Genomic DNA, 461,373 nt, shown 5'->3' on the forward strand with positions numbered 1-461,373 from the left:
CGGCCGCGGCCGGTCCGGGTCGGCGTCCGCCGGCACCGTCACGTCGAGGAACAGGCAGTCCTCGGTGTCGGAGGCCAGGTCGGCCACGCTGCTGGGCAGCTGCGCGCAGGCGGCCCCGGAGCGGGTCGCGTCGCGCACGCCGTCCCACGCCGGTGCGGGCCCCGGGGCTGCCCAGCGCCCGGGCCCGACCGGGGGTGCCGCGTAGGGGATGCCGCGGTAGGCGCGGTGGGCTCCGGCGTCCTCGCCGCGCAGCGCGCCCTGCCGCACCACGACCGTCGCCGGGTCGGCCGGGTCCGGTGCCGGCGGGGCGTGACAGGCGCCCAGGGCCAGCCCGGTGCACAGCGCCGCCAGCCCGCCGCGCGCCGCAGCGCGCCGGCGGCCGGGCGCCGGTGGGGTCTCGTCCGTCGTCATGATGGGTCCGCTCCTCGCCCGGCCGGGCGCGGGACCCGGGCCGTGGGACGCCGAAACGGGCCGGATCGCGAGGATCCGGCCCGTCTCGGGAATGGTCGGGGTCGACGCCGGCTCAGGACTTCGAACGCACCATCGGCATGGTGACGGCCAGTCCGATCACGACACCGATCGGGATCATGATGCCCGGGTTGAGCACCCACATGCCGCAGATCCCCAGCACGATGCCGCCGATGATGGCGCCCAGGGACATCACCAGGATCTGCTTGGTGTTGCTGTTGGTCGGCTGCGAGGACATCGCCACTTCCTTCTCTGTCGGTCTCCGCCCGGCCGTCCGGGAGGGCGGCTCGGTCACGGCACCGACGGTGCCGTGCCGGTGGGGGCCGCCGCGCGCACTCCTGTCACCGGCTCGGCATGACACATGTCAGCGCCCGCGGGCCGGGCCGCGACCTAGGTTCGGTGGCAGGCCCCGTCGAGAAAGGCCCGTCATGGCCCACATCCTCGTGGTCGCCCCGCCGGCGGCCGGTCACATCAACCCCACCCTCGGAGTGGTGGCGGACATGGTCGGGCGCGGGCACCGCGTCACCTACGCCACCACCGCCCGCTACCGCGACCGGATCGCCGAGACCGGCGCGACGCTGCTGGCGCACGAGTCGACCATGCCGCCCCCGGCGACGAAGCCGTACACGCTCACCGGGACCGACCTCACCCGCGGCCTGCTCGCCGGGCTGCGCGAGTCCCGGGTCCGCCCGGCCGAGCTGCGCCGCCGCCTCGCCGGCGACCGCCCGGACCTCGTGGTGTTCGACGGCCTCACCGCCTGGTGGGGCCGGCTGCTCGCGCGCGAGCTCGACGTGCCGGTGGTGCCGTGCTGGCCGAACTTCGTCGCCAACGAGCACTGGTCGCTCATGGGCACCTACATCCGCTCCAACCGCCTCGACCCGAGGCTGTGGTGGTTCGCCCTGCGGATGCAGCGGCTCGCGTCCGCGGCCGGGCTAACCCTCGCCGAGCTGGTCGACAGCGTCGGGACGGGGGTCCGCGCGCAGCTGGTGTTCCTGCCCCGCAGCTTCCAGTTCGCGCACGAGACCTTCGACGACACCCACCACTTCGTCGGTCCCTGTCCGGGTGCGCGCACATTCCAGGGGACCTGGTCGCCGCCCGCGTCCGGGCGGCCGGTCTGCCTGGTCTCGCTGGGCACGGTCTACTCCGCGGACCGCGGGTTCTACGAGCTGGCGCTCGCGGCGTTGCGGGAGTCCGGGCTGCACGTGGTGCTGGTCGTCGGCGAGCACGTCGACCCCTACTCCTTCGGCGCGCACGGCCCGCACGTCGAGATCCACAGCTCGGTGCCGCAGCTGCAGGTCCTCGAGCACGCCGCGGTGTTCGTGACCCACGGCGGCATGAACAGCGTCCTGGAGGCCGCGCGGGCCCGGGTCCCGATGGTGGCGGTGCCGCAGATGGCCGAGCAGCGGGCGAACGCCGACCGGCTCGCTGAGCTGGACCTGGGCGAGCGGCTCGACCCGGCCGGGCTGTCCGCGGGCGCGCTGCGCGCCGCGGTCGACCGGGTCACCGGGGACCGGCGGCTCGCCGCCGGGCTGGACCGCATCGCGGCCGAGATGGAGCGCGCCGGCGGGACGTCCGCGGCGGCGGACCTGCTGGAGGCCGCGCTGCACGGGCCGGTCACCGCCGCCCGGACCTGACCCCGGTCCGGGCGGCGCCGGAGGTGGCGCCGCCCGGATCCGCTACGCCCGGGCGGTCAGCCGCTCGCGTACCAGCGAGACCACCGGGGCGGGGTCCGCGCCGAAGTAGAAGTGGTCGCCGGGCACCGACCGCAGGGTGAACCCGCCGGCGGTGTGCGCGGCCCAGCCGCGCAGGTCCTCCGGCGCGACCCGCGGGTCGCGGTCGCCGCACAGGCCGTCGATCGGGGCGCGCAGCGGCGGGCCGGGGACCCAGGCGTAGGTCTCGGCCGCGGTGTAGTCCGCGCGGACCGGGGGCAGGACGAGCTGCAGCATCTCCGGGTCGGCGAGCAGTTCCCCGCCGGTGCCGCCGATGCGGCGCAGCTCGGCGACCACACCGGCGTCGTCGAGCCGGTGGATCCCGGCGCTGCGGTGCTCGGACGGGGCGTTGCGGGCGGAGACGACCAGCCGGTCCACCGGCCGCTCGTGGTCGCGCTCCAGCCGGCGCGCGACCTCGTAGGCGACGGTGGCCCCCATGCTGTGCCCGAACAGCGCCAGCGGCAGCCCGTCGGGGGCGGGGCCGTCGCCGAGCTGCTCGACGATCCGGTCCGCCAGCGTCGCCAGGTCCGTGGCGAACGGCTCGCCGCGGCGGTCCTGCCGGCCCGGGTACTGGACGGCGACGACGTCGACGTCCGGGCGCAGCCGACCGGAGAGCCCGGCGAAGTAGCTGGCGGCGCCGCCGGCGTGCGGGAAGCACAGCAGCCGCGCGCGCGGCGGCCGGTCGTCGTCGGCGGTGCGGAAACGGCGGAACCACAGGTCGGTGGCCACGGAGGTGGTCATCGGACGGTCTCCCTCGGGGTCGTCGCCGCCGGACGGGTCCGGACGGCGGGTCGGTCGAGCGACTCGATCCACTCCTCGATCGCGGCCGCGGTCGGCGCCGCGTGCTCCTCGAGCATCGAGAAGTGGTCACCGGCGACGTCGACGGTGTCGTGCGGGAAGTCCCAGGTGGAGCGCCAGTCCCGCCCGTCCCCGAGGTCGCGGGCACCGGCCAGCGGTTCGGTGGCGCGGACGAGCAGGGTGGCGACGCCGGTGGGGCCGGGCTCCCAGGTGCGGAACAGGTCCAGGTACCAGCCCATCGCCGAGAGCCGGTCGTCGTCCATCGTCACGAACGTGCCCTCCCGCTCGACCATGCCGTCCATCAGCGACAGCCCGAACCGGTCCATGAGGTCGCTCTGCGGGGTGTAGGTGTCGACGAGCACGACACCGGCCGGCGGCTCGCCGGCCGACTCCAGGTGCCGGGCCACGGCGTGCGCGAACCAGCCGCCCGCCGAGGAGCCGAGCAGGACCGGCGCGGTGTCCCCCGCGGACCGGCGGACGGCCTCGGCCTGCGCGGCGACCACCGCGCCGATGCCGGTCGGGAGGAGCTCGTCACGACCGAAGCCGGGGACCGCCAGCGCGGCGACGTCGCGGCGCCCGCGGAACGCGCCGGCGAACCGGGCGTACTGGTGGATGCCGGCGACGGCCAGGCAGGAGGAGAAGCACAACACCGGCCGGACGGCGCTCCCGCGCGCGAGCCGGACCGGGACCACCGGACGGCCGGCCGCATCGAGGTCGGCGGGGCCGTCGAAGGAGGGGCGCAGCGCCGCCGCCGCACGCAGGAGCTCGAAGACCTCCTTCCACCTCCCGGTGCGGAACGCCCCGGTGTAGAGGCCGAGCAGGGCCCCGTCGCCCCCGTCCGGGGCGGCCGCGGCGGACCGGGCGGGGCCGGGCGGGCGGGCCGCGCCGTCGCCGAGCCGGTCGTGCAGGTGCGCGGCGAGCGCGGCCGGGGTCTCGTGGTCGAACACCAGGGTGGCGCCCAGCCGGAGCCCGGTGGCGGCGGCGAGCCGGTTGCGCAGCTCGATGGCGGTCAGCGAGTCGAACCCGGCGTCGACCAGGTCGGTCTCCGGGCCGACCGAGCCGGCGCCGTGCCCGAGCACCTCGGCGACGTGGGTGCACACCAGGGTGCCGAGCGCCGCCAGCCGGGCGTCCCCGTGCAGCGCGGCGATCCCCCCGTCCGGCCCCGCGGCCGCGGCGGCGCCGCGCGCGGTGCGGCGCCGCGGCGGTCCGGCGAGCAGCCGCAGCAACGCGGGTCCGGAACCGGCGTCGGCGGCCGCCCACAGCGCGGGCCGGTCCAGCCGCAGGGCCACCACGGCCGGCTCGTTCCCGGCCAGGGCCTCGTCGAGCAGGCCGAGGGCCCGACCGGCGCCCAGCGCCGCGATCCCGGAGCGGTCGGCACCGGTGTCGTCGCGCCCGGCCATCCCGCCGGCCCATCGTCCCCAGGCGACGGACAGCGTCCGGCGCCCGGCGGCGGAGCGTGCGGCGGCGAAGGCGTCGAGGAAGGTGTTGGCGGCCGCGTAGTTGCCCTGCCCCCCTCCGCCGAGGACCCCGGCGGCCGAGGAGAACAGCACGGTGGTGGGTGCGTCGGGGAGGGTCAGCTCGTCGAGCAGGACCGCGGCGTCGGCCTTGGGCCGCAGCACCGCCGCGAGGCGCTCGGGGGTGAGCGAGCCGATGGTGCCGTCGTCGAGGAGCCCGGCCACGTGCACCACCGCGCGCAGCGGGCGGGCGGCCGGGACACCGGCCAGCACCCCGGCGAGCGCGGTGCGGTCGGCGACGTCGGCGGCGTGGAGCTCGACCGTGCCGTCCGGTCCGGTCAGCTCCCGCAGCTCGGCGACCAGTGCGGCGGCCCCGGGGGCGGCGTTGCCGCGGCGGCCGAGCAGCAGCAGGTGCCGGGCACCGTGCCGGCGGACCAGGTGCCGGGCGACCGCGCCGCCGAGTGCTCCGGTCGCGCCGGTGACGAGCACCGTCGCGTCGGCGAGACCGCCGGCGGCGAGCTCGTCGGCACCCGCCCGCGGGACCGGCGCGACACCCTCGAGCCGCGGTACGTACCCGGTGCCCGCACGCACGGCCATCCGGGCGGCCGGGTCGGCCAGCAGCGGTTCCAGCAGCGCCGCGACCGCGGGCGGGCCGGTGGCGTCGCCGTCGAGGTCGAGCAGCGCGATCCGCCCGGGTGACTCGGTCTGCGCGGCGCCGGCCAGGCCCCGGACCGCGGCGGCGGCCGGGTCCGGTGCTCCCCCGTCGCCGTGCGTCGCGCGTTCGGTCACGACGACCAGCCGGGACGCCACGTCGGCCCCGGGCCCGGCCCAGTCCTGCAGCAGGGCCAGCGCGGCGGCGGTGAGCCGCCGGGCGCGGGCGGCCGGGTCGGGGTCGGCGTCCGGACCGGCCCCGGCCGCGGGGACCACCAGCACGGCCTCCGGGGGCGCGGTGCCGGAGCCCGTCGCCGCGGCCAGCGACGCGGCGTCGGCGTAGTGCTCGACGTGCACCCCGGCCGCGGTGAGCGCCGTGGCGAGCACGGCGGGCAGCGTCCCGGCCGCCCCGCCGGCGTCGCCGAGCAGGGCCGCGCGGCGCGGCGGCGTGCCGGCCGCGACCGGGGTCCACGCCGTCGTGAACAGCTCGCGGTGGCGAGGGCGGCCGACCGGCCCACCGGGGTCGGTGGGGCGCACGACCAACGCCTCGACGTCGGCGACCGGGGCGCCGGCGCCGTCGGCGAGCCGCAGCGACACCGCGCCCGGACCGGCCCGGTCGAGCCGGACCCGCAGCGCACCGGCGCCGGTCGCGTGCAGCCGGACCCCGGACCAGGAGAACGGCAGCCGGGGCCGGTCGTGCGGGTCGGGGTCGAGCAGCGCGCCGGTGGCGGCCAGCGGGTGCAGCGCCGCGTCGAACAGGGCCGGGTGCAGGCCCCACGGTCCCGGCTCGCCCGCCTCGGGCGGGAGCACGACCTCGGCGAACACCGTGGCGCCGCGGGTCCAGACCGCACGCACCCCGCGGAAGGCCGGGCCGTAGTGGAAGGCACCCGCGGCGAACCGGTCGTAGAGCCCGGTGACCGCGACCGGCTCCGCGCCGGCCGGTGGCCAGCTCAGGAGATCGGGGTCGGGCCGGGGGCCCTCCGGGCCGGCGTCGCCGAGGGTGCCGCAGGCGTGGCGCACCCAGCCGCCCGCCCCGTCGTCGGGGTCGCCGGAGCGGGCCCAGACCTCCACGGTGCGCAGCCCGTCCGCGCCGGGCGCGCCCACGACGGCCTGCACCTCGGTGGCCGGGGCGGGCGGGGCGGCGGGGACCAGCGGCGCCTCGAGCGTGAGCTCCTCGAGGCGGCCCGCCCCGACCTCGTCGCCGGCCCGGACCGCCAGCTCGGCCAGGGCGGTGCCGGGCAGCAGCGGGCTGTCCGCGACGGCGTGGTCGGCCAGCCACGGCAGGCCCCGCGGCCCGACGCGGCCGGTGAGCACGACCCCGTCGCTGCCCGGGAGCTCGACGGCCGCGGTGAGCACCGGGTGGCCGGTGGTGCCCCCGGCCGGGGTCCCGGTGGCCCCGTCAGCGGCGTCGAGCCAGTACCGGGTCCGGCGGAACGCGTAGGTCGGCAGGTCGACCCGGCGGGCGCCGCGCAGGGCGGGCGCGACCGCGGTCCAGTCGATCGCGCACCCCCCGGCCGCGTGCAGCGCACCGAGGGCGGCGAGCAGGTCGACGGCCTCGTCGCGCTCGCGGCGCAGGGTCGGGACGACCAGGCAGTCCGGCCCGTCGTCCGCGGCGAGGACCTCGAGGGCGGCCGGGGTCAGCGCGGCGTCCGGGCCGATCTCGACCATCCGGGTCACGCCGAGCCCCCGCAGCGCGCGGACCCCGTCGGCGAACCGGACGGTGCCGCGCAAGGCGCGGGCCCAGTGTGCGGGGTCGGTGAGGTCGGCGGGTGCGGCCACCGCCCCGGTCAGGTCCGAGACGACCGGGATCCGGGCGTCGGCGGCGGCCAGGGGGCCGACGGCGTCCGCGAGCGTGGCGGCGGCCCCGTCCATGTGCGCGGAGTGGAAGGCGTGCCCGACGCGCAGCCGGGTGGTGCGCACGCCGCGACCGGCGAGGTGGGCGGCGATCGCGTCGACGGCGTCGGCGTCGCCGGACAGGACCACCGCGGACGGCCCGTTGACGGCCGCGACGGACACCCGGCCGCCCTGCTCGGCGACCAGCGGGGCGACGGTGTCGACGCCGGCGCGGACCGAGATCATGGCACCGCCCCCGGGCGCGTCCTGCATGAGCGCCGCACGCACCGCGACCAGCCGGGCGGCGTCGGCCAGCGACAGCGGCCCGGCGACGTGGGCGGCGGTGATCCCACCGATCGAGTGCCCGAGGACCGCGTCGGGCTCGACGCCGGCGGCCCGCCAGGTGGCGGCGAGCGCGACCTCGACGGCGAACAGCGCCGGCTGGGTCCAGCGGGTGCTGTCCAGCAGGGCGGCCTCCGGGGTGCCGGGCGCGGCGAGGACGACCTCGTGCAGCGGCCGGGGCAGGTGCGGGTCGAGGGCCGCGCAGGCCGCGTCGAACGCCTCGGTGTAGGCGGGGACGGCCCCGTGCAGGTCCCGCCCGGTCGCGGCGCGCTGCGCGCCCTGCCCGGTGAACAGGAACGCGGTGCGGCCCCGGCGCGCGGACCCGGTCACCAGGGCGGCGGCCGGCCGGCCCGCGGGCGGCGCGGTCCCGTCCGCGAGTGCCCGCAGCCCGTCGACGAGGTCGGCGCGGGCGCCGCCGGCGACCACCGCCCGGTGCGGGAACGCGGTGCGCGTCCGCAGCAGGGACGCGGCGATGTCGGCGTCGGTGCCGGGCGCGGCGCCGGCGGTGACCCGGTGCAGCAGGGCCGCGGCCTGTCCGGCCAGGGCCTGCGGGTCGCGCGCCGACAGCACCCACGGCACCGGTCCGCCGGTCCCGGCGTCGGGCCCGGTCCCGCTGTCGGGGCCCGGCTCGGGCGCGGGCGCCTGCTCGACGACGACGTGGGCGTTGGTGCCGGAGAAGCCGAACGACGACACCCCCGCGCGGCGTGGACGCCCGGTCTCGGGCCAGTCCCGGGCCCGGGTCAGCAGGCTCACCGCACCGGCGTCCCAGTCCACGGCACCGGACGGGTGCTCGGCGTGCAGGGTCGCCGGCATGACGCCGTGCTGCAGCGCGAGCACGGTCTTGATCACGCCACCGACCCCGGCCGCGGCCTGGGTGTGGCCGATGTTGGACTTCAGCGACCCGAGCCACAGCGGGTGGCGCGGGTCGCGGTCGCGGCCGTAGACGGCGAGCAGCGCCTGCGCCTCGATCGGGTCGCCGAGGGCGGTGCCGGTGCCGTGCCCCTCGACCAGGTCGACCTCGGCCGGCCCGATCCCGGCCGCGTCCAGCGCGGCGCGCAGCACCCGCTGCTGCGACGGGCCGTTCGGGGCGGTGAGCCCGCTGCTGGCGCCGTCGGAGTTGACGGCGGAGCCGGTGACGATCGCCAGCACCGGGTGGCCGTGGCGGCGCGCGTCGGACAGGCGCTCGACGGCCAGCATCCCGACGCCCTCGCCCCATCCGGTGCCGTCGGCGCCGTCGGCGTAGGCCTTGCACCGCCCGTCCGGGGCGAGGCCGCGCTGGCGGGCGAAGTCGACGAACGCGACCGGGGTCGACATCACCATCGAGCCACCGACCAGCGCCAGGTCGACCTCGCCGGCCCGCAGCGAGCGGGCCGCCCAGTGCAGCGCGACCAGCGACGACGAGCAGGCGGTGTCGACGGTGACGGCCGGGCCCTCCAGGCCCAGCACGTAGGCGACGCGGCCGGAGGCGATGCTCCCGGATCCCCCGGCGCCGACGTAGGGCTCGACATCGGCGGGCACGGCGTCGAGCCGGCGGACGTAGTCCTGGTACATGACCCCGGCGAACACCCCGGTCCGGCTGCCGCGCAGCCCGTCCGGGTCGATCCCGGCCCGCTCCAGGGCCTCCCACGCCGTCTCCAGCAGCAGGCGCTGCTGCGGGTCGATCGCGATCGCCTCGCGCGGGGAGAGCCCGAAGAACGCGGCGTCGAAGTCCGCGACGTCGTCGACGAACCCGCCCTCGGTGGCGTAGGAGGTGCCCGGGACGTCGGGGTCCGGGTCGTAGAGCGCCTCCAGGTCCCAGCCGCGGTCGGTCGGGAACGGCCCGACGGCGTCACGACCGGCGGCGACCAGCTCCCACAGGTCCTCGGGGTTGCGGACGCCGCCGGGGTAGCGGCAGGCCATCCCCACGATCGCGACGGGTTCGCCGGCGCTGCGGGCGGCCTCGGCGAGCTGCTCGCGGGTGGAGTGCAGCTCGGTGGTAACCCGCTTGAGGTACTCGCGCAGCCGGTTCTCAGTCTCGGTGCTCACCGGTTCTCCGTCCGGGTCGGCGTGGTCGGGCCGGGGGGTGTCTCTATGTGGTTGTCAAGCCGCTGCGAGCGCCGGATCGGGTTCGGTGACGATCGGCGGGGTGTAGGGCGTGCGGTCGCGGAGCATGGCGAACAGGACGTCGATGCGGCGGCGGGCCAGACAGATGAGGGCGGCGTTGTGGCGTTTGCCCTGGGCTCGTTTGCGGTCGTAGTAGGCGCGGCTGACGGGGTCGGCGAGGCTGGCGAACGCCGAGAGGAACAGCGCGGACTTGAGGGCGTGGTTCCCGCGCTGGGAGCGGGTCTCGCCCTTGATCGAGGTCCCGGACCGTCTGGTGACGGGTGCGAGGCCGGCGTAGGCGGCCAGGTGTCCGGCGGTCGGGAACGCGGATCCGTCGCCGACGATGGTGAGGATCTTGATGGCGGTCCTGACCCCGAGTCCGGGCATCGAGGTCAGGACCGATCCAAGAGGGTGGGCCTCCAGGCGGGCCTCGAGCTCATCGGCCAGATTGCCCCGTTCGGCGTGGACGTCACGCAGCTGCGCGGCGACTCCGCTGATGACGCGGGCGAAGGCGGCCGTGCCGGCGACCACGAGCGTCTGGGCGTCGAGGGCGGCCATGATCTGGGCGGGCAGGGTCCGCGCCAGGCGCGGCGAGCGCGGTCGCATGAGCTCGGCGATGCCGTTCTCGCCGAGCTGGCGCAGCGCCGTGGGGGTGGGTGCGGCGGCGAGCAGGTCCTGGACCCCGCCGCGGTCCAGACGGGGCCCGATCAGACGTTCCAGGGCCGGATGAATGTGCAGCAGGGCGTCACGCAGCCGGTTGGTCAGCCGCGTGGATTGCCCGGCGAGGTCGTCGTCGTAGCCGGCCAGCACCGACAGCTCAGCGAGGGTCTCGTCGTCGCTGCCGACCCGGCGCAGCGTGTGCGGCATACTGCGTGCGGCCTCGGCGATGACGTGCGCATCGCGGGCATCGGTCTTGCCCTGGCCCGGGTGCAGGTCGGCGATCCGACGCATCGCCAGCCCAGGCAGGTAGGCCACGTCGACGTCCATGCTGCGGGCGACCGCGACGGCCAGCGCGCCGATCGAGGCCGGTTGATCGACTACCACCAGCACCCGACCGTGCTCGGCGAGCGCGCTGAACACCGAACGCAGGGCGGTCTCGTCGTTGGGCAAGGCCTTGTCGTGCACCCGCTTGCCCGCAGCGTCGAGCGCGCAGGCGTGGTGCTCGGACTTGCCCACGTCCAGCCCGCAGAACACCGCGAACGGCACCGCTTCGATCTCCTCGGACAACCGGAGCCCTTCCGCCGTCGTGGCAGACCAGCCTGGACACCCGCGCCGGCAGCCACGTTACGAGCAGACCACGCAAGCGGGTCAGGTCTCTATCAGCGGTCGTTGGCACCCTCCGGCCACAGTGACAACACCCCCCAGATCATCAACGACAGGGGCAACAAGTCATGCCGTGGCCGGTGGCCTGCAAGCCCTCACCGGGCTTGATCAAGAAGGTAACGGGGCGCTCACGACGCCCCCAGGTCCCGGTCGATCAGGGCGAACAGCTCGTCGTCGGTGGCCTCGGCCACACCGGCCGGGTCCACCGGGGACGTCGTGGCGGCCGGTGCGGCCGCGGGGACCGGTCCGCCGAGGTCGGCCAGCATCCGCCGCAGCCGGTCGGCGACGGCGGCGCCCGCGGCCCCGTCCCGGGCGATGCGGTCCAGCCGGCGCGCGATCCCGTCGAGCTCGGCGAGCTCGGGCGGGTCCGCCGGGGCTCCCGGGGTGGCCGGGGCCGCGGTGGCGGCGGGCAGCTCGCCGTCGAGGAACGCGGCGAGGGCCTGCGGGGTGGGGTGGTCGAACATCAGCGTGACCGGGAGCCGCAGCCCGGTGGCGGCCCCGAGGCGGTTGCGCAGCTCGACCGCGGTGAGCGAGTCGAAGCCGAGGTCGAGCAGGCCCCGGCGGGGCTCGATCTCCTCCGGGTCGGGCACCGCCAGCACGCCCGCCGCCGTCGTGCGCACCAGGTCGAGCAGCGCCGCCGTGCGGGCGTCGCCGGACAGCCCGGCGAGCCGCTCCCGGGCGTCCGGTGCGGCGGGTACCGCCGGACCGGCGGGCGCGGTGCGGGCGGGCGGTGCGGGGGCCAGCCCGCGCAGGGCCGCCGGGAGCCGCCCGGCCGCCGCGGCGGCCCGCAGGGCCGCCGGGTCGGTGCCGATCGGGGCCAGCAGGGCCTCGCCGGATCCGGTGCTGGGGCGGGCGAGGGCCGCGTCGAGCTGGGCGAGCGCGGCGGCGGCCGGCATCGGGGCCAGCCCGCTCCCGGCGACGCGTGCCCGCCCGGCGCGGTCGAGGGCGTCGGTCATGGTGCTGCGGTCGGACCAGACCCCCCAGGCCAGCGACCGGGCGGGCACCCCGCCGGCGCGCAGCCGCTGGGCGAGCGCGTCGAGCGCGGCGTTCGCCGCGGCGTACGGGGCCTGCCCCGCGCCGCCGAGGGTGCCGGAGATCGAGGACCAGAGCACGAACGCGCGCAGGTCCGGGCCCGCGGTCCGCTCGGCGAGGGCGAGCGCGCCGCCGAGCTTGGGGGCCAGGACCCGGGCCAGCCGGTCGGCGTCCTGGGCGTGGACGACCCCGTCGTCCAGCACCCCCGCGGTGTGCAGGACGGCGACGACCGGGTGCGCGGGCGGGACGCCGGCCAGTGCGGCGTCCAGCGCGGCCGGGTCGGTGACGTCGCAGGCCCGCACGTCGACGGCGGCCCCGGCCGCGGTGAGCTCGTCGCGCAGCGCCGCGACACCGGGGGCGTCCGCGCCGCGGCGCCCGAGCAGCAGCAGCCGGCGCGCTCCGTGCCGGAGCACCGCGTGCCGGGCGGCGAGGCCGCCCAGACTGCCGGTGGCACCGGTGACCACGACGGTGCCCCGTGCCCACCCGTCGCCGTCGCCGGGGGGTGCGGGCGCGAGCGGGACGAGCCGCGGGACGAGCACCCGCCCGCCGCGGACGGCGAGCTGCGGTTCGCCGGACGCGGCGGCGACCGGCAGCGCGGCGGGTCCGTCGGGGTCCTCGCCCGCCAGGTCGACGACGGCGAACCGGCCGGGGTTCTCGGTGGCGGCGGAGCGGACCAGGCCCGCGACGGCCGCGGCGCCGGTCCCGGGCGGGACCTCGCCGTCGGCGGTGACGGCGGCGTCGCGGGTGAGGACCAGGGTCCGGGTGCCGGCCAGCCGGGGGTCGGCCAGCACCTGCTGCACCAGCGCCAGCGCGGCGGCGAGGGCGGCGTGCGTGCCGGCCTCGCCGGCGGTGTCACCGGGCGGGACGGGTGCGCCCAGCACCAGCACGTCCGGCGCCGGGCCGGTGCCCGCGCGCAGCGCGGCGAGGTCGGCGTGGCGCTCGAGGGCGCCCGCCGGCAGCGCCGCGTCCACCGCGGACGTCCCGGCCGGCAGGTCCGGCCCGACGAGCGCCCAGCGCCCGGCCGGCGGCGCGGGGGCGGCGACGGGGTCGGCGGGCACCCAGTCGAGGCGGTGCAGTGCGGTCACCGGCTCCGGGGCGGGCAGGTCGGCCGCGACCGGGCGCAGGACGAGCTCGGCGACGTCGAGGACCGGCGCGCCGTCGGTGTCGGTGAGCCGCACCGCGACGGTGTCGCGGCCGGTCGTGGTGACCCGCACCCGTACCCGGTCGACGCCGGTGCGCCCGGGGCGCACCCCGCCCCAGGAGAACGGCATCAGGCCGCCGTCGAGCCCCTCGAGCCCGCCGAAGGCGAGGGTGTGCAGGGCGGCGTCGGTGAGCGCGGGGTGCAGCAGGTACCGGGCCGCGGCGGTGCGGGCCCGTTCCGGGAGCACCACCTCGGCGACGACGTCGTCGCCGTCGCGCCAGGCGGCGTGCAGCCCGCGGAACTCCGGGCCGTAGTCGAACCCGCTGTCGGCGAGCAGCTCGTACAGGCCCTCCACCGGGAGCGGCTCGGCACCGGCCGGCGGCCGGGTCACCGCCCCGGCGGGCACGTCCGGGGTGGACGCGGGGGCGAGCGTCCCGGCGGCGTGGCGGTGCCACGGGCCGTCACCGGTCCGGCTGTGCACGGCGACCGCCCGGCGGCCGTCGACGTCCGGGGCGGCCACGGCGACCTGCACGGCGACGACGCCGGTCAGCACCAGCGGGGCGGCGATGGTGAGCTCCTCCACCACCGGTGCACCGGTGCGGGCACCGGCGTGCAGGGCCAGCTCCAGGAACCCGGTGCCGGGGAACAGCACCGACCCGGCGACCGCGTGCCCGGCCAGCCAGGGGTGGTCGGCGGTCGACAGCCTGCCGGTGAAGACGGTGCCGCCGTCGGTGCCGGCGAGGGCGACCTCGGCGGCGAGCAGCGGGTGCCCGGCCTCCTCCTGGCCGGCGGCGGCGACGCCGGGACCGTCGCCGACGGCGTCGAGCCAGTAGCGGCGGCGCCGGAACGCGTAGGTGGGCAGCCGGACCGGGCGGGTGGGCACGGGCAGGTCGAACGCGACCGGCGCGCCCGCCGTCCACAGCGTCCCGAACGCGGCGAGCGCGGCCTCGGGTTCGGCCACCCCGGGTCGCAGGACCGGGACGAGCAGGGTGTCGTCGTCGCGCAGGCAGTCGCGGCTCATGGCGCTGAGCACGCCGCCCGGCCCGACCTCCACCAGCGCGCCGGCGCCGGTGGCCTCGACCGCGCGCACGGCGTCCTGCCAGCGGACGGGCGCGACGACCTGGCGCACCCAGTAGTCGGCTCCCAGCTCGTCGTCGGCGACCGGCCGACCGGTCACCGAGGACACGAACGCCGTCCGGGGCCGGTGGTGGGTCAGGCCGGCGGCGACGGCGCGCAGGTCCTCCAGCACCGGTTCCATCAGCGGCGAGTGGAACGCGTGGCTCACGGTGAGCGCGCGGGTCCGCAGCCCCGCGGCCGCGCAGGTCCGCGCGGCCCGCTCGATCGCCTCGGAGGTCCCGGAGAGCACCGTGGACGCGGGCCCGTTGACCGCCGCGACGGCCGGGGCCGGCGGGTGGTCGCCGAGCAGCGCGGTGACCTCGGCCTCGCCGGCCCGCACCGAGAGCATCGCGCCGCCGACGGGCAGCGCGTCCATCAGCCGGGCCCGGGCCGCGACCAGCGCGGCGGCGTCGGCGAGCGGGAGCACGCCCGCGACGTGCGCGGCCGCGATCTCCCCGACCGAGTGCCCGGCGACGGCGACCGGTTCGACGCCGCGGGCGCGGACCGCGGCGGCGGTGGCGACCTCGAGCGCGAACAGCGCCGGCTGGGTGTACCCGGTCCGGTCGAGCAGCGCCGCGTCCGGGGTGTCCCCGGCGGCGAACAGCACCGGGCGCAGCGGCCGGTCCAGGTGCGGGTCGAGGTGCGCGCAGGCCTCGTCGAGCGCGTCGGCGAACGCGTCGTCGGTCGCGTACAGGCCGCGACCGGTGCCGGCGCGCTGCGCACCCTGGCCGGTGAACAGCAGCGCCGACCGCAGGCCGGGGCGCACCGCACCGGTGACGACGTGCGGGTCGGGCCGGGCCGTCGCGAGCGCGGCCAGCGCCGCGCGCGCCTGCGCGGGGTCGGTGGCGACGACGACGGCGCGGTCGTCGTGGTGCACCCGGCCGGCCAGGGCGGCCGCGACGTCGGCGGTGCCCGGACCGTCCGGGTCGCCGGGGTCGCCCAGGACGTCGAGCACGGCACCGGCCTGTCCCGGCAGTGCGCGCGGGCCGCGGGCGGAGAGCAGCCACGGCACCGGCGCCGCCCCGGCCGGCCGGGGGCCGGCCGCGGGCCCGGCCCCGGTGGCGCCGGTGGCGCCGCCCGCCGCGTCCTCCGGTGCCTCGCCGAGCATGACGTGGGCGTTCGTGCCGCTGACCCCGAACGAGGACACCCCGGCGATGCGGGGCCGGGGCCCCGGCTCCCAGGGGCGGGCCGCGGTCAGCAGCTCCAGCTCGCCGCCGCTCCAGTCGATGTGCGGGGAGGCCTGCTCGGCGTGCAGGGTGCGCGGCAGCGTCGCGTGCTGCAGGGCGAGCACCATCTTGATCACCCCGGCGATGCCGGAGGCCGCCTGGGTGTGGCCGAGGTTGGACTTGAGCGCGCCCAGAGCCACCGGCCCGTGCGGCCGGGGACCGGCGAAGACCGCCTGCAGCGCGCCCGCCTCGATCGGGTCGCCCAGCGGGGTGCCGGTGCCGTGCGCCTCGACCGCGTCGACGTCGGCCGGGGCGAGACCCGCGTCGGCGAGCGCCGCCCGCACGACCCGCTGCTGCGCCGGGCCGCTGGGTGCGGTCAGCCCGTTGGAGGCGCCGTCGGAGTTCACCGCGGTGCCGTGGACCACGGCGAGCACCGGGTGCCCCAGCCGGCGGGCGACCGACAGCGGCTCCAGCAGCACCGTGCCGACGCCCTCGGCCCAGCCGGCGCCCGCGGCGTCGGCGGAGAAGGCCCGGCAGCGGCCGTCCGCGGACACCGCGCGCTGCCGGCTGAACTCGATGAAGCTGTCCAGGGTGGACATGACCACCGCGCCGCCGGCGAGGGCGCGCTCGCACTCGCCGGTGCGCAGCGCCCGTACGGCGGTGTGCAGCGCGACCAGCGACGACGAACAGGCCGTGTCGACGGTGAGGGCCGGGCCCTCCCAGCCGAAGGTGTAGGCGATCCGCCCGGAGACCACGCTGCTGGCGCTGCCCAGGGCGAGGTGCCCCTCGACGTCGGGACCCGGGCGCCGGACCCGCGAGCCGTAGTCGTTGTAGCTGGTCCCGACGTAGACCCCGGTGCGGGTGCCGCGCAGCGCACCCGGGTCGATCCCGGCCCGTTCGCAGGACTCCCAGGCCGTCTCCAGCAGCAGCCGCTGCTGCGGGTCCATGGTCAGCGCCTCGCGGGGGGAGATGCCGAAGAAGGCGGGGTCGAAGTCGGCGGCGTCGTGCAGGAAGCCGCCCCCGGTCGAGTAGAACGTGCCCGGCGTATCCGGGTCCGGGTCGTGCCGTCCCGCCACGTCCCACCCCCGGTCGGTGGGGAACTCGCCGACCGCGTCGACTCCGTCGGCGAGCAGCGTCCAGAGCTGCTCGGGGGTCTGCACGCCGCCGGGCAGCCGGCAGGCCATGCCGATGATCGCGATCGGCTCGGCGGTGACCGCGGGTGCGGCGGCCGCGGGGGTGTCGGGGGTCGCGTGCTCGTCGGCGGGTGCGAGGCGGCCGTGCAGGTGCCCGGCGAGGTCGTCGACGGTCGGGTGGTCGAAGACCAGGGTGACCGGCAGGGTGAGGCCGGTGGCCTCGGCGAGCCGGTTGCGCAGGTCGACGGCGGTCAGCGAGTCGAACCCGAGGTCGCGGAACGAGCGTCCCGGGTCGACGCGGGCGCCGTCGCCGAAGCCGAGCGCGGCGGCGACCCGGCCGGTCACGAGCTCGCGCAGCGCGTCCCGGTCGGCCGCGGCCGGGGTCGCGGGCACCGGGTCCGGGCCGGCGGCGGTGCGGGCGCCGGGCAGCCCGGCCAGCAGCGGGGCGTCGCGCAGCGCGGGGGTGGCCGCACGCAGCCGGGTCCAGTCGACGGCGGCGACCGCCCGGCAGTCCTCCCCCGCGCCGACGGCGCCGAGCAGGGCCTCGACGGCCCGGTCGGGGTCCATCGCCCCCATGCCGGCCCGGCGCAGCGCCGCGGCCTGCCCGGGGTCGACCATGCCCGCGCCGTCCCACATGCCCCAGGCCAGCGAGGTCGCCGGGCGGCCCCGGCCGCGCAGCTGCCGGGCCAGGGCGTCGAGCACCGCGTTCGCGGCGGCGTAGGCGGCCTGCCCGGCCCCGCCGACGAGCGCGGCGAAGGAGGAGTAGAGGACGAACGCGTCGAGCTCCCGGTCGGCGGTGAGCTCGGCGAGCAGCCGTGCGGCCAGCACCTTGGGGGCCATGACCCGTTCGGCCCGCTCCGGGGTGAGGTCGCCGATCAGGGCGTCGTCGAGGACGCCCGCGGTGTGCACCACCGCGCGCAGGTCCGGCAGCTGCGCGAGCAGCCCGGTCAGCGCCGCGCGGTCGGTGACGTCGCAGGCCGCGACGGTGACGCGCGCACCGCGGGCACGCAGGTCCGCGGCGAGCGCGGCGGCGCCCGGGGCGTCCGGGCCGCGACGGCCGGCGAGCACGAGGTGCCCGGCACCGAGGTCGGCGAGCCGGCGCGCGAGGTGCCCGGCGAGCCCGCCGGTCCCCCCGGTCACCAGGACCGTGCCGCGCGGCGTCCACGGCGCCGCGACCGGCGCGGGGGCGGGGACGATCCGGCGGCCGTGCGCGCCGCCGGGGCGCAGGGCGACGTCCCGCTCGGTGCCGTCGTGCAGGTGGGCGAGCAGGCGGGACGCGGCGCGCCGGTCCAGGACGGCGGGCAGGTCGACGGCCCCCACGGGCCGGTCCGGGTACTCCGCGGCGGCGATCCGGGCCAGCGCCCGGAAGGCGGCCTGCCCGGGCCGCCCGGGGTGCTCCCCCGGCGCGACGGCGACGGCGTCGCGGGTGGCGAACCACAGCGGCGGCCCGGCGACGGCCGGGCCGGTCGCGCGGAGCAGCCCGGTGGCGGCGTCGAACCCGGGCGGCCGCCCGGTCGCGGACCCGGGGTGGTCCTCGCCGGGGTGGTTCTCGCCGGGGTGGTCGTCGAAGGCGAACAGGGCCAGCACCCCGGCCGCGCCCAGCAGGTCCGGTGCCGCCACGGTGCCGTCCGCCGGCACCCCGAGCTCGGCGACGTCCGCGCCGGCGGCGGAGAGCGCGGCGGCGACCTCGTCGACGACCGCGCGGTCGGTGCGCTCGGACACGGCGAGCAGCCAGCGCCCGGGGCGCGGCCCGGCGGGACGGGCCAGCGGCTCCCAGGTCTCCCGGTACCGCCACCCGTCGACGGCGGCGCGCTCGCACTCGCGGCGCCGCCACCCGGCGAGCGCGGCGACGGCGCCGGGTCCGAGGTCGGCGGCGGGCACGTCCAGGACGCGGGCGAGCGCGCCGGTGTCGGCGGCGTCGACGGCCGCCCACAGCGCCTCCTCGCGGGGGCCTGCGGCACCGGGTGCGGCGGCCGGGCCGGTGGGCGCGAGCCAGTACCGCTCGTCGGCGAAGGGGGAGGTCGGCAGCAGACCCGGCCGGAACGCGGTGGCCGGGACGGCGGGGTGCCCGTCCGGCCGGGGGTCGAGGTCGATCCCGGTCCCGTGCACCCACAGCCGCGCCCAGTTCCCGAGGACGTCGAGCAGCCGGGAGCGGTCGCGGTGCAGGGTGGGGACGGTCAGCAGCTCCCGCCCGGCGGCCTCGGCCGTGCCGGCCAGCGCGGGCAGCAGCACGGGGTGCGGGGCCACCTCGACGACGGCGTCGACCCCGTCGTCGAGCAGGGCGTCGGTGGCGGCGCGCAGCTCCACCGTGGAGCGCAGGTTCCGGACCCAGTAGGCGGCGTCGAGCGGCACCCCCGGGTCGAGCCGGGCTCCGGTCACCGTGGAGTACAGCGGGAGCCGCGGCTCGGTCGGGGTGATCGGGGCGAGGTCGGTGAGCACCGTCGCGGCGACGGCGTCGACGTGCGCGGAGTGCGAGGCGTAGTCGACGGGCACCCGGCGGACGCGGACCTCGTCGTCGGCCTCGAGTTCGGCCTGCAGTGCCGTCACGGCGGCGACGTCGCCGGAGACCACGCAGGACTGCGCGCCGTTCTCGGCGGCGAGCCACAGACCGGGTCGGCCGGCGATGCGCTCGGCGGTGGCGGCCCGGTCCAGACCGACCGACAGCATCGCCCCGGCTCCGGCGATCCCGGCGATCGCGCGGGCGCGCAGGGCCACGACCCGGGCGGCGTCGTCGAGGGTGAGCGCCCCGGCGACGTGCGCGGCGGCGATCTCGCCCTGTGAGTGGCCGACGACGGCGGCGGGCTCGACGCCGTGCGCCCGCCACAGCGCGGTGAGCGCGACCATGACGGCGAACAGTCCGGACTGGACGAGGTCGACCCGCCCGAGCCACCGGTCGTCGTCGCCGGTGAGGGTGGCGACGAGGTCGGTGCCGTCGAGGTACGGGGCGAGGGCGCCGGCGCACCGGTCGAGCTCGGCGGCGAAGTCGGGGCTCTCCCGGTACAGGTCGCGGGCCATCCCGGCCCACTGCGCGCCCTGGCCGGGGTAGACGAACACCGGCCGCCCGGACCCACCGGCGGTCCCGGTGACGAGCCGGGTGTCGCCGCGGCCGGTGGCCAGGGCGTGCAGTCCCCGGCGCAGCCCGGCGAGGTCCTCGCCCAGCACGACGGCGCCGCGGTCGAGCCGGGCCCGGTGGCGGGCCAGCCCGGAGGCGACGGCCGCCGCGGTGGCCGGGGTGTCCGGGGCCGCGTCCAGTGCCCGGGCGAGCCCGGCGGCGGTCCGGGTGAGGCCGTCGGCGTCGCGGGCGGAGAGCACCCACGCCAGCGGGCCGGCCGGCTCCGCCGGAACCGCGTCGCGGGCCGTGCCCGTCGTGTCCGTCGTCGTGTCCGTCGTCGTGTCCGGGGCCTGCTCGACGACCAGGTGGGCGTTCGTGCCGGACACCCCGAAGGACGAGACGCCGGCGCGCCGCGGCCGGTCCGGGCGGGCGGGCCACGGGCGGGCGCGGGTGAGGACCTCGACGCCGTCCCAGTCGACGAGGTCGGTGACCGGCTCGGCATGCAGGGTGGCGGGCAGCTCGGCGTGCTCGAGCGCGAGCACGGTCTTGATCAGGCCGGCGACCCCGGAGGCGGCCTGGGCGTGCCCGATGTTGGACTTGACCGAGCCGAGGTGCAGCGGAGCGCCGGTGCGGCCGGCGCCGTAGACCTCCAGCAGTGCCTGCGCCTCGATCGGGTCGCCGAGGGTGGTGCCGGTGCCGTGCGCCTCGACCGCGTCGACGTCGCCGGGGGCCAGCCCGGCGTCGGCGAGCGCGGCGCGCACGACGTCCTGCTGGGCCGCGCCGCTGGGTGCCGACAGGCCGTTGGAGGCGCCGTCCTGGTTGACCGCGGAGCCGCGCAGCAGGGCGAGCACCGGGTGGCCGAGGGCGCGGGCGCGGGACAGCCGCTCCAGGGCCACGACGCCGGCGCCCTCGCCGAGCACCATCCCGTCCGCGCCGGCGCCGAACGCCTTGCAGCGGCCGTCCTCGGCGAGGCCGCGCTGGCGGGCGAAACCGACCAGCGCGATCGGCGAGGAGATGACCGCGGCGCCGCCGGCGAGCGCGACGGCGCAGTCACCGCGGCGCAGCGCCTGGGCCGCCAGGTGCACCGCGACCAGCGACGACGAGCAGGCGGTGTCGAGGGTGACGGCCGGGCCGCGCAGACCGAGGGTGTAGGCGATCCGGCCGGAGATCACGCTGGTGGACATGCCGGTGACGAGGTGGCCCTGCAGCCCGTCCGGGGCGTCGCGCCAGCCCTCGCCGTAGCCCTGCCACGCGGCGCCCACGTAGACGCCCACGGCGGTGTCGCGCAGCCGGTCGGGTGCGATCCCGGCCCGCTCGAGGGCCTCCCAGCCGACCTCGAGCAGCAGGCGCTGCTGCGGGTCCATCGCACGGGCCTCGCGCGGGGAGATGCCGAAGAAGCCCGGGTCGAAGCGGGTCGCGTCGGTGAGGAAGCCCCCGCGGCGGGTGTAGGTGGTGCCGGTGGTGTCGGGGTCCGGGTCGTAGAGCGCCTCCAGGTCCCAGCCGCGGTCGGTGGGGAACCCGGTGGTGACGTCGCGGCCGTCGCGCACGATCTCCCACAGCCGCTCGGGGGTGTCGGCGTCGCCGGGGTAGCGGCAGCCGAGACCCACGATCGCGATGGGGTCGCGCTCGTCGTCGAGGCGCTTCTGCTCGGCCCGGCGCAGCCGCTCGTTGTCCTTGAGCGAGGCGCGCAGGGCGTCGACGAGCGCGGTGGTGTCGGTGACGGGCTGTGCGGTGGTGTCGACGCTGTCGGCCATGGGTGCTCGGTACCTCTCGCTTCGCTCAGGACGCCGGGCCGTCGAGGGCGAGCCGCAGGAGCGACTCGACGTCCAGGTCGTCGATGTCGGACGCGCCGGCGCCCGGGTCGTCGGTGCCGGGCGCGACGCCCGGGTCGTCGGGCTCGCCGGTGGCGCGCGCCGCGGGGCCGGTGGCCGCCGGGGCGAGCCGGTCGGCCACGTGCGCGGCCAGCGCGGTGACGGTCGGGTGGTCGAACACGGCGGTGACGGGGATCCGCACGCCGGCCGCGGCGGTCAGCCCGCGGCGCAGCGCCATCGCGCCCAGGGAGTCGAGGCCGAGCTCCCGGAACGGCCGGCCGGTCCCGACCTCGGCCGGGTCGTCGAACCCGAGCGCGGCGGCCACCTCGGCCCGGACGACGTCGCGGACCAGGCGGGCGCGCTCGTCGCCGGTCAGGCCGGCCAGCCGCCGGGTGAGTCCGGCGCCGGGGCCGGCCCCGGCGTCGTCGGTGCCCTCGGCCGCGAGCGCGGCGGCGGCCTCGGGCACGGTCGCGATCAGCGGGCTGGGGCGGGCCCCGGTGAACACCGGTGCGAAGCGGGCCCAGTCGACGTCGGCGACCACCTCGACCGGTGCCGGGTCCGTCAGTACCCGCTGCAGGGTGGCCAGCGACCGGGCCGGTGACATGAACGGCACGCCCCGGTCGCGCAGCTGCTGCTCGACCAGGTTCGCTGCCATCCCGCCGTCCTCGGCCGGGTCCCAGATGCCCCAGACGACCGACACCGCGGCCCGGCCGCGGGCCCGCCGGCGGGCGGCCAGCGCGTCGAGGTGGGCGTTGCCGGCGGCGTAGGCGCCGTGGTCGGCGCTGCCCCACACCGCGGAGATCGAGGAGAACAGGACCAGCTCGACCTCCGGGCCGAGGACCGTGTCCAGCGCCTCGGCGCCGGCGATCTTGGCGTGCACGGTGGCCGCGACCGCGGCCGGGCCGGTGGCCGCGACCGGCTCGAGGGTGCCGGCTCCGGCGACGTGGAAGGCCGCGCGCAGCGGTGTGCCGCGGCCGGCGCAGCGGTCGCGCACCGCGGTGAGCGCCGCGCGGTCGGCCGCGTCGCAGGCCTCGACGGTGACGGTGGTGCCCGCGGCCCCGAGCTCGGCGACGAGGTCCCCGACGCCCTCGGCCGCGGCGCCCCGGCGACCGGTCAGCACCAGCTCGCGCACGCCGAGACCGGCCAGCCAGCGCGCGACGCGGCGGCCGATGGCCCCGGTGCCCCCGGTGACCAGCACCGGTCCCGCACCCCACCGCTCGGCGGGGCCGCCGGCCGGCCCGGCCGCGGCGGGTGCGGCGCGGTGCAGCCGGCGGACGCGCAGCCCGCCGGCGCCGACGGCGAGCTGGTCCTCCCCGCCGGTACCGGAGAGCGCCGCGGCCAGCAGCGCCGGGTCCACCGTGGACCCCGGGACGTCCGGGGGCAGGTCGACCAGGCCGCCCCAGCGGCCGGGGTGCTCCAGCGCGACGCACCGGCCGAGTCCCCAGACCGCCGCCTGAGCCGCGTCGGGTCCCGCGGTGAGGGCACCGGCGGGGTCGGCGCCCGGCCCGGCGGCCCCCCGCGTGACCACCCACAACGGGGCCGCGCGGTCGGCGTCGCCCAGGGCCTGGACGGTGGCGACCGTGGCCGCCAGTGCCGGCGGCACCCGCGCCGCGTCGCCGGCCGGGGCGCCACCGGGGACCGCGTCCGGGACCGCCGCGCGGGCGACGGGCGGCAACGGGTGCGGGGCGTCGTCGCGGTGCCCGACCGCGAGCACCGACACGCACCCGCGGGCCGGGTCCGGGTGTGCGCGCAGGGCCGCGGCGACCGCGGCCCGGTCGTGCGCGACACCGGCGAGGTCCACCGCCGTCACGGTCGCGCCGTGCGCCCCCAGGGCGGAGCCGACCTCACCGGCCGCGGCGGCCTGCCCGGGGACGGAGCCGTCGAGGAGCAGCAGCCAGTCGCCGGCGACGTCCGGGGCCGGGGCCGGGGCCGGGTCCCAGCCGACCCGGTAGTGCCAGGGGTCGCCGCCGGTGACGCCGTGCCGCCAGGCCGCGAGCACCGGCAGCAGCTCGGCGACCCCGGGGTGCGCCGCACCCGGGGCGCCCCCGGTGAGCAGGCGGCTCAGCCCGTCGGCGTCGCCGGCCGTCACGAGGTCCCAGAAGGCGGCGTCGTGCCCGGTGGCCGGCGCCGGGGCGGTGGGCTCGGTCAGCCAGTAGCGGGTGCGGGTGAACGGGTAGTGCGGCAGGTCGACGGGCTCGGCCGGGGCGGCGACCGGGGCGCACCAGTCGACGGTGCCGCCGTGCACCCACAGCTCGGCCAGCCCGCCCAGCAGCCGTTCCGGGCCGCCCTCGTCGCGGCGCAGGGTCGCGACGGCCGTGATCTCCCGGCCGGTCGCGTCGGCGGTCTCCTCGATCGCCGGGAGCAGCACCGGGTGCGGGCTGACCTCGACGAACGTGTCGTGGCCCGCGGCGAGGAGCTCGGTGACGACGGCGTCGAGCCGCACGGTGGAGCGCAGGTTCGCGAACCAGTAGCCACCGTCCAGCTCGTCGGCGGCGACCGGGCGTCCGGTGACGGTCGAGTGCATCGGGACCTCGCCCGCGGTGGAGCCGACCGGGGCGAGCGCCTCGGCGAGCTCGGCGCGGACCTCGTCCATCTGCGGGGAGTGCGAGGCGTAGTCGACCGGGACCCGGCGGGCGCGGCGGCCGGCCGCCTCGATCTCGGCGGCGAGCGCGTCGAGGTCGGCCTCCGGACCGGCGACGACGCAGGAGCGGGCGCCGTTCTCCGCGGCCACGGCGAGACCCGGCCGGCCGGCGAGACGGGCGTCGACCTCGGCGCGCGACAGGCCCACCGAGAGCATCCCGCCGCGGCCGGAGACCGCGCGCAGGGCGCGGCTGCGCAGCGCCACGACCCGGGCGGCGTCCGGCAGCGACAGCCGCCCGGCGACGCAGGCGGCGGCGACCTCGCCCTGGGAGTGGCCGACGACGACCGCGGGGACGACACCGCACGCCCGCCAGAGCGCGGCGAGCGAGACCGTGGTCGCGAACAGCACGGGCTGGACGAGGTCGACCCGACCGGTCCAGGCCGGGTCGTCGCCGCGGGCGAGCGCGACGACGTCGGCGTCGAGGTGCGGCGCGAGCGCGGCGGCGCACTCGGCCATGCGGGCGGCGAACACCGGAGAGGTGTCGAGCAGCGCCCGGGCCATCCCCGCCCACTGCGCCCCCTGGCCGGGGAAGACGAACACCGGGGCGCCCGCCCCGGGACGCGGGGTGCCGGTGACCGCCGCCGGGTGGGCGAGGCCGGCGGCCAGGGCGGCCAGCGCGTCCCGCCCGTCCGGGCCGGTGGTGCCCCCGGGTCCCGGGGGTGCGACGACGACGGCGCGGTGCGGCAGCGCGGCCCGCCCGCCGAGCCGGTGCGCCACGGCCGCGGCCGCCGGGGTCGCCGCCGGGGTCGCCGGGCCGTCGGGTGTGGACGGTCCCGGCGCCGGGGCCAGCACGCCGCCCAGCCGGGCGGCCTGGGCGCGCAGGGCCTGCGGGTCGCGGGCCGACAGCGGGAGGGCGACCGGGGCGCCGGTCGCGAACACCGGCTCCCGGGCGGGACCCGGGTCGCCCGCGTCCGGTGCCTGTTCGAGCACGACGTGGGCGTTGGTGCCGCTGGCACCGAAGGCCGACACCGCGGCGCGCCGCGGCCGCCCGGTGTCGGGCCAGTCGCGGGCCGTGTCCAGCAGCCGGACCGTGCCCGCCGACCAGTCCACCTTGTCGGTGGGCGTGCCGGCGTGCAGCGTCGCGGGCAGCCGCCGGTGCCGCAGCGCCAGCACCGTCTTGATGACCCCGCCCACGCCGGCCGCGCTCGCCGCGTGGCCCATGTTGGACTTCAGCGAGCCCAGCCACAGCGGGCGGCGCGGGGACCGGTGGCGGCCGTAGACCTCCAGCAGCGCCCCGGCCTCGATGGGGTCGCCGAGCACGGTGCCGGTGCCGTGCGCCTCGACCGCGTCCACCTCACCGGGGTCGAGCCGCGCGTCGGCCAGCGCCGCCCGGACCACGTCCTGCTGCGCCTCGCCGTTCGGGGCGGTGAGGCCGTTGCTGGCGCCGTCGGAGTTGACCGCGGTGCCGCGGACGACGGCGTGCACCCGGTGGCCGCGCTCGCGGGCGACCGACAGCCGCTCGACGAGCAGCACGCCGACGCCCTCGGCCCAGCCGGTGCCGTCCGCGTCGGCGGAGAAGGCCCGGCAGCGCCCGTCGGGCGACAGCGCACGCTGGCGGCTGAACTCCACGAAGCCCTGCGGGGTGGACATGACGGTGGTGCCGGCGACCACGGCGAGCTCGCACTCGTCGCGCCGCAGCGCCCCGGTCGCGGTGTGCAGCGCGACCAGCGACGACGAGCACATCGTGTCGACGGTCAGGACCGGGCCGCGCAGGCCGAGGGTGTAGGCGACGCGTCCGGCCGAGACCGCACCGGAACGGCCGATCATCGCCTGGCCCTCGACCCCGTCGGGCAGCACGCGCAGGTCCGTGCCGTAGTCGTGGTCGGTGGCGCCGAGGTAGACCCCGGTCCGGGACCCGCGCAGGGTGGTGGGGTCGACGCCGGCGTCCTCGAACGCCTCCCACGCGGTCTCCAGCAGCAGCCGCTGCTGCGGGTCCATCGTGATCGCCTCGCGGGGGGCGATGCCGAAGAACGCGGCGTCGAACCCGGCGACGTCGTCGAGGAAGCCGCCCTCCCGCACGTAGCTGGTGCCGGGGGTGTCGCCGTCCGGGTCGTGCAGGGCCTCCAGGTCCCAGCCGCGGTCGGTCGGGAACGGGCCGACGAGGTCGCGGCCGGCGTCGAGCGCCTCCCACAGCTGCGCGGGAGTGGTGACGCCGCCGGGGAACCGGCAGGCCATGCCGACGATCGCGAGCGGTTCCCCGGCCCGGTCGCGGACCTCCTCCAGGCGCGCGCGGGTGGCCCGCAGGTCGACCGTGGCCCGCCGCAGGTAGTCCCGCAGCCGGTCCTCGGTGCCGGCGGCGTGGTCGGCGGCGTGGTCGGTGTCCTGGCTCATGGGGTGCTGGCTCCTCCGGTCGGGCGGTGTGCCGGGTGCGGCCGCGGGGTCACGCGGTCCGGCCCAGCTCGTCGTCGAGCAGCGCGAACATCTCGTCGTCGGTGGCCGCCCGCAGCGGGTCGGCCGGATCGGCGGGGGCGGTGTCGGTGGCCCCGGGCGCGTGCTCCCAGTCCCGCAGGAGCCCGCGCAGCCGGGCGGTCACCGCGCTGCGGTCGTCACCGCCGAGGTCCAGCCCGTCGAGCAGGTCGGCGAGCCCGTCGATGCCCTCCCCCGCGCGCCGCGCGGCGTCGCGGTCCCCGGCACCGGCGAGCCGGCCCAGGACGTGGTCGGTGAGGGCGTCCACGTCCGGGTGGTCGAAGGCCGTGGTGACCGGCAGTTCCAGCCCGGTGGCGGCCGCGACGGCGTTGCGCAGCGCGACCGCGGTGAGCGAGTCGACACCGAGGTCACGGAAGGAGCGCCCCGCCGGGAGCGCCTCTCCCGAGCCGAAGCCCAGCGCGGCCGCGACCCGGTCGGCGACGGCGACGCGCACGGTGCGCCGGGCCGTCCCGGGGTCCGCCCCGGCGATCCGCGCGGCCAGGTCCGGCTCCCGCCCGGCGGGGCCGGCGGCCGCGTCGACGAGCTCGTCCAGCACCGGGGGGACCGGGCCGCCCGCGGTGTAGCGCGCCCAGTCGACGTCGCCGACCACGACGCCGTCGCCCGGGTCGGCGGCGATCAGGCGGCGCAGCTCGCGGGTCGCGCCGGCCCGGTCCAGCGGCGGGCAGCCGCGGGCGGACAGGGCGGCCGCGGTCGCCGGGTCGACGCTGCCGGCACCGGGCGCGTCCTGCGGGTCCGGCGCCCAGGCCGTCCACATCGCGGCGGTGACGGGCAGGCCCGCCGCGCGGCGGGCGCGGGCCAGCGCGAGCAGCCCGGCCGAGGCCGCGGACCGCCCGCGCAGCCCGGGGCCGCCGAGCACCCCGGCCAGTGCGGGGAACAGCACGAAGGCGTCGAGCTCGCCCGCGGCGGCGTGCGCACGGGTCAGCTCGTCGAGCACGACCGCGCCGCCGAGCGCCGGGGCGACGACGTCCTCGACGGTCGCGGCGGCGGTCTCGGGCACCCCGGCGGCGTGCACGACGGCGCGCAGCGGCCGGTCGGCGGGGATCGCGGCCAGGACCCGGGCGACCGCCGCCCGGTCGGTGACGTCGACGGCCGCCGCCTCCGCCTGCGCGCCGGCGGCGCGCAGGTCCGCGAGCAGCTCCGCCGCGCCGGGGCTCGCCGCGCCGCGCCGACCGAGCAGCAGCACGTGTCCGGCTCCGGCCTCGGCGGCGAGCCGGGCCGTGTGCGCGCCGAGTGCCCCGAACCCGCCGGTGACCAGCACGGTCCCGCCCGGACGCCACCAGGCGCCGGGGCCGCCGCCGGCGGGGGCGGCGGCGAACCGGGCGGCACGGACGCCGTCCGGGCGCACCGCCCACCGCTCACCGGTGTCGCCGGCGAGCAGCGCGGCGAGCCGTTCGGCCGGGGCCGGGCCGGGACCGGGGGCCGTCCCGGGTGCGGGCAGGTCGACGTGGCCGCCGAACAGGTCGGGCGCCCCGGCCTCGGCGGCCGCGACGACCCCGGCCAGGGTCGCCGCGCCGGTCCCGGCGGGCGGGTCCCCGGTGGCCGCGGCGCCGCGGGTGACCCACCAGGTCCGCAGCGGGGCCGCGGCGGCCCAGCGCAGCATCCCGGCGAGCCCGTGCGGGACGCCGGGCCGGTCGGGGAGGTCGGTGTCGGCGGTGCCGAGCAGCACGACCGCGCCCCGGACGTCGTCGGCGCCGTCGAGGGCGGCCGCCACGGCCGTCTCCAGGGTCGTACCGCCGGCGGGGGCGCCGTCGGCGTCCAGGACCAGCGTCCGGGTCCGGGCGCCGGCGGCGCCGAGCGCGTCGCGGACCGCTGCCGCGGGGGTCGGGTGGCCGGCCGCGTCGACGAGCAGCCAGGTGCCCGACGGCCGCCCCGCCGGTTCCGGCCGGGACCGCCAGTGCAGGCGCCAGCGCGCGGCCGCGGCGTCGCCCGTGCGGGCCGGGGGCCGCGGGGTGTACCAGAACCGCTCCCCCCGGAACGCGTAGGTGGGCAGGTCGACCCGGCGCGGGACGCGGTCGGCGCCGGTGGCGGACCAGTCGACCTCGGCGCCCGCCACCCAGGCCTCGGCGAAGGAGCGCAGCAGCCGCGCCACGCCGCCGTCGCCGCGGCGCAGGGTGCCCACGGTGGTGACGTCCGGGGCGCCGGCGGCCTCGGCGGTCGCCCGCAGCGCGGTGGCCAGCACCGGGTGCGGGGTGGTCTCGACGAACATCCGGTGCCCGCGGTCCAGGGCGACCCGGGTGGCGTCGGCCAGGCGGACCGGCCGGCGCAGGTTGCGGACCCAGTAGCCGGCGTCGAGAGCGGTGCCGCGGACCGGCTCCCCGGTCACCGTGGAGTACAGCGGCACGGTGGTGTCGCGGGGGGCGATGCCGTCGAGCTCGGCGAGCAGCCGCTCGGTGAGCACGTCGACCGCCGGCGAGTGCGACGCGTAGTCGACGTCGATCCACCAGGTGCGCACGTCGCCGGCCGCGCAGACCTCGCGCACCGCGGCCAGGTCGGCGACCGTCCCGGCGAGCACCGTGGAGCCCGGGCCGTTCTCCGCGGCCACCGTGACCCCGGTGCCCGCGGCCGCGGCGAGGGCCGCGGCCGGGTCGGCGGCGACGGTCAGCATCGCGCCGCTGCCGGCGATCGCGGTGAGCGCCCGGGAGCGGACCGCGCACACCCGCGCGGCGTCGTCGAGGGTGAGCGCCCCCGCGACGTGCGCCGCGGCGATCTCCCCCTGCGAGTGGCCGATGACGCCGGCGGGCTCGACGCCGTGCGCCCGCCAGGTCCCGGCCAGCGCGACCATCACCGCGAACAGCAGCGGCTGCACGACGTCGACGCGGTCGGCGGCCGGGCTCGTGCCGTGCAGGGCGGCGCGCAGGTCCAGGTCGGTGTGCGCGGCGAGGGCGTCCAGGCAGTCGTCGACCCCCTCCCGGAAGGCGGGGACGGCCGCCATGAGCTCGACCGCCATCCCGGTCCACTGCGAGCCCTGCCCGGGGAAGACGAACACCGGCCGGGCCGGACGTGCGGCGCTGCCCAGCACCACCGCGGCACCGTCCCGGTCCTCGCGCGAGGGCAGGCCGGCGAGGGTCGCGGGGTCGGGGTCGGCGACCCGGTCGAGGCCGGACCTCAGCTCCTCGGGCCGGGTGCCGAGCACGACCGCGCGGTCCTCGAAGGCGGTGCGGGTCGCCAGCGCGGCCGCGACGTCGTGCGGGTCGGTGCCCACGGTCCCGGCGTCCCACGCCCGGGCCAGCGCGGCGGCCTGGGCGCCGCGCCCGGCCGGGCCGCGGCCCGAGAGCGGCCAGGCCCGCGGCTGCGGGGGCGCGTCGCCGGCCGGCGCGGCCTCGGGCTCGGCCTGCTCGAGGACGAGGTGGGCGTTGGTGCCGCTGATCCCGAAGGCGGAGACCCCGGCCCGGCGGGGCCGTCCGGTGTCCGGCCAGTCGCGGGCGTCGGCGAGCAGCTCGACGGCGCCGGTGGACCACGGCACCCCGGAGGACGGCGCGTCGACGTGCAGGGTGCGGGCGAGCCGGCCGTGCTGCAGCGCGAGCACCGTCTTGATCACGCTCCCGGCACCGGCGGCGGCCTGGGTGTGGCCGATGTTGGACTTCACCGAACCGAGGTACAGCGGCCGGGCCGGGTCGCGGTCGCGGCCGTAGGTGGCCAGCAGCGCGCCGGCCTCGATCGGGTCGCCGAGGCGGGTGCCGGTGCCGTGCGCCTCGACCGCGTCGACGTCGGCGGGGGTCAGCCCCGCGTCGGCCAGCGCGGCGCGCACGACCCGCTGCTGGGCGGGTCCGTTGGGTGCGGTCATGCCGTGCGAGGCGCCGTCGCAGTTCCACGCCGACCCGCGCAGGACGGCCAGCACCCGGTGCCCCCGCTCGCGGGCCGCGGACAGCGGCTCGAGCAGGACCAGACCGGCGCCCTCGCCCCAGCCGGTGCCGTCGGCGGCGTCGGCGAAGGACTTGCACCGCCCGTCGGGGGCGAGCCCGCCCTGCTTGGCGAACTCGGCGAACACGCCGGGGGTGGACATGACCGCGACCCCGCCGGCGAGCGCGGCCGTGCAGTCCCCGCGGCGCAGCGCCTGCGCGGCCAGGTGCATCGCCACCAGCGACGAGGAGCAGGCGGTGTCGAAGCTCATCGACGGGCCCTCGGTGCCGAGCAGGTAGCTGATCCGCCCGGACAGCACGCTGGTGACGGTGCCGGTGAGCAGGTGCCCGCCGAGCTCGTCGGGGGCGTCGAGGAAGTCGCCGCCGTACTGGAACGACGTGCCGCCGACGAACACGCCGGTGGCGGTGCCGCGCAGGGTCCGGGGGTCGATGCCGGCGTGCTCGACGGTCTCCCAGGCCACCTCCAGCAGCAGCCGCTGCTGCGGGTCCATCGCCCGGGCCTCGCGCGGGGTGACCCCGAAGAAGCCGGCGTCGAAGTCCGCGGCGTCGGTGAGGAACGCACCCCGGTCGGGGACGGCGGCGTCGGCGGCCAGCGCGGTCAGGTCCCAGCCGCGGTCGGTCGGGAACGGCCCGACGGCGTCGCGCTCGGCCGTGACCAGGTCCCACAGGTCCTGCGGGGAGCGGACCCCGCCCGGGAAGCGGCAGCCCATCCCGACCACCGCGATCGGTTCGTGCGCCGCCCGCTCGACCTCGGCCAGCCGCGTCCGGGTGCGGTGCAGGTCGGCGGTCACCCGGCGCAGGTACTCCAGCAGCCGGTCCTGTTCGGTCGCGGCGGGCCGGTCGGTGGTGGTCATGCGCTCCCCCACTCGTCGATCATCTGGAACAGCTCGTCGGCCGAGGCGCTGCTCAGCCGCGAGCCGGTGTCGGCGCCGACGGGGGCGCCGTGGTGGTGCCCGTCCGCCCCGGGTCGGGGGGCGCTCAGGGCGGCGGCGAGCTGCCGCATCCGGTCGGCCAGCGCGGCGGCGAGCCCCGTGTCGGCGACCAGCTCGGGCAGCGCGGCCTCGACCCGGTCGAGCTCGGCGAACACCGGCAGGGCGGGTCCGCCGGCCGGGTCCCCCACGAGCTCGCCGAGCAGGGCGGCGGTCAGCAGCGCCGGGGCGGGGTGGTCGAACACCGCCGCGGCGCCCAGCGCGACCCCGGTGACGGCCGCGATCCGGTCGCGCAGCTCGACGGCCATGAGGGAGTCGAAGCCGAGGTCGGCGAACCCCCGGTCGGGGTCGACGTCGGCGGCGCAGGCGTGCCCGAGCACCGACGCGGCCTCGGCGCGCACCAGGTCGAGGACCAGCGTGCGCTGCTCGGCCGCGGGCAGGGTCGCCAGCCGCCGGGCCAGCACCGGTTCCGCGGCGGCCGCCGCGGCGGGCACCGGTGGGTCCTGGGAGGTCCGCCCGGCGACCCCGGGCAGCGCGTCGAGCAGCGGGCGGTGGCCGGCGGCGGTGTAGCCGACGACGAAGCGGGCCCAGTCGACGTCGGCGACGACCGGGGTCGGGTCCGGCCCGCCGACGACCGCGGCGAGGGCGTCGAGGGCGCCGGCGGGGTCCATCGGGCGCAGCCCGCGCCGGCCGAGGTGCTCGGCCACCCCCGCCCCGGTGATCATGCCGGTGTCGGCCCAGGGACCCCATGCGACGGAGGTGGCGACCTCCCCGCGGGCGTGCCGGTCGGCGGCGAGGCCGTCCAGGGCCGCGTTGGCGGCGGCGTAGCCGGCCTGCCCGCCGCTGCCCCAGGTCGCGGCGACCGAGGAGAACAGCACGAACGCGTCGAGGTCCCGGCCCGCGCAGGCGGCGTCGAGGGCGAGCGCGCCGCCGACCTTGCCGGCGAACAGGCGGGCGAGGGCGTCGGCGTCGGTCGCGGCGAGCTCGTCGAACCCGCCGGTGCCCGCGGCGTGCACCACCGCGGTGAGCCGGTCGCCGTCGCCGTCGAGCCGCTCCACGAGCGCGGTGAGGGCCGCCGCGTCGCCGGTGTCGCAGGCGACCACGGTGGCGCGGGCACCGGCCCGCTCGATGTCGGCGGTGAGCTCCGGCGCGCCCGGCGCGGCCGGTCCGCGCCGCCCGGCCAGCACGACGTGGGACGCACCGGCGCCGGCGGCCCAGCGGGCGACGTGCCCGCCCAGGGCCCCGGTGCCCCCGGTGACGAGGACGGTGCCGCGCGGCACCCAGCCCGGACCGTCACCGGCCGGCGGCGCGGGCACGAGCCGCGGCACGTGCACGGTGTCCCCGCGCAGCGCGACCTGGTCCTCGGCGCCGCCGGCGGCCCGGTCGGCCAGCACCGGGACGAGCCCGGCCGGTGCGGGTGCCGCCGGCTCGTCGACCGGCAGGTCGACGACGCCGCCCCAGCGGGCGGGGATCTCCAGCGACAGCGTGCGGGCCAGCCCCCAGAGCGCGGCCTGGTGCGGGCGGACGGCCCCGCCCGCGACGGCCGCGCCGCCGCGGGTGACGATCCACAGCCGGGCTCCCGCGGCGGGGCCGCTGTCGGTGCCGGCGAGCGCGCGCGCGGTGAGCACCGCGCCGGCGAGGCCGCGGGTGAGTCCCGGGCGGGCCGGGTCCGGGGTCTCGTCGAGCCCGAGCAGGCACAGCACCCCGGCGACCGGTGCGCCGCCCGCGGCGGCGGCCACGGCGTCGGCGACCCGCGCCGGGGCGTCGTCCGGGTCGGGACGCTCGTCGCAGGTGACGAACCGGGTGCCGGCGGCGGCCAGCGCCTGCTGCACCCCGAGGCCGGTGGCCGTGTCGGCGGACGGGCCGAGCACGACCCACAGCCCGTCCGGGGCGCCGGCGTCGGTGGGCCGCGCCACCGGCCAGTCCAGGCGGTGCGTCCGGCGTCCGGCGGCGGCCCGGCGGGTGCGCCGGTCGCGCCAGCGGGCCAGGTCGGGCAGGAGCGCGGCGAGCGGGCGGCCGGCGTCGAGCCCGGTGAGGTCGGCGAGCCGCTGCGGGTCGCCCCCGTCGACGAGCTCCCAGAACCGGGTGTCGTCGGCCGGGCCGGCGCCGTCGACCCCCGCGCGGGCGGTCGCGTCGGCGACCGGTGCCGGCTCGTGCCAGTACCGGCGCGGGCGGAACCCGGTGGTGGGCAGGTCGACGACGCCCGCGGGACGGGCCGCGTCACCGGCCGGTTCGTGGCCGTGCGCCCAGAGCGCGGCGACCGCGGAGCTGACGGTGCGGGCCTCGTCGCGGTCGCGCCGCAGGGTCGGGACCCGCAGCGCGGCGGGCCCGGTGAGGCAGTCCCCGGTGGCGGCGGTGAGTACGGCGTCCGGTCCGATCTCGACGAACCGGGTGACGCCGTCGGCCTCCAGCGCGGCGACGGCGTCGCGGAACCGGACCGTGTCGCGGGCGTGCGCCACCCAGTGCGCAGGGTCGGCGAGCGCGGCGGTGTCGAGGCGCGTGCCGGTGCGGGTGGAGACCAGGCCGATCCGGAGCGGGCGCGGTGTGATCGCCGCCGCGACACCGGCGAAGGCGTCCAGCACCGGGTCCATGAGCCGGGAGTGGAACGCGTGGCTCACCCGCAGGTCGCGGGTCCGGATCCCGGCGTCGGCGCAGACCGCGCGCAGCGCGTCGCAGGCGGCGCGGTCACCGGCGACGACGGTCGCGTCGGGGCCGTTGACGGCGGCCACGTCCAGCACGCCGGTCAGACCGGCGAGCAGCCCGCGGGTGGTGTCCTCGTCGGCGCGCACCGAGAGCATGGCCCCGCCGCCGGGGAGCCCGTCCATCAGCCGGCCGCGTTCGGTGATGAGGGCGGCCGCGTCGTCGAGGGTGAGGGCGCCGGCGCAGTGCGCGGCGGCGATCTCACCGATCGAGTGGCCGGCGACCCGGTCCGGGCGCACCCCCCAGGCGTCGAGCACCCGGAACAGGGCGACCTCGAGCGCGAACAGGGCGGGCTGGGTCCAGCGGGTGCGGTGCAGGTCGGTGCCGTCGGTGACGACGTCGGCGAGGGGACGCGGCAGGTGGGCGTCGAGCGCGGCGCGGACCTCGCGGTGCGCCTCGGCGAACTCCGGGCACGCGGCGGCGAGCGCGTCGCCCATGCCGGCCCGCTGCGCGCCCTGCCCGGTGAACAGGAACGCGGTGCGGCCGTCGCCCGCGGTCCCGGTGACGACCGCGCCGGCGGCGCCGTCGCGGGCCAGCCCGCCCAGCCCGGCCAGCAGCTCCTCGCGGGTGCCGCCGACCACGACCGCGCGGTGCGCGCCGTGCGTGCGGGTGGTGCGCAGCGCGTGCGCCAGGCGCGCCGGGTCGGCGGGATCGGGTCCGCCGACCGCGGGGTGCCCGGCGAGGCGGGCGGCCTGCTCCCGGACGTCCTCGGGCGAGCGGCCGGAGACCGGCCAGGCCGGCACCGGCGGGGCGGGCGCGGGCGGGCGGGCGGCCCCTCCGGTGCGGGCGGGGGCTGCTCCAGCACCACGTGGGCGTTGGTGCCCCCGATGCCGAACGCGGACACCGCGCCGAGCCGGGTGCCGTCGCGCTCGGGCCAGTCGACGCCGGTGGGGACGAGCTCCACCGCGCCGCCGCTCCAGTCGACGTGCCCGGTGGGCTCGCCGGTGCGCGGGGTCGCGGGCAGGTGGCCGTGCCGCATCGCGAGCAGCAGCTTGATCACCCCGGTCGCACCGGCGGCGGCCTGCGTGTGGCCGGTGTTCGCCTTGACCGAGCCCATCCGCAGCGGGTGGCGGGGATCGCGGTCGCGGCCGTAGGTGGCGAGGACCGCGCCCGCCTCGATCGGGTCGCCGAGCCGGGTGCCGGTGCCGTGCGCCTCCAGGACGTCGACGGCGGCGGCGGACACCCCGGCCCGGGCGAGCGCGTCGGTGACGACCCGCTGCTGGGACGGCCCGCTGGGTGCGGTGATCCCGTTGGAGGCGCCGTCGGAGTTCACCGCGGAGCCGCGCACGACACCGAGGACGCGGTGCCCGTGCGCCCGGGCCCGCGACAGCCGCTCGAGCACGAGCACGGCGGCGCCCTCGCCCCACGCGGTGCCGTCGGCATCGGCGGAGAACGGCTTGACCAGCCCGTCCGGGGCCAGGCCGCGCTGGCGGCTGAACTCGACCAGCAGCCGGGGGCTGGACATGACGGTGACCCCGCCGGCGAGGGCGACGGTGCACTCCCCGGCGCGCAGCGCCTGGGCGGCCAGGTGCAGCGCGACCAGCGAGGAGGAGCAGGCGGTGTCGACGGTGACCGCGGGCCCCTCGGTGCCCAGGACGTAGGCGATCCGGCCGGAGGCGACGCTCGCGGCGGTGCCGGTGAGCAGGTACCCCTCCAGCTCGGCGGCCCCGTCCCGGCCCGCGGTGTAGTCCTCGCCGTTGGCCCCCACGTACACGCCGTAGCGCTCGCCGCGTACCGAGCCCGGCGCGATCCCGGCCCGCTCGAGGGCCTCCCACACGGTCTCGAGCAGGATCCGCTGCTGCGGGTCCATCGCGAGCGCCTCGCGCGGGGCGATGCCGAAGAACTCGGCGTCGAAGTCGGCCGCGTCGGTCAGGAACCCGCCGCGTGCCACGTAGCTGGTACCGGCCCGGTCGCCGTCGGGGGCGTACAGGTCGGCCGGCCAGCCGCGGTCGGCCGGCAGGTCGACCACGCCGTCGCGGCCGGCGAGCAGCATCTCCCAGAGGTCCTCCGGCGACCGGACGCCGCCGGGCAGCCGGCAGGCGGTGGCGACGACGACCACCGGGTCGTCGTCGGGGGCGACCCCGGCCGCGGGCGGACCGGCGACGGCCGCGCCCGCCGGTCCGGCCGGGACCTCCGCGGCCGCCGTCGCACCGGGCAGGACCCGGCAGAGCTCGGCGGCGAGCGCGCGGGGGCTCGGGTGGTCGAACACGGCGGTGGTCGCCAGCCGGTGCCCGGTGGCCGCGGCGAGCCGGTTCCGCAGCTCGACCGCGGTGAGCGAGTCGAAGCCCGCGTCGCGGAACGCGCGTCCGGGCTCGAGGTCCGCGGCGGCGAGGCCGAGGACCTCGGCGGCCAGCCCACGGACGAGGTCCAGGGCGTGCGCGGCCCGGTCGTCGGGCGCCAGGTCCGCCCAGCCGGCGGTCGGCGGGGGGCCGTCGGGGCCGTGGTCCGCGCCCGCCGGGCGGCCGGGTCCGCGCAGCGGCGGGGGCAGCTCCGCGGCCGGTCGGCGCACCGCCGCCGGGTCGAGGTGCAGGGGCAGCACGTTCGGGCGGTCGCCGCCGAGCGCGGCGTCGAACAGGTCGAGTGCCGCCCCGGTGGGCAGCGGGACGAGCCCGTCGCGGGCCATCCGGGTGAGGTCGCGGTCGGCGAGGTGCCCGCTCATCCCGGTGCGCTCGTCCCAGAAGCCCCAGCCGAGCGCGGTGGCGGGCCGGCCCGCGGCGCGCCGGCGGGCGGCGAGCGCGTCGAGCGCGGCGTTGGCCGCGGCGTAGGCGGCCTGCCCGGGGTTGCCGAGCGTGCCGACCATCGAGGAGAACAGGACGAACGCCGCGACGTCGCCGGCGAGCTCGTCGAGCAGCACCGCCGCGTCGAGCTTGGGGCGCAGCGCGGCGTCGAGCCGCGGTTCGCTCAGCGCGGTGACCACACCGTCGTCCAGCACGCCGGCGGTGTGCACCACGCCGGTCAGCGGCCGGTCGGCGGGCACGGTGCCCAGTGCGGCGGTGAGCGCGGCGCGGTCGGCGACGTCGCAGGCCAGCAGCGTCACCCGGGCGCCGGCCCGCTCGAGCCGGGCCACGAGCTCCGCGGCTCCGGCGGCGGACGGGCCGCGACGGCCGAGCAGCAGCAGGTCGCGCACGCCGTGCCGGGTGACCAGGTGCTCGGCGACGAGCCCGCCCAGGGTGCCGGTGGCCCCGGTGACGAGCACCGTCCCGCCGGTGAGGTCCGGCGGCGTCACCGCCGCGGGGGCCACCGCGGCGAGCCGCGGCACCAGCATCCGGTGCCCGCGCACCGCGACCTGCGGCTCCCCGGCCGGGAGCCGGTCCGGCGGCCGCGGGTGGTCCGCGGGGTCGGTGTCGACGAGCAGGATGCGGCCGGGGTGCTCGGAGGCGGCCGATCGCAGCAGCCCCCAGACGGCGGCCCCGGCCGGGTCGGGGGCCTCCCCGTCGGTGGCCGCGACGGCGCCGCGGGTGAGGACGAGCAGCCGGGTGGCGGCCGCGCCCGGGTCGGCGAGCAGCTGCTGCAGCACGTGCAGGGCGGTGCCCGTCGCCGACCGCACGGCCTCGGGGACGGGCGGGTCCCCGGCCGGCGGGATCGCGAGGACCAGCAGGTCGGGCGGGTCGGCGGGATCGTGCTCGGGCAGCGCCGCGACGGCACCACCGGTGGCGACGGCACCGCCGGCCGCGGCCGCGCGCGCCCACCGCCCGGTGAGCGGCCGCGGGTCCGGCCCGGGCACCCAGTCGAGCCGGTGCAGGGCCGGCCCCGCCGGGCGGGCCGCGGCGGGGGCGGGCGGGACGATCCAGTGCTCCTCGCCGCGGACCGGGTAGGTGGGCAGGGCGGGCGGGTGCGGCGCCGGCGGGACGCCCGGGTGCCCGGCAGCGGGTGCGAGCGGGGCACCGGCGACCTGGGCGCGGGCCCACGCGCGGGTGAGGGCCGCGAGGTCGCCGGCGTCGCGGTGCAGGGTCGGCAGGGTCGCCGCGGCCGTCTCCCCCGCGTCCACCGTCTCCGCGACGACCGGCAGCAGCACCGGGTGCGGACCGACCTCGACCAGCACGTCGTACCCGTCGGCGAGCACGGTCTCGACGGTCGCGTGCAGCTCGACCGTGCCGCGCAGGTTCGCGACCCAGTAGGCCGCGTCCAGCGGGGTCCCGGCGTCGACCGGTGCGGCGTGCACGGTCGAGTACATCGGGACGGCGGGCGGCCGCGGCGAGATCGGGGCGAGGTCGTCCAGGATCTCGGCGGCGATGGACTCGACGTGCGCGGAGTGCGACGCGTAGTCGACCGGGATCCGCCGCACCCGGACCTCGTGGGCCTCCAGTGCGGCCTGCAGCCGCGCGACCGCGTCGGCGGCGCCGGAGACCACGACCGAGCGGGCGCCGTTGTGCGCGGCGAGCGCGAGGCCCGGCTCGGTCGCGAGCCAGTCCGCGACCTCGTCCCGCCCGAGCCCGACCGAGAGCATCGCCCCCTCACCGGCGATCCGGCGGATCGCGCGGGCCCGCAGCGCGACGACCCGGGCGGCGTCGGGCAGCGACAGGGCCCCGGCGACGCAGGCGGCGGCGATCTCGCCCTGCGAGTGCCCGACCACCGCGGCGGGCTCGACGCCCCAGGCCCGCCAGGTCGCGGCCAGCGCCACCATGACCGCGAACAGCGCCGGCTGGACGGTCTCGACGCGGTCCAGCCAGCCGTCGTCGTCGCCGGTCACGACCTCGACGACGTCCTCGTCGAGGTGGGGGGCCAGGGCCGCGGCGCAGCGGTCCAGCTCGGCGGCGAAGACCGGGCACTCCCGGTACAGGGCGCGGCCCATCGGCGCCCACTGCGCGCCCTGGCCGGGGAACACGAACACGACCCGCCCGTCGGCCGGGCCGGTGCCCTGCACGACCGCGGCCGGGTCGGGACGCCCGTCGGCGAGCCCGCGCAGCCCGGCCAGCAGCGCGTCGCGGTCGGCCCCGAGGACCACGGCGCGGTGCGGGAACCAGGTGCGGCCGCGGGCGAGGGCCGCCGCGACGACGCCGACGCCCAGCCCGTCCGGGTCGGCCTCGACGGCGGCGGCGAGGCGGCGGGCGCTCTCGGCGAGGGCCTGCGGGTCGCGTGCGGACAGCCGCCACGCCGGCGGCCCGGGCGGGGCGGGCGTGGCGACCGGGTCCCCGGCCGGCGCCTCCTCGACCACGACATGGGCGTTGGTGCCGGAGATGCCGAACGACGACACCCCGGCCCGCCGCGGCCGACCGGGGTCGGTCCACTCCCGGGCGGCGGTGAGCACCTGCACGCCGTCCCACTCGACGAGCTCGCTCGGGCGCTCGGCGTGGAGGGTCGCGGGCAGCACGCGGTGCTGCAGCGCCAGCACCATCTTGATCAGGCCGGCGACGCCGGCGGCGGCCTGGGTGTGCCCGATGTTGGACTTGACCGAGCCGAGCGCGAGCGGCGGCCCGGTCCGGCCCCTGCCGTAGACCTCCCGCAGCGCCTGGGCCTCGATCGGGTCGCCGAGCCGGGTACCGGTGCCGTGCGCCTCCACCACGTCGACGCCGTCGGCGGTGATCCCGGCCGCGGCGAGCGCGTCGCGCAGGACCGCCTGCTGGGCGACGCCGCTGGGGGCGGTGAGCCCGTTCGACGCGCCGTCGGAGTTCACCGCGGAGCCGCGCAGCACCGCGAGCACCGGGTGCCCGCAGGCGCGGGCCGTCGACAGCCGTTCCAGCACGACGACGCCCGCGCCCTCGGCCCAGCCGGTGCCGTCGGCGTCGGCGGAGAACGCGCGGCAGCGGCCGTCGCGGGAGAGCCCGCGCTGGCGGCTCATCTCGACGAACATGCCGGGCCCGGACAGGACGGTGACCCCGCCGGCGACGGCCGCGGTGACCTCGCCGGAGCGCACCGCGCGGGCGGCCAGGTCGATCGCGACCAGCGACGAGGAGCAGGCGGTGTCCACGGTGAGCGCGGGTCCGCGCAGCCCGAGGGAGTAGGCGACCCGCCCGGACACCACGCTGGGGGTGGTGCCGGTCAGGACGTAGCCCCCGGCGCGGTCGTCACCGGCGTCCAGCCGCGGGCCGTACTCGCCCGCGGTGGCACCGAGGTAGACCCCGACGCGCTCGCCGTGCCGGCTGCGGGGCGGGATCCCGGCCCGTTCCAGGGCCTCCCAGGTCGTCTCGAGCACCAGGCGCTGCTGCGGGTCCATCGCCCGGGCCTCGCGGGCGGAGATCCCGAAGAACGCGGCGTCGAACCGGGCGACCCCGGTGAGGAAGCCGCCGCGGCGGGTCCAGCTGGTGCCGGGAGTGTCCGGGTCGCCGTCGAGCAGTGCGCCGAGGTCCCAGCCGCGGTCGGTCGGGAAGTCCCCGGTGACGTCGCGGCCGCCGGCGACGACGTCCCACAGCTGCTGCGGGTCCGTCACCCCGCCGGGGAACCGGCAGCCCATCCCGACGACCACCACCGGGTCGTCGCCCGGCCCGCGGGGGCCGGCCGGGTGGTCGGGCGCGGCGGTCCCCGGCGCGGGCCCGTCCCCGGCGCCGCCGTGCCGCTCCGCCAGGTGCCCGGCGAGCGCGGTGGGGCGTGGGTGGTCGAACAGCAGCGACGCCGGCAGCGTCGTGCCCAGCGCGGCGCCGAGGCGGTCCCGCAGCTCGACGGCGCCGAGCGAGTCGACGCCGAGCTCGCCGAAGGTCAGGTCGGGGTCGACGTCGGAGGGTCCCGGGTGGCCCAGGACGGCCGCGGCCGCACCGCGGACCAGCTCCAGCGCGATCCGGCTGCGCCGCGGGGCGCCGGTCGCCGCGCGCAGCCGGGCCGCGGCCGGGGTGACCGCCGGGGCGTCCGGGCCGGTGCCGTCGACCGCGACGTCCGCCCCGGCCGCCGGGGCCGGGGGCGCGACGCCGGCCGGTGCGGTGCCGAACGGCGCCGGCAGCCAGTACCGGGACCGCTGGAAGGCGTAGCCCGGCAGCGGCACCCGGCGCCCGCCGCGGCCGTCGAGCAGCGCGACCGGGTCGAGGTCGGCCCCGTGGGCGTGCAGCGCGCCCACGGCGGCGAGCAGGGTCGACGGCTCGGGCCGGTCGTGCCGCTGCGCGGCGACGACCACGGCCGGGTGGTCGCCGGTGAGGCAGTCGCGGACCGCGGCGGTCAGCCCGGCGCGCGGTCCGACCTCGCACCAGCGGGTGACGCCCACTGCCTCGGCGGCGGTGACGGCGTCGGCGAACCGGACGGCGTCGCGCGCGTGGCGCACCCAGTACGCGGGGTCGGTGATCTCGGCGCCGACCGGCGCCCCGGTGACCGCGGAGACCAGGCCGCGCTGCGGCGGCTGCAGGTCGAGCCCCGCGACCACCCCGGCGAACCGGTCGAGCGCGGGGTCCATCAGCGGGGAGTGGAAGGCGTGGCTGACCGGCAGCCTGCGGTGGCGCAGGCCGGTCTCCGCGGCCCACCGGGCGATCTCGCCGACCGCGTCCGCGGCGCCGGAGACCACGCAGGAGGCCGGCCCGTTGACCGCGGCGACGGCGAGGTCCGGGCGGCCGGCGACCCGGTCGGCGAGCTCCGCCTCCGGCGCCGCGACGGCCAGCATCGCGCCGCCGGGCGGCAGCTCGTCCATCACGCGGCCCCGGGCGGTCACGAGCACGCACGCGTCGCGCAGCGACAGCACGCCGGCCAGCTGGGCCGCGGCGATCTCCCCGACCGAGTGCCCGAGCAGGTGGTCGACCGCCACCCCGCGGTCGAGCAGGGTCCGGGCGAGCGCGAGGCCGTGCGCGAACAGCGCGGGCTGGGTCCAGCCGGTGCGGTCCAGCGCGCCGTCGCCGCCGGTGGCCAGGACGGTGCGCAGCGCACCGGGCAGGTGCTCGTCCAGCGCGGAACAGACGGTGTCGAGGTGCCGGGCGAAGATCGGGTCGGCGGCCGCCAGCGCGGTCCCCATGCCGGCCCGCTGGGCGCCCTGCCCGCTGAACACGAACGCGGTCGCCCCGTCCGCGGCCCGGCCGGTGGCGACGTGCTCGGCCGGCTCGCCGGCGGCCAGCGCGCGCAGGCCGGCGAGCAGCTCGGCGCGGTCCTCCGCGACGACCGCGGCGCGGTGGCGCAGGGCGGTGCGGGTGGTCGCCGCGGAGCGGGCGAGGTCGGCGAGGCCGTCGGTCCCGCCGTCGACGTGCGCGGCGAGGCGGTCGGCCTGCGCGCGCAGCCCGGCGTCGGTCGCCCCGGACAGCGTCACGAGGTGCGGGCCCGCCACGGCGGGCCCGGCCCCGGCGGCGTCGGGGGGCGCGGGCGCCTCGTCGACGACCAGGTGGCAGTTGCTGCCCCCCATCCCGACCGAGGTGACCGCGCCGCGCAGCCGCTCCCCCGGTCGCGGCCACCCGGCCGGCTCGGTGACCACCCGCAGCCCGCTGCCCCGCAGGACGGGGTGCGGTGTGCGGTGGTGCAGCGACGCCGGGAGCGTGCGGTGGTGCACGGCCAGCGCCAGCTTGAGCAGCCCGGCGATGCCGGCGGCGCCCTCCAGGTGGCCGATGTTGGTCTTCACCGACCCGACGGCGAGCGGCGCGTCGGCCGGGCGCCCGGCGGCGAGCTCGGCGGCGACCGCGGTGGCCTCCACCGGGTCGCCGACCGCGGTGCCGGTGCCGTGCAGCTCGACGTACTGGACGCGGTGCGGGTCGCCGCCGGCGCGCCGGTGCGCGGCGCGCAGCACCTCCCGCTGCCCGTCGGCGGTGGGGACGGTCGGGGCGGGCCCGCCGCCGTCGTTGTTGACCGCGCCGGCGGTGACGACGCAGTAGACCCGGTCACCGGCGGCGCGGGCGTCGTCCAGCGGGCGCAGCAGCACCGCGCCGCCGCCCTCACCGCGGGCGTAGCCGTCGGCGTCGGCGTCGAGGGTCGCGCAGCGCCCGCGCGGGGACAGCGCACCGAACGCCGACGTCGCGTCGTCACCGGCGGGGTCGAGGTTGAGGTGCACGCCCCCGGCCAGCGCGAGCCGGGCCTCGCCGGCCCGCAGCGCCGCGCATGCGGCGTGCACCGCCGTCAGCGACGAGGACTGCCCGGTGTCGACGACCATGCTGGGGCCGCGCAGCCCGAGCGCGTGCGACAGCCGTCCGGCGATCATGGTGCGGGACAGGCCCGGCACCGTGTCCCGGTCGGGAGCGGCCCCGTCCCGGGCCAGCAGCGCGGCGTAGCCGTCGGCCATCGCTCCGAACCAGACCCCGACGCGGTGCCCGGCGACGGCGCCCGGGGTGATGCCGGCGTCCTCGAACGCCTCCCAGCCGAGCTCGAGCGCGAGGCGCTGCTGCGGGTCGGTGGCGGCCGCGGTCCGCGGCGACATCCCGAAGAAGGCGGCGTCGAAGCGGTCCACCCCGGGCAGGTAGCCCGCGCGCGGCGCGGCGCCGGCGGGACGGCGGCCGGGCGGCGGCGCGGACAGTGCGTCCACGCCGTCGCACAGCAGCCGCCAGAACGCCGCGGGGTCGGCGGCACCCGGCAGCCGGCACGCCATCCCGACCACGGCGATCGCTTTCCCACCGTTTTCGTGAACCGTTTCCGCCACAACTCCCCCGACGATTGTCCGCACGCTCCGACCGGATCGGACGTTGATTTCCGCGGTCGGCCGACACAGTGATCGACAGAAGGGGACGCTAGGTCGGGACCCACCCCTAACCTCAACCCCTAACGCCCCCGCGGACCCACCGCGGACGACGCGACGCACCCCTGTTCCGCCCCGTAAAAGCAGGTCATGGGGTCACGTCGGCGGGTGCGCGTCCCTAGGGTCGGGCCCGGCACACCACAGGTGTGGACAGCGGTCGCGACCGAGGGGAAGTGAACGTCTCGTGCAGGGGATCGTGCTGGCCGGTGGCGCCGGGACGCGATTGCATCCGGTGACGCTGCCGATTTCCAAGCAATTGCTCCCGGTCTACGACAAACCGATGGTCTACTACCCGCTCTCGGTCCTGATGCTGGCCGGCGTCCGGGACATCCTGCTCATCTCGACGCCGCAGGACCTGCCGCTGTTCCGCCGGCTGCTCGGCGACGGCGGCCACCTCGGCCTGAACCTCACCTACGCCGCGCAGCACGAGCCGCGCGGGCTCGCCGAGGCCTTCCTGATCGGGGCCGACCACATCGGCGACGACACCGCCGCCCTGGTGCTCGGCGACAACATCTTCCACGGCCCGAGCTTCTCCGAGCTGCTCGAGCGCACCGCGGCGGACGTGCGGGGCTGCGTGCTGTTCGGCTACCCCGTCGGTGACCCGGAGCGCTACGGCGTCGCGGTCGCCGACCAGTGGGGCCGCCTGGTCGACATCGAGGAGAAGCCCGCCCACCCGCGCAGCAACCGGGCGGTCACCGGGCTGTACTTCTACGACAACGACGTCGTCGAGATCGCCCGCGGGGTCCGCCCGTCGGCCCGCGGCGAGCTGGAGATCACCGACGTCAACCGCGCCTACCTGGAGCGCGGCGACGCCCGGCTGGTCGACCTCGGCCGCGGCTTCGCCTGGCTGGACACCGGTACGCACGACTCGCTGCTGCAGGCCGGTCAGTACCTCCAGACCCTCGAGCACCGCCAGGGTGTGCGCATCGCCTGCCTGGAGGAGGTCGCGCTGCGGATGGGCTTCATCGACGCCGCCGCCTGCCACGCCCTCGGCGAACGGCTGGGCAACACCGGCTACGGCCGCTACGTCATGGCCATCGCCGCCGAGCACGGGTACCGCGATGTCCGTCCGGCCGGCTGAGGAGCGCGCCCTCGCCGGGGGGATGCGGGTCCGGCCGCTGGCCGTCGAGGGGGCCGTCGAGTTCTCCCCGCCCGTGCACGGCGACGCCCGGGGCGTGTTCGTCTCCCCCTACCAGGAGCCGGCGTTCGTCGCGGCCGTCGGGCACCCGCTGACGGTGGTGCAGACCAACCAGAACCGCTCGGCGGCCGGGGTGGTGCGCGGTGTGCACTACGTCGCCGACCCGCCGGGCCAGGAGAAGTTCGTGCACTGCGTGCGGGGCCGCGCGCTGGACGTCGTCGTGGACCTGCGGGAGGGCTCGCCGACCTTCGGCCGGTGGGACGCCGTCGAGATGGACGACCGGGAGTTCCGCGGTCTCTACTTCCCGGCCGGCACCGGGCACGCCTTCCTCGCCCTGGCCGAGGACACCGTCATGTCCTACCTGGTCACCACCAACTACGACCCCGACCTGGAACGGACCGTGCACCCCCTCGACCCGGAGCTGGCGCTGCCGTGGACCGGCGGTGCGGCACCGGTGCTCTCCGGCCGCGACCGCGGCGCCCCGACCCTGCGCGCGGCCGCCGCCGCGGGCCTGCTGCCGCCCTACCGCCGACCCTGACCCGCCCCCCGCGGGCGGCCGGGCCGCCCGCGGACCGCCCTGGAGGCCGCTCGTGTCCCTGACCGCCACCCGCCCCGCGTCGACGGACCCGGCGAGGATCGCCGTCTCCGCGCTCACCCCGTCCGGGGTGACCTCCCCGCAGGACTACCTGGACTGGTACGACGGCTGCACCCGGCGCAACCGCACCACCTCGACCCGGGTCCCCCTGGACCGGCTCGACGGGTGGGCGGTGCACCGCGAGACGGGCAACCTCGCCCACGTCAGCGGCCGGTTCTTCGTCGTCGAGGGGCTCGACGTCCGACGCCCGGGCGCGGCCGTCGAGCACTGGTCCCAGCCCATCATCAACCAGCCGGAGATCGGCATCCTCGGGGTGCTGGTGCGCGAGTTCGACGGGGTCCTGCACTGCCTGGTCCAGGGCAAGGTGGAGCCCGGCAACTGCAACGGCGTCCAGATCTCGCCGACCGTGCAGGCCACCCGCAGCAACTACACGCGGGTCCACGGCGGACGCTCCATCCCGTACCTGGAGTACTTCCGCGACCCGGTCGGCCACCGCGTCCTGGCCGACGTCCGCCAGTCCGAGCAGGGCGCGTGGTTCCTCCAGAAGCGCAACCGCAACATGGTCGTCGACCTGACCGGCGAGCCCGCGCCCCCGGTGCACGAGGACTTCTGCTGGCTGACCCTGGCGCAGGTGCACGCCCTGCTCGGCACGACCGACACCGTCAACATGGACCTGCGGACCGTGCTGTCCTGCCTGCCGTTCGCCGGGCCCGAGCCGGCGGCGCTGCTGCCGGGCGGCGCCGGGGAGTTCTCCGCCGCGGTGGCCCGCTCCTGCGACGAGGCCGCGCCCACCCGGCACACCTCCGCCGAGGTCCTCAGCTGGATCACCGGGGCCCGCACCCGGCACGAGATCACCGCCACCCGCGTCCCGCTCAACCAGCTGGAACGGTGGACCCACCGCGACGGCGAGATCGTCCACGAGGCCGGCCGGCACTACACCGTCCGCGGCCTGGAGATCGTCGCCGACGGCCGGGAGGTCGCCCGCTGGTCGCAGCCGATGTTCGCCCCGGTCGGCACCGGGTTGTCGGCGTTCCTGGTCCGGCGGGTCGACGGGGTGCTGCACGCGCTGGTCCACGCCCGGGTCGAGCCCGGGCTGATGGACGTCGTCGAGCTCGCCCCCACCGTGCAGTGCACGCTGGAGAACTACGTGCCGGGCCCGCGCGAGCTCCGCCCGGCCTTCCTCGACGCCGTCCTCGACGCCCCCGCGGGCGCCGTCCGGTACGACGTCGTGCTGTCGGAGGAGGGCGGCCGGTTCGACCACGCCCGCGTGCGCTACCTCGTCGTCGAGACCGACGAGGACGTCGATCCCGCCGACCGGCCGGACCACCGCTGGCTGCCGCTGCACCAGCTGGTCGGGCTGCTGCGGCACAGCCACTACGTCAACGTGCAGGCCCGGACGCTCGTGGCCTGCCTGCACAGCCTCGTCGGGGGCGGCGGGGCCGGCGCCGGCCGCGGGTGACCGCGGCCGGCGACACCACCGCCGGGCGCGCGCGGTCGCGGCGTCCGTGCGGTGGGTGTCGCCGGCACTCCCCCCTCGGTCGGCCGCCGCCCCCGGGGCGGCGGCCCGCGGCCGGCACGGGTGACCCGCACCGGACCGCGCGGCCGTGGGCCGCGGGCGACCCCGCCCGCGGCCGGGTCAGCGGCGGTGGGCCCGGGTCAGCGACTCGATGTCGCCGACGACCTCGTTCGGGGTCGGCATGGCCAGCATCCGGTCGCGCAGCCCCCCGGCGGCCGTGGTGAACGCCGGGTCGGTCAGCAGCCGGTGGACCATCCCGCGCAGGTCCTCGGCGCCCACCGTGGACGGGTGTGCGCAGAGCCCCGCACCGAGTTCGGCGGTCCGGGTGCCCTTGACCCACAGGTCGCCGTGCCGGATGGGCAGGACGGCGTGCGGGACGCCGTGCAGGACGGCGGTCGACCAGGTCCCGAAGCCGCCGTGGTGCACGACGGCCGAGCAGCTGCCCATGATCGCGTGCAGCGGCACGAACTCGACGACGCGCGTGTTGGCGGGCACCGTCCCGACCTGCTCCTGCTCCGCGGCGGTCAGGGTCGCGACGACCTCGACGTCGAGGTCGGCGAGCGCGTCGAGGGACTCCCGCAGCGGCACGAACGTCGCCCCGAGCGCGGTGGCGAACGAGGTCCCCGGGGTGAGCAGGACCCGCGGCCGTTCCAGCGGCTCGTGCACCCACGGCGGGACGACCGCGCGCCCGTTGTAGGCGGTGTAGCGCATCGGCACCCGCTGCAGGGCGCCCAGGTCGAGCTGGACCCCCGGCGGCACCTGGTCGATCGAGAAGTCGCCGGTGAGCAGCTGCTCGTCGAAGCCGGCACCGACGGCGTCCAGCTGCGGCTCGAGCCACTCGCGCAACGGGTCCGCGCGCTCGTCGACGGGCCGGTCGGCGGCGAGCCCGAGCAGGACCGAGCGCATGGTCGTGTAGAGGTCGACCGTCCACAGCAGCCGGGCGTGGGCGGCGCCGACGGCGGCCGCCGCGACCGCGCCGGCGTAGGTCAGCGGGTCCCACACCACCAGGTCGGGCCGCCACCACCGGGCGAACTCGACGAGGTCGTCGACGATCGGGTCGTTGTAGGGGGCCAGGCCGTAGGGGACGCCCGCCTGGTACTTCAGCAGGACCTGCTCCCAGGTCTGGCGGTCGGCGAACGGCTCGCTCCAGTCGGCCATCTCGTGCTCGACGGTGTCCTGGGCGCCGAGCAGCTCGTGGTAGGTGTGGTCCTTGCCCACCTCGACGGCGGTGAGCCCGGCCGAGACGGTCGTCTCGGTGATCATCGGCGAGCCCGCCAGCCGGACCTCGTGTCCGGCGGTGGCCAGCGCCCACGCGAGCGGGACCATGGTGGAGACGTGCGAGCGCTCGGCCATGGTCGTGAACAGGATGCGCACGGTCGACCCTCCGGTCGGTGTGTCGTGTGCCGCCGGGCGGGCGGCGGTTCAGAGCCGGTCGAGGACCTCGCGCAGCGCGTCGATCACCGTGTCCTGGGTGCCGGTGGGCAGGCTCGGGTACATCGGCAGCGAGAAGATCTCGCCGGCCAGCTTCTCGGTGACCGGCAGGTCGCCGGTGCCGTAGCCGAGGTGGGCGAAGCCGGTCATCGTGTGCACCGGCCACGGGTAGCTGATGTTCAGCGCGATGTCGCGCTCGGCGAGCCCGGCGAGGATCCGGTCCCGCTCGGGGTGGCGGACCACGTAGACGTAGTGGACGTGCTCGTTGCCCGGGTTGGCGGCGGGCAGGACCAGGTCGGTGTCGGCGAGGGCCTCGGCGTAGCGCGCGGCCACGGCCCGGCGGCCCGCCAGGTAGGCGTCGAGGCGGGTGAGCTTGCGACGCAGGATCTCGGCCTGGACCTCGTCGAGGCGGGCGTTGTGCCCCGGCGTCTCGACGACGTAGTACACGTCGGCCATGCCGTAGAAGCGGCGGCGGCGCACGGTGGCGTCGACCTCGGGGTCGGCGGTGACGACGGCGCCGCCGTCGCCGTAGGCGCCGAGGACCTTGGTCGGGTAGAAGGAGAACGCGGCGGCGGCGCCGAAGGTCCCCGCGAGCCGCCCGTGCTGGGTCGCGCCGTGCGCCTGCGCGCAGTCCTCCAGGATCGGGAGCCCGGTCTCCTCGGCGACGGCCTGCAGGGCGGTCATGTCCACGCACTGGCCGTAGAGGTGCACCGGCAGCAGCGCGCGGGTCCGGTCGGTGACCACCTCCCGGACCCGGTCGACGTCCATCAGGAAGTCGTCCTCGTGCACGTCGACGAACCGCGCGGTCGCGCCGACCTGGTCGATCGCGACGACGGTCGGCGCCGCGGTGTTGGAGACGGTCACGACCTCGTCACCGGGGCCGACGCCGAGCGCGCGCAGGGCCAGCACGATCGCGTTGGTGCCGTTGTCGACGCCGACGCAGTGCGGCAGGGAATGGTAGGCGGCGAACTCGGACTCGAATTCCTCGACGCTCGGGCCGAGCACCAGCCGACCGGACCGGAAAACGGTCTCGACGGCGTCGAGGACGTCCTCCCGCTCGGTCTCGTACTCGGGCAGGTAGTCCCACACTCGGGTGGTCACGTGACATCCTCCGAATGGTCGGCGTGGATTCGGCGCGCAGTTCTGCTCCGCGAATCCAGCTCAATCCATGCGGCCCGGGCCGACAACCCCTACGACACCCCTGACCCCGCTACAGCCAGCCGCGCTCCTCGGCGATGCGCAGGGCCTCGCCGCGGGTCCGGGCCCCGGTCTTGCCGATCGCCGAGGACAGGTAGTTGCGCACGGTGCCCTCCGTCAGGTGCAGCTCGGCCGCGGCGGCGGCCGCGGTCCGGCCGTCGGCGACCACCCGCAGCACGTCGCGCTCGCGCTCGCTGAGCGGGCTGGCGCCGATCGTCAGGGACTCCGCGGCCAGGCCGGGGTCGACGACGCGCAGGCCCTGGTGCACCCGGCGCACGGCGTCGACCAGCTGCTCGGGCGGAGCGTCCTTCACGACGAAGCCGGAGGCGCCGGCGGACATGGCCCGCGCCAGGTAGCCGGGCCGGCCGAAGGTGGTGCAGATGAGGATCCGGCAGGCGGGGTGACCGCGGTGCAGCCGCTCGGCGGTCTCCAGACCGTTCAGTCCCTGCATCTGCACGTCGAGCAGCACCACGTCGGGCGGGCGCCGCGCGACGGCCGCGAGGGCCTCCTCCCCGGACCCGACCTGGCCCACGACCGTGATGTCGCGCTCCAGGTCGAGCATGGCGGCCAGCGCGCCCCGCACCAGCGCCTGGTCGTCGACCACCAGGACCTCGATCATGACTGCTCCGCCGTTCCGCCGTCGTCGCCCGTCCGCCGCTCCCGCCCCGTGCCCGCGGCGGCCCGCACCCGGGTGCCCCCGCGCCGGCCCGGCCCGACCCGCACCGTGCCGCCGACCGCGGCCAGGCGCTCGCGCAGCCCGATGAGCCCGTTGCCCTCCGGTGCACCCGCCACGCCGCCCCCGTCGTCCTCCACCTCGACCCAGGTGCGGCCGAGCCGCACCACCACGCTGCCGGCGCCGGAGTGCCGGACGGCGTTCGTCACGCACTCCCGCAGCACGTGCGCGAAGACCCGCTGCAGGTGCGGCTCGACGTCGTCGACCGAGGTCGGCAGGTCGTCCTCGATGCCCGCCGCGCGCAGGGTCTCGCGCACCCCGGCGAGCTCGGCCGCCAGCGAGGTCTCGCGGAACTCCGAGACGGTGCCCCGGACGTCGCCGAGCGCCTGGCGGGCGAGCCGTTCGACGTCGCCGATCTCGCTGCGGGCCTGCGCCTCCGCCCCCGTCTCGAGCGCCCGCCGGGCCAGTCCGGCCTTGATCGTGATGGTGGTGAGGCTGTGCCCGAGGATGTCGTGCAGGTCCCGCGCCACGCGCTGGCGTTCCCGCACCACCGCCAGCGCCGCGACCTGGTCGCGCGCCGCCTGCAGCTCCTCGTTGGCCTCGGTGAGCCGGACCAGGAGTGCGACCGTCGCGGTCACCGAGACCAGCACGACGACGTTCGCGAACTGGTCGGCGAGCGCGCCCGCCTCCCACGCGGTGATGCTGAGCCCGGCGGCGACGACGGAGGTGACCACCACGATCACCCAGGTGGGCATCAGCGCCGCGACGATGCCCAGCCCGCACAGCAGCACCCAGGAGTTGCCGATGCCGGTGAGGCCGACGAACGCGACGCCCGCCGCGACCAGCACCATGCAGAACACGCCCCGGGTGACCTCGCTCATCCGCACCGAGAGCGGGACCGCGAGCACGCAGGCGAGGGTGTAGAGCACCCCGAGGACGGTGGCCGGGCCCCGCAACGCGGCGTCGACGTGGCCGAGCGCGTCCAGCCAGGCGGGTACCAGCACCAGGCTGAACCCGCCGCCGAGCAACGGCGCCACGACGCGCGCCCCGCGGTCCCGGGACAGGGCGCCGTCGTTCGGCCACATGGGGTGACGATATCCCGGCCCGGTGCCGATCCCCGTCAGGTGCGCGCGGAGTCGCGCCGGTACCGCCACACCACCGCGCAGGACAGCGCGACCGTCCACCCGAGCAGGATCAGCGCGGCCGTACCGGGACTGCGGCCGGGCAGGATCCCGGCCCGGCCCAGCTCGGCGAGCCAGTAGCTGGGGACGAAGGCGGCGATGTCGTTCCACCAGCTCGGCAGCATCTCCAGCGGCATGAACAGGCCACCGAACATCGCGAGCAGCAGCATCGCCATGATCACGAAGTTCTGCACGTTGTCCTTGGTGGCGACCTGCCCGATCAGCAGGCCGAGCACCGCGAACGGGAGCGCCCCGAGCCAGATGAACAGGGTGACGTGCACCCAGCCGGAGAGGTCGAGCCGCACCCCTTCCAGCACCACGGCGACCACCGGCACGACGATCGCGGTCGGCAGCGCGACCGCCATCGCGACGGCGACCTTCCCGACCAGGTAGCCGAAGCCCGACAGCGGGGTGAGGCGCAGCTGGCGCTGCCAGCCCGCGACCCGTTCGTTCACCACCCGGGTCCCGATCAGCAGACCCGCGGTCATGACGCCCCAGGCGGCCATGCCGACCATGACCGTCCGCGGGAAGTCGCCCGCGGCCGGGTCGCCCCCGGCCACGTCGGTGAACAGCATGACCTCCAGCAGGTAGAAGCCCGCCGGGAAGCCGATGGTGAACAGCAGGGTGCCCGGCGCGCGCAGCGCCCGGCGGATCTCCAGGTACAGGTAGCCGGGGTCGACGCCGAACCCCGCACGACGCGGGGTCCGGGCGCGGTCGCGGGTCCGGGTGGTCATGCCGTGGCCCCCTTCTCCTCGGTCGGGGTGGGCCCGGTGGCGCCGGTGAGCGCCACGAAGGCCTCGTCGAGGCTGACCCCGACCACCTCGATGTCGTGGGCGTCCGGGACCTCCTGCACCAGGGCCCGCAGGGTGCGGTCGGAGTCGGAGCTGATGAGCCGGACGCTGCCCTGGCGCAGCTCGGCGTCGACCACGCCGGGCAGGGCCCGCAGCACGTGCTCGGGCGTCTCGGGGACGGCGGCGCGCACGGTGCGCCCCGCGGCCAACGACCGCACCTGGGCGACCGAGCCGTCGGCCACGATCCGGCCGGCGCGCAGGAACACCACCCGGTCGGCGAACTGCTCGGCCTCCTCCAGGTAGTGGGTCGCGAACACGACGGTGCGACCGGTGCTGGTCAGTTCCTGCATCGACTCCCAGAACGCCCGCCGGGTGACGACGTCCATCGCGGCCGTCGGCTCGTCCAGGACCAGCAGGTCGGGGTCGCTCACGACGGCGAGGGCGAACCGCACGCGCTGGCGCTGCCCGCCGGACAGCTTGGTGGTCGGGCGTCCGGCGAGGTCGGAGATGCCGGCCGCGGCCAGGGCGCGGGACACCCCCATCGGGGTGCGGTGCAGCGAGGACACCATGCCGACGACCTCGCCGACGGTCGCGTCGTCGAGCAGCGCGCCGCCCTGCAGCATGGCCCCGACGGTGCCCGCCCGGACGGCGTCGGCCGGGGAGGCACCGAACACCGTCACCTCGCCGCGGTCGGGTGTGGTCAGCCCCAGGACCATGTCGATGGCGGTGGACTTCCCGGCCCCGTTCGGGCCGAGCAGCGCCACCACCTCGCCCGGCTCGATGCGCAGGTCGATCGCGTCGACCGCGCGCACGGCCCCGTAGTCCTTGCCCAGTCCGCTCAGCCGGACGGCCGCGGCCCCGGGCGGGCCCGACACGGCGTCCCGCCCGGCGGCCCTCACGACATCCCCTGTGGTCATACCCTCACCTTCGTCCGGTTCGTCCGCGTGAGCCGGTCCCGGACGTCATCGACGTGGGCTGACGATCGTCACGGGTCTCGCGGCGGCAGGTGTGCCGTCGCCGATCGTCCGGTGGCCCCGGGGAGCGCGGACACCCCTACCCGGATCGGGGGCGCCGATTCTGGGGTTGGCCGCGGCCACCGGGCCGACCTACTTTTCGACCATGACCGAATGCCAGATCTGCGGCGGCCAGGTGACCGAGCTCGTCGATTTCGGACGGCAGCCGCTGTCCGATGCATTCCGCGTCCCGAACGATTCCTCGGAGGAGTTCTTCTTCCGTCTCGCGGTGGGCCTGTGCGATTCCTGCACGATGGCGCAGCTGATGGAACAGGTCCCGCGCGAGAAGATGTTCCACGAGGACTACCCGTACCACTCGTCGGGCTCGACGGTGATGCGCAAGCACTTCGAGCTCACCGCCCGGCACTTCCTGGAGACCGAGCTGAGCGGACCGGACCCGTTCGTCGTCGAGATCGGCTGCAACGACGGCATCATGCTGCGCACGGTCGCCGCACAGGGCGTCCGGCACCTCGGGGTGGACCCCTCCGGCGGCGTGGCGGAGGTGGCGCGCGGGCTCGGGGTGCAGGTGCGCACCGCGTTCTTCGAGGAGACCACCGCCCGGGAGATCGCCGCGGAGCACGGCCCCGCGGACGTGGTCTACGCGGCCAACACGATCTGCCACATCCCGTACCTGAACTCGATCTTCCGCGGCCTCGACGCGCTGCTGCAGCCCTCCGGGGTGTTCGTGTTCGAGGACCCCTACCTCGGCGACATCGTCGAGCGGACCTCGTTCGACCAGATCTACGACGAGCACTTCTACCTGTTCACCGCCCGCTCGGTGCGGGCGATGGCCCGCCGGCACGGCTTCGAGCTCGTGGACGTGGAGCGGCTCCCGGTGCACGGCGGCGAGGTGCGCTACACCGTCGCCCGGGCCGGGTCCCGGCCGGTGGACGCGGCCGTCGAGGCGCTGCTCGCCGAGGAGGCGGCGCGCGGACTCGGCGAGCCCGCGACGCTGCGCGCGTTCGGCGACGCCGTCGCCCGGATCCGCACCGACCTCGTCGCGCTGCTGTCCGAGCTCCGCGCGCAGGGCAAGCGGGTCGTCGCCTACGGCGCGACGGCCAAGAGCGCGACCGTCGCCAACTACTGCGGGCTCGGCCCGGACCTGGTCGAGTTCGTCTCCGACACGACCCCGGCCAAGCAGGGCCGGCTCACCCCCGGCACGCACATCCCCGTCCGCCCGCCGGAGGCGTTCGCCGAGGACCACCCGGACCACGCGCTGCTGTTCGCCTGGAACCACGCCGAGGAGATCATGGCCAAGGAGCGGGCCTTCCGCGACGCCGGCGGCCGCTGGATCCTCTACGTGCCCGACGTCCACGTCGTCTGATGGTCAGGCCGTTCCGGTTCGGGGTCTGCCTGATCGCCGAGGGGCGCTCCCGCGCCGACCTCGTCCGCACCGCCCGGAGGGCGGAGGACCTCGGCTACGACCTGGTGGCCGCCGCCGACCACGTCAACCTGTGCTCTCCGCTGCCCGCGGTGGTGCTGGCTGCGGAGGCGACGTCGCGGGTGCGGGTCGGGACCTACGTCCTCAACGCCTCGTTCCACGAGCCCGCGCTGCTGCGCCGCGACGTCGCCACGCTCGACCGGTTCACCGACGGGCGGCTGGAGGTGGGGCTGGGCACCGGCTACGTGCCATGGGAGTTCGAGGCCGTGGGCCGGCCGTGGGCTCCCGCCCGCGAGCGCGTGGACCGGCTGGCCGCGGCCGTCGAGGCGCTCGACGCACCCCCGGACGGGACCGACCTGTCGGTGTACCGGCCGCTGCAGTCTCCCCGGCCGCCGCTGCTCGTCGGCGGGAACGGTGACCGCGTCCTGGCCCTGGCCGCCCGCCACGCCGACACCGTCGGGCTGGTCGGGACGACGTTCCGCCCGGAGATCGGCCGGATGGACCTGCTGGACCGCGACGCCCTCGCCGGCCGCGTGAAGTACGTGCGTGCGGCGGCCGGTGACCGGGACCCGCGGATCGACGTCCTGGCCAAGGCCACCGTGATCACCGGTGACCGGGCCTCGGCCGTGGTCGGGCTGCGCCGCTACGGGCGTGCGCTGTCCGACGACCAGCTCCTGGACCTGCCCAGCCTGTGGGTCGGGAGCCTCGACGCGATCGCCGAGCAGATGCACCGGCACCGGGAGGAGCTGGGGATCTCCTCGGTCACGGTCATGGAGCACGACCTGGAGGAGTTCGGCCGAGTGATCGCGCGCGTGCGATGACCGGCGCACGACCGTCCGCCGCACCGCGGACGGGACACCCCGTGGTGCCGGCCCCCTCCCCGGGCCGCGACGGTGACCCGCCCGCCGGGGTCGGTCCCCGGTCGGACGGCCGGCCCGGCCCGCAGCACCTCCTCGGGCTCCTGTTCGACACCGGCAGCGCCGGCCCGGTCGGCGGCGACGTACCGGGGGTGCACGGGGCGCGGGGCCGGATCCAGGGCCGGCCGGCCTACGGGTTCTGCATCGACCCGGGCGTCCGGGGCGGGGCGATGAGCCGGGCGGGGTGCGCCCACATCGTCGGCGTCATCGACGCGGCGTGCCGGGAGGGCGCCCCCGTGGTCGGCCTCTGGCACTCCGGAGGGGCGCGGATCGACGAGGGTGTCGACGCGCTCGACGGCGTCGGCTCGGTGTTCCGGGCCATGGTCCGCGCGTCGGGCGTCGTCCCCCAGATCTCGGTGGTGCTCGGCCCGGCCGCCGGCGGCGCCGCGTACGGGCCCGCCCTGACCGACGTCGTCGTGATGGCCGACGAGGGCCGGATGTTCGTCACCGGCCCGGACGTCATCCGCCAGGTCACGGGCGAGCGGATCGGCATGCGCGACCTCGGGGGGCCCGCCGTGCACCACGAGGAGTCCGGGGTGGCCCACGTGCACGCGCGCGACGGCGACGCGGCCGTGGGGACGGCCCGCCGGCTGGTCGGGCTGCTGCGCGAGCCGGACCCGCGCGACCTGACGCTCCCGCCCGACCGCCCCGCACTTCGGCGGGCCCTCCCGGAGCGCGCGGTGCGGGCCTACGACGTCCGCCCCCTCCTGCGGATGCTCCTCGACGACGACGGCCTCGAGCTGCAGCCCGACCGCGCCCCCAACATCGTCACCCAGCTGGGTCGGATGGGGGGCCGGACCGTCGGGCTGGTGGCGAACAACCCGATCCGGCTCGGCGGCTGCCTCACCGCGAGGGCGTCGGAGAAGGCCGCGCGCTTCGTGCGGATGTGCGATGCGTTCGGGGTCCCGGTCGTCGCCGTGGTCGACGTGCCGGGATACCTCCCCGGCTCGGCGGAGGAGCACGGCGGCGTCCTCCGGCACGGCGCGAAGCTGCTCCACGCCTTCGCCGGGGCGCGGACCCCGAGCGTCACGGTCGTGACGCGGAAGGCGTTCGGTGGCGCGTACCTGGCCATGAACGCCCGGTCCATGGGGGCCGGTGCCGTGTTCGCCTGGCCGGGCGCCGAGATCGCGGTGATGGGCGCGGAGGCGGCCGTCGGCATCTTGCACCGCCGCACGCTCGCCGAGACCCCCGAAGCCGCCGTCCCCACGCGTCGTGCCGAGCTCGTCGCCCGGCAGCGCGAGACCACGACGCTGGACCGGCTGGTCGCGGGCGGGTATGTCGACCGCGTCATCGACCCCGCCGAGACCCCAGCACGGATCGTCGAGGCACTCGACCTCGCTCCGGGCGACCGTTCCGACCAGCGCAACATTCCTCTGTGAAGGTAGCCAATGACGATGAACGGACAGAACGCGGAGACGACGCCCCCGGCCGGGAAAACGCTCGCGGCCGTGGGTCCGGAGATACCGGGCGTGGTGCTCGGCGTCTCCGTCCAGCCCGGTACGGCCGTGGCACCGGGTGACGTGCTCTGTTTGCTGGAGTCAATGAAGATGGAGATACCGGTCGTCACGTCGCGGGCGGGTCGGGTCGTGGGCGTCCACGTAAAGACGGGCGACTGGGTCGCGACCTACGACGCAGTAGCGACGATTGAGCTAGGGAGTGTCTCTTAACCCGGTCGTTCGGGGGTGTTTCCAGCACACGGTTGCAGCTCGGCCAGCTCGGCCTTCTCACCGGTGCTCAAGCCCCCTCTCGACGCGGCCGGTGTCGACGTCGTCAACGGCCATCCACCGGCGCAGACAGGACTCGCTGATGCCGAGGTCCTTCGCGATCTGGATGACAGGCTGCTCGCCGGCACGAGCGAGCTCGACAGCACGAGCGAGCTCGACAGCACGGCGGCGGAGCTCCGGAGGGCGTGGTGCAGGCATTCGACGGACTCCCTTCCCGAGCGATGATCGCTCAGAACAGGTGTCCGAGGAAGCGGGTCACGATCCCTTGTAGTAGGTGGTAAAGACGGTGAAGTTGCCGGGGTAGGTGGTCTTGGTGCGCCGGTCGTTCTTGCCGTAGGCGTGGGTGGCCGACATGCCGGGCTTGGGCCGGCCTGGGAGGTAGGAGATGTCGCCGAGCGGAGCTTCCTGCTAGGTGACAGAAGCAACGTTATGTTGCGTAGCATCTCGATGCGGGCGCACGGGCATCTCTGTCGTCGCATAGAGCGCCCTGTCAGGTAGTGGACACATCTGCGCTAGACTCGGTGGTATGTCGGAGCAGGTAGACGATGCGGGACACGCCGAGGTCGTCGTCAATCGGGACGGTCGGATCCTGATCCCCGCGCAGGTGCGTCGTGACCTGGGGTTGGATGCCGGGTCGACGCTGTTGCTGTCGGTTGAGGACGGGCGGGTGGTGATGGAGTCCCGGGCGCAGCTGGTCGCGCGGATGCGCCGGGAGATCGCCGCGGAGTGGCAGGGCGACCCGCAGGACTCGGCTGCCGACGAGCTGATCGCCGAGCGCCGGGCCGAGGCCGCGACCGAGGACACCTCCTCGTGACCGGGCCGGACCGGGCTGCGGTCAGCGAGTCCCCTGGCTCCCGCGGCCCGGCGGTGCTGGACGCCTCGGCGGTGCTGGCCTGGCTGCGCGCCGAGCCCGGCGCCGATGTCGTCGAGAGCTACCTTGAGGCGGCGGTGATCTCGGCGGTGAACCTGTCGGAGGTCTACCAGAAGCTGGCCCAGCGCGGCGTCGACGCCGACCGCACCCTGCGCCAGCTGCGCACCCTGGGCATCGGCATCGAACCGGTCACCGCCACCGACGCCGTCACCGCCGCGACCCTGTGGCCGGTCACCCGGGCGGCCGGGCTGTCTCTGGGCGATCGGTGCTGCCTGGCTCTGGCCACCCGCCTCGCCGGCCCGGCGGTCACCGCCGACACCGCTTGGACACAGCTCGAGGTCGGGGTGACTGTCGTACCCATTCGGTAGAACACGACGACGGCACCGCGGGGTCAGGCCCGGCGGGATCCCTCCGCGCGCCGGAGCGCCTCGTGCAGCCCCGGGTAGCTGTAGTACTCCGCGTGCCCCTCGGTCGACTCGCACTTCGCGGCGAAATCGCCGAAAGGACCGGTCACGTCCGGCGGAGTGGTGTATGAGATCGACTCCGCGTGATCTTGGTTCGGGATTCTAGGCGGTTATTGCCTCGGTTGTCATGAGTGCCTCGCTGCCGGTCGGTGCGGCTTCGGTGGTGACGATGCGGATGCGTGAGCGGGCCAGTAGATCGAGGCCCATGTAGCGGCGGTTCTCGGTCCACTCATCACTCTGTTCGGCCAGGACGGCGCCGACGAGGCGGATCAGGGAGTCGCGGCCGGGGAAGATCCCGACCACGTCGGTGCGACGGCGGATCTCCTTGTTCAGTCGCTCTTGAGGGTTGTTCGACCAGATCTGGCGCCAGACCTCGCGCGGATATGCGGTGAACGCCAGCAGCTCATCGCGGGCGTTGTCGAGGTGCTCGGCTGCGTCGGGCCAGCGCGCGGTGAGAGTGTCGACCACGCGTCCGTACTGGGCTGTGACGGCGTCGGCGTCGGGCTGGTCGAAGATCGTGCGCACCTGCGTAGCGACATGCGGCTGCGCCGACTTCGGAACACGGGAGAGCAGGTTACGCAGGTAGTGGGTGCGACACCGCTGCCACGCCGCACCCGGCAACGCCGAGGCGATCGCCGCCACCAAGCCGGGATGGGCGTCGGAGATGACGAGCTGGACCCCGGACAGGCCGCGGGCGACCAGACCGCGCAGGAACGCCAACCAGCCCGCTCCGTCCTCGCTGGAGGCCACATCCAGGCCGAGGATCTCGCGGTGCCCGTCGGCGTTCACCCCGGTCGCGAGCAGCGCGTGCACGTTGACCACCCGGCCGTCTTCGCGGACCTTCACCGTGAGCGCGTCGACCCACACGAACGTGTACGGGCCCTGGTCGAGCGGGCGCTCGCGGAACGCGGCGACCTGCCCGTCGAGGTGGGTGGCCATCTCGCTGACCTGCGAACGCGACAGCGACTTCACCCCGAGTTGTTCGGCCAGCTTCTCCACCCGCCGGGTGGAGACACCGAGTAGGTAGGCCGTGGCCACGACGGTGACCAGGGCCTGCTCGGCGCGGCGGCGGTGGGTCAGCAGCCAGTCCGGGAAATAGGAGCCCTGGCGCAGCTTCGGCACCGCCAACTCGATCGTGCCCGCTCGGGTGTCCCACTCCCGGGCCCGGTAGCCGTTGCGCTGGTTCGTCCGCTCGCTGCTGCGCTCGCCATAGCCGGCCCCGCACTGCTGATCGGCCTGCGACGACATCAACGCGTTCGCCATCGTCGCGATCATCGTCTGCAACAGATCCGGCGACACACCCGCCGAGGCGAACTCCTCGACAAGCTGGGCAGGGTCCACACTGTGTGGTGCGGCCATCGTGGTGGTCCTTCCTGGAGTTCCTTGGTCGGTACTCGAGAAAGATCACGCGGTGGCCGTCTCACGTCACGACGCCACGCCGCTCACCAGCGACGAACCCGTACACCACCTCCGCGGACGTAACCAAAGGACCGAACCGGGTGTCACCAAGGTGGGCCGTCGCGTGGAACAGCTGCACAGCCAGGCCGGGCATCTCCACGGCCTGTCGGCACTCGTTGTTGTCGTGCCAGCTGCATAGCGCTTCGTGCAGGGTCTCGACGGTCAGATACTCCGCGTGCTGGACGAGCATCCGCCCCACGGCTTCTCCGGTCCGCCAGCTCCCGGCGGTCTGCAGCGCAGTGATTACGGCCGGAACGAAATACTCGGCGGCACGCTCGGCCATGACGTTGCGTTTGTGGTGATCATCGAGCTGATCGAACTGCAAGGCCAGGGCTGGCAGCCGGTCCCGTGCCTGCTTGCTCGCCACGACCGCGAGACTGGCTGCCACGTCGTGCGGTAGGGGCTCCCACGGCGCCACAGTGATCGGCCTGCTCAACTGCGCCTGAAACCGGTCGGCGAGCGGCTGGTCCACGGCCGACCAGAAGTAGTCGTGGTCCGCCATCCGCACCAGAACCCGCAGCTGGGTCGTAGCGTCGAGGGTCTGCAACTGCTCTTGGCAGTGGCCCACGGCGTCGCGCACTGTGTCCCGATCCCGCTCGGCAAGAGCCTGCAGCGCCACCGCCATCCGATCGGCGTGCTCGCTCGGCGAGATGACACCGTCCGCCGCGAGTTCGAGCATCGCCGACTTGGCCGCGAGTTTGATGATGGAGTTGCGGGTCGCCACGCGGGTGCGGTCATGGAATGTCGCCTGCACGTGCAACGCAGACGGCGCCCACATCGGGTCACAGATGTAGCTCTTGAACTCCTCGATCAGCTTCTTGCCCTGCGTCGGAGGATGGACCAACAACGTCGTCAGGGCGACCGCGAGATGTGCCCGCCCGACCTCGGCGCGCGGGGTGTAGGCCTCGCCGGCCGCCCGCAGCGACGGGTGCGCGCACAGGTGGCGGTCTTCCCGGATCCGGTTCAGCTCCCGGCCGTCGATCGTGTCGATCAGCTCGAACTTCACGGCTTCGTCGACCAGCATGCCCTCGATCTTCTGCATGGCGGTGACGCCCTCGGGCCTCAGGCCGTGCTCTCGGGCGGTCTCCACCTTGTGCCGGAACTGCTGGGCCTGGGCGTCGCCTTCATCCGCCAGGCGGACCAGCTTCCCGATGATGTCGGCACCGACTGCCGACCAGGTCGCGGCGATGCAGGACCGGATCGCACCGGCGTTGTAGCAACGCCACGCCTCCTCCGCGAGGGGCGGACGTCGGGGCTCCACACCTGCGCGATCAGCGTCTCCAGATCAGATGCCACCAGCGCCTCCATCCCATGATCAGTTCAGCGCCAAGGAGCCGGTGTCCGTCAGGCGTTCGCACCGTCTGTCGTCGAGACCGCTCCGAGCGTGACAATGGCCAGATCACACGACGCCTTTTCAGCGGTCCACCGCTGTCGCGGCGCGGGTCCCCAGCGAGGTCGGCCCGGCTCGCTACCGTCGCGGATCGTGTCCGATCACCAGCAGCGCGAGCTCACCGCCGCGGCCGCGGCCGCCGGGCTGGTGCCCGTCACCGACCTCGACGGCGGTCCGCTCTCGGCCGAGGAGGCCGCCTACGGCCAGGCCTCGAAGGCCGCGGCGACCATCGAGGCCTACCGCGCGGATTGGCAGGAGTTCTGCGACTGGTGCGCCGGCGCACACCATGCGCCTGCACCCGCCCCACCGGCCGCGGTCAGCGGGTACCTGACCGCCCTGGCACGAGCCGGGGCGAAGGTCTCCACCATGAGCCAACGCATGGCCGCGATCCGGTTCTTCCACGCCTTGCAGGACCTGCCCGACCCGACCAGCCCGGCCCGGGTCACCACGGTCTGGGAGGGCATCCGCCGCGTCCATGGCGCCCCACCCGACCAGGCGCCGCCGCTGATGCCCCCACAGCTGTTCGACCTCGTCGCAGCCACCGCCACCACCCGCGAGTTCCGCACCCGCCCATCCGAGCCCGACCTCGCCGGCGCCCGCGACCGCGCCCTGCTGCTGATCGGGTTCTTCTCTGCGCTGCGCTGCTCCGAACTCTGCGCGCTGACCGTCGACAACGTCCTGCCCCACGAGCGCGGCCGGACCCTGGTCATCCCCTCGTCGAAGACCAACCAGCGCGGCGAACAGACCGAGCTCGTCGTCCTGCCCTACGCCAGCCACCCCGATGCCTGCCCCGTGCGCGCCCTCGACGCCTGGCTCCAGCTCTCCCGGATCACCGAGGGCCCGCTGCTGCGCCGGGTCTCCACCGGCAACCGGCCGGCCTCCACCGGGCTTCATCGGGCCTCGGTCAACCGCCGCATCACCGAGCTCGCCACTGCGGCCGGCCACGCTGCGCAGGGCTACTCTCCGCACTCCCTTAGAGCCGGGTTCGTGACCTGGGCACATCTGCGCGGTGCCTCCGACCGCGAGATCGCCGCCCAGACCCGACACCGCTCCCTGGCCTCGGTCGGCGGCTACGTCCGCGTGCAGACCGCATGGAGCTCTAACGCCGACACCAACATGGGGTTGTAGTCCCTCGAACCTGCGGAGGCGGAGCGCCGCTGGCACGAGTGGGGTGATCCCCGCGGGTTGCCTGGGTAAAGAGCAGTTCAACAACGTTGATGATCCGCAGGTCCGAGCGCTAATGACGGGGTGACGCGGCCGATAAGCGGTACGTGACTACGCCGCAGAGCCCCTACCAGGGCCACCCCCAGCAGCAGCCCTACTACGGCCAGTACCCGCCCCAGCAGGGCGGCCAGTACCCGCCGCCGGGCTACCCGCCCCCGCAGAGCCAGTACCCGCAGTACAACCAGGCCCCGCAGATCCCGCCGCCCGCGCCGAAGAAGAAGCGCACCGGGCTCAAGGTGACCCTCGGCATCCTGGTCGCGATCGTCGTCATCGCGATCGCCACCGGCGGTGGCGGCGACGAGCAGGCCCCGGCCACCGCCTCGGGAGACGCGAACGCCGCCCCTGCCGCCGCCGGTTCCCCCGCGAGCGGGGACCAGTCGGTGAAGTTCGGGCAGGAGGCCACCTCCGGGGACCTGGCCATCTCGGCGTCCGCGCCGGAGAAGGTCACCGAGTTCGGCATGACGCAGGCGTGCTCGACGGTCACCTACAAGAACAACGGGTCCAGCCCGGCGTCGTTCAACCCGTTCGACTGGAAGTTCTCCACCCCGGCCGGGGTCGAGGCGTCCGCGTCGATCCCGTTCAACGCCGGCGCGAAGGCCCTGAACTCCGGTCAGCTCGCCCCGGGCGGCACCACCTCAGGGATGATCTGCGGCGACCAGCAGACCACCGACGTCAACGCGGTGAAGTACGCGCCCTCGTTCAGCTTCTCCGACCCGATCACCTGGACGAACTGACCACCCTCCCCCCGAGCTGCGCGCCGAAAGCCGGGGTAGTCACGCACAACGACACGGCGCGCAACCGAGGCCCCCGCTGCAGCAGCCCTGCGGCGGGGGCCTCGTCATCTCCGCGGCAGTACCCCGCCGCCATCGACACCGCCGCGGCCAGATCTCCAGGCGCAGGCGGACCCCGAGGGGCTCGCGTGGGGCTGCCGTAGCGTCGCGGCGATGCCTCCTTCCACCTCCGCCCCCTCGACCAGCCAGGGGCGCCGTGAGCTGGGAGACTCGCTGGCCCTGACGCTCACCTCGGTCTTCAACTCCGTCGCCGGCCTTCTCGGGTTCCTGATCGCGGCATGGGTGATGCCCCAGGACGAGGTCGGGCGGGCGACAGAGTTCGTCTCGGCCATGCAGCTGATCGGCGGCGCGGCCCAGCTCAACCTGGGTATCGGCATCATGAGGTGGCTGCCCGGGCAGGCCGCAAGTCCGTGCGGCTGGTGTTCGGCAGCCTGTTGCTGATCATGCCGTTGTCCGGGCTGGCCGGGCTGGTCTACGGGCTGCTCGTCCCGAGGGTGGCGTTGGTCGCCGCCGGCGAGGGCTCCTTCGGGTTCGGCCTGTTGCTGCTGGTGCTGGGCTGTGCCGGGTGGGGCGTGTTCGTCGTGCACGACTTCGTCATGGTCGCCGCGGGCCGGCCCTGGCTGGCGGTCTGGCGTAGCGGGACCTTCGCCGTGGCCCGGATCGTCCTGCTCGCCGTGCTCGGGGCAGGCCTGGCCTCGCAGGGCATGGTGCTGTCCTGGGTGATCCCGGTCGTGGTGTGGATCGGGGTCGGCACGATCGTGCTGTGGTTCCTGGTCCGCAGATTCGCCGCCGCGGGCGGGCCCGGTGTCCTGCCCAGCCGGGCCACGATGGCCAGGTTTCTCGCCCCGACCGCGGTGGCCCAGCTCGGGGCGGTACTTCTTTACAACCAGATCCCGTTGCTGGCGAACTTCCGGATGGGCAACGCCATCGGCGCGGTGTTCTTCATCGCCTGGCAGGCCACCGTCGTCATCGACACCGCCGCGGTGTTCTTCACCAACTCCCTCGCTGTGCAGACCGCGCGCGAGCCTCACCGCGCTGTCGAGCTCGCCCGCCGGACACGACGCCGCATGCTGATGCTGTTCGTCCCGCTCCTCGCCCTGGGCGCGGCCCTGGGCTGGCCGGTGCTGCGGATCCTGGGGCCCGGCTACACCGTTGGTGCGCCGATCATCGCCGCGCTCATGGTCGGTGTGCTGTTCCGGCTCGTCGTGGTGTTCGAGCTGGCTCGACGCCAGGCCGACGGCGACGGCACCGGCTACGCCCGCCTGTCACTGAACCCTTTCCAACCTGGTGATCATGCGGGTTGGTGTGTCCGGCGTGGCGGGCCTGGAAAGTAGAAGAGCCCCTGGTAGACGAGTGATTGCCTAGATCGACTCGTTGTCCACCAGGAGCTCCGGTGCTTTCCTACCCGTCCGCGCTGTCGGTGTCCACTCGCGCGCTGATCACCTTGACCAACGCCCTTCAGCGCAGCCGCAACCAGCGCGGTACCCGCTGGCGGCGACTCCCGGTCGGTCGCCACGCCCTGCTCGCCCTGGCGCACCTGCGCAAGGGCGAGACTTACCCCGACCTCGCCGCCGGGTTCGGGATCGGCACCACCACAGCGTTCCGCTACGTCCGCGAGGCGATCGACGTCCTCGCCGCCCAGGCGCCCACCTTGGCCGAGGCGGTCGCGGTCGCGCTGCGCAAGGCGTTCGTGATCCTCGACGGGACCCTGCTGCGGATCGACCGGGTCGCGATGGCCTCGGGCCGGGACCGCCCGTACTACTCGGGGAAATGGAAGTGCCACGGCATGAACGTGCAGGTCATCAGCGACCCGGCCGGGCGTCTGGTCTGGGCGTCGCCGGCGCTTCCCGGTGCGCGGCACGACATGGGTGCTGCCCGCGCGCACGGGATCATCGAGGCCCTCACCGCTGCCGGGGTGCAGGTAGTCGCCGACAGCGGATACCGCGGCGCCGGCCCGGTGTTCCAGCTGCCGCAGCGACGCCGCCCCGCAGACCGACACACCGGCGAGCGCCGACGGCTCTCACAGGCGCAGCGGGAGGTCAACGCCGCCCACGCGGCGCAACGCGGCCCCGGTGAACGCGCGAACGCGATGTTCAAGAGCTGGAAGATTCTGCGGAAGATCCGGTGCTGCCCGCAGCGGACCACCGCGCTGGTCAACGCGATCCAGACCCTCATTCTCGCTGGCTGACGCCAAGTGGAAAGAGTTCACTGCTCAACTGCGGGTTGGTCGTCGCCATCGCCTCACTCACCCCGCTTCCGGACCCGGCAACGACACACCCCGCGCTGGTCATGCTGCCCCTCGTCCTCGGCTACGTCGTCGTTCAGGCCGCCTTCGCCACCGCCCTGACGATCACCGACCGGCTGGCTCAGAACCGCCTCTCGACCCGATCATCTCCTCAGATGCCCAGGTGACCATTCGCGGCCCTTCGATGACAGGTGCGGCAGATATGCTGGAGCCGGGGTTCCGCAGCTAACGTGTGATCTGGTGCATGATCACGGGCGTTGGTGCAGGTCAGCGGGGTGAGACCTGGTCCGGTCGTTCGAAAGCCCTAGTAACACGACTTAACCCGAGATAGGGCCGTTGAGCTGCTACGGACCGTGTAAGGTCTGGTGGCGTGTTCGTGCGTACGTCGACCCGGCGGAACCGGGACGGGTCGAAGGTGTCCTACCTGCAGTTGGCGCACAACGAGTGGGACCCGACAGCGAAGACCGCGCGGACGAAGGTGCTGTACTCGTTCGGCCGGGCCGATCAGCTCGACCGGCCTGCGATCGAACGCTTGATCGCCGCGCTGACCCGGGTCGTGGGCGTCGAACCCGCCGCGGTCGGCCCGGATCGGGCGCGGGCGGTCGGGGTGCCGGGGCTGGAGTTCATCGAGTCCCGCCCGCTGGGCGGGGTGTGGCTGCTCGACGGGCTGTGGCATCGGCTGGGGATCGACACGCTGCTGCGCCGCCTCGCCGCCGGGACCTCCGGCAGATCAGGGGGGAGATCACGGCGGGATCCGGTCGTGGAGCGGGTGCTGTTCGCGCTGGTCGCGAACCGGGCGTTGGCGCCGTCCTCGAAGCTGGCCGCTACCGGCTGGGTCGCCCATGACGTGCACGTTCCCGGTCTGGACACGGTGTCCGACGATGCCTGCTACCGGGCCATGGACTGGCTGATCGCGGTGGAGGACCGGCTCGCGCGAGGAGTGTTCGACGCGGTCGCCGACCTGCTCAACCTGGAAGTGGACCTGATCTTCTTCGACACCACCAGCACCTACTTCGAGACCGAGGACGCCGACGCCCCAGTCTGGCGCGACCAGCATGGCCGCCCCGTCGAGCAGGACGCCGGGCAGGACGCCGAACGGGCAGATGGCGGTGAGCGCGCTGAGCCGCCGCCGGGAGCGGCGGGACAGGCCGGGTTCCGCACCCACGGCAAGTCGAAGGACTCCCGTGACGACCTGCCCCAGGTCGTGGTCGGCATGGCCGTCACCCGGGACGGGATCCCGGTGCGGGTGTGGTGCTGGCCGGGCAACACGTCCGACTCGCCGCTGATCCGCCAGGTCAAGGACGACATGCGGGACTGGACGCTGGGGAAGGTCATCTGGGTGGCCGACCGCGGGTTCACCTCCAAGGAGAACCGGCGTCACCTGTCCGCCGGCGGTGGGGGCTACATCCTCGGTGAGAAGTTACGCTCCGGCTCGGCGGAGGCGACCGCCGCGATGGCCCGGCAAGGCCGCTACCAGGAGGTGAACGCGAACCTGCGGGTCAAGGAAGTCAAGATCTCCGAGACCGAGCGGTTCGTGATCTGCCGCAACCCCGACGCCGCCGACCGGGACGCCGCGGTCCGTGCCCGGCTCGTCGACCGCCTGGAAGCGATGATCGCCGGCTCGGACCGGCTCTCACCGTCGAAGCGTGCCGAGCTGCGCGGGGTGATCTCCACCAAGGGTCACGTCCGCGGAGCTGGTGTATGAGATCGACTCCGCGTGATCTTGGTTCAAGTTTAGGCGGTCATCGCCTCGGTTGTCATCGGCGCGCCGGTGGCCTGTGCGGGTTCGGTGCTGATGATGCGGATGCGGGACTTGGCGAGTAGTTCCAGGCCCATGTAGCGGCGGCCCTCGGTCCACTCGTCGCTCTGCTCGGCGAGCACGGCACCGACCAGGCGGATCAGGGCCGGGCGGCTGGGGAAGATCCCGACCACGTCGGTCCGGCGGCGGATCTCCTTGTTCAACCGTTCCTGGGGGTTGTTCGACCAGATCTGGCGCCAGATCTCCCGCGGGTAGGCGGTGAAGGCCAGCAGCTCGCCGCGAGCGGCGTCGAGGTGCTCGGCCGCCTCGCGGTACTTGCCATCGAGGGCGTCGACGACACGGTCGTACTGGGCGGTGACGGCGTCGGTGTCGGCCTGGTCGAAGATGGTGCGGACCTGGGTCGCGACGTGCGGCTGCGCGGACTTCGGGACCCGTGTGAGCAGGTTGCGCAGGTAGTGGGTGCGACACCGCTGCCAGGCCGCGCCTGGCAGCGCCGACCCGATCGCGGAGACCAGCCCGGGATGGGCGTCGGAGGTCACGAGCTGGACCCCGGACAGCCCGCGCGCGACCAGCCCGCGCAGGAACGCCAACCAGCCCGCGCCGTCCTCGGCCGAGGCGACGTCCAGGCCGAGGATCTCGCGATGCCCGTCGGCGTTGACCCCGGTCGCGACCAGAGCGTGCACGTTCACCACGCGGCCGTCCTCACGGACCTTCACCACCAGCGCGTCGACCCAGACGAACGTGTAGGGCCCGGCATCGAGCGGGCGTTCCCGGAACGCTGCGACCTGCGTGTCGAGGTGGGCGGCCATCTCCGAGACCTGCGAGCGCGACAGCGACTTGACCCCGAGCTGCTCGGCCAAGCGTTCCACCCGACGGGTCGACACTCCGAGCAGGTAGGCCGTGGCCACGACGGTGACCAGAGCCTGCTCGGCGCGGCGGCGGTGAGTCAGCAACCAGTCCGGGAACATCGAGCCCTCCCGCAGCTTGGGGATGGCGAGCTCGACGGTGCCGGCGCGGGTGTCCCACTCCCGGGCCCGGTAGCCGTTGCGGCGGTTGGTCCGCTCGGGACTGCGTTCGCCGTAGCCGGCGCCGCAGACCTGATCGGCCTGCGCCGACAGCATCGCGTTCGCGACCGTCGTGACCATCTGCCGCAACAGATCCGGCGACGCGTCGGCCAGCTGCTCCTCCAGCAACCGCGCAGGGTCCATCATGTGTGGTGCGGCCATCGTGGTGATCCTCTCCGTGAGTTCCTTGGTCGGTACTCATGAAGATCACGCGGTGGCCGTCTCACGTCACGACGCCACGCCGCTCACCAGCGAAGAACCCGTACACCACCTCCGGGGACGTGACCCCACCAAGCCCGGGCTGAACCGGTTCCTGCGCGTCACACCGGGCGGGCTACTACGCATAGATGCCGCCAAGATCGCCGCCGACGCGAAGCTGGATGGCAAGTACCTGCTGCGCACCAGCGACCCGCACCTCACGACGGAGGACATCGCGCTGGGCTACAAGCAGCTGTTGGAGGTCGAGCGCGGCTGGCGCGACATGAAACAGGTCCTCGACCTGCGCCCGGTCTATCACCGGCTCGAGGACCGCATCCGCGCCCACGTCCTGCTCTGCTGGCTCGCGCTGCTGCTGGCCCGCATCGTCGAGACCCGCGCGCACACAAGCTGGCCCCGCGCCCGCACCGAGCTGCAGCGCCTGCACGTCGGCACCTTCACCGGCCCGGCCGGGATGTTCCGCCAGACCAGCCAGCCCAGCACCGAGGCCCGCCGGCTATACACCGCCCTCGACCTCGCGCTGCCACCGCGGATCCTGCACCTCGACCCCGAGCAGCCCGCAACGCGCTGACCAGGCACAACACCTACGCCTAGTGACACGACATGTCACCAGGCCGACACCTGTTTGCCCAGCTCAGACCCCACATTCGGGCACTTTCACCCGGCCGACAGCTGCGGAACCCCGGTCTACCGGCCCGCGGCCGGGCAGACCGACCGGCACCCGCGGCTGGCGTCGGCGATGACGCGCCCGATCCGCTGGGACCTGATCGCGCAGCAGTACGACCAGATGATCAAGTACGCGACCGCGATCCGCACCGGCACCGCGAGCACGGAGGCGATCCTGCGCCGGTTCACCCGCGCGGCCTCCCATCCGACCTACCAAGCGATGCTGGAGCTCGGCCGCGCCCAGAAGACCATCTTCGTCGCCCGCTACCTGCGCACCCGGGAGCTGCAGCGCGAGATCAACGCCGGGCTCAACGTAGTGGAGTCGTGGAACCGGGCGAACTCGGTGATCGCCTACGGCAAGGGCGGCGGGCTCGCGACGAACAGGCGCGACGAGCAGGAGATGATCGTGGCCTGCCTGCGGATCCTGCAGGCTGCGCTGGTCTACGTGAACACGCTGATGCTCCAAGACGTCCTTGACGACCCCGACTGGGCCGACGGCCTGTCGCCGGCCGACCGGCGAGGCCTGTCCCCGCTGTTCTGGACCCACGTGCTGCCCTACGGACAGGTCCACCTCGACATGACCGCGCGGCTACGCCTGCGGACCTGACCACGCCAGAGGGCTGCCCTGGCGATCCGACGTGGTCGATCCTGCCGATCGCGGATCGTTCCCGATCGTCGTGGGTGGTGCCTGCCGATCGTTGGATCCGGCCGTCGCCGCTGCTGACGAGGCTCCCGGGCATGGTGTCGATTCCGGATGTGCCCGACGCGAGCGCGCAGCTGCTCGCCGATCTGCTGGCTTGGCTCGGTCCGCTACCGCCGTGGGCGGGGTCGGTCATCGAGCTTGCCGGGGAGCTCCTGCTGGTGCTGGTGCTCGTGGTGTGGCTGCGGGTGTGGGCTCTGGCCCGCGGCGCTGATGCCCGGGTGATGGCGGTGGTGATGGCGGTGGTCCTGGCCGCGCCCGCGGGGGCTGTGCTCGCGTGGGGGGCGAGCGAGGCTCTCAAGCAGGCGCTGCAGGTGGATCGGCCGTGTCGTCTGCTTGCGTCGTTCCCCGGTTGGGCGGTGTGCGCGGCACCGGGTGACTGGTCACTGCCCAGCAACCACGCCGCGATCGCCGGGGCGCTGACCGTCGCGGTCACGGTGGCCGCGTGGCGGATCGGCACACCAGCGGCGGCGGTAGTGGTGCTGGTCGCCGGGCCGGGCGCCGCGGGGTCGCGGGTCCTGGCTGGTGCGCACTTCCCGCACGACGTCGTGGCCGGCGCCGTGCTCGGTGGCATCGTGGCGGCCGTGGTCATCCTCGTGTTCGACCGGGTCGCGCCCCGGCCGCTCGAGCGCCTGCGGGCGCAAGAACGAGCCGTGCTGCTCCTCGGCACCGCCCCACCCCGCGGCCGTGGGCCGGGTCGGTGACCGACCGCGCGACGCTCGCCCTCAGCTCCGTCATGCTGGTCGCGGCGGCGCTGTGGGTGATCGCCTACCTGCTCACGTCCGACGGGGACGGCGTCGTCGTGCTCGCGCTGCTGGCGCCAGCCGTGCTGGGTGCCGCGGGCGTCGCCGGACGCTGGGGCCGACGACACACCGTGTGGCTACCGGCCGTCGTTCCCGCGGCCGCGGCGCTGGTCGTGCTGCTCGCAACCGGTGGCCTGGACTCGGCGACCGGCGCGTTCATCGCAATCGGGGTCCTGTTGTGGACTCCGTGGCTTGCGGGGCGCTGGCTGCGCGCACGCGCCGCACTCGGACAGGCCGGGTGGCAGGCAGCAGCCCGGTGGGAGGACCAGGCCCGGGAGGCCGAGGACGACGCCCGCCGGCGGGAACGGGATCGGCTCGCCGCCCGGATGCACGATCTCGTCGGCCACGACCTAGCCCGGGCCGCGCTCACCCTCGGCGGACTCGAACTCGACACCGCCCTGCCCGCGCCGGCCCAGCGCGCGGTCGCGCGCGCCCGCCAACAGGTCAGCACCGCGGCCGAACACCTGGCCGAGGCGGTGACCGCGATCGACGCCACCCCGACGGCCACCCCCACAGGAGCCGAACTCGACGACCTGGTCACGGACCTGCGTGCCGACGGCAGCGACGTCGCCCTGGTCCCTGCAGATCCGTCGCCGCTGCTCGACGGGACCGACCCCGCGATCGCCGCCTTGCTGGTGCGGGTGGTGCGCGAAGGTCTCACCAACGCGGTCAAGCACGGCGGCGACGGGCCGATCGAGGTGTCGTTCGCCCGATGGCACGCGCAGATCGTGGTCGTCGTGCGCAGCCACGGCGCCAACCAGCACCCGGCGCCGGGCTCCGGGCACGGGCTCGCCGCCCTGCGCCGGGACGTGGACGAGATCGGCGGCGCACTCGAGCACGGCCGTTCCCACGACGACTACCTGCTCGCCGTCCGCCTGCCGGTCCACCACCCCGCCCCGGCAGGCCCGACGCAGGTCGACCATGCCCACCGGCTCGCGCTCGGCGATGTGCGGCGCTCGCGGACCACCGCCGTGCGCGGCACCGCGGCCGTGATCGCGGTATCGATCCTGCTGGTCGTGGCCTACCGCGCCGCGGACGTCGCAACCTCGGTGCTGCCCACCGACACGTTCACCGCGCTGGCCCTCGGAGACACTCGCACTGCGGTGGCCGACGCGCTGCCCCTGCGGACACGCACAGACGCCACCGGCATCCCGGCACCGGCCGGCAGCTGGTGCGAGCACTACAGCAGCTCCCCGGACCTGCTCTCCGCCGACCTCTACCGGCTGTGCTGGGTCGATGGGCACCTCACGAGCAAGGACCTCCTGCGCCGTCCCGCGGCCGATCCGGGCACGATCGGCACATGACCCGCGTGCTGCTCGCCGACGACGAGCCCGTCGTACGGGCCGGGGTGGCAGCGATCCTGGCCAGCGAGCCCACGATCGACATCGTGGCCGAGGCCGCCGACGGCCGCGAAGCCATCGACCTCGCCACCGTCCGCCGTCCCGACGTCGCGGTTCTCGACGTGCGGATGCCTGGTATTGACGGTCTCGCCGCCGCCGCCGAGATCCGCCGCCGCGAACTAGGCTGCGCGGTGCTGATCCTGACGACGTTCGCGGACGACGACTATCTCGTGCGCGCCCTCGCCGAGGGCGCCGGAGGATTCGTGCTCAAGACCGGCGACCCCCGCGAGATCATCGACGGCGTACGAGCCGTCGCCACTGGTGGCGCCTACCTGTCACCGCGGATGGCGCGACGAGTACTGGATCTCTACACCCGCCGCCACCGACGCACCCCGGCCCAGCGCAGCGCCGTGACGGTCCTGACCGACCGCGAACGCACCGTTCTCGGGCTTCTGGGCGCTGGGATGTCCAACGCCGAGATCGGCCGCGAGCTACACCTGGTCGAAGGCACTATCAAAGCCCACGTCAGCACGATCCTCGACCGGCTCGGCCTCCGGAACCGGGTACAGGCCGCGATCGTCGCCTACGAGCACGACCTCATACCCGACTGACTCACGTTGATCTCGGACCACGCCGATGCCCGGAACACCAACACCGTCGCGAGCAACCGGACGACGGCGCTCCCACGTGAGGTCCGCTCACCCGGAGTCCGGCAGTCATGAGTCCCGGAAACGATCGTTAACGAGATTCATCCACCCGCACGGCGGACACTCAGCTACGATGAGTCCCGTATCTCGGTCCGGAAATCATCATCCCGGAACCCAGCCCAGCCACGGTTAAGGGGACTCGTGTCGTGACGCGCTACGGGTACGCGCGGGTCTCCACCCGCGAACAGAACACCGACCACCAGATCGACGCCCTCGCCGCCGCTGGCGTCGCTCCGGAGCACCTGTTCGTGGAGAAAGTGTCCGGCAAGCTCGCGTCCCGCCCGAAACTCGACACCCTGCTCAACCTCCTAGCCCCCGGCGACGAGGTGGTGGTGACCCGGCTCAAGCGCATCGGGCGCTCCCAGCAGCACCTGCTCGACCTCGTACGCCGATTCGGCGACGAGCAGGTCGACTTCGTCGTGCTCGAACAGGGCATCGACACCTCCACCCCCGGAGGGCGGTTGGTGTTCCACTTCCTGGCCGCCCTGGCCGAGTACGACCGGGAGATGATCGTCGACGGCACCCTCGACGGACTCGCTGCCGCGCGGGCCCGCGGCCGCGTCGGCGGACGGCCTCCGGCGCTCTCGCAGCGCCAGCTCGATACCGCCCAGCAGATGTATGACACCGGCCGGCACACCGTCGCCGAGATCGCCGAGACCCTGCGGGTGGGGCGCAGCACCCTCTACCGGGCCCTGCACGCCCACGGCGACGGCCGCGACTGCGCCCTGATCGTCTACCGCAACACCCGCCCGAAGACCGACCACACCCACCGCCGCTACGGCGAAACCGGCGCCGCCGAGAAGTTCCAGCTCGAAGCCGACCGCAAATGGTTCCCCATCGCCCCGGCCCGCCGCCCCCGGCTGCGCGCGATGGTCTACGTCGCCGACAGCATCGTGGTCCGCGTCCGCGCCGTCATCGGCGACCTCGGCGCCTGGAACGACGACGACCGCGGCTACGCCGACATCCCGCTCGGCCCACCGCTGACCGACCTCCAGATCGCCCGCCAGCTCCCCACCCTCGGGATCTCGCTCGGCGACCCACGCCCCCACGTCCGCGGCAAGATCCGCGAGTACGTCACGCTGTAGGACCCCCAGCTCAGCCCGGGACGTGCGCCGACAGACCTACTTTGCCCCTGGTGACAAGTTCCTTAACGGCACCCCGTCTCGGTGTGCGTGCGGGGTGGCCCGCACCGCCATGTCGTCGTTACGGGCCTGGATGAGCCAGGGCGCCCAGTCCTGGGTACGCAACGGTTCGGCGTTCTCGACCCGGTCGCAGCGATGCTCACTGGTGGAGCAGTAGCCGGCGCGGGCGGCGTGTTTGGTGTCGATCATGGCGTAGGCGGTCGGGACCCAACGGGTGTGCCAGTCCGCGACCAGGACCGGGGAGCCTTCGGGGCCGTAGGCGTGGACGTGGGTCTGGTGGAGCCAGGACAGGGTTTCGCGGCCCCAGTGGTGCATGGGCCAGCAAGGCGGGATCTGGCGGCAGGTCGGGGCGAGAGTAGGGATGGCGATGGTGTCCATCCAGCGGGCCAGCTCGTCCCACGCGGCTGCAGCTTCCTGGGCGGACAGTCGCGCCCACACCACTGGCCCGGCCCCGTCGCGGTCGGGCGGGCCTGGGGCAGTCGCGGCCGCGAGTTCGTCGATCTGGGGTGCGAGCTCTGCCAGGACCGCGGCCTGCTCCCGGCTGTATTGATCGAGCTCGCCGAGTCTGCGCTCGGTGTAGGAGTGGCGTTCGTCGTGAGCGCGCAGTGTGGCGCGCAGTGCGGTCACCGCTTCGAGCAGCTCCTCGATCCGAGGATCACCCGCCTGCGGGCCGGTCATGACCGTCGCCCTCGGTGCGCGGTGGGGTCCTCGACCGCGGTCCACACCGCCTGGGGCCCGGCCATGGTGATCATGAGGCGCGGGGTGGGGCGAGCGGTGACCGTACTGGGTGCGGTTCTGGTCATGGCTGCCTTCCTGTACTGGGGGTGTGCGAAGAGTGGCCGGCGAGGGCGTAGGGATCTCACGGGTTTCCCTCGAGCAGCGCGATGATCCGGTCGTTGAGCGCGTCGGCGTCGTCGGCGATGCTGTCGAGGAGGGTGAGGACCTGGTCCAGACTGGGTGTTTCTCGCCCCGCGGCCGCCCGGGTGCGCACGGTGGGGACGTCCGGCGGCGAGTCGTGCTCGCCGGGCTGTGATGCGCGGGCGGCGGTGAGTGCGAGCCGGGTACGGATGGTGCGCGCGGTGATGGGGCGGTAGTCGTCGTGCCAGCCGTAGCGGTCGATGGCCGGCAGGAGTGTGGCGGCGGCGCACCACCGCTGGGGGGCCCGGCACTGGTGACGGTGCGGGCCGGTGGCGGTCGGGGCGTGGGCGCGGGTGAGGTCCATGCGGGCCGATCCGCGGCCCAGCCCGTCGAGGACGCCGAGGAGCTCCAGCCAGCGCACGACGGCACACGTCGGGCAGCGCCGCGGGTCGACGTCGACAGGCACCGGCTGTGCCCCGACCCGCACGCCCTCGTCGTCGACGATGACCGCGGCGGGGACCAGCTCCCGCACCCGTGCCTGCGGCAGGTCCAGGACCACGGTGGCGACGACGAGGAAGGCGTCGCGGCGGCCGTGGAGCCCGTGGGGCCAGCCGCGGGTCGCGCAGGCAGCGATCATCTCGCCCGGATCAGGGACGCCCGCGTGAGCAGCCCGCGGCCGCGGAAGCGCGGCGGGCCCGGTCTCGGGGCGAGGGAGTAGATACCCGGTCTGGCGGTGAACGGCGGCGATCGCGCGCACCCGCCGAGCCTGGGTGGCCGGGCGGGCCGGCAGCGCGGCGAAGAACCCGACCAGTGTGGGCACCGTGGTCGGCAGAGCTGGTTGCCCGGTCGCGGCGGCGTAGTCGCAGAACAACGCCCACTCCCGGCCGTAGCCGGCACCGGCGGCGTCCCGGGGCGGTGATGCGGCAGGCGCCGGACTCGCACGATCGGTCGTCGATCGATTCGCCGGGTCACTCATGGTTCAGGACCCGGTCCAGTGCCTTCCGGCCGGCCGGTCCCCAGGCCGGTTTGCCGCCGGGTAGGCCCCGGTCGCCGTTCTGGCCCATCAGCATCAGGAACAGGCTCTTGAGCAGAGCCAGCCCCCGAGCACGCCGCATCGTCGCCTCGTCGACCTCTGCGTAGGCGGAGAAGAAGTGCTCGGCCATGCCCGCTGGGAGCACCACCCAGGCGGCCGCGAGATCCACCGCGGGGTCGCCGGCGAACAGGGCCCCGAAATCGACCACCCCGGTCAGCGTCCCGTCCGCGATGACGACGTTCGCGGGGTGCAGGTCGCCGTGCACCCACATCCGCGGCCCGGCCCACCCGGGGGTGGCGACGGCGTCCTGCCAGACCGCGCGAGCTCCGGCGGTATCGACATCGAACGCGGCTGTGTCGATCGAGCCCAGGAAGTGCTCGAAGCCTCCGGTGCTCTCGCGAGGGTGGGCTCCGATTCCCATGTCATCACCGGGTGCGTCGCCCGGTGCTGGGACGTGCAGGGCCTGGAGGAACGCGGCGAGGGTGTCGGCGGCGTGCTCGGGCCGGGCGATCACCCCGTGGTCCAGCGGGCAACCGGGCACCCAGGTCATGACGGTCCACAGCTTCCCGAAGCGCTCGCACGGTGTGCCGGCGCGGACCGGGACGGGGATCGGTAACGGCAGTCGTGGCGCGAGCTGGGGTAGCCAACGCCTCTCTTTGAGCTGTGGCTCCGGGGTGGTGTCCATGCGTTGGATCCGCACCGCGAGTTCGTCCCCGAGGCGCCACATCTGGTTACCCCAGCCGCCCTCGACCTCGCTGAGGGGCAGCCCTGCCAGGTCTGGGTGCTGGTCCTGCAGCAGCTCGCGGACCAGGCCCTCGGTGATCTCCGGCTCGGTCTGGGACACACCTCAGACCGTAGCGGGGGGCGCCGACGGCGAACCCGGGTCAGCCGGTGCCGACACAGGAGATGGTCGCCCGGTGATCGTTACGCTCGAGGTCGTGACGACCCGGCGTGTCCGTAGGGCGAGGGCACACGACGTTGAGGCCGTTGTACGGCTTCGTGTCGAGATGTTCCGGGCGATGGGGGTCCCGCAGCATGGCTCCGCCGATTGGCAGGCCGCGGCGACGGAGTGGTTCACGCGGCGGCTGGAGGACCCACGCTTCTGCATCGTGGTCGTCGAGGTGGATGGCGCGGTCGTCGCGACCGCCTTGGGCACACTCCGAGAAGCGCCCCCATCACCGCACTCGACCGAGGGCGATGTGCTGATCAGCAACGTATGCACTGATCCTGGGGCTCGGGGTCGGGGTCACGGCCGCGCAGCCTTCGACGCCGTGCTCGCTTGGAGTCACACCGTTGATGCGGGCCGCGCGGAGTTGCTCGCCACCGATGACGGTCGTCGAATGTACGAGGAATCCGGTTTCAGCGTTTCACGCACACCGGTGATGCGCGCGCCCCTGCATCCGCGGCGCGGACGCCTCATCAGGTAGCCGCTCACCGCGGCCGATTGGGCCGGTGCCGGGTCGTGGTGCGCCTGGATGCGCACACCGAGACCCTGCACCTATGGGACGTCGCGGCCGGCGGCCTGATCGCGACCCAGGCAGGTGCTATGCGCACGCTCGGGGTCACCGCTGGCACTGGGTACGTCCCTACGACTATCGCCGGTGCTCAACGGTATGAGGTAGTCCCGTGGACCGGTGGAGATCAGGCTGTGTGGGGATGAGGGCGTGCTACCTGTTGGGGTTCTTTACTCTGCGGGAGACGGCGTCATCAAACTCTCGTCGCAGGATTGAACGTGAATCTGCGGACCCCCAAACCCGGCGACCGAGGTATCGCCACTCGGCTTTTTCGTCCTGGTTTGAATCATCTGTCTCGGTCATGTACTGCTGAAACCCCACATCGAATGCGCGTTGTCCCTTTTCGGTTCCGTCGTGCGTGAGGCCCGCTCTAGCCAACGGGAAATCCGTATCTGGAAGTAGCACTATTAGTGCGGCAGTTTCAAGTGGGTCAGCTTTTGGGTGTAGGCGACTCCCGATCTGACGCAAGATTTCTAACTCGTGAAGGTTGGTGCGTTCGCGGGTTAGATCTAGGTTCGACTTATACAGAGCGTAGAGTGCGACGATGAGGGCGACTAGGGCGTGTCCTGTAAGTCGGTGCGCAGCCACAACACGGTCGCGGCGATGATGATCTCCGATCGGTAGTAGGCCACGCGCTTCGCGTAGCGGGTGGCGAGGGCGCGGAACTGTTTGAGCCGGTTGAAGCAGCGTTCGACCACGTTGCGACTGGTGTAGAGGGCCGGGTCGAACGCCGGTGGGCGACCGCCGCGGGGGCCCTTCGCGCGTCGGCGCTGGATCTGGTCGCTGCGTTCGGGGCTGGTGAACGCGATGCGGCGCCGGCGTAGCGCCGCGCGGGTCGAGGGGTGGGAGTAGGCCTTGTCGGCCAGCACCCGGTCGGGCCGGGTGCGTGGTCGGCCGGGTCCGTCTCGGCCGACCACGATCTGATCGAGCAGCGGGAGCAGTTGTGGGTTGTCCCCGGCCTGGCCCGGGGTGAGGATCACCGACATCGGCAGTCCGCGCCCATCGACCGCGAGATGAATCTTGCTGGTCAGCCCGCCACGGGACCGTCCGAGGGCTTCTCCGTCGACGGCGAGGGCTTCGACCCACCCAGTGGTGCAGCCCCCTTTTTCCGGGCACCGGCGGAGTGCTGGTGAGCCCGGACGCTGCTGGAATCGATGCTGAAGGTCCACTCCACGTTCCCGACGGCGTCATCCTTGACGATCACGTCGTCGAGGATGCGTTCCCAGGTGCCGTCCGCGGTCCAGATCCGCAGGCGTTCATGCGCGGTCTTCCAGGGTCCGTAGCGCTCGGGCAGGTCGCGCCACGGGGCGCCGGTGCGCAGCTTCCACAGGATCGCGTTGATCACCTGACGGTGATCGCGCCACCGCCGGCCTCGCCCTGCGACCGGGGGCAGCAACGGCTCGATTCGCGCCCAGGCCTTGTCCGTCAGCTCACCCCGACCCACCACCCGAGCATGATCACCGACAGCAGGTCAGAACCCTTACAGGACACGCCCTAGGCTTAGTGCAGCTCCGACAACCTGGGACAAGTCGACAACAAAAGACCACATGAGCAGACCTTAGTGTCCCGTTCTCCACGGCTTCCGACCCGACTCCTGAGTGAACTGTCATAATTCGTTATCGGCTAGGCCGGACAGGGCACCATCCGGCCTCAGGGCGGTTGCCTGATCGCGGAGGGGCGTAGACCCACCGGTCGGCGTGCGCCGGCCGTGGCGAGCATCGACGGGATCCAGTTCGGTAAGCCACCTGAGCATCGTCGTCCGCGAGCGGATGACTGGCGCTGGGGCGGTCGATGATGCGCTCGACCGAGCCGCCTCCTCGCGGCCGTGCCCGGTCAGAGCTCTGCTGGAGAGTCGTCGAGCAGCTTGGAGAAGAAGTCGTCCAGCACAGTCCGGCCGCGCTGGGGATCAGCGAGCTCGGCGCCGCCAAAGCGATAGACCTCGTAGCCGGCCAGGCGCAGGCGGCGGTCTTCTGCAGCCATGACGGCATAGCGCCTGGGGCTCGGGCGTCCGTCGTCGGTGGCGTAGTGGTGCTGGCCGTCCACCTCGAGCACGACGCGCCGCCGTCCGGGCAGCAGCAGCAGGAAATCCATCCGCTGACGGACCACCGAGCCGGGGCGCAGCAGCGGATCCGGCCGAAGGTACGGGTCGTAGTGCAGGTACACCTGCGGCAGCAGCGCGGGGACAGACCGATCGGTGTAGCGGTGTGCGTAGGCGCGCAGCAGGAGGCTTTCCGGAGGGCTGCTGCTGGTGGCGGTCGACTGCGCGAGTCGCCGGTAGAGGTGGCGGCCGGCGACGTCGAGGTTGGTCTCGTGCAGGATCTCGGTGGCCCACCACTCCACGAGGGCTCCCCAGGTGAGCCCGTCGTCAGGCAGGGGGCGGTCGTAGACCAGGCACGTCCCGGCGCCCTTGGTGATCTCGATGGTGTTGTTCAACGCGTCCCGCAGGACGATCTCGGGTTTCGGACCGGTTGAGGCGAAGATCAGATTCTTCAGCTCACCCGCGACACCGGTCACGCCGAGCAGATCGACGGTTGCCTGCAACTGCGGGTCGTCCCACTCCGACAGCACCACGCGAGCGACCGGCAGCAGCTCCGGCAGGCCGTGGCCCTGCAGGCGGGCCTGGACGTAGAGCCGTTTGCTGCGGGACGGATCGTCATCCTTGCCCTGAGCCGCCAGCCCGAGCCGCTCGCAGAACGCGGCCACGTTGTAGGACTTCAGGTTCGCCGCGATGGAGTCCGCGATCGCCTCGCGGACGGCATTGGGCTTCGGAGCCCCAGCCACCTCAGACGCCTCCGTGGCGCTCGGTCCATGAGGCGAGGGACGCGTCATCGAGCCCTTCGCCGTCGAGTTGCCGCCGTAGTGCGTCGATCGCCGCGCTGACGCCGTCGTCGGTGAGGCGCTCCAGATCGACGCGGAAGGTCATCTCGTTGACCGGCCGTACTCCCAGGGTGTTGTCCGCCCCGTCGGGCATCGTGCCGTCCTGGTTGCGAAGATCGCTGCGATCGGCGCTGATCAGGCCCATCCGGTGCAGCCGTCGGTAGGCCTCCCGCTGCGCTCGGGGCCGCTCGAAGGCCAGTCCCCACAGGTCGTCGTTCACGCTCAGCCCGTCGTCGTTGCTCTCCTGGCTCAACTGGTTCCGGTAGAGCAGGAACAAGTACGCGACCGTCTCGTCCGGGCCGAGGGCATGAACCCACCCGCAGGTGAAGAACTCTGGAGGCACGTCGATCACCAGCTCGCGCGCCGGCGCCGGGACCTTGTAAGGCTGGATCGGAGCACCACGCAGGACGCTCTCGTCGCGCACCGTGAACTCCTCGTACCGCGGACGGGATTCCTTTAGATCGACCTTGCCGAAGTCGTGGAGCCTGTCCAGCGCGGCGCGTAGTTGGTCGAGCTGGCTGTTCGCCAGGCCGCGAGACGTGCCCGTACGGCGCCCCGGCCGGCGTTCGGTCGGGAGCGCGATCAGGTGCCGCCAGCAGGGGTCGCCGGCCACCACCGGGTACGCCAGCGGGATCGGGGTCGGTGTGCCGATGGTGTTGGTCGGCTTGCGGCACTGCTCGACGAACAGCGCGACGAGCAGCATCTGCACCGCCACCCCCTTCGATGTGGCGAGCTCCCGCAGCGGGCTGATCTCCCGGCCTCCGCGCAGTACAAGACGTGCCCGGAGGCGGACGACCGGTGGGGCCGACTGCGGGCGCTGCGCCCAGAGGCGCTGCCTGACAGCTCGGGCAACGGCGTCGGCGGAGCCCTCGCGGCCCGTCCCGTACTGCAGGCGGGCCAGGAGGTCGAGGCGCTTCGACAACCGATCGTCGACCGTCCGCGCCATGAGACCTACTATCTCAAATCCGACTTTTGAGCGATTGCCTGTACGCGATTGACTGCTCGTTTGACGCTTCGCTCCAGGTGCGATGCGCGTTAAGGGGCAGTCTATCCCGTGTCGAGCCGGCGTTGCAGGGGGGTCGCGCTCCTCGGCACTCTTCGTCTCGTACCGGGTGTGACCAGGAGGTTCACTCGCCGGTTCGATCCGGAGGAGCGAAGATGATCATCATGTTGCCGACGGCGGCGGAGCTCGCCGCGGGGGTGCTGCACAACGTCGTCCCGATCACGGGTTTGCTGATGACCGTGCTGGTGGTGCTGGTGGTGCTGACCGCGGTGTGGTCGCGGCACCCGGAGCGGCAGTGTCGGAGTGCGCAGCTGCTCGACCGAGTGCTGACCGCCATCAGCTCGGTGGCCACTGCCGCGGTGTCGATGTTCTGCACGATCCTGGTGGTGGTGGCCGCGGGCGTGGCACGACCGGCGGCCTGAACCCGTTGACGACACGAACGGTCCCGGCGGCGCGCCGGGGCCGTTCGTGTCGCTTGTGGGGTTTAGCGGTGCGAGATCCTGCCGCCCATGTCGGACTGGTGAGCTGCCAGCCGGTGGCTCCAGCGCAAGCGGCGGATAGCAGCGTGCCGGTCACGGTCCCTGGCCCCAGCGCCGACACCACTAGGGCGTGTCTCCTAAAGCGCGGAGCCAGGTGACGATCGCCTTCAGGACGGCGCCGCCGCGGAAGGTCAGCGCGAGCTTGTCGTAACGGGTGGCCAGCCCGCGCCACTGCTTGACGTGGCAGAACCCGCGTTCGACGACGTTGCGATTGCGGTAATCGGCGCGGTCGAACGCGGGCGGGCGGCCGCCGCGTGCCCCTCGCCGTTTGCGGTGTCCTTGCTGGTCGGCGGGCTCGGGAATGACGGCGACGATCCGCCGCTCGCGTAGATGGCGGCGGATCGCGCGCGAGGAGTAGGCCTTGTCAGCGCGCAGTCGTTCCGGCCGTGTTCGGGGACGTCCCGGGCCCGCTCGCGCGATGCTCAGATGCGCCATCAGGTGCGGGAACATCGGCGAGTCCCCGCCTTGGCCCGGTCCGAGCAGGACCACCAGCGGCCGGCCGTGACCATCGACGAGCTGGTGGATCTTCGTCGACAGCCCGCCGCGAGACCGACCCAAGGCGTGATCGCCGGGCTCGGCGAGCAGATTCGTGTAATTCGATCCTGCCCCCTGTGTCGCGGGCCAGGGTCGCGGCGTGTTGGTGGGCGCGGAGGATCGTGGAGTCCACACTGACCGCCCAGTCCACGATCCCGGCGGTGTCGGCGTCGGTCAGCAGAGCCGCGAGAACGTGGTCCCAGGTGCCATCGCCGGAGTGGCCCGTGAGGAACAACGGAACGGGATCCATCGGTAGAGCGGCGCCAGCCCGGGGCTCGCGGTAGCGTCGCCGCGTTCGGGGAACGGTCTGGGCTCGACGTTCGAGTCCGTGGCGTGCTGGGGGTTCTCCGTGCCCGTCGAGTTCCTCACCGACGCGCAGGCCGCGACGTACGGCTGCTACGCGAGACCGCCGTCGACGGCGGAGCTGGACCGCTGCTTCCTGCTCGATGACAAGGCCCGCGCTCTGGTCGAGGCGAAGCGGCTGCCGCACACCCGGCTGGGGTTCGCGGTGCAGCTCACGACGTTGCTGTTCATCGGCCGGTTCCTGGCCGATCCGACCGATGTTCCGACCGAGGTCGTGGACTACCTAGCCGAGCAGCTCGACATCGTTGATCCGTCGTGTGTGAAGGACTACCGGGTCCGGGAGATGACCCGGCTCGAGCACGCAGCGCAGATCCGCGAGGCGTACGGGTTCGTCGAGTTCACCGCGGCGGCCGAGGAGCTTGCGCGGTGGGTGGATGACCGGGCGTGGACCACCGGGGATGGCCCGAAGGCGCTGTTCGACGGCGCGGTGGTCTGGCTTCGGGAGCACCGGGTGCTGCTGCCCGGGGTGTCCACCCTGGCTCGGTTGGTGGCCCGGGTCCGGGACGCGGCGATGGCGCGGCTGTGGGACACCCTGGCCGCCCCGCTGACCGCGTCGCAGGCCGCTGCGTTGGATCTGCTGTTGGAGATCCCCGACGGGGCACGAACCTCGGAGCTGGAACGGCTGCGCCGGGGCCCGACCCGGGCGTCGGGCCGCGCGATGGCAGCGGCGTTGGATCGGGTCAGCGAGCTGTCCGCGATCGGCGTCGGTCAGATCGAGCTGGGGGCGGTCCCACGGCGGCGGGTGATCGAGCTGGCCCGCTACGGCATGGCGGGGAAGGCGCCGGCGTTGCGCCGCCACCCCTACGCCCGCCGGCTGGCGACGCTGCTGGCCACGGTCGTGGGGCTGCAGGCCAGGGCCACCGACGATGCGGTGGAGCTGTTCGACGTGCTGATGACCACCGAGCTGCTGGCCCGTGCGCAACGCCAGACCCGTGACGAGCAGGCCCGGCGGTATCCGCGGGTCAGCCGCGACGCCGGGAAGTTGGCCGCCGCGGTCGGGGTACTACTCGAGGCCACGACATGGGGCCCGGAGATCACGCTGGAGCTGGTCTGGGACGCGATCGAGAACGTGGTCTCCCGGGCCGAGCTGCGCACCGCGGTCGCGAACATCACCGACGTCGTACCGGCCCCGGGCACAGATCCCGACACGCAGTGGCGGGCGACCCTGGCCGACCGCTATGCGGTGGTGCGCCCGTTCCTGCCGATGCTGTGCACGGCCATTCGGTTCGACGCCACCGCCGAGGCCACCCCCGTCCTCGACGCGCTGCGCGCCCTGCCGGACCTGCTCGATGCCCGCCCGACGGCGCGGGTACCGGCGGGGTACCTCGACGCCCGCAAGGTCGCGGTGGACCTGGTCCCGCCAGGCTGGGCGCGGGTGGTGTTCACCCCCGGGCGACCGGAGACCACGGTGAACCGGGCCGGCTACGTATTCTGCGTACTAGAGCTATTTCACCATCGGCTGCGCCGCCGCGACATCTTCGCGCTTGCCTCCGGTCGCTGGGCCGACCCGCGCGCGCAGCTGCTGGACGGCCCGGCGTGGGAGGCCGCCCGCGGCCCGGTGCTCAACGCCCTGCAGCTCCCGCACGATTCCGACCCGCTGCTGGCCGAGCACGCGAGCGACCTCGACGCCGCGCTGCGCCACGTCGCGGGGCGCCTGATCGCCAACACCGAGGTCTCCATCGACGAGCAAGGCCGGTTGCACGCCGGGAAGATCGACGCCGTCTCCGATCCGCCGAGCCTGACCGACCTGCGGCGCCGCTGCGAGGCGATGCTCCCGCGGGTCGACATCGGCGAGGTGGTGCTGGAGGTGATGTCCTGGCACCCGGAGTTCGCGGCGGCGTTCACTCCGGCCTCGGGCGGCCAGGCCCGCCTGGACGACCTGTCGGTGAGCGTGGCGGCCGCGCTGACCGCGCACGCGCTCAACGTCGGGTTCACGCCGGTCCTCAGCCCCGGAGTGGCGGCGCTGACCCGGCACCGGATCAGCCACGTCGACCAGAACTACCTGCGCGCGGAGACCTACGCCGCAGCGAACGCCCCGCTCATCACCGCTCAGGCCGACATTCCGCTGGCCCAGGCGTGGGGTGGTGGGCTGCTCGCGGCGGTGGACGGTGTCCGGTTCGTGGTGCCGGTGCGCAGCATCGACGCCCGTCCCAACCCGCGCTACTTCGGGCGCAGGCGCGGGGTGACGCTGCTCAATCTGGTCAACGACCAGGCCGTCGGGCTGGCCGGGCTGGTCGTGTCGGGCACCCCGCGTGACTCGCTGCACGTGATCGACCTGATCTACCGGCAGGACGGCGGGCGGCGCCCGGAGGTCATCATCAGCGACACCGGCTCGTACAGCGACATGGTGTGCGGGCTGATGCGGCTGCTCGGGTTCGACTACCGCCCCCAGCTGGCCGACCTGCCCGACGCGAAGCTGTGGCGGATCAACCCGGGCGCGGACTATGGCCCGCTCGCCACCGCCGCCCGCGGGAAGATCGACCTCGGTCGGGTCAGGGCGCACTGGCCCGACCTGTTGCGCTTGGCCGGGTCCATCCACACCGGCGCGGTCAGCGCGCACGACGTGCTGCGGATGCTCGCCCACGGCGGCAACCCGACCCAGCTCGGTGAGGCCCTGGCCCACTACGGGCGGATCTTCAAGACCCTGCACGTGCTGTCGTATGTCGATCAAGCCCCGTACCGGGCGGAGATCAAGGGCATGCGCAACCTGCAAGAAGGCCGCCACGACCTGGCCCGGCACGTCTTCCACGGCCGCCGCGGCGATCTGCGCCGCGCCTACCACGAGGGCATGGAGGACCAGCTCGGCGCGCTCGGGCTGGTCCTGAACTGCATCACGCTGTGGAACACCGTCTACCTCGATGCCGCCCTCGCCCAACTGCGCCAGGAGGGCTGCCCAGTGCGCGGCGAGGACGTTGTACGGCTCTCGCCCTACATGCGCCGTCACCTCAACGTGCACGGGCACTACTCGTTCCAGCTCCCCGACCTCGCCGGGACCCGCCGTACGCTGCGCGATCCCGACACCGGCGACGAGGACGAGGACCGTTGACCGCCGCTCTACCGGGCGTCGAGCCGCCGACATCGCGCCGCGCAGTGCTGACGTGATGGCGGCTCCGGCAGGTCGACCCCAGGTCCACATCGTCGCCGCCGCTCATGCTGCTGATCGTGCTGTGCACCGGAGGACACTAAACCGCTGTGACCGACCGTCACCGGTTCTCGGTGACGGTGGTCCGCAGGCGCCGACCTACGATCGCGCCTTGACCTGTCACGCCGCTGTCCACGCTGCAGCGCGAGGTACCCGGCGGCCGGTCGACGCCGGCAAAGCGCGGCGAGAATTTGCATCGGCTATTGACTATGACAGCGGCGGACGATGATAGCATCGTCGTATGACGATGCTGCGTGCCCGACCAAGCGTCTTCAGCGTATTCACGGCTCGTCTGCCGTTTCTGGGTCACACGAGCACGCCCGCGCTGCGTCACGTGCCCGGAACGCTGACAGCGTGTCGGACCGCGCGCGAGCGCCGGCGCCGCCGTAGCGGTCCTCACCCCGCTCGCGGTGCCCCACCGCTCGGTCGGCATGTCATGTCGTAGCTCACCGGGACCACGCTCCGCTGGAGCGGCGTGCCCGAACCGCCGTACCGCCCGCTCCCCGGCGGCCGACTCTCGCCGACCGAACGATGTCGGCGACCACCAAGAAGGCAGCAGCCATGGAACCCCTCACGTGGACCCTGCAGGCCATCGGCCTGTTCATGGTCACCAACATCGACGACGTCATCGTGCTGTCGCTGTTCTATGCCCGAGGTGCCGGCGTCCCGGGGACCACGGCCAGGATCCTCGGTGGTCAGTACCTCGGTTTCGGCGCCATCCTGGCCGCGGCGGTGCTCGTCGCCCTGGGCGCGCGCAGTTTCCTGCCCGAGGAGGTCATCCCGTACTTCGGCCTGATCCCGCTGGTCCTGGGCCTGCTCGCGGCCTGGCGGTCCTGGCGGTCCTGGTGTGACGGTGACGACGATGACGACGAGGGCAAGCTCAGCGGCAAGGCGCTCAGCGTGCCCGCCATCGCCGCGATCACCTTCGCCAACGGCGGGGACAACATCGGCGTCTACGTACCGGTCTTCGCCACCGTCGGCACCGGCGGCATCATCGCCTACTCGATCGTGTTCCTCGCCCTGGTCGCCGTGCTGGTCGCCGCGGCGCGCTTCGTCGCCACCCGCAAACCGATCGCCGAGGTGCTGGAGCGCTGGGAGCAGGTGCTGTTCCCGATCGTGCTGATCGGTCTGGGCATCGTCATCCTGGTCGAGGGCGGCGCCTTCGGCCTGTAGGTGCCGGCGTGCCGCGGCTGCGGTCTGTTGAGGCGGCGCATCCGCGTACTGCTGGCGGCACCGCCTCTCCGCGGCGAGACGGAGCCGGTGCGCTGTCATCGGCTCCGCCGTTTATCATCGCCTTATGCCGATTGCTGTCGCTGGTGCGAGGTCGGACGGGGACCCGAGCGATCGGGCGGAGTCGCGCCGATGAGTGCCTGGCCGAGATCACGCTCGGTCGCCACGGCCGGTGTCACGGCGGCGGTCGCTGTCCTGGTCGATGTGGTGACCAAGTGGCTGGCCGATACCCGACTGCCCGGCGCGCCGGTAGACCTCGGGATCGGGCGCCTACAGCTCAGCTACAACACCGGGGTGGCGTTCAGTCTGGGCGACGGGCTGCCGACCTGGGCCGTGCTCGCGCTGGCCGGGGTGATCACCAGTGGCGTGCTGGTCGCGATCGTCGCCGGCTGGCTGCGCCCGCCGGTGCCGGCGGGCCTCGTGCTGGGCGGTGCGATGGCCAACATCGTGGACCGGGCCGGGGACGGCGCGGTCACCGACTTCCTGTGGCTGGGCTGGTTCCCGACGTTCAACCTGGCCGACACCGCGATCACCCTCGGGGTGCTCGCCCTGCTGTGGGCGTCGTGGCGCACCGAGAACCGCAGCGTCGCAGGACACGCCACGGAGCAGGAATCGGCAGACCAGGGCCGCCCCCCTCGGACGGCACCTCGTGAACCCCACGGCACCTCGTGAGCGGCGGCCCTGGCGACCGCGCACCCGAACCAGCCGCCGACACTGCGGCGACCAGGGTGATGCGCGGGCCGGGTGCGATGCGTCAGCGGGCGGTGGGGGTGAGGAGCACGCCGCTGCGGGGGCGGGTCGGGACCCGGGACAGGTCGACCTCGAGGTCCTGGGGTGGCAGCGTGTAGTCCAGCCGGGCGAGCGTGCGGGTGGCGACGGCGATCATGGTGAGCACGACGTCCTCGCCGGGGCAGCGGTGCCCGGTGGCCACGTCGCCACCGCCCTGCGGTACCAGGGTGTCCGGGTCGACCGGGCCGGCGAGAAAGCGGTCGGGGTCGAAGCGGTCGGGGTCGGGCCAGTGCGTCGGGTCGTGGTCGGTGCCGTGCACGTCGAGCACCACCAGCCCGCCGCGCGGGACCGGGACGCCGAGGACGTCCTGGTCCTCGCGGGCCACGGCGGCGAGCACCGGCACGAACGGGTAGCGCCGGCGCACCTCCTGGGCGAACGCGGCGACAGCGCCCTGGTCGGGCTCGGTGTCGGCGAGGCGGTGGCGCCATTCGGGGTGCTCGTGCAGGGCCATGCCGGCGAAGGCCACGTACCAGGCCGCGGCCACGGTTGGGCGCACGAAGTTGAGCAGTGCGACGCCGGCGACGCGGGCGGGCAACGGCCGCCCGCGCAGGTCCCGGGCCGTCGCGACCGCGTGCAGCGCGGTACCGGGCGCCGGGTGGATCTGTCCGAGGCGGGCCCGGCGGACGAGCCCGGCCGCCCACCGGCCCAGCCGCGCGCGGGCGAGGGCGGCCCGGGCGAAGGGCCGCCCCGGCGTGCCGAACCCGTCGACGATGTCGGCGAGCTGCCGCGCCCGCCGGGGCAGCTCCGCGGACGCCATCGGGATCCCGGCCCACGGCAGCACGGCCGCGCCCAGGACCTGCACGGCCTCGTCGAACAGCCGCACCGGCGCCCCGCCCGCCCAGCGCCGGGTGACCGCCTGCCACTCCTGCTCGGCACACCGACCGAGGTCGGCCACCGCGTCGGCGGTGAGCACCCGCAGGTACAGCGCCTTGCGGTGGTGGTGCTCGGCATTGTCGAGGCCGTGCACCGTGTCCCGGCCGAACAGCACCAGCTTCAATGGGGCCGGCAGCGACCCGCGGCGGCGTAGCCGCGGATCGTAGAAGCGACGCACCCCGGCCGGGCCGCCGATCAGCACCGCGCGGCGGCCCAGCAGCCGGGTCGGTACCGCCCACGGGGCCGTCGGGGGGTCTGGCCGCAGCCCGCCGGCCCAGCGGTACCCCTGACGGAGCAGCTGCAGCGTCTGGTCCCTCACCACGTCCTGCACCTACCCCTCAACCTCGGGAATCCGTCCGGTGTTCACCGGCATCAGCCGCGATGTGCGGCGTCGAGCGGTTGCGGGCGCGTCGGCGCCGACGGCGGGAGCACCGTGGCGGCGGTGGGAGACAGCGCGCGGGTGCGGCCGGCGCGCACCCCGTTGGCGATGACCAGGATCTCGGCGAGCTCGTGCACGGCGACGACCGCGGCCAGGCCGAGCACGCCGAGCAGGGCCAGCGGCATCAGTCCGACGATGATGGCCAGCGACAGCCCGACGTTCTGCAGCATGATCCGCCGGGCTCGTCGGGCGTGGTCGAGGGCCTGGGGCAGGTGGCGCAGGTCCTCACCCATCAGGGCGACGTCGGCGGTTTCGATGGCCACGTCGGTGCCCATCGCGCCCATGGCGATGCCCAGATCCGCGGTGGCCAGCGCGGGGGCGTCGTTGACGCCGTCGCCGACCATCGCGGTGGGCCGTTCGGCGCGCATCGTCGCGATGAGTGCAGCCTTGTCCTCAGGTCGCAGCTCGGCGTGCACGTCACGGATGCCGGCCTGCGCGGCGAGCGCGGCGGCGGTGGCGTGGTTGTCCCCGGTGAGCATCGCGACCCGGTAGCCGTCGCGCTGCAGGTGGGCGACGACCTCGGCGGCCTCGGGCCGCAGCTCGTCGCGCACGGCGACCGCGCCGAGGACCGTCCCGTCGGCTTCGACGAGCACCGCGGTCGCCCCGGCCTCCTGCATGCCGCGCACCGGCCCGGCCAGGTCACCGGGGTCGATCCAGCCCGGCCGGCCCAGCCGCAGCGCACGCCCGTCCAGGCGGCCGGTGAGCCCGGCGCCGGGCACGGCCTCGACGTCGGCGGCCGGGGTGGGCTGGTCGACCGCGGCCAGGATCGCGCGGGCCAGGGGGTGCTCGCTGCGCGCCTCCAGCGCGGCGGCCAGCGCGAGGACCTGCTCGCGGGTGGCGCCACCGGTGGTGGCGACCTCGATCACGACGGGCCGGTTGCGGGTCAGGGTGCCGGTCTTGTCCAGGGCGACCTGGCGCACGGCGCCCAGGGCCTCGAGCGCGGCGCCGCCCTTGACCAGCACCCCCATCTTGCTCGCCGCGCCGACCGCGGCGACCACGGTCACCGGGATCGAGATCGCCAGCGCGCACGGTGACGCGGCGACCAGCACGACCAGCGCGCGTTCGATCCACACCAGCGGGTCACCGAACACGCTGCCCACCACGGCGATCAGTGCGGCGGCGACCAGCACGCCCGGGACCAGTGGACGCGCGATCCGGTCGGCGAGGCGCTGCGCGGCGCCCTTGCGGGACTGCTCGGCCTCCACGATCGCCACGATCCGGGCCAGCGAGTTGTCCGCGGCGGTGCTGGTGACCTGCACCTCCAGCACGCCGGTGCCGTTGATCGACCCGGCGTACACCTCGTCGCCGGGGCCGGCCTCGACCGGCACCGACTCCCCGGTGATCGCCGAGACGTCCAGCGCGGTCCGCCCGGTCCCGACGGTCCCGTCGGTGGCCAGGCGCTCCCCGGGGCGCACCAGCATGGTGTCCCCGACCCGCAGCTCGCCCGGAGCGACCACGATCTCCAGGCCGCCGCGCAGCACGGTGGCCTGCTCGGGGACCAGCGAGAGCAGCGCGCGCAGGCCGCGGCGGGTCCGGGCGATCGAGTACTCCTCCAGGCCCTCGCTGATGGAGAACAGGAACGCCAGCATCGCGGCCTCGCCGACCTCGCCGAGCGCGACGGCGCCGACCGCGGCGATGGTCATCAGGGTGCCTACCCCGATCTTGCCCTTGGCCAGGCGGCGCAGTGTGGACGGCACGAACGTCCACGCCCCCACCGCTAGCGCGAGGACCTGCAGGGCGAGCTCCACCGGCGCCGGCCCACCGGACCAGCCCACGACCAGCGACGCGCCGAGCAGCACCCCGGCCACCGCGGCGGCGCGCAGCTCGGAGACCTCCCACAACCGCTCCGGCTCCCGCTCCGCCACGACCTCACCGGTCTCGGCGTCGACGCGGGGCTCATCGGGGCCGCACCCGCACGCGTCACTCACCGCGCACCCCCACGGTGCCGGTACCGAAGTTCGGGCACAGCGCCACGGCCGACCCGGTCGCCCCCAACAACCTCTCCGCGGCGGCGAGCAGGTCCAGCAGCTCCGGGCGGGTCAGCGAGTAGAACATCTGCCGGCCCTCCGGACGGCCCATCACCAGGCCGCAGTCGCGCAGGCACGCCAGGTGCGCCGACACCGTCGACTGCGCCGACCCGAGCCGCTCGGTCAGATCCACCACCCGCGCCTCGCCCCGGGCGAGGTGCTGCACGATCGCGAGCCGGGTCGGGTCGGACAGGCTGTGGAACAACGCCGCAGCCGGCATCAACTCCTGGCGCGGGGACACCGCCACCGCATCTGGCATCGTCATGCGGCGATGATAACGCATGTGGCCCATGTTCGGCGCCAGCTTTTCGACGCCCTCGATCGTCGCAGCCCTGGACACCGCCGCGACACCTCTGGTATCCATCGCTAGCCAACGATGTAACCGCATATCGTCGATAACTGGGAGGTCTGTCGTGTTGATGAACCGGGTGGAAACGGCCCTGGTGAACAGCCCGCCGCGGCGCGCGTTGCAGCGGTTCTACGAGACCCCGACGCTGCTGCGGCTGGGCGGGGCACTATCCCCGGACGCGCGGGTGCTCGAGGTGGGGTGCGGGGCGGGGTACGGCACCGAGCTGATCCTGCGCCGGTTCGCCGCGGCTCGTGTGGACGCGATCGACCTGGACCCGGCCATGGTCACTCGGGCGAAGCGCCGGCTGGCTGGTTACGGGGAGCGGGTGCGGCTGGCCACCGGCGACATGACCGACCTGCGCACCGCCCTGGACGCCGAGGACAACAGCTACGACGCGGTGTTCGACTTCGCGATCGTGCACCACGTCCCGGACTGGCGAGCGGCGCTGGCGGAGATCGTTCGGGTGCTCAAGCCGGGCGGGCGGTTCTACTTCGACGAGGTCACCGCCGCCGCGCTGGCCACCCGCGGCTACCGGTGGCTGTTCGACCACCCCACCGAGGACCGGTTCACCGCGAGCGAGTTCGTCGCCGAACTGGAGCGCCAGGGACTGCAGGTCGGGTCCCGGTGGCGCACCCGGGTTCGCGGGCACTACCTGCTCGGGGTGGCCCAGCGCCCGTACAGCGACGCCGCACCGCGGTGAGCCCCGCCGGCGAGGACGGGGCGTTGCGGCTGCTGCTCGACGCCCGCCGGACCTACCGACACGGCCCGGAGGCGATCGACGCCCGCCAACGCGCCCGCCTGGCCGAGCTCGTGGACTTCGCCCGCGGCCACGGCAGCGTGTACCGCGAGCTCTACCAGGACCTGCCCGGCCGGGTGGAGGACCCGCGCCTGCTGCCGGTCACCAGCAAGGCGGCACTGATGGCACGGTTCGACGACTGGGTCACCGACCCGCGCGCGAGCAGGGAGCGGGTGCAGGCGTTCGTGGCCGACCCCGCCCAGATCGGCCAGCCGTTCCTCGCCATCCCACCCGGCTACCGCGGCGGTTCCCGAGCCGGCTACACGGTGGCGACCACGTCGGGTACCACCGGCACGCGGGGGATGTTCCTGCTCGACGAGCGGGCACTCGCGGTGACCACCGCGCTGAGCTCGCGCATGCTCAGCACCTGGCTGAACGCGAGCGCGCTGCCCCGGCTGATCGCCGGGCGGGGACGACTGGCGATGGTCACCGCCACCGGCGGGCACTTCGCCTCCACCGCCGCGGCCGCCCGCCTGCGCCGCACCAGACGCGGCCGCCGCCGGGTCCAGGCGCTGTCGGTACACACCCCGCTGCCGGAACTGGTGACCCAGCTCAACGCGTTCCCACCCGCCGTGCTCGCCCCCTACGCCACCACCGCGGCGCTGCTGGCCACCGAACAACAGGCCGGGCGGCTGCGGATCCGCCCCGCCCTGGTCGCGCTCGCCGCCGAAGGCCTGCCCGACCCAGAGATCGCGCGGATCGCCACCGCGTTCGGCTCCGCGGTGGGCAACTCCTACGCCGCGACCGAGTGCCCGTTCCTGTCCTACAGCTGCCACCACGGCTGGCTGCACGTCAACGCCGACTGGGCCATCCTCGAACCCGTCGACGCCGACCACCGGCCCACCCCGCCCGGCCAGCAGTCCCACACCGTGCTGCTGACCAACCTGGCCAACCGGGCCCAGTCGATCCTGCGCTACGACCTCGGCGACAGCGTCCTGGCCCGCCCCGACCCCTGCGACTGCGGCAGCCCACTGCCCGCGATCCGGGTGCAGGGCCGCACCGCGGACCTACTCACCCTCCCCACCACCCACGGCACCACCGTGACACTCACCCCGCTGACCCTCTCGACCCGCCTGGACCGGCTGCCCTCCGTGGCGCTGTTCCAGATCCTGCAGATCTCCCCGACCGAGCTCTCGGTGCGAATCCAGCCCGCACCCGGCGCCACCCCGCAGCAGGCCTGGGCCCACGTGCACCGCGAACTCACCGACCTGCTCGCCGCCCACGGCCTCGCCCAGATCACCGTTCGACGCGCCGAGCAGCTCCCCCAACCCGCCACCGGCGGCAAGTACCGACTGGTTCAACCGCTGGCCGACACACCGGGCTGACCACGCCACACGTGGCGTCGACCGACCATGCGCTCTCGGCTGCTCGGCCGTACCCTCTCACGATCTTCTCTCCGGTCGACGACGCAGGCGTCGCGGCGCACGGATCGCGACCTCGTCTCGTAGACCGAACCCCCACCGGGACACCCCGGCCCCGCCCGCGAACCGAAGATCGCTGCTGCTCGGCGATTCCCGTAAGACCCGCCCGATGAAATGCCCGATGAAGGGGCGCTTACTGGGACACTCGCACGGTGAGCGGACTACTGATCGGCTACGCCCGGGTCTCCACCGACGAACAAGACCTCACCGCCCAACGCGACGCCCTCACCACCCTCGGCGTTGCGCCCGAGCGGATCTACGTCGATCACGGCCTGACCGGAACCAACCGGGCCCGGCCCGGGCTGCGCGAGGCGATGGCCGCGTGCCGCGGCGGCGACGTGCTGGTCGTGACCAAACTCGACCGGCTCGCCCGGTCGCTGCCCGACGCCCGCGACATCGTCGCCGAGCTCACCGCCCGCGAGGTCAAGCTCAGCCTCGGCGGGTCGGTCCACGACCCGACCGACCCGGTCGGCAGATTGTTGTTCAACGTGCTGGCCATGGTCGCCGAGTTCGAGTCAGACCTGATCAAGATGAGGACCCGGGAGGGCATGAAGGTCGCCCGCGCCAAGGGCCGGCTGCGTGGCAAGAAGCCCAAGCTCAGCCCGCGCCAGGAGTCCCACCTCGTCGAGCTGCACCACGCCGGCGCGCATACCAGCGCCGAGCTCGCGGAGCTGTTCTCCGTCGCCCGCTCCACCGTCTACCGGGCGATCGAGCGCGCACGCCCAGCTGCACCGTCCGCGTCCTGACGTCCTGCTCTGCCCCTCGGGTCAGCTTCGCGGAGTGCCGGGCCCAGTAGCGACCGCGCCAGCGCTACCGATGGAACCCGTTCCGTTGTTCCTCATGGGCCGGAGTAGCGGCGGTGCCGCTTCCACAACGTCTGCCACGGCCCGAACTCGGACGGGACATCCCGCCAGGCCAGGCCGCACCGGTATCGGTAGATGATGCCCTCGAGTACTCGACGGTTGTCTCGAAACGGGCGCCCGCGACGACCCTCCGACGAGGGCAGGAGCGGGGCCAGCCGGGCCCACTGAACGTCGGTCAGGACCGCAGTGCGCGACACCGCTACAGCATCGCGCACCCCGACCCACCTATTTCGGAGACACGCCCTACCTAGCGCGCCGGCAACGTGAGCAGACGTTCCCGGATCATTCGGTTGGCTTTCGCGGCGGTGAGGGGTCCCAGGGCTGTAAGCGGGGTATCCAGCGCGGGACGTTGTCCCGATAGCGCGCGTGGCCGTCGCCGAACCGGTGGGCTAGCCGCGGGCTAGCCGCGGTTCCTCAACACGGGGGACCATGATGGTGACGAAGAGCGCGAACACGACAAGCCATGCCAGGAGGCTCAGGGACCGCGTTGCGATCGTCTCGCCGACGAGGATAGCCAGGACTCCACTGAACATCGGGTGGCGCACGTGTCGATAGGGCCCGTGCACTACCAGGGTGCGCGGTGGGTCCTGTGGCGACAATGTTCCCTCGCCCTCCCGGGCGAAGAGCCTGATCGTCCAGGCGAGCATCGCGACACCGCCCGCGATCAGCAGGGCGCCGGCAGTCAGGGCCAGGTAGCCGAGTACCGGACTGAGATCGACCCGGAGCGGAACCCATGATCGTTACGATCACCAGTGGAATGATGATCGTGATCGTGACCGTTACCGGACCGAGCAGTATCGCCCGTAGATGCTGTACCAGCATGGTGCTGACCCCCTGGTCACATGTTCAGAGCCCAAGGGCGGGACGCGAGACCCCGCCCCTATGACCGAACGCCGATCCAACGCGGAACCTGGCTGCACAGGCGCCCGTAGGCCGTTCCGAACTGTCGCCGGAGGTGGCTTTCCTCGACCGCTACCCAGGCGCGCATCACTACGGTCAGTTCGATGGCCAGCAGCGCGGCCGCGGTGAGCCTCGGGCGACGGCGAGCCCGGCCGTGGCGGCCACGAAGCCCGTGTACCGGGGGTTGCGGCTGTAGTGGTAGATCCCACTGGTGATCAGCTCACCGGTCTCGCCGCCGTTGAGCTACTGCGGGCTGTCGAACGGCGTCATGCCGGCTCCTGCGAGAGTCGTCCCGCGGCGGCCGGTCGGCACGTCGCGGTGGCGGGCGAGGGACTCGGTGAGCAGGACTCCGAACGTCGCGTAGGCAGCCCACATCATCATCTGGGTTCCCCGCCGCAGGGTTCCGTTGCGGTCGAGCTCGTTCTGCATCCGGTGAAGAAGCGGGATCACGGCAACCGTGAGGACGGTGTTGGCCAGCCGTGCCGCCCGGTCGGCCGTGGTCATGGGTGAGACCTCTGGTGTGCCTGTATCTCTTGTTCAGCAGCGGACGGTTCGGGGCTGCAGCATGCGCATCCGTCCGCACAACCGCTCTGGTGCGGCGGCTGTGCCGGAGCGGATCCCGGATCGGCGTCGAGCGGCGACGGTCCGGTGGCCACCGTGTGGGGTGTGGCCGGTCGGGGTGCCGGCGCGCAGCAGGGGTCGTCCGGTTCCGGCGCGGGCTCGACCGCGATGTGGTGTCGCCCCGAGGTGGCCGGAGCGGCGGTCAGACCGGGCAGGGGCCGTGTCCGCGCGGCGCGGACGGCGTTGAGGATAACCAGCACTTCGGCGGCCTCGTGGATCACGACGACGGTGGCCAGGCCCAGGACGCCGAACGCGGCGAGCGGGATCAGCGTGCCGATGATCAGCAGTGAGAAGCCGACGTTCTGCAGCATGATCGTGCGCGCGTGGCGGGCGTGGGCGAGGTTCTGCGGGAGGTGGCGCAGGTCCTCACCCATCAGCGCGACGTCGGCGGTCTCGATGGCGACGTCAGTGCCCATGGCGCCCATCGCGATGCCGACATCGGCGGTGGCCAGCGCCGGGGCGTCGTTGACGCCGTCACCGACCATCGCGATCCGGCGACCCCGGGCGATCTCGGGCAGCAGACGAGCCTTGTCCTCCGGGCGCAGTTCCGCGTGCACGACGCCGATCCCAGCCTGCTGGCCGAGCATGGCCGCGGTGCGCCGGTTGTCGCCGGTGAGCATGGCGACGTCAATCCCGAGCGCGCGCATGCGGCGAACGGCTTCGACGGCTTCGGGGCGCAGCTCGTCCCGGACGGCGACGGCGCCGAGCAGCGTGCCGCCGCGCTCGAGGAGTACGACCGTCGCCCCCTGGTCCTGCAACCGCGCGACGTCCTCGGCCAACAGGCCGGCGTCGACCCAGCCGGGCCTGCCCAGCCGCAGCTCGACCCCGTCGCGGACGCCGATCAGGCCGTGCCCGGGCACGGCGGTGACGTCGTCGGCGGGCCGTACCGCGACCGACCACGGTGCCGCCTCGGCGGCGGTGAGGACCGCCCGGGCCAGCGGGTGCTCGCTCCGGGATTCCAGCGCGGCGGCGGTGGCCAGCACGTCGGTGCGGTCCTCGCCGGGCGCGGCGAGAACCTCGACCACCTCGGGACTGTTGCGGGTCAGGGTGCCGGTCTTGTCGAGGGCGACGGCGCGGATCCGGCCGAGCTCCTCCAGCGCCGCACCACCCTTGACCAGCGCGCCGTGCCGGCTCGACGCGCCGATCGCGGCGACCACGGTCAGCGGTACCGAGATCGCCAGCGCGCACGGTGACGCAGCCACGAGCACGACCAGGGCTCGTTCGAGCCAGAGCACCGGGTCGCCGAACAGCGCGCCCAGCCCGGCGATCAGAACGGCCAGGACCATGATCGCAGGAACCAGCGGGCGAGCGATCCGGTCGGCGAGGCGCTGACCGGAGCCCTTGCGCTCCTGGGCCTGCTCGACGATGTGCACGATCCGCGCCAGCGAGCTGTCCGAGGCCGGGGCGCTGACCACGACCTCGATCGCGCCACCGCCGTTGATCGTCCCGGCGTAGAGGTCGTCACCCGGTCCCGCCTCGATCGGGACCGACTCACCGGTGATCGCGGAGGTGTCCAGGCTGGTCCGCCCGGTCCGGATGGTGCCGTCGGTCGCGGCCCGCTCGCCGGGGCGCACGATCAGGACGTCGCCGACGACGAGGTCGTCAGGGGAGACGGTGACCTCGTCGCCGTCACGCAGCACCGAGGCGGTCGGGGGGACCAGCCCGAGCAGGGCACGCAGGCCGCGGCGGGTCCGGGTCACAGCATGGTGCTCGAGCCCTTCGGCGATGGAGAACAGGATCCCGAGCAGGGCGGCCTCGGCGATCTGTCCGAGTGCGACGGCGCCGATCACGGCGATCGTCATCAGGGTGCCGACACCGATCCGGCCGTGGCGCAGATTGCGTAGCGCGTCGGGCACGAACGTCGACGCCGCGACCACGGCCGCGACCAACTCGACCCCGCCGATCAGCAGCGCCGGCCCACCGGCGACGAGATCGATCACCCAGGCGGCGGCGAGTAGCACCGCAGCGACCGCGGCGAGCTGCAGCTCACGGACCTGCCAGATACGGCCGGGCCCCTCGTCGCCCCCGGCAGCGCTGTCGTTCGCGGGTGCGGGTGCAGTGCCGGACTCAGACACGATCCGCTCCTTCCAGCACCGCGTCGCCGTCGCCATCGGTGTCGACGGCTGTGCCGTTGTCGACCTCGACCAGCACCGACAGGACGGCGCGTCCCCGGTCGGAGAGCTGGTACATCACCATCCGGCCGTCCCGGCGCGAGGTCACAACCCCGACCGTGCGCAGCTGGCGCAGGTGATGTGACACCAGGGCCTGCGACGCACCGACGACCCAGGCGGTGTCGCACACGCACAGCTCGGCACCCTGGAGAAGGGCGGCCGCGATCCGCAGCCGGGTGGAATCCCCGAGCCCGCGGGCCATACCGGCCGCCGGTTCGACACGAGTGCTGTCCGGCAGTGCGGCACGGATCCGTTCGGCGTGCGGAAGATCGAGACAGAGCAGGTCACATGCGTCATCCATGGCCATACAAACATTCTAACGGCCATCGATATGTTTGGGTAGTGCTTCCCGAAGGTCCGGCGCACTCGATATCCTCGACCCGCAACGACTGGACCGGCGATAAATTGAGGGCCAGGCCGTCCTCGCGGTCGGTGAGGACGCGTTCCCGGGAGCGGCACGCGGTGCGGCGCGCGCGTTTCGTCTCCGCAGGGGCTGGAGGACAACCTGGCCCGGCCGTGGCAACTCATTGACCTGGCCGACCCCGGCAACGGCTGACCGCGGGGTCGCGGGGTCACCGCATCCGACACCGCAAGGCCCGTCGACTTCCCGAGAGTCAGACATCCCATGGTCGCGGCCGTCACGACTGCGGCGGTCGATCCGGCAGGGCCCGGTCTAGCGCAACCAGCAGTAGCACGACGCCAGCGCCGATCAGCCAGGGATTGGCGAGCTCGGAGCCGGCCGCTCCTAGCGCCCCGGCGGCGAGCAACGCCGGCCCCGCGCAGCAACATCACCAGCCGCACGAGCAGGGCGGCGACACCCAAACGCCGCGGGCCCCGCCAGCGCGCTCGACCTCGGTGTGTTCGGTGTCGGCGCGTTCGGTGTCGGAGCCGCTGGTGGGGCCGCGGTCGGGTCGGTCGGCAGGTATGAAGGATCCTGGTCCCCAGCGAGGTCAGGGCGGGATCGAGTCAGGGGCGGGGGTCGATGCGCGCGCACGCCGAGAGCGCGGAGCAGTTGTCCGCGGCCAGCGAGCGGGCCAGCACCACCAGGTCGGCCACTCGCGGGTCGGCCACCCGGTAGTGGGAGAACCGGCCCTCGCGGCGCACCGCGACGTAGCCACAGTCGGCCAGACACGCCAGGTGCGTCGACACCCGCCCCTGGGCCAGCCCGACGTGCGCGACGCACTCGCTGACGGTGTGCTCGCCGGCGAGCAGGAACTCCAACAGCCGCAGCCGGGTCGGGTCACCCAACGCGCGGAAGAACTTCGCCACCACCCCCGCCTGCTCGCCGGCCTGCCCGAGCAGCGGGGGCGCCGACACCTCGGCGCCCGCCACCGGTGCTGGGACCTCGCCGCCTGTCTGCGCGGCCGGCTCGGTCGGCGGGCCTGGTGCCGTCCTCGAGCTGGTGACCATCCGCTGCGCTCCCTCCATCGTGTCATGCATCCGCCTTGACGGATGCCACTACGCTAGCATGTATTCGTCTAGCCGGATTGGACGGTTCAGACGAGCTCAACGGAGGTCAGGAGGCCCCGACGTGGACGACGACGTGGAGGACACCGCAGCGCTGGACCTGGTGGTGATCGGCTCGGGTGGGGCGGCGATGGCCGCCGCGATTGCCGCCCGCGGCGCCGGCAAGACCGTGGTGCTGGTCGAGCACGCAACCCTGGGCGGGACCTGCGTCAACGTGGGGTGTGTGCCGTCGAAGACGTTGCTGGCCGCGGCCGGGGCGCGGCACGGCGCGCTGGGCAACCCGTTTCCCGGTGCCCCGACCTCGTCCGGGCCGGTGGACCTGGGCGCGTTGGTGGAGCAGAAGGACGAGCTGACCGGACGGCTGCGCCAGGCCAAGTACGCCGACGTAGCCGCCGCCCACGGCTTCGAGGTCCGCCCCGGGCACGCCCGCTTCGCCGACCCCGACACCCTGCTCGTGGACGATGAACCGCTGGCTGCGCACGCCTACCTGATCGCCACCGGGTCCGAGCCCTCCCGCCCGCCGCTGCCCGGCCTAGACGAGGTGGACTGGTTGAGCTCGACCACGGCGATGGAGCAGACCGAGCTGCCCGAGTCGCTGGTGGTCATCGGCGGAGGCTATGTGGGGATGGAGCAGGCCCAGCTGTTCGCCCACCTCGGCGCCCAGGTCACCCTCGTGGGACGCCTCGCGCCGACGGCTGAGCCCGAACTCGCTGACACGCTGCGCCGGGTGTTCGCCGACGACTCGATCACCGTCATCGAGGACCGGGCGGTGCAGGTCGACGTCGGTACCGGCGAGGCGACGGTGGTGACCGGAGGCAGGCAGCGCGCCAGCGGGGCCCGGCTGCTGGTCGCGACCGGGCGCACCCCGCGCACCAACGGGCTGGGCCTGGACGCGGCGGGGGTGCAGACCGACGAGCGGGGTTTCGTCGCCGTCGACGAGGCCCAGCGCAGCTCCAACCCGCGGGTGTTCGCCGCCGGGGACGTGTCCGGGGCGCCGCAGTACGTCTACGTTGCCGCCGCCACCGGACGCGTGGCGGCGCTCAACGCCACTGACGCCGCCGGGCCCCGCCCGGCCATCGTCGACTACACCGGGCTGCCCGCGGTCGTGTTCACTCGTCCCCAGCTGGCCTCCGCCGGGCTCAGCGAGACCCAGGCGCTGGCCGCCGGGTACCGCTGCGACTGCCGGGTGCTGGACCTGGCCGATGTGCCCCGGGCGCTGGCCAACCGCGACACCCGCGGGGTGATCAAGGTGGTGGCCGACGCCGAGAGCGGGCGGATGCTTGGGGTGCACGCGGCCGCCGAGGCGGCCGGGGAGATCATGCTCGCCGCCACCTACGCGATCACCGCCGGCATGACCGTCGACGACGTCGCCGACACCTGGGCGCCGTACCTGACCATGGCCGAGGGCCTGCGCATCGCCGCCGGACAGTTCCGCAACCAGATGCCCACCTCCTGCTGCGCCTGACCCCCAGCCCACCCCTCCCCGATCCCCTCGTCGGAAGGGACGTTTCTGTCATGAGCATCGACGCCGAGCATCTCGCCACCCGGCTCAGCGAGACCATCTGCTCCACTCCCGGCGCCGCCGGGGACGCGATGGGCTGGCTGTGGCCGGCGCTGCTGCGTGAGCTGGCCCGCGGGCATCCGGTCACCGTCGACGACCTCGCCCACACCACCGGGCGCGGCGCCGGGGAGGTCCGCGACGGACTGGCCGGGCTCTCGGACACCGAGTACGACGAGCACGGCGCGGTGGTCGGGCACGGCATCACCCTGCGCGAGACCCCGCACCAGTTCACCGTCGCTGGCCAGGCGCTCTACACCTGGTGCGCCCTGGACACCCTGATCTTCCCCACCGTGCTGGGCCGCCCCGCGCAGGTCGTCTCCCCCACTCCGGGCAGCGGCGAGCTCGTGGCGCTCAGCGTCGATCCCGACAGCGGGGTCACCGCACTGCAGCTGATCGAGACACAGTCCTATCTCCAAGGAGATACGGCAGGACCCCAAAGTGTCATACCCCCTCAGGGTATTGAACAGGCGTGGTGTCGCTGATGCTGTGCCCGCGGCGCGGGTCGAAGCCCGATCCTCCGCCGGACAAGGGGTGCGGTGGTCCGATCACGGGTATTGCCGAGACCCGTTGGCTCCAGACTTGTCGGCTCCGCGCAGAACCTGGTAGTACGTGTCGCCGCGGAATCGGACGGGCCGCACGATGCGGCCGTCTGCGCGCCTGCGAACCTGGAGTCGCGATCGTTGCTGCTGGGTGCGTGCCGTAGCCCGTCGCCATCGGCCGAGCGCGTCTCCGCACAGGGCCGGGAGTCGCTGTGTTCCGGTCACGATGTACCTCGCGGATCGTGTGCGTTGGTAGAGCCGATACGCCGCCGCAGCAGCCGCGCCGCGCGATGCTCAGACCCAGCTCGTCCAGTTGTGCTGCTCGACACCGACGGCGCAACGGGCTCGCGTGGCGTGACCTCGTCCCTGACCGGTGCGGACTGGTCAGCCGAGCGGAGATGGGCCGGCTCGGTTCCAGTACTGGCAGTCGAGCCTGGCGTGGCAGGGACGCCTCTCTCGGCTGGCAGCCGGCCGTCGAGTTCCGCGCGCGGCACTCGAGCGTCGAACGCGACGAGCTCGAGGCCGTGCTCGACGACGGCGGACTGCTCCAGCCAGCGGCCCGTGCGAACCACGGAGAAGGTGATGCCGTTGTCCGCGGTGAGCGCCGCGCCGCGGAGGACGGCGGTGGCGTGGTCGAGGACATGTCGGGACCCGAGGGAGCCGGTTGGCATGCCGGTGTCGTGGAGGCTGAGGAGGAACCGGTCGAGAAGCATGTCGGGACTGAAGCCGGGAGCACCGGTCCAGGTCACCAGCAGTGACGTCGTCTGGGGCGTCGATGTGCGACCTGCCCGGCTGAGAACCTGCCGGCGACCTTGTCCGTTCAGCAGTGAATCGCTCCGCAGGACCGAGAGCACGGTGTCTCGTATCCAGCGGAAGCGGTCAGAGTCGTCGTGCATGAATGCTGCTCCATGTTGTCGATACCCGCGAGCGGCCGCCGGATCCGAGGAGGATGGGGCAGCAGCGGGCGAAGGTTGAGAGGCAGGCGGTGATCCGCGACGGCCTCGTGGCTGCCGATACCGGCGACCGTTGCGACGTGGCCCGTGATCTCAGGTGGGGTCGTGGCTGTCCGGCCTAGCCATTTGCGAGTCGGTCGGACGACAGCGACGTGTGCGATGGGCTGGGGCGAGGCAGTCAGCGATGGCGTCGAGGTGTGCCTCAGCCTCGGCTGCGGGGTGCGGGTCGCGACCCGTTCGACTCTGGCGAAGGATGATGCCGGCCGGTAGCCGCGGTTCTGAGCGGCGTTACCCGGTTCCCGCGTGGTCGCTGCTCAGAGGGTGTCGAAGGCGCAGTCGGTGCAGAGCCCGTCCGGCCACTGAGCCCCGGGCGGCGACCGAGCGTCGCGAGAGCACTCAGCAGCCGGGAGCCCCAGCGCCCGGGGGCCCCCGACGAGCTGACTGCAACCTCCAACCGCACCAACGCAGCATCGATCCGTGTCGGCGCACCCGGGGCAGGCGCACGCCGGGGCGTCGCACCGATCGGCTGCGCTGGGCCAGGCGGGGAAATCGCGCTCGCAAGTAGCCGACCACCAGGTCCGCGGCAGCGCCGCAGATCAGGACCATCGCGACGATCAGCACAGTGGCGGCGAGCTGGGTTCCGGTCACCCCATCCGGAACGAGGCCGTGCCAGACACCAGCCGGTGCCGGCCACTCAAGCCCAGATCCTTCAGCCGAGCGCCCCAGCCACTTGCCCGCGAGATGCAGGGCGGGCTGGGCGACGATGGTCGCGTTGAGAAGGCTCAACAGACCGCGGAATCGCGGCGCGATCCACCGGCGCAGCCCGGTGACGGCCCCGACCAGTACCACGAGGGCAAGGGTGTGGATCGGGTGTTCGCCGGCGAGCACATCAACCACCAGTGCCGCCCCGACCGTGGCGATCACACCACAGGTCATGGCGCCTCGCGACTGCGGTACGCCGCCGACGCACGCGGTCCTCGTTCGGGACTGCGCGACCGCTGCCATGCCCACCACTCTCCCTCTGGGCCCTGTGACAACGCTGAGAGACCGTGCCGGGAAGTCGACGCGAACAACCTGAGGTGGTGTTCCGGCCGTGCCGTTCCCGGCTACGGCGCGGGACGAGGGCCCGCGCCGCTGAGCGGCCCCAGTGGGCACCACAGAACGTACGGCGACGCACCGAGCCACACCGGCCCCATCACGCCGTCGCACGTGCGCATGGGTCGGGCGGTGGGCGGCCGTCGCCGATGACGGACGCACCGCCGCCGAGTCGCGCTGTTAGCCGAGCATCTCCTGCATCTGAGTGATCTCGGTCTGCTGGGCATCGATGATCGTCTGGGCGAGCGCCTTCGCCTCCGGGTTGCGCCCGTCGCGCAGCTCCGTCTGCGCCATCTGCACGGCACCCTCGTGGTGAGCGATCATCATCTGCAGCCACATCCGGTCGAACTCGACACCGGATGCCTGCTCGAGCTGCTGCATCTGCTGATCACTCATCATGCCCGACATCCCGGACATGCCGTTCTGCTCCATCCCGGGCATGTTGTGTTCCTGGCTCATGTTCGGCATGCCGCCGGACTCGGGCGCGCCCCATGCGGCGAGGAAGCCCTGCAGCTGCTGGATCTCGGGACCCTGCGCCTGCTGGATCGCGGTGGCGAGCTGCTTGACCTGGTCGCTCTCGGCACGGTCGGCCGCCAGATTGGCCATGTCGACCGCCTGCCGGTGGTGCGGGATCATGCCCTGGGCGAAAGCGATGTCGGCCTCGTTGTGATCGGCGGAAACCTGCTGGCCCGCCGCGGACGAGGTCGGCGCGGGCGGTGCCTGGCCGGCCGAGCCGGTGGCCTCCCCACCGCCGCACGCGGACAGGGCGAGGGCCGCGGTGACCGCCGTCGTGGCGAGCGCCATCTTCTTGATCTTCATGGTGGACTCCCTTGCATGTGACCGGTCGTGAGCTGGTGGAATCCAGCGCTCTTCCGCGCTGGGGGCCGATCAGCTCCGCATCACGCACAGCTGGGCAAGACGACGAGACATAGGTGGCGGTCTGGCAACAGACCACCGTCGAAGTGAGCTCCGGACGGGTGCGACCAGCGAACCGAGCATGGGGCCACCGAGGCGGAGCCCGGCAGCGAGAAGGAGCACACCGAGGGAGGTCAGGATGGCCAGGCACAAGTGCAAGGCGTGCTCCGGATCCGACCGGGCGCCATGGTCGCCGGGCACGTCAGCCGGGTCGTGGCCGGGTAACGTCAGGTCGGAGATCGCAGGGATCCCGGCAGCACCATCCGACGGGACGGCGGCCGTGGTCGCGGCGTGCCCGGTCTCGCCCGGCGGGGCGGCCACGAACGCGTGCATGCCCAGCAGCGCGAGCAACACGGGCACGATGAGCAGCAACCGCAGCTCAACCCGTTGATTACTCACCCCGGCCACGGTACCGACGGTGAAGCATGTCGACTTCGGGGGCTCACACAACGGTGTTCAACACCACCCCACCGCCGAGGCCGAGCAGCAGCGACAGCGCGGCGGCACCGAGCGCGGTCCCACGCGCCCAGCCACGAGCCCGGGTCACCGGCCGCTCGTGGTCGGGGCCCGGTTCGCCGAAGGCGGGCGCGATCCAGCGCAGGTAGTAGAACAGCGACGCGACGGTGTTGACCACGGCGAGCGCGACCAACCAGACCAGCCCCCCGTCCACGGTCGCGGTGAACACGACGAGCTTGCCGAGGAACACCGCGGTCGGCGGAGTCCCGACCAACCCCAGCAGCGCGACCACCAGCGCGATCGCGAGTGGCGGGTCCCGGCGGAACAGTCCCCGGTGGCCGGCGAGGGTGCGCTGCCCGGTGGCGGCGACGACGGCGAACGCGGCGATGTTGGTGATGGCGTAAGCGGCCAGGTAGAACAGCAGCGCCGGCTGCGCCAGCGGGGCGCGTCCGGCGACGGCGAGGGCCATGAGCATGTAGCCGACCTGCGAGATGGTCGAGTAGCCGAGCAGCCGCAGCACCGAGGTCTGGGCGAACGCGGCGAGGTTGCCGAGTGTCATGCTCACCGCAGCCAGGATCGCGATGATCAGAGGCCAGTCGACGACGTCGGCCGGGACCGCGGTGTCGAGCAGCCGGTAGGTGGCGACCAGGGCGCCGATCTTCGGCAGCGTGGTGATCACAGCGGCGACCGCCGGCGGTGTGCCGTCGGCGACGTCAGGCACCCAGAAGTGGGCGGGAACCGCTCCAGCCTTGAACGCCAGCCCGACCAGCACGGCGATCAGTCCGACCGCAGCGGCGCCGCCCGGTCCGGAGGCGATCCCGTCGGCAACCGCGTCGTAGCCGGTTGCTCCCGCTGTGCCGAACAGCAGGGTCACCCCGGCCACGGTGGTGACCCCGGCGAGCGCGCCGGCGAGGTAGTACTTGAGCGCCGCTTCGGGTGCGGTGCCCTGCTTGGCCCAGCCGGCCAGGGCGTAGAGCGGGACGCTGGCGAGCAGGAACGCAGCGAACAGCAAAATCAGATCGGCGGCGCCGCCGAGCAGGATCGAACCCAGCGCCCCGAGCTGCACGAGGACGACGAACTCGGTCTCGCGGCGGTGCCCGGCCACGGTGTCGCCGCACAGGGCGAGCAGCAGCAGCGTCGCGACGAGCACGATCGCCCGGGTGGCGTGGGTCGCGGTGTCGAGGACGTAGGTCCCGAACACCACGTCGACCGGTCGGGTCGCGGCGACGGCGGTCGCGGCCAGGCCGACGGTGCAGGCCAGTGCGGCCAGTACCCGGATCGTCCACTGGCGTCGGCGTGGGGTCCAGGCACCGAGCAGCAGCCCGGCGACCGCGCCGAGCAGCAACGCGATCTCCGGGATCAGAGCGGACGGGTCACTGTGGACTGTCACGGCCGAATCACCGCGTCACCAGGTCGCCCAGGGTGCGGGCGGCGGGTTCGATCACGTCGAGCAGGACCCGCGGCAGCAGCCCGAGCACGGTCGCCAGGACCAGTAGCGCGCCGATGGCCAGCAGCTCCCGGGCGTCGAGGTCGGGGAACGGGCGCGGGGTGCCGGGGGCGTCCGGGACGCGGACATCGCCGGAGAGCATCCGCCCCATGGCGACCAGGAACAACGCGGCGGTGAGCAGGACACCGGTCACCGCGACGACGGTCGCGACCGGGACGGCGCCCAGCGCTCCGGCGAAGATCTGGAACTCGGCGATGAACCCGGAGAACCCGGGAAGGCCGAGTGAGGCGAACGCGGCGACGGCGAACAGCCCGGCGAAGCGCGGTGTGCGGGTCGCGAGCCCACCGTAGGCGCTCATCTCGTAGGTGTGGCCGCGCTCGTGCAGCGACCCGGCGAGCAGGAACAGCGCCGCGGTGATCAGGCCGTGGCTGACCATCTGGTAGATCGCGCCCGAGGTGGCGAGCTGGCGGGCCTGCTCGTCGTCGGCGGTGATCAGGCCGGCTGCGCCGAGGCCGAGCAGGACGTAGCCCATGTGGTTGACCGAGGTGTAGGCGATCATGCGTTTGAGGTCGGTCTGGGCGAGCGCGACCAGGGCACCCCAGAGCACCGAGACCACCCCGGCCACGACGGCGACCAGCGCGAACTGGCGCCAGCTCGCGGGCAGCAGCGGCATCGCGATCCGGACGAAGCCGTAGGTGCCCATCTTGAGCAGGATCGCGGCCAGGATCGCCGACCCGGCCGCGGGCGCCTCGGTGTGCGCGGGCGGCAGCCAGGTGTGGAACGGGAACAGCGGGGTCTTGACCGCCAGCCCGATCCCGATCACCAGCAGGGTCAGCCCGGCGTACCCGCCGCCGCCGGCGAGGGGGTTCTGCGCTGCCAGGGTCGGGATGTCGAAGGTGACCTGCGGTCCGGCCAGGGCGAGCAGGATGAACCCGAGCAGCAGCGCGAGTGAGCCCAGGAAGGTGTAGAGGAAGAACGTCAGCGCCGCCCGCCGCGCCGGCGCGCCGGTGCCCCACCCGGCGATCACGAAGTACATGAACACGATCGACAGGTCGAAGAACAGGAAGAACAGGATCAGGTCGAGCGCGACGAACAGGCCCGCGCTGACCGCCTGCAACGCCAGGAACAGGAGCACGAAGCCCTTCGGGCGGGCGATGCCGCGCAGCGTGTAGACCGCGGTCGCGGTGAACAGCACCGCGGTCAGCGCCAGCAGCGGCAGCGACAGCCCGTCCACGCCGACGTGGTAGGAGATCCCGGCGCTGGGGATCCACGCGTAGCGCTCGACGAAGCCGTACCCCGACGCGGGCAGGCCCGCCCAGACCACGGCGATCAGCCCGAGCTGCGCGAGCCCCGCCGCGAGCCACGCACTGGCGAACACCGTCGTGCCCGCCCGCGCCGGAACCGCGCACAGCGCGACCGCGACCAGCGCGGGCAGGAAGACGATCAGCGAGAGCATTCCGGGGTCACCTCACGACGATCACGAGGACGGCCAGCGCCGCGAGCAGGGCGAACCCGACCGAGGCCTGCGCGTAGTACTGGTGGATCTGCCCGGTCTGCGGACGACGGGCGGCTCGGCCCAGCGCGCGGGCGCCGTCGGCGAGCCCGGCTACGGCCCGGTCGACGCCGCGCTCACCGTGCCCGGCCACGACCCCGGCCAGCCGCGAGGTGGCACTCGCCGCGCCCGCCGGGACACGGGCGAGCACGCGGTCGTCGACCACGGCCAGAGCTGCTCCCAAGGTCACGACCGGGCCGACGACGTAGCGGAGCGCGAACGCCTCGAGGCCGAGCCACCGGTCCAGCAGGCTTGGCGTCGGGACGCGCTCGGCGAACCGCCACACCAGCAGCACGCCGGCACCGGCCAGGACGCCGGACAGCACGAGCTCCCAGACCTGCGGAGCCGGGTCCGGCCGCACCGGGCCCAGTGCCAGGATTCCGGCCCCCGCGGCGGCGAGGGCGAGCACGACGGTCGTGGTCACCGCCGGGAGCGGTATCCGGACCGGAGCAGCACCGGTGGCCGGGCGGTCGGCGGGTTGCCAGGCGAACCACAGTGCACGTCCGCTGTAGAACGCCGCGGTCCACCCGGCGACCAGTCCGACCAGGTACAGCGCGGGCGAGGAGCCCAGGGCGGCGGCCAGCACGGCGTCCTTGCCGACCCAGAGCCCGAACGGCGGCAGCCCGGCCAGCGCGAGCGCACCGACGGTGAATGCGGCCCCGACCACGGGGTGCCGCCGCGCGGCCCCGCGCAGACCGCCGGTCAGGCTGCGGGTGCCGAATGTGGCCAGCCACAGGCCGGCGACCAGGAACAACAGGCTCTTCGCCGCGGCGTGCGCCACGGTCTGCAGCGCCCCGGCCGACACACCGGCCGTCCCGGCCGCGAGCACGATGAACCCGATCTGTGAGCAGGTGGAGGCGGCGAGCAGCTGCTTGAGATCGTCCTGGACCGCGGCGACCAGGCCGAGCAGCAGCGCGGTCGCCACCCCGATCCACGCCACGAGCGGGGCCGCCCAGCCGGCCGCTTCCAGGGATGGGGCGATCCGCAGCAGCAGGTAGCCACCGGCGGCGACCATCGTCGCGGAGTGCAGCAGCGCGGAGGTCGGGCTGGGTCCGTGCATCGCCCCGGACAGCCAGAAGCTGAACGGCAGCTGCGCGGATTTTCCCAGCGCGGCGACGACGACACCGGCGACCGCGACGTCGCCCCAGACGCCGTCGAGACCGGCCAGATCCGTCAGCGCCATCGCGCCCGCGCCGCCGGCGAGCATCGCCCCGGCCGCGACGTAGAGGCCCAGGTCGGCGGCCCGTGTGGTCAGGAACGCGACCGTGCCGGCGCGGGCGGCCACCCGGTCGTCGAGCCGGTAGCCGATCAGCGCCCAGCTCGTCGCGCCCATCACCTCCCAGGCCATCAGCAGCGCCGGCAATGTCGTGGCGGTGACGGTGACCAGCATCGCGGCCGCGAAGACCAGCATCAGGCCGTGGAACCGGCCGGTCCGCAGGCCCGGCTCGGCAGCAGCGACGACCAGCGCGGCCAGCAGCACCGCGGCGACCAGGACGACCAGTACCGCCGAGAGCCCGTCGACGGCGAACCCGGCCCGAATACCGGCCAGCAACGACACTTCGGACGCGGGCCGCGTCGCCGCGGCGGCCACGGCGAGCGCCAGGGTGGCCGCCGCCGTGGCGACACCGGCCGCGGTCGCGCCGCGGGCCGGGTGGGCCAGCAGCAGCACCGCGCCGGCGACGGCCGGGAGGCCGATGAGCACCGCGAGCAGCACCGCTCAGCCCTCCAGCTCGGTGGCCGAGTCGGTCATGTCGATCCGCTGGGCACGGTAGATGGCGGTGACCACGGCGAACCCCATCGCCATCTCGATCGCCATCGCGGTCACCACCGCCACCACGATCACCTGGCCGTCGGAGGCCGGGGCGAGGAAGTACCAGAACGCGGCCGCGGCCAGGGTGATCCCGTTGATCATCAGCTCCAGGCCCATCATCAGCATCACGATCGACTGCTGGGTCAGTGCGCCGAACAGCCCGATACACAACAGTGCGGCGGCCACGAGCAGGAACGCCTCGAGGATCATCGACCGACACCCCCACCGGCCGGGTCATCGGCTCGCTCGGCGTCGAGGTCGTCGCCGAGCCGGTCGTAGCGGCCACGCCCGGTGGACAGGACCACGGTGGCCACGATGGTGGCGAACAGCGTCACGCCGAGGGTCATCATGGTCAGCATGTGGCCGCCCATCAGGGCCTCGCCCAGCGCGACGGTCGGATCCGGCGCAGGCACACCACGGCGCTGCGGCCAGTCCACGACGAGGATCCCCGCGGCCAGTCCGGTGAACACCAGGCCCGAGATGACGGCCGCGCCGCGGGTGTTGTGAAACATCGACATCGGCATCAGCCCGGCCGGGTTCATCATGAACATGACCATGAACACGGCCATGATCACCATCTCGATGATCATCATCAGGATGATGACGACACCGAGGTAGGCCAGCCCGGTCATCAGCACCATCGCGGCGACCGCGAGGAACGACACCAGCAGGCAGAACGTTGCGCGCGCCATCGAGTCGACGACGAACACCAGCACACCGGAGGAGATCGCCAGGAGGCTCAGCACGCAGAACACGGCGAGAACCATCTACATCCCTCCCCTGGCCAGCACGACAAGTGCGACCACGAGCGCCTGCACGATCGTCAGCGGTACGAGCACGATCCAGGAGATCTCGGCCCAGCGGTCCATCCGGATCGTCGGGAGCCGGTGGCGCAGCCAGACCAGCACGACCAGCACCGCGGCGGTCTTGAGTAGCACCCACGCCCACGCAGGTAGCCACGGCCCGTGACCGCCGCCGAGGAACAGCGGGACCGCCATCGCCGCCGCGGCCACGAGCAGCAGCCGGCGCCCCCCGGCGAACAGCAGCCGGTCCACACCCGCGAGCTCCGAGCCCGCGCCCCCCGCGGTGTCGCGGGCGACCGGGGCATCGAACGGCCCCCAGAACGCCATCGCGGCCGCGCTGAGCAGATAGGCGACGAACGCCGCCGGCATCAGGACGACGAACCACAGGCCGGCCTGGGCGTCGACGATGTCGGTGATCCGCAGGCTGCCCGCGGCCAGGGCTGCGGTGATGATCGCGAACATGTGCGGGAGCTCGTAGGACAGGCCCTGGGCGACGAACCGGTACCCGCCGACCAGCGACAACGCCCCGTTGGGCCCCCACCCGACCAGCCACACCGCCGCCCACGCGACGACCTCCATCGCGTTGAACCACACGACGCCGACCGACAGGTCGACCAGCGGACGTTCACCGAGCGGGACGACCGCTGCCGCCAGCACCGCGGCGACGATCAACGACACGATCCCTGCCCACCGCAGCAGACCATCGGCGGCGAGCGTGCTGCGCCGCTGGCCGACCAGCAGCCGCACCGTGGCGCGGACCGGTTCGACGGCGGCCGCGGCGGGCCCGACGGGTCGCCCGGCGGCCCGGCCCGCCAGGGCGCCGTCGAGTGCGGCGAGGAACCAGACGGCGGCGATCATCAGGGCCGGGAGCAGCAGGGTCGTGGCACTCATCGTTCGCCCGGCTCCCGGTCGCGGAGGCCGGCGGGGGTCGCTGCGCCGTCGACGTCGGGATCGAGTGCCGCGACCAGCAGCCGGGCGGCGGTGAACTCCGCTCCCGCGAGACGCCCGCCGAGCTCGGCGAGGACCGGACGCTCCGGCTCCCCGACCGTCCGCCCCGCGGCGTGCGCCTCGATCCGGGCGAGGCGACGCTCGAGCAGCTCGGCCACGTCCACGCCGTCACCGAACTCCACCCTGCGCAGCATCAGCCGCAGTACGCGGGACCGCCGGACCAGGCGCAGCAGCCCAGAGAGGCCGTCGGCCGGTTCACCGGCCCGGGCACGGTCACGGAGGTCGCGTGCCCGGGCGGCCGGGCCCGGCCAACCGGCGACGGCGAGGACGCGGGCGACCACATCGAGGTCACGTACCGCCGCAGCGACCGGCGCCGAGGGTCGCAGCTCGGCGACGTCGAGGACGCGGGCCTCGGCCGAGGAGATCACGTCGCCCTGCAACTCGACGTCGATGACCAGGCCGGCCGGCCAGTCCGGGAGCACCGGACCGAGCGGCAGATGGAGCACGTCGAGTGCCAGACCGTCCCGATCCTCCGCGACGTCGGCCATGGCCAGGCCCCCGGGCAGCGGCATGTCCATGTGGTGATGCTGGTGGTCGCCGGCGTGGCCCGAGTCGTCCTCGTGGCCGGAGCCGCTGTCCGCGTGCTCGGCGTGATCGCGTTCGTGGTGCTCGTGCCGGCCATGAGCGGTATCCCCGCCCTGGTCGGGCGGCTCACCGTCGCCGGCATGGCCTGAGTGCTCGTTGAGGTGGGCTTCGTGACCAGCTGCGTGCGTATCCTCGCCGTGCTCGCCGTGCTCGCCGTGCTCGCCGTGCTCGCCGTGCTCGCCGTGCTCGCCGTGCTGTGCGAGGTCGGCGTGTGATTCGTCCGCCACGTCGGAGACGGCAGCGGCAGCTATGGCTTCCTCGCGAGCAAGTCGAACATCCGCCAGCCGTGCGGGGAGCCGATCGAGCAGCCGCTCGAGGTGCGCGATCGTAGCGTCGTCGCCGAGGTCGAGCCGAACCCGTGGCGCGGGGATCCCCCGCCAGAGGCTCTCGACGACCTCACCCAGCTCAGGTCCCGGATGCCCGGCGACGAGCAGCACATCGGCCTCAGCTGGGCTCGTCGCCTCCGGCCACCCGCGCCGCCTGAGCAGGAGTTCGGTATCCATGCGCAGCCCGGGGCGACCGGGCACCGCAACGAGCAGGACGTGCGGCACCCCAGCCGCGAACCTCAGCAGGACGGCAGTCAGGTCCATCGCAGGGCCCCCTCGCGCCACGCGTAGACGACGCCGGCGAGCAGGATCGCGAGAAACAGGAACATTTCGACGACCGCCGCCGTCCCCATCGTCGCGACGACGACGGCCCACGGGTACATGAAGATCATCTCCATGTCGAAGGCCAGGAAAATCATCGTCACCGCGTACCAGCGGACGTGAAAGCGCGAGACCGCATGCTCCACCGGCGGCAGGCCCCCCAGATGTGGCAGGCGGCCCTTCAGGACGGGCCCGACTGAGACCAGTTGAGCCATTCCAACGACTACTGACACGACCAGGACGACTGCGCCCGCAAGGACCGCCAGCGGCACAAATGACTCCACCTCACACCCCCTGATCAGCCGCAACAGGCGTGTACCCTACCCGGGCACAGCATCTGTGCAAGTCACACTGTCGTGGTCTTACCCGTCGGCGTTGCCGATACTCGCGGCGTGTCAGAGGTGGAGAGCCACCCGCGCCGTGCCCGAGGCCACGCTGACCGTAACCCGACACAGCTGGGCCGGACACTTGACCACCTTGATGCGGGTACCCCCTAGGGGTACAGTGTGAGTGACACGAGGAGGTAGGCGATGCAGCACGGTTACGCCGACAACAAGGACGCGCACGTCAAGCGGATGCGCCGGATCGAGGGGCAGGTCCGCGGGATCAGCAAGATGATCGAGTCGGACAAGTACTGCATCGACATCCTCACCCAGGTCTCCGCGGTCAACAAGGCACTCGAGGCCGTCGCGCTGGGCCTGCTCGACGAGCACCTCAAGCACTGCGTCACCGACGCCGCCGCCGAGGGCGGGGCGGTCGCCGAGGAGAAGATCGAGGAGGCCAGCGCGGCCATCGCGCGCCTGGTCCGGTCCTGACCGGCCCTTCACAGCCCCGACGCAGGGTGTGGCATCACCGCCCCGGGCGCCGAAGCCAACTGCGGCCCGCGCCGCGGGCCGTCACGAGAGAGGTATCCGAGCCATGAGTACCGCCACCTACACCGTCACCGGCATGACCTGCGGCCACTGCATCGCCTCGGTCACCGAGGAGATCAGTGAGATCGTCGGCGTGACCGATGTGGCCGTGGATCTGCCGACCGGCGCGGTCACCGTCACCGGCGAGGGCGAGGTCTCCCCTGACTCCGTGCGCGCCGCAGTCACCGAGGCCGGCTACCAGGTCGTATCCGACTCCTGATCACGACCTGACCACCTACCCGGTACGGGTCACCGAGGCACGCGCTGCCCCAGCGGCGCCACCGACGTCCACCCGGATCGGGTCCGACAAGAGGGAACGATCCCATGAATACCGTCGCGCGACTTTCTGCCTACGGTGCGGTCGCTGTCCTGCTCGGCGCAGGAGCCTTTGCGACCGGATCCGCTGTCGATGTCCCGACCGCACACCTGCAGCCCGCTCCCAGCGGCGCCGCCGGTCACGCGGGCGGCTACAGCGCTCCTGCCATCGCGGACATCAACTCACCCGCGCACAGTGAGGGGGGACACCAGTGACCGCGACACTGCCGCAGCCCGGCCAGGACGTCCAGGAGATCGAGTTCGCGATCGGTGGCATGACGTGTGCCTCCTGCGCGAACCGGGTCGAGCGCAAGCTCAACAAGCTCGACGGCGTCACCGCCACCGTCAACTACGCCACCGAGAAGGCCAAGGTCTCGGCCCCGACCGGGGTCGACGCCGACCGGCTGGTCGCGGCCGTCGCCTCCGCCGGCTACACGGCCACGCTGCCGACTGATCCGGCCGCCGATGCCGATGCCGGTGGCGATGCCGGTGGCGGGGAGAACGAGGCGCTGCGCAGCCTGCGGCACCGGCTGGTGGTCTCCGCCGTGCTCGCGGTGCCGGTCATCGCCATGGCGATGGCGCCAGCACTGCAGTTCGTGAACTGGCAGTGGTTGTCGCTGGTTCTCACCGTCCCGGTCTGGGCCTGGGCGGGTGCGATGTTCCACCGGGCGGCCTGGACGAACCTGCGCCACGGCGCCGCCACCATGGACACACTGATCTCCATGGGGACCACCGCGGCGATGGCCTGGTCGGTCTACGCCCTGTTCTTCGGCACCGCCGGGATCCCTGGCATGACCCACCCCTTCACCTTGTCGGTCTCCCCGACCGACGGCGCCGGGAATATCTACCTCGAGGTCGTGGCCGGCGTCATCACCTTCGTCCTGGCCGGGCGCTACTTCGAGATGCGCTCCAAGCGCCGCGCCGGCGCCGCGCTGCGCGCGCTTCTCGAACTCGGCGCGAAGGACGTCACGGTCCTGCGCGACGAGGACGGGCGCACCATCGAGAAGCGCATCCCCACCTCCGAGCTCGCGGTCGGTGACCGGTTCGTCGTCCGCCCCGGCGAGAAGATCGCCACCGACGGCGAGGTCGTCGAAGGCCGCTCCGCGGTCGACGCGTCCATGCTGACCGGCGAGTCCGTGCCGGTCGAGGTCGCCGTCGGCGACACCGTCGTCGGCGCCTGCGTCAACGCCGGGGGCCGGCTGGTCGTGCGGGCCACCCGGGTCGGCTCCGACACCCAGCTCGCGCAGATGGCGAAGCTGGTCGAGGACGCCCAGAACGGCAAGGCCGCCGTGCAGCGCCTCGCCGACCGCATCTCCGGGGTGTTCGTGCCGATCGTGATCGCCGTCGCCGTGGTGACGCTGGGCTTCTGGCTCGGCGCCGGTGTCGGCGCGACGGCCGCGTTCACCGCCGCCGTCGCCGTCCTGATCATCGCCTGCCCGTGCGCGCTGGGCCTGGCCACACCCACCGCGTTGCTGGTGGGCACCGGTCGCGGCGCCCAGATGGGCATCCTGATCAAGGGTCCGGAGGTGCTGGAGTCCACCCGACGGGTGGACACCGTCGTGCTGGACAAGACCGGCACTGTGACCACCGGCAAGATGGCACTGGCCGGAGTCCACACCGCCGACGGGGTCGACGAGGCCACCGCGCTGCGGCTGGCCGGGGCTCTGGAGAAGGCCTCCGAGCACCCCATCGCCGCGGCGATCGCCGACGGCGCGACCGAGCGCACCGGGGACCTGCCGGGCGTCGAGGACTTCACCAACCACGAAGGCCTCGGCGTGCAGGGCGTGGTCGACGGCCACGCCGTGCTCGTCGGCCGGCCCCGGCTACTCGAGCAGTGGTCGACCCCGCTGTCCGGCGCACTCGCCCACGCCGCCGCGACCGAGGCCGCGCAGGGACGGACCGCGGTCGCCGTCGCCTGGGACGGTCAGCCCCGCGCCGTGCTCGTCGTCGCCGACACGATCAAGGACACCTCCGCCGAGGCGATCGTCGAGTTCCGCCGCCTCGGGCTGACGCCGGTGCTACTGACCGGCGACAACCAGGCCGTCGCCGAGTCGGTGGCCGCCGAGGTCGGGATCGCGGCCGGCCCGAACACGGTGATCGCCGACGTCATGCCGGCCGACAAGCTGGCGGTCATCGAGCGGCTGCAGAGCCAGGGCAAGGTCGTGGCCATGGTCGGCGACGGCGTCAACGACGCCGCCGCACTCGCCCGGGCCGATCTCGGTCTGGCCATGGGCACCGGTACCGACGTCGCCATCGAGGCCTCCGACATCACCCTGGTCCGCGGCGACCTCCGCGCCGCCGCCGACGCGGTCCGGCTCTCCCGCCGGACCCTGACCACGATCAAGACCAACCTGTTCTGGGCCTTCGCCTACAACGTCGCCGCCATCCCGCTGGCCGCCGTCGGCCTGCTCAACCCGATGATCGCCGGCGCGGCCATGGCGTTCAGCTCCGTCTTCGTCGTCGGCAACAGCCTGCGACTGCGCCGCTTCCGAGCACGCGCTACCTGATCACAGCACTCCCGACAGAGGTGGTGCGGCCGGCCCGGCTGCACCACCTCCTCGTGTCGAGGGCCCGCCGCCGATCGCTCACAGGCCTGGAAAATGCGTTCCGCGACCGGGCGAGACGTGCGGATTCACGTGTCCGGTGAGCTGATGCGGGCAGGGCCGTACCCGGTGACGAGGAGTTTCCACCCGGCCGCTCCGCAACGCAGGCGCGCCGTGCAGCCACCAAGCGCCCAGCAACGAGGTCTTACCCGCGACCGCCATCGCGGCGGCCGGCGATCACCCCCGCGGCAAAGCCGATGATCAGCGGACCGAGGACGAAGGCGACCTCGGCAACAGGCCGGTCAGCGCGAGCAGGCTGCGCCGGCTGTCGAGGCCGTCCACGCCGAGGCCATCGACGTCCGTGATGATGTAAGGGCGTCAACTGGCCCCGACTGCCCAGCAGCGCGTGGCTGACAATTCCGGCAGCCAGATAGCAGAACAGCGCCGTCACCACCCGCTGCACGCCCCGGTGGGCGAGAGCCCGCCGCATAGCGCATCAGCACGGTGTCCGCTGCGATCGATCGGCCTTCATCGACGGCGTCCCGCGCCGATCGAATGGACTTGTGTCCCTTCGTCAGCACGATTCATGTCGGCTCGACGAGCCGCTCGAGGGCGGGCCGCAGGACGCGCTCCAGGTCGGCAGCCGTGGCATCCGCCACCGCCGGAACCCCCACCAGGTAGCGGCTGATCGTCAGTCCCAGCACGCACGCATTCAGCAGAGCCGCGCGCAGGGCGGCATCCGGTCCGCCGATCGTGGAGGCAACCCGTTCCTGCGCGGCGCCCATCACCTCATCGCGCAGTACCGCCTGCGCCGCAGGGTGAGTGAGGCAGCTCCGCAGCAGCGCCTCCGCCGCCGCACGCCGCTCAGGATCCTCGAAGGCAACGAGTACGTGGTCCAGCGCAGCCTGCGGCAGCTCGGTACGAGTTGCGCCGACGAGCTCGTCGACCGGCGTGCTCCACCGCGCGGCCGCGGCGAACAAGGCCTCCTTACTGCCGAAGTTCTGCATGACCAGCGCGGGATCCACGCCCGCCCGATCCGCCACCGCGCGGATGGTCGTGCGCTCGTAGCCGTGCTCGGCGAACAACGCCCTGGCCGCATCGCGGATCACCGTCTCGCTGCGTCGTCGTCGCTCGGCCCTCGTCGCAGGCCCCGCATCTCCCGCATCGCCACTCACGGCTCTCACTCTACAGACGTTGACCGAAGGAGGAAGTTCACTCTACGGTCGTTGAGTCGAGCTCGTGAAGGAGACTGATGACCCCGCCCCTTGCGGCCTCAGGTAGGAGCGCTCGGCGCTGGTTCGCGCTCGCGGTGCTCGCCGGAAGCCAGCTGTTGATCGTGCTGGACGCGACGATCGTCAACGTCGCGCTCACCGACATGCAGGACGACCTCGACCTCGCCCCCACCGCCCTGCACTGGGTGGTCACCGGGTACGTGCTGGCCTTCGGAGGCTTCCTGCTGCTGGGCGGGCGGCTCGCCGACCGCGTCGGCCGCCGCCGCATGTTCATCGTCGGTGCCACGGTGTTCGGCACCGGATCGCTGCTCGCCGGACTGGCCGAGACCGCCGTCGTGCTGTTCGGCGGCCGGGTGATACAGGGTCTCGCCGCGGCCGTGCTGGCGCCCGCCGCCCTCTCCCTGCTGATGACCGTGTTCCCGCCCGGCCGCGACCGGAACCTGGCACTGGGCGTGTGGGGAGGAGTGTCCGCCAGCGGCACCGCCGTCGGGCTGATCCTCGGCGGGGTCCTGACCGAGGCGCTGTCGTGGGAGTGGGTGTTCTGGGTCAACGTTCCGATCGCCGCGATCGCCGTCGCCGGTGCCAGGGTCGTCCTGCCCGACAGTCCTCCCGAGCAGACCGAGCGGTTCGACCTCGCGGGCGGCGTGCTCGCCACCGCCGGGCTCGCCGGACTCGTCTACGGGCTCGTGCAGGGTGCCGAGTCGGGTTGGACGTCGGTGCCGGCGCTGCTCGTTCTGGTCCTGTCGGTCCTGGCTCTGCTCGCGTTCGCGCGGGTGCAGGCCGTGCGCCCGCACGCGCTGGTTCCCCTGCGACTGATCCGCAACCCGACGGTGCTCGGCGGAAACCTCGTCGGGCTCATCCTCGGCGCCGCGATCTACGCACTGTTCTACTTCCTCAGCCTGTTCATGGGCGGCACCCTCGGCTACGGGCCGGTCGCCGTGGGGCTGGCCTTCCTACCGATGACGGCCGCCATCGCGGTCGCCTCGACCGCCGCGGGCAAGCTGCTCGCCCGCACCGGCGCGCGATCGCTGCTCGTCGCCTCGGCGCTGCTCGTCACCGCCGCGCTCGCGAGCCTGTCCCGCATCGCGCCCGACAGCACCTACCTGAGCACACTGCTGCCCGCCTTCGTCCTCGCCGGATGCGGCCTCGGCCTCGCCTTCGTGGCACTCACCACCGCGGCCGTCGGCTCTGCCACGCCGGGGGACAGTGGCGTCGCCGCGGCCTTGTTCAACGCAGGGCAGCAGGTCGGCGGGGCGATCGGACTTGCAGTCCTCACCGCCGTCAGCACCGCCCGCACCGCGAGCCTGACGCCCGAGGACGCGGGTCCGTCCCGCAGTGCAATCACGCAAGGCTGGTCACTCGGATTCCTTGTCTCGGCCGGCATCATGTCGGCCGGCCTACTGATCACGTTGGTGATGATCAAGGATCGGAGCCCCAACCCAGTGCCAGGACAGCGGTGACCGACTGGACGGCGGCCCTCTCTCCGGGAAGCCCATCGCGCGTGGCGATCGAGCCCACGCTGTGGGCGGCTATCCTGAACCGTCGTCACAAGGACGGTCAGCACGTGCTGCGGCAGTGGTAGGCAGGCGATGGGGAGAGGCGGGGCCGAGTGAACACTGATCCTGCAGCGGCGCACGTCTCCATCGGACTCGGCAACTTGGAGCGCGCCGTTCTCGACGCCCTCTGGGACGCCGAATCCCCGCAACTCGTGCGGGACGTGCTGGCGACCCTCAGCGACGCCGATCGGCCGTTGGCCTACACCACGGTGCAAACGGTGCTCGAGAAGCTGGTCCGTAAGGGATGGGCCCGCCGCCAGCGGTCGGGTCGTGGTTTCGCCTACATCGCCTCGACCAGCAGGGAGCAGACCGCGGCACGGCTACTGCATTCGCTGCTGCGCTCAGCCGACGAGGTCGACGCGGCGCTGCTTCATTTCGTGGGACTGTCCTCGGACCGAGAACAGGAGGTCCTGCGGCAAGCACTCACCGACGACGACCACACCTGATCAGCACGGCGTCACCCGGCTCCAGAGGCCACCGCTAGACGCCCCACACACAGGCGAGAAGCAGCGCCACCGTGGTAACGCCAGCAGCGACCGTCGATGACGCCACGCCACCGACGGCCACGGTGACCCGACCTGCTGTTCGTAGCACCCAACTGCGCTGCCGAGGATTCGACGACAGGCGTCGCAATCGAGCTTCCACGGCCGTCTCCGACGCGTACAGCGCTCGTGGCGGTGCTGCCATCGCCGATGCGGCGGCGACCTTCAGCAGCGCGCCCCGCAGGACGGACCGCCCGCTGACCCGGGCGGCCTCCTCGTCTGCGACCAACTCGACCAGACGCCTGACCGCGACGGGTAGTTGCCGATACAGCGGCACGAATCGGGCGACGGCTCCCACGGCGTCGGCGAGAACGACGTGCAGGTGGTGGCGGCCCGCCAGGTGCGCCCGCTCGTGTTCCAGTACCGCATCGACCTCAGCCACTGTCAACCTGGTGCGTAGCCCCGTGGTCGCAACAATCGCATTGGCCCGACCACCCACGCTGAAAGCAACCGCGCCGGCATGTTTCACCCACAACACATCATGCTCACGATGTCCGAGCAGATCGAGCGTCTGCATGGTCGTGGTCGAGCGATCGCGGCTGGCCACGGTCCCGCGCCGGACGCGCTGCCCAAAGCGGAAGGTGAGAAGTGTCAGCGCCCCCAGTAGGCCGATCCCCACGCCCGTGTCCTGGTGTGCACTGGTCAGGCGCAAGATCATGCGGCACTGCTCGACCAACCACATCACCGGTGCGGGCCCGGCATGGCCCGGTATGAGCAGCACGGCGACTGCGAGACCGGCGCTGGTGAGGTTGCCGAGGACCATCGACCACCACAGCCACAGCAAGCACAGCGGGTCGCTGTTGGTCGACTCCAGACGCGTCAGAACACGTGGTGCGAACGTGGCGGTCAGCAGGGCTCCGGCGACCAGCAGAATCGACGTCGTCACACCACGCTCCCTGCCCTGGATCGTCGGCGACTGGGCCGACTGACCCCCACATGCTAGCGACCACCACCGCACCGACTCCGAAGGGACGTCGGCGAGCGGGTGGTGCGATTCGTCCTCACGCCTGCGGCCCCTCCGGACGCCCAGGCCGCAGACGCATGTGCCCTGCAATAGCCCAATGATGGCTCATGCTTGCAGGCATGATCGACACGCAGGGTGGCCGGTGGGCCGTTGCAGCACCGCGCCGGGCGCGGGGTTCACTTCTCGGTTCCGTCTACGTGGTGGGAGGTCTCCACCTGGTGGGGTGGGGGGTGCTGATCGTCGCGGTGGTTCCGCAGAACCTCAGCCTCGGATCGGAGGGAGTGTTCGATATCGGGGTGGGACTCACCGCCTACTTGCTCGGCGTTCGACATGCCTTCGACGCCGATCACATCGCGGTGATCGACAACACCACACGCAAACTCGTTGGGGACGGTCGGCGCGCCGAGACCGCCGGGTTCTGGTTCGCGCTGGGCCACTCGAGCGTCGTGTTCGGCTTGAGCATTGCGCTTGCCTTCGGCCTGCGTGGGATCGGCGGTGCCGTTCAGGACGGCGGCTCCAGTACGATCGCGACCTTCGAGTTCATCGGCACGGTCGCCGCTGCGGTCTTTCTGATTCTCCTCGGCGTGACCAACCTCAGCGCAGCGATCCGCATCGCCCGCATGTACAGGGCTGCGCGCCGGGGCCGGCTCGAAGACAACCGACTGGAGGAGCACCTCCGTCACCGGGGCCTCGTAGCTCCCTTGCTCGGCGGCGTGATCGATCGGATCCGCTCGCCACGGCAGCTTTATCCAGTCGGACTGCTCATGGGGCTGGGATTCGATACCGCATCCCAGGTTGCGCTCTTGGTGCTCGCCGCTGGCACCGCAGCCTGGACGGTGCCGTGGTACGCGATTCTGGTGCTACCTGTCCTATTCGCCGCTGGTATGACTCTGTGCGACACCGCGGACGGCACATTCATGGCTCGGGCCTACGGCTGGTCGTTCACAGATCCGATGCGGAAACTCGCCTACAATTTGACCGTGACGGTGCTCTCGGTCGTCGTGGCTCTTGTCGTGGGAACCATCGTACTGGCCGGCCTGCTTCGTGACCAGCTTGACGCTTCCACCGAAACTCTCACCTTCCTGGCTGATATTGATCTACGTGAAGCCGGGATTGCTGTGGTGGTTCTATTCGGAGCAATCTGGTCGGTAGCCGTGTTGAGGCGCCGTTCTCCGCGCTCCCGTGCGCACCGTTAACGCAGCCGCCTTTTATCGATTGCTGGGCTGAAGTGTCATGAGCACCCGACGATCGCGCAGGCGGGATCGCTGACCCGACAATGCGTTGGAACAGGCACGGGCCCGGGGTCCGGGTGACTCCCCTCGAACCAGATAGACACGCGTATGGACCGGTACTGCCCGGTCAGCACGGTGTCTGACCGGACAGCACTGATCGAGCCGTCATAGCTGACGTAGCACGTGTCGGACGGCTGCGGGGCGTACGGTTTATAGGGTACGCCGTCGGCTGTCCGTTTCGGGCAGCAGTCGACGATTTGTCCGTCCTGCGGACGTGGAAGGCGCTCCCCAGCAATGGTGCGGCTACTCTGGTCAGACTCCTGCGGTTTGGCGCGCCCGTGCACGCTCCTTGTTTTCCTCGGACGCGTTGACCACTTGCACCTTGTCCCCGGTCTGCAACTCATTGAACCAGGCCTCGGCGTCCCCGAGCTCGAGCTTGATGCATCCCGCAGATGACCGGGAACGGTCTCCACCGTGGAAGGCGACGCCGCCGTCTGCGAAGAACACCGAGAACGGCATCGGTGCAGGACGGCCGTCCGGACCGTTGAACTCGCCGCTGACGTGGTCCTTTTCCTTGCGGTACACTCGGAACGAGTGCCCGATTGGGGATTCCTGCCCGGCTCCACCGGAAGCGATGCGTACCGGCCCGCGGATCACCTTCCCGTCACCGATGAGCCAGGCCTGTTGTGATTCGAGATCGACGCAGGCGCGGGTGGAGACCGAACACGGTGTACCAGGAGCGGCAGGCTCTTGATGTGCCTGGGTGGCCACGGTGTTCGAATCGGGCGCCGCATCGGCGCCGGCGCTACCTGCAGTCACGACCACTACGAGTGCAGCCGCGGCAGTGGCGGCGAGTGTCGTCAACTTGGTGCCGTTACGAAAGTAGCGCGTCATGGATCCCTCTTTTCTGAGACCAGGAGTAGGGGCTCAGTTGCTATGACGCTCGGCGACCCATGGTGGTTGCTCGGCGGACCAAGTTTTTTCTTGACGGACGAATGGGCAGGCGCTTGGACTTGCACGTGCCTGCCGAGATACTCACGGTCCAGTCAGGCGACGTAAGAGACGACGGTCATCATGCCCGCTTCTCCATGGTAGATATTATGGCAGTGCGTCAGCCATTGACCGGGATTGTCCGCATCGAAGTCCACCTCGACAGTCTGGTTGGGCAGCACCAACACAGTGTCTTTTCGGGGACCCCGACCGTCGGGGCCGACTACTTGGAAGGTGTGCCCATGTAGATGCATCGGATGGAACATCGTGGTCGTGTTGACCATGCGAAGGCGCACACGTTGACCACTTGAGATTGGCAGGCCGCGAGCCGGATCGTATCGTTCGCCGTTGATCGTCCAGTCGTAGAGGGCCCCGGGGCCGGCCAGCACCAGATCGTGCACCACATCGGGGGGGCGCCGCTGTAGCGTTACCGGCTCGGCGGAAGCGAAGGTCTGTGACAGAACCGCTGACCTGGACGTCAGGGCGGAGGCCGCAGCGCTGGTGTCCACCGGCGAGTTCTGTGGAGTCGACAGTGTCACCGCAGCATGGTCGTTCTTGCCTTCGGCGATCCCGATCAGCGCGGCCGGGGCCTCGGGAATGGTGACGACAGCGTCGATTCGCTCGCCCATTCCGATCACCACTGCCTCGGCGTCGGTGGGGGCGACGGGGAATCCGTCGGTGTGGGTCACCGTCATTGGAGCACCAGGAACTCCGACACGGAAAGCTGTGTCGCCGCCCATATTGATCATCCGGAAGCGCACACGTTGACCGGGACGGACGTCGAGGGTGGTCGGCGCGGAACGTGTGCGGCCGTTGGCGACATAGTGCGGATAGGTGGTGTCGCCGGCATCCCCGCCGAGGACGGACGACGTCGGCATCTGCATCCCACCATGGTCCCCGCCCATACCTGCCATCCCGCCCATGCCGTTGCGGAGCAGGCCGGCCAGAACCTGGTCGGGATTTTGTCCGGTGCCGTCAATCCAATCGTCGAAGATCACGACGTGCTCGAGGTCATAGTCTCCGGGCTCAGCCGGGTCGTCGATGATGAGTGGTGCATACAAGCCACGGTCGAGCTGGGTACCGACGTGCGGGTGGAACATGTAGGTACCCGCATGAGGCAGCGTGAAGAGATACTCGAACGAGCCGCCGGAGGGGATCTGGGGCTGGGTCAACACGGGGACGCCATCCATGTCATTGCGCAGGGCAATACCGTGCCAGTGGACGGTTGTCGGCTGGGGTAGCTGGTTCTCCAGGCGCACCTTCAGCGTATCTCCCACCCGAGCACGGATCTCCGGGCCGGGCAGAGCGCCGTTGTAGGTCCACGTCGACACCGTGCGTCCGCCGATGTCGACCGTGCTGGGTTGTGCCTGCAGAGTGCGTGCCAGAGTTCGGCCAGCGGTGGCTCGCCGCGCCTGCTCGGCAGCCTCGACCTCTGGCCCGCCCGGACCGATGCGATCGGTCAGCGCGACGGTCCGGGGGCTCGCCACCGACTCGCCACAGCCGGTCAGCAGCAGGCCCGCTCCAACACCGCCGGTGGTGCCCAAGAATCGCCGACGACTCCAGGTGGTAGCACTGCGCCGACCGTTGCTCCCGGCGTCGTGGTTCATCGCCGAGCCCCCTGGCCTGGCTGACTCCGTGGACAGTCCGCAGGATCCTTCGACGGCATGTCGGCCGCGTTCATTTGCCGAGTACTCCTCTGTGTGCACTGTGGTCGGTGCCGGCAACACGGGCAGCTCCGCCCCTCGGCAGCGCATCGAAATGATGTGCCCATGCCAGCTCCTCCTACGGAGCGTAGTAGATCGCGTCGCGGCGCCCTGCAGGCGGGTCGGCCCGATCGACGCAGTCTTCGAGCAGGTACTCGGCGCCACGCACTGATCAGCACCCTCGACTTCTCCGCTCTCACGCCCAAGTGCACCTCCAACTACTATGGTGCGTAGGAGGTAGGGCTTGGAGGCATGATCAACATGGGACGTAAACAGAAGCGTCGTGCCGCTCGGCGGGCGAAGCAGCCCGGTCGGGCTGCGGCGACGACGGTCGACCTGGCTGCTGGCTCCCGCTCTCGCAGCGTTGCTCCGTCGTCCGAGCTGATCAACTCGGTCCGGCCGTCGACAGGCGGCCCGCGCCGCCGTCAGGTAGCAGCGCCGAAGGCGACCGACGGCAGTGGTGCCGAGGCCGCCCGCGACTCAGGAGCAGCCGCACTCGACGTCGACGACGGCACTCCGAGCCGCGGGCCCAGCGCGCTCGAGGTCACGAGAGTCGGGTGCGAAGAACTGCGTGACGCAGACCCCCAGGCGTTAGGCCTGAGCTACACCTTCCGCGCCCCGTCCAGCGGTGCGGCCGGACCGGTCACGGTCCAGTTCGACGGCGTTCACCGCTCCTCGACCGCCGGGGCGCCAGACACCTTCACCACACACGACGTCATCGACCCGGTCCTGCCCAACGCCGGGCCCATCACGCTCACCCACCGTGTCGAGAACATCCCTTCCGGCGAATGGGACGTGACAGCCTCCATCGTCGCGGGGCCCGCAGACCTGCGACGGGCCTCGTCTGTCACCGCGTCCGGCCGCACCGGCTACGCCCCGGTCGTCTCGGCGAAGGCGCCCGGGACACGCTTGGGCTCCTGGCCGGGGCTGGTTGGCCTCGGTGCGGTCGTGGCCCTGGGGTTGCAGTCGGCGTTGGTGCTGCGCAGCGGTTTGCCGATGGTGGCGGTGCTGAGCACGTCGTTGCTCGCTTGCCTCGTCGGGCTCGTCGGCGCCAGGGTCTACTACCTGGTCGAACACCGAGATCGGCCACGCACAGGGCCGGCTCGGTGGACGGGCATGTGCCTGCAGGGGTTCGTGCTCGCCGCGATGGCAACGATGATCATCGGTAGCGTCGTCGGCGAGGTGCCGGTCCTCGCTGTCCTCGATCTGAGCGCTCCCGCGCTCGTCATCGGTGCAGGCATCGGCCGGCTCGGATGCTGGTTCGGGGGCTGCTGCGCTGGGCGACCGACAGCGTCGCGCTGGGGTCTGTGGTCCTCTGATCGCCGCCTCGGGATGCGACGAGTCCCTGCGCAGTTGATCGAAGCAAGCGCCGCTGCCGGGATCGGACTGGCGGCCGCAACAGTGGCTTGGTCAGCACGACCGGCGCCGGTCGGCGCCCTGTTCGTCGCCACACTTGCGGCCTACCTACTCGCACGCCAGCTCGTGTTTCCCCTGCGATCACTACCGCGGAACACCCGATACGGCCGTGCCGCCATCATCGTGGCAAGCGCCGTGGCGGTCACCGTCGCGGGCGGCCTGCTGGTCGTCTGATCCATGCCGAGCCGTAGGAGCAGGCGACGCGCAACCCGTCCCGGCGTCATCGCCCCCGAGCTAACAAATTGTCGAACGCCGACGGTCCCCGCCAGCCACGCTATCGACCGCGGCAGTCGTCAGCACGCAGATGTCGAACGCGCCCGATTCGACGATCCGCGATTGAGGGGCCACCGCCCAACGTCGGCGACCGGGTGCCGAACCGCTGGATGTGGTACCCCCGTCCGTGCAGTCGCTCGTTTGAGTATCCGAGGCGGTATCACATGATTGTGGCCCGCTGATCCTGTTGTTTCGGAGGTGTCTGTGCTCGAGGATGCGGACTCGTTGCCACGTCGACCGGGAAATGTACCTGCGGACCTGTGGCATTGGATCGTCGCCGAAGTTGGCATCGACGTAGCACAGCATGTCGATCCACAGGTCGCGGTCGTCCTCGCCGCGCGCCTGGCCATTCGACGAGGGCCACCCGGAACGGAATCGGCTGAAGCGCTACGCCTGTGGCCGTGGTTCATCGACAGCTCGCGTCGTCTGGCTCAACAGCAGGAGATGATGTTTATCGAGTGCGCACTCGCCGCAGGCTGGACTCACGATCAGGTACGCACTGCCGTGCTGCTCGACACAACGGTTGAGCTAACCGAGCACCTAACAGAGCTGGAGCATCAGATCTTTCGTGAAGCTCGACCGCCCCAACCCTACCGCTGAGGTGTGTTCGACCCCCTCGCGCCGAACACACCTCCAACGGCAAACGGACCCGCGCGCATCAAGACTACGACGAGTCGAAGGTCGGTGAGCTGATCGAGATGGTTAATCGCCGTACGGCGAGCCCGTCGCCCGGCCGTAACCGCAGAGTCTGGCCCGGCGACAAGCCGTTGAAGCCCAGCGCTGCGGTGGGTTGTCCACCCAGGGTCGCGGCCAGCCGCGGTAGTCAACTCCACGGCCAACCTGCCGTTGCGGCTGGCGAACACACCCGGGTCGCGCCCGGGTCGCCTTGTGGGAAGCTGGGGCCGCCCGGGGGCTGGGCCCCGGGTCCACTCAGCCAGCCAGCCGCGCCCGCCGTCAGCGCGGCAGCGCCGAACTCGGTCAACGTCAGGGCTCGGCGGCGACTGAGGTGCCTGCGTTCATGTCAGCTCGTCCCGGCGACGCCGATACTCCTCGTCATCGATCTCGCCGCGCGCGTAGCGCTCGTCGAGGATCTGCCGGGCCGAGACCCCCGCCTCGAGGGAAGCACCGGGACCGACCATGGATTCGGACGAGCCGCGCCCGCGAGCCAGCTGTGCCGTTCCATAAACCAGCAGCGACACCCCGAGCAGCAGGAGGATCGGCCAGATCCAGCCCCAGCCCATCATTGATCCACCCATCACAGTCGTGACCTCCTCGTGTTGACCTCACATCGCTGGCAGTTGTGAGCACCGCCGCGCCGACGGCGGGGCTCAGGGCATAACGGCCATACTCCACCGCACGCACGTTAACATACCCCGTGGGGGTACGTTGTAATGGTCAGGCGCGACCCTTGGCACACTCGAGCGCTTCGGCGAGGAGCCCGGTACACCGTGCAGATCGCTCACACCGTCGAGGTCGATCTCGACCATCAGCAGGCCATCGGTGCCGTCACCGCCGCGCTGGCTGAGCAGGGGGTCGGCGTCCTGACCACCATCGACATCAAGGCCGACCCCGGCGCTCTGCTCGGGATCGACTCCGGCGACCAGCCGAGCTCGGCGAGACCGCCACAGACGCTGGCGCACGCCTGCGCGCAGCCCTCGACTCCTTGGCCGAGTGAGTTCGCGGTCGTCACTCCGGCCCTGGCCGACCAGGCGGCGGGATTGGCCCGCCTCGAGGAGAGCCCATCCAGCACCGGACGAGGACGTGGCTTGCGGTGCAGCTTGAGGTGTGAATCTTCGCCCGATAGTCGCTCACACTCCCGCATAGGAGTGCAGCCCGGCGACCACCATGTTGATGAAGAACAGGTTGAACACGATCGTGGCGAAGCCCGCGGTGTTGATCCAGGCCGCGCGCGTGGTCCGCCACCCGGCTGTGGCGCGGGCGTGCAGATAGGCGGCGTAGAGCACCCAGGCGACGAAGGACACGACTTCCTTGGGGTCCCAGCCCCAGAACCGGCCCCAGGCGGCCTCGGCCCACGCGGCGCCGGCGATGATGGCGAAGGTGTAGAGCGGGAAGGCGAGTACCGTCACCCGGTAGGCGAGCCGGTCGAGCGTCTCGGCCGACGGCAGCTTCGCGGCCAGCACGGCGGGCTTCCCGCTGCGCTTCATCAGGAACAGCAGGCTCGCGACGCCGGATACCAGCAGCATGCCGGAGGCCAGCGTGATCGTGGTGACGTGGATGATGATCCAGTACGACTGCAACGCCGGCACCACGGGCGCAGCGTCGAGATAGAGCACCGTCCCCGCGAGGAACATCAGCAGAACGACCGGCGTCAGCACGAACACCCCGGCCGGACGGATCGCGGGATGCCGGTAGACCAGCACCAGCCACGCGGCGACGGCCAACATGCACAGTGCCGAGACGAACTCGTACATGTTGCCGAGCGGCCAGCGGTAGGCCGCGAGGCCGCGAAGTGCGATCGACCCGAGGTGCAGCAGCGCCGCGAGGATCATCAACGAAACGCCGATGCGGCCGTAGCGGTCGACGCGGGCCCGACCCGGTTTGCCGCCGTCGGGCGTGAGGCCCGCTGGGGACGGCTCGGCGACCGCGACCTCAGTCTCCCCGTCGGCCTCCGCCGCAGGGGCGCCGACCGCCACAGGTGCTTCCGACGTGCGCCTGCTGCGGGCGATCCGGCGCGACGCGTACTCCAGCGATGTGAATACCATCGCCAGTAGCAGCACGACGAGCGTCGCCTGGAACAGGCGGTCACTCCACATCGCGGTGATCGGGTCCACGAGCATGTCAACCGTCCTTGTTCTGCGTCGGTGCGAGCAGCTCGGTCGAGAGCCGGTCGAACTCCTCGCCGTAGCCCGCTCGGTCGGTGCGAGCCAGGCCGCCGAGCTCGACCCGGCTGCCCGTGGGGTCACCGTCGGTGGCCTGCACGCGCACCCAGAAGCGGCGCCGCTTGATCAACAGCGACAGAGACAGACCGCCCACCATCAACATCGAGAACATGAGCACCCAGACCTGCCCCGGGTCGTAGCCGACCTGCAGGTTCACCCACGGGGTGACGCCATCGAACCGGACGACGGTGCCATCCGGCAGCCGCACGGTGTCCCCGATACCGAGCCGGTCCTGCGCGACCGATCGCAGCTCACCGTCGTCGATCTGCTGCTGGTCCACGGCGAAGATCGACTGGCCGCGACCGTCGTCGATGCCGAGATCACCGAGCAGCACGTTGACGTCGGCGGTCGGTGCGCGCAGGTCGGGGTGCACCGAGGCCAGGCGGCCCTGCTGGTCGATCGCCCCGGTCGGGGCGAAGGTGCCGGTCACCGCGAGCTGGGTGGTGCGCCGGGCTTCCGGGTCGGTGACGCCGGGGCGCTCGAACTTGGTCGCGCCCTCGGAGAGCTGGGTGCCGCTCAGGTCGACCGGGCGCCACTGGATCTCCCCGGTTCGGCTCTGCCCGTCCGGCCAGGTGACGGTGAATTCCGGCGCGTAGCCGTAGCCGGTGAGGTAGATGCGGTCGCCGTCGGTGCGCAGCGGCTGGTTGATCGAGATGTCGGTCGGGCGCCAGCTGGTTCTGCCGTTGCGGAGGTCTTCTCCGGTCTGGTACGCGACGTCTGCGCCGAAGGTGGCCGGTTGGCCGTTCGGCAGCCAGCTGCCGTTGAAGCGGTCGACCCGCACGCAGAACTGGTTGAGGTCAGTGCCGTCGACGCGCAGCCCGGCCCGGAACGTGTCGTAGCCGAGGACGGAGGAGTTGCAGAACTCGGTGCCGTCCGCGCGGATGATGACGTCACCCTCGTAGCCGTACATCTTGCCCCCGGCCAGACCGAGCAGGATCCCGATCAGGCTGAGGTGGAAGACCAGGTTGCCGGTCTCACGCAGGTAGCCCTTCTCGGCGGACACCGTCCGGCTACCGTCGACCTCGCTGCGTTCGACTGTTCGCCAGCCACGCAGGAGTGTGCGGGCGCGCCCGAGCACCGTTTCGGGAGCCTCGACAGAGGCGCCCGAAACGTGGTGCGGCAGCCGAGACAGGTTCCGCGGTATCGCTACGGGTGGCTGGCGCATCCCGCGCCAGTACTCCCGCGAGCGGGGCAGCACGCACCCCACCAGCGAGATCATCAGCAGCAGGTAGATCGCGGCGAACCACGGGCTGGCGAACACCTCGAATCCGCCCAGTGCTTCGACGATCGGCGCCGCGGCGGGGTAGTCGGCGTAGAAGTCGTCGACGAGGAACGCGTTGAGTGAGCGCTGCGGGAACAGAGCGCCCGGCAGCGCGGCGACGGCGAGCAGGAACAGCAGCACCAGCGCGGTGCGCATGCTCGTCAGGCCGCGCCAGGTGTTGCGCAGCAGGGCCGCCCCGGCCCGGAAGGGCCCGGGGCGCGACGGGGGCTCGCCGCCGGAGCTGGTCTGCGGCGGCGTCGGGGGCGCGGTAGGTGGTGAGCTCATCTCTAGATGGGCGGGGTGAACCCGGCGATCGAGACCTGCAGCTTCACCAGCCACTGTGCCCACAACCCGGACACCAGCAGCACACCCCCGGCGACCTGGACCGCTCGGGTGTGCCGGCGCAGCCAACCCAGCGCGCCAACGGCGCGGGTGGCACCGAGCGCGATGAGCACGAACGGGATCCCCAGCCCGGCACAGTAGGCGAGGATCAGGACGATCCCGCGCAACGAGCCGCCCCCGGTCCCGGCGGCGACGGCAACGACCCCGGCCAGGGTCGGGCCGATGCAGGGCACCCAGCCGAGTCCGAACACCGCACCGAGCAGCGGCGCACCGGCCAGCCCGGCCCGTGGCGCCCAGTGCGCGCGGTACTCGCGCTGCAGCGCCGGGATCAGCCCGGCGAACGCCAGCCCCATCACGATCATCACGACACCGCCGATGCGCTGCAGCACGGCCTCGTTGTCGATCAGTACATCGGACAGCCAGACCACACCGACCATGACGATGGTGAACACGGTGGTGAAGCCCGCGATGAACAGTGCGACCGCGCCGACAACACGCCAGCGGCCGTCGACCGGTCGTGTTCTAGGCGAGCCCGCCGTGTCCTCCGCCGCCGGCCAGGGCGGGTCGCCGGCAGCGGCGCGGGGAGCGCCCGGGTCGGCGAGCGCCAGTACGGTATCGGCGTCGGTACCTGTGCGCCGGGCGGCTGCGCGGGCACGAGCCTCGGCCGAGGTCACCGGCGGTGATTGCGCGCCCACCAACCCGGCCAGATAGGCGAGATAGCCGGGAACCAGCGGCACGACGCACGGCGACGCGAAGCTCACCAGCCCCGCCGCCACCGAGACCAGGACCGCGAGTACCAACGGCCCCGACATCGCGAGAGTTGTGGTCGCACCCATCAGTCACGCGCTCCACAAGTGCGCGGGAGCGGTCGAGATTCAGCGTTCACGGCCTGTCCCCGCTTCGTCGGTCAGCTTGGCGATCAGCGGCAGCAAGTCCGAGCTCGACACCGGGGTCAGGAACACCGCCGCCACCCGAGCCTCGCGGTCCAGCACGATCGTCGAGGGCACCACGTTGCGCGGATACCCGTCGAGCCGTGCCAGGCTGCGGCCCGAGAAGTCATAGATCGAGTCGTAGGTCAGCCCACGGTCGGTTTTGAAGTCCAGCGCAGCCTGCCGGTCGTCGCGAACATCGATGCCGAGCACAACGGCATCGCCACGCGTGGCGTCCTGCACCGCCTGCAGCTCGGGCGCCTCCACCCGGCACGGGCCACACCACGAACCCCAAATATTGATCACGCGGACCTTGCCGGGGAAGTCCCCGATACCGACTTCGGTCCCCGGGTTCATCAGGCTCTCGCCGCGTAGGTCGGTGATCCGCTGACGGCTCTCTGGCGGGTCGTAGGCGATCCGCGTCTGTCCGCCGGGTGCCACGAACTGAAACTCCTGTCCCGGCCCCGACCCGGCCGCGTCCCGGCCAACTCCACAACCGGTCGACAGCAGAACCACCATGACCGCAATCGCTGCAAGAGCGGGGCGCACCTGGCGCCTGTGCGCGCTCACAACACCGCGCTGGTGGGAAAACCTGCGGTACGCCGCCACCCCGGCCTCCTTCCCCTCCGCAGTCCGAACTCCTACGCTCCGTAGAAGCTAGCTCATCGGTCAACACGCCGGGGATCGGGACCCGGGTCTGCGACGACCCAGGTCTGCCGAGGGCCGCAGACGCTCGCGCCCAACGACGCCGACTCGACCTCCCAGCGACGCCGACTCGACCTACCGATCCACGCGCCCCATTCCTCGACGTCGACACAGGGGACCAGGTGGGCTGTTCGCCGGCACCGAAGCCGGTCAGGCACTTGCGGCTATTTCGAACTCTGCACCCAGCAGTCCTGATGCTGGACAGCGTGGTTGAGAAGCGTCGGAATGTTTGCGTGAGGGCCGGAGGTCGGCCTGGTCCACGGTAGGCGGACGGCTCGCCGGAGGCAGCGGTATCCCTCGGACACCTGGCCCGCGGCGACCTCCGCGCCACCGCCGACGCGGTCCGGCTCTCCCGCAGGACCCTGACCACGATCAAGACCAACCTGTTCTGGGCCTTCGCCTACAACACGGCCGCCATCCCGCTGGCCGCGGTCGGCCTGCTCAACCCGATGATCGCCGGCGCGGCCATGGCGTCCGGCTCCGTCTTCGTCGTCGGCAACAGCCTGCGACTGCGCCGCTTCCGAGGACACGCGGACTAATCGGGTCCATCACGACGAGGTGGTGCAGCCGAGTGGCTGCACCACCTCGCGCGCATCGCACCTGCCCAGGATGCGGCTCCCGGGACCAAGCCGGTCGACGCAGCTCGCACTATGGCGGTGTGTCGGCAACACGACAGTCAGCCCCACCCCACGACGCGGGTCGGCGATCGGAAGAGACGGGGCCTCGGGTGGCGACGAGGCCGCAGCGGCGTGTCCGTCGGACGGCACGTCGGACAGCCATCTGCCGCCTCCGCCGAGCAGTCTGCCGGGCACGCCTGGACGAGACAGGACCAATTGGCCGAATGTGATCGCCTTTCGTTAACCCTCCTCTTGCTTTTCCAGGCGATCATTTTACCTTCCTCTTGCTCGGCCAACAGTAGAATGGTGACCTTCGCGATGCAGCGGGAAGCGCGAGCAAGTCCGGCGCCACTTTTCGTGAAGCTGCACGGAAACGCCACCGGCCTGTTGGGGGAGTTCTCGTCGTGCGCACAGGGAGACAACCGGAGATCACCCAGCCGCTGGCGACCCTTGCGGGGTACCGCACGCGCCTTAGACCGTGTTTGAGAAGGGTCGGCGTGTCTGCGCCGCGCGGGCCGCGCTCTGGTCCATCGTGGACGGGTGGCTCGGCGTCAGCGGCGGTATCCCTCGGACACCAGCGATGAGCAGTGGGCGTTGATCGAACCGCTGTTGCCCGAGGCCGGGGCGGGTGGGCGTCCGGAGAAGCACCCGCGCCGGGACGTGGTCGACGCGATCCTCTACGTCGTGCGGGCGGGGTGCGCTTGGCGGGCTCTACCAGCGGACTTCCCGCCCTGGCAGACCGTCTACTGGTATTTCAACCGGTGGGAACAGCAGAAGGTCACCGAGAAGATCCTCCCGGTCGTGCGCCGTCAGCTACGTGCCGACGAGGGGCGGGACCCGGAACCGAGCGCGGGGATCATCGACTCGCAGTCGGTGAAGGGTGCCGACACCGTCGGGCAGGACTCGCGCGGCTTCGACGCAGGGAAGAAGATCAACGGCCGGAAGCGGTTCATCGTGACCGACACCCTGGGCCTGCTGTTGACCACTGTGGTGTGCTCGGCGTCGGTGCAGGACCGCGACGGGGCGAAGTCGATCCTGCTCGACCTGTACCTGCGCACCAGGGTGCGGTTCGTCTACGCCGACGCCGGGTTCGCTGGACGCCTGCTGGAGTGGGCGAACACGATCCTGCGCACCAGCGTCGAGGTCGTGCGCAAACCGCCTGAGCAGCGCGGGTTCGCCGTCCTCCCGCGCCGCTGGGTGGTCGAGCGGACACTGGCCTGGCTGACCGCACACCGCCGTCTGGCCCGCGACTACGAACGCCACCCCGCCGTCTCCGAGGCCATGATCCGCTGGGCCGCGATCAACACCATCACCCGCCGCATCGCCCGCGGCAAGCCGGCCGCCCGCCAACAGAAGTACGTCTTCACACCCGCGACTTGATCTTCTCAAACACGCTCTTAGTGGCCGGCCGGGCCGTCATCGATGCGACTCGCGAGGACGCGCGAGCGGTGCTAACGCAGTGTGCTCGTTCATCGAGGCGCGGGGAATCGGCACGGCGGACCCGGCGCAGGTGGTTGGAGGTAGCGGTTGCGCTGCTCCGGTCATAGATCGTTTCGGCTCTTCCAGGCTCGCCGGTCCGAGCGGAGGGATCTTGCGGCAGCGAGTGAGAGCCACCGATCCGATCACCGGCCGCCCGAGAATCGTAGTGGAATCGGACACGAGGATCGGAATGCCCAGCGGCGTGCAAAGCGTACGGATCGGGCCGTGCATCCGACGTCCGGTCGCTCAATCTGATGGCGCGGTGCCGCGGGACAGCACCGGAGAAACGCAATGACCCGCTGGGACCAACTCATTCGGACACCCGACGATGATGTTCGGACGGGCTTGCGCAGCGGTCCCGGCACGTCGGGATCCACCGGGCTGGAAGCGGGCAGCCCTGAACCCGGACGGATCCTGATCGACCAGGACGAGCCACAGGGCAGGCGTGCGCACCCGACCGAGCGACTTGAGGCTCTGTTTGAGGCGCAGTGCGAGTGGTTGGTCCGATTCGGTTGCGCCGACCGCTCGGCCGTGGATGCCCCGGAGGGTGTCCTCTCGTATCTGGAGCTGGACGACGAGGCAAACCGCTTGGCCCGCTACCTGCGACTGCACCACATCGGCCGGGGGGACAGAGTCGCGCTGCTACTCGGCGGCTCAGCTGATTTCTGTGTCGCGATGCTCGCCGTGGCCAAGGTCGGTGCCGCCTACGTTCCACTGGACGTGCGACTCGATGGCGACCACGTGGTCGCCATCATCGCTGATGCAGGCGCGCAGTTGGTGCTCACGACCTCGACAGTCGCGGCCGGGATCCCTGAACTCGATGCGCGGACGGCGACGACCGTGGTCGAGCTCGACCTCGCCGGGCGCTTCATCGCCGAACAGAGTTCACGACGCTTGCTCGACGTTGAACGCGGCGTGCCGGGCGGGCCGGTCGCCTACATCGTCTACAGCTTCGACACCGACGGACGTCCGCACGGAGTGGCGATCGACCACAGCAGCGTATGCAACTTCGTGCGTGTGGCAGCCGAGGTGTATGGCATCGTGCCCGGTGACCGGGTGTTCCAGGGGCAGTCACCGGCGTCGGACCTGGTGGTGGAGGAAACCTGGGTGCCGTGGGTCGCCGGAGCCACGGTGGTCGCTCCGCCGGCCGGGTCGAACCTGCAGGGAGAGCCGTTGTGGCGCTTCCTCGGTGAGCGATGTGTGACGGTGCTGCGCAGCGACGCCGCGACACTGGCTGCACTCGACGAGCGTCTGCTCGCTCTGCGGCTGGTGCTGTCGAGCGCGTCGTGCCCACCGGAGGTGATCAGGCGCTGGCGCCGTCCCGGACGTCGGCTGATCGGCACCTACGGTCCGCCCGAAGCAACCGTGACCACCACCTGGACCGAGCTGGAGCCGGGCCGGCCCCCTTCGCTCGGCGTTCCGTTGCCGACCTACAGCGTTGTCGTGCTGGACGTCGAGGATCCGCGCTCGGCGCTACCGCGCGGTGCGATCGGTGAGATCGGGATCGCCGGGGTCGGGCTGGCCCGCGGCTACGTCAACCGTGACGACCTGGCACAGGCAGCGTTCGTTGCCGACTCGCTGGATGTGCCCGGCAATCCGTCGCAGCGGATCTTTCGCACCGGCGACCTGGGCCGCATCACCGCCGACGGTCGTATCGAGTACCGAGCCCGACTCGAGGAAGGGCCATCCGCACGTGGCCGTCGCTTCGAGCCGGCACCCCCGAACCTGGAGGCCCTCGCCCCGGAGGCACCCACGACGCAGTCAATGGCGGTAGAACACGCCGCACCGATGCCCCCCGTCCCCGCACCGGGTGCCGGCACCGCCCCCACCGGCGCTGAGGCGCTTCTGGGCGAGGTGCTTGCCGGGGTGCTGGACCGCGAACGGGTCCCCGTCGACGCGAACTTCTTCGACGACCTGGGGGCCGACTCGTTGCTGATGACAAAGTTCTGCGCCCGGGTACGCACACACCCGGACCTACCGTCGGTGTCGATCCAGTACATCTACGAGCACCCGACACTGCGACGCCTCGCCACCGCTCTCGCACTACCGGCCACCGCTCTCGCACCGGCTGAGGCACCGGCGCCGCCGTCGCCGGTCGTGGTGGAGGAACAGTTGGCCGAGATCCTGGCGGAGGTACTCGACCGTGACGAGGTTCCTCCGCAGGCGAACTTCTTCGAGCTCGGCGCGGACTCGTTGGACATGGCCAAGTTCTGCGCCCGCGTCCGCAAGGACCCCGAGTTGCCGACGCTGTCGATACAGGACGTCTACAGCCATCCGACCCTGACCGACCTGGCGGCGGCCGTGGCCCCCGCCGCCGACGGGACCGCACAAGCGGCGCAGGAACTGGCGGTGCAGCTCGGCGAGGTCCTCGCCGCGGTGGTGGAACGGGAGGTGCCGGACGAGGCGAACTTCTTCGACGACCTGGGCGCCGACTCCCTGATGATGGCGAAGTTCTGCGCCCGCGTCCGCAAGGACCCCCGGCTGCCGACGCTGTCGATGGAGAACGTCTACGCCACTCCGACGCTCGTCGGCCTGGCCGCCTCGCTCGCCCCGGCCGCACGAGGTGATCTCACCGCGTCGACTCCGCCGGAGGAGCCGGCCGTCGTGCTCGACCGGTGGGCCTCGGTCCGCCGGGTCGGCACCGCGGGATATGTCCTGTGCGGCGCGCTCCAGGTCGCGTTCGCCGTGGGCTGGTCCTATCTCATGGCGTTGGTGTTGTTCCTGGGTTACGAGTGGTTTGTCGTGTCGCCGACCCTGCTCGATCTCTACACGCGGGCGGTCGTCGTCGGCGCAGCGAGCTTCGCGTTCCTGTGCCTGTTCCCGATCGTGGTCAAGTGGGTACTGATCGGTCGGTGGAAGCCCCGCTCGATCCGAATCTGGAGCCTGGGCTACGTCCGATTCTGGATCGTCAAGACGCTGGTGCGCATGAACCCGCTGGTTCTGTTCCGCGGCTCACCGCTCTACGCGCTGTATCTCCGCTCGCTCGGCGCCCGGATCGGCCGCGACGTGGCACTGTTCGCCCAATCCATGCCGGTGTGCACCGACCTGCTGTCCATCGGTGACCGCACGGTGATCCGCAAGGACGCGATGTTCTCTGGCTACCGCGCCCGCGATGGTCTGATCGAGATCGGGTCGGTCACCCTGGGCGCCGATGCGTTCGTCGGCGAAGCCACGGTCCTCGAGCTCGGCTCACGCATCGACGACGGCGGCCAGCTCGGACACACCTCCGCATTGCTGAGCGGTCAGCTGGTCCCCGCCGGCGAGCGTTGGCACGGATCACCGGCCCGCCCGGCCGGCGTGAACTACTGCACCGTCCCGCCCGCCAGGTCCGGGCTGACCCGCAAGATCGTCTATTCGCTGGTGCAGTTGACCATCATCCTGGGCCTGGCCCTCCCGCTCGCCCTCGGCGGCATCGCGCTACTGCTGCGCGAGGTTCCGCAGCTGACGGCGCTGCTGTTCCCCGGGCCGGAGGCGTTCGTCCACTGGTACTTCTACCTCGAGATCCTCGCTCTGAGCTTCGTGCTGTTCTTCGGCGTCCTGCTCGTGGCGTTCCTGGTGATGATCACCGTTCCACGCCTGCTGGCTCGCGCGGTGCGGCCGGACCGTGTCTACCCGCTCTACGGAGTGCACTACTTCCTGCACCAGACCGTTGCGTTGCTGACCAACAGCGTCACGTTCACGATGCTGCTCGGGGACAGCTCCGCGATCCCGCACTACCTCCGGGCCGTGGGCTACAAGCTCCGGCCACTGGTGCAGACCGGCAACAACTTCGGGATGCTGATCAAGCACGAGTCGCCCTATCTGACCAGGATCGGCACCGGCACCGTCGTCGCCGACGACCTCTCGATCGTCAACGCGGAGTACTCGCACACCTCCTTCCGCCTGTCGCAGACCACGATCGGTACGAACAGCTTCTTCGGCAACCGGATCGTCTACCCGTCGCAGGGCAGGGTCGGGAACAACTGCCTGCTCGGCACCAAGGTCATGATCCCCGTCGACGGCCCGGTCCGAGAGGACGTCGGCCTGCTCGGTTCTCCGAGCTTCGAGATTCCGCGCACGGTCGCCCGGGACGCACAACTCGAGCTCGGCGAGCAGGGACTGCGGCGCGCGCTCCGTGGCAAGAATCGGCACAACGCCGTCACGATCGCGCTGCACCTGATCGTGCGCTGGCTCTACTTCTTCGGGATCGCACTGCTGGTCCCCGGGATCGCGATCTGGGAGGTCACGCTCGGCGCTGCCGAAATCCTGGTCGCGCAGGTGCTGATCACCGTGCTCACCGTCGGGTGGTTCACCGCGGTCGACCGGTCGGTGCGGCGACTGCTCCTGCGGGCGCCGAAGGGGTGCTCGATCTACGAGCCGATCTTCTGGGGGCACGAACGGTTCTGGAAGGTACCCGCTCCGAGCTACCTGCTGTTGTTCAACGGCACCCCGTTCAAGGGGCTGCTGTTGCGCATGCTCGGCATGCGGGTCGGCGCGCGCCTGTTCGACGACGGCGCCGCGTTCGTCGAGCGACCATTCATCAGGTTCGGTGACGACTGCACGCTCAATGAGCGCAGCATCGTCCAGAACCACTCGCAGGAAGACGGTGCGTTCAAGTCCGACTACACCGTCATCGGGTCGCGGGTCACGCTCGGGATCGGCGCCTTCGTGCACTACGGCATCACCATCGGCGATGACGCCGTGATCGAGGCCGATTCGTTCCTCATGAAGGGCGAGGAAGTCCCCGCGGGCGAGACCTGGGGCGCCAACCCGGCCCGCGAGCTGCCCACCAGATCCATTCCGACGTCGGCATGAGCGCCGACCGCGCACCATGGGGAGTCGACATGTCCTTCTCGTCCCGGCCTCCCCAGAACGTGGAGCTCCAGGTCGAATGCCGCCCCGGCACGCCTGCTCTCCTGCAGGTCGACCCGGACGACCCGTTGCAGTGGGCATTCGAAACGAGGCGAGCGCTCCGTGCGGCCGTGGTCGACCACGGCGCAGTGCTGGTCCGCGGTCTGGGCCTGTATGACCCGATCCTGGCCGGCGACGTGGTACGGATGCTCGCCGACGACCTGATGGCCGAGCGTGAGGCCTTCGCACCGCGGGTGCCCTACACCGACCGCGTCTACTCGACGACGCGATGGCCACACGGGATCCCGATGTGCCCGCACCACGAGCTGTCGTACCGCGACTGGTTCCCCGCTTCGATGATGTTCGTCTGCCTGTCCCCGCCCGTCCTCGGCGGGGCCACAGTCCTCGTCGACTCCTCCACCGTGCTCGCAGCCTTGCCCGCGAGTCTGGTGAAGCGTTGTGAGCGTGAGGGATGGATGCTGGTGCGCACCTACAACGGCGACGTCGGTCCGTCCTGGTCTCAGGCCTTCGGCATCGGTGACCGACACGGCGTCGAGGACTACTGCCGAGCACACTCCATCGACTTCGAGTGGCGCCGCGGCGGACAGCTCCGCACCCGGCAACGCCGCCCGGCCGTCGTCCGGCACCCGATCACGGGAGTGCGCTGCTGGTTCAACGAGATCGCCTACTACAGCGAGTGGGTCTTCGGCCCCGAAACAGCCCACGAGTTGCGCGACCTGCTCGGGCCCGACGGGCTACCGGCCACCACCTGCTTCGGGGACGGCACCCCCATCGGCTGGGACCTCATATCCCACATCATGCAGGCATACTCCGCCAACGCCGTCCGCGAGCCCTGGCAGAGCGGTGACCTCCTGGTCGTCGACAACATCCGCACTGCCCACGGCCGTGATCCCTACACGGGGCCGCGGGAGGTGCTCGCTGCGATGGCTGACCAGTGCACACTAGCCGAGTAATTCAACGGTCAGGTCGGGGTCCTGCGCAGGATTCGCGCCTTCCCGCCCTATCGGGCTCCGCCATCACAGGACCGCGCGGGCACGGCTATCGCCTGGCGATGCCGCTGCCCGACAGCGGAGGGTCCGATCGATGAGGTCGCGGATCGTGGCACTCGCTGTCATCGCTGCGGCCTTCGCGGTGGCGCTGTTCGGGATACCGCTTGTCATCGGACTGGCCGAGTTTTCGGTGGCGGAGGAGCGCTCCTCACTGCAGCGTCTCGCGGGGTTCGCCGCTCGCACGGTGCAGGAGGACATGACCGACGATCTCGTGCCGAGACGCCTGCCGGACGGCCCCGGCGATGCCGCGATCGCCCTCTACGACGACGAGGGGACGCGGCTGCTCGGTGACGGTCCCGCGCACGGCGACCCGCCGGTCGAGTACGTCCTCGGCAGCCGCACCGGTCCACCGCCGGTCGAGGACCTGACCGTCGCGGTCCCGGTCAGCGACACGGGCGACATCATCGGTGTGGTTCGTACGTCCACACCGCCGTCTCAAGTCTACGGCGCCCTGGTCCCCATCTGGCTGGGAATGGCGGGCCTCGCCGCTGTCGTGCTGGTGTCAGCGTGGCTACTCGCGCGACGGCTGGCGATCCGTCTGTCCCGTCCGCTCGAGCGCCTGGTCGACGACGCGGACCGGCTGGGAGACGGGGATTTCGGTATCACCCCGGATTCGACCGGTATCGCGGAGACCGACCGGGCGAGCGCCGCCCTCAGCCGAACCGCGCGGCGGCTCGACGACCTCGTCGCGCGCGAGAGAGCGTTCTCAGCGGAAGCCTCTCATCAACTACGCACGCCCCTGGCAGGCCTGCGGCTCCGATTGGAGTCCGCACTCGACCGGCCCGAGCGCATGACGATCGCAGAGATCGCGGACGGTCTGGGTTCGATCGACCGGCTCGAGCGCACGATCGACGAGCTCCTGGTACTGGCACGCGAACGTCAGACGACCTCAGCACCGGCCGATCTCTCCGCGCTGCTCGCCGAGTTCGACGAGGAGTGGCGTTCTCGCCTCGCCCGGGAGAGCCGAAGGTTCTCGATCCGGCTGCCGGATTCTCTTCCGCGGCCGGACGCGTCGTCGGCCGCCGTCCGCCAGATCGTCGGTGTTCTTCTCGACAACGCCTACTTCCACGGTGCAGGGGCGGTGTCGGTCTCCGTCCACGAGCTGGGAGAGAGCGCGATCGCGGTCGAGATCAGCGACGAAGGGTCCGGTGTCCCGACGGCCGCTCTCACGGACGGACACGTCGGGAACGGTATGGGCTTGCCGCTGGCCCGTCGACTCGCCGAAAGCGAAGGCGGACGACTCACCGTCGGTACCGTCCCGTCGACGATGACGCTGCTGCTCCCGGTCGCGACCAAGACCCGCTCTCCGGCGCACCGCGAGAACGAGCCGGTGGATCGACTGAGCTTCCCCCAGGTTCCCGGGGAAGCGGCGGAACCTCAGCATCATCCTGATTCCGGCCGGGGCGAGCCAGCCACGGAGCCCGCGGTGCCGTCGCGGCACCAGGGTTGATCCGGCCGCCTCAATCGGTCGTCCTGCTCGTGCGAACGCGTGCCGGGATCCAGCATGTCGCGACGACGCCGGCGCCCAGTGCGATCACGGCCGCTACGCCGAAGGCTCTGCCGAACCCCTCGCCCGAGCCGGTCATGAGACTTGCTGCCGCGATGCTCGAGACCACGGCGGTGCCGATAGACGCTCCGAACTCGTGAAAGGTGCTGACGATGCCGGACGCGACGCCCGACTTCTCCGGCTCGACCTGCCCCAGTGCCGTCGCCGAGGCGACGAGGAACAGCGAGCCGATCCCCGCAGCGGCTGCGCTCAGCCCGAGCACCATGCTGAGCGTCCCCGCCCACAGCGCGGGGACGGCCAGCCCGAGTGCGGCGAGAAGTAACCCGCCGAGCGCCAGTGCCCGGCCGCCGACGCGCGCCATGACCCATCCTGCGAGGTTGGCGCCGAGCATCGTCGCACCGGCGACCGGCAGGAACAGGAGGCCGGTCGTGAGCGCGCTGTGGCCCATCGCGTCCTGCAGGTAGAAGGAGCCGAGGAAGAAGATGGCGACCATGAGGGCCGTGGCCATCAGGATCACGAAGGTCCCCGACCCCACCGAGCGGCGGGTCATCAGCTCGACATCCATGAGCGGGGATCGAACCCGTCGTTGCCAGACGACGAAGGCCGCATACAGTGCTGCGCCCGCGACGACGAGGCCGACCGTGACGGGGGCGAGCCAGCCCCGATCACCGGCCCCGATCAGAGCGTAGATGACCAGGCCGGTCCCACCGGTGATCAGCACGGCACCCAGAACGTCGACTCCCTGGCGCTCCTGCACCGGGACCCCGGGCAACGCCGGGAGCATGCGGATCAGAAGGACGAGGATCACCGCGCCGACGGGGATGTTCACAAAGAAGATCCACGGCCATCCCGGCCCGCCGGTCAGGACTCCGCCGAGCAGCACTCCGACCGCGCCGCCGGCGCCGCCCATGGCAGACCAGATACCGAGGGCCTTGTTCCGCTCCTCGCCGTCGAACAGTCGCACGACCGACGACAGCGCCGCCGGCGAAAGCATGGCTGCGCCGACGCCCTGCGCGATCCGACTGACAATCAACATCGCCGACCCATCGGCGATACCGGCGGTCAGCGACGCGATCGTGAACACCGCAAGACCGGCGAGGACGAGCCGGCGTGGTCCGATGAGGTCCGCAACGCGTCCTCCGAGCACCATCAGACCGCCGAACGTAAGCGTGTAGGCGCTCGTCACCCATGTCAGCGCGTCGCGGGACAGGCCCAGGTCGGCACCCATGTGGGGTAGCGCGATCGCCACGACGGTGACATCGACGATCAGCATGAACTGAGCAACGCCGAGCAACGCCAGCGTCCGCCAGCGTCCGGTGTGTGCGACCACTCTGGAATCCGGCGGCGTGCCGGTCGAGTCGGGCATGGCAACTCCTTAACTCGTACAGTGCTGTCAGAGTTACCTAATTGCCGTTCTAAGTCGAACAGGTATGTTCGAGCTCATGGGAGCTGGCTCAGAGCAGATGGCCTCGGGTGGACCCCGGCGAGCGGACGCTCGCCGCAACATCGATGCGATCGTCGAGGCAGCGGCGGACTGCCTAGGGCGACGCCCGGAGGCGAGCGTGGCCGACGTCGCGAAGGAGGCCGGGGTCGGCCGGGTGACCGTCTACGGGCACTTCCCTTCGCGGGCGGAACTCGTCGATGCCGCTGTCGTGCACGTACTCGAGCAGGTGGATGTCGCCCTGAAGTCGGTCGATCTGCAAGGTCCACCGCGGGAAGCACTGGCGCGCTACATCCGCGCCAGTTGGGAGCACACCGGTCGCTCCCTCAGTCTTGTCGCCGCCGCAGAGAAGGAACTGGCCTCAGAGCGGATCCACCAGCTCCATGAGAGGTTGGCCGAGCGTCCTGTACGCGTGCTCGAACGAGGACAAGCTGACGGTGTGTTCAGCGATGACCTCCCCATCTCCTGGATGGTCGCGGTTCTGCATCGGCTCATCCACGGTGCTGCCGACGAGGTCGGAAGGGCGAACATCCACCCTTCCGATGCTGCTGAGCTGATTGTGACGACTGTGCTCCGGGCCTTCGCGCCGGGGCACGTCGAGGGGTGATCGCGACTGACTGGGTCATCGTGTGTCGCGTGGGCAAGCGAGGTCGGACGGCCGGCCACCGGATCATCGGTATCGACCCCGTCCGCGACGAGACCCTCGCCGTGACTGGAAGAGCATCGAGCCCAGGTGTGGGGCCGCTTCGTTGAGAGAGACGCCGCCCGCTGTCCTGCCTCATCGAAGGGTGGTCCCGGAGCAGGCAGGCGTTGTCGTGTGTTGGGCACCAGAGAATGGGAACAACGGGTTCTGGCCCGATGGGGATGGCCTTCACGATCGACGGACAGAACTTCGATGCTCGACGGCGACGGTCAGCTCGTCGATCTCGACGCCGTCGAGGGGTGGACGATCAGACCCTGGCCCCCTTCCACCTGCACGTCTGGCTGCCGAGTGAGATCGCAAGCGCCGCCACCTGCTCCAACGCGACGTACCAGTGAACAAGCCGGGTTGCCTCGTCTCCCCCGGTGGCAACGACGCCGCGAGCGCGTCGAACCGCGCCAGCAGCGCAGCGGGTGCCACTGGTGCCTCGTACGGCACGGTTCGCCGTGCGACCACGTCCGCAACCGGTGAGACAGCGCGGGCCAGCGGGAACGGACCAGTGGGCCGATGCCCACCGGTCCGCCCGCCGCACCGGGCGGTGCCGATGTGCGCTACCGCGGAGGGGGTGCAGTGCGCGGCATCGCCATCACGGCATCTCCTACGATACATAGGACCACAAGAGGGTCTCGTTTCCCTCGACCGAGCCGACGCGCCCACTGGAGCCAGCACCGCGATGACCTGTCGACCCGGCCTCGGCCTCGTGCGTCCCGCAACGATCGCTCTCGCCGCGCTGGTCCTGCTTGCCGCCTGCGCCAGCACCCCGACAGCCCGTGAGGCCGCAGCACCGAGCGCTGCCACCGTCTCCACCGGCGCTGCGGCGTCCCCGGTGCGGCTCGTCGATGCCGCGCAGTTCGCCGAACTGGTGGACAGAGACGGCGTCGTGGTCGTCAACGTGCACACGCCCGACGACGGCTCCATCGCCGGCACCGACGCCTCGATCCCGTTCGACCAGATCGGCGAGCGGGTCGCGGAGCTGCCGGCAGATCGAGCCGCTGCGCTGGCCGTGTACTGCCGGACCGGAACGATGAGCGCGGCCGCTGCGACGACACTGGCCAAGCTCGGCTACCGCAATCTCACCGACCTGGCCGGCGGGATGCAAGCCTGGCAGGACGCAGGCCACCCACTCCTGGCAGCCGGCTCGTGACGAACCGAGAACGGTTTCCACGACAGCCTGCGCCGCACTCTCCGGCGTCAGGACACGAGAGGGCATCAGGCACAGAAACGACGTCACGGCACGGGCGGGGCCGGCTCGGTCTCCGGGCAAGCTTCGTCTTGGCGGTCGCGGCAGGCGCCGCCTTCGCGGCAGCAGCTCCACCCCGAGGCTGGTGGCCACTGGTACCACTCGGTGTCGCGATGTGGGTTCTGGCGCTTCGAGGTCGCACGCTTCGCCAGCGCGCCGGCATCGGCGCGGCGACCGGTCTGGTGTGGTTCAGTTCGTCGCTGTACTGGTTGTCCGACTTCGCCGTGGCCGGCTATCTGGCCGTCACGGTTGTCGAGACGGCGTTGCTCGTCGCGGTGGCCTGCGCCGTGCCGGGATCGACGCCGGGACGCCCATGGCACGGATGGTGGGCGGTGCCGGCGTTGCTGATGTTGCTCGACGCCGCTCAGACTGCGTTCCCCTTCAGCGGATTCCCGCTCCCCGCGCTGGTGCTCAGCCAGCTCGACGGCCCCTTTGCCGATGCGGCCCCCGTGGGTGGGTCACTACTGGTCACCGGGCTCGCCGCCGCTGCAGGGGCCGGGCTCGCGGCCACAATCACGGCCACCGGTCGACAGCGGGTCGTCGTTCTCGCCGCGACCCTCGCCGGAAGTGTCGCCATCCCACCGGTCGGGGCCGCCGTCGCCGCCGCCACGACCACCGCCACAGGCCGGCTGGACACCGCGATCGTGCAGGGCGGGGGCCCGCGGGGACTGCGGGCGGTCTTCACCGATCCGCAGGACACCACCGACCGGCACCTGGCTGTTGCCCGCGACATCACCGCATCTCCCGACCTCGTGTTGTTCCCGGAGAACGTGATCACCTCCCGCGGGCCGGTGACCGGCGGACCGAACGACCGAGCCGTCGCCGAACTGGCTCGACGGCTCGCCGCCCCGGTCATCGCCGGTGTGACCGAGACGCAGGGCAGCGGGTTCCGCAATGCCGCGCTGCTGTGGGACGCCCGCGGCCAGCAGACCGGGCGCTACGAGAAGGAACATCGCGTGCCGTTCGGCGAGTACATCCCCGGTCGGGCCTTGCTGGAGAAGATCACCGATCTGACGGCGCTGGTCCCCCGCGACGCCATCGTGGGCGACGGCACGGCGGCTCTCGACGTCGCCGGCCGCAGGCTCGGAGTCGTCATCTCCTACGAGGTGCTGTTCGCCGACCGGGTGCGGGAAGCGGTCCGTGCCGGTGGCGAACTCGTCCTGGTCCCGACCAATGCCTCGTCGTATGTCACCGACGACGTCCCCTCGATCGAAGTCGCCGCGGCACGCCTGCGCGCGCTGGAAAGCGCACGCAGCGTCATCCAAGCCGCACCCACTGGCTACTCGGCCGTTGTCGACCCCGACGGGACAGTCCGCGCACTGTCGCCCCTCGGTGATCCGGCGCTGCTGCGCGAGCCCGTCACGTTGCGCACCGGCCTCACCCCGTACACCCGTCTCGGCGACGGCCCCTACATCATCCTTGCGGCCGCCGCCGTCGCCGTCGCTTGGCTCCCCGCAGCCCGACGTCGCGGACGCATCGTCGGATCCCCGCGCCCCGCAGAAAGGTAATCCTCCGTCCCATGGTCAACAGATCGCCCGCACACCGCACAGGTCTCCCCCAGCGCAGAGTCCGACCGCGCCGGGCCCACGCCTTCCTTGCCGCCGGCACCGTCCTCGTGCTGGCCGGCTGTGGCGCAGGGAGTGCGTCCGACACCTCGGACACCGCCGCCAACACCACCACCGCAGATCTTTTCGCCCCGGTCGGACACGTACACGGAGTGGGCGTCGACCCTGCGGGCGGCAGCGTGGTCGTTGCCGGCCACTACGGGCTGTTCGCCCTCGCCCCCGACGGGACACTGGTTCCTCGCCAGGACCCACCGGAGACCGCGGGGCCGGACCTGATGGGGTTCACCGTCGCCGGGCCCCGCACCTTCCTCGCCAGCGGACACCCCGCCCCCGACGACGCCGGCACCCCGAACCCGGTCGGGCTCGTCCGCAGCACTGATGCGGGCACGACGTGGGAGCCCGTGAGCCTGCAGGGCCAGGTCGACTTCCACTCTCTCGACGCCGCCGGCACCTCGGTTGTCGGGCTCGACGCCACCCGCGGCCTGCTGATGGTCAGCAGCGACGGCGGTCGCACCTGGCAGGAGCGCGCCGCGCTGGATGCCCTCGACATCGCCGTGGACCCCTCCGACGGGACCCGGGTACTGGCCACGACCGAGAACGGGGTGGCCGCCAGCCAGGACGGTGGCTCCACCTTCCGCAGCGTCACCGGTAGCCCGCTGTTGGCTTTCGTGTCGTGGGCGGGCGACGGCGCGGTGTACGGGATCGGGCCGGACGGAACGGTGCACGCCAGCACCGACCGGGGCGCGACCTGGCAGCGGCGTGCCGGTACCGAGAGCCCGCCGCAGGCCATCACCGCCGAGCCCGGGGGCCGGTTGACGATCGTGACCAACGACGGCATCCACCGGTCGACCGACGGCGGCGCCACGCTGGCGCGCATCGCCTGAGCAGTGGGTCGGCTAGCGGCGGAACGACACGTGAATGTGATCGTAGTGCCCGCCCACCGGGTCGGCGGGGTCGTACACCCCGCCCCCGGTGTAGTTGCTCCACCGACCGGGACCTGCCTGGGGCCGTAGCCAGATCTGGCCCTGCCAGATGACGTAGGAGACGTCGAGGGCGACGGCGTTGCGCCGGAACCACTCGGCGATCACCCAGCCGTCGTCGACGTCGCGGCCGGAGGCGAAGCTGCCGGCGGGTCCGGGGAACAGGTCGCACCCCTTCCCGAGGGGGTGATCGCTGGTCGGGTTCGCCGGGCGGTCGGCGAAGCAGCGTGTCGAGGTCAGATACGTGGTCTCGCTGAGCGCGCCGAAGGCGGTCCGCACCTGCTCCAGTGCGAACCGCGTCGTGGGGGTCACACAGCCCCGGGTGGTGGGGTCGTCCTCGGTGCAGCCGGCTGGGCGCGGCCGCGGGTCGTCGCCGATCACCGCACTCGAGGGGTCGGCGCAGCTGCCGCCGTCCGCGGTCGTGCGTGCCCCGGTGGTTCGCGCCGCCCCGTCACCGACCTCGGTGAGCACGTTCGCGGCGGTGTCCTCCCATTTGGCGTAGGCGGTCGGGAACGCCGAGCGTTGGACCGCCTGGGCGGCCTCCCACAGCTCCATGTCGGCCCATCCGGGGATCTGCAGCAGGCGGTCGTAGAAGATCGCGGCCGAGTACCGGGGATCGGTGACCTGCTCGGCCGAGCCCCAGCCCATCGACGGGCGTTGCTGGAACAGCCCGAGCGAGTCACGGTCGCCGTAGTCGAGGTTGCGCAGGCCGGACTCCTGCAGCGCGGTGGCCACGGCGATCCACACAGCCCGCTCCGGGACCGCGCGGTCCCGGCCCACCGCGACGATGGTTGCGGCGTTGGCCAGTTGCTCGGCGCCGAGTCCGCTGGGGCCGGTCGCGGAGATGGGCACGGCCGCTGCCGGGGGCAGGCACCCCGGCCTGATCGCTACCGGGGTGAGGAAGTGCCCCATCGCGATCCGGACCAACACCAGCCCCGCGGCGAGGACCCCCACGACGACACCGACGGCGAGCAGCCGAACACCCAGCCGCCGCAACGCCACGGCGGCGTGTCCGACGCCGTTCACCGCCCCATGACGGACGCGCCGCTCGGTGGTCGTCGCGGACGGCTGGGCTTGTCCGCTCGTGCGGGGGTCACCATCGTCGGGCGGCCCCAGGCAGGTCGGCCAGCGGCCGCGTCGTCTCCACCGGCGTGGGAGCCGGCTGCTGCTGGGCAGCACCGATGGCCGGTAGCGGGCGGGTCGGGCTGTCGTCGTGCTGGCCGACCGCCCACAGTTGGGTGGTCGGGGGGTCGCCATCCGGTTCGCTCTGCGCTACTCGGGTGTCCTCGGCGGGTGCGGTGAGCAGTCCGCGCCGATACAGCACCGCGAGGGCGAACCCGCACAGCAGCCCGATGACCAGTAACACCAACCACGGCGCGTAGGGGGCGCCGAGCGAGCGGGCCAGGTCGATCGCCCAGCCCGTCCCCGCGTTGCCGAGCAGGATCCCGACCCCGCACACGGTGTTGTAGAAGCCGTAGTGGGTCGCGACGAGCCGGTTGCGAGCGAGCCCGACGATGGTGTCCATCTCGAACGGCAGCACCACGGCGGTCCCGATCGCGAGCAGCGCCGCGGTCGACAGCAACGCCGCCACACCCAGCACCGTCGCGATCATCGCGCTGACGTCGGGCAGCGCGACCAGCAACCCGTCGGCGGCGAGCAGCGGCACGAAGGCCACGCCGAGCACGACCAGGCCCCGGCTCAGCGAGCCCGCCGGCCCCCACCGCGCACGACACCAGGCGGTGACCTTCATCTGGGCCGCGATGGTGACCCCGCCGGACACGACATACAACGCCGTCACCAACGCCGTGCCCAGGTTCCCGTCGCCGGCCAGGGTCCGGGCGTGCAACGGCAGCGCCAGATACACCTGATACGACAAGACGTAGGTGCCGATCATCGCGACCGAGAAGGGCAGGAAGCCCCGGGTCGTGGCGACGTCGCGCCACTGCGCGAGGACCGGGCGCCGATCGGCGTCGCCGCCGCCGTCACCGCGGCGGGCCGGCAGGGCCCGGATCTGCAGCACCGTGAGCACGGCGAACACGGCGGCGGCGACCAGGCAGGTGACGGCGAAGCCGATGCCGGTCAGTGCCAGTCCGACGATCGGGCCGATCAGGATGCCCGCCTGGTAGAAGATGCTGAACAGCGCGAACGCCTCGACGCGCCGCTCACCGGTGTCATGGGCGATGTAGGCGCGCACGGCCGGGTTGAACAGCGCCCCGGCGAATCCGGTCGCGGCCGAGGCCACGACCAGGGCCGGGACGTTGTCGACCAGGCCGATCAGCACGAATCCGCCGGTGCGCAAGGCGCAGCCGGCCACGATCATCGGCTTGTAGCCGAACCGGTCGGCCAGGCTGCCCCCGACCAGGAACATGCCCTGCTGGGAGAAGTTCCGTACCCCGAGGATCAAGCCGACCATCAGCACCGAGAGCCCGAGCCCCTGGGACAGGTGGTCGGCCAGGTACGGGATGAGCATGTAGAAGCCGAGGTTGATGGTCAGCTGGTTGAGCAGCAGCAGCTGGACCGGCCGGTCGAACGACCGGTATCTGTCGAGTACCCGCATCAGCTCTCGCGTCCTGCAGGCCGGAGCACGGTGGCACAGCGGGTCCAGCGGTGGACCTCGACCGCGTCGGGCCGGTCGATCTCGTCCGGGTCGTGCAGCGGAGGGGCACCGACGGTGATCCCCTTCGCCGCGCAGAACTCGTCGTTGTAGACGGTGTCGAAGTAGCGCTGCGGGCCGTCGGGGAAGACCGCAGCGATCCGGGTGCCCTCCGGCCGGGTCCGGGCCAGCCAACCGGCCACCATGCCGACGGCGCCGACGCTCCAGCCTCCGCTGGAGTAGCTGGCGCTGGCCATCGCACGGCACGCCGAGACTGCCTCGTCCGCGCCGACCCAGTGCACCTCGCTAAAGATGCTGTGGTCGACGTTGCGGGGATGGATGCTCGAGCCGAGCCCCCGCATCAGGCGCGGTCGTGCGGGCTGACCGAAGATCGTCGACCCGACCGTGTCGACCCCGACGACCTCCAGGTCGGGCAGGTGCTGGTGGAGCGCGCGGGAGATACCTGCCGAGTGGCCTCCGGTGCCGACCGAGCAGACGAGCACATCGATGTTTCCGAGCTGAGCGTGCAGTTCGTCGGCGAGCGGCGCGTAAGCGCTCACGTTGTCGGGATTGTTGTACTGGTCAGGGCACCACGAGCCGGGATGCTGGTCGAGCACCTCGGCGACGCGGTCGCGGCGGGCCTGCTGCCACCCACCGCACGCCGCCGGGCTCTGCACGGTCACCACCTCGGCACCGTAGGCACGCAGGAGCCGATACATCAGCGGTTCCATGCCCGGGTCGGACACCAGCGTGACGGGGTGCCCGAACGCGATTCCGGCCAGGGCGAGGCCGAGACCGAGGGTGCCGCTGGTGGACTCGACGATCCGCCCGCCCGGCTCGAGATCACCGCGTTGACGGGCCTGCTCGACCATATGCAGGGCAGGGCGGTCCTTGATCCCGCCGGGGTTGGTGCCTTCCAGCTTGGCCCAGAACCCCCGTCCGGCAGCGCTGAAGGGTGCGTCGATCCACACCGTCGGTGTGGAGCCGACGACGTCGGTCAGCTGGAAGCAACGTCGCGCAGCGACGCCGGGGGCATCGGCGGGAAGAGTCGTGAAAGGAGTGGACATGACAGACCTCATTCGGGCGCGGGCATGTGCCGCACCGCCAGGGAGCGATGTAGGGGCGCGAGAACGACGACCGGGATCTGGTCCGTGGTCGCCGAGGCCTCTACGTCCGCGAGATCTGTGCCAGGACTAAGTGGTGACGCCCACCCTCTGCTCGAGCGGGCGTGGTCTTGACTGCGCGGTGTATCCGCGGCGGTGCCCGCATCGCGGCCGCTACGCGGATCTCGACGCCCGCTCCGGCGCAGACGTCCGGTGGGACGGGACGGTCAGCGCGAGCAGTGAGAGTCGACTCGTCGTGGGCTCCGTCCTGATGGCACACAGGAGCATCAGGATGCGAATGCGGAGCGGCGGGGCGCTCGGCACCGATCTGGTCTCGGTGGTCGGCCGACTGGTCAGCCGCGACGCCTGCGGACGCCTGCGACCCTGTCAGCTGCGTCGAGGATTCACCGGCGACGAGCTCAGGGCCGTGGACCGGCAAGAGCAGGTGTAGCCCACAGATCAGCATGACCATCGACAGGGCGAGGAGTACCACGGCGCGGCGGGCACCGGATCTTGGCACCCGTGTCCCCAGCACGCCGACGAGGTTGCTCACAGTAGCCGAACCGTACCAGCGTCATCGGCAGGCTCGTCCGCGCATCCCAGCGTTGGTGCGTCATCACACAACTCGTGCACGACGTCCTATCGGGGCGCGGCTATGGACACGACCATCGATGTCTCAACCAACACTGCAGGTCAGAGCGGTTAGAGAGTGCGGCGTCTGAGGCGTAGGCGCCAGCAGGTCGACGACCACGGTGGATGGCTGACCCCCGCCGCTTCATGACGAAGACCCCCCATTGGTGAATGCGGTACCCGTTTCGACGAAAGATCGTCACTTAGCGTATACCTGCCGATAGCTATCGCTTCGTCCTGATGGTGCACGCTGCACCCGCTGGATGGCCTGGTCTGGCGACATCCGCGGCCCACTGGGGGCGGCCGCCACCGCCACCGCGCCGCAGCACGGGCGGGCCGATGCGACTACGAGCACGGCAACCGCCTCGACCGCGAGTGCTCAACGCGGGACGTCCGCTCCAGGATGGGTACCGCCCGTCGTTCATTTCTCGTCGCTGCAGTGGCGTCCGTGAGAAGCGGTGGCGGACCCGATCACGGCGGGTCCGGCGACGGGTGCGTGCACCGCCGATAGCCCCACCGGCGTGTTCAGTGGCCCGGGCCACTGTCGCCCCGACGTCATCGTCCGGGCAGGCGCCACTGCGTGGCCGGCAGCAGCGCGGCGCGGTTCACCCGGCCGGCATGCCGCTCGACCAGCTCGAACATCGAGGTGATCAGGGTGTCGGCGAGCAGGTGCGGGCGCAGGCCCAGCTCGGCGAGGCCGGTGGAGACGACGTGGTAGTGGTGCTGGTCGGCTTCCACCCGTGGGTTGTCCAGGTGCGTGATCTCGGTGCAGGTGTGTGTATCGGCGACGAGTTTGGCCAGCTCGCCGACCGAGAACGACTCGGTGAGCTGGTTGAACACCCGGAACTCGCCGCGCTCGGCGGGGTTCTCGACGGCGAGCCGCACGCAGTCGGCGGTGTCACGCGGCGATGTCGCTGGCCGGGCCGGTGGGAAAGCCGCGACCAGTGACCCGTCACCGGGTTCTCGGCGGCATGAATGACCACCCCGTGCTGGTCGAGCACATCGTGGCCGACCACGGCGGCGTCGCGACGTGTGAGGTCGACGCGTGCACCCCGTTCTCCGCACGATCGTGCAGGCGGCCGCGCCCGCCGATTGAGCTCGCCAGTGGCTCGGCGTGAAGTCGTCCGGTACGGCGCGGTGCCCCGTCCCCGTCTGAAGACCGCGCCCCGCCGGCCCGACACAGCGCACGAGTCGGCGGCCTCAGTCAGCATGGAACGACCGTCCCGTTCCCCGTTTCGACCGAGGCGGTGGTGGCCTGGACCTTGTCGTCGATCTGCAGCTCCTGGAACCAGGCCTGCGCGTCGGGCTCAATTCGTTAGTTCATCGTCCTACTTGATGTTGTAGTGATCAGTTGGTTGCGGACCGTCACACTATGAGCGGATGGCGGCACGCTACGTGTGCCGAACGAAGAAGCCATAGCCACCCACCCATAGCCACCCATTTGACTGACACAGGATCGCCAGGTCGCGTCCACAAGAGGGTCGCGTCCACAAGAGGTAGGTCGTACGTCCAGCGGCACAGTCGATCGCCGATCTGTGCCTGCGCCGGATCAATTGCTGCCCTGCGCTACCGTGAAAACGTCCGAGTGATGCCACTCGGTCCGGTTGAGGGAAGGAGTGTCGTGCTGGCCGACGCACGTCCTTCCTCGCCGCGGGCGCTGCTCGTGGCCGCCCTCGCGACCGCCGTCCTCGCGATCGGGATGGACCTCGCGGCCGGTGAACACCCCGTGCACGCTGCGACGGTCGGCGTGGTCGCGGCATCGGTCGCGCTCGCGCGCCTGGTCACCGCACGTCGGTACGAGGGACTGCTGGCCATGGTCAACGGCGCTGTCGTGGCGCAGCCGGCGTTGCACGCCTCGACCAAGCTGGTCCCGCCGATCACGGACCACTCCGGGGAGATGTCGCTTTCGGTCGTGCACGTCGTCCTGGGGGCACTGATCGTCGTCGCCGTCACCCAGGTTCAGCAGCTCGGCAGCCTCGTTGCTGCCCTACGTCCCTTGCTGGTCGCGCTGATCCGGCGCATCGCCTCGACGCCCAAGCGGCCGGTCCGCTCGCCGCGCCTGGTCGGCTACGAACCGGCACTGCCCGTGCCCCAGTGGTCGATCGTCCGCGACGTCGCCCGACGAGGCCCCCCGGTGTCGGCGCTCGCCGCCTGACCTCGCCGAGACATCTCGCACGGGTGTTCGGGCGGCCCATGGCCCGATCACCCCCGTCTCCGGTGTTCCGGAGCTTCCCGCCTGGAGTTCTGTCATGGGCGTCATCTCGACGTGTCGGCATCGCGCATCCGCAGCGACACTTCCCGTTCCCACCGCACCGAACGGCCCTCCCCGGCCCGCCGGACGCCGTCCGCGTGTGTTCGTCCGTACCGCGACGACCTACGACCTGTCCGCAATGGCCGGCCTGCATGTCGCACACCTGCCGATCGGCTTCTTCCCGCGCCTCGGCACGGGTTTCGTCGCGCGCTGGCAGGCCGCCTTCCTCGACAGCCCCCACGCCATCGGCCTCGTTGCGATCAAGCGCAGCGACGACGCCAGCGCCGAAACGGTCGTCGGGTTCCTGGTCGGTACCACGGATCGCCGCGCGTTCCGGCGCGAATTGCTGCGGCGCCACCGGGGAGCACTCATCCGACACGGCCTCTTCGCTCTCGTGGCCCGCCCGCAGCTTCTCGCCACGTTCCTGCGCTGTCGAGCGACGACCTACGCCGCCCGCCTCTGGCGGGGACGCTCGGGCACGCCCACCGCGCAACCACACGAGCGCGAGGAACCGACCGGTGAGCTGACCGCCGTCGCCGTCGATCCGGGGACCCGCGGAACTGGCGTCGGACGGCGGCTGATCGAGATCTACCTCGACCGTTGCACGAGCCTCGGGATTCCCTGGGTCGAACTGGTGACCTCGACGGAACCGGACTCCGCCGTGCGGTTCTACGAACACACCGGCTGGACCTGGATCTACCGGAGTCAGACCCGCGACGGCGTGCCGGTCGCGCACTTCGGGCGTTGTCTAGCCACGACGGATCGTGCGTGACTTCCGCTGCACGGAGCACGACGCACGACCGGCTGCTCCCGGCCGCGGCGCTCGTGCTGCTTGTCCTCGTCACCGCCGGATGTGCCGGCGCCGCGCCGGCCTCACCACGCCTCGATACCGGGGCGCCGACGCCTGCACCGGCCGCCGCCCCTGCCGCCGACGACGTGGCGACTCCGCGCACCAGCCGCGGGGACCTGTCGAAGGAGACCGCCGTCGCCTTCGTCGAGGCGGTCGGCAGCTGGGACGAGACCCAGCCCACCGCCGCCAGCGATCGCGTCGTCGCGGCCGGCTACCCCGCAGCCCTTGGCGCCGTCGCACCGCAACTGGTCGATCTCCCCACCCCCCGCGCACGGACACAGGTCGTGTTCGCGCAACAGGGTGGCCTCACCGCAACCACGGCGAGCGTGATCGTGCTCGCCGAGCAGAGTTGGGGCGACACCGGGCACGACGGTGTGCGACAGCTGGTGCTCGACGTCCGGCTCGTCCTGCTCGAGGGCCGGTGGGAGGTCACGGCATCGGTCGCTCCCCCTCGCCCGCCTCTCGCACCGGCCCGCGCCGGTGGGCCGACCGCTCTCGGACGCGCTGTGCTCGGGGACCCCGCCCTCGTCCTGCCTGAGCCGGTGCGGGCCGACATCGTCGAGCGTCGTGTCGGCGACCCGATCCTGGGTGTCCTGCAGCGGCTCGGAGCTCGTGCCAGGATCGACGTGCAGGTCGCGGCCACCGGTCACCCGGGCACGGTCTATCCAACCAGCCGGTTGTCCAACCATGCGGTCGGTCGAGCGTTCGACATCAGGGCGATCGACGGCGTGCCGGTCGAGGAGCTCCGCGACGACCGCCGCCTCGAGGCCGTGATGACGGCCGCCGGCGAGGCCGGGGCGACCGAGGTCGGCGGGCCGATCCGTGTCGACGGGACCGGGTTCTTCACCGACGCGGTCCACCGCGACCACGTGCACGTCGGGATCACTCCGGGCAAGCCGGCTGCCCGGGCGGTGACCCGGTGAGGGCTTCCGTCGCGCGGACAGGTGGGGCTGTCACCTGCGGAGAGCGGGTGTCGGGGCTCGCCGTCGCCACCGCCCTGTCCCGGGTCCTGGGGTTCGTCCGCGCGTCCATCTGGGCCGCGGCCTTCGGGCTCCACGTGGTGGGCAACGCGCTGACCCTGGCCAACACGCTCCCCTCGATCGTCTACACCCTGCTGGCCGGCGGTGCGATCAGCAGCGTGTTCGTCCCGCAGCTGATCCGGGCCGCCGCGAACGGGCGGCAGGAGGGTGACGCGTTCGCCGGCCGCCTTCTCAGCGTTACCCTGCTCGTCCTGCTTCCTGCGACGGTCATCGGGGTGCTGCTGGCCCCGTGGATCGCCCGTCTCTACACGGGCGGCGCCTGGCCGCCGCGGGACACCGCTCTCCTCGCCGCGTTCCTGGCGTGGTGCCTGCCGCAGATTCCGCTTTACGGGATCTTCGCGGTGCTCAGTCAGGTGCTCCTGGCCCGGGACCGGCCCGGTCCGATGATGTGGGCCCCGGTCGCGAACAACGTCGTCGGGATCGCCGCCGCGGTCCCGTTCCTGTTCCTGGGTGGGATCGCCACTGGGCCGGACGCAAACGCGGCGGAGACGGTATCGCCCGGCGAGGCCCTCGCCATCGCCGGCGGCGCCACCGCAGGCGTACTGGTCCAGGTCCTGGTCCTCCTGCCGGCGCTGCGCGCGGCAGGTGTTCGCGTCCGGCCGCGCAGAGACGTCGCGGCAGCGGGAATCGGCCGTTCCCTGCGGCTCGCCGGCTGGACCGTCCTTTTCGTCGCCGCCAACCAGATCGCGTACTCGATCACCGCGATCGTCGCGAATGCGGCCGGCGCGGCCGCGGCAGACACCGCCGACCACGCGGCCGGCCTGGCGCAGTACACCAACGCCAACATGATCATGTTGGTCCCGCACGCGATCATCGCGGTCTCCGTTGTCACGGCAGCCTTTCCGCGCATGGCCCGCGCAGCCGTCGAGCACGACGTCGACAGCGTTGCCCGTGCGGCAACGGATGCCCTGGTGCGGTCGGGTCGGCTGCTCCTGCCCGTGGCGTTCGCACTGCTGATCACCGCGCCGCTGATCACTCGACTGCTGTTCCCCGGCAACCCGGGGCCCGACACGTGGTTCATGGGCATGGTGCTGGCGACCTTCGCGCCGGCCGTCGTGATCTACTCGTTCCAGTTCGTGCTGGTCCGGACCCTGCACGCGTGGGAGAACACCCGGGGCCCGGCGATGGTGCAGATCGTGATCGCCCTGATCCAGTCGCTGCTGGCCGTTCTGGCATCGCTTCTGCTGCCCGCCGGGGACGTCGTGGTGGGGCTGGGCGCGGCCTTCTCGCTCGCCTACACGGTCGGGCTGGTCTGCACCGCCCGGCTCATCGTGCGAACCACGGGACGGCGACCGCTCCGAGGAGCCGCCGGAGCGCTGCTCCGACCGGCTCTCGCTGCGGCGACCGCGGCGCTCGGGGCAGGCGCCGTTGTCGCGGTCAGTGGCGTCGGCCCGGCCACCGACCTGTGGAATTCCGCGCTCGTCCTCCTCGGGGCCGTCGGCGTCTACGTCACCGTCTTCATCGTCGCGGCAGGTCACCTATCGAAGGACCGTCGATGGACAACGCCGTGAACGTGCGAGCCAATGCCGCGTCGGTACGGGTGCTCGTGGTGGAGGACGACCATACGATCGGAGGCCTCCTGCAGACCAACCTGCGGAGCCACGGCTTCGACACCGTGTGGCGCACCGACGGCGCGACGGCGCTGAGGGCAGTGGCCGAGGTCCCCTTCGACCTGATCCTGGTCGACCTTGGCCTGCCCGATATCGACGGGACCGAGGTGTGCCGCCGGATGCGGACGGTCCTCCCCCAGGCGATCATCGTCATCCTCACCGCCCGAACCGCGGAGATGGACGTGATCGTCGGTCTGGAAGCCGGCGCCGACGACTACCTGACCAAACCCGTCCGTCTCGCAGAACTCCTGGCCCGGGTCCGCGCGCACCTTCGCCGGTCGGAACCGAAGGCCACGACCCCGGTCATCGAACTCGGTGACCTGCGGATCGACCTCAGCGGTCGGCGCGTGTCGATCGGGCACACAGGCGTCGAGCTGCGGAACAAGGAGTTCGACCTGCTCGCTCGCATGGCGAGGGAACCCGGCACGGCGCTCAGCCGTCACCAACTCATGTCGGACGTGTGGGACGAGCACTGGATCGGCCCGACCAAGACACTCGACGTCCACGTCGGCAATCTGCGCAGGCTCCTGGCGTCCTTCTCCGCGCACCGGGCACCCCGCATCACGACCCTGCGGGGACATGGCTACCGCCTGGAGTGGCCACCGAACGGCGGCGAAGGGACGGATCGATGAGGTCGCGGGTCGTGGGACTGGCCCTTATCACCGCGACGTTCGCCGTCGCGCTGTTCGGGATACCGCTGGCCATCGGCCTGGCCGAGTTCGCTGTTTCCGAGGAACACTCGTCCCTGCAGCGGCTGGCCGGGTTCGCGGCGCGCAGCGTGCAGAGCGACATGGCCCATGACCGCGTGCCGCGCGCGCTTCCGGACGGCCCCAGTGACGCTGCCGTGGCGCTCTACGACGCCGACGGCGCACTGCTCCTCGGAGCAGGCCCCTCGGAGGGTGACGCCGCGGTGGACTACGTCCTCGGTGGGCGCACCGGGCTGCCGCCTGCCGACGACCTTGTCGTGGCCGTCCCGGTCAGCGGCCTACACGACATCGTCGGTGTTGTCCGCGCCACCGCGCCCTCGTCACAGGTCTACGCATCCGTGATGCCGATCTGGCTGGGGATGGCGGCTCTGGCCGCGGTCGTGCTGGTGTCGACATGGCTGCTCGCTCGCCGCCTGGCGCTGCGCCTGTCCCGACCTCTCGACCGACTGGTCGACGACGCGGACCGGTTGGGCGATGGGGACTTCGGCATCAGCCCGAAGCGCAGCGGCATCGCGGAGACCGACCGGGTGAGCGGAGCCCTGAGCCGTACCGCATGCCGGCTCGACGACCTCCTCGCCCGCGAACGCGCGTTCTCGGCGGAGGCCTCCCATCAACTCCGAACCCCGCTCGCGGGTCTGCGGCTGCGACTGGAGTCCGCACTCGACGCGGCGGAGCCCATGACGAGACCGCAGATCGAGTACGGGCTGGGGTCGATCGACCGGCTCGAGCGGACGATCGACGAGCTCCTCGCCCTGGCGCGTGAACGGCAGACGACCTCGGCGCCGGCCGACCTCCCACGCCTGTTCTCCGAGTTCGACGACGAGTGGCGCCCGCGCCTGACGCGGGACGGCCGCTCGTTCTCCTCCCTACTCCCGGGCTCCCTGCCCGAGCTCGACGCCTCGTCTGCCGCCGTCCGGCAGATCCTCGGTGTCTTGCTCGATAACGCGCTCCTGCACGGAGCCGGGGATGTGTCGATCTCCGCTCGCGAGGTCGGCGAGAACGCGATCGCGATCGACGTCGGCGACCAGGGCCCCGGGGTCCCGAGCTCCGCCCTCACGAATCGGGGCGTCGGACGCGGCATGGGTCTGCCACTGGCACGCCGCCTCGCCGAGAGCGAGGGCGGGCGGCTCACCGTCGGCACAACCTCGTCGCCGGTGACCCTGCTGCTACCGAGCCGGTCCAGGGCCGGTTCTGCCGAGGGCTCGAACGACCCGGGCTCCACCGCGAAGACGACCGGCTGATCAGCCACCGTCACCGCCGGTCGCGCCTTCCTCCGGTGGCGGTGGCCCGGCGGGGGGTCCGACCGCGGGTGGCGAGCCGGGAGGCGGCGGAGGGGCGGGCACCGTGCCGCTGCTGACCTGCAGCGTCACCGGCTCACCCGGCAGCGCCGCGCCGCGTGGCTCCTGCCCGATGACGGTCCCCTCGGCGGCCCGGTTGTCGACCGTCCGGGTCGTCACCTGCCAGCCGGCTCCTTCGAGCTCGCCGCGGGCGTCGGAGACGGAGCGGCCGACGACGTCCGGGATCCGGGACTCCGCGCCACCGTCGAGGTAGCGGGGGTCGGTCGGCGGCAGCGGGGACGGCGGCGTGCCCGCGACCAGCGGCATCACCGCTCCGTACCAGGTCCGGGCGGGCGTCTTGCCACCGAAGATGTTGCCCTCGCCGCAGGCGAACGGCCCGTTGCCGCCGTCGCACAGCGGGCGCGGGGAGTTCGAGTTGTCGAAGGTGATCACAGCACCGGACATCTCCGGGATCGCCCCGACGAACGCCGCCGACTTGTTCTGCTGGGTCGTGCCGGTCTTGCCCGCCATCGGCCGGGTCCAGCCGGCCGCCTGGGCCGCGGCCGCCGAGGTCCCGGAGATGTCGTCCTGGCTCATCCCGGTCACCAGGGTGTTCGCCAGGCCGGGGTCGACCGCCTGTTGGCAGGGCTCCTCGGTGATCGGGACGTCCTTCCCGTTCGCGTCGGTGATCGAGTCGATCGGCGTGGGCGGGCACCACTTGCCCTGCGAGAACAGCGTCGCGCCGACGTTCGCCAGCTCCAGCACCGACGTCGGGGTGACACCGAGCGTGAACGACGCCAGCCGCTGCTGCTTGATCACCTCGGCGATCGAGCGGTCGGTGCGCTCACCCGTTCCCGGGTCCACGAACGGCGTCGTGGCCAGCGACTTCAGCCCGAGGCGGACCGCCATGTCGACGACGTCCGGGACCCCGGTGGACTCCTCGAGCTTGATGAACGCGGTGTTCGGCGACTGCGCGAGCGCGTCGGTCATGCTCATGCGTGGCGGCAGGCCCTCGCTGGCGTTGGCGACCGGGATCGGGCGTCCGCTGCCGTCGACGTAGATCGGCGAGGCGTAGCCGGAGGGAGGCACCTGCATCGAGTAGTTGATGCCGAGCCCCTTCTCCAGCGCGGTGGCTGCGGTGAAGATCTTGTACGTGGAGCCGGCACCCAGGTTCACCGGCTGATACGGCAGGCCGAAGCTGGTCTCCTCGGCGTCGGCGTCGAGGCCGAACGTCCGGCTCGACCCCATCGCCAGCACCCGGTGCGCGTCCTGACCGGGCTGCACCAGCGACATCACGTTCGCGACGTTCGGGGTCCGCGGCGGGACCTCCGCGTCGAGTGCCCGTTTGACCTCGCCCATCGCCCGCCGGTCCAGCGTCGTCCGGATCGTGTAGCCGCCCCGGTTGATCTGTTCCTCGGAGAAGCCCGCCTCGGTGAGGTACTGGACGACGTATTTGCAGAAGAAGCCGGTGTCACCGGCACCGATGCAGCCGTTCGGGATCCGGACCAGCGGGTCCGCGATGCCGAGCGGCGCGGCCGTCGCCTGGCGGGCCTGGGCGTCGTCGATCATGCCCTGCTGGCGCATCTGCTCGATCACCAGGTTGCGCCGCTCGGTCGCGGTCTCCGGGTTCTGCACCGGGTCGAACTGGGTCGTCGAGCGGACCATGCCGGCCAGCAACGCGGCCTGCGGCACTGTCAGCTTGTCCGGCGTGGTGTTGAAGTAGGTCCGGGCGCCCGCCGCGATGCCGTAGCTGCCGTTGCCCAGGAAGACGATGTTGAGGTAGCGGTTGAGGATCTCGTCCTTGGACAGCTGGCGCTCCAGCTGCAGCGCGATCCGCGCCTCCTTCAGCTTCCGGGCGGGGGTCTGCTCGGTCGCCTTGAGCCGCTCGGCCTCGGTCTGGGCGTCGACGTAGAGCATGTAGTTCTTGACGTACTGCTGGGTCAGCGTCGACGCGCCCTGCACGACATCCCCGGACGTCGAGTTCGCGACGACCGCACGCAGCGTGCCCTGCCAGTCGACGCCCTGGTGCTCGTAGAACCGGCGGTCCTCGATCGCCAGGATCGCCGCCTTCATCGTCGGCGAGATCTGGTCGTTGGCCACCTCGGTGCGGTTCTGGTCGAACAGATAGGCCAGCGGGCGCCCGTCGGAGTCGGTGACCGTGGTCGTCAGCGGCGCCGGGTTGTTCACCAGGTCGGCCGAGCTGGACGTGACGCTGTCACCTGCCTCGTTCGACAGGATCCCGAGGCCGCCGACCACCGGGAAGGCCATCCCAGCGACCACCACCCCCAGCAACACGCTCAGCCCCGCCAGCAATGCGATCGACCGGCCGACCGGGCCACTGAGGATGCGCACGCCAGATCCTAGACCTCGAAGGGAGCCGGACCCGCCGCCACCCGGTCTGGGGAGGGAGTCGGCGACGGGTTCATGGCACAACTATCGCCCATCGAACTGTGATGTTACTGAGAAGAACCGGGTACGGCGCACTCTCTCGCGACCACCCGATAATTTTTACCGTCGCTTTAACTTCGGTTGCACTTCCGCTGCACGACGCCTCCTAGCCTCCGGTACCGAGGATGGCGGAGCAGCCGCTGCAGAGGAACTACCCGGAGACGCGGAGTGACCACTTCTCCCCAGACCGTGCACCAGCAGATCATCGACACGCTCATCGACGACCCCATCCTGGCGATGCTCGGGTTCGACCACCGGACAATCGGTGAGGAGCGGACCGGACGCAACCCGCGGCTCATCGTGAGCTGGGCGGACGAGTGGTACGGCTCGGCGTCCGACCTCCTCGGAACGGTGACGATCGAACCTGTCGGCACCGATGATCGGACCAGGACGGCCGTACTCGACCGGGTCGAACGAGCGCTGGCCGCACTGCGCGCGGGACGACCGATCATGCGTGTCCGCCGGTCGGGGGGACGCCCGTCCAGCAAGTTCCACGTGCTCGCACGCGTTGCGCCGCGCGAGACCGGATCCATGCCCGCGCTGGCCCGGCCGGCACCAACGGTGACGCTGCTGTACATCGAGAGAGACGGCACACCTTCTCTCAGCGAGCTGCGCAGTCGCGTCGTCCTTTGCAACTTCTGGGCCTCGTGGTGGGAAGAGGAGCACTCCGCGTCGGTCAGCGTGGCCGAACAGGACCGCGACGCCGGGGTCACGCTCGTCGGAATCGACTACCAGGACGGCCCGGACTCGGCGGTGGCGTTCCTGGATGCGAGGGGGCGCGGCGGGGACGACTACCGCTATGTGACTGACCCCGGCCCGCGCGCCACCCGCGACAGCGGGATCTTCGGCGTGCCGGAGACCTTCGTGATCGATCCGGCCGCCACCATCGTCGCGAAAGCTGTCGGACCGACGACCTACCCGCTGCCGGCCCGTGCGGTGCTCGCCGGCCAGCGCCCACAGCCGCGGACAGCGGTGCCGGTGCAGCCTTCTTCCGGGGCGCCGCTGGGTTTCGGGAGTTGAGATGCTGCGGACCGGCGTGCGCTCGGAGCTGCTGTGGACGATTGTCGTCGTCGTGCTGGCGATCGTCGGGATCGTGGCGTTGTGGCCGCAGGACAGCGACCCCGCATCCGGCGACCCGCAGACGTCACAGTGGCGGGTGACGGGCGAAAAGCCGTTCATCGCGATGCCGCCCGACGCCGAGCTGGCTCCACTACGCTCCCGGGCGGACCTGGCACCATGTCCGACGCCAGGGGACGTCGGGCCGCCGCCCGGGGGGCCGCTGGCCGACATCACGGTCCCGTGTCTCGGTACTCCCGGCACGGTCGACCTGGCCGCTGCGCTGGCAGGGCGACCGGCGCTCCTCAACGTGTGGGCGTCCTGGTGCACACCCTGCCGCGAGGAGATCCCGGTGCTCAACGCCTACGCCGAGCTACCCGGCGCGGTGCCCGTGGTAGGCATCGATGTACGCGACGACGCCACCTCGGCCCTGGGCCTGCTCGCCGATCTCGACGCCCGCTACCCCTCGGTCGTCGACACGCGCGGCACGCTGTGGGCCGCCCTCCAGGTGCCCAATGCCATCCCAACCAGTTACGTCCTGCGACCCGACGGATCAGTACGCCGAGTGGCCTCGCCGGTGGTCTTCACCGAACCCGGCGAAGTGGCCCGGACAGTACAGCGGTACCTGGCAGAGCCGTAAGCGGCCGCTTCGTTACGGATCGTCACCAGACACGCCGGAGTGATTCATCGACCGGACAGCAGCAACCGTGGCGAATGGACCACGGTTCTACCCCGCGCACAATCGCCGATTGGCTTCTCATCACGCGGAGGGATCTTGTACACAACCAACCCCGCGGACGCGGCCCGGTACGAGCCGCGTGATGACGGCCCTGCGGCGGCACGCCGCAGTCATATCCGCGCTCATCATCGCGGTCGGCTTTGGGCCCATGCCTACGGCCGGCGTCAGCAGGCCTTCTCGCACGTGAGCGACGCCGACACGTGACTTCCGTCCAGCTCCGACGAAGAGCCACAAGCAGGCTCCCTCATCCCCTCCGCAGAAGGTACGTGGCCGATAGCCGGGCGCCGGACCGAGCCGCACATGTTGGCCGAGAGCATCGGTTCGCCGAGCGGCGACACCGTCGACCGGCGAGGTGTGGCGGAGTGCACCGATGAACCGCCCCGGCGTGTCGGGAGACTTGATCTTCTGAGGAGATGGAGTCATGACACGTCGTTCCCAGCCGCCGTATCCGCCGGAGTTGCGTGAGCGGGCGGTGCGCATGGTCGCCGAGGTCGAGTCGGACTACGACTCGCCGTGGGCGGCGATGAACGCCGTCGCCACCAAGCTCGGGGTCGGCACCGGGGAGACGGTGCGCAAGTGGGTCCGTCAAGCCGAGATCGACGGTGGTGTCCGGCCGGGCACCACCACTGAGGAGTCCGAGGAGGTCAAGCGGCTGCGCCGGGAGGTCGCGGAGCTCAAGCGGGCCAACGAGATCCTCAAGGCTGCTTCGGCTTTCTTCGCGGCCGAGATCGACCGGCCACACAAGCGTTGGTGAGGTTCATCGACCAGCACGCCGCCCGCTCCACGGTGGGACGACGGTGGGGTGTCGCGTCGATCTGCGCCCAGCTCGCCGAGCTGGGCGTGGCGATCGCCCCGTCGACCTACTACGCCGCCCGCGCCGCGGCGTTGAGGGCCCCGAGCAGACAGCAGGTGCGTGACGAGGAACTGACCGCTCAGATCAGCAGGGTGTATGCCGAGAACTATGGCGTCTACGGCGCTCGGAAGGTCTGGATCCAGCTGGGCCGCGAGGGCATCGACGTCGCCCGATGCACGGTCGAGCGGCTGATGCGCGCGGCGGGGCTGGCCGGGGTCCGCCGCGGACGCCGGGTCCGCACCACGATCGACGGTGGTGGGCCGCGGGCCGGTGACCTGGTCGAGCGCCGGTTCGACCGGCCGGCCCCGGACCAGCTCTGGGTTACTGACTTCACCTACGTGCCGACGTGGTCGGGGATGGTCTACGTCGCCTTCGTCATCGATGCCTGTTCGCGGCGGATCCTGGGCTGGCGCGCGGCCACGTCGATGCGTACCGAGCTGGTGCTCGATGCCCTCGAACACGCGGTATGGACTCGCGCCCGACAGGGCCATAAGGACCTGTCCGGGCTGGTCGCACACTCGGATGCGGGGTCGCAATATCGGTCCATCGCCTACACCGAACGACTCGCCGCGGCCGGCGCGGCGCCCTCGGTCGGGTCGGTGGGCGACGCGTATGACAACGCGTTGGCGGAGTCGACGATCGGGCTGTTCAAGACCGAGCTGATCAAGCCGAGAGGTCCGTGGCGCACGGTCGAGCAGGTCGAGATCGCCACCCTCGAGTACGTCGACTGGTTCAACCACCGACGGCTGCACTCCGCTGCCGCGGACCTGCCCCCGGCCGAGCTGGAGGCCGCGCACTACCGTCAACACATCGGCCAGCCCGAGTCAGAGCACTCAACCCGATAGCTCTCCGGACACGCCGGGGCGGTTCAGACGGACGGGCAGGTCAGAGCGTGTGCGGCGTGGCGTGACCTCGAAGGGGTGAAGCTCCTGGTAGACGAGCGGTTGCTGAGACCAATCCGTCCGACCAGGAGCTTCAAGGTGCTGTCCTACCCGTCCGGGATGACCGTGTCCACCCACACGCTGAAGATGGTCAGCACGCTGCTGCGTCGTCACCGCCGCGAACGCGCGACCCGCTGGCGCAGGCTCACCCCGGGCCGTCAAGCCCTGCTGGTCGTGGCGCACCTGCGCACCGGTGACACCTACGCCCAGCTGGCCTGCGGATTCAAGGTCGGGACCTCCACGGTGTACCGCTACCTGCGCGAGGCCATCGACCTGCTCGCTGCGATGGCCCCGACCCTGGAGCAAGCGATGCAGGTCGCGGCGCGCAAAGCGTTCGTGATCATCGACGGGACCCTGCTGCGCATCGACCGGGTCGGCATGGCGAGCGGCTATGACCGGGGGTTCTACTCGGGCAAGCACAAATGCCACGGGCTGAACGTGCAGGTCATCGCCGACCCGGTCGGCCGGTTGGTGTGGATCTCCCCGCCGCTGCCCGGGGCCCGTCACGACATGGGCGCAGCCCGCGAGCACGGCATCATCGACGCGCTCACCGAGTACGCGATCCCGGCCGCCGGCGACACCGCCTACCAGGGTGCCGGGCCTACGGTCGCGGTCCCGCAGCGCCGTCGGCGCCTCGACCCCGACACCGGTCGTTACCGACCCTTGTCGGTGAACCAGAAGGCGGTCAACGCCGCGCACGCCCGCCGTCGCGGGCCGGGCGAGCGGGTCAACGCCGAGCTGAAGACCTGGAAGGTCCTGCGCAAGATCCGCTCCAGCCCGAACCAGGCCGCAGCGCTCATCGCCGCAGTTCAGACCCTCATGATCGCCAACACTTGATCAGGTTGGCAAAGGCTCAGTGGCGTTTCTGGCTGTGCGGTACCCGCCGGGCCCCTGTGAACCCCTGCACGGATCCGCCCACCCGCAGGCCTTGCGGTCACCTCAACAGCGAGCGGGTACCGAGCGCCCGTCGCAGGTAGTTCGGATGAGCTCGTGCCGTCTCTGGTGTGCTCGCCGGATCGGGTCGTGGTTCGCCTCGGACACGTCCTGGACGGGCGGGATGGTCCACGATGCGGCGGATGAGCAGCGACGTCGGGTGGGTCGAGCCGATGCTGGCGACCGCCGGTCGGCTTCCGGCCGGGCCGGACTGGGCGTATGAGGTCAAGTGGGACGGCATCCGGGCCACCGTCGCGGCCTCCCGGTCGGGTCTGCGGCTGCGCTCGCGCAACGGGTCCGACCTCACCGGCCGATACCCCGAGCTCCTCGCGCTGCAGCTGCCGGCCGGGTTGATGCTCGACGGCGAGATCGTCGCCCTTGACGAACACGGCCGCAGCGACTTCACGCTGCTCCAACAGCGGATGCAGCGCACCCAACCCAGCCCCGAGCTGCTGGCCAGCGTGCCGGTCACCCTCGTGGCGTTCGACGTCCTCCGCGCGGCCGGTGCGCTCCAGACCGGGCTGCCCTACCGCGACCGCCGTGCCCTGCTGGCCGACCTCGCCCTGCCCACCGGACCACGGATCTCGGTGCCCGGGAATTTCACCGACGTCGCACCGGATGACGTCCTGGCCGCGGTCGACACGCAAGGACTGGAGGGCGTCGTCGCCAAGCGCCTGGCATCGCGCTACGAGGCAGGGCGGCGTAGCCGCGCCTGGATCAAGCACGCCATCCGGCACATTCTCTAGGGTCCGAGCGATGTGCTCGCTACGTCGTGGCTGGTCACATCGGGAGCGGGCGACGCCCCGTTCTGCGACAGGCGTCGCATGCGGTTGTACGGAGCGGGAACGGAGCAGAGGAACAGCATGGCTCCGGGCGACGACGTCAAGACCAGGAACCGCGGGCCTCAGCAGCGATACGAGCGGGCCGTATGAGGCCGGTGCAGGACCTGCGGCGTGCAGTCAGTCCGTTGTCAGGTGGGTGGTCTGGCCGGACAGGCTGAGGTCGTATCCGCCGAGGGCATTGATCCGGGTTCGGAGATCAGCACGGGCAAGGGCGGCCACGAGAGGTTGGGCAGGCGGCAGCGACTCGGCGGGCAGCACGAGCTCGTAGGGCTCCCACGCGACATGCACGAAGTCCAGCCCGAGGTCGCGGGCTGCCGAGCGCAGCCCGAGCGCGGTGTCCGCGATGCCGGCGACGACGGCGAGGCCGCATTCGAAGTGAGAGGCCAGCTCCGGTCCTGCGATGTGTTCTGGGGATGTCCCTGCCTCGATCAGGAGCTGGTCGAGCAGCACCTTGGTACCTGCGCCGGTCTCGCGTCTGGCGATGCGCAGTCCACCTACGTCGTGCGCGGTGCGGATCCCGTCCGGGTTCCCGGGTGGCAGCAAAAACCCCTGTTCTCGTCGCCACAGGTGGATCAGGTGGGGATCACGGTGGCGCAGCAGCGCCCGACCGAAGTGCTCGTTGTAGACACCTGCGCGGTCGCGCAGGTGGATCGCCGCGCCGTCGGCGTCGCCGCGCTCGAGCGCGCGCAATGCGTGGAAGCTTCCGCGCACACCGCTGCCGGTCACCGCGTGCCCGACGGCATCGAGCAGGAATCGCAGCGCCGGGTCATCGCTGGCGGCCAGGCGGAACACCCGGTCGGAGTCGAGGAACCGAGCGGCGGCCACCCGGCCGGTGGGCGGCACTCGAGCCGGCCGCCGATCGGCGAGAACGATCACGTCGCCGTCGGCGAGGTGTCGGTAGGCCCGGGTCACGGTGCTTGCGGTGGTCCCGTGCTCGCGAGCGAGCTCTCGGACGCTGGGCAGCTCGGTACCTGACGCCAGGTCGCCGGAGTGGATGCGGCGGGCGATGCCGAGCGCGATGTCGCGATACCGCGTCACGGCACCACACGATAGCTGTGTGGGCTGTTCCGCTTCGTGGCAGAACAGATTGGCACAGTGATCATGATACGCAGGTTTGTTGGGCATAAACAGACTGTTGTTGCGGCGCCGAATGCACTGAACTGCTGCGTATGCGGTTGGTGATGGGTGGCCCGTGGGTCAGTGCCCGCGGCGGCACGAGGAGCATATGAGCAACGAACCCGCCTCCAGATCGGCCACGGCGTCTCACGGCGGCGGATGGCTGCGAGCAGCCCAGCGACGGGTGGAAGGTGATCGAACCATCGCGCACGTGGCCGGTGGGCCCGCGACCATGGTGCTGGCCTTCGTTTCCGGCGGTGCGGTCGGCGTGCTCGGGGGGATGATCGGCCTCGGCGGGGCCGAGTTCCGGCTTCCCCTGCTGATCGGGTTGTTCGGGTTCGCCGCGTTGTCCGCGGTCATCCTGAACAAGGCGATGAGCCTGGTGGTCGTGCTCACTGCGCTTCCCGCCCGGCTGGCCACCGTCGGGTTCAGCGAACTCAGCGCGCACTGGCTCATCGCGGCGAACCTGCTCGCCGGCAGCCTGCTCGGTGCGTGGGCCGGCGCGACCTGGGCGACCCGGATGCGCACGACCACGCTCTACCGCGTCCTCGCGGTGCTCATGGTCGCCATGGCCGCAGCGCTCGTGCTCACCCACCTCACCAGCCTGCCGGTGCTCGACATCCCCGCACCGCTGCTAGTCGTGACCGGGGTGGTGGCCGGGTTCGGTATCGGCGTCGTCGCCGCGATCATGGGCGTGGCCGGCGGCGAGCTGCTCATCCCCACCATCACCCTGCTCTATGCCGTCGACGTCAAGCTCGCCGGCAGTCTCTCGCTCGCGGTGTCACTGCCCACCATGCTGGTCGCCTTCGCCCGATACAGCCGCGACCAGAGCTTCCAGGTACTGCGCTGGAACCTGAGATTCACCGCCGTCATGATCGCCGGATCAGTCATCGGTGCGCTCGTCGGCGGTCTGCTCCTCGGAGCCGCCCCCGACCTCGTACTCGTCCCGATCCTCGCCGCGATCCTCCTGATCTCCGCGGTCAAACTCGCCCGGCACTGAGCTCGCCGACGACCGAGGTGGCCACGCTCAGGTCATGGTCTCCCAACGACGAGACTGGCCCGTGTCAGCGCCTCGTGTACGCACAGCTGGAGGCGTGGATGGATCCGGTCGGCTTCCCTCAAGCATCTGAAGGTTGTGTCCTAGCCCCAGGCACGGTGAGCCTCGCGCCTGGACCCTCCTGGCGCCTGCCCCGGGACACTGTCTGATCCGCGCCCTGCCCAGAGTGGCGGTGCAGCTGCGGTCGCGGCACCACGTCCAGCAGGTCGACCCAGCCTCGGTCACTCTTGTGGTCGGCGTCTTTCGAGGAGGACGGTGTCGCGCCAGTTGCCGTGGTGTTCTCCGATGCGTTCGCGGACGCCGAGGGTGCGGTAGCCGGCGGTGCGGTGCAGTGCGAGGCCGGCGCGGTTCTCGGGGAAGATCGTCGCCTGCAGGGTCCAGAGGCCGGCATCGTCCGCGGCGCATACTTGTTGGCGGATGAGCGCTCTGCCGACGCCGCGGCCGCGATGGTCTTCGGCCACATAGATTGCGGCGTCGGCGACGCCTCGGTAGATCGGCCGGGCCGACACGGCGCTGAGGGCGGTCCAGCCCACGACCCGGCCGTCGATCTCGGCGACCCATCGGTGCCCGTTCAGCCATGTGGTGTCGAGGACGGCGCGGTCGGGGACTTCGGTGTCGAAGGTGGCGTCTCCGGTGTCGATGCCCTCGCCGTAGATGCGCTGCACGGCGGTCCAGTCGTGCTCGGTCATCGCGTGCACGGTGACGTCGTCGGGGATGTCGTTAGGGCAGCAGGGGCGGGGGGCGAGCAGGCCCATGACGGCGTCGGCGGCGTGCGGGAGTCCGGCACAGCAGGTGGGATTGACGCTGACCTGGGTGGTGGTGCCTTCCTTGCGCAGCGCGACGAAGCCGGTCTCGGCGAGTTTGCGCAGGTGATGTGAGCAGGTGGCCTGGCTGATCCCGACCAGCTCGGCCAGGCGCCCGACCGGGACGGGCCGAGCAGCCGAGGCGATGGCGTGCAGCAGCCGGACGCGGACCGGCTCGGCCAGACACGCGAACCAGGACGCGTAGGTAGCGGCGTCGTCGTGGGGAAGCTGCACCGCCTGCGGGTCGGTCGCGAGCACGCTCATGCCCTCAGTATCGACCACGATCGATGGTTGCGTCCATCCATCCACGTCGATAGATTCCGAGAGAACGATCGATGAGTATCGATGGAGGCGTGATGGGTGTGAACGAGGGACTGCCGGTCGTGGTGATCGGGGCCGGGCCGGTGGGCTTGGCGGCCGCGGCCGAGCTCGCCGAGCGGGGGTTGGAGCCGCTCGTGCTCGAGGCTGGGCCGACGGCGGCGACATCGGTGCTGGAATGGGGGCATGTCCGGCTGTTCTCGCCGTGGGGGTGGCTGACCGACCCGGCAGCGGAGCGGCTGCTCGCCGGCGCCGGTTGGACGGTTCCGGACCCGCAGGCGTATCCGACTGGTGCCGAATGGGCCGCGGGCTATCTCGCGCCGCTGGCCGCGGCGCTGGGAGAGCGGGTGCGGGCCGGGGTGCGGGTGGTCGGCGTGACCCGTCGGGGGCGGGATCGGGTCGTCGACGCCGGTCGCGAGACCGAACCGCTGGTCGTGCACACCGATGCCGGTGAGCGGATCCCGGCGCGTGCGGTGATCGACGCGTCGGGCACCTGGACCTCGCCGAACCCGCTCGGGGGTGACGGCCTGCCCGCGACAGGGGAGGCGGCGGCGGGGGATCGGGTGCAGGCTGCGATCCCGAATCTGGCCGACCCGGTCGAGCGGGCCCGGTTCGGTGGGGGGCACGTGGCCGTGGTGGGTTCCGGGCATTCGGCGTTGACCGCGTTGGCCGGCCTTGCCGGTCTGGCGCGGGAGGTGCAGGGGACGCGGGTGAGCTGGTTGCTGCGCCGATCCGGGTTCGGGCAGGTCTTCGGCGGCGGGGAGGCCGACCAGCTCCCTGCTCGGGGCGCGCTGGGGTCGCGGGCGGCGGAGGCTGTCGACGCGGGTCTGGTGACACCGGTGTTCGGGTTCCGCACCGAGCGTGTCGACCCGGTGGCCGAGGGGCGGCTGAGGCTGGTCGCCGACGACGGACGCGAGGTGGACGACGTCGATGAAGTCCTGGTGCTGACCGGGTTCCGCCCCGATCTGAGCTGGCTCTCGGAGGTGCGTACCGAGCTGGATCCGGCGCTGCAGGCTCCGGTCCGGTTGGCGCCGTTGATCGACCCGAACGCGCACTCCTGCGGGACGGTGTACCCGCACGGTGCTGCGGAGTTGGCTCATCCGGAGCCGGGGTTCTACATGGCGGGGATGAAGAGCTACGGGCGGGCGCCGACGTTCCTGGCCCGCACCGGTTACGAGCAGGTCCGCTCGATCGCCGACGCGCTCGCTGGTGATCACGAGGCTGCCGCTCGGGTCGAGCTGGTGCTCAACGAGACCGGCGTCTGCGGCGGTGCCGGGCTGTTCGACTCCGACGAGTCGATCGCGGAGACCGAGACCGGCAGCGGGTGTTGCGGGTCCGCTGTACCGGCGTCGGTGCCGTCCTCGGCGGGCGCAGTGTCGTCGGCTGGCGCAGTGTCGTCGGCGTGAGCCCGGGGCGGGCCCGTCCCGCTCCCGCGGGTGGGGGGCGGGCCGACGTCGCGGGCGACGGGTTGTCCCGGCGCGGACGACAGCGAGTACTTCTGGTCCTGTGCCTGACCCAGATCACCAGCTGGGGGGTGCTCTACTACGCGTTCCCGGTGCTCGCGTCCTCGATCGCCGCCGACACCGGTTGGTCGGTGCCCGAGGTCACTGCCGCGTTCTCGGCGGGGCTGGTGGTCTCGGCGGTTGTCGGTCTCCCGGTCGGACGGGTGTTGGACCGGCACGGTCCGCGTTGGGTGATGACCGCGGGTTCGGTGATCGCAGTGCCGGCGACGCTGTTGATCGCCTTCGCAGGATCGTTGCCGGCGTTCGTGGCCGCGTGGCTGCTGGCCGGGGTCGCGCAGGCGGCGACGTTCTATCCGCCGGCGTTCGCGGCGCTGACACGGTGGTGGGGTGCCGACCGGGTCCGGGCGTTGACGGTGCTGACCCTGGTCGCCGGGCTGGCCAGCACCGTGTTCGCTCCGCTGAGTGCGGCCTTGCTGGATCCGCTGGGGTGGCGTGGCACCTACGTCGTGCTCGCCGTGGTGCTGGGCGCGATCACGGTCCCGGCCCACCTGGTCGGGCTGCGCGGACCGTGGCCGGACCCGGTGGCCGATCCCGTCCTCGGCGGTGGCGCCTCAGCCGTGGTCGACGACGACCCGGAGCGGATCCGGTGTAGCCGCGCGTTCGTGCTGTTGGTCGCGGTGGTCACTCTCGGCGGGTTCACCTCGTTCGCCGTCACTGTCAATCAGGTCCCGCTGCTGCTCGAGCGAGGGTTGTCGACCGAGGTCGCGGCGTGGGCACTGGGACTCGGTGGCCTGGGCCAGGTCCTGGGGCGCCTGGGCTACGCCCCACTGATCCGGCGCAGCTCCGTGCGTGGCCGCGTGGTGATCATCATGGGCGCTCTCGCGGCGACGTCCGCGCTGCTCGCCGTGCTGCCTGGGCCGGCCTGGGTGTTGATCGCTGCGGCGATGTTGGCGGGCGCGGCCCGGGGGGTGTTCACACTGCTGCAGGCCACGGCGCTGTCGGACCGGTGGCATCCCCGCGCCTACGGCAGACTGAACGGGATCGTGTCCGCACCGGTCATGATCGCGGTTGCGGTGTCGCCGTGGGCGGGCAGCGCGCTGGCCGAACCGTTGGGCAGCTACACGCCGGTGTTCCTGCTGCTCGCCGGCGCCGCGTCTCTCGCGATGCTGCTCGGCGTGTGGACCATCCCGGCCGCCGCGAACCCGGAGCCACCCTCGACCGGTGAGGGGAACCGATGAGCGCGGGTACTTGCACTGGAACCACCGCACACCGGAGAATAGACATATGTCTAATCAGCGAGCTGTGGAGGTCGTGGACTCGGCATGCGATTCGGTGCTGGTCGACCGGCCGCTCGACGAGGCACGGTCGGGTGAGCTGGCTCGGACGTTCAAGGCGATCGGGGATCCGGTTCGTCTGCGTCTGCTGTCGCTGATCGCCTCCCACGCCGGCGGCGAAGCTTGCGTGTGCGACGTGTCCGAGGTGTTCGACGTGTCCGGACCCACGATCTCGCACCACCTCAAGGTGCTGCGCGAGGCCGGTCTGATCACCGGCGAGCGGCGAGGGACCTGGGTCTACTACCGGGTGGTACCCCAGACCCTCGCTCGCCTGTCCGCGCTGCTCGCGCCGCAGCAGCGGGTCGACCGCGCGGCGGAGCCCGCCTCCGCCTGAGACGTTGATCGGTCGCGGCTGTCCGGCACCCTCCGGGCCCGATCCACAGAGGCGGCAGCCCCGCAGTGGCTCGCCATGCCCGCTCAGGGGTGATGCGTGCGCGCGGGCTTGGTGAAGCGGCGCGCCGCCGCCACCAGCCAGCCCACCGGCAAGCACAGCACGACCATTCCGGCGCCTTGTACGAGTCCACGATCCACTGTGAGCAGGCCGAATCCCAGCAGCATGGCAGCAGTGGCGACCAGGCAGCCCGACACGGCGAACGCGACCAGGTCACGGGGGCCGGAAGCCTGCCGCTCCCACGACCGGACGAACCCGGGATCCGAACGTCGAAGTTCCTTCTCGATCTCGATCAGCTCCGCCTCGGACGACATACGCCCCTCCACCACCTTGAATCGACAGGTTTCGATCCAGGTCATCGTGGACCTTATTTCGAAGAGCGTCAACTTAGGCAGCTGTCGAACCAACATCGAGGTCGACGTCGCTGGATCCCCCCACCCGCGGATACCCGTACTTGACGGCCGAGGCGCGGTGCCGGGTGGTGCTCGGGAGGAGCCGGGCGGGGTCACGCCGGTTCGGCCGGGTCACACCTGCCACGGGGTCGGAGCGCCATGGCCCTGCGTCGGACGATGTCCACGACGTGTCACGTGCAGTCGGTGTCGAGATCCTTGCACCGGGACGGTCGGCTGTGGTCGGTGCTGATGAGCTTGGGGTTGTCGGCGTGCTCCAGGCGCAGCAGCTGGTGGAACAGCCCGTCCAGGCTCAACGCGTCGTTGATCTGATCGACGAAGTCGGGTTCGAGCCGATACCAGCTCCAGGTGCCGCGCCGTTCACGCGACATCACGCCCGCGCGAACGAGGACCCGTAGATGGTGGCTCAGTGTGGACTGCGGCTGTGGGAAGACCTCGATCAGGTCGCAGAAACACAATTCGCCGCCGGGGGCCTGGCCTGCCAGCCCGACCAGCTGCAGCCGCAGCGGGTCGGCGAGCGCCTTGAACAACGATGCGGTCGCATCGGCAACGGTCTCGACCCGACCGACCGGGGTGTCGTGCGGATCGTTGTCGAGTGGCGCGTCCTGGTCCCCCATCGCCTGTCAGGATACTGCGATGCTCAGGAGTTCGGCGTCGCGGTCAGCTGATAGCCCAGACCGCGGACGGCCTCGATGCGGACCTCGGAGCGTGCTGCGGCCAGACGCCGCCGCAGCCGGGTGACGTGCACGCTCAGCGAGTTGTCCGAGCCGGTGCTCTGCTCGCCCCAGATCGCGGCGACCAGCTCGTGGCGGCTGATCACAGCGTCCGGGCGCGCGGCGAGGTAGCGGAGCACGAGATGCTCGCGCAGCGGCAGCCGGATCGACGTGTCGTCGAGCCAGATCCGGGGAGCGACGCTGTCGATCCGTAACCGACCCACCTCGATCGGCAGCGGACGAGCAGTCACCACGCGCGCGTTACCGAGCGCGGCACCGATCAACCCGAGCAGCGCCTCAGGGGCGAACGGACGGGCGGTGACGGTGGCGCCCAGCGCGACCGCCCGGGCGGCCAGGCCACCGTCGTCGTCCCCGCCGACGCCGACGATGATCCGCAGGTCGGGCTCGAGAGCGTGGAGCACGTCGAGGAACTCGCCGGGCGAGAGCCGACCGTCGGTTGCTGCGAGTACGACCGCGTCCGGGCAGGTGCGGCCCACGACCAACAGGGCTTCGGCGGTGTCGTGGACCGGGTGCAGGTCGAAGGGCTGCCCGGCCAACTCCCGTTGCATCGCTGTCGTCTCGACCGGCCGCGCGACGAACAGAACCACCGCCGGGCTCGCGTGGTCGTCGCCCCCGGCCAGGCAGGCGCGGCGGCGGATCTGTACGGGAGAGCGGCCGTCGGTCTCCCAGGCCTCGGTCATCATCGACGGAAGCCTCAGCCGAACTTGCCCGAGATGTAGTCCTCCGTACGGGAGTCGGTCGGGTCCTCGAAGATGGTGCGGGTCTGGTCGAACTCGACCAGCGTGCCCACCCGGTTGCCGTGATCGTCGGGCTGGGCGGTGAAGAACGCGGTGTTGTGCGAGACGCGGGCGGCCTGCTGCATGTTGTGGGTGACGATCACGATCGTGAAGTCCTCGACCAGCTCGCCCATCAGGTCCTCGATCTTCGAGGTCGCGATCGGGTCGAGCGCCGAGCAGGGCTCGTCCATCAGCAGGACGTCGGGTCGGGTGGCGATGGCCCGGGCGATGCACAGGCGCTGCTGCTGGCCACCGGAGAGGCCGTAGGCGTTCTGCTTGAGCTTGTCCTTGACCTCGTCCCAGAGCGCGGCGCCGCGCAGTGCCTGTTCGACGGTGTCGTCGAGGTCGCTCTTGGCGCCGGTGACGCGGGGGCCGTACGCGACGTTGTCATAGATCGACTTGGGGAACGGGTTGGGCTTCTGGAAGACCATGCCGATCCGGCGTCGGACCTCGATCTCGTCGACGCCGGGGGCGTAGATGTCGGTGCCGTGATAGGTCACCCGGCCCTCGACCCGGGCTCCGGGCACGAGGTCGTTCATCCGGTTGAGGCAGCGCAGGACCGTGGACTTGCCGCAACCCGACGGGCCGATCAGCGCGGTGATGCGGCGGTCGTCGAACTGCAGGTCGACTTCGCGCACGGCGAGAAAATCGCCGTAGTAGACGTGCAGATTCTCGGTCGTCATAGCCGCGCCGGCCGACGGCGGGCGCTCAGCTGTGTCATCGCCGACGGCGACGTGGACGCCCGGTGCCGGTGTGGAGTTGCCGGTCTGGTTGCTGTCCTGAGGGGCTCGGGTGTGGGGGGTGGTGCTCATGGGCTGGTCCCTTTCTGGGTTCACCATCGGCGGGCGAACCGGTTGCGCAGCATGATCGCGGTGCCGTTGAGCGCGAGCAGGATGACGATCAGCAGCAGGATCGCGGCGTAGGTCAGCGGGACGAACGCTTCGCGCGACTGGAGGGCGAAGTTGAAGATCTGGACGGGCATGACGGTGTAGCGGGAGAACAGCCCGTCGGGGGTGAAGGTGATGAAGGTCGTGGCGCCGACGAGGATCAGGGGTGCGGCTTCGCCGACTGCCCGTGACAGGGCCAGGATCGAGCCGGTCGCGATGCCGGGCACCGCTGCAGGGAGGAGCTGACGCCACACGGTCTGCCAGCGGGTCGCCCCGACTGCGAGCGAGCCGTCGCGGATCTCGCGCGGCACCGCACGCAGTGACTCGCGGGTGGCGATGATGACCACCGGCAGGATCAGCAGGGCCAGCGCGATCGAGCCCGACAGTGCCACGGCGCCGAGGTTCAACGGTGCGCGCACGACGAAGGCGAGCACCAGGATTCCGAAGATGATCGAGGGCACGGCCGCGAGGTTCTGCACGTTGAGCTCGATCGCCCGGTTGAACCAGCGCTGCGGGTCGGCGTACTCCTCCAGATAGATCGCCGCGGCGATCCCCAGCGGCAGCGCGATCAGCGCGGTGACACCGACGACCAGCAGTGTGCCCACGATGGCGGGCTGCACCCCGGCCGTGGACGGACGGATCGTGGAGGGCGCTTGGGTGAGCAGGTTCGCATCGAGGCGACTGATCCCGGACACGACGATGGTGAGCAGGACGTAGAGCAGGAACAACGCCGCGACCAGCAGACACGCCCACAGCACGCAGACGAACACCGTGGACGCCCCGTCGCGGCGTCGCCGGCCCGGGGTGAGGGTGGGGCCGGTCGCGGCGCGGGCCGGTAACTCGGTGGAGGTCATCAGTACACCTGCCGGAATCGGCGGACCAGCCGGATGCTGATCAGGTTGATCACCAGGGTGATCGCGAACAGCAGCGCTCCCACGGCGAACAGGGAGTAGTAGACCGGGCTGCCCTGTGGTGCATCGCCGCTGGCGATCTGGGCGATGAACGCGGTCATGGTCTGGGCCTCCTCGCGGGGGTCGCCGGTGAGGCGGGCGAGGTTGCCGCCGGCGACGGCGAGGATCATCGTCTCGCCGACCGCGCGCGAGAGCCCCAGCACGACGGCGGCGATGATCCCCGACAGTGCCGCGGGGAACACCACGCTCAACGTGGTGATCCGCCGGTTCGCGCCGAGCGCGTAAGAGCCGGCGCGCAGCGCCTGGGGCACCGCGGACATGGCGTCCTCGGACAACGACGCGACCGTCGGGACGATCATGAACCCCATGACGATCCCGGCGACGAGCAGGTTATAGATGTTCGGGATGCCCAGCAGCGGCTGCAGAACCGGTGTGATCGCGGTCAGGGCGAGGAACCCATAGACGACCGTCGGGATCCCTGCCAACAGCTCCAGGATCGGCTTGACGACCTTGCGGACTCTCGTGGTCGCGTACTCGGACAGGAACATGGCGATACCCAGACCCACCGGGATCGCCACGGCCAGCGCGATACCGGTGGCCATGAAGGTCGCCGATACCAGGGGCAGAACGCCCCAGTCCTTGTCCCAGGAGTACTTGTCGCCGAACGAGGCGGTCCAGGTGGTGCCGGTGAGGAACTCGATCGGACTGACGTTGGCGAAGAAGGTGAACAGCGGGACTACGAGGGCAACAATGATACCGACGGTCACCAGAACCGAGACTCCGGCCGCGGCGGCCAGCAGACCCTCGATGAGCTTCTCGCCGATCCGGGGTGAACGGGGGGTCAGGTCACGGCCGGGGCCGCCCGCGCGCGAGGGCGGGCGGCCGGCGGTGGTCACCGCCATCGGTTCAGCCTCCGGCCTGCTGGCGGAGCTGGTCCAGCTTGGCGGTGGAGTCCTGCTTCTGCTGGTCGGTCATCGGCACGAACTGCGCTGCCTGCACGATCTCGTCGTTGCGCTGGAGATAGAACTCCAGGAACGACTGCACCTGGGGCTTACGCAGCCCGGCATCCGAGGCGTAGATGAACAGCGGGCGCCCCAGCGGGGTGTAGGTCCCGTCCTGCACGGTCTGCGCCGACGGGGCGACGCAGCCCTGCCCGCCGTCGACCTGCATCGCCTTGAGCCGCTGCTGGTTCTCCTCGAAGTAGGAGAAGCCGAAGTAGCCCAGCGCACCGGGCGCGCCGGTGACGCCCTGCACGGTCACGTTGTCGTTCTCCGACGGGCTGTAGTCGGTCCGCGACGAGCCCTCCTCCCCGACGATCTCGTCGGTGAAGTAGTCGAAGGTCCCCGAGTCCGCGCCCGCGCCGAACAGACCGAGCGGCTCGGCCGGGAACGACGGGTCGACCTGGTTCCACGACCTGACCTGCGAGCCGGGTGCCCACATCGTCCGCAACTGCTCCACGGTCAGGCAGTTCGCCCACGTGTTCGCGGGGTTCACCACCACCGTCAGTGCGTCGTTGGCGACCTGCAGCTCCTCGAAGGCGATCCCGTTGGCCTGGCACTGCTGGCGCTCGCTGTCGGAGATCGGGCGCGAGGCGTTGGAGATGTCGGTCTCGCCGTTGCAGAACTTCTGGAACCCGCCGCCGGTCCCCGAGGTCCCGACGGTCACGTTCACATCGGGGTTCTCGCCCTGGTAGAGCTCTGCCGCCGCAGAGGACAGGGGCTCCACCGTGGAGGATCCGTCGATCAGCACCGGCCCGGCGACCTGTCCACCACCCTGGCCCTGCTGTTGGCCACCACCGCCGCACGCCACCAGCGTGACGCTCGCGGCGATCGCGACCAGGGCAGCGGATGCCCGGTGCATGTGTCGAACTCTCACGTGAACTCGGCCTCTCTCGTCGGGGTCGAGACGACAGCCCGCACACGTGAGCTACCGCCGAAGACGCCTGGATCGAACAATGTCGATATGAACGAGGCCTGAACACGGGCCGAATTCGGAGTCTTGGATCCAGAAAGTTCGATGGAGCTGGCAGGGCGACGGGACGCAGCGACCCCTGTGCCCCGGCCCGCGGGGAGGCTGGACGAGCGACTCGGGCGATGGGGTCGCGGCACGCGACGGTCTGGAGTCGATCCGCCGAGGTCTCGCCCAGCCAGTGCTTGCTCATCGATTCGATGGCTGTCAAGATAGACGCATGTCGAATCACGATGTGCCTGGTTCAGCACCGCGGTGCTGGAGCAGGCTTGTGGGCGAACCGCTACCGGTCGAGCACGCCGCCGAACTCGCTCAGACGTTCAAAGCACTGGGCGACCCAGCTCGACTGCGGCTGCTGTCGTTGATCGCCTCACACACCGATGGAGAGGCCTGCGTCTGCGACCTGAGCGAGGAGTTCGAACTGTCCGGTCCCACCATCTCGCACCACCTCAGGATCCTGCGCGAAGCCGGCCTCGTCACCGGTGAGCGGCGCGGTACCTGGATCCACTACCGAGCCGTCCCGGCACGCCTGGAACGGCTCTCCGATCTGTTGACCCCGACCCTGATCACGGCGGAGGCCGTCGCACCATGAGCACGGAGAACACCACAGGCGCTGCCCAACAGGCCGCGAACGACCCGGCCGAGGCCGGCGTCGTCGCCCGCCTGTCCACCCTCGACCGGTTCCTTCCGGTCTGGATCATCGTCGCCATGGTCGCCGGGCTCCTGCTCGGCCGCCTGGTCCCCGGCCTCGCCCCCGCGCTGGACGCACTGGCCGTCGACGGCGTCTCGCTGCCGATCGCGCTCGGCCTGCTGATCATGATGTACCCGGTCCTGGCCAAGGTCCGCTACGACCGTCTCGACACCGTCACCGGCGACCGCCGGCTGCTCATCACCTCGCTGGTGCTGAACTGGGTACTGGGCCCGGCGCTGATGTTCGCCCTGGCGTGGCTGATGCTGCCCGACCTGCCCGAGTACCGGACAGGTCTGATCATCGTCGGTCTCGCCCGGTGTATCGCCATGGTGATCATCTGGAACGACCTCGCCTGCGGGGACCGCGAAGCCGCCGCCGTGCTGGTCGCGCTGAACTCGGTGTTCCAGGTCGTCATGTTCGGCCTGCTCGGCTGGTTCTATCTGTCCGTGCTGCCCGGCTGGCTCGGGCTTCCGGTCACCGATCTCGCGTTCTCCACCTGGGACATCGTCAAGTCGGTGCTGGTGTTCCTCGGCATCCCGCTGCTCGCCGGCTACCTGACCCGCCGCTTCGGCGAACGCGCGAAGGGCCGCACCTGGTACGAGGAGAAGTTCATCCCGCGGATCGGGCCGTTCGCGCTCTACGGGCTGCTGTTCACCATCGTGCTGCTGTTCGCGCTGCAGGGCGAGGCCATCACCTCCCAGCCCCTCGACGTGGTCCGGATCGCGCTGCCGCTGCTGGCCTACTTCGCCCTGATGTGGGCCGGGTCCTACGCCCTGGGCCGCGCGGTCGGCATGGGCTACGAGCGCACGACGACGCTGGCGTTCACTGCGGCGGGCAACAACTTCGAGCTCGCCATCGCCGTGGCGATCGGCACGTTCGGCGTCACCTCCGGGCAGGCGCTGGCCGGGGTCGTCGGGCCGCTGATCGAGGTCCCGGTCCTGGTCGGCCTGGTCTATGTCTCCCTGTGGCTGCGCCGGCGCCTGTTTCAGAGCACCAAGGCCGCAGCGCACACCGCGGTGCCCCCACGGCCGACTCCGCCCCGCACGTAGTGGCCGTGACATGGACGAGCGCTCCGCGTCTGCGCACAACGACCCCGGCCCCGCCGTCGCCGACATCCTCACCCGACGCCCGAGCAGCGGCCGGGACCTGGAGAGCTTCGCGGTGCACAGCCCGAACCCCCGGATTCACCGCGGCGTCGACGAACTGTGCCGCCGATTCCAGGGGGTGTTCGGCCGCGAGACGATCGAGGCCGTTGTCCTCGACATCTTCACCGAGCTCGCCCTCACCGCCCGCATCACCACCCACCTGCCCGTCCTGGCGACCCGCTACGCCCTCGAGCGGCTCGACGCCGCCGTCGCCGAGCAAGGAGTTCCCGTGACAAGCGCCCCCGCGGTCCCCGAAGTGCTGTTCGTCTGCGTCCACAACGCCGGTCGCAGTCAGATGGCCGCCGCTCTGCTCGCCCACCACGCACGCGGCACCGTCACGGTCCGCTCCGCAGGCTCGGAACCGGCCGACTCGATCAACCCAGCCGTCCGACAGGTCATGGCCGAGATCGGGCTCGCCCTCGACACCGAGTTCCCCAAGCGGCTGACCACCGACGCCGTCGAAGCAGCCGACGTGGTCATCACCATGGGCTGTGGCGACGCCTGCCCGGTCTTCCCCGGCAAGCGCTATCTCGACTGGGAACTCACCGACCCCGCGGGCAAACCCGCCGAAGAGATCCGGCCGATCCGCGACGACATCGACGACCGCGTCCGTGCGCTGCTCGCCGAGCTGACCGGCACCCCCACCCAGGCGGCCACGTCGTGACCGACACGCCCTCGGTGCTGTTCGTGTGTGTGCGCAACGGCGGCAAGTCCCAGATGGCTGCCGGCCTGATGCGTGCCCAGGCCGGTGACCGTGTCCGCGTCCACTCCGCCGGCACCGCTCCCGGTGAGAAGGTCAATGCCCTGTCCACGCAGGTCCTCGCGGAAGTCGGCGCGGACATGAGCGGGCAGACCCCGACCGCGATCGACCCCGAACTGCTCAAGCACGTCGACCTGGTGGTGACCCTCGGATCCGAGGCCCACATCGACGGCGGCGACACCGAGGTCCGCAACTGGGACACCGATGAGCCCTCCCAGCGCGGTATCGAAGGGATCGAACGCATGCGCCTGGTCCGAGACGACATCGCCGCCCGCGTCGAGTCTCTCCTCACCGAACTCGTTGGGCCCTATCGAGCCCGATGACCGAGCACGGCACCTCCACCGGTCGTGCCCCGAACGACCTGCCCGTCGTCGTCATCGGCGGCGGGCAGGCCGGGCTCGCCGCTGGCTACTACCTGCGACGCGCGGGCGCCCGATTCGTCATCCTCGACGCTCAGACTGGTCCCGGAGGCGCCTGGCGCCACGGCTGGGACTCGCTGCGGCTGTTCTCACCCGCCACCCACAGCACTCTGCCCGGCTGGCCCATGCCCGCCCAACCCGGCGAACCGTTCCCCACCGCCGGGCACGTCCGCGATTACCTGACCCGCTACGAACAGCGCTATGACCTCGACGTCCAACGCCCCGTCGAGGTCACCGCAGTGCACGCCCACGACGACCGTCTCGTGGTCAGCGGCCCCAAGGGCCAATGGGACGCGTCCGCGGTCATCAGCGCCACCGGAACCTGGCGCCGCCCCCACGTTCCTGACCTGCCTGACCGCAGCACATTCACCGGCCGCCAACTACACGCCGTCGGCTACCACCACGCCGAGCCCTTCCGTGGCCAGCACGTTGGTGTCGTCGGCGCCGCGAACTCCGCAGCCCAGATCCTGGCCGAAGTCTCCACCGTCGCCACCACCCACTGGTTCACCCTCGCCGAACCCCGCTACCTACCCGACGACGTCGACGGTCGCGTCCTGTTCGACCTCGCCAGCCAGCGCGAAATCACCCGACGCCAAGGACTACCCGACCACGGCGGAATCGCCGCCCTCGGCGACATCGTCATGGTCCCCATCGTCCAGGACGCCCGCGCCCGTGGCGCACTGCACGCACTACCGATGTTCGACCGCATGACACCTACCGGAGTGGTGTGGGACGACGGCAGCAGGACAGAACTCGACGTCATCATCTGGTGCACCGGATTCCGCCCCGACCTCGCCCACCTCGCACCACTCGGGCTGCCCCTGGACGCTCGGAGCCTCCCGAGAACTACGAACGACACCCAGAGCCTCGACGAGCCGCGACTGCATCTCCTCGGCTACGGCGACTGGACCGGGTCCGCCTCCGCCACCCTCGTCGGAGCCGGCCGCACTGCGCGCCAGTGCGTCGAGCGAATCATCGGGAGACCAGCGCGTCGGCCGAGAGCCGCCGCGCATCAGCACGCCCTGTGACCCTGTGGCTCCGCCTCAGGACGAGTCCGGCTCCTCTGACGGTGGTCGCGGTGCGTTGTTGAGTTCCGCGACCAGGCGGCGGTTCACCGCTCGAGCAGCGTCGAGCTCGTCGGTGCGCTCGCGCAGCGCCACGACCAGATCGGCCACGCGCTGGACCAGCGCGTCCCGTTCACGCTCGACCGCCTCTATATCCGGGCCAGCGCCGAGTCCGGAGACCTGCCAGATCTGGTGACCCAGCTGTCGAGACAAGCGCGCCTCCAGCTCACGTACCCGCACACCGGCCCGTCGTGCACGATCCTGGCAGTGAGCGAGATCGGCCCGCAGAGACGCCTCGGTGACCCGGTCGGCAGGGCTCTGGCCAGGCTCGGGACCACGGGTGCTGATCTCACGAAGCAGCTGAACAAGATCGGGATGACGGTAGACGTAGCTTCGGTGCACCCCGGCTCTACGGGCGATCGCAGAGACCGACGCGTCGAGCTGGCCCTCGGCCGCTTGGGCGATCACCGAGGCCACGCGCCGATGCCGCCGCTGCGCCGCGTCGCCCGGGCGCGCTGGAAGTCCGACTGAGCTTTCAGTCGCCATGGCTTATTCCCGCGAGCGAAGTCTGGCTGTGGCGGATGGTCGGCATCCCGAGACCGACAGTGGCACCGCGGGCCCGCCGCACGACGGTGACCGCATCGCGTAGCGCTGCCTGTTCGCGCTCACCGAGATCGCCGAGCTGGTGGGTGATCTGGCTGATGAGGGCGCGGATCCTGGTGATCTCGGCATCTGAGGGGGTCGCCTCGCTGATGGCCCAGCTGTCGGCACTCGTCAAGCACGCGAGTCGCTCGCGGTTGCGCAGCAGATCGGCCAGGTAGGCCTCGAGGTCGGGGAGGTAGGAGGCGTCGGTGCGGAAGTGGTCGCAGCCCACGCAGCGGAACCGGACGGGGCAGTCGTCGCCGCCGGCGGCGACATTGGTCGGTTCAGTGCAGATGCCATACGGCACGGCGACCTCGCCGACGGCGCGCCGAGCGCGTTCGGACTCGAGTAGCGCGCTGGCGTGGTGCCAGGTGCGGTGTCCGTGGCGGTCGAATTGCAGGGCGGTGACGCGGTCGACGGCGTCTCGGCGACGAGTCTCGGAGACGCGGTAGTAGCCCTGGGTGGTGGCCATGCTGGTGTGGTCCATCAGCTCGCACAGCACGTCGACGGCGATACCGGCGTCGGCGTGGCGTTGAGCGTAGGTGTGGCGCCAGGAGTAGGGCTGGATCCGCTCGCGCGGGAACGGCAGCGCCCGGGTTCGGGTGTGTCCGTCAACGATCTCGGCAGCCAGCGCGGGGAGCTCGGGCAGCGAATTGGCCCAGCGGCGGTGGTTGTCGCGCAGGTAGTAGATCGTGATCGGGCGGCGCCCATCATGGTTCTTGAGTGGGGACGGCAGCAGGACCAGTTCGCTGGCAGGTGTGCGCGGGAAGCGTGCCCGGACTCGGGCTTGCTGAGTGGCGATGATCGTCGCGGTGGCCTCTGGGATGGGCAGACGGCGTCCGTAGCGGCCGGTCTTGTAGTTGTCCCACAGCAGCACGGGTTTGTCGTCGGTGTCGTGGTCGAGGCACTCCAGCCTGAGGGCGACGATCTCACCAGGACGGCGGCCGGTGTCCATCAGCAACTCGACCGCGACCCGGAACTCAGTGCTGGTTGCCGCCTCGAGTGCCGGCAGGGTATCGATCAGGGCGGTCACGACCTCGGGGGGAAGGTCCCGGCTGGCCGGGTCACGATGGTGAGCCGGCATGTCGTCGGGTTCGAGGGCGAAATCATCGGCGAGCCCGTGGAGAGGGCCGGCAGGGCGAGTCAGACCACCGGAACGCATCCGGCGCAGGACGAACGCGATGTGGGTGCACTCGCGGTGACGTGTAGTCCGGGTGATCCGACCGGTCGCCTGCAGGTGGCCCATCCAGTTCAGGAACTCCACGACGTCGTGCCGCCCGAGTCGGTGCAGGTCACGGCCGTGGTCGTCCCGGTGGCGGACCAGACTGGCCGACAGGCGGACGATCGCGTTGACGTGGGTCTGCATCCGCGTCGCCGCGGTGCGGCTTCGGGCCTTGGGCAGCTCGGCGAACACCCAATGTTTCGCAGCCTCACGCAACCAGTTCTGGGTGATGCGGTCGAAGCGGACCGCGCCGGCGTGGCCGACGCTGTTCAGCGACCATCGGTCTGAGTCCCAGCAGGTGAGCGGATCGCAGTCGCGGTCAGCGACGGCGGTGACGACGAGGTTGCGTACAGCGCGGGTCGCGGTGTCGAGGCCGACGTCCGGCAGGTCGGAGGTCCTGATGGCCCCCAGGCGTAGCAGCCGTACCGCGAGCCCGCGGAAGATGCGGAAGCTGGTCTTCGTGCCGTTCTCGGTCCGATGCTGGAGCCCGTAGAGCAACTCGGTCACCACCTGGTCGGCTAAGCCGAGCAAGCAGACCGCGTTGTCCTCCGAGACCGCCGGCTCGGTACGCCGCCACCGCTGCTCGTCAAGACCGGGGTCAAGCCGGCGGTGCTTCCGCAGCCGCTCCCGATGCGGGCCGCAGTACGGCCCGCTCGTGGCCCGATCGCGCGGGCACGCCCCGACCTGGCACTGCCCCCACCGCGCCAGCGGGGTGACCCGCGCATCGACCAGGAACGCCTCCAGCTCCAGACCCAGGTGACGGCGCTGCCGCAGGTGGCTCCGGCACAACGCACCCGGCTCGGTCAACCAGGGCCGTTCACAACCCGCCACCCGACACGGCCGGACACCCCACGTTCTGCGCTCTCGGTAGGTAGTGGCGATGTAGGTATCGAAGTCCGGCCGGCCGGCGGCGCGATAGTAGTTCGCGCAGTTCGCACACAGCGGGATCTGCGATGCCGTCGGTTTCCCGCACCCGCGCACGCGACACGGCGTCCAGCCCAGCTGCGGGTGCTCGGCCGGGAACACCACGGTCCGACGCGACCAGTCCCAGCCGATCAGATCCAGGAACTGCGGCGACAGGCTCTGCTCCAGCGGCTCCGGGCCACTCCTGCCGCCCGGCAGCAAGGTGCCGGCAACGGTACGAAGCGCTGCGGTCATCGACGGACCAGCTCGATGCGTCCCGACAGTGCTGGGACCCGAGTCACGGCCGCCCGCAGACGGTCGCGGTCAGGATGGATGTAGACCTGCGAGCTCGACGGGTCGGCGTGACCGAGCAGACGCTGGACCTCGTCGACGCTGCCGCCGGCATCGATGACGTTCGAGGCGAACGCATGCCGCGCCATGTGCGGGCTCACCGCCCGATCCAGCCCCGCGCTGCGAGCCAGGCGCGTCATCAGCTCGTTGACCGCGCCCAGCCGCATCGGCGCGCCCACCGGAGCCCGCCACAGGTTCACCAGCAGGAAGTCTGAGGACGCGGCTGCCAGACATGACCCACGCTCGGCGGCGTAGAGATCCGCGGCGGCAACCACGAGCCCATCCACCGGCACCTGCCGAGGACGACGGGACTTCGCCCGGGCGCCGTTGCTGTTCTCGCGCTGCACGACGTGCACATGTGACCCGCCAACCCGACACCCGAGAGACGCGTTGTCGACCAGCAGATGCAGATCCCCCCGTCGTAACCCGACGACCTCGCCGCGCCGAAGACCCGCTCGCGCCATCAGCAACAGGAGCAACTGATCTCGCGCACACCGGGCGGCACCGAGCATCGCCACCACTTCGGCGTCACTGAGTCGCTCTACCGCCCGCACCGGCTCCCGCATCCGGTGCAGCGCCGCCAACCGGACGGTCAACTGCGAATCTTCCCCACGGGCAGCGCCCGGGAGATCGCGAGCATCGGCGACCTCATAGAGCTGCCCGACGACGTCGCGGTCTACCTCACCTGCCCGCACGGCAAACAGATAGAAGCCGCGGACCGCGATCAGCACACCATTGATCCGGCGCTCGCCGCGTACCGCTGCGGCACCGGGGCCGGGCCGCGCTACCTCCCCGCCGCTCGAGCCAACAGGGGTGTAGCGCAGCCAGAGCATGAACGACGAGACCTCGCCCGCGGCGAAGCGCCAGTCCCGCCCGGTCCGGCCGCACCAACGTAGGAACAGCGCCAAAGACCCCGCGTACGCCTTCGTCGTCGACTCCGCGCGGTCTCGTCCCAGCCGCAGATGCCGGAGGTAGCGATCGACTGCCTCCACCGGATCCCACTGGTCATCGATCACTGTCCAATAGCAACAACCGGATGGCAGCCGTACAGGGAATGCGCGCATCGGCCCACGCCTCGCTCTCCCGTGGCGTCGCTGCCACGTTGCGCGACGTAGCTACACCCCTAGAGATCCGTCGCACGTTCGCCACGCCGGATCGCTCCTGCGACATCACACGACAGGGATGCCACCCCAAGAGAAGGCACACCTGTCTCGTCGCAGTGGTCGGGTGGACAGCGAGCCGAACACGACAGCGCGACATGGCCGCACTGACCCTGGCACTGCCCGATGAGCACGGACAGCTGCACTTCGCCGGCGACGTGGGCACTGGCTTCACCGCCGCAACACGACGAGAGCTGCTCGAACTTCTGGCCGAGCGAGCGCAGCCCTCCCCCGCCATCGCCGTACCGACCGGCCGCAGCCGATGGGCCAGCCCTACACCGATGCACCTGCGCCGCTGGGTACGGCCGGGGCTGATCGGAGAGATCGCCCACCGACAGCGGACACCGGACGGCCGCTTCCGGCACCCCAGCTGGCGCGGGCTAAGACCCGACCGCGACCTGGACGACCTCGACCCCGTGTAACCGTCAGACCCGAGATCAGAGACCGGCAGCAGTGGCGTCCAGGGCACCCGAGCCCAGAGCGCTCGGCTGGGCCCGCCGGCCCGGTGACGGGTGATGACAGGATCGGGCAATCGTGGGCGAAATCGTGCGGGTCAGGTGTTGCGGCTGGGAGTGGGTGGGAACCGACCGGGCCCACTGCTGCCGCCGCTTCGGCGGCTGCGGGGCCGTCTTCGACGACCCCGAGCTCTGGGACACCCACCGGCCGGCCGGGACCTGCCTGGATCCTCGAGAGCTGGGGCTGACCCAGACCAAGAACGGCATCTGGCGGCGTCGCCAGGACTGTCCTCGGGCGTGAAGCAAGTCCAGCCGAGCAGTCGGGATTCGGGGGCTGTTGCGCTCCCACCCCGCAGGGCTTATCGTTCTTCGATAATATCGATTTGCGATAAGGAGGGCATGCGATGAAGCTGACTCAGGCGAGCGCGAGCCTCACCGTGCTCCGGGTCCTTCTGGGCATATCCCTGCTGTGGCTGGTCGTGGTCGCCCCGCTCATGCTGCTCACCACGGTCATCGGCGCGACGGTCGGCTACGGCGCCGGCGGAGCCGGCCTTCGGGTCCCGGTCGCGTTCGACGCTCCCGCTCGAACCGGGTTGGCGCAGCCCCCCATCGGAGCCAACGTCTTGGACCCGCGAGCCTCGCTGGGCAGCGCGGAGATCCCCCTCGCCACCACTCCCCTGTCGGTTGCCCTTCCCGCTGGCATTCTGCTCGTCCTGGCCACGCTCGCTGTCGTTCCTGCGGCCATGCGCGCCTTCGGGATCACCGGGCGGATCACTCACGGTGGAGTGGACCGACGCGTCGTCGTCCTCGCGCGTCAGCTGCCTCTCTTGGTGGCCGGTGGAGCGCTGCTGTGGTCGGTGTTCGCTTCCGCAGCGTCGGTCGTCACTGTGAGCGGTCTCGGAGATGGCTCCCTACGTGCCGTACTCAGCCTCGCGCCCCTTGGCTGGGGCCTCGCGACGGCCTTGCTGACGGCCGTACTGAGCGAGTCCCTGCGGGTCGGCCTCGAGTACAAGGAAGAGAATGACTTCACCGTCTGAGCAGGACGAGCCGACCGTGACAGTCACCCTCGACAAGGTCCTTCGCAACCGAGAGATGACCTTGACCGAACTCTCCCAGCGCGTCGGTATCACGATGGCCAACCTCTCGAACCTCAAGACAGGAAGAGCCCGTGCGATCCGCTTCAGCACGCTGCAGGCACTCTGCCGCGAGCTGAACTGCCAGCCAGGCGATCTGCTGCTCTACACCCGCACCACCGCATCCGGCGACCCAGACACGTCCTGAACCTCCGTCCGGTTCTGGCACCAGTTCGCGACGTGGGGCGATCCCCCGCCAGCGTCGGACCGTGGGTGCCGGGGTGAAGTCCGAGTCGCTGCCGGTATCCAGCCCCACCCTTGCGGTACCCGAGCGGACCGCCCTGTTCGTTCGGGCTCAACCGGCGCCCGGGCGGGAGGGAGGCTCACCGAGCGTGTTGGCGGGCAGCGTCGTGGATCTCGGTCAGCGCCTGCTGGAGGTGGGTGACCGCGCGGCGGACCTCGATCGGTAGGGGGCGGCCGTTGGACAGCTCGACCCGGGCCGCGGTCAGGACGTGCACCACCGCCGAGCGCAGGCAGCTCGGCAGCTCGTGCAGCGTGCCCGCGAGGTCGGCGGCCTGCTGATAGCCGCGCATCTGCTCCTCCAACAGCCCATCGCGCGCAGCCGGTGCCGGGCCGCGCTGGTCGGCTCGCTCGGCCGGCCGCCGCGGCCGCGGTGGTGGGCCCGGGTCCTTGCGGTGCGCGGGCGTCGGGGTGTGGCGGGCGGCCCAGGCCAGCGCGCGGGCGTGGAGCTCGACCGCGTCACGGCCCACCGCCATCGGCGCCGCCGGGGAGTCTGCGGGGCCGGCCTGTGCGCGGCGGCGGCGGCGAGCGGCGCGCTCCTCGGCGTCACGGGGACGCAGCGGGCGGGGCGCGTCGAGCTGATTGGCGTGCTCGTCGCAGGCGAAGCACAGGAACAGCCGCGGCTCGGGCTCGAGGACCAGCCGCAGCCCGGCACGGGTCACCGGGCACCGGCAGGCCCGGGGGTCCTGCTGCCCCGCCGAGGACAGCGCACACCCCGCGACATCGGTCTGGAACCGGGTGGTCGGTGGTGTCGGCAGGCCGGTCACGATCGTTCCCCCTCGTCGCCGCAGCATGAGCTGAACGCGCCGCGGGGGAGCACGGAGCGACCCGGTCACTCTACGAGCCGGCCGCGCCCGCGCCACCTTGCGGCTGCCCGCTGAGCGGCACCGCCGCTGGCAGGGGCGCGCGCTAGACCGAGACCCTGAGCCGAGGAGGACGACATGCCCACACCCCGTACCACTGCGGGCACCCAGCCCGCTGGTGTGCACGGTGCAGGATGGCCAGTGTGAGTGAGGAGACCGCACCGCAGGACGTTCCGACCGTGAGAGACCGGCTCGCGTGGCTCGGCGAGGACGCCATCGCGCAGCACTTCGCCGCGGGCCGTATCCACCTCGACGGGGAGCAGGTCACCGACCTGGACGCCCCGGCACCGAAGGGGACGCGGCCGGTGCTCAAAGCGAGCTGAGCCCGTCTGTCGTGGGCTACGTCTCCCGACCGACCTGTGGACATCCAGATCTCAGACCGGCCCCGGGGCATCGCTGACCGCGCCACGCTGGATCTTCCCTGCTGAATCCTATAACCTCTCCCAGTATCACAGAATGGATCGCAGGATGAGGGGTCAGCCGCGTCGTGGGCGTGCGCGGATCGGCGTGGCTGTTGGTGCTGTGGCGGTCGCCCTATCCGTGCTCCCCGCCCAGGAGGCTGGGCCAGCGGTAGCGCGGGTGGCGGCTGTCGGCGCCGATCGGGCCCCGAACGGGGCCACCTCAGCTGTGCTGGCGGCGATTCCGCTGGGCGGTCTGGAGGTCCCCGATCCGCTCGCTCTGGACTCGGGTGGTCGCGTCACCAGCGTGCGTCAGTGGGAGCGGCAGCGTCGCCCGGAACTGTTGAATGCCTTCCAGGAGAACGTCTACGGCACGACCCTGCCGGCCCCGACCGGGACGACCTACCGCGATGCCGGCGGCAACGGCTCGGCGAAGAAGGTCACGATCACGGTCACCGGGCCGCAGGGCAGCGCGAGTTTCACCCTGCGGATCTTCACTCCGTCCTCGGGTAAGCCGAAGGGCACGTTTCTGCTGATCGACCACCGCGGCTCGGTCGGCGACGATCCGAGCTCGGGCGGGTACGCCCCGGCTTCGAAGATCACTGGTGCCGGGTACGCGCTGGCCGCGCTCAACGCCGAAGAGGTAGCTCCGGACGACGCAGGGTCCTACCGCGACGGTGTGATCAATGCGTTCTACCCGGCAGGGCAGGATCTCCCGGCCGATGCGGGCCGCACGATCAGCGCGTGGGCCTGGGGCGCCAGCCGGGCGATGGACTACCTGCAGACCGCCGACGCCGCGAGCACGGGCATCGACCCGAGCAAGGTCGCAGTGATCGGTCACTCCCGTGGCGGGAAGGCCGCGTTGTGGGCCGGCGCCCAGGACCCCCGGTTCCCGGTGGTCATCTCCAACAACTCCGGCTCGACCGGCGCGAAGCTCGCCCGTCGTGACTCGGCCGGTGAGTCGATCTCGGCGATCAACTCCCAGTTCCCGCACTGGTTCCCCGAGACCTACAAGCGCTTCGACGGCAACGCTGACGCACTGCCGGTGGACCAGAACGAACTGCTCGCGCTGATCGCGCCCGGCCGGGTCGTGGTCGCCTCCGCCGCCGACGACGGCAACGCCGACCCCCAGGGCGAGTTCCTGTCCTACCTCGGTGCCGCCCCGGTCTACGAGCTCTACGGTCTCGGAAACACCGGCTTGTCGAGCACCAGCTGGCCACCGGCCACCGGGAAGAGCTTCCGCGGCCCAGGCATGAGCTACCACCTGCGCTCGGGAGGGCACGGACTTGAAGACGCCGATTGGGACATCTACCTCGGCAGCAACCTGTTCACCCGCTAGACCCCGGCGCCACGGCCGCCGTCTCACCGCGGTGGCCCTCGCGGGGGTCATCGCAGTGGCCGTCGCTGGGGCGTCAGTCGCCTGCACCGCGACCAGGCCCGCCGCCCCCGCTACGCCGTCGCCTGCCCCCAGGCAGGAGTTCGACCCGCCGACCGTGTTCGGCCCGGCGCAGCTCACCCTCGCCGGCCGCACCGGGCTCCCTGCACCGCAGGCCCTCGACGGCGTCTACGGCTGGTCCCTGACCGACGCCGGCCTGACCCGGGTCGACCTGACCACGGGCGAGGTGATCGTGGGCGGATTCCCCCGGGCTCCGCTGTTCCGCGGACTGGACCTGTCCCGACCGACCGCGATCGGCGCTCCGGAGATCCTGGGTGCACCGGTGCTCGCTGACCTGCCCAGCGGACGGCGTGTGCTCGCAGCGTGGCCGGTCGAGCAGCCCGGCCAGGGCACCACCCCGTCCCAGCGCGGTATCGAGCTCATCTCGGCCGACCCGAAGACCGCCCAGACCCTCACCTCGACGACGGTTCCGTTGCCCCGATCCTGGCTCGAGGAGTCGCTGACCGGGTTCACCGTCTACGTCACAGGTGTCGTCGGCACCACCGCGGTCGTCAGCGCCGCGGCCGCCGATGCCGCCCTCACCGCCGCGGTCGACCTGCCCACCGGTCGGCTGCTGTGGTCGACCCCCGACGTCGCCGCACAGCTACTCACCGACGACACCGTGGTCGTCAGGCTCCGCGACCTCGCCCGCAGCGAGCTACGAGGCCTGGCCCTCGCTGACGGCCGGCCCCGCTGGGCCGGGATCGCCGGCAGCTCCGTCTCGCCACTCGGCACCTCCCGGGCCCTGGTAGACCTACGCACCCTCGACAACGCCTGGGGCGGCAGCCAAGTCATCGACACAGCCACCGGCCGCGAGCTCGACAGCCCGCTCAACGGACAGCCCGGCTGGACCTGCCGCCGCGACCAACAGTCCCTCACCGTGTGCTCTCTAGCCCCCTACAACGACACCGACGCCGTACTCGGCTTCGACGACAACGGCACCGAGCTGTGGCGCATCACCCGAGACACAGGACGGGTCGTCCCGACCGTGACAACGGCCTGGCACGGCATGGTCTACGGCTACACCGACAACGGCCCCGTCGTCCTCGACGGCCGCACCGGAGCCGACCACCCCACCCCGTCGCCCGACGCCCCGATCCTGGTCAACGGCTACTTCGCCATCACCGCCGCACCAGCGGCCACACCAGAGCAACGACCGAACTACCGCCACCCGTCAACCCTGGTCGCTCGACCGACGGTCGGGTGAATGGGGCCTTAGGACCGCGCTGCCCCGGCACCCGGATCGTCCCGAGGGTCACGATCCTCTTCTGCCGTGCCCTCGCGGTGTGGCTCGATCGAGTCGAGGTCGCCAGTGGAAGGGGCCCCGTCGTCGTAGTTGCGGGCGCGTCGTTCGGCTTCCCGAGCGATGGCGGACTGCCACCTGGCGGCGACGTGTGCGGGGACGTGGAGCGGCTCGTGGGCGTTCGGCGGATCGGGGAACTCTGCTTCGACCTCTGCCAGCGCCTTGGCTATGCGGGCGGCGAGCTCGGAATTCTGCTCCATCGGGATGGTGAGCCGTTCCTCGTGTCGAGCCGCGTCGTGGTCGCGCGATCACCTCGGGCCCGACTGTGCCCGGAGCGAAGAACGCTCGGGTGCGGTCGTGGGCGGTGATCTCACAGCAGTGGCGGTGGATGCTGGTCAGTAGGGGAGACTCTCGAACGATGCTAGATGGTTCCCGGGGCGGCGCTGGTCTTCTGAGCCCGTTGCTTCGCACGGGCGGCGTTGGCACGGTTGATCCGGCTTCGGACGGTCCCGATAGGAATGTCGAGTACTTCAGCAGCCTCGGCGTACGACAGTCCGTTGATCTTCACCAGCACGAAGGTCCGCCGCCATTGAAGGGGGATCTGCGCAAGGGCCGAGGCGATACGTTCCCGGTTTGCGACGATGACTGCGGGATCGCCGCCGACCTGTTCGGCTTCAGCGAGTTGCGTCCCGTCGATCTGGACCACGCGATTTTGATCGCGGCTGCGGCTGCGCGCGGCTGTGCGCGCAGTGTTTTCGACGATGGTACGGAGCCAGGCCCCGACCGAGCTGCGCCCGGAGTAGGTATGCGCGCTGCGAAACGCACGTATGAGACTGTCCTGCACCGCGTCGTCGGCGTCGTGATGGTTCTCCAGCACTCGCAGCGCCACGACCCGCAGAAGTGTGCGGTGACGCCGGATCAGCTCGTTGAACGCCTGGGGGTCGCCAGCGAGATGGGCGTGCATCAGCATGCAATCGTCATGAGAGGCACAGGTTTCGTGCGCGGCTGCGGCAGCCAATGCGGCGTGGGCAGGCCGCGATGAGCAGTGCCTCTTCGTCAGCGGCTCACTGCTGCGAGCCGTCGGAACTAGTTCCTCTGGCGTACTCGGTGCTCGCGTTCGCGCGAGTGTGCTGGTGCAGTTGGGCATGTGGGGCTACCTCTGCTTATACGATCTCCTCCGGGGCTGCTCAGCGTTGCGAAGCGGGGACGCACGGTGTGCGGTGTCAGTCCGAGGTGGAAAGATCTTGCAGGCTGCGGCGGGTGAACTCACTGATCACTGAGAGCGCAGCGGGCAGTGTCCGAGCTCGCCGCCAGACGAGGTTTCACGCCCCGATCCAGGCCGGGCCTGCGCCCGACCTGATGGGCGAGAGCTGGTAGGTCAGAGGTGATTGCGCAGCTCAGAGCCGGTGAACGTGTTGCTCAGTGAGAAGGTTGGTGGGGTGTAGGTGGCTGCACCAGAGTGGTTCGTGGGCTACCTGGACGCGTTGCGGCGCGTTCCCGGGTCCCGGCCGGCTTCGGCACGTGCGCTCGCTGAGTGGGCTGCGCAGATCGGCGATGACGAGGCGCCCTCGCGTCCGACGGTCAACCGCTGGGTAAGTGAGCCTTTGCCAACCTGATCAAGCGTTGGCGATCACGAGGGTCTGAACTGCGGCGATGAGTTCGTCGGCCCGGTTCGGGCTGGAGCGGATCTTGCGGAGGACTTTCCAGTTCTTCAGTTCGGCGTTGGCCCGCTCGCCCGGTCCGCGGCGGCGGGCGTGCGCGGCGTTGACCTCCTTCTGCGCCCGCGACAGCCGCCGGTAGCGGCCGGTGTCGGGGTCCTTGCGTCGCCGGCGCTGGGGAACCGCGACGGTCGGGCCGGCGCCCTGGTAGGCGGTGTCGGCTGCCGCCCGGATCTGGTGCTGGTCCAGAGCATCGATGATCCCGTGCTCGCGGGCGGCTCCCATGTCGTGTCGTGCACCGGGCAGCGGCGGGGAGATCCACACCAACCTGCCGATCGGATCGGCGATGACCTGCACATTCAACCCGTGGGCCTTGTGTTTCCCCGAGTAGAACGCGCGGTCGTAGCCGCCGGCCATGCCGACCCGATCGATCCGCAGCAGGGTCCCGTCGAGGATCACGAACGCCTTCCCGATCGCGACCTCGATCGCCTGCTCCAGGGTCGGGGCCATCGCGGCGAGCAGCCTGATCGCCTCGCGCAGGTAGCGGTACACCGTCGAGGTCCCGACGCCGAATCCACAGGCCAGATCCGCGTAGGTCTCGCCCTTGCGCAGGTGCGCGATCACCAGCAGGGCCTGGCGGCCCGGGGTGAGCTTGCGCCACCGGGTGCGGCGCTGGTTGCGGTGTGCGCGCAGCGCGTCGGACAACACGTGCAGGGCGCGGCTGGACACGGTCATCCCGGACGGGTAGGACAGCACCTTGAAGCTCCTGGTCAGGCGGTCAGATCTAGTCAATCGCCCGTCTACCAGGAGCTTCACCCATCTCAGGTCACGCCACGCCGGACACTCGCTGACCAGTACGAACACGAGGTTGGCAAAGGCTCAGTGGCACGACGTTGCCGACCGATTTCCGTGCCCTCGAGCTCGTGGTTCAGGGAGTCAAGGAGCACACGAAGAACCCGACGCGCCAGCAGCGCGAGACGCTGCTCCGGCCTGCGTGGTGGCGTGAGGCCTATCAGAAGGCGGTCCGTGAGTCCGGGCGAGGGAACGGCGGTGAGCGCACTCCCCAGGTCGTCTATCAGGGCCTGGAACCGTTCGGACGCGACGACGCCGCCCGGTTCTTCGGGCGCGACCGGGAAATCAAGGCGATGCTCGGACGGCTGGATGCCCTGCAGCGCTCGCCGGATAGCGCTGTGCTGGCCGTCCTCGGGCAGTCGGGGATCGGGAAGAGCAGTCTGCTGGCGGCGGGTTTGCTCCCAGCGTTGGAAACGCGTGGCCTCCCATCGAGCCCAGAGGTTGCCTCCTGGCCAGCGGCTGTCATCACGCCCGGCTCGACGCCGCTGCAGAATCTACGGGAATTCTGGGAACGCCACGCCGCGTCGTCGGACAGCGGAGATGAAACGGCTCCGAGGAACGGATCGATACTCGTTGTCGACCAATTCGAGGAGGTTTTCCAGCTCGACCACGTAGTTCGACAGCAATTCGTTGCAGAGCTTTTTTCTGCCGCCTCCTCCCCGACTGGAGGCGGCGAGAGCGACCCCACCGCGCTTGTAGTTATCGCCTGTCGCAACGAGTTCTATCCGGAACTTCGACAGCTCGCCTTGCTCAAGCCCGCGGTCACGTCCGCGGAGCTGGTGTATGAGATCGACTCCGCGTGATCTTGGTTCAAGTTTAGGCGGTCATCGCCTCGGTTGTCATCGGCGCGCCGGTGGCCTGTGCGGGTTCGGTGCTGATGATGCGGATGCGGGACTTGGCGAGTAGTTCCAGGCCCATGTAGCGGCGGCCCTCGGTCCACTCGTCGCTCTGCTCGGCGAGCACGGCACCGACCAGGCGGATCAGGGCCGGGCGGCTGGGGAAGATCCCGACCACGTCGGTCCGGCGGCGGATCTCCTTGTTCAACCGTTCCTGGGGGTTGTTCGACCAGATCTGGCGCCAGATCTCCCGCGGGTAGGCGGTGAAGGCCAGCAGCTCGCCGCGAGCGGCGTCGAGGTGCTCGGCCGCCTCGCGGTACTTGCCATCGAGGGCGTCGACGACACGGTCGTACTGGGCGGTGACGGCGTCGGTGTCGGCCTGGTCGAAGATGGTGCGGACCTGGGTCGCGACGTGCGGCTGCGCGGACTTCGGGACCCGTGTGAGCAGGTTGCGCAGGTAGTGGGTGCGACACCGCTGCCAGGCCGCGCCTGGCAGCGCCGACCCGATCGCGGAGACCAGCCCGGGATGGGCGTCGGAGGTCACGAGCTGGACCCCGGACAGCCCGCGCGCGACCAGCCCGCGCAGGAACGCCAACCAGCCCGCGCCGTCCTCGGCCGAGGCGACGTCCAGGCCGAGGATCTCGCGATGCCCGTCGGCGTTGACCCCGGTCGCGACCAGAGCGTGCACGTTCACCACGCGGCCGTCCTCACGGACCTTCACCACCAGCGCGTCGACCCAGACGAACGTGTAGGGCCCGGCATCGAGCGGGCGTTCCCGGAACGCTGCGACCTGCGTGTCGAGGTGGGCGGCCATCTCCGAGACCTGCGAGCGCGACAGCGACTTGACCCCGAGCTGCTCGGCCAAGCGTTCCACCCGACGGGTCGACACTCCGAGCAGGTAGGCCGTGGCCACGACGGTGACCAGAGCCTGCTCGGCGCGGCGGCGGTGAGTCAGCAACCAGTCCGGGAACATCGAGCCCTCCCGCAGCTTGGGGATGGCGAGCTCGACGGTGCCGGCGCGGGTGTCCCACTCCCGGGCCCGGTAGCCGTTGCGGCGGTTGGTCCGCTCGGGACTGCGTTCGCCGTAGCCGGCGCCGCAGACCTGATCGGCCTGCGCCGACAGCATCGCGTTCGCGACCGTCGTGACCATCTGCCGCAACAGATCCGGCGACGCGTCGGCCAGCTGCTCCTCCAGCAACCGCGCAGGGTCCATCATGTGTGGTGCGGCCATCGTGGTGATCCTCTCCGTGAGTTCCTTGGTCGGTACTCATGAAGATCACGCGGTGGCCGTCTCACGTCACGACGCCACGCCGCTCACCAGCGAAGAACCCGTACACCACCTCCGGGGACGTGACCAAGCCCGCCCTCGATGCACCGTTCAACCTGGATCCTCTAACGGGGGAAGCCCTGGCCGAGGCCATCCGTGAGCCGGCACGCCGGGCGGGGATCACCGTCGGAAACGATCTGGTGAACCGATTGCTCGCCGACGCGGGGGTCAGAGACGGCGGCCTGGTCGAGGGAAAGTTGCCGCTCATCTCTCACGTCTTGCGTCTGATGAACCAGTCCGGGCCAATGACGGTTCGTTCCTACGAACGAGTCGGGGGCATCGACGGGGCGGTCGCGCACACCGCAGATCAGGCCTGGGAGGAGCTGCGGCAAGCCGGGCTCGAGGACGCCGCGCTGGCGTTGCTGGTTCGCCTGGTACGAGTCGGCGAGTACCCCGGCCATGACACCCGCCGCCCTCTGGATCGCGCCCAACTACCCGGCCTCGGTGATGGCCCCACAGGCCAGGCCCTGGAGATCCTGGCCCGGGCGCGTCTGATCACCATCGGCGAGGACACAGTCCAGATCACCCATGAGGCCCTCATCCGGGCCTGGCAGCTACTGCGCGACACGATCGACTCCGAACGAGCTGACCTCGTGCTTCGTCAGAGCATCGCTTTGCGCGCGCGGCAGTGGGACGAAGCCGGACGGCCACCGGAACAGCTCCTCCGCGGAACGGTGCTTGCCGATGCTCATCGAGTCATCGACACAGGGGTACACGCCACCGTCGCCGACGACATGGCGCGCCAGTTCCTCGATGAGGCTGATCGGCAGGAACAGCTCGCGGCGGCGCGTCGCCGTCGCCAGTGGATCGCTGTCGTCGCTGCCGCGGTCCTCATCGTGGCGGCAGGCACCGTGGCCGTCATCTCGGGCATCGCGGAGCGACAAGCCTCCCAGCGGGCGATCCTCTCCGAGGTGATCGCACACGCCAAGCAGCTCGCCGACACTGACACGTCGATGTCAGCGCAGCTGTGGCTGACCGCCTACCGGATGCAGCCCACCCCCGACCTTTACACCGCCTTGCTCAGCACGGAAAACACGCCTCTGTCCCGGCAGCTCCTGGGCCACACCGGCAACGTACGAGCCGTCGGACAGATCGACAAGACGATCATCAGCACGTCCGCAGACGGCACCATCCGGCTCTGGCCGTCTACGCCTACAGACGCTGCACCGACGACACTGAACGAGCCCGGCCCGGTCACCAGCATGGTCACCGTTCCCCAGCGACACATCATGATCACCGGGGCTGGAGGGCGGAACGGTACGGCTAGCACGATCCGGGTCTGGGGCATGCGCGATGGTCAGCACCCGGAACCGCTGTCTCCGGAGCTACCCGTCGAGCGCGGCAAACAGGTCAGCGGCCTGGCCACCAGCACTGACGGTCGTCTACTAGCCATCGTGACCACCGACGGCAGTGCTCGTCTGTGGGAGATCGGTAACCCCGCGCGCCCCGCCGACCTCGGCTCTCGCCTCCCAGGCACAACCACGGCCGTCTATGGCAGCAACGTCGCCATCAGCCCCGATGACCGCACACTGGCCGTTGCCGGGCCCGACGGCTCGACCAAGCTGTGGAACATCACCGATCCACAGCGCCCGGCAGAGCTCTCGCCGCTGCCCAGCGGGACGGGGATCGCTCATGCCGTGGCGTTCAGCCCCACCCGGAACATCCTGGTCACTGGCGGTGGCAATAGCTCGCTACGCCTCTGGGATGTCGCCGACCCCGCGCAGGCACGGCTGCTCGGCGCCTCCCGAGGGGGGCCAGACGCCTCGCCCTCCATCCTGTCCTTGGACATCAGCCCCGACGAACAGACCGTCGCAGTGGGTGGTGCAGACAACATGGCGACCCTCTTCAACATCAGTGATCCGACGCGCCCCTTCCCCCTCGGCGAGCCACTGGCCGGGCATGAACGCGGGGTGGCCACCGTGGCCTTTGCCGAGGGCGGACGCACCCTGATCACCGGGAGTGCGGACGACACCGTGCGGATCTGGTCGCTTCCCACGACACGCCTGGCAGGAATCGCTGGCAATGCGACCGCGGTGGTGTTCAGCCACGACAACAAGACATTGGCCGTCGGAGGAGGGAAGGGCGACCGCTCAGTCCACCTGTGGGACGTCACCGACCCCACGTTGCCGAAACGCGCGTCCGGCCCGCTGCCGGCCGACGGCGACGTGGACTCCATCGCGATCACTCGGGACGATAGCGTGCTCGCGGCGGCCAGCGGCCCAGTAGTTCGAATGTGGAACATCCACGACCCTTACAGGCCGGTTCGCGCCGGACCAGACATCAGACTCCCCGCTGTCGCGGCTGGGCTGGCCATCAGTCCGGACAACCGGACCCTGGCGGTCGGGTCCACCGACGGTCTCACCCGGCTGTTCGATCTCAATGACCCAGCACGGCCGACTCAGCTGTCCGAGCCCCTCGTGTCCACCCCTGGCGAGTTGGTCACGACCGCCGCATTCACCCCAGACGGCCGGATTCTCGCTACCGCGGGCAACGATCACGACGTGCGACTGTGGGATGTTTCGGTGCCGTCGCAACCACGACCTGCCGGAATCCTCCGCGGCCACACCGACAACATCTTCAAGATCGCGATCAGCCCCGATGGAACACGGTTGGCCAGCGTCGGCGCCAACCACACCGTCCGTGTCTGGAACATCGCCGACCCTGCGCAACCACGCGAGGAGCCTCCGCTCCTTGAGCAGACCGAATCGGTCGGTGGGGTGGCGTGGAGCTCGGACAGCGCCCTGCTCGCCACTGGCAGCAGCGACACCACGATTGCATTGTGGGACATGACCAATCCGGACGGCGGACGCCTCGTCGGGACGCCGATCACCGGCCACACCGACAACATCTACGCCGTCAGCTTCGGTCCCCCTGGTGTCCTGGCCAGCGGTGGCCGCGACCGCGTCGTCCGTCTATGGGACCTGAGCGTCGATCGCGCGATCAGCCGAATCTGCTCAAGTACCGCCGATGCCCTTACCGAACGGGCGTGGGATACGTTCGTGTCGCCAGATCGCTCCTACGACCCGCCCTGCCCAGCCTTCGCCAAGGCCGGCCATACCTCCAACGCCTGGCGGTAGGCGACCGGAGCGCCGGGCGCCGGGTCCACCCGCCACACCTTGTCGACGTCGGCCTGACGTACCGGGGGCAGACGGTTGCTGAGATCAGAGACGACCACCGCATCACGCCACTGCGGGTCGCGAGCCAGAAGCTGTACCGCCACGCGTGCTTCGTTCAACTCGCCGACACATTCGAATGGCTTATGCCCACTCATCCCGACGAGCTCCCGATAACCGGAAATCTGCTTGGAGTCATCGAGCAAATTGCGCCCCTGAATTGAGACCAGGCGCTCGGCAGACATGAACGGAGCCAGTCCTAGGAAGACGAACCGGCATTTCGCGCAGTCGTTGCACCATCGCCCACCGCCCGGCCGCCGAGCTGCAACATTGCAGCTAGTCACAACGTTGTCGTATCGCGACGTCGCAGCGAAGAGTCGAGAGATCACCAACTCCGACATTCCACCGAGCAACGAGAAGCTAGCATGGTCGATCCCCGCATGATCTCGGACCGCCTCATTGAGCAGCTGCTCAGCCTCGAACGTCTTCGACCACTGATGATTGATCGAGCGGCCGCACCAGACTGTGTTTGCCTCGCTTGCCGACCGCTCGTTCGCCATTACGACCGGACCTAGCCCGTGGAGCACGGAAAGAGCCACCCCAGCGATGGAGTTGATCGCAGTCACCGGGACGTGGCCGATGCGCAACGTGTTGTTCGCCAGCTTCCGCAGCATGTCCTCATCAGGACGTCGTGTGACCGCGAAGGCACGACCGCGAGTCGCTCCCGCAGAAAGGGTGAGCGGTCTCGCGCCACGACCGCGTTTCTCCACCATGAAGGTTGCAGGCTCGAACCCGGCAGCAGACAACACTTCGAGGGCGACGAGAGAGTCCCGGCCACCTCCCATTCCAACAAGCGGCGGACGCCCGGAATCTGCATGGTCACAGCGCGGGGATAGAGATTCTTTGAAATTGGCTTTGAGTGGCACCTCTAGCACGTGTTCCAGCGACCAGCGATATGCGAACTCGGCTAGCCCGTCGCGATACAAGTGCTGGGCCCACCTCACTGCTGCCGGGGCGAGTGAAACCGACTCGACAGAAACTGACCTCGGCGCCACTGCTTTATAGTAGATGGTCCCGGTTGCAATATAAAGCAACTCAAGAACGCGCTCGAATGTCTCTCTCTGCTCCTGTGCGGGAACGGCCTCCGGAAGAGGAAAGACGACTACGTCGGTAAAAGATAGCTCCTCATGGTCGCCCTCGTGCCGAAAGTTGAACTCTGCGACTCCGCTAGTCCAGTCAAACCGCAAGCCTACGTATACAAAAGTGTGAATTCCTGCGAATCGACTCTCATCCAGCAAGTCCATGGTCCCACCCACTTCGTCGTCCCCCCGCAGCACACTCCGAGCCTCGGGTAGCTGCCGGTGACCGGCCAGGCCAGTTCTCGATCACGCTACCGCCCTCCGCCGGGCCCGCACTGTCCTACAGCCGTCGGCCCCTCACCGCGAGGTATCTCGCCAGCACCGAGGGCCATGGCTTAGGCCCTGCGCCATGTCGCTCTGCTCGAAAGGTCTTGCGTCGCGGGAACTTTCGGCGCAGCGACTTGAGTCTCCTCGTGGACCACCCCCTCCGGCTGCACCTCAGCGGCACGGAGGCACGAGCAGGAACGGAGGAGGAATGCGCCAGCCAAGTGCTGCGTTTCGGGGCTCCCTGGGCCGTTCTCACCCGTCTGCTCCCCGGCAGGAAGCGACGCGTCAGCTTGATGCAGTGCCAGCAGCCCTGCTCAGCCGGCTAGAGCAGGAGCTGACATCGCTATCCAGCCTCACCGTCCACGCGCTGACATCAGTTCGTGGCGCAGTTGGATCGAGTCGGAGCGCGCGTCCTAGCCCACCGGGTGAGACCACGGGGCAGTGGCTGGCCCTTGCCGCCGAGGCCCTCGATTCGGCTATCGCAACCCACCAGGCGTTGCTCGGAGGTACCGCAACCACTCAGGACGAGCGATGAGCTTGTTCGCTGGTCTGCATCCGTCGCAGGTCCTCAACGATGCGTGCAAGGGACCTGCGGGTCTCGGGGCGCAGCTCGCTGATGCCGCTGACCAGTGCGGCGAGGTCGGGGTCGCGCAGCTTCGCCAGAAGCTCGTGCTCTTGAGCCGTCGCAATCGGGTGTGGGTCGTCGAGGAAGTAGGAGACCGAGACCCGGAAGTACCGGGCCAGCGCCTCGATGGTGCTTCGGCGGGGGTTGGTGTTGCGCCCGCGCATCAGGGTGTTCAGCGTGGCGCGCGAGACCTGGCCACCTACTCCGGCGATGCCCTCGACGATCTCGTCGAGGTAGAGGGCGCGGGTGCTGCCGGGTGGTCGGGCGAGACGATTCAGCTTGTCAGCCAGCGTCCGCGGCGCGTCACTAGCCAGCGCTTCGTCTGCCACCAGGTCACCCCCACATGCGCACGCCGCCTCGCGATCTCGACACGAGATGTCGTGACGCTAGCGGCGCCCAGCCACGGATCCCAGCCGGGGCGCTCCGCGACCGGATAGAGCCAGGAGCACTGAACACGATCGGTTGACGAACGGTCACCGTGCGCGGATAGTATCCCGCGGATCTTATAAACAAGATAAAGAGCTAGCTCTGAATCTAGAAGCATGAAGGAGTCGTGGTCATGGCGCTTCGGTCGCGGCGAGACTGTGCAGGGCGGAGGGCGTGATGCCGATTCGTTCCCGTCCGGTGCCGACCAACGGTGCGCCCTGGCGGACAGCGCCGGGGCGCGGCTCCGATGGCGCTGCGGCCCCGGCGCCACAGCCGGGCAGCCCCGCTCCCGACCGCTACACAGATCTGCACACGCACCGAGACGTCGACGACCACCACGGTCCGGCCCCCACGCGGCTCCGACCGTCCACGCCTCACCAGGCTCCCGACCAGACATCTACTGCGAGCCCCACCGACTCGCCCGTCCGCGACAGCTCTCAGAACACCGCCCCGGCCCCTGTAGAGCCCGTAGCAGAGGACGTGGCGGTCGAGGAGCAGCCAGCAGCGACCGAGAGCAGCCATCGGCACGCCCCCGAGTCCGAGCCCGAGCCCGAGCCTGCCGATGAGCTTGCCCGGCCCCAGGTCCGGCTCAACGCTGACCTGCCCCGGGCCAAGCCCTCGCCCCGGGCCGCCCGAGGCGCCGGCACCACCGCGGTGGTTCGCCGTTCTGCGGGCGAGGAGTTCTTCTCGCGCTCGGTGCGGTCGCTGGAGCCGATCTCTGATCTTGAAGCGGCCAGCTTCGCCGGGCGTTTCGCCACCGACTTCCAGTCCTTCGATGAGGACGTCCCGAGTCGTCGGGCAGAGGTGCTGCGGCCTCTGCTCGCTGACCCCCAGGCCAGCACCTGGGGGTGGTCGGGCGCGGGCAGGCAGCGCGCCGACTCACCACTGCCGGGCCGGATCTACCGGCCCGGCGACACGGTGGTGTTCGTCGAGGTGATCGTCCGGGTCACCACGTACGCGCGCGCCTGCCCGCCGCCCGAGGCCCCGCGCCCCGCCGGGTCCGCAGAGGTGGAGCTGTCCGGGCTGCTCGGCCCGTCGTGCGCCCCGCCCGAGGCGGACCCGGCGTGGACGGCGGTCGAGGCGAACTGGGTCCGGATGACGGTCCCGATCACCCGTGACGACGGCGGCCACCTGGTCGTCGACCCGCACCTGCGTCCCACCGATTCCTCCTGACCCCCACCACGAGGTAGCTGCTGATGTCCTCCCCCACGTCCTCACCGAACGGCACCAACAACACCCCTGCCGCCCCGTCCTGGCTGGACGCGGGCGCGGCGTGGGCCGCCCCGGCCACCGGACACGACGGGGCCCAGGTCCCCGCGACCAAGCCCCCGGCCACGCAGGCGAGCGCGGCGACCACCTCGCCAACCACCGGGCCGAGCAGCCCGCCGTCCCGCCCCGCGCCTGCGCCGGAGCGCTTCCGCGACGAGCCACCGCTGACGGACGCGGCGCCCGCTGCCGAAGCGGCCCGGCCGGCGCCACCGTCTGCGCCGGCGGCGGCGCCGGCGCCGGCGGCCCCCGCGTCCCTCCCCGCTCATCAGGGTGCGGGTCCCTCGGAGGATCAGCAGGCGTTCCGCCCGGCGTGGGATGAGCAGACCGGGGTGCTGTCGGGGGTGGTCCGCGAGCGTCGTTCCCGTCCTCAGCAGGGATGGCGCCACTTCGCCTACCAGCTGACCGGCGGCCGCTGGAACCCCGGACTGTCCGAGGCCGAGGCCCGGCTGCGTGACCAGCTGCAGAAGATCCGGACCCCGCTGCCCGGCCCGCACAGCGTCGTCGTCGGCTCCATCAAGGGCGGGATCGGCAAGACCACCGTGTCCGCGCTGCTCGGGCTCGCGCTCGCGGAGTACCGCGGGGACCGGGTCATCGCGATGGACGCCAACCCCGACGCCGGCACCCTCGGCGACCGCCTCGTCGGCGAGACCCTGGCCGCGAAGACCACCGTGCGCGACCTGCTCTACGCCCTGGACGAGATCCGCGCCCACACCGACCTGGCCGGCTACACCCATCTCGCCGGGCGCCTGCAGGTCCTCACCAGCGAGCAGGAACCGGAGCTGTCGGAGACGTTCTCCGCGGGCGACTACGAGGCCGCGCTGCGGCTGCTGGCCCGCTACTACAACGCGATCATCACCGACTCCGGAACCGGGATCGTGCACTCGGCGATGCAGGGCAGCCTGCGCCACGCCGACTCCCTGGTCATCGTCGGTGCGCCGACCAACGACGGCGCCTCCCGCGCCGCTCGCACCTTCCGCTGGCTGGCCGCCAACGGATACCGCCACCTCACCGAGGACGCGGTGGTGGTGCTGTCCTACGACCGCCACAGCCCCGACATCGACGACCGCGTGATTCGCGACTTCTTCGCCGAACGCTGCCGCGCGGTGATCGTCCTTCCCCCGGACCCGCACCTGCAGGCCGGCGGGATCATCGACTTCGACGCCCTCACCCCCGCCGCGCGCGACGCCGCGCTCGAGCTCGCCGCGACCGTCGCCGAGGGCTTCCAGGGCCGGCGCACCCACGGGCTGGCCAGCCACGGGTTCCGCACCCCGCCGACCGACCCCGGTGGTCCCCGGTGATCAGTCCCCAGCTGGTCGTGGGCGCCGCGCTGGCGCTCACCACCACCCTCACCGCGTCCGGGCTCGTGCCCGCCGCGGCGCCCGAGGGTGGCGTCGAGTGCGGATGGCGGATCACCGCGGTGCACGTACTCGCCGAGCTCAGCGGGGACACCTCCCCGCGTGCGGAGAAGCTGCGCCGCGCACTGCTCGACGTCGGCGCGAACAAGCCCGGCTTCATCCCGGCCCAGTGCTACGAGCCCGGCACCGGCGACTCAAGCGGGTCCGGCTCCGGCGGGTCCGGTGGGTCCAGCAACGACTCCAGCGACACCGGCACGGCCCCGAGCACAGGCAACGGCTCGGGCAGCAACGACTCCGGAGGCACCGGCTCCGGAGGCACCGGCTCCGGCGGCACCGGCTCCGACCCGGGGAACAGCTCCGGCGACGGGACGGGCTCGGGCGGCGGAGCTGCCAGCAAGTGCAAGACCACCGCGGCGGACACGCTCGGCTGGGGCGAGCCGAAGGTGGCTGATGAGTTCGAGGGCACCTCGATCTCCGGGGACTGGAACGCCTACGACGGACCCGGCCACGGCGGCAACGGCCGCCGGACCCCGGACGCGATCAGCGTCGCCGACGGGCAGCTGACCATCACCGGCTCGGAGAACGGCGACGCAGGCGGGATGGCCTGGTCGCCCCACAGCCAGCAGTACGGGCGCTGGGAGGGCTGCGCCCAGTCCCCGCCCGGGGCCGGATCGCTGCACACCCTGTTCCTGCTCTGGCCGACCGCGGAGAACTGGCCCGAGGGCGGCGAGGTCGACTTCATGGAGATCTCCGACGGGACCCGGCAGAAGGTCGAGGGCTTCCTGCACTACGGCTCGGACAACTCCCAGACCCAGGGCTCGGTCGAGATCGACGCCACCGAGTGGCACGCCTTCGCCGTCGAGTGGACCCCGGACAAGATCACCTACCTCGTCGACGGCGAGCCGTGGTTCACCGACGACGACAAGTCCCACAACCCGCCCGGGCCGATGCACCTGACCATCCAGCTCGACTACTTCGGCGGTGACACCTCAGGCGGTGCGGCGATGCACGTCGACTGGGTCCGCCAGTACGAGCTCACCGGCGGCGGCGCCTCGGTCGGGGTCGATGTCTCGGCCGGGCAGGACGGCGTCGACGCCGGCGCCGATGTCTCCCTCGGCGGCGGTGACGGCGACTCCACCGGTCAGAGCAGCGACGACCGCAGCGGCGGCGGCTCCGGCGGCGACAGCGACCGCGGTGGCGATGGCGGTGGCGACCGCGGTGACTCCGGTGGCGGGTCCCGCGGAGGTGACTGACCGACCGACCTGCTCGTGAGACAGCCCCCGGATCACCTGACAGAGGACCTGTGACATGCCCTGGAACCGCACACCGCGCCCCTCGTGGGCCGAGCACCTCCCCCCGTCCTCGCGCGGTCCTGCCGCGCGCCGCGCCGCGGTCGCGGTGCTGACCGCCGGAGCGCTGGTCGGGGTGACCGCGTTCTCGCTGAGCCCGCTACCCGCCCAGCTCGGCCTGACCGCGGTCGGCTGCAACGAGGGCAAGGCCGTGCGCCAGCTCGCCGCCGCCCGCGAGACCCGCACCCAGACCCGGGCGTTACTGGCCGATCTCGCCGTCAGCGACGACACCAGGGCTCAGGGGCTGGCCCGCGAGATCGCCGGGCTCGGTTTCACCCCCGCGACCCAGCCGCCCGGATGGCGGCAGAAGGCCGTGGACGTCTCCGACCAGCTCAACACCCTCGACGCCGCCGATCCGCACCTGCAGCAGGTCGCGGCGAAGCTGGCCCGCGCCGGGTTCGGCCCGACCCCTGCCGACCTGCTCCCCAAGGACCCGCCGCCGCCCGCGCCAGGCCCGGTCGCCGAGCTGGGCGAGTCCCTCGGCAACGCCGCGGACAGCGCCGTCGGTGCGGTCACCTCCGCAGGTGAGGCGGTCACCGAGATCGGCAAGCCCAAGCCCACGCCCAGCAGCGCCGGGTCCGCCGGCCGACCTGCCGCCTCGAACCCCAAGCGCCAGGCCGAGCCCGCGCTGCCCCAGACCTGCATCGACCACGCCGGTGCCACCGCAGCCCCCGCCGCCCCTCCGCCGGCACCGGCGGCGCCCGCAGAGTCACCGGACCCCGCGCCCGAAGAGGACTCGCCCTCGGACGCGTCGCCCGACAGCGAAGACGCCGTTAGCCCGGGCACAGGCGAGACCGGCTCGGACAGCCCCGCCGACGACGGCGACGCCGCCGAGCAGCCCGATACCGGCGCGCCGAGTACCGCCGGCGGACAGGACCCCGATCCTTCGCGCCCGTCGGAGCCGGACTCCTCGGACTCCAGCAGCTCGGCCTCCGGCGATTCGGACTCCGGCTCGTCCGACGATGACAGCACCAGCAGCACGGACGACACCACGAGCGACACCGGTGCCGGGGCGGGATCAGACAGCTCGTCGGGCACGAGCGAGTCCGCCAGTTCCTCCGGCGGTGGCTCGGCCCAGGACCTGGAGAAGGCTCGGATCGCGTTGCAGCTGGTCGGTGAGCTGATGCAGGCTCTGGGTGCCAGCTCCGACGCCGACGCCGGGCAGGTCCGCGACTCCGTGCTCGGGGTTCTGGACCGTGAGCAGCTGGAGAAGCTCGGGGCCGACCCCGCGGACCTGGCCAAGCTCGACCAGCTCGACGACCTGGGTTCCGGGGGCTCCCCGGCCTCATCAGGCTCCGGGTCGAGCGACACCGGCACGGATACCGGCACGGCCGACTCCGACGGCACCGGTTCGGGCTCCTCGGACACCGACTCGTCGACGACCTCGGGTGCGGGGGACTCGTCGACGACGTCGGCGGGCGGTGGTGAGTCGTCGTCCTCGACCGAGCAGGCCAGTACCGGGGGCGCGGGTGATGCGTGGGAGGCCGGGGCGGAGAAGCTGGCCGAGCAGGTGCGCGACGCCGCCGACGCCGACCCTCTGGCTGAGCAGCTCGCCGAGAAGCTCGCCGCCGCGGGGATCGGCTCCGGCCCCGACACCAACTCCGGCACTGGTTCCGACGCTGGGTCGGAGGCCGGGTCGGGCTCGGCCCAGCCCGATGAGCAGAAGAGCGGCAGCGGGGGGCAGGGCGAGACCGGCAGCTCCGGCCAGCCCTCCACCGGCAACGGCGACGCCGGTGCAGCGGACGGGTCGGACACCGGTTCCGGCAGCGACGCCACGGGCGACAACGACGTGCTGAGCCCGCAGGCCGGAGACCCGATCTCGCGACCCGGCGCGGAGCAGACCGACCAGCCCGGTGACCAGCAGGGCGACAGTGCCGGAGAGGCCGGGCAGACCGGCTCCGACGAGCAGGGAAGCTCCGACGGGCAGAGCGCCCCGGATGCGCAGGGCGGCTCGGCCGAGGACGGGGAGCAGCCCCGGGACCCGGAGGGATCCGAACCCGCACCGGTGGCCGGTGGCAGCGCGCAGGCCGCGACCTGGGACCGGCTCGCCCAGTGCGAGTCCGGCGGGGACTGGGCGATCGACACCGGCAACGGCTACTCCGGTGGGCTGCAGTTCGACCAGGCCACCTGGGCGGCCTACGGCGGCACCGGTTCGGCGCACGAGGCAAGCCGCGAGCAGCAGATCGCGGTCGCGGAGAAGGTCCGCGCTGACCGGGGCGGCTACTCGGCCTGGCCGGCGTGCTCGAAGAAGCTCGGTCTGGCCTGACCCATGACCAGCAGCAGGTGGCGCACAGCGCAGACGACCGCAGTGATGACCGTGGCGATCGCCGCGACGGTCACCGCGGCCGTCGCGCTGGCGTCGTGGACCTCCGAGGCCCCGCAGGGCGCTCGGGTGGTGGGACTCGGGTCGGCCGCGCCGTGGGGGTCGGCCGACCCGAGGACACCCACTGCACCCGCTGCACCGTCCGATTCGGCAGTGCAGGCGCCGGTGCGGGGCCAGGCCGGGCCGGTCGTCGGCGGGTTGTCGGCGACCTCGGTCGGGGTGCTGGTCGTCGACGGCGGCCGCCACCAGTGCTCGGCGGCGGTGGTCGCCTCGCGGTCGCGGCGGGTGCTGGCCACCGCGGCGCACTGCGTGTGGCTCGACGGCGGCTGGCGGGTCGACGGGGCGTTCTTCATCCCCGGCTACGCCGCGGGTGAGGAACCGCTGGGCCGGTGGACCGTCGACACCGCCTACGTGCCACCGGCCTGGCAGCAGATCGACTCCCCCATCAACGACGTCGCCGCCGACACCGACTTCGCGTTCGTGACGCTGCTGCCCCGCGACGGGGTCCTGCCCGAGCAGGTCCTCGGCGCGCAGGGCATCCGCTTCTCCACCCCCGACCGGCTCCCGGTCGCCGCGCTGGGCTACCCGGCCACCGGCGTCTACGACGGGCAGTCGTTGCGGGGCTGCGACGGCCCCGCCGCGGTCGAGACCTTCACCCGGCCGGACCGCGACGGCGGGCAGGTGCTGGCGATGACCTGCGACATGACCGAGGGCGCCTCGGGCGGGCCGTGGCTGGCCGGCCCGGACGCCGCGGCCGGGCGCGGGCAGGTCGTCGGGGTCGTGTCCGGCGGCGATGCCACCCAGCTGGTCTCACCCCGCTTCGGCGCCGCAGCGCGCGAGATCTACGAGGCCGCCGACTCCGCCGCCCTGATCCCCGACCAGTCCACCGCGCCCGACCCCGCGCTCGCCCGGACCGCCCCTCGAGGAGGGACCAGCTGATGACCTCACCCCGGAACGCGGCCGACCCGCACCACCGCTGGGCAGGGCCGGGGGCGTCGCCGCCGCGCAGCCCGTACGAGCTCAATCACCGGCTCGGCGCCGCCGCGCGCACCCGCGCCCCGGGCGGGCTGGGGGTGGTCGACACCGAGAGCATCGTCGACACCACCTCCGCCGCAGCCGCCGTCGACCAGGGCCACGGTCCGGACCCGGTCGAGGTCGCCGAGCAGCTCGGCGCGGCCACCGACGCCGCCCAGGACCGCACCCGCACGGTGTTCCCCGAGTCCCGCCCGGTGTCCTGGGCGGCGTTCGGGCCGCTGATCCCGGTGCTGGCCGGGTCCGCCGGGGCCGGCGCGTCGTGTGTCGCGGCCGCAATCGTGGACGCGCTGCAGCAGGACCAGCGGTGCGCGCTGCTGATCGACGCCGACGACCCCGCCCGCTCCGGGCTCGCCGGTGCCTCCTCGGTGGACGGCCCCTGGACCCGGCAGGTCAACGACCACCTCACCGTCCGCTACAGCTGGCGCGCCGACGCGCTGCTGGCCCGCCTGGAGACCCGGAACCCGGCGGCGCTGCCGACCATCACCCCCGGGATGGTGCCCCCACCCCCGGACTGGCTGCCCGACCCGGCACCCGACCCGCTGCACGCCACCGTCGTCGACCTCGGTCACGGCGGCTGGCGGGCCGCCGCGACCCCGATCTACGGCGCCGGGGGCTGGCTACGCCGCGGACTGCCGACCCAGCGCCCGATCCTGGTGGTCCGCGCGACCCGCCCGTCGCTGCGCCAGGCCGAGCAGCTGCTCGCCCGCCTGGACCCCTGGGTGCAGCGCGGCCTGGCCACCCCGATCTACCAGCTCGTGGTCAACGGCGCCCGCAAATGGCCGACGGGAGTGGCCGGCGCGGCCGGGCCCCGGGTCGCGGCACTGCTCGACGAAGCCCTGTTCGTGCCACACATCCCGGCCTGGGAGGTCGGCGGGGTGACCGACGAACCCAGCCCGGCCCGGGCGGTCGACGCCCTACGACCGCTGCTCGCCTCCTGGCAGCTCATCACCTCACCGAGGCGCCGCTGACCAGCCGACTGGTTCGACCCGCTGCGTCCGGCCCCCCACCCCGGCGACCAGCCCGCACACACCGCCACGCCCACACCGTTCGTCCCACACCACCCTGCGGAGCACACCCCATGTCTGTCCCCCACCTGATCAGCGAATCCTTCGCCCACGCGTTCCTGCTCCCCCTGCAGGACCCGCCGCCGAAGCCGCCGCGGATCCCCGAGGTCAACGCGGTCGCACCACCCGGGAACGAGATGTTCACCCGGGTGGTCGGCTTCTTCATCTGGATCGCCGGGGTCTGCGTTCTGGGGTTGTTCTTCGGCGGGATCATCGCCTCTACCGCTGGACGGCTCTATGACCACCACGGTTCCGGACGCCGCGGCGCACAGATGATCGTCTCCAGCCTCGTTCTGGCCGTTCTGCTCGGCCTCGGTTACACCCTGATCACCTCATTCGCCGCCGGAGCCAGCTGATGGCCCGCCTGATGAACCCCCACGACCCCCACCTGCGCTCGGGTGGCGGGCAGCGCCGCGCCCTGCTCATCCTGGGCGCGGTCACGGCCCTGGTCCTGGTGGTCGTGGTCGCGCTGATCGTGTCCTTGACCGGCGTCTTCACCGACCCGCAGCGCGGCCCGGAGTCTGCTCCCGCGCAGCCGGCCCCGATCGGCACTGGCGACAGCGGCTCCGGACCGCAGGCCGAGGCCGAGCTCGCCGCCCGCCCGATGTTGCAGGTTCCCCTCGCCGCGATCCAGCCGCACGCGCTCTCCACGCGGACGGCGGGCCCGCCGATCGTGCTCCCCGCACCCCAGCAGTTCGTCGCCACGCTGGTCCCGACCGGGTTCCCCGACACCCCGGAGGGCGCGGTCGCGCAGCTGGTCGAGCTGATGAAGGCCGGTTTGTCCGGCGGCGACCCGCAGGTCTGGGCGCAGATCTATAACTCCCTCGCCGAGCCCGGCGCCCAGCCCGCTGACCGGACCACGACCAGCAACGACCTCGCCGACCTTCGTCGCGGCGCGCACCTGCGCCCCACCGGCCCGTCCTCGAGCGGGCTGCGGATGTCGTGGACACCGACCAGCGCCATGGTCAAGGGCAGCACCGCCGACGGCACCTACGTTGTGGCCTGTGCGCTGGGCGAGTTCGTCGCCGACAACAACGGCCGGGTCGTCTCGTTTGGCTGGGGCGACTGCCTCCCGATGCGGCGTGTGGGTGACCAGTGGAAGGTCGCCTCCGGGCCGACCGCGGCCATCGCACCGAGCGCCTGGCCCGCCAGCGACGAGGCCGTCGCCGCGGGATGGCGAGACATCCAGCGATGACCTCCATGATGCTCGCCCGTTATCCCACCCCGGTGCCGCCCCCGCTGCCCGAACCGTCCCCGGGCGGGGGGGCATCCGGGAAAGGCGACTCCGGCTCGGGTTTCCTGGGCTCCATCGTTCAGTCCGGCTTCGACGCCGTCATGCAGAAGGTGTGGGACGCCGGGGTCTGGGTGCTGCGGGCGGGGTTCGAGCTGGCCGACCAGGTGTCCTGGGTCGACCCGAGCACGATCACCGGCAAGGCCGAGCAGCGCCCGGACTCCCCGAACCCCGCCACCGCCGTCGACGCGGCCACGGCCGGAGCTGGTGGGCAGAGCTTGTCGTTGTGGTCGTCGCTGATCTGGCTGGCCACCTTGATCGCGCTGGGCCTGTTCTTCTACCAGCTGATCTCGGTCGCCCTGCGCGGCGGGCGGGGCATGTTCCGGGCGTTCACCGGGCCTCTGCAGTTCGGGATGGCGATCGCGCTGACCTCCGGCATGGTCGCGGTCCTGCTCGGCGCCGCGGACGGGCTGACCACGTTCTTCCTGTCCCAGCTCGGCGGCGACGGCACCTTCGGCGCGACCCTGGCCAACGACACCGTCACCGCCCGGGTCGGGGACAACCCCGACCTCGGTGACACCGAGGACAACGTCCGGTCGATGATCCTCGGCCTCGCCGCACTGTTCGGGGTCATCCCGGCCGGGATCGGCTTCGCCCTACAGATGATCTTCCGGCAGGCCGCGATCCTGGTCCTGGTCGCGACGATCCCGCTGCTGGCCGCGATGCTGGTCGCCGACTCCACCGCCCCGTCGTTCTGGCGCGGCGTGCGCTGGCTCCTCGCCGCGATCCTGATGAAACCCGCCCTCGCACTCATCCTGCTCATCGGGGTCTCGGTCATGGCCCGCGCCGAGGGGGTCGCGGGGCTGCTGGCCGGGGCGGCGGTGCTGCTGGTGTCGCTGTTCTGCCCGATGGTGATCTACCGGCTGCTGGCCTTCGTCGATCCGGGTACCGGTGCGGGGATGGCGCTGCGCTCGGGTGGTGGTGGGCGTGGTTCGTCGGCGCCGGGTGCGGATGGCGGCACCAGTGAGTCGATCAACGTCGCTCGCATGGCCCGCTCCGGAGGCGGCGGTTCGGACGGTGCCGCCTCGGCCGGGGGTGGCGGGGAGCTCGGTGGCTCGACCGCCGCGTCTCCCGCGGCCGCCGGCCGTGCGGGCGGTGCTGGTGCCGGTGGCGCTGGTGGTGCGGGTGCTGCCGGTGGTGGGTCGGCCGCGGGCGGCGGCGCAGCCGCCGGTGGCGCGGCGGCGGGGCTCGGCGCGGTGGGGGGTGTCGCGGCCGCGGCGGTGGTGGGCGGCTACCTGGCCACCAAGGCCGCCGCGGGTGCCGCGGGCGGCTATGGGTCCTCCCAGATGGCCCAGACCGGTGTCGGGCACCCCGGACCCGCGCCCGCTCCCAGTGGCGGGGACATCGGCTCGGCCGCCGGGGGCGCCTACGCGGGGGCGACCGCGCCGTGGGGCGGGTCCAGCGCGGCCGCCGGGGGTGACAACGGCCCGATTGAGCCCGACCCGACCACCGGACCCGAGCCTGGGCCCGGGTCTGAACCGCCAGTGGTCGATCCCGGACCGCCCGAGGCCGGGCGCCCCGACTCCGGACCCGGCACCACGCCCATCCCCACCGCGTGGACCCCCGAACCCCCGACCACACCGGCTGCACCTGCCGGCACCGACCGCGAGGACGACACCCCATGAGCGCTGTCCAGGAGGCCCACGGCCCGCGGGTGTATCGCGGGCTGAATCTCAAGGAAGGGATGGGCTGGATCGCCGGCCTCACCCCGGTCCAGGCGTTCCTGGTGATCGCGGTGTGTGCTCCGGCGCTGATCGCGATGTCGCGCAACCAGTGGTCCACCGCGCTGAGCTGGGGAGTGTTCGCTGCGATCACCGTCGTGTTGATCGTCGTGCCCGTCCACGGCCGCCCCGCGTTCCGCTGGCTGGCCGACCTGATCATGTTCCAGACAGGAGTGCTGATGCGCTGGTCCCCCTGGCAGTCACGCGCCGCGGCCGGGCTGGCCGGTGATCGCTGCGAGCCCGACCTGCCCGGCGTGCTGTCGCGCCTGGAGTTCCCCGACGGCCCGGAGTTCCACGGCTCGCGGATCTGCCTGATCCACGACACCGACCAGGGACGCTGGGGCGCCACCGCTCGCCTGACCCACTCCGGTGTCGGGATGCTGTCTGACGACGAGTGCGCCGAGCTCGCCCGCCGCCTCGGCTCGATGCTCGTCGGACTGGGGCATCGCGAGGTCGTCGACCGCATTTCGCTGCTCGTGCGCACCGTTCCCGACGACGGCACCGAGTACGCGGTCTGGCGCGAGCGCCACCAGCGCGCCGACGCCCCCACACTGGCCCGGCAGGTGACCGCCGAGATCGACCGCGACGTCGCCTCGGTCAGCGTGCGGACCGAGCTGTTCGTGACCGTGTCGGGCACCGAGGACGCGCTGCGCCGCCCGGCCAAGGCCGCCGGCGGCGGTGTCGCGGGCCGCGCGTACGCGCTCTACCGCGTCCTGGAAGCCGTCGCCGACGGTCTGCGCGGGTTGGGCGTGCAGTCGGTGACCTGGCTGACCTCCACCGGGGTCGCCGAGGCCATCAAGACCGGCTTCAACCCCGCTACCGCCGCCTCCCTGCAGTACCAGCACCTCATGCGGCCCGACCCGGACGGCTCGGTGGGGCTACCGATCTCCCAAGCCGGCCCCGCCCTCGCGCCCGCTCCGGCTGCCCGGGCCTATCACCACGACGGGTTCTCCTCGGTCTCCTACGCGGTGCAGCCCCCGGAATCCGGGACGATCTTCGGGTCGCTCGGCCCGCTGCTCGCGGTCCGCACCGCAGGAGAGCGCCGCACCCTGCAGATCCACTACGAGATCCTGTCCCAGGCCGCCGCCGCCCGGGAGGTGCGCTCCCAGCGGTTCCGCAACAACGTCCTGGTCGATGCCAAGGCCCAGCGCGGGTTCAACACCACCGCCGTCGACACCCGCCGCCAAACCGGCGCCCGCGAACAAGAAGCAGCGGTCGCGGCCGGGCACGCCCTGGTCCGCTTCACCGTGGCCTCCTCGCTCACGGTGCCCGCCGAGTGGAACCTCGAGGACCACGCCGCCCGTCTGGAGAACGACTCCTCGGGCCGGTTCCGGCTGCTGCGCCTGGAACTGGCCCAGGACTCCGCGTTCGTCGCCGCGGCCCTCCCGGTCGGGATCGGGCTGCCCCGTCTGACCAGGGCGTTCGACTCATGAGCATCTTCGGTAAGCGCCGCCACGTACAGCCGCGCACCACCAGCGACCTGCTGAGCCAGTTCACCGACCTCGACGGCATCCCCGTCTCCGCACCCGCCGACCCCATCGGCCCGGACGAGGAGCGCGTCGACGGCCGGCGAGGCGGCCGGAGTCGGGTCAACCAGGCCACCGCCCCCCGCCAGGGCCACCGGGAGCCGGGCCGCGGATGGGCCGCCGTCGACGCTGCACGGCGAGCACCCATCTACCGCGCCACGACCGCCGAGGTCGGCGGACTGTTCCCGCTGCTGGCCTCCAACGGCGTCCCGGCCATCGGCGCCCGGCTGGGCTACGACACCCAGTCCGGGGGCGCCTTCTACGTCCACCCCACCGAGTGGGTGCTGCGCCAGATGGTCACCAACCCGAACCTGGTGGTGTTCGGCGAACCGGGCCGCGGCAAGTCCTCCACCGTCGTCGCTTTGATGCTGCGGATGATGCTCTTCGGCGTCCGCTCCCTGATCTCCGGTGACGTGAAGGGCGAGTACACCCCGCTGCTGCGCTCGCTCGGGATCACCCCGATCGCGCTCGGCCGCGGTAGCCACCACCGCCTCAACGCCCTGGACCTCGGACCCATCCGATCGAGGTGGGGCACCTGGAGCACCGAGCGGCAGCGCGAGGAACTCACCGGCATCCTGGCGCGCTGGACAAGGCTGCTGACCGCGCTGGCCGAGGCCCAGGGCTACGACCCGACCGTCACCGACGAACACGTCCTGTCCACCGTGCTCAACCGGCTCGTCGGCGCCGAGCACGGCGCGGACGAGCTACGCCCGATCACCATCCCCGACGTCGTCGACCAGCTCGCCCACCCCGACGACGACCTGTGGCAGGCCACCCGCTTCGCCTCCCACCGCCAATTCCTCGACCACACCCGCCAGATCACCGACGCCCTGTCCAACCTCGTCGTCGGCCCCCTGAGCGGGTTGTTCGACGAGCCGACGAACTTCGACCTCGACTGGGACGCCCCCGTGCAGTCGATGGACCTCTCGCTGCTGCGCAGCAGGGGCGATCAGGCGATCGCGGTCGCTCTGACCTGCCTCGGCTCCTGGTCCTCGATGATCACCGACCTGCAGGACGACGGCGACGTGCGCATCGTCGTGCGCGACGAGGTCTGGCGGCAGATGCGACTCGGGCTGCGCGCGGTCCAGGCCGTCGACTCCGACCTGCGCCTGTCCCGCGCCGAACGCAAGATCCAGCTCCTGGTGATGCACAAGCCCTCCGACCTGCTCTCCGTCGGCGCCGCCGGCTCCCAGGAGGTCTCCATCGCCAAGGACCTGCTCGCGCTGTGCTCGACCCGGATCCTGCTCGGCCAGTCCACCCGGGTCGGCGACGAGCTCGCCGACGAGCTCGGACTGTCCGAGCGTGAACAGGCCGTGCTCACCGGCTGGGCGATGGAAGGCCAGGGCCGTGCGCTGTGGAAGCTGGAGAACCGCCCCGGCATGAAGATCCAGACGGTCCTCTCCCCCACCGAGCGGGCCATCTTCGACACCAATGCCGGGCTGCGCTCCCGAGACGACCAGCCCCACGCGACACCGCAGCACCCCGCGCTCCAGGAACCCTCACCGCCGACCGGGCGCCCAGGCCGCCCACGGCTGGTGCCGGTGAGCGCCTCCACTCCCGACCCCAGCCTCGACGCCGCCGCGCCCGCCGCCGTCGAGCACCTGGCCGCGGCCGTCAGGATCTCGACCAACGGCACCGGCCACAACGGCCGTGGCTCCGGCGGCGCACCGCCGCGACGGTGACCTGACGGTGGACCAGAAGAAGAGCACCATCGCCCTGGCGGTCGGCGCGGTCATCCTCGTCTTCGCCGGCGCCGTGCTGACGATGGGCGTGGGCATGCTGACCATCGTCGCCGGGGGCGCGCTCCCCGGCGGGGACTGCGGCGGCGACGGCGGCCTCGGCGGCGGATCGCAGACGATCGGCGGCACCGACTGGAACGCCGAGCAGACCGACAACGCCGCCACGATCGTCAACATCGTCGCCCAGCGCGGCCTCCCGCGCCGGGCCGCGGTCATCGCGATCTCCACCGTGATCGTCGAATCGAGACTGGTCAACGTCGGCCACGGCGACCGCGACTCCCTGGGCCTCTACCAGCAGCGGCCCTCGCAGGGCTGGGGCTCACCGGAGCAGGTCCTCAACCCCGACTACGCGACCCGGATCTTCCTGGACCGGCTCGTCGCCCTGCCCGGCTGGGCGACCATGCCGCCGGGCACCGCCGCGCAGGCGGTGCAGCGCTCGGCGTTCCCCGACCGCTACGCCCCCCAGGAAGCACCGGCCGCAGCCCTGGTCGACCGGTTCTGGGTCGGCCCGGACAACCCCGCCCCCGCCGCGCCCGGTGCCGCACCGGACGTGCAGCTGGCCTCGACCGCGTTCGCCTGCCCCGACCAGGGCGGCGCCGGGGTCCCGCTGGCCCCGTCGAACATCGACCCGACCAAGCTCCCGCCCGGGTTCGTCCCGCCCACCGACCCCGCCCAGCGCGCCGCGGTCACCTACGCCCTGGCCCAGCTCGGCAAGCCCTACATCTGGGGCGCGAAGGGACCGAACGGGTTCGACTGCTCCGGGCTGATGCTCGCCGCCTGGGCCGCCGCAGGCGTCCCGATCCCCGCAGGGACGGTCAACCAGAAGAACGCCGGCACCCCCGCCGGCCCCGCGACCATCGCCCCCGGCGACCTGGTGTTCATCCCCGGCTCGCTCGGCTCCCCCACCAACCCCCGCCACGTCGGCATGTACGTCGGCAACGGCCTGGTCGTCAACGCCTACGACTCCAGCACCGGGGTCATCCTGCAGCCGCTCTCGGACTGGGCCGACAAGATCACCCACGTCCGCCACATCGCCGGCCCCGCCGGCGCATCGGCCGCGGCGCCCGTCCCCGCTGCCCGCGCTGAAACAGCCCTCGCCGAGGCCGCGGGCTCATGACCGCCGCCCCTCGCCTGACATCACCAGCAGCCGCTCCCCGGGAGGACCCGTGCTGATCAACCGACGGAAGTTCCTACGGAGCTCAGGGCAGGTCGGTCTCGGTGTCGCCGTGTCCGGCCCGGTCCACGGTCTGCTGAGCCGGGCCACAACCGCGGCACAGCCGGGTGCTGCAGCCGGGTACGGGCCGCTCGTCGACGACCCGAAGGGCATGCTCGCCCTGCCCGAGGGGTTCTCCTACCGAGTGGTCACCCAGGCCGGGAAGACCCGCCTCTACTCCGACCACGCCTCCCCCGGGATCCACGACGGTGCCGCCGCGTTCCCCGCACCGGACGGGAACGTGCTCGTGGTGCTCAACCACGAGGTCCGCGGCGGCCCCGACGACGACGGCGCCGTCCCGCACCTGCGTGGCTACACCTGGCGCGAGGACGCCGGCGGCGGCTGCACCGTCGTCAAGACCACCCCCGACGGCGAGCTCATCTGGGAGACCGTCGCACTCGCCGGGACCTCCACCAACTGCGCCGGTGGCGTCACCCCCTGGGGTACCTGGCTGACCTGCGAGGAGACCGACAAGGACGGTCACGGCTACGTCTTCGAGGTCGACCCGGTCGACCTGCAGGCCAACCGAGACCCGCAGCCGATCAAAGCCCTCGGCCGGTTCGTCCACGAGGCCTGCTGCGTCGACCCCGACACCCTCACCATCTACCTGACCGAGGACACCTCGAACCCCTACGGCACCGTCTACCGGTGGACCCCACCCACCGGGTTCCGCGGCCGCAGCGGCGCGCTCAAGGCCCTCGACGCGGGCGCCGGAGAGCTCGCCGCGATGGCGGCTGCCGACCGGTCCGGCAAGGTCGTCGCCGACCTCGACCAGGCCGACACCGTCGGCACCTCCTACACCGTCACGTGGGTGCCGGTCACCGACCGCGACGCAGCGCGGGGTCCGGTGCGCTCGCTCGACGGGATCACCCGGGCGAAGAAGCTGGAGGGCGCCTGGTGGGCCGACCACGACGGCGCCCCCGGCGCCTACCTGGTCTCCAGCTTCTCCGACTCCCACCGCGGCCAGATCTGGCACTACGATCCGACCGCCTCGACACTGACCCTGACCACGGTGTTCGCTGTGGAAGCGGATGGAGAGACCGTCGAGGCACCGGACAACATCGTCGCCGCCCCGTTCGGCGGGCTGATCGTGTCGACCGACGGCGACGGCGACAACCACCTCGCCGGCGTCGCCGATGACGGGACCGCCTACCCCATCGCCCGCAGCCAGATGGGCTCGGAGTTCACCGGCCCCACCTTCTCCCCCGACGGGACGGTGCTGTTCGCCGGGATCCAGCAGCCCGGCACCCTGTTCGCCATCACCGGCCCCTGGCAGGCGGGCGCCGAAGCCGGGCAGAGTGTCTCGGCGGAGAAGGGCATGCCGCAGGGCGCTCTATCGCAGGGCTCCAAGGCTGGCACCGAATGGGGTTCCACGAGCCGCGATCAGGGCGCGGCCCGCCGTTCTGAACGGGACGCGTCGTGAGGACCCGGTCCGGAGCTCCTCGTCCCTGGGTTCAGGACGTTGCCCTCCCCGTGACGGCTGTGGGGTTCGCGCTGGCTGTCGCCGTCATTGTCGAGCTGGCGGCCGTGGTCACTGGGCTCCTTCTCGGCGCGGCGTTCCCGATGTGGGTTGGGTTCTCCGACGTCGCAGACATCGTCCGGGGCTCTCTCGGTGCTCCGTTGTCTGCCGATGGCACTGCTGGGCGTCTTATGCGGCATTGGACGCTGTTCCTTGTTTGCGCCGCGGTGGCGGCCGTCGTGCTGGTCGCCGTGACCGCCTTCGCCGTCCGGTGGGGTGGTCGACGCTTCGCCCCGGCACCGGGCGGCCACGCAAGCGTCGACGAGATCAACGCGGAGCTGTCCGCCACGGCGCTCCGACGGAGCGCGGAACGGACCCGGCCGTCGTTGAGCCCAGGCGAAGTACGGAGCGTCCCGCCGACCGAGCTGGGCTTCCCTTTCTACCGGTACCGCAACAAGCAGCTATACGGATCTTTCGTCAACCTCACGGGCACTCTGGCCCCGACCCAGTCGGGGAAGTCTCGAAAAGACCTGGTGCACAAGGTCCTCGACGCTCCCGGGGCCCTGCTGTGCTCGACCACCAAGCTGGACTTGGTGGAGTTCGCCGCGCTGGCCCGCTCTCGTCGCCCCGTGGCTGGTCCTGTCATCGTTCACGACAGCACGGGCCGGCTGCGGTGGCCCGCTCCACTGCGTTGGGCCCTCATCGGTGGGTGCGAAGACCAACAGGAAGCCAATCGACGCGCTTACACCCTGGTCGAAGCCTCAGCGCTGCGAGTGGAGGCCGGCGGCGGTGGTGGTGCTGGCAACGATCGGGTGTTCCGGGAGCGCGCCGTCGTAGTGCTCACCGCCTACCTCGTTGCCGCTGCAGTTTCCGGCTCGTCGGTGGACACCATCCGTGCTTGGGCCACCGAGCCTCCTGAGGCTGACTCAGCCGCGCCGGCAGCGGCGGGTAGGCCAGGGGGCCGGCCCCCTACGGCGGCACCGAGGCGGAGGCTCCCCGCGGATCCGGCACCGGTCACGATTCTCCGCAACGCAGGCCGCGCGGAACTCGCCGCCAACCTGGCTGCGGAGATGGCGCTCGACCCCCGGACCGCGTCGGCGGTGTGGATGTCGGTGCGCCGCGTCGTCGGGGCTTGGACCGATCCCCGGGTCCGGGAGCTGATCAGCCCTGCCCACGGGCACGGTCTGGACGTTCGTCGTTTCATCGCACAGGGCGGGTCGCTCTTCCTGATCGCTGACCAGCAGCAGGCGGCCGAGGCAGTCCCGGTCTTGACAGCTCTGGCGGAGCACTGGCTGCGGACGGCTCAGGAGATGGCTATGGACTTCCCTGCCCGTCGTGTCGACCCGCCTGTGACGGTGGTGTTTGACGAGCTCGCCAACGGCACGCCTGTCCCCCGCCTCGCTGAGGTGATCTCCGACGCCGCAGGTCGAGGCGTGATCATCCACTGGTCGGCGCAGTCACTTGCTCAGCTGGAACGTTTGTTCGGCCCGGTGGGCTCTCGGGAGGTTCTGGACAACACCGTCAGTCTGAGTGTGTGGGGCGGAATCAAGGACGATCGCACGCTGCACGCGCTGTCCGACCTCTGCGGCACACACGAGACGTATCGGCGCCAGAGTCACACCGATGGTCTGTTCAGTAGTACGCGCCACTCGCTCAGTAGCGAGACCACCCCGGTCCTTCGTCCCGGCGACATTCGCAAGCTTCCACCGGGTCGCGTGCTGGTGATCCACCGCGGCATGCCGGTGTTCGTCGCCGACGCCGTCGACGTCACGGATCGATCCGACTATTCGGATATCGCCACCGACACAGCCATCCTGCGGGACAGGTCCAGCATTCCGATCGATGCTCGCGGCTACCAGTCGATTCACCCCGCATAGGCGCGCTCGACTGGTATCGGGGGCTGACAGGGTGGAGTGCGGCTCGATCACCCTGACGAGATCAATCGTACATATGTTCGTCGAATGTATGTTCGATGTTTCCAGCGGCGCGCGGAGGACGCCCCACCTGCACAAAGGCGTGGGCAGGGTCTGCCACGATGGAGGGGATCCGAAGTACCACCTGCCAGGTGGGAAGCAGACGGAGGGATTACTCCATGGCTCGCGTACATGTGGTTGCAAATCAGAAGGGCGGCGTCGGGAAGACGACCGTCACGGTCAACTTGGCCGCGGTCGTCGCGGACACCCTGGGCGGGACCGCAGAGTCGTCGCCGGTTCTGGGTGTTTCCACTGACCCACAGGCCTCGATGCTGGAGTGGGCCCAGCGGGTCGGGGACGACCTGCCGTTCGACTTCGAGCAGTGCCACGACAATCCGCAGTTGCTCGGCAAGTTGCGGGAGATCAAGCAGTACTCACACATCTTCGTCGACACCCCGGGGAGCCTGGAAGACGAGTCGATTCTACAGACCGTCCTGACACAGGCCGATGATGTCATCGTCCCGCTGGAGCCCGAACCAATGTCGTTCTCGCCGGCGACGCGCTCCATCCAGCGGGTCATCGAGCCCGCGGGGGTCCCGTGGCGCGTGCTGCTCAACAACTGGGATCCCCGCGACGGGACGGGCGACCTCGACCAGACCCGCGACTATGTGGCCGCGAAGAAGTGGCCCGTGTTCAACACGGTCATCCGACACTACAAACTCCACACACGTGCCTCAGCCGAGGGCGTCACCGTGGTCCAGTACGCCAAGAACCGCGTGGCCCTCGAAGCGCGTCAGGACTTCTTCAAACTCGCCCTGGAGGTCCTCGGCACTGGTGGTGAAGGGCCGCGACACGCGAGCGGTGTAAACGACGTTTACACCCCTGGTGAGGGCTGAGCCGTGGGTAAGCGCGTCAACCTGGCGGAGCTCGCACGGGAAGAGGTGCCCGAGGACTACTCGGCCCGCACGCCAGTCGAAGCATCAGCCGCCCCGGCGCCACCGCCGCCGACCGCCCCCCAACCTGTCGTGGAAGCGGATCCCGGTCCGGCCACGTCGATGCTCCCGGTCGGGGACATCGTGTCCAACCCGCTCAACCAACGCGCTGCCGCGGACGAAGAGGATGCCGAGTTCTACGAGCTCGTCGCGACGATTGGCAATCACGGGGTCTTGCAGCCCATCGTCGTCTGCTCGGCTGCTGCTTTCGTCGATCGGTACCCCGAGCAGCAGGCCGCTGTGGGCAGCGCCCGTTGGGTAGCGCTGATCGGCAATCGCCGGCTTCGCGCCGCTGGGGTGGCTGGGCTGCAACAGATCCCGGCTCTGGTCAACGACGACCGGGTCGCCTCGATGTACGAGGTCATGCTGGTGGAGAACAGCCACCGCAAGGCCCTTGGTCCACTCCATGAGGCAGAGGCGATGAAGCGCCTCCTCGAAGAGGCGAACATCAGCCGGCGGGCTTTGTCGACACGGATCGGACGCACTCCGATGTATGTCAGCCAACGGATGGCCCTGCTCGACCTGATTCCTCCGCTGCGGGATGCACTCGAGACCGGGACGCTCAAGCTCGAGCAGGCCCGCCAGTTCGGCACTCTGCCGATATCGGAGCAGGAAGCCATCGCCGCAGCCGGCCCCCCGTATCGGCGGCGGCCGGCGGGAGGCGCCCTGGGTAACTCCGAGTTGCCGAAGCGCACGCGCCGCAGCATCGCGGTGTCGAGCCCGGCTCGCGCCGCTGCGTCGATCCGGGAAGTGTTCACCGAGACCGAACGGGCCGAGCTCGTCCGTCTGCTCCTCGAGTCCACCACCGCGCCTGACGCCAGTCCTGCGGAGTGACGGCGTAGGACGAGCCAGATCCTCTGGCTCCGAAGTGCAGCGGCACCTGCACATGGTCTGGGTGTAAACGACGTTTACACCCAGGCCTTTCGCTGCCCATTCGATCCTCTGATGATCCACCGCCGCGGGTGTCGGCACACACGCGATCGGTTGGTGCCGACAGCTCGCACCAACGTTGTGCAGGTCCGCGATAGGGCGACCACGGCCCTGTCAAGCCCCACCAGTGAACCGCCCCGGCATGGCCGGAGACTTGATCTTCTGAGGAGATGGAGCCAGGACACGTCGTCGTTCCCAGGGGCACTACCCACCGAAGTTGCGGGAGCGGGCGGGCGGTGCGCATGGTCGCCGAGATCGCGGGTGACTACGACTCGCAATGGCCGGCGATGCGCGCGGTCGCGGAGTACTTGGGGGTCGGCTCGGTGGGACGGTCCGCAAATAGGTCCAAGCCGAGCTCGACACCGATGACCGGCCGGAACCCACGACCGAGGAGTCCGAGGAGCTCAAGCGCCTGCGGCGGGAGAACACCGAACTTAGACGGGCCAACGAGATCCTGGGGACGGCGTCGGCCTTTCTTCGCGGCCGGGATCTACCGGGCACAGAGGCGCTGGTGAGGTTCATCGACCAGCACGTCGCCCACACCACCGCGGGCCGGCGGTGGGTCGACCTGTGCCCAGCTCGCCGAGGTGGGTGCGGCGATCCTCCCGCCGACTTACTACGCCGCCCGGGCCGCAGCGCCGACTCGCCAACAGCAGCGCGACCGGGGGGCTGACCGCCCAGATCCGGCGGGTGCACGCCGAGAACTAGGGCGTCTATCGGGAGCGGAGGGTGTGGGCTCAGCTATACCGCGAGGGAGCCGAGATCGCTCGCTGCACGGTCGAGCGGCTGGTGCGCGAAGCCGGGCTAGTCGGGGTGCGCCGCGACCGCCGGATCCGGACCACGATCGCCAGTGCCCGGGCCCCGGGCGGCGGACTTAGAGGTCGTTGCAGAAGTCGGGGTGTGTCGGTCCTATGTAGATGGATCTGGTCGGGTGATGCTCGGGGTCGATGGCAAGGGCATCGACGGTCGAACGACTGGTCACCGACGAGCTGTGGGAGCTGGTTGAGCCGCTGCTTCCCCGGCCTCGGCCACGTCGGCGAGGCGCGCGGACGGGCCGGCCACCGGTACCGGACCGGGCCGCGCTGGCGGGGATCGTGTTCGTGCTGGCCACGGGGATCGGCTGGAACGACCTGCCGCCCGAGTTGGGCTGTGGATCAGGGACCACCTGCTGGCGACGGCTACGCGACTGGCAGCGGGCGGGGGTCTGGGGTGAGCTGCACCGAGTGGTCCTTGATCGGCTCGGCCAGGCTGGGGTTCTGGACTGGTCGCGAGCTGCGGTGGACTCGGTCAGCGTGCGCGCCAAGCGCCGCGGCGAACAGACAGGGCCCTCGCCGACCGACCGTGGGAAGGCCGGGTCGAAGTACCACGTGCTCTGCGACCGCAACGGCCTGCCGCTGCACGCGGTCGTGTCCGGCGCGAACACCCACGACAGCCGGATGCTGGCCGAGCTGCTCGACACCAATCCCGGCGTCCGCGAACGGTGCGGCCAGGCCGGACGCCCGCGGCGGCGTCCCGGCAAGCTGCACGCCGACAAGGGCTACGACTACCCACGGTGTCGGCGCTACCTCTCCGGGCGCGGGATCGGGGTGCGGATCGCTCGCCGCGGAGTCGAAGACTCGGCCCGGCTCGGCCGGGTCCGGTGGGTCGTGGAGCGCACGATGGCCTGGCTGCTGTCGTTCCGGCGGCTCGGGCTGCGCTACGAACGCTCCCGCACCAGCATCGAGGCCTTGCTGAAGCTGGCGTGCGCGTTGATCTGCTTGCGCCGTCTGCCCTGAACGACCCCTCGCGGTGGATCAGGACCGCGCCGTCGCGCTCGACCCGGCCAGCGGCGACCAGGCCAACCGCTCCAGCGCTCGGTCGGTGCCGGCGAGGTCGAAATGGTGCGGATCGAACTGGTCCGAGCCCCACCACTCGACCCGCTCGGCGTGCTCAGCATGATCGGGATCGGCGAGCGCGTCGACGAACTCCGGGTAGCCGAACACCCCGCCCACGTCCTCGGGTGGACATGCACCCTGCCCCTCGACACAGCGCGGGTAGCGCACCCCAGGCTCTGGAGTGGTGACTGCGTCGACGGTCAGGACGTGGTGCCAGTTGTCGCCGAAGTCGTAGACATAGCCCGCGTCCTGCCCGGCGGCCAGCACCCGGAACAGCTTCGTCTTGGCCTCGTCGAGCGTGCCGGAGTCCCAGTCCGGATCAGGCATCCCATAGCGCACAGCGTCGATCTCGAACTCGTGCAGGTGGGAGTTGGTCCAGCCCATCGCGTCCTGCACGACCTCGTGCAGGACCGCGAGACTGGCCTCACCCGGGACCTCGACCACCCGCCGCACGGTCGGTTCGACATCGACCAGCACGATCTCGATCCGGAAGATCTTCGTCTTCGTCGTCACCCGAGGCCTCGCCATGCCCGCGATGCTCCCACCGCCCCTGGGAGCGCCCGGTACCCGCTCCCGGACTTCTGCAATGACCTCTTAGTCGGGCGCCCGTGCGACCGGCAGCGCCCGACCGGTTGCCGATCGCTGACTTCACCTACGTCCCCACCCTGGTCCGGGATGGTCTACGTCGCGTTCGTCATCGACGCGTACTCGCGACGGATCCTAGGCTGGCGCGCAGGCACCTCGACGCGCACCGAGCTTGTGCTCGACGCACTCGAGCAAGCGGTATGGATCCGCGCACAGGACAGCCACGACGACCTGCCTGGGATCATCGCCCACTCCGACGCCGGGTCTCAACACCGGTCCATCGCCTACACCGAACGCCGCGCCGCGGCTGGAGCGGCACCCTCGGTCGGGTCGGTCGGCGACGCCTACGACAACGCCGTGGCTGAGTCCACGATCAAGCTGATCGAGACCGAACTGATCAAGCCATGTCGATCGGAACTAAGATCCCGTCTCTGCAATGGTGGGCGCAGGGACAAGGACGACCGCCCCCAGACCAGCGCCGACAGCTGATCGAGTCAGTGTCGGCTTCGCAGCCCGAGGCCTGTAAACGGCGTTTACCCCATCCTGCACGGTCGCGACTTCGCCCCGAGCCGAGATTCCTGGAGCGGCGACGGCTTCGAGGGCGAGCTAGATGCTGCAGCCCGACCCTCCCGCTTCGACAGCGGTGCAGACCTGACCGAGGTCCGGCATCGGTCAGGTGAAAGGACCTCCATCCCTGATGACTATTTACTGCCAGCCCTACCACTGTTGCAACGACTCCCCGCCGTGCTCTTAGAGCGTGTTTGAGAAGATCAAGTCGCGGGTGTGAAGACGTATTTCTGTTGGCGGGCGGCCGGCTTGCCGCGGGCGATGCGGCGGGTGATGGTGTTGATCGCGGCCCAGCGGATCATGGCCTCGGAGACGGCGGGGTGGCGTTCGTAGTCGCGGGCCAGACGGCGGTGTGCGGTCAGCCAGGCCAGTGTCCGCTCGACCACCCAGCGGCGCGGGAGGACGGCGAACCCGCGCTGCTCAGGCGGTTTGCGCACGACCTCGACGCTGGTGCGCAGGATCGTGTTCGCCCACTCCAGCAGGCGTCCGGCGAACCCGGCGTCGGCGTAGACGAACCGCACCCTGGTGCGCAGGTACAGGTCGAGCAGGATCGACTTCGCCCCGTCGCGGTCCTGCACCGACGCCGAGCACACCACCGTGGTCAACAGCAGGCCCAGGGTGTCGGTCACGATGAACCGCTTCCGGCCGTTGATCTTCTTCCCTGCGTCGAAGCCGCGCGAGTCCTGCCCGACGGTGTCGGCACCCTTCACCGACTGCGAGTCGATGATCCCCGCGCTCGGTTCCGGGTCCCGCCCCTCGTCGGCACGTAGCTGACGGCGCACGACCGGGAGGATCTTCTCGGTGACCTTCTGCTGTTCCCACCGGTTGAAATACCAGTAGACGGTCTGCCAGGGCGGGAAGTCCGCTGGTAGAGCCCGCCAAGCGCACCCCGCCCGCACGACGTAGAGGATCGCGTCGACCACGTCCCGGCGCGGGTGCTTCTCCGGACGCCCACCCGCCCCGGCCTCGGGCAACAGCGGTTCGATCAACGCCCACTGCTCATCGCTGGTGTCCGAGGGATACCGCCGCTGACGCCGAGCCACCCGTCCACGATGGACCAGAGCGCGGCCCGCGCGGCGCAGACACGCCGACCCTTCTCAAACACGGTCTTAGCGCGCTGACCGTAGGTCTCATGCTCTGCACTTCCCCCGCCCGCTGGCGGCGCCAGCTGCACACCCCGCTCAGCTGCAAGCCTCGCTGGATCTTGGCGCAACCGCTCGACCCACCACCTGGACCAGGCTATTTGCGATAGCCTGTCACTTTAGTGACTATCGAGCCTTTCCGGCTAAAAGCCCAACCAACTGGCTGGTGCAGAACTCTGACCGAAGAACTTCCCTTAGGCTAAGGGAGGGCCCCACCTGCACTTGCAGCGACATCGGGACCAGGGGCGGGGTAGGAGGCCAGGATGATTCGTGGTCGTTTTGGCGATACCCATGTCGCACCGGCACCGCTCCTCGATGTCGGTGACGCCCATGCGTCGCCGCCAGCTGACTCACATGAGGTGCAGTTCCGCATTCCTCTCTCGCTCTCGGCGATGCTCGACGGCATGGCCAGAGCCGGCTTGGACGAGGACGTCGCGGCGTGGGGGACGGCCTACACCCAGCTGGTGCAGGACCAGGTTCTGCGCCGTGTGCAGGAGGCGTGTGGCTACGCGGCTGATCCCGCGAGACCGGATGTCGGTCGCCCGGCGCGTCTGGAGTTGGCGGCCGTGGTGGAGGCTGCGGTGCCGGGGATCGACGCGACGCGGTGGCACTGTCACGTCTACATCGGGTCGACAGCTTGCGTGCTGGCCACGGGGGAGCGTTTCCCTGTCTACGTCCCGCAGATCGAGCGGGGTGTCTTCGGCCTTGCCCACAGCTTCCACAACGCCGACGTGCGAGAGCTCGCGGAGCGCGAGTTCGGTGTTACCTGGGGTGATCCAGGCCCGACGGCCACGGTCGAGGAGATCGTGGATCCGCCGTGGCACGAGCACGTCGATCCTTCGGCTGTCCGTGGGGTGTGTCTCGGGCCGTGGGAGGTCCAGGGTGTGCGTGTTGTAGCCGACGAGGAGAGCCTGCGTGTTGCTGCAGAGCAGGAGGGGTTTCTGCGCGCGGAGCTGGAGCGGCGGGAGTCCGAGCCCGAGCCGTCGCCGCCGACGCTGATGGAGCGGTACGCCGAGTTGCTCGGTGATGCGGCGGTTTCACCGCGGTCGCGCTGACCGGAGCCCGTCTGCGCGGCAACTGCCGCCGCTGTTCCACCGCGTCCGGGAAGTATCGACCGGGCAGGCTGCTGGGGTGGGGCGGGACACCCCCGCGGGGAGCCTCCGCGCTCTTGTGCGGAGGCTCCTGGCTTTTCGTCGGGCCGCCGGGAGGGCCGGTTGGGTTAGTCGTCGTAGCCGTAATCGGTGTCGTAGGGGTCGTAGTCCGCGCCGTACTCATGGCCTTGTTCGTGGCTCTGTTCGGCCTGGCCACTGTGGTGCTGGTGGCGTTCGTTCTCGATGGCGAGCTGGTCGCGGTGGGCCCGTTCGGCATAGCCGGTGTCGGGGTCGCGGTCCTGGTGGTGCTGGTCGTTCTGGACACGGGCCTGCTGGTGCAGCTCTCGGAGCTGCGACTCGCGGGTCACGCGGCGTAGATCATCCACTGCGTCGCGTGCCGCGCCCGGGTCGCGCTCGCCGATGTGGCGGGCGCCGTTGTCGGCGGAGGGTTCCTCCTGGGTTGCCTCGGGTGTCGCGCTCGCGCGCGGCTCCTGCACGTCCGGTTCGACCGTAGGAGAGTCGTCGGAGTGCCCGAGGTCCGGGGCCGGCGCCGACTCCGAGTTCGCGCCCGGACCCTCATGCTCGACACTCGACTGCGCGGCAGCTGGGCTGCTCTCGGGCTCTGCGGCCGCGGCGGGCTCTGGGACATCGGTGGACAGGATGAGTTGTTCCCCAGCCGCCGGTGTCGGGGTGTCGCGCCAGGCGGGAAGCTGGCGTCGTTCCAGTTCCCCGGCCGCGGCCTGGTCGGCCTCGCGCAGCGGAGCGACGTCGTCCCACCACTGCTGCCGGGCCTCGTACTCCTCGGCCAGGTCGGTCGCTTGGGCGTTGTAGGCCTGTGCGAGGGCGCGATAGCGGTCGGCGGCCGCGAGCAGATCGTCTCGGCCGGGTCCGTCGGCTGTGGCGTCTGCTTCGGCTGCGGTGAGCACGGCGTCGTCGTTGATCTCGGTGGCCAGCCGCTGGGTCGCGGCCAAGTCCTCACCGACGGCGCGGGGCCCGTACTCATCGGCGTGATACAACGCGAGCGCCCAGGCTTCGCGGGCCTGGTAGAGCTCGCTGTCGGTCTTGTGCTGCCAGGCCAGCGCGGTCGGGTCCGGGTCGAGAGCTTCGGTGGCTTCGCGCCACAGCGCGTAGGCGAAAGGCTGCTGGGTCGGGGGCGCCTGCCCAAGGGAGGACTGGTGCTCGGGGATGCCGCGGTACTCCCGGTACGCCGCGACCACTCCGGCGCGGTGCTCCCATGCGCGGCGGGCGTCGGTGTCGTCCTGGCCGGGGACAGCAGGGAGCCGGTCGAGCGCCCACTGCGGCGGGTCGAGAGCGATCTGGGTGCCGAGTTCGCGCTGCCGGTCGGTGGCCAGTTCCCCGAGCTGGTGGAGGTAGTCGCGGACGGGGCCGGGAGCCAGGGTGTCGGCGACCGCGGTCCAGTCGTGCTCCGGCTCGGCAGTTCCGTTCTCCGGTGCGCGGTCGGCAGTGAGCTCTCCGACGCGCCAGTGCAGAACCTTCGCGATGGACTCGGCGTCGTCGAACCCGCGACGCGCGACGGCCTCGATGAGCAGTGCGCGCGGGTCGTGTCCGTCGAGTTCGGCGGCGTAGACGGTGGCCAGCATGCGTCCGTAGGCGTCCTCGCCCTGCAGGCGTTCCATCTGCTCGTCGGTGAGCAGTTCCGTGAGGATTTCGGCGTTGCGGCCGCCGGAGGCACGCATGCTGACCTGGTTGATCAGGGCACCTAGAGTCTCGAACGAGGCAGTGTCGTGCTCGGCGACCTCGCGCACGGTCAGCGCCGCTTCCGCGACCTCTGTGCGCGCGAGGATGTCGGTGAGCCGCTGGGCGGGTGTGTCCTCGATGCGCCGCTGGTCGTGACCGTCCGGGGCCTGCTCGGTGACCATGTAGAGCAGGTTGGTCTCCCTCCCGCGGCTGATCGGCACATACACCGACTCGCGGGTCGCGTCGCGGTCGAGCAGGCCCCGCCCGACATCGACGGTCACGCCTTGGGCCGCGTAGGCGGTGACGGCGTAGCCGAGGATGACGTGCTTCTTGACGTACTCGGGGGTCAGATGTGCGACCGCGCCGCGCTGGTCTCGGGCCAGGATCGCGCCGGCGGGGCTCAGGCCGATGACGGTGTAACGCTCCTTGTTCAGGACCTCGCCAACGGTCCCACCAGGCGCGGGGTCCACGCGCAGTCGCCGGTCGTTGCGGGTCGCTTGGATCAGGTCCCCGACCCCAATCTTGTTCTCGACACCCCCGCGGTTCACTATCGCCAGGACATCGGGCGATACGCGCCCGAGATCAACGAGGGTCTCGTGGACCTGTTTCGACATCTCCGCCGCAGTTCGGTTGGTGCCGACGATGAGCAGGGCGTCCTTGCCCTCGATCATGTCGGCCATGTGCCCGCGCACGGCGTGCTCGCTCATCTCCTTCACCGTGCCCGTGCGCAACCGCCCCCGGTCGGCGTATGCCGCGACGGCTGCGACGTCGCCCACCCGAAGCTGCAGCGACGCCTCGGCCTCCCAGGCGTGGCGGAACCGGTGCACTGTGTCCAGCTCGAGCACGCCGGCCTGGGCGGCGAGGTGAGCGAACATGCCGCCTGCGCCGACCGGCTGGAGCTGGTGGTGATCGCCGACCAGCAGCACCTTGGCCCCGGCCGCCGCGGCAGCGTCACTGATCTCGGTCAGCTCGGCGGTGGTACTCATGCCGGCCTCGTCGACGATCACCAGGTCCCCGGCGCGGAGCCGATCACAAACCTCGCCGGTGGTCGGGTCGGGTAGGAACCGCTGCCGCCACTGTGCGGTGTTCATCCCCTCTAGGCCGAGCTCGGCCAGGTTGCGCGCGGCCATCTCCGCGGTCGCCAAGCCCAGCACTCGGCCACCTTGCTCACCCGCCCACACGGTCGCCAGGGCCCCGACGGTGTGCGACTTCCCGGTGCCCGCCGGCCCGACCAGGACGTCCACTGTCCGCGCGGACCCCAGCACCCCGGAAATCACCGCAGCCTGGTCTGGGGACAGCTTCCCAGCACCGAGTGCTCCCCCGAGTTCGGCGAGCCGCGCGGCCGGAAGCGGGATGAGGCTGTCGGTGCGGCTGTAGCCCAGCAGCCGCTCTTCGGCGGTGACCGCCGCGGTGGTCGCGTAGCGCTCGTCGATGTGGGCGCGGAACATCGATCGGCCGTCACCACTGGCGCCGAGGCGGCGCAGCTCGTCCGGGACCGGCACCGGATCGGACGCGGAGACCTGCACGATCCCGAACTGACCGGGTGCGGCCAGCACCGCCTCGGTGAGGGTGGCCATGAACGCCGGACGGGCGGCCGCCGCCACCCCGAGCGCGGCCGCGTGGTCGCCGAGGTGGTCGTCGATGGCCGCGGTCAGGTTTCCGACCGTCCACGTCGCATACCGGCTCTGGACATCGGCCACTCCGGCCTCGATAGCGATGGCCACTGCCCCCGCGAGCGTGGCCGCGCCCTCCCCGACAGGCGTGTTGTGGCCGGACACCGCTCGGCCGGCGCCGATGACCGCCAGGACCTCAAGCGCAGCCTCGCGTCCGTCGATGGCCTGTGCCTGGTCACCATGTGCGAACACCGGATGGGTGCCGTTGGCCGCCGCGGTCATCACCACCTCGTCGACCGCGTCCAGTGCGGCCGCGAGCCTGCCCACCCGCCCCGACTGTCCGGTCGTCCACGCCAGTACCGCGGCCGGGCCGGCCAGACCCCGCTTCGGTTCGCGGGTGCCCTTGACCGCCTGTTCCACCAACGCCCGCCGCGCCCGCGGCCCCGGGGCCCGCCCGTGCCGGGCTGTGTACGCCTCCACCAGCTCCGCGACCGCCGGGCGGACACGCTCCAAGGTGCGGGTGCTCGCCTGTGCCAACAGCTCCGGGTCGAACCCGGCGATCTCCCGCGCCAGCCCGTCAGGCCGCAGCTGGAACAGCACCCCCATTCGCTCGGTCAGCAGCTGCTGGTATGCCCGCGTGTAGGCCGCCGACAGCGCCTCCTTCACCGGCCGGAACGCCTGCCCATCCAGCGCGAGCACCCGCCCATCGGCGGTCGCGGCACGGTTGAGCACCCCGGCGTGCGAGTGCAGCTGGGGCTCACCGTCACGGTTGGTGTGGTGGCCATAGACCACGGCGGCCAGGCCCGTGGCCGCCTCCCACTGACCCACTGTCCGCCCCGACGGGCCCCGGCCCTCGTGGCGGCCCGAGCGGACATACGCCACGTCGGACTGCACCGACGACAACGCGATCCGCACCGCCTCGTCGTGCGCCCAGCGGACCGTCTCCGCGCCGTCGTTGTCGCCCGCGGCGAGCAACGCCGTGTAGTACATCGACACCGACTTCACCGGCGAGAACGTCACGTCGTAGTAGGCCGTCGGAGTCCGGGTGTTGCGGGTCGCCGCCGTCTCGATCTCGAATCGCCGCTCCGCCGACGCGGTCGGTTCTTCCTTGAGTGCGTCGGCCACGATCTGGGCTGCCGTGCGGAACTTCCGCGGCTTCGAACCGAGGTAGACCGGCGTCTTCTCGGTCGACCCCGCGAGCACGTGCTCTGGATAACGCAGCTGCCCGAACACCGCCCGAACGTCATCCGCTGCAGCCGTGTCGCCGGCCGCGAACGGCAGTCCGAGAGCCTCGAAACCGGCACCGAACCAGACGCCGTCGGGCTCGCCGCGCTCGGCCGCAGAGGTCAGATACTCGGCCGCCCCGGGGATCCGCTGAAAGCCATCCCCGGCGTTCTCGACACCCTGTTCTGAACCGTGCTCGTAGCTCTGTTCGGGGCGCGAATCGCACCCGTGGAGCAGGTACTCGACAGACCCGGGCGCCATCGCAGTGACCCGCACGACGCCCATGGCGAGAACGCTACGCGACCAGCACCGCATCCGGCAAGATCATTTGATGCATAGGTGTGAGGCCTTGAAGCAGGTGACGGAAGGACATGGGATCATGAGCAGGTGTTGAACGACGCTGAAGTGGCACTGGCAGACGACAGATAAGTGGCACGCGGCGACAGCTAAATGGCACGGAAGTGGATCATCGTCCGGGCGTCAGAGGTTGGTGACGCTGGCCGTCTGGGCGACGGCTGCGGCGAACGGCGCGGCGGGGTGGTAGCCGTAGAGCGGCCGGGCCGCCGGGGGCGGCCTGGTCCCGGTAAGGGTGCAGCCGCGGGCGACGCGGTGTGCGAGACGTTGAACGCTGAGGTGGAGGTCGCCGGGTTGGCCGAACAGCAGCTGTCCGGGCCCCGGGTTGTCGTGGGTCTCGATTGCGGCCCGCAGCAGTGGCCGGGCTGCGGACGGGATGCGGTACTGCCCGGCGAGCAGGGTGATCTGCTCGGTGTCCGCGCTGTGGCGGTGGTGGGCGAGGAATCGTGATGCTGCGTCGGTGGCCAGTGCAAGCACTACCGCGGCTGCGGTGACCGGACAGACGAGCTGGCGCAGCTGGGTGATCGTGGCCGGGTCGAACCGCGGCCCGAGGACGGCGAGGGTGGCCGGGTTCAGCTCGGGCAGGGTCAGCTGCCGGTGTTCGCTGGCGAAGCCGTCCTGGGCAGCGCGTAGCCGGATCCGGAGCTCCGCTGGGGTGGCGGCGTCGATGGTCAGGCGTTGCAGCAGCGCGCCGACGTCGCAGCCCGGCCAGGCGTGCGACGTGGGCGGGAGTCTCCACCCGAGCCGGTGTCCGTCGGGGCGCCAGGTGCGGGCTTCCTGCCTGGCCGCGGCGAACGCCGCGACGTACACCGCGTGCCCGGTCGGTGGGCACGGAGCGGCGGCCGTATCGGCGAGCAGCGCGTCCACCACAGCTGCCCACCCGGTGCGCGGGTGGGGCAGCGGCGCAGTGTCGCGGTGGTGCCAGACCGGCCACAGCGTGACGTCCGCGTCCGCGGCGAGTTCGACCAGCCGGGCCAGAACGGTCGGACAGAGTCGGTGTGCGCGCAGCACGACCAGGTGGCGGATCTGTTCGGCGCGCAGCCACACCCGCAGCAGGTGTGGGCCGTGGCGGGTGCAGCGTTCCCGTGTCAGCGCCTGCGGGTGCTTGCCCAGCGCTCGGAGCAGGTCCTCGACCAGCGCCGGCCAGGTCGCGCCGGGCCGCGGATGACACACCACCTGCCCGGCCGCCAGGTCGTGGAGATCTTGCAGCCCGCGCATGCAGGCGGTGTCGTCGCGCGGGTCGAGTGCCCAGGACACCCGAGGGCGGTCGGCGGCGACGGGCTCGGTCGCACCGCCGGGCACGGCCGCGACGACGGCCGGCGCTGCCACGGCTGCCGCGGCGAAGCTCACGCTGGCGCGCTGGTGGTGACCCCGCCACCACCGACGTCGACGACGCCGCCGTGAACGGCGAAGGCGTTGTGCACGATCTCCTCGTCGATCCGGTCGCGCGCAGCCCGGGCGCACAGGTCGGCGGCGGTGTGGGTGAACGCGGCCCAGTGCCGCAGGTTCCCGTGTCCGACGTGGTCGTCGATCAGCGCCAGCAGCTCGCGGTCCGCGCCGTCGTAGATCGGGTGGAACGAGCCCATCAGCTCGCACACCTGCGGCGCGGTCAGCGGGTCCAGCGCCACGCGACGGTAGACCCTCGAACGCAGCATCGGCTCGCGGGAGAGCACCGACCAGGCGTCATCGCCGCCGACCAGCAGCAGCGCGAACCGGGTCCGCCGGTCGTCGTGGAGGTAGCGCAGGAACTCGATGCAGTCCTTGGTCAACCGCTGCGCCTCATCGACCACCACCGCCCGCGGGCCGCGCCCGAGGGACTCGAGCAGCTCGTCGGTGAGCACGAACCGGCTGCGCCGCCCGGCCGGGTCGCGGGTGAGCTGCTCGAACAGAGTGGCCGCGACCAGGCGCATCGTCGGCCGGGACGGGAACTCCACCCACGACACCGCCACCCCGGCGTGGCGGGCCAGGGCCCGCTCGACCGCGTAGCTCTTGCCCAGCCCCGCCGGGCCGTGCACCACGCCCATCGCAGACGCCGCCACGACGTGCTCCACGGCCTGATCGGTCGCGACCAGACCCGGGGTGGGCAGCGTGCGCGCCCCGGCGATGTCCAGGAAGTGGTGACCCATCAGCGGCTCTCGCTCTCTGTCGGATCGGCCGGGTCGACGGGCTCGACGGCCGCGGCGGGGGCGGGGGCGGCCAGGTCATCGAGGTCGGTCGAGGTGGCAGCAGTGGCAGGGGTGGCGATGTCGGGGTTCCAGAACGCGAAGTCGGTTTTCAGGTCGAGCAGGCTGGTACGCGCCATCCGGCGCAGCGCCTCATCGTCGCGACGCCCCGCACCGGCCCGGCCGCGCGTCGGCTCGCGGCGGTCGGCACGCGCGGACGCAGCAGTGATGACAGTGGTGTCGGTGACCGGGCCTGGCTCGGTGATCGGGGCCAGCTGGGCGCGGGCCCGACGGCTCGCCCGGCGCTGGCGGCGCCCGAGCTCGGCGGCGTCCGCGCGGCGTCGCTCGAGCACCGCCGCGCGTTGCTCGTCGGTCAGCGTGTCCTGCGCGAACGCGGTCGCCAACCACACATCACCGCGGAACACCTCGATGCTGCGCAGGTCGTGGGGCATGTAGCGGATCTGGACCCGTTCGCCGACCAGGCCGTTGAGCTCCGGGGCCAGGAACCGGACCCCGTCGTGATGCACACCGTCACGGTTGACCGTGCGTTCCCGATCGGCCAGCAGCATCCAACGCAGCGCCTCGGCCGGGATCTCCCGCAGGGGGGTCGCGTCCTGGGCCCAGCGCTGCAGCGGGGTGCCACCCAGCGCGGAGTGCACCCGGCTGATGTTGTAGTCGGCGACCCAGGCGGCGAGCCGGTCCACAAACAACCCGAGCGTCATCGGGTCGGAGTCCGGGCCGAGCAGCGTGCCGTCGGCCGCGCGCGGCCCGCCGGTGTAGAACGGCAACCCGGACAGGAACTCCTGCACCAGCGTCCGGTTCCACCTCTCCACCTTGCCCTTCAAGTGCGGGGTGTAGGCCGGGGCCGGCACCAGCTCCACCCCGAGAGCCGCGCACGAGCGGCGCAGCGCGGCCGCGGTGAACTCCAACCCGTGATCGGTACGCAGCACCGCCGGGACACCGCCGAACGGGCCGCGCGCCGGGTCGATCACGATCCCGCCGCGCAGCGCGGCCAGCACGGTCCCCGAGTTGGGCCGCAGCGAGATCGCCCACCCCATCACCAGCCGCGAGAAGCCGTCGATGAACACCGTCGCCCACGGCTTGACCGGCCGCTGGGCCCGCGGCGCGAGCACCAGCACCGGCAGCTCGACGTGGTCGCCCTCCCACATCGCGTTGCGCGCCGGCGGCGCCCACCGCAGATACACCTCGTAGCGGCGTCGCCCCTCCGCACCGTCCACCAGCCCGGCCCGCTGGCCCGGAGTCAGCTGCGCGGCGAACGCGCGCTGCAGCCGGCGCACCGACAACCCGCCCGGACGACCGGCGTGCAGCTCGCGGTGCACCGCCGCGACATTGCCCTGCCACCGCGTGAACGCGTCCACATCCGCGTCGGTCAGTTCGTAGCGATCCGACCTGCTCTCCTGGTCGGTGTCGGTGAACTCCGCGACCCAGCGCCACACCGTCCGCGCGCCCACCTCGAGCTCCCCAGCGACGCGACGGACCTCGTCACCGATCGGCTCACCTGCTCGCCGGCGTTCCCGCAGCCGCGCCACCAGCAGCGCCTTGGCATGCGGGTCCACCCGAGTCATCGCGCCAGCTCACCGACACAGTCCGGGCACACCGGCCCCGACAGCCGCCACCCGGCGCTACTCATCCAGGCCTGCACCATCGGCGATATCCGATCGGCGCCGTCCGCGGCGGCCGCCAACTCTCCGCCCAGCAGGGGTCCGTCCCCGCACCGCACACACGCGAGGTCAGCGACCGGGCCGGGCGGCACGCAGCCGCGGCAGAACCGCCGCTCGACCAGCCCCATCGACTCCGCCTCCATCGACTCCGTGGTGTCCAGCAGCAGCCAGGTCATCGACACCTCCGCGCGCTCGATCGGGTTCCCCGGCGCCTGCCCGCACCCCGAACAACGCATCTCCACGCGCCCCGGATACGCCGAACTCTGCCGCCGCACCGCTACACCCGACCACTCTGCTGCACGGGCGTATCGGACGGTTTGCCCAGGTAGCGGTAGATCGTGGGCCGGCTGACCCCGAACTCGGCAGCGATCTGGGCCACGGTGTAGCGGCGCCGCCCGTCCGCACCGGTTTCCTCGTACATCAGCCGTGCCAGGTGCGCCTGGCGCGCCCCGAGCTTCGGTTTCTGCCCACCGGTACGCCCGCGAGCACGCGCGGCCTCCAGGCCGTCCTTGGTCCGTTCGGAGAGCAGGCTGGCCTCGAACTCGGCGATCGCGCCGAGCACCTGGAAAAACATCCGCCCGACCGCGGTGGAGGTATCCACACCCTGATCGAGCACCACCAGATCGACACCACGCTGCTGCAGCGTGCGGGCCAGCTCGATCAGGTGCTCCAGCGAACGGCCCAACCGGTCCAGCTTGGTCACCACCAGCTGGTCACCGGCCCGTACGACGAGCAGCGCCTGATCGAGCTCCGGACGGCGCGCGAGCTTGCCCGAGGCCCGGTCGACGAACACCTGCTCGCAGCCAGCCGCGCGCAGCGCGTCGTGCTGAGCTTCGGGATGCTGGTCACGGGTCGAGACCCGGGCGTAGCCGATGCGCACACCCGCACCGTATCGCGAACCCGCGAATGCGTTACGCAGGCGCGGACACGGGTTCCGTTACAAACGCGACCTGCAGGAACCGACCTGCTCCGCGAGTGTCTCGCGAACGATCATTTCCCGACACACACCCCCAACCGCGCACGCACGAGGTGCGACCCGGAACAGATACACCCGGGGGTATGTTCGTGAGAGTGGAGGTGGCGACATGGAGATGACTCCCGCCCTGGTGGGCGACGCTCTGGTCCGGTTGCGACGCGCGCAGGGCCAACTGGCCGGCGTGATCCGGGCGATCGAGGGGGGTGGGGACTGCGCGGAGGTGCTGACCCAGCTGGCCGCGGTCTCCCGTGCTCTGGACCGGGCGGGTTTCAAGATCGTCGCGAGTGGGATGCGGCACTGCCAGGCGGCCCGGGACCGGGGTGAGCAGCCGCCGATGACCGAGGACGAGCTGGAGAAGCTGTTCCTGTCGCTGGCCTGATCCGCGAGCCCCGACCTCCCGTGGCGTAGCCGTGGGTAGCAGCCAAGGCAGAAGTGTGTTTCCTGGATACCCCACCGGGTATCCGTGACCAGGAGGTGTTGCATCGTGTCGATGCGCGAGATGGACGTGGAGCAGTTCGCGGCGGGACGTCGTGAGGACATGGCCGTGGTGGATGTGCGCTCCCATGAGGAGTTCGTGTCGGGCCACGTACCTGGGGCGGTGAACATGCCGCTGGAGCGGGTGATCACCGATCCGGGCCGCTATGCCGGGCAGGAGTTGTACGTGATCTGTCAGTCCGGGGGTCGCAGCGCCCAGGCGGCGCAGGCGCTGGCCGCTGCCGGCGCGCAGCCGGTGTCGGTGGCCGGCGGGACCGCCGGCTGGATCAGCTCCGGGCGCCCGGTGGACACCGGGGCCCGATGAGCGCCCCGCCAGTCCGATCGAACCGACGAAACGAAGGAGATCTGTCGTGATCGACGTCAACGTGATCGAAACGTCCTCGCTGGGTGACCGCAGCTACCTGGCCACCGACGGGGAGGTGGCGGTGGTGGTCGACCCGCAGCGAGACGTGGACCGGGTCCTGGCCCTGGCCGGGCGGCTCGGGGTGCGGATCTCGCACGTCGTGGAGACCCACGTGCACAACGACTACGTCTCCGGCGGGCTGGAGCTCGCCCGCCTCACCGGCGCGGCCTATGTGATGTCGGCGCGCGACGATCTGGCGTTCGCCCGCACCGGCGTGGTCGACGGTGACGTGCTGGAGGCCTCGCCGCGGCTGCGGCTGCGGGTGCTGGCCACCCCGGGGCACACCTTCCATCACCTGTCCTACGTGCTGGAGGGCCCGGACGGGCCGCAGGGGGTGTTCACCGGCGGGTCGCTGCTCTACGGCACCACCGGGCGTACCGACCTGCTGGGTGACGAGCACGCGGAGGCGCTGGCTCGGGCCCAGCATGCTTCGGCCGCGTCGATGGCCGACGTGTTGCCCGACGGGGCGCAGGTGTGGCCGACCCACGGGTTCGGCAGCTTCTGCACCGCCAGCCCCGCCTCGGGCAACGACTCCACGGTCGGGCACGAGAAGGAGGTCAATCCCGTGTTGCGGTTGGCCCGCGACGAGTTCGTCCGCCACACGCTGGCCGGGTTGGGTGCCTACCCCGCCTACTACGCGCACATGGGCGCGCTCAACACCGCCGGACCGGCGCCGGTCGACCTGCGCCCGCCGACCATCGCCGACCCGGCCGAGCTGGCGCGCCGCCTGGCCGACGGGGAGTGGGTGGTCGACCTGCGCCACCGCAAGGCCTACCTCGACTCGCACCTCACCGGAACGGTGAGCCTCGGCCTGGACGGGCCGATGGCGACCTGGCTGGGCTGGATGGCCCCCCACGACGCACCGATCACCCTGCTCGGTGAGGACCGCGCGCAGGTCGCGCAGGCCCAGCGTGAGCTGGTCCGTATCGGCGTCGACCACGTCGTGGCCGCCGCCACCGGTGAGCCCGGGGACCTGGCCGACGCGGCCCAGCTGGCTGGGTTGCCGAGCGCGAGTTTCGCCGACCTGGCCGCGGAGCTGTCCGGTCGGCGGGTCGCGGACCTGCCGCCCGCTCAGGTGGTCCTCGACGTCCGGCTGGGCACCGAGTGGGCCGCCTCGCACGTCCGCGGCGCGGTGCACGTCCCGCTGCCCGAGCTGGACGCCCGGCTCGCCGAGGTGCCCGACGGCGCGGTGTGGGTGCACTGCGGCAGCGGCTACCGCGCCACCGCGGCCGCGTCGCTGCTGGCCCGCGCCGGGCGGACGGTGGTGGTCATCGACGACATGTTCGACGACGCCGCGGATGCCGGGGTCCCGCTGACACCCACCTCGTGAGCAGGTCCCGGACCCGTGGCCCAAGGCGGGCACGGTGATCCTCGCCGGCGTGTTCGGCCTGGTCATCGGCGCCGCGCTGGGGCTGCTCGGTGCGGGTGGCTCGATCCTGGCCGTCCCGGCCCTGGTCTACGGGGTCGGCCAACCGGTGGCGGCCGCGGTGTTCGGGTCGCTGCTGGTGGTGTCCGTGTCGGCGGCCGGCGGCGTGGCAGCGAGGTTGCGGTCCGGCATGATCCGGTGGCCGGTAGCGCTGGTGTTCGGCGCGGCGGGCATTCCCACCGCGTTCGCGGGGGCCGCGCTCGGCCGCCTGATCGCCGACCGGTGGCTGCTGGTGGCGTTCTCGGTGCTGATGGTCGTCGTCGCGGCCCGGATGCTGCGCGGCAACCCCGAGGAGGCGACCGGCGGCGCGTGTCGGATCCGCGACGGGCGGGTCGACTGGCGCAGCTGCCTGCCCAAGGCGCTCGCCGCCGGCGCCGGGGTCGGGGTGCTGACCGGGCTGTTCGGGGTGGGGGGCGGTTTCCTCATCGTTCCCGCCCTGACCCTGCTGCTCGGGCTGAGCGCCGCAGAGGCCATCGCCACCTCGCTGGTGATCGTCACGATCACCTCGCTGGCCGGGCTGTCCGCGCACGCCGCCGACGCCGCGAGCGTGGACTACGGCGTGATCGCCGTGTTCGCCGGCGCCGCCCTGCTCGCGTCGCTGGCCGCCGGGCGCGTGGCGAACCAGCTCCCGGCCGCGGCGCTGCGGCGCGGGTTCGCCTACCTGATCCTGGCCGTCGCGGTCGGCGTCGCCGCCGCCGCGCTGCTCGCCCCGGCCGCACTGAGCAGCGGCTGACACACACACGACCGACAACTTGACGAATGGAGCATTCGCAATGGACTACAGCATGACGATCACCCTGGATCTGCCCTACGACCAGGCGGTCCCCGCGGTCAAGGCGGCCCTGGCCGAGCAGGGGTTCGGGGTGCTCACCGAGATCGACGCCCGCGCCACCCTCAAGGAGAAGCTCGACCACGACATGGAGCCCTACGTCATCCTGGGCGCCTGCAACCCCCAGCTCGCCCACCGCGCCCTCGACGTCGACCGGCAGATCGGGCTGCTGCTGCCCTGCAACGTCGTGGTCCGCGCCGACGGCGACGACCGCAGCATCGTCTCCGCCCTGGACCCGCAGGTCATGGTCACCATCCCCGAACGCGAAGACCTGCGCCCCGTCGCGGACGAGGCCGGGGTACGCATCCGGGCCGCACTCGACGCACTCACCAGCGACTGACCCGCAGACCAAAACAGGCACGACGAGACGACGGGAGTGGAACGACCATGATGGACGGCTCGATGATGGGATGGTTCTGGATCTGGCCGGTACTGGTGCTGATCGGCCTGGTGCTGCTGGGCTACCTCGCCTACCGGCTCACCCAGAACCGCCGACCCGGCGCGGACACCGCCGCGGCGGCGGGGCCGACCTCGGCACGGCAGATCCTCGACGAGCGCTACGCCCGCGGCGAGATCGACGACGACGAGTACCGCAAGCGCCGCGACGAGCTGGCGTGACCCCGGCACCGATCAGCCGGCGCCGCGCGATCGTCCTGGGCGGGCTCGGCGCCGCCGCCGTCGCCACCGGTGCGACGGGCTGGATCGGCTCCGGTACGGGCAGCCGGCTGCGGCCCGCCGACACCGGCGCAGAGCTGCGCCAACCGCAGGTCCTGGACAGTGCGGGCGGGCGGCTGCAGGTCGAGCTCACCGCCGCGGCGGGGGTGCGGCTGGCCGGTCGGGACACCCAGGGCCTGGGTTTCAACGGCACCGCACCCGGGCCGACGCTGCGGGTGCACCCCGGTGACGAGCTCGCGGTGCGCCTGACCAACCGGCTCGACGAGCCCACCAACCTGCACACCCACGGGCTGCGGGTGTCCCCAGAGGGCAACAGCGACAACCCGTTCCTGCGGGTCGACCCCGGCACCTCGTTCGACTACCTCTACCGGATCCCGGAGGATCACCCGGCCGGCACCTTCTGGTACCACCCGCACCACCACGGCATGGTGGCCGATCAGATCTTCGGCGGGCTCGCCGGTGCGCTGCTGGTCGCCCCGGCGGGCGCCGACCCCGACCTGGCGGTGGTCGAGGACCGGGTGCTGCTGGTCACCGACACCACCCTCGACGGTGACGGCGGGCTGGTCGAGGTGAGCGCGATGGACCGGGCGATGGGCCGCCAAGGCGAGCTGGTCCTGGTCAACGGCCAGCACCAGCCCGTCATCCCCGCCGTTCCCGGCGGGACGCAGCGCTGGCGGGTCGTCAACGGCTGTGTGTCGCGGGTACTGAGCATCCGCCTCGACGGGCACCAGCTCGTCCGGGTCGCCCAGGACGGCACGTTCCTGCCCGCCCCGGTCGACGCGGACCGGGTGATGCTCGCCCCGGGCAACCGGGCCGACGTGATCGTCCGCCCCACCGGCACCGGCCGCTACCCGCTGATCGCCGACGCCGTCGACCGTGGTGGCATGGGCGCGATGATGGGCGGCGCCGCCGCGAGCAGCGGGCCCGTCACCCTCGCCACCATGGTCACCGCCGGGGCGCCGGTCACCGCACCGCCGCTGCCCACCGCACTGCTCGCCGAGGCGCCCGCCCCAGGGCCGGTGACCGGGCGGCGGCAGATCACCTTCCAGATGGGCATGGGCGCAGGCGGGATGGCCTTCACCATCGACGGCCGCGCCTTCGATCCCAAGCGCGACGACCAGACCATCGCCCTGGGCTCCACCGAGGAATGGACGATCACCAATCCCGGCCCGCTCGCGCACCCGTTCCACCTGCACGTCTGGCCGTTCACCGTGCTCGAGTCCAGCGACGCCACCCCACCGACCGGGGTGCCGCAGGACGTCGTGCTCGTCCCGGCCCGCGGCTGGGTCCGGCTCCGCATCCCGTTCACCACGTATTCCGGGCGCAGCGTCTACCACTGCCACATCCTCGACCACGAGGACGCCGGAATGATGGCCACCGTCAACGTCCGCCCGTGAGTGCGCCTCGACTCGGCCATCTCGCCGACCCGGGCCCGACCGCGGCGGCCGGCTCAGCGACCATCCATCCCACGACCCCTACCGACAAGGACGCCCCTGTGGCCCACGCCAGCCCCCGCCACGTCGACGCACGCACCGTTCGCGACTGGCTCGGCGATCCCGACACCGTGACCGTCATCGACGTGCGAAGCCCCACGGAGTTCGAGACCGTGCACATCCGCGGTTCCTACAACGTGCCGCTGGACATGGTCAATGAGCACACCGAGCAGCTCGCCGCTCACTTCGACCGGCAAGTCGTCCTCGTCTGCCAGTCCGGGACGCGGGCCGCGCAGGCTCACCAGCGTCTCGCCGGGGTCGGATCCGAGCGCGTGCATATCCTCACCGGCGGCATCTCCGCGTACTCCGGTGTCGGCGGGGACGTTGTGCGTGGCCGCGCCCGGTGGGCGCTGGAGCGCCAGGTCCGTCTCGTCGCCGGAACGCTCGTGCTCGCAGGACTGACCGCGGGACTGCGTGCGCCGAGGGCACGTCTGCTCGCCGGCGGAATCGGGGCCGGACTCACCGTCTCCGCGCTCACAGACAGCTGCACAATGGCGTCGTTCCTGTCCGCGCTCCCATACAACCGCGGGCCTCGCGACCGCACGCCGGCCGAGGTACTCGCGGAGCTTCCCGCCACCCGGAAGGCAGCGTGAACCGCAGGCACCAACGCAGCACCGAGTTCCTGTAGCTGGCCCGCGATGATCGACGTGACGAACGGTTACCCGAGACGGAATTGATCTCGATCCGCGAACTGCGGTCAGCGTGCACCAGGGCGTCGCGGGACTGCCATCTCGTGGCGCCGACCCGCTGTCGTTCTACTGTCGTTCCACAGCGGGGGCGCCGGTGAGCAGTCGGCGACGAGAGTCCCCGGGCAGCTCAGGGTCTCCAGCGGCGGCGACGAGGTAGCGAGTCGTGGTCGGGCTGGAGACGCGGTCGGGGCGGGGCTCCTTCGAGCCGGACCCGTCCGGTGTTGACCAGTTCGGCGACGAAGGGCCGTTCGGGACCGAAGTCGCTGCGCTCGAACGAGGGAGGCAGAGCCACCTCGGCGCGCCCGGCAACGCGAGTGATGAGGTTGGCCATGGCCTGCGCGCAGTACGACGTGTCGTCCGTACGCGTCAGGAACGTGTAGGGCGGGAGCCCGCGCATGCGGTGCTCGATCAGGGCGGCCCGCAGGATGACCTGGACCGATCCGGGGATGCGGTAGCGGCCCGGCAACAGGTCGACGTGCCCGCCGTCGGGGCTGACGCTGCGCTGCATGCACCCTGCGATGCGGCCGGGTCGGGCGTCGGTGGCCCACGTAAGCAGCAGCGCGACGGCGCTGGTCGGGCACACGATCCGGCGCAGCCGGGTCACGACCGGTGCCGGTAGGCGTGGACCGATCAGCTCCCGGAGATGTTGCGCGTCGGGCAGCACGAGGGTGAGCCCCTCGATGGCGAACCCGGCGCGCGCGGCGTCTAGGAGCAGGTCCAGCTCGGCCCAGGTGGCGGCGTCGATGCTCAGCCGCTGCAGCAGCGCCCCGAGCTCGCACCCGGGCTGGGTGTAGCGGCGCTGCCGGGGCGGGGCGACCCGCCACAGCCGGGCCTCGCGCCGGGCCTCGGTGACCGCCTCGCGGTGGATCGCGTCCACCGACCGCAGCCGGACCTGCTCCGATGACACCGGTCGGGCGCGGCCACGCCGGAGCGTGTCGACCGCCGCGGGCCAGGACCAGATCTCACCGATCCGGCCCGGCCCGGGTGGGTCGCTGTGGTGCCAGACCAGCCAGATCGTGGTGCCGGTCGCGGCGGCCAGCTCGGCGAACCGGTCGAGCAGCGGCGGCCGCAGCAGGTGCGCACGCAGCACCACCAGGTGCTCGACGCGCTCGGCGCACATCCAGACCTGCACCAGGCGCGCGCCATCGCGCAGGCGCCGTTCCCGGGCGAGCGCGTCGCGCGGCTTGCCCAGGGCCTCGAGCAGGTCCCGGATCAGCACCGGCCAGGTCGCGCCCGGCGTGGGATGACACACCGCCCGACCGCCGGCCAGATCGTGCATCGCGGTCAGCTGCCGCAGGCAGGCGTGGTCGTCATCGGGATCGTGCACCCACCGCAGCCCCGCCCCGGCCGACGACGCCGGCGCCGCGCCCACGCGGCCGCTGGGCGCCGGGGCGGAGCCGGTCACGCGCTCACGCCGCCGCCGTGCAGGGTGAACGCGTTGCGGGCCACGGTCTCATCGACCCGGTCGGCGCCGGTGGTCGCGCACAGCGCGGCCGCGGTCCGGGTGAACGCTGCCCAGTGCCGCAGGTTGCCGTGCGCGAAGTGGTCATCGACCAGCAGGAGCAGCTCGGCGTCGACACCGTCGTAGAGCGCGTGATAGGTCGGGATGAACCGAACCACCTCGGCCGGGGTGAGCGGTTCCACGCTGACCCGGCGGTAGATCCGCGAGCGCAGCATCGGTTCCCGCGACAGCACCTTCCAGGTGCCGTCCCCGCCGACCAGCAGCAACGCGAACCGCGTCGCGCGGTGGTCGTGCAGGTAGCGCAGGTACTCGATGCACTCGGTGTTCAGGCTCTGCGCCTCGTCGACCACCACCACGTGCCCGCCGCCGCCCGGCGGTGGGGCCAGTTCCTCGACCAGCTGCTCGGTGAGCACGAACCGGTTCCCGCGCCCGGTCGGCACCCTGGTGAGTTCGGCGAGCAGGTCGGCCGCGACCAGGCGCATCGTGGGGCGGCTGGGGAACTTCACCCAGCACGGCGCCCGCCCGGCCCGCCCGTCGACCACCGCGCGGGTCAGGGCCTGCTCGACCGCGTAGGTCTTGCCCAGCCCGGCCGGGCCGTGCACCGTGCCCATCGCCTGCACGGCGAGCAGGTCGGTCACCGCCCGCTCGACCATCAGCAACGAGTCGGTGGGCAGCGTGGCCGCGCCCTCGACATCCAGGAAATGCCGCACCATCCCTACCCCTTCCCGTCCTCCACCGTGCCCCCGAGGTCGGCCCCGGCCTTGTCCTCGCCGGGCTTGTCGGCTGCGCCGCGCGCCGGCCCGGCCTCCGGTGCTGCCGCCGGCCCTGCCTCGGGTGCTGCCGCCGGCGTCGGGTCACGCGGCGGGTTCCAGTACTCGAAGTCACGGTGCAGGCCCAGCAGGTCGGTACGGCCCAGCCGGCGCATCTCCCGCCCGTCGTCGTCGCGGCGATGGTGGCGCTCGCGCTGTTCCTGGCGGTCCTGCTCGGCGGTGACCACCGTGGTGTCCTCGCCCGGTCCGGGTGCGGTCAGCGGGGCCAGCCGGGCCCGAGCGCGCCGGCTCGCGCGGCGTTGCCGGCGGCCCAGCTCGGCGGCGTCGGCGTGGCGCCGGGCCAGCACCGCGGCCCGCTGCTCGGCGGTCAGCTCGTCCTGCGGGTAGGCGGTGCACAACCAGGTGTCGCCGCGGAAGATCTCGATCTGCCGCAGGTCGTGCGGGGTGTAGCGGACCCCGACCCGTTCGCCGACCAGCCCGTTGAGCTCCGGGGCGATGAACCGCACCCGCTCGAAGTGCACCCCGTCCTTGTTGATCGTCCGCTCGACGTCGGCCATCAACATCCACCGCAGCTGCTCGCCGGGCACCTCACGCAGCGGGGTCGCGTCCTCCTGCCAGCGCCCGAGCGGGGTCTGCCCGGCCAGCTCGCTGTGCACCCGCCGCAGGTTGTACTCGGTGATCCAGTCGGCGAAGTGATGGCTGAACAGCTCCAGGCTCATCGGGTCGGCGTCCGGCCCGAACAACCGCCCGTCCGCGCCCCGCGGGCCGTGGGTGTAGAACGGCAACCCGGACAGGAACTCCTGGTCCAGGGTCCGGTTGACCCGCTCGACCTTGCCCTTGCGGTGCGGCGTGTAGGGCGGAGTGGGCAACAGGTCGATCCCCAGCGCGGCGCACGAGCGCGCCATCGCGGTCGCCATGAACTCCAGCCCGCGGTCCGGGCGCAGCGCCTCCGGCAGCCCACCGAACGGGCCCCGCGCCGCGTCGAGGACCATGCCTTGCCGCAGCGCCGCGAGTACCACCGCCGAGGTCGGGTACAGCGACAACGCCCACCCCATGATCAGCCGTGAGAAGCCGTCGATGAACAGCGTCGCCCACGGCTTCCGCGGCCGCTGCGCCCGCGGGGCGAGCACCTGCACCGGCAGCTCGGTGTGGTCGCCCTCCCACAACGCGTTGCGCCGATTCGGCGCCCACCGCAGGTACACCTCATGCCGCCGCCGGCCCTCGACCCCGTCCACCACCGCAGCCCGCTCGGCCGGGGTCAGGTCCCGGGTGAAGGCCTCCTGCAGGCGACGCAGCGACGGCGCCCCCGCCCGGCCGGCATGCAGATCCCGATGCACCGCGGCCACGTTGCCGTGCCACTGGGCGTAGGCGTCCCGGTCGGCCTCGGTGACCACGTAACGAGCCCGCGGCCGCCGCTCCAGCCCGGCCGGATCTGTGGCCAGCCACCCCCACACGGTGCGCTCGGCCACCCCCACCCCGGCCGCGGCCCGCCGAACCTCGGCGCTGGTCAACGCACCCGCCGCGCGCTGTTCCCGCAGCCGCGCCACCAACAGCGCCTTCACCTGCGCGTCGACGTGCGTCGTCACGACGACCTCGCCCGACCGAACACCTGCCGGCACGGCGGGCACGTCATCACCGGGTCCAACGCCCAGCCCTGCGCGACCAACCACCCCCCTACCGCGGGGTCGGCCGTGGGGTCGGCGTCGGCGAGCGCCCCGGCCAGCAGCGGCCCGTCCCCGCAGTACGCACACACCACCTCGCTGACCGGTCCGGACGGGACGCAGCCGCGGCAGAACCCGCGGACCACCAGCTCGCCGGCCTCGCGTACCAGCCAGCGCACCGCCAGCTCGGCGCGCAACCGCGCCGCGGACTCGACGCTGCTCGACCGCGCTCCGCACCCGGGACACCCTCCACCCGTGGGAGAGCCTCGGCGCGCGACCGCGGACATAGGCGGCTACTCCTCCCGCTCCGGCGCGCCGGGAGTGCCCGCCGCGGTCAGCGACGTCGCCGGCCGCGGTGGCAGGTGCCGATACAGCGTGGTGCGCGCGATCCCGGTCTTGGCCACGATCTCCGCGATCGTGTCCCCGGCCTCGCGCAGGTGCACCGCGTAGTTCAGCTTGTGCGGGTCCACCACCGACGGCCGCCCGGTCCGGCGCCCCTTCGCCGTGGCGACCGCGCGGGCGTGCGCAGCCCGCTCCAGCATGTAGGTGCGTTCCATCTGCCCGAACAACGCCAACAACACCACCGCCAGCTGCGCCATCGGGTCCTCCGGGCGGGAGGAGTCCACCAAGATCGGGTCGGCCAGGTTGCGCACCCCGACCCCGCGCTCGGTCAGCTCGTGGATCATGTTCAGGGTGTCGCGGACGGTGCGGCCGAGCCGGTCGAGGGTGTGCACCACGATCACGTCGCCGTCGCGGGCGTACCCGAGCAGCGCGCGCAGCCCGGGCCGGTCGGTGGTCGAGCCGGACTTCTTGTCCACGAACGTCCGCTCGGGCGCGATCCCGACCTCGGCGAGCGCGTGCAGCTGCCGGTCGAGGTCCTGCTTCGCGGTCGAGACCCGCGCATAGCCCAGATCCACACCCGGACCGTACCGATGATCAGCCTCGTAGCTGCGCCGCGACACGCGGCGGCGGACCTGACATTCGGGACGGCGCGACCAGCGCCGTTGCTGGCGGGGGAGCGGGGCGGGCGGTGGTGTCCCACAACCAAGGTTGCGGAACACCGCGTCACGCGGCTTATCGCCGCATCTATGCAACGACCAGTTTGTGTCGGATAGTTACCCGCATGAGTGACGTGCTCTCGCCCCCCGTGGCCACTACACGCGCCGCCGCCCGGTGGGACCGGGCCGACAAATTGTCCATCCTTGGCATGGTCGGGTTCGTCCTGCTGCTCAACGTCGTGGGCTGGGGGGTGCTGGTCCTGGTGATCGCCCCGCAGAACCTGGCACTGGGCAGCACCGGGGTGTTCGGAGTCGGACTGGGGTTCACTGCGTTCCTGCTCGGGGTGCGCCACGCCTTCGACGCCGACCACATCGCCGCGATCGACAACACCACCCGCAAGCTGGTCGGCGAGGGCAAGCCCGGCCTTGGGGTGGGCTTCTGGTTCTCCCTGGGCCACTCCAGCGTGGTGTTCGGGCTCTCGCTGCTACTGGCGCTGGGGGTCAGCGTGCTCGTCGGCCCGGTCCAGGACGAGAACTCCCAGCTCCAGCAGACCCTCGGGCTGATCGGCACCATCGTGGCCGGGGTGTTCCTGATCCTGATCGGGCTGATGAACCTGTTCGCCGTGATCGGCATCGCCCGGGTGTTCCGCCAGATGCGCACCGGCGAGCTCGACGAGGCCGAGCTGGAGCGCCAGCTGCACAACCGCGGCTTCCTGGCCCGGCTGCTCGGCCGGGTGATGCGCCGGGTGAGCAAGCCCTGGCACATGTACCCGGTCGGACTGCTCATGGGACTGGGCTTCGACACCGCCACCCAGGTCGCCCTGCTCGTGCTCGCCGCCGGCTCCGCCGCGCTCACCCTGCCCTGGTACGCCATCCTCGTCCTGCCGGTGCTCTTCGCCGCCGGGATGAGCCTGTTCGACACCGCCGACGGCATCTTCATGGCCCGCGCCTACGGCTGGGCATTCCTCAAACCCGTCCGGAAGGTCTTCTACAACCTGACCGTCACCGTGCTCTCCGTCGTCGTCGCACTGGTCGTCGGGGTCATCGTGCTGATCGGGCTGCTCACGGAGAAGCTCGGCATCGACACCGGCCCACTGGCCGCCATCGGCACCCTCGACCTGAACTACGTCGGCTACACCGTCGTCGCCCTGTTCGTGATCACCTGGCTCGTCGCGTTGGCGATCTGGAAGTTCGGCCGGATCGAGGAGCGCTACAGCACCACCCCCAGCCCGGGCAGCCCGCGCCCGGGCCACTGACCACCACGAGCGGTTCGAGCAACAGGCCGGCCCGGCCCCGCAAATCGGTCTAGTCCTGTCGCGAGACGAGTGGCGCGGCGGTGGATCGCAGTGTCCACCGACCAGGCGATCCCCGAAGCTGGGTGGCGGTCAGGGGGGCGATGTCGATGCGCCAGAACGCCGAGAGCGGGGCGCCGATCGCGACGAGCACCGCAGACCGCACGACAGCCGAATGGGTGACCGCCACCGTGTGACCATCGTCGGGCACCGTGTCGAGCCAGTCGGCCACGCGGGCCAGCAGCTGCACGCGCGACTCGCCGCCGTGCGGCGCCGCGTCGGGCTCAGACAACCACGCCGTCACGGCGTGCGGCTCCGCAGCAGCGACCTCGTCAAGCGTCCGGCCCCGCCACCGTCCGAGGTCCCAGTCGGCCAGCGCCGGTTCGATCACGGCCGAGAACCCCAGCCCATCGGCGGTCTGGCAGCACGCCGGCGCCGGCGAGGTCAGGACCCGGACCGCCCGGGGCAGCCGCCCGCGGGCCTGCTCGACCCAGCCCGCCCCCCGGGCGTCGAGCGGCTCGTCCGAGGCGAACGCGGCGGAGTTGGTGGCCGAAGTCGACGAATGGGACACCAGTGTGATCCTGCTGCTCATCAACCCCTCCGAAGCGTCCTGACGGCCCTTGACACCGATCCGGCCCGCACCCACACTTCTCATCTGAATATCTGTTCAGATGAGAGAAGGCGCCGTCCCGGAAGTGCGTGGACGGCAGCCTCCCCGACAAGGAGATCCGATCATGGCTCAGGCGGCGGCACTGCCCGCGTCCACCCCGGTGACCATCCCCCTGAACCAGCTCCTCCCGTGGGCGGTGTTCGCCGGGGTCATCCTGCTCTCGCTGCTGTATCTGGTGGGCCTGGACCAGGGCGCCACGTCGCTGATCTCGGGCAGCATGCTGCACGAGTTCGTGCACGACGGGCGCCACCTCCTCGGCTTCCCCTGCCACTGACGGCCAGGACACCCATCATGGTGAGGACCCTGCTGATCCGGGGCATGATCGCCGGGCTGGTCGCCGGTCTGGCCTACTTCCTGTTCGCCTATCTGTTCGGGGAACCTCCCGTCGAGGCGGCCATCGGCTACGAGGACCAGGTCGCCACCGCGGCGGGCGAGGCCTCCACCGAGGAGCCGCTGGTCAGCCGCGGGATCCAAGCCACCCTCGGGCTGGCCACCGCCGCACTGATCTACGGCGTGGTGGTCGGTGGCATCCTGTCGCTGGTGTACGCCTCGGTGGTCGGGCGAGTCGGACGGCTCAGCGCGCGGGCGACCGCGGCGGTGATCGCGGGGATCGGGTTCGTCGCCGTGGCTCTCGTCCCGTTCATCAAGTACCCGGCCAACCCGCCCGCCTCGACGCTCGACACCACGGTCGGGCAGCGCGCCGGACCCTTCCTGGTGCTGATCATCGCGTCGGTGCTGCTCGCCGTCGGTGCGGTGATGCTGGGCCGCAGCCTCGCCGTGCGGATGGGTTCATGGAACGCCACCCTGGTCGCGGCCGCTGCCTATCTTGGCGCGGTGGGGATCGTCGGGTTCCTCCTGCCGACGGTCGCCGAGACCCCGACCGACTTCCCGGCCACCGTGTTCTACGACTTCCGGGTGGCGGCGATCGGCGGTCAGCTCGTGCTGTGGACCGTAGTCGGGCTCGTGTTCGGTGCGTTGATCGATGGCCGGTCGCGGCGGCGCTCCAGCAGCACAGTCGATGCCGCCGCTGGATAGTCCAGGGCTCGTTCCCCCGTCGTGTCGGCCTGGCCGCCGCGACGGGGAACGCCGCTTCCGCGAACGAGGAATGCGCCGCGAACGAGGAGTGCGCCGGGTGAGCCATCCCCGACAGGTCGTCGGCTGGGCGGCCTGGTTCGCCGTGCTCGGCGATCCCAGCCGTCTCATGCTGCTCGTCCTGATCGCCCGCGACGGTCCGATCTCGGTCTCGGATCTCGCCGCGGCGAGCGGGCTCAAGGCCACCACGGTGTCCCACTCGCTCCGCCTGCTGCGCGTGCACGACATGGTGCGCACCGCGCGTGACGGGCACACCGTCCTGTACCGGTCGGCCCCCCACCCGGTCACCGACCTGCTCGACCGCGTGCTAACCCCCGCCGGACCTGCCCACGAGGATGCCGCCCCCCGATAAGCTTGCTCCTGCTTTGCACCCTCGGCCCTGCTGCCCACCGCCGTGCTGTTGCCCCGACGTCCGGCGCCACCGCTCACGAGGGCGGGCTCGAAACATCTCCGATGGAGGTGCGCAACGTCCCCAGCACGGATCGCCCCCACCACCTTCTGCAGATCGAACGCACCCCGCGGTTCCCATGCAGGAGCGGGTAGCTGGCCGACCGAACACCTACAAGCAGTGTCATTTTGCGTGGCGCCGGCCGGACTGCCGTTCAGCCGTCGTTCCACACTCGACGCTGCAGGGGCACCGACTGGTGACCCTGCGAGCGCCTTCGGGGTCAGCACTGAGTGGCCCAGAACAGGCTCGTGAGGGTCAGAGGAACCGCAGAGGTGGGGCACGTTGGCAGGCAAGGGCAGGACGAAGACGGACCGGCAGGTTCGGGACCGAGTGGCCGAGCTGGCGGCGGCCCGGGATCGGCTCGATGCCGAGGAGGCCGAACGCCGGCGGCGTGAGGACGAGGCGTTCGAGCGCTACGCGCGTGCGGACGCCGAGGCGGCCCAGGTCGTTGCCGAGCGGGACGCCGCGCTGGCCGACCTCGAGGCGCAGAGTCGGCGCGTGAGCGACGACGCCGATGCCGGGCTCGGTGAGATCGAGCAGCGGCAGCGCGAGATCCTCGCCGAGCTCAACCGCTCCGGCCGCAAGGTCGACGACCTGGCCGCGATGTTCGGTCTCGCGGTCAAGCGGGTGCGGACCCTCCTGCGGCAGGCACGGCCCCCGGCCGGGGCTGCCGCCACAGCGGCCGCGCCGCAGGCGCGCGCCGCCAACGACACAGCCCAGCAGGCCCCGACAGCGGACGCGGGCGACACCCCGGCGGCCATCCCGCCGGCCACCCCGGCCCCCGACGCCGCCGACCAGACCCCCGCATAGGCCGTTGCCGCCGTACGCCGGCCCGCCGACTCGGTGGCCACGCGGACGGGGCTGTGCCGCCGCCAGGCGGGTCCGCCGAACGCTCGGCCCGGCGCGGCCCTGAGCGCCTCGCGGATCCGCCGGCGGCCGCGGAATCCGCTCCGCCGGCGGACCCGTGGTGCGGCGACAGCGTGCCGCCGACCGACCGGCCCGGGGCTCGTGCCGTGCGCGGCCAGGCACACGAGAAAGGGGCCCCGCCGTGGCGGGGCCCCTTTCTCGGTGGTGCGGGTCAGGCGGGCTGGCGGGCGTGCCAGTCGGACACGGTGAACTTGTCCTCGGTGCGCAGGCACCGCCAGTCGCGGTTGAGCCGGGCGTTGCGCTCGACCGGGGTCGCCGACGTGGCGGCGATGTACTCGCATCGCGCGATCAGGACATCGGCCCGGGTCGCGGTGGCGGGCAGGATCGCCAGTCCGGCCGTGCCGCTGTCGCGGCAGTCCTCGCACAACCCGTCGTCGTGGCTGCGCTGCTGGTCACGGGTCGACCGCTCGACCCCGCACGGTGCGGCCACGCACGGCAGCCCCCGCATGGGCGGCACGGCGGCGCGGTCGTAGTCGAGCTGCTGGTAATCCGACTGCTCGTCGGTGACCTCGGCCGGGTCGACCCGCTCGTCAAAGTAGCGCCGCGACGCGGTGTCGTTGTCGGTGGCGCGCTGGCCGCGCCGCGGCTGCGGGCTGCCCTGGCGGGTGACCACCGCGCCCGGTCGGCGGCGGGCGTACTCGCGCCGCTCCGCGCGGGTCGCCTGGGCCATCCGCTCGGCCTGCTTGGCGGCCTCGGCGCGGCGCTCCGCGTGCGGCACGCACGCCAGCACCAGCGCGCGCCCGTCCTCGTCGCTGACCTTCCACAGGTCCCGCAGCTTCGCAATGGTGACCGCCGGGTGGGTCTCCAGGGCGGCGAGGATCTCGCCCAGCAGCGCGCGAGTGCTCACCGTCGCCGTGTCGGCGAGCCGCGCGGTACGGCGTCGCGCCTCGCGCGTCGCACCCGCCGCAATCAGGTCGGCCACCTGGCCCATCTCCTCGGCAGCGTCGATCGTGGTGGTTTCGGCGGTCTGGGTGTTCATCGTGACTGCACTCCTTCGCTGGCCGGTGCTCGGTAGCGGGTGGGCTTGTCGGCCCGTGATGGGTAGCGGGCGCCTTGCCCCGCTGCCGCTTCGCGGCGGTTGCACGGCCTCCGAGGCTCGACGTCAAGGGCAGCCCGAAGGCTGTCGCCGAAGGCGACGCGGAGCGCCAGCGGAGCGCCCTTGATGTTGAGTGAGGCCGTGCTTAGCTTTAGGGCCGACAGGCCCATCCGCCCCGCCGCAGGCGGGTCCCTCGGGGTTCTCGGCCCGCCGCGGCCTTGAGCGGCCCCACCCCACCGCCGCCCGCCCGGCCTGGCCGAGATCCCGGCCTGCTCTGGCGCGCGGCCCGGTAGGGCCGATGGCCGCGCCCCGGCGCGGCCGCCCTCCTCGGACCCCGCGCTGATGGCCGACCTGCCCGGGCACCGGCGGGTCGCTCCCGGCGTCGCCTACCTGGCCCGGCCTCGCGGCCGGGCGTGGATTGCTGGCGGCAGCCGCCACCGGCGCGGGCTGCGGCGTCTACGGCGCCGGGTCGGTGCCCTCACCGGCGGTGACGCTCGGGCATCTCGACGATCTCGTCGCGGCGGGAGTCCCAGGCGGTGCAGTGCACCCGCGACCGCCCCGCCCGCGGCCCGGTGAGGTCGACCTCGACCAGGGCGAAATCCGAGAACGGGATCACCGCCCAGGCCACCTCCCCGGTCAAGACTTCCTCGACCCGGTACTGGCAGTCCAGGTAGCCGCTGCGGTAGATCCCCCCGACCCGGCGGGGCCCGATCGCGGCCCGTGTCACCTGGTCCAGCTCGCCGAGCTGGTCGCTGCCCTTCGCTGCTGATGCCATCGTGGCTTCTCCTCCCGATCGTGCGTGCGGTGTCCGCGCGCCGATAGCGCGCGAGCTCGGGCCCGGCAGGACCTGTCGCCGCGCTCTACGCGGCGTTGCTACGGCGCAGGGGCCCCGCCGAGAGCGGGACCCCTGCGGGCCGCCCTCAGAAGGCCGGCTCCAGCGCGCCGAGCAGCTCGTCCTCGACGAGATCGGCGGCGATCTCGGCCTCACGCCGGGTCAGAACCGGCACGTCAGTCCCGGCGTAGACGTGGTGCCCCAGGACGGGGCTGAACTCGATGGCGCTGGAAGTAGTGACCGTGCTCATCTGGGCCTCCGGTGGTCGGTGCGGCTGGAACGCGGCGCAGCCTCAGCACGCCCGTGCCGGGGTCCCGAAGGGACGTCGGGGAGCCGGTGCTGGCCCGTGCGGGTGAGACCACCTCCCGACCCCGACGAACCCGACCCCGCCCGCCCGGTTGGCGCTCGCGTGCCTGCCCGGCGACCGGCGACGGTGACCAGCGGGCCGGGCCGGATCCCGCTGTGCGGCCGGCCACGGGGATGCCGCCGCGCCTAGCCGGGTGACGCCCGGGGGCGGTATCACCCGCACGGGTCGGCGGCGGCTCATCGGCGCGTGCCCCGGCACGGGTGTGCTGACCTCCGGGCGATCCAGCCGTGCCGACCACCGGAGGCCCCACCCGCACCGCTACCGGCACCGACGGCCACCGCCGGTGCCCACCAGCACCGAGCTGGCGACCACACCACCCCGGCCGGCACCGAGCAGGCCCTACGGCTCCAGGCCGAGCGCGTCGACCACGTCGGCGCAGTTGGTGACCAGCGTCGCGCCCTGCCGGAGCAGCTGGTGTGGCCCGGCCGACAGGACCGATGTGGCTGGACCGGGCACAGCCATCACGGCTGCGCCGAAGCCGCGCGCGGCCTCGGCGGTGTGCAGGGCCCCGGAGCGGGCGCCGGCCTCCACGACCACGGTGGCGTCTGCGAGGGCGGCCTGTAGCCGGTTACGGGCGATCACACGGCGGCGGCTCATCGTGGCCCCGGGCGGCTCGGCGCTGACCAGCAGCCCGGTCTGCGCGATCCGCTCGAGCAGGTTCTCGTGCGCGACCGGGTAGGCCCGGTCGATACCGCACGACAGCACGGCCACCGTGGTCCCGCGCCCGGCCAGGGCACCCCGATGCGCAGCGGCCTCGATCCCGAAGGAGGCCCCGGCCACCACCGCGTAGCCCCGGGCGGCGAGCCCGCCGGCGAGATCAGCAGCAACGTGGGTGCCGTAGCTGCTGGCCGCGCGCGCCCCGGTCACACACACCATCTCCGCGGACAGGACCGCCAGGTCGGCCTGGCCACGCACCCACAACCCCACCGTGCCGCTCAAGGCCGTGGTGGTGGGCCACTGGTCGTCCTCGGGGATCAGCAACCGTGCCCCGCACCGGGAACCGGTCTCGACGTCGGCGGCCGCCCCTGCGGCCGCGGCCCACACCTGCCCGCGGGTCACGTGCTCGGCCAGCGCCTCGGGGATCTCGCCGGTGTAGAGCTGCTCGGCCGCCGCACGGGGCCCGGCCTGCCGGATGAACTGCTCCAGGGCGGTCCCCCCGTGCTCGACCAGCCGCAGCAGGACCGCCCGCGCGGTGCGGGTCTCGGCGAGCGGGTCCGGGCCCGGCATCGGGCCGGGGATGGACAGGCGGATGTGGGTGATGGACATCAGGACACCTCGCGGATCGCAGGAGAAAGGGGGGTGGAAATGGGTGTGCCCGGGGTGGTGGCCACCCCGGGCACATGCGGGTCTCATCGACTGCCGGGCCGCCGCCCTGGCGGCCGGCGCCGCAGGCTGCGGCGGGTCAGTTGCCGGGCTCGTCGTCGGCGGGCTCGGCCTTGGTGATGGTGATGTTGTGCGCGGTGGGGATCACCAGGGCGCTGGTGATCCGGTGCTCGCCGGAGCACTCCGGGCAGGGGACGGTCTCCCCAGCCTCGTGGGCGCCGGGGATGATCCCGCCACGGTCGGCGCACCCGTCGGCGAACTCGACGAGGGTGTTGTCGTCGCTGAGCAGCAACCCGTTCTCCATGCGGAACTTCTCGGCCATCTCGGATACCTCCGTGTGCTCGGTCGGTGCGGCTGGAACGCGGCGCAGCCTCAGCACGCCCGGGCCGGGGTCCCGGTAGGGACGGCGGGGATCTGGTGCTGGCCCGACCGGTGTGAGACCGCCCGGCGTGCCCACGGCGCACCCGCCCACCCGCCCCGGGGTGCACACGCGCCCACGTCCGGCACCGGAGGGCAGGTGGAGCCCACGCCCACGGGGCACGGCCAGACTGGAGTCGGGGACCGGCATACCGGCACCGGCCGCCCACTGGAACCGATCAGGCGGTCTCACCCGGGCGGGTCGGCGGCAGATCATCGGCGCTCGCCCCGGCCCGGGTGTGCTGACCTTCGGGCGGTCCAGTCGCACCGACCGAGCACACCCCAAGGGGAGACCCACCCCGGACCCACGACCCGGATCCGGGGTGGCTGCTCAGATCAGAACGGGGCGCGGCCCTCGGCCCGCCAGACCGCGGCCGCGGCGAGCAGCTCCGCGGCCGTCGAGTCACCCCAGCCCTGCACCACCCGCAGCGCGAACACCGCCTGCTGCTGATCCCCCACACCGCCGCGGCCGCCGAGGAACTCGAGCAGCTCACAGACGTCGCCGTCGTCGGCTCCGGCCGTGACGGTGGCCGGTCCGCGGCGCAAGCCGCGGCGCAGCCGCCGGGCCTCCCGGGTGGCCTGCATCGCCGACCGCGCCGCCGCGCGGCCCCCGCGCCCGCTCGACGGGTCGAGCAGCCGGCTGGCCCAGTGCCGCCAGATCCGCGTCGTCGAGGGAACGTCGCCGAGCAGCGCGGCTACCTGGTAGACCGCCGGCTCGCCGCCGGCCCGGTTAGGACCGGGGTGGGGGTCGAGGACGTCCTGGCCGGGGCAGAACGGTTCTCGGCAGGGTTCGCCGTGCTCGGCGCCGCAGTCGCGGCAGCCCGCGGGCAGCGGCGCCCTGCCGAGCACCACCACCGTCGCGTTCTCCGGGTCGTCGGGGTCGAGCCGCCCATAGCGGCCGCACTGACCGCAGGTCACGGTCTGGTGCTCGCCCCAGTCGGGATCGGCCACGATCCGGCCCGCGCGATCGGCCGGGTGCAGGGCCACCGACCGGGTCGAGCAGGGGCACCGGTGGAGGGTGACCCGGTCCGGAATGAACTCGCCCAGCGTTGCGGCGGTCTGGGCGGGTTCGGTGGTGGGTTCGTGAACGGTCATGTGCTGCCTCCAGGTCGTGGCGGTGGGTGAGAGCACCTCCTCTGGGCACGACCGGGTGGGCCCCGGGCGTGGGTTCGCGCTGGCCCATCCGGTGTGGGATCACCACTGCCCACCCGCGGCCGTCGGTGCCTCGCCGGCGCGGTGATCCCGCCCGGATGGCGTCAGCACGCGTTCATCGCCGGGGCCCTCTCGGGCGTGCAGGGTGCGGCAGTCACCCCCCGCCACGACCTCGAGGCGCACCCCGCCGGCTACCTGGTGGTCTCGCCGCCGGCGGGATCCCGGTCGCCGAGCTCGGCGGGGCGGGAGAGGTACTCGATCCGGTCCGCGCGCCCGTGCGGGTTCTCGGTGATCCAGTTGGCGGTCGCGGCGGCGATCGCCTCACCGGCGGTGTGGCCGCGGATCTGGTCGTCGTGGGTGCGGCCGTCGGGCCAGTGCACCCGCACTGCGTGCCAGCGGCGGGTCACGACGCCTCCCCACCTGCAGCATCGGGACTCTCGGTGGCGGCGGTGCTGTGGCGGCGGTCGATACGCCTCGGGGATCGAGCGCCGAACGCCATCCCCCGCGTGACGGTGCGTTCTGCTTCGGCCTGGGTGAACTCGTCGACGCCGATGTGGACCGCCGCGGCGTCGAGCAGCAGGGCGTGGGCGTTGTCGGCGTCGAGCTCCCCGCCCCCGACGAGGCGGCCCAGGGTGCGGGCCGCGCCGAGCAGGGTGATCTGGCGCTGCCCCTTCGGTGCCTGTTCGACGGCGGCGGTCTCGCCGGCGAGGATCGCGGCCACGTAGGCGTTGGCCCGCCGGGTCGGCAGCGACACCGTCGCCGCCGGCCGCACCGGCGGCGGGGCCGGGGTGAGCAGCGTGGCCAGCCAGTCGGGCAGCTCGGCGATCTGGCCGTGCTCGGCCACGATGTAGGCGCCTTCCGGGCGGACGCTGCCGGCCCCGACGGCCATCCCGCCCCACGCCCGGGTGTCGATCAGCGGGCCGAGGCTGCCGCCCGTCCCCTGGGTGGTGTTGTGCAGCTCGAGCCCGGCCGGCATCCGGTAGTAGAGGTGCTCGCCATCGGTGGGGGTGCGCACCGAGTAGGTGTCGGTGAGCTCGCCGCCGTGCTGGTCGGTGAGCTGGTCGAGGACCTCCCGGCCGGTGGTCGCCCCGCCCCAGTCGGGCAGCGGGTCGGTGCTGGTGTCGAGGTCGACGACCACGATCCCGGACGGGCCGCACGCAATCCCCACATTGAACCGAGACGATTCATCGTCGCCGGACCACCAGCGGCAGATCTGGGCACGGTCACGGGTGGCCCGCTGCTCCCAGCCCTGGTGCCCGTCGGCGCACCCGCCGCGGCCGCGGCAGTGCCGCGCGGCGTGCCGCGGCACGGCGGGGTACTTCTGCCCGGGCTTGACCGGAAACACGTACAGCCCGGCGGCGGCCGCATCGAGTGCGACCCCGCGCAGCCGCACGACCTCCGGATCGGGCCGGCGGCCGCGCCGACGGGTTCGGGTGCGTGGCATGCGGTGGTCTCCCTCCCTGCCCGGCCGCGGGGGCTCAGCATCGCACCGACCGGTGCGGTTGCGGGACACATCAGTGCTGGTCTGGGTGCTCATCAGAGGTGGTCTCCGTTCGTGAGAGCCGCGCGGCGCGCAGCGGGGAAGAGGGGTTCGGTGTCGGGCCGGCCGGTGGGGCAGGCCGTGCGCCTGCCCCTTGGGGCGTGCCCGAAGGGCGTGTAGAGGCTCGCGGGTCCAGGGCAGCCCGCCAGGGCTGTCGCGACAGCGACGCGACAGGCGCCCTGGACGCGGGAGAAGCACGCCCGCACCCTCGGCCCGACACCGTCGAGCCAGAGGCAGCGCGGCGTAGCCGCTCCCCTCGCCGCGGTGGTCGTTGCTGCAGCTCAGCTGCGGTGGGAGGGGTGCAGACCCTCCCCGTCGACCGAACCCGACGCGGGCTCGGCGGGCGGTGCGGTGTCGTCTCCTGCAGGACCAGCCGCCGCGCGGGCTTCTCCCTCGGTGCAGTGGTGGACCAAGCCCAGATCGTCGTCCTCAACCAAGTAGCCGTCCCGGGCTGCAGCCCAACACTCCTGGTCGAGCTGCCGGATGGGACGGGGGTCGTTGCCGTCCTCGTCGGCGGCCCGTTTGGCGGCCTGCGCGGCGGCGAACGAACCGGGGTAATGCGGCTGCTCCCACACGTCGTTGCCGTCGACAATCCAGCACGGGCCGGTGATTCGGGCGACCCACGACGCCGGTGCGTCTGCGGCCCGGGGCCGCTGCTCGATCGCGTCCTGCACCCGCATGTGCTCGACGGCGTCTACCGGCTCCTGGGTGGGATCGTGGTGGTCGGCGGGGGACAAGCCCACCGGGCTGTCCTGAGCCCCCTGTGCGTCGAGGAGGCGTGTCACCGCTTCTGCCACCTCGACCGCGGCGTCGCCGCGGGCGTGGTAGAGCCGATCCGGGGGGCAGCCCGCCTCGAAATCGGGGTGGGCGACCAGCGCCGCGTGCGCGGTCACATACCGCGTGACCAGCCCAGTGAGGTCAGTCAGATCGCTGCTCACGACTGCACCGCCGTCAACTCGTCCTCGGCCGCGCTCCAGGACCGCACCGGTCGATCCGGCCGGCCCAGCAGCACCGCCAGGGCGGCCGGGTCGACCGTGCCGGCGGCGAGCCGGTCGAGCGTGGTCGTGGTGACCGGGAAGGTCTCGCGCAGCGCGTGCTCCTCGGCGGGCAGCGCATCGTGCAGCGCCTGGCGCAGGACCTCGACGATCGAGCCCTCCCCGGCCAGCAGCAGCGCGTAATCGCGCAGCGCGGCCGTGGACAAGCCCCAGTGGGTGTCGTCCTCCTCGTTGTCGGCGGCCGCGTGCCCACGCAGCCACACCGCCGCGTCGTCGATGTGTCCACCTGCGGCGATGGCTGCGGCGAGCGCATCAGCTTCCATGCAGGCCATCGTCGGACCGGCCTCGGCTGCGGTCCAGCCGTTGCCGAACACCCACGCCAGGTGCGCGATCACGACCTGATCGGTGCTGCTCTGCTGGTTCATGACAGTTCCCTTTCGCAGTAGACGGCTCAACGGATTGCCCCGCACGCGGGGCGGCACGGTCGGCGGCGTTTCAGCAGGTGGCCAGGCCGGTCGCGGTCAGGTCGTAGGCGCTGAGGCAGCCGATGCGTTCACCGTTCGCGGCGGTGACCACGTAGCCATCGGCGGCCGGGGCGATGCCGTAGGGCTGCGCGCGTTGCCGGGCGCGGTGGCAGCCGTCCGGGCACACGCCCTCGATGAGGGCCAGGCGGCCATCGGTGAGGCGGACCGGGGCCCGTCGCAGCACACCCTGCTCTGCGGCGGTGAGCCGGGCGGTGCGGGCCGTGACCAGCAGGTCGTGCACGATCAACGCGCGCGGGTGGCAGCGGCGCCGGTTGAGGGTGGCGACGCTGCTCACGAGGCCACCGCCCGGCCGCGCAGGTCGTCGAGGGCACAGCGCCAGGTTGCGGGCCGGGCGGTCGCGGCGGCGGCGTGCAGCGTCTGCTCGTCGACCGGTTCCGGGTCGAGCACCTCGACGCTGCCGGCGGGCAGGAACCGCAACCCGTCCTCGCCGGCGGGCGCGATCCCGACGCGTTCGCTCGTGCCGCGGGCGTAGCGGTCCGGGCCGATCCACCGGACCTCACCGGTGACGCCGACGTTCTTGCCGCGCTGGGTCAGCGATCGCACCCGGCGACCCACCCGCGGTGCGCTGGCGCGCGCCCGCGCGCGCTCGATCAGCTGGGGCGCCAGCTGGCGCCGGTACCAGGCCAGGGCGGCCTCGCGGACCTGCGGCGTCGCGTCGACCGAGGCGGTGTTGTGGTAGGTCCAGCCCCGCGTGCTGGCGTACTCGCGAGTGGTGACCTGCTCGCCGTCCCAGACCACGGCGAGGAAGTCGCTGTCGTCGTAGCCGTTGTGCTCGTAGGTCTCGAGCACCGCCCCCACAGCGGAGGTCTGGGGGTCCCCGCAGGGCCGGCCACTGTTCTTGATCTCGGTGGTGCAGGCGGGCCCGCACACGGTGATCGACATCGGATACCTCCCGAGTGAAGTGGATCTGCCTCGTCAGCGCCGGGGAGATCAACCCCGGCGGACGCCGCCGGCGGCGGCGTTTCGGCTCAGATGTCGTCGGGCGCGCACGAGCCCCAGCCGGGGGCTCGGGGCGCAGCGCCACGTCCGGTGTCGCCACCGACGATCAGGCGCTGGCGGCGGCGAGCCAGCGCTGCAGCGTGCGCGGACTGACGCCGTACTGCTCGGCCACAACGACGCGCGCAGTGCCCTGGCGGACACACGCCACCGCGGCGGCCCGCCGCGCCTGCCGCGGGCTACGCTCCGCAGCAGCCCGGCACGGGGTGCGGGGCCGCGACCGGCGGCGCTCGTCGTCGGTCGTTGCGCCCCACACCCCGACCTCGCCGGCCCGAACCGCCCAATCGAGGCAGGCCGCGGTCACCGGGCAGCGCCGGCACACGGCCTTGGCCCGCTCCACCTGGCGGGCCGCAGGGCGGCCGGTACCGACAGGGAAAAACAGCTCCGCGTTCTCCCGGCGGCAGGGCAGGTCGTGGTCCAGGAAATCCATCACTACTCACCTCGCATGCGGGCTCGGACAGGACCGGCCCCGGGACAGGGCCGGGAGTGGAGACCGGGCGGGGCGCCGCCGCTGTCGGTGGGGCGCCCCGCCCGGTAGCCGCCCGGGGGTCAGGCGACCGGCTCGGGGGCGGTGGTCGACCCGGTGTGCTCACGCCGGGGCTGGCGCGTGACGGTGATCGCCGCCTTGCGGGTGTCGGCCGTGACGATCTTGGCCTGCACCTCGGTGCGGGCGATCTCGCGTGACTGGCCGTCGTCGTCGGTCACGGTGAACGAGTTGTCGGCCAGCTGGCCGATCACGACCACGGGGTCACCGGAGCCCAGGTTGCTGGCGTTCTCGGCGACCGGACCGAACGCGACCACGTTCAGCCAGAGGGTCCGGCCGTCGCGCCACTCACCGGTGTCGCGGTCCTGGTAGCGCTTGTTGATCGCCAGGGAGAACTGCAGCCGCGCCCGCCCGGTGTGCTCGTTGAACTCGAAGGTGGGCTTCTTGCCGATGTTGCCGATGTAGGTCTGGTCGTTCATGGGTGCCTCCTGGATGCGTGTCGGGCTGGTTGGTGACGCGGCCCTGCCTCAGCGCGCCGTGGTGGGGCCCGTCAGGGGCGGCGGGGGTTCGACGCGGGCCCGAGCGGGTGGGATCGGCCGCCAGGCCGACGAGCAGCGCGAGCTCGTCTCACCCGCTCGGTGTCGGCGCCGGTTCATCGCCGCGACCCCCACCGCGGTGTGCTGACCTTCGGGCGTCTCCACACCGAGACCCGACACGTCTCCGGGAGGCACCCCGGTGGCGAGCCGCAGACGCCCCAGGACCGACGTCCGAGCCCTCGCCGCCCGCTACCGCGGGTGCCGTACACCGGCCAGCACGGTGCGGCCCTGGGTGATCGCGTCGTCGATGCCGTAGATGCCCCAGCAGGCCTCGACCTCGACCCAGTCCCCACCGCCGCATCCGCCGTGCTCGCACGCGGTCCCTGCGGGGCACGGTGTCCACTGTTCGGCGATGTAGCCGACGACCTGCCCGCTCGCCCACTGGTCGTAGCTCTCGACTTCGCCGCGCAGGTAGGCGCGGGCCTGCTCGTCACCGGGGTAGCTGTCCCCGCACGCGGTGCGCAGTTCGCTGCGGAGCAGGTACGCCAGCCCGGCTTGCCCGGAGTCCCACGGGTCGGCGAATGACCCGACCCGTGCCCCGGCGCGCAGGGCGAGGTCGCCGTGGGCGTAGCCCCAGACCGGCACCACGACGGCGTCGTGGAACACCGTCAGGTAGCGGGCGGGCAGGCGCCACCCGCCGCGTTCGCGCAGCTGCTGTAGCTGGCCGGTGTGGTCTTCCCACGGCAACGCGTGACGGGCCACGTCGAGTATCAGGTGCCCGACGGTGCCCCAGTCGCGCGGTGACTGCGGCGCGTCGTCGGGCAGGACCCGTACCCGGCCGCCGGGTACCTCGACGATCTCGATCTCTTCCATGGCTGGTGTCCCTTCACAGACGACGACGGGGGCGCCCCACCGCGTGCGGTGGGCGCCCCCGGTCGGGGAGTGCAGTGGTGGTGGTCAGTGCCAGATGACGTCGCGGGCCTGGTCGCGGGCGAACAGGGCGACTTCGCGCAGAACGTGGAGCCGGTCCTGCAGGTAGCCGGCGCGCCGGCCGAAGTCCAAGACCGTGCCGGCCGTGTTGAGGTCTCGGACCGGTACGCCGGCATCGGCGGGGGCCAGGGCCAGGGCCAGCTCGGCGCGGCCGAGCATCTGCTCGGCCGTGAGCTCCCCGACCAGGGGCGTGTCCGCCCCTGGCCGGGGCGGACACAGCCGCGGAGCCGACCCTCACTGCACCTGTCTGGCCGTCACGTGGTCGTGACCGTGCGGGCAGACCAGCTGGTGTGCGTGAGGGCACTGGTGTGGCGGCACCGCCGTCAGGTCCGTGGCCGCCGCAACCTCGGCCACGGCCACGGCCAGGGCCGGGAGCAGTCGCGGGTGCACCCGTAGCTGCACGTCCGCATACACCGGGGGGCGGTCCCCGCTGCGGGGCTGCCCGGCCAGATAGGGCGCGAAAGCAAGGTGAACCTGGCTGATCTGCAAGCTCTCGAGCGCGCCCCGGTGCGGGTGCTCGGTGGTCAGCCTCAGTGCGGGCAACCGCGAGGACGTGGAGGTGGTGATGCTGCCGGGCAGCACGGCCAGGTGCTGCCCGGCCTCGGCCACGATGGCGGTCTCGGCGTCGGCGAGGGCATCGGCGGCGCGCCGCCACGCCCGAGCCGCCGGGCGAACGTGGCGGTAGGCGGTGATCAGCCTGCGGCGCAGGTCCGCGGCGATCCGCTCGGCCGGCCTGCCGGGATCGACCGTCACCTGGGTGCGCAGGGCAGCCAGGTCGGGCAGGTCCGGTACGTCGCGGGCGTCGTCGGGCTCGGCGCAGCGCACGATCAGCCGCCCGGTCTGCGGGCCGTAGCCGCGGATGTGCAGCTCCAGTCGGTCACCGCCCGCGCTGACCAGCCCCACCCGCCCCTGGGGCTCGGTGACCCGCCAGGTCTGCTCGTCGAAGGTGCTCAGCGCGGCCGCGAGGCGCGCACCGATCTCACCGACGCTGCACTCGGGGCGGTTCACGCGTTCACCGCCCCGGCACCCGGGGCCAGCAGGCCGCTGCGGCGCAGGCCGGCGGCCATCTCGGCGGCCAGGTCGTCGACGGTGAGCACGCCGAGCTGGTGGTCGAGTATCCGGTCCCGGGCCGGTTCGAGGGCCTGGTCCAGAGCCTGGGCGAGGTAGGCCGCGATCATCGGCACCGCCGGGTCCTCACCATCGGGTGCCGGGCCGGGGTCGACGTGGGCGGCGAGCTCGTCGAGCGGGGCGTGCCCGTCGTCGTCGAGCTCGACGTCGGTCAGTCCGATCGCCTCGAACGCCGACCCGAGATGCTCGGTCAGATCGGCGCCGCAGATGCTGCCGTCGGCTTCGCGCAGCTGGGTCCAGGCCACGAACAATCCCAGGATCCACCGATCCGCCGGCACCTGCGTGCTCATCGCCCACGGGCTGTGCCCGCCAGCGGGGGCCAGCGCGCGCAGGGTGTCGTACTGGCGTGGGCTGGCCGGCGCGGTGGCGGAGCTCTGGTGGCGCCCCAGCACAGGCAGCAGCCCCTCGGGGGCGGTGGTGTCGGTGCACCCGGCCTCGGTCAGCTCGCCGTGCCGGTTCCACGCGCTGTAGGCCCAGCCGATGCGCCGGCGGTCCTGCTCGTGCGGGGCGAACCACACCTGCCCACCCAGCCGGGTGGTGAACAAGAACGAGGCCTCCCCCGGCGCGGGGGGCTGGGTGATCCGGTCCGGGTCGAGGCCGCGGACGGAGAAGATGCGGCGAATGTCAGCCAGGGTCGTCATCGACAGGGGTCCAATCTCTGCAAGCGATGCGGGGGACAGCGGCGCCCCGAGCCCGGTGGTCCGGGCTCGAGGCACCGCAGAACGTGCGAGGTCAGGTCGCGGCTGGAGCCGCCTGGCCCGCGGGGCGGTAGAGCTGCGCGACGTGTGTGGCGTGCCCGGCGCGCTGCCATGGCGGCCCGGAGATCACGGTGGGCATGAGCTGCCATCCGCCCTGGGCCAACGCGGCCGCCGCGGCGCGGGCGGCCGGGTCGCTGATCTCGCCGAGCGCCGGCCCGGGTGGGGCGTGCACGATCTGGGTCCCTGCGACCGGATCGTCGATGTAGATCAGCCCACTCGGGCGGTCCCACTCGGCCTCGACCGGCGCACAGACCGGCACAAACCCGGCGGCCGGTGACCCGGCCGCAAGCTCCCGGTGACCCGCGACGATCCGGTCCTGCCAGGCCAGCCCGGTGACGACGGCGAGGGCGCCCGGGTCGACCTGCAGGACCTCGGGCCGGGGCAGGGCGGCGGCCGGGACGTAGATCTCGCCGGAGCTGTCGCACTCGCCGGTCCACACGCCCAGGTCCGGGGCATACAGCGCGGCAGTGCCGAGGCAGCCCTCGTATGGGTCGTCCCAGGCCAGCCAGGTCGCGCCCGGCGCGACCGCGCGCAGCAACCCCGGCAGGTGCTCGTCGGCCACCGCCCCGTACCCACCCTGGGTGCTGGTGTAGGTGGCGCCGAGATAGATCCCGGCCCGCGCCGCGGGCGGGTCGTCGTCGACACACACCAGCTTGAGCTCGTCGAACACCACGCTCAGCGGGGTCGCCTCGCCGGCCGGGAGGTCGACCACGGTCACCGCGAACTCCACGGCGCTCACGCCGCCACCGCCGGCGCCGGGGTGTGGTCCTCGGGCTGCGGGTCGCGTGTGCCGTCGAACGGCGCGATCGGGGCGAGCTCGTCGACGATGTCACGCGCCACCCGCAGGACGGTGGCCGCGGCGGCCCGCACGATGTCGATGTCGCCGTCGGCCCAGCCCATGACGTAGGCGTCGGTGTAGGGCTCGGAGTCCAGCCCGAACGCGGCGCACACGATGTGGGCCACCGACTCGGCCTCGGTCTCGGCGCGCCCGCGGTGCTGTACCGGCGCGACGAAGCTGACCTGGTCGAGGTGTCCGCACCGGATGTGGGCGAGCTCGTGGATGGCGGTCTTGATCCGCTGGGCGTGGCTGACGTCGTCGCGCACCCGCACCAGCCGTGTGTCCGGCCCGGCCACGGTCACCCCGTTGGCCGTGCCCAGATAGCCGCTGCCGGGGGCGGCGAGGGCGTAGTCGTAGCCCTCGGCGCGGATCATGGCGACCACGTCGTCGTAGACCCCGGTCGGGTCGTCACCATCGAGCAGGACCGCCTGCTTGCCGCCGTGCAGCTTCACCTGGCGCCGCACCGCCACGGTGGGCACCTCGTAGTTGTCGGCCCACGGCGGAAGCGGCGCGGTCTGGGACAGCTCGAACGTCCGCTCGAACTTCCAGCCCGCGACAATGATCGGCAGCCGGTTCTGCGCGTCGCGCACGATCTTGCGGCCGGTGCGCTGCTCGTAGTCGGTGACCTCGTCCTCGCGCAGCCGCCGCTTGACCGGCGCCCAGATCTTGAACCCGGTCTCGCCGGCCATCACGGTGCGCTTGTGCTTGCGCCAGCCCGAGGTCCCGTCGTGGGCGCCGAAGGCCATGAACATCCGCGGCTCGATGCCGCGCTCGGCAGCCTGGGTCATGAGCAGGATCTGGTTGCCCAGCGAGTAGCGCGCGCCCCACTCGGCGACGGTCTCGATGAACTCCAGCCACTCGACCGGGTCGGCGGCCAGGCGCTCGAGGCGGGCCATCATGTCCTCGTGCGCGGCCGCCATCGCCTCACGACGTGCCTGCAGCTGCTCCTCGGTCGGCGCCGGCCGCGTGCGCTTGCGCGTGCGGGTCGTCGCCGTCGCGCGGGTGCGAGTGCGGGTGGTGGTCTGTCCCATGAGGGGCTCCGATCAGACGAATCAACCGCTCCCACCGGCCCCTGGGGAAGCAGGGCCGGTGGAAGCCCCACCGCGGTCGCGGTGGGACGTGACTCGCCCGCAGACCGGCGGGCGGCGCGGCGGGGCCGCGCGCTCGCCCGACCGGCGTGACACCACCCCACCCGCCCGAGGCGAGCAGACGTCGTGAAGCCGGTGGTGTCACCCGCGTCGGGTGCGGCCGGCGCGGCATCGTCGGGAAAGCCGCCCGCCGGGCTGCAGAGTCACCACGGCCCACCCCCGCCCGCGGTGCGGCCGAACCGCCACCGAACCCAGGCACTACCGAACCGGGTGGTGGCCCTGTGCCGCCGCGCGTTGCGCAGCGCCCGGACCGCATGGGTAGTGGTCCGTAGAGTGCGGTCGGGGTGGACGGGCCAGGTAGCGGCCGGCCCCGCAGGTGATCGCGGGCGATGCTGTGCCGCCGAAGGCGGGTCCGCTCTGAGCCCTCGGCCCGGCGCGGCCGTGAGCGCCCCCACCCGGCCGCCGGCCGCGGCCGCCCACTGGCACCGCTTCGCTTCTGGCGCGGTGTGCGCCGACGCCGCGGCCGAGGTCAGTCTCAGCTGCTCGGCGCGTCCTCGCGGACGACCACGATCATCCGGCCCGACCGGGCCTCCATGACGGTTCCGCCGTCGAGCACGACCGACACCGGCTCGTCCCTGCCGTGGTGCACGACGTCGGCCACCCGAGCACACGAGGTGGTGTCCACTCGTGCGGGGACGCCGTCGTAGTCGTGTCGTATCCGATCGATCGTGTCCAGGGGCAGCAGGTCCCCTGCCCGGATCTTCGTGGTGTGGGTCTGGTGGATCTCGATCTGCATCGGCTGGGGCCTCCTCGCCGGAACACAAGGGGAGGGGCCCCGCCCGGCGGGCGGGGCCCTTGGCGGGCGAGCCGCCCTCAGAAGGGCGGCTCGTCGTCGCCGGGCTCGGCCTCGCTGAGCCCGGTCGGCTCGTAGAGGTCGGCGAGCAGGTCCTCCAGGACGCGCTGGTCGTTGATGCTGAGCTGGGAGGGAAGGACCCCGTCGAGGGCCCAGAGGCCGGTCTCGGTGTCGATGTCGACGCGTCGGGTAGCGCTGGTGCTGCTCATGTGTGGGCCTCCGGTGCTCGGTGCGGCTGGAACGCGGCGCAGCCTCAGCGCGGCCGGGGTGGGGGCCCGTAGGGCCGGCGGCGGTTCTGGCTGGCCCATCCCGGTGTGACCCTGTACGCAGCCGCCACCGGTGCTGCCCGAGGTGACGGGGTCTCACCGGGATGGGTCGGCCAGGTTCGTCGGCGCTTGCCCCACCCCGGGTGTGCTGACCTTCGGGCGATCCAGTCGTGCCGAGCACCGGAGGCCCACCCCGCACCACCCACTGCTGCGGACGGCAACCCTGCAGACCCGACCGGCACCGCAGCCGGTGACCCAACCACCCCGGCCGGCACCGAGCTGGCCACCCGGCGGTGCCCACCGGCACCGGGCCTGGTGACCCGACCACCCCGGCCGGCACCGAGCTGGTGACCCAGGCACGTGACCGGCACCGCCCCTGGGCGTGCCGCCCGGCCGGCGCAGCCGGACGGCACGCGAGTCGGATCAGTCGCCGGGCTCGGTCTCGGGCTCGACCTCGGTGATGCTGATGTTGTGGGCGATCGGGGCGTAGACCGCCCCGCGGATCTCGTGCTCACCCGGGCACCGCGGGCACGGCACCTGGTCGCCGACCTCGTGCCGGCCGGGCACGATGTCGTGGGCGTCAGCACAGCCGTCCTGCCACTCGACGAACGTGGCGTCGCTCAGCGCCAGGCCCTCCTCGATCCGGGGGTTGACGATCGGGAACTGCTCGCTCATCACGGTCCTCCTCGCGGTGCTGGGTGGTGCGGCTGGAACGCGGCCCTGCCTCAGCACGGTCCGGGTGGGCCCGTCAGGGGCGGCGGGGATCCGGTGCTGGCCCGCCCGGCGTGGGATCGGCCGTAGGCCGACGAGCGAACAGCGAGCTCGTCCCACCCGCGGCGGTGTCGGCGGCGGGCATCGCCGCGGACCCACCTGGGGTGTGCTGACCTCCGGGCGATCCAGTCGTGCCTGCCCCGCCCCCGCGAGGACCACACCGGAGTGAGCAGCCCAGGCGCTGCCTGTCAGGGCTGCGGGAGCAGGGTGGCGCCCTCGGTCACTGCGGCGTGCTCGGCCAGCCGGCGGAACTCGTCCCGGACCTGCGCGACCCGGGACGGGTCACCGACCAGGAGCGTCACCAGCTCGGCCAGCGGCCACCGGACCGTGACGCCGTGCCGGGCCAGGTAGAACGCGAGATGCCCGACCTTCCACCGGTCGCCGGTGTCGAGCCAGGCATAGCCGAGCAGCTGCCACACCCACCGCGCGACCCGCGCGGGCTGATCGGCCCGCAGCACCGTCTTGACCTCCACCAGGGTGTCGCCGACCAACAGATCGGCCTCTGCCCAGTGCGGGACCAGCACCGGCGAGGCAAAGCCCAGGGACTGCCCACGACCGGGATCACCGGCCCACCCGCGCCAGTCCGCGAGCGTGCCGGACGACTCGACGACCCGCGCGATCGCGGCAGCGTCCTCGACGACCGCCGGTAGGGCCAGCGCGCGCAGCTGCTCCACCGTCGCCCCGCCGGCCTGTGCGATGCGAGCGAGCGGCGGCGGGGTGACGCCGGACCGGTAGCGGTCCTCGCCGAGAGTCCACACCGCGTGAGTGCGGGCCAGCGCCGCCTCGACACCGGCTGTGCCGATCACCCCGGTCGGGGCATGGCGGCGGGCGAAGACATGGCCGCGCTGGGCGAGTTCGGTGAAGACCGCGTCGCCGGGCCGCGGCCCGTGCTCGTCAGCCAGCGGCGCGAGCAGTGCGACGACATCGCTGGGGGAGGGGCGCAGCCCCACCGCGACCTCGGCCATGTCGGGCTCCTGGGCCAGCACAGCGCCCTGGGCTGGGTAGCCGGCGGCGATCGCGTTGCTCGCCTGCGCCGAGACCAGCTCAGCGCCGACGAGCCCACACAGGGCCGCGTACGGCGCGGCATCCTGCACCAGCGCGGCCGGCCGCGCGCTGGCGATCCCTCCCACCGCCGGCCAGTGGCCCGCCCCGACACGGCCCGGCGGCCGCGCCACCGTGGCCGTGGTCGCGCGGATCTGGTCGACCACAGCACCGGTGCCGGGCAGGTGTGCCGCGCACCAGCGCGCCAGCGCACCCTGCTGCAACTGCGAGGTCAACGACACCGCCGCCACCACCTTCCATCTCGCGCCTGGGCCGACAGCAGGTGCCGCGCCTGGGGCGCGGCCGACTCATCGACTGCCCGGCCCAGCAGGCAGGCGTCTCGACGGGGTGTTCAGTCCCCGGGCTGGCGGCACAGGTCGGGTAGCCGTTCCCGGACGTCCCACTCGATCAGCGGGGTGCCCGTGCTGCGGTAGTGGCTGACTTTGGCCTCCTTGCGGGCGGTGTAGTCCTCGCGGTCGAGCATCCCCCAGACCTCGACCATGGTCGCGGGTTCGGTGTCGGTGAGTACGAAGTCCGGCAGGACAGCGGAGTCACCGTCGTAGCGCAGGGGTTTGACGAAGGCCCGTTTCGCAGCGGTGAGGGCATCGGCCATGACGACTTCGTGCGTGGAGTCGGCCGGGACGAAGTCAGCGTTGGTCAACATGACCGCGGCGCCGACCGCGGACAGGTTGCCCTTCTCGCTGCGCGAGACCAGGGCGAGTAGGACCTGTTCGCTGCCGGCGGGGCGTCGGTCGGTCATCGCCGATGGCGCGGCGCGACGGATGCGCTCGTGCAAAGCTGTGGAGAAGAAGATCGGTGTGCGGTGGTGGCGCAGGTCGCAGCGCTGCCCGTACCGCGTCGGGTTCCAGGAACGGACTGCGCCGAGTAGCAACCCCCGCTGCACCGTCCCGTTGCGCTCGCCAAGGCGGCCGGTAAACCGCGCGAACGCGACGTCGTGCTGGTCAGGGTGTGCTGGATCGAACGGTGGGACCACGTAGCAGCTCCAGGCCAGAGGTAGCCCAGCCGAGGTCACTCCGGCGGTCGCAGCTTTGACCAGCGGGCTGCACCGGGCCCACCCGCGACGCCCGGCCTGCGGAGGGCTCGATGGGGCCGAGCGGGTCAGGTCGGCGCGTTCCCACAGGTAGTGCAGCAGCCCCAAGAGCCCCATCCGGGATCGTGTAGCTCCCCCGTCGCTGGAGCTTGCACTCGCCGTGACCGGGCTCGTCGTGCGGACCTGCAGCGGGAGCGACAACGCAACGCTCGCACCACCGCCTTCGTTCTCCTGGAGCGCGCTGGCCTGATACTGGCTTCGCCCGGACCACTGGCTGCCGTCGTTGTAGAACTCGCAGTCGCGTGCATGCTGCTGGCCGCCGCCGGGCCAGCAGGCCAGGTAGTAGACCCCTGCGCGGTGACGTATCACCAGCCGAGGGGCTGGATCGCTGCACAAACACCACCCGCACCCGTCCATCAGCTTTGCCTGCTCAATCAGGGCTCGGTAGACACCGGGGGCCCGCCGGAGCTGCGATAGAGCGATGCCCCGCCCGGCGATCTGCACCTGCGTCCCTGAGGTCTGCTTTTTTCGTCCCGGAGGCCCATGCCGCTGGCGGGTATCCCGCGGGCGCCCACGTTGGTCGGTCATGGTGGCCTCCTTGCTTGACCCGTGAGGGAATGTTGGTTCACCGACTCACCAGAGCATCGCCGCCCCAGACCGCGGCGCCGGGCGGCCGCTCCGCCGGGCCCGGCCCCGCAGACCGGCGGGGCGGTCAGTCCAGATCCAGCCCGTCCTCGAGGTCCAGCTCGTCGTAGGCGTCCTGCCCGTACTCCTCGCCCAGGTACTGGGCGAGCCGTTCCTCCTGCGCGGCCTGCCAACGATCTCTCAGATCGTTCTGGACTCGGGCCAGTGGCTCGTTGTCCAACGTGCCGACGCCACCCCTGACGTTCACGTCGACGACCCGGTTCACCAGTTCTTCGTCGGATGTCAGACTGTCGATACCTTCGTGAAGGTGACCGCGGCTGCCGAGAACCCAGTCGCCCTCGGTGAGCGTCGAAGCCGCGACCGGGGTTTCGTCGATCTCCACCTCTACTGTCTGCCCATCGAGGGGGACCGAGCGAAACGTACGGAGCTCATGGTCAGCCCGGAGCTGACCGTACAGGGAATAGCTCTCTCGATCGATAGTCGTCATATCGCGGCGATATTCTCTGTTATGCCGGGACCAATCCTCTGAGCTCGCCGGGCGGTACGACTGGTAGTCCCTTATCAGCTCGCTCTTTCGCGTGTCCAGCTCCGACAGTGAGCCTTTGCCAACCTGATCACGCGCTGGCGATCATGAGGGTCTGAACTGCGGCGATGAGCCTGTCGGCGGTGTTCGGGCTGGACCGGATCTTGCGCAGGACTCGCCAGTTCTTCAGCTCGGCGTTGACCCGCTCACCCGGTCCGCGACGGTGGGCGTGGGCGGTGTTCACGTCCTTCTGGTGTCGCGACAGCTTCCGGAAACGGCCGGTGTCGGGGTCCTTACGTCGACGCCGCTGCGGCACGGCGACCGTAGGACCGGCGCCTTGGTAGGCGGTGTCGGCCGCGGCGGGGATCTCATGCTCGGCCAGGGCGTCGATGATCCCGTGCTCGCGGGCTGCGCCCATGTCGTGCCGCGCGCCCGGCATCGGCGGGGAGATCCACACCAGGCGGCCGACCGGGTCCGCGATGACCTGCACGTTCAGCCCGTGGGCCTTGTGCTTTCCAGAGTAGAACGCCCGGTCGTAGCCCGATGCCATCCCGACCCGGTCGATGCGCAACAGGGTGCCGTCGAGGATCACGAACGCCTTCCGTTTCGCGACCTCGATGGCTTGTTCCAGGGTGGGGGCCTTCGCGGCGAGCAGCTCGATCCCCTCCTGGATGTAGCGGTAGACCGTGGAGGTGCCGACCCCGAACCCGCAGGCCAACTCGGCGTAGGTGTCGTTCTTGCGCAGGTGCGCGACCACCAGCAGCGCCTGGCGGCCGGCGGCGAGCTTGCGCCACCGGGTTCCACGGGCGGCGCGGTGTCCGCGCAGGAGATCGGCGAGCAGGTTGAGCGCGCGGCTGGACACGGTCATCCCAGACGGGTAGGACAACACCTTGAAGCTCCTGGTAGGACGTGTTGATCTAGTCAATCGCCCGTCTACCAGGAGCTTCACCCATTCGAGGCCACGACACGCCGCAGCCCGCTGACCTGCTCATCCAGCAGGTTGGCAAAGGCTCACTGTCGTGTCCATCCGGTAAGAGCGTGTTTGAGAAGATCAAGTCGCGGGTGTGAAGACGTACTTCTGTTGGCGGGCGGCCGGCTTGCCGCGGGCGATGCGGCGGGTGATGGTGTTGATCGCGGCCCAGCGGATCATGGCCTCGGAGACGGCGGGGTGGCGTTCGTAGTCGCGGGCCAGACGGCGGTGTGCGGTCAGCCAGGCCAGTGTCCGCTCGACCACCCAGCGGCGCGGGAGGACGGCGAACCCGCGCTGCTCAGGCGGTTTGCGCACGACCTCGACGCTGGTGCGCAGGATCGTGTTCGCCCACTCCAGCAGGCGTCCGGCGAACCCGGCGTCGGCGTAGACGAACCGCACCCTGGTGCGCAGGTACAGGTCGAGCAGGATCGACTTCGCCCCGTCGCGGTCCTGCACCGACGCCGAGCACACCACAGTGGTCAACAGCAGGCCCAGGGTGTCGGTCACGATGAACCGCTTCCGGCCGTTGATCTTCTTCCCTGCGTCGAAGCCGCGCGAGTCCTGCCCGACGGTGTCGGCACCCTTCACCGACTGCGAGTCGATGATCCCCGCGCTCGGTTCCGGGTCCCGCCCCTCGTCGGCACGTAGCTGACGGCGCACGACCGGGAGGATCTTCTCGGTGACCTTCTGCTGTTCCCACCGGTTGAAATACCAGTAGACGGTCTGCCAGGGCGGGAAGTCCGCTGGTAGAGCCCGCCAAGCGCACCCCGCCCGCACGACGTAGAGGATCGCGTCGACCACGTCCCGGCGCGGGTGCTTCTCCGGACGCCCACCCGCCCCGGCCTCGGGCAACAGCGGTTCGATCAACGCCCACTGCTCATCGCTGGTGTCCGAGGGATACCGCCGCTGACGCCGAGCCACCCGTCCACGATGGACCAGAGCGCGGCCCGCGCGGCGCAGACACGCCGACCCTTCTCAAACACGGTCTAAGAGACAGCGCCGGCCACAATCGAGGGGACCGCGTTCATACCGTCCGGTCCGACCCGCTCCTGGCCAGGGTGCTCCGCCGCCGCCGACAAGACCGTGCTCACCCTCGTCGAGGCCGCCACGGTGCTCATCACCAGGAGGACGAGGTCGTGATCCGCCAACACCGCGGCGATTATCAACGTCAAAAAGCGTGGCATAACGTGCATTATCCTGTTGTACGGACGCTGTGGTTTTTGTTGCTTGTGCAACGACACCGTTGTCGATTCTCAGCGAGCTGCACAACTCTCACCTCCCTGAGCAGCGCGCTGAACAGCGTTCTCATCGAAGGTGAACAGCCGGGTCGGGGCGGCGGGCGAAACGGAACTCGCGTGTGTGGGTCTTTCGGGGTCCCGCCGACCGGGTCGTCACCGGTCGACGAGCCCGGTCCACAATGAAGGAGGTACGAGCGCTCTGGGGCTGCGGAACGCGGTCAGGTGGTGGTCCGCGCCGACCGTGAGCGGGTCCAGCCCGGCGGGACGCCCGGGACCGCGGCTCACGACGCAGGCCGGGGAAGCGGACCAGGCCCGCGCGCTCGGCCGGGGAGGGGGCCGGGCGGGATGGCTGCCGGTCAGTCCCGGTCGAGTCGCTCCAGGATCCGGGCGAGGAGCGCTTGGGTCTGCTCGTTTGACCGCTCTAGGGCGTCGAACCGTGCGTCGTGGGCCTCGAACCGAGCGCCCAGGGCGTCGAGCCGGTCGCTTGTGCCCTCCGCGAGCTGGTCGACCTTTGCGTCCAGCGCGTCGACCTTGCCTTCGATGCGGGAGCTGATCTCGTACAGGGAGTCGACGTCGGCGCCCTGTTGCCGTAGACGGGGCTCCGCCTCGGGAGACGACATACCGGGCAGCCTACGACACCCGGCGGCCGCCGATGACCGCGACCGCCGCCCAGGGTGTGGCTGCGGGGCGCCCCTCTTGTTGCGCGCCGCTGCCGCCGGCTACGGCCCGGACGTGCCGGTGCCGCAGCCAGCGGCGGTCAGGGCGGTGACGGCAGCGAGCAGCACCGTGACCGCCCGGAACGCGCGCCTCATGACGTGGCTGCTGCGACCCAGAAGTCCCAGAACCGCGCCAGGATCAGGGCCAGGACGACCAGGAACCAGCCGGTGAGCAGGATGCCGTGCGCTGCGCGGATGCCCGTGAGCAGTCGCCGGGCCCCGGTCGGCATGCGGTCCGCGACGGCGTCGAGGTTGCGCAGGGTGACGTACCAGGAGATCGGCATCGTCACGGCCCAGACCACCATGCAGTAGGGGCACAGCGCGCCGATCGTGTACAGGCTCTGGCCGATCAGCCAGTGCACGAACCCGGCGCCGAAGACCACCCCGGCCTGCAGGCCTGCCCAGTACCACCCGCGCATCCGCGCACCGGCCAGCAACGCTGCGCCGGTGGCGGCGACGACCGCGAACCCGCCGAGTCCGATCAGGGAGTTCGGGAAACCGAACGCCGTGGCCTGCGGCGTCGCCATGACCGAGCCGCAGCTCAGCACCGGGTTGATGCTGCAGCTCGGTTGGTAGGAGGGGTCGGCGAGCTGTGCGATCTTCTCGACCGTCAGCGCGAACGCGGCCAGAAGCCCGACCGCGCCGCCCAGTAGAAGCACCCAGGGAAGGGCGCGCGGGAGTGCGCCGGCTCCACGAGGGGCCTGGGTCGCGATCTCGCGCGAACCATCAAGGAGGTCGGTCATGGCCGGTCAGCTCCTGGCGAGCGCGTCGTCGAGCGCGCGGGTCAGGTCGTCGTAGGACTCCGGGTTCAGCTGCTCGCCGTTGACGAAGAAGGTCGGCGTTCCCTGCACGCCGAGGGCCAGGCCGTCGTCGCGGTCGGCGAGGACGCGATCGAGGGTGGCAGGATCGTTGTAGGCGGCGTCGAAGCGGGCCATGTCGAGACCGAGTTGCTCGGCGTAACCGCGGAAGCGGCCGTCCATCGGGACCTGCTGCTCGCCCCACTCCTGCTGGGTCTCGAACATCAGCTTGTACATCGCCTGCAACTGCCCCTGCTGCGCGGCGGCCTCGACCGCGCGGGCGGCCGGCTCGGCGTTGAAGTGGCCGGGCCCGGGAAAGTAGCGGATGACGAAGTTGACGCGGTCGCCGTACTGCTGGCGGAGCTGCTCGATCGCCGGGTAGACCGCCCCGCAGGCCTCACATTCGAAGTCGAGGAACTCCACGAAGGTCACCTCGGATCCGGGCGCGGTGGACAGCCGGTGGCTGTTGTCCCGGACCGCGACCGATGCGGCCTCGGAGCTGTTGCTCGGGGTGTCACCGCCGAGCCGCGTGAGTCCGAACAGGACGGCCACGACGAGGACGAAGACGCCCGCGACGATCAGGGAGAGCTTCGTGTTCGATATGCCTCGCCGCGGCGCGGCGGACGATGACGTGGGGGTGCGCGAGGCGCGTGACATGAGAAGGCCCTTCGGGGCTGGGCGGCGTCGTGCCGCGGTTGGATCCGGGTTCCCTACGGTCCGGGCACGACGCCGTATCGACCGCCCGACGGGCCGGTCATGCACGGGTCGGGCTCGGCGCCCGGGCGGATCAGTTCCGATTGACGCAGAGCACTGCGACGGGTGTGAGCACCGCCGCCGGAGGCACTGGGCCCGAGACCGATTCGGCCGGCACGGGCGGCTTCACCTGGTCCGCCCCGAAGCTCGCGGAGACGACTGGCGGACCGCCATCCCGTGACGGGTCGACCCCGCGGATCGCCGTGTCACCGCCGGCGTGCCCGCCTCCCGAGCCGTGCTGGCAGGGCCGGTCTGGGGTGCACGGGCCGGACGGTGTCGGCGGGATCGGGACGTCTCCGGTCATCGGAGTCGTGGTCGCCGCTTCGGCGCCGGTACCCGCCTCGGGCAGGCAATCGGGACACGTCGCGGTCTGCTGGACCGGAGTCGTGTCTGCGGCGACCGTCGCCACCGGCCGCTCGGAGGCGGCGGCGTGGCAGGCCAGGATCGAGCCCAGCGCCGTGTGAACTAGCACAGCCGCCAGCAGGACGAGGAGCGTCCGAGCAGGACGTGGTGTCGCGGTCCGCACCGTCATCGTCCCTTCCCTCCGACCGGCTCTCGTTCTCGCCTGTCCGACGCCGGCGACGACCTCGGCACGGTGACCCGCAGGCGAGTGTCGGTCCGTCCGCAGTGCGTGATCGACCGGTCGTCGTGCGATTCAGTCCGACCCACGTGAAACCTTCGACACGGCGTCGTAGGATCGGTGTCGGAACGGTAACGGCAGGCTCCCCCGCTGCGCCGCGCACCCCACTCGCTCCCCCGGCTCCGGGGTGCGGCCGATTCCGACCGAGGAAGGACACCACTGTGTCGAGGCATCGCACCACCGGTGCGGCCGCGGTCCGGGAAACCCCGACCCGGACCCGGCCGTCCGCCACCGCGATCACACCCGACGGGCGAGGCGGGTCTCGCGGGCGGCGCGGCGCAGGGGTCACCGGAATCCTGGCATCCGCCCTGGCCGGTGGCTCCCTGATCGCCGTCCACGGCGCCGTCGGTGACGACCGCGTGCATGTCGAGGAGCTCGCGCTCCAGGCGTTCACGACGTCGACCACCGATGCCGGTCCCGTCGACTCCCTCGCTCCGGCACCGCCGACCCGGTCGGCGCAAAGCTCCGGTGCGGCCGCGGCGCTGGCCGAGCCCCCACCGGTCGACGTCGACGAGATCGTCGGCGCGGCGACCAGCGCGGCACGCGACGCCGGCCAGGCACGCGAGGAAGCCGCGCGCCGCGCCGCCGCCCCAGAACCCGCTCCGGATCCTGCGCCCGCTGACACGTCCGGCGCAGGCGACGGTCCCGCCGGCTGCGCGGCGGGGACCGAAGGGTTCGGCGACGTCGCCGACGGCGTCGCCGAGGCGGGCGAGAAGCTGCGCTGCATGTTCTCCGTCGACACCGTCTACGGCGTCGCCGGGCGCTCCAACGCCTCGGACCACCCGAAGGGCAAGGCCCTGGACCTCATGGTCGATCAGGCCACCGGTGAGAAGCTGGCGGCCTACGCGCGCGCCAACATGGATGAGCTGGGCATCAGCTACGTGATCTACCGGCAGCGGATCGACACCGGCAGCGGCTGGGAGGCCCAGGAGGACCGCGGCGGGGTCACGGCCAACCACATGGACCACGTGCACATCTCGTTCGACTGACATCAGCTGCCGTCGCGCTGCGGGCCGAGGACGTCGGGGGTGTCGTCGGCGTCGTCGGTCAGCCACCAGGGTTCGATGGTCGGACCGGCGCCGTAGAGCCGGTCGAGCTGACGATCGGTGCGGCGGGCGGTGCGCTCGTCGGAGGCGAACCACTGCCGGACGAACGCCGCGACCAGTGCGATCGCGGCGATGTCGCCGAAACCCCACAGGATCGCGCCGCCGAGGTGCTGGTCGTCCAGCAAGGGCGGGCCCCAGTCACGCGCGAGCGACTCGTAGAAGTCCGCGGCGAACAGCGAGCTGGTCATCATGATCGGGACACCGAGCAGGATGTGCACCGGCCCCATCCCCACGACCAGCAGCATCTTCAGACTGAACCGCACCCGGTGCGGGGTCGGGTCGACACCGAGCAGCGCCCAGTAGAACAGGAACCCGACCGCCACGAAGTGCAGGTGCATGAAGTCGTGCACCCACATGTTGGTCAGGGACAGCTCGTAGAGCGGGGTGTAGTAGAAGGCGAACTGGGTGAGGGCGAACAACCCGAACGCGACCGCGGGGTGTGAGACGAACCGGCTCCACGCGCTGTGCAGCACCGCGAGCAGTAGCCGGCGACCTCTGGTGGGCAGCGCGCGCAGCGCCAGGCTGGTCGGTGCGCCGAGGACCAGCCCGACCGGCGCGATCATCTGCAGCACCATGTGCTGGATCGCGGGGACGGAGAACAGCACCCGGTCGTAGACCCCGAGCGCCGACGCCATCCCGACGAAGGCCACGGCGAGCCCGAGCGCGAAGAACGCGGTCCGGCGAACCGGCCACTGGTCGCCACGGCGGCGCAAGGTCTGCACGCCCCATAGGTAGCCGATGCCGGCGAGGGCGAGCGGCACCAGGACCACCGGGTCGAGCGTCCAGCTCAGCAGCATCTCGCGTGTCGTCAGCGGCGGCGGGTCCAGCGGCGGCAACCCGGCCGGGAGCAGCGCGGTCATGCGCGCACCCCTTCCTCGGTAGGGACCCCCGGTTCACTCGACCACCACGACCGGACGACGACCAGGGCGGCCGCGACCATAGCCAGGTCGGACACCACCCACGCCAGGATCGCGCCCTGGCGTTGCCCGGCGAGCAGGTCGGGCACGAACGGCATCGCCACCGCGGCGTAGAACCGCGCGGCCAGCGGCTCGGCCTGGGCCAGTAGCCAGATCGCGAACGCGGCGTGCAGCATCATCACCGCGAACAGCAGTCCGAGCCGGACGAACACGGGGGGCTCGGGTTCGCGGGCACCGAGTACCGCGCGGAACAGCAGCAGCCCGGTGCCGAGTGCGAGCGCGTCCATGGCCGGGTGCGACCAGTGCTCCAGGACGACGGCGTCGAAGAATCCGGTGGCGTACACGCCGAACACCGCCGCGGCGGCGACGCACCAGGCCGCCGCCGGGTGGCGCAGCACCCGCAATGGGGCGGCGTCGGCGAGAGCCACGAGCCGGGCCGCGGTCTCCGGACGCGCGGCGCGCCGGGCCAAGGTCAGCGGGTGGCCGCACACCAGCAGCAGCGGGGCGACCGTGGACAGCAGCGCGTGGCCAAGCAGGTGCATGCTGAACACCGCGGTCGCGTAGGCCCCGATCCCCGACGACGTCGCGACCAGCACCGTCATGCACCCGGCCGTCCAGGCCAGCGTGCGGCCGACCGGCCAGGAGCCGCCGCAGCGGTGCAGCCGGCGGACGGTGAGCAGATAGGCGAGTGCTGCGAGCAGAGCCGCCGGGGCGAAGAGCAGGTCGAACCGCCAGAGCCCGGCCAGCTCGGCCGGCCCCATCCGGGCCGGCAGCTCGTAGCCGAGTAGGAACACCAGCCGGTCCGAGTCGAGCGGTTCCGGAGTCCGCGCCCCGGGCGGAACCAGCCGGGACATCGCCGCCCCGGCGGCGGTCGCCACCGTGAGCAGCCCGAGCTCGACCCCCAGCAGTAGCCGAACGGACCCGGTGCGCCGCCGACCGCGGACCGCGACCAGGCCGCCGGCCAACACGGCCGTGCTGGTGATCACCAGCAGGCCGTAGCCGCTGCCCAGACCGTCGAGTCCGACATCAAGCGCCGTGGGCACCAGCCCGCTCAGCACCAGCACGAGCGACGCGGCGAGTGCGAGCCGGTCGTGGCGGCGCAGCACGGCCGGCCCGGCGGCGCCGCGGCGCAACAACCCGGCCGTGGCCAGGGTGCTGCCGACCCAGACCAGCGCGGCCACGGTGTGCAGGGTGATCGCGTCGCCGTACCAGTCGTGCGAGCGTTCCGAGTTCGCTACCGAGGTCGCCGGCGGCACCGCCAGCCCGGCGAGGAACACGAGGAGCGCCCCGGTCGCACCGCGCCAGGTGAGCACCGCCCCGGCGGCGAGCCCCACGGCGAGGGCGACCAGCGCCGCGATCACCCAACCGGCCGCCATCTCGACCGTGACCAGCGCCAGGACCAGCGCGGGAGGGTCGGCGAGCAACGCCCCGGGGCTGATCCCGACCGACTCGGCGACCGTGAGCAGCGCGACCGCGAGTCCGGCGAGGGCGAGGACGGGGCAGGCCCGGCGGACGACACCGAGCGCCGCGTACCCCGCCGGGGTAAGGACCCCATCCGGTCGGCCCGGCACGAGCACGACGGCGGCGAGCAGGCCGGCGACCGCGGCCGACGCGGCGCCCAGCGCAAGGGTGCGGGCGAAGGGCTGACCGACCGCCGCCACCGGGCCGAGCGTGCGGTAGCCGAACAGCACCGCGAGGTCGGGTCCGAGCGCGCCGACGACCAACCCGGTGACTGCGGCGACCGGCAACCACCACCCCAGCCACGACCAGCTCGACCGACGCGACGGGGCGAGGGTGCCCGCCGCGGTCACCGCAGGCCCTGACCGGCGGGCGAGAACCGGCGCAGCCGCAGGCTCTGCGACACGACGAAGACCGACGACAGCACCATCGCCAGACCCGCGACCAGCGGACTGAGCAGCCCGGCCACGGCCAGCGGCAGCGCCGCGGTGTTGTAGCCGAACGCCCAACGCAGGTTGCTCACGATGGTGCGGTGGGTGCGGCGGGCCAGCTCGATCGCGTCGGCAACAGCGAGCAGGTCGTCCCGGCCGAGGACGAGGTCGGCGGCCTCGATCGCGACGTCGGTGCCGCTGCCTACCGCGACACCGAGCTCAGCGGCCGCCAGCGCGGCGGCGTCGTTGATCCCGTCCCCGACGACCGCGACCGAGCGTCCTTCGGCCTGCAGCCGACGGACCCGGTCGACCTTGTCCTCCGGCATCGCCTCGGCGACGACCCGGTCGGCGCCGATCCCGACCGCGGCAGCCACCGCCGCCGCCGTGCGCGGGTTGTCCCCGGTCACCATCACCGGCTCGATGCCCAGGGCGCGCAACGCGGCGACCGCGGACGGGGCGCTCGACCGGATACGGTCGGTGACCGTGCACAGGCCCCGCACCCGCCCGTCCCAGCCGACGGCAACGGCGGTGGCACCCGCCTCCTCGGCGCGCCGACGCTCGGCGTCGAGCGCGACGGGCAACTCGTGGCCGTGCGCGGCGAGCATCCGCAGGCTGCCCACCAGCACCTCGACCCCGTCGACCGTGCCGCGGGCGCCGAGCCCGGCCGACGCCGCGAACCCGGTCACCGGCCGGGAACGGGCCGGGTCGCCTGCGGCGACCAGCGCGGCGGCGATCGGGTGCTCGGACGCGCGCTCCACCGCAACGGCACGATCCAGCACCAGGTCGGCGTCCTCGCCGGGCGCGGGCAGGACGGCGTCGAGCTGCATCCGACCCTCGGTGAGGGTGCCGGTCTTGTCGAGGACGATCGTGTCGATCCGACGGGTGGACTCCAGGGCCTCGGGACCCTTGAGGAACACCCCGAGCTGGGCGCCGCGGCCGGTCCCGACCAGCACGGCGGTCGGGGTGGCCAACCCGAGCGCGCACGGGCAGGCGACGACGAGGACGGCGAGCGCCGCGGTCATGGCGGCGGCGATCGACGGCCCGAGCAGCCACCACCCCACGAACGTGGCCACCGCGAGCAGCAGCACCGCCGGAACGAACACGGCCGAGACGCGGTCAGCGAGGCGTTGCGCTCCGGCCTTCTCCTCCTGGGCCTGCTCGACCAGGTGCGCCATACGGGCCAGCCGGGTGTCCGAGCCGACCCGCGTCGCGACGAGCACCAGGTGCCCGGCAGCGTTCACCGTCCCACCGATGACCTGGTCGCCCGGACCCACCTCGCGCGGCACGGACTCGCCGGTGACCACGCCAGTGTCGATCGCAGATCGGCCCTGCTCGACGACGGCGTCGGTGGCGATCTTCTCGCCCGGCCGCGCAGTGAACCGGTCCCCGACCCGCAACATCTCCACCGGGACGCGGACCGGGCCCTCGTCGCCGAGCACCTCGACGTCCTTGACCCCCCAAGAAAGCAACGCCCGCAACGCCGAGCCCGCCGAGCGCTTCGCGCGGGCCTCGAAGTAGCGACCGGCCAGCAGGAACGTGATCACGACCGCCGCGACGTCCAGGTACAGCGCATCGTCGGTCCGGGTCAGCGCGGCCCAACCGGTACCGAAGCCCGGTTCGGCGTCGCCGCCACGACCCATGATCCAGAGCGACCACCCGGTCGCGGCCAGCGTCCCCACCGACACGAGCGTGTCCATCGTGGCGCCGCCGTGTCTCGCCGCGTTCGCGGCGGCCCGATGGAACGGCCAGCCGCACCACAGCACCATCGGCAGCGCCAGCGCCAGGAAGACCCACTCCCAGCCCGGGAACCGCAGCTCCGGGAACAGCGACAGGGCCAACGAGAGATCGGCCAGCGGCATCGCCAACACGGCGGCCACGGCCAGCCGCCGTCGCAGGTCACGCACACGCCCCGAACTCCCGGCGCCGGAGGTCTCGGGGCTCGCGGTCAGCAGGCGCGCGGTGTAGCCGGCCCGTTCGACGGCGCCGGTCAGCACCCGCGGATCCGTCCCGGCCGGTGCCAGCACCCGGGCCCGCTCGGTCGCCAGGTTGACCGACGCCCGCACACCGTCGAGCTTGTTCAGCTTCCGCTCGACCCGGCCCGCGCACGCAGCGCAGGTCATCCCGCCCACAGCGAGGTCGTGCACCGCACCCTCGGCCGGCGAAGCCGAGATCTGCTCCGGAACCGACGTCGTCCTCACCTCCCGAAATTCTACGAATCGTAGAGTACGGAACCGGGCCCGACCTCACGGAGGGGATGCTCGACCAGACATACCAATGTGCGTTAGAATATTTTTGTGGCCTCCGACGATACGTGTGACCTGCTCTGCCTAGACCTGCCGCGTGCCGAGCGGATCCGGGCCGCCCTGCCCGACACCGGCCGCCTCGAGCCGGCAGCCGGGGCGGCCCGGGCGGTGAGCGACCCGACCCGGTTGCGTATCGCCGCCACATTGCTCGACGGCGACGAGCTGTGCGTGTGCGACACCGCCTGGATCGTCGGTGCGTCGCAGGCGTTGGTGTCGCACCACCTGCGTCAGCTCCGCGGCGCCGGCGTCGTGACGGCTCGCAAGGACGGGCGGATGGTGATGTACCGGCTGTCCGGGCGGGGGCGCGCGGTGCTGTCCGTGCTGTTCGACCTCGACCGCGAGCCGCTCGCGGAGGAGGCCGACCGTGTCTGACGCCTGCTGCGGGCCGGAGTCCGCCCACGGAGAGGCCGGGGCCACCGACGAGAGCCCCGCCTGGGTCTGGCAGGTCCGGGAGCTGCAGCTCGCCGCGGTCGCCGCCGTCCTGCTCGCGGTCGCCTGGCTGGTCGATCTCGTCGCCGGCGGCCCCGCGCTCCTGGTCTCCGGGACCGAGCTCGTCGCGGCGGTGGTCGCGGCGTCGACCTTCGTCCCCGACGCGCTGCGCAACCTGCGCCACGGACGGATCGGCGTCGGCACCCTGATGACGATCGCCGCGATCGGCGCCGTCGCCCTCGGTCAGGTCACCGAGGCCGCCCTGCTCGGGATCCTGTTCTCGATCGCCGAGGGCCTCGAGCACCACGCCGTCGCCAAGACCCGCCGCGGCCTGCGCGCCCTGCTCGGCCTGGTCCCGCCCACCGCCTCGGTCCTGCGCGACGGCCGCGAGGAGACCGTCTCCCCCGACGATCTGGTCGTCGGCGATTGGCTGATCCTGCGCCCCGGCGAGCGGGCCGCCACCGACGGTGTCATCCGCTCCGGCCGCACCAGCCTCGACACCTCGGCGATCACCGGCGAGTCCGTCCCGGTGGAGGCCGGGCCCGGTGACGACCTCTACGCCGGCACGATCAACGGCGGCGGCGCGATCGAAATCGAGGTCACCGCGCCCGCGTCGGACAGCTCGCTGGCCCGGATCGTGCACATCGTCGAGCAAGCCCAGGAGCGCAAGGGCACCGGCCAGCGCCTCGCCGACCGGATCGCCCGCCCGCTGGTCCCGGCGATCATGATCCTCGCCGCGCTGATCGCCGCACTCGGTGCCCTGCTCGGCGACCCCCTGCTGTGGCTGGAACGAGCGCTCGTCGTACTCGTCGCCGCCTCGCCGTGCGCGCTCGCGATCTCGGTGCCGCTCACCGTCGTCGCCGCCATCGGCGCGTCCAGCCGGCACGGCGCCCTGGTCAAGGGCGGCGCCGCACTGGAGGAGCTCGGCCGAGTCCGCGCCGTGGCCCTCGACAAGACCGGCACCCTGACCCGCAACGAACCCGAGGTCGTCGACGTCCACGCCGTACCCGCCCGGGACCGCACCGAGGTACTCGCCACCGCCGCCGCGCTGGAGTCACGTAGCGAGCACCCACTTGCCCGCGCGGTCCTCACCGCGGCCGAGCAGCGGTCGATCACCGTCCGGCCCGCCGAGGACGTGCACGCTGTCGCCGGACACGGCCTCACTGGCACCCTCGACGGGGTTTCGCTGCGGCTGGGTAAGCCCGGCTGGGTCGACACCGGCCCGCTGGCCGCCGACGTCGCGCGGCTGCAGGACCAGGGCGCCACGGTCGTGCTCGTCGAGGGCGACGGCTCGCCGATCGGCGCGGTCGCCGTCCGCGACGAGCTGCGCCCCGAAGCCCGCGAGGCCGTCCGGCGGGTACGCGAGCTCGGCATCGAGGTCGCCATGCTGACCGGGGACAACCAGCGCACCGCCGCCACACTCGGCGAGCAGGCCGGCATCGACACCGTGCACGCCGAGCTGCGGCCCGAGGACAAGGCCGGCCTGCTGCCCGACATCGCCCGCGGGCGCCGGATCGCCATGGTCGGTGACGGCGTCAACGACGCACCCGCGCTGGCCACCGCCGACGTCGGCATCGCCATGGGCGCGATGGGCACCGACGTCGCGATCGAGACCGCCGACGTCGCCTTGATGGGCGAGGACCTGCGTCACCTGCCGCAGAACCTCGCACACGCCCGCCGGGCCCGGACGATCATGCTGCAGAACGTCGGTTTCTCGCTGCTCATCATCGGTGCGCTCATCCCGCTCGCCGCCGTGGGCGTGCTGGGCCTGGCCACGGTCGTCATCATCCACGAGGCGGCCGAGGTACTGGTGATCCTCAACGCCGTCCGCGCCGCCCGGGCACGACCCCTGCCCGGTCTCACCGCCGCGGCCACCGCCACCGGCCCGCACCACGTCACCATCGGGGCCGCCCCCGAGCCGGACGACCCGTGCTGCGCACCGCCGGCTCGGAACACAGCGCTGACCGAGGTGGCCACCGGCCCGGCACCGGTCGACGCGGAGCCGCCGACCCCGGCCGACCGATCCGGAGCGGACGGCAGCTGCGAGAACGGGTGCGCCTGCTGCAGTCCCGACCCGTCCGCACCGGCACCGCAGACGCCCCGCGGGCGCCCCTGAGATCGCACCTGCAACCCCCGGATCTGCACCCTGCGCGCGGGGCCGGCGTGAACCCGGGTGTCTCACGAACCCAGCTCCAGGCCGCGTTCCCGAAGCCACGCGACCGGACCGAGCTGGGGCCCGCGGCGGAGCCCGCGCGGATCTCCAGGCGCAGGAGCGCTCCGGTCGACTATCCCCGATCGTCGACCTCGGCCATCCGGGCCGGCTTTTCGTGCACTGCTTGCGCGTACGGACTACATGCCACTCATGGCGGGCATGGCGAACTCCATGACCAGCAACATGTAGGCCATGCCGGCCGACATCACCGCGAGGGCGATCCGCACCGACCAGTCGTGGCGGCCGCCATCGACCACTCCGCGCGCCACATGGCCGCGCACGGCCCCCACCCGGTCGCGCGCCGCCGACGTCGTGGTCGTCCTACCGGATTGCACCGGCCCGCCCTCGGTGGGCAGCGGGTCGCGGGGCGCAGCGATTGAACGGTCGTCGGGGCACCCGTTCGCCGGGTCCTGACCCGCGGTTGGACGTGCGGTTCGGGTGCTGGAGGTGTCCCCGCGCGCGTGGGTTGACGGGACGGCCTCCCCGAGCCCGCCACGCTCGAGAACGCGGCCCAGTCGGCCGCTCGCCCAGCCGAGCATCTGGACGGCGAACCACACCGCGCCCAGCATGCTGAGCCACGCCAACCGGGTGGTCATCATCACGAACATGTAGGCCATCGCGGTGAGATCAACGACGTTGGCCAGCCACAACGGGCCGAGCCGTGCGCGACGCAACCGCGCGACCACCAGTCCGACCGCCAGTGTTCCCGCGGCCAGCGAGTAGACCGTCACCACGACCGCGGCGGGCACGAGCAGCTTCCCGCCGGGCCAGAACATGACCACCATCCCGACGGCCATGAGCACGTGCGCGGCGTGCCAGATGCAGTGCCGCCCGGACATTACCGCCAGGTGCGCCACGTGCACGATCGCCACCAGCACAAACAGCGTCGCCCACACCGTCGCCACGACCGGACCGGCGATCCAGGAACTCGCCACCAGCACTGCCTCCCGTATCGAGGTCCCTTACACCCTATGGCACCACGTTCGACGTGGCGTAGAAAGACCGGGTCGGGACATGCGCTCCGGAGCGAGGCAGACGTACTCAAGTGATTCAAATATACGCTAGTATATTTTGATAAACGTAGTCTACGATGTCCTCGTCGTCGGCGCCGGCCTAACCGGACTCACCGCGGCGGCCCATCTCGACCGTTCCGGTCGATCGGTGGTGGTCCTGGAAGCAGCCCCCGAGGTCGGAGGACGGACGCGGAGCCGATGGATCGGCGGTCGTCGGCTCGACATCGGTGGGGAGCTCGTCGGTCGTCATTACGTCAGCCTCCGCCGACTCGTCCCCGCGCTCGGACTCCATCTCGTACCCGGTTCCCGCGTTCCGCCCCGACTGCGGGTGGTCCGGCCCGAACTGCGGCATGCGATCACGCTGCGGACGCTGAGGGAGCTCGGTCTCGTCCAGCGCCACCTTCGAGCGGTCATCGCACAGGTCGATCTCAGCGAACCGTGGTCCACACCGGGCGGCCGTGCCGCAGACGCCGTCCCGGTCGATCAGTGGCTGCGCGAGGACGTCGGCGCATCACCGGACACGGTGCAGATCCTCGACACGGTGATCCGCGCGTTCGCCCTGACCACGCTGGACCGGCTGTCTCTGCTCGGCCTCGTCCTCTGGGTCGGACCGGCCGGAGGCCTACCCGCGTTGTGGCAGGAGACCGGTTCACGCATCTCCGAGGGGGCCGGTCAGATCTGCCGCCGCCCGGCTGCCACCCTCCACCAACCGGTGCAGCTCAACGCCCGCGTCACCCGCGTCGAGACCCCCGACAACGACACCGGGCCCGTGCGTGTGCATATCGGGAACGAGACAGTGCGCCTCGCGCACCGTGTCGCCGTCTGTGTCCCGTTGGCCGCAATCTCGGCGATCGCGTTCGAGGCGTCGGTGCCCGAATCGACCACCGCGCTCACCTCGGCGATCTCAACCCCACGGTGATCAAGCTGGTCGGCACACCGCGACATCCCCGGAAACGCGGCCTGCACGTCGTGGGCGACACGCAGCTGCCCCTGGTCGGTGTCGACGCGCAGCAGGCCATCGGCTTCGCCTACGGCTCCGACACAACCCGACCCCGATCCGCACTGCACGAGCGGTTCCGGTCGCTGCTCCTCCCCGACGTCGAGCTGGACGAGGTCCACTCCATCGATTGGGGCTCCGAGCCGTTCGCCCTGGGTGGATACCCGGCCTTCGGCCCGGACCAGCTGGTCCGGCACGGACCGTCCCTACGCGCCGACCACGGACGACTGCTGTTCGGCGGAGCGGACCGCAGTACCTGGCCAGGAACAATGGAGGGCGCTGTGCGCGACGGCCTCCGCCTCGCGGACGTGCTCGCGGCCGCCACGACCGTTGCTCACCGGGTCAGCACGTTTGACTGATCGATGCTTACGGACAGCTCCGACACCGCGATCTGCTCTGCCTCGACCTGTCCGAGCCGGGATCCGTCGCAGCCGGTGGTGTCCCCCACGCTGCGTGAGCCTCCTCTCGGTCGCCGGGGCGGCGCGGCCGTCGGGGCGCCTGCGCCGCCCGCACCCCCCATCGACATATGGTTGTATCGCGATCCGTGCATGACAGTGGCCGCGGGTTGGGGCGAGGATCGGATGCGAAACGCCGGGGCACCGGGCGGGCAGGGGGTGCCCGCGAGCGTCACCCTCGACCTGGAGGAGCTGCTGCCCGAGGCGTTGGAGAGCACCGGCGTGATTGCGGCGGCGACCGGAGCATTGACGTCGTCCGGGTACCGCGTGGTGGCGGTGTCACGGTGGCCGCGGTGTGGGCCGCCGCCGGCGTAGCGCACCTGTGGCTGGCGATCGACTCCTCCGAGGCCGACGCCGTGGCTCGCCTGCTGGCGGCGACGCTGGCCGCCGCGGCCGCTGGCGGCGCGATCGCGCTGGTGATCGGCCGGCGGCCGGGGGCCCTGCTTGCCGCCGCGATCACCGGTGCGGTCGGCGTGGCGAGCTTCCTCGCCCCGTTGCTGCTGCCCGTGCCCGGACTCGGCGCCCCGGACCGGTGGCTGGACCCGTGGGCGTTCGGCGCGTTCCTGCTCGACGGGCTGACCGTTCGCCTCGCGGTGTTCACGCTGCGCCGCGCCAGCCCGGCCAGCGACTGACTGTGCAGCACCGGGCAGACGCGGCACCCGGGCAGGCGTCACCCTCGTTGGCGGGCTGCTCGGTGCGTCGGACCAACCAGCGGCGACCGGTAGGTCGATGGAGCTGTGTACCAGGAGCTAAGGATCGACAGCGCGACGCTCGCAGCGATCACGGCGAATTCCGCTGGCGCCTACGCGCCGCCGAGTGACAGTTTCCCGCCCTTACGGGCTGCGGTCGTGCGCGACCCCGGCTTGTTGTCGGAAGCTGCGGTGGCGGTTCTAGGCTCGATCGCAAGTGGAGCCGCCGCGGACCAGGACGATGAAGCGGCCGGACCGGTCCGGATCAGCACCGACGCGCTGCACGAGGCCGTATTCCGGCGGGACCTCGCACAGGACCCGCTCACGGTTAGGACCTGGTCGCTTCCCGGCTGCGGCGCCCCGGGAACACGAAGCGTTCGCCCCCAAAGCAGCTGGCAAGACCCAAGATCAGACGACGGTTACTCGTTGATACCGTCCGGTCGCTGTGAGCGATAGGAGCCAGGTGTTCGGGAACGTGTGGCGGGGACGCGCCACGCGCTTCGGGCTGTTGCTGACCGGGCTGGTCGCCGTCCTCCTGGCGGTGGCCAGCACCTCGCACGCCCCCGATCCGCACATCATCGCCTCCGCCGAGTCGGTCTCGACGTCACCCGACCACGCCCCGACCTGCCACGAGGCCGGGTCGCACGACACCACGAGCGTGTCGTCGAGGACGGTCAGGGCGGTCCCGGACACCGATGGGCCGCCGGTGGGGCTGCCCGCCGTCGAAACAGCCGCCACACATCAGTCTGTCGGCCCCACCGCAGTGCACGGCCGGCGGGTGCCAACGGGTGGCCGTAGACACCTCGTTCTCGCGCAGATCGCGCGGACCTAGATCGGCTTGCCGGAGCCGGTGTGTCCGTCTCCGGTCACGTCGCAGGTCCGTGATCGCTCCCCTTGCGCGGCGACGCCGCGCGTCCGAACGAGGTCTTCCCATGCCCGCACTGCTCGATTCCGGTCTGCCCACGTCCCAGGAGGCTCGGCTGACCCACGTCGTCGGCAACACCCCTGTCGTCTGGATCGACGCTCCTTTCGCGCCCGAGGGGTGTGGCTTCTGGGCCAAGCTCGAGGGCGCCAACCCCGGCGGGATCAAGGATCGACCGGCCGTGCACATGGTCCGCCGTGCTCGTGAACGCGGTGACCTGCGCCCCGCTGGTCGGATCATCGAGTCCACCAGCGGCACCCTCGGCCTCGGTCTCGCCCTGGCCGGTATCGCCTTCGGCCATCCCGTCACCCTGGTCTCCGACCCGGGGATGGAACCGCTGATGTATCGCCTGCTGCGCGCCTACGGCGCGCAGATCGAGACCGTCGAAGAGCCGGCCGCCGAAGGCGGCTGGCAACAGGCCCGCCGCGACCGCGTCATGCAGCTGCTCGTCGAACACCCCGGTTCCTGGTGCCCGGACCAGTACAACAACCCGGACAACGTCGCGGCCTACGCACCGCTGGCCGCCGAGCTCTGGCATCAACTCGGCCGCACTGATGTCCTCGTCTGCTCGGTCGGCACCGGGGGGCACTCGACCGGGATCTCCCGCGCGCTCCGCCGTCACCAGCCCGACCTGGAGGTCGTCGGCGTCGACACCGTCGGCTCGACCATCTTCGGGCAGCCGGCCCGGCCGCGGCTCATGCGTGGTCTCGGCTCGAGCATCCACCCACGCAATGTCGACCACGCCATCTTCTCCGAGGTGCACTGGGTGGCCCCGGGCGAGGCGGTATCAGCCTGCCGGGCGATGGCCAGCTCCAGCTATGCCAGCGGAGGCTGGAGCGTGGGTGCGGTCGGGGTCGTAGCCGGCTGGCTCGCCCGCACCCGACCGCACGGGACCCGGATCACCGCAATCTTCCCCGACGGGCCGCAGCGCTACTTCGACACCGTCTACAACGACGAGTTCTGCGCGGCGAAGGGCATCACCGTCGGTAGCCCTCCACTGCACGACCCAGACGAGATCGACCGACCCGACGCCGCTGAGGTCCGCCGCTGGACCCGCTGTGCCGACGTGCTCCGGCGAGCAGGGCACCAGAGCTGATGCGGGTACTCGACAGATACCGGTCGTTCGACCGGCCGGTTCAGCTGCTGCTACTCAACCAGCTGACCATCAATCTGGGCTTTTACATGCTCATCCCGTACCTGGCCGATCACCTGTCGGCCGGGCTCGGGCTGTCGGTGCTGATGGTCGGACTGATCCTCGGCGTGCGGAACTTCTCCCAGCAGGGCATGTTCCTGGTCGGGGGGAGCCTGGCCGACCGATTCGGCTACAAGCCAATGATCGTCGCCGGCTGCGCGCTGCGGACCGTCGGCTTTGCCCTGATCGGCCTGGTCGACGCGGTCTCGGCGCTGGTCATCGCTTCGGCGATGACCGGATTCGCCGGCGCGCTGTTCAACCCCGCCGTGCGTGCCTACATCGCCCGCGACGCCGGCGAGCGCCGGGTCGAGGCGTTCGCCCTGTTCAGCGTCTTCTACCAGGCCGGGATCCTGATCGGCCCGGTCGCCGGCCTCTTGCTGACCGGGATCGACTTCACGCTGACCTGCCTGGTCGCCGCGGCCGTGTTCGCGGTCCTGACGGTGCTGCAGGTGCGGGCGCTACCGGCCCGCCGCGGGGACGACGACCCCGGCGAGGAGCGCAGTCCACTGCTGCGCCAATGGCGTGACGTCGCCGCAACCCGAGGGTTCTTGCCGTTCGCCGTCGCGATGATCGGCACCTACGTCCTGTCGTATCAGATCTATCTGGCCCTTCCGCTGCACGCGCGCACGCTGCTCGGCAGCGGGGACTCCGCGACCACGCTGGTAACCGGCATCTACATGGTGTCCGGTGCGGTGACCATCGCGTCCCAGATGAAGGTGACGGCCTGGTGCCGCACACGGTGGGGGCCTGCCCGCTCGCTCAGCCGCGGCCTGCTCGTGCTAGGAGCGGCATTCGTGCCGATGCTTGCCGCCGACTCGCTGCTGCTGGTGTGGCCGGAGATCGGGCCCGGCCCGGCCACCGTGGCCGGGATCGTGGCCCTGCTGCTGACGGCGGCGCTGCTGGCGGTCGGGACGGCGGTGGTGCTGCCGTTCGAGATGGACACGATCGTCGCGCTGGCCCGTGACCGCCTGGTGGCCACGCACTACGGCTTCTACAACACGGTGTGCGGCGTAGGGATCCTGCTCGGCAACGCGGGCACCGGGTGGGCGGTGGATCTCGCGCGGTCGGCCGGGTTGGCCCCGATACCGTGGGCGGTCCTCGTCGTACTCGGCGTGCTGTGCGCGGCCGCGCTCGCGGGCCTGTACCGCCGAGGTCTGCTGACCGCCGCCACGGACACCGAAGCACCGGCCGCAGACGACCCCCCCACAGTGCGGTTGCGGGCGATCAGCGGATACGGCGCCGCCGACGACGGCGCACCGACCCGGCCCCTACCCGCGATCGGTGCCGGCACCATCGAGGCTTCACGGACCCGCACCAGCACAGGGGCACGGCGCTGAGGGGCTGGGGCACCGTGGTCGCGGCCCCGGTGCCCCAGCCCCAGGCGAACGAGCGTGTCGTCGGGTCGGTCAGCCGCTGGCCGGGGCGCCGGAACGGGCCTGCTGCTCGGCCGAGGCGTTGACGACCTGAACCTTGTCCCCTTCGACGAGGTCGTTGAAGAACACCTCCGCCTCGGGCAGGTCCAGCTTCACGCACCCGGCCGAGGCGCGGTCGCGGTCACCGCCGTGGAACGCGACACCGCCGTCGGCGAAGAACACCGACCACGGCATCGGAGCCGGCCGGCCGTCGGGGCCGGTGAACTCGCCGCTGACATGGTCCTTGTTCTTGCGATACACGCGAAACGAGTGGCCGAGCGGGGTCTCCTGGCCTGCGCCACCGGAGGCGATCGGGACCGGTCCGCGGGTGACGTTGCCGTCGCGGATCAACCAGGCCCGCTGCGACTCGAGATCGACGCACGCCCGCGCGGAGACCGAGCACGGTGTGCCGGGGGCGAGGGCCTCGGCGTGCGCCTGCTTCGCGACATCGCTCTGCTCAACCTCGGCGAGTGCGGTGCCCGCGAAGCCGATACCCGTCACCGCCACGAGGGCGGCGACGACACTCCTGCCGCGGCGGCTACGTCGGGCCGTCCGGTTCCGCATCCGTGCTCCTGTTCGTACGTCATCCACCCGCCACTCGGGGTAACGACGATCGGCGTCTTCCGTAACGGATGACGCACGAGCTCGCCGAAGGTTGTGACGCTCCGGGAACGAATGTGGCTACGCGTGACGACGGCGAGGTTCCGCCGCTCCTGAGGCCACGACCGGCCGGTGGCCGCCGGTTCCGGGACGACGGCTAACCTCGACTGGTCGGAGGGAGTGCGCGTGCGGCGAGTCGCCCGGTGGTCGGCCGTGATCGCGGTCGTCATGCTCTCTGTGCTCGCTGCCGGGGTGCTCGGCGCCGGACCGGGGGTCACCCCAGGTTCTTCGATCGCGGTCGCGGCCGGCGAAGGTCCCCACGAGTGCCACGGTGCTCCCTTACAGGACATCGAGCACTCCGCCGCGTCCCCGGCTCGAGTCGCGGTACCCGAGGCGCAGGACGGCGCGGCGACCGCGCACCCGGTCTGCGTCCTACCCACCGTGTGGAGCCCGCCGGTATCCCTCGCGTCCGCTCGCGTGCCCGCCGCGGATTCCCGCGTCTCTACCGCCGACCTGCAGGTCTTCCGGATCTAGACCCGGCCGCGTGCCCGCATGCCCGCAGCCCCCGACAGATCCGGGATACCCGCATGTCGTCGTCCTGTCCGTCCGTGCCCCTCGGCCCGCCGGCTCCGCCCGCGGCGGCCGGCGGAGCCCTGTGCGCCCTCGCCGCCGGAGCTCTAGTGGCAGGTGCCCAGACCGCCTACGATCAGCTCGACCCCCCGTTGGTTGACGCAGGCGTCCGTCCGGTGGCGGCGTGGTCACTCCAACCGGTCGCGACTAACCCGGCACCTGCTCCGGCGGCCGGGTCGGTGAGTAGCGCCGACCTACCGGACGCGGCCCGGCCCGAGGCCCTGGCCGCACTCGCCAAAGGGGCCCGCATCGCGCAGGAGACGCAACGCCGTTCCACCCTGCTGTCCGACGCTCGCGCCGACGGCGCTCCGACCGCCGCGGTGTCCGGTGACGAGGCCACGGTGCAGCCCGTTCGGGGCCGGATCACCTCCACGGCGGGGCCACGGTGGGGCACCACGCACTACGGCCTCGACATCGCCAACAAGATCGGAACACCGATCTTCGCCGTCGCCGACGGCGTCGTGGAGAAGTCCGGCCCGGCGTCGGGGTTCGGGTTGTGGGTGGTGGTCCGGCATGCCGACGGGTCCCGCTCGGTCTACGGCCACATCAACCAGGCGTTCGTCGCCGCCGGCGAGCGGGTGTCGGCCGGGGACCGGATCGCCGAGGTCGGCAACCGGGGCCAGTCCACCGGCCCGCATCTACACCTGGAGATCCGGCAGGGCTCGGCTTCAGGGGACAAGATTGATCCAGTCGGGTGGCTGCGCGAGCGCGGCCTGGAGCTGACCGGATGAGGACCCCGGCGGCGCGGGAGCGAACCTCAGATCGGGGGCCAGCCGAGCCGCGCATAGCCGGCCAGCGCCCCTGCCATCAGGGTGGACCAGACCCCGCTGATCATCAGAGCGCCGGTCAGCACCAGCACGAGCCCGCCGCCGATCTCGATCTTGCGGGTGTTGCGCCGCAGCCACGCGAGGCGGTCGCGGCCACGGTCGAGGGCGCGGGCCAGCAACAGGAACGGCACACCGAGGCCGAGCGTGTACGCGACCAGAAGCAGCACCCCGGTCGCGAGCTCCCCCGACGAGGCCGCGATCGTCAGGATCGTGGCGAGGACCGGCCCGACACAGGGTGTCCAGCCGAGTGCGAACGCCGCACCCAGCCCGAAGCCACCGATCTCGCTCGATCCGGCTCGCCGCAGTCCCGGACGGAACTCACGGCCGAGCAGGGGGACGTGTACGAGCCCGGTCATGGCCAGCCCCAGCACGATGACGACCCCGCCGGCGAGCCGGGTGAGAACGTCCAGGTTCTGCCGCAGCAGCAGCCCCACCGCCGATGCGGTGAGCCCCATCGCGACGAAGACCGTACTGAATCCGATGACGAACAGAGCCGGGCCGCGCCCGCTCCGGCGGCCGTCACCGGTGCGCCCGGTTGCTCGGCTCGCATACGACACGTAGCCCGGCAGCAGCGGCAGCACGCACGGCGAGCTGAACGACACCACCCCGGCCACGAGCGCGAGGGCGACGAGGCCCAGAAGTTCCACAACGCCTCCGACGACGGCTGGGGGCCACACGGGGCCGAAACGCGAGATATGTCATCTTTTACGATACGTAGAAGCCCGGTGTCGTCGCGGATTGGGGCGGATGCGGTGAACCCCTCGGTGGTGGCCCGGCTCGACGCCGTCCGCGTCGACCGGCACCGGATCACGATCCTGCGTGACCTGAGCCTGGAGGTCGCGGCAGGAGAGGTCGTCGGCGTGCTCGGAGCCAACGGTTCGGGGAAGTCGACCCTGCTTGAGGTGCTGGCCACCCTCGTCCGGCCGACATCGGGCACGGTCGAGCTGTTCGGCCGCCGCCTCGACCCGGCCGGACGACGTGCGGTCCGGCCGCGGATCGGGCTCGTCGGGCACACCGCAGCGCTCTACGATCGACTCACGCTCGCCGAGAACCTGCGGCTGGTCGCCCGCCTGATCGGACAACCCGCCGAACGGGCGGACGCGGCCCTGGCCGAGGTCGGCCTCGAACGGGCCGCCCATCGCCCCGCGGTCGCGTGCTCGCAGGGCATGCGTCGGCGCGCCGATCTGGCCCGGGTGCTGCTCACCCGGCCCGGTCTGGTGCTGCTCGACGAGGTGCACGCCGGACTCGACCGTGACGCCGCGGCGCTGGTCGACGACGTCGTGCGCGCCGTCGCCGGCCGGGACGGGGGCGCGTGTGTGCTTGTCTCGCACGAGCCCGACCGGCTTTCCGGTCTCTGTGATCGGCGGGTCCGGGTCCGGTCGGGCCGGGTCGAGGCGGAGGAACCCGTATGAGTGCCGCCGTGCCGCCGTTGACCCAGGCGCTCGTCCTGGCGGGCAAGGACTTGCGCCTTGAGCGCCGCACCGGCGAGGCGTTCCTGGTCGTCGCGCCGTTCGGTGCCGTCGCGCTCCTGATGGTGCCCCTGGCCGTAGGGGCAGACACCCCGTTGCTGCGCATGCTCGGACCCGCTCTGTTCTGGGTGGTGGTGTTGCTGTTCGGGGTGCTTGTCACCGTGCGCGGCGGTGCTGTCGAGGGCCCCGCGCAGCGCGCGGTGCTGAGCCTCGCGGGGGTGACCCCGCGGGTCCGGCTCGCCGGTCGCGCGCTCGGCAACACGGTCCTGTTGCTCGGGTTCCAGGCTGTCATCGCGCCGGTCGCGCTGGTGCTCTACGCACCGGAGCCCACCGGCTGGGTGTGGCTCCTGGCGATGGTGCCGCTGGTCGCCGTCGGGCTCGGGACGCTCGGTGCGCTGGCTGACCAGGTCTCGGAGGGCCTTGCGGGGCGCGCCGCGCTGGGGCCGCTGCTCGTCGCCCCGCTCACCGTGCCGCTGCTGCTCGCGGCCACCGGTGTCCTCGATGCGGCCCGTTACGGCCGCCCGGCTTGGCCGTGGCTTGTCCTGGCCGTGACCGTCGATCTCGCCGCCGCGCTGCTGGCCGCGTGGTGCGCCCGTCATCTGGAGGATCCATCATGAGCACCACCGACCCGGCAGAGCCAGCGCCGGTGCCAGCGACCCCGCGGGCGGTGTTCGGCCGCAGGCTCCCGGCCGGCGCTGCGCTCGCCGTGGCCGTCGCGCTGACCGCCGCGCTGGCCTCGCCTCCGGACCGGTTGCAGGGCGAACTGGTCCGGCTGATGTATGTGCACGTGCCCGCCGCGTGGACGGCGTTCCTCGCCTACGGGGTGACGCTCGTGGCGGGGCTGGTCTGGTTGTGGCGGCGCACCGCGGTGTGGGACCGGCTGGCCGCGGCCAGCGCCGAGGCGGGGGTGTTCTTCACCGGTCTGGCGATCGCGATGGGTGCGATCTGGGGCCGCCCGACCTGGGGTGTGTGGTGGACGTGGGACGCCCGACTGGTCACGACCGCGCTGTTGTTCTTCGTGTACCTGGGCTACCTCGCGCTGCGTCGGGCGATCGATGACCCGGTCGCGCGGGCCCGCCGCTCGGCCGTGTTCGGGGTGGTCGCCTTCGCGATGGTTCCGCTCGTGCACTTCTCGGTGCTGTGGTGGCGGACCCTGCACCAGCCGCCGTCGCTGCTGCGGCCCGCCGCTCCCGCGATCGGCGGCGGGATGCTGGCCGCACTACTGCTGTCCGTCCTCGCCTTCACCGCGCTGTTCGTGCTGATCGTACGCACGCGTATGCGACTCGGCGCCGCCGACGCGGCGTTGGACGCCGCGGAACTGACCGGGCCCGGTCCCGTCGCCGGGGACGCGGTGACCGCGCCCCGGCCGGAGGCGACCCGATGACGGCCTGGGCGTGGGTGGCACTGGGCTACGGCGTCACCGCGACCGCGGTCACCGCCTACCTGAGCGTGCTCGTGGCGGCGGCCGCGCGGCTCCGCGCACGCGAACGGGGGCGCCGATGACCGCGGTCGACCCGCGCCCACCCGGGATCGTGCGTCGCTACCGGCTGCTGGGAGTGGCCGCGGTCGGCGTGCTTGCGGTCCTGGTCGGCGTGCTGCTGTTCGGCAACCTCAACGGCAACCTCGTCTACTACCTCGAGCCGGACGAGGCGCTCGCCCAGCGGGCCACGCAGTCCGAGGGCACCCGCTTCCAGCTCGGTGGCCTCGTCGCGGCCGACAGCGTCGTCGCCGACTCGGAGGTGGTCCGTTTCGAGGTCACCTCGTCGGCCGGTCCGGTCGGCGTCCGGGTGCCCGTGGAGTTTCGGGGAGCACCCGCTCAACTCTTCGGCGCGGGCGTCGGGGTGGTGCTGGAGGGTTCCTGGCAGGGCACGACGTTCGTCTCGGACTCGATGAAGGTCAAGCACGACGAGAACTATCAGCCACCCGACGACGGGAATCCGGCATGACGACCGCGATACCCGCGGCCGGATGGACGGGCCTGATGCTGGGGCTGGCGGGCTCGGTCGTGCTGGCGGTCTTCGGTCTTCTGGCCCAACGCCGACCCGCAGCCGTGCGACACCGGCAGCTGGTGGTCGGTGCCGGGTTCATGCTCGGCGGCTCCGTGCTGGCCATGGGCGCGCTGCAGGTGGCTCTGCTGACCGACAACTTCGCCGTCGCCTACGTCGCCGAGAACCACTCCCGCGCCACCTCGACGCTGTTCAGCATCACCACCGCGTGGGCCGCGCTCGAGGGCAGCCTGGTGCTCTGGGTGCTGGTGCTCTCCGGGTTCACCGCCGTGGTGACGCGCGGGGTCCCCGACACCGACGACCGGCTCGGCACCGGCGCGCTCGGCGTGCTGGGAGCGGTGGGCGCGTTCTTCTTCGGGCTCGTCGCGCTGGCGGGCAACCCCTTCGAGATCCTCGCCGACGTGCCCGCCGACGGCCCAGGACCCAACCCGATCCTGGCCGACCACGTGCTGATGGCGATACATCCGCCCCTGCTCTACCTCGGCTACGTGGGCCTCACCGTGCCGTTCGCGTTCGCGATGTCCGCGCTTCTCGGTCGCGTGCCGGGGGTCGAATGGCTGCACCGGACCCGCCGGTCGAACCTCGTGGCCTGGAGTTTCCTCACCGCCGGTCTCATCGTGGGGGCCTGGTGGTCCTACGAGGTCCTGGGTTGGGGCGGCTACTGGGCCTGGGACCCGGTGGAGAACGCCGCGCTCATCCCGTGGCTGGTCGCGACCGCGTTCCTGCACTCGGCCGTGGTGCAAGTCCGGCGTGGAATGCTGCAGTCCTGGAACTTCGTCCTGGTCCTGGCCGCCTTCGCGCTCACGATCCTGGGGACGTTCCTGACCCGCAGCGCGGTCGTGCAGTCGGTGCACAGCTTCAGCCAGTCCGACGTCGGGCCACCGCTGCTGGTGTTCTTCGTCGTCGTGGTCGTCGCCGGATTCGTCCTGATCGCCCTGCGCGCCGACCACATCGCCTCGCACGGCAGGCCGGAGTCACCGGCCAGCCGGGAGGGCATGTTCCTGTTGAACAACTTGCTGCTGAGCCTGTTCGCGTTCGTCGTCCTGCTCGGGACCCTCTATCCGGTCGTGCTCGAAGCGATCACCGACGAGCAGGTCTCGGTGGGCCGGCCGTTTTTCGACCGGATGGCGGTGCCGATCGGCTTCGGGCTGCTGCTGGCGATGTGGGCCGGCCCGGTCACGCCGTACCGGCACGCGTCCGTCGCGGTCGTGTGGGGCCGGACCCGTGTGCCGCTGTTGCTCGCCACGCTGGCTGCGGTGGCGGTGCTGCTCGCCGGGGTGCGTTCGGTCGGGATCGTCGCCGTCGCCGCACTGGCCACCGGGATCGCCGCGACCACGGCGCGCCAGGCGGTGGTGACCGCGCCCGCCCGGACCCCGGCCGGTGTCTGGCGGCTGGTCCGGGGCCGGCGTGGCTACTGGGGCGGGCAGCTCGCTCACCTCGGCGTCGCGCTGTTCGCGGTCGTGGTCGCCGTCTCCTCCGGGCTGGCCGACCGCAGCACGGTGAGCCTGGACCGGGGCGACTCGGTGATCTTCGCCGGCTACACGCTCACCTTCGACTACGTCGACGAGCACCAGCTGTCTGACCGGCTGGTCACTGACGCGCACATCACCGTGCGGGCCGGGGACGAGGTGCTACGGACGATGGCGCCCCGACTGAACAGCTTCCCGGGCCGCCCGCAGGCCGTCGGCAACCCAGACGTGTGGAGCACCCCAGCTCAGGACGTGTACGTCGCGCTCGGCAACCTCGAACCCGAGCAGGTCACACTGAACCTGTTCCGCTACCCGCTGATGTCCTGGATGTGGGTAGCCGGCGGGATGGTCGCGGCCGGCGGGTTCTGGGCGCTCAGCGGTCCGCGCCGCGGAGCCCGGAGCCGCGAGCCCGGTCCAACACGGGCTGCAGAACGGGTGAGCGGCGGTGCCTGAACCCGCCATCCGCCGCGGGTCGGCGGTGATCGGCGTGGCGGTCGTCCTGCTGTCCGGTGTCGTCGCCGTGGTACTGGCCCTGGCCCCGGCACCGGAGCGGGACCGGGTCCAGGATCTGGCCGAGCGGCTGCGCTGTCCCGTCTGTACCAGTGTCTCGGTCGCCGAGTCACCGTCGGAGACTGCCGTGGCCATGCGGCAGGTGGTCAGCGACCAGGTGGCGGCCGGGCGCAGCGATGAGGAGGTCGTCGCCTACTTCCGGGCCCGCTACGGCGACTGGACGGTCATCGATCCGCCGGCGTCGGGCAGCACTCTGCTGCTGTGGGTACTGCCTGTCGCAGCGGCGCTTACCGGCATTGTCGTTCTGCTGGCGCGGTCACTCCCACGACGGGGCACCGTGTTCGTGCCGCTGTCCGACGCAGACCGGGTCAGGGTGGATGCCGCAGTCCGACGGCACCGCGAGATGCCGGGCCACCAGGAGGTGGACCCATGAGCTCCCGCCGCGACCGCGAGATCGCCGATCAGGCGCTGAGCGACCTCGTCGAGCTGGAGGCCCAGGTGGTCGACGGCGAGATCGGCGCCGACCGGGCGCGCGAGCTGCGGCGGCGTTACGAGTCGGTCGCGGCCGAGGCGCTTACCGCGATCGACTCGCCGGACCCACCGACGGGCAGGCCCCGAACAGTTCGCGGCCCCCGGGCCTGGACTCTCGCGTACGTTCTCGCCGCTACGGTCGCCCTGGTCGCAGCCGTGGTGCTGTTGCCGGCGGCCGTGGTCGACCGGCCGGCCGGCGGCGCCGCCACCGGGATCGAGCCGATGGCCGGAGGACCCGGCGCGCCGCCGCCGATCGATCCGGCCGCCGTCGACGACGAGCAGCTGGAGCGGGTCGTGGCCGACAACCCGGACGTGATCGGGATGCGACTGGCCCTGGCCGACCGCTACGTCGCTGCCGGTGACTACGGCGCCGCGATGCGCCACTACGTCGAGGCCGCCAACCGACGCCCCGACGACGCGGACGTCCGCACTCGGCTGGCCTGGTTGCTGCTGCAGATCGGCCAGACCGGCCCCGCGCTGGAGAACGTCGACCGCGCGCTCGCCCTGCAGCCCGACTCGGCCGAGGCGGCCTGGGTCCGGGCGAACGTCCTGATCGACGGCACGGGCGACCCGCGCGGCGGCATCGCCGTGCTGGAGGGCCTCGCGACCCGCCCCGATCTCCCGGCGGAGTTCCGTAGCCGGGTCGAGGAGCTGCTCGCCGACACACGCGCGGCGGTCCGGGGGCCCCGGTGACCGCGCGGACCGCCCGGTGGAGCGGGGTCCGGATCGGCGCCGTGATCGTCGTGGTGATCGCGATAGGGGTCGGTGCGGTGTTCGGATGGCGCCTCGTCGACGGTTCCACCGTGGTGGACAGCCCCCTGATCGGGCAGCCTGCCCCGGCGGTCGTCCTGCCCGAGCTCGACGGCGACGGTGAGGTCTCGCTCGCGAACCTGCGGGGCCGGGTAGTCGTGGTCAACTTCTGGGCCTCCTGGTGTGTGGCGTGCCGGGAGGAGCACCCGGTCCTGGTGGAGGCGGCCCGGAGCTACCGGGACCGCGGGGTCGTGGTCGTCGGCGTCGACTACCAGGACTCACCGGCCTCGGCACGGGCGTTTCTCGACGAGCTCGGCCGCGGCGGCGACAACTACCGGTACGTCACCGACCCGGGGTCACGGGCCGCGCTGGATTTCGGGTTGTTCGGGGTACCGGAGACGTTCGTGCTCGACCGTTCGGGCGTGATCGCTGCGAAGATCACCGGGCCGGTGTCCGCAGCGTCGCTCGGCGGAGTCATCGACGCGGTTCTGGCCGGCGCACGGCCCGGCGCGCCGGCCCCGGGCGCGGTGCAGCCCGCGCGCGACGCCCCCTACCGGTCACCCGGATGAGGAGGATCGTGTTGCTGCTCGGTCCTCGTACGGCTGGTGGGCCGGCCAATAACCGCCAGGCGGCGTCCCTCGACTTGCGGGGCGTCGGACCACAGACGAACAGGATGTACGCATGGCTCGTGGCAACAAGCCTTCGAAAGGGCGACCGCCGTCGGTGGCCGCGGTCAACCAGCGCCAGGTTCCCTGGGGGACCGTCGCCGCGATCGTGGTCATCGTGCTGCTGGCCGCGGTGTTCATCGGCTATCCGCTGGTCCAACGCGGCCAGAACGCGCAATGGAGGCCGAGCGAGGAGAACCGCGACCCGTCACTGGCCATTCCGGGGATAGCCACGCAGGAGTACCAGGGTGGCCAGCACGTGCTGGGCGTCCAGCAGGTCGCGTACACCAACAGCCCGCCCTACGGTGGCGCGCACGACGGGTTCTGGGCCGCCTGCAACGGTGCGGTTTACCCGAATCCGGTGCGCAGCGAGAACCTCGTGCACTCGTTGGAGCACGGCGCCGTGTGGATCACCTACAACCCCGCCCAGGTCTCCGGCGACGCGCTGGAGTCGCTGCGCGCGCGGGTCGAGGGCCAGCCCTACACGGTGATGTCGCCCTACCCGGGCCTGGACTCCCCGATCTCGCTGCAGTCCTGGGGCCACCAGCTCAAGGTCGGATCGGCCGACGACGAGCGGATCGAGCAGTTCACCCGCTCGCTGCGGACCAACCGGTTCACCCACCCCGAGGTCGGCGCCTCCTGTGACGCCACCGGCCCGCAGGGCTTCGACCAGGACAACCCGCCGCCGTTCCAGCCGGCGCCGCCGCAGCCCGCGGTCGACCGGCAGACCGTGCTGCCGGAGAGCGAGGGTACAAACCCGGCGTCGCAGCCCGACCAGGGCGGGCCGGGGCAGTGATCGCGTGAGCACCGACCTCGCCGACTCCTCGACCCCCACCCCCGCAACCGGCGGGTCGCCCTGGCGTCACCCGCTGGTGGTGACGCTGGCGGTGCTGGCGCTGGCGGCCGTCGTCGTCGCCGGGTTGGCGGTCCGCGGGGTTTTCGGCCCCTATGTCCCGCAGTCCGGCTCGGTGGATGTCGGATTCGCCCAAGACATGAGCGTGCACCACCGCCAGGCGGTGGAAATGGCGTCCTGGGCGCACGAATACAGCAGCGACCCGCGGGTGCGGCAGCTGGCGTTCGACATCGAGACCACCCAGAACCGGCAGGTCGGGATTATGCAGGGCTGGCTGGGTCTGTGGGACGCGTCGACGCTGCCCACCGGCGGACACATGGCGTGGATGGCCGACGACATGAACCAGCCCGGCGACGCCATGGCCAGCATGAACGCCGACGGCTCGGTGTCCAGGATGCCCGGCATGGCCACCGCCGAGGAGCTAGCCCGGCTGCGGGCGACGCCGCCACCGCAGCTCGACGTGGTGTTCCTGCAGCTGATGCTGCGCCACCACGAGGGCGGCGCGTCGATGCTGCAGTACGGTCGCGACCACGCCGACACCAGCGAGGTGCGGAACCTGGCCTCGCAGATGCTCACCGCGCAGACCGCGGAGTCACAGCTGATGAGGTCGTTGCTGGCCGAGCGCGGCGCACAGCCGCTTCCTACGAACTGAAGGTGCGGCTCCGTACCCCGTCGCCCACGTCAGTGTTCTACGCTGTGTCGGAGGTCGACGGGGGTTGCCGACGAGACGGGACACAGAATGGTGCAGCGGGGTGGGGTCGCTCTGACCTTGCTGGTTGCCCTCGTGGGATTGCTGGCGCTGCATCCGCTGTCCTGGGCCGACGCGAGCCCTGAGGCGCACCCGGCGATGGCCACCGCTTCTGCCGATGCCTCATCGGTGGCTCCTACCGTTGGTGCCCCGGGTAGCGGCGCCCACACGGCGGGTTGCCCGGAATCGCCCCCGGACGGCCACGCCGCGCCGATCGCGCAGGTACGCAACGACGAGCACAGACCCGCTCAGATCGCGGTGGTCGTTCCCGCGCTTGAGCGATCGCAGCCGAGCGGCCCGTCGCCGACAGCGGCGCCCGCACCCACGGGATCGGTCCTCTCCGGTGCTCGACTTCTGATCGGGCTCGGCATCTCACGGACGTAGACGGGCCGGCAGCACTCGCCCGGCTCGGGTCTATGCCCGCGAGAGCTCGGCCGTGACTGCTGCGGTTCCGCCTGCGCCCGCCGCCCGCTGCCGACAGGCACCCCGGACTCGGTGCGCGCCCGCTCTCCCTTCTCCACGGGGCTCATCCCTGCCGTCGGTGGTGCCGGCCAGAGGGAGCTGGGCTCCGGCATCGAAAGGACCTCTCCATGACCCAAGTCGGCCCCCGGCCGGTGTCGGTGCGCACACACCCGCCACGCCGCAGCGGGAAAGGCTCCACGTTCCTGAAGATGCTGCGGACGACCGACCCCAAGGACATCGCGATCCTGTACCTGGTCACGTCGTTCGGGTTCTTCCTGGCGGGCGGCGCCATGGCCCTGCTGATCCGGGCCGAGCTGGCACGGCCGGAGATGCAGTTCCTGTCGACCGAGCAGTACAACCAGCTGTTCACCATGCACGGCACGATCATGCTGCTGCTGTACGCGACGCCGATCCTGTTCGGCTTCGCGAACTACATCGTGCCGCTGCAGATCGGCGCCCCGGACGTCGCGTTCCCGCGGCTCAACGCGTTCTCCTACTGGCTGTTTCTGTTCGGCGGCCTGATCGTCCTGTCGGGCTTCCTGACCCCGGGCGGTGCCGCCGACTTCGGCTGGTTCGCCTACACCCCGCTGTCGAGTGCGATCCGCTCGCCCGGGCCCGGTGCCGACCTGTGGATCATGGGTCTGGTCGTCTCCGGTCTGGGCACGATCCTCGGCGGCGTCAACTTCATCACCACGATCGTCTGCATGCGCGCGCCGGGCATGACGATGTTCCGGATGCCGATCTTCACCTGGAACATCTTCATCACCGCGCTGCTGATCCTGATCGCGTTCCCGATCCTGACCGCCGCGCTGCTCGCGCTGGCCGCGGACCGCCACCTCGGCGCCCAGATCTTCAACCCCGCCAACGGTGGCGTGGTGCTCTGGCAGCACCTGTTCTGGTTCTTCGGCCATCCCGAGGTCTACATCGTCGCGTTGCCGTTCTTCGGCATCGTCTCCGAGATCTTCCCGGTGTTCTCCCGCAAGCCGATCTTCGGCTACAAGGGCCTGGTCTTCGCGACGATCGCGATCGCGGCACTGTCGGTCGCGGTGTGGGCGCACCACATGTACGCCACCGGCGCGGTGCTGCTGGCCTTCTTCTCCTTCACCACGTTCCTGATCGCCATCCCGACCGGGGTGAAGTTCGTGAACTGGATCGGCACGATGTGGAAAGGCAAGATCACCTACGAGAGCCCGATGCTGTTCTCGGTCGGCTTCCTGGTGACGTTCCTGTTCGGCGGCCTGACCGGCATCCTGCTCGCGATGCCGCCGGTGGACTTCAACGTCTCGGACACCTACTTCGTGGTGGCGCACTTCCACTACGTGCTGTTCGGCACGATCGTGTTCGCCACCTACGCCGGCATCTACTTCTGGTTCCCGAAGATGACCGGCCGGTTCATGGACGAGACCCTGGGCAAGGTTCACTTCTGGCTGACCTTCATCGGGTTCCACCTGACGTTCCTGGTGCAGCACTGGCTGGGCAACGAGGGCATGCCGCGCCGCTACGCCGACTACCTGCCCTCGGACGGTTTCACCACCCTGAACACGATCTCCTCGATCGGTGCGTTCGTGCTCGGAGCCTCGACGCTGCCGTTCATCTACAACGTGTTCAAGAGCTACCGGTTCGGCCGGGTCGCCGAGCACGACGACCCGTGGGGCTTCGGGAACTCGCTGGAGTGGGCGACCTCCTGCCCGCCGCCGCGGCACAACTTCACCGAGCTGCCGCGGATCCGCTCCGAGCGCCCGGCGTTCGACCTGCACTACCCGCACATGGTCCAGCGAGCTCGAGCCGAGGCCCACGTCGGCAACCGGGCGCACCCGACCGAGTTCCTCGCCCAGGAGGTCGGCAAGGAGTCCATGCCAGACGACGACCCCAAATCCAACTGACCCCCCTTAGAGCTACCCGACCGGTACAGCGCGGCGCACCGACCGCGCCGCGACCGGCTCTGCAGGAACGGCCCAACGATCCGTCCGCGGCGGCTGACCGATGCCACCCGACACGTTCGACGTCCTCGGACCGGGGGCGCGACGGCAGCTGATGTCAGTCGAACGAGGTGTGCACGTGGTCCATGTGGTTGGCGGTAGTGCGTAGGCCGCCAACTCGGACGCCGGCGTTATCAGGTCCTCGACGTGCACCGTTTCGTCTTCGACGGCGCCGTGTCCTGCAACGAGCCCGACGCCAGCCGACCCGTCAGCCTCCCCGATCCTCGGCCCGCCTGACACTGCGGCCCCGGTCGCGGAGCCTGCCGCTCGATCCCCTCGAGAGAGCACGGAGAACTCAATGAGCCTTTGCCAACCTGATCAAGCGTTGGCGATCACGAGGGTCTGAACTGCGGCGATGAGTTCGTCGGCCCGGTTCGGGCTGGAGCGGATCTTGCGGAGGACTTTCCAGTTCTTCAGTTCGGCGTTGGCCCGCTCGCCCGGTCCGCGGCGGCGGGCGTGCGCGGCGTTGACCTCCTTCTGCGCCCGCGACAGCCGCCGGTAGCGGCCGGTGTCGGGGTCCTTGCGTCGCCGGCGCTGGGGAACCGCGACGGTCGGGCCGGCGCCCTGGTAGGCGGTGTCGGCTGCCGCCCGGATCTGGTGCTGGTCCAGAGCATCGATGATCCCGTGCTCGCGGGCGGCTCCCATGTCGTGTCGTGCACCGGGCAGCGGCGGGGAGATCCACACCAACCTGCCGATCGGATCGGCGATGACCTGCACATTCAACCCGTGGGCCTTGTGTTTCCCCGAGTAGAACGCGCGGTCGTAGCCGCCGGCCATGCCGACCCGATCGATCCGCAGCAGGGTCCCGTCGAGGATCACGAACGCCTTCCCGATCGCGACCTCGATCGCCTGCTCCAGGGTCGGGGCCATCGCGGCGAGCAGCCTGATCGCCTCGCGCAGGTAGCGGTACACCGTCGAGGTCCCGACGCCGAATCCACAGGCCAGATCCGCGTAGGTCTCGCCCTTGCGCAGGTGCGCGATCACCAGCAGGGCCTGGCGGCCCGGGGTGAGCTTGCGCCACCGGGTGCGGCGCTGGTTGCGGTGTGCGCGCAGCGCGTCGGACAACACGTGCAGGGCGCGGCTGGACACGGTCATCCCGGACGGGTAGGACAGCACCTTGAAGCTCCTGGTCAGGCGGTCAGATCTAGTCAATCGCCCGTCTACCAGGAGCTTCACCCATCTCAGGTCACGCCACGCCGGACACTCGCTGACCAGTACGAACACGAGGTTGGCAAAGGCTCACTGTCGTGCTTCGGCCATTCGAGGCTGTCAGGGTGAGTTTCGGAGTATTCGAGTCGGGAATCACGAACGCGATCCTGGTCGGAGGGATTGGCCCTGTTCCTGAAGTTGACCCTGGATATCCAACCATGTAAGTGTTGTTCAGGTGGTGCCAGCTGTTGGGGAGCTTGTCCTCAATGGGGACGCGAAGCTGTACACCGCTGGTTTCGATGTCAACCCAGGTGACAGGCGGACTGAGTTTGTAACCGTAGAGAGACAGTGACATCGCTATGAGTCGGTGTCCCGGCGGTGGGGAAAATGCTTCATCCGGATTCGGCGGTTCGACGGCTGCGACGAACCGGATATCGGTAACCGATAGAACGCTGGCGTCGCCTGCCGAGAGGGTGCCTTCGTCGGTAAACGGGAGTGAGGTCGACTTCCCTCCTCCTATTCCCCTGCTGACAGGCTCCCATGTTTCGTCCACGGAGGGTCCGCCGTATAGCGCCCCGCTCCAGGCACCGACCCAGTTCCGGGGGTCGGCAGTAGGCTCCGGAGTGGCCGGGGCGGGCGCCGGCGCAGGAGCTGCCGGGGGCGTCGCAGAGCAAGCCGTGACGGCCGCACATAGGCAGGCAATAACCAGCAAGAACGGCCGTCGCCCGCGGCCCTGCGCTGACCCCATATGTCCGAATACTAGGCCATGTGGAGTAGTCGTAGGGAGAGGACGCTGTCGGGAGCTTCGGAAACGGTGGCAGAAATGCCGCTGGCGCTCGCCCCATCTGGCCGGCCGGGATCCACGCGTGGGCTGACCTACGCCCACAGGGTGCCGCCGAGCGCGCCGCGCGTCATGGCGGTGGCCCTGCTCCACCCGGAGCCGCAGCGCCCGGGAAAGGTCCGAGTCCGGCGAACCCGTTGCTTCATATCGGCTGCAGCCGAAGCCGCTGACCGGGTCAGCCCGATAGACGTCTGTAGGGCGGGTGTCATGGTGTGGTCCGTGGAGCGCTGGCGGCGCCGCGGGTGCCGAGCTGGCGAGCGGCGCGGGACTGGTGGAGTTGGCGCAGATGTTCGCTGAGGGCAGCGCGGGCGGCTTGGCGGGCGCCCCGCCCGGCGGGGCGGTCGAGCAGTGCGGGATCGAGTCGCGCCGCAGGCCTACTTTCGCCGCTGCTCGGACCGCCGCCCCGGCCGGTGGTGGTGTCGTGGGTCCGCATGCGTCCGATCTGGTTGGCGCGGATCTCGTCGAGGCGGCCGCGCCACGGCTTGAGTCGGGCCCCGATGATCCGTAGCGGATCCCGTGCCCCGGCCGAGAGGTCGCCGCGGCGGTGGTTGGGCCGGTCGGGGTGGTACTCCAGGGCGTGGAGGAGTCCGGCGACGGTGGCGCCGGCGTCCCACCACGGCTTGAGCAGAGCCCGGGCTCGCCAAATCTCGATCTTGCCACCTTGTCGGCCTCCTAGGCCGAGATGCGAGAGCAAGGTGAGGGTGGCTGCGTTTCTGGCACCGGGGGTGTCGGGGACGTCGTAGGGGTGCCATGTGCGGCTGGAGGTGAGCTGAGACCGTCTGCCGCCCGTCAAGGGCTTACTACTCACGTAAGAAGTGGGGAGGTCGCCACTTTCATCCACAGTCGACTGACCTGCCGATGTGTCGGCGAGGTCCACGGCCGCCGCGTCGGGACGTAGCTGGGGCAGGGGGGTGTGGGACACGAGGGCGTAGGTGGGCGTGCGTCCGCTGTCGGTGCCGAGGAACTCGGCGCTGGCTCCGGCTTCGACGACGACGAGCAGGCCGATCTCGCGGGCCCAGGCCAGCACGCGGGACACGGTGCGGGCGGCGCGGGCGCCGGCCGCGGCGAGGTGTTCGGCGCTCAGGCCGGTGATCAGGCCGGTGTCCCAGTCCATGTGGCAGACCAGGCGGCGCAGGATCGCGGACCAGCTGCGGCGCTTGTCCGAGCGCCAGTCCTCGTCGTCGACCAGGCGGGCGATGTGGTCGAGGGCTTCGGGCTGGGAGGTCAGGACCCGGTAGTCGTGGTCGATGAAGTTGCGCCACCCCGGGTGCGGGGTGAACCCGCGCGCGTGCCGGGCGCGGGCGCGGGCGATCCCGCGAGCTCGCACCCGGGTGCTCGGGGGTACGGCGCGGCTCGTGCGGCCGGGGCCGCTGGTGTGGCGGGCGCCGCGGCCTCGCGGGGTGGCGCGCGCTCGAGCAGTACCGGCGCGGATCCCGAAGGAGTCCGGTGGTGGCTGCTCACCGACGGGGAGCTGGTGGAGCAGGCAGAGCTGGGTGGGGCCAGAAGCCAGGGTGAATGCGCCGTGCTCGTAGCAGAGCACGCAGAACCCGGTGCCCGCTGCTGGCGAGCGCTCTGGTTCTGGGCACGACGAACTCGCCCCGTGTCTGTGGTGGTTGGCTCCCGGCCCAGGATGTATCCTGGACACGCGAAAGCGCCCCTTCTTCGTAGGTGGGGGATTGGCCCCGGTTCGCCGGGGCTACGGCGTCAGGCGGGTGCTGGTCCGACCTGATGCGAGAACGAACCGAGGCGGCCCCCTGGCCGGGGGGCCGCCTCGTTCTTGTCTAGGAGGCCTTGTTCAGAGGCAGCTCCTCCTGATCGTGGCTGGTGGATGTGATCAGCAGCTGTTCACGGTGCTGCATGCCGAGCCTGATCAAGGCTGCCAGCGTGTCGGAGTAACTCCAGTCGAGGTCGACGGCCAGCTGACGGACCGCGGCGCCCTCGTTGGCAGGCAGCCGGGTCACCATCGTGTCGCGGGCCCCCTTGGAGGGGCGCCCGCCGTGGGCTTCCCGTTTCGGCATGCGCGGGATCTTGCCACAGGTTTCTGATACAGCTGAGCCGACGCGCCGCGACTCCGTGTTTCGCCCGGCTCCCCGACCCGAGCCCCCGCCGGAAGGGCGGAGTAGTGCGCCTATCAGCTCAGTTCGAGCCCGTTCTCCTCGTTGCGGTCGTAGCCCAGCTCTTGGGCTTCAGGCTCCCGGCCTTGGAGCTCGTGGCGATGCTGTAGCTGATGGTCAACATCGTCGTGCACTGTCGTCAGGGTTTGGTGCTGTGTGTCCAGTCCGTGGAACCGCCAGGCACCGAGTTCGGGAGCGGCGCGTTGATGCAGCAGGCGTTCGGCGAGTACCGCCATCTCCACCGGCCCGATTCCGCCGGGCACAGGGGTGACGACCTGCGGCTGCGCTGCAGCATCAGGGTGGAGGTCACCGCGGGGCCCGTCCGGGTGTGGGGTGAATCCTGAGTCGACGACCAGGCGGTGCCCGGGGTGGATGTGGTCGGGCGTCAGCAGCCACGGGCTCCCGGTGGTCGAGAGCACGACGTCGGCGTCGCGGAGACGGCGCAGGTCGTCCCCGTTCTCAAACAGCATCGGATCGTGGCCGCCCTGGCGCAGGAGCGTTACGACACCGGAGCCGACGAAGCCGCTGCTGCCGACGACCGCGATGCGGGCGTCGGGTAGGTAGGGCTCGGCGACGCGAACGACGCCGTCGGCGGTCGCGCACGCCGTGCGTGGCGCGAAGATGCCGAGGGCGTCGATGTCCTTGGCGGGGTCGATCTCGTTGAGCAGCGCGAGCACGGCCTGCGGTGGCGGGGCCTGGACGATGATCCCGGCGACCTGGGGGTCGTCGTTGGCGCGGTGGATGATGTCGGCGATCTCGCTGATGCCGATGCTGTCGGGCACGACGATGTGGTTCGGTGTGGCTCCGAGCGCGGTGAAGGTGCGCACCTTCTGCTCGGCCGAGACGCGGGATGCCTCCATCCGAGCGGCCCAGATGGTGTCGTTGGTGGTCGGCTCGAACCGCACGACCGTCACCCGGGTGCCGTGTTCCTGCAGGGTGGCTTCGTAGGCGTCGCGGTAGGTGTCGCGCACCTCGGCCAGGATCGCGCGGCCGGGGATCGTGCGGGTCTGGGGTGTGTCGGTCATCCCTGGTGCGCGCCGTCGTCGCCGCCGTCCTGTCGGGGCCGGGGGATGTCCCAGGGCATCGCGGCGAGGACTTCGTCGACCGGGCGCAGTCGGAGCTCAGCGAGCAGCTGGCGGGAGTCGTCGTAGTTCAGCCGGGTCACCTCGTCCCAGGCCGGGACGCTGTAGCGGTCGAGGGTCCAGTGCAGGTCGACGCGGGTCAGCGACTCCGGCCCGGTCGGGTCGGCGCTGGAGAACTCGCCGTGGTGCACCAGCCACGTGATCGCGCCCGGGTCGACGCTGCCCGGCACGAGCTGGGCGCGTGCGCTGTTCGCGGCGCCGGCGACGTCGGAGAGGACGTAGTGGCCGCGTGGTTGGCCGCGCAGCTCGCTGAGCACGACGGTCAGCAGCAGGCGATCGGCTGCGGCCGGGTCCCGGGTGCCGCGCAGGCGCGCCAGGCACGACGTGGTCGACCCGTAGCGGTGCGTCCAGCTCAGGATCGCGTCGCTGGCCAGCGTCAGGCCGTGGGTGTGGGCCGTAGTCATAGCGGTCATCATCGTTCACGGCTCCAGGTTCGTCATGGCCTGCTGCGCGAGGGGAGCGATCGGGGCCGGCGGTACGTGGTTCTCGAGGAGCTGCAGCAGCAGCTCGTCGCCGCGGGGGCGGGCGATGATCTGCAGACCGACCGGGCAGCCGTCGGCGGTGAAACCGGCCGGGACGCTCACTGCGGGGTGCCCGGAGAGGTTGATGCCCCAGGTGAGTGCGACGCTCAGGTGTGCGCCGGGACCGTCGTGGCCATGTGCTCGCCCGGGGGTCGTGGGCGTCATCAACAGGTCGAAGTTCTGGAGAAGCTCGGCGAGCCGATTGTTGTTGTCGTGTCGCGTTCGCTGTGCGAGGCGCCGGTCTGCTGCGCTCGAGGTGGAGCTGCGCAGAGTCATCCACGCGCTCTCGGGATCGGTTAGGTGGACCCCCGGTCGGGACAGGGCCAGGCCGGCGCGGGCGCACAGGGCCTGAGCTGCCCGCTCGGCAATCTCGGCGACCTCGGGGTCGAGGTGCGGCCCCGCGAAACCGAGGGTGGCCGACCAGCCTGCGGCCGCCAGAGGGGTCTCTGACATCGCTGCATGCAGGGACCAGTCGAGGAGCACGGCTGCGGCCCAGGGCCGCAGTAGGGCGGGTTCGCGGACCAGCACACCGGGTACGGCGAGCCCAGTCGGGTCGGAGGTGGGGGCGCGGCCGGTGCTCGGCTTGAAGCCGATCACGTGACACCACGCTGCCGGGATCCGGACCGACCCGGCCCCGTCACTACCGCAGGACAGCGGGACGATCCCGGCCGCGACTGCCGCGGCCGCGCCGGCCGACGACCCGCCGGGAGACAGATCCGAGCGCCACGGGTTACGCGTCGGACCGCGATCGGTGTAGCCCCAGGTCTGGTAGCCGCGCCGGCCACGAGGGACGGTTGTGGCCCCGATGGGCACGGCGCCGGCTCGGAGAAGACCTTGTACGCCAGGGAGCCGGGCGCCTCGTTCGCCCTTGACCGTGATCGGTAGACCGTCCAGCGGAGACTCAGCTGTGTCGCCTGGATGAGGTGGCGCGCCGGTGTCGAGACCGATGGAGAGGAACGCGCGCAGCGCTGGATCCAGGCGCCGCGCCTGCTCGATCGCAGCTGCGGCCGGCGCCTGCTTGTCCGCGGTGTGGTGTGTGGTGGCTGTGTCTCCTCGGATGAGTGCTGCCTCAGTCTGTCGCATGTGCAAGCGGCAGGTGGCTAGCTTCGTTCTCGGTAGTCGTCCGCCAGGTGTCGCACCAGCTCGAGTGACTCGGCTTCGGACAGAGCGAGTTCGGAGAGTTCGGCGTGCAGCTGCGCGTACATGGCGATGTAGTCGGGGTCCTGGATCAAGGTGCTGCCGGATTCGGTGCCGACGAGTGCCTGTGTGTCGTCGTAGAGGTGGAAGCCCGACACCGGCGCGGGACTGGGCGCAACAGTGTCCAGAGCCAGCACCCGGAAGATGACGTTCGGTTGGGTAGCGATGCGCGCGATGCTTTCCAGCTGCTCGGCCTGTTGCCCGTAGCTGCCGACCGGCCAGCGCAGGGCCTGTTCGTTCTGCACCATCTGCCAGGAGCGGCCGGGATCGGCGAGTAGCTGGGCCCGCTCCATGCGGGCGTCGACGGACTGAGCCGCGTCCTGCTCGTCGAGCTGTGCGTCGGGGGTGAACACCGCGCCTGCGTAGCGTCGTGTCTGCAGCGGGCCGATGATCACCGAGGGGTGGTAGGAGCGCACCAGGCGGGCGGCCCGCTCGGCCTCGTGAATGCGCCACTGGAACCGGTGGGCGCTCCCGCTCTGCAGGACGACACGGGCGTCCACGCGCTCGACCTCGAGGGCTTGTGCCTGCTCGACGAGCTCCTCGATGCGCTCGGGGGTCAGTGAGTCGACGCCCTGCTGCGCGTAAACCTGCAGCACCGCGCGCACCAGTCGTGGGGTCGGTCGAGACTCGCCGGCCTCGGTGCGGGACAGCGAGGACTGCCCGACGCCGGCTGCCTTGCGTGCTTGGTTCTGGCTGAGGCCGGTCTGCTCGCGCAGCGCGCGCAGTAGCTCACCGGACAGCGGGAGGCTGTCCGGTGAGCTACTCGACTGCGCATCGGGCACTGAGCTCAGGCTGCCCTCTGGCGGTGGTGCAGCTCGGGGTGCCGGTCCCACCACACGCGAAACGGTTCCGCCGCCGAGTGGGCGTCGTCGCGTGCCCGCAGGTACGGCGCGATCAGGTCGGGGTCGGTGACGATGTCGGCGCTCAGAAAGCGGCCGTGCTCGTCGTACTGCATCGGGATCAGCAGCGCGTCATTGACCAGCCAGAAGTCTTCGCGGATGAACGTCGCTGGGGTGTCGTGCTCGCCAGCGCGGAGTACGGAGATGTCCTCCCCGGCTGCGGCGTTGTGGACGTAGCACCAGTCAGCTTCGTACCGCTCGTACTCGGTCATGGCGTTGGAGAAGGCGCGCACGCGATAAGAGATCAGCCCGCGGGCCTCTTCGCCCCGCAGGATGGCAAGCCACTGCTCCTTGCGTTCCATGTCGGGTCCGTCAGCCCCGGCGAGGTAGCGCTGGAAGTCGCTCTCCTCGCCCTCGCTCGCCATGTAGCGGGGGAGGCACTCCATCCGGAACAGACGGTCCCCGGCGTGGTGGAAGTGCTTGTCGATGGCAGCTTCGAGCTGCTGTTCGTCGATCATGCTGCTACTCCCTCCAGGAGTCGTGCCTTGACCGTCCCGAGCTGTTCGGTGATGGGGTCGAACAGCTCCGCGAAGGCGATGAGCTCGACCTCTCCGGTGACCTCGGATGAGATCACGTACACCCGATCCGGATGGAGGCCAGGTCCAGTAACCCCACGGGTGCGCGCGACTGCGTCGCACTCGGCCGGGAGCAGCCCGGCAGGCATCCAGCCGACGACTTCGCCCTTGTCGAGCAGGTGTTGGAAAGGGGCAGCCTCGGCCGGGGTGGTCCGCTTGGACACGACCCACAGGTCTTCGGTGTCGCCGACGACTTCGTGGACTGACGGGCAGACTCGGCTCTCGCCGCATTCGCTGGCGGTGGTTACGAGCGTGCGGATCTCGAGATGGGGCACGTGCTCGGTCATCGGCGTTCCTCCCGGTCAGGGTGTGACCAGGTCAGTGTCGGTCGGTCTCGACCAGCTAGTCAATCGCTCACTGGATAGCAGGTGCGGCGCCCTCCAACCGTCAGATCGCCGCTTGTTATCCATCGTATCACTGGATACGCTGCGGAGGTGCGATTCCCCGGCATGTGCCGGTGGGCGGCCCCGACGGATGCAGCCACATCCGCCGAGGCCTGACAGATCGCGCTCACCCAGCCGTCGAGCACGAGGAGCACGACCGTCATGTCAAGGATCCCAAACCGAGACCACCGGCCCGAGGGCCCACCCGCGAGTCCTCACCTGCGGCCCGCGCGCCCGGTGGTGGCGGTACTCGGAGGGTCGGCCGATGCCCGCCTCACCCCTAATGACTGGCCGCCTGCTCGCAGCCGGCAGGACGACAACGTCCTGGTGACCGCTGTCGGCGACGGACTCGAGCACGAGGTTGCAGCGGACGAGCTCACCGTCGGCCGGGCCACCGGGCGTTACCGCGCGCTGTGTGGCCTGCTGGTCGATCCGGCGTCATTGACCGTGGCGGCCGGTGTGCCGTGCCGCGGGTGCGCCGTCGAGGCGGCGCCCGCCCCGGATCTTGCGGGGCAAGATGCGCAGAGGTCTCGACGTGAGACGGCGAGTTGGCTGCGTGGCCTTCGGGCTCGGACGGCTCGTCTCGCGACGTCGGCGGGTGGTCTCGATGTGGCCGCGTAAGTCCGCGCAGTCGCTGCGCGAACAGGCTGCGGAACTGGCCGCCGAGGCCGAGCACTCGGCGCAGGTACGCGCCTTGTCGACGCACCCGGATGTGATTGCCCTTCAGGTGGAGCGCGTCCGGAGCCAGGTGAACCGGTTGATGTGGACCGGGATCGTGCTCGGGATGGCGTTCTGCATGACCAACGTGCAGGACTTCGGCGCCGAGGGGACCGAGAAGTGGTCTCCAGGCTGGTGGGCGGCATGGCTGCTCGACCCGATGGTGTCACTGGTGTTGATCGCGGTGGTCCTGGCGGAGCAGACGACCTCCCGGTGGCAGCTGGCGACGCCGGCCTGGGCTCGCCGGGCCCGCTGGGCGACGCTGGGCGCGACGTATGCGATGAACACCTGGAAGGCGTGGGGAGCGCTGGATCCGGGGCTGATCTTGCTGCACTCGGTTCCGCCGCTGGTCGTGTTCGTCGCGACCGAGGCTGCGCCAGAGATCCGGGATCGTCTCACCGCGGCGGTCAAGGCTGCTGCAGCGGACTCGGGAGACGGTCCGGTGACGGTGGCTGAGGCTGCCGTGGCGGCGGGTATCGCTGCCGCCGAACCGGCCGTGGTGGAGGCTGCGGAGCCGCGAGCTTCGGCAGCGCTCGAGGACGGTGCTGCCGAGCCGCAGGGTCTCCCGGTGGCCTGCGCGGGCGGCGGGGTGCGTTGGGAGCGTGAGGAGCTGCTCCGCGCGGACCCCGCAGTCCGGGTCGAGCAGGTGAAGGACCTGATCCGCGCAGGCCTCGTACCGTCGGTGGAGCTCACCGGATCCCAGGTCGGCGCGATCTTCGGCCAGTCTCCACGCACCGGCCGCCGCGATATTGAGGAAGCCGAGCGCCAGCTCGGCATGGGACAGAGTGAGCGCACTACCGATCAGCCCCGGCCCTCCGGCATGTCTACCGACCCGGAGCACGCCTGCTCGTCCGGTGGTTCCGATGCGCTGGTCCTCGTCGGGCATGATCGTGGCGAGACGGTGGGTGTGGGCGCATGAACCCCGCCGAGTTGCACAGCGTGGCCCACGACCCTGAGTCCACGGCAACCGTCGAGGTCGGACAGGACCGAGCGGGGACGGCCGAGGATCAGCACCACGACTCGACGTCGGGCCGTTCCCCGGAGCCTTTGAGGCAAGGAGCTGCTGCGTTGGTCTCGATGCGGCGGGCTGTCAGCCGGGTGTGGTGGTGGGTCCTGCTACCGCTGGTCCGGTCGATCGTGGCCTCCGCGGTGTGGGCGGGCCTCGGCGAGCGTACGGCGAGGGCCCTGTCCCGGGGCCTGGTCCAGGCAGCCGCTGCCTGCTGCCTGCTGCTGGGCCTGGTGCTGTTGTGTGGTCCGGCGACCGTGGCGACCGTGGTCGGCGCGGTCGCCGCGGCCGCGTCGGCGCTGCTGCTGTGGCGCCCGGCCCTGCCTGGCGCGGTGTCGGCAGCAGGGCTGGTGCTGGGGGTAGGACTGCTGGTCCTGCCCGATGTGATGGTCGTGGTCACCGGTGCTGTCCTGACGGCGGTCGGGGTGGCGGTGCTGGCGATCCCGCCCGGCCGGGCGGCGTATGGCCACACCGAGCGGGCCCGGGTGCGGACCGGATTCGGCGGCGAGGGGTGGGCCGGGTGGTGGGACCTGCATCGGCACCTGTCTGCGCACGCGGTGCGCCTCGCCGCGGCGGCGACCCGCCCCAGCGTCACCGCGAAGGTCAGCCGGCCCGACGCCGGGGGAGCGCTGGCACCCGGGCTGGTGGAGCGGCTGACGGTGCGCCGGTGCGGGACCTGGCTGGGTCGTTCGGTGGTCGGACCGGTGATCGGTACCGACTGCTACGCGCCGCATCGGGATGTGATCGGGCTGGTGGCCCCGCCCCAGACCGGAAAGACGGCGTTGATGGGTCACCACATCCTCGATCACGACGGTCCCTTGGTGGCGACTTCGACCAAGCCCGACCTGTACAACTTCTGCGCGGGCAAGCGAGCGGAGCAGGGGCCGGTGTGGCTGTTCAACCCCGAACAGCTCGGCGATCTGAGGTCGTCGGTGTGGTGGTCACCGGTGTCGGGCTGCGCCGACGCGCAGGTCGCGGCGGTGCGGGCCGGGTTGATGGTGGGCGGTGTGTCGGCCAGCGATGACGGTGGTGATCGTTGGGACCAGTGGTCGGTCAGCGTGCTCACCGCGCTGCTGATGGCCGCGGACCTGTCCGGACGGGATATGACCACCGTGGCACGGTGGGTGTTCTCCCCGACCAGCGACGCGCGCAGCGGGGGAGCGGGTGAAGCGCTGGACGTATTGGGACGCAATCCTGGCGGGCGTGTCCCCGAAGGCACGCTGGACGCTCTGCGCCAGGTCCTGGCCACCGATGCCCGCAAGACCCGCGATTCGATCTTCATGACCTTATCCGAAGCGGTGAAGTTCATGACCGATCCGCAGGTCGCAGACCTGGTCACTGGTAGTGGTGGCGGTCAGGAGCTTGATGCTGACCAGCTCCTCGCCAGTCGTGGGTCGTTGTTCGTGGTCGGCTCGGATCGTGAGCATGCCTCGATCGCGCCGCTGCTGGCGGCGATGACCGGCCACCTTTTCGAGACGGCCAAGCGGGTCGCGTCGTCGCGGCCGAAGGGGCGGTTGGATCCGCCGCTGGGCATGTTCCTCGATGAGGCTGCGTTGATCACCCCGGTGCCGCTGGACCGCTGGGTCGCCGACGCCGGGGGCCGCGGTGTGCACATCGAGTGGGCGGTGCAGTCGCCGTCCCAGCTCGCCCAGCGCTGGGGCGCCAAGGGTGGCGAGACGATCTGGAACGCCACCAACGCCAAGCTCATCTTCGGTGGGCTGTCGCTGCGCGAGGACTTGGAGAAGGCCTCAGTGCTGTGCGGGGACCGGCACGAGCCGGTGCCCACCGGTGATGGCGAGGAGCGCTACGAGAAGGTGCGGGTGTGCCCGGTCGACCGGGTGCGCACGATCCCGCAGTGGCACGCGCTGCTGATCCATCGCGCGACCCCCGCGACGGTGGTGCGTGTCAGCCCGGTGTGGGAGCGGTCTGATCTGCGCCCGCCGCCTGCGATCATCACGCAGGCTCCCACCGCGGCTGTTCGTGCCGCCGGGCATGCTGCGGATCAGGTGGCCGCCTAGTTCTGGCTGGTCCGGCGCAACTGGTGCGCCGGACCAGCCACTGCTAGGTCGTTGAGACGAGAGGAGATCGGTCACCGTGACCAGCGATGGCCCCGTCCCGCCGTCGGGTGGGGAGCGACCTGCTCCTGGCGCGGCTCGGCCGTGGGCGGTGGAGGTCGGTGAGCAGCTGCGCCAGGTGCAGCGACAGCTCGACACCACGACCCGGCAGAGCGATGAGACCGCAGGTCACGTCGCCGAGATCGCCGACATCCTCGGCCGCATGAGCCCCAGGCTCGACGACGTCGAGCAGGGTGTGGCCGCCCTCGGGGGCGCGGTCGAGGCCGCCGCGGCCGCGGCAGGCGCGGACGACGCAGAGGACGAAGCGCTGTCGCTGACCCCGGCGCTGCGCTGGTCGCAGCTCGACCGAGGCGACACCCACGCCGCGTGGGACGCCCTCGCGGGATTCGTCTCCGAGGTACTCAACAACGACTACCAGCTCACGCGCCTCGAGCTGCCCGACTGCTGGCCGGTGCACCCGCGCGCGGTGCGCGAGCTCGCATGGCTGCGCACCCTCTACATCTCCTCCAGCGCCGTCGGGACCCGCCCAGAGCTCGTAGCCGAGTGGCACGTTCGATGGCTACCAGCCGCGATCACCAACCTCGCGGTGGCCATCGACCGGCGCGAGTGCGCCCCGGGCAAGCACCGCGTGACCGAGGAGGAACGCCGCCGATACGACGACGCCGTCCACGAGGCCGGCTCCGCCACCGGCCAGCATCCGCCTGCGCTGACTACCGAGCGAGAAGCCGATCGCCCCCGGTACTTCCCCGACCGGTTCCCGCCACTGCGGGGCCACGATTCCAGCTACGGTGCCCGCCCCACTCGGGTAGCACTGCTCGACGCCGACACACCGGCACCGCCGAGTCGCCCGGAGTATTGGTGGGAGTACTTCCTCGACGCACGCATGGCCGACATCGGCGAAGACGCCGCCAGTACCTGACCCATCCGGCCGGCCTGGTCCCGGCAGTCCCGAAGTGGTGGGAAGGTGTCGTCATGGGACAGACGGGCCGCCGGTCGAACAAGCTGCAGCGACTCGTCGACGACTTCGCCGAGACGTGCCGGTCCCGTGGGATCGAGGTATCGCGGCCGGTGATCGAGCACGGTCTGCGGGATCGGATCGACATGGTCGCCCAGCACATGGGCATCACCGAGACCACAGCCCTGCGCAACTACTTCGACGACTCCTGGGGCCAGGAGATGGCCGAGCAGTTCTGTGCCGACGTCGAGGCCGGCGAGGCCCGGCTCGCCGCGGTACCCGACGCGGTACTCCCGGCGGGGTTCGTGGGACGCCTGGTCGCTGCGCTCGGGCAGGCCCAGTTCTTCGCTGCGGTGAACACCGCATCGTTGGCCGCGGCGGATAGCCCCGGTGTGCCCTCCAACGACGCCCCTGCAGATGCGGCAAGGCCGGTGGCGTCGCTGCTGTCCAGCTCGACGGGCCACCACCCGTCGGTTCGTTTCGACCCGCACATGGCGGCCGAGGCGACCACTGGTCTCGGGATAGCGTTGCACGACGCGGCCACCGGCCCAGGGCTTGAGATCGCCGAGGTCGAGGTCTCGGGGCGAGTTCTCGCCCAGACCCGCGAGGTCCTGGAAGACCTCGCCCGCCGCTTGGAACCTGGCCCGGATCAGTGGCGGGCCTGTGGATGTGAGGGACCGTGCGAGGAGCAGGACACCCCGACGTTGGTCGGTGATGCGGTGCGGACCGATCTCGAGCTGCTCTACCGGACACTCGACCAGGACCCGCTCACCCGCTATGGCACCGACGCCGCAAGCGACGGCGATGCACAGGTGCTGCAGTTCGGTCGCGCGGCGAAGAGCGAGCACGGAGCCGGCCGACGCGGGCGGTAGCCGCCCGACCCACCCCGACGCCCGTGTGCTGGCCAGGGAGGGCCGTTCACCGTCAGGCAGGGGGCGGGTGTCGTAGGCTCCTGGCCATGTCGTCTCCCGAGGTGGAACGCCGTTTGCGCCAGCAGGGCGCCGACGTCGACGCCCTGTACGAGATCTCCGCGCGGATCGAGGGCAAAGTCGACGCCCTGGACGGCCGGGTCAGCAGCCTGGACGCGAAGATCGAGCAGCTCAAGGAGACTACGAACGCTCAGTTCGAGGCTCAGAGCGCGCGGTTCGACACGTTGGAGCAACGCACCGGTGCCCGGTTCGACGCGCTGGAACGGTCGAACGAGCAGACCCAGTCGCTACTCACCCAGATCCTGGACAGGCTCAACCGAGCCTGATTGCCGGCCCTACCGAGTTGGTTCGGTTGTCGGGGTCCGGTCCTATGGTGCCGACCGTGAGCGATGAGGGCATGACGTTCGGAGCCGGAGGGCGCCCGGTGGTGACCGCCCGGGATCGACAGGCCGAGGAGCTGCGGCTGCTGCTGCGCAGCAACGGCTTCTCCGAGTTCGGTGAGGAGCAGGCAGGATTCGTGGTCGAGGATCCGGGGGAGGGGCCGCTGCTCCTGGCTCACGCCGGTGGCCAGGGCGGTGAAGGTTCCGATCTGCGTTATTTCGAGGTGCTGCGGATGGCTGGCTACCTGATGGAGCCGGACGCGACTGGTGAGGGCGACGGCTGGCAGGTCTGGCCGGCCAGCGCCGGTTGATCACGGTGCCGGTCGCCGTACTCTCCCCGGGGAGATTCGGAGGGCCGGCTCAGCGCCCACCCCTGTGTTGTGCGGTGTCGGCCGGGGCCAGGGGCCCGACGCGTGGGGTGACAGCCGGACCGGGCTGGAACGGTGTGCCCGCTGAACCGGTGGCCGTCTCAACCGGGCGCGTCGTCCAAGTCCGGTACGCGGTCACCGGGCGGCCTCTCACCCCTGCGGGCGGGCGATGGCGGCGTAACCGCCGCGTGGCTCGGCGTTGTACTGGCCTGGCGGCCGTTGGGCGACGTCGACCAGGCTCGGGGTAGTCGGAGCTGGACTGGGCCACGACCAGCACGCTGCCCAAGGGCAGGGCGTCGCTGTAGGTGCGCAAGATGATGGCAGGGCCTGTCCTCCTCGGAGCACGATGTGGAGCACACCCCTGATCATGACCCCGATGGGGCGGGTGAAGTCGAGCGGCCCCGCCACGCCTGGGCTGGCCAGGACCATGCCCGACAGAGCCGTCGCACCGGCCCGCACGCTGATCGATGGTCAGCCCGCGGCCTGGAGTACCGCCCACGCGGCGGGGCTTCGACCGCTCCGTCCTCTCGTAGGCTGGGCAAGACAGCTCGTCACCACAGCAAGGTGACAGCCAATTATCTTTCGTAAAGCTACAAGGGTAGATCGCTTTTCATGTGAAAGGACGGAGTCCTTGCTTGCTGTGTCATGAGACCTTCACTTAGCGCGCATAGATCGCTACCGTGTCAATCACACGATCGGGAACGTCCGAGAGCACAGACGTCTTTCGTTCGGTTCCCCATCCCCGACAGTCTCGTCATTGCCCAACCCCCGAATCCGGATAGCAGATCAGGTGAGCACTGAGTATTTCGACACGGTCATCGTCGGAGCAGGTCACAACGCGCTAGTTTGCGCTGCGTATCTGGCCAGAGCCGGTCAGAAGGTCGCTATCGTGGAGCGGCGCTCGACCGTAGGTGGTGCATGCGTCTCAGAGGAGCTGGTGACCGGCTACCAGTTCTCGACCGCGAGCCTTGTGACGTCGCTCTTCCAGCAATCGATTATCGAGGACCTCAATCTCCCAAGTCATGGGCTAGCCGTTGTGCCCCGCGCTCCCTCGGTTACGTCGCTGCTACCCGATGGATCCCATCTAATGCTGGGTCGCGACCCGGAGTCCGATGCTGCCGAGATCGCAAAGTTCTCGGGTCGCGACGCCGCGCGATACGCCGAATACGGCGACACGATGCACCGGCTGTGGCGTAAGGTGAAGTCGCTGTTCATGGGACCCTCGCGGGAACCTGTGGCATCGAACCCGGAGCAGCTCCGACGTATCCTGCAGCGCGCCGTGGACTTGTCGGACTCTGACCTACGGACTTTGTTCTCGGTGATGTTCGATAGTGCCCGTAACCATCTCGATTCCTGGTTCGAGTCAGAGGCGGTAAAGGCTCCGCTCGCTATCGATGGCGTCACGGGGGTCGCCGCTGGGCCCTCCACTCCGGGTACAGCCTATCTGATGCTGTACCACCACGCCGGGTCCACCGAGCAGGGACGGCCAGCGTGGGGGCATGTCCGCGGGGGAATGGGCGGGCTCACGACAGCACTACGACACTCGGCGGAGTCCTGTGGGGCAACCGTCCTGACCGGGGCCCTGGTCACTGAAATCGTCGTCGACGACGGGAAGGCAGCCGGGATCTGCCTCGAGGATGGCACGATCGTCCGCGCCCACAGTGTGGTCTCTGGAGCCGACCCCCGGCGTACGGTCTCGCTTCTGAAGGACGGCTCAGGGCTGCCGTCCGCATACCGGCACGCAGTCGCCCAGCTCGACTTCCGCGGCATCGCGGCGAAGCTTCATCTGGCCCTCGATCGCCTCCCGCCCATCAGGGGGTTCTCGCAGGAAGAGGCGGTAGCAGGGCCGTATCGTGGGACTCTGCTGATCGCACCGACTCTTGACTATCTCGATGCCGCCTACGAGGACGCTCGGGCTGGACGGCCGTCGAGCAGCCCCCACATCGAGTGCACGACGCCTACGGTCCTGGATCCGAGCCTCGCGCCGCCCGGCAAGCATCTGATGAGCATGTACATCCAGTACACGCCCTACGACCTCGCCGAGGGAAGCTGGAGCGACACGGGGCCGGACTTCGCGGACACGGTGCTGAAGGTCGTCGAGGACCACCTTCCCGGACTCACCGACTCCGTCGCCGATCGCGTCTTCCTCGCTCCTCCGGACTTGGAGCACTCACTTGGGCTAAGCGGCGGAAACCTGTACCACTCGGCCATGTCTCCGGCAGATCTCTTCTTCTCTCGACCTGTTCATGGTTATGCGGACTACACGACACCGATTCGAAACCTCTATCTGTGTGGCTCCGGAACACGCCCCGGAGGTGGGGTCTTCGGCGTGCCTGGCCGCAATGCAGCGAAGCTCCTGATCGATTCGTCGTCATCATGATCTCGCCCCCGCACGGGAGAGGACTTGGATTTGAACGAGAACCAGAGCTCGGAGGTCGACCACGGTCTGATCGCGCCGATATCTGTTCCGGCGAACCACAGAATTCCCGACCCAAGGAGCGGGACGGCGTCACCCGGCGAATACGACCGATACTTCCGGCTCGCGCGAGACGAGGTGGACCTCGCAGAGTGGACGAGAAGCTGCCTCGATATCAACGCGAGGATCACCGACGACCTTGAGTGCACCGGCCTCGACGAGAGCGACAAGCGAGCGATACTGGCCGGCCTCGTCACAGTGCAGGACATTACAATGCACCGCTGGCTCACTACGCATTCGAAACGGCCGCCGCAAACGGATGGAAGAGAGCACGTATGACGACGCCGACACTCACCGATCGGCAACGTCAAGCCGTCCGACGCTGGAAACTTGGCCACCACGCGTTTCATCTGTACCTCCTCGCCATGAACACCGAGCTCCCGCAAGCTCAAGAGCACTTGAGAAGCCATCGGTGGGAGGATCTAGTGGCCACCTTTCGCCGACTCACGGTGCTGTATGACGCAGCCACGGCGAGCATGAAGTATGCGGCGGATTTCGACCCCCGAGAATACGAGTCGTTGATCCGACCGTCGATGTCGCCGCCGTTCTTGAGTCCCGGCTTCTCCGGAGAACAGAACGACGACCACGCGGTGATGCTCGACCTTATGCGGCAGACGCGCGTGGCAGTCAAGGACGTGCTGCGGCACCCAGGACAGGAGCCCGTTCCGCAGGAGGTCCGCGACGCGGCGCAGCACCTGTGGGCCGCGCAGTCCCGGAACCGACGCCATCACATGCTCGTCTGCGACAAGTTCGTCCCAGATGGTGGCTCGCTGCTGAAGGACTACTTCGCATCAGAATCGCCGGCGGAGGACGAATCAGATCCCGAGCGACCCGAAGGAGCTCCATGATCACTGTCATCGAGAGGTGGCACCTCCGGCCAGAGGTCGCCGACCGCGGGCTGGAAGTCATGCAAGAGATGGACGACCTTGTCGGTCCGCCCGCGCACGCCGACCCCGCCTGGTCTGGCCACGCGCAGTTCTTCCGTAGCCACGATGCCAGCAACGAGTTTCTCATGATCTACCCCTGGCGCAGCATCGAGGATCATCTGCAGCTGCGGGAGAGTGAGGAGCCGCTACTGGCTGACTTCTATGGGAAGTACTGTGCCGCGAACCGCGAGATCTCGTACTACGACGAGCTCGCCGTCGAGGTCGATCACGATGATCATGCCCACTGATCCGGAGGACCCGCGGGCTCGGCCGATCGCCCTCGTGACTGGAGCCGGCAAAGGGATCGGCCGCGCCATCGCGGAGCGGTTGGCCCGGGACGGAGCAGAGACTGTCGTCAACTTCGCTCAGGATGAGGAGGCCGCGTCCGGCACGGCAGCTGCGCTCCGTGCCGAAGGCTGCCGAGCGACGGCGATACAGGCCGACGTCACCGACACCGTAGAGGTCGACGGCCTCTTCACACGCATCTCCACCGAGTTCGGTGCCACTCCGTCCATCGTCGTGAACAACGTCGGCGAGTTCAGTCTGAGCGCGGTCCGCGACACCAGCGACGCCCGGTGGCGGCGACTGATCGACAGCAATCTCAACTCTGCCTTCTTCGTCTCCCGTCGGGCGCTGCCCGGCATGCGACAGGCTGGCTACGGAAGAATCGTCTTCATCGGACTATCCCCGGCTCTTGAGATACGTGGTGCACCGAACATCCCTGCCTACGCCGTCGCGAAGACCGGGATCACCGTGCTGACCCGTTGCTTGGCCGCGGAAGAAGCACAGTTCGGAATCACCGTGAACTGCGTGGCGCCCGGGCTGATCGACAACGGTTTCCTCCCGCCTGAGCAAGCGGAGTGGATGAAGGTCCGGGTCCCCGCTGGGCGTCTGGGTACGCCAGAGGAGGTCGCGGATGCGGTCGCTTACGTGGCCTCCGAGCGGGCCGGTACGTCTCTGGCGCGACACTGAGCGTGTCCGGCGGCTGGGAGTGGGACAACCGGCCGGTGTCCCACGACCAAGCGGTCCATGGCCTGTTCCAGGACGATGCGGCCCATGTCTGAGCAAGGCGCCTTCCACGACTGGGCACCCGATGAGTACGAGAGGAACGGACGCCTCGCACTCGCCGAGATCCGGGGGCTGATCGCAGGTGTGCGTTCCCGTCCAGTCTCGTCGGACGCTAGCGCGGACGAAGTGCGGGATGCCTTGTCACGCGCGATCCCGGTCGACGGGGAGCCGTTCGAGTGGGTCCTGCAGGACACGATGGAGTCGGTCGTTCCGCAGCTCATGCACTGGCACCATCCGTCGTTCCACGGCTACTTCAGCAACTCGTCGTCAGGTTGAACCGCCCCGGCGTGTCGGGAGACTTGATCTTCTGAGGAGATGGAGTCATGACACGTCGTTCCCAGCCGCCGTATCCGCCGGAGTTGCGTGAGCGGGCGGTGCGCATGGTCGCCGAGGTCGAGTCGGACTACGACTCGCCGTGGGCGGCGATGAACGCCGTCGCCACCAAGCTCGGGGTCGGCACCGGGGAGACGGTGCGCAAGTGGGTCCGTCAAGCCGAGATCGACGGTGGTGTCCGGCCGGGCACCACCACTGAGGAGTCCGAGGAGGTCAAGCGGCTGCGCCGGGAGGTCGCGGAGCTCAAGCGGGCCAACGAGATCCTCAAGGCTGCTTCGGCTTTCTTCGCGGCCGAGATCGACCGGCCACACAAGCGTTGGTGAGGTTCATCGACCAGCACGCCGCCCGCTCCACGGTGGGACGACGGTGGGGTGTCGCGTCGATCTGCGCCCAGCTCGCCGAGCTGGGCGTGGCGATCGCCCCGTCGACCTACTACGCCGCCCGCGCCGCGGCGTTGAGGGCCCCGAGCAGACAGCAGGTGCGTGACGAGGAACTGACCGCTCAGATCAGCAGGGTGTATGCCGAGAACTATGGCGTCTACGGCGCTCGGAAGGTCTGGATCCAGCTGGGCCGCGAGGGCATCGACGTCGCCCGATGCACGGTCGAGCGGCTGATGCGCGCGGCGGGGCTGGCCGGGGTCCGCCGCGGACGCCGGGTCCGCACCACGATCGACGGTGGTGGGCCGCGGGCCGGTGACCTGGTCGAGCGCCGGTTCGACCGGCCGGCCCCGGACCAGCTCTGGGTTACTGACTTCACCTACGTGCCGACGTGGTCGGGGATGGTCTACGTCGCCTTCGTCATCGATGCCTGTTCGCGGCGGATCCTGGGCTGGCGCGCGGCCACGTCGATGCGTACCGAGCTGGTGCTCGATGCCCTCGAACACGCGGTATGGACTCGCGCCCGACAGGGCCATAAGGACCTGTCCGGGCTGGTCGCACACTCGGATGCGGGGTCGCAATATCGGTCCATCGCCTACACCGAACGACTCGCCGCGGCCGGCGCGGCGCCCTCGGTCGGGTCGGTGGGCGACGCGTATGACAACGCGTTGGCGGAGTCGACGATCGGGCTGTTCAAGACCGAGCTGATCAAGCCGAGAGGTCCGTGGCGCACGGTCGAGCAGGTCGAGATCGCCACCCTCGAGTACGTCGACTGGTTCAACCACCGACGGCTGCACTCCGCTGCCGCGGACCTGCCCCCGGCCGAGCTGGAGGCCGCGCACTACCGTCAACACATCGGCCAGCCCGAGTCAGAGCACTCAACCCGATAGCTCTCCGGACACGCCGGGGCGGTTCAGGTCCTGGGGTCGTCGCAGACCTGATCACCTCGGCCCTGAACGTCAACAGCATGTTGTGGTCGTCGAGCCCCGCTGCCTCCGCGGTGGAGGAGATTGTGCTTGAGTGGATAGCGGAGATGGTCGGCTATCCGCTCGACGCTGAGGGCGTGCTGGTGAACGGTGCCTCTCTCGGCACGCTCTACGCGTTGGCCGCGGCACGGGAAGCCCTCGACGACCTCAGCATCCGCACGCGAGGTATGGCGGGTCGTACCGACCTACCAGCGCTGCGGATCTACACCACGGCCCAGACCCACAGCTCGATCGAGAAGGCCGCCGTCACCCTCGGCATAGGACTGGACAACGTCGTGCGGGTCGCACACGACGACTCTCTGGCCATGGTGCCTGAGGCGCTCGACGAGGCACTACGCGACGACCAGCGGGCTGGGCGTCGTCCGCTGGCGGTCGTTGCGACGGATGGCACCACACCCACCGCGATCTCGGACCCTGTCCCGGCGGTCGCCGATGTGTGCAGGCGGCACGGGGTATGGCTGCACGTCGACGCGGCATATGGCGGCTTGTGGCGGTTGGTGCCGCGGCTACGGGATTCGCTGCCCTCGCTGGCCGCTGCTGATTCGCTGGTCGTGAACCCGCATAAGACCCTGTTCGTCCCGATGGAATGCGGTGTTCTGCTCTGCCGCCGGCGGGATGCGCTCGCCCGTGCGTTCCGGGTTGTGCCGGATTACCTGGCCACCGACGCCGGGGACGGATCGGTCGACTACATGGACCGATCCCTCCAGCTGGGCCGCTCGTTCCGGGCCCTCAAGCTGTGGTGGGTCATCCGATGCTTCGGCCGCACTGGTCTCGTGGCCGGTCTGAGCCAGCTCGATCAGATCGCCACCCGCCTGCGCACCGCGGTGGACGCCCACCCGGACTGGACGCGGACCAACGCCTCCCCGCTGCCACTCGTTTGCCTCCGCTACACCCCTCGGGATGGCGTGGAGTCCGCATCGCCGACAAGAGAAGGTCTCCGCGCGGTTCTTGATGAGCTCAACCTGCGGGTCCTGCGGGATGCGAACTGCTCGGGGTCGACCTACCTGTCGAAGACGACGTTGGACGACGGAGTCAGCCTCCGCGTGTCGATCGGCAACATCCAGACCGAGGAATCGGACATCGACCAGCTCTGGGGCCTTCTGACTATGTACGCAGACAAGGCGGCATCCGACATGTCGAAGCCCACTGAAGTAGCGCGGTAGTACCGAAGAATCGAAGAAGGGATCGAATTTGCCCTCGCGCAGATTTGTCGTTGACGAGTCGATTTTCGACAGCTTCCCCGGGATGCAGATCGCAGTCGTCACCGTGACCGACATGAAGAACTCGGGCGGCAACGACGCTAGTCGAGAGCAGCTCGAGTCATCATGGACGGCGGTACAAAAGCTGTCCGACGAGTACCCCAACTCGCAAAGTGTTCCGCGGGTAGGACTGTGGCGTACGGCTCTGCGCGAGGCCGGGATCAACCCCAAGAAGTACCCGGTGTCGATCGAGGCGATGGTGCGGCGAGCCTTCAAGTCTTCGGAGCCGCTCGTGATCAATCCACTGACGGACCTGATCCACAGCGTGTCACTTGACCACTTGGTGCCCGTTGGTGGTTTCGACCTGGGCCGGCTCCGGGGCGACTTCCGCCTTGCCCGCACGCGGGGCGGGGAGACCTTCCGTGAGCTGGGTACAGACGGCGCCGCGATCCAGGTCGGGGCGGGCGAGATCGCCTACCTCGACGATGAGGGCGTCCAGACCCGGCAGTTCGTGTGGCGCCAGGCCGGCGCGTCACTGATCGTCGGGGACACCACCGATGCGGTCATCGTGGCCGAGGTCCTGGCTGATGTCGGTTCGGATGTGGCCGAGCAGGTCTCCGTCGACCTGAAGGATCGCATCGAAACCGCGCTGCAACGGCCGGTCGATACCGCCGTGCTGGACGGACGGAAGTTGTCGTGCGTGCTCCCCTCCCGGTAGCGAAGCCGACGACCCTCGGAGATCGTTCGGAGCCCATTCTGATGATCCCCGGGCCTTGCGCACTGCACCCTGACGACCTGGGGAGGCTCGCCGAGCAGACCCGGGCGCACTACGGCGAGGAATGGTCGGCCTTCTACTCGGGGTTCCTTGACAATTTGGGCACTCTGCTCGATGCGCACAGCGCCTACATCCTGCCGGGGAGCGGATCCGCGGGGCTCGAGGCAGCGCTCCGGAACCAGTTGGAACCGGGACAGACGGTCGTGGTCCCGGACACGGGGTTCTTCGGTGCAAGGCTCGCTGAGATCGCTGCCGCCCTCGACCTGCGGGTGCGGGTCGTCGAACAAGATCTCGGACAACCGGTGGACGTCGACGAGCTGGACCGGCACCTATCCGGGGCAGATGGCCTCGCTTGTGTACACGTCGAATCGACCACCGGAATCCGGCACCCCATCCGAGAGATGGCCCAGCGTGCGCGGGCACGTGGCCTGATCGTGGTCGTGGACGGCGTGGCCTCGGCCGGTAGCGAACTTGTGCAGCTTCGGGCGGACGGGATCGACGCGTTCGTCAGCGCATCGCAGAAGGGTCTCGGCGGCCCACCCGGGCTAGCCGTGGTCGCCTTCGACGACCTCGGGGCCGAGCGTGCCGCACGTGCCCGTCCCCGGTCCTGGTACTTCGACCTGGGCAGGTGGGCGCGAGCCAGGGCCGAGGATCTCTGGGAACCCCACCCTGTGACGATGCCGACGGCTGTTGTCCGTGCTCTGGCCGAGTCCGTCGGCCGCATCACAACCACCGGCATCGAGAGTTGGGTCGACGGTCGGTGTCGACTCGCCGCGCAGCTTCGCGGCGGACTGCGTGACCTCGGTTTCGAGACGTTCGCGCCCGAAAACACCGCTGCCACCATGATCACCGTAGTGACCGGTTCCGGCGCCGGGGAGCTCGTCGCTCGCGCAGCGCGCGGGGGCATCATGGTGGCCGGCGGGCTCGAACCACTGCCCTCCGCCGCACGCATCGGGTTGGTCGGAGCCACGGCGACGGGTGAGCATGTGACGTCGCTACTCGATACGCTATCCGCCAGTCGGTAGCCCAGCCGTGCAGACTCGCCTACGACCGCGGGGAGGGGACCGGGGACCACGGCTTGGGTGAGGACAACACTAGCGACGTCGCCGGTTTGCCGAGCTCGTTGAGCTGGTCGATGAGCGGCTCCAGGGAGCCGAGGTCTTCAGCGACTACCCGGAGGAAGTGGTCCTCACTCCCGGTGACCCGATGGTCCTCGATGATCGTAGGCTCGTTCCGCGCTAACCGGACGACATTCAGGGACTGAGCACGGCCCGACGTTGTCACGACGATGAACGCCTGGGTGGAGAAGCCGACCGCCGTTGGGTCGACACGGGCACTGTATCCGTTGATCACGCCGAGCCTCTCCAGTCGCCGCACTCGAGCCGCCACAGCCGGTGGGCTCATCTCGATGATGCGTCCCAGCTCGCGGAACCCACGGCGCGCGTCGTCCTGTAGAAGCATCAGCAGCTGACGATCGACGTCATCCAGATCGCTCATGTGAAGCATGATGCCTCAGAGCGCGACCATGTGACAGGTGTTTTGTGCTTGTAGCCTCACAAGAGCTATGTCACGAGCCCAACTGTCGAACTTATGCTAACTCAGGATGAACGCTCGGACCTGGCTACTCTTCGGCGGCGTCTCCGTACTGTGGGGCGTCCCGTACCTTTTCATTGAAATCGCGCTCCGAGAAGGAATCGGCCCGATAACGACAGCCGCGGGACGGGTCGTTCTCGCTGCGGTTGTACTGCTTCCGATGGCGCTGTCCAGCAATACTCGCCAGCTGATCCGACTCCGATTCGGGCGGATCGCCGTACTGGCTGTAGTCGAGGTGGTTATCCCGTTCAGCATGATCTCACTGGGCGGGTTGACGGTGTCCTCGGGACTGTCCGGGATCATCATTGCAACCGAGCCAATCTTCGTTCTGCTCATCATTATGGTGCTGAGCCGGAGGGCCCCGACGAGCGCGGCTGCAGTACTCGGAGTGGCAGTGGGATTCGGCGGAGTGGTTGTGCTCCTCGGCGTCGACGGTTCCGGCCCCGGCGCCGCTCTCGTGCTCGTCGCCTCGGCGTCGTACGCACTCGGAGCGGTGCTGGTCGGACGCTGGTTCTCCGACGTCCCACCGTTGCGAGTCGTCTCGTCCATGATTCTTCTCGCGGCGCCGGTCTTGATAGCGATCGCCGTCAGTGTCGAACCACTCCCGGCGCCGACCTGGACCGGTTTCGGTGCCGTCGCTGCGCTCGGCCTCGCCTGTACGGCCGGAGGCTTCTGGACGTTCTTCACCCTGATCGCTCATGCCGACGCCACCCGGGCAGCCCTCATCACCTACGTCGCCCCGATCGTCGCAGTGGCGGCCGGCGCGCTGCTGCTCGACGAGCAGATCGGTGTCCGCACTGTCTTCGGGATCGCCTTGATCTTCGTTGGCGCTGCTCTTGCCACTCGCCGGACCGAGCAGGCGGCATCGACCGATGTCGTCGTCGAACCGGAACCGAACAGGTGAGGAGGTGAGCCACATGACGATCAAGCCGAAGAAGAAGGTCATCGTCGCAGTCGCCGTGCATCTCTGATGCAGGTCGTGGCTTCCGGGGCGGGCTCAGCCCCCGCCCCGGAAGCCCAGCTCCCGAGTTCGATCCACCGACCCACGCGGGAGGAACACATGGCCCCCCATCTGCCGAGCTTCCCGGTCCTCGCTGGCCCCCCACCCAGGATCAGTGACCACCGAATTGAGCTGAGCCTCGGCCATACCGAGTTCACTGTCGAGCATCCCGACCCCGCCCAGCTCATGGCGTTGCTTGGAGCTCTGGACGGCACACGTGACGTCGAACAGCTCCGCTCCTCCGCCGGCTTCAGCAGCGACGAAGTGACGGACATCTTGAGTCAGCTCGACGCCTCTGGGTTCCTCGACGACAACATCAGCCCCGCTGCCCGTCCGGCAATCGATGTCCTGTTCGAGATCGAAGACGAACTGAACCGCGGCTTCGCCGAACAGGTCGAGACAACGACCTTCTGGCGAGAGCTCACCGAGCGCCCGACGCTTGTGCCAGTGAACGTCTACTACGGAATGGCCATCGAGAACTGGCACTTCCTGTATCGGGAGCACCTGTTCGACTCCGCCGTCCTGTCCTTCCCTGGGGACCACCATGTTCGGGCGATGCTGAACGACTTCTACATCGAGGAACACCGGCACGACGACATCGTGTTGAAGGCATTCACGCCACTGGGGATCACGCCAGAGGACATGCGATCTAGTCGCCCCCTGCCCTCCACCACAGCACTCGTCAACAGCCTCGCATGGTGGGCAAGAACCGATCCTGTCTTCTTCCTCGCGACGATCAGCGTGCTCGAGGGCGGACCCGCCCACGGTGAGGAGGGATCCGACAGCTTCCTGGACGCCTGCACCGAGGCCGGGCTCGATGAGGATTTCGTCGGTCCACTGCGTGAACACGCCCGAATCAACGCCGGTCACGGGCACGGAAGCGTCAGCCGTGAGTTGTTCGACGTGCTACCGGCCGTCACAGCGGCAACGGAAGCTCGGATGCGTGGGCAGTGCTCGCTGTTCAACGAGCTGTACCGGGGCCTTGACCCCGGATAGTGGACACGGGGTGGATTACGCGGCTGCTGGGACGGTAGTTGCGTAGCTCGCCTCGTAGTTGTTCGGGGTCTGGTAGCGGCAGTAGGAGTGTCGCCGTCGGGTGTTGTAGCGGGTCATCCATCGGAACAGTTCTCGGCGGCAGGTCATTTCGTCGGGCCAGAACGGGTTGTCCTGCAACACTTCCCGTTTCAGGGTGGCGTTGAACGACTCGGCCAGGGCGTTGTCGGCGCTGGACCCGACCGCGCCCATGGACTGGCGGACGCCGAGCCGGTCACAGAGCTCGGCGTAGGCGCGGCTGGTGTAGGTCGAGCCGTGGTCGGAGTGGAAGATCGCCCCGGCAAGGCTTGCGCGGTCCGCGGACGCTGCGCGCAGAGCGTCGGCGACGAGCTCGGTGCGCATGTGGTCGGCCAAGGCCCACCCGGCCAGCCGCCGGGAGTAGCAGTCGATCACGGTGGCCAGGTAGAGATTGCGCCCGTCGGCCAGCGGCAGGTAGGTGATGTCACCGACGTAGACGGTGTTCGGGGCGGCGGCGGTGAAGTCGCGTCCGAGCAGGTCGGGCACCGGGCTCTGGGCGGGCTCGGGGATGGTGGTGCGCACCCGGCGGCGTCGGCGGTAGCCGGTGATGCCGTACTCGCGCATGACGCGGGCGACGCGCTTGTGGTTCACCCGCTGCTCGGGTGCGACCCCGTCGTTGAGCTCAGCGGTGATCCGTGGCCGTCCGCAGGTGCGGTCGCCCTCGTGCACGACACGGATCCGCTCGGCCAGGGCGATGTCGGCCGCTTCGCGTTGCGCCCGCGCGGGCGCAGCCGCGAGCCAGGCGTAGAACGAGGAGCGCCGCACATCGAGCAGGGCGCACAGCCGCTTCACCGTCCAGCCCGCACGGGGCCTGGAGGTGGTCTCACGGTGGTCGGCGACGAACTGGAAGCGGGTCACCAGCGCGTCTCCCCGGCGAAATACTTGGCCGCCTGGCGGAGGATCTCCCGCTCGGTCTCGAGCTTGGTCTTCTCCGCCCGCAACGCCTTGTTCTCGGCCTCGAGACGGGCCAGGCGCTGCTCGGGTGTCTCATCGCGGCCCGGGGCCGCCGCGCGGTTCGGTGTCCGGTCACGGCCCGATCGCGGGTCTCGGGTCGTGGTGCCGTCCGCGGTGGTGCGGGTGCCGCTGCCGTGCCGGTCGAGCCACAAGCGCAGCGTCGTGCGCTCAATCCCCAGGTCAGCGGCGATGCCCTTCACCGTCGCCCCGGGCGTGGACTCGTACAACTCGACGGCCTGCCGACGGAACTCGTCGGAGTAGTTCTTGCGGGCCATGGTCAGACATCATCTCGCTTTCCCCGACCGTGCGGGGATCAACGTGTCCACGGAACGGGGTCAGGACCCCCGCAACTTCTACAACGAGATCTGGAGGTACTGGTCAGTCCCCGAGCGGCCCCTGCTACGGACAGTCCAGCACGACGCCGGAAAGGTGACGACATGACGGCCTCGCTTCCACGACGTCCGGTCTTCCGCCCGGGCGTAGCGCTTCACATGGAGCCGCGTCAGGTCGATCTAACCTATCGCGGCGGAGGTTGCCTGATCGAGCTCGACGACGCCACCGCCGATCGGGCTCGCGACCTGCTGTCCGCACTACGCCTTGGTGGCCCGAGCCGCGAAGAGCTTGAGTCGCAGTACCGCGACCTCGAGGTCGAAACCATCCTCGGCCAGCTAGATGCCCAGGGACTGCTCACCGACGCCCCCGGTGCAGCGCCGAGCGGGTTCACCGGCGGGCAGGCCTACCGGCGGGCACGACGCCGCTACCTGACCACCATGGCTACGGCAGGCGAGTTCTATCCACGCCAACTGTCCGAACGCCTGTTCCAGGGAACCGCTACCCGGGCTGAGCTGATCGGATATGCGATCGAGTACTACCATGTTGTGGCCCACTGCCCGCGAGTCCTGGCGCCCGCACTGGCGCAAGCCGACGACCACAAGAGCATGATGTTGCTCCGAGAGTTCTACCAATCTGAGATGAACCATGACCGGATGCTCATTCGGTCGCTGTCCACGGTCGGCATCGATCCTGTGACATCGGCGCCGCTACCGTTGCCATCGACCTTCGCCATGATGTCGTCTCTGGGTGTCCTCGCGGCAACATTTCAACTCGGACTGAAGGCGGTCTTGTTCGTTCTTGAGGAACCGCAACCAGAGTTCAACGAATCGTTCGTCAAGAACTGCAAGCGCCTAAACCTGCCCGACGGTTTTATCGCTCCGATCGCACAGCACTCCGATGTGAACGAGGGTGAGTCCCACGACGACATCAGCGCGGATCTGTTCGATCGGATCGACTACGTGAGCCCTGAGGAGATGCAGGAGATCGAAAAGGCGGTCTCCGACATGGCCGAGCAGCTCGCCGCTGCAGGACAGGAGATGACGGACTGGTACGGAGCCGAGCGGCGCCTACGGCTCCGTACGCCGTGACCCACGATGCCGGGAGGACCCACCGAGCAACCTACCGGGATTTGCTCGGCGTCGGGGAGTTTCGCAGCATCGGGACAGCTCATGCCGTCTCCATGCTCGGTGATGCCGTCGGTGGTCTGGCGGTCACAGTCCTTGTGTTCGAGCAGACGTCCTCGCCACTGCTGGCCGCCGTCGGGTTCAGCCTGATCTTCCTTCCTCACCTCTTCGGAGGTGTGGTGGTGCCGGGACTGATGAATCGGTTCCGGCCGCGCCCGTTGGCGGTGTTCTGCAACGGCATCAGCGCCGTCCTGGTGGGCCTTCTCGCTATCCCGGGCCTGCCCGCTTGGCTGATCCTTACCGTAATGTTCCTGGTCGGCACGTTGGCCCCGGTCGTTGTCGGGATCCGCTCCGCGGTGCTACCCGACTTGCTCGGTGACGGGCCGTTGTTCGTACTCGGCCGCGGCGTGATCCGCCTGATCTCGCAGTCGTCGCTGGTCGTCGGCTACCTCCTCGGAGGTGCGTTGCTCTTGTTCTTGCAACCCCGGGGGGCGCTCTTGGCCAACGCCGTCTCGTTCGCGGCCGCGGGGCTGCTGCTGCGGTTCGGGACCAAAGATCGCGGCTGGGACGGCACGACGTCGCGATCGGTGGAGGACAGCTCCGGATCGCTCCGTGAGGTGTGGCGGCACTCCGCGACACGGCGGCTGCTGCTGATCGGTTGGCTCACACCATCGTTCGCGATCGCCTCGGAAGCGTTGGCCGCGCCCTATGTCGTCGGGCTCGGTCGTCCCGAGCGGGACCTCGCGCTGTTCCTCTCGGCGAGTGCCGGAGGCATGGTGGTGTCCGACCTTGTCGCCACCCGGCTCGTCCCGACATCGCTGCAGCGCCAGCTCGTGTTGCCAGGAGCCGTATTGCTCTGTGCACCGTTGGTCTTCTTCGTCCTGGAGCCCCCGCTGCCCGTCGCTGTGACTCTGATGTTCTTGTCCGGCCTCGGCCTGGCCTACAACGCGGGACTTGACTCGCTTCTCGCGGAACGCACACCACCCCGGTTGCTGCGTCGCGCGCTGGCTTACCAGTACGTCTTCCTCCTCGGGGTCCAGGGCGTTGCCGCCGTGACCTGGGGCGGACTGGGTGAGGTGGTCCCGCCGTCCACCGTGATCGCCGGTGCCGGGTGCGTCGGAGTCGTGGTGGTGGTCGCGCTCACACTCGGTGTCCACAGGCCATCGCTTCAGGACTCTCCGTCGAAGGAGAACAGCAGTTGAGGAGGACCACACCAGACGGCTATGAACTCGACGACGACCCGGCACGCCTCGATCTTGTCGCAATCTGCGGCTACCTCCTGACCGAAGCCTATTGGCACCGCTGGCGCAGCCCAGACCACGTGGCCGAGCAGATCCGCTGTTCCTGGCGATGCGTCGGGCTCTACACCCCAACAGGTGCCCAAGTCGGCTTCGCCCGAGCAGTGTCGGACGGTGTCGCGTTCGGCTACCTGGCCGACGTCTACGTCCTCGCCGACCACCGGGGGCGTGGCCTGGGCATCGCACTCGTCTCCGAGCTCGTCGATGATCCCGCGTCCACACAGATGAGATGGCTGCTGCATACGAAGGACGGGCACGGGCTCTACGGGAAGATCGGCTTCGGACCGGCGCCCGAGTCGCTTATGGAGCGACCAGCTCCCAACAGACGCAGCCTGGGCACCGGCGAGGGGTAGGCGCACGACAGCAGAACGGCCGCCGCAGAGACAAGGACGAACGCCGTGGTTGGCCAGCGTGCATTGGCGGGGTCTCGCTCCACCACGACCGCCGTGACCGGTACGGACGGTGTGTGACCGTCGGGCCCCGGCCGGGGCCCTCGAGCAGGCGCGGCTGGCGGCCCGGTAGTCGCAGCCCTCGCCGCAGATTCCGGAGGCCACCCGGCTGAGGAACACCTGCTGAGCAGCCCTGCCAGCGGCTCTGGTGGCCTGGCTCAGCTACGCATCGCGTGCGGCAGCTCGACCACCCGCGCTTCTGCCACGTCACGGCCGAGCGTCCGGTCGAAGACCCTGCCGCCCGCGGTGACCACCAACCGTGTGCTCGCCGTGGCCACCAGCTCCGCGGGCAGCTCCAGCAGTGCACCGGAGAGACGGCCCCCGCGGAACCGGACCTGCTCGAGATCGCCACGGCGACGGTGAAGGCCTGAGGGGATCGGCATCGGCCCATGCTGCCAGGGCTGAGGAGCCCCTGCTACAAACACCTCCACGGTCACCGCGCACCCCGGCCCCCCGCTGGGCCGCATTCGAGGAGAAGCCCGATATGACCGAGATCGAGGCTTGGTGACGGGCTCGCCGAGCTGGATCGCCGTCGTCGGCGGTATGTGTCGTTGAGGCCCCCGACGCCGCGCGGACCCCGGCCACCGACCAACCCCGGCCAGTCGCAGCTGGATACTCCGGTCCGCCTGTCGGACTCAGACTCGATGCTCGGCGACGGCGTCTGCGTAGATCCGTTGGGTGTGTGTCGTCGTAGCGGGGTCGAGATCGGCGAGGAGCGCGATGATCACGTCGATCACGGTGAGGTGGACTAGGCGGCTGGCGGTGGCCTCCAGGCCGTGTCGTTCGGTGGCGCCAGCGACGACCGTGTGGCGGCAGAGCTCGGTGAACGGGGAGCGCAGGTAGCTGGTGATCCCGATGGTCACAGCCCCGGCGGCGGTGGCCGCGCGCAACGTCGTGAGTGTTTCCTGGGTCTGGCCGGTGTGGCTGATCGCGAGACAGCATCCGTCGGCGTCGAGCATGCGCGCGGCAAGATGTTGTTGGTGGGGGTCGGCGAGGCTCTCGGTGTGCACGCCGAGCATCCGTAGCCGGTAGGCGGCATCGGCCGCGATCGGCGCGGAGGTCCCGACTCCGGCGACAAGGACTCGGCTGGCCCGGTGGAGCTGTTGGGTGATCTCGATCAGGACGGCGTGGTCGAGGGCGCTGGGAAGCTCCTCCAACCCGGTCACCGCGGTCTGGAGGACGGCCTGCACCGTCTCACCCGGTGTGCCGGGGACGGCGGCGCTCGCCTCGGCGGGGGGAGCGGTCTCGGCCGCCAAGCGGAGCTTGAGGTCGTGGAACCCCTTGAGTCCGAGGTTGTCCTGGCAGAACCGCACGACGCTGCCGACCGAGGTGTCGGTGCGGTCTGCCAGCTCGCTCACCGTCATCCCCACGACTTCTGCCGGTGCGGCGAGGACCGCGTCACCGATCCGGGCCCCGGTCGGCGACAGGCTCGGCCGTAACGCCCGGATCCGCGCTGTGATCGACCCGACCGGGGCCAGAGCGGGAAGGGCATCCGGGGCGACACGAGGCGGGACGGGGCGAGCCATGTCGACAACCTTAGGCCGACAGCACCCGCGTGTTCAGCTCGTTCCACCTCTTGTGGTGGGAAGTTCCATCCGGTGTTCAGGTTCGCTGCGGGTGCTGTTTCCTGGGGGTGCCTAGCTTCTGGACGTGTGATGACGAGCAGCGCAGACCGCGTTCTGACCACCCACACGGGAAGCCTTCCCCGTCCGTCCGGACTTCGCGTCGGGGAAGCTCCGGCGCGGCGGGTCAGGACTCGGCGCACAGCCGTAGTTGTCCACCCGGGGTAGACACGGCAGTCCGGCCGGGGCGTACCATCGTGAGTGTGGTCCCGTCCATGAAGCTCCGCGACATCGAGCGAGCCCTCCTCGCTCACGGCTGCCGCGTGCTGTCGGAGTCCGGGCCGCACACCAAGTGGGGCTGCCCGTGCGGCGCCCACACCACGCCGGTCCCCCGGCACCGCACCATCTCCCCCGGAGTGGTGCGCAGCATCGGCAAGCGCATGGCGTGCCTGCCGGAAGGGTGGTTGCAGTGACGTCGACGTACTTCGTGACCGCGCACCGGTGGGAGCGCGGCTGGGAACTCCACATCGCCGACGCCGACGGCCAGGAGGTCGGCGTGACGCAGTGCCGCACCCTCGGCGGCGCCGAGGCGATGGTGCGGGACTACCTCTCGCTGGACGACCGGGACGGGGACGCGCCGCTGGAGATCCGGCCGGTGTTCGACCCTGCCGTGCAGGAGCAGGTCACCGCGTCCCGGGCGCGGATTCGGGCGGCGCAGCTGGAGCAGGAGGCCGCGGCGAAGGAGTCCCGCGCCGCGGTCGCGCTCCTCGACGAGCTCGGGCTGTCCGGGACGGAGATCGCGCGGGTCCTCCAGCTGTCCAAGCAGCGGGTGTCGGACCTGCGGAAGGCGTCCCGGTGACCCCCGAGGAAGCCCTCGCCGTCGCGCGCGGCGTAGTCGGACCGCATCCGGCGCCGGGGCTGCCGGGTGCCTGGGAGCGGCAGGAGGCGCGAATCGCTGCGACGCGGGCCCGGGTCGACGAGCGCGCCGACGCGTGGCGCCCGGCCCTCACCGAGCTGCTCCGGATCGCCGCGGAGGAGGATGGCCGGCGTGAGTGATGAGACCGCGCCGCAGGACGTCCCGACTGTGAGAGACCGCTTGGCGTGGCTCGGTCAGGACGCCATCGCGGAGCACTTCGCCGCGGGCCGCATCTTCCTCGACGGGGAGCGAGTCACCGACCTGGACGCCCCAGCACCGGCGGGCACGCGGCCGGTGCTCAACACGCGCTGACGTCCGCCCTGGCACCTCCTGGGGCGGCCGCACGGCCCGCCCCCGTTAGACCCGGGGGCGGCCGTCGTCGTCTGGGGCGGCGCGGTCGGTCGTGGTCAGTACCGCAGGTTGTAGAGCGACCAGATGGTCTCCTGGCTCTGGGTCGGGTTCCCGTTGGAGATGCAGCGGTACTCCTGTCGACGACGGGCTGAGACTGACCCCCTGACGTCGGATTGGGATTGACCCCTTCTGGACGACGCTGAGGGGGTGTTGTCGGTGGAGGACTGGGCCGAGATCCGTCGTCTACATCGGGCGGAGTGTGCCGATCAAGGAGATCGCCCGCCGGCTGGGGGTGGCCCGCAACACGGTGCGTTCCGCGCTGCGGGCGCCGGGCCCGCCGAAACGGGAACGGGGCCCGCGGGGGTCGCTGGCTGATGCGGTCGAGCCGCAGGTGCGGGCATTGTTGGCGCAGTTCCCGCGGATGCCGGCCACGGTGATCGCAGAGCGGATCGGGTGGGGGCACTCGCTGACGGTGCTCAAGGACCGGATCCGTCAGATCCGCCCGGAGTATCTCGGGATCGACCCGGTCGACAGAGTCGTCTACGCACCTGGCGAGATCGCCCAGTGCGACCTGTGGTTCCCCGACACCGCGATTCCCGTCGGGGACGGGCAGGAGCGGGTCCTGCCGGTGCTGGTGATGACACTGGGCTACTCGCGGTTCCTGTCCGCGACGATGATCCCCTCGCGCCAGGCCGGGGACATCTTGTCCGGGATGTGGCAGCTGATCAGCGGGGTGGGGCGGGTGACCCGCACGCTGGTCTGGGACCGGGAGTCCGCGATCGGCGGGACCGGTCGGGTCTCGACGCCGGCGGCGGCGTTCGCCGGCACTCTGGCCACGAGAATCCGGCTGGCCCCGCCGCGGGACCCGGAGTTCAAAGGGCTGGTCGAGCGCAACAACGGCTACTTCGAGACCTCGTTCCTGCCCGGACGACGGTTCGCCTCCCCGGCTGACTTCAATCGGCAGATCAGCGACTGGCTGACCAGGGCGAACGCCCGAACCGTCCGCGCGATCGGCGGGCGCCCGGCCGATCTGCTCGAGGGTGACTACGCGGCGATGACTCCGCTGCCGCCGCTGGACCCGCCGATCGGGCTGACCGCGCGGGTCCGGTTGGCGCGGGACTACTACGTCCGCGTCGATGCCAACGACTACTCGGTGGACCCACAGGTGATCGGCCGGTTCGTCGACGTCGCCGCCACCCCGGGCGAGGTGGTCATCTACTGCGCCGGGCAGGTCGTCGCCCGCCACCAACGCAGCTGGGCCCGCCACGCGGTGATCACCGACCCGGCCCACCGCGACACCGCCGCGACGATGCGCCGCGCCCTGGCCCACGACCGCAGCGCGCGGCGGGCCGCCGAGCGGCGTCATCTCGACGGGCACCCGGTGACCCTGCGCGCGCTGCCCGACTACGACGCCCTGTTCGGCGTCGACTTCACCCCCACCCCGATTCCGGATCCGAGCTCGGACAGCAGCCGGGACAGCCCCGCTGAGGAAGTGAGCAGCTCATGACCACCTCACCGACGACGCCCACCGACCCCGGCCCGGAGCCGTCGGGGCCGGTGCTGGCCGCAGTCCCCGACGGGTTACCGGCGATGATCGCCTACCTGACCCGGGTCCTGAAGACCCCGACGATCGGGGCCTGCTGGGAACAGCTCGCCGCCCAGGCCCGCGATGAGAACTGGTCGCACGAGGAGTATCTGGGCGCGCTGCTGCAGCGTCAGGTCGCCGACCGCGAGTCCAAGGGCACCGTGATGCGGATCCGGACCGCGCACTTCCCGCAGGTCAAGACCTTGGAGGACTTCAACCTCGACCATCTTCCCTCGCTGCGCCGCGACATCCTGGCCCACCTGGCCACGAGCGCGTTCGTCGCGAAAGCCGAGAACGTGATCCTGCTCGGCCCGCCCGGGATCGGGAAGACCCACCTCGCGATCGGGCTCGGGGTCAAGGCCGCGCACGCCGGCTACTCGGTCCTGTTCGACACCGCCAGCAACTGGATCACCAGACTGTCCGCGGCGCACCAGAGCGGACGGCTCGAGGCAGAGCTGAAGAAGATCCGCCGCTACAAACTGATCATCATCGACGAGGTCGGCTACATCCCGTTCGACCAGGACGCGGCGAACCTGTTCTTCCAGCTCATCGCCTCCCGCTATGAACAAGGCAGCGTCATGGTCACCAGCAACTTGCCCTTCGGCCGCTGGGGCGAGACGTTCTCCGACGACGTCGTCGCTGCAGCGATGATCGACCGTCTCGTCCACCACGCCGAGGTGCTGACCCTGTCCGGGGACTCCTATCGGACCCGCGCCCGACGCGAGCTACTGGCGAAGCACAACCGCGCCAGCAACGACTGAACACCGACAGGGGGTCAGTCCCAGTCCGTCGTTACGGGGTCACTCCAAACCCGCCGTTGACAACTCCAGAGGTGTCCGGTCCTGCTACCCGGAGCGCGGCCAGCTCATCGGATCCGCCTGGTCCTCGTGCCGGGCCGGTGCGGTGGTCCTTGGGGACCGCTCGACAGGAGGCCGCGGGCTTCGCGCAGCTCGCGGAGGTGCTCGCTGAGCGCTTCCCTGGCGGCCATCCGCGCCCCTCGTCCCGCTGGCCGGTCCCGCAGAACCGGCGACAGCGGCGCAGGAGGGGTGGGCCCGCAGCCGATGCCCAGACGCGGCCAGCAGCAGCGACAGGCTCCCGGTGCCGCACCCCAGATCCAGCACGTCGGCCGGGGTCGGTGGCATCAAGGGCAGCAGGAGCTCCGTCCACGCCGCTCGGACAACCGGATCCCGCAACCCGTGATCGGGCTCGTCATCGAACGTGGCTGCGTGTTCGTCCCAGACGTTGCGCTCGGGCATGGCCGCGATCGTGTCAGCTGGCGTGTGGCCATCGCCGGATGTCGGGCCTGACCTGGAGGTCATACGTGCGGGGCGAGGTGCTCGTCCCGGCAATCTGCGTGCGGAGTCGGACGCGGACGGATGCCGGCCTACTCGTCCGCACGGGCCACGACGGCCCCGGCTGCCAGGGACTCAAGCTGTCCAGCACCGTCAAGGCCGAATGGCGAGATCGGGCAGCGGCCCGGAGGGATCCCACTCGATGAGCGGGGTCTGTTTCAGCCGGTACTGGGCCACTTTGGTCCGCTGGCGGGCGGCGTAGTCGGCGCGGCCGAGCATGCCCCAGACCTCGACCGCGGTGAGAGGATCGGTGTCGGTCAGTACGAAATCCGGCAGGAGGTCCGCATCGCCGTCGTAGCGCAGCGGCTTGTAGAAGGCACGCCCGGCCGCGGCCAACGCATCTGCCATCACCACTTCGTGGCCGGAGTCCGCCGGCACGAGTCGCCGGTTGGTCAGCATGGTCGCCGCAGCGACGATCGACAGGTTGCACACTGGACACCTCATCAGGCTGTCGTCGAATGCGGAACGACCAGCTCGACATAGCGGCGCTTTGTACCATCGGTAGTGCAACGTGGTGGCACCACCTATCCACTGCCGTTTTTGCCGTGCACCCCTCTACGGGTTACCAGTTGATCTGCAGAACCGCGTTGTTCTCGAAAACGTCGTCGACGCGGATGTAGGTGGTGATGGTGTCCATGGAGCGGTGTCGGGTCTGGTGGGCGATGGCGCGGTCGGTGGCTCCGCGCAGGTGGGCGTAGGTGACGAAGCCGGCGCGGAGGCTGTGGGCGCTGTAGGGGCCGCCGGGTAGTCCGGCGCGTGTGGTGGCGGCCTGGATGAGGTTGTTGATCGACTCGGGGTGCAGGGGTTGGTCGAGGACGCGGTTGCCGGTGGAGACCTTGCGCAGGATCGGGCCGGTGGTGATGGCGGCCAGATCGAGCCAAGTCTCCAGGGCGGTTAGCGGGCAGTGGTCGGGGTGCTCAGCACGGGGCAAGCCGATGAGTTCGGCCTGGTCACCGGTCTGGTTGGTCTTGGAGCGGTGCAGGGTCAGGACGCGGCCGCGGCGTCCGCTGCGCAGCTCCCGTTCGGGACCGAGCTGTTCCACGGTGAGTGCGGCGAGCTCGGCGCGGCGCAGGGCGCCCCAGAACCCGATCAGGAGTAGGGCGCGGTCGCGGGCGCCGGCCAGCGACGGCTCTTCGGGCCGGTTCTTCCAGGTGCGGGTGGTCGGGCAGGCGGCGACAGCCTGGTCGAGCAGAGGCGGCATGAGCGGGGCGGCCTGGTCGGGTGGGGCGCCGTGGCTACGGCGAATGCCCTCCCAGACCGCGGTGACCCGGGCGGTGACGGCGGGGTCGGGCAGGTCCGCGGCGCGGTGGGCGGCGCGGATCCCGGACAGGTGCTTGGCGATGGTCCGCACCTTGGCCCCGGCCTGGGCGAGCGCGACCAGGTAGGCCGACACCGTCGCCGGCGCAGCCGGCAGCGGCGTCAGACCGTGGTCAGTGCAAAACGCGGTGAAGCTGGTCCAGACCGAGCGGTAGCCGCGGCGGGTGTTGTGCGCGCGGGCGGCGGCGACGTAGGCAGCTTCATCGCGCGTCAACGGCAGCTCGGCCTCGCTGCCGAGATGCGCGGCTGGCGGTCGCTCCACCCCGGTGACATCAGCGGCGGGCGAGGGAACGTCGCTCCACCGCGGCTCGCTCAGGCTCTCCTGGCTCATGAGGCGGTCCTCGCGGGCTCGTCCGGCTGCCGGATGTCGCCTCGGTAGTGGGCGACGGCTTCCCAGGCGCGGACGGCCAGGGCCACCGCCCCGAAGGAAGCGCCTCCGACCGCAGCGCTGTAGAACGGGCTTGCCGCCGGCACCCCGAGGACGCCGACCACCAGCACTGCGCCGAAACTGAGGAGGTATCCCCAGGTCTGCGCGGCGACGGTGTCCCGAGCTCGGTGATGAGCTACCTGAGCACCCCGTGGCGCGACACCTCGTGGCCGTTCGCGGTCGAGAACGCGCCGTGCCTTCCAGAACACTCCCGTCACCGCGCCGAGCAGTACCGCACCACCGATCGTGCGCAGCACAACGGGGTCCAGACCCCGTCTTTGCCCGGCTGCGACCAGCACCGTGAACCCAGCGCCCGCCAGCAGCATTACGAGCAGGCCAGTCAGGAACACCCCTTGGACGCGCCACCCAGCGTCGCGGTAACGCCCGCCGGGCCGTCCGACGCGACCGCTGTCCGTGCGTGTCGTGGTCGGGGCTGTGAGTGCGGCGCGGGATTGGGACGCTCGCCCGGCGACGGCCCGAGCCGGGCGACGTCGGGACGTAGCGGATCCGGCCCGTCCCCGGTGCGGTCGGCGTGCTGGCGGCCTGGCTGTCGTGGCACGACGTGGCGACTTGGCGTCCAGCGGGTCACACTGAACCGCCCCGGCGTGTCGGGAGACTTGATCTTCTGAGGAGATGGAGTCATGACACGTCGTTCCCAGCCGCCGTATCCGCCGGAGTTGCGTGAGCGGGCGGTGCGCATGGTCGCCGAGGTCGAGTCGGACTACGACTCGCCGTGGGCGGCGATGAACGCCGTCGCCACCAAGCTCGGGGTCGGCACCGGGGAGACGGTGCGCAAGTGGGTCCGTCAAGCCGAGATCGACGGTGGTGTCCGGCCGGGCACCACCACTGAGGAGTCCGAGGAGGTCAAGCGGCTGCGCCGGGAGGTCGCGGAGCTCAAGCGGGCCAACGAGATCCTCAAGGCTGCTTCGGCTTTCTTCGCGGCCGAGATCGACCGGCCACACAAGCGTTGGTGAGGTTCATCGACCAGCACGCCGCCCGCTCCACGGTGGGACGACGGTGGGGTGTCGCGTCGATCTGCGCCCAGCTCGCCGAGCTGGGCGTGGCGATCGCCCCGTCGACCTACTACGCCGCCCGCGCCGCGGCGTTGAGGGCCCCGAGCAGACAGCAGGTGCGTGACGAGGAACTGACCGCTCAGATCAGCAGGGTGTATGCCGAGAACTATGGCGTCTACGGCGCTCGGAAGGTCTGGATCCAGCTGGGCCGCGAGGGCATCGACGTCGCCCGATGCACGGTCGAGCGGCTGATGCGCGCGGCGGGGCTGGCCGGGGTCCGCCGCGGACGCCGGGTCCGCACCACGATCGACGGTGGTGGGCCGCGGGCCGGTGACCTGGTCGAGCGCCGGTTCGACCGGCCGGCCCCGGACCAGCTCTGGGTTACTGACTTCACCTACGTGCCGACGTGGTCGGGGATGGTCTACGTCGCCTTCGTCATCGATGCCTGTTCGCGGCGGATCCTGGGCTGGCGCGCGGCCACGTCGATGCGTACCGAGCTGGTGCTCGATGCCCTCGAACACGCGGTATGGACTCGCGCCCGACAGGGCCATAAGGACCTGTCCGGGCTGGTCGCACACTCGGATGCGGGGTCGCAATATCGGTCCATCGCCTACACCGAACGACTCGCCGCGGCCGGCGCGGCGCCCTCGGTCGGGTCGGTGGGCGACGCGTATGACAACGCGTTGGCGGAGTCGACGATCGGGCTGTTCAAGACCGAGCTGATCAAGCCGAGAGGTCCGTGGCGCACGGTCGAGCAGGTCGAGATCGCCACCCTCGAGTACGTCGACTGGTTCAACCACCGACGGCTGCACTCCGCTGCCGCGGACCTGCCCCCGGCCGAGCTGGAGGCCGCGCACTACCGTCAACACATCGGCCAGCCCGAGTCAGAGCACTCAACCCGATAGCTCTCCGGACACGCCGGGGCGGTTCACACCGATGCATCGGACGACCCTAGCTGCTTGGCGGGATCTGGTTGGTTGATGATCCCGCCAAGCATTTCGTGTTTCGTATCGTTTCGTCGCAGCGCTCGCGCATCTGCCGGGACCCGCGCATCTCTGACACAGTGCCGCCGATTCTGTCAGTACGGCGTGCTGCAGTCGGCTATTATGGGAACATGACGGAGCAGGCTGGTGGGTCCGATCGGATCGAGGTCGTCGTCAACCGGGACGGCCGGATTCTGATCCCTGCACAAGTCCGTCGGGACTTGGGCCTGGCTACGGGGTCGACGTTGCTGTTGTCGGTCGAGGACGGCCGGGTGGTGATGGAGTCCCGCGCCCAGCTGGTCTCGCGAATGCGTCGGGAGATCGCCGAGTCCTGGCAGGGCGACCCGACGGAGTCGGTGACCGACGAGCTGCTCGCCGAGCGCCGCGCCGAGGCGGCCACCGAGGACGCGCGATGAGCGCGGGCGAGCCGACAGGTTCCTCCGGCCCCGCTGTCCTGGACGCCTCCGCGGTCCTGGCCTGGCTCCGCGCCGAGCCCGGTGCCGAGGTCGTCGACGACTACCTCGACACCGCGGTGCTGTCTGCGGTCAACCTCGCCGAGGTCCACCAGAAGCTCGCCCAGCACGGCGTCGACGCCGACCGTGCAGTGACTCGGCTGCGCACCCTGGGGATCCGGATCGAGCCGCTCGACGCGGCCGATGCGATCACCGCGTCCAAGCTGTGGCCGGCCACCCGCACGGCCGGGCTGTCCCTGGGTGACCGCTGCTGCCTGGCCCTGGCCGCCCGTCTGTCGGGCCCTGCGATCACCGCTGACACCGCGTGGACCGGACTGAATCTGGGCGTGACCGTCGTGCCCATCCGGTAGACACAGATCAGCAGCGCGGAGCGCGCACACCAGTTGTCCCTGATCCGCCGCGGCGGGCGACCTGATCAGCTGCAGTCGGCACGACGACGGGAGAGCTCTGACCATGACAACGACACCGGAACCGCCGGAGGGACCCGACCGGGCCATCAGCCTTGCTGAGCTCGACCTCGGATCCTGGTCGGCCGACGACGGCCTGGCATTCGAGGCGGCCGAGTGGATCCTCGGCGCCATGATCGCCAGGACGACCGCCGCCGCCGCCGACGAGCGCGCCAAACCCGTTCCGAACCAGGAACGGCTGGCTGCGCTCGACGAAGAACGCGCTGGCTACGCCGCCGAACGCCGACAGCTCAGCGTTCATGACCGCGCTCGGAACAACGCCGTCGTCGAACGATATGGCGAGCTCGCGCGCCGCGGTCGATCCAACACCAATGCCGACTGAACCCGATCGTCGCGCGTTACGACTCGATCCCAGCCAGCACCAGCGCGTTTTCCGCGAGCAGATCCTGCCGGATATCGCGTCGACACAGCAGCCCCAGCGTGAACCGCTTGCAGTATTGCTGGGCGGCCAGCCGGGGATCGGGAAGTCCTCGACCAAGGCGCAGATCGTGACCGCACTCGCTGCTCACGGTGGGGTCGTGGACTTCTCCGCGGACCTTCTTCGTCCCTACCACCCGCGGTTTCACGAGCTCCTCGAAGGCGATGAGCGGGCGCTGGCCAGCCTCGACGCCGCGATCGATCAGGATGCCCGTGCCTGGGTCGACATGATGATCGACCACGCCCGCGGCCACCGGCTCAACGCCATCGTCGACTCCAACCTCGCGAGTCCCGACCGCGCCCACGGATTCATCGCCCAGTTCACCGGTGCCGGCTATCGGGTCGAGGTCCAGTTCGTCGCCGGGCCCGCTGCGCTGTCCCGTCTCGGCGTGTTACAGCGGTATCAGATTCAGGTCGACTCAACCGGTCACGGCGCCTACTGCCCCACTCCTATCCAAGATCGCAACTACACGGGGGTCCTGGACACCGCACGGATGCTCGATGACACCGCACCTGTCGACCGTGTTGTGGTCGCCCGCCGTGGCGGTGCGATCCTGCACGCACAAGAGCGCGTCGACCACGACGGCACGCAGTCATGGCATCCGGCCGCCGGCGCAGCTGAGGCAATCGAAGCCGAACGAGGCCGCCCATGGACCGCCTCCGAGCGAACCTGGTGGCTCGACAATGCCATTGACATGGCTGGGCGGCTCGCTCCGGACTACCTGGCCGACTTGCAGTCCGCAGCGACACTCGCACGTTCGCTGGTCGAACCGGACACCCCCGAGAGGCAGCAGTTGGAGCAGTTGCTCCACCGGCTCGACCGACGCGTTGGGGCATCGACCTCACCTCGACATCGGAGGCGAGCCCAGCTGCCCCTACGGCGAGCGCCGGCGTTTGGGAAGACCTCCGCGGAGCCGCTGTCGAGGGTTACGACGCCGAGGCAGAGGGCTACGGCTTCGAGGCCGAGGGTTACGACGACGGGTATGGCTACGACGACTAGGGCGTGTCTTGTAAGGGTTCTGACCTGCTGTCGGTGATCATGCTCGGGTGGTGGGTCGGGGTGAGCTGACGGACAAGGCCTGGGCGCGAATCGAGCCGTTGCTGCCCCCGGTCGCAGGGCGAGGCCGGCGGTGGCGCGATCACCGTCAGGTGATCAACGCGATCCTGTGGAAGCTGCGCACCGGCGCCCCGTGGCGCGACCTGCCCGAGCGCTACGGACCCTGGAAGACCGCGCATGAACGCCTGCGGATCTGGACCGCGGACGGCACCTGGGAACGCATCCTCGACGACGTGATCGTCAAGGATGACGCCGTCGGGAACGTGGAGTGGACCTTCAGCATCGATTCCAGCAGCGTCCGGGCTCACCAGCACTCCGCCGGTGCCCGGAAAAAGGGGGCTGCACCACTGGGTGGGTCGAAGCCCTCGCCGTCGACGGAGAAGCCCTCGGACGGTCCCGTGGCGGGCTGACCAGCAAGATTCATCTCGCGGTCGATGGGCGCGGACTGCCGATGTCGGTGATCCTCACCCCGGGCCAGGCCGGGGACAACCCACAACTGCTCCCGCTGCTCGATCAGATCGTGGTCGGCCGAGACGGACCCGGCCGACCACGCACCCGGCCCGACCGGGTGCTGGCCGACAAGGCCTACTCCCACCCCTCGACCCGCGCGGCGCTACGCCGGCGCCGCATCGCGTTCACCAGCCCCGAACGCAGCGACCAGATCCAGCGCCGACGCGCGAAGGGCCCCCGCGGCGGTCGCCCACCGGCGTTCGACCCGGCCCTCTACACCAGTCGCAACGTGGTCGAACGCTGCTTCAACCGGCTCAAACAGTTCCGCGCCCTCGCCACCCGCTACGCGAAGCGCGTGGCCTACTACCGATCGGAGATCATCATCGCCGCGACCGTGTTGTGGCTGCGCACCGACTTACAGGACACGCCCTAGCCAGACGGACCCACGCCGGCCGGTCTCGGCATGGCCCGATGCCGCGGCTGTGGCGAGTGAGAGATGCCGGGTGCCCACGACGCAGGCAACAGCGCCCACGCCCCGGCTCTCGACTCCCGGGGCGCACTAAGAGATGATTTCAGAATGAGTTCGGCGTGTCTGCTGTAGACGGTCGCTGAGCTGCGGCAGAGTTGTTCGACATGGCTGCCGATCTTGTTCCTGACTCGTTGTGGGAGCGTGTGGAGCCGCTGCTGCCGGTTCGTCCACCGCGCCGGTACCGGTTCCCGGGCCGCCGGCCGGTCGATGACCGGACCGCGCTGCGCGGGATCATGTACGTGCTCAAGAACGGGATCAGCTGGAGCCAGCTCCCGACCGCCGCGTTCGGCGTCTCGGGGGTGACCTGTTGGCGGCGGATGCGGGACTGGACCGAGGCCGGGGTGTGGTCGGCGCTGCACGAGCTGCTGCTGGCCGAGCTGCGCGCCGCCGACAAGCTGGATCTGGACCGGTGCGCGGTGGACTCCTCGCACGTGCACGCCCTCAAAGGGGGGACCATGTCGGGCCATCGCCGGTCAACCGTGGCCACCCCGGCTCCAAGCACCACCTGATCGTCGAGGGTCACGGGCTGCCCCTGGGCGTGACGCTGACCGGTGCCAATCGTCACGACATCACCCAGCTGTTGCCACTGCTGGATGCGGTCCCGCCGATCCGCGGCCGCCGAGGCCGGCCCCGACACCGACCCGGCACGCTCTACGGCGACCGCGGCTACGACTCCAACCCGCACCGACGACGCCTGCGCGAGCGCGGGATCCGCCCGCGCATCGCCCGTCGCGGTGTCGCGCACGGCTCCGGCCTCGGGAAGGTCCGCTGGGTCATCGAGCGCGGGTTCGCCTGGCTGCACGCGTTCAAGCGGCTGCGGACCCGCTACGAACGCCGCGCCGACATCCACCTCGGCTTCCTCCAACTCGCCTGCGCCCTGATCTGCCACCGCGAACTCATGAAGTCATTCTGAAACCATCTCTAAGCACGAGCACAGGTGCTTCCTGCGCTCGTTGCCACCGCGCCCCGGCCCCGCCAGAGCGCGGGGGTCATCCGGGCGCGGACCTCTCGCTCCGGGCCGGGCCGCGGGACTCAACGGGCCGCGCCGAGCTCGCCTCTGGGAGTCACGGTCCGCAAGGTTCTCCGGGTGTGGGCGCCAGGCCTTCACGACCTCCAGGGCCGGCGCCACCCCACAGCTCGCCCCGCCACCGTCGCCGAGGGTCGGTGGACGAAGACCACCGCCGTCCCGCTCGAGCCGGGAGTTTCTCTGAGAACTAGCCCGGCGCACGGAGTGACGCCCACGCGACACACGCGTACGCGCAAGGCCGGCCGTCAGGCAGCCACGTGCTCGGTCACCCCGCCCCAGGTTGCGACGCCCCCCGCATCGATAAGACCGGGGCCACAGGCCCACCACTTCCGGGCCGTTGAGCGCCCCGAGCCGCGCCGGATCGCCACACGGTGCTCTGGAGCACCGGACGGGGCGACACTCGGCTCCGAACGCCTGGCACGCACTCGAGTAGCTCGCCACCACGACGCTGACCAGCGCATATCCTGCAGGTCGCCGACTCGCTAGCGCCCGCAGACAGCGTCAAACTCGCATATCGGGCATAGCTCACTCTCAGTGGGGCTGACTGAGCTGTCGTTGCCGACTCTTTCCCGCTGCCACCGGAGAATACGTAGTCGCTGGTCAGGCGCACATTGGGTCCGGAACTGATAGTGGAACTTCCCCTCGGAGATCAGGTCCGCGCGACGAGCCCGCAGCTGAGGCTGTTCCAGCTGGTCAGAGGCCGTCTGTAAGGACTCGAACGGATCCCTCGCCACCGAGGACGCAACCGCAATGACACGCCGGGCGCGCGGGGCCGGGATAGCTGCACCCGAACACGGTGACCACGCCTCACGGTGGTGCGCGACACCACCTCGTCAACTGATGATTCCTCGATCCGTCGCACCAAAGCCGTCCATTCGGCCCGACGGCCGGGGCCAGCGTCAGAAATGCGCTGGTCCGGCTGGGCCTATCCGGCCGAAGGACGCTGGCGTGACGGCGCCTGCTGCGCCGGCGCGGACACCCTCAGCCGGGACCTCGCCCGGCAGTTTGGACACGTAGTAACCCACTCCCGCGGAGGACACACTCACTGAAAGTGCTCAGTCAGAGCGCTGACATCGGTACAGTTCTCGGTACCGGACCGAGGTGAGGAGGGCAGGGATGCGCGAGAGTTCGCTGGTCGCCAGGCCAGACGAGCACGGACATGAGGTCCTGGTCGCCTACCGGCCGGTGCACTTCACGTTGGACGACACCGCGCGCGCGATGAATGCCGTCGTGGACCCGCACCTGCGGAAGGTCTCCTCCCGCGCTCGCGTTGGGCGCAGCCGAGTCCGTGATGTCCTGCGCCAGGTCGCGACCGACGGCTGGCCCGAAGGGTTCGCGGCCGACCCCGATCGGGTCGATTACTGGCGGAAGTGGCTGGTCGCGCAGGGTGTATTCCAGGCCGACGACTGAAGCCACCGTCGCTGAGTGAGCGATAACCGGGTTATCGGTCCCCGCTCCCCCGTCGCAGCGCCGTTGGGCGGTCGCCGTCTCGCACGGCCTCGGCGCGCGTTGCTGGCGAGAAGCTTCGTTGGCGACCTCGACCCCCAAGCAGCGCTCCCGGTCCGGCAGCGCCAACATCGATAGGCCCCAGCTCCCAAGTCGGCAGTGCGCTGACGGCGATAACCCGGTTATCGCGCGGCCCTGACTCAGAACCGCACACGCCGGGGGATGACCGCGGAGCGCGGACCCACAGCTGGCATCATCTGCTCTGACTTATCCGAAGTAGCGGCCCAACTCCGGGCCGTGAAGTCCACGGAGAGGTGGCCATCTTGGCCAGAGTTCATGCTGTGTGCTGCCAGAAGGGCGGCGTCGGCAAGACCACGATCACCGTCAACCTCGCTGCTGTCGTCGACCAGGTGCTCGGAGGTGACGATCCGTCCGTCCTGGTCGTAGGCACCGACCCGCAGCGATCGATGGACTGGTGGGCAAGCAGGGTCGGCGATGACATCCCATTCGCCTACACCGAGACCGACAGCCCCAGTGATCTGGAGAGGTTGCGAGACGCCGACTTCTCGCACGTGTTCGTAGACACCCCGGGCAGCCTGGAGAATGAGCACATTCTCCGGTCGGTCCTGAAGAGCGCCGACGACGCGATCGTCCCGATCACGACAGAGCCGCTCACCTTCGTACCTGCCGACACGACCATCACCCAGGTCATCGAGCCCCTGGGAGTCCCCTACACCGTGGTCGTGAATCTCTGGGACCCCCGCGACGGCCGGGTCGATCTCGACGACACCCTGACCTTCGCCCGCAAGAAGAACTGGCCGCTCGCGAACTCGGTCATTCGTCGTTACAAGATCCACAGTCGGGCGGCGGCAGAGGGTGTCGTCTGCACCCAGTACGCCAAGAGCCGTGTGGCCTTGGAGGCCCAGCAGGACATCCTGCGGCTGGCGCTCGAACTCGGCTACGGGCGCACCCGATGAGCGAGGCGGCCGCGAGCGGCGCGGACTCCGCAGTCGGGTCGTCGACGAAGAAGCGCAAGCGCGGGCGGGTGTCCTTCGGCTCCGACGTCTTCGCCGCGCAGGCCTCGCTCCAGGCAACACCGGATCCCGGCGTGTCCCAGCGCCGCATCCCGCTTTCCGACCTGGCCCACAATCCGCGCAACCCTCGCTACGGGTACGACGACGACCCCGCGATTCAGGAGCTCGCCGACAGCCTCCGGGAGCACGGGCAGCTGCAGCCAGCGACGGTGGTCGCTCGGGATGTCTACCTCGCTCACTACCCGGAGGATGCGGATCAGATCGGGAGCGCGGCGTGGGTGGTCCTCATCGGGAACCGCCGGCTCGCGGGGGCCCGCTTGGCGGAGCTGCCTCACCTCGTCGCCTCGGTCGAGGACCGACTCGGGGGTGCGGACCCGATGCTGGCGGAGGCCACGCTGGTGGAGAACATCCACCGTCAAGACCTTCCCCCGCTGCTGGAGGCCCGCGAGCTTCAAGGTCTCGTGGAACGACATGGCTCGCAGCGCACGGCGGCGAAGCGGGTGGCGAAGACCCAGGCCTGGGTTTCGCAGCGGCTGTCGCTGCTCAAGCTCACCCCTGACCTGCAGGAGAAACTCCGCATCGGCGAGATGTCGGTGAAGGAAGCTCGAACCGTGGCCTCGGCATCGCCGGAAGAACAGGCGGAGAAGCTTGAGGCGTTGCGTCGTCAGTCGACGGCGGGGGAGCGCGCTCGACGTTCCGGCACTGAGTCGCCGGACCAGCCCGCGAACGACTCGCCTTCTCCCGCTCCAGCGGCGGACCAGCCCGATCGGGATGCGGCTGTCGACGTCGACAAGATCGCGCGCCGCCTGCGTCGACAGCTCGACGACGACGGACTGCAGGCTCTGATCGATGCACTGACAGCGCTCCGACACTGAGGCGATAACCCGGTTATCGCCGCGCCGTACGCGGTGGAGCGATAACCGGGTTATCACCATCGGCCGAGCCTCAGCCGTGGGCGAGGTCGGAGAACCGGCTGTAGTGCAGCTGGTGGGCGACGGTGATCGTCGTGGTCGGGCCGTTACGGTGCTTGGCCAGGATCAGGTCGGCCTCACCGGCGCGCGGGTCGTCCTGCTCGAACGCGTCGGGGCGGTGCAGCAGCACCACCATGTCCGCGTCCTGCTCGATCGAGCCGGACTCACGCAGGTCGGACAGCATCGGCCGCTTGTCGGTGCGCTGCTCGGGACCACGGTTCAGCTGGCTCATCGCCACCACCGGGACCTCGAGCTCCTTGGCCAGCAGCTTGATCTGCCGGGAGAACTCCGAGACCTCCTGCTGACGGGACTCGACCTTGCGGCCCGAGGTCATCAGCTGCAGGTAGTCCAGGATGATCAGCTTCAGGTCGTAGCGCTGCTTCATCCGGCGCGCCTTGGCCCGGATCTCCATCAGCGTCAGGTTCGGCGAGTCGTCGATGTAGAGCGGCGCCTCGGAGATCTCCGACATCCGCCGCGCCATCCGCGTCCAGTCCTCGTCCGACATCCGGCCGGCGCGCATGTCGGCCAGCCGGATCCGGGCCTCCGCGGACAGCAGACGCATGACGATCTCGGACTTGCTCATCTCCAGCGAGAAGAACGCGCTGGTCATGCCGTTCTTGATGGAGCAGGAGCGGGCGAAGTCCAGACCCAGGGTCGACTTGCCCAGACCCGGCCGGGCCGCGACGACGACCATCTGGCCCGGGTGCAGACCGTTGGTGACCTGGTCGAGGTCGGCGAAGCCGGTCGGCACACCCGTGGACTGGCCGCCCCGGGAGGCGATCGCGTCGATCTCGTCCATCGTGGGCTGGAGGAGCTCCTCCAGCACCGTGTAGTCCTCGGTGGTGGTGCGCTCGGTGACCTCGTAGACCGCGGCCTGGGCGCGGTCCACCGCGTCGTCGACGTCGCCGCCGTCGGCGCCGTGGTAGCCGAGCTGCACGATCCGGGTGCCGGCCTCGACCAGCCGTCGCAGGACCGCCTTCTCGCCGACGATCTCGGCGTAGTACGCCGCGTTCGCCGCGGTGGGCACGGTCGCGATGAGGGTGTGCAGGTAGGGCGCGCCGCCGAGGCGGACGAGCTCACCGCGCCGCTGCAGCTCCGCCGAGACGGTGACCGCGTCGGCGGGTTCGCCGCGGCTGTAGAGGTCCAGGATCGTCTCGTAGACGGTCTGGTGGGCGGGCCGGTAGAAGTCCTCCGGCTGCAGGACCTCCACGACGTCGGCGATCGCGTCCTTGCTCAACAGCATGCCGCCGAGCACGGACTGCTCGGCCGTGAGGTCCTGCGGGGGCTGACGGTCGAACGTGTCAGGTGGTGCGCCGGAGTCGCCACTCTTGTCATAACGCGTGGACATCGCGGTCATCGGAGCCTCCGGTGAGCTCGTGGGAGAGGCCGGGAGGTGCGTTCGGCCCGTGCCCGGGCGAGCGCGCGCTCGTGAGCAGTTCGCCCTTCATCGAGGGCGTTGCTCTCGTGGTTGCGTGGTGAGCTGGTGTCCGGCGAGGCGCTTGAGGCGGCCCCGCCCCCGTGACCATCCGCCGGATCGGGCAGCGGGGGAGTGGCTGTGCGGCGGCTGCGCCCTTCGTCGAGCGCGCGGCTGATCCGGCGGTAGTAGCGCTTGCTGCTTTCGACTGTGGCGACCTCGGCGGCGGGGCGGACAGCGTTGCGGCGGGCGGTGAACTCGGCGGCCCACTGACGGACGATCGCAGAGCGGGCGGCGCGGTGGTCGTCGCTGCTGATCTGCAGGTCGGTGGGGGTCAGGTCGGTGGCGCCGTAGGGCAGTCGTTGGGCGGCGGCGTGGCCGCGGACCAGGGCGGCCGAGCGGCGCTGGCGGGAGTCGACGGTGGGGGAGACGAGCGGGCCGTGTGCGTCGCGCCACCAGCTCAGGCGATGGCGTAGCCAGCCGTCGGGCCTGCGCAACTGGCTAGCTGGGCAGCGGTGAGCAGGGATGGCGCGGCCGTCCTGCCGGGGCCGGTACTCGAGGGCGTAGCGCAGGTCGTTGTTAGTCCAGCCAGCTTCCCACCAGCCCCGCACGATGGCGCGAATCCAGCGAGGTGTGAGTCGCCGTAGCGCGGGGTCAGATCGCAGCTCGGCGGCGGCAGGGTTACGTCCGCGGAGGTGGTGTACGGGTTCGTCGCTGGTGAGCGGCGTGGCGTCGTGACGTGAGACGGCCACCGCGTGATCTTTCTCGAGTACCGACCAAGGAACTCCAGGAAGGACCACCACGATGGCCGCACCACACAGTGTGGACCCTGCCCAGCTTGTCGAGGAGTTCGCCTCGGCGGGTGTGTCGCCGGATCTGTTGCAGACGATGATCGCGACGATGGCGAACGCGTTGATGTCGTCGCAGGCCGATCAGCAGTGCGGGGCCGGCTATGGCGAGCGCAGCAGCGAGCGGACGAACCAGCGCAACGGCTACCGGGCCCGGGAGTGGGACACCCGAGCGGGCACGATCGAGTTGGCGGTGCCGAAGCTGCGCCAGGGCTCCTATTTCCCGGACTGGCTGCTGACCCACCGCCGCCGCGCCGAGCAGGCCCTGGTCACCGTCGTGGCCACGGCCTACCTACTCGGTGTCTCCACCCGGCGGGTGGAGAAGCTGGCCGAACAACTCGGGGTGAAGTCGCTGTCGCGTTCGCAGGTCAGCGAGATGGCCACCCACCTCGACGGGCAGGTCGCCGCGTTCCGCGAGCGCCCGCTCGACCAGGGCCCGTACACGTTCGTGTGGGTCGACGCGCTCACGGTGAAGGTCCGCGAAGACGGCCGGGTGGTCAACGTGCACGCGCTGCTCGCGACCGGGGTGAACGCCGACGGGCACCGCGAGATCCTCGGCCTGGATGTGGCCTCCAGCGAGGACGGAGCGGGCTGGTTGGCGTTCCTGCGCGGTCTGGTCGCCCGCGGCCTGTCCGGGGTCCAGCTCGTCATCTCCGACGCCCATCCCGGCTTGGTGGCGGCGATCGCCTCGGCGTTGCCGGGTGCGGCGTGGCAGCGGTGTCGCACCCACTACCTGCGTAACCTGCTCTCCCGTGTTCCGAAGTCGGCGCAGCCGCATGTCGCTACGCAGGTGCGCACGATCTTCGACCAGCCCGACGCCGACGCCGTCACAGCCCAGTACGGACGCGTGGTCGACACTCTCACCGCGCGCTGGCCCGACGCAGCCGAGCACCTCGACAACGCCCGCGATGAGCTGCTGGCGTTCACCGCATATCCGCGCGAGGTCTGGCGCCAGATCTGGTCGAACAACCCTCAAGAGCGACTGAACAAGGAGATCCGCCGTCGCACCGACGTGGTCGGGATCTTCCCCGGCCGCGACTCCCTGATCCGCCTCGTCGGCGCCGTCCTGGCCGAACAGAGTGATGAGTGGACCGAGAACCGCCGCTACATGGGCCTCGATCTACTGGCCCGCTCACGCATCCGCATCGTCACCACCGAAGCCGCACCGACCGGCAGCGAGGCACTCATGACAACCGAGGCAATAACCGCCTAGAATCCCGAACCAAGATCACGCGGAGTCGATCTCATACACCACTCCGCCGGACGTGACCGGCGGCAGCCAGCATCTCCGCTCTGGTCACTGGCACCCGGTTCCCGAAGTAACCGCCCTGCTGTTCGTCTTGGCCCGGCCCGGCAGGGCCGTAACTACCTAGAGAAGGGGGCTTGACCTGGGGATTGTGGATGCGCGTGCTCGCGCGCGTAGGAACCACAGTTTCAGTCTTTGAAAGATTATTAGGTGAGTGGGTTGGGGTCCAAGTTGTGTCCTGTCTGCTCTCTGCAGCAGCCACGGATGGCCCGGGTGCTACGGCCGGAGGCAGCGTCGGGATGGCCCTGTCGGTGGCCTCCACAGCTGGAACACGCAGCTGGTAGACCGCTGCCCGATTCCCGCTCAGATGTTGCAGGGCCATGGGTCGATACTGCGGAGTGGACCCTCCCTCGACGCGTAGCAGCCAGCCCTGGCGCTGCAGCTCGGCGAGCCAGGCAGCAGTCGAGCTTCGACGCCAGCCGCTGGACCGCTGGAGACGGTCCCAGGTCGGCCAGCTGGTGTGGGTGTCCCAGTCGGCTCGCCGAGCTAGCTCGGCAAGCAGGCCACGGAGCCGGCTGGCAGCGTCACGTCGGACCTGCTGATACCAAGAGGAGGACAGCAGCCCTCGATACCAATCCAGCGCCGTACGGGGGATCAGGGACTCAGCTAGACCCAGGGACCCGGATTCCTGTAGCTCGCCGGAGGAGCCGGATCCGTTGAACTCTGCGGGGGACGCCTCGCCACCGCTGGCGAACCAGCACCCGCCGCAGACCACCGAGCGCAGCGGAGTATCCCGCTCAGTCCCGGAGCGCCGTCGGCAACTGATGCACAGCTGGGGGGCTGGAATGGCGACGCCATCCCCGCCCATCGAGATGACCGAGGAGACCACCTCGTCGAACAGCGCTCGCTGCTCGACGAGGAGAGGTGTTGGGGGGGAGTTGTGCGAGGTAGGACCGGTAAACGGGTACCCGGCAACGACAGGTCGGCGTCGCAGAGACGCCACTGAGGTGCCGCTGGCAGTCGGGCACGACGAAGTCGTCCCGTGTCTGTCATGGTCGCCGCCCGGTCCAGGGTGTATCCTGGACACGCGAAAGCGCCCCTTCTTCGCAGGTGGGGGATTGGCCCCGGTTCGCCGGGGCTACGGCGTCAGCCGGGTGCATGACCGACTGACGCGAGAGCGATAGCGAGGCGGCCCCCTGGCCGGGGGGCCGCCTCGATCTCGTTACGAGGCCTTGTCTAGAGGCAGCTCCAACTCGTTCTGCGTCGCACGCTCGCGCGGGGACAAGCAGTACTCGGGTATGGGGAATCCAAGAGCTTCGCCGAACACCTTCGTGACGGCGTCGCCTACGGCGATCCCGTCACGAAGGGCGATGGCCTCAGCGGCCTCGCGCATCGGACGGGGGAGACGGACGTGAGTCGCGACTCGGTCTCCTCGATGCGGTTGCGGCATGGGGGATTTCTACCCGATCAGAGCAGTCAGAGGGAACGCGACGCGCCGAATCCGATTCCGGTTTGCTGTCGACCGCTAGTCCGGCGGCTTAGGTTCGGGCGGGTGGTCGACGTTCCGAGGTTCAGCGGACGTCGCCTTGTCGGCGAACCCAGTGGGCCAGCAACGGGCCGGGTACGTCGGCGTGCACGACGGGGACGCCCTCGAGTTCATCCAGGTCCGGTAGCAGGTCCGTAGGCAGGATCCACGTGACGTCGTCGGCGAGGTTGTGGCGGCGGAGGCGCGACAGGACTGGGCGGCCCGCGCATAACGAGCGGGCCGCGACCTGGGGGTCGGTTTCCGTGCTCATGACATCAGTGTGAGCGGTCGGGACATGATGGTTGCGGCGGCGCGCGGGCAAACCTGCCCCCCGGTGCGGGTCAGGTCGGCGATCACGCAGCTTGGGTCGTACCGAGCGTTGGTGCAGGTCACTGCGTGGTACCGGCGCTGCATCCAGCTCATCGGCGCAGCGTGACACGGTGCACCGACACTTTCGCTTGGCGGGCCGAGCGCTCGTTGCGGATCAGTAGCCGCTGTCGTAGCCGGAGGGCCGGTCTTGATCAGGTCGGTTCTGCAAGGGGTCGACCTGTGTTCCGGTGTCTCGCCGCGGGGGCCGTGTGGCGGGTGTCGCTGGTGTGCGCGTCTGCTCCTGCGTATCGGCGGCGATGCCGCGGCGGGCGGCGTCGACGGCGCTCCTGAGGTGCTGCATCGCTGTCTGGAAGCTGGGCGGCTCATGAGGTGTCGGCCCGTCGTGGCGGGCGCTGCCGGCGTCGACGTGGTCGGGGAGGGAGTGCTCCGGTGTTGTGGGGAGCAGTGCGATCCAGTGCTGCGCCGGTTCGGCGGGGTCCAGGCCGGCGACGACGAGCTGGTCATAGATCTGGGAGAGCAGGGCACGGTCGCGGCGCCGGACGAACGCATCGAGCACCTCGGTGAGGCCCGGGTCGCGCTGGGGGGCCACGGTGATCCAGGCGCGGATGTCCTCGGCGAACGCGGCGATGGCGTGCATGCGTTCGGGCTGGGTCTGCTGGGCCTGTGGTCCGGTCCAGCGGGGCCGGGCTTGCACGGCGGCGTCGTGCACGGCGAGTAGTGCCGCTACCTTGACCGCTTCTCGTACGCGGGCGTCGCGGTAGGGCGGGGTGACGAGTGCGGGGTTGTATCCCCGCAGCGGCGCCGGCTGGAGGCGTTGCGGTCCCTGGACCGGGCCAGTGGTGTCGATGGCGGCGGGGCTGGTGTCAGGGCCGTGCAGGGTGTGCTCGATCGCGGCGACGGCTTCTGCCGCGCCGAGGGTCAGCTCGGGTTCGGCGGGGAGCTCGGCCAGGGGGTAGCCGCGCCAGCGTGTGTCGGCGGGTTGGTGCAGGGCGTAGCCGGTCTTGTTGCCGGGTGCGGGTCGTCGGGGTGGGTGCCGTGGATGGCGTAGCGGCCGTGGACCTCCACGTCGGGGTAGGCGGCGTTGTAGAGCTCCTGGATGGTGCCCTTGAACGAGTTGTCAACGAAGGTGAGCACCCCGCCCGCGGTGGGGACGCCTGCGTCGTCGAGGTAGTCCGACAGGGCCTGGAACGCCCCTAGGGTGGTGGCGGGATCGATCCGGTCCCGGACCCGGAATGCCTCCACAGCGTGGAAGCGCGCGCCGGCCCGGTGTTCGAGGTCGGTCAGGGCGGCGTCGACCACGGCGCGGGACAGCACGATCTCGACCGTGTGGGTTTCGGCGAAGTCGGGGTCCAGGCCCCGCACGGCGGTGGCGTAGGGGTGCCCGTCGCGGCCGAGGAACACGATCCGAGCGCCGCGCTCGTCGACGTCGCGGTGCAGGTCGGGCAGCATCTCGGCGGAGACCGCGGTGACGAACTGGGCGTGGTGGGTGTGGAACACCCGGTAGGCGCGGGCGATCGCGTCGCGCTCGACCTCGGTGTGCAGCCCGTAGGCGTGTGCGATCGTCGCCACGCTGTCCGGGCCGCCGGGTGTGCCGGGGCGTGGGGTAGTCAGGCCGGCCGCCGCACCCCGGCCCCGGACACCACACCAGCACCGGCCCGGGCCCCGGTGCCGCTGAGGTCGACGGTGCCCGCGGTGGCCGGGGTGGCCGGGTCGAGGGCGTGTTCGAGCCAGGTCATGAAGGCCTGGTAGTCCGCGCTGCGGCTGACCCGCAGCCCCGTACCCGCTGCCCCACCCGCGTCGCTGGTGTCGGGGATGCTCCAGCGGCCGATGTCGTCCATCGCGATGCGCGCGGTCGCGCTGCGCACGAACGGCAGCCCGAGCGCGGCGGACAGGGTCAGCGCGTCGTGCTGCAGCGTCGAGTCGTGGTGGTCGCGGTACCAGCGCTGCAGGTGCCCCTCCAGCAACACCGCCCACGACTCGGCACGGCCGGCAAGGCGCCGGTGCAGCGGGTGGGTGGCGTGCACGGCGATCTGCTCGGTAAAGGTGGTGTCGGACAAGACGAACCGTGGCTTGGCCAGGCGCCCGTCGGCGACCGCGGCCAGCACCCGGCGGGCGGCGTCGACGTCGAGTCGGATGTTGTGCTCGGCCCGTTCCGGGCGCCGGTAGTGGATCGCCCCGCCCATCTGGGTCACCTGCAACCGGGCGGCGATCTCGGGGAGGTGGTCACACACCTCGGCCAGGTTCGACAGGGGCGCCATCCCGACCCACCGGATCGGCCCATCGCAACGGCCGGCGAACTCGGCGACCGCGGCCAGCACAGCATCTCGGCCACCGGGGGGAGGGGCGACAGTGGCCGGAATGAGGTCGGCGACGCAGAAGTAGTCGGTGTGTCCGGTCGTCGCGCCGGCGGCGACCGCGACGTCGCCGCGTCCGATGGTGTCGAGCAGGTGCCGGGCGAATCGGGCCCGCTGCCCGTATCCCCGCCCAGCAGGGTGGGTGGCGCGGTGGTTGGGGCCGGTCTCGTCGGCGGTGAGCACCAGGGCGAGTTCGCGACTGTGGCGGGCGGCCGCGACCAGGGCGAGGGCGTCATCGGCGTCGCCACCGATGTCGGTGTCGATGATGATCGGCGCCCCCACCGCGGGAGCGCGGAGCTCGGCGGTCTGCAGCTGGGCCGCGGTGTCGGCGAGCGTGGTCTGGGGCAGCCGGCGCCCCAGCGCGATCATGGCCTCGCGGTGCACACGCACCTGCTCGGCCGACAGGTCGTCTTCCGGGCCGCTCATCGGTGCCACCTCCCGATCTAGGTTCATTCTAGCGGCTTCGTAGTGCCGAAACCGGCTCACGTTGGCTGCGTCCTGAGAGGTGGTGTACGGGTTCGTCGCTGATCAGCGGCGTGGCGTCGTGACGTGAGACGGCCACCGCGTGATCTTTCACGAGTACCGACCAAGGAACTCACGAAAGGATCACCACGATGGCCGCACCGCACAGTGTGGACCCTGCCCAGCTCGTGACCGAGCTGGCCTCGGCGAGCGTGTCCGCGGACGTGCTCCGCGAGATGATCACCTCGCTGGCCAACGCCATGATGTCGGCCCAGGCCGACCAGGCCTGCGGCGCCGACTACGGCCAGCGCAGCGACGCACGCACCAACCAGCGCAACGGCTACCGAGCTCGGGAGTGGGACACCCGCGCCGGCACCGTCGAGCTCGCCATCCCCAAGCTGCGGTCGGGGTCGTACTTCCCGGACTGGCTGTTGACCCACCGCCGCCGCGCTGAGCAGGCACTGGTCACCGTCGTGGCCACCGCCTACCTGCTCGGCGTGTCCACCCGGCGGGTCGAGAAGCTCGCCGAGCAGCTCGGGGTGAAGAGTCTGTCGCGGTCGCAGGTCTCGGAGATGGCCGGCCACCTCGACGCCCAGGTCGCCGCGTTCCGCGAGCGTCCACTCGATGCCGGCCCGTACACGTTCGTGTGGGTCGACGCGCTCACGATCAAGGTCCGGGAGGACGGGCGGGTGGTCAACGTGCACGCCCTGCTGGCCACCGGCGTGAACGCCGATGGCCACCGCGAGATCCTCGGCCTGGACGTCGCCAGCGCCGAGGACGGGGCCGGCTGGTTGGCGTTCCTGCGCGGCCTGGTCGCCCGCGGACTCTCGGGCGTGCAGCTGGTGATCAGCGACGCGCACCCCGGCCTGGTCTCGGCGATCGGGGCGGCGTTGCCCGGCGCCGGGTGGCAGCGGTGTCGCACCCACTACCTGCGCAACCTGCTCACCCGCGTCCCCAAGAGCGCGCAACCGCACGTGGCGACCCAGGTACGCACCATCTTCGACCAGGCCGACACCGACGCCGTGCGCGCCCAGTACGACCGCGTCGTCGACGCGCTGAGCGCCAAGTTCCCTGATGCCGCCGCGCATCTCGACGACGCCCGCGAGGAACTGCTCGCCTTCACCGGCTACCCGCACGAGATCTGGCGGCAGATCTGGTCGAACAACCCCCAGGAACGGCTGAACAAGGAGATCCGCCGCCGCACCGACGTGGTCGGAATCTTCCCCGACCGCGACGCCCTGATCCGCCTCGTCGGGGCCGTGCTCGCCGAGCAGAGCGACGAGTGGACCGAGGGCCGCCGCTACATGGGCCTGGAGGTCCTGGCGAAGTCGCGGATCAGGATCGTCACCGTCGAGTCCGGCACCGGCCAGCCGGCCGTGACAGCCGAGCCCCTGACCGCCTAAACTCCCCACCAAGATCACGCGGAGTCGATCTTATACACCTCCTCCGCGGACGTGGCTCGGCTCACAACGCGGCTAGCGGGGGCAGGTCTCTGACCGTTCGGGGCCAGACTGTGGTGCTGGTACCCGCTGCGCATGATCGGCAGACGCCGATCATCGGGATCCTCGGCCAGCTGCGGGCCGAAACCTCGACGGTCACAGTGGCTCGACAGCCGCCGCCCCGCACGGTCGCCAACACCCCCCCGCGACCACGGCCCCTCGTCATCGACCGGGGCGATCCTCAGTGACCACGGTGGAGCCATTCCCAGTCGGTGCAGCTCAGGTGCGGCGCCACCACCAGGGAAGTGACGGGTCGACGGTGGGATTGTTCAGAGTTATGTCCAGGAACCGGGCGTCGAGCTGGGTGATCTGGCTGCGGAGCGATGCGCGACGATGCCGAGGTAGGGCGTGCAGAGCCTGCTCGAGGACATCTCGGCTGAACGGGCCGATGAACTGGACCCAGTCGTTGTTCTCTCGCTGGAGCGTGGAACGTGGCTTGAGGGTGACGCGACGCCACGAGAGAAGATCGGTGCGGACGCTGCCCGAGGTGAGCCGTGGTCGGTCGAGTCGGTCGAGCGCCCGGCTGGTCGAGAGCGAGACACCGCGTATCGCAGTCGGGCGCGGCTGTCGCTGGTTTCTCGCCCGTACCTGGGCTGGGCGCCTACGCGGCATGGACCTTACGGATCGGAGCCATGCCTCCAGCCTCCAGCCTCCCAGGATCCGGCAGTCGGGAGGAAGGTCAGGGGAGTCTGCCCTGTTCAGGGCCGTCTCCCGCGGGCGGATCTGCCTCGTTTCGGTCGTCGTGGGCGGCGCACCTGGTCACTTCCACCTGTGCGGCTGAGACACGCGATAATCTCCCGTTATCTGACCTATCCCGCGGCCACGGGCGCAGGTCCATGTCCAGGGAGGGCCCCGAATGAGCGTGGAGAAGGCCATCGACGCCCACCCGGGCACCGACATGGGCCCCGGTGCGGGCGCCGCGGCCGAGCCCAGGGTCGAGCTCGACACCGCGCTCGACACCGCGGTGCTGCCCGGTGGCGTCGCGGCCGCGTCCGCCCGGGCCGCGTCGCTGGCCGCGCTGGCCGCCCGCGCCGACGCCCACGCCACCGCCGCGCGGGCACCGCGCACCCGCGCCGCCTATGCGGGGGACTGGGCGCACTTCTCCCGCTGGTGTACCGCGGCGGGGCTACCGGCGTTGCCGGCGGCGGTGGACACCGTGCGACTCTACCTGGCCGATCTCGAGGCCACCCGCACCGCGGACGGGCAGGCGGTGTTCTCCCCGGCCACGATGGGCCGGCGCCTGGCCGCGATCGCCGCCGCCCACCACGACGCCGGCCACCCGTCCCCGACCCGCGACCCGGCCGTCGGTGCGGTGCTCACCGGGATCCGCCGCACCCGCGCCCACGCCACCCACCAGATGCGCCCGCTCCTGCTGGAGGACCTGCGCACCGTGCTCGCGGACATGGGGTTCGGGACGTGGCCGGCCGGGTTGATCGGCGCCCGCGACGCCGCCGCGCTGCTGATCGGATTCACCGGAGCGCTGCGCCGCAGCGAGCTCGCCGCCCTCACCGTCGCCGACGTGTCCTTCCACCCCGCCGACGGGCTGCACGTACACATCGCCCGGTCCAAGACCGACCAGACCGGGCGTGGTGCCACCGTGGTGCTGCCCTACGGCGCCCGGGCGGGCACCTGCCCGCCGTGCGCGGTGCTGCGCTGGATGGGGCTGCTCGCCGCCGCCCCGCATGGTCGCCCGGCCCTGATGCGCGCCGTCCTGGCCACCCCGCCCTGGCCCGACCTGGGCCACCTGTTCCCGCACCCCGACCCCACCGACGACAGCGCTGGTGACGCACGCGCCTCCACGCCCGTCGACGCCGGCGCCACGGGAACTCACGGGCCGGCGGCCCGGTCGTTCCGGGCCCCGGCACCCACGCTGGCGGGGCACACACCGCTGCTGCGGGCGATCCGCCGCGGCGGCACCCTCACCGACACCCCGATGACCGGCGACGCCCTGCACGCCATGGTCCGCCGCCGCGCCGAAGCCGCGGGCCTGCCGGGCCCGCTGGGGTTCCACTCACTGCGCGCCGGGTTCGTCACCACCGCCCGCCGCAACGGCGCCGACCACCGCTCGGTACGCCGCCAGACGCGCCACACCAGCGACGCCATGATCGAGACCTACGACCGCGACCACGCCCCGCTCGTGGGCAATGCCGTGACCCGGCTGGGCTTGTGAGCACTCAGCCCGGTGGCGAGCTGCTCCACTGAACCGCCCCGGCGTGTCGGGAGACTTGATCTTCTGAGGAGATGGAGTCATGACACGTCGTTCCCAGCCGCCGTATCCGCCGGAGTTGCGTGAGCGGGCGGTGCGCATGGTCGCCGAGGTCGAGTCGGACTACGACTCGCCGTGGGCGGCGATGAACGCCGTCGCCACCAAGCTCGGGGTCGGCACCGGGGAGACGGTGCGCAAGTGGGTCCGTCAAGCCGAGATCGACGGTGGTGTCCGGCCGGGCACCACCACTGAGGAGTCCGAGGAGGTCAAGCGGCTGCGCCGGGAGGTCGCGGAGCTCAAGCGGGCCAACGAGATCCTCAAGGCTGCTTCGGCTTTCTTCGCGGCCGAGATCGACCGGCCACACAAGCGTTGGTGAGGTTCATCGACCAGCACGCCGCCCGCTCCACGGTGGGACGACGGTGGGGTGTCGCGTCGATCTGCGCCCAGCTCGCCGAGCTGGGCGTGGCGATCGCCCCGTCGACCTACTACGCCGCCCGCGCCGCGGCGTTGAGGGCCCCGAGCAGACAGCAGGTGCGTGACGAGGAACTGACCGCTCAGATCAGCAGGGTGTATGCCGAGAACTATGGCGTCTACGGCGCTCGGAAGGTCTGGATCCAGCTGGGCCGCGAGGGCATCGACGTCGCCCGATGCACGGTCGAGCGGCTGATGCGCGCGGCGGGGCTGGCCGGGGTCCGCCGCGGACGCCGGGTCCGCACCACGATCGACGGTGGTGGGCCGCGGGCCGGTGACCTGGTCGAGCGCCGGTTCGACCGGCCGGCCCCGGACCAGCTCTGGGTTACTGACTTCACCTACGTGCCGACGTGGTCGGGGATGGTCTACGTCGCCTTCGTCATCGATGCCTGTTCGCGGCGGATCCTGGGCTGGCGCGCGGCCACGTCGATGCGTACCGAGCTGGTGCTCGATGCCCTCGAACACGCGGTATGGACTCGCGCCCGACAGGGCCATAAGGACCTGTCCGGGCTGGTCGCACACTCGGATGCGGGGTCGCAATATCGGTCCATCGCCTACACCGAACGACTCGCCGCGGCCGGCGCGGCGCCCTCGGTCGGGTCGGTGGGCGACGCGTATGACAACGCGTTGGCGGAGTCGACGATCGGGCTGTTCAAGACCGAGCTGATCAAGCCGAGAGGTCCGTGGCGCACGGTCGAGCAGGTCGAGATCGCCACCCTCGAGTACGTCGACTGGTTCAACCACCGACGGCTGCACTCCGCTGCCGCGGACCTGCCCCCGGCCGAGCTGGAGGCCGCGCACTACCGTCAACACATCGGCCAGCCCGAGTCAGAGCACTCAACCCGATAGCTCTCCGGACACGCCGGGGCGGTTCACATGGCGTCATGGTGGAGCGTGTGTTGCTGCCCGGGGAGGCTCGGGCGGAGGCTGCGGCGGTGTTGCTGCAGCGGTTGGAGGACCTCGTGGTGGCCTACGCCGGGGTCCCGGAGGCGGATCGGCGCGAGCGGCTGGAGGCCGACGCGGATCGCATCACCGGCGAGGTCGCGCGACATCTGCAGGCGGCACGCTCGCAGGTCACTCCGCCTCGTCCACGTCCGCGGAGCGGCCGGGCCTGAGACCCCGGCACCGGGTCGTTCCGGTCAGCGCACGGCGCCGAGGCCGAGGCGAGGGACGCTGCGGTCCCGGTGGTGGTCGTGATGGTCGAGTCGCCCGCCTCGGTGACACGCGCGAGCGCCGTTGTCGTCCGGGCGGTGGGTAGGTCCGTGCCAGCCACACGGACAGGCGGCGGCGTAGGCGGTGAAGGTGCCTTCGGCGCAGCGGGTGACGTCGGTCCACGCGTCCGAGAAGGCGCCGTTGCGGTAGCGGCCGGCGATGTAGACCTCATGCCCGAGCGACCGGCGATGGTCTGGCATCGCGCACGCGACGCTCGCCGCAGGCTTGGGGGTGCCGTCCGCACTGGGGGTCGTCGAGCGGGTGAACGACATCGGAACATGATGCATCCGAAGCATGTCCTCGGGGAGGGGGTCAGGCTTGTTTCGCCCCGTCAGGAGCGCACGTCGGTCATCGGAGTGCATGCACCACCGCCGGGTGACTCAGCGTGCGACACCGCCTTGTCCGTCCTAGCGTCCGGTTCATGCGCGAGAGGAACGCGTGTACACCGTACGGCGCATCGCCTGTGCGACAACGGTTGCTCGTCGTGGAGCTGCTGTGCAGCGGGTGCGACCGCATCGTTGGTGAGCTTCACGCCAACGAGGTAGGCGGGCTCGGCCGCATCGACGGGGCGAACACTCGCGGAGCGATTCGCTACCTCTCCCCGTCCGGACCGCCGTCACGTGCGCCTCGGCACTCGTCGACACCGGGCGGCTCGGACGAGGACCTGGTCAGGTTCTACTGCGACGACCGGTGCGGGATCCGCTACGCGATCCCTCGGGCTCGTCTCGAGGCCGCGTTCGGCCGGATCGATGCTCACTCCCGGGGTGCGCCCACCGTCGCCCGGATCCGCCTGCCGGTGCGGGGGCGGCGCGACGGACGTGCCCCGAAGCTGCAGCGTCGCGCCGCGCGCCACGACGGAGACTGACAGCCCGCCGTCGTCACCGCTGTCGCGACCGGCGCCGTGCGACCTGGCGTCGATCCTCGGGGTCGCCGGGCCGGGATCGGCGTACCGGCGGGAGGAGGGGAAGGCGGGGCGCCGAGCCGCCCGAACACGTCGAGTGCTCGGGGTGTGTCGGTGCCGCCTTGTCTCACTTTTTCTTGGCCTTCTTCTTTGCCATGTCGCACCCCCTCCGCCGTCTCTGGTTAACGTTTCGGTAACCGACGTCAACCTAGCATTGACGAATGCGCTGTCAACGTCGGGTTGACGTACGTTGTCGGGCTCGGCTGGGATCTGGATCGGCGAACGGCGGCTGACCACCTCGCCAGGTCGGAGTCGCGGCCGGACCCGCAGCACCGGGCGGGGGTTCGGCCCGGACGTGTCGTTCATCGAGCCAGCGCTGGGCCCGCCCCACGGTGGCGCGCCGCTCGGCGAGGCTGCGATCCAGTGCGGCGATCGCGTCGGGCTGATCGGCCCGACGGTGGCGGATCTCGCTCATCCGCTCGTCGAACGTCACCGCTGCACCACCCGGGCCCGTGGTCATGTCGGCGTACCAGAGTAGATCGCGTAGGACCGTGCGCTCGTCGTCGAACTCAGCCTGCAGCTGCTCGTCGAGCCCCAGGATCTGCGCCTTCACCAGTGCCGTGGAGTGGAACGCGACCAGGCCGGCCACCCGCTCGGGGTAGCCGAGCGACCGGATGTGGCGTGCGCCGTCGAGCGGGTGGAATCCGGAGTCGACGATTCTGGGGGCGTAGCCGACGTCGTGCAGCCACGCGGCGGATACCAGCACGTCGGCCTCGGCGTCGTCACCGAGGGGGGCGGCGACCACCTGAGCGCGCTCGGCCACGGACTGCACGTGCGCCCAGCGGCGAGGCAGGGTGTCCGCCAACGCGCCGTGTGCCAGACGCGCCGCCTGTTCGGCCCACGACACGGCGAAGGACGCTAGTCCCCGCTCCGTCACCCGGCAACGACCGGGTGGCCCGTTCTCGGACTCGCGTGCGAGGGTGACTCGTCGGAGACGTCGGGTGCCCGTCGCGGTCGACGATTTGGGCGGGTCGGGGGTCGCGGTGGCGGTGGTCGTCCCAGGGCGGTGACGCGGGCGTGACCTCGCCGCGCAGTAGCGGATTCGGAGCGACAATGCCGCGATAGCTCTCGGTGGGTACCGTTGTCGCGGTGGGGCCGCCCGTCGAGGCTCCGGGGGTCTGGCGCACCTCTCCCGAACGGACTCCACCGTGGATCTGACCAGTGCTCCGCCCCGCGGGACCGCGTCGGCGAGCCCCGCCGCCGAGAACCCTGTGGCCATGGCGGTGGGAGCGGCGCTCGACGTCGCCCACGGCCATAATCCTTACGGTGCCTACGCCGTCCTGCGCGACACGCTCGGCTTCCCGCTGGGGTCACTCGGCACCCATGTCGTCGCCCGCTACCGCGACTGCGCTCGGGTCCTCCAGGATCCGGCGTGGAGCCACGCCGAGCAGTCCCACCGTGATGGGCCGGCCCCGTCGGGCGGAGGAGTGGTCTCGCCGGGCCGTCGGCGAGGCGGTGTCGATCCTTCCATCGGGGTCATGGGAGCTATGAGAACTGACGACGAGGGGGAGGATTGCTGATTGGTGAACGTCGTCGAGCTGGAGGAAGCGGTCGTGTCCGCCCCGAGCACAGGTCGGCTGGGGAATGCGCGCCCCGGAGGCGGCCACGTCCGTCTACCACGAGGGCCGGCGGCTGGGCCAGCTCGATTGTCAGGGCGGCGGCTGGGCGGCGGGGTTCGCGCGTGACGCGGTCCGCCCGGTCGAGGGGCACCTAGCCTCGTGCCGTGCATGCGATCGTGGTCAGTGGCCCCGGTGGTCCCGAGAACATGAGCTGGACGGAGGTCCGGGATCCTGTGGCGGGTTGCGGCGAGGTCGTGCTGGATGTTGCCGCCACCGCGGTGAACCGGGCCGATCTGATGCAGCGGGAAGGCCACTATCCGCCGCCACCCGGTGCGTCGGAGCTCCTCGGGCTGGAGTGCTCCGGGCGGATCGCCGAGGTCGGGCCGGGGGTCGTCGGATGGACCGTGGGCGACGAGGTGTGCGCGTTGCTCGCGGGCGGCGGCTACGCGGAGAAGGTCACCGTGCCCGCGGCCCAACTGCTGCGGGTCCCGTCCGGCGTCGACCTGGAGGTGGCGGGTTCGTTCCCGGAGGTGGCCTGCACCGTGTGGAGCACGGTGATGATGCACGCCGGGCTGTCCGCCGGTGAGACGCTGCTGGTGCACGGCGCCAGCAGCGGTATCGGTAGCCACGCCCTGCAGGTCGCGAGGGCGGTCGGGGCACGGGTCGTGGCGACGGCGAACCCGGCGCGATTCGACGTCTGCCGCGAGCTCGGGGCCGATGAGGTGATCGACTACGGCGGGGATGTCGCCGGGGCGTTGGCGGAGGCGACGGGAGGCCGCGGGGCCGACGTGATCCTGGACAACATGGGCGGCACGAACCTGGCCGCGAACGTCGCGGGGGTCGCACCGGACGGCCGGATAGTGGTGATCGGCGTGCAGGGAGCACTCGTGGGTGAGGTGAACCTCGCCGCGCTGCTCGCCCGACGCGGGAGCATCGCGGCGCTGAGCCTGCGCAGTAGGCCGGTCGACGGGCCTCGCGGCAAGGGGGCGATCGTCGCCGAGGTCCGCGACCGGGTCTGGCCGATGATCGCCGACGGCCGGGTTCGCCCGGTCGTGCACGCCCGGTTCCCCCTGTCCGAGGCGGCACAGGCACATCGGATGCTCGCCGCGGGCGGTGTCGTCGGCAAGCTGCTCCTCGTGAACGACCGGACGGTGCCTGTCAACGCCTGATCGCCAACCCCGGGCGCATGCGGCCGATGGGCTGCTGATGGCGATGGTCGGCTCGGGTGCGGTGCACGCTGGGGGGCGAGGCGACGGACAGGGCTCGTTTGACTGGAGGAAGTTCACGTGCATACGAAGACAGTGCCCGGGGTCGTCACGAAGGACCGGGTGGTCATCCGGTTCGCGGGTGACTCGGGCGATGGTATGCAGCTCACGGGTGACCGGTTCACCTCGGAGACCGCGACCTTCGGCAACGACTTGTCGACGCTGCCGAACTTCCCCGCCGAGATCCGGGCGCCTGCCGGGACCCTGCCCGGGGTGTCGTCGTTCCAGCTGCACTTCGCCAACTACGACATCCTCACCCCCGGCGACCGGCCCGACGTGCTGGTTGCGATGAACCCGGCCGCGCTCAAGGCGAACATCGCCGACCTGCCCAAGGGCGGGGTGCTGATCGTGAACACCGACGAGTTCACCAAGCGCAACCTCACCAAGGTCGGCTACGCCGCGTCCCCCCTCGAGGACGGGTCCCTAGAAGACTTCCAGGTCCACGAGGTCGCCATGGCCACCCTCACCCGGGGAGCCCTGGAGGAGACCGGGCTGAGCAAGAAGGACGCCGAGCGGGCGAAGAACATGTTCGCCCTCGGCCTGCTCTCCTGGATGTATCACCGCCCGCACGAGGGCACCGAACGGTTCCTGCGGGAGAAGTTCGCGAAGAAGCCCGACATCGCCGAGGCCAACATCCTCGCCTTCCGCGCCGGGCACGCCTACGGGGAGACCACCGAAGCCTTCGCGGTCACCTACGAGGTCGCCCCCGCCAAGCTCGCCCCGGGCACCTACCGGCAGATCACCGGGAACACCGCCATGGCCTACGGCCTGGTCGCGGCCGGGCAGACCACCGGGCTGCCCGTCTTCCTCGGCTCCTACCCGATCACCCCCGCCTCGGACATCCTCCACGAGCTGTCCAAGCACAAGGCGTTCGGTGTGACCACCTTCCAGGCCGAGGACGAGATCGCCGGCGTCGGCGCCGCGCTCGGCGCCTCCTTCGGCGGGGCACTCGGGGTCACGACGACGTCCGGGCCGGGTGTGGCGCTCAAGGCCGAGACCGTCGGGCTCGCCGTCGCCCTGGAGCTGCCGCTGCTGGTCATCGACGTCCAGCGCGGCGGACCTTCCACCGGGTTGCCGACCAAGACCGAGCAGGCCGACCTGCTCCAGGCCATGTACGGGCGCAACGGCGAGGCCCCGCTGCCGATCATCGCGCCGCAGTCCCCGGGCGACTGCTTTCACGCCGCCCTCGAAGCCGCCGCCCTCGCCGTGCGCTACCGCACCCCCGTCGTGGTGCTGAGCGACGGCGCCCTGGCCAACGGGTCCGAGCCGTGGAAGGTCCCCGACGCCTCCACCCTCGAACAGGTCGATCCCGGGTTCGCCACCGAACCCAACGCCCCCGACGGCTCCGGGGAATTCTGGCCCTACCTGCGCGACGCCGACACCCTCGCGAGGCCGTGGGCCATCCCCGGCACCCCCGGCCTGGAACACCGCGTCGGCGGGCTGGAGAAGGCCGACGGCCGCGGCTCGATCTCCTACGACCCGGACAACCACGACCGCATGGTCCGGCTGCGCCAAGCCAAGATCGACGGCATCCCGGTACCCGACATCACCGTCGACGACCCCTCCGGGCAGGCGAAGGTCCTCGTCGTCGGGTGGGGCTCCACCTACGGCCCCATCGTCGCCGGCGCCCGACGGGTCCGCGCGAAGGGCCACCACGTGGCCACCGCCCACATCCGCAACCTCAACCCGATGCCCGCCAACCTCGGCGAGGTCCTACGCGCCTACGACACCGTGCTGGTCCCGGAGATGAACCTCGGCCAGCTCGCCCTGCTCCTGCGCGGGAAGTTCCTCATCGACGCCAAGTCCTACACCAAGGTCTCCGGGCTGCCGTTCAAGGCCGAGGAGCTCCAGGACGTGTTCTTCGACTACATCATCGGGCTGGAGGCCCACGCATGACCATCGAACTTGGCTTCCCCGGCCTCGGCTCGGGCGGACTGGACCTGGTCCCCACCACCGACGCCAAGCAGACCGCCAAGGACTTCACCTCCGACCAGGAGGTCCGCTGGTGCCCCGGCTGCGGCGACTACGCCGTCCTCGCCGCCGTCCGCCAGTTCCTCCCCACCCTCGGCATCAAACGCGAGAACACCGTCTTCATCTCCGGCATCGGCTGCAGCTCCCGGTTCCCGTACTACCTCAACACCTACGGCATGCACTCCATCCACGGCCGCGCCCCCACCATCGCCACCGGCCTCGCCACCAGCCGCGAGGACCTCTCCGTCTGGGTCGTCACCGGCGACGGAGACGCACTGTCCATCGGCGGCAACCACCTCATCCACGCCCTACGCCGCAACGTCAACCTCAAGATCCTGCTGTTCAACAACCGCATCTACGGGCTCACCAAAGGCCAGTACTCCCCCACCAGCGAGGTCGGGAAGATCACCAAGTCCACCCCCATGGGCTCACTCGACCACCCCTTCAACCCCATCTCCCTCGCCCTCGGTGCCGAAGCCACCTTCGTCGGACGAGCCCTCGACAGCGACCGCAAGTCGCTGACCGAGGTCCTCGGCGCCGCCGCAGCGCACCGCGGCTCCGCGCTCGTGGAGATCTTCCAGGACTGCCCCATCTTCAACGACGGCAGCTTCGACCTGCTGCGCAAGCCCGAAACCAAGGACCAGCGCCTCGTCGCCATCCGCGACGGCGAGCCGATCGTCTTCGGCCCCGAGGACAACCGGCAGGCCGTGGTCCAGGACGGGTTCACGCTGAAAGTCGTCCCCGCCGACGGCGCCACCCCGGTGATCCACGACGCGGCCAACCACGAGCTCGCCTTCGCCCTCTCCCGGCTGAGCGACCAGGACCTCAACCACACCGTCACCGGCATCTTCCGCAACGTCGACCGCACCACCTACGACGACGCCGCCCGCGCCCAGGTCCGGGCCGCGAAGGACAAGAACCCCGCCGCCGATCTCCAGTCGCTGCTCGACGGCCGCGACACCTGGACCGTCTCCGCCTGACCCGCCCATCGAAGAGGAGGATCAATGACCTATGTGATCGCCGAGCCCTGCATCGACGTCACCGACAAGTCCTGCATCGAGGAGTGCCCGGTCGACTGCATCTACGAAGGGGGCCGGATGCTCTACATCCATCCCGACGAGTGCGTGGACTGCGGCGCCTGCGAGCCCGTCTGTCCGGTCGAGGCGATCTACTACGAGGAGGACCTCCCGCACTCGTTCGCGGCCTACGGCACCGCGAACGCCGAGTTCTTCGCCGGGGTCGGCTCGCCCGGTGGCGCGGCGAAGACCGGCCCGATCGACCGAGACGCGCCGCTCGTCCGCGGGCTGCCCGGTCGCTCCACCGACTGACGCCTACCACACCGAGTACCCGCTGACGGCTCGGCGATTGCTCGACGTGATCGCGACCATTGGATCGGGAAAGTCCGCATGACATCGCGGTGTCGCCAGGGAGGATTCCACCCGTGAACGTGACTGTGCTCGGATGCCGGGCGGCCATGCCCGCCGACGGGCAGGCCAGCTCGGCCTACCTCGTCTCGACCGACTCGACCCAGATCCTGCTCGACTGCGGGCCGGGTGCGGTGACCGCGCTCACCGCGTCGACCACGCCCGCCGCGCTTGACGGGATCGTGATCAGCCATCTGCACACCGACCACTGCTACGACGTGCTCCCGCTCGGCAAGGCGGTGCTGATGACGCGGCACCTCGATGCCGAGTCGTTTCCGACCCTGCCCGTGACCAGCACGCCGCCCGACCGACCCATTCCGCTCTACGTGCCCGTCGGTGGTCGGGAGGCGCTCGGCAGGCTCGCCGGCGTCTTCCCGATCCCCACCCGGCCTGAGCTCGACCTGGCGTTCCACGGCGCGCTGGAGATCCGGGAGTACGAACCGGGCGACGACCTCGTGATCGGCGACTGCCGGGTGCAGCTGCGTCCCTTGCAGCACACCATGTCCAACTGCGGGATGCGCGTGACCGGCCCCGACGGCTCGAGCATGGTCTACAGCGGGGACACCTGCGACGTGGAGCGGCTCACCGAGCTCGCCCGCGGGACCGACCTGCTGCTCTGCGAGTCGACCCTGGAGCTGCCGGATGACGTCTCCGACGGTCACATGAGTGCCACCCGCGCGGGTCGGGTCGCTAGGGACGCAGGCGTGGGGGAGCTCGTCCTCACGCACTTCGTCACCGCGGACCCCGACTGGCTCAAGGCCCGCGGCGCCGAGGCGTCCGAGTCCTTCACCGGGCCGGTGCACCTGGCGGCTCCGGGGCGTGTGTTCCCGGTCTGACCGGCAGTACCGACCGAACGGGGGACGGTGGGGTCTCGGGCCACCACCGTCCCCCGTCCTCATGCGTCGAGGCGGACACCCGTGTCGGGGTCGAACCGGTGCAGGTCCCCGGCCTGCACGAGGACGTGCACGTGGTCGCCCACCGCGCGCGGCGTGGCGATGGGCTCGGTGAACGACCACCGGCCGTTGCGTGCTCCGCGGCAGTGGACGAGGCGCTCGTGCCCGGCGAACTCGACGATGTCGACGGTCCCGTCCAGGACTAGACCCCCGGTCGACGTCCCCGAGCCGCCGCTGTGGACCACGCCGTCCGCCGGACGCCATCCCCACCGCGTCCCCTCGTGCTCGAGCACGTTCATCGCCGGACTACCGACGAAGGTCGCGACGAACTCGTCGGCCGGGCGGCGGTAGACCTCGTCGGGGGCGGCGGCCTGCACGACCCTCCCGCCTCGCATGACGATCAGGTGCGTGGCGATCGAGAGCGCCTCGGACTGGTCGTGGGTGACCATCACGACGGTCGCGCCGAGCTCGCGGTGCAGTCGGGCGAGCTCCGCGCGCGCCTGGGCACGGAGCTGGGCGTCCAGGCTGGAGAGCGGTTCGTCGAGCAGCAGGACCCGGCGCCTGCGCACGATCGCCCTGGCCAGCGCGACCCGCTGGCGTTGCCCACCGGACAGCTGGGCGGGCTTGCGGCCGAGGAACTCCGACAGGCCGAGCTGCCCGGCGACGTCGCCGACCCGGCGGTCGATCTCGGCCCGGCCGGGTCCCGCGCCGCGCGAGTGCCGCGCCTCCAGCCGCATGCCGAACCCGATGTTCGCCGCGACCGTCAGGTGGGGGTAGAGCGCGTAGTCCTGAAAGACCATTGACAGCCCGCGGGCCCCCGGAGCGGCGTCGGTGACGTCGACGCCGCCGACGTGCACGCGCCCCTCGGTGGGGGCCAGCAGCCCGGCGACGATCGAGAGCATCGTCGACTTCCCACAGCCGGACGGTCCGACGATCACCGACAGCGAGCCGTCGGGGACGGCCAGGTGCTCGACGTCGAGGGCGAGCGCGCCGGTCGAGGGGATCGTCCCGTAGCGGTGCCGGATCCCCCGCAGCTCGATGCCCGCGGCCCCCGCCGTGGGCAGGTCCGTCAGCTCCTTCTCCAGGGTCACGTCAACGCCTTCCGGCTTGGAGGAACGCAGCGGTGATCCGCCGCGAGAAGATCGCGTACACCGCCAGCACGGGGGCACACGCCAGGACGGAGGCGGCCAGCAGCGGGCCGGGGTTGCCGCCTTCCTGGTTGTTGAACAGCGCGAGCCCCTGCTGGATCGTCGTGTTCGTGGGGCTGGGGGCGATCAGCGCGGGCCAGAGGTACTCGTTCCAGGTCGTGACGAACACGAGGATGCCGACGGCACCGAGGCCGGGGCGGAGCTGGGGGAGCACGAGGTGCCAGAGCGTCTCGGCGGGCCGCGCGCCGTCGATCGCCGCGGCTCCGAGCAGGTTCTTCGGGATCGACCGGGTGTGCTCCCACATGAGGAGCACCGCCAGCCCGCACGAGGCAAGCTGGGGCACGATCAGCCCGACGTAGGAATCGCGCCACCCCAGACCCGTCGCGATCAGGAACTGGGGGATGACCATGGCCTGCAGGGGCACCACCAGCGAGACGGTGACCGCGCCCAGCACCCAGCGCAGGCTGCGAGCGCCCAGGCTGAGCATGGCGTAGGCGGCGAGCACCGCGACCAGCAGCTGCAACGCGGTCACACCCAGGGCCGTCACGAACGAGTTGAGCAGCAGCCGCCCGATCGGGAAGAGGGTCACCGCGTCGACGTAGTTCGCCACCGACACCGGGGACGGCCCGATCTCGAAGATCGCGTTCTGCGGCCGGAACGAGGTCAGCAGGGCCCAGACCAGCGGGAAGGACACGGCCAGCCCGGTGACGAGCAATGTGGTGTGCCAACGCAGCTCACGCACGGGAGCGCCTCCGGTTCCACAGGGCCGCGGCGCCGAAGAGCAGGGCCAGGGCGAGCGTGATCGCGACCGCGAGGGCGGACGCGGACCCGGCGTCGAAGAAGTCGAAGCCCTCGGTGTAGAGCCGGTAGTAGATGTTGTCGGTGGCGCCGTCGGGGCCGCCGCGGGTGAGCGCCGCGACGTTGGTGAAGACCCACTGACCGGCCACGATCACACAGAGCGCGGACAGCAGCGCTATCGTGCGCAGCATCTGGGGGAGCACGATGAACCGCGTGGTCTCCCACTCGGTGGCACCGTCGATGCGGGCGGCGTCGATGGCCCGGCGGTCGACCCCCGCGAGCGCGGCCGAGAACAGCAGCATGTTCAGCGCCACGATCTTGCCCGCCGTGACCAGCACGATCACCGGCAGTGCGGTGCGCGGGTCGCCGAGCCAGTTCGGCGCGGGCAGGCCGACACCGCTCAGCACCGTGTTGACCAGGCCCTGCTGGGGGCTGAGCAGGAACTGCCACGAGATCGCCGTGGCGACCGGGGCCAGCACCACCGGGGAGAACAGCAGCGCCCGGTAGCCGTCGGCGGCCCGGCCGGGCCTGCGCCACAGCAGGATCGCCAGCGTCATCGGGATCACCGTGGCGAACGGCAGCATCCCCAGCACGTAGTACCCGGTGCGGACCAGCGCGTTCGTCGTCTCCGGCCTGCCGAACACCGCGACGAAGTTGTCGACGCCGACGAACTCGGGGTTCGGCGAGATCAGGTTCCAGTCGAGGAGGGACAGCACGCCCGTCCAGAGCAGCGGGCCGTAGACCCACACCCCGAGCGCCAGGACGAGCGGGACCAGATAGAGCCACGGGCGGCCCCGCGGGCCGGGTTGCGCTGCCCGGGCCCGCGGGGCCGCCCTGTCGAGGGTGGACGTCACCGCGTCGACAGGGAGCGGATCTTGTCGGCCGCCGCCTTCAGCGTGGTGGTGGGGTCGGCGCCGCGGAGCACGATCGGCTCCACCGCCTCGTCCTGCAGGACGACGACGGCGCGGTTGGCCTGGCCACCGGGGAAGACCTGGTAGGGCGCGACGGTGTCGAGCTGGGACAGGGCGGGGAGCAGCCGCGGGTTCTGCGCGAAGTAGTCCTTCAGGTAGGCGGGGTCGTTCGCCAGCGCCGGACGCAGCGGCAGGTAGCCGATCTTCTGGGCGTAAGTGGTGTAGGCCTGGGGGGTCGACATGAACTTCACGAACTTCCAGGCCGCCTGCTGCCGGGCCTTGTCGTCGCCCAGCACGGCGAGACCGGCGCCGGAGTACGTGGGCTTGGCGGTCTTGCCGTCGATCGTCGGGAACGCGGCGGTGCGCAGCTCGAACTTGCCGGTGGAGGCCTTCTCGAATGAGGCCAGCGCGCCGGTGCTGGCCAGCAGCATGCCGAGCCGTCCGGAGCCGAACAGCGTGATGGCGTCGGCGGTGGAGATGGCGGGCTGGGCCCCCGACGTCGTAAGGGCCTGGACCTGGGTCAGCGCGTTCACGGCCTCGGGCCCGTCGACGGTCACCTGGCCGTCCGGGCTCACCAGGGAGCCGCCTGCGGTGTTGATCAGCGACTGGGTCAGGTAGTCGGACTTGCCGACGTCCGCCGCCGCGATGTAGGTGCCCGCGGCACCGCTGCGCGCGATGGCCTGGGCCGCGGCGCCGATCTCAGCCATCGAGGTGGGCGGGGTGTCCGGGTTCAGGCCCGCGGCGCGGAACAGGTCCGCGTTGTAGTAGAGGGTGGGGACGGACATGGTGAACGGCATGGCCTTGACCACGCCCTCGTTCGCCACGGCCTCGAGAAGGCTCGGCGCGATCGGGGTGGGGCCGCCGACGTGGTCGGCCCACTCCGCGCCCGCGAGCTCCTGCACCGGAGCGATCGGCAGGTCGGCGTAGGCCTCGGCCATCTTGCTCCAGCCGATCTGCGCGACGTCCGGCGGGCTGCCCGCCGCGGTGTCCGCCTTGAGCTTGGTGAGGACGTCCGCGACCGCCACCGGCTGCGTCTTCACGGTGATGCCGGGGTTCTGGGCCTGGAACTCGTCGATCAGCGCCTGCATGGCCTGCCCGCCGAGGTCGGGGGTGCCGACGCTGTAGCCCAGGAACGTCAGCTCCACCGGCGTGGTGGGCGAGGCCGTGCCTGCGTCGGTGGAACTGCCACCGCAGGCGGCGACGGTCGCCAGCCCGAGTGCGGCGAGGAGCGCTCCGGCACTCCGTGCGATCCGGTTCATGGTCCATCCTCTGTTCGGGGAGGCGGGAGTCCGCCCGGCGTCATCCTTCGATCACCGGGCACCGGTGACCAGGAACGACGAGCCTCTTCCGATCGGCCCATCGACATCGCCACTCATGCCGCCACCCATGCCGCCGCTCACGCGGCCGCGAGCTCCGCGGCGACGGCGGCGCCGAGCGCGCCGACCTGCCCGGCGAGGTAGAAGTGCCCGCCCGGATAGGTCGTCAGGGTGAACCGGCCGTCCGTCTGTGCCCGCCAGGCCCGTGCCTCGTCGACCCGGACCTTGGGGTCACGGTCCCCGACGTGCACGTGCAGCGGGATGGTCAGCGGCGGCTCACCGCCCGACCAGCGGTAGGACTCCGCGGCGCGGTAGTCGGCGCGCAGGGCGGGCAGCACCATCCGGCGGATCTCGGCGGACTCGAGCAACGCCCGGTCGGTCCCGCCCAGCTCGGCGATCTCGGCGAGGAGGGCGTCGTCCCCACGCAGGTGCACGCGGTCGGTCCGCATGCACGACGGCGCGGTGCGACCGCTGACGAACAGCGCTGTCGGAGCCCGCCCCTCGCGGCGGAGCCGGTGGGTGACCTCGAAGGCCACCGAGGCGCCCATGCTGTGGCCGAACAGCGCGAAAGGCCGATCGGCGACCCCGAGCACGGCCTCGAGCGCGGCGTCGGCGAGCGCGTCGACGGAGTCCAGGCACGGCTCGTGGCGACGGTCCTGGCGGCCGGGGTACTGCATGGCCAGGGTGTCGACCTCCGGTTCGAGGGCCTCGGCGAGCGGCACGTATGCGGTCGCGGCGCCGCCGGCGTGCGGGAAGCACACGAGCCGGACCGGGGCCTCGGCGGTCGGGCGGAAGCGCCGGAGGCTGGTGGGCGGGGCGGTGACGCGGGGGGCGGCGGCTGCGGTCACGATGTCCGTCCTTCACGGGTCGGTGACCGTGGGCCGGCCACACCTTGGTCCCATGGCACCCGAGGCGCTCCGGCATGACCGCCGATGATCGGCGACCGGAATCGGCCCATTCGAGCGACGCCGGCCGTGCTTGACCCTCCGTGACGGCGGGGTCACGGTTTCCTCGTCGCCGTGAGCGCGACGAACGGGCTCCGGGAGCCGCCGCCCCGGCGGCCTCGGGGTCCAGAGGCGCGAGGAGAGGGACGCGGGATGACCGGAACCGGCTCGACCGACACCACAGCACGGGGCGAGCACGCGGTCGTGCTCGGGGCCGGGATCGCCGGCATGCTGGCGGCGCGGGTGCTGACCGACTCACACCGGCGGGTCACCGTCGTCGACCGGGACGACCTGGACCGGGAGGGCCAGCGGCGCGGCGCGCCGCAGGGCAGGCACGTCCACGGCCTCACCGAGACCGGCCGGCTGGTCATGGAGGGTCTCTTCCCCGGCATCACCCAGGAGCTCCGCGAGGCGGGGGTCCTCACGCCCGAGGTGCTGACCGACACCCGGTGGTACTTCGGCGGTCTGCGCGCCCACTCCACCTCGACCGGGCTGACCGCCGTGCTCGCGAGCCGCCCGCTCCTGGAGCGGGTCCTGCGCGCCAGGCTGCAGGCCTGCCCCGAGATCGGGATCCGACCGCGCACCAGCGCCGCGGGCCTGGTCGCCGACGACGCGGGCCGGGTCGTCGGCGTGCGGGTCGGTGGTCCGGGCGGGCCTGAGGAGACGGTCACCGCCGACCTCGTGGTCGACGCTACGGGCCGTGCGTCGCGAGCGCCGGACTGGCTCGCCGAGCTCGGCGTGGACCGGCCGGTCGAGGAGCTGGTCGAGATCGAGCTCGGCTACTCCTCGCGGATCTACCGCAGGCTCCCGGAGCACCTCGACGGCGACCGTGCCGTCAACATGGCGATCGGCCCTGGCAGGCGCGGCGCGACCATGGTGGCGATCGAGGGCGACCGTTGGCACGTGACGCTCGGCGGAACCCTGGGCGACCACCCGCCGAACGACGACGACGGCTACCGCGCCTTCGCCGCGTCGCTGCCGTCCGGAGACGTCCACCGGGTCCTGGACGCGGCCGAGCCGATCGAGGACGCGGTGCCCTATCGCTTCAAGGGCTCCCGACGCCGGTACTTCGAGAGGTTGGCGAGCCCGCCCGAGGGGTTCGTCGTGATCGGCGACGCCGTGTGCTGCCTGAACCCCGTCTACGCCCAGGGCATGACCGTGGCCGCGCAGGAGGCGGTCGAGCTGCGGGACTGCCTGCGGTCCGGGTCGCGGGACCTGCCGCGCCGCTTCTACCGCGCCGCCGCCCGCAGGATCGACGCCGCATGGCAGACGTCGACCGGCAGCGACCTCGCGCACCCGGCGGTCGAGGGCCGCCGCACCTTGCGGACGAAGCTGACCAACAGGTGGCTCAAGCGGATCCTGGTCGCCGCGCACCGCGACCCCGCGGTCGCCCGCACCTTCCTGCGTGTGTCGAACCTCGTCGAGCCGCCGACCGCCCTGCTCAGCCCGTCGATGGTGCGCCGGGTGCTCCGGCACGGGTCGACCCGCGGGCTGGTGCCTGCGACCCCTGCGGCGCCGAGCCCCGAGCCCGAGGTCGGCACCCCCGCCTGACCGTCCGCCGCGTGCACCGTCGCGGCACCCGTCCGATCCCACCGGTTCGTGCCGGTGGCCGTGCAAGACGAACTGGAGGAACCATGACCACCGATCCCGATGTGATCGTCGTCGGCGCGAGCATCGCGGGCAACACCGCCGCGACCCTGCTCGCCCGGGGCGGGGCCCGCGTCCTGCTGCTGGAGAAGCACACCCGCGAGGACGCCTACAAGGTCTTCTGCACCCACACCCTGCAGCCCTCCGCGATGCCCGTCCTCGACCGGCTCGGCGTGCGCCCGGCGATGGAGGCGGCGGGCGCCGTCCACCACCGCTCGAACTACTGGACCCGCTGGGGCTGGGTCCGACCGCGCGCCGAGGAGGGCTCCGAGGACCTCCCGCACGGGCTCAACCTGCGGCGAAAGGCACTCGACCCGATCTTCCGCCGGATGGCGGCCGAGACCCCCGGCGTCGAGCTCCGGCTCGGCCAGACCGTGACCGACCTGGTCCGCGAGGGCGACCGGGTGACCGGCGTCCGCGTCAAGACCCGGGACGGTGCGGAGGAGACGATCCACGCCCGGCTCGTCGTCGGCGCGGACGGCCGCTTCTCCAAGCTCGCGCAGCTCTCCGGGGCGGACATGAAGGTCACGCCCAACAACCGCTTCGCCTACTTCGCCTACTTCCAGGACCTGCAGCCGCGCGAGGACCCGCCCACCAACATCTGGTTCCTCGACCCCGACGGCGCCTACGTGATGCCGAACGAGGACGGGGTCAGCGTCGTCATCGTCGCGCCGAAGAAGACCGAGGAGCACCTCGCCGCCTTCCGCGAGGACACCGAGGGCGCCTTCCACCGCTTCGTCCGCGCGCTGCCCGACGCCCCGCCCATCGACGACGCCGAGCGGGTCTCGAAGTTCAACGGGATGATGGACTTCTCGCTGCGCGAGCGGCACCCGCACGCGGCGCCCGGCCTCGCCCTGGTCGGCGACGCGGCGCTGTCCACCGACCCGATGTGGGGCATCGGCTGCGCCTGGGGCATGCAGTCGGCCTCCTGGCTCGCCGACTCGGTGGCCGACACCCTCGACGTCGACGACGAGGTGGATGCCGCGCTCGCCACCTATGCGGGTCGGCACAAGGCCGAGGTCGGCGGCTACCAGCGGCTCTTCGAGAACTTCGCCTCTGCGCGCCCGCTGAACGCGATGGAGCGGCTGATGTACAGCGCCTCCATCCACGACCCGCAGACCGCGCGCCACCTCTACAGCTTCGGGTCCCGCCTGATCAAGATCCCCGAGTTCGGCGCCTCCCCGGCGGTGGCGCGCGCCGTGCTGGCACAGCAGGCGGTCAGCGTCGAGGAGAGCCTGGCGAGCCTGCGCGAGGTCCCGTTCCTGAACGTCGACGAGATCGAGGCGCTGGTCCGGGCCGAGTCCGAGCCCGCGCTCGCGGTGGCCGGGTCCTGATGACCACGACGGCCGAGCCCGACGGCGGGGTCGTGGAGATCCCGCCGGTGGACCGCACGTGGTGGTCCTGGAGCGGTGTGCACGGCGGTCTGGCCGCGGCGATGCTGGTCCGCCACGCCCGGCGCCACGCGGGCGACCTCGGCGTCCGCTCCGTCCACGGCTCGCTGCTCCGCCCGATCGCCGACGGTGGGCTGCACCTGGCGACCGAGGTCATGCGCCGCTCGGCAGGCAGCGTGCTGGCCCGGTCGGTGCTGCGGGAGGGCGGCGCGGCGTCCGTCCTGGCCACGACCTTCCTGGCCGGGCGCTCGGCGCCCGTGCACCAGCCGAGCCCGCCTCCCGCCGTGCCACCGGTCGAGGACTGCCCGGACGCCGGGTTCGACCCGGGACCGGTGCCGTTCATCCAGCACCTCGAGGTGCGGATGGCGGGCGACGTGCGCCCGTTCGACGGTGGCACGGACCCGGTGCTGCGCGCCTGGATCCGGCTGCGCGAGCCGCAGTTCGACGCCGCGGAGACCGCGGTGGTGCTGCTCGACTCGATGCCGCCCGCCCTCTACGCCCTGACCACCGCGCCCGTCCCGATCCCCACCGCCGAGTTCTCGGTCCATCTCACCGACGGCCTCGACGGCATCGGCGGCGGGGACGGCTGGTCGCTCATCGAGGTGCGGACCGAGCAGGCCAGCGACGCGTGGAGCGTCGACTCCAGCTCGCTCTGGGACTCGACCGGCACGCTGCTGGCCGTCGGCCGCCAGACCCGCCGCATCCTCGGGGCCTGACGCCCCTTCCCGCACGGCCCCACCCGAACACCGTCGTTCGGACTCCCACAGACGACCACCACCGGACAGACCAGGGGTGTCACCGAACATGACGACCACACCGACCGAACCCGTCGCCGTGATCGGGCTGGCCTGCAGGCTGCCCGGCGCGCCCGATCCCGGCGCCTTCTGGCGGGTCCTGGCCGACGGGGTCGACGCCGTCGGCGCTCCGCCGTCGAGCCGGACGCCGGGCACGGCGGCCACCACCGGGCAGGCGGGCCACCTCGACCACGTCGACCTGTTCGACGCGGACTTCTTCGGCGTCTCGCCGCGGGAGGCCGACGGGATGGACCCGCGTCAGCGGCTGCTGTTGGAGTTGGCGTGGGAGGCGCTCGAGGACGCGCGGACACCCCCGCTGTCGCTGCACGGCGGTCGTGCGGGGGTGTTCGTCGGCGCGGCCGGGGACGACTACGCGGCGCTCGCCGCGGCGGCGGGTGCGGTCGACCGGCACACCCTGACCGGGGTGTCGCGCGCGGCGATCGCGAACCGGGTGTCCCACGTCCTGGGGCTCGGTGGCCCGAGCGTGGTCGTCGACACCGCGCAGTCGTCGTCGCTGGTCGCGGTGCACCTGGCCTGCGAGAGCCTGCGCCGCGGCGAGACGGACGTTGCCCTCGCGGGCGGGGTCCAGCTCAACCTCGCGCCCACGGGCGCCCTGACCGCGCAACGCTTCGGGGCCCTGTCCCCGGACGCCCGGTGCTTCGTGTTCGACGCGCGCGCGAACGGCTTCGTCCGGGGCGAGGGCGCCGGGCTCGTCGTGCTGAAGACGCTGTCGGCGGCGGTGGCCGACGGTGACCGGATCCATGCGGTGGTGCTCGGCGACGCGCTGTCCCACGACGGCGCCGGGCTCACCGAGCCCGGGGCCGGTGGCCTGGCCGTGCCCAACGCCCGCGCGCAGGCGGACGTCCTACGCCGGGCGTATGCGGCGGCGGGTCTCGACCGGTCGGCCGCGCAGTACGTGGAGCTGCACGGCACGGGCACGCCCGTGGGCGACCCGATCGAGGCGGCGGCGGTCGGCGAGGCGCTCGGCTCGGTGTCGCCCGTGGCGGTCGGGTCCGTCAAGACCAACATCGGGCACCTCGAGGGCGCCGCGGGCATCGCCGGGTTCCTCAAGGTGGTGCTCGCGCTCGCCCACCGCGAGCTGCCCGCGACCCTGCACCACACCACCCCCAACCCCGCCATCCCGCTCGACGAGCTGGGCCTGCGGGTCCAGACCGCGACCGGGCCGTGGCCGCGTCCCGACGAGCGCCTGGTCGGCGGAGTGAGCTCGTTCGGGGTGGGCGGAGCGAACTGCCACGTCGTGCTGGGCGAGGCACCGGTGGCGGCCCCCGTCGAGGAGCGCGGGTCGGGCACCGGCCTGCCCTGGGTCCTGTCCGCCCGCTCCGCGGCCGCGCTGCGGGCGCAGGCCGAGCGACTCGCGGAGCTGTCGGAGAGTACGGCGGTCGGGCGGTCGCTCGCCGCCACCCGGTCGCCGCTCGCGCACCGGGCCGTGCTGTTCCCGGACGCGGCGGGGAGCCTCGCCACCGCACTGGCCGCCGTCGCAGGCGACCGCCGCGACGACACGGTGGTCGAGGGCGTCGCGCACGTCGCTGCGACGCCCGTCCTGGTGTTCCCGGACACCTGGGAGGGCGCGGCGGACGAGCTGCTGGACTCCTCGCCCGTCTTCGCCGACGCGTTCGCCGCGTGCGGCGAGGCGGTGGGGGACACCTCCCTGGAGAGCGCGCTGCGCAGCGGTGTCGAGACCGAGACCGTCCGCTGGGCGACGCTGGTGGCACTCGCCGCGCTGTGGCGGGCCGCGGGCGTGGTGCCCGACACCGGCTACGCCGTCGTCGGGGAGGGGATCGGGGAGCTCGCCGCCGCGACGGTCACGGGCGAGATCACCCTGGACGAGGCGGCGCGGCGGCTCGACACGCACCCGACCACGGGCGGGCTCGAGGAGCGTGTCCGGGACCTGTTCGCCCAGGGGCACAACGTCTTCCTCGTGCTCGGCCCTGGCCGTGAGCTCGCGCCGGACCTGCCCGTCGACGTCGTCGACACCCCGCTGCAGCTCGCGGGCGTGCTCCGCTCGGCGGCTGAGCTGTTCGTCCGTGGCGTGCCGGTCGACGTGGGCTCCTGGTACCCGGCCGGGCCGGTGGTGGACCTGCCGACCTACCCCTTCCAGCGGACCCGGCACTGGTTCTCTGTGGGCGAGACCGCCGCCGCTCCCGCCCCGGAGGCGGACGAGGACGACCCGGTCGTGGTGGTCGGCATGGCCTGCCGCTACCCGGGTGGGCTGGACACCCCCGAGAAGCTCTGGCAGGCGGTGCTCGACGGCGTCGACACGGTCTCCGAGTTCCCGACCGACCGCGGCTGGGACGTCGAGGGCCTCTACGACCCGGATCCCACCGTCGCGGGCACCTGCTATACCCGCCACGGCCACTTCCTGAACGGAGCGGGGCTGTTCGACCCCGGCTTCTTCCACATCGGACCCCGCGAGGCCGCGGCCATGGACCCGCAGCAGCGGCTCCTGCTGGAGACCACGTGGGAGGCACTGGAGCGGGCCCGGATCGACCCGACGGCACTGCGGGGACGGTCGGTCGGCGTCTACGTCGGTGCGATGGACCAGGAGTACGGCCCGCGGCTCGACGAGCCCGCGGACGAGTCGATGGGCCACCTGCTCACCGGCATCCACATGAGCGTCGCGGCGGGCCGGATCTCGTACGTCTTCGGCTTCGACGGTCCGTCGCTCACGATCGACACCGCGTGCTCGGCCTCGCTGTCCGCGCTGCACCTCGCGGCGCGCGCGGTGCGCAGCGGCGAGTGCGACCTGGCCCTGGCGGGCGGCGTGACGATCATGTCCGGGCCCGGGCTGTTCGTGCAGTTCAGCCGTCAGCGCGGGCTCGCGGCCGACGGCCGGTGCAAGCCCTTCGCAGGGGCCGCGGACGGCACCGCGTGGTCCGAGGGTGTCGGGATGGTGGCGGTGGAGCGGCTCTCGGTCGCCCGCCGCGAGAGCCACCCGGTGCTCGCCGTGCTGCGGGGCTCGGCGGTCAACCACGACGGCGCCAGCAACGGCCTCACCGCGCCGAACGGGCCCGCGCAGCAGCGGGTGATCGAGCGGGCACTGGCCGACGCGGGTCTGGGGACGGACGCCGTCGACGTCGTCGAGGCGCACGGGACCGGTACCCCTCTGGGCGACCCGATCGAGGCGGGCGCGCTGCTCGCCACCTACGGCGCGGCCCGTCCGGCGGACCGGCCGCTGCTGCTCGGCTCGCTCAAGTCCAACATCGGGCACACTCAGGCCGCGGCCGGCGTCGGCGGCGTGATCAAGATGATCAAGGCGATGGAGCACGGGCAGGTCCCGGGCACGTTGCACGTCGACGAGCCGTCGCCGCAGGTCGACTGGGCCTCCGGGGCGGTGCGGCTGGTCACCGAGACGACCGCGTGGCCCGAGACCGGCCGTCCCCGCCGGGCGGCGGTCTCCGGGTTCGGCATCGGCGGCACCAACGCCCACGTGGTGCTGGAGCAGCCGCCCGCGACCGAGGCCCCCGGACGCGAGCCGGTCGACGGGCCACTGCCGTGGGCTCTCTCCGCCCCGACCTCGTCCGCGCTGGAGGCGCGAGCCGAGCAGCTCGCCGACCTGCTGGACCGCAGCCCGGGCCTCGCGCCCGAGGACGTCGGGCTGTCCCTCGCGGCCACTCGCGCGACGTTCGACCACCGGGCCGTGGTGATCGGCCGGGACCGTGCGGAGCTGCTGCGCGGGCTGCGCGACCTCTCCGAGGGCGAGCCGACCGACGCCGTCGTGACCGGGACCGCGACCTCCCCGGGCGCCCCGGTGCTGGTGTTTCCCGGGCAGGGCTCGCAGTGGCGGGGGATGGGCATCGCGCTGATGGCCGACCCGACGTTCGCGGCAACGCTCACCGCCTGCCACGACGCCCTGGCCCCGCACGCCGACTTCTCCCTGCTCGACGTCCTGCGTGGCGACGGAACCGAGCTCCAGCGCGTGGAGGTCGTCCAGCCCGCGCTGTGGGCCGTCATGGTGTCGCTGGCCCGGCAGTGGCAGGCCCACGGGGTGACGCCGGCAGCGGTCGTCGGGCACTCCCAGGGGGAGATCGCCGCGGCCACCGCGATCGGCGCGCTGTCGATCGAGGAGGGCGCCCGGATCGTCGCCGTGCGCAGCAGGCTGCTGGCCTCGCTCGCCGGGACGGGCACCATGGCGTCGATCCCGGCGCCGGTCTCCGACGTCGAGGAGGTGCTGCGGAAGACCCCCGGCGCGGTGGACATCGCCGCGGTCAACAGCTCCCGCGTCACCGTCGTGGCAGGCGAGGTCGCCGCCGTCGACGCGGCCGTGGCGGAGTTCGTGGCCCGCGGCGTGCGCGCCAAGCGGATCCCGGTGGACTACGCGTCGCACTCCGCCGCGGTCGACGCCCTGCACGAGCCGCTGCTCGCGGAGCTGGGCACGGTCGAGTGCCGGTCGACCGACGTCCCGTTCCACTCCACGGTGCTCGGCGCGCAGGTCGACACCGCGACGCTGGACGCCGAGTACTGGTTCCGCAACCTGCGCCGCCCGGTGCGGTTCGCCGACGTCGTCCGGTCGCTGGTGCGGGCGGGCCACCGGCACGTCGTCGAGGTCAGCCCGCACCCGGTGCTGACCATCGCCGTCGAGGACCTGGTCGACGAGGCGGACTCCGCAGGCGCCGTCACCGGCACCCTGCGCCGCGACGACGGCGGGCAGGCCCGGATGCTCGCCGCGCTCGCAACGCTGTACGTGCACGGCGGGACCGTCGACTGGGCGGCAGCCTTCGACTCGTCCGCGCGGACGGTCGACCTGCCCACCTACCCCTTCGAGCGGCAGCGGTTCTGGCTGAACCAGGACGTGGCCGCGCCGCGCGCGCTCTCCTCGGCGGCCCTGCCCGAGACCGGGCACCCGCTGCTCACCGCGGCCGTGGACGTCGCGGGGCGGGATGAGACGGTCTTGACCGGGGCGGTTGCCCTGCGCCGGTTCCCGTGGATCGCGGACCACGCGGTCAGCGGCACGGTCCTGCTGCCCGGTACCGCGCTCGTCGAGCTGGCCCTGCGGGGGGCGGCCGGTCGGGTCGACGAGCTGACCCTGCAGGCTCCGTGCCTGGTGCCCGCGGACGGCGAGGTCGTGCTGCAGGTGGTGCTGGGCGCGCGGGACCTCGACGGGTCCCGGGCGGTCGAGGTCCACTCCCGACCGGCGGACGGCGGGGCCTGGACCTGCCACGCCGTCGGCCGGACCGGAGGTGTCGTGGCGGCGCCCATGGCGAGCTGGGCGGCGAGCTGGCCGCCCGCGGGCGCCGAGGCCGTCGAGCTCGAGGGGGCCTACGCCACACTCGCCGAGCGCGGGTACGACTACGGCCCCGCCTTCCAGGGCCTGCGCGCGCTCTGGCGGGACGGGACCACGCTCTACGCCGACGTCGCACTGCCGATGGACGCCGAGCCCGGGTTCGTCGTGCACCCGGCCCTGCTCGACGCCGCCCTGCACCCGATGGTGCTGACCGGCGCGATCGGGGAGACCGGACAGGTCCCGCTGCCGTTCGCCTGGCGCGGGGTGTGGGCGGCGGCGGAGCCGGGGACGAGCGCCCTGCGGGTGCGGCTTGTTCCCACTGAGGAGGGCCTGCACGTGGCCGCGGCGGACGCGACCGGCACGCTCGTCGCGGAGGTCGAGGGGCTCGCCGTGCGGCCGATCGCGCTGGCCCGGCTGCGGGCGCTCGCGGCCGCGCAGACCGACCCGCTGCTCGAGGTGGAGTGGACGGCGCCGGACGGTGCCGTCGTGCCGGTCGGTGAGCACGAGGTCCTCGACGCCGTCGGCGCGACCGAGCGGGAGGCGCTGGCCACCGTCCTCGCGGCGCTGCAGGAACGGCTGGCCGACCCGGACGCGACCGGACCGCTGGTCGTCCGCACCCGCGGCGGTGTCGCCACGGGCCGGGACGAGTCGCTGGATCTCGCCGCGGGGGCCGTGCACGGCCTGGTGCGCAGCGCCCAGACCGAGCACCCGGGCCGGTTCGTGCTGGTCGACATCGATTCGGGTGGCGAGCCGGACGACCTGCCCGCCGCCCTCGCGACGGGTGAGCCGGAGGTCGCGGTGCGCGGGGGAGCGGTGCTCGTCCCGCGGCTCCTGCCCCGGTTTCCGACGCGCTCGGCCGCACCGATCGACCCCGAGGGCACGGTGCTGGTGACCGGCGGCACCGGAACCCTCGGGCAGCTGCTGGCGCGCCATCTCGTCGAGCACCACGGGGTGCGGCACCTGCTGCTCACCAGCCGCAGCGGGTCCGGGGCGGACGAGCTCGTCGCCGAGCTGGCCGACCGCGCCGAGACCACGGTGGCGGCCTGCGACGCCGCGGACCGGGACGCCCTCGCTGCGACGCTCGCCGCGATCCCCGCCGCCCACCCGCTGGTCGGGGTCGTGCACGCCGCGGGTGTGCTCGACGACGGGATCCTGGAGTCGCTGACCCCCGAGCGGCTCGACACGGTGCTGCGGCCCAAGGTCGACGCCGCGCGGCACCTCGACGAGCTCACCCGCGAGGCCGCGCCGCCGCTGTTCGTGCTGTTCTCCTCGATCGCGGCCGCCCTGGGCAACGCGGGTCAGGCGGGCTACGCCGCCGCCAACGCCGCGCTCGACACGCTGGCGCAGCACCGTCGCGCCGACGGGCTGCCCGCGGTCTCGATCGCCTGGGGGCTCTGGGCTCCCGGCAGCGCGATGAGCTCGCAGATGGGCGAGGCGGGCAAGGCGAGGCTCGGCGCCACCGGCATCCTCCCGATGCCCGCCGAGACCGGCCTCGCACTGTTCGACGCCGCGCTCGACCTCGGCGCGCCGCAGGTCGTCGCCGCGCGTCTCGACGCGGCGAGCGCGCCGGACCGGCCGCTGCTGCGCAGCCTGACCGGGAGGAACGCGGTGCCTGTCGCCGAGCCGACGCAGGCCTCGGCGACACCGACGGAGACCTCGCCGCTGCTGCGCAGGCTCGGCGAGACCGAGGGGCCCGAGCGCAGGCACGTGCTCCTCGACCTGGTCCGCACCACGGTCGCCGCGGTGCTGGCCCACCCGACCCCGGACTCGGTCGACGTCGGCAGGCCGCTGGCGGCGCTGGGGCTGGACTCGCTCGGCGCGGTGGAGCTGCGCAACCGGCTCGGGTCCGCCACCGGGCTGCGCCTGCCGGCGACGATGGTCTTCGACCACCCGTCCGCCTCGGCCATCGCCGAGCTCCTCGACGGGCGGCTCACCCCCGTGGCCGAGCCGGCCACGGTCGCACCGGTCGTCCAGCTCGGCGACGTGTCCGACGACGAGATGTTCGCGATGATCGACAACCGGAACGGATGACGGGCGATGGCAGACGTACAGAAGCTGCGGGACTACCTCAAGCAGGCCACGACCGAGCTGGTCGAGCTCCGCGGCAGGCTCGCCGACCGCGAGCGGGCGGCGGCCGAGCCGATCGCGATTGTCGGGATGGCGTGCCGCTTCCCCGGCGGCGTGACCGGCCCGGATGAGCTGTGGGACCTGGTCAGCGCGGGCACCGACGCGATCACGGGGTTCCCCACCGACCGCGGCTGGGACGTCGAGGGCCTCTACGACCCCGATCCCACCCACGCCGGCACCTCCTACACCCGCCACGGCGGCTTCCTCGACCCGGTCGACCGCTTCGACGCTGCGTTCTTCGGGATCAGCAACCGGGAGGCGGCCGCCATCGACCCCCAGCAGCGCATGCTGCTGGAGACCGCCTGGGAGGCCTTCGAGCACGCCGGGATGGACCCGGCGGGCCTGCGCGGCAGCAGCACCGGGGTCTTCGTGGGCGAGATGTACCACGACTACGGCCCCCGGCTGCGGACCATCCCACCCGCCGTCGAGGGGTACGTAGGGCTCGGCAGCGCGGGCAGCGTCGCGTGTGGACGGCTCTCCTACCAGCTGGACCTGCGCGGACCATCGGTCACGGTGGACACGGCGTGCTCCGCCTCGCTCGTCTCGCTACACCTGGCCGCCACGGCGCTGCGCGGCGGGGAGTGCGACCTCGCGTTGGCCGGGGGCGCGGCCGTGATGGCCACGCCGTCGTCCTTCGTCGAGTTCAGCAGGCAGCGCGCGCTGGCGCCCGACGGCCGGTGCAAGCCGTTCGCCGAGGCGGCGGACGGGGCGGCCTGGGCCGAGGGCGTGGGGCTGATCGTGCTGGAGCGGCTGTCCGACGCTCAGGCTCGCGGCCACCGGGTGCTGGCGGTGGTCCGCGGCTCGGCCGTGAACCACGACGGCGCCAGCAACGGCCTCACCGCGCCGAACGGCCCGGCCCAGCAGCGGGTGATCACCCGGGCGCTGGCCGACGCCTGCCTGACCCCCGCGGACGTCGACGTGGTCGAGGCGCACGGGACCGGCACCCCGCTCGGGGACCCGATCGAGGCGGGCGCGCTCGTGGCGACCTACGGCGCCGACCGGCCTGCGGACCGGCCGCTGCTCGTCGGGTCGCTGAAGTCCAACATCGGCCACACCCAGGCCGCGGCAGGCGTCGCAGGCGTGATCAAGATGGTCAAGGCGATGGAGCACGGGGTGCTCCCGGCGACCCTGCACGTGGACGCGCCGTCGTCCAAGGTGGACTGGGACGGCGTGCGGCTTGTGGCCGAGACGGTGCCGTGGCCCGAGGTGGACCGGGTCCGCCGGGCCGGGGTGTCTGGCTTCGGGATCGGCGGGACGAACGCGCACGTGCTGCTGGAGGAGGCGCCTGCCGCCGAGGACCTGATGGACGACTCGGTCGACGGGGCCGTTCCCTGGCTGCTCTCCGCTCGCGACCCGCAGGCGCTGCGCGACCAGGCCGCCCGTCTCGCGGCCTTCGTGCGCGCTCGCTCGGTGCGCCCGGTCGACGTGGCGTCCTCGCTGGTCGACACCCGCACGGCGTTCGACCACCGGGCCGTGGTGGTCGGCGAGGAAACGGATGCGCTGCTCAGCGGGCTCGACGCGCTCGCCGCCGGTCGCCCCGCCCGCGAGGTCCGCACCGGCACCGCGCGCGGCGCCCGGCCGGTGTTCCTGTTCAGCGGGCAGGGCAGCCAGCGGGTCGGGATGGGGCGCGACCTCGTCGACCCGGTCTTCACGGCCGCGCTCGACGAGGTGTGCGCGGCGCTCGACCCGCACCTGGACGTGCCGCTGCGTGAGGTGATGTGGGCCGAGCCGGGTACCCCCGAGGCGGCCCTGCTCGACCAGACCTCCTTCACCCAGCCCGCCCTGTTCGCCCTTCAGGTGGCCCTGTTCCGGCTGCTCGCGGCTCGCGGTGTGCACCCGACCGCGCTCGCCGGGCACTCGATCGGCGAGATCGCGGCCGCGCACGTCGCCGGCGTGTTCTCACTCGCGGATGCCGCGCGGCTGGTCACCGCCCGCGGCAGGCTGATGCAGGCGCTGCCCGCGGGCGGGGTGATGATCGCGGTCCAGGCGAGCGAGGACGAGCTGCTCCCGCTGCTCGACGGCGTGCCGCAGGCAGGCCTCGCCGCCGTCAACGGACCCGAGGCCGCGGTGCTCTCCGGCGCGGAGGGCCCGGTCACCGCGCTCGCCGCCGAGGTGGAGGGCTGGGGCCGCAAGGTCCGGAAGCTGACCGTGTCGCACGCCTTCCACTCCCCGCTGATGGAGCCGATGCTGGCCGAGTTCCGCGCGGTCGCGCAGAGCGTGGCGTACGCGGCGCCGACGATCCCGATCGTCTCCGCGCTGACGGGCCTGTCCGCAGGCGACGAGCCCGCGACGGCCGAGTACTGGGTGGAGCACGTCCGGCGGCCGGTCCGGTTTGCCGACGCGGTCCGCGCCACCGGCGGGGACACCTTCGTCGAGCTGGGACCGGACGGCGTCCTCACCGCCATGGTGCGCACCGTCCTCGGCGACCCCGCCGCGGTGTCGACGTTGCGCAAGGACCGCTCCGGACCCGCCGCCCTGGCACTGGCCCTCGGCGAGCTGCACGCCCACGGTGTGCCGGTGACCTGGGACTTCGGGGCCGGAGTCCGGGCCGTCGAGCTGCCCACCTACGCGTTCCAGCGCGATCGGCACTGGCTCGCCCCCACCGACCCGCCGCGGGCCACCGGCTCCGGTCTCGCCGCCGCGGACCACCCGTTCCTGGACACGGTCGTCGAGCTGGCCGAGCCGGGACGTGCCGTGCACCTGGGCGGGGTGTCTGCCGCGACGCACCCGTGGCTGACCGACCACGCCGTCGCCGGGACCGTGCTGGTCCCGGGCGCGGCGCTGGTCGAGCTCACCCACCAGATCGGCGCGCGGTCCGGTTTCCCGGTCGTCGAGGAGCTGGTGCTGCGGGCGCCGCTCGTGGTGCCACCGAACGGACGGGTGGAGCTGCAGGTGGTGACCGAGCCTGGTTCGGACGGCCTCACGGTCACGCTACACGCCCGACAGCCCGACGAGCCGTGGGCCGTTGTCGCGACAGGGCTGCTCGGCGACTCCGCGAAGGAGTCTCTGGAGCTGCAGTGGCCGCCCACCGGCGAGCCCGTGCCCGCGGCGCAGATCTACACGCTGCTGGGCGATCTCGGCCTGGACTACGGGCCGGTGTTCCGCTGCGTGCACACCGCCTGGCGCTCCGAGGGCGAGGTCGGAACCGAGGTCACCCTCCCCGGCGAGGTCGACACGGACGGGTTCGCCCTGCATCCCGCCCTGCTCGACGCCGCCCTCCACAGCGCCGCCCTCGTGATCCCGACCGGCGACGAGCCGCGGCTGCCCTTCGCCTTCCGCGGCGTCCGGTTCCTCGGCGCGCCCGGCACACGGGAGCTGCGGGTGCGGGCGCGGGTCGCCGGGGACGACACCGTCCGGCTGGACCTCGCGGACGGGACCGGGCGGCCGGTCGCCACGATCGAGGCGCTGGTCACCCGCGAGATGCGGCTCGACGCGCTGCCGGGTGCGGTGGCCACCGGGGCCCGGCACGAGCTCGTCTGGCGGCAGGTCCCCGACGGGGAGACGCGTGCCGAGAGCGGGCACGTCCTGGTCGAGGTCGGCCGGGACACCACCGCGGCGGGCGCCCGTCGCGAGACGCTGCGGGCTCTGGAGTTGGTGCAGGCGTTCCTCGCCGCGGAGCACCCCGAGCCGACGACGCTGGTCGTGGTCACCTACGGGGCCGTCCGCGCTGCGGGGTCCGACCCGGAGCCGGACCCCGCCGGCGCCGCGGTGCGCGGTCTGGTCCGCGGCGTCCAGGCCGAGCATCCCGGACGGATCGTGCTGGTCGACCTTCCCGCCGAGGGCACCGGGCTCGATCCCGTCGACGTCGGCGCGCTGCTCGGGACGGGTGCGCCGGAGCTCGCCGTCCGGGACGGTGCACCGCTGGCCCCGGCGCTCGCCGTGGCGCCTGAAGGCGAACCCGCCTCGTGGGACCCCGAGCAGGCGGTGCTCGTCACCGGCGGCACCGGTGGCCTGGGCGCGGTCGTGGCCCGCCACCTCGTCGAGAAGGGGGTGCGCAGGCTCGTCCTCGCCAGCAGGCGGGGCGCCGCTGCGCCGGGGGCCGAGGAGCTGCGCGCGGAGCTGGCGGCCGCGGGAGCGGAGGTCACGCTCGCGGCCTGCGACGTCGCCGACCGTGCCGCCGTGGCCGGGCTGCTTGAGTCCGTCCCGTCGCTCGGCACGGTCGTGCACGCCGCGGGCGTCCTCGACGACGGCCTCGTCGCCTCACTGACCCCTGAGCGGATCGAGGCGGTCCTGCGGGCGAAGGTCGACGCCGCCACCCACCTGCATGAGCTGACGCTGGGCGACCGCGCCCCGCGCCTGGTCCTGTTCTCCTCGCTCGCAGGCACCGTCGGCAACACGGGCCAGGCCGCGTACGGCGCGGCCAACGCCTACCTCGACGCACTCGCCGTGCGGCGGGTGGCAGCGGGCACCCCGGCGACCTCGATCGCCTGGGGCCTGTGGGCCGACGAGAGCGGCGGCATGGGGGACACCCTCTCCGCCGCCGACCGCGCCCGCATGGCCCGCTCCGGCATCCTGCCGATGCCGGAGGCCGCGGCGCTGGCCCTGCTGGACGAGGCGGTCGCCGCCGCGGACCCGGCCCCGGTCGTCGCCGCCTTCGACCACGCGGCGCTGCGACGCCGGGTCGACACCCCGGCCGTGCTGCGTGCGCTTGTGGGGGCGACGGCTCCCGCACCACGGGCCGCGGCGGTGGAGTCGGGCAGGCGGGACGAGCTCGTCGGGCTCGACGCCGCAGGCCGCCGGGCTGCCGTCCTCACCCTGATCCGGGACGCCGCGGCGGAGATCCTGGCCCACCCGGACGCCGCCGCGATCGACCCCGGTGCTCGGTTCGTGGACCTGGGGCTGGACTCGCTCACCGCCGTCGAGCTGCGCAACGTCCTGTTCGCCGCCACGGAGCTGGACCTGCCGACGACCGTCGCGTTCGACCACCCGACGGTCGGCGAGCTGACCGACCACGTCAGTGCCCTGCTCGCCGCGCCCGTCGCCGCAGAGTCGTCACCGGAGCAGACACCGGAGCCGGTGCCGACCACGACCGGGGCGGCGCGGCTGTTCGACCTGATCGACGCCGCCCCCATGATCCCCGCCCGATGAGCGGGCCCGCGCCGAGAGAGGCTTCCGTGACCATCACCCCCGAACGCGGCTGGCTGCAGTGCCCCGGCTGCCGCGCGCTGCTGTACCGCAGGCGGTACCAGCGCACCGACCGCGTCTGCCCGGAGTGCGGCGCGCACGGTGCGCTGACCGCCCCCGAGCGGCTCGCGAGCCTGCTCGACGAGGGCACCGCGGCACCGTTCACCACCGTCCACTCCGACGTCGACCCCCTCGGTTTCGTCGACGCCAAGCCCTACCCGCAGCGTCTCGCCGAGGCCCGCCGGAAGACAGGGCTCGACGAGGCCGTGGTCTGCGCCCGCGGCGCGCTCGCCGGGCATCGGGTCGTCGTCGCGGCGATGGACTTCCGGTTCCTCGGCGGCAGCCTCGGCTGCGCGGTCGGCGAGTCGATCACCGCGGCCGGGGAGGTCGCGCTGGCCGAGCGGACCCCGCTGCTGATCGTCTGCGCGTCCGGCGGAGCCCGGATGCAGGAGGGGGTCCTCGCCCTCATGCAGATGGCGAAGACCGCGCAGATGCTCTCCGCACTGCGCGAGGCGGGCCTGCTCACCGTCTCGCTGGTCACCGACCCGACCTACGGCGGCGTCGCCGCGTCCTTCGCCACCCTGTGCGACGTGATCGTGGCCGAGCCGGGCGCGCGGATGGGCTTCGCCGGTCGCCGGGTCATCGAGCAGACGATCCGCGAGCGGCTGCCCGCGGGCTTCCAGACCGCCGAGCACCTCCTCGCGCACGGCATGATCGACCGGGTGGTGCCGCGGGCCGAGCTGCGTGAGGTCCTCGGCAGGCTGCTCGGGTTCGCCTGTGCCCCGGTCGCCGAGGAGGACCGCACCGGACCGACCACGCTCGTCCGCGAGCTGCCGCGGCGGGAGCCGTGGGAGGCGGTGCGGCACGCCCGCGACATCGGTCGCCCCACCACGCTGGACTACGTCGCGCATGTCGTCGAGGACTTCGTGGAGCTGCACGGGGACCGGCGCGGCACGGACGACCCGGCGGTCGTCGCGGGGCTCGGGCGGCTGCACGGCCGCGCGGTCGCGGTGGTCGGCACCCAGAAGGGCCACGACGCCACGGAGCTCAGCGCCCGCCGATTCGGCATGCCCGAGCCCGCGGGCTACCGCAAGGCCGCCCGCGTGATGCGCCTCGCCGAGACCCTGTCGCTGCCCGTGGTGACGCTGGTGGACACCGCGGGCGCGCACCCGGGCGTGGAGGCCGAGCTGCACGGCCAGTCCGTGGCCGTCGCCGAGAACATCGCGACGATGGCGGGGCTCACCGTCCCGGTCGTCGCGGTGGTGACCGGCGAGGGCGGCAGCGGGGGCGCGCTGGCGCTGGCGGTCGCCGACCAGGTGCTGGCCTGCTCCGACGCGGTCTACTCGGTGATCAGCCCGGAGGGCTGCGCCTCGATCCTCTGGCAGGACGCCGCGCAGGCGCCGCGGGCCGCCGCCGCGCTGCAGGTCGACGCCGCGTCGCTGCTGCGGCTCGGGGTGATCGACGGCGTGGTGCCCGAGCCACCCGGTGGCGCGCACACCGACCCGGCGGCGACGGCGAACGCCCTCGCCGATGCCGTCTCGGCCTGTCTGCGCAGGCTGGACGGGGTCCCAGGGGCTGAGCTGGTGCGCAGGCGGCGGGCCCGGTTCCGGGCGTTCGGTGCGGAGACGGGCATCCTGCCCACGGTCGAGCGGGAGACGGCATGAGCGAGCGGATCACGGCCGCCGAGGCGGACCGGGTGCTGGAGGTCCTCACCCGACACGCCCGCGAGCTGGCCGGGCTCGGACCGGTCCGGCTGGCGGCGGGCGGGGTGAGCCTGGAGCTCTCCGGCCTGGCGGCGCCGAGCCCCGCACCTCTCCAGCCGCCCGCGGTCGCGCCCTCGCCCGGCCGGACCATCACCTCGGAGGCGGTCGGCGTGTTCTACCGCGCCCCCGGCCCCGACTCCCCGCCGTTCGTGGCCGAGGGTGACGTGATCGAGCCCGGCCGCCAGATCGGCATCGTCGAGGTGATGAAGCTGATGATCCCCGTCGAGGCGACGCTGGGGGGCCGGGTCGAGGAGTTCCTGGTGGCCGACGGCGAGGCCGTCGAGCACGGGCAGCCCCTCCTGCGGCTGGGTGAGCCGTGATACGCAAGGTCCTGGTCGCCAACCGCGGCGAGATCGCGGTCCGGATCGTGCGCGCCTGTCGTGAGCTGGGCCTGGCCTCCGTCGTGGCGCACTCGGCCGCGGACCGCGACTCCCTCGCCGTCGGGCTGGCGGACGAGGCGGTGCAGATCGGGCCCGGCCCCGCCGCGGCCAGCTACCTCAACATCCCGGCGGTCGTGGAGGCCGCCAGGCTGCGTGGTGCGGACGCCGTGCACCCCGGCTACGGCTTCCTGTCCGAGAACGCGGACTTCGCCGAGGTCTGCGCCGACCACGGCCTGACGTTCGTGGGGCCGCCCGCGGACGTGATCGAGGCCTTGGGCGACAAGGCCCGGGCCCGGGCCGCCGCCACCGCGGCCGGGCTCCCGCTGCTACCGGGGAGCCGGGAGGAGCTCGGGAGCGAGCCACAGGCCAGGGCCGTCGCCGACGCGGTCGGCTACCCGGTGATCATCAAAGCGGTCGCGGGCGGCGGCGGGCGCGGCATGCACGTCGTCCGCGAGCCCGACTCGTTCGCCGCGGCCTGGGCCCGCGCCCGCGCGACCGCGGCGGCGACCTTCCGCGACCCCCGGCTGTTCGTGGAGCACTACCTCGACTCGGCCCGGCACGTCGAGGTGCAGGTACTGGCGGACGCCCACGGCGCCGTCGTGCACCTCGGCACCCGGGACTGCAGCCTGCAGCGCCGTCACCAGAAGCTCGTCGAGGAGTGCCCCGCCCCGGCCCTGGCCGAGGACACCCTGCATCGGCTGGGCGAGGCGGCGACGGCGCTGGCCCGGCACACGGGATACGTCGGCGCGGGCACCGTCGAGTTCCTGCTCGAGCCCGGCGGTGCTTTCCACTTCATGGAGGTCAACTGTCGGCTGCAGGTGGAGCACCCGGTCACCGAGATGGCCACCGGCATCGACCTCGTCGCGGCCCAGCTGCGGATCGCGGGCGGTGCGCCGCTCGGCCTCACCCAGGCCGACGTCCGGCTCGCAGGCGCCGCGATCGAGTGCCGGATCAACGCCGAGGACCCCGCCCGGGACTTCGTCCCCACCCCCGGTCTCCTCGAGGAGTGCGTGCTGCCGGGCGGCCCGTTCGTGCGCGTCGACACCCACGTCCACCCGGGCCACCGGATCCCCGGCTTCTACGACCCGCTGCTGGCCAAGGTGGTCGTGTGGGCACCCGACCGGCCCGGCGCCATCGCCCGGATGCGCGCGGCGCTGGGCGAGGTCCGCGTCCGCGGCCGAGGGATCGCGACGACCGCCCCGCTGCTCGCCGACCTGCTCGACGACGAACGCTTCCGCACCGCCACCCACGACACCCGACTCGTCGAGACGATCACCGCCGACCGGAACGAGGTTCCCGCATGACCACCAGCACCGCTTTCCGCCAGGACATCGCCGATGCCGTCTTCTCCCTGCCCGTCGCCACCGCCCTCGGGTTCACCTTCACCGTGATCGGCGATGGCGGCGCCGAGGGCAGGCTGCCGTGGCGCGAGGACCACTCCCACGCGCCGGGCGCCTTCCAGGCCGGGCCGATCACGAGCCTGGCGGACTTCGTTGGTGCGGCCGCCGCCGCCACCCACCTGCCGGTCGGCACCCACGTGATCACCACCGACCTCACCGTCAAGTTCCTCACCGAGGCCCGTGGGGCGGTCCTCGTGGCCCGCGCCCGCACCCTGCGGCCGGGCAGGCGCACGTCCGTGGCTGCCGTCGACCTGACCGTCGACGACGGCACCGAGCTGTGCGCCACCGCGCTGCTCACGGTGACCAACCACAGCCCCGCCTGAACCCCACCCGAAACCGAGAGGCACCCGCCGTGCACGGCCAGATGCAGGACCGCCCGCTCGCCCTGCCCCACGTCTTCCACCGCGCCGAACAGCTGTTCGGGGACAAGACCATCGTCGCCCGTGCCGCCGACGGCGCCCTGACCACCCGGACCTACCGGGAGTGGGCCCAGCGGGTCCGCAGGCTCGCCGCCGCCCTCGACGCGCTGGGCGTCTCGCCGGACGGCCGGGTCGGCACCTACTGCTGGAACGCCCCGGCGCACCTGGAGCTGTACTTCGCGGTGCCGTGCAGCGGCCGGATCCTGCACACCCTGAACATCCGGCTGCCCGCCGACCAGCTGGTCGGGGTGGTCGAGCACGGCGGGGACGAGGTCGTCGTCGTCGAGCGGGGGCTGTTCGCGCAGTTCTGGGCCGTCGTGGACCGGCTGCCCGCGGTGCGGCGGGTGGTCGTCGTGGACGACGGCTCGCTGACGCCCCTCCCGGCGGACGACCGGATCGTCGACTACGACACCCTGCTCGCCGGCGTCGAGCCCGTGACCGGGCGTTTCGTCGTCGACGACGAGAACCGCGCGGCCGCCATGTGCCACACCTCCGGCACGACCGGCAAGCCCAAGGGGGTGCTCTACTCGCACCGCTCGACGGTGCTGCACTCGCTCGGGCTGATGGTGGCCGACGCGGCAGGCGTGGGGGAGCGGGACGTGCTGCTCCCGGTCGTCCCGATGTTCCACGCCAACGCCTGGGGCTACCCGTTCGCGGCCGTGTTCGCCGGGTCCACGCTGGTGCTGACCGGTCCGAGCCCGACCCCGCGCGACGTCGCCGACCTGATGCGGGAGCAGCGGGTCACCATCGCCGCGGCGGTCCCGACGATCTGGACCGGCGTGCTCCCCGAGCTCGCCGCGGGGGACGTCCCGAACCTGCGACTGGTCTTCTCGGGCGGCTCCGCGGTGCCGATCTCCCTGTCCGAAGCCTGGCGCACCACGCTCGGCGTGCCGCTCACCCAGGGCTGGGGGATGACCGAGTGCAGCCCCATGGTCACCAGCGGGCGGCTGCGCACCGTGCACGACGGCGCCACCGAGGAGGAGCAGGCGCTCGTACGGTCCCGCGCGGGCTCGCCCGCCTCGCTCGTCGAGCTGCGGCTGGTCGACCCGGACACCGGGGCGGAGCTGCCGTGGGACGGCGTCGCGCGTGGTGAGCTGCAGGTCGCCGGGCCGTGGGTGGCCGCGTCCTACTACGGCGAGGGCGACCCGAGCCGCTTCACCGCGGACGGCTGGCTGTGCACCGGGGATGTCGCGGTGATCGACGGACACGGCTTCGTGACATTGGTCGACCGGACGAAGGACCTGGTCAAGTCGGGGGGCGAGTGGATCTCCTCGGTGGAGCTGGAGAACCACGTCATGGGGATGGCGGGGGTGGCGGAGGCCGCGGTGATCGCCGTCCCGCACCCGAAGTGGTCCGAGCGGCCCCTGGCCTGTGTCGTGCGCAGGCCCGGCGCCGAGGTCAGCCGCGAGGACGTGCTGATCCACCTCGCCGGGTGCCTGCCGCGCTGGCAGGTTCCCGACGACGTCGTCTTCCTCGACGAGGTGCCGAAGACCTCGACCGGGAAGTTCGACAAGAACGACCTGCGCCGCCGCTATGCGGACCACGTGATGGCCCCGTGAACCGACCCGAGCCCCGGTTCGCGGGTCGGACCGCGCTGGTCACGGGCGCGAGCCGGGGCATCGGCCTCGCGGTCGCACAGCGGCTGGTGGCCGAGGGGGCGCGGGTGGTCGTGACCGGCCGCAAGCCCGGCCCGCTCGCCGAGGCGGTCGCCCAGCTGGGCGGCCCTGAGCACGCGGTGGGCGTCGCCGGGGACACCGCGGACGACGAGCACCGGGCCGCGGCCGTGGCCCGGGCCGTCGAGACCTTCGACAGCCTCGACCTCCTGGTCAACTCCGCCGGGATCAACCCGGTGTTCGGCCCGCTCGTCGACCTGGACCTGGCGGCCGCGCGCACGACGGTCGAGGCGAACGTGCTGGCCGCGCTGTCCTGGGTGCAGCACGCCCACCGAGCGTGGCTCGGGGAGCACGGCGGCGCGGTGGTCAACCTGTCGTCGATCGGCGCGTTCGCCCCGTCCGCGGGGCTCGGTGCGTACAGCGCGAGCAAGCTCATGCTCGTCCACCTCACCCGGACACTCGCGCTGGAGCTGGGGCCGGGCGTGCGCGTCAACGCCGTGGCGCCGGCATTGGTCAAGACCCGCTTCTCGACGGCGATCTACGCGGGCCGCGAGGCCGAGGCCACCGCCGACTACCCGCTCGGGCGGCTCGGCACCCCCGAGGACGTCGCGGCGGCGGTGGCGTTCGTGCTCTCCGACGACGCAGGCTGGATCACCGGCCAGACCCTGCTGCTCGACGGGGGACTCACCCTCCACTAGGGCGATCAGCCCTGCCGATCGACGGGCTGGGCCGGGACCTCACCCTGTGACGCTGGACCCGTGAGCCCGACCCAGCCCACCGCCGCCCCGCACCCCGCCACCGAGCCGCCCCCCGGCCTGTCCGTCGACCGCGACCAGCGCCGCCGGTGGGCGGTGGTCCACGGCGCCCTGCTCGGCGCGGCCCGCAGGCGGGCCCGCGAGGGTGTGCCCGCCGCCGAGCTCGTCGTGTCGCCGGAGCCCGAGGCCGGGCCCGGCCCGGCGTGGGACCGGATGCGCGAGCACCGGCCCTTCGCGCCGGGTCCGGCGCCGGGAATGCTGGTCACCGCCCACTACGACGTCGCCCGCGAGGTGCTCGTCTCGGACGAGTTCGGCATGCTCCCCCCCGCCGAGGGGCCGCTCGGGCCGCTCAGCGCGCCGTCCCTGGTCACCCTCGACGGCGAGGCGCACGCCCACCACCGCCGCCTGCTGACCCGCGCCTTCACCCCGCGCGTGGTCGCCGGATGGCGCGAGCACTGCGTGGCGACCGTCGACGCGCTGCTCGACGAGCTGCCCGCCACGGCGGACCCCGACGGCACGGTCGATCTCGTCGACGCCTTCGCCCGCCCGCTGCCGCTGCGGCTGATCGCCGAGGTGCTGGGGCTGCCCGTCCACGGTGGCGAGATCCCCGCCGAGCTGCCGCACTGGGGCGACGCCGCCACCGCGGGGCTCGACGGCGGGCTCACCTGGGAGCGGTTCGTCGAGATGGAGGAGGGTGTCGCGGCGCTGCGCGGGTGGCTCGACGAGCAGGTCACCGCGATCCGTGCGCACGGCGGGGAGGGCCTGCTCGCCCGGCTCGCCGAGGGTGGGACCACGCACGACGCTCTCGTCGTCACCGCGTTGTTCCTGGTCGGCGCCGGGTACGAGACGACGATGCACCTGCTCGCAGGGAGTGCCCTGCAACTGGCGCGTCTGCCCGCGGAGGCCGCCCGGCTGCGCGCCGAGCCCGAAGGCTGGCCCGCCGCGGTCGAGGAGCTGCTCAGGATGTGCGGGCCTGTCACCCGGGCGGTCCGCCGAGCGAAGGCGGACGTCGAGTTCCAGGGCGCGCACGTGCCCGCGGGCACCGTCGTCGAGGTGCTGGTGACCGCGGCCAACCACGATCCCGCCGCCTTCCCCGACCCGTGGACCTTCCGGCCCGGGCGGGAGCGGTCGCACCTCGCGCTCGGCCGCGGCGCGCACCACTGCCTCGGCGCCGCGCTGGCCCGGATGGAGGCGACGGTGGCGCTGCCCGCGCTCGTCGAGCGGTTCCCCGGGCTGACCCCGGTCGACGAGCCGGTCGACTGGAGCCCGAACACCCTGGTGCGGGGGCGGATGCGCGTACCCGTCCGGCTCTGAGCGGGCTGGGCGACCGCGCGGCCGACGAGGTCCGCGCGGTCGCCTGCGCTCACCGGGGTGGGGCCGGGAACCCTCCGCCGAGGTGGATCTCCCGCGCCGCCCGCCGCTGGATCTTCCCGCTGCTCGTGCGGGGGAGCACCCCGCGACGGGTGAGCACCACCCCGGCCAGCGCGACGTCGTGCTCCCGCAGCACGGCGGCCCGCACCGCGGTGGTGATCACGGTGTGGTCGGGGCCTTCGCGGTCGGGTCGCAGCTCCGCGACCACGACCACCCGCTCCGCGCCGCCCTCCTCGTCGGCCAGCCCGAACGCCGCGACCGTCGCCGGCCCCGCCTGCCCGAGCGCGGGGTGCGCCGCGGCGACCGTGGCCTCGATGTCCGACGGATGGTGGTTGCGCCCGCGCGCGACGATCAGATCGCTGCGCCGGCCGACCACGTAGAGCTCGCCCTCGACCAGCGCGCCCAGGTCCCCGGTGCGCAGCTCCCGGCCAGTCCCGTAGGCGTCGGCGGTGGCATCGGGTCGGCGCCAGTACCCGGCGGTGACGTGCGGCCCGTGCACCCGGATCTCCCCGACCATGCCTTCCGGGCACTCCCGGCCGGACTCCGGGTCGACGATCCGCAGCCCGGCACCGGGCGGCACCTCCCCGGACCCGACGAGCGTGCGGACGGTCCCGGTCCCGTTCCGGCCGAGCCCGTCCGCCCCGCGATCCTCGAGCCCCGGCCAGGTCGAGCGGTCCGTGTCCGAGTCCAGCCCCCGTGCCGGCGCGGTCGGGACGACCCTTCCGGCGGCCAGCCCGGCCGGGTCGACGTCGAGCAGCCGCGGCGCCCTACCCGGTCTGCTCCCGGTGACCAGTAGGGTCGCCTCGGCGAGCCCGTAGCAGGGGTGCAGGGCCTCCGCGGCGAACCCCGCCGGGGCGAACGCGGCGGCGAAGCGCCGCAGCGTCGAGGCCCGGACCGGCTCGGCGCCGTCGAACGCGACCCGCCAGCACCGCAGGTCCAGGCCCTCGGGGAGGCCGTGGCGCTCGGCGGCGGCCGCGGCCGTCGCGAAGGCGAAGTCCGGTCCACCGCTGCTGCGCGCCCGGTACCGGGAGACGGCCTCCGGCCAGGCCAGCGGCCTGCGAACGAACGTCGCCGGGGACATCAGCACGGCGGTGCTGCCCACCCCGAGGGGCTGCAGGACGTTGCCGATCAGCCCCTGGTCGTGGAACAACGGGGCCCACCCGACGATCGGCGAGTGCTCGTCCTGGCCGAACCCGTGGGTGATCATCTGCTGGTTCGCGGCGAGGTTCCGGTGGGTCACCATCACGCCCTTGGGCAGAGACGTCGACCCGGAGGTGTACTGCAGGAACGCCACCGCGGCGGGGTCGGCGGGCCCGTCGTCCAGTGAGTCGGCAGAGCCGATGAAGGCCTCCTCGAGGCCCACGGTGAGCACCGTGGGACCGAGGTCGACCAGCCCGCGGGCCGTCGCGGTGTCGGCGAGGACCACCGCGGGCTCGGCGTCGGCGAGGACGTGCCGCGTTCCGCGTTGGAGGTCTCCGCCCCGCCGCGGCGGAGGCACCGGCACGGCGATCACGCCGGCCTCCAGGCAGCCGTAGAAGGCGACCAGGAACTCCAGACCGGGCGCGAACACCAGCAGCGCGCGGTCGCCCGGCCGCACGTGCTCGCCCAGCCGTGCGGCAAGGATCCGGGCGCGGCCGAGCAGCCCGCCGTAGGTCAGCTCGGCGGTCTCGGCGCCACGGTCGTCCAGGAACACCGCGGCACGCCGGTCCGGTGTGGCGCGGGCCCGGGCGCGGAGCTGCTCCCGGGGCCCCGGCGGCTCACGCACCGGACTGCAGCGCGGCGGCGATCACCGCACGCGAGTCGTGGTGGAAGAAGTGCCCACCCGGGCGGATCCGCACGTCGGCACCGTCCGCGGCCACGTCCGCCCAGGCCGCGATCTCGTCCGGCGCGACGACGGGATCTTCGACGCCGCCGAACGCCGTGAGCGGCACGTGGAGCACCGGGTCCGCCGCGTGCGCGTACTCCTCGCCGAGCTCCAGGTCCGCCCGCAGCACGCGCAACAGGTAGGGGGTCCCGGCCGCGGTCCGGCGGACCGGGGCGGCGGACATGGCGTCGACGCCCGCGAGGAACTCGTCGTCGGGCAGGAGGTGGATGGGGGGTCGGCGCGGCGGGAGGTGCGGCGCCCGCCGCCCGGACACGGCCAGTCGCACCGGCGGGGTGCCTGCGGCGGCCATCGCCCGCGCGAGCTCGTAGGCCACCAGCGCGCCCATGCTGTGCCCGTAGAGCGCGACGGGACTGTCGCCGACCAGCGCGGACACCGCTGGGAGCAGTCCGTCGACGGCCTGGTGAACGCGCCGCAGCGGGGCCTCGTGGGGTGCGTCCTCGCGGCCGGGCAGCCGGACGCGGGCCAGCCGGACGTCGGGGTCGAACGCGGCCTGCCACCGGGCGAAGGAAGTCGCGCCCGCCCCGGCGTGGGGCAGGCACACCACCGTCAGCCGCGGGTCCGCGGGGCCATTGACCCGCAACCAGGACCGGGTTCCCGTCGTCCCCGCCGCCGCCGTCATCGCAGGACCACGGGGAGCCGGGCCACGCCGCGCACGATCTGGCTGTGCTCCTGCCACGCCACCGGCCCGTCGAGCTCCAGTTCGACCGTGCCGCGGAACAGCGCCGCGAGGGTCTCCTCCGCGACCAGGGACGCCAGCGCGGCCCCGACGCACCCGTGCATGCCGCGCCCGTAGGCGAGGTGGCTCGTCGCGGTGCGGGTGACGTCGAGCGTGTCGGGGTCGGCGAACACCGCGGGATCGCGGTTGGCCGCTCCGAGGCAGAGCAGGACCTGGGCACCCTGCGGGATCGTGTGCCCGCCGACCTCGGTGTCGCGGGTGGTCAGCCGCTTGGTCAGCTGCAGCGGGCTGTCGTAGCGCAACAGCTCGGTCACCGCGGCCGGGACCCGGGCGGGTTCCGCGCGCAGCACGGTGGCCTGGTCGGGACGGGTGAGCAGCGCGTGCAGCCCGTTCCCGATGAGCGCGGTCGTGGTTTCCAGCCCGGCGATGAAGGTCATCATCGCGACGAAGACCAGCTCCTCGTCGTCCAGCCCCTCACCACTGGATCGCGCGGTGGTGAGCACGCTGACCAGGTCCTCGCCGGGAGTCCGCCGCCGCTGCGCGACGATGTCCCGCAGCACCCCGGTGAACTCCTCGACCGCCGCTGCGACCTGCGCGAAGGACTCGGCGCCGAGCATCCCCGGCTCCAGCAGGAACCGGAGCCGATGCGTCCAGTCGGCGATCTGCGGACGCAGCTCGGCGGGCAGCCCGAGCGCCGCGGTCAGCACCGTAAGCGGGAGCGGGGCGGCCAGCTCGGTGACCGCGTCGCCACCGCCCGCCCGGACCAGCTCGTCGACGAGCCGGTCCGCCTCGGCGCGGACCGTCGGGCGCAGCGCGGCGAGCGTGCGCGGACCGAACACCGGTCCGGCCAGCGCACGCAGCCGGGCGTGTGCGGGGTCGTCGGTGAACACCAGCGACGTGCGCGCGAGCCGGGCGATGCGCGCGAGCGTCGGCGGGGTGGCGAGCGTCGGGTCCGCCTTGACCAGCCGCTGCGCCTGGCGCTCCCCGAGCTCGGGGAGCAGCGCCACGGACGTCGTGCGGTCCCGCAGCAGCGCGGTGACGTCCGCGTGCCGGGTCAGCACCCACATCCCGAGCGTGCGGTGCACCGGGTTCTGCTCGCGCAGCGCCCGGTAGTGCGGGTAGGGATCGGTCCGGAACCCGGCGTCGAACGGGTTGAACCGGACGGTCGCGACGTCGCGGCCCGTCGCGGCGGTGGCCGCCCCGCTCATCGCCTACCGGCCCAGGGCGAGCCGACGGGGGCCAGCACCATCCGGAGCAGCCCGACCTTGCCCATCCGGAAGCCGACGGACGCGAACCGCAGGTAGCGCTCGTAGCGGGCGGCGACCTCCGGGCCGACCAGCGCGACGGCCTCGTCGCGGTGCGCCCGCAGGTTCGTGGCCCACCGCTCGCAGGTCCACGCGTAGTCCAGCCGGTCGTTGCGCCACGACCGGATCTCCATCAGCCCCTCGGCGGCGGTGACGACGTCCAGCGGTGACGGCAGGTCCGCCGCCGGGAAGATCTCCTCCTGGATGAAGGCGCTGGCGTCCCGGCGGTCGAGCGTGCCGTAGGCGATCGTCTGCAGAGAGAGCACCCCGCCCGGGGTCAGCCAGTCCGCGCAGCGGCCGAAGAAGTCCCGGTAGCGGCCGATCCGGCGGGCGTCGTCGTCCTCCGGCCGAGCGAAGTGCTCGAACGCGCCGACGGACACGATGCCGTCGTAGCGCGCGGTCGGGACGTGGTCGGTCCAGCTCTCCAGCCGGACCTCCCGCCGCGCGTCACCCTGCTGCTCGATGTGGGCGGCCTGCTCCCGGGACAACGTGAGTCCCACGGCGTGGCCGGTCCCCCTGGCCAGGGCCCGGTCGAGCACCGAGCCCCAGCCGCAGCCGACGTCGAGCAGCCGTCCGCAGCGCTCCGCGCCGACCGCGTCGAGATGGTGGTCGAGCTTGCGCTGCTGGGCGGCGACAAGGTCGTCGTCCCGCTGCTCGGGCATGGCGCACGAGTAGGTCAGGTCGGGGTCCAGCCAGAGCCGGTAGAAGTCGTTGCCGACGTCGTAGTGGTGCTGGATCGCCGCAGCCGCGGACCACGCGGTGCTCGGCGCCGTCCCGGTCACGACGTCGACGGGGAGGGAGCCGCGGTGGCGAGGCGGGCGTGCACGGCATCGGCGACGGCACGGAGCGTGGGGTTCTCGAACAGCGACTCGGGCGGGAGGTCCACCCCGAAGCGGTCCTCGATCTCGGTGAGCATCGACACCGCGAGCGCGGAGTCGATGCCGAGCTGGTCGAAGTCCGTGTCGGGGTCCAGCGAGCCCGTGTCCGAGCCGAGCAGGTCGGCGAGGTACTCCTGGGCCCAGGTGAGGATCTCGGCGGTCGCGGGCGTGGTGGTCATGCGGCGGCCTTCCGCTCGTCGGTACGGATCCGCTTCGCGGCGATCTGCTCCGCGGCGGGGTTCTTCAGGTCACTCGCGAGCCCGACCGCGCTGAGCCCACGGATCAGCCAGTAGCCCGGGTCCGGGCGGTACCACTGGAGGCCGAAGTTGGGCGAGCTCGGGAAGGCGTGGTGGTTGTTGTGCCACGACTCACCGAAGGTCAGCAGCGAGAAGACCGCGCCGTTGCGGCTGTTCTCCCGCGAGTCGTAGGGCTTGCTGCCCCAACGGTGCAGGAAGGAGTTGATGGCCCAGATGATGTGCTCGAGCAGGAAGACCCGTACGAAGCCGCCCCAGAGCAGCCCCGCCAGCGCGCCCTGCCAGCTCAGGTGCACGAGGCCCCCGATCACCGTGGGTACCGCCACGCCCAGCGCGAACCACCAGTAGTAGTGCCTGCTCACGTTCACCAGGCGGCGGTTGCGCAGCAGGTCGGGCGCGTAGTGGGCGATGTTCGGGTACTCGTGGCGGCGCATCCAGAGGAAGTGCGAGTGCACCAGCCCGCGCAGGACACCGCGCAGACCGTCGCCGGAGAGGTTGGGGGAGTGCGGGTCCCCGTCACGGTCGCTGAACTCGTGGTGGCGCCGGTGGATGGCCACCCAGGAGACCACACCGCCCTGACCCGCCATCGACCCGGTGATCGCGAGCATCGCCTCGACGAACGGGGGGGCCTTGAAGGTGCGGTGGGTGAACAACCGGTGGTACCCGACCGTGATGCCCAGGCCCGACACCAGCCACATGCCGGCGAGCAGGGCGATCTCGGTGGCGCCGAACGGCAGGAACGGCAACAGAGCCAGCGCGACGACCGTGCCGATGATGGGCGCGATGTCGAAGAGCAGGAAGTGCCTGCGTTGCAGGCGGTGGATGTAGGGATTGCTGATGATCTTGTTGCGGGAGGGGGCGGCGGCGTCGGTCATGCTCGACCTCCGGGGCGGAAGTGTGGTGCGATCGCCAGTGATCGTCACCCACCCCGTTCGGGCCGACGGCGCGCCAGAGCCATGGGCTCTCGGCCGATAGTTTCGACAGTGGAATCGGTGAGCTCAGGCTCCGACAGCGCGTACGGCGGCGGCGGGCCTGCGCCCCGGCTGGCCGAACGGAGCGCTCGCCTTCAGGCAGCGGACGAACTCCTCGACCAGCGGGTTGTCCACGTCGTACCGCCACACGGCGTACAGCTCAAGCGCCGGTACCGGATCGACGAGCGCCACGGTGACGGGCCGGATGCCGACGGCCGAGGCGCAGACGGCCGCCGCCCGGGACGCAGAGCAGAACCCGACCACGTTCCGCATCGACACCACGATCGACGTCGCGACCGGGTCCTCGACCTGGTCGACGACGTCGAGCGTGAAGCCCGCGGCGCCGGCGGTGTGGGTGATCAGGTCGTACATCGCGGGGCTGCGTTCGCGGCGGAAGAGCAGACACTGTTGGCCCTGCAGCTCGGCGAAGCTCACCTGGCCGAGCGACGCCCACGGGTGGCGGTCACCGACGAGGGCGACCAGCGGGGTGCGCAGCAGGCGCTGGTGTCCCCAGTCCCCGTCGGGCGGGGGTCCGTACACCATCGCGACGTCGATGTCCCCCGCCTGCAGGGCGCGCAGCTGAGGCCCGGTCCACATCTCCCGGGGGGCCACCACCACATCCGGCAGCTCGCTACGCAACCGGGCGAGCACGCGTGGCAGGACACCTTGCGCCGCAGGGAGATTGCATCCGACTCGCACCGTGCCCGCGCGGCCCTCCGCCGCATGGCGGGTGGTCTCCTTGGCCCGGTCCACTCGGCTGAGCACGGCCTGGGCCTCGACCACGAAGGCTTCGCCCGCGGGAGTCAGGTGCACCTCGTGCGACGATCGGGCGACGAGCTGGGTGCCGAGGCTCTGTTCGAGCCTCTGAATCTGCTGACTCAGTGACGGTTGGGCCATGTGCAGACGTTGGGCGGCACGGCCGAAATGAAGCTCCTCGGCCAATGTGAGGAAGGAGTGCAAATGTCGCAGTTCCATGGAAGGGGTCTCCTCGCCTAGAGGATCCGACCGTAAGCGAGGAGGTGCAACGGTGTGTGAACGTTGACGGAACTCGACCCGGGGTGGCGGCCGATCGACCCTGTGACCTCTCTCGCACCTCCCTCAGTGAACTCAACCCTGAGGCACCGGAAACACCAGGAACGAGGCTCCTCCGTGAGCCACCAGCCTGCCGTCCGCGGTCATGACCCGGGCGTCGGCGGTCGCCGTTCTGCTGCCGCAGTGCACCACGTGGGCCTCGCAGCACACCTCGGGATCGTCGACCCGGAGCTTGCCGACCAGGGCGATCGAGAGTCCGGCCGCCGTGTACGTCGTTCGGGGCGGGAGCGCCGCATGGACCGCGCTGGCCATCGCCGCCTCCATCAGGGTCGCCAGGACGCCGCCCGCGACGGAGTAGTGGGCATCGGCGGCGCGGGTCGACGGCTGCATCGTCCAGACCGCGCGGCCTGCCCCGATCGCCTCGAGGGTGATCCCGAGCGAATGGCCCACCCCGATTCCGGCCGTCAAGCCGTACTCGACGAGGGCGCGATACTGCTCGGCGCGTTCTGCCTCGTGGGCCCGTTCGTCGACATTGGTCATGGGCACTCCCCTTCCGAGTCCGGACGCTGCGAGACGGTACGCATCGCAGCAAAGCGACGACGGGCGCGAAAGGCAGGGCTGATCGCCCGATCGCGGACGAAGGTCGCGACCCAGGTGCCGGGCGTCGTGCGCGGCCAAGTTGCCGGCGAACGCCATGAGCGGCCCTCGACCGGGAGGCCGCCGAGTACGTGCCGTTGTGGGTGGACAAGGGATGATGGCGGACCTGAGTCCCCGATACCTCGACCGGCACCGGTCAGGGTGGCGGCACCGCGGCCCGGTAGAGCCAGGCGCCGTCGGGGTCCGGGTAGTCCTCGACCCGGTGGTAGACGGCCTGTCGGCTAGTTCGGCCGTCCGACCAGTACAGGCTCGGCAGGGGAATCGACATGTACCCGTAGTGAGCGGTCACACCCTCGGCGGGTCCGTCGAGGAGGCGGACGTCGACTGCCATGATCGTTAGCGTCCTCCGGGTATGCCGCGGCGGCAATGGGCCGTCCGGACCAGCGGGCCGCTCCGGGGTTGTCTCCAGCGTCAGGTGGCGGGTCGTCGCGTCGGTGACCGGCTGCCCCGATGCGATCGGGTCGTCGGGCTCAATGTGGCGGCAGACCCACGTGTCGAGTTCGAAGAGTCTCTCGGTGATGTTCGCCGTGGAAAGATCGGAGACGGGGCCTGCGGCACTGTTGAGATCAGCGGCGAGCACCGGGCTGTCGGCCCTCGGGCTGAGGCGTTCTGGAGCGCTGGCACGGGCTGGTACTCCGCGGTCCTGGGCCGATTTGGGTCCGCGACCTCGGGTTCGCCGCAACCCTCTGGTCGGCTTGGCAGCGTCGCCGGACGACAGTACGAGGCAGGGCGACGAGCGGACTTCAGGCTCGGCGGAGTCGCCACCCTCCGACATGGAGAGCGATGCCGATGATGAGTCCGAGGATGAGACCCGAGGCCGGCAGGATCGCGAGGCTAGGGGACCAGTCGTAGGTGATGCTAAGGGTGGACTCGTAGGCGCTCGTCCGGTGCGACGTCGGTGCCGAGGTGAACGATTCGAGGGGCAGGAGCGGGGTGAGTGCGGCGCACAGCACGCCAGTGCCCAGGCCGACGGACCCGAGGATCACCAGGAGTGCACGCACGGCGGCATCGTCTCGGCGATCATCGTGTGGCGCAAGCGCGCGGCCACAGAGGTCGTGGTCCTGGACGAGTACCGGAGCACGAGATCGGAGAGCCGACGGGTCATGGTGAGCTGGCGGCAGGCGGTGACCTCCGCGTCGGCCCGCTGCGAGACGGGCACGGCTCTCTGGCTGAGTCTCAGGGTGCTGCGACCTGGTGGGCGGCTGTCAGCAGCAGACCCCTCCGGTCGTAGCCGACGCCGGTGGCGGCGTGGACGAGGGTGGCGATGGCGGCGCGGAGCGGGTCGGGTTCGGCGGCGTGCAGCATCGCCGGGAGTGTCATGTGCTGCTGGCTCCAGTCCGTCTGGCCGTCGGGGGAGCGGATCGTGGTGCTGGGGACGTTGGGGTCTTCGGCGAGGGCTCGCCACATGGCGGCGGGGTCGTCTGCGCGGCGGAGTCATGCTGCGTTGGCTACGGCGACACCGTTCATTGGGTCTCGACCGCTCCGCAACCTGATCCACAGCCATCGTGCGGTCGAAGCTGGCCGGCTGTCGGGATCAGGCCGTGTTCGTGGGCGATGATCGCGGCCTGTACACGGTTGCGCACGCCCAGGCGGTCCAGAATCGCGCTGACGTGCGCCTTCACTGTGCCCTCGACCAGGTGCAGAGCGCGCCCGATCTCGGCGTTGGACGCCCCGGTGCCGAGCAGCCCGAGCACCGTGCGCTCGCGAGGGGTCAGCGCGTCGACCGCCGCCCGAGCGGTGACCGGCCGGTCGCGGGCGTAGAGATCGATGACGCGTCGGGCCATGCGCGGGGACAGGTACGCACCGCCGCCGGCGACGGCGTGGACCCCGTCGATGATCTCGCGCGGGTCGCCGGTCTTGAGCACGAACCCGCTCGCGCCCTCGGCGAGGGCGCGCACGAGGTAGTCATCGTCGGCGAAGGTGGTCAGTACCAGGATCGCGCAGCCCAGCCCGAGGCGAACGATCTCCGCCGCGGCGTCGAGGCCGTCCAGGACCGGCATCCGCACGTCGAGCACCGCGACGTCGGGCCGGTGCGCCAGCGCCAGGTCGACCGCGGCACGCCCGTGCTCGGCTTCGGCGACGACGTCGAGGTTCGGGTCGTTGGCCAGCACGGTGCGCACCCCGACCCGGACGACGGCCTCGTCGTCGGCGAGCAGCACGCGGATCACGTGCCGATGCTGCCCGAGGTCAGGCCGGACCTGGTGATCAGGTCCTTGCGCGCAAGGATGCCATCGCTCCAGCACAGTCGGTACAGGTCCGAGGAGCCCGGGCCGAACGGCGCCGTGGTCACGCTGTAGTGCTCGCACCGGGTTCCCGGTGGCGGTGTGATGTCCGTGGCGTCGGTGCGGGTGCGCCACGGCAGCTCCACCTCCGCACGTGCCACGCCGGGGCGCAGCGCTTCGAAGCCCGCGACCGGAAGCACGGAGGTGGCCGCGTCCACGGTCCGGTACCCGACGGCCGCCAGCGCAGCCCCGGTGAGCAGCGCGGCAGTGCCCCACAGCACCGTCCGGCGTGTCTGCGACACGCCGGACGAGGCGCGCGCCCGCGCCGCCGCGACCGTGTCCTGCGCCGTGTCGCCCCGGGCTCTATCCGGCAGCAGGAGCACGGACAGGAGGTGATCGGCACCGATCCGGCCGTGCTCCACGGTGCCGCCGATCGCTCGTACCGCGTCCGACAGGGTCATGAGCCCGCGGCCGGATCCCGGTGCGTGCTCGGTGATCGGGGCGTCGTGGGTGCGCACGACGACGTGCAGCCCGCCCGAACCGGCGGCGGCGAACGAGATTTCGACCGAGGCGCCCGGCGAGTGCTTGACCGCGTTGGTCAGGCCCTCCCGCACCACGCCCACAACGACGGCGCGGACGGCCGGGTTCGTGCCCGCCAGCACCTGAGCGGGCTTCACCGGTGTGAGAACGACCCGCGCACCGGCCGAGCGGATCCCATCCACGATCTCCGCGATTTCGATCCCCGCCTCCCCAGCAGCGGGGTCGGGCAGGCGATCCATCGACAGCGCGGACACCGCGTGGGCAAGGTGCTCCGCGGCCGAGGTCACGCTGCGACGCGCACGCGCGACGGCCTCCCGAGTGCTGGGGTCCAGGCCGCGTCCCAGCTCCAGTCCGCCCAGCCCGAGCGCTGCCCTGGCGAGGTCGTGGCCCACGAGATCGTGCATCTCGCCGGCCAGCCGGGTCCTCTCGTGGCGCCGCGCGTCCTTCTCTGCCTCCCCGGCTCGACGCTCCCAGTCGGTCGCCGCCCGCCAGCCCGCAGTGGCCAGGTCCGAGCGGGCGCGCAGATGGCGACCCAGCCACCACGGCCCGTACAGCAGCAGCGCCAGCCCTATCCCCGCGGCCAGCGCCGTGTCCGCCCCGGCGGTCGCGACAAGCGCGAGCAACGCGCCCGCCACCGGCGCGACGGCCACCACCAGCCCCCGCCCCCGCCATCCGGCGATCCCGCCCATGACCAGCACGAACGGTGCCGGAGCCAGAGCAGCGAGCAGGCTCTGCCCGTCGTGGCCGACCAACCACGCGAGGAGCCACAACCCAGCCGCACTGATCACACCCGCGTCGATCACCCGGCCCGCCCGGGCCGGCTCACCGCTCATATGTAGCGCCCCGCGCACCGCCGACCAGAAGGGAGACCCTGCCTTTCGAGCGTGCGGCCGCGACCGCTGATTCCATCGGGCGACGGGTCATCTGCATCGACACGACCGCCACGATGCCACCTAGCAGCAGCCCCACCACGACATCGTGCGGGAAGTGCGCCCCGGCCAGCACCCGGCTAGCGGCCGCCACTCCAGCAGCAAGCATCGAGAGGATCGCGACGATCGGCTTGCGCAGGTGCCGTACGGCCACCACGACCGTGACGGCGAGCGCACCCGCGACAGCAGCGTGATTGCTCGGGAACGACCAGTCCCCGGCCGGCGGGCACTCGACCCAGGCGGGTAACCCGTCCAGCAGCCGACACGGCCGGTCCACCCGCAGGACCGACTTCGCCGCCTCACCGACCGGCCAGGCCAGCGCCGCCGCGACCGGCACCCCGGCCACCGCCGCCAAGGTTCGCGGTGACGCAGCCCGCGCGAGGAGCCACAAACGCACCCACACCACCGCGATGACGATCAGGGCCACCTCACCGACCACCGCCAGCACCGCACCTGTCTCGAGGGGTGCCGCGGCAAACGGCGCAAGCAGGTCACGCAGCCAGACTGCGCTGGCATCGGGCACATCCGGGATGTTCAATCTCTGCACGCCGCCACCGTGACCGGGCCGGCGCCGGCGTCGCCTCTGTCGAACGGAACCTACTCAGCGCCGATCGACACAGGCCACCTGAAGACGATCGACAGGGGCGCAGCGCCACCACTCACCGGGCACGAAGCCAACGAGGGTCCTGCCCCGCGGCGCCCGGCACCGGCCCCGATGCCCGAGCCGAGTCCGCTGCCCTGCGTTGACCTCGAACGACGGCGCCCAGACACCCGCTACGGCATCAGGTACTCGACCGGCCGTGCGAGAAGACCCCCTGAGCCGATCGGCTACCGGGTCGCTCGCAGCGCCGTGTCCAACATGGACATCAACTCCGCGACGCGGCCCCTTGCGGCCGGGGCGAGTGGATAGCGGGAGAGCACATCGATCAGGATCGGCGTGGCCCGGTACCGGGCTTCTCCGACGGCCCGTGCACCCGCGTCCGGGTCGTCAACTGCTTGCAGTTCACTGATGCGGGCTGCACTCGCGGCCGCACGCAGGATGTGCCCCACCTGGTGCGCCTTCGCGATCGGATGAAGGTACGCCGCAGATGCAGCGTCCCCGGCGGATCGCGCGGCAAGTTTCGCAGCCTCCGTCGCTGCTTGTCTCGCCGCGCGATGTGCGTCCAGGGACGTGACGCGCTGCAACCGGGTTCGTCTCGCACCACTCACGAAGGTCCAAGCGGCTTCGATAGCGGCGCGTGGACGGTGATCGCCAGGGTGCACGTCCTCGAACAGCGGCAGCACCGGCTCGGCGCTCTCCACAACGTATCGAGCGACAACACGCAGCTCGTCCATAGTCAACTGGAAGTCGCCGGGCACCATCTCCACCGCGCGATGATCACATCGTAACGCTCGCCGAGCCAACCAGCCACGAAATGATCTGGACCCGTGCCCGGTGAGGGATCCGCTTGCGCTGTGCCAGTCAGCCCAGGTCGCGGCGCTGGACACGGTGGGCGCCCAGCGCGATGAGCCCCACGCCGATCAGGCTCATGGCTACGAGCGTGCCGGGGCCGTAGTCAACTGCGGGGTGGGTGTAGGAGAACGGGTCGTACAGCGGGCGGGGTAGTACCTCCAGCTCCCACAGACCGAGATCGATGACGGCGGCAGCGAGGGCGCCCCAGGCCACGGCGACGGCGATGCGTGGGAGGTAGCCGACCAGCACGACGACACCGCCAGCGACGATCCAGTTCACCGGGACCTGGGCCATCGCGGCGCCCATCTGGGCACCGAACCGGTCGGTGCGTGCGCTGCCGGCGGTGAACCCGGCAGCGGCGGCGAGTCCCGCGACCGACAGCAACACCACCGGCGCGATGAGCGCGATGAGTAGCGGCCCCGCGATCCAGCTCCCCCGCGACGTCGGTGTCGCCAGCAGCAGCTCGGCCTGGCGGCCGGTTTCGTCGCGACGCAGTGTCAGTACGGTCGCTACCACGTAGCAGGCCACGCCGAGCCCGGCGAGGTAGAGGCAGATCGCCACGAACGCCTCACCGAGTGTGGAGCCGGCCAGCGGCGCGAGCCGGCTCGTGATCATCGGGCTGTCGTCGAGCAGTCCGTCGAGGGTGCTCGACGCGTAGCCGATACCGACACATGCGGCGCCCACGGCGACCGTGGTCGCGATCAGGCCAGGCAGCCGCAGCTGCACGAACAGCCCGACCGCCGTGGACAACCGGGGCGCACCTTCGGCCGGGCCCGGCCGTGCGGGGAGCAGCCCCGCGCCGAGGTCCCGCCCGCCCGCGAGACGCACGGCGAGCACGGTCAGCGCAGCGGCGGCGGCAGGGAACAGCGCCAGCACCCACCATTGGTCGCCGGTGAAGGCGCGGGTCAGCCGAACCCACCCGACCGGGGAGGCCCAGGACAACGCGTCGACGCCCGCGACGTCGCCGACAAGACGCACCGCGAACGCTGCGGCCAGCAGCCCGAATCCGATCGTGCGGGCCCCGGTCACGGTCTGCGCGATCTGGGCGGCGACCGCGGCGACCGCGGCGGTGACCAGGCCGAACCCGGCGGCGGACAGCGCCAGCACCGCCGACCCGGCCAGCGGATGGCCGAACAGGGACACCAGCGTCACGACGGTGAGCGCGGCGATCGCCAGATTGGCCACGGCCGTCACCAGCAACGCCGCCGCGAGCCGGACGTGCCGACCCACCGGTGCGGCATCCAACAGCTCGGCGTGACCGTCCTGCTCGGCCGCGCGGGTGTGCCGCAGGACCAGAACCAGCGATCCGATCCCGACCGCGAACACGCTTTGCATCCCGGACCGCATCGCGATCAGGGCCTCGATACTCGTGCCGTAGACGGGCCCGAGCAGGGCCGTGGTGAGCGGGTCGCGCGCGAGTTCGGTCGCGAACGCGACCTGTTCGCCTTCGGTCGGGACCAGAGCGGGCAGGGCAGCCGCGGAGGCCAGCGGGAGGCTCACCGCCAGCGCGATCCAGGCCGCGATCCCGATCCGGTCGCGACGCCCGACGAGCCGGACCATCGACCCCAGCCCTGCCCCGACCTCGCGCCGGGCTGTCACCGCGGCGGTCATGACCGCACCCGGGCAGCGGAGACGCTCGTCTCGCGGGTCCCGCTGGTGCGGTAGTGCCGCAGGAACACCTCCTCCAGAGTCGGGGGCGTCGCGGTCACCGACCGCATCCCCCGCCGGGCGAGTTCGCCGAACACCTCGTCGAGCCGGTCGGGCTCGACCTGAAAGCGGACCCGGGCGCCATCGATCAGCAGATCGTGCACACCGGGAAGCTCCGCGAGCCGGTCGGTGCCGTCGCGGAGCTCGACGGCCACCGTCGTGCGGGTCAGGTGCCGCAGCTCGGCAAGGGTTCCGGTCTCGATCACCCGTCCGGCGCGCACGATCGAGACCCGACCGGCGAGCGCCTCGACCTCGGAGAGGATGTGGCTCGACAGCAGCACCGTCGCCCCGTCCCGGATACGTTCGGCGACCACCTGCTGGAAGGTGGCCTCCATCAACGGGTCCAGGCCCGAGGTCGGCTCGTCGAGGATCAGCAGCTCGGCCGGCACGGCCAGCGCTGCGATCAGCGCGACCTTCTGCCGGTTCCCGGTCGAGTAGGCCCGGGTCCTGACCCGCGGGTTCAACGCGAACCGCTCGACGAGCTCGGCCCGACGGCGCGGGTCGGCGCCGCCGCGAAGCCGGGTGAGCAGGTCGATCACCTCACCACCGGTCAGGCCGGGCCACAGCGCGACATCCCCGGGCACGTAGGCCAGCCGGCGGTGCAGCGCGACCGCGTCGGTCCACGGGTCACCACCGAGCAGCCGTACCCGGCCCGCGTCGGCCCGCAGCAGACCCAACAGGATCCGCAGCGTGGTCGACTTGCCGGCACCGTTGGGCCCGAGGAACCCGTGCACCTCCCCGGCCTGCACCGACAGGTCCAGCCCGTCGAGTGCGCGGGCCGACCCGAACGACTTGACCAGCCCCTCTACCGTGATCGCCTCAGTCATCGCCGGCCTCCCGCCCCGCCGTGTCCCGTGCGGTGCCCGAGGCGCCCGTCGCCGGGGATCTGTCCTCTCTGAGCCGATCGACCGCCGAGACCACTCCTTGCCCCATGTCGGAGGACATGAAGCTGCCGACCGCGGCGTAGACCTCGAACATGGCTGCGCCGACACGGGGACCGTGCGCAGGCGTCAGGGGGTCCACGCCGGTCCGCCGGGCCACGTGCCCGGCCAGTACCACGGTCCCTAGGTGCATCGCGGTCATGACCGCTGCGGCCAGCGCCGCGTCCCGGTCCGGACCGCCTACCCCCGCCGTCGGGTTCTGCTCGCGCAGCCACTGCTCGGCCAGCTCCGCGCTGCGATCGAACAGGGCCGCCGCTGGGCCCGAGTCCTCGACCATCGCGCGCGCGATGTAGCGCACACAGTCCTCGCCCGCCCCGTACAGGCCGGCCAGGAAGTCCGGCTCGGAGATCTCCCCGGACGCGAGCCCCTCCTGGGTCGGCCGCAACAACGTGGCGGCCACGTGCTCATCGCACGCCCGCCGTAGCCCCTCCTTCGAGCCGTAATGGTGCTGCACCAGCCCCACCGACACCCCCGCGGCGGCCGCCACCTGCTTCATCGTCGCCGCCCGGTACCCGCGCATCGCGAACTCCCTCAGCGCGGCGTCCCGGATGCGGGCCCGGCCCGTCAGATCCTCCGCCGGTCGATCTCGCTCCACTCCCATACTCACGTACCGCAGGCTATATCAAGCTGCCAGTAAACGATACGACAGTATTGCGAGCGCGTACGGCCTGCCCAGGTCGCAGAAGCCCGTACGTCCGTGCTGGGCGCCCCAATCAAGGATCGACTACCGGGACGGGCGATGGGCCACCGCCCAGAGCCACAACACGAAAGATCAACATCAAGCTGCTTGACGTCCACCGACATGTGATGTGAAGTTCGTCGTCATGGACGTGCGTCTGCCGCTGTACGGTGAGGACCACGACCGCAGCGACTTCTCCTAGGTGCAGCCGGCCCAACCCGGACCCGCCCGCACCACTCCCAGGAGAACCCTTGACCGACATCACCACGTTCCTGCGCGCCCTGCCCAAGGTCGAATTGCACGTCCACCTCGTCGGATCGGCGTCCGTGTCGACCGTGGCCGCGCTCGCCCGGCGCCACGGCCCCGGCGCGGTCCCCCAGGACCCCGCCGCCCTCGCCGACTTCTACACCTTCCGCGACTTCGCCCACTTCATCGATATCTACCAGCAGGTCAACGCACTGGTCCGTACCTCGGCCGACGTCGTCGACCTCGTCGTCGGGCTGGCCTACGACCTCGCCGCAGGTGCCGTGCGTTACGCCGAGGTCACGGTGACGCCGATGAGTCACCTGCACGCCGGGATCGACCCGGGCGCGCTCGGTGACGCGCTGACCACCGGGCGCGAGCGAGCCCGCACCGAGCACGACGTCGAGCTCGGCTGGGTCTTCGACTGCGCCGGCGAGCTGGGCGTCGACAACGCCTGGGACACCCTCGCCTGGGTCCTGCGACACCGACCGGACGGCACCGTCGGCTTCGGGCTGGGCGGGCCCGAGATCGGCGTCGGGCGCGCACAGTTCACCGGCCCGTTCACCGCGGCCCGCGAGGCGGGCCTGCACAGCCTCCCGCACGCGGGAGAGACCACGGGACCGGCGACGATCTGGTCGGCGCTGCACGACCTGGGCGCCGAGCGAATCGGGCACGGGATTCACGCCGTCACCGATCCCCGGCTGCTCGACTACCTCACTAAGCACCGGATCGCGCTGGAGGTGTGCCCGACGTCGAACCTGCGCACCGGCGCCGTGCCGTCGATGCAGGCGCACCCGCTGGCCCGGCTCGTGCAGTGGGGCGTGCCGGTCACGCTCAACACCGACGACCCCGGCATGTTCGGCTGCGACCTTGTCGGCGAGTACCTCGTGGCGCACGAGCAGTTCGGGCTGACCCCAGCCGAGCTGGTGCTGCTCGCCCGCAACGCGGTAGAGGCCGCGTTCTGCTCAGCGGAGCTCAGGACAGAGCTGCACGCCGACATTACGACGGTGCCGCTACCCGGCTGAGTCGTCACCGTTCTCACCGCCGGTGCGGCCGCACGCCGATCCCGCCGCCGAGCGACGGGTGAAGGTGGCGTCCCGCACAGCGATCGGCTTGCGGGACAGCTATGGCACTGCTGCAACGATGCGGGCGCGCATCACCCGCCTTCTCGCGCGCACTGGCGGCGATCTCGGGTATGCGGGAAGCGCCGCTGCGATCTGGACCCCGCACATGACGACAGCCAGCCCTCGGGCAAGGGTCCGGCCGTCGTCATAGCGGCCTGTCAGTCCTGGGTCTGCATGAGCGAAATTCGGAACAGTGGCACCAGCTGCTCCTCGACCTTGAAGGCCTTCGCGCGCTGCCGGCCCTTGATGGATGGGTCGTAGACGGTCGTGACCGGCAAAGTCAGCCCCTCGGCGCCGGGGGTGGCGGCGGCCCACCGCTTGAATCGCTTGGCCGTGCCACCAGTGAACCCGCTCAGCGCGAACTTCCCGGCTGGCCGCCCGGCGGCGATCCGCATCTGCTCGGCGGTCGCGACGCCGCCGGCGCGGACCGGCAGCTCATGCAGGATGCGACCGTTCTGCGTCCACGCGTCGAGCTCGTCGACCCATGAGCGGGCCAGGTCGAGGGTCCACCCGGTTGAGACGGCAAGCGATTCGGCCTTCGCGACGGCCGTCGGGCTGTCGTCGACCTCCTCGAGCTCGTCCTCGAGCACTTCGCCGCCCTCAGCGCCCGGCGTCGCGGTGACGGTGAAACTGCCCGGCGCGAGAGCGCGGATGAAGTCCGCAGCCTCGTTGCCGTCGATGGTCACGGTCCCCTCGAACCGGATCTTAAGCGGACTATCCATGAGAGTCGCACCAACTTCCCACTGTAGGCCAGTGGGACTTCCACTGACAGTGAGAATCACGTTAGACCCGAGACGGCCTCTGTGCAAAGAGACACCAAGGTTACACATGACAGTGATACTTTTTGTTACCTTCTGCCGTGCGTTGACTGGGCTCTCAGCTGCAGCGCCGCTCGGAGGTCTGTCGGTCTGCTGTAGCGCCGGCGCCTCATGGGATGCGCCGCGAGGGCGGACAGCTGCGGAGGCTTCGATGTGGTGCACAGCACAATCAGCAGCATGGGCGACGAGGATGCGGACCAGCCGGAGCCGCCATCGACGAAGACGATCACGGCGCTGCTGCGCGAAGCGCGTTCGCTGTCGCGGCGCGCCGACAAGCTCAACGGCGCCGCCGCGGCGGTGGACGACCCCACGACCCAGCAGCTCGCCGCGGAGGCCTGCACCAGCGTGGAGCAGCTGGTGCACCACCTCATGCTGCTGGAACGACAGGCACAACGCGGCCAGAGGTCGGCAGTTCGGCGCCGGTAGAACGGCGGTCAGCGGTCCTCGTCGTTGCTGTCGGGGTCGCGCAGCGCCCGCCGGGTTCCGGCCACGTCGGGGAGGTGGAACGAGTAGTGCCCGTGCACGTTGAGGTGCCGGCGCATGTAGGCCGAGAGCCGCACAACGTCCTCATCACGCACCGGGTATCCCTCGTCGCGCAGCTGGGTGAGGGCGGCGTCGAGGTAGACGGTGTTCCACAGCGTGATGCAGTTCAGGACCAGCCCCAGCGCGCCGAGCTGGTCCTCCATGCCCTCGTGGTAGGCGCGACGGAGATCGCCGCGGCGGCCGTGGAAGACGTGCCGGGCCAGGTCGTGGCGGCCTTCCTGCAGGTTGCGCATGCCCTTGATCTGCGCCCGGTACGGGGCTTGATCGACATACGACAGCACGTGCAGGGTCTTGAAGATCCGCCCGTAGTGCGCCAGCGCCTCGCCGAGCTGGGTCGGGTTGCCGCCGTGGGCGAGCATCCGCAGCACGTCGTGCGCGCTGACCGCGCCGGTGTGGATGGACCCGGCCAGGCGCAGCAGGTCGGGCCAGTGCGCCCGGATCCGCCCGAGGTCGATCTTCCCGCGGGCGGCGGTGTTCAGCGGTCCATAATCGGCGCCCGGGTTGATCCGCCACAGCTTCGCATCCGGCAGGTCGGCCAGCTGCGGGCGGTAGTCGAACCCGAGCAGCCGCATCAGCCCGCACACCATGTCGCTGTACGAGCCGGTGTCGCTGATGATGACCTCCGGGCGCCGCCCGCCGTCCTGCCGGTAGATCAGGTCGATCACGTGCAGCGAGTCACGCGGGGTGCCCGACACGACCAGCCCGGCCAGCCCGACGGCCTGGTCGTTGACCAGATTGAGCAGCGTCACCCCGCGCCTGCGCCCGAAGTAGCGCGGGTTGGGACGGGCGTCGATGCTGCGCACCGGCACCACGAACCGGACACCGTCCACCGCCGCGAGCAGCCCACCACCCCACGCCTGGGCCAGCGGAATGTCGGCCTGAGCGGTGATGAGCGGGGCGTTCGCTGCGGCGTAGGTCTCCGCGCGCAGGTAGTTCTGGTCGACGTGGCTGATCCGGTGCCGGGTCAGCGCCGCCACTCCGGGGCTGAGGACCGGCGTGAACCCGACGTTGAGCGCGTGCGCGGTCAGCGCGGCCGCCACGCTCACCGACAGGTCGTCCAGGCGGGCCTGGCCGCCCGAGGCCGGAGTGAACGCCGCCGCGAACTCCGGGTGCCAGGACATCACCTCCAGCACCACCTCGCCGATGTCGACCCGCGGGAGCATCGCCTCGCAGCGGCGCCGCAGGTCGGTCAGGCTCGGCGGATCGGAGACGGCGTCGATCTTCCCGGCGTGCAACCGGCCTTGCTCGTCGATGGAGACCTCGGTGTTGGCGATCAGGCGCCCCGCGACGTGGCGCAGCGCGGCGTCGAGGTCGCTCGCGTGCTCGGCCAGCAGCGGGTCGGAATCGTGCGGGAGCTGCAGGGCGTTGAGCACCGGGCCGCGGGCGGCCTCCCACGCCGGGCCGTCCAGCAGCTGCGCGCGCGGGTCGGCCCAGCGACCGGAGGCAAGCGCGAAGATGTCGCGGCGGCGCAGCCGATGGTGAAATAGCTCTAGTACGCAGAATACGTAGCCGGCCCGGTTCACCGTGGTCTCCGGTCGCCCGGGGGTGAACACCACCCGCGCCCAGCCTGGCGGGACCAGGTCCACCGCGACCTTGCGGGCGTCGAGGTACCCCGCCGGTACCCGCGCCGTCGGGCGGGCATCGAGCAGGTCCGGCAGGGCGCGCAGCGCGTCGAGGACGGGGGTGGCCTCGGCGGTGGCGTCGAACCGAATGGCCGTGCACAGCATCGGCAGGAACGGGCGCACCACCGCATAGCGGTCGGCCAGGGTCGCCCGCCACTGCGTGTCGGGATCTGTGCCCGGGGCCGGTACGACGTCGGTGATGTTCGCGACCGCGGTGCGCAGCTCGGCCCGGGAGACCACGTTCTCGATCGCGTCCCAGACCAGCTCCAGCGTGATCTCCGGGCCCCATGTCGTGGCCTCGAGTAGTACCCCGACCGCGGCGGCCAACTTCCCGGCGTCGCGGCTGACCCGCGGATACCGCCGGGCCTGCTCGTCACGGGTCTGGCGTTGCGCACGGGCCAGCAGCTCGGTGGTCATCAGCACGTCGAACAGCTCCACCGCGTCGTCGGTGGCCCTGGCCTGCAGCCCCACGACCGTGGCCAGCAGCGTCGCCAGCCGGCGGGCGTAGGGGTGGCGGCGCAACGCCGGCGCCTTGCCCGCCATGCCGTAGCGGGCCAGCTCGATCACCCGCCGCCGTGGGACCGCCCCCAGCTCGATCTGGCCGACGCCGATCGCGGACAGCTCGCTGACCCGATCCAACGCCGCTGCCATCGCGCGGCCCGACGCCCGGGTCGGACCGCGCCGCAGCCGTTCCAGGTCCGAGGTTCGTGCCCCGTCGGGGATCTCCAACAGCAGATCCAACGCAGCGGCCTGCGACGCGGTCAGCGGGGCGGCCAGGGTGTCCCACAGCCGCGCCATCGCCGCGTCCCGGACCCGGGCCACCAGCCGCGCCAGGGTGGACACCCCGGGCAGCAGCACCCGGTGCTCCCGAAGCCACGCCACCGCGCCGTCGAACAGCGCCTTCGGGCCATCCCCGGTGGTCCACGCCCGGTCATCCACCCACCGCGCAAGCTCCTCGGCCGCCGCGGTGAACTCGACGAACCCGTACGCCTCGCGGATCTGCGCTGCGTGCTCGAGCCGGGTCATCTCCCGGACCCGGTAGTCCTTCACACACGACGGATCGGCGATGTCGAGCTGCTCGGCTAGGTAGTCCACGACCTCGGTCGGGACATCGGTCGGATCGGCCAGGAACCGGCCGATGAACAGCAACGTCGTGAGCTGCACCGCGAACCCCAGCCGGGTGTGCGGCAGCCGCTTCGCCTCGACCAGAGCGCGGGCCTTGTCATCGAGCAGGAAGCAGCGGTCCAGCTCCGCCGTCGACGGCGGTCTCGCGTAGCAGCCGTACGTCGCGGCCTGCGCGTCGGTGAGGAACTCGACAGGCACGGGACCCCCAGTGCGTCACGGACCCGAACATCGAGCCCAGACCGTTCCCCAACGGCGGGCGACGCTACCGCGCGTTCGACGCGCAGCCGCTACCGATGGATCCCGTTCCGTTGTTCCTCACGGGCCGATCTCGGCCTGATGTCCGACGGCTCGTTCCGCGCCCTCGACGTCGCTCAGGCCGAACAGAACCTTCTGCACGCGCGCGACGACCTGGAGGTCGCCCGCCAGGCCCGCGACCACGAGCACAGCCTGGTCAACCTGAACGCGGTCTGCCACGCGAACATCGTGGTGCACCACGCCGAACAAGGCCTGTCCGAAGCCGAGGCCACCGAGCAGCAGCGCGAGGCCGCCGGTGAGCCCGAACCACAGCCTGTTGCGGGGCGTGGCCCGACCGACGAGGAGCTGGCCGAGCGCTCCTTCTGGATCCAGCAGCACGCGGAGACAGAACTGGATCTGTAATCCCAGCCGCTCGGCGCGGCCCCGGGTGTCGTACCGGGACCGCGCCGAGCACACGCCCAAGACCCCACAGACCGGTGGAGCGGCTGCGCCGCACGGTGGACCTGGAGGGATCGGGCCGATCCTGCGGGCGCGTTCCTCACGCTTCAAGGGCGCTGACGCGTCGCTCGCGCGACAGCCCTGGCGGGCTGCCCTGGACCCGTGAGCCTCTACGCGCCCTCGGGGCGAGGCCCCCGAGGGGCAGGCGCACAGCCTGCCCCGGTTGGCCGGCCCGGATCCCCGCCCGGCCAGGCACAGGGTCGGTAGAGCACAGGAGGAACACCCTCATGACCGTCACGACCAGCACCAACAGCCCCCGATCCGACGCGGCGCGGTGCGATGCTGTGCACGACAGCGGAACCCGACCCGGGCGGGAGGAGGCGGCGTGCATGGCGCGACGTGTCCGCCCGCGCCTCGACCGTGAGGTGCTGCGGCTGCGACAGGTCGCGCTCGACGCCGCAGCCGCCGGCCTGTTCGTGTTCCCGGTCAAGGCCGGATCGAAGATTCCCGCCTTCCACGGCGAGACCCGGTGCCGCGGGCGCGGGCCCTGCGCTGAGGGGCACCAGGGATGGGAGCAGCGCGCCACGCGCGATCCGGCTCAGATCCGGCGCTGGTGGTCGAACTCCACCCGGTGGAACGTCGGGATCGCCTGCGGGCCGTCGGGGCTGGTGGTGATCGACCTCGACACCCGCACCGAACCCCTGCCCGACTGGGACGGAGCCACCACCGGCCGGGAAGTCCTCGACCAGCTCGCCGCCCAGCACGGCGAGACCTTGCCCGACACCTACTCCGTGCGAACGCCGACCGACGGAGAGCACGCCTACTACCGGATGCCAGACGGGCTGGAGCTGCGCAACACCCAGGGAGGGCATGGGCACAGCCTCGGCCCGCTCGTAGATACACGGGCGATCGGCGGGTTCGTCGTCGGTGCCGGGAGCATCCGCCCCGAGGGCGCCTACCTGGTCGCCGAGCACGGCCAGATCGCAGAACTCCCGACGTGGCTGGCCACCCTGCTCACCCCGCCGCCGGCGCCGCGCCCGCAGGGACCGCCGACGAAGGGGCTGTCGACCACGCGGGCGAACGCCTACATCGCCGCGATCCAGGCCGACGAACTGGACAAGGTCGAACACGCCGCGGAAGGCCGGCGGCAGGTCACCCTGCTCAATGCCGCCCGGGTCTTCGGCCAGCTCGTCGGTGGCGGGGAGCTCGACGCCGACAACGCCTACGCGGTCCTGCTCGACGCCGCTGCGGCGCACATCGGCGTCGCAGGGTTCACCCGCGCCGAGGCAGAACGGACGGTCACGCGGGGGATGACCTTCGGGATCCGCGCCCCGCGCACCATCGCCCGCGGTCGCGCCACCGACTCCGCCACCGACTCCGCCACCGATGATCAGTAGCTCCGACGACCAGAACAGACCGCGACGCCGACCCTGCCCGGCCTGGGACGCCCGGCTGACGAACTACTGGAGGAACGCCATGTCCAGCACCGAGGAAGCCTACGATCGGCAGCTCGGAACGACTCCGGCCCGTGCTGATGAGTACGACCGCCGCATGGTCGAACTCGGGATGGCCGAATCAGACCAGCACCGGCCGGGCCTGGACCGGTTCTATGGGTACGGGGCGCGTCACGTCTACACCGAGAACGCGGTCCGCTACCTGGGAGAGATGCCCGACGGCTCCTTCGAGACCCCTCACGTCGCCCACGAAGCGTGGGCCGTCGACGAAGCAAGAAAGGATCTGAGGATCGCGACCGGGGAACTTGAACAGGAGCAGGCGGCGGAGGCCGACGGTTCCCTCGTACGCCACAACCCCGATGACGACTGGTCCAAGGAAAGGGCGGCGATCGACGCCGCCCGCGAAGCACTGGCGGCCGCCGAACAGCGCCTGGCCGCCGCGGAACGCGGGGAGCTCACCCCAGCCACACCCGACCTCGCTGAACCGGACTGGACCACCAAGGTCCACCCGGCCTCTCTGGCTGCCTACCACGCAGCCGTCGGTCACCTCGAGTACGAGCGCGACGGCGGCGCACCCCAGCTCTACGAGGAACTCGTCGAGGACTGGGAGGCGCAGCTCAATCGCGAGATCGCCGAGCACGACGGCATCGAACTGGAAGAAGAACCCGGCCTGGAGCCATGAGCGGCCGCAGCACCGAGCCGATCGGGTAAGGAGTGCCCGGATGACCTACGGACGAGGCGCACGACCGTCGGCCTCCCGCCACCGACGCCGCCGGCCAGCGCAGAAGCGCGTGGTCTCGCGCACGCGGGTGCGCCTCGCCGGGCGCGAGGACATGTTGTGGCAGCTACGCCGCGCGGCTGTCGTCGCCGGGGGCCAGGTGCCCCTCGTCCTGGCGGCTGGCGGGCGGGCTGCTTGCGATGCAGTCGGTCTCGGCGTTCCGGCTCGGCCGGGACCGGGTCGGTGGGTGAGCATGCCTGATCACCTCTCTCCGCCGCCGTTCCCGCGCGGGAAGCGGTACCGGAGCACCACGGTCGCGACCAGGCGGGACACCGGGCTGATCCGGCCCGCGACGCGGTGTACCAACCGAGTGACTGGGGGCAGGTCGGCGACCTCGGGTGCCCGCGCGATGGCGATCTCCTCGACCAGCCGCAGGCCGACGCCCCACCGTTCGGGCTCGTACGGGTTGAAGAAGCCCGGATTGACCGCCGCCTCGACGTCGAGGGAGCCGGCGATGCGCAGATGTTTGATCGCCCACACTGCGAGCGGGGTGTAGCCGTTGAAGGCCAGCTCGCCGCACGGGAAGTGCCGCGTGAGCCGGCCCAGCAGCATCACCAGATCGGTCTGGGAGAGGAACGGGACCAGCCCGTCGGCGACGATCACGGCGGGCCGGTCGGACGGGACCTCGTCGAGCCAGCGGTGATCGGTGCGAAGATCGACTCCGACCGGATGCGCGTTCGCCGGTTGCGGGAGGACCTGTTGCCGGAGCGCGACGACCTCCGGGAAGTCGACGTCGTACCAGTCGACGTCCGATGGTGTCCCGATCCGGTGCATCCGGTTGTCGAGGCCGGCGCCGAGATCGAGCACGACCGCCTCCGGTTGGCGGGCGACGAAGCGGCGCACGATCTCGTCAAGCCTCTTCGCTCGAACGGCCAGTTCGAAGACCTTGTTCCTCGGGTCACGGAGGTCGGTGCTCAGGATGCGAAAGACCGAGGGGTCGTACTCGAGCTCGCTGATGGTCCTGTCGGACGTGACATCGCCGAGGAACGGCCGTGGGAGGCGACTGTCGAGGGCCCTGCCGGCCAGCGTCAGGAACAGGCTCTCCTGTGCCGCCGTGAGGTTCGGGTACTTCGTGGTCATCTCGGTCCCTCCGGGTGGGGCGTCCACCGGTACGGCGGGCCGCCAGGGCACAGGCGCTCGAGTTCGTCGACAAGTGGACTCCGGGTGACCTCCGCGCGGATGCGGTCACCGAGTCGGCGGGCGGCGTCGGTGTAGGAGCGGGAGGCGAGCACCTTCTGGACGGCGCCGGCGATCCTCGCCGGCGATGCCGTCCGTCGGACGGCCAGTCCGGCGCCCCGGGCAGTGACCCGGGCGGCGTTGTCCGGTTGGTCGCGGCCGTGCGGGAGCACGACCATCGGGCGACCTGCCACGAGCGCCTTCATCACGGTGCCGTGCCCGCCGTGGGTGACAACAAGGTCGGCACGGTCGATCACTTGTGTGTGCGGCGCCGAGCGGACGATCTCGATGCGAGCGCGTCCGCGCAGGTCGCGGGGATCGAGGCCCGGGCCGGTGGTGACGAGCCCGCGTACCGGCAGGCGGGCCAGCGCGTCGATGACGTTCTGCACACACCGCTGCTGCGCCTGGTACGTCGAGGAGAGGGCCACGAGGATCAGCGGCCCGGTGCCGGCCGGAATCGGCCAGTCGTCGGCGTGGGCCCATACCGGGTCGTCGAGCATCGGCCCCGCGTAGGACGCGGTGGGCGGCAGCTCCGCGGGGAAGTCGAAGCTCCTGCTCGTGAGCACGTGTTGACGGCGGGCGCGGTGCACCTGGTCCCAGATCACCTGCAGGGGCGCGCTCCCGAGGTCCGTCCGCAGCTCGTTTAGACGGGGAACGGTGAAGTGGCTGAGCATTCGGGTCGTCGCCGCGTTGACCGCGCGATCTCGGAATCGTCCGAGTTCGGTGCGGGCAGGGGGCCATCCGGTGCCCGTCGGTGGCAGCCCCGCAGCCGGGAGTGGGTAGATGTTGGGAACCAGCACGTCGAACGGGACGCTGGCTGCTTCGGCCCCGGCCATCGCCCCGAAGGCCACGAACGAGCAGACGACGAGATCGGGACGCTCCGTGTCGACCGCGGCGAGGAGCCGCCGGGCCTGTCCGCGGGCGGGTCCGGCGATCATGTGGTTGGACATTCCGCGGGCCAGCGTCCAGGGATTGCGGGTCTCCCAGTCGCGGTAGGCCGCGGCCGCGGGGGCGCTCCCGGAGGCTGGGCCCGCCGGCTCCCAGGGGACGAACTCGGCGCCGATGGCCCGGATCTCGTTCTCCATCGACGTCTCGGCGAGCACGCGGACCCGATGTCCCCGATCGACGAGTCGTCGAGCGACACCGACCTCCGGCGGCACGGTGCCACCGCCGTCGGTCAGGGCGAACAGATAGTGGCTCACGTGGCTGTCCGGTCCCGGCCCGCTGCGATCCCGTCCACATCGATGCGGACCGTCAGCAGATCTGTTCCCAGTGCGCGGACGAGGGCGCTGTTGTGGGCTGGGAGTTTCCGCAGTCGGGCTTCGGCGTCGTCGGCGTCGAGCAGGTGCGCGGTAGCGGTATGCCAGCGGCCGTTGAGCTGGATGCGCACCCGAGGGTCGCTGTCGATGTTGCGCACGTAGTGGGAGTGCCGGCCGTGGTTGCTGACGAGCCAGAAGCTGCCATCGATGAGCCGTCCGCCGACCGGCGTGCGCCGCGCCAGGCCCGAGCTGCGGCCGGTCGTCTCCAGGACTGCGTGGCCGGGAATGAAGCCGGCCGTCCGTCGCATCGTCGGATTCGCGACGTAGCGGTGGAACCTGTTGACCCAACGGCGCTTCCGTGCGGCCGCGGTGTCGTCGCGCACGATCGCTTTCCGGGTGGTCATCGGTGTCCACCGCCGGGTGCCGAGGAAGCACCGGACCGGCGTGTTTTGCTCCGGTTCGGCCACAGGTCGGCGAGCCGGCGGGTGAGCCGGTCCGGATCGGTGCCGCGCCACAGCAGGTGGCCGTCCGGGCGGACGAGCAGCGCGTCACCGCCGGTGTGCTGCGGGTCGGTCACCGTACGGACCTGCCCGGGCAGCGCGTCGCGGACCGCGGCAGTGAGCCGTGCGTCGGTGCGGCCGGTCAGCAGCACCCAGTCCGGACCGAGTTCGCGGGTCAGCGTGCTGGGCGTGCCGTCGGAGAGCCGTACCGCCCGGTCGGGGACCCGGTCGCCGGGACGTGGCGCTCGGCCACGGCCGCCCAGCGGTCCTCGCCGGTAGCTCACCCCCAGCTGGGAGGCGGCCCGGGTGGCCTGGCGCTGCACCGCGGGGAGGTTGAGGATCCGGACCAGGACGTGGTCGCGCAGCAACCGGGCCAGCCGGCCCTCGGCCACCAGCGCTCGGGTGTTCGTCGTGGTGCGCTGCAGCACCTCGGTGGCGACCGGGCGCCGTTCGGCGGTGTAGGTGTCGAGCAGCTCCACCCCGGCCTCGCCGCGTACGACGAGCGCGAGCTTCCAGGCGAGGTTCTCGGCATCGCCGATACCGGTGTTCATCCCCTGCCCGCCGAACGGGGAGTGGATGTGCGCGGCGTCGCCGGCGAGCAGGACCCGTCCGCGGCGGTAGTCGTCGGCCAGCCGGCGGTGGATGCGGAACACCGAGGTCCAGACGGCGTCGTGGATGCGCGCCCCGGTGATCTCCGCCCGGACCGGGAGCAGCTTGGTGAACGCCCGGACGATCTCGTCGCCGGGCAGGTGCCGGCCGTCGTCGTCGACGTTGGCCATGAGCCGCCACAGGTTCCCGGTGGCGTCCGGCATCGGCATCGCCATGAGGATCCCGTCGCGGTGGTACCAGCCCGCGGAGTGCTCCCGGCCGGCGAGCCCATCGGCGTGCACGTCGGCGAGCAGGAAGCGCTCCACGACGGGGACGCCGGGGAAGCCGATCCCGGCCAGCTCCCGCACCCGGCTGTGCGCGCCGTCACAGCCGACCAGCCAGGACGCCCGTACCTGCGCGCCGCCGGTGACGCGGACGGTGACGCCGTCGGCGTCCTGGGCGAGGCTCTCGACACCGTGGCCCCACTTGATCTCGACCCCCAGCTCGGTGAGCCGGTCGCGGAGTTGCTGCTCGACCGCGGCTTGGGAGACGAACAGCGCCTGGACGGTCTCGCGCTCGTCGGGGGCAAAGGTCATCGTGGTGAGGTGGCGTCCGCGGACGTGCATGCGGATCCCGATCGGGGCGACGGCCCGGTCCGGGAGGTCGCCGAGGGCGTCGAGGCGGGCGAGGACCTCGGCGCCGCGGGCGTGCAGGATGTTCGCCCGTGACGTGGTGGCCGGGCCGTCGGCGCGGTCGAGCACCCGCACCCGGGCCCCGGCCGCGGCGAGCCCGCAGGCGAGCGCGAGCCCAGTGGGCCCGACACCGGCGACGATCACGTCGGCCGCGGTGTCGCGGAACGAGGGGGTCACGCCGGCACCGCCTCGACGTCGCGCAGTGCGGCCAGCACCGCTGCGTGCAGGGTGGTCTTGATCGTGCCCAGGGCCGGTCCGGCCTTCGCGGCGTGCCGGGCGGCGAGAGCGACGGCGCGGTCGCGCACGGCCCGATGGGCGTCAGCAGTGTCGTCGGCGGTGTCGTCGACGATGCCGGCGGCGCGGGCGTCCCGTCCGCCGTAACGGTGCGCGGTCACCATCGCCTCGTGTGCCCGGGCCGGCCCGAGCCGGGCGGTGATCAGTGCGGACATTCCGGGGCTGAACGGGAGCCCGAGGTCGGCTTCGGGCAGGCACCAGAAGCCGCGGTCGGCGCGCATGACCCGCAGGTCGTGGGCGAGGGTCAGCATGGCGCCGGCGGCGAAGGCGTGTCCGCCGATCGCGGCGACGGTGACCATCGGCAGGGCCAGCAGCCGGGCGAACAGGGCGTGGACCTCGGCGAGATTGTCCGCGGCGCGCTGTCCGGCGGTCCACATCCAGTCGAGGTCGAGGCCGTTGCAGAAGAACTTCCCGGTCGCGGTGGTGACCAGGGCCCGTGGGCCGTCGCCGGTGCTCACCTGGTCGAGCAGGTCGTTCACCGACGCGAGCAGGTCGGGATGGAATCGGTTCTCGGTGTCGCCGAGATCGAGCACGGCGACGGCGCCGTCGGGGCCGTCGTGGGTCAGGGAGGGCATGCGCTACTCCTGGCAGGATGCGGTGAAGTCGAGGACGCGGGCGTTGACGAGGTCGGCGCGCTGTCCGGACAGGGAGTGCCCGACACCGGGGACGACCTCGACCCGGACGTCGGGCAGCAGGGCGCGGGCCCGCTCGGCGGTGCGGAGCGCGTCGTGGGTACGGCTCTCGGCACCGATCAGCAGCAGCGTCGGCGTGGTGAGCCCGCGCAGCTGGTCGTCGGACAGCAGGCCGGGCGGCGGGAGCCTGGTGCGGTGCCCGGCGGCGACAGCGGTGCTGACGTGGCCGGTCGGGGTGTCCAGCGAGCCGCCACCGATGATCCAGCGCAGCGCCCGGCGGCGCAGCCACTCCGGCGCGGCGCGCGAGGCGCCGAGCGCGACCGGCAGGAACGTCACCGGGAACCGGGACACCACCTGGGCGGGTTCGATGAGAGTCAGCGATGCGAGCCGGTCCGGGTCGTGCACGGCGAGGTTCGCCGCCAGCCACGCCCCGTAGGAGACCCCGACCAGGTGCGCAGGCCCGGGCTCGAGGCCGTCGAGGGTGTCGGCCAGCCAGGCGGCCTGATCGTCGGCGGTCCGGATCGGACGGTCCTGGGTGCTCGGTCCGGCGTCGCCGAGGGGTTCGACGGCGAGCACGGTGCGGTGCTGCGACCACACCGGGATGTTGGGCAGCCACAGCGCCGTCGTCGCGCCGTTGCCGGGGACCAGCACCAGTGGGCTCCCGGGTCCGTCGCCGAACCGGTAGACCCGGACCGTGCCGTGGCGGGTCGCGACGTCGTGCTCGGCGTCCGGCTCGGGCAGGTGGCTCAGCGCGGCGTGGTAGGCGCGGTGGAAGCGGTCCCGAGCCGTGTCGGAGACGAACGCGCTGGTCATCGGGGCATCCTTCCCGCAAGCAGGCGCCACAGTGGCCGCTGCAGGACCTCCGGGAGTCCGTGCTGGACGTAGTCGTAGTCGTACTCGACGTTGATCCGGGCCAGCCGGCGCAGCGGCGGGAACCGGCCCGCGGCGGCGAGCGCGCGGAACTGCGGTTCGAGCGGACCGGCCGGGGTCTCGACCATGCGGATCCGGGTCGGCCGGTCGGTGGGGTTGGAGAAGGCGTGCACCGTGCCCGGTGGCACGGTCACCGTCTCTCCCGGGCCGAGCACACGACGGTCCCGGCCGAGGCGGACCCGCAGCTCGCCGTCGAGCACGGTGAACGCCTCGGTTCCCCGGCGGTGCCGGTGCGCGGGCGGGCCGGACAGCCCCGGCGGCAGCACCGCCTCGATCTCAAACGCGGCGCCGCCGGTGTTCGCGCCGTTGCGCAGCACGGTCACCGTCTCACCGCTGGGCAGCCGGATGCGGTCGATGCTCACGAGCGCACCTCCGGTGACAGCGGCGCGGGGCCGGCACCCCAGCGGGCCAGTGCGGTCCCGAGCCCGGCCGGGTCGTCGCCGGCCCAGCCGACGTAGCCGTCCGGGCGGACCAGGCGGTACGGCCCGTCCGCGGTCTCCAGGAGCACCGGTCCGTTCCATAGCGGCCGGCCTCCGGGACCGGTGAGCACGAACCGGCCACCGCGCAGCGCCTCGTACAGCCGGGCTCCGCCCGGACCGGTGAGGTCGGGCATGCGGGTGCCGACCAGCGGGTGGTCACCGGACGAGCGCGGGTAGGCGAAACCGATGCCGGTGAGCAGCCCGCGCACCCGGCGCCCGGCCGGGGGCAGGGCGAGCACCGTGCGGGCGAGGCGGTTGCGTGCGTCGCGGGCGAGTGCGGAGCGCAGCAACGCGGCCCGGATCAGCCCGCCGGAGAGTCGCAGTACAGTCGCGCCCACCGGGCGGCGCTCGGCGTCGTAGGTGTCGAGCAGGGTGTCCCCGGCCCGCCCGCCGAGCACGGCGGCGAGCTTCCAGCCCAGATTGGCGGCGTCCTGCAGGCCGGTGTTCATGCCCTGCCCGCCGGCGGGGGAGTGCACGTGCGCGGCGTCGCCGGCGAGCAGCACCCGACCCGTCCGGTAGGCGGTGACCTGGCGTTCCTCGCTGTGGAAGCGGGAGATCCAGCGGGGATCGTGCATGCCGAAGTCGGTGCCGAACACCCGGCGGGCGACCTCGGCGATCTCGGCGAGCCGCACCGGGGCGTCGTCGGCGAGCTCGGAACCGGACCGGCGGGCGATCACCCGGTACCAGCCGTCGCCGTAGGGGACGACGAAGCAGAAACCGTGCTTGTTGCCGTCGACGGTGAGCACGTCCGGCGGCGGATCGGTCATCCGGACGTCGGCCAGCATCAGCGAGCGCACCACCGACTCGCCGGGGAAGTCGAGACCGAGCTCGGTGCGGACGGTGCTGTGGTGGCCGTCGGCGCCCACGACGTAGCCGGCGTCGAACGAGCCGGAGCTGCCGTCGTCGGCGGTCCAGCCCACGGTGACGGTGTCGCCGTCGTCCCGGACGGTGTCCGCGCGCACCCCGCGGCGGATCGCGGCCCCGGCCGCCTCCGCGCGGGCCAGCAGGGCTCGCTCGACCTGGTACTGCGGGGTGACCAGCAGGAACGGGAACCGGCTGGGCAGCTCGGACAGGTCCACCGAGACCGAGCCGAACAGCCGAAACTCGTCGACCTTGGTGCCGGTGGCGACCAGGTCGTCGGCGAGCCCCCGGGCGTCGAGCTGTTCGAGGGTGCGGGCGTGCACGGCGAACGCCCGGGTCAGCGGCGACTCCTCACGCCGGCGTTCCAGCACGGTGACCTCGACGCCGTCGGCGGCGAGGTCACCGGCGAGCAGCAACGCGGTCGGGCCGGCCCCGACCACGACGACGCCGGTCATCGGGGCACCTCCGCCGAGTAGCGGATGCGAATAGTTGGCATGAGGACTCCCCGGGGTTCAGGGCGCGAGATCTCGCGCCGGGGCACTTGACGGGTGTTCTTCTCTCGGGGGCAGCGCCATCTCGGTGAAAGCGGCCATCGCCGCGTCGGCGCCGGCCATGTCGCCGGTGATCAGGGCGTCGTGCAACAGTCCGCGGGCGACGCCGAGGCTGAGCCGGGCTCGGGCCAGCGCCGTCGGGCGATCCACGCCCGCCCGGGTGAAGACGTCAGCGATCGGGTCGAGCCACGGGTCGACGACAGTGTGGCGTAGCCGGTCCGCGTGCGGGCGGCCCTGCATGGCGTGCGCGGAGAGCTCAAAGAACAGCGGCCCGTACCGGTGAGCCGCGGCGGCAACCGTCGCCCAGAACGTTGTGATGATCTCGCGCGGGTCGGTCCCGGCGTCCGCGGTGAGCGTCGCGAGCGTCTCCCTCTGACCTGCTTCCACGGCCTCTCTCACCTGGACGAGCAGGCCCTCCCTCGATCCGAAGTGGTAGATCAGCATGCGATGGCTGGTGCCGATCGCTGCCGCGATGGCCCGCAGGCTGTGGTTCCCGATCCCGTGTTCAGCGAAGTGCTCGACGGCCGCCTGCAGCAGCTGATCCCGCGAGGACGTGCTCATCGGTTCCGGCATGTACCAGATGGTACGGGATAGGCGTACCATCTGGTACATGTTTCTAGGAAGTGTGATGGGACTGTCCGTCGAACGTGCAGTGCACGCGCGGATCGACCGGGTGTGGGCGGTGCTCACCGACCCCCCGGACTGGCCGCGGTGGACCGAGTCGATGAGCGAGGTCCGGTTGCTCGACGGCGGCCTGGCGCCCGGGAGCCGGGTGCGGATCGTCCAGCCACGACTGCCCCCGATGATCTGGACGGTGACCGAGCTCGTCCCGGAGCGGGAGCTCACTTGGGTCACCTCGGCGGCGGGTGTGATCACGACCGGCAGCCACTCGCTGCGGCCCGGCGCTGGCGGGACCACCCACCTGCGGCTCGGCCTCGACCACCGGGGTGTGCTCGCGCCGCTCGTACGCGGACTGCTCGGGCCGCGTACCCGCCGCTACGTCGAGCTGGAGGCCGACGGGCTCCGGCGAGCAGCCGAGGACGAATGACGTTCGGACGCTCCGAGGACGGAGCCGAAGCTCTCGGTGCAGCGCCGGCCCGGCTCGGTGCGGAGACGACGGGCTGCGGCACGAAGGAGGACTCGGGATGACCGACTACCTGTTCGCCCTCACCGACGGCGGCGGCACCGTGCCACCCGAGCTTGGGGTGGCGCGCCGACTGGTCCTCCGAGGCCACCGGGTGCGGGTACTCGCCGACACGTCGATGGCCCGTGGCGTCCGAGCGATCGGTGCCAGCTTCCTACCCTGATGGTGTCGTCGGTCGTTCCCGCGCTCGCGGGGGTGGTCCCCTGACGCGGTCGCTGGGGGGCAGCCGACTACACGAGTAATGGACCCGTGATCGTGCAGGCCCCGAGCCGTCAGCGTCGCGGACGGCAGTCCGGGCACACCGGCCCGTCGAGTCGCCACCCCGCCGCGGTGAGCCAGCGCTGCGCGGCTGCGGGCAGTGCGTCGTCGGGGTCGGCGGCGAGGTTCCCGACCAGCAGGGGGCCGTCGCCGCAGAGCAGGCAGGTCAGGTCGGTGATCGGCCCGGCGGGCGGGCAGGCCCGGCTGCGCCGTCGAGATCGGTCAGCGGCGCGGTCGGCAGTCGGGGCACACCGGCCCGTCCAGGCGCCAGCCCGCTGCAGCGAGCCAGTCCCGCGCGGCCGCGGGCAGCACGTCATCAGGCTCGGAAGGATCGGCTGCGAGATCGCCGACCAGCAGAGGTCCATCACCGCAGCGCAGACAAGTCAGGTCGGTGATCGGCCCGACCGGCGGGCACGCTCGGCAGTAGCGGGCGGTGGTCGGGCCGTCGGGGCCGGGGATCAGCCACACCGCGCTCATCAGGATCTGCTGCAGCGGGTCGGCCGCGGCCTGCCCGCACCGGTCGCAGCACAGCGACGGCCCGGCCCCCGGGGCGAGCGGCCCGGTCGCCATCACTGGCCGCGGGGCGCCGGTGGGCCCCAGGTGTGGGGGAGGACCGGCCTGATGAGCAGGGGCGGGGGATCCGGGTCCGGTGGGGAAGGCGGAGTTCACGGGGGCCTCACTCCTGAGCATCGGGGGCGACAGGTCGGGTCTCGTCGGCAGGTGCGGTGACGGGCGTGGTGGCGGTGGGGCCAGGCCGGCGCTGCGCCGCCCGGGGGCGGGCCTTACGTCCGCTCGCGGCTCGACCGGGCCCGGGCTCGGGGCCGGTGTCGGTCGCGAGGTCGGTGTCGGGTTCCGGGGTCCGGCCTGCGATCTGTCCGCGCAGTCGGGTGAGGTCGGTGCGCAGCTCGGCGAGCTGGGCGTTGTGGCGGGTCTCGGCGTCGGCGAGGCGCTGTTCGCCGTAGGCGCGTTCGCGGTCGACGTCGTGGGCGAGCTGTTCACGAAGGGCGGCCAGGCTGCTCTCCGCCGCGGCGCGTGCGGCCCGGTGCTCGACGGCCTGTTCGCGGACATCGTGCAGCTCGTCGGCCAACCGGGCGCGCTCGGTCTCGGTCCGGTCGAGGTCACGGCGGGCCGCGCCCAGGTTCGCGGCCGCGGTGTCGCGTTCGCCGACCAGTAGCTCCACCTGCCGGCGGGCGTCGGCGAGCTCGGTCTCGACGCGGGTGTGCTCGCGGGTCAGGGCCTGCAGCTCGGTGGTGGCCCGTGCGGACTCCGCGGTCGCGGTGTCGCGGGCGGCGATCGCGGAGTCACGTGCGGCGGTGAGCGTGTCCCGCTCGGCGAGGGCTGCGGCCAGCTCGGTGTCGCGCTGCTCGAGCTCGGCGCGGAGCTGCGCGATCTCGCCCTCGAGGACGTCGCGTGCGGCGATCGCGGTGTCACGGGCGAGTTCGGCGTCGGCGCGGGCCTCGGCGGCCTCGATGGCGTCGGCATCGGACGCGGCCGCGGAGCGTCGCGCGGCCTCGGCGTCGGCGCGGGCGGCGCGGGCCTGGGCGCGGGCCTCGTCGGCCACGGCCTGCGCGGCGTCGACCTCGGCGCGCGCGGCCCGCTGGGCCGCGGCGATCTCCGCCGCGACGGCCTCGGGATCGGCGAGCGTGTCCAGGGCGTCGCGCAGCTCGCTGCTGCTGTGGTCCAGGCGCGCGATGAGCGCGGCGACCTGGTCGGTCACGCTCTGCCCGGCGCGGGCGATCGGGCGGGCCAGAGCGTCGTCGACCTCACCACGGCGCCGGGCGGGCGCGCCGCCGTCGAGGATCCGCTTGGCGTTGACGCGGTCGTGCATGACCCCGCCCACGACCTGATAGCAGTACTTCGGCCGTCGCCCGGACCCCGCGTACTCCATGGTGTTCGCGCACCCGCCCGGGAACTGGCACGGCTCCAGATCGGGCCGGCGCAGCTGCGCCCGCCACGCCGGCCCGCCCGAGGACCCCTCGGTCGCGAGAGCGCCGGCCGCGTTCGGGGCCTCGGCGTCAGCTCGGATGTCGGCCGCCGCGCCGTCATCGGCCGGGACGTCCGGAGAGGGCTGCTCGCTCACGACACCACGCTACGCGAAACGTATCGTTACGTCAATCGTTATGAGTTGTGTTCTGCGTGGACGAAACAGTACGAAACACTGCAGCGCTTGGCGGGATCATCGCCGAGATCCCGCCAAGCAGCGGATAGGCTTCGGCGGTGCCGCACGCCGAGCTCGACGCCGTCCCGGACGCCTCGGCCGCGGTCGACAGCCCGCTGTCGCCGGATGAGGCTGCCTACGTCGCGGCGGCTCGTGCGCACAACACCCGCCGCGGCTACCGTTCGGTCTGGACGAGCTTCACCGCGTTCTGCACCGACCACAACGTGACGCCGCTGCCCGCTGCGCCGGCGACGGTGTCGGCCTACCTGGTCGCCCTGGCCCAGGCCGGGGCGAAGGTGCGCACCATCGCCAAGCACCTGTCCGGGATCCGTGCCGCCCACCGGGCCGCGGATCTGCCCGACCCCGCCGTCACCGCTCGGGTCACCGCGGTCTGGGAGGGCATCCGTCGCAGCCACGGCGCCCCGCCCGACCAGGCCGCTCCGCTCATGCCGCCCCTGCTCGACCAGGTCGTCGCCGCCTGCCCGGGCACCCGCACCTGGAGGAAGCGCCCCGGCGAACCGTCGCTGGCCGGCGCCCGCGACCGAGCCCTGCTGCTCGTCGGGTTCTGGGGCGCCCTACGCCGCGCCGAGCTCGCCGCGCTCACCGTCGAACAACTCGGCCCCGAGCGAGAACTGCGCAGCGGACGCCGCGGCCGCGTCCTGACCCTGCACCGATCGAAGACCAACCAGGCCGGTGACCAGGCAGAACTCATCGGCCTACCCCGCGCCGAACACCCCGACCACTGCCCGCTCACCGCCCTGGAAACCTGGCTCGACCTCGCCGCCATCACCACCGGACCGATCCTGCGCAAGGTCTCCACCGGCAACCGCGTCCTCGACCAACCCCTGCACCCCGAGTCGATCAACAACCTCATCCAGGCCGCCACCACCCGCGCCGGGCTGCCCGGTGGTCCCTACAGCGCCCACAGCCTGCGCGCCGGGTTCGTCACCTACGCCCACCTGCGCGGCGCCACCGACCGCGCCATCGCCCACCAGACCCGACACCGCTCCATGGACACCATCACCACCTACATCCGCGTCGACGACGTCTTCACCGACAACGCCGTCCTCCAGATCGGCCGATAGCCCGTGAACTCTGCTCACGGGCTGTTCCACGAGCCGCACCCTGCATGGGTCTAGTGGTGGCGGTCCTGGACCGTCGTCGTGGTCGGCCTGTGCGCACTGCGCTGCTGATGCAGCGCAGTGCGCACAGGCTCTGTATCCATTGTCGATAGACGTGACGCTGACCGAGACGCTGACCGGAATCAGCTGCGGATGGTGATCGCCGGTTGGCGCAGTTCGCTGTCCGGTGGCCTCAAGGGAGTGCATCAGTGGCGAAAAGTGTCGGGAGGTCGGTTGTGCCAGTTCTCGTCTGTGGCGCGACAACGCGCGAAACAGGCGAGAAGGGTAGCGAATGACGGGGGAGATGTCGCTGACGCTCCGTCCGTCGCGTCGTGCGTCCGAAATGCGGTTCGAACGCTACTGCGTCGGGGCGCAAACCGGTAGTACCATTGCTGGCGCCGGACAACTAAGGGAGTGCGATGTACGGGTCAGACCCGATGACCGTTCACCCGCTTCGGGAGGCGCCGACGGTGACCTACCTGAGGCCCCTCGTTACCTCGGACAAGATCATTGTGGGGGACTACACGGCCTACAATCCACTCGGTGCTGACCGGCGGTGGGAGATCGACAACGTCCTCTACCACGACGGACCCGAGAAGTTGATCATCGGCCGGTACTGCGGGCTGGCCTCCGGTGTGCGGTTCATCATGCCGTCGGCGGACCATCCCGCTGGCGGGATCTCGTCCTACCCGTTCCCGTACCTGTTCAGCGACATGCAGATGTTCTTCGATGAGGAGATCTGGCCGGCCCCCTCGCGTGGGGACACCGTGCTCGGCAACGACGTGTGGATCGGTGTCGACTCCACAATCATGCCGGGCCGCAGGATCGGCAATGGTGCGAAGATCGCCGCCGGGTCCATGGTCGTCGCGGACGTGGAACCGTACACGATCGTTGGCGGTAATCCCGCCAAGCTGATCCGGCGCCGCTACACCGACCGGGAGATCGAGGTGCTGGAGCGGGTGGCGTGGTGGGACTGGCCCGTCGAGGCGGTGCGGGCCAACGTGCGCACGCTGGTCAACGGCACTCCCGACGAGCTGGAACGGGTCGCCATCGAACAGGGTCTCTGCCCGGCCCCGCTCGCCGGATGACCGGGCAGATGGCGGCGCCGGCGGGGCCCCAGGTCGGCACGCTAATCTCCGGCGGCACGGACTCGGCCACCCTCGCGGCCTGGGCCGCCCGGCAGGGCTACGACCAGCGCGGCCTGTTCGTCGACGCACGCGAGCGCCACACCGCCCAGGAACTGCGTTGTGCCCGCGCGATCGCCGCCGGGCTGGCCATCCCGCTGGAGGTGGTCGATCTCGGCGCGGTCTTCCGCCCGACTGCCGATCCCCACCCGTTCGCGCTAGACCTGCACGCGCTGCGTGCCAGACCCGACCGCGTCGACCTGGCCGCCATGACCAGCTTCACCACCAGCCTGCTGATCGTCGCGGTCCGAGTGGTGCTGGCCGGCGGCCGGCGGGTCCTCGTCGGGCTACACGGTGACGACCTGGCCGCCAAACCCGCGCTGGGCACGTCGATGGACGCGCTGCAGAGCCTCGTGCGCACCATCGTCGACACCGTCACGGTGGACGAGCCGTTCACGTTCGAGCTGCCGTTCGCGCGGTGGACCGCGGCCGAGGTTCTGCGCGCCGGGCTCGACCTCGGCGTCGACTTCGCCACGACGTGGAGCTGCCAGACCGACGGCCCGCTGCCGTGTCGCGAGTGCGGCAACTGCACGGCACGTGCCACGGCGTTCGCGGCGGCCGACGCGCCGGACCCGGCACTGGCGAGCCGCTGACGATCGCGTCGAGGTCGGAGTTGCCTCAGTCGCCCCCGTGCGAACCGCGATCTCGATGTGATCTACCGCAGGCCGGCGGGGAACCCGTGGATCGTCGACGAGGTGGCCAGCTGCAACGGCCAGCTCTGCCCGCCCGGGTTCTCGTAGGGCACACCAGAGAGCCAGCAGAACATGCGGGCGGGCCCGGCGCTGTCGAAGTACGGGTCTAGCACGCTTGCCATCGGGCTGCCGAAGTCGGTGCCGGACAGGTCGGCGCCGTCGGTGACCCAGTCGCGGGTCGGTGCCGCGGTGCGCCAGCAGAACCACTTAAGCATGTCGCGCACACCGGTGCCCGCGGCGTGCGTCGCGCGGTGCCAGAGCTGGTAGGAGGTCAGGAACACCGAGCCCGCCGGAGCCGTGGTGGAGACCGACCCCTCGATCCAGTCGTAGTGCGCCATCGCCCGGGTCGTGTTGTGCACCAGGTGCGAGCCGGGCAGGATCTCGGTCGGCCCGAGCTCCACCGGGGTGTCCTGCGGATAGTAGAAGATCAGCAGGTTGTCCAGCTCGTGGGCGAAGCGGAAGTTGCCGTCGATGTGCCAGTCGCCGTCGTCGGGCACCGGGCACTGCTTGCGATGGTTGGTGAGTCGCTGCGGCAGATGGAAACCCTCCCCGAGTAGCGAGCGGACCGCACCGGCCAGGACCGGATGGGTCAGCACGTCGCTCACGAACCAGGGCTCGACCAGCAGCCGCGGTGGCGCACCAGCCGGGTCGGCCTCGAGGTAGGCGGTGACCCGCTCGTTCACGGCGGGCTCGACGACCGACTCCAGAATCAGGTAGCCGTTGCGGCAGAACGCGACGACGTCGGCGTCGGTCAGTGTCGGGCGGCAGCTTACGGTGGTGTCGCCCTGCGACCGCGGCGTGACCCGGCCCGGCCCGGCGGTGGCGGTCACGACGCGGCCCACTTCTCGAGGACGAACTCGCAACCCATCCCCTGTGGACGGTGCTCGTCGAGCACGAGGGCGAGGTCAGGGAAGGACACCACCCGCCAGCCGTCGTTGATGGCGTCGAGCACGCTGCGGTAGGGCAGCGTCGTCCGCTCGGCCCGCACCACGGCCCCGTCCAGCACCATTGAGGCCCCGACGATGGCGGAGCCGACACTGGTATCGCGGGTCTGGAGGTAGAGCAGATCCTGCGGGGGACGCGCTGCCGCGGACTCCCGGTCGATCTCCGCCACGACCGTCTCAAGATCGGCCCTCGTCAGGGTCTGCTCGTCGTAGCGGACCAGGCAGCGGGCCAGCTTCTCGCGCGTCGCGTTCTCCATCGGCTCTCCACACGGATCATGACGAGGAACGGCCCGCCGTGAGGGCCGCGGAGTCGCCATGAATGGTAGCACCATTACGCTGTAATGAACTGATCACTGCTCGCGACGTCCGTCAGGTGTGCCTAGCGCCTCATCAGGGGACGCTGGAGACGTAATCGGGTCGGGTTGATCTGTCCCGGTCCGGCGCAGGAGGTCCCGTCAGAGGTGGCGAGGAAGGCCCGAACGTCGCCGGACGAGGCACTAGTCTCCGGTACGACGTCGGCAGCCCAGCCGAACGAGAGGGTGACGATGACGATTCCGGCCGGTCAGGATCCGGCTTCGCGCTATGGATCCGATCCGATCGTCGAGCGACTCGCCGAGGTGATGCGGTCGGTCGGTCCCGGCGGCAGACTCCCCAGCGAACGGCAACTCTCGCTGATGCTGGGGGTGAGCCGAACGGCGCTGCGTGATCGGATACAGCAGGTCGAGGCGCTCGGTGTGCTGAGACGCACCGTCGGCGCCGGCACCTACGTGCAGGAGATCGACCCGACGGGGCTCGCGATCGGGCTTAGCGTGGCGGTGACCTCGTCGCAGCTGACGCTGCGGTCGCTGCACAGCGTGCGGGTCGCACTGGAGCGCCAGGCCGCCATCGAGGCGGCGCTGCTCGCCGATCCTGTGTCCCTGGGCTACATGGCGCGCGCGGCGCACCGCATCGACGAGGCCGACGAGGGCGAGGACCTCATGCGCGCCGACGCCGAGTTCCACGAGTGCCTGCTGCGGGCCGCCAACAACACCGCAATCAACTTCTTCGCGGCGGCGTTGAGCGGGCCGCTGCGCGAGTCGGTGTTGGTACGCCAGGAATTGATGTGCCACACGCCGCGCTGGCGCGACATCATGTCGACGGTCCATCGCGGCATCTACGTCGCGGTGTCCTCGGGTGACGTCCACGCCGCCGCGCGCAGCGTCGACGACCACTTCGCGGCGTTCGACGCAGCGACGGACCAGGATCCCGCCACGCCGTAGGAAGATCAACGCCGTGTCCAGTGGCGCGGACCCTGCGCGAGCGGGGCGGGATCGAGCATGGGTAAGCCTGGATGGCGCGGGTCCTCGCTGATCGAGCCCCGCCAGGAGATGTCGGTCGGGCACAGCAGCCCGATCTGCGCGGTGACCAGCACGGTGGCGGTGTGGAGGTGGCCGGCGACGACCCGGCCGTCGGCCGTGGCGAACACGCCGTGGAGGTGGATCTGCGGTTCGTCGTCGGCGCAGCGGCCCAGATGGCCTTGCAGCGCGGCGATCTCGATGGAGCCCCGCTCCTGCAGCGCCGCCGAATAGGTGGGGACTCCGTTCTGCCCGAGCTGGGCATGGGAATAGCTCAGCTCGGACAGGCTCCCGATCGCGGAGACCACCATCGCCCCTGGACAGGACGACCGGTCCATCAGCGTGACAAGCGAATCGTGGATCATGTCACCGGGATCGAGTCGGATCAGGGTGACCATGGAGGCGGTGGAACGGCTCTGCTCTGCGTGCACGGGAAATCCAGCCTCTTCACGTTGATCGGTTCCTCGTGCTCGGGGGTGTCCGGCACAGGGGTCGCACGCATCGACCGTGGTGGGCGGATGCGCGGGCTTGACGCGGAAGTCCTCGGTGACGTCCGGTTGTGGTGAACCAACTATCCGGGTGACCAGCACGCAAATGCAACGCTCATCGGGTGAGAACGATCAGCTGATCAAACTTCCTCCATTGACGTCGAGGACTGCGCCGGTGATCCAGCCGGCCTCGGCGGAGGCGAGGAAGCAGACCGTCGCCGCGATGTCCGCCGGAGCCCCCAACCGGCCTAGCGGCACGGCGGCGCGCAGCTGTTCGCGGTGCTCGGCACCGGCCTCCGCGAGAAGTGCGGTCGCGATCGGGCCCGGCGCGACGGCGTTGACCGTGATGCCCGCTGGTGCCAGCTCGCGGGCCGCGCTGCGGGTGAACGCCAGCAGGGCCCCCTTCGACGTCGCGTAGGCGCTCGTGCCCAGCAGCCCGCCGCCCTGGCGGCCGGCGATCGAGGACACGTTGATGATCCGCCCACCCCGCCCGGTCAGAGCCGCGGCAGCGGCTTGCGTGGTGACCAGCGCCGCGGTCAGGTTCACCGCGTGCACCTGGTCCCAGCGCTGCGGGGTGAGTTCGGTCAGCACGGTGGTGTCCAGCACCGCGGCGTTGTTGACCAGCACGCCGGGCCCGTCGCCACTGCCCAGCGCGTCCCCGATCGCGTCGCGGACCGCCTGGTGGTCGGTGACGTTGACCTCGACGGCACGGTGTGGTGCGCCGAGTGCCGCACCGGCCGCCGCGACGAGATCGCCGTCGCGGTCGAGCACAGTGAGTCGCGCACCTTGACCGGCCAGCGCTGCGGCGATGGCGAGGCCGATGCCGCGGCCGCCGCCGGTGACCACGGCGGCCACCCCGTCGAGCCGGAACATCCCCGTCCCGGGCCGATCCATCCCGGCCTCACCCACGCACCGTCGGTAGTGTCGCGGCGCCGTCGAGACCGTCGCTGAAGTCGGCGTCCTTGGTCTCCTTCAGCGGCAGCAGGCATAGCAGGCAGACCAGCGCGATGCTGATCAGGTACACCGACACCCACGTGGTGGTCCCGGTCCTGGCCAGCAGGTCGGTGGCGATTAGCGGGCTGATCCCGCCGCCGACGATCCCGCTCGCGCTGTAGGCGAACGAGGCCCCCGAGTACCGGAACCGGACCGGGAACAGCTCCGGCAGGAACGCCCCCATCGGCCCATAGATCAGCGCGAAGCAGAGCAGCCCACCGGTCATGCCGAGCGCGATGAGCACCGGTGACCGCGTGTCGATCAACCAGAACATCGGGAACGCCCAGATCGCGGCCAACACTGCGGCCGCGATGCACAGCCGCTTGCGGCCGAGGCGGTCGGACTGCATCGCGAACAGCAGCGTGGCCACCCCCATGATCGCCACCGCGACCATGGCCGCAATCAGCAGCGGCGATCGCTCCAGCTTCAGCGTCGTCGTGCCGTAGGACAGCGCGAACGTTGTCACCGTGTAGAACAGCGTGTGGGCCAGGATGAACGACAGTGTTGCCAGCAGCAGCACGCCGGCGCGGGCCCGCAGCAGCTCCAGGAACGGCACGCGGGCCTGCTTCTGCTTGTCCAGGGCGGCCTGGAACACCGGCGTCTCAGCGATCCGCACGCGGATGTAGTAGCCGACGACGAGCAGCACCGAGGACGCGAGGAACGGGATCCGCCAGCCGATCTCGAGGAACGTCTCCGCGGACATGGTGGCATTCAGGATCAGGAACAGCGCGTTGCCGAGCACGAATCCGACCGCCGGGCCCAGCTGTGGGAACGCGGAGTAGAGCCCGCGTCGACCCTCCGGTGCGTATTCGGTGGCCAGCAGCACCGCTCCACCCCATTCGCCACCCAGGCCGATGCCCTGGACGAACCGCGCGACGGTCAGCAGGATCGGTGCGAGGATGCCGATGCTGGCGTAGGACGGGATCAGCCCGACCGCGATGGTCGCCACCCCCATGACGAGCAACGACGCCACCAGCATTCGTTTGCGACCGATCCGGTCACCGAAGTGGCCGAACAGGATCGCCCCCAACGGCCGGGCGATGAATCCGGCGGCGAAGGTCCCTAACGCGAGCAGTGTTCCCGACAGTGGTGAGAACTGCGGGAAGAAGACCTTTCCGAACACCAGCGCGGCGGCCGTGCCGTAGATGTAGAAGTCGTAGAACTCGATGGCGGTGCCGACGAAGCTGGCGACCGCGATGCGCGTCCCGGACGGGTGATCGCCCGGCTGTCGGACGGCCGCGGGCGACTCCTGCGGGGTGGGTGAGGAACCGGTCATCAGGGACACTCCAGTGTGGCCATGGCTGATTTGGTGGATCAGGGGGACAGCGTGGCGAGGACCGTTCCCACGGGAAGCTCCTCGGAATCCGACACCGCGTGCAGGTTGCCCAGCACGCCGTCAGCCGGTGCGACCAGCTCGTGGTCGATCTTGTCGGTGGCGATCTCGGCGATCGGGTCGCCCTCGGCGACCCGGGTGCCGTCGTCGACGAGCCAGCTCAGCAGCAGACCCGTCTCCATCGTGAGCCCGAGCTGGGGCATGACGACGTCGGTCATGCGGCCACCTCCGCCAGCGCGGCACCGATCTGCTCCACCTGCGGCAGCACGGCCCGTTCGAGCGGTGGCGCGAACGGGATCGGCAGGTCGGGGTTGGCGATGCGCACGGGGGCCCGCCGCAGCGCGTCGTGGGCCTGCTCGGCGACGGTGGCGACGATCTCCGCGCCGAGGCCGCAGGTCCGCACGGCCTCGTGCACGACGACCAGCCGTCCGGTCCGGCGCACCGACCGCACGACGGTGTCTACGTCCCACGGTGCGAGCGTGCGCAGGTCAATCACCTCGACGTCGGGCCCGTCCGGTCCCACCTGCTTCACGGCGTCGAGCACCGTGGTGAGGGTCCGCGACCAGGACACGACGGTCACGTCGGTGCCCGGTCGCACCACGCGGGCCTCCCCGAGGACGGAAACGAGGTCCGGGGCATCGGCGACCTCGCCGCGGGTGGAGTACAGCCCCTTGTGCTCTAGGAACAGCACCGGGTCGTCGCAGCGAATCGCGGCCTTGAGCAGTCCCTTGGCGTCCTCCGGGGTGGCCGGGCTCACGACCCGCCACCCGGGGCTGTGGCAGAACCACGCTTCCAGGCTCTGGGAGTGCTGTGCCGCGGCCGACCGGACGGCCCCCTCCGGGGCCCGCACGACGAGCGGGACCTTTGCCTGCCCGCCGAACATGTAGCGCAGCTTCGCCGCCTGGTTCACCAGCTCGTCCATCGCGCAGGTGAGGAAGTCGCTGAAGTGGATGTCGACCACCGGCCGGCCACCGGTGATCGCCGCGCCGACCGCGGAGCTCAGCAGCACCGACTCACTGATCGGGAAGTCCCGGACGCGCTGCGTGCCGAACCGCTCGGCGAGCCCGGCGAACTGGCCGAAGATGCCACCCTGCTTGACGATGTCCTCGCCCATGAGGAAGACCGCCGGATCCCGCTCCATCTCCTCGCTCATCGCCGCGAGCGTCGCCTTGGCGTAGGTCAACCTGGTCATCGATCGCCACCCACCGTGCTGAGGTTGTCCGCGAACAGGTGATCGGCGACCCGCGCGGGATCGGGCTCGGCCGCCGCCCGAGCCCGCTCGACGGCGGTGTCGACCTCCGTCCGTGCCGCGGAGTCGATCTCCGCGCGGGCTGCGGCGTCGAGCTGGCCCGCGTTGAGCAGCCGTGCGCCGGCACGTTCCAGGGGATCCTGGGTACGCCACCGTGTGACCTCGTCGGGGTCGTAGTAGCCGGCCGGGTCGCCCACGAAGTGCCCGCGCCACCGGTGGGTGTGGGCCTCCAGGAACACCGGGCCGGAGCCGGCCCTGGCCAGGTCCACCGCGGTCGTGGCGGCCTCCCGCACCGCGAACACGTCGTTGCCGTCGACGACGACCGCGCGCATGCCCATCGCCTCGGCCCGGCGCGCGACCTGCGGCTGGGCCAGTGCCTCGGAGGCGCGGGTGGTGGAGGCCCAGCCGTTGTTCTCGCAGACGAACACGACCGGCAGCCCCCACAGCTGCGCGAGGTTGAGCGACTCCGCGAACGGCCCGCGCGCGGTGGCGCCGTCGCCGAAGAAGGTGACCGCCACCTGGTCGGAGTCGCGCATCGACGCCGTCAGTGCCGCGCCGACCGCGATGCCGATCCCGCCGGCGACGATGGCGTTGGCGCCGAGCATCCCGACGGTGAAGTCGGCGATGTGCATCGAGCCGCCCCGGCCGCGGCAGATGCCGTCCTCACGGCCGAACAGCTCTGCCACCATGCCGTCGACCGGGGCTCCCTTGGCGAGGGTATGGCCGTGGCCGCGGTGCGTAGTGGTCATGTAGTCCGAGGTGCGCAGCGCCGCGCACACTCCGGTCGCGACGGCCTCTTGGCCGATCGAGACGTGGATGAACCCGGGGAGTGAGCCGGCGAGGAAGAGCTTCTCGGCCGTGGCCTCGAAGGCCCGGATGCGTGCCATCGTGCGGTAGAGCTCGACGCCGTCGCGCAACGGGTCGGCGACCTCGTCCGGCGGGGTCGTGGTGGTCGTGTCGGTGGCGAGATCGAAGGTCACAGGCTTGTCCTGTTCTGCCCGGCCGGGGTCTCCGGCGGGGTCCGTCGCAGGGCTGGTCGGAAGTGTGTCCGCCGCGGAGAGAGAGTGGTACTACCATTCTCGGTTGTCAAGATTCACCGCTCGTGAAACTCGCGCGTGACCCGGTGCCGTGCACGTCGAGGGAGCCGGTGGACCCGCGGTAGCGCCGGGCGAGCAGGGCCGCCGCAGCGCCGACGGTGATCAGGCAGGCCACGACGCCGAACCCGGCCACGCCGGCGGTGCCGGTGACGGCGAGCAGCGACGCGGCGACGAACGGGGCCGGTCCGGACGCGATCAGGCCCGCGGCGTTGATCGCGACCGACCCGCCGCTGTAGCGCCAAGCCGGGTCGAACGCGAGCCCGAAGATCGCCCCCTGGTTGGCGAACATCATCGAATAGGCGGTGAGGCTGGCCAGCACCAGCACGACGGTCACGGTCTCGTCGCCGGCGTCGAAGACTGGGAAGTAGAACGCGCACACGACCGCGGCCAGCACGGCACCCGCCAGCGCCACCCGCAGGTGACCGACCGCGTCGCCGAGCATGCCGAGCAGCGGTGTCGCGAGCCCGAGCAGTGCTGCGCCGGAGGCTACCGTGAGGAGCAGGAATCCCTGTTCATAGCCCACGGTCGGGCCGTAGGCGAGGATGAAGACGGTGAACAGGTAGTAGACGACCATGTCGCCGACCTTGAGCAGCGTGCACAGGGCGACGGTGGCCGGCTGGTGCCGTGCGAGGTCCTGCAGGGGGCGGCGCGAGGTCGTCCCGGCCTCGACCATCCCGGTGAACGTGGTGGTCTCGGCCACGCGCAGCCGCAGCCACACCCCCAGCACGAGCAGTGCTGCGCTGAGCAGGAACGCGATCCGCCAGCCCCAGGCCAGGAAGTCCGACTCGGGCAGCACGCTGCGCAACAGCAGCAGCACGAGGTTGGCGGCACTCATCCCGAGCAGGTTCGCCGCCTGCGGGAACCCGGTCCGGTAGCCGACCCCGCGGTCGGAACCCGACTCCATCGCCAGCAGTGCGGCACCGGTCCATTCGCCGCCCAGCGCGAGGCCCTGGCAGACGCGCAGCGCCACCAGCACGATCGGGGCCAGCACTCCGACCTGGTCGTAGGCGGGCACCAGGCCGACGCCGACGGTTCCGACCCCCATGAGCAGGATCGTCGCCAGCAGCGCGCGCTTGCGGCCGTACCGATCCCCGATGTGGCCGAAGACCAGACCCCCGATCGGCCGGGCCACGAAGGCAACGAAGTAGGTGCCGAACGACAGCAGGGCCCCGGCGGTCGTGCTCTGGGTGGGGAAGAAGACGGCGGGGAAGACCAGCGCCGCCATCAGCGCGTAGATGATGAAGTCGTAGGACTCGATGGTGTTGCCGACCGTGCTGGCGAACACGGCGCGGTGCGGCCGCGACGGCTCGCCGCCCGGCGGTCTCACCACAGGGGAGTGCGACTCTCCGTAGTTGCTCACGTGTGACCCTTTCGCCGCAATTGGTAGTACCAGATCGCGGGAAGTTTCGCGGGCCCCTAACTCCGAGGCAAGAGGTCGTTCGTAACGGGGTGGTGCCCTCGACCGAACGGCCCAGTCGCAGTGGCGCCATCTGCCCTAACTCGCAGGTGGGCGCCGCGTTCCTTCAGCACCATCTGGCGTTGACGCCTCGGATTGCGCGCTGTTACGTTCGAACGGTACGACCACTCAGGGCAGATGGTGGTACCAAATAAGTCGTCGGGGGGCAGCGGGATGGACAATGCCAAACTCGATCACTACGTAACTGAGGGTTACCTCGTCGTCGATCCGGTGATCGGCGCCGCGGAGATCGACGCCCTTCTGGACGGCGCTACCGACGCCGCGGCGGCACGACCGGAGGCGACGCTGTGCAACACGGGAGACAGCTCGCTGCGCATCGTCTACGGCGTGCACGATCGCGCCGAGGTGCACGCCCGGTTGGTGCGCGTGCCGGCGATCCTCGACTGTGCACGGCAGCTGCTGGGCGGCGAGGTCTACGTGCACCAGACCAAGGTCACGCTCAACACCCCGATGACCGGGGAGGGCTGGCCATGGCACCAGGACTACGCGTTCTGGAGCACGCGCGATCACCTTCCCCGACCCGACGTGCTCAGCGCCGCGGTCCTGCTCGACGACATGTCGGTGGTCAACGGGCCGCTGCTCATGGTGCCCCGCAGCCACCGCGCGGACGTGCCGCGCACCGCCGACGGTGTGCTCGGCGCCGACCAGATCTCCGACCTGTGCCACCGCAACGGCATCGTCCCCACCACGGCGCCGGCTGGGTCGGTCGTCTACTTCGACGGCAACGTCGTGCACGGCTCGTCGCCGAACGTGACGCCGTTCGCACGTCGCGTCCTTTACATCACCTACAACCGCGTCGACAACGTCCCCCGCCACGACGACGGGGCCGAGCCGCCGGACTACGTCTGCAGCCGCGACACCGCCGCGCTGACGCCGCTGCGTCCCGACGAACCGCTGCTCACCGTCGCGGCCTGACCCACACCGACCGTCGGGTCGGAGCACCCGCCATCTGGAGCACCGCACGTCAGAGCACTGCAACCCGAGGAGCCACAGCATCGTGTCCACATCGATCACGCCGTCCGCGACGTCGCAGGAGCTGGCGAACGACTTCGGCGACGGCGTCCCCATCGGAGACCAGCACTACCGGGCGTGGGTGGGCCCGCCGGAGTACTACGACCGTATCGGTGCGCTGCAGTTCCGCATGCTCACCCAGCTCGGGATGCGCGAGACGCACAAGCTCGCCGACGTCGGCTGCGGATCGCTGCGCGGTGGCCGGTTGTCGATTATGTACCTTCGGCCCGGCAACTACTACGGCATCGAGCCCACCGCGTGGGCCCTGCACGACGGGATCGCCGCGCACCTCGGCGAGGAGTTCGTCGGGCTGAAGCAGCCGACGTTCCTCGAGGACGCTGAGTACTCGCTGGAGAAGTTCGGTGTGCCGTTCGACTTCATCAACGTGCATTCGGTGTTCACCCACGCACCGGGCAACCACGTGCGCCGCTGCCTGCAGCAGGCCCGCGCGAGCATGCACGAGCGGTCGATCTTCGTCGCGACCTATTTGGAGAGCGACACCGACCACGTCGGCGAGGAGTTCGTCTACCCGTGGGTGACGCAGTTCCGTCGCGACAGCATCGAACGCTGGGTCACCGACGCCGGGCTGCGGTGTATTCACCTCGATCTCGGTCACCCGTTCGACCAGCGGTGGTTCCTCGCGGTCGACCCGGCCAACGACATCGATGCGCCGACTCTGCTGGCCGGTGAGGTCTACAGCTATGAGACCTACCTCAAGGACGAGATGGAGGCGTTCGGCGGCACCCGGCGCAGCTACGCCGAGTACCTGCGCGAGGACCTCGCCCAGCAGTCGGCCGGGAAGCGGCACCTGCCCCGATGACCAGCTCCTCCAGCCGCTCCTGGCGCGTGGGTGACGCGTTGGGGACCCGGTACCAGAACGGGTTCGTCCTGGTACCGACCCTGCACGTGCTGGCGGAACGCGGCGTGCTCGACGCACTCGACGCGGGTCCGGTCGACGTCGCCGCGCTGTACGGCGTCGCCGGCTGCGGACCCGCGGCCGGCGGCGGGCTGCTCGGCATCCTGCGTACGCTGGCGCTACGCGGCTGGCTGCGGCTGGTGACCGACGGCGGTGGCTCCACCGCGGAGCTGACCGCCGCCGGTCGCGACGCCGTGCGCGCGTGGCGGGCCGCCGCGGCAGAGGTGACGCCGGCACTGGAACTGCTCGCGACGGTGGCGCCGGTGCTCGCCGATCCGGCCGAACCGATCGATCCCGAGCTCGACAGCTTGTTCGCCCGGATCGCCACGGCGGTCGGCCGCCGCTGGGGGGTCGATCCGGACACGGCACCGACGGGCTGGGTCGATCACCTCGATGGCGTCGTCGCGTGCCCGCTGCTGGTGCGGGTCGCGCGCCGCGACACCGCGGGCCTGCCACCCGATCCCGAACTCCTTCCGGTGCTGCGGGCGCTGGGCCACGTCGACGCGGCCGGGACCCCGACCGCCGTCGGGGCCGAGCAGCGTCGGCTCGCCGCCAACCTCGGGGTCGTCGTCTCCTACGTGGCGACGCTCGCCGACCTCGACCAGGTCGTGTTCGGTACCGACGCACGCAGCAGCCGCCACGACGACAACGTCCTGCGCGAGGTCAACATCTGGGGCAGTTCGCAGAGCACGGTGCTGACGGCGATGCGCACCGACCTGCTGGACCGGGCCCTGCGTCCGGTGTTCGACGATCCCGATCTCGACGCGCAGCCGCGCGGCATCGCCGACATCGGCTGCGGGTCCGGCGAGCCCCTCGCGGCGGCGATCGAGCTCGTCGTGCGCGACACCCTGCGCGGCCGCCATCTCGACACCTACCCGCTGCACGCCGTCGGCGCCGACATCTCCCCGACGGCGTGCGCGCAGGCCGCGGCCACCCTCGCCGACCGGGTCGCGGTGCCCGGCGTCGTTGCGACGGTGCTCGTCGCGGACGTCGGCGATCCCGACCGTTTCGCCGCCGACCTGTGGGCCGACGCCGGGGTCGACCTCGCCGATCTCATCCACACGCAGATGTTCCTGCTGCACGACCGCGAGCTCGCCGACCTCGACCCGGACGCCGCCGCGGCTCGGCTGGACCGGGCCGCCGAGGCCTGCCGGTCGGACCTGCTGCACGACATGCTGCTGCGCTTCGGCAACTGCGGACCCGCCACGGCTGCGGACCGCTTCACCACTCCGCACACCGTGGCCGGCACCGTCGTGGCACCGGTCGTCGGCGCGGCCGACCTCGTGGAACTGGTGCAGCGCTGGACCCCGTACCTGCGCCACGGGTTGCTGCTGGTGGAGGCACACGTCCCGGTCCCCGACGGCGGGGCCGTGCGCGGCGACGTCGACCCGGCGCCTGCGGTGTGGGGGGTCCACGTGGCGTCGGAGCAGTTCCTGATGCCCTACCTGGAGCACGAGCTGGCCATGGTACTCGCCGGCCTGGCCCCCACCTCCAGCGTCAGCACCGCCACGCAGGGTGTGAGTGCAGCGCACTGGATCGTGGCAGACCGCGTCTACGGCGGGCCGAGCATCCCGAACCTCGACCTGACCGCGTCGCCGGGGTGAGGCGGCCATGACCGGCGACACGCTGATCGGCCGCACCGCCACCCCGCCCGCGGCCTACCCGACCCTCGCCGCCTTCTGGCGCGACGTGGACGGCACCTCCAGGTCCACGGGGACGGCCGACACCGCGACGCGCACGCTGCGGGTCCTCTTCGCGGGGGCCGACGACACGACCACCACGGCCGGGCCCGCCACGCAGACACCGCATCCCGTCCGCGGCGAGCCGGTGCTGGAACGCCTGGCGGTCGCCG

General features: G+C 71.9%; 393 protein-coding genes, 1 other RNA gene and 17 pseudogenes. 207 read left to right on the forward strand and 204 right to left on the reverse strand.

Features of this window, described 5'->3' with window-relative positions; all coding sequences use genetic code 11:
• Both ZF1_RS27310 and ZF1_RS27315 read right to left on the reverse strand, forming a co-directional pair.
• A partial coding sequence (locus tag ZF1_RS27310; protein ID WP_482638766.1) for a carboxylesterase family protein occupies positions 1-411 on the reverse strand: 411 nt, incomplete at its 3' end.
• A gap of 112 nt (positions 412-523) precedes the next feature.
• A complete protein-coding gene (locus tag ZF1_RS27315) occupies positions 524-763 on the reverse strand; it encodes a hypothetical protein (protein ID WP_482638767.1) in 240 nt (79 codons plus the stop codon).
• A gap of 133 nt (positions 764-896) precedes the next feature.
• Between ZF1_RS27315 and ZF1_RS27320 the strand changes: the two genes are divergently transcribed.
• Positions 897-2,102: a glycosyltransferase gene (locus ZF1_RS27320; RefSeq protein ID WP_482638768.1), complete on the forward strand. Its 1,206-nt coding sequence runs from the start codon at positions 897-899 to the stop codon at positions 2,100-2,102.
• Between the two features lie 42 nt (positions 2,103-2,144).
• Here the strand turns inward: ZF1_RS27320 and ZF1_RS27325 are convergent, their stop codons facing one another.
• The 8 genes and pseudogenes from ZF1_RS27325 to ZF1_RS27360 form a co-directional block, all read right to left on the reverse strand.
• The gene (locus tag ZF1_RS27325; RefSeq protein ID WP_482638769.1) at positions 2,145-2,918 is read right to left on the reverse strand and encodes a thioesterase II family protein; all 774 of its coding nucleotides are present in this window, start codon (positions 2,916-2,918) and stop codon (positions 2,145-2,147) included.
• Positions 2,915-9,256, reverse strand: a pseudogene (locus ZF1_RS27330) (type I polyketide synthase); the annotation flags it as partial. The gene ZF1_RS27325 and the pseudogene ZF1_RS27330, both read right to left, overlap by 4 nt.
• A 78-nt stretch (positions 9,257-9,334) precedes the next feature.
• Positions 9,335-10,564, reverse strand: a complete 1,230-nt coding sequence (locus ZF1_RS27335) for an IS110 family RNA-guided transposase (protein WP_357461589.1) — start codon at positions 10,562-10,564, stop codon at positions 9,335-9,337.
• Between the two features lie 224 nt (positions 10,565-10,788).
• Positions 10,789-20,994, reverse strand: a pseudogene (locus ZF1_RS27340) (type I polyketide synthase); the annotation flags it as partial.
• Positions 20,995-21,079: 85 nt separating this feature from the next.
• Positions 21,080-26,029, reverse strand: coding sequence for a type I polyketide synthase (locus ZF1_RS27345; RefSeq protein WP_482638947.1), 4,950 nt, complete (start codon positions 26,027-26,029; stop codon positions 21,080-21,082).
• 103 nt (positions 26,030-26,132) lie between these two features.
• Positions 26,133-30,857: pseudogene (locus ZF1_RS27350) on the reverse strand (type I polyketide synthase); the annotation flags it as partial.
• 32 nt (positions 30,858-30,889) lie between these two features.
• Positions 30,890-34,249, reverse strand: a complete 3,360-nt coding sequence (locus ZF1_RS27355; RefSeq protein WP_482638770.1) for an SDR family NAD(P)-dependent oxidoreductase — start codon at positions 34,247-34,249, stop codon at positions 30,890-30,892.
• 431 nt (positions 34,250-34,680) lie between these two features.
• A pseudogene (locus tag ZF1_RS27360) lies at positions 34,681-43,134 on the reverse strand (SDR family NAD(P)-dependent oxidoreductase); the annotation flags it as partial.
• A 280-nt stretch (positions 43,135-43,414) separates the two neighbouring features.
• On the opposite strand from ZF1_RS27360, the gene rfbA reads away from it, so the two are divergent.
• Genes rfbA through ZF1_RS27375 form a run of 3 tightly spaced genes read left to right on the forward strand, consistent with a single transcriptional unit; the run spans position 43,415 to position 46,422 of the window.
• Entirely contained in the window at positions 43,415-44,311 is an 897-nt protein-coding gene (gene rfbA, locus ZF1_RS27365) for a glucose-1-phosphate thymidylyltransferase RfbA (RefSeq protein ID WP_357439925.1), read from the forward strand.
• Between the two features lie 22 nt (positions 44,312-44,333).
• Positions 44,334-44,906, forward strand: coding sequence for a dTDP-4-dehydrorhamnose 3,5-epimerase family protein (locus ZF1_RS27370; protein ID WP_482638948.1), 573 nt, complete (start codon positions 44,334-44,336; stop codon positions 44,904-44,906).
• Between the two features lie 52 nt (positions 44,907-44,958).
• On the forward strand, positions 44,959-46,422 hold the full coding sequence (locus tag ZF1_RS27375) for an NDP-hexose 2,3-dehydratase family protein (RefSeq protein WP_482638771.1): 1,464 nt from the start codon (positions 44,959-44,961) through the stop codon (positions 46,420-46,422).
• A 177-nt stretch (positions 46,423-46,599) separates the two neighbouring features.
• Here the strand turns inward: ZF1_RS27375 and ZF1_RS27380 are convergent, their stop codons facing one another.
• From ZF1_RS27380 to ZF1_RS27405, 6 genes are all read right to left on the reverse strand, one after another.
• Positions 46,600-47,853 (reverse strand): activator-dependent family glycosyltransferase, encoded by a 1,254-nt coding sequence (locus tag ZF1_RS27380; protein WP_357439920.1) that lies wholly within the window; start codon positions 47,851-47,853, stop codon positions 46,600-46,602.
• Between the two features lie 48 nt (positions 47,854-47,901).
• Positions 47,902-49,011: a DegT/DnrJ/EryC1/StrS family aminotransferase gene (locus ZF1_RS27385; RefSeq protein ID WP_482638772.1), complete on the reverse strand. Its 1,110-nt coding sequence runs from the start codon at positions 49,009-49,011 to the stop codon at positions 47,902-47,904.
• A gap of 109 nt (positions 49,012-49,120) precedes the next feature.
• Complete coding sequence (locus ZF1_RS27390; RefSeq protein ID WP_357439914.1) at positions 49,121-49,726, reverse strand: response regulator transcription factor; 606 nt, start codon at positions 49,724-49,726, stop codon at positions 49,121-49,123.
• Positions 49,723-50,865, reverse strand: coding sequence for a sensor histidine kinase (locus ZF1_RS27395; protein ID WP_357439911.1), 1,143 nt, complete (start codon positions 50,863-50,865; stop codon positions 49,723-49,725). The genes ZF1_RS27390 and ZF1_RS27395 overlap by 4 nt, the downstream gene beginning before the upstream one ends.
• Positions 50,866-50,900: 35 nt before the next feature.
• Positions 50,901-51,695: an ABC transporter permease gene (locus tag ZF1_RS27400; protein ID WP_482638773.1), complete on the reverse strand. Its 795-nt coding sequence runs from the start codon at positions 51,693-51,695 to the stop codon at positions 50,901-50,903.
• Complete coding sequence (locus ZF1_RS27405) at positions 51,692-52,669, reverse strand: ABC transporter ATP-binding protein (protein ID WP_482638774.1); 978 nt, start codon at positions 52,667-52,669, stop codon at positions 51,692-51,694. The genes ZF1_RS27400 and ZF1_RS27405 overlap by 4 nt, the downstream gene beginning before the upstream one ends.
• A 202-nt stretch (positions 52,670-52,871) precedes the next feature.
• On the opposite strand from ZF1_RS27405, the gene ZF1_RS27410 reads away from it, so the two are divergent.
• From ZF1_RS27410 to ZF1_RS27435, 6 genes are all read left to right on the forward strand, one after another.
• The gene (locus tag ZF1_RS27410; RefSeq protein WP_482638775.1) at positions 52,872-54,089 is read left to right on the forward strand and encodes a class I SAM-dependent methyltransferase; all 1,218 of its coding nucleotides are present in this window, start codon (positions 52,872-52,874) and stop codon (positions 54,087-54,089) included.
• Complete coding sequence (locus ZF1_RS27415) at positions 54,089-54,967, forward strand: LLM class oxidoreductase (RefSeq protein WP_482638776.1); 879 nt, start codon at positions 54,089-54,091, stop codon at positions 54,965-54,967. The genes ZF1_RS27410 and ZF1_RS27415 overlap by 1 nt, the downstream gene beginning before the upstream one ends.
• A gap of 41 nt (positions 54,968-55,008) precedes the next feature.
• On the forward strand, positions 55,009-56,442 hold the full coding sequence (locus tag ZF1_RS27420; RefSeq protein WP_482638777.1) for an acyl-CoA carboxylase subunit beta: 1,434 nt from the start codon (positions 55,009-55,011) through the stop codon (positions 56,440-56,442).
• Positions 56,443-56,457: 15 nt separating this feature from the next.
• Positions 56,458-56,730 (forward strand): acyl-CoA carboxylase biotin carboxyl carrier protein subunit, encoded by a 273-nt coding sequence (locus tag ZF1_RS27425; protein ID WP_357439895.1) that lies wholly within the window; start codon positions 56,458-56,460, stop codon positions 56,728-56,730.
• Between the two features lie 583 nt (positions 56,731-57,313).
• Complete coding sequence (locus ZF1_RS27430) at positions 57,314-57,601, forward strand: AbrB/MazE/SpoVT family DNA-binding domain-containing protein (RefSeq protein WP_482638778.1); 288 nt, start codon at positions 57,314-57,316, stop codon at positions 57,599-57,601.
• Positions 57,598-58,026: a type II toxin-antitoxin system VapC family toxin gene (locus ZF1_RS27435; RefSeq protein ID WP_482638779.1), complete on the forward strand. Its 429-nt coding sequence runs from the start codon at positions 57,598-57,600 to the stop codon at positions 58,024-58,026. Before ZF1_RS27430 ends, ZF1_RS27435 begins: the two co-directional genes overlap by 4 nt.
• 23 nt (positions 58,027-58,049) lie before the next feature.
• Here the strand turns inward: ZF1_RS27435 and ZF1_RS27440 are convergent, their stop codons facing one another.
• The 3 genes from ZF1_RS27440 to ZF1_RS27450 form a co-directional block, all read right to left on the reverse strand.
• Positions 58,050-58,172, reverse strand: coding sequence for a hypothetical protein (locus ZF1_RS27440; RefSeq protein WP_482638780.1), 123 nt, complete (start codon positions 58,170-58,172; stop codon positions 58,050-58,052).
• A 52-nt stretch (positions 58,173-58,224) separates the two neighbouring features.
• Positions 58,225-59,481 carry an IS256 family transposase gene (locus tag ZF1_RS27445; protein ID WP_073574061.1) on the reverse strand — a complete coding sequence of 419 codons (1,257 nt, stop codon included), beginning with the start codon at positions 59,479-59,481 and terminating at the stop codon, positions 58,225-58,227.
• Positions 59,482-59,542: 61 nt separating this feature from the next.
• Positions 59,543-60,841: a hypothetical protein gene (locus ZF1_RS27450; protein WP_482638781.1), complete on the reverse strand. Its 1,299-nt coding sequence runs from the start codon at positions 60,839-60,841 to the stop codon at positions 59,543-59,545.
• A 222-nt stretch (positions 60,842-61,063) separates the two neighbouring features.
• Here ZF1_RS27450 and ZF1_RS27455 point away from each other — a divergent pair, with 222 nt between their 5' ends.
• From ZF1_RS27455 to ZF1_RS27480, 6 genes and pseudogenes are all read left to right on the forward strand, one after another.
• Complete coding sequence (locus tag ZF1_RS27455; RefSeq protein WP_482638782.1) at positions 61,064-62,098, forward strand: site-specific integrase; 1,035 nt, start codon at positions 61,064-61,066, stop codon at positions 62,096-62,098.
• Positions 62,099-62,241: 143 nt separating this feature from the next.
• Positions 62,242-62,928, forward strand: a complete 687-nt coding sequence (locus ZF1_RS27460) for a DUF4352 domain-containing protein (protein WP_482638783.1) — start codon at positions 62,242-62,244, stop codon at positions 62,926-62,928.
• A 210-nt stretch (positions 62,929-63,138) separates the two neighbouring features.
• Positions 63,139-63,426 (forward strand): hypothetical protein, encoded by a 288-nt coding sequence (locus tag ZF1_RS27465; RefSeq protein WP_482638784.1) that lies wholly within the window; start codon positions 63,139-63,141, stop codon positions 63,424-63,426.
• Positions 63,369-64,319 (forward strand): hypothetical protein, encoded by a 951-nt coding sequence (locus tag ZF1_RS27470; RefSeq protein WP_482638785.1) that lies wholly within the window; start codon positions 63,369-63,371, stop codon positions 64,317-64,319. The genes ZF1_RS27465 and ZF1_RS27470 overlap by 58 nt, the downstream gene beginning before the upstream one ends.
• A 59-nt stretch (positions 64,320-64,378) precedes the next feature.
• Positions 64,379-65,173 carry a transposase family protein gene (locus ZF1_RS27475; protein ID WP_482638786.1) on the forward strand — a complete coding sequence of 265 codons (795 nt, stop codon included), beginning with the start codon at positions 64,379-64,381 and terminating at the stop codon, positions 65,171-65,173.
• Positions 65,174-65,600: 427 nt separating this feature from the next.
• A pseudogene (locus tag ZF1_RS27480) lies at positions 65,601-66,908 on the forward strand (IS1634 family transposase); the annotation flags it as partial.
• Positions 66,909-66,964: 56 nt separating this feature from the next.
• On the opposite strand, the gene ZF1_RS27485 reads toward ZF1_RS27480, so the two are convergent.
• The gene (locus tag ZF1_RS27485) at positions 66,965-68,215 is read right to left on the reverse strand and encodes an IS256 family transposase (protein ID WP_281010701.1); all 1,251 of its coding nucleotides are present in this window, start codon (positions 68,213-68,215) and stop codon (positions 66,965-66,967) included.
• Between the two features lie 109 nt (positions 68,216-68,324).
• Between ZF1_RS27485 and ZF1_RS27490 the strand changes: the two are divergent.
• The 6 genes and pseudogenes from ZF1_RS27490 to ZF1_RS27515 form a co-directional block, all read left to right on the forward strand.
• Positions 68,325-68,840: pseudogene (locus ZF1_RS27490) on the forward strand (IS1634 family transposase); the annotation flags it as partial.
• 114 nt (positions 68,841-68,954) lie between these two features.
• Positions 68,955-69,542, forward strand: a pseudogene (locus tag ZF1_RS27495) (Tn3 family transposase); the annotation flags it as partial.
• 131 nt (positions 69,543-69,673) lie between these two features.
• Positions 69,674-70,339 carry a phosphatase PAP2 family protein gene (locus ZF1_RS27500; protein WP_346864806.1) on the forward strand — a complete coding sequence of 222 codons (666 nt, stop codon included), beginning with the start codon at positions 69,674-69,676 and terminating at the stop codon, positions 70,337-70,339.
• Positions 70,336-71,742, forward strand: a complete 1,407-nt coding sequence (locus ZF1_RS27505; protein WP_482638787.1) for a sensor histidine kinase — start codon at positions 70,336-70,338, stop codon at positions 71,740-71,742. The genes ZF1_RS27500 and ZF1_RS27505 overlap by 4 nt, the downstream gene beginning before the upstream one ends.
• Positions 71,739-72,389 (forward strand): response regulator, encoded by a 651-nt coding sequence (locus tag ZF1_RS27510; RefSeq protein WP_346864807.1) that lies wholly within the window; start codon positions 71,739-71,741, stop codon positions 72,387-72,389. The genes ZF1_RS27505 and ZF1_RS27510 overlap by 4 nt, the downstream gene beginning before the upstream one ends.
• Before the next feature lie 242 nt (positions 72,390-72,631).
• On the forward strand, positions 72,632-73,570 hold the full coding sequence (locus ZF1_RS27515) for a recombinase family protein (RefSeq protein WP_346109419.1): 939 nt from the start codon (positions 72,632-72,634) through the stop codon (positions 73,568-73,570).
• Between the two features lie 36 nt (positions 73,571-73,606).
• Here ZF1_RS27515 and ZF1_RS27520 read toward each other — a convergent pair whose 3' ends face one another.
• The 3 genes from ZF1_RS27520 to ZF1_RS27530 all read right to left on the reverse strand — a co-directional run bounded on the left by ZF1_RS27520 (position 73,607) and on the right by ZF1_RS27530 (position 76,362).
• Positions 73,607-74,305, reverse strand: a complete 699-nt coding sequence (locus tag ZF1_RS27520) for a hypothetical protein (RefSeq protein ID WP_482638788.1) — start codon at positions 74,303-74,305, stop codon at positions 73,607-73,609.
• 181 nt (positions 74,306-74,486) lie between these two features.
• The gene (locus tag ZF1_RS27525) at positions 74,487-75,122 is read right to left on the reverse strand and encodes a hypothetical protein (RefSeq protein ID WP_405422021.1); all 636 of its coding nucleotides are present in this window, start codon (positions 75,120-75,122) and stop codon (positions 74,487-74,489) included.
• 331 nt (positions 75,123-75,453) lie between these two features.
• A complete protein-coding gene (locus tag ZF1_RS27530; RefSeq protein ID WP_337826735.1) occupies positions 75,454-76,362 on the reverse strand; it encodes an aminoglycoside phosphotransferase family protein in 909 nt (302 codons plus the stop codon).
• 175 nt (positions 76,363-76,537) lie between these two features.
• Here ZF1_RS27530 and ZF1_RS27535 point away from each other — a divergent pair, with 175 nt between their 5' ends.
• Positions 76,538-76,945: a GNAT family N-acetyltransferase gene (locus ZF1_RS27535; protein ID WP_253066741.1), complete on the forward strand. Its 408-nt coding sequence runs from the start codon at positions 76,538-76,540 to the stop codon at positions 76,943-76,945.
• Positions 76,946-77,586: 641 nt separating this feature from the next.
• Here ZF1_RS27535 and ZF1_RS27540 read toward each other — a convergent pair.
• From ZF1_RS27540 to ZF1_RS27550, 3 genes are all read right to left on the reverse strand, one after another.
• Positions 77,587-78,476, reverse strand: a protein-coding gene (locus ZF1_RS27540; protein ID WP_482638720.1) for an IS5 family transposase whose coding sequence is annotated in 2 segments (ribosomal slippage) — positions 77,587-78,104 and positions 78,104-78,476 — 891 coding nt in all. Because the reading frame shifts where the segments join, the coding sequence is not laid out codon by codon here.
• Positions 78,477-78,865: 389 nt separating this feature from the next.
• Positions 78,866-79,813, reverse strand: a complete 948-nt coding sequence (locus ZF1_RS27545) for a hypothetical protein (RefSeq protein ID WP_253066742.1) — start codon at positions 79,811-79,813, stop codon at positions 78,866-78,868.
• Position 79,814: 1 nt separating this feature from the next.
• Entirely contained in the window at positions 79,815-80,855 is a 1,041-nt protein-coding gene (locus ZF1_RS27550; RefSeq protein WP_253066743.1) for a hypothetical protein, read from the reverse strand.
• Between the two features lie 212 nt (positions 80,856-81,067).
• On the opposite strand from ZF1_RS27550, the gene ZF1_RS27555 reads away from it, so the two are divergent.
• A complete protein-coding gene (locus ZF1_RS27555; protein WP_253066744.1) occupies positions 81,068-81,334 on the forward strand; it encodes a hypothetical protein in 267 nt (88 codons plus the stop codon).
• A 180-nt stretch (positions 81,335-81,514) separates the two neighbouring features.
• Here the strand turns inward: ZF1_RS27555 and ZF1_RS27560 are convergent, their stop codons facing one another.
• On the reverse strand, positions 81,515-82,120 hold the full coding sequence (locus tag ZF1_RS27560) for an IS5 family transposase (protein WP_337826736.1): 606 nt from the start codon (positions 82,118-82,120) through the stop codon (positions 81,515-81,517).
• A 214-nt stretch (positions 82,121-82,334) separates the two neighbouring features.
• Here ZF1_RS27560 and ZF1_RS27565 point away from each other — a divergent pair, with 214 nt between their 5' ends.
• From ZF1_RS27565 to ZF1_RS27575, 3 genes are all read left to right on the forward strand, one after another.
• A complete protein-coding gene (locus ZF1_RS27565; protein ID WP_482638789.1) occupies positions 82,335-85,394 on the forward strand; it encodes a Tn3 family transposase in 3,060 nt (1,019 codons plus the stop codon).
• Between the two features lie 657 nt (positions 85,395-86,051).
• Entirely contained in the window at positions 86,052-86,663 is a 612-nt protein-coding gene (locus ZF1_RS27570; protein WP_100877368.1) for a cadmium resistance transporter, read from the forward strand.
• Positions 86,664-86,852: 189 nt separating this feature from the next.
• A complete protein-coding gene (locus ZF1_RS27575; RefSeq protein ID WP_100877369.1) occupies positions 86,853-87,392 on the forward strand; it encodes a signal peptidase II in 540 nt (179 codons plus the stop codon).
• Positions 87,393-87,474: 82 nt separating this feature from the next.
• Here the strand turns inward: ZF1_RS27575 and ZF1_RS27580 are convergent, their stop codons facing one another.
• Genes ZF1_RS27580 through ZF1_RS27590 form a run of 3 tightly spaced genes read right to left on the reverse strand, consistent with a single transcriptional unit; the run spans position 87,475 to position 91,113 of the window.
• Positions 87,475-88,704 (reverse strand): cytochrome P450, encoded by a 1,230-nt coding sequence (locus ZF1_RS27580; RefSeq protein WP_100877391.1) that lies wholly within the window; start codon positions 88,702-88,704, stop codon positions 87,475-87,477.
• A gap of 50 nt (positions 88,705-88,754) precedes the next feature.
• Complete coding sequence (locus ZF1_RS27585) at positions 88,755-90,749, reverse strand: heavy metal translocating P-type ATPase (protein WP_100877370.1); 1,995 nt, start codon at positions 90,747-90,749, stop codon at positions 88,755-88,757.
• Positions 90,742-91,113, reverse strand: coding sequence for an ArsR/SmtB family transcription factor (locus ZF1_RS27590; protein WP_208622880.1), 372 nt, complete (start codon positions 91,111-91,113; stop codon positions 90,742-90,744). The genes ZF1_RS27585 and ZF1_RS27590 overlap by 8 nt, the downstream gene beginning before the upstream one ends.
• A 154-nt stretch (positions 91,114-91,267) precedes the next feature.
• Between ZF1_RS27590 and ZF1_RS27595 the strand changes: the two genes are divergently transcribed.
• The 3 genes from ZF1_RS27595 to ZF1_RS27605 all read left to right on the forward strand — a co-directional run bounded on the left by ZF1_RS27595 (position 91,268) and on the right by ZF1_RS27605 (position 94,160).
• On the forward strand, positions 91,268-91,897 hold the full coding sequence (locus ZF1_RS27595) for a class I SAM-dependent methyltransferase (protein WP_100877393.1): 630 nt from the start codon (positions 91,268-91,270) through the stop codon (positions 91,895-91,897).
• A complete protein-coding gene (locus ZF1_RS27600) occupies positions 91,894-93,318 on the forward strand; it encodes a phenylacetate--CoA ligase family protein (protein WP_281010845.1) in 1,425 nt (474 codons plus the stop codon). The genes ZF1_RS27595 and ZF1_RS27600 overlap by 4 nt, the downstream gene beginning before the upstream one ends.
• Positions 93,319-93,566: 248 nt before the next feature.
• Complete coding sequence (locus ZF1_RS27605) at positions 93,567-94,160, forward strand: recombinase family protein (protein WP_179763221.1); 594 nt, start codon at positions 93,567-93,569, stop codon at positions 94,158-94,160.
• Between the two features lie 92 nt (positions 94,161-94,252).
• Here ZF1_RS27605 and ZF1_RS27610 read toward each other — a convergent pair whose 3' ends face one another.
• From ZF1_RS27610 to ZF1_RS27640, 7 genes are all read right to left on the reverse strand, one after another.
• Positions 94,253-94,492, reverse strand: coding sequence for a transposase (locus tag ZF1_RS27610; protein ID WP_376772752.1), 240 nt, complete (start codon positions 94,490-94,492; stop codon positions 94,253-94,255).
• A gap of 174 nt (positions 94,493-94,666) precedes the next feature.
• Complete coding sequence (locus ZF1_RS27615; RefSeq protein WP_374210111.1) at positions 94,667-94,969, reverse strand: methyltransferase family protein; 303 nt, start codon at positions 94,967-94,969, stop codon at positions 94,667-94,669.
• Positions 94,970-95,273: 304 nt separating this feature from the next.
• The gene (locus ZF1_RS27620; protein ID WP_179763282.1) at positions 95,274-95,396 is read right to left on the reverse strand and encodes a methyltransferase; all 123 of its coding nucleotides are present in this window, start codon (positions 95,394-95,396) and stop codon (positions 95,274-95,276) included.
• A gap of 24 nt (positions 95,397-95,420) precedes the next feature.
• Positions 95,421-95,681, reverse strand: coding sequence for a hypothetical protein (locus ZF1_RS27625; protein WP_179763224.1), 261 nt, complete (start codon positions 95,679-95,681; stop codon positions 95,421-95,423).
• Positions 95,678-97,873 carry a heavy metal translocating P-type ATPase gene (locus tag ZF1_RS27630; RefSeq protein ID WP_308292794.1) on the reverse strand — a complete coding sequence of 732 codons (2,196 nt, stop codon included), beginning with the start codon at positions 97,871-97,873 and terminating at the stop codon, positions 95,678-95,680. Before ZF1_RS27630 ends, ZF1_RS27625 begins: the two co-directional genes overlap by 4 nt.
• Positions 97,866-98,276 (reverse strand): ArsR/SmtB family transcription factor, encoded by a 411-nt coding sequence (locus ZF1_RS27635; protein WP_179763226.1) that lies wholly within the window; start codon positions 98,274-98,276, stop codon positions 97,866-97,868. The genes ZF1_RS27630 and ZF1_RS27635 overlap by 8 nt, the downstream gene beginning before the upstream one ends.
• Positions 98,277-98,935: 659 nt before the next feature.
• Positions 98,936-99,301 (reverse strand): ArsR/SmtB family transcription factor, encoded by a 366-nt coding sequence (locus tag ZF1_RS27640; RefSeq protein ID WP_253066745.1) that lies wholly within the window; start codon positions 99,299-99,301, stop codon positions 98,936-98,938.
• 199 nt (positions 99,302-99,500) lie between these two features.
• Here ZF1_RS27640 and merA point away from each other — a divergent pair, with 199 nt between their 5' ends.
• Complete coding sequence (merA, locus tag ZF1_RS27645; protein WP_308292795.1) at positions 99,501-100,901, forward strand: mercury(II) reductase; 1,401 nt, start codon at positions 99,501-99,503, stop codon at positions 100,899-100,901.
• A 50-nt stretch (positions 100,902-100,951) separates the two neighbouring features.
• Positions 100,952-101,479, forward strand: a complete 528-nt coding sequence (merB, locus tag ZF1_RS27650; RefSeq protein WP_179763229.1) for an organomercurial lyase — start codon at positions 100,952-100,954, stop codon at positions 101,477-101,479.
• Between the two features lie 278 nt (positions 101,480-101,757).
• On the opposite strand, the gene ZF1_RS27655 is transcribed toward merB, so the two are convergent.
• The 11 genes from ZF1_RS27655 to ZF1_RS27705 all read right to left on the reverse strand — a co-directional run bounded on the left by ZF1_RS27655 (position 101,758) and on the right by ZF1_RS27705 (position 112,093).
• Entirely contained in the window at positions 101,758-102,432 is a 675-nt protein-coding gene (locus tag ZF1_RS27655) for a hypothetical protein (protein WP_179763230.1), read from the reverse strand.
• A gap of 453 nt (positions 102,433-102,885) precedes the next feature.
• Positions 102,886-103,413 carry a hypothetical protein gene (locus tag ZF1_RS27660; protein ID WP_179763231.1) on the reverse strand — a complete coding sequence of 176 codons (528 nt, stop codon included), beginning with the start codon at positions 103,411-103,413 and terminating at the stop codon, positions 102,886-102,888.
• A 351-nt stretch (positions 103,414-103,764) separates the two neighbouring features.
• Positions 103,765-104,403 (reverse strand): DUF305 domain-containing protein, encoded by a 639-nt coding sequence (locus ZF1_RS27665; protein ID WP_281010830.1) that lies wholly within the window; start codon positions 104,401-104,403, stop codon positions 103,765-103,767.
• Positions 104,404-104,472: 69 nt separating this feature from the next.
• A complete protein-coding gene (locus ZF1_RS27670) occupies positions 104,473-104,907 on the reverse strand; it encodes a DUF6153 family protein (protein ID WP_374210109.1) in 435 nt (144 codons plus the stop codon).
• A gap of 34 nt (positions 104,908-104,941) precedes the next feature.
• A complete protein-coding gene (locus tag ZF1_RS27675; RefSeq protein ID WP_253066747.1) occupies positions 104,942-106,345 on the reverse strand; it encodes an NADH-quinone oxidoreductase subunit N in 1,404 nt (467 codons plus the stop codon).
• A gap of 7 nt (positions 106,346-106,352) precedes the next feature.
• Complete coding sequence (locus ZF1_RS27680) at positions 106,353-107,858, reverse strand: complex I subunit 4 family protein (protein WP_482638790.1); 1,506 nt, start codon at positions 107,856-107,858, stop codon at positions 106,353-106,355.
• Positions 107,859-107,865: 7 nt separating this feature from the next.
• The gene (locus tag ZF1_RS27685) at positions 107,866-109,668 is read right to left on the reverse strand and encodes an NADH-quinone oxidoreductase subunit 5 family protein (protein ID WP_179763235.1); all 1,803 of its coding nucleotides are present in this window, start codon (positions 109,666-109,668) and stop codon (positions 107,866-107,868) included.
• Between the two features lie 3 nt (positions 109,669-109,671).
• A complete protein-coding gene (locus tag ZF1_RS27690) occupies positions 109,672-109,974 on the reverse strand; it encodes an NADH-quinone oxidoreductase subunit NuoK (protein WP_179763236.1) in 303 nt (100 codons plus the stop codon).
• A complete protein-coding gene (locus tag ZF1_RS27695; RefSeq protein ID WP_179763237.1) occupies positions 109,971-110,531 on the reverse strand; it encodes an NADH-quinone oxidoreductase subunit J in 561 nt (186 codons plus the stop codon). The genes ZF1_RS27690 and ZF1_RS27695 overlap by 4 nt, the downstream gene beginning before the upstream one ends.
• On the reverse strand, positions 110,532-111,458 hold the full coding sequence (locus ZF1_RS27700; protein ID WP_253066751.1) for a complex I subunit 1 family protein: 927 nt from the start codon (positions 111,456-111,458) through the stop codon (positions 110,532-110,534).
• On the reverse strand, positions 111,455-112,093 hold the full coding sequence (locus ZF1_RS27705) for a hypothetical protein (protein ID WP_179763168.1): 639 nt from the start codon (positions 112,091-112,093) through the stop codon (positions 111,455-111,457). Before ZF1_RS27705 ends, ZF1_RS27700 begins: the two co-directional genes overlap by 4 nt.
• Here ZF1_RS27705 and ZF1_RS27710 point away from each other — a divergent pair, their 5' ends adjacent.
• Positions 112,094-112,249 (forward strand): hypothetical protein, encoded by a 156-nt coding sequence (locus tag ZF1_RS27710; protein WP_281010828.1) that lies wholly within the window; start codon positions 112,094-112,096, stop codon positions 112,247-112,249. It begins immediately after the preceding gene.
• Between the two features lie 491 nt (positions 112,250-112,740).
• Here the strand turns inward: ZF1_RS27710 and ZF1_RS27715 are convergent, their stop codons facing one another.
• Positions 112,741-113,022 carry an NADH-quinone oxidoreductase subunit A gene (locus ZF1_RS27715; protein WP_085916797.1) on the reverse strand — a complete coding sequence of 94 codons (282 nt, stop codon included), beginning with the start codon at positions 113,020-113,022 and terminating at the stop codon, positions 112,741-112,743.
• A gap of 315 nt (positions 113,023-113,337) precedes the next feature.
• Between ZF1_RS27715 and ZF1_RS27720 the strand changes: the two genes are divergently transcribed.
• The 3 genes from ZF1_RS27720 to ZF1_RS27730 all read left to right on the forward strand — a co-directional run bounded on the left by ZF1_RS27720 (position 113,338) and on the right by ZF1_RS27730 (position 116,540).
• Positions 113,338-113,622, forward strand: coding sequence for a metal-sensitive transcriptional regulator (locus ZF1_RS27720; RefSeq protein ID WP_085916793.1), 285 nt, complete (start codon positions 113,338-113,340; stop codon positions 113,620-113,622).
• Between the two features lie 103 nt (positions 113,623-113,725).
• Complete coding sequence (locus ZF1_RS27725; RefSeq protein ID WP_179763239.1) at positions 113,726-113,938, forward strand: heavy-metal-associated domain-containing protein; 213 nt, start codon at positions 113,726-113,728, stop codon at positions 113,936-113,938.
• A gap of 370 nt (positions 113,939-114,308) precedes the next feature.
• On the forward strand, positions 114,309-116,540 hold the full coding sequence (locus tag ZF1_RS27730) for a heavy metal translocating P-type ATPase (protein ID WP_482638949.1): 2,232 nt from the start codon (positions 114,309-114,311) through the stop codon (positions 116,538-116,540).
• Between the two features lie 620 nt (positions 116,541-117,160).
• Here the strand turns inward: ZF1_RS27730 and ZF1_RS27735 are convergent.
• Positions 117,161-117,751, reverse strand: a complete 591-nt coding sequence (locus ZF1_RS27735; RefSeq protein ID WP_405422013.1) for a TetR/AcrR family transcriptional regulator — start codon at positions 117,749-117,751, stop codon at positions 117,161-117,163.
• Between the two features lie 77 nt (positions 117,752-117,828).
• Between ZF1_RS27735 and ZF1_RS27740 the strand changes: the two genes are divergently transcribed.
• Together ZF1_RS27740 and ZF1_RS27745 are read left to right on the forward strand one after the other, a co-directional pair.
• Positions 117,829-119,268: an MFS transporter gene (locus ZF1_RS27740; RefSeq protein ID WP_482638791.1), complete on the forward strand. Its 1,440-nt coding sequence runs from the start codon at positions 117,829-117,831 to the stop codon at positions 119,266-119,268.
• Between the two features lie 149 nt (positions 119,269-119,417).
• Complete coding sequence (locus tag ZF1_RS27745; RefSeq protein WP_232021794.1) at positions 119,418-119,810, forward strand: BlaI/MecI/CopY family transcriptional regulator; 393 nt, start codon at positions 119,418-119,420, stop codon at positions 119,808-119,810.
• A 34-nt stretch (positions 119,811-119,844) separates the two neighbouring features.
• Here ZF1_RS27745 and ZF1_RS27750 read toward each other — a convergent pair whose 3' ends face one another.
• The gene (locus ZF1_RS27750; protein WP_179763242.1) at positions 119,845-120,792 is read right to left on the reverse strand and encodes a M56 family metallopeptidase; all 948 of its coding nucleotides are present in this window, start codon (positions 120,790-120,792) and stop codon (positions 119,845-119,847) included.
• 197 nt (positions 120,793-120,989) lie between these two features.
• On the opposite strand from ZF1_RS27750, the gene ZF1_RS27755 reads away from it, so the two are divergent.
• The gene (locus ZF1_RS27755) at positions 120,990-122,066 is read left to right on the forward strand and encodes a HoxN/HupN/NixA family nickel/cobalt transporter (RefSeq protein WP_482638792.1); all 1,077 of its coding nucleotides are present in this window, start codon (positions 120,990-120,992) and stop codon (positions 122,064-122,066) included.
• A 348-nt stretch (positions 122,067-122,414) separates the two neighbouring features.
• On the opposite strand, the gene ZF1_RS27760 is transcribed toward ZF1_RS27755, so the two are convergent.
• A complete protein-coding gene (locus ZF1_RS27760) occupies positions 122,415-122,996 on the reverse strand; it encodes a L,D-transpeptidase (protein ID WP_085916904.1) in 582 nt (193 codons plus the stop codon).
• A 152-nt stretch (positions 122,997-123,148) separates the two neighbouring features.
• Positions 123,149-124,699, reverse strand: coding sequence for a multicopper oxidase family protein (locus ZF1_RS27765; RefSeq protein ID WP_093355118.1), 1,551 nt, complete (start codon positions 124,697-124,699; stop codon positions 123,149-123,151).
• Between the two features lie 348 nt (positions 124,700-125,047).
• Between ZF1_RS27765 and ZF1_RS27770 the strand changes: the two genes are divergently transcribed.
• Together ZF1_RS27770 and ZF1_RS27775 are read left to right on the forward strand one after the other, a co-directional pair.
• Positions 125,048-126,385: a prolipoprotein diacylglyceryl transferase gene (locus ZF1_RS27770; RefSeq protein WP_482638793.1), complete on the forward strand. Its 1,338-nt coding sequence runs from the start codon at positions 125,048-125,050 to the stop codon at positions 126,383-126,385.
• Between the two features lie 297 nt (positions 126,386-126,682).
• Positions 126,683-127,084 carry a hypothetical protein gene (locus tag ZF1_RS27775; protein ID WP_143105614.1) on the forward strand — a complete coding sequence of 134 codons (402 nt, stop codon included), beginning with the start codon at positions 126,683-126,685 and terminating at the stop codon, positions 127,082-127,084.
• Between the two features lie 416 nt (positions 127,085-127,500).
• Here the strand turns inward: ZF1_RS27775 and ZF1_RS27780 are convergent, their stop codons facing one another.
• The 5 genes from ZF1_RS27780 to ZF1_RS27800 all read right to left on the reverse strand — a co-directional run bounded on the left by ZF1_RS27780 (position 127,501) and on the right by ZF1_RS27800 (position 132,435).
• Positions 127,501-127,728: an SHOCT domain-containing protein gene (locus tag ZF1_RS27780; RefSeq protein WP_482638794.1), complete on the reverse strand. Its 228-nt coding sequence runs from the start codon at positions 127,726-127,728 to the stop codon at positions 127,501-127,503.
• Positions 127,729-128,292: 564 nt separating this feature from the next.
• A complete protein-coding gene (ccsB, locus tag ZF1_RS27785; protein WP_179763250.1) occupies positions 128,293-129,282 on the reverse strand; it encodes a c-type cytochrome biogenesis protein CcsB in 990 nt (329 codons plus the stop codon).
• 1 nt (position 129,283) lies between these two features.
• Entirely contained in the window at positions 129,284-130,930 is a 1,647-nt protein-coding gene (gene resB, locus ZF1_RS27790; protein ID WP_179763251.1) for a cytochrome c biogenesis protein ResB, read from the reverse strand.
• Positions 130,931-130,932: 2 nt separating this feature from the next.
• Positions 130,933-131,823, reverse strand: a complete 891-nt coding sequence (locus tag ZF1_RS27795) for a cytochrome c biogenesis CcdA family protein (RefSeq protein ID WP_482638795.1) — start codon at positions 131,821-131,823, stop codon at positions 130,933-130,935.
• Between the two features lie 39 nt (positions 131,824-131,862).
• A complete protein-coding gene (locus tag ZF1_RS27800) occupies positions 131,863-132,435 on the reverse strand; it encodes a TlpA family protein disulfide reductase (RefSeq protein WP_179763288.1) in 573 nt (190 codons plus the stop codon).
• A gap of 491 nt (positions 132,436-132,926) precedes the next feature.
• On the opposite strand from ZF1_RS27800, the pseudogene ZF1_RS27805 reads away from it, so the two are divergent.
• The 5 genes and pseudogenes from ZF1_RS27805 to ZF1_RS27825 form a co-directional block, all read left to right on the forward strand.
• A pseudogene (locus tag ZF1_RS27805) lies at positions 132,927-133,160 on the forward strand (heavy metal translocating P-type ATPase); the annotation flags it as partial.
• Positions 133,161-133,739: 579 nt separating this feature from the next.
• Positions 133,740-134,604, forward strand: a pseudogene (locus tag ZF1_RS27810) (IS5 family transposase); the annotation flags it as partial.
• Positions 134,605-135,008: 404 nt separating this feature from the next.
• Complete coding sequence (locus ZF1_RS27815) at positions 135,009-139,511, forward strand: Pls/PosA family non-ribosomal peptide synthetase (RefSeq protein ID WP_482638796.1); 4,503 nt, start codon at positions 135,009-135,011, stop codon at positions 139,509-139,511.
• On the forward strand, positions 139,508-140,521 hold the full coding sequence (locus tag ZF1_RS27820; protein WP_476655052.1) for a TauD/TfdA family dioxygenase: 1,014 nt from the start codon (positions 139,508-139,510) through the stop codon (positions 140,519-140,521). The genes ZF1_RS27815 and ZF1_RS27820 overlap by 4 nt, the downstream gene beginning before the upstream one ends.
• Positions 140,522-140,666: 145 nt before the next feature.
• Positions 140,667-142,067: a sensor histidine kinase gene (locus tag ZF1_RS27825; protein ID WP_482638797.1), complete on the forward strand. Its 1,401-nt coding sequence runs from the start codon at positions 140,667-140,669 to the stop codon at positions 142,065-142,067.
• 10 nt (positions 142,068-142,077) lie between these two features.
• Here ZF1_RS27825 and ZF1_RS27830 read toward each other — a convergent pair whose 3' ends face one another.
• Positions 142,078-143,490 (reverse strand): MFS transporter, encoded by a 1,413-nt coding sequence (locus ZF1_RS27830; RefSeq protein WP_281010820.1) that lies wholly within the window; start codon positions 143,488-143,490, stop codon positions 142,078-142,080.
• A 97-nt stretch (positions 143,491-143,587) separates the two neighbouring features.
• Between ZF1_RS27830 and ZF1_RS27835 the strand changes: the two genes are divergently transcribed.
• From ZF1_RS27835 to ZF1_RS27850, 4 genes are all read left to right on the forward strand, one after another.
• Complete coding sequence (locus ZF1_RS27835) at positions 143,588-144,172, forward strand: TetR/AcrR family transcriptional regulator (RefSeq protein ID WP_179763291.1); 585 nt, start codon at positions 143,588-143,590, stop codon at positions 144,170-144,172.
• Positions 144,173-144,938: 766 nt separating this feature from the next.
• Entirely contained in the window at positions 144,939-145,409 is a 471-nt protein-coding gene (locus ZF1_RS27840; protein WP_179763254.1) for a rhodanese-like domain-containing protein, read from the forward strand.
• Positions 145,406-147,013 (forward strand): apolipoprotein N-acyltransferase, encoded by a 1,608-nt coding sequence (gene lnt / locus ZF1_RS27845; RefSeq protein WP_482638798.1) that lies wholly within the window; start codon positions 145,406-145,408, stop codon positions 147,011-147,013. Before ZF1_RS27840 ends, lnt begins: the two co-directional genes overlap by 4 nt.
• An 11-nt stretch (positions 147,014-147,024) precedes the next feature.
• On the forward strand, positions 147,025-147,954 hold the full coding sequence (locus tag ZF1_RS27850) for a F510_1955 family glycosylhydrolase (protein WP_281010819.1): 930 nt from the start codon (positions 147,025-147,027) through the stop codon (positions 147,952-147,954).
• A gap of 12 nt (positions 147,955-147,966) precedes the next feature.
• Here the strand turns inward: ZF1_RS27850 and ZF1_RS27855 are convergent, their stop codons facing one another.
• The 4 genes from ZF1_RS27855 to ZF1_RS27870 all read right to left on the reverse strand — a co-directional run bounded on the left by ZF1_RS27855 (position 147,967) and on the right by ZF1_RS27870 (position 153,261).
• Entirely contained in the window at positions 147,967-149,076 is a 1,110-nt protein-coding gene (locus ZF1_RS27855; protein ID WP_179763257.1) for a VldE C-terminal domain-containing protein, read from the reverse strand.
• A gap of 67 nt (positions 149,077-149,143) precedes the next feature.
• The gene (locus tag ZF1_RS27860; RefSeq protein ID WP_253066765.1) at positions 149,144-150,607 is read right to left on the reverse strand and encodes an MDR family MFS transporter; all 1,464 of its coding nucleotides are present in this window, start codon (positions 150,605-150,607) and stop codon (positions 149,144-149,146) included.
• The gene (locus tag ZF1_RS27865) at positions 150,607-151,710 is read right to left on the reverse strand and encodes a PLP-dependent cysteine synthase family protein (RefSeq protein ID WP_482638799.1); all 1,104 of its coding nucleotides are present in this window, start codon (positions 151,708-151,710) and stop codon (positions 150,607-150,609) included. The genes ZF1_RS27860 and ZF1_RS27865 overlap by 1 nt, the downstream gene beginning before the upstream one ends.
• A 1,221-nt stretch (positions 151,711-152,931) precedes the next feature.
• Positions 152,932-153,261, reverse strand: a complete 330-nt coding sequence (locus tag ZF1_RS27870; protein ID WP_482638800.1) for a hypothetical protein — start codon at positions 153,259-153,261, stop codon at positions 152,932-152,934.
• A 736-nt stretch (positions 153,262-153,997) separates the two neighbouring features.
• On the opposite strand from ZF1_RS27870, the gene ZF1_RS27875 reads away from it, so the two are divergent.
• From ZF1_RS27875 to ZF1_RS27900, 6 genes are all read left to right on the forward strand, one after another.
• The gene (locus ZF1_RS27875; protein WP_337826751.1) at positions 153,998-154,531 is read left to right on the forward strand and encodes a hypothetical protein; all 534 of its coding nucleotides are present in this window, start codon (positions 153,998-154,000) and stop codon (positions 154,529-154,531) included.
• 196 nt (positions 154,532-154,727) lie between these two features.
• Entirely contained in the window at positions 154,728-155,399 is a 672-nt protein-coding gene (locus ZF1_RS27880) for a GNAT family N-acetyltransferase (protein ID WP_337826752.1), read from the forward strand.
• The gene (locus ZF1_RS27885) at positions 155,396-156,400 is read left to right on the forward strand and encodes a hypothetical protein (RefSeq protein ID WP_337826753.1); all 1,005 of its coding nucleotides are present in this window, start codon (positions 155,396-155,398) and stop codon (positions 156,398-156,400) included. The genes ZF1_RS27880 and ZF1_RS27885 overlap by 4 nt, the downstream gene beginning before the upstream one ends.
• Positions 156,401-156,447: 47 nt before the next feature.
• The gene (gene murJ, locus ZF1_RS27890; protein ID WP_337826754.1) at positions 156,448-158,028 is read left to right on the forward strand and encodes a murein biosynthesis integral membrane protein MurJ; all 1,581 of its coding nucleotides are present in this window, start codon (positions 156,448-156,450) and stop codon (positions 158,026-158,028) included.
• Complete coding sequence (locus ZF1_RS27895; RefSeq protein WP_337826755.1) at positions 158,013-158,759, forward strand: response regulator transcription factor; 747 nt, start codon at positions 158,013-158,015, stop codon at positions 158,757-158,759. The genes murJ and ZF1_RS27895 overlap by 16 nt, the downstream gene beginning before the upstream one ends.
• Positions 158,723-160,075, forward strand: a complete 1,353-nt coding sequence (locus tag ZF1_RS27900) for a sensor histidine kinase (RefSeq protein ID WP_482638801.1) — start codon at positions 158,723-158,725, stop codon at positions 160,073-160,075. Before ZF1_RS27895 ends, ZF1_RS27900 begins: the two co-directional genes overlap by 37 nt.
• Here ZF1_RS27900 and ZF1_RS27905 read toward each other — a convergent pair whose 3' ends face one another.
• Positions 160,076-162,463 carry a penicillin-binding protein gene (locus tag ZF1_RS27905; protein WP_337826757.1) on the reverse strand — a complete coding sequence of 796 codons (2,388 nt, stop codon included), beginning with the start codon at positions 162,461-162,463 and terminating at the stop codon, positions 160,076-160,078.
• A 264-nt stretch (positions 162,464-162,727) separates the two neighbouring features.
• Between ZF1_RS27905 and ZF1_RS27910 the strand changes: the two genes are divergently transcribed.
• The 5 genes from ZF1_RS27910 (at position 162,728) to ZF1_RS27930 (ending at position 167,827) form a co-directional block, all read left to right on the forward strand.
• Positions 162,728-163,579, forward strand: a complete 852-nt coding sequence (locus ZF1_RS27910; RefSeq protein ID WP_482638802.1) for a TlpA family protein disulfide reductase — start codon at positions 162,728-162,730, stop codon at positions 163,577-163,579.
• 1 nt (position 163,580) lies between these two features.
• Positions 163,581-164,255, forward strand: coding sequence for a TlpA family protein disulfide reductase (locus ZF1_RS27915; RefSeq protein WP_179763268.1), 675 nt, complete (start codon positions 163,581-163,583; stop codon positions 164,253-164,255).
• 520 nt (positions 164,256-164,775) lie between these two features.
• Positions 164,776-166,052 (forward strand): IS3 family transposase gene (locus tag ZF1_RS27920; RefSeq protein WP_232021061.1). Its coding sequence is split into 2 segments (ribosomal slippage): positions 164,776-165,064 and positions 165,064-166,052, totalling 1,278 coding nucleotides; the frame shifts between segments, so codons are not numbered across the junction.
• Positions 166,053-166,187: 135 nt separating this feature from the next.
• Positions 166,188-166,985, forward strand: coding sequence for a transposase family protein (locus ZF1_RS27925; protein WP_161152599.1), 798 nt, complete (start codon positions 166,188-166,190; stop codon positions 166,983-166,985).
• Positions 166,986-167,224: 239 nt separating this feature from the next.
• Positions 167,225-167,827, forward strand: a complete 603-nt coding sequence (locus tag ZF1_RS27930; protein ID WP_281010806.1) for an ATP-dependent DNA ligase — start codon at positions 167,225-167,227, stop codon at positions 167,825-167,827.
• A gap of 213 nt (positions 167,828-168,040) precedes the next feature.
• Here the strand turns inward: ZF1_RS27930 and ZF1_RS27935 are convergent, their stop codons facing one another.
• A complete protein-coding gene (locus ZF1_RS27935; protein WP_281010805.1) occupies positions 168,041-168,961 on the reverse strand; it encodes a helix-turn-helix transcriptional regulator in 921 nt (306 codons plus the stop codon).
• Between the two features lie 289 nt (positions 168,962-169,250).
• On the opposite strand from ZF1_RS27935, the gene ZF1_RS27940 reads away from it, so the two are divergent.
• Entirely contained in the window at positions 169,251-170,039 is a 789-nt protein-coding gene (locus tag ZF1_RS27940) for a sulfite exporter TauE/SafE family protein (protein ID WP_345649234.1), read from the forward strand.
• A gap of 278 nt (positions 170,040-170,317) precedes the next feature.
• Here the strand turns inward: ZF1_RS27940 and ZF1_RS27945 are convergent, their stop codons facing one another.
• Positions 170,318-171,163: a helix-turn-helix domain-containing GNAT family N-acetyltransferase gene (locus ZF1_RS27945; RefSeq protein WP_281010803.1), complete on the reverse strand. Its 846-nt coding sequence runs from the start codon at positions 171,161-171,163 to the stop codon at positions 170,318-170,320.
• A gap of 71 nt (positions 171,164-171,234) precedes the next feature.
• On the opposite strand from ZF1_RS27945, the gene ZF1_RS27950 reads away from it, so the two are divergent.
• The 3 genes from ZF1_RS27950 to ZF1_RS27960 all read left to right on the forward strand — a co-directional run bounded on the left by ZF1_RS27950 (position 171,235) and on the right by ZF1_RS27960 (position 174,348).
• Complete coding sequence (locus tag ZF1_RS27950; RefSeq protein WP_357440904.1) at positions 171,235-172,623, forward strand: FAD-dependent oxidoreductase; 1,389 nt, start codon at positions 171,235-171,237, stop codon at positions 172,621-172,623.
• A 92-nt stretch (positions 172,624-172,715) separates the two neighbouring features.
• Complete coding sequence (locus ZF1_RS27955) at positions 172,716-173,918, forward strand: MFS transporter (RefSeq protein WP_281010933.1); 1,203 nt, start codon at positions 172,716-172,718, stop codon at positions 173,916-173,918.
• A gap of 46 nt (positions 173,919-173,964) precedes the next feature.
• Positions 173,965-174,348 carry an ArsR/SmtB family transcription factor gene (locus tag ZF1_RS27960; protein WP_281010801.1) on the forward strand — a complete coding sequence of 128 codons (384 nt, stop codon included), beginning with the start codon at positions 173,965-173,967 and terminating at the stop codon, positions 174,346-174,348.
• An 83-nt stretch (positions 174,349-174,431) separates the two neighbouring features.
• Here the strand turns inward: ZF1_RS27960 and ZF1_RS27965 are convergent, their stop codons facing one another.
• From ZF1_RS27965 to ZF1_RS27995, 7 genes are all read right to left on the reverse strand, one after another.
• A complete protein-coding gene (locus tag ZF1_RS27965) occupies positions 174,432-174,764 on the reverse strand; it encodes a DUF3040 domain-containing protein (RefSeq protein WP_281010800.1) in 333 nt (110 codons plus the stop codon).
• A gap of 224 nt (positions 174,765-174,988) precedes the next feature.
• On the reverse strand, positions 174,989-175,432 hold the full coding sequence (locus ZF1_RS27970; protein WP_281010799.1) for an ArsR/SmtB family transcription factor: 444 nt from the start codon (positions 175,430-175,432) through the stop codon (positions 174,989-174,991).
• A 23-nt stretch (positions 175,433-175,455) separates the two neighbouring features.
• Positions 175,456-176,232, reverse strand: coding sequence for a winged helix-turn-helix transcriptional regulator (locus ZF1_RS27975; RefSeq protein WP_281010798.1), 777 nt, complete (start codon positions 176,230-176,232; stop codon positions 175,456-175,458).
• A gap of 11 nt (positions 176,233-176,243) precedes the next feature.
• A complete protein-coding gene (gene pstB / locus ZF1_RS27980; RefSeq protein ID WP_345649237.1) occupies positions 176,244-177,008 on the reverse strand; it encodes a phosphate ABC transporter ATP-binding protein PstB in 765 nt (254 codons plus the stop codon).
• A gap of 149 nt (positions 177,009-177,157) precedes the next feature.
• Complete coding sequence (pstA, locus tag ZF1_RS27985; protein WP_281010796.1) at positions 177,158-178,066, reverse strand: phosphate ABC transporter permease PstA; 909 nt, start codon at positions 178,064-178,066, stop codon at positions 177,158-177,160.
• The gene (gene pstC / locus ZF1_RS27990) at positions 178,066-179,025 is read right to left on the reverse strand and encodes a phosphate ABC transporter permease subunit PstC (protein ID WP_281010795.1); all 960 of its coding nucleotides are present in this window, start codon (positions 179,023-179,025) and stop codon (positions 178,066-178,068) included. Before pstC ends, pstA begins: the two co-directional genes overlap by 1 nt.
• Before the next feature lie 4 nt (positions 179,026-179,029).
• Entirely contained in the window at positions 179,030-179,983 is a 954-nt protein-coding gene (locus ZF1_RS27995; protein WP_281010794.1) for a PstS family phosphate ABC transporter substrate-binding protein, read from the reverse strand.
• Between the two features lie 328 nt (positions 179,984-180,311).
• On the opposite strand from ZF1_RS27995, the gene ZF1_RS28000 reads away from it, so the two are divergent.
• The 6 genes and pseudogenes from ZF1_RS28000 to ZF1_RS28025 all read left to right on the forward strand — a co-directional run bounded on the left by ZF1_RS28000 (position 180,312) and on the right by ZF1_RS28025 (position 184,134).
• Positions 180,312-180,683 carry an ArsR/SmtB family transcription factor gene (locus ZF1_RS28000; protein WP_281010793.1) on the forward strand — a complete coding sequence of 124 codons (372 nt, stop codon included), beginning with the start codon at positions 180,312-180,314 and terminating at the stop codon, positions 180,681-180,683.
• Positions 180,680-181,831 (forward strand): ACR3 family arsenite efflux transporter, encoded by a 1,152-nt coding sequence (gene arsB / locus ZF1_RS28005; RefSeq protein ID WP_281010790.1) that lies wholly within the window; start codon positions 180,680-180,682, stop codon positions 181,829-181,831. Before ZF1_RS28000 ends, arsB begins: the two co-directional genes overlap by 4 nt.
• A gap of 10 nt (positions 181,832-181,841) precedes the next feature.
• Positions 181,842-182,120, forward strand: a pseudogene (locus ZF1_RS28010) (three-helix bundle dimerization domain-containing protein); the annotation flags it as partial.
• Between the two features lie 36 nt (positions 182,121-182,156).
• Positions 182,157-182,591: an arsenate reductase ArsC gene (locus ZF1_RS28015; RefSeq protein WP_425571655.1), complete on the forward strand. Its 435-nt coding sequence runs from the start codon at positions 182,157-182,159 to the stop codon at positions 182,589-182,591.
• The gene (locus ZF1_RS28020) at positions 182,588-183,010 is read left to right on the forward strand and encodes an arsenate-mycothiol transferase ArsC (protein WP_281010788.1); all 423 of its coding nucleotides are present in this window, start codon (positions 182,588-182,590) and stop codon (positions 183,008-183,010) included. The genes ZF1_RS28015 and ZF1_RS28020 overlap by 4 nt, the downstream gene beginning before the upstream one ends.
• Positions 183,007-184,134 (forward strand): ArsO family NAD(P)H-dependent flavin-containing monooxygenase, encoded by a 1,128-nt coding sequence (locus ZF1_RS28025; RefSeq protein ID WP_345649212.1) that lies wholly within the window; start codon positions 183,007-183,009, stop codon positions 184,132-184,134. Before ZF1_RS28020 ends, ZF1_RS28025 begins: the two co-directional genes overlap by 4 nt.
• Positions 184,135-184,149: 15 nt before the next feature.
• On the opposite strand, the gene ZF1_RS28030 is transcribed toward ZF1_RS28025, so the two are convergent.
• Genes ZF1_RS28030 through ZF1_RS28040 form a run of 3 tightly spaced genes read right to left on the reverse strand, consistent with a single transcriptional unit; the run spans position 184,150 to position 188,304 of the window.
• On the reverse strand, positions 184,150-184,647 hold the full coding sequence (locus ZF1_RS28030) for a hypothetical protein (RefSeq protein ID WP_345649209.1): 498 nt from the start codon (positions 184,645-184,647) through the stop codon (positions 184,150-184,152).
• Positions 184,648-184,705: 58 nt separating this feature from the next.
• Positions 184,706-187,192 carry a tyrosine-type recombinase/integrase gene (locus ZF1_RS28035; RefSeq protein WP_482638803.1) on the reverse strand — a complete coding sequence of 829 codons (2,487 nt, stop codon included), beginning with the start codon at positions 187,190-187,192 and terminating at the stop codon, positions 184,706-184,708.
• The gene (locus ZF1_RS28040) at positions 187,189-188,304 is read right to left on the reverse strand and encodes a tyrosine-type recombinase/integrase (RefSeq protein WP_357441011.1); all 1,116 of its coding nucleotides are present in this window, start codon (positions 188,302-188,304) and stop codon (positions 187,189-187,191) included. Before ZF1_RS28040 ends, ZF1_RS28035 begins: the two co-directional genes overlap by 4 nt.
• Before the next feature lie 242 nt (positions 188,305-188,546).
• On the opposite strand from ZF1_RS28040, the gene ZF1_RS28045 reads away from it, so the two are divergent.
• The 4 genes from ZF1_RS28045 (at position 188,547) to ZF1_RS28060 (ending at position 190,184) form a co-directional block, all read left to right on the forward strand.
• Positions 188,547-188,870 carry an ATP dependent DNA ligase gene (locus tag ZF1_RS28045; RefSeq protein ID WP_281010783.1) on the forward strand — a complete coding sequence of 108 codons (324 nt, stop codon included), beginning with the start codon at positions 188,547-188,549 and terminating at the stop codon, positions 188,868-188,870.
• Between the two features lie 124 nt (positions 188,871-188,994).
• Positions 188,995-189,204: an FDXHR family putative zinc-binding protein gene (locus ZF1_RS28050; protein WP_482638804.1), complete on the forward strand. Its 210-nt coding sequence runs from the start codon at positions 188,995-188,997 to the stop codon at positions 189,202-189,204.
• A 103-nt stretch (positions 189,205-189,307) separates the two neighbouring features.
• A complete protein-coding gene (locus tag ZF1_RS28055; protein WP_281010782.1) occupies positions 189,308-189,940 on the forward strand; it encodes a hypothetical protein in 633 nt (210 codons plus the stop codon).
• 16 nt (positions 189,941-189,956) lie between these two features.
• Positions 189,957-190,184, forward strand: a complete 228-nt coding sequence (locus tag ZF1_RS28060) for a helix-turn-helix domain-containing protein (protein WP_435827813.1) — start codon at positions 189,957-189,959, stop codon at positions 190,182-190,184.
• 175 nt (positions 190,185-190,359) lie between these two features.
• On the opposite strand, the gene ZF1_RS28065 is transcribed toward ZF1_RS28060, so the two are convergent.
• Positions 190,360-191,043: a hypothetical protein gene (locus tag ZF1_RS28065; protein ID WP_224404237.1), complete on the reverse strand. Its 684-nt coding sequence runs from the start codon at positions 191,041-191,043 to the stop codon at positions 190,360-190,362.
• A gap of 239 nt (positions 191,044-191,282) precedes the next feature.
• On the opposite strand from ZF1_RS28065, the gene ZF1_RS28070 reads away from it, so the two are divergent.
• From ZF1_RS28070 to ZF1_RS28080, 3 genes are all read left to right on the forward strand, one after another.
• Complete coding sequence (locus ZF1_RS28070; protein ID WP_224404236.1) at positions 191,283-191,462, forward strand: hypothetical protein; 180 nt, start codon at positions 191,283-191,285, stop codon at positions 191,460-191,462.
• 217 nt (positions 191,463-191,679) lie between these two features.
• Positions 191,680-192,876, forward strand: a complete 1,197-nt coding sequence (locus ZF1_RS28075; RefSeq protein WP_405421982.1) for a glucuronyl esterase domain-containing protein — start codon at positions 191,680-191,682, stop codon at positions 192,874-192,876.
• Positions 192,877-193,030: 154 nt separating this feature from the next.
• A complete protein-coding gene (locus ZF1_RS28080) occupies positions 193,031-194,179 on the forward strand; it encodes a hypothetical protein (RefSeq protein ID WP_357441000.1) in 1,149 nt (382 codons plus the stop codon).
• A gap of 457 nt (positions 194,180-194,636) precedes the next feature.
• On the opposite strand, the gene ZF1_RS28085 is transcribed toward ZF1_RS28080, so the two are convergent.
• Positions 194,637-195,185: an RNA polymerase sigma factor gene (locus tag ZF1_RS28085; RefSeq protein ID WP_224404233.1), complete on the reverse strand. Its 549-nt coding sequence runs from the start codon at positions 195,183-195,185 to the stop codon at positions 194,637-194,639.
• A 646-nt stretch (positions 195,186-195,831) separates the two neighbouring features.
• The gene (locus ZF1_RS28090; RefSeq protein ID WP_345651138.1) at positions 195,832-196,629 is read right to left on the reverse strand and encodes a transposase family protein; all 798 of its coding nucleotides are present in this window, start codon (positions 196,627-196,629) and stop codon (positions 195,832-195,834) included.
• A gap of 167 nt (positions 196,630-196,796) precedes the next feature.
• On the opposite strand from ZF1_RS28090, the gene ZF1_RS28095 reads away from it, so the two are divergent.
• Positions 196,797-197,528, forward strand: coding sequence for an nSTAND1 domain-containing NTPase (locus tag ZF1_RS28095; RefSeq protein ID WP_482638805.1), 732 nt, complete (start codon positions 196,797-196,799; stop codon positions 197,526-197,528).
• A gap of 13 nt (positions 197,529-197,541) precedes the next feature.
• On the opposite strand, the gene ZF1_RS28100 is transcribed toward ZF1_RS28095, so the two are convergent.
• A complete protein-coding gene (locus ZF1_RS28100) occupies positions 197,542-198,792 on the reverse strand; it encodes an IS256 family transposase (RefSeq protein WP_281010701.1) in 1,251 nt (416 codons plus the stop codon).
• Between the two features lie 119 nt (positions 198,793-198,911).
• Between ZF1_RS28100 and ZF1_RS28105 the strand changes: the two genes are divergently transcribed.
• The gene (locus ZF1_RS28105) at positions 198,912-201,965 is read left to right on the forward strand and encodes a WD40 repeat domain-containing protein (protein WP_482638806.1); all 3,054 of its coding nucleotides are present in this window, start codon (positions 198,912-198,914) and stop codon (positions 201,963-201,965) included.
• Here the strand turns inward: ZF1_RS28105 and ZF1_RS28110 are convergent.
• Complete coding sequence (locus ZF1_RS28110) at positions 201,905-203,305, reverse strand: MurL-like N-terminal domain-containing (RefSeq protein WP_482638807.1); 1,401 nt, start codon at positions 203,303-203,305, stop codon at positions 201,905-201,907. The genes ZF1_RS28105 and ZF1_RS28110 overlap by 61 nt on opposite strands.
• 621 nt (positions 203,306-203,926) lie before the next feature.
• Positions 203,927-204,361 carry a helix-turn-helix domain-containing protein gene (locus ZF1_RS28115; protein ID WP_281010775.1) on the reverse strand — a complete coding sequence of 145 codons (435 nt, stop codon included), beginning with the start codon at positions 204,359-204,361 and terminating at the stop codon, positions 203,927-203,929.
• 577 nt (positions 204,362-204,938) lie between these two features.
• On the opposite strand from ZF1_RS28115, the gene ZF1_RS28120 reads away from it, so the two are divergent.
• From ZF1_RS28120 to ZF1_RS28205, 18 genes and pseudogenes are all read left to right on the forward strand, one after another.
• Positions 204,939-205,631, forward strand: a complete 693-nt coding sequence (locus ZF1_RS28120) for a hypothetical protein (protein WP_281010774.1) — start codon at positions 204,939-204,941, stop codon at positions 205,629-205,631.
• A 425-nt stretch (positions 205,632-206,056) separates the two neighbouring features.
• A complete protein-coding gene (locus ZF1_RS28125) occupies positions 206,057-207,025 on the forward strand; it encodes a MinD/ParA family ATP-binding protein (protein ID WP_405421977.1) in 969 nt (322 codons plus the stop codon).
• Entirely contained in the window at positions 207,022-208,335 is a 1,314-nt protein-coding gene (locus ZF1_RS28130; protein ID WP_281010772.1) for a glycoside hydrolase family 16 protein, read from the forward strand. Before ZF1_RS28125 ends, ZF1_RS28130 begins: the two co-directional genes overlap by 4 nt.
• Before the next feature lie 2,125 nt (positions 208,336-210,460).
• Positions 210,461-210,697: pseudogene (locus ZF1_RS28135) on the forward strand (transglycosylase family protein); the annotation flags it as partial.
• Between the two features lie 45 nt (positions 210,698-210,742).
• The gene (locus ZF1_RS28140; RefSeq protein ID WP_482638808.1) at positions 210,743-211,693 is read left to right on the forward strand and encodes a trypsin-like serine peptidase; all 951 of its coding nucleotides are present in this window, start codon (positions 210,743-210,745) and stop codon (positions 211,691-211,693) included.
• Positions 211,693-212,757, forward strand: a complete 1,065-nt coding sequence (locus ZF1_RS28145; protein WP_281010769.1) for a hypothetical protein — start codon at positions 211,693-211,695, stop codon at positions 212,755-212,757. The genes ZF1_RS28140 and ZF1_RS28145 overlap by 1 nt, the downstream gene beginning before the upstream one ends.
• Before the next feature lie 110 nt (positions 212,758-212,867).
• Complete coding sequence (locus tag ZF1_RS28150) at positions 212,868-213,209, forward strand: hypothetical protein (RefSeq protein WP_281010768.1); 342 nt, start codon at positions 212,868-212,870, stop codon at positions 213,207-213,209.
• Positions 213,209-214,048 carry a hypothetical protein gene (locus ZF1_RS28155; RefSeq protein ID WP_281010767.1) on the forward strand — a complete coding sequence of 280 codons (840 nt, stop codon included), beginning with the start codon at positions 213,209-213,211 and terminating at the stop codon, positions 214,046-214,048. The genes ZF1_RS28150 and ZF1_RS28155 overlap by 1 nt, the downstream gene beginning before the upstream one ends.
• Positions 214,045-215,769, forward strand: a complete 1,725-nt coding sequence (locus ZF1_RS28160; RefSeq protein WP_482638809.1) for a TrbL/VirB6 family protein — start codon at positions 214,045-214,047, stop codon at positions 215,767-215,769. Before ZF1_RS28155 ends, ZF1_RS28160 begins: the two co-directional genes overlap by 4 nt.
• Entirely contained in the window at positions 215,766-217,298 is a 1,533-nt protein-coding gene (locus ZF1_RS28165; RefSeq protein ID WP_253068807.1) for an SCO6880 family protein, read from the forward strand. Before ZF1_RS28160 ends, ZF1_RS28165 begins: the two co-directional genes overlap by 4 nt.
• Entirely contained in the window at positions 217,295-219,073 is a 1,779-nt protein-coding gene (locus ZF1_RS28170) for an ATP-binding protein (protein ID WP_357440989.1), read from the forward strand. The genes ZF1_RS28165 and ZF1_RS28170 overlap by 4 nt, the downstream gene beginning before the upstream one ends.
• A 7-nt stretch (positions 219,074-219,080) precedes the next feature.
• Positions 219,081-220,247 (forward strand): C40 family peptidase, encoded by a 1,167-nt coding sequence (locus ZF1_RS28175; RefSeq protein WP_482638810.1) that lies wholly within the window; start codon positions 219,081-219,083, stop codon positions 220,245-220,247.
• 109 nt (positions 220,248-220,356) lie between these two features.
• A complete protein-coding gene (locus ZF1_RS28180) occupies positions 220,357-221,766 on the forward strand; it encodes an alkaline phosphatase PhoX (protein WP_337826787.1) in 1,410 nt (469 codons plus the stop codon).
• A 59-nt stretch (positions 221,767-221,825) separates the two neighbouring features.
• On the forward strand, positions 221,826-223,679 hold the full coding sequence (locus ZF1_RS28185) for a type IV secretory system conjugative DNA transfer family protein (protein ID WP_337826786.1): 1,854 nt from the start codon (positions 221,826-221,828) through the stop codon (positions 223,677-223,679).
• A 215-nt stretch (positions 223,680-223,894) separates the two neighbouring features.
• A complete protein-coding gene (locus ZF1_RS28190; RefSeq protein ID WP_253068802.1) occupies positions 223,895-224,611 on the forward strand; it encodes a ParA family protein in 717 nt (238 codons plus the stop codon).
• Between the two features lie 3 nt (positions 224,612-224,614).
• Positions 224,615-225,541, forward strand: coding sequence for a ParB/RepB/Spo0J family partition protein (locus ZF1_RS28195; RefSeq protein WP_253068801.1), 927 nt, complete (start codon positions 224,615-224,617; stop codon positions 225,539-225,541).
• 825 nt (positions 225,542-226,366) lie between these two features.
• Positions 226,367-226,456 (forward strand): annotated as a pseudogene (locus ZF1_RS28200) (IS3 family transposase); the annotation flags it as partial.
• Positions 226,457-226,584: 128 nt separating this feature from the next.
• Positions 226,585-227,412: an IS5 family transposase gene (locus ZF1_RS28205; RefSeq protein WP_337826785.1), complete on the forward strand. Its 828-nt coding sequence runs from the start codon at positions 226,585-226,587 to the stop codon at positions 227,410-227,412.
• Between the two features lie 18 nt (positions 227,413-227,430).
• Here the strand turns inward: ZF1_RS28205 and ZF1_RS28210 are convergent, their stop codons facing one another.
• Positions 227,431-228,024, reverse strand: coding sequence for a plasmid pRiA4b ORF-3 family protein (locus tag ZF1_RS28210; RefSeq protein WP_337826784.1), 594 nt, complete (start codon positions 228,022-228,024; stop codon positions 227,431-227,433).
• 107 nt (positions 228,025-228,131) lie between these two features.
• Between ZF1_RS28210 and ZF1_RS28215 the strand changes: the two are divergent.
• Positions 228,132-228,498: pseudogene (locus ZF1_RS28215) on the forward strand (DDE-type integrase/transposase/recombinase); the annotation flags it as partial.
• 382 nt (positions 228,499-228,880) lie between these two features.
• Here ZF1_RS28215 and ZF1_RS28220 read toward each other — a convergent pair.
• Positions 228,881-229,745, reverse strand: a pseudogene (locus ZF1_RS28220) (IS5 family transposase); the annotation flags it as partial.
• Positions 229,746-230,164: 419 nt separating this feature from the next.
• On the opposite strand from ZF1_RS28220, the gene ZF1_RS28225 reads away from it, so the two are divergent.
• Positions 230,165-230,860 (forward strand): hypothetical protein, encoded by a 696-nt coding sequence (locus ZF1_RS28225; protein WP_482638811.1) that lies wholly within the window; start codon positions 230,165-230,167, stop codon positions 230,858-230,860.
• Between the two features lie 164 nt (positions 230,861-231,024).
• Here the strand turns inward: ZF1_RS28225 and mobF are convergent, their stop codons facing one another.
• From mobF to ZF1_RS28255, 6 genes are all read right to left on the reverse strand, one after another.
• Positions 231,025-235,716: a MobF family relaxase gene (gene mobF, locus ZF1_RS28230; RefSeq protein ID WP_337826780.1), complete on the reverse strand. Its 4,692-nt coding sequence runs from the start codon at positions 235,714-235,716 to the stop codon at positions 231,025-231,027.
• A 195-nt stretch (positions 235,717-235,911) separates the two neighbouring features.
• Entirely contained in the window at positions 235,912-237,135 is a 1,224-nt protein-coding gene (locus ZF1_RS28235; protein WP_253067041.1) for a hypothetical protein, read from the reverse strand.
• Entirely contained in the window at positions 237,132-237,911 is a 780-nt protein-coding gene (locus ZF1_RS28240) for an AAA family ATPase (RefSeq protein ID WP_253067042.1), read from the reverse strand. The genes ZF1_RS28235 and ZF1_RS28240 overlap by 4 nt, the downstream gene beginning before the upstream one ends.
• A complete protein-coding gene (locus tag ZF1_RS28245) occupies positions 237,911-239,533 on the reverse strand; it encodes a Mu transposase C-terminal domain-containing protein (RefSeq protein WP_337826779.1) in 1,623 nt (540 codons plus the stop codon). The genes ZF1_RS28240 and ZF1_RS28245 overlap by 1 nt, the downstream gene beginning before the upstream one ends.
• A complete protein-coding gene (locus ZF1_RS28250) occupies positions 239,530-239,805 on the reverse strand; it encodes a hypothetical protein (RefSeq protein ID WP_337826778.1) in 276 nt (91 codons plus the stop codon). Before ZF1_RS28250 ends, ZF1_RS28245 begins: the two co-directional genes overlap by 4 nt.
• 101 nt (positions 239,806-239,906) lie before the next feature.
• Positions 239,907-240,509, reverse strand: coding sequence for a recombinase family protein (locus ZF1_RS28255; protein ID WP_253067045.1), 603 nt, complete (start codon positions 240,507-240,509; stop codon positions 239,907-239,909).
• A 205-nt stretch (positions 240,510-240,714) separates the two neighbouring features.
• Here ZF1_RS28255 and ZF1_RS28260 point away from each other — a divergent pair, with 205 nt between their 5' ends.
• The 8 genes from ZF1_RS28260 (at position 240,715) to ZF1_RS28295 (ending at position 246,519) form a co-directional block, all read left to right on the forward strand.
• Positions 240,715-240,984, forward strand: coding sequence for a metal-sensitive transcriptional regulator (locus ZF1_RS28260; RefSeq protein ID WP_098960089.1), 270 nt, complete (start codon positions 240,715-240,717; stop codon positions 240,982-240,984).
• A gap of 111 nt (positions 240,985-241,095) precedes the next feature.
• A complete protein-coding gene (locus ZF1_RS28265; RefSeq protein ID WP_253067048.1) occupies positions 241,096-241,404 on the forward strand; it encodes a rhodanese-like domain-containing protein in 309 nt (102 codons plus the stop codon).
• 46 nt (positions 241,405-241,450) lie between these two features.
• Positions 241,451-242,833, forward strand: a complete 1,383-nt coding sequence (locus ZF1_RS28270) for an MBL fold metallo-hydrolase (RefSeq protein WP_100877278.1) — start codon at positions 241,451-241,453, stop codon at positions 242,831-242,833.
• Between the two features lie 34 nt (positions 242,834-242,867).
• The gene (locus tag ZF1_RS28275; protein ID WP_100877279.1) at positions 242,868-243,662 is read left to right on the forward strand and encodes a sulfite exporter TauE/SafE family protein; all 795 of its coding nucleotides are present in this window, start codon (positions 242,868-242,870) and stop codon (positions 243,660-243,662) included.
• Positions 243,663-243,702: 40 nt separating this feature from the next.
• On the forward strand, positions 243,703-244,098 hold the full coding sequence (locus tag ZF1_RS28280; RefSeq protein ID WP_100877280.1) for a DUF302 domain-containing protein: 396 nt from the start codon (positions 243,703-243,705) through the stop codon (positions 244,096-244,098).
• 62 nt (positions 244,099-244,160) lie between these two features.
• A complete protein-coding gene (locus tag ZF1_RS28285) occupies positions 244,161-244,376 on the forward strand; it encodes an SHOCT domain-containing protein (protein WP_337826777.1) in 216 nt (71 codons plus the stop codon).
• The gene (locus tag ZF1_RS28290) at positions 244,373-245,830 is read left to right on the forward strand and encodes a multicopper oxidase family protein (RefSeq protein WP_100877282.1); all 1,458 of its coding nucleotides are present in this window, start codon (positions 244,373-244,375) and stop codon (positions 245,828-245,830) included. Before ZF1_RS28285 ends, ZF1_RS28290 begins: the two co-directional genes overlap by 4 nt.
• Positions 245,831-245,928: 98 nt before the next feature.
• On the forward strand, positions 245,929-246,519 hold the full coding sequence (locus ZF1_RS28295) for a rhodanese-like domain-containing protein (RefSeq protein ID WP_100877283.1): 591 nt from the start codon (positions 245,929-245,931) through the stop codon (positions 246,517-246,519).
• A 223-nt stretch (positions 246,520-246,742) separates the two neighbouring features.
• Here the strand turns inward: ZF1_RS28295 and ZF1_RS28300 are convergent, their stop codons facing one another.
• The 5 genes from ZF1_RS28300 to ZF1_RS28320 form a co-directional block, all read right to left on the reverse strand.
• Positions 246,743-248,020, reverse strand: a complete 1,278-nt coding sequence (locus ZF1_RS28300; RefSeq protein WP_482638812.1) for a hypothetical protein — start codon at positions 248,018-248,020, stop codon at positions 246,743-246,745.
• Positions 248,017-248,790 carry an AAA family ATPase gene (locus ZF1_RS28305; protein WP_100877258.1) on the reverse strand — a complete coding sequence of 258 codons (774 nt, stop codon included), beginning with the start codon at positions 248,788-248,790 and terminating at the stop codon, positions 248,017-248,019. The genes ZF1_RS28300 and ZF1_RS28305 overlap by 4 nt, the downstream gene beginning before the upstream one ends.
• 2 nt (positions 248,791-248,792) lie before the next feature.
• Entirely contained in the window at positions 248,793-250,433 is a 1,641-nt protein-coding gene (locus ZF1_RS28310; RefSeq protein ID WP_100877259.1) for a Mu transposase C-terminal domain-containing protein, read from the reverse strand.
• Complete coding sequence (locus ZF1_RS28315) at positions 250,430-250,687, reverse strand: hypothetical protein (protein ID WP_482638813.1); 258 nt, start codon at positions 250,685-250,687, stop codon at positions 250,430-250,432. The genes ZF1_RS28310 and ZF1_RS28315 overlap by 4 nt, the downstream gene beginning before the upstream one ends.
• 114 nt (positions 250,688-250,801) lie before the next feature.
• Entirely contained in the window at positions 250,802-251,425 is a 624-nt protein-coding gene (locus ZF1_RS28320) for a recombinase family protein (protein ID WP_100877261.1), read from the reverse strand.
• A gap of 206 nt (positions 251,426-251,631) precedes the next feature.
• Between ZF1_RS28320 and nicT the strand changes: the two genes are divergently transcribed.
• Positions 251,632-252,762: a Nickel transporter NicT gene (nicT, locus tag ZF1_RS28325; protein WP_208622871.1), complete on the forward strand. Its 1,131-nt coding sequence runs from the start codon at positions 251,632-251,634 to the stop codon at positions 252,760-252,762.
• Between the two features lie 49 nt (positions 252,763-252,811).
• On the opposite strand, the gene ZF1_RS28330 is transcribed toward nicT, so the two are convergent.
• The gene (locus ZF1_RS28330; protein WP_392702576.1) at positions 252,812-253,444 is read right to left on the reverse strand and encodes a histidine phosphatase family protein; all 633 of its coding nucleotides are present in this window, start codon (positions 253,442-253,444) and stop codon (positions 252,812-252,814) included.
• A gap of 88 nt (positions 253,445-253,532) precedes the next feature.
• Between ZF1_RS28330 and ZF1_RS28335 the strand changes: the two genes are divergently transcribed.
• The 4 genes from ZF1_RS28335 (at position 253,533) to ZF1_RS28350 (ending at position 255,818) form a co-directional block, all read left to right on the forward strand.
• Positions 253,533-253,742 carry a CbtB domain-containing protein gene (locus ZF1_RS28335; RefSeq protein WP_100877263.1) on the forward strand — a complete coding sequence of 70 codons (210 nt, stop codon included), beginning with the start codon at positions 253,533-253,535 and terminating at the stop codon, positions 253,740-253,742.
• 17 nt (positions 253,743-253,759) lie between these two features.
• Positions 253,760-254,503: a CbtA family protein gene (locus tag ZF1_RS28340; protein ID WP_100877264.1), complete on the forward strand. Its 744-nt coding sequence runs from the start codon at positions 253,760-253,762 to the stop codon at positions 254,501-254,503.
• Positions 254,504-254,600: 97 nt separating this feature from the next.
• The gene (locus ZF1_RS28345) at positions 254,601-254,912 is read left to right on the forward strand and encodes an ArsR/SmtB family transcription factor (protein WP_208622872.1); all 312 of its coding nucleotides are present in this window, start codon (positions 254,601-254,603) and stop codon (positions 254,910-254,912) included.
• 426 nt (positions 254,913-255,338) lie between these two features.
• Positions 255,339-255,818 (forward strand): translation initiation factor IF-2, encoded by a 480-nt coding sequence (locus ZF1_RS28350; protein WP_337826776.1) that lies wholly within the window; start codon positions 255,339-255,341, stop codon positions 255,816-255,818.
• Between the two features lie 268 nt (positions 255,819-256,086).
• Here the strand turns inward: ZF1_RS28350 and ZF1_RS28355 are convergent, their stop codons facing one another.
• The 32 genes and pseudogenes from ZF1_RS28355 to ZF1_RS28510 all read right to left on the reverse strand — a co-directional run bounded on the left by ZF1_RS28355 (position 256,087) and on the right by ZF1_RS28510 (position 280,488).
• Positions 256,087-256,914 (reverse strand): hypothetical protein, encoded by an 828-nt coding sequence (locus ZF1_RS28355; RefSeq protein ID WP_482638814.1) that lies wholly within the window; start codon positions 256,912-256,914, stop codon positions 256,087-256,089.
• Between the two features lie 535 nt (positions 256,915-257,449).
• A complete protein-coding gene (locus tag ZF1_RS28360; RefSeq protein ID WP_357440262.1) occupies positions 257,450-257,746 on the reverse strand; it encodes a hypothetical protein in 297 nt (98 codons plus the stop codon).
• 145 nt (positions 257,747-257,891) lie between these two features.
• A complete protein-coding gene (locus ZF1_RS28365) occupies positions 257,892-258,053 on the reverse strand; it encodes a hypothetical protein (RefSeq protein WP_357440259.1) in 162 nt (53 codons plus the stop codon).
• 456 nt (positions 258,054-258,509) lie between these two features.
• Complete coding sequence (locus ZF1_RS28370) at positions 258,510-259,436, reverse strand: DNA-processing protein DprA (protein WP_281010753.1); 927 nt, start codon at positions 259,434-259,436, stop codon at positions 258,510-258,512.
• Positions 259,437-259,572: 136 nt separating this feature from the next.
• Positions 259,573-259,815, reverse strand: coding sequence for a hypothetical protein (locus ZF1_RS28375; RefSeq protein ID WP_482638815.1), 243 nt, complete (start codon positions 259,813-259,815; stop codon positions 259,573-259,575).
• 431 nt (positions 259,816-260,246) lie between these two features.
• On the reverse strand, positions 260,247-261,005 hold the full coding sequence (locus ZF1_RS28380; RefSeq protein ID WP_482638816.1) for a hypothetical protein: 759 nt from the start codon (positions 261,003-261,005) through the stop codon (positions 260,247-260,249).
• A gap of 248 nt (positions 261,006-261,253) precedes the next feature.
• On the reverse strand, positions 261,254-261,469 hold the full coding sequence (locus ZF1_RS28385; protein ID WP_281010748.1) for a hypothetical protein: 216 nt from the start codon (positions 261,467-261,469) through the stop codon (positions 261,254-261,256).
• Positions 261,466-262,506, reverse strand: coding sequence for a bifunctional DNA primase/polymerase (locus tag ZF1_RS28390; protein WP_482638817.1), 1,041 nt, complete (start codon positions 262,504-262,506; stop codon positions 261,466-261,468). The genes ZF1_RS28385 and ZF1_RS28390 overlap by 4 nt, the downstream gene beginning before the upstream one ends.
• Positions 262,507-262,883: 377 nt before the next feature.
• The gene (locus ZF1_RS28395; protein ID WP_482638818.1) at positions 262,884-263,540 is read right to left on the reverse strand and encodes a hypothetical protein; all 657 of its coding nucleotides are present in this window, start codon (positions 263,538-263,540) and stop codon (positions 262,884-262,886) included.
• On the reverse strand, positions 263,537-264,022 hold the full coding sequence (locus ZF1_RS28400; RefSeq protein ID WP_482638819.1) for a hypothetical protein: 486 nt from the start codon (positions 264,020-264,022) through the stop codon (positions 263,537-263,539). The genes ZF1_RS28395 and ZF1_RS28400 overlap by 4 nt, the downstream gene beginning before the upstream one ends.
• A 70-nt stretch (positions 264,023-264,092) precedes the next feature.
• A complete protein-coding gene (locus ZF1_RS28405; RefSeq protein ID WP_482638820.1) occupies positions 264,093-264,416 on the reverse strand; it encodes a hypothetical protein in 324 nt (107 codons plus the stop codon).
• Entirely contained in the window at positions 264,413-265,024 is a 612-nt protein-coding gene (locus ZF1_RS28410; RefSeq protein ID WP_482638821.1) for a hypothetical protein, read from the reverse strand. The genes ZF1_RS28405 and ZF1_RS28410 overlap by 4 nt, the downstream gene beginning before the upstream one ends.
• A gap of 19 nt (positions 265,025-265,043) precedes the next feature.
• Positions 265,044-265,111: hammerhead ribozyme type II (locus ZF1_RS28415), an RNA gene on the reverse strand.
• Between the two features lie 76 nt (positions 265,112-265,187).
• Positions 265,188-265,568, reverse strand: coding sequence for a WhiB family transcriptional regulator (locus ZF1_RS28420; protein ID WP_482638822.1), 381 nt, complete (start codon positions 265,566-265,568; stop codon positions 265,188-265,190).
• Positions 265,569-265,687: 119 nt separating this feature from the next.
• Positions 265,688-266,101: a single-stranded DNA-binding protein gene (locus ZF1_RS28425; RefSeq protein WP_281010742.1), complete on the reverse strand. Its 414-nt coding sequence runs from the start codon at positions 266,099-266,101 to the stop codon at positions 265,688-265,690.
• Positions 266,102-266,407: 306 nt separating this feature from the next.
• Entirely contained in the window at positions 266,408-267,031 is a 624-nt protein-coding gene (locus ZF1_RS28430) for a hypothetical protein (RefSeq protein WP_281010741.1), read from the reverse strand.
• A gap of 84 nt (positions 267,032-267,115) precedes the next feature.
• The gene (locus ZF1_RS28435) at positions 267,116-267,307 is read right to left on the reverse strand and encodes a hypothetical protein (RefSeq protein ID WP_357440234.1); all 192 of its coding nucleotides are present in this window, start codon (positions 267,305-267,307) and stop codon (positions 267,116-267,118) included.
• A gap of 75 nt (positions 267,308-267,382) precedes the next feature.
• A complete protein-coding gene (locus ZF1_RS28440; protein WP_482638823.1) occupies positions 267,383-268,156 on the reverse strand; it encodes a hypothetical protein in 774 nt (257 codons plus the stop codon).
• On the reverse strand, positions 268,153-268,917 hold the full coding sequence (locus ZF1_RS28445; RefSeq protein WP_482638824.1) for a hypothetical protein: 765 nt from the start codon (positions 268,915-268,917) through the stop codon (positions 268,153-268,155). Before ZF1_RS28445 ends, ZF1_RS28440 begins: the two co-directional genes overlap by 4 nt.
• Positions 268,918-269,008: 91 nt before the next feature.
• Positions 269,009-269,773: a hypothetical protein gene (locus ZF1_RS28450; RefSeq protein WP_482638825.1), complete on the reverse strand. Its 765-nt coding sequence runs from the start codon at positions 269,771-269,773 to the stop codon at positions 269,009-269,011.
• The gene (locus ZF1_RS28455) at positions 269,770-270,903 is read right to left on the reverse strand and encodes a hypothetical protein (RefSeq protein WP_482638826.1); all 1,134 of its coding nucleotides are present in this window, start codon (positions 270,901-270,903) and stop codon (positions 269,770-269,772) included. The genes ZF1_RS28450 and ZF1_RS28455 overlap by 4 nt, the downstream gene beginning before the upstream one ends.
• Before the next feature lie 592 nt (positions 270,904-271,495).
• Positions 271,496-271,756 (reverse strand): hypothetical protein, encoded by a 261-nt coding sequence (locus ZF1_RS28460; protein ID WP_357440221.1) that lies wholly within the window; start codon positions 271,754-271,756, stop codon positions 271,496-271,498.
• Positions 271,757-271,833: 77 nt separating this feature from the next.
• The gene (locus ZF1_RS28465) at positions 271,834-272,022 is read right to left on the reverse strand and encodes a hypothetical protein (protein WP_482638827.1); all 189 of its coding nucleotides are present in this window, start codon (positions 272,020-272,022) and stop codon (positions 271,834-271,836) included.
• Positions 272,023-272,502: 480 nt separating this feature from the next.
• Positions 272,503-272,754: a hypothetical protein gene (locus ZF1_RS28470; protein ID WP_357440216.1), complete on the reverse strand. Its 252-nt coding sequence runs from the start codon at positions 272,752-272,754 to the stop codon at positions 272,503-272,505.
• Positions 272,755-273,038: 284 nt separating this feature from the next.
• The gene (locus ZF1_RS28475; RefSeq protein WP_482638828.1) at positions 273,039-274,133 is read right to left on the reverse strand and encodes a hypothetical protein; all 1,095 of its coding nucleotides are present in this window, start codon (positions 274,131-274,133) and stop codon (positions 273,039-273,041) included.
• Positions 274,134-274,243: 110 nt separating this feature from the next.
• Entirely contained in the window at positions 274,244-275,530 is a 1,287-nt protein-coding gene (locus ZF1_RS28480) for a DUF1173 family protein (RefSeq protein WP_482638829.1), read from the reverse strand.
• A gap of 124 nt (positions 275,531-275,654) precedes the next feature.
• Positions 275,655-275,969 (reverse strand): hypothetical protein, encoded by a 315-nt coding sequence (locus tag ZF1_RS28485; RefSeq protein WP_482638830.1) that lies wholly within the window; start codon positions 275,967-275,969, stop codon positions 275,655-275,657.
• A 232-nt stretch (positions 275,970-276,201) separates the two neighbouring features.
• Complete coding sequence (locus ZF1_RS28490; protein ID WP_379674574.1) at positions 276,202-276,999, reverse strand: transposase family protein; 798 nt, start codon at positions 276,997-276,999, stop codon at positions 276,202-276,204.
• A 122-nt stretch (positions 277,000-277,121) separates the two neighbouring features.
• Positions 277,122-278,040 (reverse strand): annotated as a pseudogene (locus ZF1_RS28495) (IS5 family transposase).
• A 634-nt stretch (positions 278,041-278,674) separates the two neighbouring features.
• Positions 278,675-278,938 carry a hypothetical protein gene (locus ZF1_RS28500; RefSeq protein ID WP_482638831.1) on the reverse strand — a complete coding sequence of 88 codons (264 nt, stop codon included), beginning with the start codon at positions 278,936-278,938 and terminating at the stop codon, positions 278,675-278,677.
• Between the two features lie 188 nt (positions 278,939-279,126).
• The gene (locus ZF1_RS28505) at positions 279,127-279,777 is read right to left on the reverse strand and encodes a vitamin K epoxide reductase family protein (RefSeq protein ID WP_482638832.1); all 651 of its coding nucleotides are present in this window, start codon (positions 279,775-279,777) and stop codon (positions 279,127-279,129) included.
• A gap of 6 nt (positions 279,778-279,783) precedes the next feature.
• Entirely contained in the window at positions 279,784-280,488 is a 705-nt protein-coding gene (locus tag ZF1_RS28510) for a DsbA family protein (RefSeq protein ID WP_482638833.1), read from the reverse strand.
• Between the two features lie 1,095 nt (positions 280,489-281,583).
• On the opposite strand from ZF1_RS28510, the gene ZF1_RS28515 reads away from it, so the two are divergent.
• Positions 281,584-282,213: a VldE C-terminal domain-containing protein gene (locus ZF1_RS28515; protein ID WP_482638834.1), complete on the forward strand. Its 630-nt coding sequence runs from the start codon at positions 281,584-281,586 to the stop codon at positions 282,211-282,213.
• A 2-nt stretch (positions 282,214-282,215) separates the two neighbouring features.
• On the opposite strand, the gene ZF1_RS28520 is transcribed toward ZF1_RS28515, so the two are convergent.
• Genes ZF1_RS28520 through ZF1_RS28530 form a run of 3 tightly spaced genes read right to left on the reverse strand, consistent with a single transcriptional unit; the run spans position 282,216 to position 287,334 of the window.
• The gene (locus ZF1_RS28520; protein ID WP_482638835.1) at positions 282,216-283,190 is read right to left on the reverse strand and encodes a cytochrome c oxidase assembly protein; all 975 of its coding nucleotides are present in this window, start codon (positions 283,188-283,190) and stop codon (positions 282,216-282,218) included.
• Positions 283,187-284,995: a cytochrome c oxidase assembly protein gene (locus ZF1_RS28525; protein WP_482638836.1), complete on the reverse strand. Its 1,809-nt coding sequence runs from the start codon at positions 284,993-284,995 to the stop codon at positions 283,187-283,189. Before ZF1_RS28525 ends, ZF1_RS28520 begins: the two co-directional genes overlap by 4 nt.
• A gap of 59 nt (positions 284,996-285,054) precedes the next feature.
• Entirely contained in the window at positions 285,055-287,334 is a 2,280-nt protein-coding gene (locus tag ZF1_RS28530) for a heavy metal translocating P-type ATPase (RefSeq protein WP_482638837.1), read from the reverse strand.
• Between the two features lie 96 nt (positions 287,335-287,430).
• Here ZF1_RS28530 and ZF1_RS28535 point away from each other — a divergent pair, with 96 nt between their 5' ends.
• A complete protein-coding gene (locus ZF1_RS28535) occupies positions 287,431-287,811 on the forward strand; it encodes an ArsR/SmtB family transcription factor (RefSeq protein WP_482638838.1) in 381 nt (126 codons plus the stop codon).
• Complete coding sequence (locus ZF1_RS28540; protein WP_482638839.1) at positions 287,804-289,984, forward strand: heavy metal translocating P-type ATPase; 2,181 nt, start codon at positions 287,804-287,806, stop codon at positions 289,982-289,984. The genes ZF1_RS28535 and ZF1_RS28540 overlap by 8 nt, the downstream gene beginning before the upstream one ends.
• Before the next feature lie 233 nt (positions 289,985-290,217).
• Here the strand turns inward: ZF1_RS28540 and ZF1_RS28545 are convergent, their stop codons facing one another.
• Positions 290,218-291,021 (reverse strand): DUF5134 domain-containing protein, encoded by an 804-nt coding sequence (locus tag ZF1_RS28545; protein WP_482638840.1) that lies wholly within the window; start codon positions 291,019-291,021, stop codon positions 290,218-290,220.
• A 130-nt stretch (positions 291,022-291,151) separates the two neighbouring features.
• Here ZF1_RS28545 and ZF1_RS28550 point away from each other — a divergent pair, with 130 nt between their 5' ends.
• The 5 genes from ZF1_RS28550 (at position 291,152) to ZF1_RS28570 (ending at position 296,685) form a co-directional block, all read left to right on the forward strand.
• Positions 291,152-292,012 carry a flavin monoamine oxidase family protein gene (locus ZF1_RS28550; RefSeq protein ID WP_482638841.1) on the forward strand — a complete coding sequence of 287 codons (861 nt, stop codon included), beginning with the start codon at positions 291,152-291,154 and terminating at the stop codon, positions 292,010-292,012.
• A 50-nt stretch (positions 292,013-292,062) separates the two neighbouring features.
• Positions 292,063-292,449: an FAD-dependent oxidoreductase gene (locus tag ZF1_RS28555; RefSeq protein ID WP_482638842.1), complete on the forward strand. Its 387-nt coding sequence runs from the start codon at positions 292,063-292,065 to the stop codon at positions 292,447-292,449.
• Positions 292,450-292,829: 380 nt separating this feature from the next.
• Complete coding sequence (locus ZF1_RS28560) at positions 292,830-293,177, forward strand: hypothetical protein (protein WP_482638843.1); 348 nt, start codon at positions 292,830-292,832, stop codon at positions 293,175-293,177.
• 989 nt (positions 293,178-294,166) lie between these two features.
• The gene (locus tag ZF1_RS28565; RefSeq protein ID WP_482638844.1) at positions 294,167-295,252 is read left to right on the forward strand and encodes a PLP-dependent cysteine synthase family protein; all 1,086 of its coding nucleotides are present in this window, start codon (positions 294,167-294,169) and stop codon (positions 295,250-295,252) included.
• Positions 295,252-296,685, forward strand: coding sequence for an MDR family MFS transporter (locus ZF1_RS28570; RefSeq protein ID WP_482638845.1), 1,434 nt, complete (start codon positions 295,252-295,254; stop codon positions 296,683-296,685). Before ZF1_RS28565 ends, ZF1_RS28570 begins: the two co-directional genes overlap by 1 nt.
• A 69-nt stretch (positions 296,686-296,754) precedes the next feature.
• On the opposite strand, the gene ZF1_RS28575 is transcribed toward ZF1_RS28570, so the two are convergent.
• Positions 296,755-297,324 (reverse strand): L,D-transpeptidase, encoded by a 570-nt coding sequence (locus ZF1_RS28575; RefSeq protein WP_482638846.1) that lies wholly within the window; start codon positions 297,322-297,324, stop codon positions 296,755-296,757.
• An 845-nt stretch (positions 297,325-298,169) separates the two neighbouring features.
• Here ZF1_RS28575 and ZF1_RS28580 point away from each other — a divergent pair.
• On the forward strand, positions 298,170-298,721 hold the full coding sequence (locus ZF1_RS28580) for a M23 family metallopeptidase (RefSeq protein WP_482638847.1): 552 nt from the start codon (positions 298,170-298,172) through the stop codon (positions 298,719-298,721).
• Positions 298,722-298,747: 26 nt separating this feature from the next.
• Here ZF1_RS28580 and ZF1_RS28585 read toward each other — a convergent pair whose 3' ends face one another.
• A complete protein-coding gene (locus ZF1_RS28585; RefSeq protein ID WP_482638848.1) occupies positions 298,748-299,464 on the reverse strand; it encodes a cytochrome c biogenesis CcdA family protein in 717 nt (238 codons plus the stop codon).
• 78 nt (positions 299,465-299,542) lie between these two features.
• Here ZF1_RS28585 and ZF1_RS28590 point away from each other — a divergent pair, with 78 nt between their 5' ends.
• The 12 genes from ZF1_RS28590 (at position 299,543) to ctaD (ending at position 310,163) form a co-directional block, all read left to right on the forward strand.
• Positions 299,543-300,229 (forward strand): ABC transporter ATP-binding protein, encoded by a 687-nt coding sequence (locus ZF1_RS28590; protein ID WP_482638849.1) that lies wholly within the window; start codon positions 299,543-299,545, stop codon positions 300,227-300,229.
• A complete protein-coding gene (locus ZF1_RS28595; protein WP_482638850.1) occupies positions 300,226-300,903 on the forward strand; it encodes a heme exporter protein CcmB in 678 nt (225 codons plus the stop codon). The genes ZF1_RS28590 and ZF1_RS28595 overlap by 4 nt, the downstream gene beginning before the upstream one ends.
• Positions 300,900-301,670: a cytochrome c biogenesis protein CcsA gene (ccsA, locus tag ZF1_RS28600; protein ID WP_482638851.1), complete on the forward strand. Its 771-nt coding sequence runs from the start codon at positions 300,900-300,902 to the stop codon at positions 301,668-301,670. The genes ZF1_RS28595 and ccsA overlap by 4 nt, the downstream gene beginning before the upstream one ends.
• Positions 301,667-301,789, forward strand: a complete 123-nt coding sequence (locus ZF1_RS28605; protein ID WP_482638852.1) for a hypothetical protein — start codon at positions 301,667-301,669, stop codon at positions 301,787-301,789. Before ccsA ends, ZF1_RS28605 begins: the two co-directional genes overlap by 4 nt.
• Positions 301,786-302,232, forward strand: coding sequence for a cytochrome c maturation protein CcmE (locus ZF1_RS28610; RefSeq protein ID WP_482638853.1), 447 nt, complete (start codon positions 301,786-301,788; stop codon positions 302,230-302,232). Before ZF1_RS28605 ends, ZF1_RS28610 begins: the two co-directional genes overlap by 4 nt.
• The gene (locus ZF1_RS28615; RefSeq protein ID WP_482638854.1) at positions 302,229-304,214 is read left to right on the forward strand and encodes a heme lyase CcmF/NrfE family subunit; all 1,986 of its coding nucleotides are present in this window, start codon (positions 302,229-302,231) and stop codon (positions 304,212-304,214) included. The genes ZF1_RS28610 and ZF1_RS28615 overlap by 4 nt, the downstream gene beginning before the upstream one ends.
• Positions 304,215-304,248: 34 nt before the next feature.
• Positions 304,249-304,704, forward strand: a complete 456-nt coding sequence (locus ZF1_RS28620; RefSeq protein WP_482638855.1) for a cytochrome c-type biogenesis protein — start codon at positions 304,249-304,251, stop codon at positions 304,702-304,704.
• On the forward strand, positions 304,701-305,495 hold the full coding sequence (locus ZF1_RS28625; RefSeq protein WP_482638856.1) for a tetratricopeptide repeat protein: 795 nt from the start codon (positions 304,701-304,703) through the stop codon (positions 305,493-305,495). Before ZF1_RS28620 ends, ZF1_RS28625 begins: the two co-directional genes overlap by 4 nt.
• Positions 305,492-306,121 carry a TlpA family protein disulfide reductase gene (locus ZF1_RS28630; protein ID WP_482638857.1) on the forward strand — a complete coding sequence of 210 codons (630 nt, stop codon included), beginning with the start codon at positions 305,492-305,494 and terminating at the stop codon, positions 306,119-306,121. Before ZF1_RS28625 ends, ZF1_RS28630 begins: the two co-directional genes overlap by 4 nt.
• Positions 306,122-306,233: 112 nt before the next feature.
• Positions 306,234-307,013 carry a DUF3105 domain-containing protein gene (locus ZF1_RS28635; protein WP_482638858.1) on the forward strand — a complete coding sequence of 260 codons (780 nt, stop codon included), beginning with the start codon at positions 306,234-306,236 and terminating at the stop codon, positions 307,011-307,013.
• Positions 307,014-307,017: 4 nt separating this feature from the next.
• The gene (locus tag ZF1_RS28640; RefSeq protein ID WP_482638859.1) at positions 307,018-307,722 is read left to right on the forward strand and encodes a DUF305 domain-containing protein; all 705 of its coding nucleotides are present in this window, start codon (positions 307,018-307,020) and stop codon (positions 307,720-307,722) included.
• Positions 307,723-308,408: 686 nt separating this feature from the next.
• Positions 308,409-310,163, forward strand: coding sequence for an aa3-type cytochrome oxidase subunit I (gene ctaD / locus ZF1_RS28645; RefSeq protein ID WP_482638860.1), 1,755 nt, complete (start codon positions 308,409-308,411; stop codon positions 310,161-310,163).
• A 414-nt stretch (positions 310,164-310,577) separates the two neighbouring features.
• Here the strand turns inward: ctaD and ZF1_RS28650 are convergent, their stop codons facing one another.
• The 9 genes from ZF1_RS28650 to ZF1_RS28690 form a co-directional block, all read right to left on the reverse strand.
• Positions 310,578-311,375 carry a transposase family protein gene (locus ZF1_RS28650; protein ID WP_345651138.1) on the reverse strand — a complete coding sequence of 266 codons (798 nt, stop codon included), beginning with the start codon at positions 311,373-311,375 and terminating at the stop codon, positions 310,578-310,580.
• Positions 311,376-312,454: 1,079 nt separating this feature from the next.
• On the reverse strand, positions 312,455-313,576 hold the full coding sequence (locus ZF1_RS28655) for a hypothetical protein (protein ID WP_482638861.1): 1,122 nt from the start codon (positions 313,574-313,576) through the stop codon (positions 312,455-312,457).
• Between the two features lie 454 nt (positions 313,577-314,030).
• Positions 314,031-314,267 carry a hypothetical protein gene (locus ZF1_RS28660; protein WP_482638862.1) on the reverse strand — a complete coding sequence of 79 codons (237 nt, stop codon included), beginning with the start codon at positions 314,265-314,267 and terminating at the stop codon, positions 314,031-314,033.
• Between the two features lie 113 nt (positions 314,268-314,380).
• The gene (locus tag ZF1_RS28665; RefSeq protein ID WP_482638863.1) at positions 314,381-315,388 is read right to left on the reverse strand and encodes a tetrahydrofolate dehydrogenase/cyclohydrolase catalytic domain-containing protein; all 1,008 of its coding nucleotides are present in this window, start codon (positions 315,386-315,388) and stop codon (positions 314,381-314,383) included.
• Entirely contained in the window at positions 315,385-315,909 is a 525-nt protein-coding gene (locus ZF1_RS28670) for a hypothetical protein (protein ID WP_482638864.1), read from the reverse strand. The genes ZF1_RS28665 and ZF1_RS28670 overlap by 4 nt, the downstream gene beginning before the upstream one ends.
• Positions 315,910-315,924: 15 nt before the next feature.
• A complete protein-coding gene (locus ZF1_RS28675; protein WP_083276263.1) occupies positions 315,925-317,109 on the reverse strand; it encodes an amidase family protein in 1,185 nt (394 codons plus the stop codon).
• Between the two features lie 17 nt (positions 317,110-317,126).
• On the reverse strand, positions 317,127-318,005 hold the full coding sequence (locus ZF1_RS28680; RefSeq protein ID WP_482638865.1) for a helix-turn-helix domain-containing protein: 879 nt from the start codon (positions 318,003-318,005) through the stop codon (positions 317,127-317,129).
• A gap of 5 nt (positions 318,006-318,010) precedes the next feature.
• A complete protein-coding gene (locus ZF1_RS28685) occupies positions 318,011-318,580 on the reverse strand; it encodes a DUF6879 family protein (protein ID WP_068801020.1) in 570 nt (189 codons plus the stop codon).
• Positions 318,577-318,984 carry a hypothetical protein gene (locus ZF1_RS28690; RefSeq protein WP_482638866.1) on the reverse strand — a complete coding sequence of 136 codons (408 nt, stop codon included), beginning with the start codon at positions 318,982-318,984 and terminating at the stop codon, positions 318,577-318,579. Before ZF1_RS28690 ends, ZF1_RS28685 begins: the two co-directional genes overlap by 4 nt.
• A 652-nt stretch (positions 318,985-319,636) precedes the next feature.
• On the opposite strand from ZF1_RS28690, the gene ZF1_RS28695 reads away from it, so the two are divergent.
• The 16 genes from ZF1_RS28695 to ZF1_RS28770 all read left to right on the forward strand — a co-directional run bounded on the left by ZF1_RS28695 (position 319,637) and on the right by ZF1_RS28770 (position 334,675).
• Complete coding sequence (locus ZF1_RS28695; protein ID WP_482638867.1) at positions 319,637-320,716, forward strand: hypothetical protein; 1,080 nt, start codon at positions 319,637-319,639, stop codon at positions 320,714-320,716.
• Entirely contained in the window at positions 320,713-322,821 is a 2,109-nt protein-coding gene (locus ZF1_RS28700) for a type IV secretory system conjugative DNA transfer family protein (RefSeq protein ID WP_482638868.1), read from the forward strand. Before ZF1_RS28695 ends, ZF1_RS28700 begins: the two co-directional genes overlap by 4 nt.
• Positions 322,822-322,969: 148 nt before the next feature.
• Positions 322,970-323,797 carry a hypothetical protein gene (locus ZF1_RS28705; protein ID WP_482638869.1) on the forward strand — a complete coding sequence of 276 codons (828 nt, stop codon included), beginning with the start codon at positions 322,970-322,972 and terminating at the stop codon, positions 323,795-323,797.
• A 149-nt stretch (positions 323,798-323,946) separates the two neighbouring features.
• Entirely contained in the window at positions 323,947-324,705 is a 759-nt protein-coding gene (locus tag ZF1_RS28710; RefSeq protein ID WP_482638870.1) for a hypothetical protein, read from the forward strand.
• 86 nt (positions 324,706-324,791) lie between these two features.
• Positions 324,792-325,088, forward strand: coding sequence for a hypothetical protein (locus ZF1_RS28715; RefSeq protein WP_482638871.1), 297 nt, complete (start codon positions 324,792-324,794; stop codon positions 325,086-325,088).
• A gap of 56 nt (positions 325,089-325,144) precedes the next feature.
• Positions 325,145-325,453 (forward strand): hypothetical protein, encoded by a 309-nt coding sequence (locus tag ZF1_RS28720; protein WP_482638872.1) that lies wholly within the window; start codon positions 325,145-325,147, stop codon positions 325,451-325,453.
• An 847-nt stretch (positions 325,454-326,300) separates the two neighbouring features.
• Positions 326,301-327,890: a phytoene desaturase family protein gene (locus tag ZF1_RS28725; protein ID WP_482638873.1), complete on the forward strand. Its 1,590-nt coding sequence runs from the start codon at positions 326,301-326,303 to the stop codon at positions 327,888-327,890.
• Between the two features lie 30 nt (positions 327,891-327,920).
• Positions 327,921-328,265, forward strand: coding sequence for a hypothetical protein (locus ZF1_RS28730; RefSeq protein ID WP_482638874.1), 345 nt, complete (start codon positions 327,921-327,923; stop codon positions 328,263-328,265).
• Positions 328,262-328,834: a hypothetical protein gene (locus tag ZF1_RS28735; RefSeq protein WP_482638875.1), complete on the forward strand. Its 573-nt coding sequence runs from the start codon at positions 328,262-328,264 to the stop codon at positions 328,832-328,834. The genes ZF1_RS28730 and ZF1_RS28735 overlap by 4 nt, the downstream gene beginning before the upstream one ends.
• Positions 328,831-329,160, forward strand: a complete 330-nt coding sequence (locus ZF1_RS28740; protein WP_482638876.1) for a hypothetical protein — start codon at positions 328,831-328,833, stop codon at positions 329,158-329,160. Before ZF1_RS28735 ends, ZF1_RS28740 begins: the two co-directional genes overlap by 4 nt.
• Positions 329,144-329,884: an SDR family NAD(P)-dependent oxidoreductase gene (locus ZF1_RS28745; protein WP_482638877.1), complete on the forward strand. Its 741-nt coding sequence runs from the start codon at positions 329,144-329,146 to the stop codon at positions 329,882-329,884. Before ZF1_RS28740 ends, ZF1_RS28745 begins: the two co-directional genes overlap by 17 nt.
• 84 nt (positions 329,885-329,968) lie before the next feature.
• Positions 329,969-330,256, forward strand: coding sequence for a hypothetical protein (locus tag ZF1_RS28750; protein ID WP_482638878.1), 288 nt, complete (start codon positions 329,969-329,971; stop codon positions 330,254-330,256).
• A 47-nt stretch (positions 330,257-330,303) separates the two neighbouring features.
• Positions 330,304-331,580, forward strand: a protein-coding gene (locus tag ZF1_RS28755; RefSeq protein ID WP_232021061.1) for an IS3 family transposase whose coding sequence is annotated in 2 segments (ribosomal slippage) — positions 330,304-330,592 and positions 330,592-331,580 — 1,278 coding nt in all. Because the reading frame shifts where the segments join, the coding sequence is not laid out codon by codon here.
• Complete coding sequence (locus tag ZF1_RS28760; protein WP_482638950.1) at positions 331,577-332,839, forward strand: pyridoxal phosphate-dependent decarboxylase family protein; 1,263 nt, start codon at positions 331,577-331,579, stop codon at positions 332,837-332,839. Before ZF1_RS28755 ends, ZF1_RS28760 begins: the two co-directional genes overlap by 4 nt.
• A gap of 82 nt (positions 332,840-332,921) precedes the next feature.
• Positions 332,922-333,593: a B3/B4 domain-containing protein gene (locus ZF1_RS28765; RefSeq protein ID WP_482638879.1), complete on the forward strand. Its 672-nt coding sequence runs from the start codon at positions 332,922-332,924 to the stop codon at positions 333,591-333,593.
• On the forward strand, positions 333,572-334,675 hold the full coding sequence (locus ZF1_RS28770; protein ID WP_482638880.1) for a pyridoxal-phosphate-dependent aminotransferase family protein: 1,104 nt from the start codon (positions 333,572-333,574) through the stop codon (positions 334,673-334,675). Before ZF1_RS28765 ends, ZF1_RS28770 begins: the two co-directional genes overlap by 22 nt.
• Before the next feature lie 19 nt (positions 334,676-334,694).
• On the opposite strand, the gene ZF1_RS28775 is transcribed toward ZF1_RS28770, so the two are convergent.
• Positions 334,695-335,147: an Lrp/AsnC family transcriptional regulator gene (locus tag ZF1_RS28775; protein ID WP_482638881.1), complete on the reverse strand. Its 453-nt coding sequence runs from the start codon at positions 335,145-335,147 to the stop codon at positions 334,695-334,697.
• A 106-nt stretch (positions 335,148-335,253) separates the two neighbouring features.
• Here ZF1_RS28775 and ZF1_RS28780 point away from each other — a divergent pair, with 106 nt between their 5' ends.
• On the forward strand, positions 335,254-336,147 hold the full coding sequence (locus ZF1_RS28780) for a DMT family transporter (RefSeq protein WP_482638882.1): 894 nt from the start codon (positions 335,254-335,256) through the stop codon (positions 336,145-336,147).
• Positions 336,148-336,303: 156 nt separating this feature from the next.
• The gene (locus tag ZF1_RS28785) at positions 336,304-337,239 is read left to right on the forward strand and encodes a heme oxygenase-like domain-containing protein (RefSeq protein WP_482638883.1); all 936 of its coding nucleotides are present in this window, start codon (positions 336,304-336,306) and stop codon (positions 337,237-337,239) included.
• Positions 337,240-337,254: 15 nt separating this feature from the next.
• Here ZF1_RS28785 and ZF1_RS28790 read toward each other — a convergent pair.
• Positions 337,255-338,543 (reverse strand): IS3 family transposase gene (locus ZF1_RS28790; RefSeq protein ID WP_281010833.1). Its coding sequence is split into 2 segments (ribosomal slippage): positions 337,255-338,189 and positions 338,189-338,543, totalling 1,290 coding nucleotides; the frame shifts between segments, so codons are not numbered across the junction.
• A 162-nt stretch (positions 338,544-338,705) separates the two neighbouring features.
• On the opposite strand from ZF1_RS28790, the gene ZF1_RS28795 reads away from it, so the two are divergent.
• The 3 genes from ZF1_RS28795 to ZF1_RS28805 are packed head-to-tail and all read left to right on the forward strand — an operon-like array spanning position 338,706 to position 341,376.
• Positions 338,706-339,689, forward strand: a complete 984-nt coding sequence (locus ZF1_RS28795; RefSeq protein ID WP_482638884.1) for an iron-containing redox enzyme family protein — start codon at positions 338,706-338,708, stop codon at positions 339,687-339,689.
• Positions 339,686-340,927 carry an MFS transporter gene (locus ZF1_RS28800; RefSeq protein ID WP_482638885.1) on the forward strand — a complete coding sequence of 414 codons (1,242 nt, stop codon included), beginning with the start codon at positions 339,686-339,688 and terminating at the stop codon, positions 340,925-340,927. Before ZF1_RS28795 ends, ZF1_RS28800 begins: the two co-directional genes overlap by 4 nt.
• Positions 340,924-341,376, forward strand: a complete 453-nt coding sequence (locus ZF1_RS28805; RefSeq protein ID WP_482638886.1) for a GNAT family N-acetyltransferase — start codon at positions 340,924-340,926, stop codon at positions 341,374-341,376. Before ZF1_RS28800 ends, ZF1_RS28805 begins: the two co-directional genes overlap by 4 nt.
• 254 nt (positions 341,377-341,630) lie before the next feature.
• Here the strand turns inward: ZF1_RS28805 and ZF1_RS28810 are convergent, their stop codons facing one another.
• Positions 341,631-341,855, reverse strand: coding sequence for a hypothetical protein (locus ZF1_RS28810; protein ID WP_482638887.1), 225 nt, complete (start codon positions 341,853-341,855; stop codon positions 341,631-341,633).
• Positions 341,856-342,107: 252 nt separating this feature from the next.
• A complete protein-coding gene (locus ZF1_RS28815; protein ID WP_482638888.1) occupies positions 342,108-342,998 on the reverse strand; it encodes a MurR/RpiR family transcriptional regulator in 891 nt (296 codons plus the stop codon).
• 299 nt (positions 342,999-343,297) lie between these two features.
• Between ZF1_RS28815 and ZF1_RS28820 the strand changes: the two genes are divergently transcribed.
• The 6 genes and pseudogenes from ZF1_RS28820 (at position 343,298) to istB (ending at position 346,647) form a co-directional block, all read left to right on the forward strand.
• Entirely contained in the window at positions 343,298-343,507 is a 210-nt protein-coding gene (locus ZF1_RS28820) for a type II toxin-antitoxin system HicA family toxin (RefSeq protein ID WP_482638889.1), read from the forward strand.
• Complete coding sequence (locus ZF1_RS28825; protein ID WP_482638890.1) at positions 343,504-343,893, forward strand: hypothetical protein; 390 nt, start codon at positions 343,504-343,506, stop codon at positions 343,891-343,893. Before ZF1_RS28820 ends, ZF1_RS28825 begins: the two co-directional genes overlap by 4 nt.
• Entirely contained in the window at positions 343,890-344,090 is a 201-nt protein-coding gene (locus ZF1_RS28830; protein WP_482638891.1) for a hypothetical protein, read from the forward strand. Before ZF1_RS28825 ends, ZF1_RS28830 begins: the two co-directional genes overlap by 4 nt.
• The gene (locus tag ZF1_RS28835) at positions 344,083-344,262 is read left to right on the forward strand and encodes a hypothetical protein (RefSeq protein ID WP_482638892.1); all 180 of its coding nucleotides are present in this window, start codon (positions 344,083-344,085) and stop codon (positions 344,260-344,262) included. The genes ZF1_RS28830 and ZF1_RS28835 overlap by 8 nt, the downstream gene beginning before the upstream one ends.
• Positions 344,263-344,508: 246 nt before the next feature.
• Positions 344,509-345,808 (forward strand): annotated as a pseudogene (istA, locus tag ZF1_RS28840) (IS21 family transposase).
• Positions 345,805-346,647, forward strand: a complete 843-nt coding sequence (gene istB / locus ZF1_RS28845) for an IS21-like element helper ATPase IstB (RefSeq protein WP_482638893.1) — start codon at positions 345,805-345,807, stop codon at positions 346,645-346,647. Before istA ends, istB begins: the two are co-directional and overlap by 4 nt.
• Positions 346,648-347,331: 684 nt before the next feature.
• On the opposite strand, the gene ZF1_RS28850 is transcribed toward istB, so the two are convergent.
• The 3 genes from ZF1_RS28850 to ZF1_RS28860 form a co-directional block, all read right to left on the reverse strand.
• Positions 347,332-347,670 carry a hypothetical protein gene (locus tag ZF1_RS28850; RefSeq protein WP_482638894.1) on the reverse strand — a complete coding sequence of 113 codons (339 nt, stop codon included), beginning with the start codon at positions 347,668-347,670 and terminating at the stop codon, positions 347,332-347,334.
• A 130-nt stretch (positions 347,671-347,800) separates the two neighbouring features.
• Positions 347,801-348,886 (reverse strand): site-specific integrase, encoded by a 1,086-nt coding sequence (locus tag ZF1_RS28855; RefSeq protein ID WP_482638895.1) that lies wholly within the window; start codon positions 348,884-348,886, stop codon positions 347,801-347,803.
• Positions 348,883-349,308: a hypothetical protein gene (locus ZF1_RS28860; RefSeq protein WP_379673501.1), complete on the reverse strand. Its 426-nt coding sequence runs from the start codon at positions 349,306-349,308 to the stop codon at positions 348,883-348,885. Before ZF1_RS28860 ends, ZF1_RS28855 begins: the two co-directional genes overlap by 4 nt.
• 315 nt (positions 349,309-349,623) lie before the next feature.
• Here ZF1_RS28860 and ZF1_RS28865 point away from each other — a divergent pair.
• From ZF1_RS28865 to ZF1_RS28880, 4 genes are all read left to right on the forward strand, one after another.
• Positions 349,624-350,900, forward strand: a protein-coding gene (locus ZF1_RS28865; protein ID WP_232021061.1) for an IS3 family transposase whose coding sequence is annotated in 2 segments (ribosomal slippage) — positions 349,624-349,912 and positions 349,912-350,900 — 1,278 coding nt in all. Because the reading frame shifts where the segments join, the coding sequence is not laid out codon by codon here.
• A gap of 209 nt (positions 350,901-351,109) precedes the next feature.
• Positions 351,110-351,394, forward strand: coding sequence for an AbrB/MazE/SpoVT family DNA-binding domain-containing protein (locus ZF1_RS28870; protein ID WP_482638896.1), 285 nt, complete (start codon positions 351,110-351,112; stop codon positions 351,392-351,394).
• Positions 351,391-351,801: a type II toxin-antitoxin system VapC family toxin gene (locus tag ZF1_RS28875; protein WP_482638897.1), complete on the forward strand. Its 411-nt coding sequence runs from the start codon at positions 351,391-351,393 to the stop codon at positions 351,799-351,801. The genes ZF1_RS28870 and ZF1_RS28875 overlap by 4 nt, the downstream gene beginning before the upstream one ends.
• Positions 351,802-351,904: 103 nt before the next feature.
• A complete protein-coding gene (locus ZF1_RS28880; RefSeq protein ID WP_482638898.1) occupies positions 351,905-352,240 on the forward strand; it encodes a hypothetical protein in 336 nt (111 codons plus the stop codon).
• Between the two features lie 16 nt (positions 352,241-352,256).
• Here the strand turns inward: ZF1_RS28880 and ZF1_RS28885 are convergent, their stop codons facing one another.
• Positions 352,257-352,427, reverse strand: coding sequence for a hypothetical protein (locus ZF1_RS28885; RefSeq protein ID WP_482638955.1), 171 nt, complete (start codon positions 352,425-352,427; stop codon positions 352,257-352,259).
• On the opposite strand from ZF1_RS28885, the gene ZF1_RS28890 reads away from it, so the two are divergent.
• From ZF1_RS28890 to ZF1_RS28915, 6 genes are all read left to right on the forward strand, one after another.
• Positions 352,356-353,372, forward strand: coding sequence for a zeta toxin family protein (locus tag ZF1_RS28890; RefSeq protein ID WP_482638951.1), 1,017 nt, complete (start codon positions 352,356-352,358; stop codon positions 353,370-353,372). The genes ZF1_RS28885 and ZF1_RS28890 overlap by 72 nt on opposite strands.
• Positions 353,373-353,385: 13 nt before the next feature.
• Positions 353,386-354,275 (forward strand): IS5 family transposase gene (locus ZF1_RS28895; RefSeq protein ID WP_482638720.1). Its coding sequence is split into 2 segments (ribosomal slippage): positions 353,386-353,758 and positions 353,758-354,275, totalling 891 coding nucleotides; the frame shifts between segments, so codons are not numbered across the junction.
• Positions 354,276-354,475: 200 nt separating this feature from the next.
• Positions 354,476-355,284 (forward strand): IS5 family transposase gene (locus ZF1_RS28900; RefSeq protein WP_482638899.1). Its coding sequence is split into 2 segments (ribosomal slippage): positions 354,476-354,815 and positions 354,815-355,284, totalling 810 coding nucleotides; the frame shifts between segments, so codons are not numbered across the junction.
• A gap of 1,230 nt (positions 355,285-356,514) precedes the next feature.
• On the forward strand, positions 356,515-356,808 hold the full coding sequence (locus tag ZF1_RS28905) for a hypothetical protein (protein WP_357440915.1): 294 nt from the start codon (positions 356,515-356,517) through the stop codon (positions 356,806-356,808).
• A 377-nt stretch (positions 356,809-357,185) separates the two neighbouring features.
• Positions 357,186-357,821, forward strand: a complete 636-nt coding sequence (locus tag ZF1_RS28910; RefSeq protein ID WP_224389191.1) for a ParA family protein — start codon at positions 357,186-357,188, stop codon at positions 357,819-357,821.
• The gene (locus ZF1_RS28915) at positions 357,818-358,753 is read left to right on the forward strand and encodes a ParB/RepB/Spo0J family partition protein (RefSeq protein WP_465882778.1); all 936 of its coding nucleotides are present in this window, start codon (positions 357,818-357,820) and stop codon (positions 358,751-358,753) included. Before ZF1_RS28910 ends, ZF1_RS28915 begins: the two co-directional genes overlap by 4 nt.
• A 70-nt stretch (positions 358,754-358,823) precedes the next feature.
• On the opposite strand, the gene dnaB is transcribed toward ZF1_RS28915, so the two are convergent.
• Together dnaB and ZF1_RS28925 are read right to left on the reverse strand one after the other, a co-directional pair.
• Positions 358,824-360,197, reverse strand: coding sequence for a replicative DNA helicase (dnaB, locus tag ZF1_RS28920; protein WP_482638900.1), 1,374 nt, complete (start codon positions 360,195-360,197; stop codon positions 358,824-358,826).
• 5 nt (positions 360,198-360,202) lie between these two features.
• Entirely contained in the window at positions 360,203-361,015 is an 813-nt protein-coding gene (locus ZF1_RS28925) for a hypothetical protein (RefSeq protein ID WP_482638901.1), read from the reverse strand.
• A gap of 52 nt (positions 361,016-361,067) precedes the next feature.
• On the opposite strand from ZF1_RS28925, the gene ZF1_RS28930 reads away from it, so the two are divergent.
• Positions 361,068-362,324 carry an IS256 family transposase gene (locus tag ZF1_RS28930; RefSeq protein ID WP_073574061.1) on the forward strand — a complete coding sequence of 419 codons (1,257 nt, stop codon included), beginning with the start codon at positions 361,068-361,070 and terminating at the stop codon, positions 362,322-362,324.
• 1,604 nt (positions 362,325-363,928) lie between these two features.
• Here ZF1_RS28930 and ZF1_RS28935 read toward each other — a convergent pair.
• From ZF1_RS28935 to ZF1_RS28950, 4 genes are all read right to left on the reverse strand, one after another.
• Positions 363,929-364,153 carry a hypothetical protein gene (locus tag ZF1_RS28935; RefSeq protein ID WP_337826925.1) on the reverse strand — a complete coding sequence of 75 codons (225 nt, stop codon included), beginning with the start codon at positions 364,151-364,153 and terminating at the stop codon, positions 363,929-363,931.
• Positions 364,154-364,366: 213 nt separating this feature from the next.
• Positions 364,367-364,921: a hypothetical protein gene (locus ZF1_RS28940; RefSeq protein ID WP_482638902.1), complete on the reverse strand. Its 555-nt coding sequence runs from the start codon at positions 364,919-364,921 to the stop codon at positions 364,367-364,369.
• A 209-nt stretch (positions 364,922-365,130) separates the two neighbouring features.
• Complete coding sequence (locus ZF1_RS28945) at positions 365,131-365,781, reverse strand: hypothetical protein (RefSeq protein ID WP_482638903.1); 651 nt, start codon at positions 365,779-365,781, stop codon at positions 365,131-365,133.
• 38 nt (positions 365,782-365,819) lie between these two features.
• The gene (locus ZF1_RS28950) at positions 365,820-366,992 is read right to left on the reverse strand and encodes a nucleoside hydrolase (RefSeq protein ID WP_482638904.1); all 1,173 of its coding nucleotides are present in this window, start codon (positions 366,990-366,992) and stop codon (positions 365,820-365,822) included.
• A 188-nt stretch (positions 366,993-367,180) separates the two neighbouring features.
• On the opposite strand from ZF1_RS28950, the gene ZF1_RS28955 reads away from it, so the two are divergent.
• The 4 genes from ZF1_RS28955 to ZF1_RS28970 all read left to right on the forward strand — a co-directional run bounded on the left by ZF1_RS28955 (position 367,181) and on the right by ZF1_RS28970 (position 372,319).
• A complete protein-coding gene (locus ZF1_RS28955; protein ID WP_482636277.1) occupies positions 367,181-368,431 on the forward strand; it encodes an IS256 family transposase in 1,251 nt (416 codons plus the stop codon).
• A 952-nt stretch (positions 368,432-369,383) separates the two neighbouring features.
• A complete protein-coding gene (locus tag ZF1_RS28960) occupies positions 369,384-370,697 on the forward strand; it encodes a site-specific integrase (protein WP_482638905.1) in 1,314 nt (437 codons plus the stop codon).
• Between the two features lie 79 nt (positions 370,698-370,776).
• Positions 370,777-372,053 (forward strand): IS3 family transposase gene (locus tag ZF1_RS28965; RefSeq protein WP_232021061.1). Its coding sequence is split into 2 segments (ribosomal slippage): positions 370,777-371,065 and positions 371,065-372,053, totalling 1,278 coding nucleotides; the frame shifts between segments, so codons are not numbered across the junction.
• A 35-nt stretch (positions 372,054-372,088) separates the two neighbouring features.
• Positions 372,089-372,319: a hypothetical protein gene (locus tag ZF1_RS28970; RefSeq protein WP_253067004.1), complete on the forward strand. Its 231-nt coding sequence runs from the start codon at positions 372,089-372,091 to the stop codon at positions 372,317-372,319.
• A 24-nt stretch (positions 372,320-372,343) separates the two neighbouring features.
• Here the strand turns inward: ZF1_RS28970 and ZF1_RS28975 are convergent, their stop codons facing one another.
• Both ZF1_RS28975 and ZF1_RS28980 read right to left on the reverse strand, forming a co-directional pair.
• Positions 372,344-372,688, reverse strand: coding sequence for a hypothetical protein (locus tag ZF1_RS28975; protein ID WP_253067003.1), 345 nt, complete (start codon positions 372,686-372,688; stop codon positions 372,344-372,346).
• An 858-nt stretch (positions 372,689-373,546) separates the two neighbouring features.
• Positions 373,547-374,224: an HD domain-containing protein gene (locus tag ZF1_RS28980; protein ID WP_253067002.1), complete on the reverse strand. Its 678-nt coding sequence runs from the start codon at positions 374,222-374,224 to the stop codon at positions 373,547-373,549.
• Between the two features lie 876 nt (positions 374,225-375,100).
• Between ZF1_RS28980 and ZF1_RS28985 the strand changes: the two genes are divergently transcribed.
• The 5 genes from ZF1_RS28985 (at position 375,101) to ZF1_RS29005 (ending at position 380,432) form a co-directional block, all read left to right on the forward strand.
• Positions 375,101-376,105 (forward strand): NAD(P)H-quinone oxidoreductase, encoded by a 1,005-nt coding sequence (locus ZF1_RS28985; protein WP_253067001.1) that lies wholly within the window; start codon positions 375,101-375,103, stop codon positions 376,103-376,105.
• Positions 376,106-376,222: 117 nt separating this feature from the next.
• Positions 376,223-378,097, forward strand: a complete 1,875-nt coding sequence (locus ZF1_RS28990) for a 2-oxoacid:acceptor oxidoreductase subunit alpha (protein WP_253067000.1) — start codon at positions 376,223-376,225, stop codon at positions 378,095-378,097.
• Positions 378,094-379,152: a 2-oxoacid:ferredoxin oxidoreductase subunit beta gene (locus ZF1_RS28995; RefSeq protein WP_253066999.1), complete on the forward strand. Its 1,059-nt coding sequence runs from the start codon at positions 378,094-378,096 to the stop codon at positions 379,150-379,152. The genes ZF1_RS28990 and ZF1_RS28995 overlap by 4 nt, the downstream gene beginning before the upstream one ends.
• 24 nt (positions 379,153-379,176) lie before the next feature.
• Positions 379,177-379,500 carry a ferredoxin gene (fdxA, locus tag ZF1_RS29000; RefSeq protein ID WP_253066998.1) on the forward strand — a complete coding sequence of 108 codons (324 nt, stop codon included), beginning with the start codon at positions 379,177-379,179 and terminating at the stop codon, positions 379,498-379,500.
• Positions 379,501-379,613: 113 nt separating this feature from the next.
• On the forward strand, positions 379,614-380,432 hold the full coding sequence (locus ZF1_RS29005) for an MBL fold metallo-hydrolase (RefSeq protein WP_253066997.1): 819 nt from the start codon (positions 379,614-379,616) through the stop codon (positions 380,430-380,432).
• Between the two features lie 59 nt (positions 380,433-380,491).
• Here the strand turns inward: ZF1_RS29005 and ZF1_RS29010 are convergent, their stop codons facing one another.
• The 5 genes from ZF1_RS29010 to ZF1_RS29030 form a co-directional block, all read right to left on the reverse strand.
• Positions 380,492-381,580 (reverse strand): ABC transporter ATP-binding protein, encoded by a 1,089-nt coding sequence (locus ZF1_RS29010; RefSeq protein ID WP_253066996.1) that lies wholly within the window; start codon positions 381,578-381,580, stop codon positions 380,492-380,494.
• A gap of 1 nt (position 381,581) precedes the next feature.
• A complete protein-coding gene (locus ZF1_RS29015; RefSeq protein ID WP_253066995.1) occupies positions 381,582-382,379 on the reverse strand; it encodes a carbohydrate ABC transporter permease in 798 nt (265 codons plus the stop codon).
• On the reverse strand, positions 382,372-383,289 hold the full coding sequence (locus ZF1_RS29020; RefSeq protein ID WP_253066994.1) for a carbohydrate ABC transporter permease: 918 nt from the start codon (positions 383,287-383,289) through the stop codon (positions 382,372-382,374). Before ZF1_RS29020 ends, ZF1_RS29015 begins: the two co-directional genes overlap by 8 nt.
• Positions 383,286-384,605: an ABC transporter substrate-binding protein gene (locus tag ZF1_RS29025; protein WP_253066993.1), complete on the reverse strand. Its 1,320-nt coding sequence runs from the start codon at positions 384,603-384,605 to the stop codon at positions 383,286-383,288. Before ZF1_RS29025 ends, ZF1_RS29020 begins: the two co-directional genes overlap by 4 nt.
• A gap of 137 nt (positions 384,606-384,742) precedes the next feature.
• The gene (locus ZF1_RS29030) at positions 384,743-385,510 is read right to left on the reverse strand and encodes a thioesterase II family protein (protein ID WP_253066992.1); all 768 of its coding nucleotides are present in this window, start codon (positions 385,508-385,510) and stop codon (positions 384,743-384,745) included.
• 249 nt (positions 385,511-385,759) lie between these two features.
• Between ZF1_RS29030 and ZF1_RS29035 the strand changes: the two genes are divergently transcribed.
• From ZF1_RS29035 to ZF1_RS29090, 12 genes and pseudogenes are all read left to right on the forward strand, one after another.
• Positions 385,760-387,157 (forward strand): FAD-dependent oxidoreductase, encoded by a 1,398-nt coding sequence (locus ZF1_RS29035; protein ID WP_253066991.1) that lies wholly within the window; start codon positions 385,760-385,762, stop codon positions 387,155-387,157.
• 83 nt (positions 387,158-387,240) lie between these two features.
• Positions 387,241-388,587, forward strand: a complete 1,347-nt coding sequence (locus ZF1_RS29040) for an FAD-dependent oxidoreductase (protein WP_482638906.1) — start codon at positions 387,241-387,243, stop codon at positions 388,585-388,587.
• A complete protein-coding gene (locus tag ZF1_RS29045; protein ID WP_253066989.1) occupies positions 388,587-389,360 on the forward strand; it encodes a thioesterase family protein in 774 nt (257 codons plus the stop codon). Before ZF1_RS29040 ends, ZF1_RS29045 begins: the two co-directional genes overlap by 1 nt.
• A gap of 88 nt (positions 389,361-389,448) precedes the next feature.
• The gene (locus ZF1_RS29050; protein ID WP_253066988.1) at positions 389,449-396,711 is read left to right on the forward strand and encodes a type I polyketide synthase; all 7,263 of its coding nucleotides are present in this window, start codon (positions 389,449-389,451) and stop codon (positions 396,709-396,711) included.
• 21 nt (positions 396,712-396,732) lie between these two features.
• Positions 396,733-401,895, forward strand: a pseudogene (locus tag ZF1_RS29055) (type I polyketide synthase); the annotation flags it as partial.
• A gap of 32 nt (positions 401,896-401,927) precedes the next feature.
• Entirely contained in the window at positions 401,928-403,595 is a 1,668-nt protein-coding gene (gene accD, locus ZF1_RS29060; protein ID WP_253067005.1) for an acetyl-CoA carboxylase, carboxyltransferase subunit beta, read from the forward strand.
• Entirely contained in the window at positions 403,592-404,014 is a 423-nt protein-coding gene (locus ZF1_RS29065) for an acetyl-CoA carboxylase biotin carboxyl carrier protein (protein ID WP_253066986.1), read from the forward strand. Before accD ends, ZF1_RS29065 begins: the two co-directional genes overlap by 4 nt.
• Positions 404,011-405,378 carry an acetyl-CoA carboxylase biotin carboxylase subunit gene (locus ZF1_RS29070; protein WP_253066985.1) on the forward strand — a complete coding sequence of 456 codons (1,368 nt, stop codon included), beginning with the start codon at positions 404,011-404,013 and terminating at the stop codon, positions 405,376-405,378. The genes ZF1_RS29065 and ZF1_RS29070 overlap by 4 nt, the downstream gene beginning before the upstream one ends.
• Entirely contained in the window at positions 405,375-405,797 is a 423-nt protein-coding gene (locus tag ZF1_RS29075; RefSeq protein WP_253066984.1) for a PaaI family thioesterase, read from the forward strand. The genes ZF1_RS29070 and ZF1_RS29075 overlap by 4 nt, the downstream gene beginning before the upstream one ends.
• A 29-nt stretch (positions 405,798-405,826) precedes the next feature.
• Positions 405,827-407,452 (forward strand): long-chain fatty acid--CoA ligase, encoded by a 1,626-nt coding sequence (locus ZF1_RS29080; RefSeq protein WP_253066983.1) that lies wholly within the window; start codon positions 405,827-405,829, stop codon positions 407,450-407,452.
• Positions 407,449-408,204 carry an SDR family oxidoreductase gene (locus ZF1_RS29085; RefSeq protein WP_253066982.1) on the forward strand — a complete coding sequence of 252 codons (756 nt, stop codon included), beginning with the start codon at positions 407,449-407,451 and terminating at the stop codon, positions 408,202-408,204. The genes ZF1_RS29080 and ZF1_RS29085 overlap by 4 nt, the downstream gene beginning before the upstream one ends.
• 60 nt (positions 408,205-408,264) lie before the next feature.
• Positions 408,265-409,575 carry a cytochrome P450 gene (locus tag ZF1_RS29090; protein WP_253066981.1) on the forward strand — a complete coding sequence of 437 codons (1,311 nt, stop codon included), beginning with the start codon at positions 408,265-408,267 and terminating at the stop codon, positions 409,573-409,575.
• 49 nt (positions 409,576-409,624) lie between these two features.
• Here ZF1_RS29090 and ZF1_RS29095 read toward each other — a convergent pair whose 3' ends face one another.
• The 18 genes from ZF1_RS29095 to ZF1_RS29180 all read right to left on the reverse strand — a co-directional run bounded on the left by ZF1_RS29095 (position 409,625) and on the right by ZF1_RS29180 (position 425,682).
• Positions 409,625-411,397: a fatty acyl-AMP ligase gene (locus tag ZF1_RS29095; protein ID WP_253066980.1), complete on the reverse strand. Its 1,773-nt coding sequence runs from the start codon at positions 411,395-411,397 to the stop codon at positions 409,625-409,627.
• A complete protein-coding gene (locus tag ZF1_RS29100) occupies positions 411,390-412,136 on the reverse strand; it encodes a thioesterase II family protein (RefSeq protein WP_482638907.1) in 747 nt (248 codons plus the stop codon). The genes ZF1_RS29095 and ZF1_RS29100 overlap by 8 nt, the downstream gene beginning before the upstream one ends.
• Positions 412,133-413,401, reverse strand: coding sequence for a cytochrome P450 (locus ZF1_RS29105; protein WP_482638908.1), 1,269 nt, complete (start codon positions 413,399-413,401; stop codon positions 412,133-412,135). The genes ZF1_RS29100 and ZF1_RS29105 overlap by 4 nt, the downstream gene beginning before the upstream one ends.
• Positions 413,398-414,279: a class I SAM-dependent methyltransferase gene (locus ZF1_RS29110; RefSeq protein ID WP_482638909.1), complete on the reverse strand. Its 882-nt coding sequence runs from the start codon at positions 414,277-414,279 to the stop codon at positions 413,398-413,400. The genes ZF1_RS29105 and ZF1_RS29110 overlap by 4 nt, the downstream gene beginning before the upstream one ends.
• Positions 414,276-414,554, reverse strand: a complete 279-nt coding sequence (locus ZF1_RS29115; protein WP_253066976.1) for an acyl carrier protein — start codon at positions 414,552-414,554, stop codon at positions 414,276-414,278. The genes ZF1_RS29110 and ZF1_RS29115 overlap by 4 nt, the downstream gene beginning before the upstream one ends.
• Positions 414,551-415,504 (reverse strand): acyl-CoA desaturase, encoded by a 954-nt coding sequence (locus tag ZF1_RS29120; protein WP_253066975.1) that lies wholly within the window; start codon positions 415,502-415,504, stop codon positions 414,551-414,553. The genes ZF1_RS29115 and ZF1_RS29120 overlap by 4 nt, the downstream gene beginning before the upstream one ends.
• Before the next feature lie 123 nt (positions 415,505-415,627).
• Positions 415,628-416,575 carry a LysR family transcriptional regulator gene (locus ZF1_RS29125; protein ID WP_253066974.1) on the reverse strand — a complete coding sequence of 316 codons (948 nt, stop codon included), beginning with the start codon at positions 416,573-416,575 and terminating at the stop codon, positions 415,628-415,630.
• Positions 416,576-416,707: 132 nt separating this feature from the next.
• Positions 416,708-417,172: a PaaI family thioesterase gene (locus tag ZF1_RS29130; protein ID WP_253066973.1), complete on the reverse strand. Its 465-nt coding sequence runs from the start codon at positions 417,170-417,172 to the stop codon at positions 416,708-416,710.
• A gap of 253 nt (positions 417,173-417,425) precedes the next feature.
• On the reverse strand, positions 417,426-417,869 hold the full coding sequence (locus ZF1_RS29135; RefSeq protein WP_253066972.1) for a hypothetical protein: 444 nt from the start codon (positions 417,867-417,869) through the stop codon (positions 417,426-417,428).
• Positions 417,870-418,032: 163 nt separating this feature from the next.
• Positions 418,033-418,290 carry a hypothetical protein gene (locus ZF1_RS29140; protein WP_253066971.1) on the reverse strand — a complete coding sequence of 86 codons (258 nt, stop codon included), beginning with the start codon at positions 418,288-418,290 and terminating at the stop codon, positions 418,033-418,035.
• 175 nt (positions 418,291-418,465) lie between these two features.
• Positions 418,466-418,696, reverse strand: coding sequence for a hypothetical protein (locus tag ZF1_RS29145; RefSeq protein ID WP_253066970.1), 231 nt, complete (start codon positions 418,694-418,696; stop codon positions 418,466-418,468).
• A gap of 56 nt (positions 418,697-418,752) precedes the next feature.
• Positions 418,753-419,457 carry a response regulator gene (locus ZF1_RS29150; RefSeq protein WP_253067559.1) on the reverse strand — a complete coding sequence of 235 codons (705 nt, stop codon included), beginning with the start codon at positions 419,455-419,457 and terminating at the stop codon, positions 418,753-418,755.
• Positions 419,454-420,854, reverse strand: a complete 1,401-nt coding sequence (locus ZF1_RS29155; protein WP_253067558.1) for a sensor histidine kinase — start codon at positions 420,852-420,854, stop codon at positions 419,454-419,456. Before ZF1_RS29155 ends, ZF1_RS29150 begins: the two co-directional genes overlap by 4 nt.
• A 19-nt stretch (positions 420,855-420,873) precedes the next feature.
• The gene (locus ZF1_RS29160) at positions 420,874-421,527 is read right to left on the reverse strand and encodes a phosphatase PAP2 family protein (protein ID WP_253067557.1); all 654 of its coding nucleotides are present in this window, start codon (positions 421,525-421,527) and stop codon (positions 420,874-420,876) included.
• A 281-nt stretch (positions 421,528-421,808) separates the two neighbouring features.
• Positions 421,809-422,342, reverse strand: a complete 534-nt coding sequence (locus ZF1_RS29165; protein WP_253067561.1) for a putative immunity protein — start codon at positions 422,340-422,342, stop codon at positions 421,809-421,811.
• Between the two features lie 100 nt (positions 422,343-422,442).
• Complete coding sequence (locus ZF1_RS29170; protein ID WP_253067556.1) at positions 422,443-424,044, reverse strand: hypothetical protein; 1,602 nt, start codon at positions 424,042-424,044, stop codon at positions 422,443-422,445.
• The gene (locus ZF1_RS29175; protein ID WP_253067555.1) at positions 424,041-424,967 is read right to left on the reverse strand and encodes an ABC transporter ATP-binding protein; all 927 of its coding nucleotides are present in this window, start codon (positions 424,965-424,967) and stop codon (positions 424,041-424,043) included. The genes ZF1_RS29170 and ZF1_RS29175 overlap by 4 nt, the downstream gene beginning before the upstream one ends.
• The gene (locus tag ZF1_RS29180; RefSeq protein WP_253067560.1) at positions 424,960-425,682 is read right to left on the reverse strand and encodes a TetR/AcrR family transcriptional regulator; all 723 of its coding nucleotides are present in this window, start codon (positions 425,680-425,682) and stop codon (positions 424,960-424,962) included. Before ZF1_RS29180 ends, ZF1_RS29175 begins: the two co-directional genes overlap by 8 nt.
• 329 nt (positions 425,683-426,011) lie before the next feature.
• On the opposite strand from ZF1_RS29180, the gene add reads away from it, so the two are divergent.
• Entirely contained in the window at positions 426,012-427,028 is a 1,017-nt protein-coding gene (gene add / locus ZF1_RS29185) for an adenosine deaminase (RefSeq protein ID WP_253067554.1), read from the forward strand.
• Positions 427,029-427,285: 257 nt separating this feature from the next.
• Here add and ZF1_RS29190 read toward each other — a convergent pair whose 3' ends face one another.
• Positions 427,286-427,813: a hypothetical protein gene (locus ZF1_RS29190; RefSeq protein ID WP_253067553.1), complete on the reverse strand. Its 528-nt coding sequence runs from the start codon at positions 427,811-427,813 to the stop codon at positions 427,286-427,288.
• Between the two features lie 309 nt (positions 427,814-428,122).
• On the opposite strand from ZF1_RS29190, the gene ZF1_RS29195 reads away from it, so the two are divergent.
• Positions 428,123-428,371, forward strand: coding sequence for a hypothetical protein (locus ZF1_RS29195; protein ID WP_253067552.1), 249 nt, complete (start codon positions 428,123-428,125; stop codon positions 428,369-428,371).
• 8 nt (positions 428,372-428,379) lie between these two features.
• Here ZF1_RS29195 and ZF1_RS29200 read toward each other — a convergent pair whose 3' ends face one another.
• A complete protein-coding gene (locus ZF1_RS29200; protein ID WP_482638910.1) occupies positions 428,380-431,433 on the reverse strand; it encodes a Tn3 family transposase in 3,054 nt (1,017 codons plus the stop codon).
• Positions 431,434-431,571: 138 nt separating this feature from the next.
• Between ZF1_RS29200 and ZF1_RS29205 the strand changes: the two genes are divergently transcribed.
• The 3 genes from ZF1_RS29205 to ZF1_RS29215 all read left to right on the forward strand — a co-directional run bounded on the left by ZF1_RS29205 (position 431,572) and on the right by ZF1_RS29215 (position 434,064).
• Positions 431,572-431,892 carry a hypothetical protein gene (locus ZF1_RS29205; RefSeq protein ID WP_179763218.1) on the forward strand — a complete coding sequence of 107 codons (321 nt, stop codon included), beginning with the start codon at positions 431,572-431,574 and terminating at the stop codon, positions 431,890-431,892.
• Between the two features lie 425 nt (positions 431,893-432,317).
• Positions 432,318-433,325 carry a bifunctional DNA primase/polymerase gene (locus ZF1_RS29210; protein ID WP_246354004.1) on the forward strand — a complete coding sequence of 336 codons (1,008 nt, stop codon included), beginning with the start codon at positions 432,318-432,320 and terminating at the stop codon, positions 433,323-433,325.
• Positions 433,326-433,404: 79 nt separating this feature from the next.
• Complete coding sequence (locus ZF1_RS29215) at positions 433,405-434,064, forward strand: hypothetical protein (RefSeq protein WP_179763216.1); 660 nt, start codon at positions 433,405-433,407, stop codon at positions 434,062-434,064.
• Positions 434,065-434,361: 297 nt separating this feature from the next.
• On the opposite strand, the gene ZF1_RS29220 is transcribed toward ZF1_RS29215, so the two are convergent.
• The 9 genes from ZF1_RS29220 to ZF1_RS29260 are packed head-to-tail and all read right to left on the reverse strand — an operon-like array spanning position 434,362 to position 442,695.
• Positions 434,362-435,240: a class I SAM-dependent methyltransferase gene (locus ZF1_RS29220; RefSeq protein ID WP_179763215.1), complete on the reverse strand. Its 879-nt coding sequence runs from the start codon at positions 435,238-435,240 to the stop codon at positions 434,362-434,364.
• Positions 435,237-436,538, reverse strand: coding sequence for a glycosyltransferase (locus ZF1_RS29225; protein ID WP_179763214.1), 1,302 nt, complete (start codon positions 436,536-436,538; stop codon positions 435,237-435,239). Before ZF1_RS29225 ends, ZF1_RS29220 begins: the two co-directional genes overlap by 4 nt.
• Positions 436,535-436,999, reverse strand: a complete 465-nt coding sequence (locus ZF1_RS29230) for a nitroreductase/quinone reductase family protein (protein WP_253067550.1) — start codon at positions 436,997-436,999, stop codon at positions 436,535-436,537. Before ZF1_RS29230 ends, ZF1_RS29225 begins: the two co-directional genes overlap by 4 nt.
• On the reverse strand, positions 436,996-438,552 hold the full coding sequence (locus ZF1_RS29235) for an FAD-dependent monooxygenase (RefSeq protein ID WP_253067549.1): 1,557 nt from the start codon (positions 438,550-438,552) through the stop codon (positions 436,996-436,998). The genes ZF1_RS29230 and ZF1_RS29235 overlap by 4 nt, the downstream gene beginning before the upstream one ends.
• Positions 438,549-439,244: an enoyl-CoA hydratase-related protein gene (locus ZF1_RS29240; protein ID WP_179763212.1), complete on the reverse strand. Its 696-nt coding sequence runs from the start codon at positions 439,242-439,244 to the stop codon at positions 438,549-438,551. Before ZF1_RS29240 ends, ZF1_RS29235 begins: the two co-directional genes overlap by 4 nt.
• 3 nt (positions 439,245-439,247) lie before the next feature.
• Entirely contained in the window at positions 439,248-440,114 is an 867-nt protein-coding gene (locus ZF1_RS29245) for an alpha/beta fold hydrolase (protein ID WP_482638911.1), read from the reverse strand.
• Positions 440,111-440,593 carry a cupin domain-containing protein gene (locus ZF1_RS29250; protein WP_482638912.1) on the reverse strand — a complete coding sequence of 161 codons (483 nt, stop codon included), beginning with the start codon at positions 440,591-440,593 and terminating at the stop codon, positions 440,111-440,113. The genes ZF1_RS29245 and ZF1_RS29250 overlap by 4 nt, the downstream gene beginning before the upstream one ends.
• Positions 440,590-442,026 carry an FAD-dependent monooxygenase gene (locus ZF1_RS29255; protein ID WP_253067546.1) on the reverse strand — a complete coding sequence of 479 codons (1,437 nt, stop codon included), beginning with the start codon at positions 442,024-442,026 and terminating at the stop codon, positions 440,590-440,592. The genes ZF1_RS29250 and ZF1_RS29255 overlap by 4 nt, the downstream gene beginning before the upstream one ends.
• Before the next feature lie 57 nt (positions 442,027-442,083).
• Entirely contained in the window at positions 442,084-442,695 is a 612-nt protein-coding gene (locus ZF1_RS29260) for a TetR/AcrR family transcriptional regulator (protein ID WP_246354002.1), read from the reverse strand.
• A 55-nt stretch (positions 442,696-442,750) separates the two neighbouring features.
• On the opposite strand from ZF1_RS29260, the gene ZF1_RS29265 reads away from it, so the two are divergent.
• The gene (locus ZF1_RS29265; RefSeq protein ID WP_179763279.1) at positions 442,751-443,170 is read left to right on the forward strand and encodes an SRPBCC family protein; all 420 of its coding nucleotides are present in this window, start codon (positions 442,751-442,753) and stop codon (positions 443,168-443,170) included.
• Between the two features lie 97 nt (positions 443,171-443,267).
• A complete protein-coding gene (locus ZF1_RS29270) occupies positions 443,268-443,429 on the forward strand; it encodes a hypothetical protein (RefSeq protein WP_218913771.1) in 162 nt (53 codons plus the stop codon).
• Between the two features lie 317 nt (positions 443,430-443,746).
• Here the strand turns inward: ZF1_RS29270 and ZF1_RS29275 are convergent, their stop codons facing one another.
• Both ZF1_RS29275 and ZF1_RS29280 read right to left on the reverse strand, forming a co-directional pair.
• On the reverse strand, positions 443,747-444,094 hold the full coding sequence (locus ZF1_RS29275) for a hypothetical protein (protein WP_482638913.1): 348 nt from the start codon (positions 444,092-444,094) through the stop codon (positions 443,747-443,749).
• Positions 444,095-444,200: 106 nt separating this feature from the next.
• A complete protein-coding gene (locus tag ZF1_RS29280) occupies positions 444,201-445,604 on the reverse strand; it encodes a coiled-coil domain-containing protein (protein WP_179763207.1) in 1,404 nt (467 codons plus the stop codon).
• 137 nt (positions 445,605-445,741) lie between these two features.
• Between ZF1_RS29280 and ZF1_RS29285 the strand changes: the two genes are divergently transcribed.
• The 3 genes from ZF1_RS29285 to ZF1_RS29295 all read left to right on the forward strand — a co-directional run bounded on the left by ZF1_RS29285 (position 445,742) and on the right by ZF1_RS29295 (position 448,580).
• Positions 445,742-446,767: a site-specific integrase gene (locus tag ZF1_RS29285; protein ID WP_482638914.1), complete on the forward strand. Its 1,026-nt coding sequence runs from the start codon at positions 445,742-445,744 to the stop codon at positions 446,765-446,767.
• 473 nt (positions 446,768-447,240) lie between these two features.
• Positions 447,241-447,891 (forward strand): CatB-related O-acetyltransferase, encoded by a 651-nt coding sequence (locus ZF1_RS29290; protein ID WP_482638915.1) that lies wholly within the window; start codon positions 447,241-447,243, stop codon positions 447,889-447,891.
• Complete coding sequence (locus ZF1_RS29295; RefSeq protein WP_482638916.1) at positions 447,888-448,580, forward strand: 7-cyano-7-deazaguanine synthase; 693 nt, start codon at positions 447,888-447,890, stop codon at positions 448,578-448,580. The genes ZF1_RS29290 and ZF1_RS29295 overlap by 4 nt, the downstream gene beginning before the upstream one ends.
• Before the next feature lie 62 nt (positions 448,581-448,642).
• Here ZF1_RS29295 and ZF1_RS29300 read toward each other — a convergent pair whose 3' ends face one another.
• Together ZF1_RS29300 and ZF1_RS29305 are read right to left on the reverse strand one after the other, a co-directional pair.
• Positions 448,643-449,509 carry a phytanoyl-CoA dioxygenase family protein gene (locus tag ZF1_RS29300; RefSeq protein ID WP_482638917.1) on the reverse strand — a complete coding sequence of 289 codons (867 nt, stop codon included), beginning with the start codon at positions 449,507-449,509 and terminating at the stop codon, positions 448,643-448,645.
• Positions 449,506-449,880 carry a hypothetical protein gene (locus ZF1_RS29305; protein WP_482638918.1) on the reverse strand — a complete coding sequence of 125 codons (375 nt, stop codon included), beginning with the start codon at positions 449,878-449,880 and terminating at the stop codon, positions 449,506-449,508. The genes ZF1_RS29300 and ZF1_RS29305 overlap by 4 nt, the downstream gene beginning before the upstream one ends.
• A gap of 288 nt (positions 449,881-450,168) precedes the next feature.
• Here ZF1_RS29305 and ZF1_RS29310 point away from each other — a divergent pair, with 288 nt between their 5' ends.
• Entirely contained in the window at positions 450,169-450,882 is a 714-nt protein-coding gene (locus tag ZF1_RS29310) for a FadR/GntR family transcriptional regulator (protein WP_482638919.1), read from the forward strand.
• A 5-nt stretch (positions 450,883-450,887) separates the two neighbouring features.
• Here the strand turns inward: ZF1_RS29310 and ZF1_RS29315 are convergent, their stop codons facing one another.
• The 7 genes from ZF1_RS29315 to ZF1_RS29345 all read right to left on the reverse strand — a co-directional run bounded on the left by ZF1_RS29315 (position 450,888) and on the right by ZF1_RS29345 (position 457,477).
• Complete coding sequence (locus ZF1_RS29315; RefSeq protein WP_482638920.1) at positions 450,888-451,547, reverse strand: PPC domain-containing DNA-binding protein; 660 nt, start codon at positions 451,545-451,547, stop codon at positions 450,888-450,890.
• Between the two features lie 30 nt (positions 451,548-451,577).
• The gene (locus ZF1_RS29320; protein ID WP_482638921.1) at positions 451,578-452,354 is read right to left on the reverse strand and encodes an SDR family NAD(P)-dependent oxidoreductase; all 777 of its coding nucleotides are present in this window, start codon (positions 452,352-452,354) and stop codon (positions 451,578-451,580) included.
• Positions 452,347-453,714, reverse strand: coding sequence for an MFS transporter (locus ZF1_RS29325; RefSeq protein ID WP_482638922.1), 1,368 nt, complete (start codon positions 453,712-453,714; stop codon positions 452,347-452,349). The genes ZF1_RS29320 and ZF1_RS29325 overlap by 8 nt, the downstream gene beginning before the upstream one ends.
• A gap of 38 nt (positions 453,715-453,752) precedes the next feature.
• Positions 453,753-453,989 (reverse strand): lipoyl domain-containing protein, encoded by a 237-nt coding sequence (locus tag ZF1_RS29330; RefSeq protein ID WP_482638923.1) that lies wholly within the window; start codon positions 453,987-453,989, stop codon positions 453,753-453,755.
• Entirely contained in the window at positions 453,986-454,963 is a 978-nt protein-coding gene (locus tag ZF1_RS29335) for an alpha-ketoacid dehydrogenase subunit beta (RefSeq protein WP_482638924.1), read from the reverse strand. Before ZF1_RS29335 ends, ZF1_RS29330 begins: the two co-directional genes overlap by 4 nt.
• Positions 454,960-456,000, reverse strand: a complete 1,041-nt coding sequence (locus ZF1_RS29340; protein ID WP_482638925.1) for a thiamine pyrophosphate-dependent dehydrogenase E1 component subunit alpha — start codon at positions 455,998-456,000, stop codon at positions 454,960-454,962. Before ZF1_RS29340 ends, ZF1_RS29335 begins: the two co-directional genes overlap by 4 nt.
• Before the next feature lie 106 nt (positions 456,001-456,106).
• Positions 456,107-457,477, reverse strand: coding sequence for an MFS transporter (locus tag ZF1_RS29345; RefSeq protein ID WP_482638926.1), 1,371 nt, complete (start codon positions 457,475-457,477; stop codon positions 456,107-456,109).
• A gap of 270 nt (positions 457,478-457,747) precedes the next feature.
• Between ZF1_RS29345 and ZF1_RS29350 the strand changes: the two genes are divergently transcribed.
• The 3 genes from ZF1_RS29350 (at position 457,748) to ZF1_RS29360 (ending at position 461,125) form a co-directional block, all read left to right on the forward strand.
• Positions 457,748-458,509, forward strand: a complete 762-nt coding sequence (locus ZF1_RS29350; RefSeq protein WP_482638927.1) for a phytanoyl-CoA dioxygenase family protein — start codon at positions 457,748-457,750, stop codon at positions 458,507-458,509.
• 82 nt (positions 458,510-458,591) lie between these two features.
• Positions 458,592-459,425 carry a class I SAM-dependent methyltransferase gene (locus ZF1_RS29355; protein ID WP_482638928.1) on the forward strand — a complete coding sequence of 278 codons (834 nt, stop codon included), beginning with the start codon at positions 458,592-458,594 and terminating at the stop codon, positions 459,423-459,425.
• A complete protein-coding gene (locus tag ZF1_RS29360; RefSeq protein ID WP_482638929.1) occupies positions 459,422-461,125 on the forward strand; it encodes an AprA-related methyltransferase in 1,704 nt (567 codons plus the stop codon). Before ZF1_RS29355 ends, ZF1_RS29360 begins: the two co-directional genes overlap by 4 nt.
• The last annotated feature ends 248 nt before the right edge of the window (positions 461,126-461,373 follow it).

It is taken from the genome of Pseudonocardia sp. ZF1 (genome assembly GCF_056835605.1).

Coding starts and splice junctions, on each gene's coding strand:
- ZF1_RS27410 (WP_482638775.1), top strand. CDS start 52,872: ATGACCGAATGCCAGATCTGCGGCGGCCAGGTGACCGAGCTCGTCGAT.
- ZF1_RS28685 (WP_068801020.1), bottom strand. CDS start 318,580: ATGATCGACGAACAGCAGCTCGAAGCTGCCATCGACAAGCACTTCCAC.
- ZF1_RS28905 (WP_357440915.1), top strand. CDS start 356,515: ATGCGCGAGAGTTCGCTGGTCGCCAGGCCAGACGAGCACGGACATGAG.
- ZF1_RS27850 (WP_281010819.1), top strand. CDS start 147,025: ATGGTCAACAGATCGCCCGCACACCGCACAGGTCTCCCCCAGCGCAGA.
- ZF1_RS27835 (WP_179763291.1), top strand. CDS start 143,588: ATGGCCTCGGGTGGACCCCGGCGAGCGGACGCTCGCCGCAACATCGAT.
- dnaB (WP_482638900.1), bottom strand. CDS start 360,197: ATGTCCACGCGTTATGACAAGAGTGGCGACTCCGGCGCACCACCTGAC.
- ZF1_RS28280 (WP_100877280.1), top strand. CDS start 243,703: ATGGACTACAGCATGACGATCACCCTGGATCTGCCCTACGACCAGGCG.
- ZF1_RS28795 (WP_482638884.1), top strand. CDS start 338,706: ATGACGGCCTCGCTTCCACGACGTCCGGTCTTCCGCCCGGGCGTAGCG.
- ZF1_RS29295 (WP_482638916.1), top strand. CDS start 447,888: ATGACCGGGCAGATGGCGGCGCCGGCGGGGCCCCAGGTCGGCACGCTA.
- ZF1_RS28675 (WP_083276263.1), bottom strand. CDS start 317,109: ATGCGACAGACTGAGGCAGCACTCATCCGAGGAGACACAGCCACCACA.
- ZF1_RS28615 (WP_482638854.1), top strand. CDS start 302,229: ATGACGACCGCGATACCCGCGGCCGGATGGACGGGCCTGATGCTGGGG.
- ZF1_RS27445 (WP_073574061.1), bottom strand. CDS start 59,481: ATGGCCGCACCACACAGTGTGGACCCTGCCCAGCTTGTCGAGGAGTTC.
- ZF1_RS27820 (WP_476655052.1), top strand. CDS start 139,508: ATGAGCGCCGACCGCGCACCATGGGGAGTCGACATGTCCTTCTCGTCC.
- ZF1_RS28510 (WP_482638833.1), bottom strand. CDS start 280,488: ATGTCACGCGCCTCGCGCACCCCCACGTCATCGTCCGCCGCGCCGCGG.
- ZF1_RS28410 (WP_482638821.1), bottom strand. CDS start 265,024: ATGTCGATCACCGTGTGCGGGCCCGCCTGCACCACCGAGATCAAGAAC.
- ZF1_RS27795 (WP_482638795.1), bottom strand. CDS start 131,823: ATGGGTGCGACCACAACTCTCGCGATGTCGGGGCCGTTGGTACTCGCG.
- ZF1_RS27695 (WP_179763237.1), bottom strand. CDS start 110,531: ATGGTTCTCGCCGTGTTCTGCGTGCTGAGCCTCCTGGCGATCTCCTCC.
- ZF1_RS27525 (WP_405422021.1), bottom strand. CDS start 75,122: ATGATCGCTGCCTGCGCGACCCGCGGCTGGCCCCACGGGCTCCACGGC.
- ZF1_RS28880 (WP_482638898.1), top strand. CDS start 351,905: ATGACAACGACACCGGAACCGCCGGAGGGACCCGACCGGGCCATCAGC.
- ZF1_RS27400 (WP_482638773.1), bottom strand. CDS start 51,695: ATGACCACCCGGACCCGCGACCGCGCCCGGACCCCGCGTCGTGCGGGG.
- ZF1_RS27465 (WP_482638784.1), top strand. CDS start 63,139: ATGCCTCCTTCCACCTCCGCCCCCTCGACCAGCCAGGGGCGCCGTGAG.
- ZF1_RS28635 (WP_482638858.1), top strand. CDS start 306,234: ATGGCTCGTGGCAACAAGCCTTCGAAAGGGCGACCGCCGTCGGTGGCC.
- ZF1_RS28055 (WP_281010782.1), top strand. CDS start 189,308: ATGAAGCTGACTCAGGCGAGCGCGAGCCTCACCGTGCTCCGGGTCCTT.
- ZF1_RS27570 (WP_100877368.1), top strand. CDS start 86,052: ATGGAACCCCTCACGTGGACCCTGCAGGCCATCGGCCTGTTCATGGTC.
- ZF1_RS29035 (WP_253066991.1), top strand. CDS start 385,760: ATGACCGGAACCGGCTCGACCGACACCACAGCACGGGGCGAGCACGCG.
- ZF1_RS28500 (WP_482638831.1), bottom strand. CDS start 278,938: ATGTCGTCTCCCGAGGCGGAGCCCCGTCTACGGCAACAGGGCGCCGAC.
- ZF1_RS28520 (WP_482638835.1), bottom strand. CDS start 283,190: ATGACCGCGCTGCTCCCGGCCGGGTTGCCGCCGCTGGACCCGCCGCCG.
- ZF1_RS29220 (WP_179763215.1), bottom strand. CDS start 435,240: ATGACCACGAAGTACCCGAACCTCACGGCGGCACAGGAGAGCCTGTTC.
- ZF1_RS29215 (WP_179763216.1), top strand. CDS start 433,405: ATGTCCAGCACCGAGGAAGCCTACGATCGGCAGCTCGGAACGACTCCG.
- ZF1_RS28960 (WP_482638905.1), top strand. CDS start 369,384: ATGAGCGTGGAGAAGGCCATCGACGCCCACCCGGGCACCGACATGGGC.
- ZF1_RS27520 (WP_482638788.1), bottom strand. CDS start 74,305: ATGACCGGCCCGCAGGCGGGTGATCCTCGGATCGAGGAGCTGCTCGAA.
- ZF1_RS28165 (WP_253068807.1), top strand. CDS start 215,766: ATGAGCGCTGTCCAGGAGGCCCACGGCCCGCGGGTGTATCGCGGGCTG.
- ZF1_RS28380 (WP_482638816.1), bottom strand. CDS start 261,005: ATGACCGTTCACGAACCCACCACCGAACCCGCCCAGACCGCCGCAACG.
- ZF1_RS28205 (WP_337826785.1), top strand. CDS start 226,585: ATGGCAAGGGCATCGACGGTCGAACGACTGGTCACCGACGAGCTGTGG.
- ZF1_RS28045 (WP_281010783.1), top strand. CDS start 188,547: ATGGCCGCACTGACCCTGGCACTGCCCGATGAGCACGGACAGCTGCAC.
- ZF1_RS27865 (WP_482638799.1), bottom strand. CDS start 151,710: ATGTCCACTCCTTTCACGACTCTTCCCGCCGATGCCCCCGGCGTCGCT.
- ZF1_RS27635 (WP_179763226.1), bottom strand. CDS start 98,276: ATGGCCATGGATGACGCATGTGACCTGCTCTGTCTCGATCTTCCGCAC.
- ZF1_RS28690 (WP_482638866.1), bottom strand. CDS start 318,984: ATGACCGAGCACGTGCCCCATCTCGAGATCCGCACGCTCGTAACCACC.
- ZF1_RS28860 (WP_379673501.1), bottom strand. CDS start 349,308: ATGCTGCTGGCGGGCGCTGGGTTCACGGTGCTGGTCGCAGCCGGGCAA.
- ZF1_RS28375 (WP_482638815.1), bottom strand. CDS start 259,815: ATGGCCGAGAAGTTCCGCATGGAGAACGGGTTGCTGCTCAGCGACGAC.
- ZF1_RS28970 (WP_253067004.1), top strand. CDS start 372,089: ATGGTGGAGCGTGTGTTGCTGCCCGGGGAGGCTCGGGCGGAGGCTGCG.
- ZF1_RS28425 (WP_281010742.1), bottom strand. CDS start 266,101: ATGAACGACCAGACCTACATCGGCAACATCGGCAAGAAGCCCACCTTC.
- ZF1_RS28460 (WP_357440221.1), bottom strand. CDS start 271,756: ATGCAGATCGAGATCCACCAGACCCACACCACGAAGATCCGGGCAGGG.
- fdxA (WP_253066998.1), top strand. CDS start 379,177: ATGACCTATGTGATCGCCGAGCCCTGCATCGACGTCACCGACAAGTCC.
- ZF1_RS28775 (WP_482638881.1), bottom strand. CDS start 335,147: ATGAGCGATCTGGATGACGTCGATCGTCAGCTGCTGATGCTTCTACAG.
- ZF1_RS28285 (WP_337826777.1), top strand. CDS start 244,161: ATGATGGGATGGTTCTGGATCTGGCCGGTACTGGTGCTGATCGGCCTG.
- ZF1_RS28245 (WP_337826779.1), bottom strand. CDS start 239,533: ATGACTCGGGTGGACCCGCATGCCAAGGCGCTGCTGGTGGCGCGGCTG.
- ZF1_RS28740 (WP_482638876.1), top strand. CDS start 328,831: ATGATCACTGTCATCGAGAGGTGGCACCTCCGGCCAGAGGTCGCCGAC.
- ZF1_RS28155 (WP_281010767.1), top strand. CDS start 213,209: ATGGCCCGCCTGATGAACCCCCACGACCCCCACCTGCGCTCGGGTGGC.
- ZF1_RS27915 (WP_179763268.1), top strand. CDS start 163,581: ATGCTGCGGACCGGCGTGCGCTCGGAGCTGCTGTGGACGATTGTCGTC.
- ZF1_RS27830 (WP_281010820.1), bottom strand. CDS start 143,490: ATGCCCGACTCGACCGGCACGCCGCCGGATTCCAGAGTGGTCGCACAC.
- ZF1_RS28480 (WP_482638829.1), bottom strand. CDS start 275,530: ATGACCGACCAACGTGGGCGCCCGCGGGATACCCGCCAGCGGCATGGG.
- ZF1_RS29275 (WP_482638913.1), bottom strand. CDS start 444,094: ATGGCGACCGGGCCGCTCGCCCCGGGGGCCGGGCCGTCGCTGTGCTGC.
- ZF1_RS28035 (WP_482638803.1), bottom strand. CDS start 187,192: ATGACCGCAGCGCTTCGTACCGTTGCCGGCACCTTGCTGCCGGGCGGC.
- merB (WP_179763229.1), top strand. CDS start 100,952: ATGAGCATCGACGCCGAGCATCTCGCCACCCGGCTCAGCGAGACCATC.
- ZF1_RS28025 (WP_345649212.1), top strand. CDS start 183,007: ATGACCGAGCACGGCACCTCCACCGGTCGTGCCCCGAACGACCTGCCC.
- ZF1_RS29170 (WP_253067556.1), bottom strand. CDS start 424,044: ATGACCGCCGCGGTGACAGCCCGGCGCGAGGTCGGGGCAGGGCTGGGG.
- ZF1_RS29205 (WP_179763218.1), top strand. CDS start 431,572: ATGTCCGACGGCTCGTTCCGCGCCCTCGACGTCGCTCAGGCCGAACAG.
- pstA (WP_281010796.1), bottom strand. CDS start 178,066: ATGACCTCCACCGAGTTACCGGCCCGCGCCGCGACCGGCCCCACCCTC.
- ZF1_RS28435 (WP_357440234.1), bottom strand. CDS start 267,307: ATGCTCGGCCGCGCCGAGCTGGCCCTGGCCCTGGCCCCCGCCGATGCC.
- ZF1_RS28000 (WP_281010793.1), top strand. CDS start 180,312: ATGTCGAATCACGATGTGCCTGGTTCAGCACCGCGGTGCTGGAGCAGG.
- ZF1_RS28950 (WP_482638904.1), bottom strand. CDS start 366,992: ATGAGCGGCCCGGAAGACGACCTGTCGGCCGAGCAGGTGCGTGTGCAC.
- ZF1_RS28505 (WP_482638832.1), bottom strand. CDS start 279,777: ATGACCGACCTCCTTGATGGTTCGCGCGAGATCGCGACCCAGGCCCCT.
- ZF1_RS29145 (WP_253066970.1), bottom strand. CDS start 418,696: ATGTGGCGAGCCCTCGCCGAAGACCCCAACGTCCCCAGCACCACGATC.
- ZF1_RS28365 (WP_357440259.1), bottom strand. CDS start 258,053: ATGAGCACGGTCACTACTTCCAGCGCCATCGAGTTCAGCCCCGTCCTG.
- ZF1_RS27800 (WP_179763288.1), bottom strand. CDS start 132,435: ATGGTGGTTCTGCTGTCGACCGGTTGTGGAGTTGGCCGGGACGCGGCC.
- ZF1_RS27840 (WP_179763254.1), top strand. CDS start 144,939: ATGACCTGTCGACCCGGCCTCGGCCTCGTGCGTCCCGCAACGATCGCT.
- ZF1_RS29335 (WP_482638924.1), bottom strand. CDS start 454,963: ATGACCAGGTTGACCTACGCCAAGGCGACGCTCGCGGCGATGAGCGAG.
- ZF1_RS27390 (WP_357439914.1), bottom strand. CDS start 49,726: ATGATCGAGGTCCTGGTGGTCGACGACCAGGCGCTGGTGCGGGGCGCG.
- ZF1_RS27590 (WP_208622880.1), bottom strand. CDS start 91,113: ATGACGATGCCAGATGCGGTGGCGGTGTCCCCGCGCCAGGAGTTGATG.
- ZF1_RS27370 (WP_482638948.1), top strand. CDS start 44,334: ATGCGGGTCCGGCCGCTGGCCGTCGAGGGGGCCGTCGAGTTCTCCCCG.
- ZF1_RS28360 (WP_357440262.1), bottom strand. CDS start 257,746: ATGGCATCAGCAGCGAAGGGCAGCGACCAGCTCGGCGAGCTGGACCAG.
- ZF1_RS28390 (WP_482638817.1), bottom strand. CDS start 262,506: ATGCCACGCACCCGAACCCGTCGGCGCGGCCGCCGGCCCGATCCGGAG.
- ZF1_RS29050 (WP_253066988.1), top strand. CDS start 389,449: ATGACGACCACACCGACCGAACCCGTCGCCGTGATCGGGCTGGCCTGC.
- ZF1_RS27625 (WP_179763224.1), bottom strand. CDS start 95,681: ATGACCACGGCCGACCGGGCGGCACGGCTGGCCAACACCGTCCTCACG.
- ZF1_RS28240 (WP_253067042.1), bottom strand. CDS start 237,911: ATGGGTCACCACTTCCTGGACATCGCCGGGGCGCGCACGCTGCCCACC.
- ZF1_RS29360 (WP_482638929.1), top strand. CDS start 459,422: ATGACCAGCTCCTCCAGCCGCTCCTGGCGCGTGGGTGACGCGTTGGGG.
- pstB (WP_345649237.1), bottom strand. CDS start 177,008: ATGACGACCGAGAATCTGCACGTCTACTACGGCGATTTTCTCGCCGTG.
- ZF1_RS27770 (WP_482638793.1), top strand. CDS start 125,048: ATGATCAACATGGGACGTAAACAGAAGCGTCGTGCCGCTCGGCGGGCG.
- ZF1_RS28085 (WP_224404233.1), bottom strand. CDS start 195,185: ATGCTGATGCACGCCCATCTCGCTGGCGACCCCCAGGCGTTCAACGAG.
- ZF1_RS29120 (WP_253066975.1), bottom strand. CDS start 415,504: ATGACCGACGCCGCCGCCCCCTCCCGCAACAAGATCATCAGCAATCCC.
- ZF1_RS28875 (WP_482638897.1), top strand. CDS start 351,391: ATGAGCGCGGGCGAGCCGACAGGTTCCTCCGGCCCCGCTGTCCTGGAC.
- ZF1_RS27995 (WP_281010794.1), bottom strand. CDS start 179,983: ATGCACCGGGCATCCGCTGCCCTGGTCGCGATCGCCGCGAGCGTCACG.
- ZF1_RS27485 (WP_281010701.1), bottom strand. CDS start 68,215: ATGGCCGCACCACACATGATGGACCCTGCGCGGTTGCTGGAGGAGCAG.
- ZF1_RS28625 (WP_482638856.1), top strand. CDS start 304,701: ATGAGCTCCCGCCGCGACCGCGAGATCGCCGATCAGGCGCTGAGCGAC.
- ZF1_RS28110 (WP_482638807.1), bottom strand. CDS start 203,305: ATGGACTTGCTGGATGAGAGTCGATTCGCAGGAATTCACACTTTTGTA.
- ZF1_RS27755 (WP_482638792.1), top strand. CDS start 120,990: ATGATCGACACGCAGGGTGGCCGGTGGGCCGTTGCAGCACCGCGCCGG.
- ZF1_RS27430 (WP_482638778.1), top strand. CDS start 57,314: ATGTCGGAGCAGGTAGACGATGCGGGACACGCCGAGGTCGTCGTCAAT.
- ZF1_RS29045 (WP_253066989.1), top strand. CDS start 388,587: ATGACCACGACGGCCGAGCCCGACGGCGGGGTCGTGGAGATCCCGCCG.
- ctaD (WP_482638860.1), top strand. CDS start 308,409: ATGACCCAAGTCGGCCCCCGGCCGGTGTCGGTGCGCACACACCCGCCA.
- ZF1_RS27725 (WP_179763239.1), top strand. CDS start 113,726: ATGAGTACCGCCACCTACACCGTCACCGGCATGACCTGCGGCCACTGC.
- ZF1_RS27425 (WP_357439895.1), top strand. CDS start 56,458: ATGAACGGACAGAACGCGGAGACGACGCCCCCGGCCGGGAAAACGCTC.
- ZF1_RS27395 (WP_357439911.1), bottom strand. CDS start 50,865: ATGTGGCCGAACGACGGCGCCCTGTCCCGGGACCGCGGGGCGCGCGTC.
- ZF1_RS27700 (WP_253066751.1), bottom strand. CDS start 111,458: ATGAGTGCCACGACCCTGCTGCTCCCGGCCCTGATGATCGCCGCCGTC.
- ZF1_RS28750 (WP_482638878.1), top strand. CDS start 329,969: ATGTCTGAGCAAGGCGCCTTCCACGACTGGGCACCCGATGAGTACGAG.
- ZF1_RS29180 (WP_253067560.1), bottom strand. CDS start 425,682: ATGGGAGTGGAGCGAGATCGACCGGCGGAGGATCTGACGGGCCGGGCC.
- ZF1_RS27535 (WP_253066741.1), top strand. CDS start 76,538: ATGGGGGTCCCGCAGCATGGCTCCGCCGATTGGCAGGCCGCGGCGACG.
- ZF1_RS29040 (WP_482638906.1), top strand. CDS start 387,241: ATGACCACCGATCCCGATGTGATCGTCGTCGGCGCGAGCATCGCGGGC.
- ZF1_RS27705 (WP_179763168.1), bottom strand. CDS start 112,093: ATGGACATGCCGCTGCCCGGGGGCCTGGCCATGGCCGACGTCGCGGAG.
- ZF1_RS29065 (WP_253066986.1), top strand. CDS start 403,592: ATGAGCGAGCGGATCACGGCCGCCGAGGCGGACCGGGTGCTGGAGGTC.
- ZF1_RS29260 (WP_246354002.1), bottom strand. CDS start 442,695: ATGCCGGAACCGATGAGCACGTCCTCGCGGGATCAGCTGCTGCAGGCG.
- ZF1_RS28465 (WP_482638827.1), bottom strand. CDS start 272,022: ATGAGCAGCACCAGCGCTACCCGACGCGTCGACATCGACACCGAGACC.
- resB (WP_179763251.1), bottom strand. CDS start 130,930: ATGAGCTCACCACCTACCGCGCCCCCGACGCCGCCGCAGACCAGCTCC.
- ZF1_RS27595 (WP_100877393.1), top strand. CDS start 91,268: ATGAACCGGGTGGAAACGGCCCTGGTGAACAGCCCGCCGCGGCGCGCG.
- ZF1_RS27950 (WP_357440904.1), top strand. CDS start 171,235: ATGAGTATCGATGGAGGCGTGATGGGTGTGAACGAGGGACTGCCGGTC.
- ZF1_RS28930 (WP_073574061.1), top strand. CDS start 361,068: ATGGCCGCACCACACAGTGTGGACCCTGCCCAGCTTGTCGAGGAGTTC.
- ZF1_RS27960 (WP_281010801.1), top strand. CDS start 173,965: ATGTCTAATCAGCGAGCTGTGGAGGTCGTGGACTCGGCATGCGATTCG.
- ZF1_RS29195 (WP_253067552.1), top strand. CDS start 428,123: ATGGGCGACGAGGATGCGGACCAGCCGGAGCCGCCATCGACGAAGACG.
- ZF1_RS28445 (WP_482638824.1), bottom strand. CDS start 268,917: ATGACGACCCTGGCTGACATTCGCCGCATCTTCTCCGTCCGCGGCCTC.
- ZF1_RS28455 (WP_482638826.1), bottom strand. CDS start 270,903: ATGGGACAGACCACCACCCGCACTCGCACCCGCGCGACGGCGACGACC.
- ZF1_RS29330 (WP_482638923.1), bottom strand. CDS start 453,989: ATGACCGACGTCGTCATGCCCCAGCTCGGGCTCACGATGGAGACGGGT.
- ZF1_RS28265 (WP_253067048.1), top strand. CDS start 241,096: ATGCGCGAGATGGACGTGGAGCAGTTCGCGGCGGGACGTCGTGAGGAC.
- ZF1_RS27945 (WP_281010803.1), bottom strand. CDS start 171,163: ATGAGCGTGCTCGCGACCGACCCGCAGGCGGTGCAGCTTCCCCACGAC.
- ZF1_RS27665 (WP_281010830.1), bottom strand. CDS start 104,403: ATGAAGATCAAGAAGATGGCGCTCGCCACGACGGCGGTCACCGCGGCC.
- ZF1_RS27690 (WP_179763236.1), bottom strand. CDS start 109,974: ATGATCCTCGAGGCGTTCCTGCTCGTGGCCGCCGCACTGTTGTGTATC.
- ZF1_RS27860 (WP_253066765.1), bottom strand. CDS start 150,607: ATGCGGGTACTCGACAGATACCGGTCGTTCGACCGGCCGGTCCAGCTG.
- ZF1_RS27405 (WP_482638774.1), bottom strand. CDS start 52,669: ATGACCACAGGGGATGTCGTGAGGGCCGCCGGGCGGGACGCCGTGTCG.
- nicT (WP_208622871.1), top strand. CDS start 251,632: ATGAGTGACGTGCTCTCGCCCCCCGTGGCCACTACACGCGCCGCCGCC.
- ZF1_RS27320 (WP_482638768.1), top strand. CDS start 897: ATGGCCCACATCCTCGTGGTCGCCCCGCCGGCGGCCGGTCACATCAAC.
- ZF1_RS29100 (WP_482638907.1), bottom strand. CDS start 412,136: ATGACGGCGGCGGCGGGGACGACGGGAACCCGGTCCTGGTTGCGGGTC.
- ZF1_RS28605 (WP_482638852.1), top strand. CDS start 301,667: ATGACGGCCTGGGCGTGGGTGGCACTGGGCTACGGCGTCACCGCGACC.
- ZF1_RS27655 (WP_179763230.1), bottom strand. CDS start 102,432: ATGCACGACGACTCTGACCGCTTCCGCTGGATACGAGACACCGTGCTC.
- ZF1_RS28595 (WP_482638850.1), top strand. CDS start 300,226: ATGAGTGCCGCCGTGCCGCCGTTGACCCAGGCGCTCGTCCTGGCGGGC.
- ZF1_RS28355 (WP_482638814.1), bottom strand. CDS start 256,914: ATGAACACCCAGACCGCCGAAACCACCACGATCGACGCTGCCGAGGAG.
- ZF1_RS28715 (WP_482638871.1), top strand. CDS start 324,792: ATGTCGTCTCCCGAGGTGGAACGCCGTTTGCGCCAGCAGGGCGCCGAC.
- ZF1_RS27715 (WP_085916797.1), bottom strand. CDS start 113,022: ATGGCTCAACTGGTCTCAGTCGGGCCCGTCCTGAAGGGCCGCCTGCCA.
- ZF1_RS28815 (WP_482638888.1), bottom strand. CDS start 342,998: ATGGCTCGCCCCGTCCCGCCTCGTGTCGCCCCGGATGCCCTTCCCGCT.
- ZF1_RS27500 (WP_346864806.1), top strand. CDS start 69,674: ATGGTGTCGATTCCGGATGTGCCCGACGCGAGCGCGCAGCTGCTCGCC.
- ZF1_RS28915 (WP_465882778.1), top strand. CDS start 357,818: ATGAGCGAGGCGGCCGCGAGCGGCGCGGACTCCGCAGTCGGGTCGTCG.
- ZF1_RS28780 (WP_482638882.1), top strand. CDS start 335,254: ATGAACGCTCGGACCTGGCTACTCTTCGGCGGCGTCTCCGTACTGTGG.
- ZF1_RS28250 (WP_337826778.1), bottom strand. CDS start 239,805: ATGACCTGGCTGCTGCTGGACACCACGGAGTCGATGGAGGCGGAGTCG.
- ZF1_RS28570 (WP_482638845.1), top strand. CDS start 295,252: ATGCGGGTACTCGACAGATACCGGTCGTTCGACCGGCCGGTTCAGCTG.
- ZF1_RS28785 (WP_482638883.1), top strand. CDS start 336,304: ATGGCCCCCCATCTGCCGAGCTTCCCGGTCCTCGCTGGCCCCCCACCC.
- mobF (WP_337826780.1), bottom strand. CDS start 235,716: ATGGGCGTCGTGCGGGTCACTGCGATGGCGCCCGGGTCTGTCGAGTAC.
- ZF1_RS28935 (WP_337826925.1), bottom strand. CDS start 364,153: ATGAGCACGGAAACCGACCCCCAGGTCGCGGCCCGCTCGTTATGCGCG.
- ZF1_RS28665 (WP_482638863.1), bottom strand. CDS start 315,388: ATGACCGACACACCCCAGACCCGCACGATCCCCGGCCGCGCGATCCTG.
- ZF1_RS28610 (WP_482638853.1), top strand. CDS start 301,786: ATGACCGCGGTCGACCCGCGCCCACCCGGGATCGTGCGTCGCTACCGG.
- ZF1_RS27765 (WP_093355118.1), bottom strand. CDS start 124,699: ATGAACCACGACGCCGGGAGCAACGGTCGGCGCAGTGCTACCACCTGG.
- ZF1_RS29125 (WP_253066974.1), bottom strand. CDS start 416,575: ATGGAACTGCGACATTTGCACTCCTTCCTCACATTGGCCGAGGAGCTT.
- ZF1_RS27975 (WP_281010798.1), bottom strand. CDS start 176,232: ATGATGACCGAGGCCTGGGAGACCGACGGCCGCTCTCCCGTACAGATC.
- ZF1_RS29255 (WP_253067546.1), bottom strand. CDS start 442,026: ATGACCGGCGTCGTCGTGGTCGGGGCCGGCCCGACCGCGTTGCTGCTC.
- ZF1_RS27720 (WP_085916793.1), top strand. CDS start 113,338: ATGCAGCACGGTTACGCCGACAACAAGGACGCGCACGTCAAGCGGATG.
- ZF1_RS28150 (WP_281010768.1), top strand. CDS start 212,868: ATGTCTGTCCCCCACCTGATCAGCGAATCCTTCGCCCACGCGTTCCTG.
- ZF1_RS28145 (WP_281010769.1), top strand. CDS start 211,693: ATGACCTCACCCCGGAACGCGGCCGACCCGCACCACCGCTGGGCAGGG.
- ZF1_RS27930 (WP_281010806.1), top strand. CDS start 167,225: ATGAGCAGCGACGTCGGGTGGGTCGAGCCGATGCTGGCGACCGCCGGT.
- arsB (WP_281010790.1), top strand. CDS start 180,680: ATGAGCACGGAGAACACCACAGGCGCTGCCCAACAGGCCGCGAACGAC.
- ZF1_RS29265 (WP_179763279.1), top strand. CDS start 442,751: ATGGGACTGTCCGTCGAACGTGCAGTGCACGCGCGGATCGACCGGGTG.
- ZF1_RS29210 (WP_246354004.1), top strand. CDS start 432,318: ATGGCGCGACGTGTCCGCCCGCGCCTCGACCGTGAGGTGCTGCGGCTG.
- ZF1_RS28140 (WP_482638808.1), top strand. CDS start 210,743: ATGACCGTGGCGATCGCCGCGACGGTCACCGCGGCCGTCGCGCTGGCG.
- ZF1_RS28660 (WP_482638862.1), bottom strand. CDS start 314,267: ATGCCGAAACGGGAAGCCCACGGCGGGCGCCCCTCCAAGGGGGCCCGC.
- ZF1_RS29175 (WP_253067555.1), bottom strand. CDS start 424,967: ATGACTGAGGCGATCACGGTAGAGGGGCTGGTCAAGTCGTTCGGGTCG.
- ZF1_RS27325 (WP_482638769.1), bottom strand. CDS start 2,918: ATGACCACCTCCGTGGCCACCGACCTGTGGTTCCGCCGTTTCCGCACC.
- ZF1_RS27550 (WP_253066743.1), bottom strand. CDS start 80,855: ATGGCGCGGACGGTCGACGATCGGTTGTCGAAGCGCCTCGACCTCCTG.
- ZF1_RS27680 (WP_482638790.1), bottom strand. CDS start 107,858: ATGCTCTCGCTGATCGTCTTCCTGCCCGCGCTGGTCGCGGTCGCGCTG.
- ZF1_RS27740 (WP_482638791.1), top strand. CDS start 117,829: ATGACCCCGCCCCTTGCGGCCTCAGGTAGGAGCGCTCGGCGCTGGTTC.
- ZF1_RS28765 (WP_482638879.1), top strand. CDS start 332,922: ATGCAGATCGCAGTCGTCACCGTGACCGACATGAAGAACTCGGGCGGC.
- ZF1_RS27815 (WP_482638796.1), top strand. CDS start 135,009: ATGACCCGCTGGGACCAACTCATTCGGACACCCGACGATGATGTTCGG.
- ZF1_RS28340 (WP_100877264.1), top strand. CDS start 253,760: ATGGTGAGGACCCTGCTGATCCGGGGCATGATCGCCGGGCTGGTCGCC.
- ZF1_RS29290 (WP_482638915.1), top strand. CDS start 447,241: ATGACCGTTCACCCGCTTCGGGAGGCGCCGACGGTGACCTACCTGAGG.
- ZF1_RS28420 (WP_482638822.1), bottom strand. CDS start 265,568: ATGGATTTCCTGGACCACGACCTGCCCTGCCGCCGGGAGAACGCGGAG.
- ZF1_RS28190 (WP_253068802.1), top strand. CDS start 223,895: ATGGCTCGCGTACATGTGGTTGCAAATCAGAAGGGCGGCGTCGGGAAG.
- ZF1_RS29270 (WP_218913771.1), top strand. CDS start 443,268: ATGACCGACTACCTGTTCGCCCTCACCGACGGCGGCGGCACCGTGCCA.
- ZF1_RS27510 (WP_346864807.1), top strand. CDS start 71,739: ATGACCCGCGTGCTGCTCGCCGACGACGAGCCCGTCGTACGGGCCGGG.
- ZF1_RS28565 (WP_482638844.1), top strand. CDS start 294,167: ATGCCCGCACTGCTCGATTCCGGTCTGCCCACGTCCCAGGAGGCTCGG.
- ZF1_RS28810 (WP_482638887.1), bottom strand. CDS start 341,855: ATGCCGATCCCCTCAGGCCTTCACCGTCGCCGTGGCGATCTCGAGCAG.
- ZF1_RS29130 (WP_253066973.1), bottom strand. CDS start 417,172: ATGACCAATGTCGACGAACGGGCCCACGAGGCAGAACGCGCCGAGCAG.
- ZF1_RS29025 (WP_253066993.1), bottom strand. CDS start 384,605: ATGAACCGGATCGCACGGAGTGCCGGAGCGCTCCTCGCCGCACTCGGG.
- ZF1_RS29115 (WP_253066976.1), bottom strand. CDS start 414,554: ATGACCACCACGCCCGCGACCGCCGAGATCCTCACCTGGGCCCAGGAG.
- ZF1_RS28370 (WP_281010753.1), bottom strand. CDS start 259,436: ATGTCCATCACCCACATCCGCCTGTCCATCCCCGGCCCGATGCCGGGC.
- ZF1_RS27970 (WP_281010799.1), bottom strand. CDS start 175,432: ATGGGGGACCAGGACGCGCCACTCGACAACGATCCGCACGACACCCCG.
- ZF1_RS28855 (WP_482638895.1), bottom strand. CDS start 348,886: ATGAGCCAGGAGAGCCTGAGCGAGCCGCGGTGGAGCGACGTTCCCTCG.
- ZF1_RS27965 (WP_281010800.1), bottom strand. CDS start 174,764: ATGACCTGGATCGAAACCTGTCGATTCAAGGTGGTGGAGGGGCGTATG.
- ZF1_RS28735 (WP_482638875.1), top strand. CDS start 328,262: ATGACGACGCCGACACTCACCGATCGGCAACGTCAAGCCGTCCGACGC.
- ZF1_RS28335 (WP_100877263.1), top strand. CDS start 253,533: ATGGCTCAGGCGGCGGCACTGCCCGCGTCCACCCCGGTGACCATCCCC.
- ZF1_RS29230 (WP_253067550.1), bottom strand. CDS start 436,999: ATGACCACCCGGAAAGCGATCGTGCGCGACGACACCGCGGCCGCACGG.
- ZF1_RS28260 (WP_098960089.1), top strand. CDS start 240,715: ATGGAGATGACTCCCGCCCTGGTGGGCGACGCTCTGGTCCGGTTGCGA.
- pstC (WP_281010795.1), bottom strand. CDS start 179,025: ATGGCGGTGACCACCGCCGGCCGCCCGCCCTCGCGCGCGGGCGGCCCC.
- ZF1_RS28575 (WP_482638846.1), bottom strand. CDS start 297,324: ATGCGGAACCGGACGGCCCGACGTAGCCGCCGCGGCAGGAGTGTCGTC.
- ZF1_RS29310 (WP_482638919.1), top strand. CDS start 450,169: ATGACGATTCCGGCCGGTCAGGATCCGGCTTCGCGCTATGGATCCGAT.
- ZF1_RS29165 (WP_253067561.1), bottom strand. CDS start 422,342: ATGGTGCCCGGCGACTTCCAGTTGACTATGGACGAGCTGCGTGTTGTC.
- ZF1_RS27760 (WP_085916904.1), bottom strand. CDS start 122,996: ATGACGCGCTACTTTCGTAACGGCACCAAGTTGACGACACTCGCCGCC.
- ZF1_RS27555 (WP_253066744.1), top strand. CDS start 81,068: ATGATCATCATGTTGCCGACGGCGGCGGAGCTCGCCGCGGGGGTGCTG.
- ZF1_RS28400 (WP_482638819.1), bottom strand. CDS start 264,022: ATGAACCAGCAGAGCAGCACCGATCAGGTCGTGATCGCGCACCTGGCG.
- ccsB (WP_179763250.1), bottom strand. CDS start 129,282: ATGCTCGTGGACCCGATCACCGCGATGTGGAGTGACCGCCTGTTCCAG.
- ZF1_RS28670 (WP_482638864.1), bottom strand. CDS start 315,909: ATGACTACGGCCCACACCCACGGCCTGACGCTGGCCAGCGACGCGATC.
- ZF1_RS28160 (WP_482638809.1), top strand. CDS start 214,045: ATGACCTCCATGATGCTCGCCCGTTATCCCACCCCGGTGCCGCCCCCG.
- ccsA (WP_482638851.1), top strand. CDS start 300,900: ATGAGCACCACCGACCCGGCAGAGCCAGCGCCGGTGCCAGCGACCCCG.
- ZF1_RS28470 (WP_357440216.1), bottom strand. CDS start 272,754: ATGAGCGAGCAGTTCCCGATCGTCAACCCCCGGATCGAGGAGGGCCTG.
- ZF1_RS28430 (WP_281010741.1), bottom strand. CDS start 267,031: ATGGAAGAGATCGAGATCGTCGAGGTACCCGGCGGCCGGGTACGGGTC.
- ZF1_RS29305 (WP_482638918.1), bottom strand. CDS start 449,880: ATGGAGAACGCGACGCGCGAGAAGCTGGCCCGCTGCCTGGTCCGCTAC.
- ZF1_RS29325 (WP_482638922.1), bottom strand. CDS start 453,714: ATGACCGGTTCCTCACCCACCCCGCAGGAGTCGCCCGCGGCCGTCCGA.
- ZF1_RS28305 (WP_100877258.1), bottom strand. CDS start 248,790: ATGGTGCGGCATTTCCTGGATGTCGAGGGCGCGGCCACGCTGCCCACC.
- ZF1_RS28995 (WP_253066999.1), top strand. CDS start 378,094: ATGACCATCGAACTTGGCTTCCCCGGCCTCGGCTCGGGCGGACTGGAC.
- ZF1_RS29350 (WP_482638927.1), top strand. CDS start 457,748: ATGGACAATGCCAAACTCGATCACTACGTAACTGAGGGTTACCTCGTC.
- ZF1_RS29245 (WP_482638911.1), bottom strand. CDS start 440,114: ATGACCAGCGCGTTCGTCTCCGACACGGCTCGGGACCGCTTCCACCGC.
- ZF1_RS29075 (WP_253066984.1), top strand. CDS start 405,375: ATGACCACCAGCACCGCTTTCCGCCAGGACATCGCCGATGCCGTCTTC.
- istB (WP_482638893.1), top strand. CDS start 345,805: ATGACCACCTCACCGACGACGCCCACCGACCCCGGCCCGGAGCCGTCG.
- ZF1_RS28975 (WP_253067003.1), bottom strand. CDS start 372,688: ATGTCGTTCACCCGCTCGACGACCCCCAGTGCGGACGGCACCCCCAAG.
- ZF1_RS29105 (WP_482638908.1), bottom strand. CDS start 413,401: ATGAGCGGGGCGGCCACCGCCGCGACGGGCCGCGACGTCGCGACCGTC.
- ZF1_RS27895 (WP_337826755.1), top strand. CDS start 158,013: ATGGACAACGCCGTGAACGTGCGAGCCAATGCCGCGTCGGTACGGGTG.
- ZF1_RS28745 (WP_482638877.1), top strand. CDS start 329,144: ATGATCATGCCCACTGATCCGGAGGACCCGCGGGCTCGGCCGATCGCC.
- ZF1_RS28870 (WP_482638896.1), top strand. CDS start 351,110: ATGACGGAGCAGGCTGGTGGGTCCGATCGGATCGAGGTCGTCGTCAAC.
- ZF1_RS28100 (WP_281010701.1), bottom strand. CDS start 198,792: ATGGCCGCACCACACATGATGGACCCTGCGCGGTTGCTGGAGGAGCAG.
- ZF1_RS29240 (WP_179763212.1), bottom strand. CDS start 439,244: ATGCCCTCCCTGACCCACGACGGCCCCGACGGCGCCGTCGCCGTGCTC.
- ZF1_RS28700 (WP_482638868.1), top strand. CDS start 320,713: ATGAACCCCGCCGAGTTGCACAGCGTGGCCCACGACCCTGAGTCCACG.
- ZF1_RS28955 (WP_482636277.1), top strand. CDS start 367,181: ATGGCCGCACCGCACAGTGTGGACCCTGCCCAGCTCGTGACCGAGCTG.
- ZF1_RS27730 (WP_482638949.1), top strand. CDS start 114,309: ATGACGTGTGCCTCCTGCGCGAACCGGGTCGAGCGCAAGCTCAACAAG.
- ZF1_RS27415 (WP_482638776.1), top strand. CDS start 54,089: ATGGTCAGGCCGTTCCGGTTCGGGGTCTGCCTGATCGCCGAGGGGCGC.
- ZF1_RS27575 (WP_100877369.1), top strand. CDS start 86,853: ATGAGTGCCTGGCCGAGATCACGCTCGGTCGCCACGGCCGGTGTCACG.
- ZF1_RS28170 (WP_357440989.1), top strand. CDS start 217,295: ATGAGCATCTTCGGTAAGCGCCGCCACGTACAGCCGCGCACCACCAGC.
- ZF1_RS27780 (WP_482638794.1), bottom strand. CDS start 127,728: ATGATGGGCTGGGGCTGGATCTGGCCGATCCTCCTGCTGCTCGGGGTG.